General features: G+C 40.3%; 336 protein-coding genes, 3 tRNA genes, 1 other RNA gene and 1 other annotated feature (1 of these 341 running past the window's edge). Of the genes, 203 read left to right on the top strand and 137 right to left on the bottom strand.

Features of this window, described 5'->3' with window-relative positions:
* Window positions 1-92: 92 nt before the first annotated feature.
* Together Q0E03_RS01975 and Q0E03_RS01970 are read left to right on the top strand one after the other, a co-directional pair.
* Entirely contained in the window at window positions 93-1,049 is a 957-nt protein-coding gene (locus Q0E03_RS01975; protein ID WP_297128854.1) for a DUF2806 domain-containing protein, read from the top strand.
* A gap of 379 nt (window positions 1,050-1,428) precedes the next feature.
* Window positions 1,429-2,817, top strand: a complete 1,389-nt coding sequence (locus tag Q0E03_RS01970; RefSeq protein WP_297128851.1) for an ATP-binding protein — start codon at window positions 1,429-1,431, stop codon at window positions 2,815-2,817.
* A gap of 32 nt (window positions 2,818-2,849) precedes the next feature.
* Here Q0E03_RS01970 and mobP3 read toward each other — a convergent pair whose 3' ends face one another.
* The 15 genes from mobP3 to Q0E03_RS01895 form a co-directional block, all read right to left on the bottom strand.
* Complete coding sequence (gene mobP3 / locus Q0E03_RS01965) at window positions 2,850-4,967, bottom strand: MobP3 family relaxase (protein ID WP_297128847.1); 2,118 nt, start codon at window positions 4,965-4,967, stop codon at window positions 2,850-2,852.
* A 2-nt stretch (window positions 4,968-4,969) separates the two neighbouring features.
* Window positions 4,970-5,398, bottom strand: a complete 429-nt coding sequence (locus Q0E03_RS01960; RefSeq protein WP_297128844.1) for a hypothetical protein — start codon at window positions 5,396-5,398, stop codon at window positions 4,970-4,972.
* 398 nt (window positions 5,399-5,796) lie between these two features.
* The gene (locus tag Q0E03_RS01955) at window positions 5,797-6,075 is read right to left on the bottom strand and encodes a hypothetical protein (RefSeq protein ID WP_297128840.1); all 279 of its coding nucleotides are present in this window, start codon (window positions 6,073-6,075) and stop codon (window positions 5,797-5,799) included.
* A complete protein-coding gene (locus Q0E03_RS01950) occupies window positions 6,068-6,310 on the bottom strand; it encodes a DUF6103 family protein (RefSeq protein ID WP_297128836.1) in 243 nt (80 codons plus the stop codon). Before Q0E03_RS01950 ends, Q0E03_RS01955 begins: the two co-directional genes overlap by 8 nt.
* Before the next feature lie 12 nt (window positions 6,311-6,322).
* Entirely contained in the window at window positions 6,323-7,396 is a 1,074-nt protein-coding gene (locus Q0E03_RS01945) for a pentapeptide repeat-containing protein (RefSeq protein WP_297128833.1), read from the bottom strand.
* Between the two features lie 72 nt (window positions 7,397-7,468).
* A complete protein-coding gene (locus tag Q0E03_RS01940; protein ID WP_297128830.1) occupies window positions 7,469-8,500 on the bottom strand; it encodes a hypothetical protein in 1,032 nt (343 codons plus the stop codon).
* Between the two features lie 93 nt (window positions 8,501-8,593).
* Window positions 8,594-10,249 (bottom strand): HD domain-containing protein, encoded by a 1,656-nt coding sequence (locus tag Q0E03_RS01935; RefSeq protein ID WP_297128827.1) that lies wholly within the window; start codon window positions 10,247-10,249, stop codon window positions 8,594-8,596.
* The gene (locus Q0E03_RS01930) at window positions 10,242-10,613 is read right to left on the bottom strand and encodes a hypothetical protein (RefSeq protein WP_178062648.1); all 372 of its coding nucleotides are present in this window, start codon (window positions 10,611-10,613) and stop codon (window positions 10,242-10,244) included. The genes Q0E03_RS01935 and Q0E03_RS01930 overlap by 8 nt, the downstream gene beginning before the upstream one ends.
* Before the next feature lie 182 nt (window positions 10,614-10,795).
* Window positions 10,796-12,643, bottom strand: coding sequence for a VirB4 family type IV secretion system protein (locus Q0E03_RS01925; protein WP_297128817.1), 1,848 nt, complete (start codon window positions 12,641-12,643; stop codon window positions 10,796-10,798).
* A 113-nt stretch (window positions 12,644-12,756) separates the two neighbouring features.
* Entirely contained in the window at window positions 12,757-13,995 is a 1,239-nt protein-coding gene (locus Q0E03_RS01920) for a HipA domain-containing protein (RefSeq protein WP_297128814.1), read from the bottom strand.
* A gap of 66 nt (window positions 13,996-14,061) precedes the next feature.
* Window positions 14,062-14,793, bottom strand: coding sequence for a class B sortase (gene srtB, locus Q0E03_RS01915; protein WP_297128812.1), 732 nt, complete (start codon window positions 14,791-14,793; stop codon window positions 14,062-14,064).
* A complete protein-coding gene (locus tag Q0E03_RS01910; protein WP_297128809.1) occupies window positions 14,762-15,361 on the bottom strand; it encodes a hypothetical protein in 600 nt (199 codons plus the stop codon). The genes srtB and Q0E03_RS01910 overlap by 32 nt, the downstream gene beginning before the upstream one ends.
* A complete protein-coding gene (locus tag Q0E03_RS01905; RefSeq protein ID WP_297128806.1) occupies window positions 15,354-15,638 on the bottom strand; it encodes a hypothetical protein in 285 nt (94 codons plus the stop codon). The genes Q0E03_RS01910 and Q0E03_RS01905 overlap by 8 nt, the downstream gene beginning before the upstream one ends.
* Window positions 15,639-16,065: 427 nt before the next feature.
* The gene (locus Q0E03_RS01900; RefSeq protein ID WP_297128803.1) at window positions 16,066-16,434 is read right to left on the bottom strand and encodes a hypothetical protein; all 369 of its coding nucleotides are present in this window, start codon (window positions 16,432-16,434) and stop codon (window positions 16,066-16,068) included.
* Window positions 16,435-16,442: 8 nt separating this feature from the next.
* Complete coding sequence (locus tag Q0E03_RS01895; RefSeq protein WP_297128800.1) at window positions 16,443-17,384, bottom strand: conjugal transfer protein TrbL family protein; 942 nt, start codon at window positions 17,382-17,384, stop codon at window positions 16,443-16,445.
* Between the two features lie 53 nt (window positions 17,385-17,437).
* Here Q0E03_RS01895 and Q0E03_RS01890 point away from each other — a divergent pair, with 53 nt between their 5' ends.
* Window positions 17,438-18,076, top strand: a complete 639-nt coding sequence (locus Q0E03_RS01890) for a hypothetical protein (protein WP_297128797.1) — start codon at window positions 17,438-17,440, stop codon at window positions 18,074-18,076.
* A gap of 45 nt (window positions 18,077-18,121) precedes the next feature.
* Here the strand turns inward: Q0E03_RS01890 and Q0E03_RS01885 are convergent, their stop codons facing one another.
* The 19 genes from Q0E03_RS01885 to Q0E03_RS01795 all read right to left on the bottom strand — a co-directional run bounded on the left by Q0E03_RS01885 (window position 18,122) and on the right by Q0E03_RS01795 (window position 33,932).
* Window positions 18,122-18,433, bottom strand: coding sequence for a DUF3852 domain-containing protein (locus Q0E03_RS01885; protein WP_297128895.1), 312 nt, complete (start codon window positions 18,431-18,433; stop codon window positions 18,122-18,124).
* Between the two features lie 22 nt (window positions 18,434-18,455).
* On the bottom strand, window positions 18,456-18,821 hold the full coding sequence (locus Q0E03_RS01880) for a hypothetical protein (RefSeq protein ID WP_297128794.1): 366 nt from the start codon (window positions 18,819-18,821) through the stop codon (window positions 18,456-18,458).
* A complete protein-coding gene (locus Q0E03_RS01875) occupies window positions 18,821-22,411 on the bottom strand; it encodes a SpaA isopeptide-forming pilin-related protein (protein WP_297128791.1) in 3,591 nt (1,196 codons plus the stop codon). Before Q0E03_RS01875 ends, Q0E03_RS01880 begins: the two co-directional genes overlap by 1 nt.
* A 123-nt stretch (window positions 22,412-22,534) precedes the next feature.
* Window positions 22,535-23,083 (bottom strand): hypothetical protein, encoded by a 549-nt coding sequence (locus Q0E03_RS01870; RefSeq protein ID WP_297128788.1) that lies wholly within the window; start codon window positions 23,081-23,083, stop codon window positions 22,535-22,537.
* A 59-nt stretch (window positions 23,084-23,142) separates the two neighbouring features.
* Window positions 23,143-23,526 carry a SpoVG family protein gene (locus Q0E03_RS01865; RefSeq protein ID WP_297128785.1) on the bottom strand — a complete coding sequence of 128 codons (384 nt, stop codon included), beginning with the start codon at window positions 23,524-23,526 and terminating at the stop codon, window positions 23,143-23,145.
* Between the two features lie 18 nt (window positions 23,527-23,544).
* Window positions 23,545-23,901, bottom strand: a complete 357-nt coding sequence (locus Q0E03_RS01860; RefSeq protein ID WP_297128783.1) for a DUF3846 domain-containing protein — start codon at window positions 23,899-23,901, stop codon at window positions 23,545-23,547.
* Between the two features lie 12 nt (window positions 23,902-23,913).
* Window positions 23,914-24,651 (bottom strand): DUF3849 domain-containing protein, encoded by a 738-nt coding sequence (locus Q0E03_RS01855; protein ID WP_297128780.1) that lies wholly within the window; start codon window positions 24,649-24,651, stop codon window positions 23,914-23,916.
* Entirely contained in the window at window positions 24,629-24,937 is a 309-nt protein-coding gene (locus Q0E03_RS01850; RefSeq protein WP_297128778.1) for an AbrB/MazE/SpoVT family DNA-binding domain-containing protein, read from the bottom strand. Before Q0E03_RS01850 ends, Q0E03_RS01855 begins: the two co-directional genes overlap by 23 nt.
* A 13-nt stretch (window positions 24,938-24,950) precedes the next feature.
* Window positions 24,951-25,151: a hypothetical protein gene (locus Q0E03_RS01845; RefSeq protein WP_297128775.1), complete on the bottom strand. Its 201-nt coding sequence runs from the start codon at window positions 25,149-25,151 to the stop codon at window positions 24,951-24,953.
* Window positions 25,152-25,193: 42 nt separating this feature from the next.
* On the bottom strand, window positions 25,194-26,120 hold the full coding sequence (locus Q0E03_RS01840; RefSeq protein ID WP_297128772.1) for a DNA adenine methylase: 927 nt from the start codon (window positions 26,118-26,120) through the stop codon (window positions 25,194-25,196).
* Between the two features lie 124 nt (window positions 26,121-26,244).
* Window positions 26,245-26,811, bottom strand: a complete 567-nt coding sequence (locus tag Q0E03_RS01835) for a hypothetical protein (protein ID WP_297128769.1) — start codon at window positions 26,809-26,811, stop codon at window positions 26,245-26,247.
* A complete protein-coding gene (locus Q0E03_RS01830; RefSeq protein ID WP_297128766.1) occupies window positions 26,802-27,875 on the bottom strand; it encodes an LPD28 domain-containing protein in 1,074 nt (357 codons plus the stop codon). The genes Q0E03_RS01835 and Q0E03_RS01830 overlap by 10 nt, the downstream gene beginning before the upstream one ends.
* A complete protein-coding gene (dcm, locus tag Q0E03_RS01825; protein WP_367270211.1) occupies window positions 27,875-29,137 on the bottom strand; it encodes a DNA (cytosine-5-)-methyltransferase in 1,263 nt (420 codons plus the stop codon). The genes Q0E03_RS01830 and dcm overlap by 1 nt, the downstream gene beginning before the upstream one ends.
* Window positions 29,138-29,181: 44 nt before the next feature.
* A complete protein-coding gene (locus Q0E03_RS01820; RefSeq protein WP_297128761.1) occupies window positions 29,182-29,502 on the bottom strand; it encodes a DUF4314 domain-containing protein in 321 nt (106 codons plus the stop codon).
* Between the two features lie 71 nt (window positions 29,503-29,573).
* Window positions 29,574-29,948 carry a hypothetical protein gene (locus Q0E03_RS01815; RefSeq protein ID WP_297128758.1) on the bottom strand — a complete coding sequence of 125 codons (375 nt, stop codon included), beginning with the start codon at window positions 29,946-29,948 and terminating at the stop codon, window positions 29,574-29,576.
* Between the two features lie 437 nt (window positions 29,949-30,385).
* The gene (locus Q0E03_RS01810; protein ID WP_297128756.1) at window positions 30,386-31,087 is read right to left on the bottom strand and encodes a hypothetical protein; all 702 of its coding nucleotides are present in this window, start codon (window positions 31,085-31,087) and stop codon (window positions 30,386-30,388) included.
* Window positions 31,088-31,184: 97 nt separating this feature from the next.
* Window positions 31,185-32,057, bottom strand: coding sequence for an S-4TM family putative pore-forming effector (locus Q0E03_RS01805; protein ID WP_297128753.1), 873 nt, complete (start codon window positions 32,055-32,057; stop codon window positions 31,185-31,187).
* A complete protein-coding gene (locus tag Q0E03_RS01800; protein WP_297128750.1) occupies window positions 32,032-32,712 on the bottom strand; it encodes a hypothetical protein in 681 nt (226 codons plus the stop codon). The genes Q0E03_RS01805 and Q0E03_RS01800 overlap by 26 nt, the downstream gene beginning before the upstream one ends.
* The gene (locus Q0E03_RS01795; RefSeq protein ID WP_297128747.1) at window positions 32,709-33,932 is read right to left on the bottom strand and encodes a nucleotidyltransferase; all 1,224 of its coding nucleotides are present in this window, start codon (window positions 33,930-33,932) and stop codon (window positions 32,709-32,711) included. Before Q0E03_RS01795 ends, Q0E03_RS01800 begins: the two co-directional genes overlap by 4 nt.
* A 266-nt stretch (window positions 33,933-34,198) precedes the next feature.
* Here Q0E03_RS01795 and Q0E03_RS01790 point away from each other — a divergent pair, with 266 nt between their 5' ends.
* The 5 genes from Q0E03_RS01790 to Q0E03_RS01770 all read left to right on the top strand — a co-directional run bounded on the left by Q0E03_RS01790 (window position 34,199) and on the right by Q0E03_RS01770 (window position 40,381).
* Window positions 34,199-35,557, top strand: coding sequence for an ATP/GTP-binding protein (locus Q0E03_RS01790; protein ID WP_297128744.1), 1,359 nt, complete (start codon window positions 34,199-34,201; stop codon window positions 35,555-35,557).
* A 760-nt stretch (window positions 35,558-36,317) separates the two neighbouring features.
* On the top strand, window positions 36,318-36,677 hold the full coding sequence (locus Q0E03_RS01785) for a BlaI/MecI/CopY family transcriptional regulator (RefSeq protein ID WP_297128741.1): 360 nt from the start codon (window positions 36,318-36,320) through the stop codon (window positions 36,675-36,677).
* A 2-nt stretch (window positions 36,678-36,679) separates the two neighbouring features.
* Window positions 36,680-38,479, top strand: coding sequence for a M56 family metallopeptidase (locus Q0E03_RS01780; RefSeq protein WP_297128738.1), 1,800 nt, complete (start codon window positions 36,680-36,682; stop codon window positions 38,477-38,479).
* A gap of 138 nt (window positions 38,480-38,617) precedes the next feature.
* Window positions 38,618-39,976 carry a M20 family metallopeptidase gene (locus Q0E03_RS01775; protein ID WP_297128735.1) on the top strand — a complete coding sequence of 453 codons (1,359 nt, stop codon included), beginning with the start codon at window positions 38,618-38,620 and terminating at the stop codon, window positions 39,974-39,976.
* A 36-nt stretch (window positions 39,977-40,012) separates the two neighbouring features.
* A complete protein-coding gene (locus Q0E03_RS01770; RefSeq protein ID WP_297128732.1) occupies window positions 40,013-40,381 on the top strand; it encodes an SdpI family protein in 369 nt (122 codons plus the stop codon).
* 62 nt (window positions 40,382-40,443) lie between these two features.
* Here the strand turns inward: Q0E03_RS01770 and Q0E03_RS01765 are convergent, their stop codons facing one another.
* On the bottom strand, window positions 40,444-41,124 hold the full coding sequence (locus tag Q0E03_RS01765) for a hypothetical protein (RefSeq protein ID WP_297128729.1): 681 nt from the start codon (window positions 41,122-41,124) through the stop codon (window positions 40,444-40,446).
* Between the two features lie 44 nt (window positions 41,125-41,168).
* Window positions 41,169-41,597 carry a MarR family winged helix-turn-helix transcriptional regulator gene (locus Q0E03_RS01760; protein WP_297128726.1) on the bottom strand — a complete coding sequence of 143 codons (429 nt, stop codon included), beginning with the start codon at window positions 41,595-41,597 and terminating at the stop codon, window positions 41,169-41,171.
* A gap of 233 nt (window positions 41,598-41,830) precedes the next feature.
* Between Q0E03_RS01760 and Q0E03_RS01755 the strand changes: the two genes are divergently transcribed.
* The 12 genes from Q0E03_RS01755 (at window position 41,831) to Q0E03_RS01700 (ending at window position 56,488) form a co-directional block, all read left to right on the top strand.
* Entirely contained in the window at window positions 41,831-42,385 is a 555-nt protein-coding gene (locus Q0E03_RS01755) for a TetR/AcrR family transcriptional regulator (RefSeq protein ID WP_294835093.1), read from the top strand.
* Window positions 42,386-42,565: 180 nt separating this feature from the next.
* On the top strand, window positions 42,566-43,540 hold the full coding sequence (locus Q0E03_RS01750) for an alpha/beta fold hydrolase (RefSeq protein WP_297128722.1): 975 nt from the start codon (window positions 42,566-42,568) through the stop codon (window positions 43,538-43,540).
* A gap of 129 nt (window positions 43,541-43,669) precedes the next feature.
* Window positions 43,670-45,253, top strand: a complete 1,584-nt coding sequence (locus Q0E03_RS01745; protein ID WP_297128719.1) for a response regulator — start codon at window positions 43,670-43,672, stop codon at window positions 45,251-45,253.
* Window positions 45,246-46,973 carry a sensor histidine kinase gene (locus Q0E03_RS01740; RefSeq protein WP_297128716.1) on the top strand — a complete coding sequence of 576 codons (1,728 nt, stop codon included), beginning with the start codon at window positions 45,246-45,248 and terminating at the stop codon, window positions 46,971-46,973. Before Q0E03_RS01745 ends, Q0E03_RS01740 begins: the two co-directional genes overlap by 8 nt.
* Window positions 46,963-47,934: a substrate-binding domain-containing protein gene (locus tag Q0E03_RS01735; RefSeq protein WP_297128713.1), complete on the top strand. Its 972-nt coding sequence runs from the start codon at window positions 46,963-46,965 to the stop codon at window positions 47,932-47,934. The genes Q0E03_RS01740 and Q0E03_RS01735 overlap by 11 nt, the downstream gene beginning before the upstream one ends.
* Before the next feature lie 215 nt (window positions 47,935-48,149).
* Window positions 48,150-49,256: a galactose ABC transporter substrate-binding protein gene (locus Q0E03_RS01730; protein WP_297128710.1), complete on the top strand. Its 1,107-nt coding sequence runs from the start codon at window positions 48,150-48,152 to the stop codon at window positions 49,254-49,256.
* Window positions 49,257-49,340: 84 nt separating this feature from the next.
* A complete protein-coding gene (locus Q0E03_RS01725; RefSeq protein WP_297128707.1) occupies window positions 49,341-50,873 on the top strand; it encodes a sugar ABC transporter ATP-binding protein in 1,533 nt (510 codons plus the stop codon).
* Window positions 50,874-50,886: 13 nt separating this feature from the next.
* Entirely contained in the window at window positions 50,887-51,981 is a 1,095-nt protein-coding gene (locus Q0E03_RS01720) for a galactose/methyl galactoside ABC transporter permease MglC (protein ID WP_367269867.1), read from the top strand.
* A gap of 49 nt (window positions 51,982-52,030) precedes the next feature.
* A complete protein-coding gene (locus Q0E03_RS01715) occupies window positions 52,031-52,399 on the top strand; it encodes an InlB B-repeat-containing protein (RefSeq protein ID WP_297128704.1) in 369 nt (122 codons plus the stop codon).
* Between the two features lie 178 nt (window positions 52,400-52,577).
* On the top strand, window positions 52,578-54,125 hold the full coding sequence (locus Q0E03_RS01710) for a leucine-rich repeat protein (RefSeq protein WP_297128701.1): 1,548 nt from the start codon (window positions 52,578-52,580) through the stop codon (window positions 54,123-54,125).
* Between the two features lie 36 nt (window positions 54,126-54,161).
* Complete coding sequence (locus Q0E03_RS01705) at window positions 54,162-55,082, top strand: zinc dependent phospholipase C family protein (RefSeq protein ID WP_297128698.1); 921 nt, start codon at window positions 54,162-54,164, stop codon at window positions 55,080-55,082.
* Entirely contained in the window at window positions 55,082-56,488 is a 1,407-nt protein-coding gene (locus tag Q0E03_RS01700; protein ID WP_297128695.1) for a cellulase family glycosylhydrolase, read from the top strand. Before Q0E03_RS01705 ends, Q0E03_RS01700 begins: the two co-directional genes overlap by 1 nt.
* A gap of 43 nt (window positions 56,489-56,531) precedes the next feature.
* Here the strand turns inward: Q0E03_RS01700 and Q0E03_RS01695 are convergent, their stop codons facing one another.
* The 8 genes from Q0E03_RS01695 to Q0E03_RS01660 all read right to left on the bottom strand — a co-directional run bounded on the left by Q0E03_RS01695 (window position 56,532) and on the right by Q0E03_RS01660 (window position 63,652).
* On the bottom strand, window positions 56,532-57,083 hold the full coding sequence (locus Q0E03_RS01695; protein WP_297128692.1) for a hypothetical protein: 552 nt from the start codon (window positions 57,081-57,083) through the stop codon (window positions 56,532-56,534).
* 1 nt (window position 57,084) lies between these two features.
* Entirely contained in the window at window positions 57,085-57,285 is a 201-nt protein-coding gene (locus tag Q0E03_RS01690) for a DUF1858 domain-containing protein (RefSeq protein ID WP_297128687.1), read from the bottom strand.
* Window positions 57,286-57,368: 83 nt separating this feature from the next.
* A complete protein-coding gene (locus Q0E03_RS01685; RefSeq protein WP_297128684.1) occupies window positions 57,369-57,857 on the bottom strand; it encodes an S-ribosylhomocysteine lyase in 489 nt (162 codons plus the stop codon).
* 75 nt (window positions 57,858-57,932) lie between these two features.
* Window positions 57,933-58,778, bottom strand: coding sequence for an RluA family pseudouridine synthase (locus tag Q0E03_RS01680; protein WP_297128681.1), 846 nt, complete (start codon window positions 58,776-58,778; stop codon window positions 57,933-57,935).
* Window positions 58,779-58,828: 50 nt separating this feature from the next.
* Window positions 58,829-59,680 carry a DegV family protein gene (locus Q0E03_RS01675; RefSeq protein ID WP_297128677.1) on the bottom strand — a complete coding sequence of 284 codons (852 nt, stop codon included), beginning with the start codon at window positions 59,678-59,680 and terminating at the stop codon, window positions 58,829-58,831.
* Window positions 59,681-59,752: 72 nt separating this feature from the next.
* Window positions 59,753-62,176: a hypothetical protein gene (locus Q0E03_RS01670; protein ID WP_297128675.1), complete on the bottom strand. Its 2,424-nt coding sequence runs from the start codon at window positions 62,174-62,176 to the stop codon at window positions 59,753-59,755.
* An 8-nt stretch (window positions 62,177-62,184) separates the two neighbouring features.
* A complete protein-coding gene (gene rlmB, locus Q0E03_RS01665; protein ID WP_297128672.1) occupies window positions 62,185-62,964 on the bottom strand; it encodes a 23S rRNA (guanosine(2251)-2'-O)-methyltransferase RlmB in 780 nt (259 codons plus the stop codon).
* 112 nt (window positions 62,965-63,076) lie between these two features.
* Window positions 63,077-63,652, bottom strand: coding sequence for an ECF transporter S component (locus tag Q0E03_RS01660; RefSeq protein ID WP_297128669.1), 576 nt, complete (start codon window positions 63,650-63,652; stop codon window positions 63,077-63,079).
* Between the two features lie 254 nt (window positions 63,653-63,906).
* Here Q0E03_RS01660 and Q0E03_RS01655 point away from each other — a divergent pair, with 254 nt between their 5' ends.
* From Q0E03_RS01655 to Q0E03_RS01595, 13 genes are all read left to right on the top strand, one after another.
* Complete coding sequence (locus Q0E03_RS01655; RefSeq protein ID WP_297128666.1) at window positions 63,907-65,262, top strand: CHAP domain-containing protein; 1,356 nt, start codon at window positions 63,907-63,909, stop codon at window positions 65,260-65,262.
* Between the two features lie 41 nt (window positions 65,263-65,303).
* On the top strand, window positions 65,304-67,187 hold the full coding sequence (locus Q0E03_RS01650) for a nucleoside-diphosphate sugar epimerase/dehydratase (RefSeq protein ID WP_297128664.1): 1,884 nt from the start codon (window positions 65,304-65,306) through the stop codon (window positions 67,185-67,187).
* A 152-nt stretch (window positions 67,188-67,339) separates the two neighbouring features.
* Window positions 67,340-67,585: a hypothetical protein gene (locus Q0E03_RS01645; RefSeq protein WP_297128660.1), complete on the top strand. Its 246-nt coding sequence runs from the start codon at window positions 67,340-67,342 to the stop codon at window positions 67,583-67,585.
* 125 nt (window positions 67,586-67,710) lie between these two features.
* Window positions 67,711-68,994, top strand: a complete 1,284-nt coding sequence (locus Q0E03_RS01640) for a fibronectin type III domain-containing protein (RefSeq protein WP_297128656.1) — start codon at window positions 67,711-67,713, stop codon at window positions 68,992-68,994.
* A 150-nt stretch (window positions 68,995-69,144) separates the two neighbouring features.
* Window positions 69,145-69,321, top strand: a complete 177-nt coding sequence (gene rpsU / locus Q0E03_RS01635; RefSeq protein WP_022258953.1) for a 30S ribosomal protein S21 — start codon at window positions 69,145-69,147, stop codon at window positions 69,319-69,321.
* A gap of 343 nt (window positions 69,322-69,664) precedes the next feature.
* On the top strand, window positions 69,665-70,099 hold the full coding sequence (gene aroQ, locus Q0E03_RS01630) for a type II 3-dehydroquinate dehydratase (protein WP_078767724.1): 435 nt from the start codon (window positions 69,665-69,667) through the stop codon (window positions 70,097-70,099).
* A gap of 37 nt (window positions 70,100-70,136) precedes the next feature.
* Window positions 70,137-70,694, top strand: a complete 558-nt coding sequence (gene efp, locus Q0E03_RS01625; RefSeq protein WP_294835026.1) for an elongation factor P — start codon at window positions 70,137-70,139, stop codon at window positions 70,692-70,694.
* Window positions 70,695-70,764: 70 nt separating this feature from the next.
* A complete protein-coding gene (locus Q0E03_RS01620; RefSeq protein WP_297128651.1) occupies window positions 70,765-71,196 on the top strand; it encodes a CD1247 N-terminal domain-containing protein in 432 nt (143 codons plus the stop codon).
* 154 nt (window positions 71,197-71,350) lie between these two features.
* On the top strand, window positions 71,351-72,427 hold the full coding sequence (locus Q0E03_RS01615; protein ID WP_297128647.1) for a calcium/sodium antiporter: 1,077 nt from the start codon (window positions 71,351-71,353) through the stop codon (window positions 72,425-72,427).
* An 18-nt stretch (window positions 72,428-72,445) separates the two neighbouring features.
* Window positions 72,446-73,654 carry a CapA family protein gene (locus Q0E03_RS01610; protein ID WP_297128643.1) on the top strand — a complete coding sequence of 403 codons (1,209 nt, stop codon included), beginning with the start codon at window positions 72,446-72,448 and terminating at the stop codon, window positions 73,652-73,654.
* 190 nt (window positions 73,655-73,844) lie between these two features.
* A complete protein-coding gene (gene glnA, locus Q0E03_RS01605; protein WP_297128890.1) occupies window positions 73,845-75,188 on the top strand; it encodes a type I glutamate--ammonia ligase in 1,344 nt (447 codons plus the stop codon).
* A gap of 488 nt (window positions 75,189-75,676) precedes the next feature.
* On the top strand, window positions 75,677-78,673 hold the full coding sequence (locus tag Q0E03_RS01600; protein ID WP_297128639.1) for a hypothetical protein: 2,997 nt from the start codon (window positions 75,677-75,679) through the stop codon (window positions 78,671-78,673).
* Between the two features lie 12 nt (window positions 78,674-78,685).
* Complete coding sequence (locus Q0E03_RS01595) at window positions 78,686-78,811, top strand: hypothetical protein (protein WP_297128636.1); 126 nt, start codon at window positions 78,686-78,688, stop codon at window positions 78,809-78,811.
* Between the two features lie 302 nt (window positions 78,812-79,113).
* Here the strand turns inward: Q0E03_RS01595 and Q0E03_RS01590 are convergent, their stop codons facing one another.
* Both Q0E03_RS01590 and Q0E03_RS01585 read right to left on the bottom strand, forming a co-directional pair.
* Window positions 79,114-79,443 (bottom strand): branched-chain amino acid transporter permease, encoded by a 330-nt coding sequence (locus Q0E03_RS01590; RefSeq protein ID WP_297128634.1) that lies wholly within the window; start codon window positions 79,441-79,443, stop codon window positions 79,114-79,116.
* Entirely contained in the window at window positions 79,443-80,147 is a 705-nt protein-coding gene (locus tag Q0E03_RS01585) for an AzlC family ABC transporter permease (protein ID WP_297128632.1), read from the bottom strand. The genes Q0E03_RS01590 and Q0E03_RS01585 overlap by 1 nt, the downstream gene beginning before the upstream one ends.
* Window positions 80,148-80,339: 192 nt before the next feature.
* Here Q0E03_RS01585 and Q0E03_RS01580 point away from each other — a divergent pair, with 192 nt between their 5' ends.
* Both Q0E03_RS01580 and ybaK read left to right on the top strand, forming a co-directional pair.
* A complete protein-coding gene (locus tag Q0E03_RS01580) occupies window positions 80,340-81,734 on the top strand; it encodes a sodium-dependent transporter (RefSeq protein WP_297128628.1) in 1,395 nt (464 codons plus the stop codon).
* 207 nt (window positions 81,735-81,941) lie between these two features.
* Complete coding sequence (gene ybaK / locus Q0E03_RS01575) at window positions 81,942-82,421, top strand: Cys-tRNA(Pro) deacylase (protein WP_297128625.1); 480 nt, start codon at window positions 81,942-81,944, stop codon at window positions 82,419-82,421.
* An 18-nt stretch (window positions 82,422-82,439) separates the two neighbouring features.
* Here ybaK and Q0E03_RS01570 read toward each other — a convergent pair whose 3' ends face one another.
* From Q0E03_RS01570 to Q0E03_RS01555, 4 genes are read right to left on the bottom strand one after another with little or no spacing between them, the layout of a single operon-like run.
* Window positions 82,440-83,843, bottom strand: a complete 1,404-nt coding sequence (locus Q0E03_RS01570; RefSeq protein ID WP_297128621.1) for a radical SAM protein — start codon at window positions 83,841-83,843, stop codon at window positions 82,440-82,442.
* 30 nt (window positions 83,844-83,873) lie between these two features.
* Window positions 83,874-85,562: an arginine--tRNA ligase gene (gene argS / locus Q0E03_RS01565; protein WP_297128618.1), complete on the bottom strand. Its 1,689-nt coding sequence runs from the start codon at window positions 85,560-85,562 to the stop codon at window positions 83,874-83,876.
* Between the two features lie 14 nt (window positions 85,563-85,576).
* Window positions 85,577-86,002 (bottom strand): DUF1934 domain-containing protein, encoded by a 426-nt coding sequence (locus Q0E03_RS01560; protein ID WP_288313312.1) that lies wholly within the window; start codon window positions 86,000-86,002, stop codon window positions 85,577-85,579.
* Between the two features lie 3 nt (window positions 86,003-86,005).
* A complete protein-coding gene (locus Q0E03_RS01555; RefSeq protein WP_297128614.1) occupies window positions 86,006-87,073 on the bottom strand; it encodes a D-alanine--D-alanine ligase family protein in 1,068 nt (355 codons plus the stop codon).
* A gap of 190 nt (window positions 87,074-87,263) precedes the next feature.
* Here Q0E03_RS01555 and Q0E03_RS01550 point away from each other — a divergent pair, with 190 nt between their 5' ends.
* Genes Q0E03_RS01550 through Q0E03_RS01530 form a run of 5 tightly spaced genes read left to right on the top strand, consistent with a single transcriptional unit; the run spans window position 87,264 to window position 90,695 of the window.
* A complete protein-coding gene (locus Q0E03_RS01550) occupies window positions 87,264-87,515 on the top strand; it encodes a hypothetical protein (RefSeq protein WP_297128612.1) in 252 nt (83 codons plus the stop codon).
* Entirely contained in the window at window positions 87,487-88,440 is a 954-nt protein-coding gene (locus tag Q0E03_RS01545; protein ID WP_297128609.1) for a hypothetical protein, read from the top strand. Before Q0E03_RS01550 ends, Q0E03_RS01545 begins: the two co-directional genes overlap by 29 nt.
* 1 nt (window position 88,441) lies before the next feature.
* Window positions 88,442-89,281, top strand: coding sequence for a hypothetical protein (locus Q0E03_RS01540; protein ID WP_297128607.1), 840 nt, complete (start codon window positions 88,442-88,444; stop codon window positions 89,279-89,281).
* Entirely contained in the window at window positions 89,281-89,832 is a 552-nt protein-coding gene (locus Q0E03_RS01535) for a hypothetical protein (protein WP_297128605.1), read from the top strand. The genes Q0E03_RS01540 and Q0E03_RS01535 overlap by 1 nt, the downstream gene beginning before the upstream one ends.
* On the top strand, window positions 89,832-90,695 hold the full coding sequence (locus Q0E03_RS01530; protein ID WP_297128602.1) for a hypothetical protein: 864 nt from the start codon (window positions 89,832-89,834) through the stop codon (window positions 90,693-90,695). Before Q0E03_RS01535 ends, Q0E03_RS01530 begins: the two co-directional genes overlap by 1 nt.
* 85 nt (window positions 90,696-90,780) lie before the next feature.
* On the opposite strand, the gene argH is transcribed toward Q0E03_RS01530, so the two are convergent.
* Window positions 90,781-92,154 carry an argininosuccinate lyase gene (argH, locus tag Q0E03_RS01525; protein ID WP_297128599.1) on the bottom strand — a complete coding sequence of 458 codons (1,374 nt, stop codon included), beginning with the start codon at window positions 92,152-92,154 and terminating at the stop codon, window positions 90,781-90,783.
* Between the two features lie 12 nt (window positions 92,155-92,166).
* Window positions 92,167-93,399: an argininosuccinate synthase gene (locus Q0E03_RS01520; RefSeq protein WP_297128596.1), complete on the bottom strand. Its 1,233-nt coding sequence runs from the start codon at window positions 93,397-93,399 to the stop codon at window positions 92,167-92,169.
* Window positions 93,400-93,915: 516 nt separating this feature from the next.
* Here Q0E03_RS01520 and Q0E03_RS01515 point away from each other — a divergent pair.
* From Q0E03_RS01515 to Q0E03_RS01470, 10 genes are all read left to right on the top strand, one after another.
* The gene (locus Q0E03_RS01515; RefSeq protein ID WP_297128594.1) at window positions 93,916-100,041 is read left to right on the top strand and encodes a hypothetical protein; all 6,126 of its coding nucleotides are present in this window, start codon (window positions 93,916-93,918) and stop codon (window positions 100,039-100,041) included.
* A gap of 24 nt (window positions 100,042-100,065) precedes the next feature.
* Window positions 100,066-100,236 (top strand): hypothetical protein, encoded by a 171-nt coding sequence (locus Q0E03_RS01510; RefSeq protein ID WP_297128592.1) that lies wholly within the window; start codon window positions 100,066-100,068, stop codon window positions 100,234-100,236.
* A gap of 398 nt (window positions 100,237-100,634) precedes the next feature.
* Window positions 100,635-101,462, top strand: coding sequence for a prephenate dehydrogenase (locus Q0E03_RS01505; RefSeq protein WP_297128589.1), 828 nt, complete (start codon window positions 100,635-100,637; stop codon window positions 101,460-101,462).
* The gene (gene aroB, locus Q0E03_RS01500; RefSeq protein ID WP_297128887.1) at window positions 101,462-102,517 is read left to right on the top strand and encodes a 3-dehydroquinate synthase; all 1,056 of its coding nucleotides are present in this window, start codon (window positions 101,462-101,464) and stop codon (window positions 102,515-102,517) included. The genes Q0E03_RS01505 and aroB overlap by 1 nt, the downstream gene beginning before the upstream one ends.
* Entirely contained in the window at window positions 102,514-103,722 is a 1,209-nt protein-coding gene (gene aroA / locus Q0E03_RS01495) for a 3-phosphoshikimate 1-carboxyvinyltransferase (RefSeq protein WP_297128586.1), read from the top strand. The genes aroB and aroA overlap by 4 nt, the downstream gene beginning before the upstream one ends.
* Window positions 103,703-104,776: a chorismate synthase gene (gene aroC / locus Q0E03_RS01490; protein WP_297128583.1), complete on the top strand. Its 1,074-nt coding sequence runs from the start codon at window positions 103,703-103,705 to the stop codon at window positions 104,774-104,776. Before aroA ends, aroC begins: the two co-directional genes overlap by 20 nt.
* 16 nt (window positions 104,777-104,792) lie before the next feature.
* Window positions 104,793-105,926 carry a bifunctional chorismate mutase/prephenate dehydratase gene (locus Q0E03_RS01485; RefSeq protein WP_297128580.1) on the top strand — a complete coding sequence of 378 codons (1,134 nt, stop codon included), beginning with the start codon at window positions 104,793-104,795 and terminating at the stop codon, window positions 105,924-105,926.
* Window positions 105,927-105,946: 20 nt separating this feature from the next.
* Complete coding sequence (locus tag Q0E03_RS01480; RefSeq protein ID WP_297128577.1) at window positions 105,947-106,717, top strand: hypothetical protein; 771 nt, start codon at window positions 105,947-105,949, stop codon at window positions 106,715-106,717.
* A 23-nt stretch (window positions 106,718-106,740) separates the two neighbouring features.
* The gene (locus tag Q0E03_RS01475) at window positions 106,741-108,021 is read left to right on the top strand and encodes a galactokinase family protein (RefSeq protein ID WP_297128575.1); all 1,281 of its coding nucleotides are present in this window, start codon (window positions 106,741-106,743) and stop codon (window positions 108,019-108,021) included.
* A 32-nt stretch (window positions 108,022-108,053) separates the two neighbouring features.
* Window positions 108,054-109,013, top strand: coding sequence for a diacylglycerol kinase family protein (locus tag Q0E03_RS01470; RefSeq protein WP_297128573.1), 960 nt, complete (start codon window positions 108,054-108,056; stop codon window positions 109,011-109,013).
* 85 nt (window positions 109,014-109,098) lie between these two features.
* On the opposite strand, the gene malQ is transcribed toward Q0E03_RS01470, so the two are convergent.
* A complete protein-coding gene (gene malQ, locus Q0E03_RS01465) occupies window positions 109,099-110,682 on the bottom strand; it encodes a 4-alpha-glucanotransferase (RefSeq protein WP_297128571.1) in 1,584 nt (527 codons plus the stop codon).
* A 177-nt stretch (window positions 110,683-110,859) separates the two neighbouring features.
* Here malQ and miaB point away from each other — a divergent pair, with 177 nt between their 5' ends.
* From miaB to Q0E03_RS01405, 12 genes are all read left to right on the top strand, one after another.
* Entirely contained in the window at window positions 110,860-112,284 is a 1,425-nt protein-coding gene (miaB, locus tag Q0E03_RS01460) for a tRNA (N6-isopentenyl adenosine(37)-C2)-methylthiotransferase MiaB (protein WP_297128568.1), read from the top strand.
* Between the two features lie 2 nt (window positions 112,285-112,286).
* A complete protein-coding gene (locus tag Q0E03_RS01455; protein WP_297128565.1) occupies window positions 112,287-112,697 on the top strand; it encodes a YlbF family regulator in 411 nt (136 codons plus the stop codon).
* 54 nt (window positions 112,698-112,751) lie between these two features.
* Entirely contained in the window at window positions 112,752-115,388 is a 2,637-nt protein-coding gene (mutS, locus tag Q0E03_RS01450; RefSeq protein WP_297128562.1) for a DNA mismatch repair protein MutS, read from the top strand.
* Window positions 115,389-115,415: 27 nt separating this feature from the next.
* Entirely contained in the window at window positions 115,416-117,323 is a 1,908-nt protein-coding gene (gene mutL, locus Q0E03_RS01445; RefSeq protein ID WP_297128559.1) for a DNA mismatch repair endonuclease MutL, read from the top strand.
* Window positions 117,323-118,240: a tRNA (adenosine(37)-N6)-dimethylallyltransferase MiaA gene (miaA, locus tag Q0E03_RS01440; protein ID WP_297128558.1), complete on the top strand. Its 918-nt coding sequence runs from the start codon at window positions 117,323-117,325 to the stop codon at window positions 118,238-118,240. The genes mutL and miaA overlap by 1 nt, the downstream gene beginning before the upstream one ends.
* 16 nt (window positions 118,241-118,256) lie before the next feature.
* Complete coding sequence (locus tag Q0E03_RS01435) at window positions 118,257-119,486, top strand: HlyD family efflux transporter periplasmic adaptor subunit (protein WP_297128555.1); 1,230 nt, start codon at window positions 118,257-118,259, stop codon at window positions 119,484-119,486.
* Window positions 119,467-120,192, top strand: a complete 726-nt coding sequence (locus tag Q0E03_RS01430) for a YggS family pyridoxal phosphate-dependent enzyme (protein ID WP_297128552.1) — start codon at window positions 119,467-119,469, stop codon at window positions 120,190-120,192. Before Q0E03_RS01435 ends, Q0E03_RS01430 begins: the two co-directional genes overlap by 20 nt.
* Window positions 120,193-120,210: 18 nt before the next feature.
* Entirely contained in the window at window positions 120,211-120,693 is a 483-nt protein-coding gene (locus Q0E03_RS01425) for a cell division protein SepF (RefSeq protein ID WP_297128549.1), read from the top strand.
* Between the two features lie 14 nt (window positions 120,694-120,707).
* Complete coding sequence (locus Q0E03_RS01420; protein ID WP_297128547.1) at window positions 120,708-121,967, top strand: DivIVA domain-containing protein; 1,260 nt, start codon at window positions 120,708-120,710, stop codon at window positions 121,965-121,967.
* 31 nt (window positions 121,968-121,998) lie between these two features.
* Window positions 121,999-124,788 (top strand): isoleucine--tRNA ligase, encoded by a 2,790-nt coding sequence (ileS, locus tag Q0E03_RS01415; RefSeq protein ID WP_297128544.1) that lies wholly within the window; start codon window positions 121,999-122,001, stop codon window positions 124,786-124,788.
* 86 nt (window positions 124,789-124,874) lie between these two features.
* Window positions 124,875-125,372: a signal peptidase II gene (gene lspA, locus Q0E03_RS01410; RefSeq protein ID WP_297128541.1), complete on the top strand. Its 498-nt coding sequence runs from the start codon at window positions 124,875-124,877 to the stop codon at window positions 125,370-125,372.
* A complete protein-coding gene (locus Q0E03_RS01405; RefSeq protein WP_297128538.1) occupies window positions 125,365-126,279 on the top strand; it encodes an RluA family pseudouridine synthase in 915 nt (304 codons plus the stop codon). Before lspA ends, Q0E03_RS01405 begins: the two co-directional genes overlap by 8 nt.
* Window positions 126,280-126,320: 41 nt before the next feature.
* Here Q0E03_RS01405 and purB read toward each other — a convergent pair whose 3' ends face one another.
* Genes purB through Q0E03_RS01380 form a run of 5 tightly spaced genes read right to left on the bottom strand, consistent with a single transcriptional unit; the run spans window position 126,321 to window position 131,119 of the window.
* Window positions 126,321-127,754: an adenylosuccinate lyase gene (gene purB / locus Q0E03_RS01400; protein WP_297128535.1), complete on the bottom strand. Its 1,434-nt coding sequence runs from the start codon at window positions 127,752-127,754 to the stop codon at window positions 126,321-126,323.
* Window positions 127,754-128,464: a phosphoribosylaminoimidazolesuccinocarboxamide synthase gene (gene purC / locus Q0E03_RS01395; protein ID WP_297128532.1), complete on the bottom strand. Its 711-nt coding sequence runs from the start codon at window positions 128,462-128,464 to the stop codon at window positions 127,754-127,756. The genes purB and purC overlap by 1 nt, the downstream gene beginning before the upstream one ends.
* Before the next feature lie 37 nt (window positions 128,465-128,501).
* Window positions 128,502-129,719 carry an LL-diaminopimelate aminotransferase gene (locus tag Q0E03_RS01390; protein ID WP_297128530.1) on the bottom strand — a complete coding sequence of 406 codons (1,218 nt, stop codon included), beginning with the start codon at window positions 129,717-129,719 and terminating at the stop codon, window positions 128,502-128,504.
* A 24-nt stretch (window positions 129,720-129,743) separates the two neighbouring features.
* Window positions 129,744-130,595, bottom strand: coding sequence for a diaminopimelate epimerase (gene dapF / locus Q0E03_RS01385; RefSeq protein WP_297128527.1), 852 nt, complete (start codon window positions 130,593-130,595; stop codon window positions 129,744-129,746).
* A gap of 8 nt (window positions 130,596-130,603) precedes the next feature.
* A complete protein-coding gene (locus Q0E03_RS01380; RefSeq protein WP_297128524.1) occupies window positions 130,604-131,119 on the bottom strand; it encodes an ANTAR domain-containing response regulator in 516 nt (171 codons plus the stop codon).
* A 333-nt stretch (window positions 131,120-131,452) separates the two neighbouring features.
* Between Q0E03_RS01380 and glgB the strand changes: the two genes are divergently transcribed.
* Genes glgB through glgA form a run of 4 tightly spaced genes read left to right on the top strand, consistent with a single transcriptional unit; the run spans window position 131,453 to window position 137,294 of the window.
* Window positions 131,453-133,504 carry a 1,4-alpha-glucan branching protein GlgB gene (gene glgB / locus Q0E03_RS01375; protein ID WP_297128521.1) on the top strand — a complete coding sequence of 684 codons (2,052 nt, stop codon included), beginning with the start codon at window positions 131,453-131,455 and terminating at the stop codon, window positions 133,502-133,504.
* A gap of 18 nt (window positions 133,505-133,522) precedes the next feature.
* The gene (locus Q0E03_RS01370) at window positions 133,523-134,728 is read left to right on the top strand and encodes a glucose-1-phosphate adenylyltransferase (RefSeq protein WP_294834938.1); all 1,206 of its coding nucleotides are present in this window, start codon (window positions 133,523-133,525) and stop codon (window positions 134,726-134,728) included.
* A gap of 2 nt (window positions 134,729-134,730) precedes the next feature.
* Window positions 134,731-135,852 (top strand): glucose-1-phosphate adenylyltransferase subunit GlgD, encoded by a 1,122-nt coding sequence (glgD, locus tag Q0E03_RS01365; RefSeq protein ID WP_297128518.1) that lies wholly within the window; start codon window positions 134,731-134,733, stop codon window positions 135,850-135,852.
* Between the two features lie 14 nt (window positions 135,853-135,866).
* The gene (gene glgA / locus Q0E03_RS01360; RefSeq protein ID WP_297128515.1) at window positions 135,867-137,294 is read left to right on the top strand and encodes a glycogen synthase GlgA; all 1,428 of its coding nucleotides are present in this window, start codon (window positions 135,867-135,869) and stop codon (window positions 137,292-137,294) included.
* Between the two features lie 312 nt (window positions 137,295-137,606).
* On the opposite strand, the gene Q0E03_RS01355 is transcribed toward glgA, so the two are convergent.
* The 3 genes from Q0E03_RS01355 to Q0E03_RS01345 all read right to left on the bottom strand — a co-directional run bounded on the left by Q0E03_RS01355 (window position 137,607) and on the right by Q0E03_RS01345 (window position 139,886).
* Entirely contained in the window at window positions 137,607-137,828 is a 222-nt protein-coding gene (locus Q0E03_RS01355; RefSeq protein ID WP_297128513.1) for a hypothetical protein, read from the bottom strand.
* Between the two features lie 91 nt (window positions 137,829-137,919).
* Window positions 137,920-138,513: an AAA family ATPase gene (locus Q0E03_RS01350; RefSeq protein ID WP_297128511.1), complete on the bottom strand. Its 594-nt coding sequence runs from the start codon at window positions 138,511-138,513 to the stop codon at window positions 137,920-137,922.
* Window positions 138,514-138,527: 14 nt separating this feature from the next.
* Window positions 138,528-139,886 carry an SLC13 family permease gene (locus Q0E03_RS01345; protein WP_297128508.1) on the bottom strand — a complete coding sequence of 453 codons (1,359 nt, stop codon included), beginning with the start codon at window positions 139,884-139,886 and terminating at the stop codon, window positions 138,528-138,530.
* 188 nt (window positions 139,887-140,074) lie between these two features.
* On the opposite strand from Q0E03_RS01345, the gene prfB reads away from it, so the two are divergent.
* The 12 genes from prfB (at window position 140,075) to Q0E03_RS01285 (ending at window position 154,131) form a co-directional block, all read left to right on the top strand.
* Complete coding sequence (prfB, locus tag Q0E03_RS01340) at window positions 140,075-141,193, top strand: peptide chain release factor 2 (RefSeq protein ID WP_297128505.1); 1,119 nt, start codon at window positions 140,075-140,077, stop codon at window positions 141,191-141,193.
* Between the two features lie 63 nt (window positions 141,194-141,256).
* Window positions 141,257-142,111, top strand: coding sequence for a polysaccharide deacetylase family protein (locus Q0E03_RS01335; RefSeq protein WP_297128502.1), 855 nt, complete (start codon window positions 141,257-141,259; stop codon window positions 142,109-142,111).
* A 97-nt stretch (window positions 142,112-142,208) separates the two neighbouring features.
* On the top strand, window positions 142,209-144,170 hold the full coding sequence (locus tag Q0E03_RS01330) for an MFS transporter (RefSeq protein WP_297128499.1): 1,962 nt from the start codon (window positions 142,209-142,211) through the stop codon (window positions 144,168-144,170).
* A 167-nt stretch (window positions 144,171-144,337) separates the two neighbouring features.
* Entirely contained in the window at window positions 144,338-145,318 is a 981-nt protein-coding gene (locus tag Q0E03_RS01325; RefSeq protein ID WP_297128496.1) for a rod shape-determining protein, read from the top strand.
* Window positions 145,319-145,336: 18 nt separating this feature from the next.
* A complete protein-coding gene (gene mreC, locus Q0E03_RS01320; protein ID WP_297128493.1) occupies window positions 145,337-146,170 on the top strand; it encodes a rod shape-determining protein MreC in 834 nt (277 codons plus the stop codon).
* Window positions 146,171-146,180: 10 nt separating this feature from the next.
* The gene (locus Q0E03_RS01315) at window positions 146,181-146,696 is read left to right on the top strand and encodes a hypothetical protein (protein ID WP_297128490.1); all 516 of its coding nucleotides are present in this window, start codon (window positions 146,181-146,183) and stop codon (window positions 146,694-146,696) included.
* Window positions 146,697-146,729: 33 nt separating this feature from the next.
* A complete protein-coding gene (locus Q0E03_RS01310) occupies window positions 146,730-148,757 on the top strand; it encodes a penicillin-binding transpeptidase domain-containing protein (RefSeq protein WP_297128487.1) in 2,028 nt (675 codons plus the stop codon).
* Between the two features lie 103 nt (window positions 148,758-148,860).
* Window positions 148,861-149,277 carry a methylglyoxal synthase gene (locus Q0E03_RS01305; protein ID WP_177665652.1) on the top strand — a complete coding sequence of 139 codons (417 nt, stop codon included), beginning with the start codon at window positions 148,861-148,863 and terminating at the stop codon, window positions 149,275-149,277.
* A 69-nt stretch (window positions 149,278-149,346) separates the two neighbouring features.
* Window positions 149,347-150,696 carry a histidine--tRNA ligase gene (gene hisS, locus Q0E03_RS01300; RefSeq protein WP_297128483.1) on the top strand — a complete coding sequence of 450 codons (1,350 nt, stop codon included), beginning with the start codon at window positions 149,347-149,349 and terminating at the stop codon, window positions 150,694-150,696.
* Entirely contained in the window at window positions 150,689-152,479 is a 1,791-nt protein-coding gene (aspS, locus tag Q0E03_RS01295) for an aspartate--tRNA ligase (protein ID WP_297128480.1), read from the top strand. Before hisS ends, aspS begins: the two co-directional genes overlap by 8 nt.
* Window positions 152,472-153,062: a 5'-deoxynucleotidase gene (gene yfbR, locus Q0E03_RS01290; RefSeq protein ID WP_297128477.1), complete on the top strand. Its 591-nt coding sequence runs from the start codon at window positions 152,472-152,474 to the stop codon at window positions 153,060-153,062. Before aspS ends, yfbR begins: the two co-directional genes overlap by 8 nt.
* Before the next feature lie 298 nt (window positions 153,063-153,360).
* Complete coding sequence (locus tag Q0E03_RS01285) at window positions 153,361-154,131, top strand: DUF2089 family protein (RefSeq protein ID WP_297128474.1); 771 nt, start codon at window positions 153,361-153,363, stop codon at window positions 154,129-154,131.
* A 94-nt stretch (window positions 154,132-154,225) separates the two neighbouring features.
* Here Q0E03_RS01285 and Q0E03_RS09075 read toward each other — a convergent pair whose 3' ends face one another.
* Genes Q0E03_RS09075 through Q0E03_RS01260 form a run of 4 tightly spaced genes read right to left on the bottom strand, consistent with a single transcriptional unit; the run spans window position 154,226 to window position 157,315 of the window.
* Window positions 154,226-154,621: a FeoB-associated Cys-rich membrane protein gene (locus Q0E03_RS09075; RefSeq protein WP_367270208.1), complete on the bottom strand. Its 396-nt coding sequence runs from the start codon at window positions 154,619-154,621 to the stop codon at window positions 154,226-154,228.
* A gap of 30 nt (window positions 154,622-154,651) precedes the next feature.
* Window positions 154,652-156,811, bottom strand: a complete 2,160-nt coding sequence (feoB, locus tag Q0E03_RS01270) for a ferrous iron transport protein B (RefSeq protein ID WP_297128471.1) — start codon at window positions 156,809-156,811, stop codon at window positions 154,652-154,654.
* Window positions 156,812-156,860: 49 nt separating this feature from the next.
* Window positions 156,861-157,082, bottom strand: a complete 222-nt coding sequence (locus Q0E03_RS01265; protein WP_273337975.1) for a ferrous iron transport protein A — start codon at window positions 157,080-157,082, stop codon at window positions 156,861-156,863.
* Window positions 157,083-157,102: 20 nt separating this feature from the next.
* Window positions 157,103-157,315 carry a FeoA family protein gene (locus Q0E03_RS01260; protein WP_276973428.1) on the bottom strand — a complete coding sequence of 71 codons (213 nt, stop codon included), beginning with the start codon at window positions 157,313-157,315 and terminating at the stop codon, window positions 157,103-157,105.
* 226 nt (window positions 157,316-157,541) lie between these two features.
* On the opposite strand from Q0E03_RS01260, the gene Q0E03_RS01255 reads away from it, so the two are divergent.
* The gene (locus Q0E03_RS01255) at window positions 157,542-158,582 is read left to right on the top strand and encodes a zinc ribbon domain-containing protein (RefSeq protein WP_297128464.1); all 1,041 of its coding nucleotides are present in this window, start codon (window positions 157,542-157,544) and stop codon (window positions 158,580-158,582) included.
* Between the two features lie 96 nt (window positions 158,583-158,678).
* Here Q0E03_RS01255 and Q0E03_RS01250 read toward each other — a convergent pair whose 3' ends face one another.
* From Q0E03_RS01250 to rny, 13 genes are all read right to left on the bottom strand, one after another.
* Window positions 158,679-159,998 (bottom strand): hypothetical protein, encoded by a 1,320-nt coding sequence (locus Q0E03_RS01250; RefSeq protein WP_297128461.1) that lies wholly within the window; start codon window positions 159,996-159,998, stop codon window positions 158,679-158,681.
* 28 nt (window positions 159,999-160,026) lie between these two features.
* Entirely contained in the window at window positions 160,027-161,061 is a 1,035-nt protein-coding gene (locus Q0E03_RS01245; protein ID WP_297128459.1) for a glycosyltransferase family 2 protein, read from the bottom strand.
* A gap of 45 nt (window positions 161,062-161,106) precedes the next feature.
* Window positions 161,107-162,267: a glycosyltransferase family 4 protein gene (locus Q0E03_RS01240; RefSeq protein WP_297128456.1), complete on the bottom strand. Its 1,161-nt coding sequence runs from the start codon at window positions 162,265-162,267 to the stop codon at window positions 161,107-161,109.
* A 33-nt stretch (window positions 162,268-162,300) separates the two neighbouring features.
* Complete coding sequence (locus Q0E03_RS01235) at window positions 162,301-163,407, bottom strand: radical SAM protein (protein WP_297128454.1); 1,107 nt, start codon at window positions 163,405-163,407, stop codon at window positions 162,301-162,303.
* Window positions 163,408-163,412: 5 nt separating this feature from the next.
* Window positions 163,413-164,621, bottom strand: coding sequence for a glycosyltransferase (locus tag Q0E03_RS01230; RefSeq protein WP_297128452.1), 1,209 nt, complete (start codon window positions 164,619-164,621; stop codon window positions 163,413-163,415).
* Entirely contained in the window at window positions 164,621-165,748 is a 1,128-nt protein-coding gene (locus tag Q0E03_RS01225; RefSeq protein WP_297128450.1) for a glycosyltransferase family 4 protein, read from the bottom strand. The genes Q0E03_RS01230 and Q0E03_RS01225 overlap by 1 nt, the downstream gene beginning before the upstream one ends.
* Complete coding sequence (locus tag Q0E03_RS01220) at window positions 165,748-167,271, bottom strand: sugar transferase (RefSeq protein ID WP_297128448.1); 1,524 nt, start codon at window positions 167,269-167,271, stop codon at window positions 165,748-165,750. The genes Q0E03_RS01225 and Q0E03_RS01220 overlap by 1 nt, the downstream gene beginning before the upstream one ends.
* A 27-nt stretch (window positions 167,272-167,298) precedes the next feature.
* Window positions 167,299-168,057: a CpsD/CapB family tyrosine-protein kinase gene (locus Q0E03_RS01215; protein ID WP_297128445.1), complete on the bottom strand. Its 759-nt coding sequence runs from the start codon at window positions 168,055-168,057 to the stop codon at window positions 167,299-167,301.
* Window positions 168,057-168,905 carry a YveK family protein gene (locus Q0E03_RS01210; protein ID WP_297128442.1) on the bottom strand — a complete coding sequence of 283 codons (849 nt, stop codon included), beginning with the start codon at window positions 168,903-168,905 and terminating at the stop codon, window positions 168,057-168,059. The genes Q0E03_RS01215 and Q0E03_RS01210 overlap by 1 nt, the downstream gene beginning before the upstream one ends.
* Before the next feature lie 172 nt (window positions 168,906-169,077).
* The gene (locus Q0E03_RS01205) at window positions 169,078-170,178 is read right to left on the bottom strand and encodes a cell wall metabolism sensor histidine kinase WalK (protein ID WP_297128439.1); all 1,101 of its coding nucleotides are present in this window, start codon (window positions 170,176-170,178) and stop codon (window positions 169,078-169,080) included.
* On the bottom strand, window positions 170,162-170,845 hold the full coding sequence (locus tag Q0E03_RS01200) for a response regulator transcription factor (RefSeq protein ID WP_297128436.1): 684 nt from the start codon (window positions 170,843-170,845) through the stop codon (window positions 170,162-170,164). The genes Q0E03_RS01205 and Q0E03_RS01200 overlap by 17 nt, the downstream gene beginning before the upstream one ends.
* Before the next feature lie 53 nt (window positions 170,846-170,898).
* Window positions 170,899-171,189 carry a Dabb family protein gene (locus Q0E03_RS01195; protein WP_297128433.1) on the bottom strand — a complete coding sequence of 97 codons (291 nt, stop codon included), beginning with the start codon at window positions 171,187-171,189 and terminating at the stop codon, window positions 170,899-170,901.
* Window positions 171,190-171,265: 76 nt separating this feature from the next.
* The gene (rny, locus tag Q0E03_RS01190; protein ID WP_294834882.1) at window positions 171,266-172,825 is read right to left on the bottom strand and encodes a ribonuclease Y; all 1,560 of its coding nucleotides are present in this window, start codon (window positions 172,823-172,825) and stop codon (window positions 171,266-171,268) included.
* 262 nt (window positions 172,826-173,087) lie between these two features.
* Window positions 173,088-173,284, top strand: a binding site (T-box leader).
* Window positions 173,285-173,319: 35 nt separating this feature from the next.
* Between rny and thrS the strand changes: the two genes are divergently transcribed.
* A complete protein-coding gene (thrS, locus tag Q0E03_RS01185; protein WP_297128882.1) occupies window positions 173,320-175,260 on the top strand; it encodes a threonine--tRNA ligase in 1,941 nt (646 codons plus the stop codon).
* Window positions 175,261-175,316: 56 nt separating this feature from the next.
* Here the strand turns inward: thrS and larC are convergent, their stop codons facing one another.
* Together larC and larB are read right to left on the bottom strand one after the other, a co-directional pair.
* Window positions 175,317-176,441, bottom strand: coding sequence for a nickel pincer cofactor biosynthesis protein LarC (larC, locus tag Q0E03_RS01180; protein ID WP_297128430.1), 1,125 nt, complete (start codon window positions 176,439-176,441; stop codon window positions 175,317-175,319).
* 3 nt (window positions 176,442-176,444) lie between these two features.
* Window positions 176,445-177,197, bottom strand: coding sequence for a nickel pincer cofactor biosynthesis protein LarB (gene larB / locus Q0E03_RS01175; RefSeq protein WP_367270207.1), 753 nt, complete (start codon window positions 177,195-177,197; stop codon window positions 176,445-176,447).
* Between the two features lie 269 nt (window positions 177,198-177,466).
* On the opposite strand from larB, the gene Q0E03_RS01170 reads away from it, so the two are divergent.
* Window positions 177,467-178,747: an O-acetylhomoserine aminocarboxypropyltransferase/cysteine synthase family protein gene (locus tag Q0E03_RS01170; RefSeq protein ID WP_297128427.1), complete on the top strand. Its 1,281-nt coding sequence runs from the start codon at window positions 177,467-177,469 to the stop codon at window positions 178,745-178,747.
* A 78-nt stretch (window positions 178,748-178,825) separates the two neighbouring features.
* On the opposite strand, the gene hypE is transcribed toward Q0E03_RS01170, so the two are convergent.
* The 11 genes from hypE to Q0E03_RS01115 all read right to left on the bottom strand — a co-directional run bounded on the left by hypE (window position 178,826) and on the right by Q0E03_RS01115 (window position 188,559).
* Window positions 178,826-179,803 carry a hydrogenase expression/formation protein HypE gene (gene hypE / locus Q0E03_RS01165; protein ID WP_297128424.1) on the bottom strand — a complete coding sequence of 326 codons (978 nt, stop codon included), beginning with the start codon at window positions 179,801-179,803 and terminating at the stop codon, window positions 178,826-178,828.
* A gap of 4 nt (window positions 179,804-179,807) precedes the next feature.
* Entirely contained in the window at window positions 179,808-180,845 is a 1,038-nt protein-coding gene (gene hypD, locus Q0E03_RS01160; protein WP_297128420.1) for a hydrogenase formation protein HypD, read from the bottom strand.
* Entirely contained in the window at window positions 180,842-181,060 is a 219-nt protein-coding gene (locus tag Q0E03_RS01155) for a HypC/HybG/HupF family hydrogenase formation chaperone (RefSeq protein ID WP_297128417.1), read from the bottom strand. The genes hypD and Q0E03_RS01155 overlap by 4 nt, the downstream gene beginning before the upstream one ends.
* Before the next feature lie 3 nt (window positions 181,061-181,063).
* Complete coding sequence (gene hypF / locus Q0E03_RS01150) at window positions 181,064-183,130, bottom strand: carbamoyltransferase HypF (protein ID WP_297128874.1); 2,067 nt, start codon at window positions 183,128-183,130, stop codon at window positions 181,064-181,066.
* Window positions 183,131-183,133: 3 nt separating this feature from the next.
* The gene (locus Q0E03_RS01145) at window positions 183,134-183,757 is read right to left on the bottom strand and encodes a 4Fe-4S dicluster domain-containing protein (protein ID WP_297128413.1); all 624 of its coding nucleotides are present in this window, start codon (window positions 183,755-183,757) and stop codon (window positions 183,134-183,136) included.
* 13 nt (window positions 183,758-183,770) lie between these two features.
* Window positions 183,771-184,850, bottom strand: coding sequence for a nickel-dependent hydrogenase large subunit (locus tag Q0E03_RS01140; protein WP_297128410.1), 1,080 nt, complete (start codon window positions 184,848-184,850; stop codon window positions 183,771-183,773).
* Window positions 184,843-185,229: an NADH-quinone oxidoreductase subunit C gene (locus Q0E03_RS01135; RefSeq protein ID WP_297128408.1), complete on the bottom strand. Its 387-nt coding sequence runs from the start codon at window positions 185,227-185,229 to the stop codon at window positions 184,843-184,845. Before Q0E03_RS01135 ends, Q0E03_RS01140 begins: the two co-directional genes overlap by 8 nt.
* A complete protein-coding gene (locus Q0E03_RS01130) occupies window positions 185,222-185,686 on the bottom strand; it encodes an NADH-quinone oxidoreductase subunit B family protein (protein ID WP_297128405.1) in 465 nt (154 codons plus the stop codon). Before Q0E03_RS01130 ends, Q0E03_RS01135 begins: the two co-directional genes overlap by 8 nt.
* Window positions 185,687-186,580: a respiratory chain complex I subunit 1 family protein gene (locus tag Q0E03_RS01125; protein ID WP_297128403.1), complete on the bottom strand. Its 894-nt coding sequence runs from the start codon at window positions 186,578-186,580 to the stop codon at window positions 185,687-185,689.
* The gene (locus Q0E03_RS01120) at window positions 186,580-188,181 is read right to left on the bottom strand and encodes an NADH-quinone oxidoreductase subunit L (protein ID WP_297128872.1); all 1,602 of its coding nucleotides are present in this window, start codon (window positions 188,179-188,181) and stop codon (window positions 186,580-186,582) included. The genes Q0E03_RS01125 and Q0E03_RS01120 overlap by 1 nt, the downstream gene beginning before the upstream one ends.
* 159 nt (window positions 188,182-188,340) lie before the next feature.
* Window positions 188,341-188,559 (bottom strand): hypothetical protein, encoded by a 219-nt coding sequence (locus tag Q0E03_RS01115; protein ID WP_297128400.1) that lies wholly within the window; start codon window positions 188,557-188,559, stop codon window positions 188,341-188,343.
* A 271-nt stretch (window positions 188,560-188,830) separates the two neighbouring features.
* Between Q0E03_RS01115 and Q0E03_RS01110 the strand changes: the two genes are divergently transcribed.
* The 3 genes from Q0E03_RS01110 (at window position 188,831) to Q0E03_RS01100 (ending at window position 191,920) form a co-directional block, all read left to right on the top strand.
* Window positions 188,831-190,144: a polysaccharide deacetylase family protein gene (locus Q0E03_RS01110; protein ID WP_297128397.1), complete on the top strand. Its 1,314-nt coding sequence runs from the start codon at window positions 188,831-188,833 to the stop codon at window positions 190,142-190,144.
* 299 nt (window positions 190,145-190,443) lie between these two features.
* Window positions 190,444-190,923 (top strand): RNA polymerase sigma factor, encoded by a 480-nt coding sequence (locus Q0E03_RS01105; protein WP_297128394.1) that lies wholly within the window; start codon window positions 190,444-190,446, stop codon window positions 190,921-190,923.
* Window positions 190,913-191,920 carry a hypothetical protein gene (locus Q0E03_RS01100; RefSeq protein ID WP_297128391.1) on the top strand — a complete coding sequence of 336 codons (1,008 nt, stop codon included), beginning with the start codon at window positions 190,913-190,915 and terminating at the stop codon, window positions 191,918-191,920. Before Q0E03_RS01105 ends, Q0E03_RS01100 begins: the two co-directional genes overlap by 11 nt.
* 291 nt (window positions 191,921-192,211) lie before the next feature.
* On the opposite strand, the gene Q0E03_RS01095 is transcribed toward Q0E03_RS01100, so the two are convergent.
* Together Q0E03_RS01095 and Q0E03_RS01090 are read right to left on the bottom strand one after the other, a co-directional pair.
* Window positions 192,212-193,231, bottom strand: coding sequence for an ABC transporter substrate-binding protein (locus tag Q0E03_RS01095; RefSeq protein WP_297128388.1), 1,020 nt, complete (start codon window positions 193,229-193,231; stop codon window positions 192,212-192,214).
* A gap of 172 nt (window positions 193,232-193,403) precedes the next feature.
* Window positions 193,404-194,285 (bottom strand): LysR family transcriptional regulator, encoded by an 882-nt coding sequence (locus Q0E03_RS01090; RefSeq protein ID WP_276973540.1) that lies wholly within the window; start codon window positions 194,283-194,285, stop codon window positions 193,404-193,406.
* A gap of 199 nt (window positions 194,286-194,484) precedes the next feature.
* On the opposite strand from Q0E03_RS01090, the gene Q0E03_RS01085 reads away from it, so the two are divergent.
* From Q0E03_RS01085 to Q0E03_RS01065, 5 genes are read left to right on the top strand one after another with little or no spacing between them, the layout of a single operon-like run.
* Entirely contained in the window at window positions 194,485-195,810 is a 1,326-nt protein-coding gene (locus Q0E03_RS01085; RefSeq protein ID WP_297128383.1) for an L-aspartate oxidase, read from the top strand.
* Window positions 195,782-196,639, top strand: a complete 858-nt coding sequence (gene nadC / locus Q0E03_RS01080; RefSeq protein WP_297128380.1) for a carboxylating nicotinate-nucleotide diphosphorylase — start codon at window positions 195,782-195,784, stop codon at window positions 196,637-196,639. The genes Q0E03_RS01085 and nadC overlap by 29 nt, the downstream gene beginning before the upstream one ends.
* A 38-nt stretch (window positions 196,640-196,677) precedes the next feature.
* Window positions 196,678-197,451 carry a 5-deoxy-glucuronate isomerase gene (locus tag Q0E03_RS01075; protein ID WP_297128377.1) on the top strand — a complete coding sequence of 258 codons (774 nt, stop codon included), beginning with the start codon at window positions 196,678-196,680 and terminating at the stop codon, window positions 197,449-197,451.
* Window positions 197,441-198,523 carry a phosphonoacetaldehyde reductase gene (locus Q0E03_RS01070; protein WP_297128373.1) on the top strand — a complete coding sequence of 361 codons (1,083 nt, stop codon included), beginning with the start codon at window positions 197,441-197,443 and terminating at the stop codon, window positions 198,521-198,523. The genes Q0E03_RS01075 and Q0E03_RS01070 overlap by 11 nt, the downstream gene beginning before the upstream one ends.
* Complete coding sequence (locus tag Q0E03_RS01065; RefSeq protein ID WP_297128370.1) at window positions 198,520-198,954, top strand: hypothetical protein; 435 nt, start codon at window positions 198,520-198,522, stop codon at window positions 198,952-198,954. The genes Q0E03_RS01070 and Q0E03_RS01065 overlap by 4 nt, the downstream gene beginning before the upstream one ends.
* Window positions 198,955-198,989: 35 nt before the next feature.
* On the opposite strand, the gene Q0E03_RS01060 is transcribed toward Q0E03_RS01065, so the two are convergent.
* Window positions 198,990-199,586: a DUF5067 domain-containing protein gene (locus tag Q0E03_RS01060; RefSeq protein WP_297128367.1), complete on the bottom strand. Its 597-nt coding sequence runs from the start codon at window positions 199,584-199,586 to the stop codon at window positions 198,990-198,992.
* A 117-nt stretch (window positions 199,587-199,703) separates the two neighbouring features.
* Between Q0E03_RS01060 and Q0E03_RS01055 the strand changes: the two genes are divergently transcribed.
* Window positions 199,704-199,940: a helix-turn-helix domain-containing protein gene (locus tag Q0E03_RS01055; RefSeq protein WP_297128365.1), complete on the top strand. Its 237-nt coding sequence runs from the start codon at window positions 199,704-199,706 to the stop codon at window positions 199,938-199,940.
* A 72-nt stretch (window positions 199,941-200,012) separates the two neighbouring features.
* Here Q0E03_RS01055 and Q0E03_RS01050 read toward each other — a convergent pair whose 3' ends face one another.
* On the bottom strand, window positions 200,013-200,384 hold the full coding sequence (locus Q0E03_RS01050) for a RidA family protein (RefSeq protein WP_297128362.1): 372 nt from the start codon (window positions 200,382-200,384) through the stop codon (window positions 200,013-200,015).
* 21 nt (window positions 200,385-200,405) lie between these two features.
* The gene (gene ilvA, locus Q0E03_RS01045; protein ID WP_297128359.1) at window positions 200,406-201,605 is read right to left on the bottom strand and encodes a threonine ammonia-lyase; all 1,200 of its coding nucleotides are present in this window, start codon (window positions 201,603-201,605) and stop codon (window positions 200,406-200,408) included.
* A gap of 202 nt (window positions 201,606-201,807) precedes the next feature.
* Between ilvA and Q0E03_RS01040 the strand changes: the two genes are divergently transcribed.
* Window positions 201,808-202,716 (top strand): PHP domain-containing protein, encoded by a 909-nt coding sequence (locus Q0E03_RS01040; protein WP_297128356.1) that lies wholly within the window; start codon window positions 201,808-201,810, stop codon window positions 202,714-202,716.
* 20 nt (window positions 202,717-202,736) lie between these two features.
* On the opposite strand, the gene Q0E03_RS01035 is transcribed toward Q0E03_RS01040, so the two are convergent.
* Together Q0E03_RS01035 and Q0E03_RS01030 are read right to left on the bottom strand one after the other, a co-directional pair.
* Window positions 202,737-204,263, bottom strand: a complete 1,527-nt coding sequence (locus Q0E03_RS01035) for a YifB family Mg chelatase-like AAA ATPase (protein ID WP_297128353.1) — start codon at window positions 204,261-204,263, stop codon at window positions 202,737-202,739.
* 3 nt (window positions 204,264-204,266) lie between these two features.
* Window positions 204,267-205,271, bottom strand: coding sequence for an acyltransferase family protein (locus Q0E03_RS01030; protein ID WP_297128350.1), 1,005 nt, complete (start codon window positions 205,269-205,271; stop codon window positions 204,267-204,269).
* A gap of 127 nt (window positions 205,272-205,398) precedes the next feature.
* Here Q0E03_RS01030 and Q0E03_RS01025 point away from each other — a divergent pair, with 127 nt between their 5' ends.
* From Q0E03_RS01025 to Q0E03_RS00995, 7 genes are all read left to right on the top strand, one after another.
* Window positions 205,399-207,114: a phospho-sugar mutase gene (locus Q0E03_RS01025; RefSeq protein WP_297128346.1), complete on the top strand. Its 1,716-nt coding sequence runs from the start codon at window positions 205,399-205,401 to the stop codon at window positions 207,112-207,114.
* Between the two features lie 378 nt (window positions 207,115-207,492).
* Window positions 207,493-208,257 (top strand): hypothetical protein, encoded by a 765-nt coding sequence (locus tag Q0E03_RS01020; protein ID WP_078768547.1) that lies wholly within the window; start codon window positions 207,493-207,495, stop codon window positions 208,255-208,257.
* 15 nt (window positions 208,258-208,272) lie between these two features.
* Complete coding sequence (locus Q0E03_RS01015) at window positions 208,273-209,544, top strand: aminotransferase class III-fold pyridoxal phosphate-dependent enzyme (protein ID WP_297128343.1); 1,272 nt, start codon at window positions 208,273-208,275, stop codon at window positions 209,542-209,544.
* Window positions 209,545-209,600: 56 nt separating this feature from the next.
* Complete coding sequence (locus tag Q0E03_RS01010; RefSeq protein ID WP_297128340.1) at window positions 209,601-210,494, top strand: transketolase; 894 nt, start codon at window positions 209,601-209,603, stop codon at window positions 210,492-210,494.
* Window positions 210,495-210,497: 3 nt separating this feature from the next.
* Window positions 210,498-211,508 carry a transketolase family protein gene (locus Q0E03_RS01005; protein ID WP_288527188.1) on the top strand — a complete coding sequence of 337 codons (1,011 nt, stop codon included), beginning with the start codon at window positions 210,498-210,500 and terminating at the stop codon, window positions 211,506-211,508.
* A 50-nt stretch (window positions 211,509-211,558) separates the two neighbouring features.
* The gene (locus Q0E03_RS01000) at window positions 211,559-212,359 is read left to right on the top strand and encodes a hypothetical protein (protein WP_297128335.1); all 801 of its coding nucleotides are present in this window, start codon (window positions 211,559-211,561) and stop codon (window positions 212,357-212,359) included.
* Between the two features lie 148 nt (window positions 212,360-212,507).
* Window positions 212,508-212,984, top strand: a complete 477-nt coding sequence (locus Q0E03_RS00995) for a helix-turn-helix domain-containing protein (RefSeq protein ID WP_297128332.1) — start codon at window positions 212,508-212,510, stop codon at window positions 212,982-212,984.
* A gap of 735 nt (window positions 212,985-213,719) precedes the next feature.
* Here Q0E03_RS00995 and Q0E03_RS00990 read toward each other — a convergent pair.
* Window positions 213,720-214,052 (bottom strand): SCP2 sterol-binding domain-containing protein, encoded by a 333-nt coding sequence (locus Q0E03_RS00990; RefSeq protein WP_297128329.1) that lies wholly within the window; start codon window positions 214,050-214,052, stop codon window positions 213,720-213,722.
* Between the two features lie 191 nt (window positions 214,053-214,243).
* Between Q0E03_RS00990 and Q0E03_RS00985 the strand changes: the two genes are divergently transcribed.
* The 4 genes from Q0E03_RS00985 to nrdR all read left to right on the top strand — a co-directional run bounded on the left by Q0E03_RS00985 (window position 214,244) and on the right by nrdR (window position 217,721).
* A complete protein-coding gene (locus Q0E03_RS00985) occupies window positions 214,244-215,497 on the top strand; it encodes an aminotransferase class I/II-fold pyridoxal phosphate-dependent enzyme (protein ID WP_297128326.1) in 1,254 nt (417 codons plus the stop codon).
* The gene (locus Q0E03_RS00980) at window positions 215,497-216,282 is read left to right on the top strand and encodes a sugar phosphate isomerase/epimerase (protein WP_297128324.1); all 786 of its coding nucleotides are present in this window, start codon (window positions 215,497-215,499) and stop codon (window positions 216,280-216,282) included. The genes Q0E03_RS00985 and Q0E03_RS00980 overlap by 1 nt, the downstream gene beginning before the upstream one ends.
* Window positions 216,279-217,166, top strand: coding sequence for a DMT family transporter (locus tag Q0E03_RS00975; RefSeq protein WP_297128321.1), 888 nt, complete (start codon window positions 216,279-216,281; stop codon window positions 217,164-217,166). Before Q0E03_RS00980 ends, Q0E03_RS00975 begins: the two co-directional genes overlap by 4 nt.
* Before the next feature lie 105 nt (window positions 217,167-217,271).
* Window positions 217,272-217,721 (top strand): transcriptional regulator NrdR, encoded by a 450-nt coding sequence (gene nrdR / locus Q0E03_RS00970; RefSeq protein WP_078768555.1) that lies wholly within the window; start codon window positions 217,272-217,274, stop codon window positions 217,719-217,721.
* A gap of 88 nt (window positions 217,722-217,809) precedes the next feature.
* On the opposite strand, the gene Q0E03_RS00965 is transcribed toward nrdR, so the two are convergent.
* Window positions 217,810-218,589: a YoaK family protein gene (locus Q0E03_RS00965; RefSeq protein ID WP_297128319.1), complete on the bottom strand. Its 780-nt coding sequence runs from the start codon at window positions 218,587-218,589 to the stop codon at window positions 217,810-217,812.
* 185 nt (window positions 218,590-218,774) lie between these two features.
* Here Q0E03_RS00965 and Q0E03_RS00960 point away from each other — a divergent pair, with 185 nt between their 5' ends.
* The 3 genes from Q0E03_RS00960 (at window position 218,775) to Q0E03_RS00950 (ending at window position 221,795) form a co-directional block, all read left to right on the top strand.
* Complete coding sequence (locus Q0E03_RS00960; RefSeq protein ID WP_297128316.1) at window positions 218,775-219,869, top strand: metallophosphoesterase family protein; 1,095 nt, start codon at window positions 218,775-218,777, stop codon at window positions 219,867-219,869.
* 527 nt (window positions 219,870-220,396) lie between these two features.
* Window positions 220,397-220,882: an RNA polymerase sigma factor gene (locus Q0E03_RS00955; RefSeq protein WP_273471683.1), complete on the top strand. Its 486-nt coding sequence runs from the start codon at window positions 220,397-220,399 to the stop codon at window positions 220,880-220,882.
* Window positions 220,872-221,795, top strand: a complete 924-nt coding sequence (locus Q0E03_RS00950) for a hypothetical protein (protein WP_297128312.1) — start codon at window positions 220,872-220,874, stop codon at window positions 221,793-221,795. Before Q0E03_RS00955 ends, Q0E03_RS00950 begins: the two co-directional genes overlap by 11 nt.
* Before the next feature lie 42 nt (window positions 221,796-221,837).
* Here the strand turns inward: Q0E03_RS00950 and hisC are convergent, their stop codons facing one another.
* Window positions 221,838-222,899, bottom strand: coding sequence for a histidinol-phosphate transaminase (hisC, locus tag Q0E03_RS00945; RefSeq protein ID WP_297128309.1), 1,062 nt, complete (start codon window positions 222,897-222,899; stop codon window positions 221,838-221,840).
* 157 nt (window positions 222,900-223,056) lie between these two features.
* Here hisC and ylxM point away from each other — a divergent pair, with 157 nt between their 5' ends.
* From ylxM to Q0E03_RS00910, 7 genes are all read left to right on the top strand, one after another.
* The gene (gene ylxM, locus Q0E03_RS00940; protein ID WP_078768558.1) at window positions 223,057-223,422 is read left to right on the top strand and encodes a YlxM family DNA-binding protein; all 366 of its coding nucleotides are present in this window, start codon (window positions 223,057-223,059) and stop codon (window positions 223,420-223,422) included.
* Between the two features lie 4 nt (window positions 223,423-223,426).
* A complete protein-coding gene (gene ffh / locus Q0E03_RS00935) occupies window positions 223,427-224,824 on the top strand; it encodes a signal recognition particle protein (RefSeq protein ID WP_078768559.1) in 1,398 nt (465 codons plus the stop codon).
* A 75-nt stretch (window positions 224,825-224,899) separates the two neighbouring features.
* Window positions 224,900-225,142, top strand: a complete 243-nt coding sequence (rpsP, locus tag Q0E03_RS00930) for a 30S ribosomal protein S16 (protein ID WP_078768560.1) — start codon at window positions 224,900-224,902, stop codon at window positions 225,140-225,142.
* A 39-nt stretch (window positions 225,143-225,181) separates the two neighbouring features.
* Window positions 225,182-225,415: a KH domain-containing protein gene (locus tag Q0E03_RS00925; protein ID WP_078768561.1), complete on the top strand. Its 234-nt coding sequence runs from the start codon at window positions 225,182-225,184 to the stop codon at window positions 225,413-225,415.
* 110 nt (window positions 225,416-225,525) lie between these two features.
* Window positions 225,526-226,035: a ribosome maturation factor RimM gene (gene rimM, locus Q0E03_RS00920; RefSeq protein WP_297128305.1), complete on the top strand. Its 510-nt coding sequence runs from the start codon at window positions 225,526-225,528 to the stop codon at window positions 226,033-226,035.
* Window positions 226,025-226,768: a tRNA (guanosine(37)-N1)-methyltransferase TrmD gene (gene trmD, locus Q0E03_RS00915; RefSeq protein ID WP_297128302.1), complete on the top strand. Its 744-nt coding sequence runs from the start codon at window positions 226,025-226,027 to the stop codon at window positions 226,766-226,768. Before rimM ends, trmD begins: the two co-directional genes overlap by 11 nt.
* Window positions 226,769-226,946: 178 nt before the next feature.
* Window positions 226,947-227,210, top strand: a complete 264-nt coding sequence (locus tag Q0E03_RS00910) for an HPr family phosphocarrier protein (protein WP_078768564.1) — start codon at window positions 226,947-226,949, stop codon at window positions 227,208-227,210.
* A gap of 113 nt (window positions 227,211-227,323) precedes the next feature.
* Here Q0E03_RS00910 and Q0E03_RS00905 read toward each other — a convergent pair whose 3' ends face one another.
* The 5 genes from Q0E03_RS00905 to Q0E03_RS00885 form a co-directional block, all read right to left on the bottom strand.
* On the bottom strand, window positions 227,324-227,884 hold the full coding sequence (locus Q0E03_RS00905) for a hypothetical protein (protein ID WP_078768565.1): 561 nt from the start codon (window positions 227,882-227,884) through the stop codon (window positions 227,324-227,326).
* Window positions 227,877-228,371 carry a pantetheine-phosphate adenylyltransferase gene (gene coaD / locus Q0E03_RS00900; protein WP_297128299.1) on the bottom strand — a complete coding sequence of 165 codons (495 nt, stop codon included), beginning with the start codon at window positions 228,369-228,371 and terminating at the stop codon, window positions 227,877-227,879. The genes Q0E03_RS00905 and coaD overlap by 8 nt, the downstream gene beginning before the upstream one ends.
* A 5-nt stretch (window positions 228,372-228,376) precedes the next feature.
* Window positions 228,377-228,913, bottom strand: a complete 537-nt coding sequence (gene rsmD, locus Q0E03_RS00895) for a 16S rRNA (guanine(966)-N(2))-methyltransferase RsmD (protein WP_297128296.1) — start codon at window positions 228,911-228,913, stop codon at window positions 228,377-228,379.
* 74 nt (window positions 228,914-228,987) lie between these two features.
* Window positions 228,988-230,808: an excinuclease ABC subunit UvrC gene (uvrC, locus tag Q0E03_RS00890; protein ID WP_297128293.1), complete on the bottom strand. Its 1,821-nt coding sequence runs from the start codon at window positions 230,806-230,808 to the stop codon at window positions 228,988-228,990.
* 33 nt (window positions 230,809-230,841) lie between these two features.
* Window positions 230,842-232,503: a hypothetical protein gene (locus Q0E03_RS00885; protein WP_297128290.1), complete on the bottom strand. Its 1,662-nt coding sequence runs from the start codon at window positions 232,501-232,503 to the stop codon at window positions 230,842-230,844.
* Between the two features lie 176 nt (window positions 232,504-232,679).
* Between Q0E03_RS00885 and Q0E03_RS00880 the strand changes: the two genes are divergently transcribed.
* The gene (locus Q0E03_RS00880; RefSeq protein ID WP_297128287.1) at window positions 232,680-234,095 is read left to right on the top strand and encodes an acetyl-CoA hydrolase/transferase family protein; all 1,416 of its coding nucleotides are present in this window, start codon (window positions 232,680-232,682) and stop codon (window positions 234,093-234,095) included.
* Between the two features lie 379 nt (window positions 234,096-234,474).
* The gene (locus Q0E03_RS00875) at window positions 234,475-235,380 is read left to right on the top strand and encodes a 2-oxo acid dehydrogenase subunit E2 (RefSeq protein ID WP_297128283.1); all 906 of its coding nucleotides are present in this window, start codon (window positions 234,475-234,477) and stop codon (window positions 235,378-235,380) included.
* 366 nt (window positions 235,381-235,746) lie between these two features.
* Here Q0E03_RS00875 and Q0E03_RS00870 read toward each other — a convergent pair whose 3' ends face one another.
* Both Q0E03_RS00870 and Q0E03_RS00865 read right to left on the bottom strand, forming a co-directional pair.
* Entirely contained in the window at window positions 235,747-236,073 is a 327-nt protein-coding gene (locus Q0E03_RS00870) for a DUF4363 family protein (protein WP_078768571.1), read from the bottom strand.
* The gene (locus Q0E03_RS00865; protein WP_297128278.1) at window positions 236,070-236,744 is read right to left on the bottom strand and encodes a DUF421 domain-containing protein; all 675 of its coding nucleotides are present in this window, start codon (window positions 236,742-236,744) and stop codon (window positions 236,070-236,072) included. The genes Q0E03_RS00870 and Q0E03_RS00865 overlap by 4 nt, the downstream gene beginning before the upstream one ends.
* A gap of 76 nt (window positions 236,745-236,820) precedes the next feature.
* On the opposite strand from Q0E03_RS00865, the gene Q0E03_RS00860 reads away from it, so the two are divergent.
* The 10 genes from Q0E03_RS00860 (at window position 236,821) to Q0E03_RS00815 (ending at window position 245,940) form a co-directional block, all read left to right on the top strand.
* Window positions 236,821-238,272, top strand: a complete 1,452-nt coding sequence (locus Q0E03_RS00860; protein WP_297128275.1) for a spore germination protein — start codon at window positions 236,821-236,823, stop codon at window positions 238,270-238,272.
* On the top strand, window positions 238,265-239,308 hold the full coding sequence (locus Q0E03_RS00855) for a GerAB/ArcD/ProY family transporter (RefSeq protein ID WP_297128272.1): 1,044 nt from the start codon (window positions 238,265-238,267) through the stop codon (window positions 239,306-239,308). Before Q0E03_RS00860 ends, Q0E03_RS00855 begins: the two co-directional genes overlap by 8 nt.
* Window positions 239,289-240,407, top strand: coding sequence for a Ger(x)C family spore germination protein (locus tag Q0E03_RS00850; RefSeq protein WP_297128270.1), 1,119 nt, complete (start codon window positions 239,289-239,291; stop codon window positions 240,405-240,407). The genes Q0E03_RS00855 and Q0E03_RS00850 overlap by 20 nt, the downstream gene beginning before the upstream one ends.
* Window positions 240,407-240,544: a hypothetical protein gene (locus Q0E03_RS00845; RefSeq protein ID WP_297128267.1), complete on the top strand. Its 138-nt coding sequence runs from the start codon at window positions 240,407-240,409 to the stop codon at window positions 240,542-240,544. Before Q0E03_RS00850 ends, Q0E03_RS00845 begins: the two co-directional genes overlap by 1 nt.
* A gap of 94 nt (window positions 240,545-240,638) precedes the next feature.
* Window positions 240,639-242,006, top strand: coding sequence for a citrate synthase (locus tag Q0E03_RS00840; protein ID WP_297128264.1), 1,368 nt, complete (start codon window positions 240,639-240,641; stop codon window positions 242,004-242,006).
* 25 nt (window positions 242,007-242,031) lie between these two features.
* Window positions 242,032-242,820, top strand: a complete 789-nt coding sequence (locus Q0E03_RS00835) for a hypothetical protein (RefSeq protein ID WP_297128261.1) — start codon at window positions 242,032-242,034, stop codon at window positions 242,818-242,820.
* An 11-nt stretch (window positions 242,821-242,831) separates the two neighbouring features.
* A complete protein-coding gene (locus Q0E03_RS00830) occupies window positions 242,832-243,767 on the top strand; it encodes an AEC family transporter (protein ID WP_297128259.1) in 936 nt (311 codons plus the stop codon).
* Between the two features lie 18 nt (window positions 243,768-243,785).
* A complete protein-coding gene (locus Q0E03_RS00825) occupies window positions 243,786-244,769 on the top strand; it encodes an ATP-binding protein (protein ID WP_297128255.1) in 984 nt (327 codons plus the stop codon).
* Window positions 244,770-244,794: 25 nt separating this feature from the next.
* Window positions 244,795-245,616 (top strand): stage 0 sporulation family protein, encoded by an 822-nt coding sequence (locus tag Q0E03_RS00820; RefSeq protein WP_297128252.1) that lies wholly within the window; start codon window positions 244,795-244,797, stop codon window positions 245,614-245,616.
* 153 nt (window positions 245,617-245,769) lie between these two features.
* On the top strand, window positions 245,770-245,940 hold the full coding sequence (locus tag Q0E03_RS00815) for a DUF362 domain-containing protein (protein WP_294834799.1): 171 nt from the start codon (window positions 245,770-245,772) through the stop codon (window positions 245,938-245,940).
* Between the two features lie 78 nt (window positions 245,941-246,018).
* Here the strand turns inward: Q0E03_RS00815 and Q0E03_RS00810 are convergent, their stop codons facing one another.
* Window positions 246,019-247,377: an O-antigen ligase gene (locus tag Q0E03_RS00810; protein ID WP_297128249.1), complete on the bottom strand. Its 1,359-nt coding sequence runs from the start codon at window positions 247,375-247,377 to the stop codon at window positions 246,019-246,021.
* Window positions 247,378-247,581: 204 nt separating this feature from the next.
* Between Q0E03_RS00810 and Q0E03_RS00805 the strand changes: the two genes are divergently transcribed.
* The 3 genes from Q0E03_RS00805 (at window position 247,582) to Q0E03_RS00795 (ending at window position 251,570) form a co-directional block, all read left to right on the top strand.
* Window positions 247,582-249,423 (top strand): peptidylprolyl isomerase, encoded by a 1,842-nt coding sequence (locus Q0E03_RS00805; RefSeq protein WP_297128246.1) that lies wholly within the window; start codon window positions 247,582-247,584, stop codon window positions 249,421-249,423.
* A 73-nt stretch (window positions 249,424-249,496) separates the two neighbouring features.
* Entirely contained in the window at window positions 249,497-251,272 is a 1,776-nt protein-coding gene (locus Q0E03_RS00800) for a peptidylprolyl isomerase (RefSeq protein ID WP_297128243.1), read from the top strand.
* A gap of 61 nt (window positions 251,273-251,333) precedes the next feature.
* The gene (locus tag Q0E03_RS00795) at window positions 251,334-251,570 is read left to right on the top strand and encodes a hypothetical protein (RefSeq protein ID WP_297128240.1); all 237 of its coding nucleotides are present in this window, start codon (window positions 251,334-251,336) and stop codon (window positions 251,568-251,570) included.
* Between the two features lie 41 nt (window positions 251,571-251,611).
* On the opposite strand, the gene Q0E03_RS00790 is transcribed toward Q0E03_RS00795, so the two are convergent.
* The 3 genes from Q0E03_RS00790 to Q0E03_RS00780 form a co-directional block, all read right to left on the bottom strand.
* Entirely contained in the window at window positions 251,612-252,859 is a 1,248-nt protein-coding gene (locus Q0E03_RS00790; protein WP_297128237.1) for a 6-phosphofructokinase, read from the bottom strand.
* A gap of 162 nt (window positions 252,860-253,021) precedes the next feature.
* Entirely contained in the window at window positions 253,022-253,483 is a 462-nt protein-coding gene (locus Q0E03_RS00785; RefSeq protein ID WP_297128232.1) for a threonine/serine exporter family protein, read from the bottom strand.
* Window positions 253,480-254,244, bottom strand: a complete 765-nt coding sequence (locus Q0E03_RS00780; protein ID WP_297128229.1) for a threonine/serine exporter family protein — start codon at window positions 254,242-254,244, stop codon at window positions 253,480-253,482. Before Q0E03_RS00780 ends, Q0E03_RS00785 begins: the two co-directional genes overlap by 4 nt.
* A gap of 128 nt (window positions 254,245-254,372) precedes the next feature.
* Between Q0E03_RS00780 and Q0E03_RS00775 the strand changes: the two genes are divergently transcribed.
* A complete protein-coding gene (locus Q0E03_RS00775; protein WP_297128227.1) occupies window positions 254,373-256,898 on the top strand; it encodes a glycosyl hydrolase 2 galactose-binding domain-containing protein in 2,526 nt (841 codons plus the stop codon).
* A gap of 40 nt (window positions 256,899-256,938) precedes the next feature.
* Here the strand turns inward: Q0E03_RS00775 and Q0E03_RS00770 are convergent, their stop codons facing one another.
* From Q0E03_RS00770 to Q0E03_RS00760, 3 genes are all read right to left on the bottom strand, one after another.
* Window positions 256,939-257,766 carry a pyridoxamine kinase gene (locus tag Q0E03_RS00770; protein ID WP_297128224.1) on the bottom strand — a complete coding sequence of 276 codons (828 nt, stop codon included), beginning with the start codon at window positions 257,764-257,766 and terminating at the stop codon, window positions 256,939-256,941.
* 591 nt (window positions 257,767-258,357) lie between these two features.
* Window positions 258,358-258,450: transfer RNA gene (locus tag Q0E03_RS00765), tRNA-Ser, on the bottom strand.
* 36 nt (window positions 258,451-258,486) lie between these two features.
* A complete protein-coding gene (locus Q0E03_RS00760) occupies window positions 258,487-259,020 on the bottom strand; it encodes an inorganic diphosphatase (protein ID WP_294834781.1) in 534 nt (177 codons plus the stop codon).
* A gap of 123 nt (window positions 259,021-259,143) precedes the next feature.
* Here Q0E03_RS00760 and hisH point away from each other — a divergent pair, with 123 nt between their 5' ends.
* From hisH to Q0E03_RS00735, 5 genes are all read left to right on the top strand, one after another.
* Complete coding sequence (gene hisH / locus Q0E03_RS00755) at window positions 259,144-259,755, top strand: imidazole glycerol phosphate synthase subunit HisH (RefSeq protein ID WP_297128220.1); 612 nt, start codon at window positions 259,144-259,146, stop codon at window positions 259,753-259,755.
* Window positions 259,756-259,757: 2 nt separating this feature from the next.
* A complete protein-coding gene (hisF, locus tag Q0E03_RS00750) occupies window positions 259,758-260,516 on the top strand; it encodes an imidazole glycerol phosphate synthase subunit HisF (RefSeq protein WP_297128217.1) in 759 nt (252 codons plus the stop codon).
* 4 nt (window positions 260,517-260,520) lie between these two features.
* A complete protein-coding gene (locus Q0E03_RS00745) occupies window positions 260,521-261,879 on the top strand; it encodes an MATE family efflux transporter (RefSeq protein ID WP_297128212.1) in 1,359 nt (452 codons plus the stop codon).
* A 230-nt stretch (window positions 261,880-262,109) separates the two neighbouring features.
* Window positions 262,110-264,800 carry a cation-translocating P-type ATPase gene (locus Q0E03_RS00740; protein WP_297128208.1) on the top strand — a complete coding sequence of 897 codons (2,691 nt, stop codon included), beginning with the start codon at window positions 262,110-262,112 and terminating at the stop codon, window positions 264,798-264,800.
* A gap of 87 nt (window positions 264,801-264,887) precedes the next feature.
* The gene (locus Q0E03_RS00735) at window positions 264,888-265,301 is read left to right on the top strand and encodes an EamA family transporter (protein ID WP_297128205.1); all 414 of its coding nucleotides are present in this window, start codon (window positions 264,888-264,890) and stop codon (window positions 265,299-265,301) included.
* Between the two features lie 330 nt (window positions 265,302-265,631).
* Here Q0E03_RS00735 and iolC read toward each other — a convergent pair whose 3' ends face one another.
* Together iolC and rnpB are read right to left on the bottom strand one after the other, a co-directional pair.
* Entirely contained in the window at window positions 265,632-266,651 is a 1,020-nt protein-coding gene (iolC, locus tag Q0E03_RS00730) for a 5-dehydro-2-deoxygluconokinase (protein ID WP_297128202.1), read from the bottom strand.
* A 77-nt stretch (window positions 266,652-266,728) separates the two neighbouring features.
* Window positions 266,729-267,058, bottom strand: an RNA gene (gene rnpB, locus Q0E03_RS00725) — RNase P RNA component class A.
* A 123-nt stretch (window positions 267,059-267,181) separates the two neighbouring features.
* On the opposite strand from rnpB, the gene Q0E03_RS00720 reads away from it, so the two are divergent.
* The 8 genes from Q0E03_RS00720 (at window position 267,182) to trpS (ending at window position 277,420) form a co-directional block, all read left to right on the top strand.
* Window positions 267,182-268,468, top strand: a complete 1,287-nt coding sequence (locus Q0E03_RS00720; RefSeq protein ID WP_297128198.1) for an LCP family protein — start codon at window positions 267,182-267,184, stop codon at window positions 268,466-268,468.
* Between the two features lie 145 nt (window positions 268,469-268,613).
* Window positions 268,614-270,212, top strand: coding sequence for a beta-N-acetylhexosaminidase (locus Q0E03_RS00715; RefSeq protein WP_297128195.1), 1,599 nt, complete (start codon window positions 268,614-268,616; stop codon window positions 270,210-270,212).
* A 1-nt stretch (window position 270,213) separates the two neighbouring features.
* Window positions 270,214-271,509 (top strand): M28 family metallopeptidase, encoded by a 1,296-nt coding sequence (locus Q0E03_RS00710; RefSeq protein WP_297128192.1) that lies wholly within the window; start codon window positions 270,214-270,216, stop codon window positions 271,507-271,509.
* 124 nt (window positions 271,510-271,633) lie between these two features.
* Window positions 271,634-272,887, top strand: a complete 1,254-nt coding sequence (gene glyA, locus Q0E03_RS00705; RefSeq protein WP_294834770.1) for a serine hydroxymethyltransferase — start codon at window positions 271,634-271,636, stop codon at window positions 272,885-272,887.
* Between the two features lie 13 nt (window positions 272,888-272,900).
* A complete protein-coding gene (locus Q0E03_RS00700) occupies window positions 272,901-274,088 on the top strand; it encodes a CDP-glycerol glycerophosphotransferase family protein (RefSeq protein WP_297128188.1) in 1,188 nt (395 codons plus the stop codon).
* 1 nt (window position 274,089) lies between these two features.
* Window positions 274,090-275,208 carry a CDP-glycerol glycerophosphotransferase family protein gene (locus Q0E03_RS00695; protein ID WP_297128186.1) on the top strand — a complete coding sequence of 373 codons (1,119 nt, stop codon included), beginning with the start codon at window positions 274,090-274,092 and terminating at the stop codon, window positions 275,206-275,208.
* 1 nt (window position 275,209) lies between these two features.
* Complete coding sequence (locus Q0E03_RS00690; RefSeq protein ID WP_297128184.1) at window positions 275,210-276,388, top strand: PLP-dependent aminotransferase family protein; 1,179 nt, start codon at window positions 275,210-275,212, stop codon at window positions 276,386-276,388.
* An 18-nt stretch (window positions 276,389-276,406) separates the two neighbouring features.
* Window positions 276,407-277,420: a tryptophan--tRNA ligase gene (gene trpS, locus Q0E03_RS00685; protein WP_296968247.1), complete on the top strand. Its 1,014-nt coding sequence runs from the start codon at window positions 276,407-276,409 to the stop codon at window positions 277,418-277,420.
* 54 nt (window positions 277,421-277,474) lie between these two features.
* Here trpS and alr read toward each other — a convergent pair whose 3' ends face one another.
* The 3 genes from alr to feoB (Q0E03_RS00670) form a co-directional block, all read right to left on the bottom strand.
* Window positions 277,475-278,548 carry an alanine racemase gene (gene alr, locus Q0E03_RS00680; RefSeq protein WP_297128181.1) on the bottom strand — a complete coding sequence of 358 codons (1,074 nt, stop codon included), beginning with the start codon at window positions 278,546-278,548 and terminating at the stop codon, window positions 277,475-277,477.
* Entirely contained in the window at window positions 278,545-279,585 is a 1,041-nt protein-coding gene (locus tag Q0E03_RS00675; RefSeq protein ID WP_297128178.1) for a peptidoglycan bridge formation glycyltransferase FemA/FemB family protein, read from the bottom strand. The genes alr and Q0E03_RS00675 overlap by 4 nt, the downstream gene beginning before the upstream one ends.
* A gap of 172 nt (window positions 279,586-279,757) precedes the next feature.
* Window positions 279,758-282,103 carry a ferrous iron transport protein B gene (gene feoB / locus Q0E03_RS00670; RefSeq protein ID WP_297128868.1) on the bottom strand — a complete coding sequence of 782 codons (2,346 nt, stop codon included), beginning with the start codon at window positions 282,101-282,103 and terminating at the stop codon, window positions 279,758-279,760.
* 251 nt (window positions 282,104-282,354) lie between these two features.
* Between feoB (Q0E03_RS00670) and Q0E03_RS00665 the strand changes: the two genes are divergently transcribed.
* The 4 genes from Q0E03_RS00665 to Q0E03_RS00650 all read left to right on the top strand — a co-directional run bounded on the left by Q0E03_RS00665 (window position 282,355) and on the right by Q0E03_RS00650 (window position 286,936).
* Window positions 282,355-284,292 (top strand): aconitate hydratase, encoded by a 1,938-nt coding sequence (locus Q0E03_RS00665; RefSeq protein ID WP_297128175.1) that lies wholly within the window; start codon window positions 282,355-282,357, stop codon window positions 284,290-284,292.
* Between the two features lie 76 nt (window positions 284,293-284,368).
* Entirely contained in the window at window positions 284,369-285,547 is a 1,179-nt protein-coding gene (locus Q0E03_RS00660) for an isocitrate/isopropylmalate family dehydrogenase (RefSeq protein WP_297128172.1), read from the top strand.
* A 27-nt stretch (window positions 285,548-285,574) separates the two neighbouring features.
* Window positions 285,575-286,234 (top strand): redox-sensing transcriptional repressor Rex, encoded by a 660-nt coding sequence (locus tag Q0E03_RS00655; protein ID WP_297128170.1) that lies wholly within the window; start codon window positions 285,575-285,577, stop codon window positions 286,232-286,234.
* A gap of 21 nt (window positions 286,235-286,255) precedes the next feature.
* Window positions 286,256-286,936 carry a hypothetical protein gene (locus Q0E03_RS00650; protein ID WP_297128167.1) on the top strand — a complete coding sequence of 227 codons (681 nt, stop codon included), beginning with the start codon at window positions 286,256-286,258 and terminating at the stop codon, window positions 286,934-286,936.
* Between the two features lie 52 nt (window positions 286,937-286,988).
* Here Q0E03_RS00650 and Q0E03_RS00645 read toward each other — a convergent pair whose 3' ends face one another.
* The 5 genes from Q0E03_RS00645 to Q0E03_RS00625 all read right to left on the bottom strand — a co-directional run bounded on the left by Q0E03_RS00645 (window position 286,989) and on the right by Q0E03_RS00625 (window position 294,534).
* Window positions 286,989-288,323, bottom strand: coding sequence for an MATE family efflux transporter (locus Q0E03_RS00645; RefSeq protein ID WP_297128164.1), 1,335 nt, complete (start codon window positions 288,321-288,323; stop codon window positions 286,989-286,991).
* A gap of 124 nt (window positions 288,324-288,447) precedes the next feature.
* Entirely contained in the window at window positions 288,448-289,623 is a 1,176-nt protein-coding gene (locus Q0E03_RS00640; protein ID WP_297128162.1) for a glycosyltransferase 87 family protein, read from the bottom strand.
* Window positions 289,624-289,672: 49 nt separating this feature from the next.
* Entirely contained in the window at window positions 289,673-291,004 is a 1,332-nt protein-coding gene (locus Q0E03_RS00635; RefSeq protein WP_297128865.1) for an MATE family efflux transporter, read from the bottom strand.
* A gap of 150 nt (window positions 291,005-291,154) precedes the next feature.
* Window positions 291,155-293,089, bottom strand: a complete 1,935-nt coding sequence (locus Q0E03_RS00630) for a DUF5054 domain-containing protein (RefSeq protein WP_297128159.1) — start codon at window positions 293,087-293,089, stop codon at window positions 291,155-291,157.
* Between the two features lie 131 nt (window positions 293,090-293,220).
* Entirely contained in the window at window positions 293,221-294,534 is a 1,314-nt protein-coding gene (locus Q0E03_RS00625; protein WP_297128156.1) for a metallophosphoesterase, read from the bottom strand.
* 131 nt (window positions 294,535-294,665) lie between these two features.
* Here Q0E03_RS00625 and Q0E03_RS00620 point away from each other — a divergent pair, with 131 nt between their 5' ends.
* Complete coding sequence (locus Q0E03_RS00620; protein WP_297128153.1) at window positions 294,666-294,791, top strand: hypothetical protein; 126 nt, start codon at window positions 294,666-294,668, stop codon at window positions 294,789-294,791.
* 152 nt (window positions 294,792-294,943) lie between these two features.
* Here the strand turns inward: Q0E03_RS00620 and Q0E03_RS00615 are convergent.
* The 3 genes from Q0E03_RS00615 to Q0E03_RS00605 form a co-directional block, all read right to left on the bottom strand.
* Window positions 294,944-295,029 (bottom strand) — tRNA-Leu (locus Q0E03_RS00615).
* Window positions 295,030-295,055: 26 nt separating this feature from the next.
* Entirely contained in the window at window positions 295,056-295,322 is a 267-nt protein-coding gene (locus Q0E03_RS00610; protein WP_297128151.1) for a PqqD family protein, read from the bottom strand.
* A gap of 9 nt (window positions 295,323-295,331) precedes the next feature.
* Window positions 295,332-296,642 carry a Gfo/Idh/MocA family protein gene (locus tag Q0E03_RS00605; RefSeq protein WP_294834749.1) on the bottom strand — a complete coding sequence of 437 codons (1,311 nt, stop codon included), beginning with the start codon at window positions 296,640-296,642 and terminating at the stop codon, window positions 295,332-295,334.
* 158 nt (window positions 296,643-296,800) lie between these two features.
* Here Q0E03_RS00605 and Q0E03_RS00600 point away from each other — a divergent pair, with 158 nt between their 5' ends.
* The 5 genes from Q0E03_RS00600 to Q0E03_RS00580 all read left to right on the top strand — a co-directional run bounded on the left by Q0E03_RS00600 (window position 296,801) and on the right by Q0E03_RS00580 (window position 305,023).
* A complete protein-coding gene (locus Q0E03_RS00600) occupies window positions 296,801-298,528 on the top strand; it encodes an ABC transporter ATP-binding protein (RefSeq protein ID WP_297128148.1) in 1,728 nt (575 codons plus the stop codon).
* Window positions 298,529-298,577: 49 nt separating this feature from the next.
* Window positions 298,578-300,272, top strand: a complete 1,695-nt coding sequence (locus tag Q0E03_RS00595; protein ID WP_297128863.1) for an ABC transporter ATP-binding protein — start codon at window positions 298,578-298,580, stop codon at window positions 300,270-300,272.
* Between the two features lie 18 nt (window positions 300,273-300,290).
* Complete coding sequence (locus Q0E03_RS00590; protein ID WP_297128144.1) at window positions 300,291-301,724, top strand: glycoside hydrolase family 18 protein; 1,434 nt, start codon at window positions 300,291-300,293, stop codon at window positions 301,722-301,724.
* 241 nt (window positions 301,725-301,965) lie between these two features.
* Window positions 301,966-304,611 carry a S8 family serine peptidase gene (locus Q0E03_RS00585; RefSeq protein WP_297128142.1) on the top strand — a complete coding sequence of 882 codons (2,646 nt, stop codon included), beginning with the start codon at window positions 301,966-301,968 and terminating at the stop codon, window positions 304,609-304,611.
* A 1-nt stretch (window position 304,612) separates the two neighbouring features.
* The gene (locus Q0E03_RS00580) at window positions 304,613-305,023 is read left to right on the top strand and encodes a hypothetical protein (RefSeq protein ID WP_297128139.1); all 411 of its coding nucleotides are present in this window, start codon (window positions 304,613-304,615) and stop codon (window positions 305,021-305,023) included.
* A gap of 60 nt (window positions 305,024-305,083) precedes the next feature.
* Here the strand turns inward: Q0E03_RS00580 and Q0E03_RS00575 are convergent, their stop codons facing one another.
* Together Q0E03_RS00575 and Q0E03_RS00570 are read right to left on the bottom strand one after the other, a co-directional pair.
* A complete protein-coding gene (locus Q0E03_RS00575) occupies window positions 305,084-307,036 on the bottom strand; it encodes an NAD(+) synthase (protein WP_297128137.1) in 1,953 nt (650 codons plus the stop codon).
* Window positions 307,037-307,049: 13 nt separating this feature from the next.
* Window positions 307,050-307,925: an aldose 1-epimerase family protein gene (locus Q0E03_RS00570; protein ID WP_297128134.1), complete on the bottom strand. Its 876-nt coding sequence runs from the start codon at window positions 307,923-307,925 to the stop codon at window positions 307,050-307,052.
* 132 nt (window positions 307,926-308,057) lie between these two features.
* Between Q0E03_RS00570 and Q0E03_RS00565 the strand changes: the two genes are divergently transcribed.
* The 5 genes from Q0E03_RS00565 to Q0E03_RS00545 all read left to right on the top strand — a co-directional run bounded on the left by Q0E03_RS00565 (window position 308,058) and on the right by Q0E03_RS00545 (window position 312,391).
* The gene (locus Q0E03_RS00565) at window positions 308,058-308,633 is read left to right on the top strand and encodes a hypothetical protein (protein WP_297128131.1); all 576 of its coding nucleotides are present in this window, start codon (window positions 308,058-308,060) and stop codon (window positions 308,631-308,633) included.
* A gap of 124 nt (window positions 308,634-308,757) precedes the next feature.
* A complete protein-coding gene (locus tag Q0E03_RS00560; RefSeq protein ID WP_297128128.1) occupies window positions 308,758-308,976 on the top strand; it encodes a putative Se/S carrier-like protein in 219 nt (72 codons plus the stop codon).
* Complete coding sequence (locus Q0E03_RS00555) at window positions 308,973-310,103, top strand: aminotransferase class V-fold PLP-dependent enzyme (RefSeq protein WP_297128125.1); 1,131 nt, start codon at window positions 308,973-308,975, stop codon at window positions 310,101-310,103. Before Q0E03_RS00560 ends, Q0E03_RS00555 begins: the two co-directional genes overlap by 4 nt.
* 69 nt (window positions 310,104-310,172) lie before the next feature.
* On the top strand, window positions 310,173-311,102 hold the full coding sequence (cdaA, locus tag Q0E03_RS00550; RefSeq protein WP_297128122.1) for a diadenylate cyclase CdaA: 930 nt from the start codon (window positions 310,173-310,175) through the stop codon (window positions 311,100-311,102).
* A complete protein-coding gene (locus Q0E03_RS00545; protein WP_297128119.1) occupies window positions 311,102-312,391 on the top strand; it encodes a YbbR-like domain-containing protein in 1,290 nt (429 codons plus the stop codon). The genes cdaA and Q0E03_RS00545 overlap by 1 nt, the downstream gene beginning before the upstream one ends.
* Window positions 312,392-312,448: 57 nt before the next feature.
* Here Q0E03_RS00545 and Q0E03_RS00540 read toward each other — a convergent pair whose 3' ends face one another.
* Window positions 312,449-312,790 carry a type II toxin-antitoxin system PemK/MazF family toxin gene (locus Q0E03_RS00540; protein WP_297128116.1) on the bottom strand — a complete coding sequence of 114 codons (342 nt, stop codon included), beginning with the start codon at window positions 312,788-312,790 and terminating at the stop codon, window positions 312,449-312,451.
* A 122-nt stretch (window positions 312,791-312,912) separates the two neighbouring features.
* Between Q0E03_RS00540 and Q0E03_RS00535 the strand changes: the two genes are divergently transcribed.
* Window positions 312,913-314,124, top strand: coding sequence for a hypothetical protein (locus Q0E03_RS00535; RefSeq protein ID WP_297128112.1), 1,212 nt, complete (start codon window positions 312,913-312,915; stop codon window positions 314,122-314,124).
* Window positions 314,125-314,168: 44 nt separating this feature from the next.
* Here the strand turns inward: Q0E03_RS00535 and Q0E03_RS00530 are convergent, their stop codons facing one another.
* Entirely contained in the window at window positions 314,169-314,597 is a 429-nt protein-coding gene (locus Q0E03_RS00530) for a GNAT family N-acetyltransferase (protein WP_297128109.1), read from the bottom strand.
* Window positions 314,590-315,984 (bottom strand): UDP-N-acetylmuramate--L-alanine ligase, encoded by a 1,395-nt coding sequence (murC, locus tag Q0E03_RS00525; RefSeq protein ID WP_367270200.1) that lies wholly within the window; start codon window positions 315,982-315,984, stop codon window positions 314,590-314,592. Before murC ends, Q0E03_RS00530 begins: the two co-directional genes overlap by 8 nt.
* A gap of 109 nt (window positions 315,985-316,093) precedes the next feature.
* On the opposite strand from murC, the gene Q0E03_RS00520 reads away from it, so the two are divergent.
* From Q0E03_RS00520 to Q0E03_RS00355, 34 genes are all read left to right on the top strand, one after another.
* Entirely contained in the window at window positions 316,094-316,807 is a 714-nt protein-coding gene (locus Q0E03_RS00520; protein WP_297128106.1) for an NAD(P)-dependent oxidoreductase, read from the top strand.
* Window positions 316,804-317,364: a dipicolinate synthase subunit B gene (locus tag Q0E03_RS00515; RefSeq protein WP_297128103.1), complete on the top strand. Its 561-nt coding sequence runs from the start codon at window positions 316,804-316,806 to the stop codon at window positions 317,362-317,364. Before Q0E03_RS00520 ends, Q0E03_RS00515 begins: the two co-directional genes overlap by 4 nt.
* A gap of 200 nt (window positions 317,365-317,564) precedes the next feature.
* Window positions 317,565-318,704 (top strand): ABC transporter ATP-binding protein, encoded by a 1,140-nt coding sequence (locus Q0E03_RS00510; protein WP_297128100.1) that lies wholly within the window; start codon window positions 317,565-317,567, stop codon window positions 318,702-318,704.
* Window positions 318,691-319,518: an ABC transporter permease gene (locus Q0E03_RS00505; RefSeq protein WP_297128097.1), complete on the top strand. Its 828-nt coding sequence runs from the start codon at window positions 318,691-318,693 to the stop codon at window positions 319,516-319,518. The genes Q0E03_RS00510 and Q0E03_RS00505 overlap by 14 nt, the downstream gene beginning before the upstream one ends.
* Window positions 319,515-320,330, top strand: coding sequence for an ABC transporter permease (locus tag Q0E03_RS00500; RefSeq protein ID WP_297128094.1), 816 nt, complete (start codon window positions 319,515-319,517; stop codon window positions 320,328-320,330). The genes Q0E03_RS00505 and Q0E03_RS00500 overlap by 4 nt, the downstream gene beginning before the upstream one ends.
* A complete protein-coding gene (locus Q0E03_RS00495) occupies window positions 320,327-321,598 on the top strand; it encodes a PotD/PotF family extracellular solute-binding protein (RefSeq protein WP_297128090.1) in 1,272 nt (423 codons plus the stop codon). The genes Q0E03_RS00500 and Q0E03_RS00495 overlap by 4 nt, the downstream gene beginning before the upstream one ends.
* On the top strand, window positions 321,585-322,238 hold the full coding sequence (locus tag Q0E03_RS00490; protein WP_297128087.1) for an HAD family hydrolase: 654 nt from the start codon (window positions 321,585-321,587) through the stop codon (window positions 322,236-322,238). Before Q0E03_RS00495 ends, Q0E03_RS00490 begins: the two co-directional genes overlap by 14 nt.
* 79 nt (window positions 322,239-322,317) lie before the next feature.
* Window positions 322,318-322,402 (top strand) — tRNA-Leu (locus tag Q0E03_RS00485).
* Window positions 322,403-322,787: 385 nt separating this feature from the next.
* Complete coding sequence (locus Q0E03_RS00480; RefSeq protein WP_297128083.1) at window positions 322,788-324,281, top strand: DNA methylase; 1,494 nt, start codon at window positions 322,788-322,790, stop codon at window positions 324,279-324,281.
* Window positions 324,278-324,670 (top strand): hypothetical protein, encoded by a 393-nt coding sequence (locus tag Q0E03_RS00475; RefSeq protein ID WP_297128080.1) that lies wholly within the window; start codon window positions 324,278-324,280, stop codon window positions 324,668-324,670. Before Q0E03_RS00480 ends, Q0E03_RS00475 begins: the two co-directional genes overlap by 4 nt.
* Before the next feature lie 60 nt (window positions 324,671-324,730).
* Window positions 324,731-327,307, top strand: coding sequence for a translation factor GTPase family protein (locus Q0E03_RS00470; protein WP_297128077.1), 2,577 nt, complete (start codon window positions 324,731-324,733; stop codon window positions 327,305-327,307).
* A gap of 113 nt (window positions 327,308-327,420) precedes the next feature.
* On the top strand, window positions 327,421-328,764 hold the full coding sequence (gene rsxC, locus Q0E03_RS00465; RefSeq protein ID WP_297128074.1) for an electron transport complex subunit RsxC: 1,344 nt from the start codon (window positions 327,421-327,423) through the stop codon (window positions 328,762-328,764).
* Window positions 328,765-328,767: 3 nt separating this feature from the next.
* The gene (locus Q0E03_RS00460) at window positions 328,768-329,805 is read left to right on the top strand and encodes an RnfABCDGE type electron transport complex subunit D (protein ID WP_297128072.1); all 1,038 of its coding nucleotides are present in this window, start codon (window positions 328,768-328,770) and stop codon (window positions 329,803-329,805) included.
* Window positions 329,805-330,443, top strand: a complete 639-nt coding sequence (locus Q0E03_RS00455) for an RnfABCDGE type electron transport complex subunit G (protein ID WP_297128070.1) — start codon at window positions 329,805-329,807, stop codon at window positions 330,441-330,443. The genes Q0E03_RS00460 and Q0E03_RS00455 overlap by 1 nt, the downstream gene beginning before the upstream one ends.
* Before the next feature lie 17 nt (window positions 330,444-330,460).
* A complete protein-coding gene (gene rsxE, locus Q0E03_RS00450) occupies window positions 330,461-331,123 on the top strand; it encodes an electron transport complex subunit RsxE (protein WP_297128066.1) in 663 nt (220 codons plus the stop codon).
* Entirely contained in the window at window positions 331,124-331,702 is a 579-nt protein-coding gene (locus tag Q0E03_RS00445) for an electron transport complex protein RnfA (RefSeq protein ID WP_297128063.1), read from the top strand.
* 15 nt (window positions 331,703-331,717) lie between these two features.
* Window positions 331,718-332,515, top strand: a complete 798-nt coding sequence (locus Q0E03_RS00440) for an RnfABCDGE type electron transport complex subunit B (protein WP_288527054.1) — start codon at window positions 331,718-331,720, stop codon at window positions 332,513-332,515.
* Window positions 332,516-332,625: 110 nt separating this feature from the next.
* The gene (locus tag Q0E03_RS00435) at window positions 332,626-333,624 is read left to right on the top strand and encodes a hypothetical protein (protein ID WP_297128058.1); all 999 of its coding nucleotides are present in this window, start codon (window positions 332,626-332,628) and stop codon (window positions 333,622-333,624) included.
* 176 nt (window positions 333,625-333,800) lie between these two features.
* Window positions 333,801-334,859 (top strand): FAD:protein FMN transferase, encoded by a 1,059-nt coding sequence (locus Q0E03_RS00430; RefSeq protein ID WP_297128055.1) that lies wholly within the window; start codon window positions 333,801-333,803, stop codon window positions 334,857-334,859.
* A 3-nt stretch (window positions 334,860-334,862) separates the two neighbouring features.
* The gene (locus Q0E03_RS00425) at window positions 334,863-335,429 is read left to right on the top strand and encodes an FMN-binding protein (protein WP_297128053.1); all 567 of its coding nucleotides are present in this window, start codon (window positions 334,863-334,865) and stop codon (window positions 335,427-335,429) included.
* Window positions 335,429-335,797 (top strand): NusG domain II-containing protein, encoded by a 369-nt coding sequence (locus Q0E03_RS00420; protein WP_297128050.1) that lies wholly within the window; start codon window positions 335,429-335,431, stop codon window positions 335,795-335,797. The genes Q0E03_RS00425 and Q0E03_RS00420 overlap by 1 nt, the downstream gene beginning before the upstream one ends.
* A 12-nt stretch (window positions 335,798-335,809) precedes the next feature.
* Window positions 335,810-336,322 carry a Gx transporter family protein gene (locus Q0E03_RS00415; protein ID WP_297128047.1) on the top strand — a complete coding sequence of 171 codons (513 nt, stop codon included), beginning with the start codon at window positions 335,810-335,812 and terminating at the stop codon, window positions 336,320-336,322.
* A 51-nt stretch (window positions 336,323-336,373) separates the two neighbouring features.
* Window positions 336,374-336,646, top strand: a complete 273-nt coding sequence (locus Q0E03_RS00410) for a YabP/YqfC family sporulation protein (protein ID WP_297128044.1) — start codon at window positions 336,374-336,376, stop codon at window positions 336,644-336,646.
* A complete protein-coding gene (locus Q0E03_RS00405; RefSeq protein ID WP_297128041.1) occupies window positions 336,646-336,972 on the top strand; it encodes a spore cortex biosynthesis protein YabQ in 327 nt (108 codons plus the stop codon). Before Q0E03_RS00410 ends, Q0E03_RS00405 begins: the two co-directional genes overlap by 1 nt.
* A gap of 67 nt (window positions 336,973-337,039) precedes the next feature.
* Window positions 337,040-337,348 (top strand): septum formation initiator family protein, encoded by a 309-nt coding sequence (locus Q0E03_RS00400; protein WP_297128038.1) that lies wholly within the window; start codon window positions 337,040-337,042, stop codon window positions 337,346-337,348.
* 50 nt (window positions 337,349-337,398) lie between these two features.
* Entirely contained in the window at window positions 337,399-338,514 is a 1,116-nt protein-coding gene (locus Q0E03_RS00395; protein WP_297128035.1) for a class I SAM-dependent RNA methyltransferase, read from the top strand.
* 232 nt (window positions 338,515-338,746) lie between these two features.
* Window positions 338,747-339,019 carry a co-chaperone GroES gene (gene groES, locus Q0E03_RS00390; RefSeq protein WP_297128032.1) on the top strand — a complete coding sequence of 91 codons (273 nt, stop codon included), beginning with the start codon at window positions 338,747-338,749 and terminating at the stop codon, window positions 339,017-339,019.
* A gap of 22 nt (window positions 339,020-339,041) precedes the next feature.
* Window positions 339,042-340,679: a chaperonin GroEL gene (groL, locus tag Q0E03_RS00385; RefSeq protein WP_177665321.1), complete on the top strand. Its 1,638-nt coding sequence runs from the start codon at window positions 339,042-339,044 to the stop codon at window positions 340,677-340,679.
* A gap of 134 nt (window positions 340,680-340,813) precedes the next feature.
* Entirely contained in the window at window positions 340,814-342,193 is a 1,380-nt protein-coding gene (locus Q0E03_RS00380; protein WP_297128030.1) for an alpha-L-fucosidase, read from the top strand.
* Window positions 342,194-342,441: 248 nt separating this feature from the next.
* A complete protein-coding gene (locus Q0E03_RS00375) occupies window positions 342,442-345,000 on the top strand; it encodes an MFS transporter (protein WP_297128027.1) in 2,559 nt (852 codons plus the stop codon).
* Between the two features lie 130 nt (window positions 345,001-345,130).
* Window positions 345,131-346,777, top strand: coding sequence for a phospho-sugar mutase (locus Q0E03_RS00370; RefSeq protein WP_297128024.1), 1,647 nt, complete (start codon window positions 345,131-345,133; stop codon window positions 346,775-346,777).
* A gap of 7 nt (window positions 346,778-346,784) precedes the next feature.
* Window positions 346,785-347,027, top strand: a complete 243-nt coding sequence (locus tag Q0E03_RS00365; protein ID WP_297128021.1) for a NifU family protein — start codon at window positions 346,785-346,787, stop codon at window positions 347,025-347,027.
* A 12-nt stretch (window positions 347,028-347,039) separates the two neighbouring features.
* Window positions 347,040-349,964, top strand: a complete 2,925-nt coding sequence (locus Q0E03_RS00360; protein ID WP_297128018.1) for a glycoside hydrolase family 38 C-terminal domain-containing protein — start codon at window positions 347,040-347,042, stop codon at window positions 349,962-349,964.
* 15 nt (window positions 349,965-349,979) lie between these two features.
* Entirely contained in the window at window positions 349,980-351,320 is a 1,341-nt protein-coding gene (locus Q0E03_RS00355; RefSeq protein ID WP_297128015.1) for a CCA tRNA nucleotidyltransferase, read from the top strand.
* 111 nt (window positions 351,321-351,431) lie between these two features.
* On the opposite strand, the gene Q0E03_RS00350 is transcribed toward Q0E03_RS00355, so the two are convergent.
* Entirely contained in the window at window positions 351,432-351,647 is a 216-nt protein-coding gene (locus Q0E03_RS00350; protein WP_294834666.1) for a helix-turn-helix domain-containing protein, read from the bottom strand.
* Between the two features lie 93 nt (window positions 351,648-351,740).
* On the opposite strand from Q0E03_RS00350, the gene Q0E03_RS00345 reads away from it, so the two are divergent.
* Entirely contained in the window at window positions 351,741-352,406 is a 666-nt protein-coding gene (locus Q0E03_RS00345) for a hypothetical protein (protein WP_297128011.1), read from the top strand.
* A gap of 325 nt (window positions 352,407-352,731) precedes the next feature.
* Here the strand turns inward: Q0E03_RS00345 and Q0E03_RS00340 are convergent, their stop codons facing one another.
* Window positions 352,732-353,913 (bottom strand): FtsW/RodA/SpoVE family cell cycle protein, encoded by a 1,182-nt coding sequence (locus Q0E03_RS00340; RefSeq protein ID WP_297128008.1) that lies wholly within the window; start codon window positions 353,911-353,913, stop codon window positions 352,732-352,734.
* A gap of 140 nt (window positions 353,914-354,053) precedes the next feature.
* Between Q0E03_RS00340 and Q0E03_RS00335 the strand changes: the two genes are divergently transcribed.
* The 4 genes from Q0E03_RS00335 to rpiB are packed head-to-tail and all read left to right on the top strand — an operon-like array spanning window position 354,054 to window position 357,295.
* Window positions 354,054-355,721 carry a formate--tetrahydrofolate ligase gene (locus Q0E03_RS00335; RefSeq protein WP_297128005.1) on the top strand — a complete coding sequence of 556 codons (1,668 nt, stop codon included), beginning with the start codon at window positions 354,054-354,056 and terminating at the stop codon, window positions 355,719-355,721.
* A complete protein-coding gene (tsaE, locus tag Q0E03_RS00330; protein WP_294834662.1) occupies window positions 355,721-356,158 on the top strand; it encodes a tRNA (adenosine(37)-N6)-threonylcarbamoyltransferase complex ATPase subunit type 1 TsaE in 438 nt (145 codons plus the stop codon). Before Q0E03_RS00335 ends, tsaE begins: the two co-directional genes overlap by 1 nt.
* A 1-nt stretch (window position 356,159) precedes the next feature.
* Entirely contained in the window at window positions 356,160-356,831 is a 672-nt protein-coding gene (tsaB, locus tag Q0E03_RS00325) for a tRNA (adenosine(37)-N6)-threonylcarbamoyltransferase complex dimerization subunit type 1 TsaB (protein WP_297128001.1), read from the top strand.
* A gap of 11 nt (window positions 356,832-356,842) precedes the next feature.
* Complete coding sequence (rpiB, locus tag Q0E03_RS00320; protein ID WP_297127998.1) at window positions 356,843-357,295, top strand: ribose 5-phosphate isomerase B; 453 nt, start codon at window positions 356,843-356,845, stop codon at window positions 357,293-357,295.
* A gap of 107 nt (window positions 357,296-357,402) precedes the next feature.
* Here rpiB and Q0E03_RS00315 read toward each other — a convergent pair whose 3' ends face one another.
* Window positions 357,403-358,332, bottom strand: a complete 930-nt coding sequence (locus Q0E03_RS00315; RefSeq protein WP_297127995.1) for a hypothetical protein — start codon at window positions 358,330-358,332, stop codon at window positions 357,403-357,405.
* Between the two features lie 178 nt (window positions 358,333-358,510).
* Between Q0E03_RS00315 and Q0E03_RS00310 the strand changes: the two genes are divergently transcribed.
* From Q0E03_RS00310 to Q0E03_RS00280, 7 genes are all read left to right on the top strand, one after another.
* Entirely contained in the window at window positions 358,511-359,038 is a 528-nt protein-coding gene (locus Q0E03_RS00310) for a hypothetical protein (protein WP_297127990.1), read from the top strand.
* Window positions 359,039-359,110: 72 nt separating this feature from the next.
* Complete coding sequence (locus Q0E03_RS00305; protein WP_297128856.1) at window positions 359,111-360,682, top strand: xylulokinase; 1,572 nt, start codon at window positions 359,111-359,113, stop codon at window positions 360,680-360,682.
* Window positions 360,683-360,693: 11 nt separating this feature from the next.
* The gene (gene araA / locus Q0E03_RS00300) at window positions 360,694-362,166 is read left to right on the top strand and encodes an L-arabinose isomerase (protein WP_297127987.1); all 1,473 of its coding nucleotides are present in this window, start codon (window positions 360,694-360,696) and stop codon (window positions 362,164-362,166) included.
* Window positions 362,167-362,175: 9 nt separating this feature from the next.
* A complete protein-coding gene (locus Q0E03_RS00295) occupies window positions 362,176-362,886 on the top strand; it encodes an L-ribulose-5-phosphate 4-epimerase (protein WP_294834652.1) in 711 nt (236 codons plus the stop codon).
* 13 nt (window positions 362,887-362,899) lie between these two features.
* Window positions 362,900-364,117 carry a VanW family protein gene (locus Q0E03_RS00290; protein WP_297127984.1) on the top strand — a complete coding sequence of 406 codons (1,218 nt, stop codon included), beginning with the start codon at window positions 362,900-362,902 and terminating at the stop codon, window positions 364,115-364,117.
* 74 nt (window positions 364,118-364,191) lie between these two features.
* Window positions 364,192-365,379 carry a DNA recombination protein RmuC gene (locus tag Q0E03_RS00285; RefSeq protein WP_297127981.1) on the top strand — a complete coding sequence of 396 codons (1,188 nt, stop codon included), beginning with the start codon at window positions 364,192-364,194 and terminating at the stop codon, window positions 365,377-365,379.
* Window positions 365,380-365,733: 354 nt separating this feature from the next.
* Window positions 365,734-366,330 carry an HdeD family acid-resistance protein gene (locus tag Q0E03_RS00280; protein ID WP_297127977.1) on the top strand — a complete coding sequence of 199 codons (597 nt, stop codon included), beginning with the start codon at window positions 365,734-365,736 and terminating at the stop codon, window positions 366,328-366,330.
* A gap of 53 nt (window positions 366,331-366,383) precedes the next feature.
* On the opposite strand, the gene Q0E03_RS00275 is transcribed toward Q0E03_RS00280, so the two are convergent.
* On the bottom strand, window positions 366,384-367,210 hold the 3' portion of the coding sequence (locus Q0E03_RS00275; RefSeq protein ID WP_294834643.1) for an NAD(P)-dependent oxidoreductase. It continues 736 nt past the right edge of the window; 827 of the gene's 1,563 nt are visible here — the last part of the coding sequence; its start codon lies beyond the right edge, outside the window — the gene reads right to left on this strand; it ends in the stop codon at window positions 366,384-366,386.

The raw sequence follows: 367,210 nt of genomic DNA, 5'->3' as shown, positions 1-367,210 counted from the left end.
TATTTGATAATTGAATATTATCCTTTGTTGAGTCTTTAATATATCAGTGGTATAATCATAACGATTATTAAATTAAATAATAAGGAGACAATATGGATCAAAATCAAATTATTGAATTAATTAACACAAATTTACCTATAATTGCTGCATCACCGGTAGTAGTTAAACTTATTGAATCTGTCGGTAATGTTGTTAAAGCGTTATATCTTCCTACCTTAACATTTAAAAAGGGTAAGGCAGAAGTGGATGTTGAAATGTATAGAAAACAGCAAGAACAAGGCTTTTTAGAAAATCAAACATTTACTTTGTATGAAATAACTAAATTAAAAAATTTCATTAATGCTGCCAACTTTGCTGCTGAAGATATGGATGGCGATGACGTTTTTTGCGAAGAGCCCATTGATTTTGACTGGCTCATGAGATTTTTTGATGCAGTTGGAAATATAAGCAATGAAGAATTACAAAAGCTTTGGGGTAAAGTTTTAGCTGGAGAGGTTAAAAATCCGGGTAACTTCTCTCTTAGAACATTAGATATTGTCAGAAATATGACTCAAAAAGAGGCAAAATTATTTAATGATTTTTGCAGATACATATTAATAAGCGGAGATTGCTATTTCATATACTCTAACGGTTTTAGTGAACTTGATAATACAAATAAGTTAAGCAAAGAAATAATAACAAAAAGAGGATATAAATATTCAACTCATATTATTCCTTTAATTGAATGTGGTTTATTATCTATTGATAATTCTTTAGCAACAGGCTTTCAATCAGAAAGAGTTTTATCAGTATATAATCAAAATATAGTTTCATTTATTATGGCTAATCCTGATGACGATGTGACAATGTCTATTGATGCTTATTTTCTTACAACATGTGGAATAGAATTATTCAATATTGTCCGTCAGAGTAATGATTTTTCAAGTGACAATGAATATGCAATTTCCTGTTTCAAAGAACTAAAAAAGCAGTATCCAAAGCTAACAATTACGGCTCATTACTTAACTGGTGATGATGAAGAGCCATATTCTGATGATTTGTTAGTTTAATAAAAACAAAATAACATAGTCCTTAATCAGTGTAATTGGAATAATTATGGGCTTCTCTATAACTATCTCAAAAAAATTCAAAAATGGATTCGAATTCGGCATCAGTTTTACTGGAGGGGATATAATGAGATTGATTATTGCGATGATTTGTTTGGTGAGTTCTACGGGCGTATGTGAGAGTTGTAGCAGACATAATGAACATAATTAACTATTACACGATAAAATAAGGTAACAGCGCTTAGAGGTTCAATCCCTCTGACTCTCACCACTAAAAAAGCAGGCTTAATTGCCTGCTTTCATTTTTCATGGGTGATATTAAGTTGAAATATTGCATATCAAATGATATAATACAGATAATATGAATTAAGGATGTGAAATTGTGCTTTTTAAGTTAATTGCAGAGGCAACTGAATGTGACTTTAAAGAAAATCTTGAAATAAAAAAGCCTAAGAGCTGGCTAAAAAGTGTAAGTGCTTTTGCTAATGGAATTGGGGGCACTTTGTTTTTTGGTGTAGCTGATGAAACAACTATCGTAGGACTTGATGATATTCAATTTTGTGCAGAAAAAATCAGTGAGCTCATTAAAAGCAAAATTTCACCTATGCCAAATATAATTTTGACTCCATATGAAGAAAATGGCAAAGGATATCTTACACTTGTAATTAAACCGGGGCGTTCTACACCATATTACTATTCAGCAGATGGACAAAAGCAAGCATTTATAAGGCTTGGTAATGAAAGTGTTCCTGCCCCTGAACATATCCTTAACGAGTTGATTTTGCGTGGAACAAATCAGACCTATGATGCAATCCCAACACAATTTGCAAAAAATGATTATAGCTTCACTTTACTCGAAGCAACATATCTGCAAAAAACTAAACTGCATTTTGAGTCAAAGGATTATGAATCTTTTGGTCTTGTAACCGATGATAATTTCTTAACTCGTGCAGGCTCACTGCTTACAGATCAGCATATTGTATATAATTCAAGAGTATTTTGCACAAGATGGAATGGCTTAGAAAAAGGATCAGTATTTGATGATGCCCTTGATGATAAAGAATTTGAAGGCAACCTGATTTACTTATTGCAAAATACAAATGATTTTATAAAGAATAATTCAAAGGTTCGTTTTGTAAAAGAAGCTACTGAAAGAATTGATAAACCTGATTATGCTGAACGGGCAATTACTGAGGCATTGGTAAATGCTTTAATTCACAGAGATTACTTGGCTATGGGCAGTGAAGTCCACATTGATATGTTTGATGACAGATTGGAGATTACCTCGCCTGGTGGAATGTTTGGCGGAGTTAATATTCAGGATCAAGATATATCTCATATCAAATCAGATAGAAGAAATCCTATTATTGCTGATTTGTTCCATCGCATGAAGTATATGGAACGCAGAGGCAGTGGCTTGATGAAAATAATAAACGAAACATCAAAGTTACCAGGATATAATGATAGTTTAAAACCTGAATTTTATTCTACACCGACATCATTTACTGTTATAATTAAAAATGTGAATTACCTTAGTGACCAAGATAGTGACCAAGATAGTGACCAAGATAGTGATCAAGATGTAGCGTATAAAATTCTCCAATTTTGTTCTTCTGAAAGAACGAAAAAAGAAATATGTGAACATTTAGGTTATAACAACCTGACATATTTTACACGCAAATATCTTAAGCCACTTGTTGAAACTGGTAAACTCAAATTAACAATTCCTGATAAACCTACAAGCAAAAATCAAAAATATATCAAAGCATAAATTAAGCCTACAGATTGATTTCTGTAGGCTTTTTACATACTCGGTTTCAAGCCGTGAGCTTGTTTTTTCTCATTAATCTTCTGTTGCATTTTATGGTCAACCTGACCAATTTTTCTTTTATTCTGTTCCTGATTCTTTCTGCGAATCAAATTAGAAATGTGTTGAAGCAATCTCAGCGAACTCATTGCAGCCATAATGTTCTTTTGCTTTTGAATACTGTATAATAACTGTTCGGCATATTGATTGCCGTGTTTTGCAGATAAATGGAGATAGTGCATTGCAATATCATAGTCCTTTTCAACACCATTGCCATAAAGATATATCTTGCTGAGCTGATATTCAGCAAAAGCGTTATTATCATTTGCTGCAGTTCTGAAATAATAAATTGCTTTGTTCATATCAATATACTCATCCTCACTTGAGTAAATCTTGCCTAAGCTATACGCAGCATAGGTGTTGTTCACTTTAACTGATTTTTCAAAATAATAAATGGCTGTATCAATATCTTTGATAACACCGATTCCTTTGTAAAACATCTTGCCGAGATAATACCATGCAGGAACGCAATTTTTTTCTGATGCTTTCAATAACAATTCAAATCCTGCACTGATATCCTGTGGCAATAAATCACCCTCTACGAATGCCTTACCTAATGTATAGGAGGCAAGCTCATTTCCTTGATCTGATGATTTCAAAAGCAGTTCTACTGCGCTGTCAATATCAAGAGGTAAATTATTATCCATAGGTAAATATTCACCTTTGAGTATTGCTTTTCCTAACAGATATTGTGCGTAATTGTTATTCTGCTTTATTGCTCTGAACAGCCATCTCACACCATATTCTCCATCTTGCTTTACACCATCGCCCTTAAGATACTTCTTTCCAAGCATATATTGCACATACGAATTATTATTTTTAGCTTGCTCATATAAATCCTCAATAGAATTATTTGTAAACTCGAATTGTTCATTATCAGATTCTTCCGACTGTTCAAATTCTTTTTCAATATTTCCATCATTATCATCGAATGCATCTTTTTCTGCAAAAATATTCATTGCCTGAGTAATCACCATATTTTTAATGGATTTAAATTCCTTGTTCTGTGATAAAGGAATTTTATCAGGCATTTCATCTGTATAGGTTCGAATGATATTGAGCTTATTCTCGTACCATAAATCATAAAGTTTGGATACTCTTTCATCATCTGCAATTAAATCCACTATTGAATCAATCAAAGATTTGACATCTGACTTGAGATAACCGTACACCTTTTTGCCTGATGTTCTTGATAATCTTTTTGAAAGCTGTAACAGTTTTTCTTCAAGCAGGGGATTGTCATATACTCCTGAATTGATTTCAGAAATAATTTTATCCATAATGTCCTTACTGCTCTCTTTGATTTCTCTGCGATGCTCTGTCTGTTTTTCATAAACTGAAATTAAATCCTGCTGAAAAATATCGGAGGCAAGGGAAGACCTCATTCGTTCAATCCCTTGCTTTGTCAGGTAACCTTCGTTTTCTACAACAGAATAAGCAATCAGGTGTATGTGTGGATGATGTGATTCATTGTGAAAGGCAGCGTACCAACGAAGATTTTTCATCGGTATCTTTAGATTAGTTGAGAGCTGTTCCACTTGTGTTCGCAGCATATCTCTCCATCTTTCACCTCTGTTGAATCCGAGTCGTTCTGCATCTTCACGATGAAGGGAAACAATCATTGTCCATACATTTCCGTTATGATTATTCAGTTCTTCAGAAACCTTTGACAGATTAATTGCAACACCATCGTCAGTAAATAGTCCGTGTGAGCCGAATTTCTGTGTACGAGGTCGTGTAGCAATATAGTCTGCATAAGTTTTAGAGTCTGATATGACATCAATGTTGTTTTCAATAGTACGAGAAATGAGTTCCGATGCATTGATTCGGTTAGGCTTTGCAATGTAATCTGCATACTCTAATGACTCAGTTGCATCGGGAAAGTCAAGCAGCATTTTTTCAATAAATTGTTTTTGTTTCACTGTTGCAGGAGCATATTTTTTAGAATTATCAATCATTTCTACTCCTTCACGGGTAGCAATATATTTCAAATATTTTCCTGCGGAGTTACTTCCGGGCTTAAGATATTTGAACTTTGTGACGAGCTTTGCCATTCTTATTCATTGCCTTTTTGCCAATAGTATGCATCATCAAATGAAAAAGTACCGTTGAGTCTTTTGACTTCTTTGATACATTCTCCACGCAGTCTGTCAAGAGTAATCTTGTCCACATCCTGAGAGGAGGCGATAAGATTCATTGTGATTGCAAGTTCAACTGCGATTTTGAATATTGCACGGCTCATACGATTATCACTTTCTTTCACAATACTTTTCAAGGATGATGTGATTATATTCGGAAGATATTCATCATTTTTATTTGATGATAGGTATCCGGCATAGAAAATAATTGCTTTTTCAATAAATTCACTTCGGCTTTCACAGTTATCCATTTTATAGAACTGCTGTGCTAAGTCTAATACTGAAGGTCGTATCCACAATTGGAAACGCCTTTTTAATTCTTTTTTGTTTTCTTCTGTTTCTGCCATATTTACCTCCATTTTTCTTTAAGCGCCTATCACCATCACCTTTCAAAAGTGTGGTAACAAGTGGTTTTTCTTTGCTTTCGGCACACGCCATAGGAACCTATGCCTTAAATTAAGCACCTGTCATCAAAATTCCAAAGACTGCCTAACGCTCGGCGTTGCCGTGCGAAGTGAAGCGACTCGGAGCCTTCATAGGCACCGAGTCTTTCTCCTGCTTAAAAATCGACCTTGATATTTGATACACTATGCCCTTATCAACAATCCCTCACAAGGTCGATTTTAACTGTTTGGGATTACTTTCCCAGTATTGATATAAAAATGCGACACAGGGGCGAACAGCGGTGCGATGTCGGCTTACATTTGCATTTCCTGACCTTTGCTTTCTCCTTGCTCCATACAGATTAAATCATAAACATTGTAAACTTCAGATGAAACATCATTCCCCCCCAATCAAGTTCCATTTCAACCTTGAATTTTTCATATGGAGTATGATCGGGGTATTCAATCATAAACTGCCACTTATCATTTAAGTCCTTGTATTCTCCTGTCTGCAAATCAAAACCGAAATAGGATTTACCGTCAGCATTTTCAAGATGGCCTGAACCGTCAGCATACATTTTCCACTGCCACCCGTCTGCAAGCAGTTTTGCTTTTGAAAAATCTACACCATCATTACTCATTTTTATCAACCGCCTTCTGATTTGTTTTTCTTGGAACAGATAATGCCGGGGACTTATAATCCTCGGCACACATTTCAAAATATTCACGAACCTGAGCAGGAACATATTTGTTGTAGTATGAATCAAGAATTTTTACAAGTTCATCTTCAAGTGATAAACCTTTCTTGTTCATATATTTCCGAATAGGCTCAGCCTTGCTTTCGTCATACTGAATAGTAATATTTACTTTTTTCATTAGCATTCTCCTTTACATAGAAATTGCGTGTCCTTCGCTTTCATCAATCCATTCCAATTCATCATACATTACACCTTGAGTATTTGCCTGAGAAAGATTTGTACTTTTGGTTTGAATAGCCTGCATACAGCAATGTCCGAAGTCAGCATTCATAACCGACACAGAATTCAACTGTGCATTGGTAAAATTTGAAGCACCGAAGTAAGCACCGTTGCAGTTGCAGTTTTCAAAAACTGCACATTTGAAATCAGCATTTTCAGCTGTATGATGTTTGAAACTGCAATTACTGATTTTTGCATTCTTGAAATCTGCATCGCACATTGACGCGTCATCAAGATTACAGTTAATCAATGTTGCTCCGCTGAAATCAGCAGCACATAAATTGCAGTTTGATAAATCAACATTTTCAAGCAGGCAATTTGAAAAGTCGGCACGCTCTCCGCCTCTTTCATCGTAAATCCATAATGCTTGTTTTGCACAAATGATTTCTATTTCAGTAGAATCATTTGCGTTATAGCACTTTCGGTATGAAGTATCGGGTATCTGCCGATTGAGTTTTAATTCAATACAGCCTTCGTGTAATATTGAGTCCTCAACCATTCCGCTTTCCATAAGCATATCGTCAAGCAAGGCTGCGTTTATAACAGGCTCACCCGGTTTATTGTATCTTTCAACATCAACCTCGTACTCGTCATTATCTTCACTCAGTTCGGCAGTTGCTTTTGCAAGTATATCATCAGCAACATCTGACATTCGTTCAATAAAGTTATTCAGCACGGGATATTTATTAAGAATAACAATCTGCCGAGCATTCGGGATATACGAATGATACCTTGCATATTCACTACCTTCGCTGTTGATAAGAAGTCCGTTACCTGTGGTATCATTTATTAACAGCAAACAATGCAGTTTGTTTCCGTCATAGTACATTGCATCAAGATTATCTGCAATATAACTATTGTCCTCAAGCAAGTGTTTGCATATATAATCAAATTCGGCAGGACTGATTGTTACTGCTCTTTCAACAATGCATTCTTCATCACAAGTATATTCATCCTTAAAATGCATATTTGCTCGTATTTTCATTTTCACACCTCCGCAAATAAAATTTGGCAGCCACTCGATTTCTTGTGGCTGCCGTTATCGGTTTGTTTGATTTTATTCATCTGTTTCTTCAATATAGTTGATATACGGAACTTTGAGCCAGTGAGTCCAGCCGCTTGAGGTTATCGGTGTTTTGATAACTCCGTCATAGGTGTTGGCCGCATGGATTACATATCCATTTCCTATATACACACCGATGTGTCCCTGATGCCATACGGCAAGACCGGGAATATCGGGCATTGTGTTGATTGGTCCTTTTTCTGTTGCTGCCGAAAACATTCCGTCTGCAGTAACATCTGCCATTCCGTTCGTTCCGTATTTAATAGTTCCTGATTCTTCATTATACCAGCCGTAGCCTTTAATTAAGCCAACACAATCCGATGTTCTTCTGCCGAGCCAATGTGACTTTATATAATCCTCTTTATCTGTAACATTAGCACCGAAAACCTTTTTAAGTCGTTTAAACTCACTTGAAGTTAAAACATTTCCGTGTGAACCCCAAACATAACCCCATTTATTGTCATAAGCCATTTGTGCCCATTTAACTAAATCAAGATTATTCTTATCTGTGTTACTCAAATCAATATCGATAACGGTATTTGAAATTACAGACATTAAGTAACTGAAATCCTCGGCTGATATATTCGTACCGAAAGTGGAATTCAACATATTAAGTAGTTCGTCATCGTCCTTTGCCTGTTCAAAGCAATCAACAAGTTTTGAAATGAAATCATTATCAGTCTTCTCGACATCATAAAAGGCACAAGCGTAAACCGCCTGTGCCGTTTTACCTACAATGCTTTTTAGTTTTCGCTTTGTGCATTCTTTTGATATACCGGTCATTACATTCTCAATGTGCTGTAACTTTGCTTTTTCTTCTGCTGACATATTCTGCACAATCATCTGCTGAGCCTGTACATTGTCAATCTTAACTTCTTCAAGACTGCTCATAACACCCATATACACAATCAAAGGCAGAAAAAACAGCATAATTATTGAACAAAGAATTGTTGCGATTACAGCTCTGCCACGCTTATCCGATGCGACAACAACAACTGCTTTTGCAGCAGCAACTTCTGCGCTCATAAATATCACCTTCTTTACAAAAAAATGCATAACAGGTTGTTGAAATCTGTTATGCATAATAAACTTTATTTTAATTTATATTGGATTAAAGTATCAACTCAAAAAACTTGTATATAGTGCTTTGCACAAATCAATTCTATTTATCGAACCTCCACTTTTTTCTCTATAGTACATATAAAAAAATTTATCATTGTCTTTTTCGCTACCGAGTGTTGTCACAACATCGCCAAAATTGTATAAATCATTTGATTCTGGAAACAAAATTTTGATTTTTTCAAAATCCATTTTATTAAATCCACTATAAAATTGGTTTGCTCTTAAGAGAATAAAATCAAATTCCGAGTTGTTTTCATCTGCAAATTTTTTCAAACAATTTAACACTTTTAATATTGATTTTTTAACCTTTATTTGTTGGCTTTTAGAAGCTTGATTTTTAATTGTATTATCAGTTTCAATATTATTTAATTCTTCGTTAATTTGTTGTATTAAATTTTCATTAATGACTCCAGACACGAAATTTTTCTCAATATATGTAGCAGTATTGTCTAATGCTTCTAACAATTGATCATATGTGCTACCTTTTCCAAATCTAACGCATATATATGCTTTAAATTCAGCCTCGGACTTCCACAAAGTATGAGGTCTATCACTTCTAAAAAAATACTCTTTACAAAACCGATTATCATTCATATTTTTCAAAAAATACATAATGTCGTCATCTGATAATAATGAAACATGTGTATTTTTAGCAAGTTCAACACCTTCAACGGATAACGACTCATAAGAAAACAGCTGATAATCTTCTTTTGAATATTCTTTATTTATATCTCCAATAATATGTTGCAATAGATACATATCATACAATACTATAGGGTGTGTTTGTATCCATTTTCTTTCAGAATCGTGAGCATAAACTACATTCTCGATAATACTTATTGCATTTTTCAAATAACATAATTTATAACCATATTCATTATCATCGTACTTTACTATCAAAGAACTTAACAAGCGAATATAATCTATATTTATTGTTTCAAATCCAGAAAAATAAGCATCTCTAATTAAATAGTCTAATCTATCAACATCTATAACCTTTGAGTTAAGACAAGAAATTATACAATTAAAAAAACTTTTTTTGTCACTGTCAGGATCTATTATACTATTTTCAACATCCGTTTTAATTTTATATTTATATCCTGTTATACAACGGGCAAAAAGTTCTTTTTTTAACTCGCTATCAAAATATTGTCCGAATTTGTTAAGTGCAACTATTGCGCTCATTATTTCGTGTGGCGCTGCTGCTTTACTATCCTCAGGAATATCTTCTTCAATCGCATTATCGCCAATACTATCTACCAATTTACTGTGTAAATCAGTATATTTTTCATCTTTAGTTAAATAAAATTTTTCTCCCGTATGTGAAAATGGAGCATGTCCAACATCGTGCAATAAACACGCCAACAAAAAGACTTCTTTCAAATCATTTGCAGATATACCGATTAATGTTTCGATATTATTATTCAAATTATTGATAATATTGTTAATTGCCATTTCGCCTAAATGGTATACACCTAGAGAATGGATAAATCTATTGTGAACAGAAGACGAATATAAAGGCGAGTAACTAGTTTGAACAACTCTTCTAAGTCTTTGAAACTCTGGACTGTCAATAATATGTTCTACATAAGCGGTTTTTATTTCAATATATCCATAAATTGGATCTTTAAATTTTTTTGTTTCTTTAGGCATCAGCACAATCCAATTTAGCTACGGTTTGTTCATTTACAAAGGCCAACAAAACATCCCATGCTAAATATCCCCGAAACTTTTCTATAAGGTCATTGCAACTTTTTCCTTCTTTAAGTTTTATTCCTAATCCTTTTTCTGTGCTTTCTTCTTCAAAAAAATCAGAATAATTTCTGAACATGTCATTGGTACGTTCCCTTGAAAGAATAAGAATTGCGTTTTCTCCCTTGTTGTTTAAAAAGCGAATAACTTCTGAACCGTATTCCTCTAATTGCTTGTATGTTACAAATCTAGCATTTTCAGTTTTTAAAAGGCACTCAATTAAAGCATTTGCAGCTAAATCTTCTATACCAATATAAAACCCCATTTTTTCACCTCTTTAATATATTATATGAATTATAACACAATTTAATAATTGTTTCTACATCATTTTTTAAAATTTTATTTATATTTTAAAATATTTTTTATAAAATGTACAATATTTTAATTTATAACTATCTCAGCAATTGTTTTTATTTTATATATAGAGTATGGCATATTTTTATTGCTTTATCTTCCGCCGGCTTTACCAAACATCTTCTGCTTAAATTCGGGAGCAATAACCTGGAGCAGATAGCGTTCGTTACCGCAACGATACAGGCAAGTACCTCTTTCGGGATACTTGATGAGTTCAAATTCTGATGGCTCAAGCTGCATGGTGTCAATATACACCTTTGGTTCAATGTTGCCTGCATTGAATAAAAACTGATGTGTCGGGATTGAGAATAACGGCTTTGTGTACTCTCTGATTCCGTCAAGCATAAAGTCCTCAATATTCTGACTTGCAAGGATAACCGAACTGTCCTTTTTACGAACACGCTTGGATGCGTTTCGGATATATTCAATCGCAGTCATATTAGTTAAGAACAAATATAATTCATCAATGGCTGCAACAGTGTCACCCTTACCGAGCAGTTCATTTGTCATATATGAGAGTACATTGAAAAGCATTGCATCCTTGAGTCTGCGGTTGGTATCCATAAGTCCTTTAACACCAAAGCAAAGGAATTTGTCATCAACGATATTCGTGTGTCCGTTGAAATATTTTGACTCAGTTCCGATACACATTGAATGCAAACCAAGGCATAATTCCTGCAAGGTTTTTTCTCTGTAAATATTCTTCTGATTATGTTGATAGTCCTTGTATTCTTTTTCAAGCAATTCATAAAGGTCTGACATAATCGGATAGTCTGTTTTGCTCAGTTTGTCATAATCTGTATAGTCGGTTATGCCGAAGTTCTTGTATAACTTGGTGAGAATGATTTCAAGGGTATCAAGCTGTTCATCATTGAATTCCTTGTATGCTCTGAAAAAGTCTTTAAGATATGCAATATGCTGACTTAATCTTGTTACTCTGCGGAATGCTAACGGTACAGATTCATCATTGCTTGAACTATCTTTATCATTGTCACCAAAGGACTTAGGCTCTAAAGGATTGATGATATATTCACCTGACATAAAGTCAATATAGCATCCACCGAGAGCCTTTGTTAATGGCTCATATTCGGCTTCAGGATCCAAACTGATTATTCTCTTGCCTGATTCACGCAGATTTGTAAGGATCAACTTCATAAGAAATGACTTGCCCTGTCCTGAATTGCCGAGTATTAAACAGTTTGCATTTGTCTTATCATCTGCTCGTCTGTCAAAGTCAACAAGAATGTTCGTGCCGTATTTATCTCTACCGATAAAAAAGCCTTTCGGATCGGTTTTGCCTGAATAGTTGAAAGGATATAAATTTGCAACAGAGCTTGCAGGTAGCACACGCTCAAACTGTTCCTTAAATATATTCGCTCCGCACGGCAGAACAGATAAAAAGCCTTCCTTTTGCCTGAGCGTTAATCTGTCAACCGACATCTTTGAACGAGTTAGTTCCATAATAATATCGGATTGCAGTTCACGGAGTTTCGGCATAGATTCTGCTTTCAGTTCAAGATATACAGCACAATGGAGCAGAGGTTCTTTGTTTTTTCTCAGTTCTGCAATGAGAGTGACTACATCCTGAAGGTTGCCTTCGGCAGTAATGTTTTCTATTGCATCGTTACTGCCTGTGCTGAGTTTGTTTTTTCTCGTTGCATTCTGTATGATTTTTCTCTGTTCAAGCGCATCAACAAGCCTTGAATAAAGACGCACAGTTACATTGTTTCTGTCTGCAAGCTGTGAAAACAATGCGAGTTCTTCGGTTGTAGGCGGATATTCCTTAATTGCCCATACATAGCGATAAGAATCACCGACAATATAATGGTCGGTTAAAAACTTTATTGTTGACGGCAGAATACGGTCAAAGAAATCTTTGATTCTGATTTCTTCTTTTTGTTCTTCTGTCAGTTCAATCTGCTTTTTCTTTTTAAATTTCATGTTACCTCCTGTCTTTGCGACAGAAGGCAATAATCCCATATTGTAATTGTTTTGCCTTCTGCCGCAAAACAACTATTTAATAGGATAAAAATTAAGGACTGTTAAAACAGTCCTTAACACATATTTATTGAGTTTGTATAATCTTCCGCAATATCTTCCTCGACATCTGCACCCAAATCGTCAATAATATTATTCTGAGAATGATTGATGGCTAAAGCCTGCAAATATTCAAGCCTTTTTTCAAAAGTTTTGACAATAGCATTTGTACGGTTTTTATCAGCATAATCACCTGAATTTGAAAGAATTTCTCCGATTTCTTCTGAAAAGCCATTAAGGTTGTCAAAAGAAATCCAGTCAAATGATTTAACTAATTTCAGCTGTTCTTTGTGTGATTTCTTAAATGGTTTGCAGGATAAGAGTTTCTCGTTACTTATCTGTGCAGCAAGTTTATCATAACCAAAAGATGATCCGCTATCAAATATCGGTGCAGTACCTATCCATTCCAATGTTTCGGCATTGCGAATTAAACCGAAATTGTTTTGGTGTCTGTCCTCATTTGCAATCAAAAAATCAACAACTATCATTTTGTCAATATCATCGGTGATATTTTTTATTCCGAGACTTTCACAGCAGTTAATATAATGCTGATAGACGGATATGTTATTGTCTTTTTTTAAAGACTGCATTACGCGCCACGCGCTGACAAGCTCGGTATCTCTATCAATAAAATCTTCACATACACTGTATGGAAGATTATCATCCCATATCAATGAATATTCAATATGCGGTATATTTAATCTGTTCATTAATTTTGAGGCAATAACCTCATTAAAAGGCTGCTGCATAAAAGGATTGCTTCCGCCCTTAACAAGACATCTTTTGGAATTTATAATTTTCCATCTTTTTTTTAGACAACCATCAGAAGTATTATCAGGCGAATTAAAATCAAACACACCGCTGTGCTTTACCTTACCGATCAATACATCACCTATATCTTCGGAAAAAGGATTATCAAAAAAGTTTATATTTTCCCACGATATATCACCGCCCTTAGGTTTTAGCCAATACTGATCTGAAAGGCTCAAACCATAGCACTTTGTTAAAAGCGCCTGTGTTGAGGGAAGTTCAAGAATATCAAGTGCTTTATTTATACCTGAACGGCTTGCAGGAATTGAACGGTCGCGCCACCACTCATTAAGTGCCGCCCTGTCAACAGTATTTTTTGTAAATCCAATACCCATAGGAAGATGTTTTGGATTTTCGGTATTATTTACTTTAAGAATATATCCCGTAATCGAATCTATTTCAAGCTCGGTAACAGGAATATTTTTATGCATCAAAACATATTCCATGGTGTTTTTCTCCTGTATATACTCTTTCATTTATTATACACACTCTTTCTGATAAAATCAACATAATTAAATCCTTACAGCTATAACAATCAGCCTTCCGTCTTTCTGTGAATATTCGCAAGTGGAAAGGGTTAAAAAATCATCCCCATACTCAATTGATTCATCAATTTTGTATAAGGATTTTTCTTTGATATGGGATATTAAATTGTTGAATGAGTCTTTATTTTTCTGACAAGTGTAACTGTACCATTCGTCATCGGGCTTAACATTGCAGATTGCAATAACTTTGTATTCCTGAATTCCGCTTGAGGTGATAAAGTTAATTATTCTATGCTCATTGCAGTATTCCTTATTTCCGTATTCCAAAAGATCGGCAAACATCTTGCCGTCTTTCATATTGTGTCCGTAAACGATAAGATTGTTATCATAGTTTATATCACATCTTGAATCCATAAAGGGTGTACCCATATATGAATACTGCTTGTTAAAATCACGGCGCAGATAATACTGTGGATTATCCTTTGTCTGCATTACAGGGTAATCAATATTTGTTCCGCTGATTCTTAACCAGCCGAGACAGTCATAGTTTTCTGCAATGAGAGATTCAATGCCATTATCGTTGTTATCTGTTTCATTATCCTTATCAACAGTAATTGTCTGTGCCATATCATCAAACTGTTTTTGATCCTGTGTATCAACATTAAAATTATAAATGAGATAGCAGAGTACAATGGCAAAAATTATAAAGCAAATTGTAATCATAAAGTTAAGCCACCGTTTTTTTGATATCTTCTTCAATGCAGTCACCTCCGTCTATGTCGGGTATCAGCTCACCCTGCATTGATGCATCGAAATATATAGCGAGAAATCGTTTAATATCTTCCTTTTTCATTCGCTTAACCTCAAATCCCTGTTCTGCAATAGCCTTTTCAACCTTGTTGATCTGACTGAATATCTGCTCATCTTTTTCCTTTTTAAAGCGAACAGAAAACATAAACTGTCTTGCTGTTGACATTTCAATCTGAATATTATCAAGATAATCAATATCTTTTGATAAGCAATCCTTAACACTTAGGTTGCATTCTTTATTTTTTCTATCAACCATAAAGGTTTTGTTATCGTCAAACCGTTCGCACGAGTCAAGGCAGGTTATTTCAATATCGGGATATGCAGATATCACTTGCATTAAATGCCATATCTTAGTTTGGATATTTTCATTCGATAAAACGGATATGTTTGTGGGACTTATCTGAAAAAATACAAGTTCGCCGTATTTGGTTTTAAGACCTCGCTTGGTAAATGTTTCAATACCGATAAATTCCTGAACACTGTTTTTGTCCTTTTTTCGCTTAAATAAGTTAATCAAATTTATCACCTCTTAATTTCCAATAATATACTTGCTGAGTTGATATGAAATACCTGACTGCATATTTAATGAAATCAAGTATTGTTGTTTCATCACTGCGGATGCTTAAAAATGCAAAGGCAGCAGTAAGCACCGCAGGAATTAATATTCTTGTGGTGGCAAGCACCATTGCAGAAAAAAGAGCACCGACTACAATTACGGCAAAGTCTTTAAGACTCCAGAGCCATAGAGTAGCAGATGCTCTCATATTCTGCGGATAAATATATTGTTTGTTCATTGATTCTCCTTAATTTTAGGCATTAAAAAAGCCCATCTGATGATGAGCTTAAAGTTAAAATATTTGTTGAAATATGGTTGTATATAGAGTATAATGTTGGCAGGAATTGTGCATAGCACTCTAATCCGGCATGGAGCTATCATAGACATATAGGCGGTTAGTCCCTCTTTTTTCCAAGAGGGTAGATTCTTTTAACCCTCTTGAGATTTATCTGAGGAGGGCGATATTATGGAATACGCAACAATAATTACTCTCGTACTTATTTTAGCAATTGTTCTTATAATAAAGAAATAACCGCCCGGTCTCCAAACTAAGCGGTTAATTTCTTTATTAACTAATTTCATTTGGGGCTAACCGTCTATCGGATAGCTCCTTGTTCATTTATATTATACTTTAATCATATTGTTTTGTCAACGTCTTTTGTAACTTACATAGACATTTCCATAGATTCGCATTTCTGCATACTCTGAATAAATTCATTGATACTCATATTTTCTTCCTTTTGGCAGTATTCTTCCATTAGAGAAATTATGAGTGTTTTTTCATTTTCAGTGGGAATATATGAATAGCATTTACAGTCATACGGAGTATCAACGAAATATTCACATTTGAGTTCATCACTTTCAGGAAAGTATTCTGCATAGAAATTTACCCACGAATCACAGTCATCATTTATATTCGTTCCGAATTTCTTGCCTACATCAAAATATGTTTCAATGTATGATGATACTCCTGTGCAATCATCATTGATTTCCATATCACCGATTACAATTTCATCTTTAGTAAAATCACTCATATCTCCACCTACTTTGCAACACTCTTAACAAGATTAACAGCAGTTGAAGTCATATGGACTGCACTCATCATATTAAACTTGACACTTGTATCAAGACCGAAGCGTTCTGCTATTCTCGGCACTTCAGATGCTGCCATCATAATACCAATTGCAAGGAGCATATTGTCTGTCCATGTTAATAAGCCTAAAAATAACAGCGTTGTCTGTAAAAATGCAGTCAGACAAAGTGCAATGATCTGTTTCATCCACTGTGTGAATCCGTCACCGTAACCTCTCGGAATTGAGAACATATACAAGCTTCCGACTGCAATCTGAATAAGCAGTATTCCGCCTCGTTTTATATTATCGAAAAAGATTTTTACTACACAATATCCAAGTGCAATAATTGCAGCAAGTTCAAACAGCCCTGCCTTAACAATTACACCATCTTTGAAAAATGCAAACTCCAATGTTTTGAGTGCAACCTCACCAAGCGTTGTTCCTTGCTGCGATGCAAATATTCTTGTTAAATCACCTGACAGAGTATTCTGCAACGAAACGCAGAATTTATATAGTTCTATAGGTGTTACAGTAAACAGCGATACAGCCATAAATCCTTTAATCCAGTTTATTGCAGTTCCGTGAATACTTGCCCTGCCGTTCTGATATTCAATAGCAAGGTCAAATGCAGATACCACGAGACCTACAACGAATAAAGTCCAGCCGAACAGAGAAAATAATTTTACTACTGCATTTACCCAATCAAGAGTAAATATTTCAACACCGAGTCCGCTGATCATAGTAAAGAATTCTGCAATACCATCATAAATAACTGTAAATATCCATTGAATAATTCTGTTGAGTATTCCGTCAATCAATTTGTCCGAAATACTTCCAAAGGCGTTCCCTATTGCATCACCGAACCCTGATACAATATCACCGAGCCAATCAAAAATGTAAATCACCTCCATTGAATTTAAATATAAATTGGTTTATAATTATCAAAAAAGAGAGGAATTGAATTATGACAGAAACTACCTTTGAATTATTAAAAGCTATTATTCCCAGTGTAATCACTGCAAGTGTTGCAATTATTGCATTAGTCACATCTGCATATTCATCTAAAAAAGCAACTCAAATTTCATATAACAACAACATAGACAATATGAGGTTTACACAAAAAGAAAAATTATCAGATCAGATTATTGAAAAAACATCATTGCTATTAACTATAACCGATCCAAATTATTTAAATACAATAATTAATAAAATCACACCTAAAGAAATAACTGATTCTGAATTCACAGAGATTCAGACCAAACTGCTTTCTGTTCCTGATAATATTCAAACTCTATCAACAAATATTAAACTACTTTCATATTCTATCAGAGAGCCTCAAACACAAGAAATAATTTTCAAAATATTTAATGAAATGGACTACCTACATAAACAAGTAGAAGATATGATTATGAAACTTATTAAAATTTATTGTGCATTAACTCCAAATGGTAATATCGAAAATATTACTGTAATGGCTGAAAAATACAAATTAGAAACGAGCTTTTCTAAAACATATCCAAAATACTATGAGGATTTTTCAGTTGATATGGTTTTATTAGTCGAAACACTTAAAAAGAATTCAATTCCTCAAAACAAAATATAGATTATCAATCAAGAATCATCGATGTTTTTTGATGACTCTTTTGTCTTACATTCCTACAATACCCCAGATATACAACGGTGCCGTAAGGGTGAAAATAAGACACGCAAAAAGAATTGCCGGAGCTGTAAACTCAAATTGTCCGTGCTTCTTATAGTCGAAATATGCTGTACCGACTTTGACAAAGAAAAGGACAGCAAGCACCATATCAACAACAGGGAATACAACATTATTCACAACAGTTTTAATCTGCGACTTTGCTGTGTTCCATGTGCCTTCAATAGCACTTGCCACATCTCCGGCAGCATAAACTGTTGTTGCAGAAAATGCAATAATTAAAACAAGAGCAGTGGCGAATATAAGCCACTGCTTTTTGCTGAATTTAGTTAATTTTTTCGTCAATTACTTTACCTCCATATACCTTTAATATTTCTTTGCACTGATAATCATCAATGTAGTGAATGGTCCTTTTCAGAGCCATTGCCTTTCGGATTTCTTCTCCCATTTCTTCAGTAATGGTATTTCCGAATACCCAGACATGCTCGGAATCAAGTATCTGTCCGAGTCCGATTGATATGCCGATTTCTCTTTCAACTTTATCTGCATCATCAAAAATCAAAGCATAAAAATGTGATACAATCGGTATCATTTCACATCTGTGATAAACAAATTTTGCATAGGCAATGGCATTATTGATATTTTTCTTTTCGTTCCCGGAGAGAGGGCTGCAGATATATGCTTTTTCCATTATTCTTCATCCTCGTCTTTCTTTGACTTAATCTTGAGAATAACACCGGCAACAATACCGCCTACAGCAATACATCCAAGACCAATCCAAAAGCCGTAGTTTCTCTCGTCCCCGGTCTTAGGAGTAGACGGCTTTTTAGGTGCAGGAACATTTATTGTAACGGTCTGACCTTCATCTTCAATATCTGCGTGAATAGCAAGCTCATTGCCGTCTTTATATAATGATTCAAAGACTACAATATCAGTATCGGACTTGATATACTTGGAATCAAAGGTAAATAATACAGTTACCTTGCCGTTGCTTTTTTCGGGTGTGAATGTTACTTCGCTTGTAACGTCTTTTCCGTCAATTTCAAATGGCTTGCCTGTGGATTTATCCATAAGCGTGCCGACAATCTTGTATTCCTTGCCGGGTACAAGATGCTTGTATTCAACCACATCATCAATCGTAATTTCTCCCTTTGCCGTAACTTCCTTTTTACCGTTAATCGTTGCAGTAGTTTTCAGTTCAGGTATTTTGTCATTTACTGCTGTGATTTCAATAATCTGTTCATTGTCAGTTACAGTAATGTGGTGAATATCATCACTCGGCAGATAGTTTTCGGCTGGCTGTAGTTCCTTTACAATCCAATCACCGAATGGAATATTATCAAAAACAAAAATGCCGTTCTCATCTGATTTAGCAGTAAGAATGGCATTTGTTTCTGTGTATTCAGTTGTGTCAGATTTGAACAGTCCGAATAAAGCCCCTTTGATTGCTTTTTCTGTTTCTCGGTCAATTTTTAAGCCTTTGACTGTGCCGTAAATTAAATCATTTACAATAGGTTCGCCGTTGTTCAAATCAATATTAATTGTTTCAATATCCTGTCCCTGATATTCAGTATTAAATTCATACTTTGTATCAGATAAAATATAATGCTTATCCGTTGCAATTTCCTTTGCATACCACTTAAAGCCGATAGGGAGATCGCAGTTAAATGTTAGTTTTCCGTTTTCATCACAGTTACCATAAGTGATTAAAGAATCTTTCGGAATAACAGAGCCGTCTGCTGCCTTAATATCTTCATCAGCATAAATACCAAACTGTACGGAAAGAATTTCATCATTCATACCGAGTTTGAAGCGTTCATCTTTAGATAATTCTTTTAACAGTGAAACGGACACCTTTTGCCTGTCATTGTAAACAGAAAGTGCAGTTGATGTTACGGATACATTCTGTCCTGCATAAGTTAATTCTACATCGTACTGCTCATTTGCATTCACAAAGCCACTTGGTGCTGTTTTTTCAACTACAGTGTATTTGCCGAGATAGAGCTGCTTGGATTTAGCAATACCGTCTTTTCCTGTTGTGATTTCATCAACAAGTTCACCCTGATAATATCTTGTTGTACCGTCAAGAGTAGTTATATCCTCAGCAGCATAGATTTCAAATACTGCATTTGCAAGGTTTCCAATTTCATAAACAGGAGTATAAATACCCTCATTTTCATTTACCGACTTGAATATTTCGCCTGTTTTGGTAATTTCAATAACACCTTTCTGTGCCATATCTCTTGCCTTGACCTTTACAACAGTTACGCCCGTATCAGTAGACGAATTCTCCTGTGTTATTGTAAACGGAATAGGTGTGCTGTCAAGCACATATCCGTATGGTGCTTGTACCTCTTTAAGTGTGTAATCACCATAAGGTAGCTTTTCAGGCGTAATTAAATATCCTTCTGAATTTGTATAGAAAGTATGAATTTCTGTTACTTCGGGATAGGTGAACTGCATTGTAATTCTGTGTCCGTCTGTATCGTAAACCTCAAAGGCTGCGCCTGCATAAGCAATAGGCTTTTCGGTTTCTTTATCCAGCTTTACCACTTTGAGATACGAACAGAAGTTAGAATTGTTTATCAAGAACTTATATGTCTTACCATCTTGATTGATAAACACATCAAAGTCCTTGATTTTCTCTCTGCCATCCCAACCCTTTGTTTGATGAACGGTATAAACACCATAAGGCATTAACTTTGTACTTGCAAAACCATCCTCGTCACACACAATGGTATCTCTCTCATCGTTATCTGCCTTTGCATATGAGCCTGCCGATTTCAAATACACCTGAAATTCTGCACCCTTTTCAGGTGTTTCAATCTGTGTTGAGCCATCATCAGTATGCTTAATAATTGCAATTTTACCCTTGATTACCTGTTCGGTTACAGCGTTTTTACATTCGTTATACTCAACTGTATACAATTTCGGATCAGCACCGACCTTGTAAATTTCATCATTAATGAGATAACCCTCACTTGATTCAAGTTCACGAATTGTCCAGTCTGTATCACAAGCATAATACTTTGTTGTGAATGATGCGTTTTCGTCTGTTGTATATGTGTCGATTAACTGATTGCCTTTATAGATACCATACTTAGCACCGCCGAGCTTTGCATCACCCTGTGCGTGACCCTTTTCAATATCCGATTTAACTACTTTAATTCTGAATTTTTTGAGTTTGTTATTAAAGGATGCCATAGCAGTATTTCCGTTAGTTACTGTTACAGTTTGTGTTGTCCGTTTTACATAGCGGAGAATATCACCCTCATACACCTGATAAGTGCCGACAGGAATATTCTTCAATTCCGCAATGCCGTTTGCATCTGTTGTGAGGTTATATGTCTTGCCGTTGCCCTTAACCGTAAAGGGAATATTCTTAATGATTTCATCTTCGGATGTTTTGCTGATTTTAAGATTACCGAACTCAACATTAACATCAAGTTTAAAGGTCTGTGGGTCGGCTTTCTTTGAAAACATTAAATTCTGAATATCACCCTTAAATTCAAAATAAACATAATTTGTAGTATCTTCATCATAACTACTGCCATTCGGTAAATTCTTATATATTTTCTGTGATGCCGAATTGAACGATACTGAATGTGTAGTACAATCACTTGCAACTGAAATGTTCAGTTTGTTTTCGCCTTTAGTATGAGAAAATGTGACCTTGTTAATGGTCTTAGAAAAAGTGGGGTAATATTTCAATACACCGTTTGAATCAGTGAGGGTAACAGAGCCACCGAGATTGATTTTTGTTGTATCTCCGTTAAATGAAATCTGCTTGTTATAGTACAAGTCGATTAATTCTTCGGTATCAGCTTTCCATTGCTTGTATAGAGAATCACTCATATATGTGCTGTTCCAAGAGGAACGGGATGGATTTACTCCTAAGGTTTCCCAAACGAATTGTTGAGTACAGCAAGCTGCTTTCCATTCAGCCGTTGTACTTGGTAATCCATCGCCATACTGCAAGGTATATCCGAATGCGATATAGTCTGCTATTCTTTCATATAAGTCACTTGATCTATTAAGATATTTCTTAAATTCCTTGCCATATTCGTAGGTGCTACCATTAGGAGATGTTTTTCCGTATTGAACACAAAATACGATATATGTTTTGCCGTCATAGGTAGAATAATGCATCTCGTGTCCATAGTCATCAAGACTGCCCTCAATAACTCCAAACTTAGCATTGCTGTTCATATCTGTAATATATGTTGCTGCGAATACCGTTGAAGGAAATGCTGACAGAACAATCAGTAAAGATAAGAGCATTGACATTACTCTTTTTGAATATTTTTTTATTTTGTTTTTCAAAACAATCTTCCTTTCTTTTATATTTGGGTACAAAAAAAGAGCCGAATTTTAATTCGACTCTTTGATGTACCATATTGATATTTAATCCAATGTGATTTTTGCAGTATATTTACCACACCAATAGCATTCTCTAATTCTGAAATTACCTGAAGCATCGTGGCTTGCTATATATTCAAGTGCTTTATCTGTAGCCTCAGCCTCACTGTTTACCCAACCGATCGGACCAACCTCACAGGAGTGACCGTCTACATTACAATCCCAATCATCTTCAGTTGTTGTAACCTTTTTGGTGGTAGCAGGTTTCTGCGTTGTGGTAACTTTCTTTGTTGTAGTCTGCCTTTTGGTAGTGGTCTGTTTCTGCGTTGCAGTTGATTTTTTGGTTGTGGTCCGACCTGTTGATTTTTGTTCAGCAGGTCTTGCTTTGTTTGCAACAGTTGTTTCTGAATTATCGCTTTTCTGCGTGGTAGTTTCAGATTCTGATGTTTCTTGCTCTGCTGTGATTTCATTTGTTATTGCATTAATTGTGTTTGCCTGCACTTCTGACTTTGAATTGGTTTCTTGTGTACTGCATCCTGAAAAGATTGCAATCAGAATTACAAGACATAAAATAATTGATTTAGTTTTAGTCATATAATCGACTCCTTTCAAACACACAGTATATACAAACGAATTCAAATGTCCAGACATTTTTACATAGAGGGCGAAAGCCCTTCATCTTCATCAGCAATCTCTTCAAAATCTTCGCCATCATCCTGTGCCTGTGAAATTTCATTTTCGTAGGCATTGACAACTGCTTTATTAAGATTTTCACGAGCCTGGGCAGTTATCGGATAAAAGGTTTCGGGATACTGCACCTTGCCGTTCTTATCAGTATAAGAACGAGTAGGCATCTGTGCAAATAAACCGTTTTTACCATTGCACACTTTGATTCCTGTAATTACAAATGAACTGCCGATTGTTGCAGAAGCATATGCCTTGAGACTTGTATTTCCGTCTGTAAGTCTGTCAATTGATGCTTTGATATACGGTGTTTTCACCTTATTCGTTTTTGCTTTGTTATTGGTTGCTGCCATAATTACTACCCTCCATTTTTACATAAAATACATTGCACAACCCATATCAGATTCAACTTCTTCATCTGATATTTCTTCGGGCTGAGCATACTTGTGTAAATACTTTTCTGTTTCTTCATCCGTTAATGATCTGAAATCTTCTCCGCCGTCACCAACAATAAAGAATGTTCCTGCTATAATAGAAGTACCGTTGTCAAGATGACGATTTCCTTTTAAGCCTTGCAGTTTGCCTTCTTCATTACAAATGATGATTGTATCATCGTCATTATATACGACTTCAATATATCCACCGACAATTTCTTGTTCTGCATTAAGTGAATTTTCGATTTCACTTTCATAAGCAGCCTTACCGGGTTCAACAACTACGATTCTCATATTTCACACTCCTTATGACATAGAAATACCGCTGTCCTCTACAGACTCGGCAGTATCATCTGAGATATTCAGTTTTTCTTTTGCCCAATCAGGCAAGAATTCATCTTTCAGAATACCGATAAAATCATTTCTGTCCCAACGGCATTCCTCATTATCTTTAAGAAAATATCCATATACCGCTCTGCCGCTTGCAGAAGGGGAACAGCCAAAACCTCCTGTTGCAACAAAAAGCTGATCTTCAGGTGTTTTATACTTATCATTCAACCTTGTCGGATTGAGAACAAGTATTTTTTCTTCCAATTCAACACCTGTCTTATCATCACAATGTGAACTGTCATAAAGATTGAGTTTGCCCCACTCGTTTCTTGTTCTGTCGATAAAAGCATTTATTAACACCGGATGCTCATTTATAAGATAATCTGTTCGCATATTGCTGTCTGGAGCACATAAACCTTTGCCCCATTCTCTGTTTTCTTTTGAATATCTTTCATCGTGCTGTGCTTTCTTCAAATTGTATCGCAGAATGAAGTTTACACGGTCAAATCCGAATTTCTTAATAATTGCATTTACACAATCGGAATTGAAATGATTATCCTTGAAGTTATCACCGATAGCCTTTTTGATAGCGACCGCACAATCCATGTTTGCTTTATGGCTTGCACGCCACCTATCAACCTCATTACAATGTCTTGCACTGCTGAGTGAATGCCTGTAAAACGGCACATAATCAAGCATTAACAACACCGCCATTCTTAGCTGCCCATTTCAATGATAAATGGACAAGTACTTCTCTCTGCTTGGATGAAGGCAGTCTGTCAATAAAGTCCCTTAACAGTTCATCATCCCTCATATCAGCAGGGGACAGATTATATTTTGGGCAGTTATTGTCACAGATTCTTTCCTTTTTGATTGTCACGGTGTTTTCATCATCAACCGTAAATGACAGCACATCGTTGTAACTGAAGCCGACTATTTCTCTGATTTCAAAAGGAATTGTAACTCTGCCTCGCTTTCCGAGAATTCTTAAAATTTTCATTTTACACCTCCGACTAATCATCAAGTATGCAGTTCTGACAATGAGGACAGAACATTTCGCAGCTTTCACAATCTGTGCAGTCATCATACTCATGAGCCAATTCGTCAAGTTCATCATCGTCTACCTTGCAGATATAGATATACCCATCTTCATAGTAGGATTCAAGTACGGAATCTTCATCAATTCCAAGAGTATTTGCCACTTCATCTGGCATGGCAATTTTGATTTTTACTTCAATTTCCATCTGTTTTCTCCTTTAATAATCATATTTTAAATCAAACAAGGATATCTGCCTTGTTTCATCCATCAATGTTTTTTTGTTTTCCTTTGCCTGTGCTTCTAAATCATAGTTTGCTATGAGCAGTTCTTCGTACATTTCACCGGGATTAATACCTTGCCTCATGTTGTGAAGCCTTTTCTGCACATAGGTATAAAATCCGTATTTTTCAGCAAGGCCAACAATAAACGGGTTATTGTTATAGGTGATTATAAATTTGCATTTACCGTCATATTTCAGATGAATGTCATTCATAAATTCAAATAATACCTCATGCTGACTAACATCAAAATTAGACTTTTGATAATACTTTTCCGTGTCCTTATACGGAGGATCAAGCAGTATAAAGGTATTCGGACCCGCAGCATAAAGAATTGCGTCTTTATAATCCCTATGCAGAATAATTGCATCACGCAAGCGTGTGCAAGCTGCCACTAATCTGCCGAATTTCCTTGTCATATCCCGTTTATCAATGGCAAAGGTTTTTCCTGTTGAACTGAAACTGAATGTCTGATTTTCAAAAAATGCGACTGCGAGCTTTATATCTTCCCATGAAGCGTTTTCTATTTTTAAGGCTGTATCAGTTACATCATCAAGAATATTCGGCACACCTTTTAACAGCATTTTATTTTCTTTGAATATCTGCTCGGAATTATATGAAAAATACAAGCGACCAAGTAAAAAGGCAAGTTTCTGTGAGCTTTGCAAAACTCTGAAAAACTTAACCAAATCGCCGTTATAATCATTGAGTATTTCTTTTTCTGACGGTTTCTTTCTCAGGAATACTTCAGCACTGCCCATACAAGGTTCAATATAAATTTTATGCGGTGGCATAAATGCATCAATAGTGGTGTAAATACACCCTTTGTTGCCTGTCCACTGAAGCGGACTGGCATTATCTGACATATCATCATCTCCGATCCGTGCTAAGATGATTTGTGCATAAAACAAAAAAGCGTGGCCGCTTTGTGTTAAATACACAAAACAACCACGCACTGTTTTCAAATTAATATATTATTTTAATTTTATTTCACATTGATTGTGTAAAATCATTGCTTTCACACATATCTTCATTCGGTCCTGTGATATTAACATATTCACCGATAATACAAAGAGCCGAATTATAACTCTCCGATGCTCTTATACGAGTACACATTTCAGATGCCTGTTCAGCCATACCATTATTGCGAAGTGTTCTTGATGCAATTCCCATAAGATTGAATATATTGCCGTCTTGTCCGATTAATTCGCAATCGGGCTTTTGTTTTGCAACAATAAATCCACCAAGATAATTAGGCACATAATCAGATAACCAAGTACCATAAAACTGTGTATGCGTTGCTATTCTCCACATAGCGAGCTTACCTATACTGAGTTCTACATCTTCAAATGGATAGAGCAGATTTGTAAGATTATCATTCTGAAATGCATACACCTTTTCAAATTTAGTACCGTTCAGGAGGATTCCACTCTCTGTCAGCATTTCATTGACACCGTCAATCCATTCTTGCAAATCACCACCGCAGCCTTGCAGGATAAGTCCTTCCTTATCACTCATCTTTCGCAATTCATCTGTGGTTATATTTTCTATTGGCATAAGCCCATACCTCCTGACTGCTGACCTGAAATATCCATAGTGAAATTTTCGGTTACATAATCGTCAATAGACAGATTATCTCCTCCGATAAAATTGATACTGTTTTCTGCATTGAATTCAATATATCCTTTATCTCCGAAATCAATAGCTTCATTAGTAATGATAGTACCGCCGTGATTCACTCTGACATTAGGTTCAAGCGTCGACAGAATTTCATCATCGTTATCTGATCTTCTTATGTGATAAAGGTTAAAACCCAAAGGTATATCATTAAGCGTTAAACGTTCATTTGTAAAAAGAGCAGGCTTGCCGAATAACTCAATCAACTCATAGTCCGACTCGCCTGTATAGATATAATCCGTTCCCGTTGCATTAAGATGCAGCTGAAAATCCGAAAGGTCGTATTCCCATACTCTTGCGGCAAATTCCAATGCTTCCTTGTTTGTTTCTTCATCTGCCGGATTCCATTCTGATATGATTTCACCGCCTTTAAAGGTGTACATGCCGCAGTTTTGTCCGATATCCTCATCTGCAAATTCTGTTCGTATTTCAATATTAGGAAACAATCCCGACAATCGTTTCATAACAGGAAACGGTGTACTCCATGCAGTCTGAAAACTGATTGATTTTGCATTTTCATCAACCTCTGTACATTCGCAGGCATTCCATTTTGTACCCCAGTTTTTACAGTGCCATTCGTACCATGTCGGTGCTTCGTATTGATACAAATTACTTACTGCCGTAACACCGATATCCCAGATTTTCTTTTCTTTCTCATCTGAAATATCTGTGCTATGGTTTCTTAAATCAGCAATAAATTCTTCGTATGTTCCTTCCTTGCCTTTCAGTTCTTCAGGCATACTTTCAAGATAATTCTTAACCATCTCAATACCCTTGTTTGTTATTGAGCCACACTCAATATTAAGTGATTCCGGCATAGGAATAATTTTGTTGAAATCAATAGAACCGAAGCTGATTTCATCATTCTTGATTGCTTCAAGCATTTTCTTTATTTCAGCAGTATCACCACTGAATTTAATATTGTTCTGTACCCAATTTGGCATTATTTATCACCACCATAAAATATTCTTTTTAATTGTTCTCCAATAGCAGTAATGACTGGTACGCTAACTGCGTTTCCAGCCATTTTGTAGAGTCTTGCATCGGACATTCCGAGTGCTTTAACCTTATCAAATTGTTCGTCTGTAAAGCCTTGCAGTCTGAAGCATTCCCTCGGTGTCAATCGTCTGATATATCCGACAAAGAAGTTTCTGTTTTCATCAACAATAATCATTGCTGTTACAGTTTCTTTGTTTGGATTTTCAAAAGTCCAATAATTATGGAATGTATCACCGATAGAAACCAGTTCATCTGCTGTCAACTCCTTGAGTATAACCATAACTCCCGAATGTTCTCCGTGTCGATGACTGATTCCAGAATCCTGTCTTGCAGTAATACATCTTGCAAGCTGCGTTAGTTTAGCATTCGGATTCATATCTATAAAGTAAAAAGCCTGTGTACTGTTTGTTGTCAGAGTGTGAGCAATTTCTGATCCTACTCTGCCACGCCTTGAATTCATAGTTAAATATGAAACATCAATACTGTCATTCGGGAATGCAAACTGATAACCGCTTTTTGTTTTGGATTTAACAGGAATAGGAATCAGATAGAGTCCTGTTTTTCCTCCGCCTCCACCGCCGCCTGCTGTAAGGGTAATTGAGAGTCCATCAGCTGAGTAAACTCGATTACCTTCACTTCCCGGCACTCGTCTGACAATAGTCTTTGGATTTGTTTCGCTGAAAGCGAATACTTCGCCCCTGCATTTTTCTCTAAGAAATCCGGTAATGAACACTCTATTGCGGGATTGGGGAACACCAAAGTTTGCGCTGTTAAGCTGAGTCCATGAGACATCATACCCAATTTCATCCAATGCATTAAGGATGGCAGCAAATGTCCTGCCTTCGTCATGCGAAAGCAAGCCGGGAACGTTTTCAAGGAACAAAAGAGCGGGCCTTTTAACGGCAGCAATTCGAGCAATCTCGAAGAAGAGCGTTCCTCTTGTATCATTAAATCCGTTTCTTCGCCCTGCGATTGAAAATGATTGACAGGGAAAACCTCCTGTAATAAGGTCGATATCGGGTAAGTCATCGGGATTGATTTTTGTTGCATCTTCAAAATACATTTCTCCTTTTGTGTTATACATTGCTTCATACGCTCTGCGGGCATATTCATCGATTTCGCAGTAACCGACACATTCAAAGCTACCGACCTTTTCAAGTCCTGACCTAAAACCACCGATTCCTGAAAACATATCTAAATATTTAATTGACATAGGGCATTACTGCTCATCATCGTTTTTTCTGATTCACCTCACATTGACTGTGTCATTCCTGATTCTTCGACCAGGTCATCTGTCGTTTCTTCAACACAGATAGCATTGTTTTCTTCTTCAATTTCCTGTTCAGTCAGTTTTCTGAAGCTATCTGCGTGAGGACAAATTGCAAGCGTTCTTCCGTTATCCCAGTTCATATGGATTGTGCCAAGATCATCAACATGATTTACTGTACCTCTTGTGTTTGGCTCAACAGGATTCCGATCGTCGTCCATTTGGATGAGCAAAACTCTTGTTCCTTCGGGATATAGCTGTTTGTATCTTTCAGCTTGTTGCTGAAGTCTTTCCCATTCGTTCATTTAACTAATTTCCTTTCGCAATTATTTATCGTTATCATTGTGATTTGAACCTAATACAATCATATATAAAATCACTCCTTTCTATTTTTTTCGCATTCAATGGCTAACAATCCAAATCTTCGTATAGCCATTGAATTGCAGATAATTCTAAATATCATTAGTGGTATCACATCTTTATCTGTCATATCAGATACGCTTAAATACTTTGTGCCAAGATACATATCCCTTGCAGCACAAAACAGGCAATAACCATATTTACCTGTTTTTTTCAATGTGATTTTGTCAAATGATATTGAATTCACATTTACTTGGGAACAAACTTGTTTCCACACAATTGTATCTACAGTCAGCAAATATATTGCCGACATAAGAGCGTCGTTATTTTGGTTTTTACCTTCTATGGCTTTATAAAATCGTTGCAAATGTTTTTGCTTTGTATATTTCATACAGTTACCTCCATAATCACATATATTTTTTAGGCGACGATTGAATATTTTGTTATTAGAAAAAGCTGTACCCAATCGACTCGTTCCTGCAGGAACGGACAAACCGATTGGGTACAGTCCACTTTCTTTTTTATTTATACTGTTAATTCATTTGCTATCTTCTTTTGTGTGTTTGTATAAACTTTGATACTGTTTTCACTCTTATTTATTAGGTGTCAGGGTGCATTAATTAAGCACTTAAATAAATTAAACTCGGAGAATTGAGTAAATTTCATTTTTCTTATCCTTTCTTTTAAATTTTAAAAGAAAAAAGCGTGTAATCTCTATTGAAATCACACGCTTAAATTTAATAATATTTAATTTTAATACATCACTAAACACTTGCGTTTTGCCAAAAATACAATAATCATATATATCCGAGATACTGTTTTTATGTTTTAATTGTCTTTACTTTTAGATTTATCATTTCTACCTGAATAATATTCCATTTCATTAAGGGCATCTAATAATTTTTGATCTTGCTTGCACCCATCGGTATAATATGTAATAAATTTTGCAAATTTAATAATAACATAAATTATTACACAGGCAATAACGACTGCAATGATTTGTTCAACAGAGACCACACTATCACCATTAACAAGCAAAGATATTACAGCACCAATAGGAATGCCTATCAATATTTCAAACGCTTTGTTGCTCAAAGACGAATACTTAGAATCTCTTCTTTCAAAAACAGAACAGCACTCTTTTTTTAAGCAATTGCGTTTTTCTGCAGTGTCTATTCCGTTATCTACTAGTATTCTATTAATATTACTCAAATATTCATCATATGCGTTATCTAATCCTTTTATCTCTTTTTCGTGCATTTTGACATCATATAATTCTTCTGCTTTTGCATCCCATATTTTTACACATATAATTATTAATAACGCAGGTATTATGCACCACAATTTATTTATTGAAACAACCAGCAATATTACTAAAGCCACTATAGATATTATTGTCAAAATAAATATCGTCCAATGAAATGGCTTAAATAATTGTTTTATTTCCGAAAATGTTCTAAATCGCTTCAATTCTTTTTCAGAATAATCATTGCCAATTTCCTTTCTTACATTGAAATATTTGTATGTCATCGTTTCACCTCATATTCACAATATTTTCATTCAATTAACATATCAACTCAACTTTTATGATATTTTATTTGCAATTTCGATTTCATCATATAACTATTTAATTATTTGTTATTTCCAAATTTAGATTAGAAAAAGCATTGGCCACACATCTATGAACTGAATTATTTTCAAGAACAGGAAGAGTTCTGCGTTTATTAATTAATTCTTGTAAAGAGTTGATAGCCTCTATTGTTTTGCTTCTTTCAACAATTTTCATTCCGCCACTAATTTGAACAGATAATTTTAAGTAGTGTATGTTTTGAACGATTCGTTCAACAATCCTTAATATTATAGGAGATGAACTAAGCAGAATACGAGTTATGCTTAAACTAGCAAAAAATTTTATCTTAAAAAGGCCACAAATAAATAACATAATAAACAAAAAAACTGATGTCAGTACTATTCTAATTTTAGTTAATTTATTATTCCACCAACAATTTTGTCGCATACATTCATATATTGCATTTTCACCTTCTAAAGGACTAGAAAATTCATACCAATCTAATACTCCTGGTGGATTATCATGCCCTGTACGTTGAATTTGTTGAATATACTTTTTGGGTGCCTTATGTTCTTCTCTTACTGCATACTCTTTCAGTTTTATTTTATCATTATTGGAAAATAAATCTTTATTTGTTCCTAAAACATATGAATCAAAATAATTACGCATACTCGATGCTTTTTTTATATTCTCATTAAATCTCCACGATAAAAACAGAGCCAGAAAATCAATGGCAGACGTAACACATATCGTAATTGTATCATATGGCTCTGAGCTAGGCAAAAAGAATGTCGCCCAACTCAACAAGCAGAATATCCAACTGCTTCTATTATATCTCTCGGCTCTATTGTAACATTGACGTGAAGCAAATTGATATCGGAGCATATTTTCTTCGTTTTGCCTTTTAAATATTTCTTCGCTTTTTGTCATTTTTTAACTCCTCAACAATATTGTCAAAATCTTGTAATAAAATTGCTCTTAATTTTTCATTTTTATAAAATTCTAGTAATACTTCTCCATGGCATTTTCGCAGACGTTTGTCACTTCCACAAGGACAAATGTGATGACCTCTATATGAATTGTGCACAATATATTTCATAAGATTAAATGTTGCAACAAGATCTTTTGCGAAGAAAAGATCTTGATATGTTTCTAAAATTCCAATACATCCATGTTGTCTTTCTCCAAACGGAAATTCTCCAAAACGTTGAAAATATTCATATGATAAGAAATATATTTCTACATATTCTTTCATCCATTGTACTAAATCAAACCCATTTAAAAAACGAATCCTAATTTGTGTATCAGTTGCCAAACATAATTCACCATTTGAATAATAATGATGATAATTTCTACTGATATATTTGTCGCTGTCAACAACATACGGCAACTTATAAGATTCTATTGGTATAAATACATCAATGTTATAGTTCTTACATAAAATGAATTTATTGAAATGCCTATTTACTAAAATACTTCCTTTCAAGTGTACAAGTTTTGAATTTGAATCAACTAATTTCAAATTAGGATATTCACATAACAAGCTATTGATTTGACAATTCGCACTTTTTTCGGTAAAAATCATATTTTCTTCCATGGCTTTGCAACATTGGTTGATGAAACAGATGTAGATGGGATTGGACAATACTTTTTTCCCCATACTGACGAAATTAAATTAGAACCGAATGCTGTTTCCATTGTCGCCCTAAACTCACTTTCATTTAAATTCACCGAACTAATTAGATCATTCTGTGCTGCTTTAATCCATAGAAAAAATCTTTTTGGAACATTCGGGTTTTCATTCCATTGATCTGTTAAATTATCTTCTGGATTAGCTGGATTTTCCATAAACCACTTGTTACCTTTTCTTGAAATCAACCTATTATCTGGATATCGTTCCAAAAATACTTTTTCTGTTACAAATTGATAATTACTATATGTAGTAATTTCATCAAGTACACAGTTAAGCAGTTCAAACACTGATAATGTAGGCAATTGTGTTTGTGCAACTTTTGCTACAATTGTGCCAATGATTGCAGAAATCGGTTTCGTATCTTCCCCATCAACAAATGAGCTATAATATACATCCCTGTGATACTTTAGTATTTGTATCACACGTTGCACTGAAGACCTAAGCAGGTCATTGGGTATTTCTTCTATAGTTGAAAACATATTACTATTAGCTTCAATTATCATTTGACGTTGACGCTTTTCGCAAGCTATCAAAAAAGGTTGATTAATTTCTTCAAACCACTCTCTATAGCCTCTTGGATTGTTAGTAATCCAATTATAATTCACATTACAATGTTTTGGGATTGCAATAGCTGTCTTTATTAAGTTAGGTTTAAAACATTTTTGTGATAAGCGTTTTTTGTTTTCTTCAGTTTCATCTGCTGCTGGTACAATATCGATTGAAAAACTAACGCCATCAATGTCTGCATATCTTACAGTAATACACTTGTCACTAATCTCCAATTTACCTTCATACAAGTCGCTTTTTGTAAGAATTTCTTCAACCTCTTTTCTTAATTCTGCAGCGGATTGTTGATCACGTGTTTTTCTTAACTGACAAACAAAATCCAAATCATAAGAAGCATCTGTGCTTTTGCTAACAGGTCGAATTACTGTACCAAGTGAAAATGAACCTTGTGGATATATTTCAGCTTCTATGCCATTACTCTCAAGATACTTCGCTATTCTTTGATATTTTGATACTGCATTTTGATACTGCGTTGGTGATAAATCCAATTTTCTAATTAGTTTAATAATATCGTTTTGACGTTCAGAAGGTTCGTAAATATTCATATTTTATATCTCCTTATTTTTAGTTTGGCAATTTTATTGCATTTATTATGAATATATTTGAATGCACTTCTTAGCACTCTTAACTTTTGAGTGCTAACCCTAATTGATATTATAGCATAAGCTATCAATTTGTCAATAGCATTTTCAAAGATTTTGTGATTTTTTCTCATTTACGCAAAAAGTCAATGTAAAAATCACAAAATAATTTATTGACAACAGCGTTTTTTTCGTTTATATTAATATAAACAGTAAAGGTGGAACAAATTATGTTATCAGAATTTAGAATTAGCAATTTTTTATCTTTTGACGAAGAACAAGTTTTTTCAATGGAAGCTGGAAAAGTGCGCAGCAACATCAAACGAGTATATACAAAAGACGGCTTTAAACTTCTAAAATTTATGGCAGTGTATGGAGCAAATGCTTCTGGAAAATCGAATTTAGTTGCCGCATTTGATTTTGCACAGTCTGTAATCGTTGGAGAAGTTCCTAGCTCATATGCTAATTGTTATTGCAGAGTTAATAACAAAAACATAGATAAGCCATCTCATTTTGAGTTTACTATTAAAATCGGAGATAAAAAGTACATTTATGGATTTCATCTACTAATAAATTCAGGTATTTTCACAGATGAATATTTAAAACAGTATAAATACGGAACAACATACAAAACAATATTCTTCCGCGACATAAAAAACAGCCAATATGAAGTCGATACATTTTTTAAAGATGATACCATTAATGAACGTTTAAAAATATATGCAGAAGATGTAGTATCTGATGGCTCAATACTCTTTTTGCGATTAATGAACCAAAACAAAGATTCTTTGTATACACATGAATCACCGTTATCAATTTACAAAAAGGTATACAATTGGTTTAAATACAAATTAAGTGTAAATCAACCTGATCGACCTGTTACAGGTTACTCTTACTTAATTAATAGCGACAGTGTAGAACAAATTAGTAAGCTACTTTCTATGTTTGGAACAGGCGTTTCTAAATTTGCTATAGCTGATGTTTCTTTAGAGAAAGTTTCTTCTAGCATTCCTAAAGGTTTAATGCAAGAAATAATCGATAATCTAAATAAACAAAAGCAACGTTTTGATAAAAAAGGCTTATCTGAAATCCCATCTGTAATTTTACGTTCAAGTGACGACAATACGATGTTTATCATCCAGCTTGAACACGAGAAAATAAAATGCAAAACATTAGAATTCAAGCATGAGAAAACCGATGCTATTTTTTCATTGAATGAAGAGTCAGATGGAACAATACGTTTACTTGATTTAATAGAAGTACTATTATGTAAAGATACTGAACGAGTATATATAATAGACGAAATCAATAGAAGATTTCATCCGTTATTAACTTATAAATTTGTAGAAGAATATCTCAAACTTGCTATTTCTAGAAATATCCAATTAATAGTTACAACACACGAATCAAAACTAATGGATTTTAATCTTTTGAGAAAAGATGAAATAAACTTTATTGACAAAAGTGAAGATGGAAAATCCACAATATTTTCATTGAATACATTTAACGAACGATTTGATAAAAAAATATGTAAATCCTATCTTGATGGAGAATATAATGCTATACCACGATTCAAAACACCACAATAAATACTTCTTTTGTGAATCATAGTAATTAATGGCATTTCTTTAAAGCATAAAAATATTTTGTGTTGAACTGACCACTTATTGACCACATATTTTCAGTAAAGCATGGAAATAATGGGAATAATAGTGTTAAATATGGCTTAAAACGGTGTAAAAGAGATTTGTCGGTACGGCTACGAACCAGTAGGTCGGGGGTTCGAGTCCCTTCCAGCGTACCAAAATAGCGAAGTAGATATTTATCTGCTTCGCTATTTTATTTTTGGTTGTAGGGACTCGAACCCTATAATACAAAAACCGACGCACCGCTGTACGACGGTTTTTGAGAGGAGAAGCATATGAAGTGATTGTTAATGATTGCTTTAGCAATTATTTTAATCACGGAATATGCTTGGACGAAGCGTACCAAAAAGCCCAAGGTGGATTTTTCCACTTTGGGCTTTTTAATATGTTGTAATGGTGTGCGCAGCACACCTTAACAAAATCTGACGCACTACTGTACGGCAGATTTTGAGAGGAAAAACATACGCAGTGATTGTTTGCAAATGCTTGCATTTTGCTTTAATCACGAAGTGTGTTTTGACGAAGTCCCTTCCAGCGTACCAAAAACGAGGAATGTTCTTTAGGATGTTCCTCGTTTTTATTATTTTGGGTTGTAGGGGCTCGAACACTGAGAGGGTTTTTGTTAAATTTGCTTGACAAATTTGGTTTATTGTTATAGACTACAAGTGAGGTCGATAGTTATAAACCGAAATGAGGTGATGTTATGGATTTGAAATTGTGCGAAAGCGATTATAAGTTTATGAATGTGATTTGGGAAAACGAGCCATTGACCTCGCACGAATTGGTCGAGAAATGCGAAAAAGCACTCGGATGGAAAAAATCCACCACTTATACCGTGCTCAGAAAAATGTGCGAAAAGGGCTTTGCGCAAAATGAAAATTCGCATATAAAATCGCTTGTTGAAAAAAGAAATGTTCAGGAATATGCAAGTGCAAGATTTGTTGAAAATTCCTTTGGCGGGTCGTTGCCGAGTTTTTTGGCAGCATTTTTGAACGGACGAAAAATCAGCAACGGAGAAGCAGAGGAATTGAAAAACCTTATTGATTCATACAAGGAGGACTGATTATGACCGATTTGTTTATAAGCGTTCTGAATATGAGCATAACCGCAAGTTATGTCATATTGGCGGTGCTGGTTGTTCGCTTTTTTCTGAAAGATATGCCTAAAAAATATTCCTATCTGATTTGGAGTGTTGTGGGATTTAGGCTTGTTTGCCCTGTCAGTTTTAAGTCGATTGTCAGTCTGTTTAGCTTGAAGCCGTTTGATATGACAATGGTGCAGTCGGGCGATACATCATCTATGGATTATATCAAATCCGCTCCGAATCAAACAGCAAATAATGTGAGCGTAGGTTTGCCGAATACAGATTCTGTCATTGGGGATATTACTTCAAGCTATTTGTATTGGGCAAATATTGATTGGGTGTTGTTGGTCTTGTCTTCTGTATGGGCAATCGGTATATTTTCGCTAGTCATTTATTCTGCGGTAAAATATATGCGCCTCAGAAAAAGCCTCGATACAGCTGTTTTATTTAACGATAATGTATATCAGGCAGAGGGAATATCGTCACCGTTCATAATAGGAGTTTTTAAGCCGAAAATTTATATTCCGTACAATGTAAGTGATGATTTTTTGCAATATGTGTTGCAACACGAAAAATATCACATCAAGCGTTGCGATAATGTGATAAAAATAACAGCGTATCTTCTTTTGATATTGCATTGGTTTAATCCGCTGTGCTATTTGGCATTTTATCTTATGTCCAAAGATATGGAAATGAGCTGTGACGAGTGGGTTTTGTCACAGAATCCAAGCATAAAAAAGAAATATTCCTATGCCCTGTTGTCGTTTGCTTCGGCAAATCGTATGCCGTTGGCAAATCCGTTGTCGTTCAGCGAGAATGATGTTAAAAGCAGAATAAAAAATGCGCTCAGATATAAAAAGCCAAAAAGATTTATGTCGCTTTGTGCAGTCGTTTTGAGTTTGGCTGTCCTTGTGTTGTGCAGTGCCAATCCAAAGCAGACGGTTAATAAGCAGGATTTTAGAGAACTATCAAAAAACACATTATTAAGCGGTGTGATAAGTGCTTCGTTGACCGAGCAAATTATGAGTTCAAAGTCGGAAGAAGAACTGAAACCTGTTGAAAGCCATATAGTTCTCGGTAAACAAAAGGGAGATATAAACAAAAATAATTCGGAAAATTTAACAACATATTTTATTTATGCTTTCATCGCTTCTTATCAGGAACAAGGCAATAATTTCGTTAATTCGTGCGGGAGTTTGAATGTATATGGAATTACGGTAAAAAAAGACGGCGACAAGTATATTTGCGTTGATTCTTGGATACCGAGAGACGGCGACTATTATCCGAAAGACATTAAGAAATATTTACCGCAAGAGGCATATTTAAAATATCAAAATATTTCTTATAATGATAATTATAGGCTTCGAAACGAGGCGGTAAAAATCGCAGTCGAAAGCAATAACATTGATATAAACAAATATATTTCAAATGAATTTGACGGTTTGGTAAATATTGCAAAGGCAAACGGTGATTATTCACTTTGCGAAGAAAATATAAATCTTAATTCTTATTGCGACTACACATTGAAATATATTTATTCAAAGTTTTTGCAGGGTAATCAAAAAGGTTTGTATGCAGATATGTATCTTTCTGTTTTGATTGAAATGCTTGGCGATGAGGCAATAAAAGCAAATCCGAATAATCCGCAAGAATACTTTGATGATTTTTACAGTCATATAAAAACTGTTTTTGAGAAAAACGATGAGGGTTTTGTCAAAGCAAATTATCCAAAATCCTATGTTTTGCTGAAAATGACTGTGTTGAATGAATCCAAAGAATAAATTTGCAATATTTGTTTTAAGTGCAGAGGTGAGGCAGAGGCGAAACTGCTTCACCTTTTATTTATCCCTTTGATTTTCGTGATGAATGTGGTATGATTATTACATAATAATTATTTACACTAACATTGAGGAATGAATATGAATACAAGAGAACAAATCCACGCTTTGTCCGATGAAATGCTTGAAAATCTCGGCAAGTTGGTAGAAATTGATTCACAGCTTGGCACTCCGTCAGAGGGTAAGCCTTTTGGTGACGGTCCGGCAAAGGCGCTTGAAGTCGGACTGAAAATTGCCGAGGAGCTTGGCTTCAAAACCGTAAATCTTGATAATTACTGTGGTTATGCAGAAATTGGCGAGGGCAAAGAAATTGTCGGCATTGCAGGGCATTTGGATATTGTGCCTGTCGGCGGTGATTGGAGCTATGATCCGTTCAAACTCACTCGTGAGGGCGACTTCGTTTACGGTCGTGGCACAACTGACGATAAAGGCCCTGTAATCGAGGCTTTGTATGCTATGAAATTGCTTCGTGAATCGGGCGTTGAGTTGAACAAACGAGTTCGTTTGATTATGGGTTGCAACGAGGAAACAGGCTCAAAATGTATGGAGCACTACAATCAGGTTGAGGAGGAACTGTCTTGCGGTTTCACTCCCGATGCAAATTTTCCGTGTATTCACGGCGAAAAAGGTCATCTCACAATGATGGCTTATTCGAAAAATACAAAGATAATTTCTATGAACGGTGGCTTTGTTTCAAACGCAGTTTGCGACACTTGCACCACTGTCGTTCCGTCAGAAATCGGACTTAAAGAGAAGTTGGAACAGGCACTTTCCGAATCGAAGTTGCAGGAATACAAGATTGATGAGAAAAATGGGCAAATCACGATTTACGCCAAGGGTGTGCCGGCTCACGCAAGCACTCCGAACTTCGGTGTCAATGCAGCAGGCGTGACTATGGAATGTCTTGCAAAGGCAGGTTTTGAGGACGACTTCGTGAAGTTCTACAATCAGCATATCGGCACGGCTTGTGACGGCGAGGGAGTCGGTCTCAAAATTTCCGATGAATTCGGCGAGTTGACATTCTGCAACGGAATTGTAAAAACCGCTGACGGCGTGATTTCTTGCTCGATTGATATTCGTGTGCCTGTGACATTCAAAAAAGACGATATTTTGAAATTGGTAGACGGCAATTTGGAGGACGAAAACGGTCGAATTGAGATCACCGAAATAGGTGAGCCGTTGTTTTATCCGAGAGAATCTCCGCTTGTAAACGCTTTGTACAAGGCTTATGTGGATGTAACGGGCGACACAGAAAACGAACCGATGGTAATCGGTGGCGGAACTTACGCAAAGTCGCTGAAAAATATCATTGCATTTGGTCCCGAAAAGTTGGGAGTGGATTATCGTATCCACGGTGCAGATGAATACATCCTTGTTTCCGAAATGGAGGAAGCAGTGGAAATCTATATGGAAGCAATCAAAAACTTGCTTGCCATTTGAATTAAAAAATTTTGATTAAGTTATGAAGGTGTTAATATGTGGTTGTGGCTGATTTTTGTTTTTGTAACTCCTGCGATTATGATTTTTGCCGGTTGGATGATGTGGAAACATTGTCCGAAAGACATCAATGGTCTTGTTGGATATAGAACAACCCGTTCAATGAAAAATATGGACACTTGGCAGTTTGCACACGATTTTTGCGGGCGACTTTGGTGGAAAATCGGCTTTGTTATGCTTGCCGGATCTGCATTGGTTTTCGCTTTTGTTTGCCGTTCTGACGAAAAAACTATTGGTATTGCAGTATCTGTTCTTCTTTTGGTTCAGTGTGCGGTGCTGATTGCTTCAATTGTTCCTACCGAAAAGGCATTGAAAACTACATTCAATGATGATGGCACTCGTAAATGAAAAATAAGACTCAAGGACAAAATTCTTGAGTCTTTTGCTGTCTATATATTGTTTTAAATTATTTAAAATAAGAGCTGAAGTCCCATTGCGATGATCCACATATATGCACAGGTTTTCGGAATCATAAGCAAGCCAACCTTTGGTTTTGTTTTGCTGAACAATGTTACAGGGAGGTAGCAACCGAATGAAATGATGATTGCGGCAACCATTCTTGTCATATGAAGGTTGTTAGTATTGCCTGAAATTGCGTAAAGGATGATTACGCCGATGCCTGTTACTGCAAAAACTGCGTTTCTGATAACGGAAAGCTTCATATTGCCTTCGTCTGAACACCAGTTGTTTTGCGGAAAAACGCAGATTACTATTCTGATGATTGCAGAAATCCAAATCATTGCTTCAACTGCAACAGGTGCTGTCAATTCGGGGAATGTAAGCTTCCAGATATACAGCAAAACAATGTAGAACGCTGTCATTGTGATTGATGAAACCTGCAAGCCGAGTCCGAGTTGTCTTTTGATTTTGTCGTTGCTACCGTGAACTGCTCTGATAATTCTCGGAACAAGGTGGAATGCGTCACCGCCGCAAAGCGTCAATGTCAACACTCCGTACAAGATGAACAAAGGATTGCCATTTGAAAATGCGAAGAATAAAATACCTGCGATTAAGTCGAAAATCAAGTATCCTGCGTCAAAAATTGCTTCCATAATATCGGGAATTTGCGGTTTGTATTTTTCGTTTGCCATAATTAAAACTCCTTTTTACTCTAAATATATTAACATTTCGGATTTTATTTATTCTTTAAACAATCTTCTGCATTATTGCAGATTTTTTCAAAAATATTTTTGAATGTTGCGATTTCCTCATCCGAAAATCCTTTGAGCACATCGTGGGCAAAACGCTTTTGCGTGTCGATACCCTCGTAAATTATGCTTTTTGCACTTTCGGTAACAAAAATCTCTATGTGTTTTTTGTTGTTTTCGCTTTGCTTTTTTTCAATCAAGCCTTTGTTTTCAAGCGATTTGAGCGAGGTTGAAACATGAGATTTTGTTGATTTGCGAATTCTGACAATGTCTGCCGCCGTGTTGAATTCGGGGTTGCCGTGCAAAAACATCAGTATATCATATTCCATTTGGGTCAAATCGTACTTGTCGCAAATCGAACTTGTGAGCGATTCATAATAGCCGGTAATTGTTTTGTGCCTGTCCCAAAAATGCATATTGGCACTCCTTGTTAATCGTTCTATTTAGAACTATTATAGCGTGCGATATGTGGTTTGTCAATACAAAAGTTTTGCCGATTTGTAAATTCTGCTTTTGGTGATTATTGTCACTTGATAAAAAACGGATAGTCAAAAGTGCTTGATTTATGAACATTATTAATGTTATAATTAATAGATAAAGGATTTATCAATGTGACTGTAATTGTATTGTTTTTGAGGAATTTGGTCTTATGCAACAGTTTACAAAAAAGGAAATAAAATTGTCTATGCTTAGGCTTCTTCAATCAAAGCCGCTGGACAGCATAAAGGTAAAAAATATCATAGATGATTGCTCCATCAGCAGAAACACATTCTATTATCACTATGATGATATTTTTGATGTGCTCAAAGAGATTTTTAACGAAGCGCTCGAAAAGGTGATTGAAACTGATGCAAGCGAATTCACTTGGGAGGACGCTTTCAAAAAAATGGCAGGAAGCGTTTTGATTAACAAAAATATTATTTACAATATTTTCTCGTCAAAATATTTTGCAGAAATAGAGGCATATATCGTCAATGCAATGGGTATACTCATTGCAAGCAAAATCCGAGAGCAGTGCGTTGCGGAAAATCGTATTATCAGTGATGAGAACATAACTATTATTTCAATATTCTATAAGCACGCCGTTACGGGCACATTTATAGAGTGGATACAAAAGGGAATGAAAACCGACCCTGAGGAATTTATCAAAAAAATCGGCAAGATATTCCCGCAGAATATACTCAATTCAATAGATTTGTTGTAGTACAAAATCGAGAAAGTGTGCGAAAATTGCATACTTTCTTTTTTTTGACCCTTTCTTGTTTGTTCATTATTTGGTTATAATGAACTTATACTGAAATAATTATTTACTGAAAACCCTCCGACAAGAAAGATTAAAAAAGGCGTAAGCACAAATTTGAACAAAACTAATTGAGGTGAATATATGAAAAAATACAATGTAACCGTTCCGTCAAGCGACTCAAAAAATTTGCTCAACACAGTTGTTTGGGAACCTGATGAGGGGGCAAAAGCTGTTTTGCAGCTTGTTCACGGTATGGCGGAGCATATAGAAAGATACAGCGATTTTGCGGAGTATCTCACAAATTACGGTTATATAGTTATCGGTCACGACCATTTGGGGCACGGCAAAACCGCCAAGTCTGAAAATGATTTGGGTTATTTTGCAGATGCAAACGGTGACGAAATCGTTATTGACGATGTCTACAGAGTGACTCAATATGTCCGTGAAAAATGGACGGAACTTCCAAACTATATTCTCGGTCACAGTATGGGTTCGTTCTTTGTTCGTCAGTATTTGACACAGTACAGTTCCGATGTTCACGGCGCAATCATTGTCGGCACAGGTTGGTTTCCTAAAATTTTGGCAGATATGGGTGTGCTTTTGGCAAAGAGAGAAATAAAAAAACACTCTCCGCATTATGTCAGTAAAATGCTTGTTAATATGTCAATCGGTCAGTACAACAAGGCGTTTGAGCCTGCAAGAACACCTTGCGATTGGCTTTCAAGAGATATGGACAATGTTGATGCGTATATGGATGACCCACTTTGCGGATTTGATTTCACAGCAGGCGCATACAAGGATTTGTTCACCGTTATTCAAAAAATTGCCTCAAACAGTAACCTTGACGGTATAAGAAAGCGTTTGCCGATTTTGATTACTTCAGGTGAGGAAGACCCTGTCGGCGGAACAAAGGCTTGCAATAAGTTGATAAATCAGTATTATATGGCAGGCTTGCAGAATTCAAATTTGAAGTTGTTTGCCTATGACCGCCATGAAATTTTGAACGAAATCGACAAGAGCATGGTTTATCTTTACATAAAGAATTGGCTTGATAATCGTGTGGGCGAAGCAGAGGTTTATAAGAATTTAAGCAAAATTTCCGAATACGGAGAATAATTTTAAAGGGCATAGTTTGACTATGCCTTTTTTATTTGTAAATATTTCTTGATAAATTCCTGAGTGTTTTATATAATATAAATTAGGTTAATAGGCGAAAAATAACTGATTTTGATGAGAGGGTAAATTATGTACAGTGTTCTTGTTGTTGATGATGAAGCTCGCCAGAGAGAGGCGGTTATAAAAAGTGTTGATTGGCAGGGTGCAGGTTTTAACGTTGTAGGCGATGCCGAAAACGGAATCGAAGCTCTCGAACAGCTCGAAAAACTTGAGCCTGATTTGATTTTGACGGATATAAAAATGCCGCTTATGACAGGACTTGAGCTTGCACGCAAGGCTCGAGAAGTTCGTCCTGCCACAAAACTTGTTATTTTGAGTGGCTATGATGATTTTGAATACGCACAGGAAGCGTTTAAATATAATGTTATCCGCTATCTTTTAAAGCCTATTTCTGCACAAGAACTTAGTGATGAACTTGTAAAAATCAGAGAAGAAATGGATTTTGAATTTGAACAACTCAAAAGTGGAACTTCTGATGAAAACACTTCAATCAGGCTTGAAAAGGCAGAATATTTACTTCCGCTTCTTCTCGGAACGGGTGATGATAATTATCCCGATGAGGTACTTGTGCAAACTGCAAAGAGGCTTGGAATTGTCAAAAGCGACGGCGATTGCTTCAGTGTTGTTGTGTCAAAATTCAAAAATGTTCAAGGCAAAAATGTAACAGAAAATCACCATATAGATTTTGTAAACACTATTGTCGGCAAGTATGCGGATTGCGAAAGTTTCCTTGTTAACGGCAGAATTGTAACTCTTGTTACAAGCACTCCCGAAGATATGTCAACAAAACTCCGTATCCCTGTTATTGAAATGGTGCAAAGTGCAAAGAAACTTCTCTCTCAAAAATGCACAATCGGTATCAGTCAAACCGTTGACCGTCCGTCGTTGCTTGCGTTTGCTTGCACACAGGCGATTACCGCAAGAAGATACACTTCCGACGGCACAGGCGATATTCGATATATCAACGACCAAGAGCCGAAAAGTTCTTTTGAATACGAGGCTGTGGACAAATCGGTTGACAGGCTTGAACAACTGCTTAAAGTCGGCACAAAGCAGGAAATCAACGATTATCTTGAAGAAATGCTTGCAGGCAAAAGCAGAGGCGGTATTGATTATCTCATCATTCAAATCCTTGCAACCGCCCACAGATGCGTCAGCGTTTTGTCAGATGCAAATGCTTTGTCGGAACTTTTTTCTTCAAATAATTTCATCACTTCCCGTCTTTCGTTTGATTATAATGAGAGATACAAAAAGGAACTTATTTCGCTGTGTCTTAATGCAAGAGATATGATTTCTCGCTCACAAAGACACGAGAGCGAGTCCATTTGTGATAAGGCTCTCCAAATCATCAATGATGAATATATGAATGAGGACTTGTCTTTGACCGACGCAAGCGAAAAACTCGGAGTAAGTCCAAACTATTTGAGTGCACTCATCAAAAAAACAAAATCGCAAAACTTCGTTTCTCTTGTTACGGAACGCAGGATGAAGGCGGCAAGCGACCTGCTTTTGTGCACTTCTATGAAGATTTTTGAAATATCGCAAAAATGCGGATACAGCGACCAGCACTATTTTAGCTACTGCTTCAAGCGATATTACGGTATGTCGCCTAATAAGTACAGAGAGGAACACTTGGGTTCAGGCAATGTTTAAGTTGAAAAAAACAAGACTGTCGGGTCTTATTATTGCAGTTGTTGTTTGCGGAATTCTGTTTTCTGTTTTTGCTTCAACTGTATTCTTTGGTATGTTCCACCAAAGGTTGATGATTAATTCGGCTGCCGTTTCGTCAAAACAGACCGTGTCGCAAGCTGATGTCGCGGTGTCGGGTTATATGTCGTCCATAAAGAAAAAACTCAACAATCTTTGTGAGGAAACAAACAGCTGTAAAAGTGAAAAAGAACTTCAAAGCGTTTTATCAACTTCGGCAAGACTTGAGGATGATATTTACAGTGTTATGATTTATGACGATGACGGTCGACTCCTTTTGTACGGCAACGAAAACAACGACAAGGCAAAGGACAGCGCAACCGATATGCTTCTTGACAAGGCGGATTTCTTTGCGGCGTCAAGCGGTTTTGCGGTCACCGACCCACATGTCAATGCGATGTATAAGGACAAGTATCCGTGGGTGGTCACTATTGCAAGGCAGGAGTATTCAAGTCTTTACAAACAGCAGGTTTATGTTGCTGTTGACTATAAGTTTTCGCAGATTGCAACTTATGTTGACAATATCAGTATCGGTCAGCGAGGCTATTGCTACATCATCAATTCAAAGGGCGATGTGGTGTATCATCCTCAACAGCAGATGTTGTTTTCGGGTATAAAAACCGAGAGTACGGACAAAATTTCAAAAATGACGGACGGCACTCATATTGAAAAGGATAATATTTATTGCCTTATGTCGATGAGCGGTTGCAATTGGCGAATTGTCGGAGTCAGCTATAATGATGAGGTTACAAAATCGGTGAGAGAACAGTTGCTTCTCGGATTTTTGTTTGCGCTTCTTTTCAGTTTGCTTATTTCTCTTGTGATTTATTTGATTTTGTCACGAACTGTTACCCGACCTGTAAGACGGCTTGTTTCATCTATGCAGGAATTTGAAAAGCAGGCGGAAACTTTCAAGTACAATGCCGATATGAGTAATGTTGTTGAATTCCAAACGCTTTCAACGTCGTTTGAGCATATGGTTGGTATGATTCAGTCGCTTATGGAAAAGGTGCACAATGAGGAAATCATCTTGCGCAAGACGGAACTTAAAGCCTTGCAGGCGCAGATTAATCCTCACTTTTTGTACAACACTCTTGATTCTATCCAGTGGATGTGCGAGCAGGACAACAGCAAGGATGCTGTCAAGATGGTTGGCGCACTTGCAAAACTTTTTAGGATCAGTATCAGCCACGGAAATGAATTTATCACCATCGGTGATGAACTCAAGCACGCAGAAAGTTATTTGATTATTCAAAGCTACAGATATAAAAATCAGTTTACTTATTCGTTTGATGTCGACGAGGATTTGCTCAACTGTATGTGCAACAAAATCACCGTTCAGCCGTTTATTGAAAATGCAATTTATCACGGACTTGACCGAATGGTTGATGAGGGTGAAATCAAAATCACCGTTAAGCGTGACGGCGAGGATATTTTGATTATTATTGCCGACAACGGACTCGGTATGACCGAGGAGCAATGCAGAAAAATTCTTGAAAAGGGCAGAAGTGATTCGAGAGGTATCGGTGTAAAGAATGTTGACGACCGCTTGAAAATCTATTTTGGCGAACATTACGGTATTAATATTGAAAGCGAACTTGATGTCGGAACAACCGTTACTGTCAGAATCCCTACGATAGAGAAAGGACACGAAAATGAATATTAAAAAAATATTGGCTTCGCTTTTGGTGTCGGTTCTCGCTATCGTATGCTTGATTGGGTGCACAAGCACCGCAAAACCAACTGTTCACGGCAAGGTCGCCGTCATCACCAAGGGCAGCGATTCATATTTTTGGAACGATTTGAAAAACGGTGCCGTATCTGCCGGAACGGAATATAACATCGATGTTACGGTTGAAGGTCCTGACAACGAATCTGATTGCAAGGCTCAAAACAAATTGATAAAAAATGCTGTTGCACGCAATGTCGATGTCATTGTTTTGTCTGCGATAGATTACGAAAAAACCGCACCTGCCGTGCAAGATGCCGTTGACAGCGGAATAAAGGTTATTATGATAGACAGCGATGTTGATGTGAAAAACACACAGGCGTTTATCGGAACTAATAATATTCAGGCAGGCAAAAAAGCAGGCGAGGCAGTTGAAAATTTGTGCAAGGATGAGAGTAATATATATATAGGTATATTAAGTTCGGGTGAAAACACCGAGAATAATACCGAGCGTCAGCAGGGTTTTGCCGAATATATTGAAACTCTCGGCAATGCAAAAATTGTTGATACCGTTTATATTTCATCCGATGCGGACAATGCAACGGCTCAAACAAAAAAGCTTTTGAAAAAACATCCCGAAATCAATGCCGTTATCGGCTTCAACGAATGGGCGACACTCGGTGCAGGTACGGCTATATCGGAACTTGACCTTGCAGACAGAGTTTGCGTTGTCGGTTTTGACAATAATGTAAAGTGTGTCGGTATGCTTGAAACGGGCGAGATTGACACTCTTATTGTGCAAAATCCTTTTGCAATCGGCTACATTGCGGTTTCAAATGCCGCACAGCTTATGGCAGGAAAGAGTATAGATCCTTTGACCGAAACTTCGGTTTATGTTGTTAATCGCACAAATATGTTCAACAAGGATGTTCAAAAAGTTCTGTTCAGTTTTGAATAAGGTTGGATATAATATCCTGTTTTGTTAATATTGCATAAATAAAACCCCGATTTATTGGTAATAATATATCGGGGGTTAACTTTTTACACATAATTATTTTGCAAAATAATAAAATTTTATACAATTTGAATAAGATTTTACATTCTTTTTTCAATTGACCAACGATATAATGAAGATGCTAAATGACTTAACAATAATTTAAGGAGGTAATCTTTATGAAAAAGATGAAAAAGTTATTTGCACTGCTTTTGGCAGTAGTAATGGTTGTCGGCTTTGCTGCATGCTCATCCAACAAGGGTGACGACTCAAAGACCGAAGCACCGAAGAACAAGGGTGAAATATCTGTATTCTACTACACATTCAGCGATGCTTATATTTCTACCGTTCGTTCTTCAATGGACAAAATCTTAAAGGATTCAGGCTACACCTTCAACGATTATGATGCTAACGGCAATCAGACAACACAGACCGAGCAGGTTCAGACAGCTCTTGCTAAAGGCTCATCAATGCTTATTGTAAATGTTGTTGACACAGGCTCAAACGACGCTGCACAGAACATCATCAATCTTGCAAAGGCAAAGAATGTTCCTGTTGTATTCTTCAACCGTTCGGTTGATCAGTCAGTTATCGAAAGCTATGAAAAGTGCGTATTCGTAGGTACAGATTACGAGCAGGCAGGTCATATGCAGGGTAAGATGATTGGTGAATACCTTGTTGAAAATTATGACAAGTACGACCTTAACGGCGACGGCAAGATCAGCTATGTAATGTTCAAGGGTCAAGAGGGCAACATGGAAGCTATTGCTCGTACACAGTACGGTGTTGAGGACGCAAACACAGTTCTCAAAGAAGCAGGCAAGCCTGAACTTGAATTCTACGACAAGGCAAACAAGAACAAGTATCTTGTTGACCAGGACGGTCTTTGGTCATCAGCTGCTGCAACAAACTATATGAGCACAGCTCTTGCACAGTATACAGAAGCTAACAAGAATATGATTGAACTTGTTATCGCAAACAACGACGAAATGGCTCTTGGTGCAGTTTCTGCTCTTCAGACAGCAGGCTACAACAAAGAGGGCGGCACATACATTCCTGTATTTGGTGTTGACGCAACAGACGCTGCAAAGTCAGCAATTAAGGCAGGCACAATGGTTGGTACAATCAAGCAGGACGCTCAAGGTATGGCAACCGCAATCACAACAATTATGAAGAACTACCTCGACGGAGCAAACGCTCTTGACGGTATCGATACCGAAAATGTAGTAGGCACATGGAGAGTTAACATCCCTTACTCTGCATACACAGCAGATAGCGCCGAATAATTAAATTCTACGGTGTCAATTAAAATTTCTACGGTTGGGGCTTTATGCCTCAACCGTAAATAAATGCAGATAGGAGAGATAGCTATGCAAAAAAATGTAAACATATCCGATGCTGCTGACAAAGATGTATTGTTAAAAATGGTTGATATAGAAAAGTCATTCCCGGGTGTTAAGGCTCTTGACCACGCTCAGCTTACGGTAAAGCGAGGCACGGTTCATGCTCTTATGGGCGAAAACGGAGCCGGCAAATCAACACTTATGAAGTGCCTTTTCGGTGTTTACAGCAAGGACAGCGGTCAAATCTATGTTGACGGCAAGGAGGTTAACTACAAGAACTCCAAGGAAGCCCTTGAAAACGGTGTTGCTATGGTGCATCAGGAACTTAACCAAGCACTCAAGCGCAATGTTATGGATAATATGTGGCTCGGAAGATTTCCGCAGGTGTCAAAATTTGTTCCGTTTACAAGCGAAAAGAAAATGTATGACGAAACAATGAAGGTTTTTAAAGACCTTGATATAAATGTTGACCCAAAAACTGTTATGAGCACAATGTCCGTATCTCAAAGACAGATGGTTGAAATCGCAAAGGCGGTTTCGTACAATTCAAAAATTATTGTTTTTGACGAGCCGACCTCATCACTCACAGAAGAAGAGGTTGAGCACTTGTTCCGCATCATCAATATGCTTCGTGACAGAGGCTGCGGAATTATCTATATTTCTCACAAAATGGAGGAAATCCTCCGTATTTCCGACGAAGTCACCATTATGCGTGACGGTAAGTGGATTGCCACAAGACCTGCAAGTGAGCTTACAATGAACGAAATTATCAAGCTTATGGTAGGTCGTGAGCTTACAAACCGCTATCCTGAAAAGGATAACGAAATCGGCGACGTTCTTTTGAAGGTTGAAAATCTCAGCGCAGAATACACAAATCTCACTGATGTATCCTTTGAAGCAAACAGGGGAGAAATTCTCGGTGTCGCAGGACTTGACGGCTCAGGCAGAACCGAGCTTTTGGAACAAATATTCGGTATCACAACAAGACGCTCGGGCAAGATTTTCCTTGACGGTAAAGAGGTTAAAAACAAGCACCCTAAGGATGCAATCAAAAACGGCTTTGCTCTTTTGACAGAGGAGAGGCGTGCAAACGGTATTTTCGGAATACTTAACATCAGGGAAAACACCACTATTTCAAGCTTGAAAAAATATCAGACAGGTCCGTTCCTCAACAAGAAAAAGATGAAGGACGCTACTGAAGAATATATCAAGTCATTAAGGGTTAAGACCCCTAATCAGGAAACAAAAATCAGTTCTTTGTCGGGTGGTAATCAGCAAAAGGTTATCCTTGCAAGATGGTTGCTTACCGACCCTACCGTGCTTCTTTTGGACGAACCTACAAGAGGTATCGATGTAGGTGCAAAGTATGAGATTTATCAGCTTATTCTCGATCTTGCCAAAAAGGGCAAAACCATAATTATGGTATCTTCCGAAATGCCTGAGCTTCTCGGCGTGTGCGACAAAATTCTTGTTATGTCGGGCGGCAGACTTTCGGGCGAAGTGGATGCAAAGACAACCACTCAGGAAGAAATTATGACCCTTGCGGCAAAATATGTATAAGGAGGATTTCACTATGGCTGAGCAAAATGTTAAAAAAATGAAAAAGCCGTCAAGAGTTTCCCTTTGGATTCAGAATTTCAAAGAGGCAAGCCCTGACGATAAAAAAAGACTTATCACCGATTTGTTGTTCAACAACGCAATGTACATCATTATCGCAATTGCAGTTATATTTATTGCGGTTAAAGTTCCGGCGTTCTTGAGCGTATCATCAATCGTAAATATTATTTCGCTTACAGCGGCTAAGTTGCCAATTGCACTTGGTATCGCAGGATGTATCGTACTTACAGGTACAGATATTTCTGCCGGTCGATGCGTTGGTCTTACTGCCTGCGTTGCGGCATCTCTTTTGCAGATGACGGATTATGCAAACAAAATGTTCCCTAACCTCAAGACAATGCCTCTCATCGTTGTGTTCCTTGCAGTAATTGCAATCGGTGCAGTTGTCGGTGTTGTAAACGGTTTCTTTGTTGCAAAGTTCAAGCTTCATCCGTTCATCGTAACTCTTTCTACCCAGCTTATCGTATTCGGTACAGTTCTTATGTATCTTATGATTGGCGGCAACAACGGTCAAACTCTTTCAGGTCTTGATCCATCATACACAAATTTCATCACAGGCACATTGTTCACAATCGGCGGTGTTGCCATTCCAAAATATGTTCTTTATTCCATCATCCTCACAGCAATTATGTGGGTTATCTGGAACAAGACAAAGTTCGGTAAGAATATGTTTGCAGTCGGCTCAAACGAAGAGGCTGCAAGAGTTTCGGGTGTAAATGTGTTTATGACAATACTTATGGTATTTGTTCTTGCAGGTGTTATGTACGGTATCACAGGTTTCATCGAGGGTGCTCGTATTGCTTCTTGCTCTGCAAATACAGGTCTTAACTACGAATGTGACGCTATCGCAGCTTGCGTAATCGGCGGTGTATCTTTCGTAGGCGGTACAGGTAAAATCAGCGGTATTGTAATCGGCGTTCTTCTTTTGCAGATTATTTTCGCAGGTCTTAACTTCCTTTCTGTATCGGCAAATATGCTTTACATCATCAAGGGTGTAATCATCCTTGTTGCGTGTGCAATCGATATGCGTAAGTATCTTGCACGCAGATAATAACTATTCATTTCATCCCCCATTATCTCTTTGAAAGGCAGTGAAAACAATGGAAGATAATAACACAATGAGTCTAAATACTGAAAGAAAACCTGGCGGACTTTACAGAAATGTGAAGATGTCGGTTAAAACGGCGGACAGGTTGATTTTGATTGGTATTATCGTTCTGATTGCCTGTATGATTTTTGCGGTAAGTCACGCAGGCTTCACTGTCACTTTCAACACCGACGGCGGTTCGCAGATAGAAAACCAAAAGGTTATGTATGGTCAGCTCGTTGAGGTTGAAGAAAACCCGGTTAAAGAGGGGTACACATTCACCGGCTGGTATACAGACAAAGATTGCAAAAATCAGTTTGATGTTGAAAAAGACACTGTCAGCGACAGTATGACCCTGTATTCCGGTTGGGAAAAGAAATAGCTTTAAAAAAATGATTTATATTAACGAAAAGCAACTTGGACTTTAAGTTCAGGTTGCTTTTTGTATGTGTACGTTGTACAAATTGTTTTATGCTTTTCGGAATTGTGTTGTTTATTTTGCTGTAAAATGTTATAATCAAAATATAATTGATTTAATTTTGGCTTTAGGAGGCAGCATAATGAAAAGATTAGTTGCTTTGTTATTATCACTTTTGATGATTTTTGGCACTTTTTTTGTAAGCTCGGTAGTGTTTGCTTATCCTCAACAACCTGATACAGATATTTCATGGGATCTTGTCAGCGGTAAATGCGGAAATAATGTGGAGTATGAGCTTAACAAGGAAACGGGAGAGTTGACAATTACCGGAACTGGCGATATGTATAATGACTATAATCTTGATACAAAAAAATCGCCGTTTTTCAAAAGTGAATATGTAAAAAGTATTGTTGTTTCCGACGGCATAACTTCTGTTGCTCCGTTTTTATTTTATTCTTGCAATAATATTTATGATATTTCAATACCAAACAGCGTAACATCTGTTGGCGACAATGCGTTTTACGCTTGCAATTCGTTGGTGTCTATTTATTATTATTCAACACAGGAAAATTGGGATAAAATGGAAATAGGCATAGGCAACGAATGTCTTGACGAAGCAAATCTCTTTTTTGGCCCTGATACAGAAGTCTTAGATTATTTGATTTCAATTATAGATGAATATTTGCCTGAGGATTTTTCAGAAAGCACTTATAACGAGCTTATGGATAGGATTAATTCTGTTCCGGATGATTTGTCAAATCTGTCGCAAAAGCAGGTCGACGCTTTAGTGGAAAAAATATTGGACGGAATGAACGGTCTTGACCCTTATCTTGATTTTGCGGTTACTGCACCAAACGGAAGTTATGACATTCGGTATGATGACGATGCAAATGTCAAGGGTGAAAACGCTGTGTTGTACGGAACTTCAGTAACTTTGACAGCCACCCCGAATGACGGTTACAAATTTGTCGGTTGGTACGACACGGTGAATAACCTCTATTTCAGCAAAAAAGCGGAATACACATTTGTGATAATTGCCAATACAAGTTTGAAGGCTGTGTTTGTTAAGAATAATTCCGCAACGCTGACATTCAACACCTATACAAATTGGGTGAAATCAACTGTAACAAAAACTATTGATGAGTGGCAGAACGTGACTTCCATTGCCGAATTTGTACCTGAAGTTCCATATAGATATGGCTACACCAACGGAAGATGGGTATATAGCGAGGCTGATGTTCTTGCAAAATTGCAGGCAGGCGAGGATTTTTCCGTTGTTGCTGAATATGATAAAAAGAATATAGAACTTCCTGTTCCTCCGACTTCTGAAAATGATAAACCTGCCGTTGAATTGCATTACGATTTTGACGAAGAAACAAGCACGGGTTCTTTCTTGATGGCAGTCGGTTTGCCTGAAGATTGCAGAGTTGAATCGATGGGAATATTGTTTTATTACAAAGAAGCAAAAACTTTTGACCCAACTAATTTTACTTTGTTTTTAACAAACAAATTGATGGCTTCAAGATTTAATGTTGACGGATTGAGCGGTATTTGCATTTCAAACATTCGCAATATGTCGTCGGATTATAATTGGGTTGCAAGGGGATATATTTCTTATTACGAGGATGCTGGCAGTCTTGTGACGCTGTATTCAAACCAAATTGAAGTTGTTGACAGGCATCAGATTTAACTTAAAAACATAGATTATTAAACAAAGGGTGATATTATGCCGGCATATTCAACGCATTATTTGTTTGCTTATGAGTTGATGGACGAGGTCAGGAAAAATGTTGATTTTTCTGTTGATGAGCAGGCTGTTTATATCGGCACGCAAGGTCCTGATGTGTTTTATGACCACAGAATTTTGCCGTGGATGAGTGGCAAAAGTATGCGCAAGGTCGGCTCGATTTTGCACCGTGCAAAGCCGAGTTCTATCCTTGGTGCAATGCGTAGTTATATAACTCAAAATCCAAATGATGATGTTGCAAAATCCTATGCGGTCGGCTTTGTTTTGCACTATGCACTTGACAGGGTGTGCCATCCGTACATCTATTTTATGCAGTACCGTTTTGAGGAACTGTACAAGGGCATGCATCATTTCACAGCACATAATATGGCAGAATTCGGACTTGATTCTTATTTGTTGTATAAACGCTTGGGTGTGCAAAATCCTGCTTCGTTTGACACCGAAAAAACGCTTAATTATACCGATTTAACTCGCACACATTGTGCAAAAATCATAAGCAGTTTTGTTTCAAACGCTACTGAAAAATTTGTCGGCACGGCAGATGCGGAACAGGCGATTGATGATTTGCGATACATTCAGGCGGTGACCTTTGACCCGAAGAATAAACTTCGCAGAGTGATGAAACCTCTTGAAACTGTGATTTCTCCGCTTGCAAAAGGTTTCAAGCCGTCATCAATGTTCAGGGTTGATAATATGCAGTATGCCGTGAAATTTGCAAATGTCAATCACGGGGCGTGGTCGTCACCGTTTAATAAGGTGAAAAGAAACGACAGCTTCGAGGATTTGTTTGAGCAGTCAAAGGCAGATGCAATCAGGCTCATTAAAGGCTTTTTTGATAATACCGATTTGGCCGAGTTGACAGATAATTTGTCATTCTTGACAGGCGAAAGGGTGGAGTAATGTTCTGTAAAGACGGTCTTGCAATTCGTGATGAACACGGCAGACAGCGTATATTTAAGGGTGTAAATATTTGTATAAAAAAAGATAAATTTAATTTTTTTGTTTATGAACGTGAAAAGCGGTTTGATAAAACCTTTGCCGAGTATGTCGAAAACGGAATAAACATCATTCGCCTTGGTTTCAATTGGTCGGCGCTTGAACCTGAAAAGAATTGCTTTGACGAGCGTGCTTTCAGATTTTTGAAAAAGTTTGTCAGCACCGCACAGGAAAACAATATTTATGTTCTTTTGGATGTGCATCAGGATTTGTATTGCAGAAAGTTCCGTTTTGGCGACGGTGCTCCGAGTTGGGTGACAAAGGATTATCCACGCAAAAGACCTGTCGCAATTTGGGCAGAGGGATATTTTTATTTCAAGGATGTTCAAAGAGCGTTCAACGATTTTTGGCGTAACAAAAACAATGTTCAAACGGATTTTTCGGAGTTTTGGGATAAGCTTGTGCTTGAATTCAAAGACTATGATAATGTTATCGGCTACGACTTCCTCAATGAGCCGATGATTACCGATTATTCCAACAAAATCTTTTGCCGACTTGTCGGTAACGGACTTAAAGAGGGCACAAATGAGGAATTTTGTGCCGATGATTATTTCAAGAACGGCAGAGAAAGACGAGGATTTATCCGTATGTTTTTTGCCTTTATGCACAGGGTGAACAAGCACGGCGGACTAAAGAAATTCTTGAACAAACTTGACAGCTTCGAGGCTTTCGGAAATGCGGTCAAAGGGCTTGAAAAATACACCGAGGGCTTCAACAGTGAATACTATCAGCCGTTCGTTGATTCTATGGCAGACAAAATCGATGACGACAAGCTTGCGTTTTTTGAACATAATTATTATTCAAACCTGGGCATTCCGTTTGAAATTCAAACAAAGGATAACTATATATATTCGCCCCACGCATACGATTTGTTCATTGATTCACCGCTGTACAACAATTATTCAAGCGACGCAAGAATAAAGTACATCATTGATTCAATCCGCAAAAATCAGCTGAAAATGAATGTTCCCGTTGTTATGGGCGAATGGGGCGGAAGTGCCAAAAACGGTCATAAATGGGTTGAGCATATTGATTACATTTATTCGCAGTTCGAAAAATATCAGTGGTCGAGTATTTATTGGAATTATCGAATTAAAGATAAAAAGTTTACTTCGGTTATAAATCGACCGTATCCATGTGCTGTGTGCGGAGATATTGTTGAATATTCAACCGACAGCAACAGCAGAAGTTTCAGACTTGAGTATGATTGCAAGGAAAACACGGCACCGACGGTTATATTTGTTCCAAACAGAGGCTATGTTGAATTTGAAAATAAAGTCGGAAATAATGTTATAAAACTAAATTATTAAAAGAAAAACGGTAGGGATTGATTTCCTTACCGTTTTGTTGGTTTTATTCAAAATGAGTCAGCGCATTGTCAAGGCTCAAATCTTTCATTGCTTCAAGTTCAGCCTTGCCATAGACAACTTTGCCCTTTTTTACCTTAAAATCGAATGATGAATCAGGAAATTGGTCGGGCATATCTTTGATTGAAATTTTGCCGTCAGAATACGAATATACGCAGTATCCCTTTGTGTATTCGGCATCAAGACCGCCGATTGTTTCTTCGCCAAAATATGCAAGATTGACCTGATTGGTTTTTTCAAATTGAAAAACATACGCTGTTTTCTTTTCGTCGTCAAAAAGATACCAATACTTGCCTTGCACAGACTTTGGAACTTCTGTTGATTGCGCCTGTATTTTGTCCTCGTTGGCAGTAACAACGCTTTCGATTTTTTCGGTTGGTGCAGTTGCCGGAACAGTTGTGCTTTTTGTTACGGATTGTGATGCTTCAATTTCCGGATTTTCATCGGTTTTTGATGATTGGGTTGAATATATCACAATGCCGATAGCAACTGCAAAAATTACAGCAAATATAATTGCAAAAACTTTTTTGTTTTTCATTTTATTTATTTGTCAAATATTCCTGAATGTTTTTTAATACCTCGTCAGAATCAAGGCCGTGCACTTGGCAAGCCTCCTCAAGTGATTCGCCGATTGATGCCGGGCAACCTACACAGTGCATACCTGCCTCCATAAGAACAACAGCAATGCCTCTGTCGTATTCAATCATATCGCCCATTGTTGTTTGCTTTGTGATTTCCATATTCAAAACTTCCTTTCATTTATATATTATTTGTCCTTAGACATCTTGTATACTATCATAACTTTTATAGTTAGTCAACAGGATTATTCTTCTGTTTCCTCATCATCTGATGAGGAAACAGGGTAGGAAAGGTCATCTTTTGTCCAATCCTTAATAACGCTCAAAAAATGCTTTGCTTCTTCTTTTGCCTGTGGAAGATTGTGCTCAAGACAGTTGCCACATTCGTTTGGTGATGCGTTTGGAATTCTGCCCCAAAATTCAGCAACGTAGTCAAATGCGCTCTTGATGAGTTCAATCGAATATCTGTCGCTCAAATTTTTTGTGAGAAGATAAAATCCGGTTCTGCTTCCCATTGGTCCAAAGTAAATTATATTGTCTGCAAATTCAACAGTTTCAAGATAAGTGTTGATGATGTGTTCAATGGTGTGGATTGCAGAATTAGTGAGCACCTGTTCTTTGTTTGGAGCTTTCATTCTGATGTCGTATGTTGTGATTTCGTCATTTATTTTGTAAAGGTAAATGCCTTCCTCTAAGATGTTATAGTCAATATCTGCACTTGGGTTAAGTTTCATAATTATCCCTCCGTATGTATTTGATTAATGATATTTTACCACATTTAGTATGCTTTTTCCACAATGAATTTAAAATTATACAAGGTTTTTTATATCGCTCGGAAAATCGCAGGTGATGTGCATTTGCTTTTCTGTAATTGGATGTGTAAAGTAAATATCTTTACAGTGCAAAGCCTGTCTGTTTATCGTTGAACAGTCGCCGCCGTAGATATTATCTCCAAGCAAACTGTGCCCGATGTGTTCCATATGCACTCTGATTTGGTGCGTTCGCCCTGTTTTCAGGTTGAATTTTACAAGCGTAGCGTTGCCGTTTGATTTGACAGGATAGTATTCTGTGATTGCGGTTTCTCCGTTTTCATCAACCTTTCGTTTTATGATGCTGTCACCGCATCTTGCAATCGGAGCGTCAATTACACCATCATTTTCTATTGTTCCGTCAACGACAGCATAGTAGTCTTTTTTGATTTTGCCCGCAAGTTTGGCGGCGGCAAGTTCGTTTTTGGCAACAAGCACAAGTCCGCTTGTGTCACGGTCAAGTCTGTACACCGCCCTGAATGCCATATCCTCTCCGCAGTGATATGCCACAAAATTTGAAAGCGTGTCGCCGATGTGGTTTCTGCTTTCGTGCACAGGCAAAAGCGGAGGCTTGTTGAGCACTATTATGTCCTCATCTTCGTACGGAATTTCTATGTCGATGCACATTGGTCGTGCGATAGAACCCGAATTTTCGATTTTTATTGTAAGTGTGTCACCGACGGAAAGTTCTTCTATTGTCTTTGCAAACACGCCGTTTTTGGTGATTCCGTTTTCGGTGCGCTTCAATTTTGTGAGCAATGAAGCAGACACGCCGAATTCTCGCAAAAAAGTCCGTATTTGCTTCTTGTCGTCTTTTTCGGTGATTTCAAAATTGATTATTCTCATAGTTAAAATAGTTAAAAATATCCCTGCCGTATAAACGACAGGGTGTTTTGTTATTTTGTAAATGAAACGATAAGACCGCCGTTTGCGGCATAAACAGAGTTGAGTCCGCTTGCCTTTACGATTTCGATTGAACCGAAACCGGCACTTTCGAGTTTTTCCGCAACAAGCTTTGCCTTGTCCTCACAGCATACATGAGAAAGAATAATTCTTTGCTCGCTCGGATTGCTGTCTTTAACTTCGTTTGCTATGATGTTTGCCATTTTAATCAACGCTCTGTTTGCGCTGAATTCCTGACCTGCAAGCTTTACAGAACCCTCTTGTGTCCTTTCGCAGATTAGTTTTAGCTTAATCTTTTTGAGGATTGTTGCAGCCATAGCGTAAAGTCTGCCGTTTTGGTTGAGAACATCAAGCGACTCAAGGCAAAAATAAAGTGCCGTGTGGTTAACGATAAAGTCCTCAACGGTAGAAACTATTGTTTCAAAATTCGCACCGCTGTCGCCAAGCTCCTTGATTTTTTCTGCAATGAGGCTTTCAAGTCCTGACGTTGCAAGGGAGTTGAACACATGAACATTTTTGCCCGCGTGCTCTTCCTCAAAAAGCATTTTGCCCTGAAGAGCACTGTTGTATGTGCCCGAAAGCTTGTCTGTGATTGTCAAAACATAGATGTCATCTTCGTCACAGTCCATTGCACTTGCAAATGCTTCGGGTGACGGACAAGCTGTTTTTGGAACATTTTTTGATTCAAGCGTTCTTCTGATGAAATCGTCTTGGTCAAAGTTCTCGTCATCTTGAATGGTGTAGTCGTCAATGCTGAGTGTCAACGGAACAAATGTGATGTTGTCCCAATCTTTCATTCTTTCTGTTCTGTCGCAGCAGCTGTCTGCAATTATTCTAAAACTCATAAGGTAATCTGCCTTTATTTTATAATTTTGTGTTTTTATTATATTCGTTATTGCCTGCGTTGTCAATAATAACTAAAAGCCTATTCGTCTTAATTTTGATACGGCAAGCACAAAAGCACCCCAAACAATTTGGCTGACGACAATTGCCGTGTCGGTGATTTGGCTGTACCATCCGACAATTCCGAGAATCGCAACAGTTGCGAAACCAAGCGTGCTGCCAAATGTTGTCAAAAATGCAATTATTCTTTTTGTGCCGTTTACGGTCAACGCACCTCGCATTGAGGATATCAATCCCTTTGCCGTGCCGTTGTGCACAACATAAGCCGGTGATTTTTCAACCTGCATATCGGAATATTTTTCAAACACCCTTGCAGCCTGCCTGTTCATCACCTTAATGTAGCCTTTTGGCAAGTCAAAAAGATTTGTAAGACTTTCTTCGTTTATGTATGGGTCGCTGCTTTTTACAATCAGCGTAATTCCTGTTTTTTCAAGCTTGATGAGTTCTCGCTTGAGGTCAGGGTCGGCGCTGTACGACACAACAAACATTGCCATAATTTTGCCGTCAACAGCAAGATATAAAGCTTTTCTGTTGCGCCTTGTGTATTTTTGTTCAAAACTGATTTTTGGCACATTTACGCCGTGATTGATGAGCAAATTTCTGTTGCCCACAAGAACTTTTTTGTGATAAACCCAAGCAGAAGTCCCCATCTGTTCTTCATATTGAACGCTGTCAACTTTTGGCAAGATGGATTGTTTGCCGATAATGACATTGTCAAAAACGTGAGCAAGAGGACTCTTTGTTTTTATGATAACAGCCGCCGCATAGATGATTGCGTCATCAATTTTTGTGTTGTTGAAAACCTTTATGCCGTGCAAATCACAACCGTGAGTTCCGAAAAGATTTGCCGCTTCAAGCACAACCGCATCTGTTGATGCTGCCATTTGAGCACCCTCAAAGCCACACACCCTTGCGCCGTATTTGTCAAGTTCTGCCGAAATGTCTGTGAGCACGTTGTTCATAATAAACAACAGCGACACCGGAGTTGAAATTGTCAGAGCACAAACCGCCGTGTTTATCCCTGTGCCCCAATTATCTTTTAATCCGATTATAATAAACAACAGTCCGCTGAGAAAAACCATAAGCGGCGTGAGCACACGGGTGGTTTTGTCGGACGGTTCTGTTTTGCAACTGATTTCCATAAAGTTAGTTGGCAAATCGGTTTTGACGCTGGTTTTGATGATTGCGTCCTCCTCGTCAACATTGCCTCTGCATAGCACTTTGACGTCAAGTACATTTGCAATGTTTTCAAGACAGTAGGTTTCACCGCTGTTGATTATGAAATCAAAGTTGTCAATGATTCTGACAAGTATTTGTTGCTTGCCGAGAAGTGCCAAAATATATGCAAATGCAAGCGCCGAGCCAAGAAATACGCCGTTGTTAAGCCATAGATCTTCATGAACGGCAAATGCAAGCGTTTGAGCTGACACAATAAGGCTTAATACAGAAAGCGAAAAGTCGCTGTTTATGCCTTTTTTGAAATTGAAACCGTGCAGAAAAATATTGAAATTTACTGCGACGGTAAGCAATGACAAAACGGATGCTGTAATGAAAAATTTGTCATTTTCCGCTATTGCCTGCGGCAGATATTCGGTATCTTTAAGTACGGTCATCAATAATAGAATTCCGAACAAAACACAAGAAATGATTGCTTGAATATTCACTCTTGATTTTTTCTTGAGCAGGGAAGTGAGTATGGTCTGCCTGTCGTCCTTTGTTTTGTAATCTTTTTCCTCGTAGTCCGTGTCGCCGAGCTCTGTGTCGGTTTCCTCAGGTCCGAATAAGCGGAATTTGTTGACCTTTTCTTTTCGCTGTTCGTTAAGTAGCTTTTCGGCTTCCTCTTCGTCAATGGTAGGAACTTCCTCCGTCATATCATCAAAGCCTTCAAAGCACATCTGTATGCCCGTTTCTTCTTTAATATCATCGTTGCCGTCAAGGTATTTGCTCAGGTTTTCTCTTGCAACGATGGTAGGAACTTCCTGCAATCTGTCAGGACTTTTGCTTTCGCTTTTTGGCGTGAGAATAACAGGCCGTGTTTTTTCGGCAGGGATAATCGGCTTTTCAAAAATATCTTCTTCCTCTGAATCAATCACCATTGTTTTTTCAACGGCTTTTGGGATTTTTTGAGTATGCTGTTTAACATCGGAGTCGTCGTTGGCTTCAATGTGCTTTTTCTTGTTGAATTTTGGAAATGCAATGGTTTTTTCCGAGGCCTTTTTTGATTTAGACGGCACAAATTCTTTTATATCGTCTTCCTCGTCGCTGAGTTCCTCAACTCGTTTCATAACCGCTTCGCTGTCGACGGTAACCTCATCAATAGCCGATCGTGCCATTTCGTCCAAATTTTTTTGGGCATCCTTTAGCTGTTGCTCAGCTTGAGCTTTGATTATTTCTGCCTTTTTAATGATTTCGTCAATAGAAAGATTATTGTCGCTCATTATTTCTCCTATTTGTCAAGTCGTTGTCTTGCAATTTCGTACATCAATATTCCTGCCGCAACGGAAGCATTCAGGCTGTTCACCTTGCCGAGCATAGGCAGACTGACGGTGACATCGCATTTTTCCTTGATGAGTCTGCCGACTCCTTCGCCCTCGTTGCCCACAACAAGGCACGCACCGCCCGAAAAGTCGGTCTTGTCCCAACGCTGACCGTCCATATCTGCGGCATAAACCCAAATGTTTTTCTTTTTTAATTCGTCAATGGTTGATGCAAGGTTTGTCACTCTTGCAACTTTCATATATTCAAGTGCTCCGCAGCTTGTTTTTGCAACAATGAAATTAAGACCTACATTTCGTCTTTTTGGAATGATTATTCCGTGTGCACCGCAAGCCTCGGCTGTTCTGATGATTGCACCGAGATTGTGACTGTCCTCAATCTCATCACACATAATGATGAATGGGGCTTCACCTTTTTTTTCTGCGTATGCAAGGATTTCGTCAACAGTCGAATATTCGTGAGCAGGAACATTTGCCACAACGCCCTGGTGATTACCGCCCGGAGCCAAAAAGTCCAGCTTCTTTCTGTCAACATTCTTTATTACAATTTTCTTTTCCTTGCAAAGACCGATAATTCTGTTGATTGAACCCTCTCGCTCACCCTTTGCAATAAGCACATTTTCAACCTCTCTGTCGCTTTTGAGAAGTTCGGTTACGGCGTTTCTGCCGATGACGAGGTTGTCGTTTGTTCTGTAATCTCTGTCTTTTTCTTTTTCGTTTTCGTATTTCATATTTTCCACCGATTTTTATTTTATTGTAGATATTATAACATTATTTGACTTTTTATACAATAAAAAAATACCGACCTGCTTGAAGTCGGTATTTGTTAGTCATATTTGTGTTTTATGAATTCTTTTTCAATTGCTTTTTGCCGATGTCGATAATTCTCACGATAACCGAAGCCAAAACCATATTGATGCCAAGTTCAACGGCGAAGTTAACAGATACAAGACCGGTTACAACGGTTGCAAAGCCTGTTGTGCCGAATACAGAAACCAACCATTCTTGGAAGAAAAGATAGCAGCCAATGAGGAACACGCCCGTGTTAACTATCGGACAGGCAATACCTGCCAAAACAACCGCAACGGTTTTGTTCTTGCTTTCAAGTGCTTTGTAAATCAAACCTGCAACAAGACCTGCAAGCATACCCTTGAGCAATACCGTAGCCACTGTTCCTGCCGGGTTGATGGTCATAAATGCTGCCGCATCACCGCTGATAAGAACGCTGACTCCAAATGCAAGACCGAGCCATGCTCCTGCGCCGATGCCGTAAAGAGCAGCGCCGATAACGATAGGTGCAAGCACCAATGTGATTGAAAACGGTCCGAATTTGATAGATGCCGCAAGAAGCTGGAGGGCAACTATGATAGCGGTGAAAAGACCGATACCCACTATCTTTTGTGTTTTTGTGTTTTTCATATTCAATTTTCCTTTCTGCTACTGTTCCAAAGCCGTGCGAATAACACATAAAATCGCACAAGCCGAGAAAGATATTTTCCTCTGTGGATACAATGCGAGGTTATTATATTCCATCAAATTCCAAAAATCAACAGTTAAATTATAAAATGTGAATTTTTTATAAAATAATAGTTGATTTTTGCAATATACACAGTTATAATATCTAATTGTAAAAATAGGATTTTTGTCTTATTATAATATTTATGGTGGATTTTATGAAAAAAATATACAAAGCAATAGCTGTTTTGCTCGTTGTGGTGATGATGTGCACGGTGTTGCCTATGAACGCATATGCCGCATCGGTCGGCGAAATGCAAAACGAAGTGCTTGATGTGGCAAATGATGAAGTCGGCTACAAGGGCACAAGTTCGTATTGCAAATACGGCGAATGGTACGGCTATCAGGGTGGCTGGTGCACAACTTTTGTGCTGTGGTGCTTCAACAAGGCAGGCGAAAACCTTGGGGTTGCAATGTACAAAAAAATTGTTCCGAGCGGCGGCAACTGCAATTCGATGATTAGTTGGTACAAAAATCGTGACAGATATTACACAACTTCTTCGGGCTACACTCCAAAGAGGGGCGATTTGATTTTCTTCGACTGGTCGGGCAACGGCTCAAGTCAGCATGTCGGTTTGGTCGATTATATTGACGGCTCAACGGTGTACACGGTTGAGGGCAACTGTTCGGGCAAAGTCAAGGCTCGAAAATACACAACAACAGGCTCAAAGCCTTACAACAATGTTTCGGCGATTATGGGCTACGGTGTTCCCGATTATTCGTCTGTCGCAAAGGGTGGTCCTTCCAAACCGGCCACAACAAAAAAGGCGACGACAATCAAGAAACATACAACTACCAAAAAGGTTACAACAACCAAAAAAGTCACTGCAACAAAGAAAGTGACAACAACTAAAAAGGTTACCGCAGGAAAAACTACCACGGCAAAGGTGACAACCGCAAAGCCGTCAACTCAAAAGGTAACGACAACTGAGGCAACAACCGCTTCTGCCACAACCAAGAAGCAGGAAACCTCAACTAAGAAAAAGAAAGAAAAAACAAAAAATGTTCCTGCTCAAGATATGGAACTGTACGCTTCAACCACAGAACTTGAGGTTGGCGACAGCGTTGAGCTTGGATATACATTGGAACCGCTGAATGCAACTGCCGTTGTTGGATATTTCTGTGATGAGGAGGGAATTATCCAAATCGAAAAGGGCGGCGAAATCAAGGCGATTGGCGAGGGCACGGCAACTGTTGTCGTTTGTGCAAATGATGAAATATACAGGCAGTGTGATTTCACCGTTACTTCAACAACCGCAGATGTCACAAGGCAAAAAACGGTCAACGATTATGTTGAGGAACTTACAACATCAACTCAAAACGTTGATAAGACAAAGGAACAAAAACTCAACGAAATCGGAATCAATCTTCAAAGATTGAAAAATAATGATGAGTATTATTACATTCCGTTTGTAATTGGAGGTTCAACGGTTGTGATAGGGCTCATTGCCTTTGCAATAAGAAAGGCACTCAATAAAAAGAAAGAGAAAAAAGATAAAAAAGAGAAACAGTAAAGGATTTTTGCGGTGCAAGAATTCGGAGAAGGAGAAACATTATGTCTGAAAAGAGTTACAAAATGCAGAGAATGAAAGCATTTTCAAGAAAAGCCGTTATTGCAATATTAGACGCAGTGCTTTTGATATTGTCAAACGGATTGACTTGCTATGTTACAATGAACGGAAGAATTGTTGATACAGGATATTCGGATATTGTATTTTCGGCTTGGCACATCGGAATTATCGCAGTGCTCGGCGTTTCAATCAATTTTATTTTTGGCTTGTACAACAGCGTTTGGAGCTTTGCAGGATCTGACGAAATTATCCGTAGTGTGGTTTCTGCAACTGTCATTGATGCCGTGCTTCTGTTCGTTGACAGGGTTTTATTTGTTAAGGCTTTTGGTGTTCAGGGCAGATTGCGTTTGTATTCTTATGTGATTATGTGGCTGTTTTTTGTGTGCTGCATTGCGGGTATAAGAATTGCTTACAGAATTATAAGGTCGTTACTTTCTCGAATGTCGGCAAGAAGTTCGAAGAATGAAAGAGTTTTGATTGTCGGCGCAGGATTTATGGGCGATTTTGTTATTGAAATGCTCAGACACGATGATTACAAAAACGGCAGACCTATTGTTGCTGTTGACGATAATCCTGTAAAACTCCACAAAAAAATTGAAGGAATAAAAATTGTCGGCAATTGTGATGATATTCCCAAAGTTGCCGAAAAATATAGAATTGATACAATTATTCTTTGCTTGCCGTCTGCATCAAAGAAAAGACAAAAGGAAATTCTTTCTATTGCAATGCAGACAAAGTGTACTGTCAAAACAAGTCCGTCACAGGAGGAAATGTTTGACGCAGGCAATCCAAAGAGAATTCGTAATGTCGATATTACCGACCTCCTTTCCCGTCCGGAAATAACACTTGATAAAAAGGCTTGCAGTTATCTTGTTGACGCTACTGTTTTGGTGACGGGAGGCGGCGGCTCAATCGGCTCTGAAATCTGCAATCAAGTTGCAAGATACAATCCAAAGAAAATTATCATTTTTGATATTTACGAAAACTGCGCTTTTGAACTTGCAAATCATCTTATCGAAAAGTACGGTGATACCATTGACATCTATGTTCGCATCGGTTCTGTCAGAGATATTGACAGACTTCGCGAAGTTATGGATGAATTTCATCCCGATGTTGTATTCCACGCAGCGGCTCACAAGCATGTTCCGCTTATGGAGGACAGTCCGTGCGAAGCTGTAAAGAATAATGTTTTCGGTACATACAATGTTGCCGTTGCTGCCGATGAATACAAGGTTAACAAGATGGTTATCCTTTCAACAGACAAGGCAGTTAACCCGACAAATGTTATGGGTTGCACAAAGAGAATTACCGAAATCATAGTTCAGTATATGAACAAGAAGAGTCAAAACACAAAATATGCCGCAGTTCGCTTTGGCAATGTTCTTGGCTCTCACGGTTCTGTTGTTCCGATTTTCAAGGAGCAGATTGCAAACGGCGGACCTGTAAGGGTTACTCATCCCGATATCACAAGATATTTTATGACTATTCCGGAGGCGGCTCAGCTTGTTTGTCAGGCGGGTGGTCTTGCCGAGGGCGGCGAAGTGTTTGTGCTTGATATGGGCGAACCTGTAAAAATTATGGACCTTGCAAAAAATCTCATTCGTCTTTCTGGATTTGACGAAAACGAAATTCCGATTGAGATTACAGGGCTTCGTCCGGGCGAAAAGCTTTATGAGGAACTTTCTATGAGCGAGGAGTTGGAAACAAGAAGCCGTACTGCGAACGAAAAGATTTTTGTTAACCAACCTATGAAGTTTGAGCAAGAGGAATTTGTTGCTTGGCTTGAATCTCTCAAGGATATTGACGAAAACAATGTTCGTGAAAAATTGATGGCTATTGTACCGAATTATCACCCGGCAAACAACTGATTTTGTCTGATTTTTCGTTTATTTTGAAAATATAAAATTCTTTCTTTACATCCCTCTTTTGATGTGATAGGATAAAGTTTGCGAGGACTAACTTCGCAATAATCAAGGGGAAAGCGAAGACGGCTTCGCAGAATTAAAAGATGTATGTAAATTTGGGAAAAGTGTCTACCAATGACGAAGTTATTGTAAACACCGAAAACATCAGCAGAATTTATAAAAAAGGCGTTAATCTTAACAATATGGTTTCGCATCCGTTCAAGTATTCAATTTATATGAATGACGGTAAAAATCTTGAAATCAGCCTTACACCGAGTGACAACAGAGTTTTTCTTCAGTTGCTTGAGGATATTGATTACAAGGAAATTGATTTGACCAATGCACAAATCAAATTGTTTTAAATTAGTAATAAATAATACAAATTTTTGGGGTACACGATGAGTGTGCCCCCTTTGTTTTTGATGTTGATTTGACCTTTTCGACTTTTTATGCTATAATATTTTGGATTTTTCAATAGGAGGGCTATATGAAAAAAAAGGTTATTTCACTTTTTTTATCAGTGATAATTTTAGTTTCATCGGTTTTCGCATCAGCCAATGTTTATGCAAACGGCACGGCAACCGACAAGCTTGAAGATATACAAACAATTTCCGGCTTCGTTCCGGGTGAAAATTCAATAGTTCAGCGTAACTGCTACGGTTTTGCGTCCGAAGTTTGCAAAAGACTTTATGGCGTTGCGTATGCCGAGGGTTTGTATAACAATTATCAGGTGAAGCATAATAGCGGCAACTTCACCACTTCTGGCACTTTTACATCAACAAAAACAGTTCCCGATGCGGATTTTGTTGAGGATGTAATCAACTTTTTTGTCACAAATGCGGTTGCAGGCGATGTTGTGCATTACGGTGCACTTAACAGCGGCTCAAGAAAAACGCATACCGTTATTGTTCAATATATTGATTCAACAATGATGAAAATATATCACTCGAATTATTCAACATCCGAGTATAATTCAAAGATGTGCCATATTGATACAATTTATTGGCAGAGTATGAGAGAGTATCCTACTCGCTCGATTTATAATGATGACGACACGCTTTATTCGCTCAATGCTATTTTTTACAGCACTATGAAGGTGTCAAATTCGGGCGGTATCGGCATCAGCATCAGCCACTTCAAAAATTATGACAAATTTTATACGGCAATCATTCCCGATGATGATATGCCGGGCGAAGAACCCGATGTTTCGGCAGACGAACTTGAGGTTACGGGATTGACCGTTACGGGTCAGGCGTGCAACAAGATTGATTTTGAATGGGACGAGGTTGACGAAGCAACAAAGTATTTTGTTGCGGTTGACAATCAAACAAAAGGCACAAGTTTTAGCAAAACCGTCACCGAGTCGGAAACCAATATCGCAGGTCTTGACCCCGGAAATGTGTATGAAATCAAGGTTTGCGCATATGCAGGCAATTCAAAGGGTGATTATTCAACCCCTGTTGTGACTGCTTCAAAGCCTAAAAAAGAGGCTGTCAAGTCGGCTTATTCTTCAGGTTCGAAGAAAATTGTGACAAAGTGGAAAAAACTTTCAGGTTCTTGCACGGGTTATCAGCTTCAACTTTCAACAAGCAAGGATTTTAAGACAGGCACAATTACAAAGAATATAAATAATAAAAATAAACTTTCGTATACAAGAAAAAATCTTAAAAAAGGCGGACTATATTATATCAGAGTGAGAGGCTTCACATCGTATGACGGTCAAAAGATTTATGGAACTTGGAGTTCTGTTAAGTCCGTTAAATGCCGATAAAATGCTATATTTTTAGTATTTTGTGACAAAAAACGATTTTTTCAAATTTAATTTTACAAAATGCTTGACATTGCAGCATTAATTTATTATAATCTTTGCGATATATGAAATTTATCAAATAACCCCCGATGGTCGGAGGGAGGGAATACAGTGAGTCAGGTAAAAGTTAAGGAAAATGAATCTCTTGACAGCGCACTTCGCAGATTTAAGCGCCAGACTTCTCGTGATGGCATCATCCAAGAGGTTAGAAAAAGAGAACATTACGAAAAGCCTTCAGTAGCTCGTAAAAAGAAGAGCGAAGCTGCTCGTAAGAGAAAGTACAAATAAGAGTACATAAAAGAGTGACAGTTGGGGCACACTGCTTAAGGAAGTAATTGGTTTAAGCTTTCTGAATTTTGCCCATTGCACTATTAAAAAATCCCGCTAATACGCAAGTATTAGCGGAATTTTATTAATGCACACTGAACAAAATCAGTTAGTTTAAACTGCTTTGCACTCAAAAATCAAAGAAACAGATGAAAGACAAGGCATAATTTACAGGGCAGGCTTACTGCCTTCACTGTAAATTTAACGCAGTATTTCGATGTTCATTTGATTTTTGAGCATTTATTCCTTACGCAGTGTGCCCCTTGTCACTCTTTTTTTAACATTTTGCAGGGAGAACTGTTGTATGAAAATTTTGGTTTTGAACGGTCCTAATCTCAATATGACCGGCATAAGAAAAACAAATGTTTACGGTGCACAAACGCTTGATGATATAAATAACGAACTCAAAGCCTATGGCGAAAGCAAGGGTTGTGAGATGTATTTTTATCAGTCAAATCACGAGGGTGCACTCATTGATGTTATCCACGAAAGCAAGGATAAGTACGACGGAGTGGTTCTCAATGCAGGTGCTTACACGCATTATTCATACGCCATTCGAGATGCTATCGAGGCTGTTGCGGATTTCACTCCGTTTGTGGAGGTTCATATGAGCGATATCCACAAAAGAGAGGATTTTCGCAAAATTTCTGTTATAACCGATGTTTGTGTAAAGCAAATTTCGGGTTTTGGCAAAGATAGTTACAAAATGGGTATTGATTTATTGTGCGAAATATTATAAAATATAAAAGTAAAATTATATACGGAGGTATAAATTAATGATTAGTGCAGGCGATTTCCGAAACGGAGTTACCTTTGAAGAGGACGGCAATGTATTGCAGGTTGTTGAATTTCAGCATGTAAAGCCGGGTAAGGGTGCCGCTTTCGTAAGAACAAAGACAAAGAATGTTATTACAGGCTCTGTAGTTGAAAAGTCATATAACCCAACTGCAAAGTTCCCAACTGCTTATATTGAAAGAAAAGATATGGCATATTCATACAACGATGACGGATTGTATTATTTTATGGACAACGAAACATTTGATATGGTTCCTGTTGCAGAGGCAGATTTGCCGGATTCATTCCGTTATGTAAAAGAAAATGACGTATGCAAGATTTTGTCATACAAGGGCAAGGTTTTCGGCGTTGAACCACCAACATTTGTAACACTTGAGGTTACTGCAACTGAGCCCGGTATTAAGGGCAATACTGCAACAAACACTCTCAAGCCGGCTACTGTTGAAACAGGCGCTGAAATCAGAGTTCCTCTTTTCATCAACGAGGGCGATATGATCAGAATCGACACAAGAACTTGTGAATATATGGAAAGAGCATAAGTTTTGCGGTAACTTTCTTATAATAATATTTGCATAAATAAACCATTCAACCAAACGAAAGGAATTAATTATGGAAACATCAGAAAGCTTGGGCTATCTCAAGGGTCTTATTGACGGACTTGATTTGGACCCTAACAAAAAAGAAACAAAGGTATTCAAAGCAATCATCGACGTTCTTGAAAATCTTACAGAAGATATGGAAGATATGACAGAAGGTCTTGAGCTTGTCGGCGATCAGATTGACGCTGTTGACGAAGATTTGGCTGACCTTGAAGAATTCGTTTATGATGATGACGACTGCGATTGCGATTGTTGTGATGATGACGATGAAGAATACGAGGTTGAGTGCCCTACTTGCGGCGAAAAAATCATCGTTGATATGGACACAATCGAAGAAGGCAAGTTTGAATGCCCTAACTGCGGCGAAGTTTTGGAATTCGATGTTGAATTCGATGACGATGACGAATGTGGCTGCGATTGCTGTGACCACGATCACGAATAATAAATAATTAAAAGACGCGCGGATTGGGCTTCCGTCCGGCGTCTTTTTTTATCAGTGGGATATAGAATTGTATAGATTATGTATTATATCTTGTTTTGAGTAATAATATATAACACAATAACACACGTATATTTGGATTGGGGATAAACTAAATATGGAATTTTTGTCAAATTTTTTTGAAACGGCAAATATGGGCATAGTTGTTGCTCTTTTTGTTGTTGGTTTGATTTTTATCATTAAGGGTGGCGACTGGTTTGTTGACAGCGCAAGCTGGATTGCGGAAGTTCTCGGCGTGCCGAAGTTCATCATCGGTGCAACCATCGTTTCTATTGCAACAACATTGCCTGAAATGATTGTTTCAATTGTTGCAACCGCAGACGGCAAGGTCGATATGGCTTCGGGCAATGCGGTCGGCTCGGTAACCGCCAATACGGCTATGATTATGGGTATATTCATTGTTTGTATGCCTTTTGCCGTAAAAAGAAAAGAGTTCGCACCAAAGGGTCTTATGATGCTCGGTGCTGCCGTTGCTCTCACACTCGGCTCTGCTCTCACAGGTCTTATCAAAGTACCGGGTCTTGAGGGTGATTATCACACACTTTCAACTGTCGGAATGATTGCTCTTTTTGCTATTTTTATTGCTTTCTTTATCGAAAACTTTGTTTCAATGAAGAACAGCGCTGTTCAAATTGAGCCTGACCCTCACAGTATCGGCTTGCAGGAAGAAGATGATGTTGTTCCGTCAAAGGAAACTGCAACAGGCAAGGACTGGGGCAAGAATATTGTGCTGTTTGTTGTTGGCGCAATCTGCATCGTTGTCGGTGCACAGCTCCTCATCAACGGCGGTACAAGAATAGCAAAAGAAATGCACATCAGCGAAAGAGTAATCGGTGTAATCGCTGTTGCAATCGGCACTTCTCTCCCTGAACTTGTTACAACAATTACTGCGCTTCGCAAGAAAGAGGGCGCACTTTCTGTCGGTAACATTCTCGGTGCAAACATCATTGACCTTGCACTCATTCTTCCTATTTGTTCATTCGTTTCTATGGGCAAGGGACAGGGCGCTTTGGTTGTTTCAACCGGCTCTGTGTTTGATATGATTATCTGCGTTGTTGCAGTTTCAATCGCAGTTATTCCAACATTGTTTACTAAAAAGCTTCAGCGTTGGCAGGGTATTGTATCTCTCACAGGATACCTTGCATATGTAATTTACACTTTCGTTGCGGCATAATGATTTTTGGTGATTTTTATGGCTAAAGATAAAAAACAATCAAACAGCAATCTTTTGGGGATTATTATTCCCGTATGCATTGCAATTGCAGTTGTTATCGGTCTTGCAATCAGCGGCAAGGTCACTTCAAACAGAGATAAGGTTAACCCTACCGTAACTGCCACAAAACCGGCTGTGTCTGAATCTGTTACAGAACCGCAGGACGCAAAGGTGACTATCGTTGCCGTGGGTGATAATCTCATTCACAACACCCTCATTGATGCAGGCAAGCAGGATGACGGAAGCCTTGATTATTCCTCTTTTTATGAGAATATTTCAAACTATGTCAAGTCTGCCGATATTGCGTGCATTAATCAGGAAACTATGCTTGGCGGCAAGGATTTTGAATATCAGGGCTACCCTATGTTCAACACCCCTTGGGAGGTTGGCACGGCGGCTATCGATGCAGGCTTTGATATCTTCACTTGCGCAACAAATCATTCGCTCGATGTGCAGAAATTTGCGGGAATCGAAAAAGAATGTGAGTTCTTCAAAAAGCACCCTGAGGTTGTTCATATCGGCACAAACAGTACCGAGGAAGAATACAACACCATTGCATATTATGAAAAGAACGGCATTAAGTTTGCACTTCTTAACTACACCTACGGCACAAACGGAATTTCTGTTCCGGAGGATAAGCCGTGGTGCGTGAATATGCTTGACGAAGATAAGGTTAAGTCCGACCTCAAAAAGGCTCGTGCAAATGCCGATTGCGTGATTGTGTTTCCTCATTGGGGCACGGAAAACAGCCACGAAATCAACGACCTTCAAAAGAAATATGTCAAGATTTTTTCAGACGGCGGTGCGGATATTGTCATCGGCACTCACCCTCACGTGCTTCAACCCGTTGAGTGGGTAACAAATGAAGCTACCGGCAAAAAAATGATTGTTTATTATTCTATCGGCAACTTTATTTCTCACCAAACAAATCTCAACCAAATGTGTGGCGGAATGGCAGAACTTACAGTTGAACGAGTTGACGGCAAAATTCAGGTCACATCGGCTAAACTTGCTCCTGTCGTTGATTATTATCACAACACGGGCAACGGCTACAAATTCTCTGTTTATAGGCTGTCTGATTATACTGACGACATCGCCTCCGAACAGGCAAAAGACGGCGCAACCGTAAAATATTTCACCGACCTTTCCAAGAAAATTGTCGGCGAGGAGTTTTTGGACTTGAATTGATTGTTGTATAAATTTGACAAACGGCTTGTTTTAAGTTTCGGTTTTAGCCGTTGATTTTTACAAAGATGAATAATTCCTTCAAAAATTGTTGACTTTAACATTTTGTGGGGATATAATGGCATTGGTTGAACAAAGGCGTTCCGATTTTTCGGGATGCCTTTTTTTATGAAATGTGAAAGGAGTATTTATGATGAGTAAATACACAAAAGAGCAAATCCTCAAGGAAGCAAGAGAAAACGGCGTGCAGTTCATCAGACTTCAGTTTACCGACCTTTTCGGTATTATGAAGAATGTCGCAATCACATTGTCACAGCTTGAAAAAGCACTTGACAACGGCTGTATGTTTGACGGTTCGTCGATTGACGGCTTTGTCAGAATTGACGAGTCGGATATGTACTTGCATCCTGATTATGATACATGGGCTATTTTCCCTTGGAGAAAGCACCTCAACGCACAAACAGCAAGACTTATCTGCTCTGTTTATAAGGCAGACAATGTAACTCCGTTTGAGGGTGACCCGAGAAATGTGCTTCAAAAAGTTATTGACGAAGCGGCAAAAATGGGCTACGGCTTCAATGTAGGCCCTGAATGTGAGTTCTTCCTCTTTAAGCTTGACGAAAACGGCGCACCAACTCTTGAAACAGGCGATGAGGCAGGCTATTTTGACCTTAACCCTATCGACCATGGCGAAAACTGTCGCCGTGATATTTGCCTTGCTCTTGAAGAAATGGGCTACACAATCGAGGCTTCTCACCACGAAGTTGCAAAAGGTCAGCACGAAATCGACTTCCAGTTTGGCGATGTTATGACCTCTGCCGACAGAGTTATGACCTTTAAGCATGTTGTAAAAACTTATGCAACAAAGCACGGACTTCACGCAACATTTATGCCAAAACCTGTTGAGGGTATCAACGGTTCGGGTATGCACACAAATATGTCGCTCTATGATTTGAAAACAGGCAAAAATGTTTTTGACGATCCAAACGGCGAACTCGGACTCAGCGAAACCGCCTATGCGTTCATCGCAGGCATTATGGCTCATGTAAAGGCTATTGCCGCTGTTTCAAACCCAACCGTAAATTCATACAAACGACTTGTGCCGGGTTATGAAGCTCCGTCATATCTCGTGTGGTCAACTTCAAACCGTTCCGTTCTCGTTCGTATTCCTGCTTCTCGTGGCAAGGGTACAAGAGTTGAACTTCGTTGCCCTGACCCTGCGTGCAATCCTTATCTCGAAATGGCACTTTGCCTTGCAGCAGGCCTTGACGGAATCAAAAAGGGTATGAAACCTGCCCCTGCTTTTGACGAAAATGTTTTTGACCTTTCCGATACAGAAAGATGCAAACTCGGCATCGATTGTCTTCCGGGTTCTCTTGAAGAAGCTATCAATGCGGCAGAGGCTGACCCGTTCATCAGAGAAACCCTCGGCGACCATGTTTTCAATAACTATATCGAGGGCAAAAAGGAAGAATGGAATTCCTACAAAACTTCCGTTTCTCAGTGGGAAATCAATAGATATATGATTAACTACTAATAACCAACCTACAGAGCCTCCTCTTATTTATAAGGGGAGGTGTCTGCATTTCATATGCAGACGGAGGGGTTCAATATAATGCACGACTGAGGGGTTAAACAAACTGATGGGTTAATTTGGTAAAACCCTACCGTCTTTTGCTTTGCAAAATCCACCTCCCCTTGCTTCAAGGGGAGGCAATTAACCTACAGAGCCTCCTCTTATTTATAAGGGGAGGTGTCTGCATTTTATATGCAGACGGAGGGGTTCAATATAATGTGCGACTGAGGGGTTAAACAACAACCGTACTTTTGGTATATTTAACAATAATTTTATCTGATTGTGTACATAATTTGCTGATTTTTTGTTAAAAAATGGTTGATTAAATTGTTCCTTTATGGTAAAATATCGTACGAGAAATAATGTGTGTTGGTGTATTTTGCACTTTTTGTGTAAACTGAGTGCAATTTATTTGGAGAAACAACACAAGAAGAAACGGAGGAAACTTTATGAAAAAAACTTTCAAAAGAACCATTGCTTGCCTTTTAGCAGTGCTTATGGTAATTTCTTCATTGCCGTTCACGGTGTTTGCTGAGGACAACTCGGTTCAGCCTGTCGTAGATGACGGGGTCGGCGTCACCTGTGATGTTAAAAACTATGGTGTTTTTACTGATTTGAATGGTGGCTCTGACAGATTTAAGGCTGACAATTGGATTGATATCGCAAATGACGGAACAAGTGATACTTTTACCATTGGCTATATCAACTTTGATATCAGTGGTATAAAAGCATCTGAATTTGATGAGATTCACGGCGATTTCACTTTGAGACATCGAAAGTATCAGTATGAATATACCTCTTTGCAAGTTATGTATCCGACACAAAATCAGGGCTTGTTTGATAATCAAACATCTGTTCCCGAAGGTGATAAATTAAATGCAACTGCGTTCAACTCTATCTGGAAAGACGGAGTCTATGCTCAAAATGCCAAGGAATATTTCGGATTGGAAAAAATCGGCACATTTACATACGATGCTTATATGTCGAGTTCTAAGGATGACACAATAGATGTCGGTCCTGCTATTCAACAAGCTTTAAAGGCAGGTCTTGACTATGCGACCGTTGTTTTCTTGCTTGCTAATGAGGACTCAAACGGCAAATTTGTTGACGGAGAATCCGGTTCATATTGGACAGATACATATATTTACTTTAATAACTTAACTGTTAAGCGTGTGTTCAATTTTAAAGCAACAGAATCAACAACAGTTCAAAAGCCTGCAAGTTTGAATGAAAATACAGCAAATACTGCACCTAAAACCGGCACAAGCAATTACTCTATAGGCGGAGTTACAATGCCTGCCGAATATAGCAACAATGTTTTGTATTGCAGTAGTACTACAGAAGCCAATAAGACATATAAATCAGGTCACTATGTTCGTAGAATTTCTGTTACACCACTCAATTCTGTTTTAATGTATGATGGTAGTGGAATTAACCCTGCAATGCCAATTATGTTTGGCTTCCAACCATCATATGATTGCAAAAGTAATCTTTTTCTATGTAATGCGTATCTTGATTGGGAAAGTGCTAATTTTAAATCAGGTCAATTCACAGGATGTAAACCGTTAAAAGCTACTGTAATTGATAAAGATAGAAATACTCCTTATACTTCTAACTTTATTTTTGATGATAAGGATACGATAGATTTTACTAAAATTGAAGATAAAGACCGTGTAGAATTATCAACTGACAGTAATACATATGAGACTAGATATTCATTTACCATAAATGAATATCCAGTTGCTAATGGCGCATGTTATTTTTGGAACAAAATGGAATTCTATGGCGGTTTTAATGAAAACGGAGGCTTCAAAAAATTCCAAAATCCAAATGTTAGTATAGGTATTAGAAATAAAGCAGGAGGAGTTTTTGGATCTTCTTGGCAAAATGTATCGGAGAAAACTTACCCTCAAAATGCCAATATCTATGTATTGAACTACAAGCCTATTTATGATGTGCTCAGCAATAACGAAGCGGGGAAAGTATCAACTTTAGGCGGCAACTACACATTCAAAGATTTGTACAATAAAGTTTGGGCAAATGAAAAGGAATTTTCTCCTGCCGCTGTAAACAGATATTATTCAGCAGTTGAAAAACTTGTTTCTATCGACCCACAGGCAGAACTTGCCAACTGTGCAGACGACCAAGTTGAAAGCAAGGTTAAGGAATTAGGCGTAAAAATCAAGACTGCATACAGCAGATATGTTTCTGCAGCCAAAGACCTTGAATATAAAGTTGATTGGAATGCATATAACGATGCTGATACGCTTGCAGCAACTGCTTTAAATCAAGATAGAGCACAGTATACAGAAGCTTCAATTACTGAATTTGAAAAAATTGTAAATAAGGTTAGACCTTTAGCCGATGCTGCTCGTAATCAAGCATCTACAAAGCAAGCTGATATTGACAACTTTACTTCACAGCTTCTTTCTGCATTGTCAATGCTTCGCAAAAAGAGTGTTACAATCACATATCGTGTTTTCAAGAATAAAGAAGGAGCTGAAAGCGAAGAATCAAAAACCTATTCTTACGGTGAGTCTGTCGATTACAGTTACACTTGCGCCCCTGGCGAAAGCATCACGGCGTGGACTGTAAGAGATGAGATAAATCATGCATATACAAGAGTCGGTACAAGTGAAGCTAATTTCTCTCTTGTTGCAACAAGAGATTTGAGTGTTGAAGTTTATGTAACAACCAAACAAGTTTCGACAGCCGAATTTTCAAAGGTTACATTTATCGGTCCGGGCGGAAATATAATTGATATCAAGTATGTTGAAAAGGACAAACCACTCGATAAATCCGAATTTCCTAAAGCACCTAAGATTCCATTCTATACATTTAATAATTCTTGGTCAACAGAAGATGTAACAGGCACAGGTAAAGACATTAAAGTTTATGCAAGCTATTCAGTAGACTCACAAAAATGCCGTGTTCATTTTAATAATAATGAATTTTCATATAATTACGACAAACTTGTAGAGCTTGACGGATATGATTTAACCAAGAAATATGCTCTTGCAAAAGATGCTGAAGGCAAGAATATTATCACTTATCTTGACCGTGACAGTTTCCATGCTCCAAGAACCGATAATATTTACGTTGTAGAAGTTGAAAACACCAAAGCAAAAATCGGCATTACAGGTAACTTTGGAGATACAGATACAGACAGTGAAAGAAGAAAATTAGCAACATACAACTGCAAGTTCTATCTTCCGGCGGGTTGCACTGCTGTTGAGTGGGGACTCGAAATTAACAATGGCAAAACCATAAAGCAAGCACAAAGCAATGTGCAGAATGATTATAACGAATATTCTGTTACCGTTAGATATAAGAGTACCTCAACAGTTAAAAAAATAACTTGTCGTGCTTATTTGACATATAAAACATCGGATCAATATGTAACAATTTATTCGGATCCTGTTGAGCAAGCAATTAGTACTTTATAAGGAGGGGTAATTATGAAAAAATTTGAAGAACCTAAGATTGAAATCGTAAAGTTTTTGAATTCAGATGTAATTACAACTTCGGGTTATACAAACGGTACGATTGTAGATGGCGACGAGGACGAAAACTCAATCTATTGATTAAACAAAAACAGCTCCCAATGGGAGCTGTTTTTTTATGATAATCCTCTTGTTGCAAATGAGGGAGAATATCAGGCTCACCTTGTTACAAGGTGATTCCCCCGTTAATCGGGGGAAATGTCTGCAACGCAGACAAAAGGGGGCGTCTACGCAGTAAAGCTGTCGTGCTAAAGCACGACTGAGGGGTTAAAACATACCGAGGGGCAAGAAGTAAAACCCCACCGTCTTTTGCTTTGCAAAATCCACCTCCCCTTGCTTCAAGGGGAGGCTATATATTTGCATCAAGGAGAGCCTTAGATAATTCACACAAAAACATAATGAATAAGCAGCATATACGAGATTGTGCCGACCGAAATGCTGATTAAAATATTGCGTTTCCACAGGTGCACAATCACGGTCAAGGCAATTGCAATAAGCTGTGGCGCAAGGATATTCATATCAAATGTATATCCGTTTTTTATGCAATAAATTATAAGCACGCCAATGATTGCGGGTGGCATAATGTTGCCGAGATATTTCACGATTTTCGGCACTTCACGCTTGCCGAACACAGCGAACGGAATGAGTCGGGTTGAAAAAGTGACCACACTTGCAACAAGGACGGTGATTATTAGTTTAGAGGTAGAAAGCATCAAATTACCTCCTTTTTGCCATCAAGCAGAGGTTTCATACCGAGCAAAAGCGCCACGGTGATAATGAGGCTTGGAAGCAAGAATTTGTCCGGTCCGAAAATAAAAAGACAAATAAGTGCGCAGATAATTCCCAAAAATCCCGGTAACTTTGATTTTGACGCAAGAATTTGGTCGAGGAAGATAACCACAAAAAGCGCCGTCATAGAAAAGTCAATCCCCGTGAAGTCGATTTTTATCAGCTGACCCGCAAGGTTGCCGATTATTGAACCGACAATCCAATACATATGGTCAAATATGCCAATCAAAAAGCGTGCGTCACCTTCGTCAACATCCTTTGGAGTTGTGTCGAAAGAAGTGTTGACCCCGTAGGTTTCGTCTGTGAGCGAAAAGATGAGCGACGGGTATCTCCAGCCGTAGCTTCTGAATTTTTCTATAAAACTCAAGCCGTAGAATATGTGTCGTGAATTTACAAAAAATGTCATAACCGCAATGCTTGCCAAAGAAGCTTGCGAGGCAATCATTGACACGAGCAACAGTTGACCGGAGCCGGCATATACCAAAAGGGAAATGACTATTGCCCAAATCCAATTATAGCTGATTTCGTACAGCGAAATGCCGAATGCCGAGCCTAAAAACAAATAGCCGAACAGCACGGGCAACGACATTTTGAACGCAAATTTTATTGTTTTTGCTTTGTTTTTCATTAATTTATTTTTATCCTTAACTGATTATTACATATAATATATTTAAAAGCAAACTGATTTTACATCAACGAGCTGATGTTGTCAACATAATTTGAACGAATTTTGAACAAAATAAAAATAATTTTGTTGTATTTTATATCTTTTTGTGGTATAATGAAAACTCACATTAATATATTAGAGAGGTTTACAAAAATGGAAAAGAAAAGAAGCAGCTTTAAAGGCTCAATCGGCTTCGTTCTTGCGGCAGCAGGCAGTGCCGTAGGTCTTGGAAACATTTGGCGTTTCCCTTATTTGGCAGCCAAAGATAACGGAGGATTTTTCATCTTTTGCTATATCATTTTGGCGCTCACATTCGGCTTTACTCTTCTTGTTACCGAGATTGCAATCGGCAGAAAGACAAAGCAGTCACCGCTTACCGCTTATGCACAAATCAACAAAAAATTCAGACCGCTCGGTACAATTGCTACTCTTGTGCCAATCATTATTTTGCCATATTATTGTGCAATCGGCGGATGGGTACTCAAGTATTTTATCAGCTTTGCAACAGGCGAGGGCGTAGCAGCCGCAGCGGATAACTACTTTACAGACCACATCACGAGTCTGTGGCTTCCGATTATTTTGATGGCTGTATATGTTATTGCGACCGCAGCAATCGTTTTTGGCGGCGTAAACAAGGGTATTGAAAAGACAAGCAGAATTCTTATGCCGATACTTTTCATCCTCATTTGTTGCATCGGCGTTTTCGCCCTTACACTTAAGTACACAGATGCAGACGGCGTAACCCGTACAGGTTTGCAGGGTCTCAAGATTTATCTTGTTCCTGATTTCAAGGCGCTCACTTTGAAGTCAACATTTACAACTATTTTTGACGCCCTCGGTCAGCTTTTCTACTCAATCAGCGTAGCTATGGGTATTATGATTGCTTACGGTTCTTATGTTGATGACGACACAAACCTTATGAAGTCTGTTAACCAAATCGAAATTTTCGACACAATCGTTGCACTTCTCGCAGGTCTTATGATTGTTCCGTCAGTATTCGTATTTATGGGCAAGGACGGTATGACAGCAGGTCCGGGTTTGATGTTTATCTCACTTCCGAAGGTATTTGCCGCAATGGGCAAAATCGGTATTGTTGTCGGCGTTGTGTTCTTCGTTATGGTTCTCTTTGCCGCTATCACATCATCTGTTTCGATTATGGAGGCTATCGTTGCTTCTCTTATGGACAGATTCCATTGGAAGCGTAACACAGCAGGCGCTGTTGTTTTGGTTTATTCATTGATTGCAGGTACAATCGTTTGCCTCGGTTACAACAAGCTCTACTTTGAACTCACACTTCCAAACGGCACGGTTGGTCAAATTCTTGATGTTATGGACTATGTCAGCAACAACATCTTTATGCCTATTGTTGCATTCTTCACATGCATTCTTATCGGTTGGGTTGCAAAGCCAAAGACTGTTATTGATGAAGTTACAAAGAACGGCGAAAAGTTCAACCGTAAGTTCATCTACAATGCAACAATCAAGTTTGTTGCTCCGGCACTTTTGCTTGTTCTCTTTGCACAGGCAATCGGCTTGTTCAGCTTCTAAATTTAATAATGATAAAAATGCTGTAAGTTCGATACTTACAGCATTTTTAAAACCCCACCGTCAACACTTCGTGTTGCCACCTCCCCTTGCCTCAAGTGGAGGCAGATGTAGTTATCTTTTGGCGTGTTTCAGGAGCTTTATCGACAGCCTGCATTTTTTTGTTGATGTTGAGGATGGTTTGTGCTATTATTTTTTAGAGGTGATATTATGCAAAAGGACAAAACAAATGTTATGCGTGTGCTTGACCAAAAGAAACTTGAATACACGCACTACGCATATGACAATATGACCACAAATGCGGTTGAAGTGGCAAATAAACTCGGCACCGACCCGCAGTTTTTATACAAAACCTTGGTGACGGTCGGCAAGTCAAAGGAACATTATGTTTTTATGGTGCCTGCCGAACACGAACTTGATTTGAAAAAAGCTGCAAAGGCAGTCGGCGAAAAAAGCATCGAGATGCTTCCGCAAAAGGAATTGCTCCCACTCACAGGTTATATCCACGGCGGATGCTCGCCTATCGGGATGAAAAAGCAGTTTAAGACAACTATCCACATAAACGCTCAAGAAGCAGAAAAAATCTTTTTCTCGGGCGGCAGAGTGGGCTGTCAGGTCTGCACTTCACCAAAGAATTTGGAAAAGGTCATCCGACTTCAGTATAAAGATATAATTAAAGACGCTGATTGATTCAGCGTCTTATTTGTTTTATTGCTCGTTTTTGGCTTCGTCGGTGTCACGGTAGTATTGAGTGAACGGATGGAAGCGTTCTTGTTCTTCCCAAATCTGCTTTGCCATCGGTGCCCATTCTTTTGCGTAAAGGTCACACTTTGAGCAAAGTTCATCTGCCGATTCAGGGCAGGTGAGGTTTGTTGATTTTGCGCCCGTTACATCAATAATATGTCTTAACGCCTGCGGATTTTCAAGCATCGGGCAAGGGCGGAGCATATTGTCGTTGAACGGCTGTCCCTTGTAATACTGCTTGAAAAGAGGAGAACGCAAACATTCGAGAATACTTTTTTCCCTTATGTTGCTGTCGCTGTAATGGATGAATACGCAAGGCTCTGCGTCACCCTCGCTGTTGATGTGGAAGTAGTTTCTGCCACCTGCGATGCAACCGCCGACGAACTCGCCGTCGTTTTGGAAGTCCATAACAAATATCGGCTTGCCGTTTCTTGTTCTTCTCTTTTTGCGGATTGTTCTGTACACATGCTCTCTCTGTTCAGGTGTGAGAAGCAATGATGTGTCGGCATCCGAGCCGATTGGCATATAGTGGAAGTAGAGCGCAAATTTTGCACCTGCTTCAATTTCCATATCATAGAACTTGTCGGATGTTACGGCTTGGTAGTTTTTGCTTGTGTAGCAAATCGATGTGCCGAAAATACACTTGTGCTTTTTGAGGAGCGCCATTGCGTCAACAACTTTTTTGTAAACGCCCTCGCCTCGTCTGAAATCGGTCGTTTCTTCCGTGCCCTCGATAGAAAGCGCAAGCGCAAAGTTGCCCGATTTCTTCAATTCTTCGCAGAATTCATCATCAACCAATGTGCCGTTTGTGAATGCAAGGAAGATGCAATCCGGATTTTCCTTTGTGACGGTGAGAATATCTTTTTTGCGAACAAGCGGTTCACCGCCCGTAAACATAAAGAAGTGTGTGCCGAGCGCCTTTGCTTCGGTAACAATTCTTCTCATTTCGTCAAGTGTAAGGTTTGAGTGATGACCGTATTCAGCCGCCCAACAGCCCTTGCATTTAAGGTTGCAGGCAGAGGTCGGGTCCATAAGAATAATCCAAGGAATGTTGCATTTGAGTTTATCTCTGTTTTCACGCAGGGTTGAAGTTCCAATATATCCTGCATCAATCGCAAAGGTAAGGAGCACATTTGTGAGAAGCTCCTTGTCGGTTTCTTCAATAATGCGATAAACATAATCGTTCCACGTGTTTTGCGGATTGGTGATAACATCAAGCGGAGCAGTCCATGTAGCTTCAGGGAACAGGTTGCCCGTTACTGCCTTGCCGATTTTAAGCACCTTTGGAATATTCTTTTTTGGGTTTTTGTAAACATAATTCACAAGCGGTCTGCCGATTTTGTGTAATGTGCTTGCTTTGAACTTCATAAAAATCTCTTTTCTGTATTGATTACGTTATTACATTGATTCAGGAACATCAACCTTTAGCATAACGAGGATGTTCTTGATTGTGTTTTTAACTGCTGTGCAGAGGAAAAGTCTTGCCTCTGTAAGTTCTTTGTCATCGCTGACAACTCTGTGAGCATTGTAGAACTTGTGGAAAAGTGTTGCAAGTTCAATCACATAGTGAGTGATTCTTGCAGGGTCGTAGCTCTTTGCCGCACCGATGATTTCGTCTGTGAGTGAAGCAAGGTGAGAAATAAGGTCACGCTCTTCGCTTGAATTGAGTCTGTTGAGAGCTTCTTCTGACGGTGTGGTAACCTCGATTCCCTCGTCTGCGGCTTTTTTGATGATTGAACAAATTCTTGCGTGAGCATACTGAACATAATAAACAGGATTTTCGCTGCTTTGTTTTGCTGCCAATTCAAGGTCAAAGTCAAAGTGAGAGTTTGGCTCACGAAGATTGAAGAAAAATCTTGCTGCGTCAATAGGTACTTCTTCAAGAAGTGTGTTGAGTGTGATTGCCTTGCCCGAACGCTTTGAAAGTTTGATTGTTTCGCCGTTTCTGACAAGTCTGACCATCTGCATAATAACAATGTCGAGTCTGTCTGCATCAAGACCGAGAGCGGTGAGCGCCGCTTTCATTCTTGGAATATAACCGTGGTGGTCTGCACCAAGAACATCAATAGCCTTGTCGTAGCCTCTTGTTACGAGCTTATTGTAGTGGTAAGCAATGTCCGGCACAATGTAGGTAGGAATACCGTTTGCACGAATGAGCACGATGTCTTTGTCGTTGCCGAATTCGCTTGCCTTGAACCAAAGTGCGCCGTCTTGTTCGTAGGTAACACCTTTTTCCTTGAGTGCTTCAATGATTTTTTGAACCGAACCGTCATTGTGGAGAGTTGATTCTCTGAACCACTTGTCATATTTAATTCTGTATTTGCCGAGGTCTGCTTCAAGACCTGCAATGTTCTTTGGAAGTGCATATGCAACAAGTGCATCTCTGCGTTCCTGTGAGTCACATTCTGCGTATTTGTCGCCGACTTCGCTATAGAAGTTTTTTGCGTGAACGGTGATGTCCTCGCCGTGGTATGCGTCCTCAGGAAGTTCAACATCCTTGCCGCATTCCTGCAAATATCTGACTTCAAGTGAAGTTGCAAATTTTTCAATTTGATTGCCTGCATCGTTGATGTAGAATTCTCTTTGAACATCATATCCGGCAGCGTCAAGCACGCTTGCAAGACAGTCGCCGATTGCACCGCCGCGAGCGTTGCCGATGTGCATAGGTCCTGTCGGGTTTGCCGAAACAAATTCAACAAGCATTTTTTTGCCCTCGCCATAGTCTGAACGACCGTAGTTGTCGCCGCTGGAAACTATGTCCTTGAGCACATCGCTGTAATACTTGTCCGAAAGATAAAAATTGATGAAGCCCGGACCTGCGATTTCGCATCTGTCGATATATCCGCCGTCAAGGCTGAAATTTTTTACTATTGCTTCCGCAATCATACGAGGTGCTTGGTGATATGCTCTTGCACCCGCCATTGCAATGTTTGATGAAAAGTCGCCGTTTTTCTTGTCGGCAGGCTTTTCAATGATGAATTTTGGCATTTCTGCCTCAGGCAAATCACTGTTTTGAGTTGCTTTTTCAACTGCAAGGGCTATTGCCTCATTGAGTTTGTTTTCTACTTCTTTTACCATTTTTGACATATCTGTTCTCCCGATTATTCACATAGTCTGAATTTTATTATTACATCATTTTGCGAGGATATTGCACCGTTTATGTCAATATCGTAGCTGAATTTGAAAGTTCCCTCGGTTTCGTTAAATTCTGTTTCAATCTCTCTGCCGAAAATACCCATCAGCATATCACCGTATTCTGTGCCGTAATTGCATAGGTGACGCTTTGATTTTTCTATGATAAGGCAGGAAGAATATGCGCCTGATTTTATCATTTCAACCTTGCTTTCGTCCTTTGCAATGTTGAGTTTTGCACGAAGCGGAGCGGTGCTGTTTTCAAGCTCCTCGTTGTATCTGATTATGTAGTTGTCATCGTCGTGCTCAAAAGTGCCGACTGTTTTCATTTCCACCTGATCCTTGTCATCGTCAAATTTTTGATGACCGATGATGGTAATCAATGCTTTAGCCATATTTTAAATAATGCCTCCACGCTTAATTGCAAGGTCAATGAGTTTGTCGATAAGCTCTGTATATCCCACTCCGACAGCCTCAAAAAGTTTTGGATACATACTGATTGAGGTTTGACCCGGAATAGTGTTGATTTCGTTCAAAAGCACTCTTTGGTCATCTTTTGTAACAAAGAAATCGCATCTGCTCATACCCTCACAACTGAGAGCCTTGTATGCTCGGAGTGCTTCCTGTCTGACTTCGTTTCTTTTTTCTTCACTCAAAAGTGCAGGAATATGAAGCTCGGACGCAGGATTGTTGTATTTTGCGTCAAAATCATAGAATTCCGCAGCTGCAACAATTTGTCCGACCTCGGCGGCAACAGGCTCTTCGTTACCGAGAACGGCAACTTCAACCTCTTGTCCCTCTATGAATTCTTCAAGAACAACTTTTTTGTCCTCTTTGAATGCCTTTTCAATGCCGACAATGAGTTCTTCATCGTTGTGAGCCTTTGTTATGCCGACCGATGAACCTGCGTTTGCAGGCTTAACAAAAATAGGGAAGCCCAATTTGTTGATTGCAAGGTCAAGGCATTTTCTGCTGTCCTTGCCGTATTCGTATTCGGTGAAGGCGCACCATTTTGCCTGCTCAATGCCGAATGCATCCGCAACGGCGTTTGTAACCGCCTTGTCCATACAACTGCCCGAAGAAGTTGCATCACAACCTACAAAAGGAATTTGTGCAAGTTGCAAAAGACCTTGAACCGTGCCGTCCTCGCCGTTTTTGCCGTGAAGAACAGGGAACACCACATCAAGTCTGATTTGCTTTGCGTCTTCCGTCACAATGCCGTGAATTTTGCTGTCGGGAGTGATGTATGCTTTTTTGAGCGACTTTGACTTCAGCCATTCGTCGTTCGGGAGCATAGCCACATCGTCATCAAACAAAAACCACTCGCCCTGCTTTGTGATTCCGAGCATAACAATGTTGTATTTTTCTTTGTCTATATTTTCAAGTATGCTTTTGGCGCTGATGCAGCTGATGTCGTGCTCCGACGACGCTCCGCCAAAAAGTACACCGAGAGTCAATTTGTTCATTTATTTTCACCTGATTCTTTATCTGTAAACAATATTCTATATAGTTTAGCATATTTTTGTTTAGATTTCAATATTACTTTAAAATTACTTTTAAAATTTAAATTTTATAGTGACAAATTATAATATATGTGCTATAATGCATTAATTAGTGGGAATGTGTCCTGCAACAAGCTGTTTTTAAGGAGTGATTGTGCTGAAAAACGAGAATAAAAACGATATTGTTAATGATGCAGAAAAATCGTTAAAGCGTAATTTGAAAACCAAAGGTATACTCATTCCGATTATATTTGCAATAATAGTGGTTGCGGTTTGTGCTGTTCTTGCAAGTCCTAATGTGGAATTTTTCCCAAGCGGAAATCATCACGACAGTTTGACAACAACCGCACCTACACAAACAACGGAGTTTGATGAAAATGAATATGCACACATTGTACAAGATTAAAACTACATTTTTTGATGTACTGCTTGCATTGTTTTTGTTTTTATTCTTTGTCCTTGCAGTTGCTTCGCCGACAATAGGCAATTCCGATTTTTACGGAAAATTTCTCGGAGGAGATGACATAACACAGGCTATTCAAACCTCGCTTTATGAGAAAACCGATGAAATAGCCGAAAAAACAGGGATTGAGCCAAAAGCGTTTGAATATGCAGTCGGTAAAAATAAAATAAAGGCTTTGCAAAAGGAAATAGTCAAGTCTGCGTTCAGTGGCGGAAATTACGATTATTCAGAAAGCTCCAACATCGCCGTTTGCTATCGTGACGGCATAAAGGAGTTCTATCGCTTCAATGGATTTGAACTTGACGAAAAGGCTCTTGAGGAGGCTGTTCCGCTTGCCTCAAAGGCGTTTAACGAAGCAATGGGAATTGACAACAACGTAGAGTTTTCAACATTTGTCGGCAGACTCGGCAGAGTTGCGGTTATGATTGTTGTTGCGATTTTTGCGCTTATTGCGGCGTGTGCGGTCAAGGTGTTTATGCTCAACGACGGCAGAACAAAGATGTTTAGCCATTATGCTTCATCTATGATTAGTGCAGGGCTGTCGCTTGTCTTGGTTTGTATTTTGAATTTTGCGCTTCAATTTGCACCTAATATGTATTTGACCGAAAACGTTGGGTTGAATATAGCCTTGGGGCAAGCGTTTAATGTATACTTTATAATATTGGCGTGCTTTGGTGCGGTGCTTCTTATCGGCGGATACAGTATGATGATTTTTGTTTATCATTATTATGTTCGCAAGGCACATCGTCAAAAGCAGGAAATTGAAATAAACAAAACCCTTTATGTCGGAAGTGAGGACGGCGATAAAACTATCGGCGAACTTGCCAAAGAGCACGAGGAAATGTATAACAAACAGGAGAAAAAATAATATGGAATTAATAGAAGCATATAAGGATATAGAAAAAAATCTTACCCTCACCAATGAGGAACTTGGTTTCAAGAAAAAAAGCGAGGACGAAACATCGATTTTGTTTGAGGGCAAAAAAGGTGTTTACCGCCTTGTTCACGACAATGACACCAACATTCTTGAACTCGAATGTGCGTATAATGTTGACGGTCAGCAAAGCGAATTCAACACAGTTTCACGCAATTTGTTCGAACTTGATGTTGTTGACGACAGAGATATAAAATCAACTTCAAACGAAATTATTGACGAGATTGAAAAACTTTTCAAGGTGAATAAGCCTGTTAATCTTGATAAGGTTAAAATGCCGAAGTCCGTTTCAAGAACCAAGGCCAAGAACGGTCTTGTAAGCTACGATGTCGACAGCCTTGCAAATCGTTTCGGCACACTTTATCCTGAATTCAAGGACGAAATCAAAAAGAATGTCGTTGCTTACGGCGAGTTCTTGCCTGAGGACTTTTTTATCAATTACGGCACTCCAAAAGTGTTGGAGATTATCAAAAACGGCAACGATGCAGAACGTAAAAAGCTCTTCAAGATGCTCAATGAAGTTTATGAGGACGGAATCAACGACGTTCAGGATATTATCGCCGTTACAATCCTTGGCGAAATGAAAAATGACAAGGATATGATGGCTGTTGCCGATAAATATATGAGCGAATATATGTCGGGTGCGGTTCATGAGGTAAATAAACTTACAGGAAAGAAAAACAGCTACACCAAAAAGCTCAAAAACCCACCTGCATATAAACCAAAGAAGAACAAGAGCTTTAGTATGGCTAATCAGCTCGGAAATATGCAGTAATGGTTAACAGAGAATATAAATCAACGCCGAAAAGTGCAAAAAATATTGTTTTGAAGGCAGTGGTGTTTCCGCTTGTTGCGGGAATTGCCATTGCTTTGTTGACAGTGTTCGTCGGTTTCGGCGGTTCTTTTTTTGATATGCCAAAAAGCTTGGAAGTTTCGTATTTTGACGGAGAAAACGATGCTTCGGTATTTGCTAAAATTGATTGTGCAGACAATGAAATTCCTGTTCTGTCCGGAGATGAATATTCGTTTTTGGATGACGGAGTTTGCTACAAAAAAGGTTCGCTTTTCGGTGATGTCGGGGTTGGATATTATCTTGCTCTTGATAACAAAATCAAACCGTTTGTCGGGCAAAATGTCGATGTTTCGATAGCCGGTGAAACCTATTCTTATAAGTATGCGGGCAAGTTTTCGGCAAAAAACGAAAACGATGTGCTCACTCATATCTGTAATGTTGGTAAAGGCTTTGTGCTTTACGGTCAAAATGCAGATGAATACGGTTTTTCAAAAGGCTACACCGCCTATGTTTATGAGGAGGTGACTGAATAATGCTTGCAAAATATCGCAAAATTTTGTCATATTTTTTGGCTGTTATAATTGCTGTTTCGGTCACTGTTGCGGTTGTGTCGGGCATTGATTGTCTAACCGTCGGTCGCAAAGAATTCTATGTCAAATCATTTTCAACACAAAAGTTGGCGGACGAATGTGACCGTCAACTAACCGAAAAATATAAGGCACTATCCGCAAAAAGTAATATTCCGTTTGATGTTTTTGACAGCGTAAAGCGTAAGTTTGACACTCGTGAAAGTCTTGTTCAGGCAGGTGGCTATGTGTTTGATGAAAACGATGAGGCACTCAAAAACGGCAGCAGATATGCGTATTTTGAAAAAACGATTAATGAATATATCGCCGCAAATAACATAAAGATGTCCAAGCAAAGTATTGCTCTTGTTGCTGATGAAGCACAACAGATTTATTCCGATACGGTTGGTATTCATAATCTCAAATTCCTGAAAAAGTCTGTTGTTGAACGTAACATAAGTGCGGTTCGTCGGCTTTCGGTTTGCCTGATTATCATTGCTTTGTCGGCATTTTTGCTCATCTGCATATATGAAAAAAATATCAAAAGTGCGTTGTATTTTGCAAGCGGAATTATGGCAGGAAGCGTGGGAGCTGTTATGTCATCGCTGATTATGTGGATTGCAAAAATCAAAACCGAGATTGTTGCAACACCTGATATTTGGGCGACTGTCCTTTCAAATATTGCGGTGAAAGTTCTTGTGTTTAGGCTTGTCGGCGGAGTTGTGGTTCTTGCATTGGGAATTGCCCTTTTCATTTTTGCACAAAAGAGGGTGAACCGTGAGCAAATGCGAAAAGACACTCGATATTCCAAAATTTTCTTAAAACTATAATAAAAGCACGGAGCGTAAATTTGATATGCATCCCAAAAGTCAGATACCTTTGGAGTTGAATATCATTTTGCTTCGTGCTTTTTGTTTATTTGATTTTTTCACGTGCTGATTTCACTTGAGCGATTACATTTTCGGGACAAGGCGAGCCGACAACTTTTCTGTCGTTTACACATTTTTCAAGATTAATCGCCGTGTAAACTTCGCTGTCAAAGAGGTTGCATACCTTTTGATATTCCTCAAGCGGGAGAGTTTCAAGTGTAAGCCCTTTGTCAATGCAAAGTGCAACAAGTTCACCGGTGCATTTGTAAGCATCTCTGAACGGTAAACCTTTGCCGACAAGATAATCCGCACAGTCTGTGGCATTTATAAACCCTTTTGCTGCGGCGTTTCGCATATTTTCTTTGAAAACGGTCATAGTGTCAATCATAGGCGTAAAGGCGTTTAGGCACATTTTTACGGTGTCAACCGCATCAAAAATTGCCTCTTTGTCCTCTTGCATATCTTTGTTGTAGGCAAGGGCAATGCCTTTCATCATAGTAAGCAGTGTTGTGAGGTCACCGAACACACGCCCGCTTTTTCCCCTGACAAGTTCTGCGATGTCGGGGTTTTTCTTTTGTGGCATAATAGATGAACCGGTTGAAAATGCGTCGTCAAGCTCAACAAATTTGAATTCCCAGCTGCACCACATAATGATTTCTTCGCTGAATCGCGAAAGGTGAACCATAATGATTGATAATGCGCTTGCAAGTTCAATGCAAAAATCTCTGTCGGATACCCCATCAAGAGAGTTGTGGGTGATGCCATCAAAACCGAGCAAGTCGGCAACCATATTCCTGTCGAGCGGGTAGGTTGTTCCCGCCAAAGCCCCTGAGCCGAGCGGACAAACATTCATTCTCTTTTTCACATCTTTGAGCCTGTCAATGTCGCGCAATATCATTGCACAGTAAGCCATCAGATGATGTCCAAATGTAATCGGCTGTGCTCTTTGCAGATGCGTGTATCCGGGCATAATCGTGTCTTTGTGTTCTTCTGCTTTGTTGCAAAGAATAGCCACAAGAGCTTTTAATTTTGCAATAATATCGTCAATTTCGTCGCGGAGCGTCAATCGGATGTCGAGAGCCACTTGGTCGTTTCTTGAACGAGCCGTGTGGAGTCGCTTGCCCGTCTGTCCGAGTCTTGCGGTCAACTCACCCTCAACAAAAGTGTGGATGTCCTCGGCTTGCATGTCAATTTCAAGTTTTCCGCTTTTAATGTCGGTCAAAATGTCATTCAGCCCGCCAATGATTTTCTCGCTTTCGCCTTTGTCAATTATACCCGTTGCACCAAGCATTGTTGCATGTGCAATCGAACCTTTAATGTCTTGTTCAAACATTCGGCAGTCAAATTTGATTGATGAGTTGAAATCGTTGGTTTCTTTTGCAAGCTCTTTTTTGAACCTGCCTTTCCATAATTGCGCCATAGATTTTGCCCCTTAATCGTTGTTTCGTTTTTGGTCTAGCAAAGCCTTGACTTTGATTGAAAGACCAAACAAATTGATGAATCCTGCCGCGTCTGCTTGGTTGTATGCGCCGCCGTCATCACCGAAAGAAGCAACGTTTTCGTCGTAAAGTGTGTATGGTGATGTTATGCCTGCGTTGATGACGTTGCCTTTGTAAAGCTTAACTTTTACGTCGCCGCATACGGTTTTTTGTGTTTCGTCAACGAAAGCCGAAAGTGCTTCGCGTAGCGGAGTGAACCATTGTCCGTTGTACACAAGTTCACCGAATTTTTGAGCAATCAGCTTTTTGTAGTGCTGTGTTTCTTTGTCGAGAGTGATTGTTTCAAGCATTTCGTGTGCCTTGTAGAGAATTTCGCCGCCCGGAGTTTCGTACACACCGCGAGATTTCATTCCGACAAGACGGTTTTCAACAATGTCAAGCAGTCCGATTCCGTTTTTTCCGCCAATGTCGTTGAGATGTTCAACGATTTCAAGCGCACTCATATCTTTGCCGTCAATGGCTGTCGGCACGCCTTTTTCAAAATGAATGGTTGTGTATGTCGGCTCGTCAGGAGCTTTTTCCGGCGATACACCAAGCTCAAGAAATCCGTCTTCGTTGTATTTCGGTTCGTTTGCCGGATTTTCAAGGTCGAGTCCCTCATGGCTGAGATGCCAAACGTTTTTGTCCTTTGAATAGTTGGTTTCACGGTTGATTTTGAGAGGAATGTTGTGGGCCTCGGCATATTCTATCTCTTGCTCACGCGAAACAATGTCCCATTCACGCCACGGCGCAATGATTTCCATTTCGGGTGCAAATGCTTTTAGCGTAAGTTCAAAACGAACTTGGTCGTTGCCTTTGCCTGTGCAACCGTGGCATATTGCGTCTGCGCCCTCTTTTTTTGCAACTTCTGCAAGTGCTTTTGCAATGCAAGGACGTGCGTGCGATGTTCCAAGCAGATAGTTTTCGTATTCCGCACCTGCTTTCAAGCAAGGGAAGATGTAGTTTTCAACATATTCTTGCTTTAAATCAAGGATGTATAGCTTTGAAGCACCTGTTGCAATAGCCTTTTCTTCAAGTCCGTCAAGTTCGGTGCCCTGTCCGACGTCACCGCTCACCGCAATAACTTCACAGTTGTTGTAGTTCTCCTTGAGCCACGGAATGATGATTGATGTGTCGAGTCCTCCGCTGTATGCAAGAACTACTTTTTTGATGTCTTTTTTGTTCATAATAATAAACTCCTTTAGCCGCATAATTGAAGCTTTATTTTTCTTGTTGTCATTATTATATCACCGTGATTTTCAAATTCAACCCTTTTGAACAAATTTTGCATAAAAATACAAATTTAGCCCTCGTTTTAGTGCGTTATATGTATAATATTACAATAAAATACGTATTAATATACATTTGCCCGAGCATTTGCCGGCATATGGCTTTAATGGTAAATTTTTATGAAAATTCTTGAAATCACTAATATAAATGTATATAATATATATAAATTGATAACATTATGTAAACATCCGATTTGTATATTTTTTTAAAATTACAAACCTAAACTCCGTCAAAACAAGCCAAAAACCGCTAAAACAGGGCATTTGTGAAAAAGTTTACAAATTGTTAAAAAAATTGATTTTTCTCTTGATTATTCATTTTATATATGATATTATTAAATAGAATTAAAATGATATTATGTGTATTACTGTACCTGTATGCGTAGTATCGTGAAATCTTAGGGAGGTTTTTTTATGGTTAAAAGACTATTCAAAAGGTCACTCGCAATCTTTTTGACAGTGCTGATGATTGCCACATCACTGCCACTTAGTGCGATGGCTGCAGAACTTACTGCGTTCACTGTTGATAGAACTATCAGATCTGACGCTCAGGCTATAGGTTTGATTGTTAACAGTGAAGAAAATGCCGCTGAACGTATTACCGGCAACGAGTACAACATTGTAAACGATAATGGTGAAGACAATAAGTTCACCGCACTTTATTGGAGCTACGATATAAGTGAATTCGTTGATCTTGTTAAAGCAGGGCACCCAATTAACACCGGTGCTAACTTTAAGTTCAAAATTCAAAAGAAAGCTGGAGATAACTGTCAAGGTCTTTCGCTGTATTGGGCAAAAAATGATGAGGCAACCACAAAACTTGCTGAATATAACGGTTCTCACATTGGTACAGATGCAAACAGCCCTGTTAATGGACTTTATACAAACAAAAGCGGTCATAGAGAAAGACTTGCTGCTTCTCTTGGCATTGATTTAGCTGCTGAGCCTATCGGCAAAATTTCTGCTGATGAACTCAAAAAGATTACAAAAGAAACTGTTTATACTTATGATGTATCAAATATCATCAACCAGGCTGCTAATGAAGGCAGAAAACAAATCACTTTTGTTCTTATGCAAACAAATGCAGCAACTAAAAGTGGCAGTGGTATTGGTAAAAGAGGCTGGTCTGATACTCATGTTGTAACAAAAGTACCAAACACTATTGTGTGCAAGTATTCAGAAACTATTGATGTTCAAACCGGCATCGAGGGTCTTAATGAGCAAATTGACCTTTACGAGAAAAAGATGTCAAAGGCAAGTTCATCAAATATCTATGTAAATATGCTTGACGCATACAAAGCATACCAAAAGGCAATCAAGTATCGTGATGCATATTATTACGGTTCTACTCGTCCAACAGATGAAGACATTTGTCAAGTTTCTGAGCAACTTGCAGATAAAACTGCTCATATGATTCCTTGGGAAGATGAGATTACCGGCAGATATGAAGGTCAAACTCCAAAATTTGTCACTAATGATGGCGAACTTGACGTTAATGAAAATCCGTTTTCTGATGGCTCAAGTTCATACAGCAACATTATTTACACAGAGAAATGTGTTGGTACAATCTACAATCAAGATAAAGATGCTAAAAAGGACAGAAGCGGTGTCGCAGTTCATTTCCCTGCAGCAGGTGAAGGAAATGTGGAACTTGATGTTTATTATCCAAACACAATCCTTCTTTACGATGGTGTTACACCTGCAAGAATGCCTGTAATGTTTGCTACAAAAAACTATACCACAAAATCAAGATATATTTATCAGGTGTATCCTGCACAGGGTACCGCACCTGCAGAAGGCAAGAGAGCAGGTAATTCACCAACATTCTTGTGCGTATCAACCTTTACAGGTCAAACAGAAGATAACTGGAAAGGATCTAATCAAACAACCAATCTTGATTATAATAAGAATCGCAGCATGTCTGCCAGTGAAGCATTCTATCCAAGTGGTAGCATTGCGCTTACAAAAGAGACAAATCCAAATGACCCAACCGTTCATAAAAGCATCTCTGAATATATTTGGTATACTATATTTAATCAGAATGCTTGGATCACATATGCAACATCATTCCAGGTTTCGGGAAAAACACTTAAGGCTGCTCAGAATGGCTATTTTGATGTAGGTCAACAATGGGCATGGTACGGCGGCAGTACTGATACTGTTACCGAAACCGTTGATGCAAGCTTGTTCGGCTATAAAGCAACAAAGGCACTCGAAAAGGCTACTGACGGAATTGATGCTCCAAAAAAGAGAATCATTGTAATCAACTATAAGTCTCTTGTTGATGCAATTCAAGGCATTGACTTTTCAGAACTTGCAAACGTCAAGAACCATAAGCAAAATGGTTTGGCAAGTATGATGGAAACTATTGACAAGGCAACTAAATATGCCAGCGCTGACTACATCAACGGTATTAGCAAATTAGATCCAACTAAATCTGCAATGGAAAACGCCGTAACTGTAGGTAAAGAGTTTAAGACTGTAATTACAGCTCTTGGAAAACTCAGCTCAACAGCCGATACAAATACAAGCTCTTATGATGACTTGGGTTCTGCTGTAACAACAGCTTTGAGATATCATGTCGGCGGAAACGATAATAATTATTATCAACAACAAGCTTGGGAAGATTTTGAGACTGCATTCACCAATGCTACAAAGTACTTCCAAGATAATTATGAAAATGCAAAGGCAGGAAACGATACTCCTATCGATGCTTCAAACACACAGGCACTTGCTGACGCTCTTAGAGAAGCAATGGCAAACCTTAAAAAGAATCTTATTAACTCTGTAGTTGATACAGACCTCCTCGAGCACGCTATCGATAATGCCGAGGCACTTATCAAGTATCAAAATTATTTCATTACAGGTACAATCAAAATTGACGAAATTCAAACTCTTCTTGATACAATCAAGAACGAAATTTGGCAGTCTGTAACAGACTATAAATTTGACGCTAAGAAGATTTCTGCCGGTGAAGCTAACCAGGCAAAGGTCGATGCTTATGTACAGCAACTTAGCAACATAATTTTACAGGCAAAAATCAATTATGACGGTAAGACAGGTTCAGGTTATTCATTAAATGATGCATATGCATTATATGAAGCGAAACAAAATGATAACCCTGAACAGTGGGGTAACTTTGCTTCTGTTACTTCTGCAATTCAAAATGCAGAGATTTATAAGAACAGTCAGAGTTCTTTAATTGCTACAAACGAAAATATGGTTTTGAATGTAGTAAATGGTTACGACAAGATTGTTGGCGCAATCATTGATGCACTCAATAACTTGCAAAAAGCTTTCACCACAATTAAAAACGGTGATATTGCAGTTAAGGGTACAACTTATAAATCTTCATTTGCAAGTTCAACAAGACCGGGCAGATATAAGTTCTATTGGAATTATACAACTGATCAAATCGTTTTCAGAACAAATTTCGATCAGTATACTTATACGCTTCCTGAATCAAATTGGGGTTCATACACAAATGAAAATCATGACGACTTTGAAACAATGATTGACTCAATCATACTTAATCCGGCCGCTGATCTTGAAACAGGTGAAATCTCCGTTTCAGGTCGTAAGCAGGGCTATGGCTGGCCAAATCCTAATAATTATGGATTGGATAAAGACGGCGGTCAAAAACTTCAAAAGTATGCCGGTAAGTTGACTTTCAGAAATGATAATGCAGATGTCTTAATTGATTCAATTAAATGTACAGAGAAAAATGTAAAGTGTAAGGCATATGGCGTTGAGACAGATGCGGACAGTCAAGGCAAAGAAGTTTTGGTTAATGATATAAATCATGACTTCGTTAAAGAACTTGGAACAACCGAAGGTATTCCTGGTCCGACTCGTGGCGGTATTTATGCTAAGGATGGCTGGACAAAATTTAACACCAGAACAAAGGTTAAATTAGATGCTCAAACCTGTACTAAATTAACTGAAAAAACAACACCATCAGCTTATTCATATGTAATAGATAATTCTAACAAACAATTTGGTATTGTTTACTTCTGGAGATATAGCTATGCGAGTGCTAACTGGTCAGGTTACAGCTATGAAAGTATGCCTTTTAATCAAAAGACTTCATTCATCAACCTTGCACCATTGTTTGAACTTGTTAAAGAATGTGGAAGCGATGAATTCTTAAGCACTCAACAGCAATACACAACAGCTTCTTGGACTGCACTTCAAAATGCTTTTGCAAATGCAACTACAAGTAATATTGACAGTAATTCAGATACTTTGTTTAAGTATTGGGATATGAGCTATGAAGCAATCCTCAAAGAGTGCGATAAGAGATATAACGCTCTTTACAATGCAAGAAATAGTCTTAAGAAATGCGCAAGCAACAAGGAATTAATTGCTAAAGTTGCTGATGCTAAAAAGATTTATGACGAAGAACGCAATATAATTGAGCCTACTTCATGGGCAAAATTTGAAGAAGCATATAATACAGCTTCTGCGGCAGTTACAAGCGGTGGTATCTATTCAGCAGAAAAAATCACCGATGTAGATACTGATGACCAGTATAAGGTTGACGCTCTTACAAAAGCACTTGATGACGCTATTAAGTCACTTGTTCGCAGATTGTCATTTGCTGATGTAGACCAGGCTGTTACAGACCTTATTGCTAAAATTTATGCTCAAGGTCAAAACAAGTACACAATGCAATCAGTAGTTGATGTTCAGAATGCTATTAATGCTCTTGTTTATTACAATAAGACTGAAGAAGAAAGAAATAGCACCTATGACAATGACGCAACAGCTAAGCAAGGTTTGGCAGATGAAGCAAAACAAATTACTGCTTTGTTTGAAAAACTTAGCACAGGTACACAGTCTATCGACGAAGAGGCTCTTAACGCTGCAAAGTCAAAATTAAAAGCTGATCTTTCTGACCCTGATGCTTATGATCAGACTAAAGTTCAAGATGCACTTAATAAACTTAATGCATATTCAAATGTAACATTGAAGGATAGAAATGATAATCAGACTATAATTCAATGTAAGACATATGCTACTCAGGCTGATTGTGATGCTGCTATTTCTGCTTCACTTTCCGGTGTAGATTTGAAGGAATATGCTGTAGAGTGTTATGAAGGTGGCGAACAAAGATATGGATACAATAAATTCTATGGTGATGTTGTTAAATTTACATCATCGACCGGTGAACCTGTTGACTGGTATTATGAGATGAATTCACCATCAACAACTGTTAAAAAGAAGTTCCTTCAGACTTCTTCTGAAATTGAATTTGTTGTTAAAGGTAACACAACCCTCACAGCTGAGAAACCATCAAAAACAGGAACTAATTTCAGAGTTGCTTACGTAAACGGTGTCAACTCAGTTACAATCGACACAGACTATGTAGCAGAAAACAAGGAAATTAAGCTTACAGCAGATATGGCTCCTGTTCTTCCTTACTACACATTCAAAAACTTTGTTGTAAACGGTGTTCCTTATAACGCAGGCGATACCGTTACTGTAACTAAGAACACAACAATTACAGTTAATTATGACTTCTCAAACGAAGCTTCATATACTGTTGATGTGATTTATCTCCAAGGTATGAGTACAGATAATCGTATCGAGTTGAATATGCAATACAATGATGAGGTTTCATTTATTGAAGGTAGCAAGGATGCAGTAAATCCAGATGACCCTAGTGCATATTTTGATGACGGATATGGTGGAAATATTATTAAATATAGCACCAAAACGTTTGATAAAACAAAGAATAAATATGTAAAGAACGATATCGTTACAGAGCAACCTGGTAGACAAACCTATTTTTATGATGGAAATGAAACCGATCCTGTATACTATCCATATGCTCATGTTTATGCTTGGCTTGAAATTGCACAGGACAATAAGGCTGAATGGATTGATAAGGTTAACGATTTATATGCTGAAGATGGACTTGTTAAATCAAACGATGATTCTACTAACTATCTATTTACAGAATATGCAAAGACTAATTTGAAGGGTAAAGCCAAAGTTGTAATGTATGGCACAGACTACACATTCCGTGTTCATGAAGACACAATTCTTCTCCCTGTAACAAAGGATTTGTATGATCAAGCTGTTGAGTTTGGTTTGATTGACAATGCATCTCAAAACAAGGACGGTGTTTCTGTTAAGACTCAGTCACAACTTGTTATTTCTTCAGGTCAAAAGATTTCTATCATTTCAACATTTGCAGTTCCAAATGAAAATAATTACAAATTAGTTGAAAGAGGTATTCTTGTTAAAACTAAGGATACAGCCTTTACTGATGAGGAAAATAGGGGATTGGCTAAGCTCTTGAGACTTGAGAATTCAGGTGCAGATGCAGGCAAGGGTGTTATGAGAACAAAGTCAACAGTTGCAACAGCCGGTAATCAGTATGTTATTTCATTTGATACTACAGCTCTCAAGGGTAAGGACATTGATAAATATGGTCTTGCATGGGTTGCTTATGTAACATACAGAAATGCTGATGGCAAACTTGTTACAATGTACACCGAACCTACAATTCCAACAAACCAAGGCGCATTTTAATGAATTTCTAAGGAGGTAATAGTTATGAGAAAATTTTATACTGAACCTGAATTAGAAATCAGGAAGTATGCTTTGTCAGGCAACAAAATTATGACTCTTTCACCACCTGATCCGGACCTTAACACCGGTGATAACGGCGGATCACTTGGTCATAACGGTGCTGCAACTCCGGGACTTTTTGGAGATGCTGAATAAATTATTAAAAACAAAAGACCGTGGATTTTCCACGGTCTTTTTGTTTGTTAAGATGTATAACCTCACCGCCTCGTTGCACTCGGCACAGACCGTGCTTCAAGGAGAGGAATATAAGTCAGGCTCCCATAATGGTTAGGGGAACGGTTGTATTTTATGTGCGACTGAGGGGATTAACGATTTTAGTGGTTAAAAGGACAAAATCTATGAAATCTGCGACTGCAGTATTTGACTTTACGATTTTTGTCAACAAGCGGTGAAAAAATGTCACCATTTGAAAACAATCACAAACAGATTGTGCTTTTGTTAACAATTTATTACATTCTATGTATATAATTTGACATTGAGTGATATATAAGTTAAAATTAATATGTATATTTATGTATCGGTAGGAAAACAGAATGAATATTTTAATTTGCGGTTTAGGTCTTATCGGTGCCAGTTTGGCAAAGACCTTAAAAAAGAATACCGATCACACAGTCCTTGGATGGAACAGAACATCATCCGTTACCGAAAAGGCGTTGCGTGACGGCGTTATTGACAGAACGGGCGATATTGACTCTCTCATGGCAGAAGCCGACATCACCTTTGTTAATTTTTATCCCGAAGCTATTGTGCCGTTTATTTTGGAACACAAAAACAGCTTCAAAAAAGACAGCATTGTATCCGATTCTTGCGGTATCAAATCAAAAATATGCCGTGCTTTAGAACAGGAAAAACTCGATTTTTATTTTATCGGTGCACATCCGATGGCAGGCAGAGAGGTTGGCGGCTACGACAACAGCCTTGACACTTTGTACGACAAGGCAAGTTTCATTGTTACGCCTGTTGACGGCACACCTCGCAACAAGATTGACGCACTCGTCGGTCTTGCTCAGGGTATGGGCTTTGCAAGAACGGTTGTTACAACACCCGAGCATCACGACGAAATGATTGCGTTTACATCGCAGATTGCTCACGTGCTTGCGTGCTCCTATGTTCTTTCTCCGCTTGCACCGTCACATGCCGGATATTCCGCCGGCTCATACCGTGATGTTTCCCGCGTTGCTCGAATTAATGCGGATATGTGGGCAGACCTTTTCATTGACAACAAGGAAGCGCTTGTCAGGGAAATTGACGACCTTGTGTCGAACCTTATGCAGTTTAAGTACAACATTGTCAACGAAGATTCACCTGCGCTTAAAGATTTGATGAACAGGGCAAACAAGATTAAGGAAGAAATCGGATGATGAGAGAACTTAGCGTTAAGGTTGGCAAAGGGTATAATATATTTATTGAAAAAGGCATTATCTCCTCTTGCGGAAAATTTATCAAAGAGGTGTCAAAAGCTTCCAAGGTCTGTTTGGTAAGCGACACCAATGTATACAAGATTTACGGCAACACTGTTGAGGAACAACTCAAGGCGGTTGGATATGAGGTTTTCACCTATGTTTATGAAGCGGGTGAGGAATCAAAAACAACTGCAACGGTTATCTCGATGGTTGAATATATGGCACAAAACGGCTTGACCAGAAGCGACCTTGTTGTTGCTCTCGGTGGCGGTGTGTGCGGAGATATGGCAGGCTTTGCGGCTTCGATTTATCTCAGAGGAATTGATTTTGTTCAAATTCCGACATCGCTTCTTGCACAGGTTGACTCTTCGGTGGGCGGTAAAACTGCGGTTGATTTGCCACAGGGCAAGAATTTGTGCGGAGCGTTTCATCAGCCGATTTTGGTGCTGATTGACCCTAACACGCTTGACACACTCACTCCGCACTTCTTTTCAGACGGTATGGCGGAAGTTATCAAGACAGGGTGCATAAAATCAGCATCTTTGTTTGAAAAGACCGAAAAGCAAAATGCAAGAGAGATAATCGACGATATTATTTTTGAATGTGTTGGCATAAAAGCTGGCGTGGTTGAGCGTGACGAAAAGGAACACGGCGAACGTGCACTCCTCAACTTCGGTCACACCGCAGGTCACGCTATTGAAAAACTCCACGGATTTACAACGATTTCTCACGGCGAGGCGGTGGGAATCGGTATGGTGATGATTACCAAAGCCGGCGAGGAAAACGGAATTACAGAAAAGGGCACATCGATAAGAATTGCAAATGTGCTCAAAAAATACAGCTTGATGACAGAAGACAGCCACACGTTGCAGGACATTATATCCTGTATGAATGCGGACAAAAAACGCACGGCAGACTCTATCAATTTTGTTCTCTTGAGCAAAATAGGCGAATCATTTACACAAAAAATCAAGAACGACGATATACCAAAGTTTTTTGGAGTAAAGCAATGAGATTAGCAAAGATACAAAAATCGAATATCAGCGGAACCGTCCAGGTTCCTCCGTCAAAATCCGCCGCTCACAGAGCCCTTATTTGCGCTTTTTTGGCAGGGGGAGGAACTGTGTCGCCGCTTATAGATTCTAACGATATGAAGGCGACCTTGGGCGTTATATCGGCACTTAACAAAGGCAAGCCGATTGCAGATTGCATTGAATCAGGTTCGACACTTCGCTTTATGATTCCTGTTGCTGCCGCACTTGGTAAAAAGGTCACTTTTGTAGGCAGAGGCAAGCTTCCCGAGCGCCCGATCGGAGAATATCTTCAGTTGCTCCCCGAACACGGTGTGAAGTGTGATTGCACAGGTACTTTGCCGCTTACAATCAGCGGTCAACTCACTCCCGGTAGGTTTGAAATTGCGGGAGATGTCAGCTCGCAGTATATTACGGGGCTTCTTCTTGCGTTGCCTATTCTTGACGGGGACAGCGAAATTGTCCTCACAACCGAGCTTCAATCAAAACCTTATGTTGATATGACCGTCAAGGTTATGTCTGATTTTGGCATTAAGGTTGAGGAACGAGGAAATTCATATTTTATTTCGGGCAATCAAGTCTATCAAAAACGAGATTACAAGGTTGAAGCGGATTGGTCGCAGGCGGCTTTCTTTATGGTTGCAGGTGCACTTTTCGGAGATGTTACGCTGACAGAACTTGATGACAAAAGTGTGCAGGGCGACAAGGGTATTCTTGATATTTTAAAGCGATTCGGTGCAGATATAAGCGCTTGTGATGACGGCATTGTTGTCAGAAAATCACAGCTTCAAGGCATTGAAATTGACGCAACCAATATTCCCGATATGGTTCCGTCACTTGCGGTTGCAGGTGCTTATGCAGACGGTAAAACCGTAATCAAAGGTGCTCAAAGGCTTAGATATAAGGAGTCTGACAGAATAAAAAGTATTTTGTATAATCTAAAGAAAATGGGTGCGGATATCACAGAAACCGATGACGGAATGGAAATTGTCGGCGGACACCTTCATTCTGCAAATATGAAAGGCTTTAACGACCACAGAATTGTTATGGCAATGACAGTTGCCGCAACAGGCGTTGACGGGCTTTCCACCATTGATGATGCACAGAGCATAAACAAGTCTTATCCTGACTTTTTCAATGATTTCAACAGCATTGGAGGTAATGTAAATGTCTTCATCGATAGGTGATAACATCAAAATATCCGTGTTTGGAGAAAGTCACGGTGAGGCGATAGGTTGCGTTATTGACGGACTTCCGTCAGGCGTAAAGCTTGATACGGAGGCTATATACAGGGATATGTCACGCCGTGCTCCGGGTAAGGACAAAACCGCAACTCCGAGGCTTGAAAAGGATATTCCGCATATTTTGTCGGGCGTTCTTGACGGCAAAACGACAGGCGCTCCGCTTGCTATGATAATTGAAAACACAAACACAAAGAGCGGTGATTATTCAAATTTAATGACCGTTCCTCGTCCGAGCCACAGCGATTATCCTGCTTTTGTAAAATACAACGGCTTCAATGATGTTCGTGGTGGAGGGCATTTTAGCGGCAGACTTACCGCACCGATTGTTTTTGCGGGTGCTGTTGCAAAACAAATTCTTGCACAAAAGGGAATTACCGTCGGTGCTCATATCAGGCAAATCGGTTCGGTTTGCGACTCTGCGGTTGATTATAACGATATAAGTGTTGATATGCTCAACAAACTTTCGTCAATGACGTTTTCGGTTGTTGATGAGAGCGTTGAAGAAAAAATGCGTGCGGAGGTCGAAAAGGCAAGACTTAACCTTGACAGCGTCGGCGGTGTTGTCGAGTGTTTCGCTGTCGGACTTCCTGTCGGTGTCGGCGGAAATATTTTTGACACGGTTGAAAGCAAACTTGCGTCAATTCTGTTTGGAATTCCTGCGGTCAAGGGCGTTCAGTTTGGCTTGGGATTTGATTTTGCCGATAAAAACGCATCACAGGTTAATGATGAATACGAGATGAAAGACGGCAAGGTTGCCACTCTTTCAAATAATAACGGCGGTGTTTTGGGCGGAATGACCGACGGCGCACCCATTGTGGTGTCGGTTGCAATCAAGCCGACTCCGTCAATAGCTTCAAAGCAAAGAAGCGTAAATCTTCAAACTATGGAAAATGTCGAGTTGGAGATTAAGGGCAGACACGACCCTTGCATTGTGCCTCGCGCAGTACCTGTTGTTGAGGCTGCGGTTGCAATCGGTCTGCTTGATTTAATGATGTAACGAGGAAAAAGTTTTAATGGATTTGTTGGAACTACGAAACGAAATTGATAAATTGGATGATGAATTGATTCCTCTTTTGCTAAAAAGAATGGATATTTCACGTCAGGTTGCCGAATATAAGGTGCAAAACGGAATTCCTGTGCTTAATGAACAAAGGGAACTTGAAATTCTTGATGATGTTGCATCAAAGTGCGGTGAACAAGGCGAAGTTATAAAGACGGTTTTTTCGGCTATTATGGACGCTTCAAGAGCACTTCAGCACAAAATTATCGGCGGTGGTGAGGAACTTCGCAATTTGATTGGCAATGCCGAATGCGGAAAAAATCTCACCGCAAACGGCGAACCGATTGCGTGTCAGGGCGTTCAAGGTGCATACAGCGGAGAGGCTGCAAAGGCGCTCTTTCCCGATTCTCCGATTGATTTCCACAAGCAATTTGAGGATGTTTTTGAGGCTGTTAACCAAAACAAAGCACGCTTCGGAATCATTCCTGTTGAAAACTCAACTGCCGGTTCTGTGCACGAATCGTATGATTTGATTATGAAGTACAAGTTTTTCATTGTTGGTGCATATGATTTAAGGGTTGACCATTGCCTTTGTGCAAAGCCGGGAGTAAAATTTGAAGATATCGAGAATGTTTATTCTCACACTCAGGCACTCAGTCAGTGCAATATTTTCCTGAAAAATTTTGATTTTACGGGGATTACTTTCAGCAATACAGCTGCTGCGGCAAAATTTGTGTCTGAAAGCGAAAAGAATAATATCGCCGCAATTTGCAGCGAATCTGCCGCAAAAAAATACGGCTTGAAGATTATCCGCAAGGGTATTCAAAATGTAACTAACAACACCACTCGCTTTATTGTGATTTCAAAGGAACTTGTTATAGATGAGGATGCAGAAAAGATTTCGCTTATTTTCTCCGCTCCGCACCGCACAGGTTCGCTTTACAGAGTGCTTGGCAGATTTTCTATGACAGGTCTTAACCTTACAAAACTTGAATCACGACCTGTTGCAAACGGAAAATTTGACTATTATTTTTATGTTGACATATTGGGCTCGGTTCGTGATGCACAAACTCTTGATTTGCTTTGTGCTCTGTCCGATGAATTGCCCGAGTTTTCATTCCTTGGTAATTATTACGAGGGAAAATAACAAAGTATTGGTATGATTTGATGAAACAAACAAAGCGTCACCGCACGGGTTTCACATCGTTTTTGATACTTGCCGTGACTCTTACCGCTCTTGTTCTTTTGGGCGTTGCTCTTTATGAGCACGAAAGTCTTGAACAGAGGTTTGAGGTGATTATCAATATTCTTAAACGAATAGACGATGCCATTGCAAGGCTTGAAACTCCCGGGGAGATTATATTGTGCATTTTTGCTTTGTATATTGCAAAATGTCAGCTGGCTATTCCGCTGTCGGCATTGTGCGTCATATCGGGTATGGTTTTTCCGCTCGGTCCCGCACTTGCGCTCAACGCCGTGTTCATCTTCTTTTTCTTCACGGTAAAGTACGTTGAGGGCACTTTCCTCGGCGGCGGATGGACAGGTATGATTTTGAATATTGACAATCTGCGATTTGTCAGGGATTGGATTCATTTTAAAGGCAATGGTAATCCGTATGTGCTTGCCGTAACCCGACTTGTGCCGATTATCCCTGTTGGTATGGTGTCAAAATATTATGGCTCAATGCGATATGATTTTGTTTATTATTCGCTTTTGAGTATGCTTGGATTTGCTCCGAGATTGTTTATTTACACAAAGCTCGGAACATCCTATACAAATCCGTTCTCCGTAACTTTCATAACAACACTTATGATTATTGTTGCATTCAGCGGATTTTCAACATTGATATTTAATATCTTTTATGGCGTAAGATCACGACAGATGACCCAAACTCTGCTGATTTACAGCGAAAAGGATAAATATAAAATAGTATTATAAAATTTAAAAGAGGAATTTTAATTATGAACGTTAACGAACTCATTGCCGCTATTAATGACGGTACTTATGATGAAAATTTAAAGGCGGTTTATGTTACCGACAAGGCTGTTGAGGAACAAAAACCCCGTTATGTTGAAACACTCAACGATTTTGGCGAGCTTTTTGGATATGACAGAGAAGTAAACATTATGTCCGCTCCGGGCAGAACCGAAGTTTGCGGTAACCATACCGACCACAACAACGGCAAAGTCCTTGCCGCTTCAATCAATTTGGATGCTATCGCAGTTGTTTCTAAAAACGATGATAACATCATCAGAGTAAAATCAAAGGGTCACAAGATGAATGTTGTTGACCTCAATGACCTTGTGCCTAACGAGGCTAATTTCGGTTCATCAACAACTCTTGTACAGGGTGTTGCTGCAACAATCAAGAACCTTGGCTACACAGTTGCCGGCTTTGACGCTTGCACAACAAGTGATGTTATGGGCGGTTCGGGTCTTTCATCATCAGCAGCGTTTGAGGTGCTTTTGGGCTCTGTTTTGTCATTTATGTTCAACGATGGAAAAATCAGCCCTGTTGAGATTGCAAAGGTTGCACAGTACAGCGAAAATGTATTCTTTGGCAAGCCTTGCGGACTTCTTGATCAGATGGCGTCATCAGTCGGAACATTTGTTACAATCGACTTTAAATCAACAAAAGACCCTGTTATTAAGAAAATTGATTTTGATTTCTCAAAATCGGGACATTCGCTTTGCATAGTTGACACTCACGGCAACCATTCTGATTTGACAGATGATTATGCCGCAGTAAGAGCAGAGATGGAATCTGTTGCACAGGCACTCGGCAAGAATGTTCTGCGTGAGGTTTCTTATGAGGAATTCTTTGCCGCACTTCCTGAACTTACAGGCAGAGTAAACGACCGTGCAATTCTCCGTGCAATCCACTTTTTCAACGAAAACAAGAGAGTCGAAAAAGCTGTTGGATGTCTTGAAAACAACGATTTTGAGGGCTTTAAGCAGGTTATTATTGATTCGGGTCGTTCATCATTTATGCTCAATCAAAATGTTTACACACCAAAAAATCCAACTGAGCAAAAACTTTCTTTGGCTCTTGCAATCAGCAAGGAACTCCTTGACGGAAAAGGCGCTTGGAGAGTTCACGGCGGTGGATTTGCAGGCACAATTCAGGCTTTTGTTCCAAACGATATGCTTGATGTATACAAGAAAACAATCGAGGGCGTATTCGGAGAGGGCAGTTGCCATGTTCTCATTATTCGTCCTGTTGGCGGTACACAGGTAATATAACACTTCGGTGCTGATGAAAGGGGCAATGTCAGATGAAGTATGTTTTTGTAGTTAATCCTATTGCAGGAAATGATAACAAGAAAAAGTTGTTTTACAGAATCAAGTCCGCATTCCGTCAAATTGATGACGATATAATTATTGAGGAAACTCACAAGCGTGGTGACGCTAAAATTATCAGCGCCGAATATGCAAAACAATACGGTGCGGACTGTGTCATTGTGACCTGTGGCGGTGACGGCACCGTGCACGAGGTTGTCAACGGTCTTGCCGGGACAGACACCCCTATGATGGTCTTGCCTCTTGGTATGGGCAATGACTTTGCAAAGAAAATTTATGATACCAAAAACATCAATGTGGAAAATGTTATTAAGTCGTTCGGTCTTTACAACGGCAAGATTAAATATGACATAAAACCTATTGATATTATTGATTATAACGGCGAAAAAGGCGTGAATGTTTTGTCATTTGGTCTTGACACTCTTGTTGAAACTATGGGCAGAAAAATTGCCGCAAAAGCACCGTTTTTGGGACATCATGCTTACAAAGTCGCTGTTGCGCCAATTATCGCAAAGCCTATTCATTACACAATTTCGTATAAACTCAATTGCATTGACAAGGCTACAGGCAGTGAATTTACCGTTGAGCAAAGCAACAAGGACTATGCTCTTATGGCTATTTGCAACGCAAGCTGGTACGGAGGAAGCTTTTGTCCTGCGCCGAATTCGGTGCTTGATGACGGACTTCTTGATGTGTGCCTTGTCAACGGTGTTTCGCTTGCAAAGGCTCTTAAGTTGATACCTAAGTATTCAAGCGGTACTCTCAATGAAAATACCGACAGCGTTTGCACAAATTACTACATAAAATCAGGCAAGGTTTATATGGAGGACGGTTCTCCGCTTATAGGCAACTGTGACGGCGAAAACTTTAATTATTCCGAGCTTGAATTTAAGGTTGAACCAAAGGCAGTTAAACTTTGTGTAATCAAGGATTAAGCCTTGATTATTTGCTAAATCAAATAAAAAACAAAACCGTTTTGAATTGGTGCTCCAATCCAAGACGGTTTTTGATTTTGTGTGATTATTGTTTTTTGTCAAACACAGGATACATTCTGCGGTAAAGGGAATTGATGTGCTTGAAGTAGTCGGTGTCAATGCTGTCGATTGTTTCCCTTGTTGTGCGGAATCTCCAGTTTTTTTCGGGCACGCCGGGAATGTTCATTCTTGCGTCCGAACCGAAACCGCACATATCCTGAAGTGCAATGATTGCAACATTTGACGCACTCTGCCATACTGCCTCAATAATTGCACGGCAAGAGGCACTTTGGTATCCGCCCTCGCCCCAATTATCACCCTTGAAATGGCAGTAATCAAGTGCAAATCGGCGTTCTTCCTCGCTTGCTTCCCACAGCCAACCGAGAATTGTGTTATTGTCGTGAGTACCTACATAATTTATGCTGTTTTGACCTGCGTTATGCGGCATGTGTGACGAATCGGAATTTGGGTCAAAGCCGAATTGAACCACTTTCATACCCGGAAAATCCGTGTCTTTCAGGAGATCCACAACATCTTCGCCGAACACGCCTAAGTCCTCTGCAATGATAGGTGCGTCTTTGCCGAATCGTTCAAACACCTTGTCAAAGAAGTCCATTTTTGGACCGTCTGTCCATTCGCCGACCTTTGCGGTTTCGCTGTCGGCAGGTATCTCCCAATATGACGCAAATGCTCTGAAATGGTCAATTCTCACGGTGTCGTAAATTTTTAGATTGTGCTCAAGTCGTGACAGCCACCAGCAGTAGCCGTCCTTTTTCATAGCCTCCCAATCGTATATCGGGTTGCCCCAAAGTTGACCGTCCTCGCTGAAATAATCAGGCGGAACTCCCGCAACTTTTTCAGCTTTCAAAGTTTTTTCGTCAATCAAAAACATCGGCAGATTTGACCAAACATCAACGCTGTCCATAGCAACATATATTGGCATATCACCGATAACCGCAATGCCTTTTTTGTTGGCATATTTTTTGATTTCCGCCCACTGCTTGTAGAAAATATACTGCACAAATTTCCAAAATGCGGCACTTTCTTCGTAGTCGTAAATCTTTTTGATGCATTCAAAATAATGTGCGTGTTCGCTTGACCATTCCCACCACGGCTTGAAGTTTTCCTGCTCCTTAACCGCCATAAACACAGCGTAATCGGTGAGCCACGGATTGTCAATTTCAAACTGCTTGATGTCCGATGCAAGTTCTTCGCCGACATTCAAAAATGCTTTTTTGAGCGTTGCAAGTCGCTTTTCGAGGGCAAATTCATAGGCGGCGGTGTACGGAGTGCCGTCATAGATGTTTTCGCTTATGTCCTCGTCGGAAATAAGCCCCATATCTTTCAGCCCCTGTGGGTTTATGTATATGTAATTTCCTGCAAATGCCGACGGAGAACAGTACGGAGAATTTGCATTGTCGGTCGGATTGAACGGCAAAACCTGCCAATATGTGAATCCCATATCAGCTATTCTGTCAACAAAATGTTTTGCGTTTTCGTCCAAAACCCCGACTCCGTATTGTGACGGCATTGAACTTAAATGGAGCAGTACTCCCGCTCCTCGTTTTTTTAGCATAATTTTCACCTTTTGTCTTGTTTTCAGTCCTGTTAATTTTACCATTGACGGCATTAAAAATCAATGTGCAAGTTATATAAAATATCTCTTATTTCTTTATATATAATTTTTATATTATTTTATAAATTTATTATTGAATAATAGCCTGCCTTTTGTTATAATAACAAATAGTATGGATTAATATGCAAAAGTGCATTTTCATACTTCCTATTATCGCAAGGAGGTGCAACTATGCCTGCAAATATCAAAAAAGTATCGGACGAAGAATTAGAGGTGCAAAAGCAGTTTGCCCACAAGGTGAATGAACTTACCTCAAAAAGATATTCGTCAAAGCCTCTTGCATGCGTAGTCACCTACGGTTGTCAGCAAAATGTTGCGGACAGCGAGCATATCAAGGGTATGCTTGAAGCTATGGGCTATGGCTTTACGGAAGAACGCACACAGGCAAAGTTGATTATTTTCAACACCTGCGCTGTCAGAGAACACGCAGAGGACAGAGTGTTTGGCAATGTCGGAGCTTTGAAAAAGTATAAGCTTGCCAATCCCGATGTTGTAATCGCACTTTGCGGTTGTATGATGCAACAGCAACACATTGCAGAAAAAATCAAAAAATCATTTCCGTTTGTTGATTTGGTTTTCGGAACACACGTTGTTTATAAAGTGCCCGAACTCATTTATTCTGCACTTACAAAAAACAGGAGAGTGTTTGAACTTCCCAATGTTGACGGTGTTATAGCCGAGGGAATTCCCGTAAAGCGTGACAATGACAAAAAGGCATGGATTCCGATTATGTACGGATGCAACAATTTTTGTTCGTACTGCATCGTGCCTTATGTTCGAGGCAGAGAGCGCAGCCGAGAGGTCAAGGATGTTGTTGCCGAGTTCAAGAGTCTTGTTGACGAGGGGTATAAGGAAATTACTCTCCTCGGTCAAAATGTAAATTCTTACGGCAAGGATTTAGAACCAAAGGTTTCTTTTTCGGAACTTTTGCGTATGCTCAATGAACTTGACGGCGATTTCAGAATTCGATTTATGACTTCTCACCCAAAGGACTGCACAAAAGAACTTATCGAAACTATGGCAGAGTGCGACAAGGTTGCAACTCATTTGCATTTGCCGTTCCAAAGCGGAAATGACAGAGTGCTCAAGGCTATGAACAGGTCGTATACAAGAGAGAAGTATTTGTCGCTTATCAACTATGCCAAGGAACTTATGGGTGACGAACTGTCAATCACAAGCGATATTATCGTAGGCTTCCCGGGTGAAACCTATGAAGAATTTTGCGACACAAAGTCGCTCGTTGAAGAGATAAAGGCAACAAGCCTTTTCACCTTTATCTATTCGCCGCGTAAAGGCACACCTGCCGCAGAAATGGAAGACCCTGTCCCTTATGAGGAAAAGTCAAAGTGGATGCGTGAACTTCTTGCTTTGCAGGAGAGAATATCGGGCGAGCAAATGGCACTTCACAAAGGCAAGGTTTTTAAATGCTTTGTGTACGGAAAAGGCAAGCAAGGTGATAATTATCTTGCCGCAAGAACAGACGGCAATTTGATTATAGAATTTGTTGGTGACGAGGGGCTCATCGGAACCTTCCAAAAAATAAAAGTAACAGAGCCGCTCACCTATGTTATGTTGGGTGAATTAGAAAGGAATTAAATATGAGTTTAGAATCAGCACTTAGAGAACTTGGCAAGGAAATTCAGGCTGACCCAAGATTTGAGGCACTTCAAGTTGCAGCAAAGGCAAACGATGCAGACGAGGCACTTCAGCAGCAAATGCAGGAGATGCAACTCATCACTCTCAAGTATCAGCAAGAGGCTGAAAAGGGTGAAGAAGCTTCTCAGGACAGAATCGCAGAACTCCAAAAGGAATATCAGGACCTTTACACAAAAGTTATGGACGGCGAGAATATGAAGAAGTATTCAGAAGCTGCTGCAAAGATGGAAGAAATGGCACAGTACATCAGCCAGATGATCGGTTTGTTCTTTGACGGACAAGACCCTGCAACATGCGAAATCCCTGCAAGCGATTGCACACACGACTGCTGCACATGCGGCGGTTGCCACTAATTAGTTTATTCTAAAAACTACTGATTCAAAAATTGCGTAAGGACGGTGAACAAAATGGCAAAGGAACAAAAGCTATCCCCGATGATGGCACAGTATTTTGAAATAAAAAAGAATTATCCGGGCGTTATTTTGTTTTTCCGTCTGGGTGATTTTTACGAGATGTTTTTTGACGATGCAAAGATTGCGTCAAAGGTTCTTGACCTTGTTCTCACAGGCAAGGATTGCGGTCAGGGCGAGCGTGCACCGATGTGCGGTGTGCCGTTCCATTCGTCCGACAGCTACATTGCAAAGCTTGTTTCTTACGGCTACAAGGTTGCAATTTGCGAGCAGACCGAGGACCCTGCAAAGGCAAAGGGACTTGTCAAAAGAGATGTCGTAAGAGTCATCACTCCCGGCACGGTTATTGAAAACAATATTCTTGATGACGGGGTGAACAATTATCTTTGTGCTCTGTGCAAGGGCGACAACGAAACGGGCGTTTGCTTTGTTGATGTGTCAACGGGCGAATTCCACATCACTTCAATCGGCAGAACCGATGAACAGGAAAAAATCAACAATCAGCTTTCTACCTATGCACCAAAGGAAATTTTGGTGAATTCACTTGCAAATGAATTTGATGAGGTTGCAAAGTTTGTTAAGTCAAGGCTTGATATAGAACTTGAAGTTCTTGATGACAGTTGCTTTGATTTTGATAACGCAACAAATCTCATTTTGCAAACAATGAACAAGGAAAAAATTGATTCGCTCGGACTCGGCAAAAGCAAGCCTGCGGTTTCTGCACTCGGTGCGGTAATCGCCTATCTTCGTGAAAACAGAAAGACCGATGAGCTTGAAGCACCGTCAGAGATTGAGTTTTACGAAGAAACCGAGTTTATGAACCTTGACATTAGTGCAAGACGAAATCTTGAACTCACCCGTTCAATGATGACAGGGGACAAGCGCCACTCACTTTTGTGGGTTATTGACAACACAAAAACCGCAATGGGCAAAAGAATGCTTCGCTCTTGGATTGAAAGACCGCTCATCAGCGTGTCGCAAATCAGCAAACGACAGAATGCTGTCGGCGAACTTGTTGACGAGCCGATGCTTCGTGATGAGGTCAAGGAACTTCTCACAGGAGTTAATGATATTGAAAGACTTATGAGCCGTATCGCATATGGCACGGCGAATGCAAAGGAACTCCGTTCTCTTTGTGCAACGGTTGAAAAATTGCCGGCACTCAAGGAACTTTTGCAAAATGCAAATTCGGCGTTGCTCAAGTCGATTTATAATAATATCGACACTTTGCAGGACGTCTACGAACTTATCAATTCATCAATCGTTGATGAGCCTCCGTTTTCTATGCGAGAGGGCGGAATGATTAGGGACGGATATAATGCCGAAATTGACGAACTTCACACAATTATGCAGGGCGGTGCTTCCGTTCTTGCAGAAATTGAAAACAGGGAAAAGGAAGCAACGGGAATTCCAAAACTCAAGGTTTCCTACAACAAGGTTTTCGGCTACTTCATTGAAGTTACAAATTCGTACAAGCACCTTGTTCCCGAAACCTACATAAGAAAACAAACTCTAACAAACTGTGAAAGATATATCACTCAGGAACTTAAAGACCTTGAGGGCAAAGTTCTCGGAGCAAAGGACAGATGCGTTGCCCTTGAATACGAAACTTTCTGTGCCGTCAGAACAACGGTTGCAGGCGAGGTTGAGAGAATTCAACGAACCGCAAAGGCTCTTGCAACTCTTGACACGGTCGCTTCTCTTGCCGAGATAGCTACCAAAAACAATTACTGCTGTCCGCAGATTACAACGGATGGCACGCTCGAAATCAAGGACGGCAGACATCCTGTTGTTGAGGCTTTGCTCACCGATTCGCCGTTTGTTCCGAACGACACACTCCTTGATTGCAAAACTAACAAATGCTCAATAATTACCGGTCCTAATATGGCAGGTAAATCAACATATATGCGTCAAACCGCTCTTATTGTCCTTTTGGCACAGATTGGCTCTTTTGTTCCGGCAAGGAGCGCAAAAGTTTCTGTCTGCGACGCAATATTCACAAGAGTCGGTGCTTCGGACGACTTGGCAACCGGTCAGTCAACCTTTATGGTGGAAATGAACGAGGTGTCAACAATCCTGAAGAACGCTACCGATAAATCACTCATCATCCTTGACGAAATCGGCAGAGGCACATCAACCTTTGACGGTATGAGCATAGCGAGAGCCGTGCTTGAATATGTGGTGAAAAAAATCGGAGCAAAAACACTTTTTGCAACCCACTATCACGAACTTACCGCTATGGAGGGTATGCTAAAGGGCGTAAACAACTATTCAATCGCCGTCAAGAAGCGTGGAGATGACATCACTTTTCTTCGCAGAATTGTTCACGGCGGTGCAGACCAAAGCTTCGGTATCGAGGTTGCAAAGCTTGCAGGTGTTCCGTCGGCGGTCACAAAGCGAGCAAAGGCAATCCTCAAAGAGCTTGAAGCGAACAAAATTGAAATTGATTTTAAGGCGGAGGAGGCTGTCGAGGAAGAACCGACTGATGATGAAATTCAGTTCAACTTCAAGGCAAAATCCACCGATGAAATACTTGAACTTCTCAAGGCGACAGATGTCAACACTCTGACACCGATTGAAGCAATGCAAACCCTCTACGACCTCAAGAAAAAAGCAGAGGAAATTATGGGCTAAAATATTGTACCGAAAGGATGTGACGAAATGCCTCAAATTAATATATTGCCAAAGGAAGTATATCAGCTTATTGCAGCAGGCGAGGTTGTTGAGCGTCCGTCCTCAGTCGTTAAGGAAATGATTGAAAATTCCGTTGACGCAGGTGCAAAAAATATTACTGTCGAAATCAAAAACGGCGGTTCAACTTATATCCGTATAACCGATGACGGCTGTGGTATTGCACGAAGCGAGGTAAAAAAAGTTTTTATCTCTCACGCAACCTCCAAGATTAAGGTCAGCGACGATTTGGACAAAATCGGAACACTTGGTTTCAGAGGGGAAGCAATGGCTTCGATTTCTGCCGTTGCCAAGGTTCAACTCCTCACCAGAACACCTGATGAGGAAATCGGCACAAGGTATGAAATTGCAGGCGGTCAGGAACTTGATTTTTCGGATGCCGGCTGTCCTGTGGGCACAACGATTGTTGTTGCGGATATTTTTTTCAACACTCCGGCGAGAATGAAGTTCTTAAAAAAGGATGTCACCGAGGCTAATGCGGTTGCAGGCGTGGTTGAGCGAATTGCCGTCAGCCATCCCGAAATTTCGTTTAGGTTTATTCGTGACGGCAAGCAAACACTTGTCACTTCGGGCAACGGAGATTTAAAAAGCACAATTTATTCCGTGTTCGGCAGAGAATTTGCAAATTCGCTCATTCCTGTTGATTACGAGATTAACAATATGCGTGTGAGCGGTTTTGTCACAAAGCCGTCAATGTCACGCAAAAGTCGTGGAATGCAGTTTTTCTTCATCAATTCCCGACTTGTAAAATCGCAAACCGCTATGGCGGCACTCGAACAGGCTTATCGCAATTCTATTATGGTTGGCAGATTTCCCGGCTGTGTGCTCAACATTGAATGCAATTCGTCATTCGTTGATGTTAATGTTCACCCGGCAAAAATCGAGGTTAGATTTGCCAACGAAAAGCCGGTGTTTGAACTTGTGTATTACGGAGTGAAAAACGCTATTGAAATGCTCGACACTCCAAAGGAAGCACATTTTTCAGCACCTCGACCTACACAAACAACTGTCAATGGCAAAATTGATTTCTTTAAGCCAAAGGAAGAAACGCCGACGCAAATGCAGTTTAAGCAGGAGAGTAATCCTGATGATTTTTGGAGGGTTGCAGCTCCCGATATCGTTCGTGACAAATCGCCGAAAAGCGAGGAAGCACAGAATTATGTTGAGGAATCAACCACAACTTCAAAACTCGATTTGAGCAAATTCACTCAGCCTGCCAAAACAGAAGTGCAGCAGGCAAACAACGAGCCTGAAACACAGGAACAGCCGAAGCCTTTGCCAAAGCAGGAAAAAGCTGAAAGCGCAGAAGTGCCTGACTTCAGACTTGTCGGCGAGATTTTTAAAACATATATCATCATCGAAATGGACGGCGATTGCTATATGATAGACAAGCACGCCGCACATGAACGAATGAATTTTGAAGCGCTCAAGGCTTCAACCGAAATTGTATCGCAGGTTTTGTTGTCACCCGTTGCGGTAAGACTTTCAAGAGAGGAATACAACGCTGTTCTTTCAAATCTTGATTTGTATTCAAAATGCGGATTTGCAATTGAGGATTTTGGCAATTCAACAGTTTTGGTTCGTGAATGTCCGTCAATTTTGGACGGCGAGGATGTCAGCGGATTGGTTGAGGAAACTGCGGCAAAACTCCTTGACGGCAAAACAGATATAACACCCGAACAGATGGATTGGATATTCCATTCGACATCGTGCAGGGCGGCTGTCAAAGCAGGGGACAGGACTTCACCGTATGAGATGGAACTGTTTGTCAAGAAATTGCTTGCAAATCCAAACATCAGATATTGTCCTCACGGCAGACCCGTTATGATTAAGCTGTCAAAATACGACATAGAAAAACAGTTCGGCAGGATACAGTAATGGAAAAAACAAAGATAATTTGTGTTGTCGGTGCAACCGCTTCGGGCAAAACCGATTTGGCGGTGAAGCTTGCAAAGGCGGTTGACGGCGAAATCATTTCTGCCGATTCAATGCAGGTGTACAAGAATATGCCTATTGCAACCGCAGTTGCCACCAAAGAGGAGCAGGACGGTGTGACGCATCATCTTGTCGAATTTCTCGACACAGACCAAACCTTTTCGGTTGCGGATTTTGTTGAGCGTGCAAAGGTGCTGATTGACGAAATCACTGCAAGGGGCAGAGTCCCGATTGTTGCGGGAGGTACAGGACTTTTTGTTGACAGCCTTGTGAAAAACATCAGCTTTTCCGAGGTCGGCTCAAATTACGAAATAAGAAATGAACTTGCTGAAAAAAGCAATGATGAACTTTTTGAAAAACTTTTGGAACTTGACCCAAAATCGGCACAGGGCATTCATCCGAACAATCGCAAGCGTGTGATCAGAGCACTGGAACTTTGTATGTCGGGAACGTCGAAAACCGAGCAAAACGAAAATTCAATGCTTATCGACAGTCCGTATGATGCTTTGTATATCGGCATCGGTTATCGGGACAGACAAAAACTTTACGACAGAATAAACAAGCGTGTTGATTTGATGCTTGATGCGGGACTTGAAAATGAGGCTAGGCAAATGCTTGGCAAACAGGGATTAACCGCACGTCAGGCAATCGGTCATAAGGAACTTCAGCCGTATATTGACGGCAACATAGATCTTGCCGAGGCAGTCGAGAGATTAAAAAGAGAAACCCGTCGCTATGCCAAAAGACAGTTGACGTGGTTTAGACGAAATGAAAATATAAATTGGCTATATGCCGATGAGATGAGCAGGGATGAGCTTGTGGAAAAAGCTGTTGACCTTGCCAAGAATCATTTGAAATAAAGGAAAGGAGTTCGGTATGAAAAAGCAATTCTATAATATAAACAAAAGCAATGCCTTGATTATTTCTGTTATTGTTTTGATAGTTTTGTTTGTTGCAATTCAGTGTTACAGCGTTACTCATATCGAACTTAAAACGCAAACCGCGACCGTAAGCACAGTGTATGACAAGGTGAGCAGCGAGGCACTTTTCGTCCGTGATGAAAGCGTTGTTGAAAAATCACCGTCAGGCGTTACCGTTGCTTGTTTTCAGGATGGCGACAAAATCAATGTAAAGGGCAATGTTGCTATGCAGTTTTCGTCATCAAAGGCAGCTGCCAATTATTCCAAATATGCCGAGCTTTCAAAGCAGATTGAATATTATCAAACTCTTGAAGCGCAAACGGTCGGTCAGTCTGCCGATCTTGAAACCATCAATGCAGACATTGAGCAAAAGGTAATCAATTATGCAGACGGTTTGGCAAAAAATCGAATAGGCGACACCGCAGAGAATTTGGATTCTGTTCTTGTTCGACGCCAGCTTATCATCGGCGAGGATGTTGATTTGTTGTCAATTATCGAAAACTTGCGAGACCAAAGAAATAACTATCAGTCATATTCAAAACCGGACGGATATATCAAAACCGATAAGTCGGGCGTATTCAGCAGTTATACGGATGGATATGAAAATTTGATTGATTACAGCAAGGTTGAGGAAACTTCTGTTGATGAGTTTAAATCCGCATTGAAAGCGGTTGATAAGTCTCAAAATGTAAGCAGTAATATCGGAAAACTTGTCACAAGCTACACTTGGTATATTCAAACTGTTGTCAGCGCCGATACGGTTAAAAATCTTGAAAACGGCGATTATGTAAATATAGTTTTAAAGGACGACACAAGCAAGGCATTTAAGGCTGAAATAGTTAACGGTGCAGAAATTGCACTTGGTCAAAAAGAAACGTTGCTTGTTCTTAAACTAAATGAAATGGATGCCGACATTGCAAAGCTTCGCAAGGCTGAAATTGAGATTAGACGAAACACATATGAGGGAATTAAAGTTCCAAGTGAGGCACTTCACGTTGTTGACGGCAAAAAAGGTGTTTATGTTCTCATTGCAAGTCAGGTTAAGTTCAGAGAAGTGAATGTCATTTACAGCGACGACGATTATGTTCTTGCAGAGTATGATGAATCAAATGAAAAGTCGATTCATCTTTACGATAAAATTATTACTCAAGGAAAGGACTTAAAAGATGGAAAAGTTTATACTTGATGAAGAACGCGTAAAATCGTGCATAGATAATTATAAGCGAATAAAAAATGATGTTATGGAAACTGCCGTTAAAGCAGGCAGAAATGAAAATGATGTCAGACTTATGTGCGTTACAAAAACAGTTGAGCCTGAATACATCAATCCTGTGCTTGATTTGGGTGCAGATTTGATTGGCGAAAATCGTGTTCAGGAATACTGCTCAAAGCTTGAAACACTTCACCTTGACGGTGTGGAAAAACACATTATAGGTCATTTGCAAACTAATAAGGTAAAGTATATTGCAGGCAGAGTCGATATGATTGAATCGGTTGATTCAATTAAACTTGCAAAGGAAATCAGCAAGGAGTTTAAAAAAGCAAATTCTGTTGCAAATGTTCTTGTTGAAGTTAACATTGGCAAGGAGGAGTCAAAGAGCGGTTGCGATATTGAGAAACTTGAGGAACTTCTTTGTCAGATAACCGAACTTGACAATATTAAAATTAAAGGTCTTATGACCATACCGCCTATTTGTGACGAAACTGAAGCAAGAAAGTATTTTGCAAAAATGCACGACAAGTTTGTTGAACTTCAGGAAAAGAACATAAGCGGCGTTGAAATGCAAATTCTCTCTATGGGTATGAGCGCCGATTACGAGGCGGCTATACTTGAGGGTTCAAATATAGTAAGAGTTGGCTCTGCTATTTTCGGAGCGAGAAAATATTTTTAAAATCAAGGGGATGAAAAGATGGGATTGTTTGATAAAATAAAGGATATTATGACTGACGAAGAGGACGATTTTGACGAATACGCAGAAGAAAGTGCAGAATTCGTAAAGCCTCCGCGCAGACGTGAAAGAGATATTGAACCGCCTGCATATGAGCGAGAGGAAAAGCCGGAGCGTTCGTCAAGACACTCAAAGAGCGACAAGGTGGTTAATATTCACACCACCGCACAGCTTCAGGTTGTACTTGTAAAACCTGAGGGATTTGAAGAGGCTGCATCTATTGCAGACAACCTTAATGCAAGAAGAACAGTTGTGCTCAATCTTGAAAGTGCAAACCGCGAGGTTGCAAGACGACTTTTGGATTTCTTATCCGGCGTTGCTTATGCAAACAACGGTCAGATAAAAAGAGTTGCAAATTCAACCTACATCATCACACCTTATAATGTAGACGTTATGGGCGATCTGATTGATGAGCTTGAAAATAACGGAATGTTTACAATGTAAAGGAGTACAATGTGATGATTAGTGCAAAGGATTTGAAAAATGTCGATTTGGCTGTTGCCGCTTCGGGATATGTTACAAAGGATGTTGACAAACTTCTCAACGAGGCTGCAAACACCATTGAGGCATATCAGCGCGAAAACAAGGAACTTTATCACAAACTTGAAGTTTTGGCAAGCAAAATCGAGGAATATCGTTCTGAGGAGGACGCTATCAAAACTGCTCTTGTGACTGCTCAAAAAATGGCAGACAAGATAAAAAAAGATTCAAAGGATGCTGCGGCACTTCTTATTGAAAACAGCGAGGCAGAGGCTAAGCAGAAAATGGATACTGCAAGCACGGAGGCTGAGGCTATCGTAAGAAAGGCGAGAGATTATTCGGCAAACCTTATTAATAACAAGACAAATGAAGCAAACGAGATTATCACAACTGCTCAAACAAAGGCAAATGAGGCAATCAATTCTTCAAAGGTTGTTGCTCAGGATATTCTTGAACAGGCAAAGGCGATTTCAACCGACCTTATCAGCAAGTCAAAGGCTGAAAAGGAAGCGTACGAAATCTTGATTTCTACAATTAAAAATGATGCAAAATCATTTGTTGAAAATCTCAAAAAACTTTATTCGGATCAACTTGATGTTCTCAATTCATCAAAACTTGATACAGGCTCAGCCGATACCGATTCAGCCGAGAGAAAGGTTGAGGATGTTCACGGTGACGTTTCAAGCCTTGTTGACGAGGTGAAGGAATTTTCAAGCGCAATTCCGGAGAAAATTAATATTCCTGAAATTCCACACAAGGAATTTGATGATTCCGACGTAAAAGTTGAAAAACCGGATTTTAGCACTCCTGCTTCTGTTGAAAAAGAAGAAGTTAAACCGGAGCAGGAAGAATTGGAAAACAACATTGATGAAGTTGTAAACAGTATTATTGAAAATGAGTCGAGTGAACCGCCTGTTATCACAACTGATGATGAGGATTTTGAAGAGGATGAAGAAGAAACGCTTGACCCAATGGAAGCTGTTGAGGCTTTTTCTCAAAATGAGATAACACCGATTGATAAGTCTTCCGTTCCTGAAATCAGCGAGGATGCTGATATGGAAAATGACGATTCTCTTTTTGACGAGGGTGACCAACTTCCTTTTGAAAATTATTTCAATGTAAATCGTGAGGATGTACATAACGACAAATCACAAACAATATCTTTGATTCCGCCTGAGGACGATGAGGACGAGGACGACGAACCAAAGTTTAAGGGCTTTTTCAAAAAGAAGAAGTAATACTATAACAAACTGTAAGGAGTAAAAACCAATGGACTATAACAAAACACTTAATTTGCCAAAAACCGAATTCCCTATGAGAGCTTCTCTCCCTCAGAGAGAGCCTGAGTTTCTCAAGGATTGGTATGAAAACGACCAGTACGGAAGATTGATGAAGCACAACGACGGCAAGCCTCTCTTTGTTCTTCACGACGGACCTCCATATGCAAACGGCGATATTCATATCGGTCACGCACTCAACAAGACACTCAAGGATTTCATTGTTAGATATAAGAATATGACCGGCTTTAAGTCACCATATGTTCCGGGTTGGGACACTCACGGTCTTCCGACAGAACTTGCTGCCCGCAAAAAGGCAGGCATCACAGCCGAGTCAAATATTACAGACCTTGAGCTTCGCAAAATCTGCCGTGAAACAGCACTTAGCTATGTTGATTTGCAGAGAGAAAGCTTTAAGCGTATGGGTGTTATCGGCGAATGGGATAACCCATATATCACACTTCAAAAGGAATTTGAGCAGGAGCAAATTAAGGTGTTTGCTTCTATGGCATCAAAGGGCTACATCTACAAGGGATTGAAGCCTGTATATTGGTGTGCGGATTGTAACACAGCTCTTGCAGAAGCAGAAATCGAATACGCAGAAGATCCATGTCATTCAATTTATGTAAAGTTCAAAGTTACAGACGATATGGGCAAACTCACCGCTCTTGGTGCAGAACTTGACAAAACATATTTTGTAATTTGGACAACAACAACTTGGACTCTCCCTGCAAACGTTGCTATCTGTGTTGGCCCTAACTATGAATACAGCCTCCTCAAGGCAAACGGCGAATACTATGTTATGGCAACAGACCTTGCACCTGCCGCAATGGCTGACGCAGGAATTACAGATTATGAAACAGTTGGCATTATCCGTGGTGACGAGCTTGAATATATGAAAACCGCTCATCCGTTCATCGACAGAACTTCTCTTGTTATTGTCGGCGATCATGTCACTCTTGAAAGCGGTACAGGTTGCGTACACACAGCTCCGGGTCACGGTGTTGATGACTTTATCGTTTGCCAAAAGTATAAGGAAATCCCTATCGTTGTTCCTGTAAACGACAAGGGCGTTCTTACAGAAGAAGCAGGTCAGTTTGCAGGTCTTACAACAGACGAGGCAAACAAGCCTATCGCAGAGCATCTTGAAAAAATCGGTGCACTTTTCGCACTCAAAAAGATTAAGCACCAATATCCACACTGCTGGAGATGTCACAAGCCTGTTATCTTCCGTGCAACATCACAATGGTTCTGCTCGGTTGACGACTTCAAGGATGCAGCAGTAAAGGCAGCAGAGGATGTAAAATGGTATCCTGAATGGGGTAAGGACAGACTTCAGTCTATGATTGTTGAGCGTGCCGATTGGTGTATTTCCCGTCAGAGAAAATGGGGCGTTCCTATCCCTGTTATGTACTGTAAAGACTGTGGCAAGGAAATCATCGATGAGGGTATTATGAACAAGGTATCCGACATTTTCGGTGAAGAAGGTTCAGACGCTTGGTTTGCTCACGATGCAGAATACTTCCTCCCTGAAGGCTTCAAGTGCCCTCACTGCGGCAAGGCTAACGGCTTTGAAAAAGAAAAGGACATCATGGATGTTTGGTTCGATTCGGGTTCATCACACGCAGCAGTTTGCAAGAACAGAAGCTATCTCAAGTGGCCTGCTGATGTTTATCTTGAGGGCGCAGACCAATATCGTGGTTGGTTCCAATCATCGCTTCTTACATCTGTTGCAGGCGGCAACGGTGCTCCTTACAAGCAGATTATTACTCACGGCTGGACAGTAGACGGTGAGGGCAGAAAGATGTCTAAGTCACTCGGCAATGGTATTGCTCCGCAAGAGGTTATCGATAAGTACGGTGCAGACATTCTCCGTTTGTGGGTTGCTTCTGCCGATTATCACGCAGATATCCGTATCAGCCCTGAAATCTTGAAGCAGATTTCCGATAACTATCGTAAGATTAGAAACACCGCAAGATATTGCCTTGGTAACCTTTACGACTTCAATCCTGACACCGATATGGTTGCAAATGAGGATTTGGAAGAACTTGACAAGTACGCATTGATGAAACTTGACGAAGTTCTCAACACAGCTCATCAGGGCTATAATGAATATGAATATCACACAACAGCACACGCACTTCACAACTTCTGTGTTGTTGATATGTCAAACTTCTACTTTGATGTTCTTAAGGACAGACTTTACACTTCTGCTCCTCAGTCAAAGTCAAGAAGAGCTGCTCAAACAGTTCTCTACAAGGTTCTTGACGCTCTTTGCCTTGTTCTCACTCCTATTCTTGCATTTACTTGTGATGAAATTTGGAAGGCTATGCCTCACGATTCTTCAAGAAATGTTGAGTCACCGCTCTTCAATGACATTCCACAGGGCAACTATATTGACGCTGATGAGAATTTCATCGCAAAGTGGGATAAGATTCACGAAATCAGAACCGATGTTCAAAAGGCTCTTGAACTTGCCCGTAACGAAAAAGTAATCGGTAAGCCGCTTGAGGCAAAGGTTATTCTTCACGCTGACGGCGACCTTGCAGACTTCCTCAAGGCAGAGATCAAGGCGTTGCCTGAAATCTTCATCACTTCCGCTGTTGAACTTGCAGATGGCGAAGGCGCTGTAAAGGGCGAGGTTGCAGGTCTTTCCGTAACAATCGCAAAGGCAGACGGTGAAAAGTGCGAGCGTTGCTGGAAGTTCTCCGACACGGTCGGTCAGGACGCAGAACATCCGACTCTTTGTGCACACTGTGCTCAAACAATGAAAGAATTATAATTTATCAATCAGTTGTTCCTCCCTTGCAAAAGGGAGGTCAACGCTTTGTTTTGACGAAAGACAGAAAATATGGAGATTTGCTCATAATGAAGCATATTAAAAAACATATTTCTTGCACGATTATGATTGTTCTTATCGTTGCATTTGACCAGATAACTAAATATTTTGCTTCATTAAAGCTTGCTGACGGAAGCGTTGCAAAGTTCATTCCCGGTGTTGTGCAGTTCAGATATGCCGAAAACACGGGTATGGCTTTTTCAATGCTCAGCGGTGCAAGGTGGATTTTTGTTGCCTTGACTTTTGCCGTGTGCGTCGGTGCTTTTTATTATTTGTTTTCAAACAAATGCAAAAGCCTGTGGTTGTATTGGAGCATTGGTGTTGTCGTTTCGGGCGGTATAGGAAATCTCATTGACCGAGCAAGATTTGGCTATGTTGTTGATTTTATCGAGCCGACCTTTGTGGATTTTGCTGTTTTCAACATTGCCGATTGTGCAGTTACCTGCGGTGCGGTTGTGCTTATTGGCTACTTGCTTTTTGATGCTTTCAGCGATATAAAAAAGCCAAAGGAGAAGTCCAATGGCTGAAAATTATAGCTTTGTGTGCGAGTCAAACGGCATACGAATAGACAAGTTTTTAACTGAAAATATCGAGGATATTACTCGCTCTGCCGTGCAAAAAATCATTGATGAAGATAATGTATCCGTAAACGGCAAAACGGTTTCCAAGAACTACAAGTGCAAGGCAGGGGATAGCATTGAAGTTGTTGTTCCCGATGCAAAACCGCTTGAAGCCGTTGCGCAGAATATTCCGATTGATATAGTTTTCGAGGACGAATATCTGCTCGTAGTCAACAAACCAAAGGGGATGGTTGTTCACCCTGCAAACGGCAATCCGGACGGCACTCTTGTCAATGCTTTGCTGTATCATTGCGGTGACAGCCTTTCGGGTATAAACGGCGTTATCCGACCGGGCATTGTGCATAGAATAGACAAGGACACTTCCGGACTTTTGATTGTTGCCAAAACCGACAAGGCTCACATCGGTCTTGCCGAGCAAATCAAGGAGCACAGCTTTTCTCGTGCTTATGAGGCAGTTGTTTACGGCAATATCAAAGATGACAGCGGAACAGTCTGCCAGCCTATCGGCAGGGACAGCAAGGACAGAAAGAAAATGGCTGTCACTATGAAGAATTCAAGGCCTGCCACAACTCATTATGAGGTCATCAAGAGATACGGCGATTTCACTCATGTAAGGTGTATTCTCGAAACGGGGCGCACTCATCAAATCAGAGTGCATATGTCATATATCGGGCATCCTGTTGCAGGCGACCCCGTGTACGGTCCAAAAAAGGTTATAACCCGATTGAACGGTCAGTGCCTCCATGCAAAGCATATCGGATTCGTTCATCCGATAACCAATGAATATTTGGAGTTTGAAAGCGAATTGCCCGAATATTTCACATCATTTCTAAATTATCTTGAAAATAAATAACCGACAGATAGACAAATCTACCTGTCGGCTATTTTTGTTATCTATACATTGATTTCGACATCGACACCAAGCAAATCCTTGTTTTCTTCAAGAATAGGATTGATGACTTCGTTCAAGAAATCGGCTGTTTGCTCAGGCGCTCTGCCGACAAAGTTAGTAGGCTTGAGAATAGCAAGGATTTCTTCCTTTGTAGTCATAAATGCAGGGTCAGCCGCAATTCTGTCCACAAGGTCGTTCTTGCCGCCTTCAACCTTAACAACAGCACCGGCTGCCATTGAGTGTTGACGGATTTTCTCGTGGAGTTCTTGTCTGTCGCCACCCTTTTTAACAGCGTCCATCATAATGTTTTCTGTTGCCATAAACGGAAGCTCACTCATAAGTCTTGCTTCAATAACCTTTGGATAAACTACAAGACCGCTTGTAACATTGATGTAAAGGTCGAGTATGCCGTCAATAGCAAGGAATGCTTCGGCAACACTTACACGCTTGTTTGCGCTGTCGTCAAGAGTTCTTTCAAACCATTGCGCAGACGCTGTCCAAGCAGGGTTGAGAGCGTCAATCATAACATATCTTGAAAGAGATGCAATTCTTTCGCTTCTCATTGGGTTTCTCTTGTAAGCCATAGCGGATGAACCGATTTGATTCTTTTCAAACGGTTCTTCAATTTCCTTAAGATTTTGAAGAAGTCTTAAATCGTTTGAGAATTTGCAACAACTCTGAGCAATGAGTGCAAGGCAGTTGCAAACGATGGTGTCGAGCTTTCTTGCATATGTTTGACCGCTTACAGGGAAGCAAGCCTTGAATCCCATTTTTTCAGCAATCTTTCTGTCAAGTTCTTTGCACTTTTCATGGTCGCCGTCAAAGAGTTCAAGGAAACTTGCCTGTGTGCCTGTTGTACCTTTTGAGCCAAGAAGCATAAGAGTGTCGAGCACGTGGTCAACTTCGTTGAGGTCCATAACCAAGTCCATAAGCCAAAGAGTTGCTCTCTTACCTACTGTTGTTGGCTGTGCAGGCTGGAAGTGTGTAAAGCCAAGGCATGGCATATCCTTGTATTCGTCTGCAAATTTTGCAACTGATGAAATAGCGTTTACAAGCTTTTTCTTAACAAGGTTGAGTGCCTCACGCATTGTGATAACATCTGTGTTGTCGCCAACATAGCAGGAAGTTGCGCCGAGGTGAATGATGCCCTTTGCTTTTGGACATTGCTCACCGTATGCATGAACATGGCTCATAACATCGTGACGGAATTTCTTTTCGTATTCCTCTGCAACTGCATAGTTGATGTCGTTTGCGTGAGCCTTTAATTCGTCGATCTGCTCTTGTGTTACATTGAGTCCGAGTTCGTGCTCTGCCTCTGCAAGTGCAATCCAAAGTTTTCTCCATGTTCTGAACTTGAAGTCCGGAGAATAGATGTATTGCATTTCCTTGCTTGCGTAACGAGCGTTAAAAGGGGAATTGTATGTATTGTATTCCATTAGTTAAGTCCTACTCTTTTCATCATTTCTTCGTATGCTTCTTCAACACCGCCAAGGTCACGACGGAATCTGTCCTTGTCGAGCTTTTCGTGAGTCTTGATGTCCCAGAAACGGCAGGTGTCAGGGCTGATTTCGTCAGCAAGAACGATTGTGCCGTCGGCTGTCTTGCCGAATTCAAGCTTGAAGTCAATAAGTTCAACGCCGATTGAAGCAAAGTACTCTTTGAGAACTTCGTTTACTTTGAATGCCATTTCCTTGATTGTTTCAACTTCTTCCTTGGTTGCAAAGCCACAAGAAACTGCGTGATAGCCGTTGATGAGCGGATCGCCAAGTTCGTCATCCTTGTATGAAAATTCGATTGATGGGCAAACAAAGTCCATACCCTCTTCAAGACCGAGTCTCTTGCAAATTGAACCTGCTGCTCTGTTGCGGATGATAACCTCAAGAGGAACAATCTTTACCTTTTTAACTGCTGTTTCTCTGTCTGATAATTCCTCAACAAAGTGGGTTGGAATGCCGTGCTTTTCAAGGATTTGCATAAGGTAGTTGCTCATTTTGTTGTTTACAACACCCTTGCCGACGATTGTGCCCTTTTTGATACCGTTGAAAGCAGTTGCATCGTCCTTGTAGTCAACGATAACGATGTTCTCGTCGTCAGTTGCCCAAACTTTCTTTGCCTTGCCCTCATAGAGTTGTTCTGTCTTTGTCATAATGTTAGCCTCCTGCATTTTAATCCTTATATGTTAATTATTTTTTGTATACTGCTTTGATTCTTTCGATTGCTTCGATTGTCTTTTCTGTTGAGCCGAATGCTGTCAGTCTGAAGTAGCCCTCGCCGGCAGGACCGAATCCTGAACCCGGAGTACCTACAACCTGACACTTTTCAAGGAGTTCATCAAAGAATTCCCAGCTTGTGTATCCCTGTGGAACTCTGAGCCAAATGTATGGTGAGTTTACACCGCCGTAGCATTCAAAGCCTGCGTCCTTGAGACCCTCAAAGATAATCTTTGCGTTGTTTTGATAGTAAGCAAGAGTTTCCTGAATTTGCTTCTTGCCTTCTTCCGAATAGATAGCTTCTGCGGCTCTTTGGGTGATGTATGAAACACCGTTGAACTTTGTTGCCTGGCGTCTTGCCCAAAGAGGATTGAGTGATGTGCCCTCAAATTCAAGTTCTTTCGGAACTACTGTGTAGCCACATCTCATACCTGTAAAGCCTGCTGTCTTTGAGAATGAACGAAGCTCGATAGCGCACTTCTTTGCACCCTCGATTTCGTAAATTGACTTTGGAATACCCTCCTCAACAACAAAGCTTTCATAAGCTGAGTCAAAGAGAATGAGTGACTTGTGTTCAAGTGCATAATCAACCCACTTCTTGAGTTGCTCTTTTGTTGCAACCATACCTGTTGGGTTGTTAGGAAAGCAGAGATAAATTACATCAGGAACTTCTGACGGAAGATCAGGTGTAAAGTTGTTCTCTGCTGTGCATGGCATGTAGATGATGTTGCTCCAAAGACCGTTCTCGTCCTTGTCACCGCTTCTGCCTGCCATAACGTTTGTGTCGATGTAAACAGGGTAAACAGGGTCGCAGATTGCAACCTTGTTGTCTACTGAAAAGATGTCGCCGATGTTGCCGCAGTCGCTCTTTGCACCGTCAGACAAAAAGATTTCGTCTTTTGCGATGTCAATGCCTCTGTCGGTGTAGTCGTTCTTTTGGATTGCTTCAAGGATGAAGTCGTATCCGTACTCAGGCGGATAGCCTTTGAATGTAGCCTCGCAAGCCATTTCGTCAACAGCCTTGTGCATTGCATCAATTACAGCCGGTGCAAGCGGTCTTGTAACATCACCGATTGAAAGGCGAATTACATCAGCCTCAGGATGAGCGGCTTGATATGCTCTCTGCTTCTTTGCAACTGTAGAGAACAAATAGCTTGACTCGATTTTTAAAAAGTTGTCATTGATTTTCATATCTTTAAACCTCCGTTAAATTACTTATATTTCAACCTCTCCGGTGAACGCATATTCAGCCGGACCGGTCATAATAACACTGTCGTTTTCGTTTCCGCTCCACTCGATGAGCAAATCTCCGCCGAGGAGGTGAACGGTAACCTTGTTGTCGCAGTAGCCGTTGAGAATTGCAGAAACAGCGGTTGCACAAGCACCTGTGCCGCATGCAAGAGTTTCTCCCGCACCACGCTCGTAAACACGCATTTCAACATTGCTTCTGTCAATAATCTTTGCAAATTCGGCATTCACTCTGTCGGGAAACAGGCTCGTGTCTTGCTCTGCGATACTGCCGTATTTGTTCAAATCAAATTCGCTTGGGTGTTCGTCAATAATCATTACTGCGTGCGGATTACCCATTGAAACGCAGGTCATATTGAATTCTCTGTCGCCAAAGGTGACTTTTTGATTTATACATTTTTCGCTGTCGAACATAACGGGAATGTCGCTTGATTTGAGTATCGGTTTGCCCATATCAACTCTTGCAGTCACTGCTTTGCCGTCAACATCATTCACTTTGATGTGCTTGATTGCCCCCATAGATTCAATTGTGAATTCCTTTTCTCTGTTTGTATAGCCTTCGTCAAAAAGGTATTTTGCAACACAGCGTATGCCGTTGCCACACATAGCACCTCTTGAACCGTCAGCGTTGTACATCACCATTTCGTAATCGGCAACCTTGCCTTTTTTGATGACAATCAAACCGTCACCGCCAACACTGAAGTGCCTGTCTGAAAGCTTTTTTGCGGTTTCGCTTTCGTTCGGTATTGTTTGCTTCATACCGTCAACGTAGATGTAGTCGTTGCCGGCACCGTGCATTTTAACAAATTGTAATTTCATAGCATCACCTATTCAAATTTTGCAATTATGTCTTTTGCGACATCAACCATTTTTTTGCCACACCGCATACTTTCGCTTTGCAAAAACTTGTGCGCTTGCATTTCGCTCATATCATTGGTGTTCATCAAAATGGCTTTTGCGTTTGATATGTATTCGCTGTCGCTGAGATTTCTGGATGTAAACGAGCTTTCGGTTGTAACAAGAATTTCAACCGTTCTTAAAAATTCGTCTTTGTCAAGAGGCAGGGGCAGACAAATGAGATTGCCCATATAATCTTCCTTTCCGCTTTTTGACAGAGCGATTACATCAAAGCCCGACGGCAGTCGTTCAGCCACAACGCCTGCACCCATATCACGCAGAATGGATGCACAAATGATGACTCCGCTTCGCATATCAGCCGCAATGCCAAGGGCACTTGCACCCGTGGCGCAGATGTGCGATACATACAGACCGTCTTCTTCAAGGAAGCTTTTCAGCTGCAAAGCAGTGCTTCTGCTTGGGTATGCAACAATGATGTTTTTCATAAACTATACTCCGCCTTGATTTATTCGTCCATAATATATATGCGTCATATTATAAAAATATAAAATATTATAACATATTATAGTGAAATGTGGCAATAGAAAAAACAGGATAATTTGATTAAAAATTTGTTACTTTTACCGATTTGTACATATTTTGTGCTATTTTGACAAAGTGCACAGATTTTATAATTATTTTACATTTTCTTGTAACAAAATAACCAAATAACACTTGAAAAACGTTTGTAATAGTGTTATTATTATTTTATAGAATATTCAAAGTAGGGAAAGTGTACCCTTTTTGTTGTTTAGTGTTTGTTAACGAAAGGAATTTCTATGAAAAAATTGAAAGAAGAATATCAGCTTCCTGTATATCTTTTTCATGACGGAACTAACTACAAAGCCTATGAATTTTTCGGCAATCACAGAATTGACGAAAGCAAGGTGGCTTTTAGAGTTTGGGCACCTAATGCACAGGGTGTGTCTGTTGTGGGCGATTTCAATTCTTGGAATGAAAATGCAAGCAAATGTGTTGCCGTTTCTCCGGGGATTTGGGAAGCGATTGTGGATAATGTTAAAGTATACGACTGCTACAAATATGCAATAAAAACCGGCACAGGAACAACCTTGTTAAAGGCTGACCCTTATGCTGTGCATCAGGAAACCCGTCCGGGTACAGGCTCAAAGGTTTACGAGCTTGCTGATTACAAGTGGAAAGATTCCAAATGGCAACTTGACAAAAGCCGACAGAATATTTTGGAAAAGCCTGTTAATATCTACGAGGTTCATATGGGTTCGTGGAAAATGCACGATGACGGAAACTTCCTGACTTATCGTGAACTTGCCGAGCAGCTTGTTCCGTATGTAAAGAATATGGGCTACACTCACATTGAGATGCTTCCGATTATGGAGTATCCGTTTGACGGTTCGTGGGGATATCAGGTTACAGGCTATTTTGCCGCAACTTCACGCTATGGACTTCCTGAGGATTTGAAGTATTTTGTAGACACTTGCCACAAGGAGGGAATAGGCGTTATTCTCGACTGGGTGCCTGCTCACTTTCCAAAGGATGCCTTTGGACTGTACGAATTTGACGGCACTTGCTGTTATGAATACAGCGATATGAAAAAAGGTGAGCATAAGGAATGGGGCACAAGAGTGTTCGACTATGCCAAGAAAGAGGTTAAGTCCTTCCTTATTTCATCTGCTAATTATTGGATTGAGGAATTTCATTTTGACGGAATTCGTGTTGATGCCGTTGCGTCTATGCTTTATCTTGATTATTGCAGAAAAGACGGCGAGTGGACACCGAACAAGAACGGCGGAAGAGAAAATCTCGAAGCTGTCGATTTCTTCCGTCAACTCAATTCAACTATTCTTTCGAATCATCCGGGTTCGATGATGATTGCCGAAGAAAGCACCGCTTGGCCGATGATTACTATGCCTCCGTCAGAGGGCGGACTCGGTTTCAATTTCAAATGGAATATGGGTTGGATGAACGATATGCTTCGCTACACATCGCTTGACCCGTTGTTCAGAAAAGGCAATCACAACTGCATTACATTCAGCTTTTTCTATGCGTTCAGCGAAAACTTTGTTTTGCCTGTATCTCACGATGAGGTTGTTCACGGCAAGGCAAGTCTTTTGAACAAAATGCCGGGCGACTATGATATGAAGTTTGACGGTTTGAGGCTGTTCCTTGCATATATGATGGCTCATCCGGGCAAAAAGCTCTTGTTTATGGGCAGCGAGTTCGGTCAGTTTATCGAATGGAACTACAAGCAGGGACTTGATTGGCTTCTTCTTGATTATGACAAGCACAGACAAACCTTGGAATTTTCAAAAGAACTTAACAAGTTCTATAAGGAACACAGCGAACTTTGGGAAATTGATTATAGCTGGGACGGATTTCAATGGATTTCTTCCGAGGATAATTGCAACAGCGTAATTGCTTTTAGAAGAATGAACAAAAAAGGCGAGGAACTTATCTCCGTGTTCAATTGGACGCCAAACAGTTTTGATTCGTACCGTATCGGAGTTCCGAAGAACGGAACATATAAGGTTGTGTTTGACACTTCGCTTGAAAAATTCGGCGGTGACAAGCACAGAATGTCAGGCTCGTATAAGTCTAAAAAGGGCAGTATCCATGGCTACGAGCAGTATATTGATTTGAAACTTCACGGCTTGTCGGCAATATTTCTAAAGAAAACCGCAGACAAACAGCCTGCAAAAAAAGATAAGCCGTCAAAGGCTGAAAAGGAAGTTGCAAAGCCTGTAAAACAGCAGGCAGTTAAAACAGAAGTGAAAGAGGAGAAACCTGTGCAGGAAAAGTCAAAGCAGACACCTGCAAAAGCTTCCAAACCAAACAGTAAAAAATCAAAGAGATAATATAGGAGGATTTACAGTATGTCAAAAACAGAAGTTGTTGCTATGCTTCTTGCCGGCGGTCAGGGCAGTCGTTTAGGCGTTCTTACCAAAAGCGTGGCAAAGCCTGCTGTTCCGTACGGCGGAAATTATCGAATTATTGATTTCCCGCTTTCAAACTGCGTAAACAGCGGTATTTATACGGTTGGTGTTCTCACACAGTATCAACCGCTTGTGCTCAATGATTATTTGGGCAACGGTCATCCGTGGGATTTGGACAGACTCAACGGCGGTGTGCACATTTTGTCACCGTATGAGGCTATAGGCGGTGCTTCATGGTACAAGGGCACAGCAAATGCCATTTATCAAAACATCAACTTTATTGAAAAATATGACCCAAAATATGTAGTTATCCTTTCGGGTGACCATATTTATAAGATGGATTACTCAAAGATGATTGAGTTCCACAAAAAGAACGATGCCGATTGCACAATCGCAGTTCTTGAAGTTCCGTGGGAAGAAGCTTCACGCTTCGGTATTCTTGCAACAGACGAAAACGACAAGATTTATGAATTTGCAGAGAAACCTGCCGAGCCGAAGTCGAACAAAGCATCTATGGGTGTTTATGTGTTCTCGTGGGATAAACTCAGAAAATATCTTTGCGAGGACGAGGCAGACGAAAATTCTGCAAATGATTTCGGTAAAAACATTATTCCGAATATGCTTGCAGACGGTCAGCGTATGTTTGCTTATCCGTTCAAGGGATATTGGAAAGATGTCGGCACAATCGATTCTCTTTGGGAGGCAAATCTCGACATCATCAACCCTAATGTTGACCTTGACCTTTCCGACACTTCTTGGAGAATTTACAGCAGAACTCCTGACGCACCGCCTCATTACATAGGCAAAAATGCAACTATCGAAAACTCATCGATTTCCGAGGGTTGCGATATTGACGGCACGGTTGAATATTCTGTTGTTTCTTCAAAGGTAACTGTTGAAGAAGATGCAGAAGTCAGATTTTCTGTTATTATGCCGGGCGCAACAATCAAAAAAGGCGCAAAGGTATATTATTCAATTGTAGCCGAAGATGCAGTTATTGAGGAAGATGCACAGGTCGGTGCAATTCCCGAAAATTTGAAAGACCCGTCCACTTGGGGCGTTGCAGTTGTCGGTTCAAATGCAAAAATCACCAAGGGAAAAAAGGTTGAACCAAAAGATATGATTCCGTCAGGGGAGGAGGTATAAGTATGAACGGAAAAAATGTACTCGGTATGATTTTTGCCAATATTCACGAGGAAACTCTTGAATCGCTTACAGAGTTGAGAACAATGGGCTCTGTTCCGTTTTGTGCAAGATACCGCCTTATCGACTTTCCGCTTTCAAATATGGTTGAAAGCTCAATAACAAATGTCGGCGTTGTTACAAACGCAAACTTCAATTCGCTTATGGACCATGTCGGTACAGGCAAGCCGTGGGATTTGTCACGCAAGACAAACGGTTTGCACATTCTTCCGCCGTATTCAAGCAATTCCGTAACTATGTGGGGCAACAGAATTGATGCTATTTATGGGAATATGGGCTTCCTTGACCATTCAACACAGGAATATGTGTTGATGTCGGATTGCTATAATCTTATGAATATCGACTTGTCAAAGGTGTTTGATGCACACGAAAAGTCCGAAGCAGATATCACAATCGTTGGTGTCAAGGCTAAAAAGCCTGTTTCATTCAGCAATGTTCTTGTTTTTGACAAGGTTGCGGATGACGGCAGAATTTTGGAGGCTTCTATCGACCCCGATGTTGAAACTGCTTTCTATTCAACAAATGTTGTGCTCATCAAAAAGTATTTGCTTGAGGAATTGGTAACAAACGCTCATTCAAAGAACAAGATTTCGTTCCAACGCAATATTCTTCTTGAAAGCATAAAGAACAAAAAGGTTTATTCTTATGACGCAACAGATTGCTTTGTCGGCACCATCGACAGCGTTCAAAGCTATTATGATGTGTCAATGAGCATACTTGAAAGAGAAAACAAAAAGGTTCTCTTTGCTCCGGAACGCCCTATTTATACTAAAGAGCGTGACGATATGCCGACTCTTTACGGTATGGAGGCAGATGTCAAAAATTCTCTTGTTGCCGACGGTTGCGTTGTTAAGGGCACAGTTGAAAATTGTATTCTTTTCAAGGGTGTAAAGATTAAAGAGGGTGCTGTGGTTAAGAATTCTATTCTTATGCAGGACACCGTTATTGGTGAAAATGTAAAAATCAATTATGTAATCGCAGATAAGGATTGTAATATCAAGTCCGATGTTGAGCTTTCCGGTGCAGCAAATTATCCGGTTTGCATTTCAAAGGGCACAAAGATTTAGGGGGGAATATACAAATGAAGGTTTTATATGTTGCTTCTGAAGCGTTGCCTTTTATGGCTTCCGGAGGATTGGGAGATGTTGCGGGCTCGTTGCCTGTTGCACTTCGCAAGCGACTTATCGGTTGCCGTGTTGTAATGCCTCTTTATGATTCAATCAAGCAGGAATATAAGGATAAGATGAAGTTTATTGCTTCAATTTCCGTTCCTGTTTCGTGGCGCAGACAGTATTGCGGTATTTTTGAGGCAAAGCATAACGGAGTAATTTATTACTTCCTTGACAATCAATATTATTTCAAGCGTGACGGAATTTACGGTCATTATGACGATGCGGAAAGATTTGCTTTCTTCTCAAGAGCCGTTCTTGAGATTATTCCTCACATTGACTGGAAGCCGGACATCATTCATTGCAACGATTGGCAGTCGGCTCTCACACCGCTTTATTATTCTTGCTACTATGCAAACCAAATGGGATATGAGAACATCAAAACTGTTTTCACAATTCATAACATTCAGTATCAGGGCAAGTACGGTGATGAACTTCTCAACGATGTTTTGGGCATTGCACCTGAATACAACAATCTCATTTTGTACGATGGACTTGTTAACTTTATGAAAGCAGGCATCGAGTGTGCAAATAAAGTGACAACCGTTTCTCCGACCTATGCAAAGGAAATTCTTGACCCGTGGTATTCCTACGGTCTTGACCCGATTCTTAATCAGCGTAGCTGGAAACTCTGCGGTATTCTCAACGGTATTGATACCGAAAATTATAACCCTGAGACCGACCCTGACATTGTTGCAAACTACAATGCCGAAAATTGGAAAAAGGGCAAGGCAGAGTGCAAAAAGGCTCTCCAAGAGCAGATGGGTCTTGCTGTCAGAGATGATGTGCCGATTATCGGTATTGTATCTCGTCTTGTCGGTCACAAGGGACTTGACCTCATCCGTGAGGTTATGGAAAAGAGCCTTTGGGAGCGTGATATTCAGTATGTTGTTCTCGGTTCGGGCGAATGGCAGTACGAGAGCTTCTTCAGAGAACTCCACGACAAGTATCCTGACAAAGTCGGCGTAACAATCGGATTTATTCCTGACCTTGCACGCAAGATTTATGCAGGTGCAGACTTGTTCCTTATGCCGAGCAAGAGCGAACCTTGCGGTCTTTCACAGATGGTTGCACTTCGCTATGGCACAGTACCTATCGTTCGTGAAACAGGCGGTCTTAAGGACTCAATCACCGATTCGGGTGACGGCGAGGGCAACGGATTTACTTTCCAAACATATGATGCATACGATATGCTCGGTGCAATCTACCGTGGCGTAGAGGCTTATAATAATAAGGATTATTGGCCGACTCTTGTTGAGCGTGCACTCAACTGTGATATGTCTTGGGGCAAATCCGCAAACGAGTACATCAAGATGTACAAATCACTTCTTAAAGATTAAGACAAACAAAATAAAAGTGCATTGGTATTTCACAATACCAATGCACTTTTCAGACTGTCGATAAAGCTCCTGAAACACGCCAAAATATAAATTACCACATTAGCCTCCTCTTAAATGTAAGGGGAGGTGGCAACACGAAGTGTTGACGGAGGGGTTTTAAAAATGCTGTAGGTATTGAACCTACGGCATTTTTGGCGTTTTTCGTTTTTTGCTCGGGGGCGGTACCTATGTACAGCTCCCACTCGCAAGAAAACGAAATTCAGAACCTTTCTCAACAGCCTTGGGCGTGTCAAAAATAATTTTTATATAATTTTACTTACGCTTATCTGTGACCTTTTTTATAATTTTATTTATCAACAAAACTATTGCATTAAAAACTAACCAAACAAAAACTATGATTTCAATATGCATTCTCAGCGGTACAGCTGTCAGCATATCATTGTAGGTCAGGCAAATATAAACTATGTACCCAACAGCGATAATACTGCTTATTATGATTAAAGCATATTTGACGGCTTTGATGATTTTTTGCATTGTATTACCTCCCCGGTTTCAGCATATTGCCTTTGAATAGATTGTCAAAGTGTTTTATGATTTGTTTGCAACGAGGTTGTATGATAAGCGTTTATTCGATTATGTTTTTGATGTACGCATCAATTACATCGGTGGCGTTGTCGATTCCGACTTTGCTTGTGTTGATGAGCAAGTCGTAGTAGCGAGAGTCGCCCCATTTGTATTTTGAATAGCGGTTGTGATAACTGCGTCTGATCTTGTTGCGCTTTTCAACAAGCTCTTTTGCGTCGTCATAGCGGAGCTTTTCAATTGATGCAATTCTCTTAATTTTTGTGTCTGTTTCGCCTGTAACAAAGATTTTAATGAGCCCCTCATATTCACGCAAAACATAGTCGGCGCATCTGCCGAGCACGATGAATGATTCGCCGGATTCCGCACGCTCCTTGAGGTAGTCAAATTGCATTTGAGCAACATTGTCCTCGTGAGAGTTTGAGTAGCCGTCAACCGAGCGTGAAAGCCAAATGTTTCTTGCTCTTTCATCGTATTTTTTCAGCTCGTCAAGGTTTAGGTTCTTTTCTTGTGCGACTAAATCCAAAAGATTTTTACCGTAAAGGCTTACATTGTATCTTTTTGCCAATTCCTCGGCGATCACACGACCGCCCGAGCCGTATTCACGACCGATTGAAATTATAAATTGTTTAGCCATAAATTAACCCTCCTTTAGAAGTATCTTAATTTGATTACTATCATTGCAATGATGAGAACAATTGCCGTTGCCGGTATTGCCGATTTGCAATATTTGCCCCAGCCGACAGGGTGACCTGCTTTTGAAATAACCGAAGTTCCGACAACATTTGCCGAAGCACCGATAGGTGTTGCGCTTCCGCCGATGTCTGTGCCGACAGAAAGTGAATATGCAAGAGTTGCAAGTTCAGCACCCGGAGTTGTTGCTGCAAGACTCTTGATAACAGGAACCATTGTTGCCGCAAACGGAATGTTGTCAACAAATGCGCTTGCAAGAGCAGAAATCCACATAATGATGAGCACCATAGCAAAGATGTTGCCGCCGCAGATTTTTTCAATAAAGTTTGCAATAAGCTTCAAAACGCCTGTTTGCTCAAGTCCGCCGACAACAATAAACAAGCCGATGAAGAACAAAAGCGTTTTGTAGTCGATTTTCTTCAAAATAAACTTGATGTGCTTAAACGAAGTGATGAGTGTAATTGCCGCAATAAGCACACCGATAAATGCAACGGTAAGTCCTGTTTGTGCGTGAGTTACAAGGAGGACAACAGCAATAAGGAAAATGATTGTGCTGATGATGAAGTCCTTTTTGTTCTCAATCGCATCGGACGGATTTGGGAATGTTGCAGGGTCAACAGGTTCGTTGCTTGATGCCGAAAGCTCCTTTTTGAATGAAAAGAAGAAGAACAAAATAATGAAAACAAGCGAGATACCTGCAATAAGACCTGTATTTGTGAGGAAGTCGGCAAAACTGTAGCCGAGTGCTGTGCCAATGATGATGTTTGGCGGGTCACCGCACATTGTTGCGGAACCGCCGAGGTTTGCACAGAAGATTTCCGCAAGCACCATCGGAACGGGTGTAAATTTGAGAAGTTGAGAAAGTTCAACTGTAACTGCTGCCAAGAACAAAATTACGGTGATGCTGTCAATGAACATTGAAAGCACGGCACTCATAATCATAAATGTTACGAGAATCGGCATAACTTTGTACTTAACTGCTTTTGCGATTGTGAGGCAGAGCCAGCGGAAAAATCCTGCTTTTGCCATACCCTCAACCATAACCATCATACCTGCTATGAATATGATTGTCGACCAGTTGATACCGCTTGAGCTTTCGCCGCCCTGTGATGAAACGTGCCAAAACTCAGTTGTGAATATGCTTTTGATGTTGAGTGTTTCCATTATTGCACTCGGACTTCTCATACAAATTCCAAATACAATAACGATAGTTGCAAGACCACAACCCAATGTTACCCACTGGCGTGGGATTTTGTCCATAATAATAAGTGCGAACATAACGACAAAAATTATTACGGCACAGATTTGTGCTGCCATATTTTATTAGCCTTCTTTCTTTTATGTTTTTCGCCTTTATTATATGCCTATTGTTTTTGTTTTTCAAGATAAAATGTAATTATTATATTCTATTTATTTTTTTCCTTGAAAATTATATACTTATACTATATAATATTATAGCATAAAATAATCAATTAACATATTTAATACTTTTTCGGAGAAGAATAATGATAGAATTTGAAGAATTGAATCAAAGACTTATGCAGTCTGAAGAACCAATAAACAATTTAAAAGAAGCACTTGATATAGACAATGTTAAGCTTCAAATTGAAGAACTCGAAAAGCAGAGCGCCGCTCCTGATTTTTGGGATGATATGGAAAACAGCCAAAAGGTTATGCAAAAAATCGGCTCACTCAAAGCAAAGGTTGCATCATACGAAAATCTCAAAAATGATTTTGATGACGCGCAGGTTATGATTGAACTTGCAAACGAGGAAGAGGACGCTTCTTTGGTTGAGGATTGCACAAAATCTGTTGATGATATTGAAAGCAGAATTGAAAAGCTCACTCTCTCAACCCTCCTTTCGGGCGAGTTTGACGACAACAACGCTATTCTCACTTTCCACGCAGGTGCAGGCGGAACAGAGGCTCAGGACTGGGCAGAGATGCTTTTCCGTATGTACAATCGTTGGGGCGAAAGAAACGGCTACAAGGTGTCAACTCTCGACTATCTTGAGGGTGATGTTGCAGGTATCAAGAGTGCAACAATCCGTGTAGAGGGTGAAAATGCTTATGGCTATCTCCACGGCGAAATGGGTATTCACCGTCTTGTTCGTGTGTCACCTTTCGATTCATCGGGTCGCCGTCACACTTCGTTTGCTTCTCTTGAAGTTATGCCGGAGATTGACAATGATGTCAATGTAGAAATCCGTGAAGAGGACATCAAGATGGATGTTTATCGTGCATCGGGCGCAGGCGGACAAAAGGTAAACAAGACTTCTTCCGCCGTTCGTCTTACTCATATTCCGACAGGCATCGTTGTGTCATGTCAGGTTGAGCGTTCACAGCATCAAAACCGTGAAATGGCAATGCTTATGCTCAAGTCAAAACTTGTTGAAATCAAGGAAAGAGAAAATCTTGAAAAGATTGACGACATCAAGGGTGACCAAAAGGAAATCGCTTGGGGCAGTCAGATTCGTTCCTATGTGTTTATGCCGTACACAATGGTAAAGGACCACAGAACAGGCTTTGAAATGGGCAACATCAATGCTGTTATGGACGGTGACCTTGACGGCTTCATCAACGCTTATCTCAAAATGAAAAGCCTTGAAAAATCCGACAAGTAATTCAAAATTTTACAATGGTATTTTAACCTCCTGCGTCAACAATAGATGTAGGAGGTTTTTATTATGAAATTTCAAAGGATATTGTTGCCCGTTTTGTGCGTTTGTATGCTGTTTGGATGTGCAAAGGGGAATACAAACAGTAACGAAAATATTACTGCAAGTAAAAAAGCAGAAACCACAACCAAAGCTGTCGAAACAACTGCACCAACCGCAAAGGCTGTTGCGGGACTTGATTCCCTGAGCACCGAAAAAATTGTTTGGGGTCCGGGAAATATTGTTGAACATAAGCAACCAAATGACCCGCTTTTGCTTCAAAAACGCTTTTCAAATATGGATGCAAGGTGGCTGTTGAACGATGAAAAAAAGATATGTCTAACCTTTGATGAGGGCTACGAAAACGGCTATACTCCACAGATTTTGGACACTTTAAAGGAAAAGGGAGTTAAGGCGATTTTCTTTGTGACATATGATTTTGCATCTCAAAACCCCGACCTTGTCAAACGAATGATAGACGAGGGGCATATTGTCGGCAACCATTCCTACCGTCATTATACTATGGACGAGGTGAGCGACGATGTTGCCAAAGAGGAAGTAAGCTATCTTCACAAGTATGTCAAAGATAAGTTTGGCTATACAATGAGTTATTTCAGGTTTCCAAAGGGCGAGTTTTCGGAGCGCTCATTACAAATTGTAAAAGATTTGGGGTATAAATCTGTTTTTTGGAGCTTTGCCTATGCCGACTGGGACCCTGATAATCAAACGGAGGAAAATCAGGCTTTCACCCATATTTGTGAAAGTACCCATCCCGGTGCAATTTTTCTTCTTCACGCTGTCAGCAAAACCAATGCTAATATTCTCGGCAAAGTTATTGATGATGTGAAAAAACAAGGCTATACTTTTTCCACAGATATTTGTTAATATTATGTTGATATTGTTGTTCTCCTATGTTATAATTTAACAGAAACTTGTGCCGTATGCGGTAAAAATGTATGAAAGTTTCACAAAAGGGGTAACAATGAAAATATCAGGAGAAAAGATTAAACAGACCGTGTTGTCTGTAAAAGATCATTGGAGCAAGCCGCCTGAGGGGCGATATATTCCGTATAAGGAAATACTTGCGTACAGCATTGGCGGTATCGGTGTAAAATTCGTAATTTATACGATTTGGTATATCTCGCTGTCTGCCACGAGCTTGCTTGCAGGTTCGGCACTCGGACTTAAAAACGGCGACCTTGTAAAGCTCAATCTTGCAGCTACGATTATCGGCTTGTTTTTAGGCCCTATCAGAGGATTGATTATTGACAACACTCGGAGCAGTAAGGGAAAATTTCGACCGTATCTGCTTTATACGGGCATACCGTCAGGCTTGATGCTGACTGTTTTTGCCTTTCTTCCGTTTGAAACAATGTCGTACAACCAAAAACTGTGGGCATTGTTCATATCGTATATGCTTCTTCAACTGTGCTATCCGTTCTATGACCAAGCGTATACAACCCTTGTTCAGGTAATGAGTCCAAACTCGACCGAGCGTGCGGATGTAATCACAATTTCAACCTTTATCTATTCGCTCGCACCGTCAATTATGAACTTCTTTGTTCCGTTCATTGCAGGCTACACGGGCGGTCTTGAACACATCGGTGCATACCGTGTTATTATGCCTGCTCTCGGTATCGGCGGTGCTCTCATCGGTCTGTTCAGCTATTTTGGTACAAAGGAACGAATTATCGTTTCTAAGGACTATACACCGAAAGTGCCGTTCTTTAAGGGCATCGGTGCAGGTATTGCAAATAAGTATCAGTGGGCACGCTCACTTACTTCTTGGTGTATTCTTTTGCAGGCGGGTGTCGGCAATATCACCACTTGGTATTTCTACTACGGCATCAAAGATGTGCTTAATCTCACGACCGAAAAGCAAGGACTTTTGAATGGTACTCTTGTAACGATTTTGGGTGCTGCCGCAACTCCGGCAATGCTTATTTCACCGTTCTTGATTCGCAAAATCGGCAAGCGAAATATGTTCATTTTGTACATCGTTACAAATATTTTTACCCTTGTCGGTATGTACTTGTTCATCGAACAAATCTGGGTGCTCTTTGTGTTTGTGTGGCTCAGAAATTTCTTCTGCACATTTACTCTCATCACAGACGGCGCAATGAGCGCCGATGTGCTCGATTATCAGCAATATAAGACAGGCGACAGACTTGAGGGTCTTATGGGTCAGTTCGTCGGCACAATCGGTGTTTTTGTAAGTATGGGCATTACATATTTCACTCAAACAATCGTTATGCAAAACCATTTTGGACTTGTTGACAACTATGACGATTTGTATAAGGCTTCGTTCAGAGAACCGATTTCAAAGGGTATGATTTTGATTGCTATTGTCGGCTTTGTGCTTGCTCTTATTCCGTTTGTCACAATGTATACTTTGACCGAAGAAGAACACGAATCTCACATCAAGGTACTCAAAATCCGTGCGGCTCTTGAGGACTATGCAACCGATTCGCTTTCTGACGGTCAGCTTGACGAGGCAAAGCAGATTTATTCCGATTCCGTAAAGGAATATGATGAATGTATCAAGGCTCTTGAAACCGCAACGAAGAAAAAAGAACGCAAAAAGCTTCAAACTAAAATCAAGGCTCTTGAAATTGTTGTGAACGAAAAAGAACGCTTCACAACAGAAAGAATGATTAAAAAGACCGCAAAGGCAACCGAACTCTTATCACATACTGTTGAGGAACTTTACGGCATCAGCGAGCCGACTCTTGATAAATATAACGAAGCAAATGCTATGAGCGAAAACACCAAGGAGGAGGCAACCCTCAAGGCAACAAAGCTCAAGGAGGCTTCAAAAGAACTTGACACCTTCCACAAAAAGGCATATGACTATATTCAAGCTCGCAAACTTATCAAGCAAAAGGAATACTATGCAAATTGGGACAAAATCTTTGTGTCTGAACCTGAATTGCAGACCGCTTGATTTTGGCTGACATAGAAATATTTTGACACAAAAACCTTCTGTTCACGCAGGAGGTTTTTTGTATAATTTGACATTTTTATTAAATTTTCAAATAACTGTTGAGATTATCTATTCTATATTATATAATAATAAATTGATATGAAATAATTATGAAAGCGGGTTTTAAAATGCTTTTTTCAAGAGATATTGGAATTGATCTCGGCACATCCAACACAAGAGTTGCCGACAAAAAAGGTCATATTATAATTAATGAGCCGTCTGTTGTGGCAGTTGATGTAAAATCAAAGAGAGTGCTTGCAACGGGAAACGAAGCAAAAAATATGATTGGCAGAACACCGGGTTCAATCGTTGCTGTCAGACCTATGAGGGCAGGCGTTATTGCTGACTTTGATATGACTGCGGATATGCTTCACGATTTTATGGACCGTTCAACATCACGCAATGTTTTTACAAAAACAAGGGTTGTTGTCAGCGTTCCGTCTGATGTAACAGAGGTTGAACGCAGAGCCGTTGAGGATGCTGTTCGTTCGGCAGGTGCTCAGGAAGTAGAACTTGTTGAGCAATCGATGGCAGCGGCTCTCGGCGCAGGACTTCCTGTTTATGAGGCAACAGGTTCAATGATTATCGACATTGGCGGCGGTACAACCGATATTGCCGTGCTCTCTCTCGGCGGAATTGCGTGCTGCAACAGCATCAAGGTCGGCGGTGAGGCTATGGACGATGTAATCGTAACTTATATGCGCAAGACTCACAATCTTCTTATCGGCGAGCGTACGGCAGAGGATATCAAGCTTAAAATCGGCTCTGCATTGGAATATGACGGCGAAGCCGCTATGGAGGTAAGAGGCAGAAATCTTACTGACGGACTTCCGGGAAGTGTGGAGATTACATCATCCGACATTCGTGAAGTTCTCCAAGAACCTGTCGGTCAAATATTGACCGCTGTCAAGGAAACTCTTGAGGTTACTCTCCCTGAACTTTCGGCTGATATTATCGACCGTGGAATTTATCTCACAGGCGGTGCAAGCCGACTTCGTGGGCTTCGTGATTTGATTGAAAACGAAATTAAAATTCCGATTATCGTGCCTGAAAATTCAACCGATTGTGTTGCACTCGGCACATCAATCAAGCTCCGCAGAGCAAAATAATACAGAAGTGAATCGAATATGAAAAATTTATTTAACACAAAACCGTTCAAAATGGTTGTGAGCATTATTGCCGTGTTCTTGATTGGTGCACTTATTGCCGCCGCAAACGGTCATGGCGAAACTGCACAGTCAACCGTTGTGGGCACGCTGTTTTCTCCCGCTCATTATGTTGCACAGAAAATTTCAAACGGTCTTGATAATGTTTCGGGCAATGTAAGCGGAAACGCTCAGTATGAAAAAGAGATAAGAAAACTCCAGTCACAAATCGGTGATTTGCAGTCACAGCTTGTTGATTACGAAAATTTAAAAAGACAAAATGAGCTTTACAAGGAATTCCTCGGAGTCAAGGAAGAACACAAGGATTTCCGATTTGTTGAGGCTTCCGTAACGGGCAGAGACAGTGCGGATATATACAAGTCGTTCACTGTTTCAAAGGGTACTGTAAACGGCGTTGCTGTCGGCGATGCGGTTATGTACGGCAAGTATCTTGTCGGCGTTGTTGACAAGGCTTATCCTACTTATAGCGTGGTCAAGACTATACTTGACCCTGATTTCAGCGTGTCGGCATACGAACTTATTTCAAACGAGATTTCTTATGTAACGGGCACGGCGAGTCTTGCCAAGGAAAACAAGTGTAAGATGGCAAACCTTGATGCCACAACAAAGATTACAAACGAGGCTATTATTTGCACGGCAGGCGTCGGCGGAACTGTGCCAAAGGGATTGATTATCGGCACGGTTGATGAAATTGCAGACGAATCAACCGATATTTCGTCTTATGCAATCATCACGCCGGGAACTGCTATTGAAAGCATAAACACTTGCTTTATACTCACAGATTACAAGAATTAAGGATTGTTTAATGGAACTTACAAAAAAGGAACGCACAATTAAATATGTCGTTTATGCCGTGATTTTGTGCCTGCTGTCATTGCTCCAAAATGTAGGCGGACTGTGGTTTGAAATCGGCGGTGCAAGGTGCTTTTTCCTCATTCCTGCGGCTGTTTTGCTGTCGCTTGACGAGGATGAAAAAGCGTCGGCACTTATCGGCTTGTTTGCAGGTTTGTTGTGGGATATAACGGCGGCACACCATATGGTATTTAATTGCCTGTTCCTTATGGTTGCGTGCTATATTATGAGCGTTTTGCTCACGCATATTTTCCGTCCGACTTTCTGGGTCGGCACGGTCGGTGCGATTGTTTTCACTTTTTTGTATGTTTTGATTTATTGGCTTGTTTTCGTTGTCATCAAGGGTGGTGACGGCTCAACAGCAGCCTTTTTCACGTTTTATTTGCCGTCATTTTTCTACACGGCGGTTGTGACATTCTTTATGAACCTTGCTTTTGTGCCGCTTAAAAACAAACTCAATAAGGCTTAACTATTTTAGGATTTTAAGAAAGGAGAGTGCGTTGTGGGCAACAGATATAAAAGTTCAAGAACAGCTATTGTGATTATTTTAGTTATTGCAACATTGTTCGGCTTTGGCTATGACCTTTATGATATACAAATCAAAAATAACGAATACTATGTTGCTCAGAGCAGCGCTGTCCAAACCTATACCGTATCAATCGAGGCGGCAAGGGGAGAGATTGTTGACCGCAACGGCAATATCCTTGTTACAAACCGAAAGGGCAACAGCATTATTCTTGATGCGGCATATTTTCCGAGTGCAAAAAATAACGAAGCAAGAAATGCGATTGTTATCAATTTGATAAAGCTTTTCAACAAAAACAAGGAGGAGTATGTTCACAATCTTCCTCTGAAAGTTGGCAAAAACGGCAAGATAAAGTTTTTTACCGAAAAGGATGACGAGAACTTTGAGTCTGCCATCAAAACAATGAAAAGCAAGGATATGTTCAATCTTCAGTCCTATGCAACCGCTCAAAACTGTTTTGACGCAATGGTGGAAAAGTACGGGCTTGAAAGATACGACACAAAGACCGCACTTGAAATCGGCAATATCAGATACGAGCTTACAAGATGTCTGTTTTCTGTTTCAAATCCTGTTACAATCGCAGATGATGTCAGCGACAAAACCGTTGCTCAAATCAAGGAAAACAAAACGGGTTATCGTGGTGCTGATGTGCAGGTTGTGGCATATCGTTCATATACCGACCCGTCACTTGCCGCTCACATTATCGGCACTGTAAGAAAAATCAATGCCGAGGAATATGCCGAACTCAAAGACAGCGGCTACGGCATTAGCGATGAAATCGGTGAGTCGGGCATTGAAAAGGCTTGCGAGGCTGATTTGCGTGGCACTCCTGGTGAAAAAACCGTCACTATTGACGCAGAGGGCAATGTCACCGAAACTGTCACAAAAGAGCCTGTGCAGGGCGACACAATAGTTTTGACTATCGACAAGGATATGCAAAAAATCGCCGAGAAAAAGCTCCGCAAAATTTGTTTAAAGACTTCGGGAGTCGCAACAGGTGCGGTTGTTGTTGAGAATGTACACAGCGGTGAAATTCTTTCTGCCGCAAACTATCCTACTTTCAATTTGGATGAATATTACAGCGATTATCAAAAACTTGCTTCCAACAGCAAAAAGCCTTTGTTCAACCGCTTTGCGATGAGCGCCTTTGCTCCGGGTTCGACTTTCAAGCCGCTTATGGCTGTTGCAGGACTTGAGGAGGGCAAAATCACAAAAGACACCTATATTTACTGTAATCACACCTTTAAAATTTCGGATATGACCTTTAAGTGCACGGGCACTCACGGCGGACTTAATGTTGAGGGCGCACTTGAACATTCCTGCAATATTTTCTTCTATAACACTTCTCAACGACTCGGTATTGACCTTATGAACAAGTACGGCAAGATGTTTGGATTGGGTCAAAAAACAGGTGTTGAAATTCCTGAATCAAAGGGTATTATGGCAGGTCCCGAATATCGAAAGAAGTTTGATATGGTATGGCGACCGGGTGACACCGTTCAATGTGCCATCGGTCAGTCCGACAACCTTTTGACTCCGCTTCAGCTTGCCAATTATTGTGCAACTGTTGCAAACGGAGGCACAAGATATAAAACACATTTTGTCAAATCAAAGATTTCTTCGTCAACAGGCGTTGTCAACGAAACAGGCGTAACCGTTGAGGAGGAAACAGGAGTAAGCAAAAAGACCTTTGATATTGTAAAATCGGGTATGCGCAGAGTTTCACTTTACGGCGGACCGAACAGAGTGTTCAATAAATTAAAGGTTAAGACCGCTTGTAAAACGGGTACTTCACAGGTAGTTGTAAACGGCGTTAAGCACAACAACGGTTTCCTTATCACCTTTGCACCGTATGACAATCCTGAAATCAGCGTTGCTTCGGCTATCGAAACAGCAGGTTCGGGTTCATCAACTGCCGAGATAACCGCCGCAATTATCGATTATTATTACAGCAATAACGACAGCGAAGAAAAGGCTCAGACAGATTCTTCACTTTTACCGTAAAATTTTTAAAAAAATCTTGAAAATTCGCTGTAATATGGTATTATATATAATATAAAGAATTTAAAATGAGATATTATGATAAATTTTATTTAGGAGAGGTACTATGAACATCGCACTTATTGCACACGATGCTAAAAAAGAACTTTTGGTTCAGTTTTGTATTGCGTATTGCGGAATCATCAGCAGACATGATGTTTGCGCAACGGGTACAACAGGCAAGCTTGTAAAAGAAGCAACAGGCTTGGAAATTAATTGCTTTTTGAGTGGTGCGCAGGGAGGCGGACAGCAGATTGCAAGCCGTATTGCGTGCAATGAAATTGACCTCTTGATTTTCTTCAGAGATCCGCTTAATCCAAAACCGCACGAGCCAAACGACAATGATTTGCTCCGCTTGTGTGATGTGCACAACATTCCGTTTGCAACCAACATTGCAACTGCCGAGGCACTTATCAGAGGTGTTGAAAGAGGCGACTTTGAATGGAGAGAAATCGTTAACCCAAGATATAATCAAAAAAAGTAATTTCATAAATTATAATAACGAGGTGCAAGAAAAACTTGCACCTCAAATGTTGTATATAGGAGAACAGCTATGGCACTTATAACAAAAGCTATCAAGGGCACAAAGGATGTTTTGCCGTCCGAAGTGTACAAAAATCAATATATCGAGGCTACTTGCCTCACAGTTGCCGAAAATTTTGGCTACAAAGAAATGAGAACTCCTGTGTTTGAACACACCGAGCTTTTCCAAAGAGGTGTGGGCGATACAACGGATGTCGTACAAAAAGAGATGTACACATTTGACGACAAGGGCGGTCGTTCAATCACGCTTCGTCCGGAGGGCACAGCAGGTGCGGCAAGAGCATTTTTGGAAAACGGTCTTTCAAACGAGGCGCTTCCTCAAAAGATTTGTTATCTCACTTCTTGCTATCGCTACGAAAAACCACAGGCAGGCAGACTTCGTGAATTTCACCAATTCGGCATTGAGTGTTTCGGCGCAACTTCACCTCTTGCAGACGCAGAGATGATTGCACTTGCAAAGCAGATTTTTGATGAACTCGGCGTAAAGGATTTGCACCTTGAACTTAATTCAATCGGTTGTCCAACCTGCCGTGCGGAATATCACAAGGCACTCAAGGAATATTTTGCTTCAAGAGTTGACGAACTTTGCGACACTTGCCGTGACAGACTTGACCGCAACCCAATGCGTATTCTTGATTGCAAAAGCCCTGTCTGCAGCGAAATCGCAAAGGACGCTCCGGTTGTTCTTGATTATCTTTGCGATGAGTGCAAGGAGCATTTTGAAAAAACAAAGAGCTACCTTGACGCTATGAATATCGAATATATCGTAAATCCTCAAATTGTAAGAGGACTTGATTACTATACAAAAACCGTATTTGAATTTGTTGCCGATTCAATCGGTGCACAGGGCACTGTTTGCGGTGGCGGCAGATATGACGGACTTATCGAGGAACTCGGCGGTCAGCACACACCGTCACTCGGCTTCGCTATGGGACTTGAACGACTTCAGCTTGTTATGGAAGCACAGGGTTGCGAATTCCCTGAACCGTCCCGTCCTGATTTGTTCATTGTTGCTATGGGCGACAAGGCAACTCTCAAGGCAGTGGAAATTGCAAAAGATATGCGTGATGAGGGATACAGCGTTGTTTATGATTTGAACGGCAGATCACTTCGTGCGCAAATGAAATATGCCGACAAGATTAATGCAAAATACAATGTTGTTATCGGCGACAATGAAGTGGATACAAAATCGGCAGTCCTCAAGGATATGGCAACAGGCGAGCAAAGCGATATCAGCCTTGAAACCTTTGTTTCGGGATTTTACAGCATAACACTCGACAGCCAGCTCAAGGATTTGGAAATCAACGGCGAGGCATTCGATTTTAATTCACTATTTCTCGGAGGACAAAATAATGACTAATTCAATTAAGGGTATGAAGCGCACAGATTATTGTGCAAAGTTTGACATCTCGAATGTCGGTCAAACAATCACTGTTTTCGGCTGGGTACAGCGTCAAAGAGATTTGGGCAACCTCATCTTTATTGACTTGCGTGACAGAACAGGTATCATTCAGCTTTCGTTCAACGACCAAACAGACAGGGCAATTTTTGCCGATGCACAGTCGGTAAGAAGTGAATATGTTGTTGCCGCAACAGGTGTTGTTGCAGAGAGAGAAAGCAAAAACAAGGACATTCCGACAGGCGAAATCGAAGTTATCGTAAACGATTTTCGTATTGTTTCAAAGGCAAAAACTCCTCCTTTCGAGATTGAAAAGAGCGAAAAAGTCGGTGACGAAACCACTCTTAAATACAGATACCTCAATCTTCGCAACGAAAAGCTTACAAAGAACATTCTTATGCGTCACGAAATCGCAAAGATTGCAAGAGAGTATTTCTATGCAAACGACTTTATCGAGATTGAAACTCCTATGATGATTAAGTCAACTCCGGAGGGTGCTCGTGACTATGTTGTTCCGTCAAGAATTCACAATGGCAAGTTCTACGCTTTGCCTCAGTCTCCGCAGATTTATAAGCAACTTACAATGATTGCAGGCTTTGACAGATACATTCAGCTTGCTCGTTGCTTCCGTGATGAGGACTTGCGTGCAGACCGTCAGCCTGAATTTACTCAAATCGACCTTGAAATGAGTTTCGTTGATTGTGACGATATTATGGATATGGCAGAGGGCTTTATTTCAAAACTTATGAAGCAGACTATTGATGTAAACATTGACGCCCCGCTTCCTCGTATGACTTTTGCCGACGCTATGAACAAATACGGCTCGGACAAGCCTGACACCCGTTTTGATATGCTTATTGAGGATATTTCCGATTGGGCAGACAAAACCGATTTTGTTGTGTTCAAGAGTGCAATTGCAGACGGCGGTGCTGTTAAGGCTATCGTTGCAAAGAACGCCGCTTCAACATACACAAGAAAGAAGATTGACAAACTCACAGAGTTTGCAAAGGGTATCGGTGCAAAGGGTCTTGCATATGTTCGTTGGGCAGATGAAGCGCCAAATTGCTCATTTGCAAAATTCCTCAAGGACGGCGAACTTGAAGAACTCCTTTCAACTCTCGGTGCAGAGCAGGGCGATGTTGTTCTTATCGTAAGCGACAAAACTCGCAAGGCTCTCACAATTATGGGCGCACTTCGTCTTGCAGTTGCCAAAGAACTTGACCTTATTCCGCAAGGTAAGTGGAATTTCCTTTGGATTACAGAAATGCCGTTCTTTGAGATGGATGAAGAAACAGGCGAGTGGGTTGCTGCTCACCATCCGTTCACAATGCCTATGGAGGAGAGTATTCAGTATCTTGATACCGACAAGTCAAAGGTTAAGGCTCAGGCATTCGACCTTGTACTCAACGGCACAGAACTTTCTTCGGGCTCAATGAGAATTACCGATTGCGAACTTCAAACCAAGATGTTTGAACTCCTCGGAATGGAACAGGAAGAAATCGATGCAAAGTTCGGCTTCCTTGTTGATGCTTATCACTATGCCGCTCCGCCTCACGGTGGTATGGGTATCGGTCTTGACCGTCTTGCAATGCTTATCTGCGGTGCTGATTCGCTCCGTGATGTCATCGCATTCCCTAAGGTACAAAATGCAAGTGAACTTATGAGCGGTGCTCCGTCATATATTGATGATGTTCAACTCGGCGAGCTTGGAATTGATATTAAGGCGAGTGAAGACGATGAGTGATAATTACAGCTTTTTCGCAATGGTCAACAGAATGAAGTATATTGACCGTTGGGCACTTATGCCGAACACTCAAAAGGAAAATATTGCCGAGCACAGCCACAGCGTTGCTGTTATTGCGCATGCGCTTGCACTTATCGGCAAAAAGGAATTTGGCAAGGATTATGACGAAAACCGAGTTGCCGTGCTTGCGTTGTATCACGACACAACCGAGGTTATCACAGGTGATATGCCAACTCCCGTTAAGTATTATAATGATGATATAAAAAGTGTTTATAAGGAAATAGAGGCTGTTGCCGGTCAACGACTTCTTGCAATGCTTCCTGATGATTACAGGGCAGAATATAACTCTTTGTTCGAGCCGAACGAGGACGAAAAAGAGTTGTGGAAACTTGTTAAGGCCGCCGACAAAATCTCGGCTCTCATCAAGTGCATTGAGGAAAACAGAATGGGCAATAGGGAATTTGACATTGCCCTCAAGGCGCAGGAACAAAAAATCGCCGATATCGATATGCCGGAGGTAAAATACTTCTCCGACCACTTCCTCAAAGCCTACTACCTCACCCTTGATGAACACACAAAATGATATGAAATGATATATCGTAGGGGCGACCTTTGGTCGCCTCTTTTGTTTTTTTGATTTGTTTGGAATATACTATCTTCCCGTAGGCGAACACAGTTCGCCCCTACGGTATAAAAAAGAAGTCAGACAAATCCTGACTTCTTTTCTTTTGCGCCTACTTGCAATTAATGCAAAATAAAAATTAAAACCTTTCTTTATAAAAAAATTAATATATAATCAATACTCGATATTAACTTTTTTAATATCGAGTATTGACATTCTGTAAATAATATGCTATATTGTAGACAAAGGAGATGATTTTATGAAGGAATTTAATTTTAAAAAGTGTCCGGTTTGCAATGGCGAACTTTCTGCTATTAGGTTAATATGTAATGATTGCAAGTCTGAGTATTCGGTAAGTAAGCCTTTCTCAAAATATGATTTTTTATCAGATGAACAAAAAGAGTTCTTGGAATGCTTTTTGAAGAATAAGGGAAACATTAAAACTGTTGGTGAAGAACTAAATATTTCATATCCAACAGTAAAAAGAAGGCTTAATAATCTGCTTGATGCGTTAGATTTAAATACTTCTAAGGAGGATGAACCAATGAAGTTTGATAAAAATAAATTTGGTAATATAAATTATAAAAGCAATGTACCGTCAGAAATCATCAGAAGAAAGCTATATGAGAACAATGGTGTAGTTACTATCAGTTTGCTTGACGGAAAGCCGTGTACAATTTTCGCATCATCTGACGGCAAAACATTTGTTAGTGATAAACTTACTCAAAAAACGTTCCCGTTCAGTTATTCTGTTTTTGATGTTATTGTTGATTTGCTTTTGAAGTCTAATAATTATTCAGCACCAAAGGGAAACGGTCACGGTAAAGAGGACAAGGTTGGTTATGGTAAGTGTACCGATGATACTGTTATGGGTGCTATTGCTATTAATTATTTTAAAAAATCTTATGGCGAGTCAACTTACGATCCTGTTTTTGTGTTAGCTGCAATGCTCGATTGGGCAGGCATAGCAAGCAATAATCGTGGCTACATCTCGTTAACAGCCGATTACTTGTCAAAGTGTTACTTATAAATTCTTATATAAATTTAGCCCGTGCAGGTGGGATATCTGCACGGGCTTTGGTATTGTAAAAGAGAAATAGACTCGGAGTATTTGGAAGGGATTACTACATTGCTAATTCGAATTGTATATTTTGTAATGTATAGCCTGTCTCTCTAATTACATTCTTCAGTTTTTCTTCATCGAGGCGGTGTTTGCTTATGATTATTATTGTGCCTTTTTGGTGGCTTGCTTTCACTTTTTTCACATCAAAGTTCGCCCTGATTGTGTCTTGCAAATGGCTTTCGCACATCGAGCACATCATTCCGTCAACCGCAAGTGTTGTTTTCACCATATATTTTGAACCGCCTGCCGATGAACAGCTTCCGCCGCAGGAGGAACAATCTCCCGTACAGCCTCCGCCTTTTTTATTTACAAGACTTCTTATGATGAGAGCAACTATAACTATAAGTACGGCAAGCACAATGATTGTGTACATATTTTGTTTTAGAAATTCAATCACAAGAATCACCTCGTTTTGTTATGTAATAAATTACTTTGCTTTAACTGTCAATCTGTTGTCGTCATACTTATTCTTTCTGAAGAGTAAGTAGAGGATACCTACGGTAAGAACAATAGCGGCAATCAAACCGATAACATTCGGTGCACCTGCAAATGCGATGCCGAACTGATATACGATAAGTGCGATGACATAAGCAAATCCGCATTGGTAGCCAATAGCAAACCAAGTCCACTTTGCGTTGTTCATTTCTCTCTTGATAGCGCCTATTGCTGCGAAGCAAGGAGCACACAAAAGGTTGAAGATGAGGAAGCTGTAAGCTGCGAGGCTTGCATGATTTCCGCTGAGTTCGTTGAGGTTCTTTGCAAAGTTGCTCCAAATCTCGTCACCGTTTTCTGCAAGTTCGCCTGCAAAGTGATAGAGAATACCGAATGTGCCGACAACATTTTCTTTTGCGATAAGACCTGTAACGCTTGCAACGGCAGGTTTCCAACCGCCCCAACCGAGTGGAACGAACAACCAGCAGAATGCTTTGCCGATGTATGCAAGAATTGAAATGTCCATATCGTCTGTCATTTGGAATCCGCCCTTAAAGGTGAATGCCTGCAAGAACCAAATGAGGATTGTTGCAAGTGTGATTACAGTACCTGCTTTTTTGATGAATGACCAAGCACGCTCCCAAGTTGAACGGAGCACGCTGCCGACTGTCGGCAGGTGGTATGCCGGAAGTTCCATAACAAACGGTGCAGGGTCGCCCGAAAACGCTTTTGTCTTTTTGAGCATAATGCCCGAAACAATGATTGACGCAACGCCGATGAAGTAAGCCGAAGTTGCAACCCAACCGCTTCCGCCGAAGCACGCACCTGCGATAAGTCCGATAATAGGGAGTTTTGCGGAGCAAGGAATAAATGTTGTTGTCATAATTGTCATACGGCGGTCACGCTCGTTTTCGATTGTACGAGAAGCCATAACGGCAGGAACGCCGCAGCCTGTGCCGATAAGCATAGGGATGAACGATTTACCGGAAAGACCGAAGTTGCGGAAAATTCTGTCCATAACAAATGCAACACGGCTCATATATCCGCATCCCTCAAGGAATGCAAGGCAGAGGAACAATACAATCATCTGCGGAACGAATCCAAGAACCGCACCTACACCGGCAACGATACCATCTTGAATAAGACCGTAGAGCCAATCTGCAATTCTGCCCTCAAGTGCTTTTTGAATGAGATTTGGCACCCATTCGGCAAAGAGAACTTCGTTTACCCAATCAGTACCGATTGCACCGATCCATTTCATAGAGATGAAGTAAACAAGTGCCATAACACCGGCAAAAATCGGCAAACCTAAAATTCTGTTTGTAACGATTTTATCAATCTTGTCAGAGGCAGAAAGTTTGCCTTTGCTCTTTTTAGTATAAACGCTTTTGATGATTGATGCAATATAAATGTATCTTTCGTTGGTGATGATTGATTCCGCATCGTCATCAAGTTCTTTTTCAGCGTCTGCAATGTCATTTTTGATGTGCTCCAAGGTTGCAGGGTCAATTTTGATTTGTTCAAGCACCTTGTCGTCGCCCTCAAAAATCTTGATTGCGTACCAACGCTGTTGATTTTTTGGCATTGTATGTAGGGTTGCTTCTTCAATGTGCGCCAATGCGTGCTCAACAACTCCGCTGAACTTGTGTTGTGGCTCGCTTGGTTCTCTGCTTGCTGCTTCAACAGCAGCGTTTGCAACTTCTTTTATGCCTGTGCCCTTTAAAGCGGAAATCTCAAAAACAGGGCAGGCGAGCTGTCGTGAAAGCTCCTGAATGTTGATTTTGTCGCCGTTCTTTTTTACGACATCCATCATATTTACGGCAACTACAACAGGAATACCGAGTTCAAGAACCTGCGTTGTGAGATAAAGGTTTCTCTCAAGGTTTGTGCCGTCAATGATGTTGAGAACGGCATCAGGCTTTTCGTTGATGAGGTAATCTCTCGCAACGATTTCTTCAATTGTGTAAGGGGAGAGGGAATAGATACCCGGAAGGTCGGTGATTGTTACATCACTGTGCTTTTTGAGCTTGCCCTCCTTTTTTTCTACTGTTACGCCCGGCCAGTTACCAACATATTGGTTTGAACCTGTAAGTGCGTTGAACAGTGTTGTTTTACCGCAGTTTGGGTTGCCTGCAAGGGCAATCTTAATACTCATTTGTGTTCATCCTTTCATAGTTAGTCATAGCTAACTTTAGTGTAAAAATTTATTCAACTTCGATTAGTTTTGCGTCTGCTTTTCTTAATGAAAGCTCGTAATCTCTGACGGTTATCTCAATCGGGTCACCGAGAGGAGCAACCTTTCTCACATAGATTTCAACGCCTCTTGTGATGCCCATATCCATAATTCTGCGCTTCAAAGCACCTTCACCGTGAATACGAACAACTCGAGTTGTTTCACCGATTTTTACATCTTTAAGTGTTTTCATATTATCCTCCTAAAACTTTGTTATACAAATATTTTCATTGCCATATCTTCGCCGAGCGCAATTCTGCTTCCTTTGACATTGACAATTATATTTCCGTCAATGCCTGAAACAATTGTTACATTTGCACCCACAACAAAACCGAGGTCGGCAAGGTGAGCCTTGACAGCAGGCAATCCCGCAATTCTTTGTATTGTCAATTCCTCACCGACATTTGCAAGCTTTAACGGCATCATATATACATCTCCTTCGGTTAGTTTGTGCTAACCTATATAGCTAAATTATAGTTAGTCAGGACTAACTATAAAGGCTAAAGTAAAGGTTAGTCCTCGCTAACCGTGTATATAATACATCAACCATCTGTGTTTGTCAACATTTTTTTGATAATTTTTCAAGATTTGTTGACAATTTGGGTTAAAACCGATATAGTTAATCTATACTAATTAATAGTAGGTGAAAAATATGAAGTGTAAAAATTGCGGAGCAAGGGTAGAAAAAGAATCAAGCATTTGCCCAAATTGCGGTGCAACAGTCAATAAGAATTCGGATTATGTTCTGCTCTCAAATCAGGATATGGTATATGAGGATGTTTATTCCTCAAAGAAAAAGAATAAACAACCGATTACAAGAGCGGTATTTATTATACTTTCTGCTGTAATTATTGTTGCAGCGGGGGTTATATCTTACTTTTATTTTTATGGCGTTAACAGTGGCAAGGATCAGCCAAAGCTGTCATTTACAAGCGGCTACGGTGTTATAAACGATGATGAAAAGGTTGTTTATGTAAGAATAAATGATTCTTCGTCAATTCAGTATATTCACGGAGTTAATGTGTATGACGGTACTGTTGATGAAAAAACACCTAAGAAACCGGAGGTTGTATCGTCGGAATATAATTATACGGAAAATTTGGACAAGTCGTTTAGATGTATTTTCTTTGATATGGATGATATGAAATTGACCGGAAGCGGAAATCAAACATACACTTTTGAAATGACTTTTTCAAATTATAATGATGACAACAGATATACATATTATAAGACTGTAAATTTCACATCCGACACAAAAGCAGATGTAAGCGACACGGTATTTGACCATTCTCTCAGCGAAACAGTCACAGAGGAGTCAACTGTAGCCGAGCAGGGAACAACAAGCACAACTGTCAAAAAGGACGAGCCTGTTGATTATATCTACAACGGCTATTGGTACACAACACCGTACAATGAGTCTGACAGCTACAGCATTTCGGCATTTAAGTTCAACAGCGACGGAACATTTGTTTCGACAGATTATTCAAAAACAGGCAACGAAAATTGGGTTGTGTCAACTAATAAGGGCAAATATGTTATAAAGGGAAGTACCCTTACAATCAGCACCGCCGATGGCGAATCAGACGAACTCACGCTCGATAAAAAGAAGAAAACAATCACTCAAGGCAACAAATCATTGACCGCCCGCAAATACAACAGCATCAAAAACGCCGAAGATTTCTTCGGACTGTAAAATGTTAAAATAATAAATACCTATTGTATTGAAATTTGCAATAGGTCGACTGTAGAAAAAACCCTGCTTCGGCTTTCGCTGAAACAGGGTTTTAGTTTATTGAACTTTGACTTTGCTATTAGTAACATTATTTTGAATGTTTGTTGTTTTATTATCTGTAGTGTTAAAAACCAAGAAAATAAATATTGCCCAAACAATTCCGTGTGTTGCAGTAAAGAACATTGTATAGCATGATAAAAAGATAACCATTCCAAAGGTAATAAAGAAAGAAAGTTTAGTTTTGTTTGATGATAATCGTGACAAGAAGAATGAATAAAACAAAACCATTAACGAATAACCCCAGATGCCTGTTAAATAAACAAATGAACCTACAGAACTTAAACCAAAATGTCTGAAGCCTGCATATCGGGATCTTGTAAGAGGCCATGCACTTAATCCTTTTCCTAATTTCCATCCGAATCCTAAGTCTAAAGCTTCTTGTGCAATAGCTAAACGTTCAACACTTCCCTTTCCATTTGTTTCTTCAAAGTGAATAACACCATCAAATCTTTCGGTTACTGTTTCAGAAATGAATTGAGAAACACCGGGAATAAATTGTATTGCAATAAGAATAACAATCGCTAATAGTATATAATTTAGAACTGATGAAACTTTTTTATATATAGTTGTATTTGAATTTTTTACTGTGTGAAAATAATACCAAACAAGAAACAATGGAGTAAAAATGAAAATTGCAATATTGTCATTGAGCGTTGAATAGAAAAGCATTATTAACAATGTCAAATAAGTGTAGATTAAAACAGCTCTTTTTTTCCATTTCTCATTGAATTTATTAGTTCCGATTTTGAGATTGTAAATGGTTATAAAAATTGTAAATAACATTACAACGTGTGTTGAACTGAAACCAAAAAGACCGGTACAATTATCTTGGTAGTAACTGTTTTGTTCCATCCAGCTGTCTTTAATCATAAAACCTGTACCTGCAACTTGAAAGCCTATGATTATTAGGTTAACAATCCACATAAGATTAAGTAATATAAAATTATCATTTAAAAAATCATTTATTATATTGTTGTTTTCCAAACTAATATAATAAAAGCCTAAAAGTATAATAATCGGACGAATTATTTGAATTATATTATACGAAAGGTGTTCACCTGTTCCCATACAAAAAACGTTTAATGCAAAAAATCCAATTAATATAAACAGTAGAATTATGGGAGTAGCTTTGCTGAATAATTTATTTTGTATTCTTTTAGAGGCAAAAATCAACCAAGCTGTCAGTAAAATAATTCCTGCATTCCAAAAGGTTGTGACTTCAAAATAGCCAAAAAACAGTCCTAGCAAAAGCATAAATTCAAGAAATATTTGTTCAGGCAAAGGATTTTTCTTTATTTTAATGTGTAAAACAGCCAAAATATCTCCTCCTTATGAAAACAATGTTTTATTTGCTTCTGTAGGTTTGTATATAAATAAAAATCCAAGCAAGCAAATAATTCTTTGTCAATATAGTTAAATACAGAATTCGTCTAAAGAAAGTTTCGTTGCTTAAATTACGTTCTTTTATCAGTTTGTGTAACAATTCATCTTTAAGTATCGCATTTATTTGTTTGCGTTTTTCGCAAAAAGTTATTTGTTCACGAATTTTAGCCTTTAAGCAGCAAATTGTAAATGATAGGTATGGTTCGCTGATATTCTTTAGCACCTTGTTGTTATAATTGAATTTTTTACAAAGGTCAACACACTGTTCATAATATTTACGTATCATAGTATAATCTGTTAATCTTGATGAAGCTGAAAGTGATTCGTGACCGTGTCTGTAATAATAAAACGATTCGCTTATTATTGCGAATTTAGTTATATATGGAATTAGATTTAAATATGAATACAAATCTTCTGACAAATATTCTTTTTCAGATTTAAATTTCCAATTTGTTTTTTTTATGATGCTGAGAGAATAAAAATGTGCCATACAAACAATAAGCTGTACATTTCTAACTTTTTTATTTTCAGAAAAAAGTAATTCAGGTAGTAATTCTTCCTGAACTTCAGCGTTTTCAAAAACATTCTTATCAGAATGGGGTATTATATTGTTGATTGTTTCTCCCGTTTCAGTTACATTTGTTGTACCGAACATTACAATAGCAGAATCACTGTCAGATATGGCATTTAAGCATTTTTCCACAAGTGTCGGAGCAATATAATCATCACTATCAACAAAAAATATATAATCTCCTGTTGCGGCGTTAATTCCTCGATTTCTACTTGCGCCTGCACCTTCGTTGGATTTGTGAATAACTGTTATTCTGTTGTCTTTTCTTGCCCATTTATCACATATTTGAGGACTTTTATCCTTTGAACCGTCATTAACAAGAATGATTTCAAGATTTTTATATGTTTGATTGACAATGCTTTCAATGCATTCGTCAAGATATTTCTCTGCATTGTATATAGGCACAACAGCCGTTACTTTTTTCATATTTGTGCTCCGATTACGTTATGTAGGTTATAATGAAAGTTTATTTTATGAATGATTTTTTGATAATTTATCATTATAGGCTTTGATAAATTTATCACAGAGGGTATCCCAAGTAAAATAATCAATAATTTTTTTATGAGAATTCTCGGATATAAATTTATAATTGCTTTTTAATTTGACAATACCATCACACCATTTTGAAGCATCGAAATCATCAATTATTTGCCCATCAATACCATCTTCAATAAGCATTTGACTTCCACCGTTTGTTGTAGTTATTGTTGGTGTGCCAAAATACATTGCCTCTAATAAAACCATACCGAATATTTCATACTTTGTTGGTAGTAAAAAAATGTCTGTGTGTTTGTATATATATTGTAAATAGCGTTGCTGTGCTTTTTTTATATAGACAACGTTGTTTTCAACTTCAATATTTTTGGCATATTCAAAACACTGTGAACAGTAGTCTTTTTTGCCGTCTCCAATAATAACAAGTTTAGTAGATATACCTCGATTGTTCATTTCTTTGAGTATGTCAAATAGAAAAGGAATGTTCCGCCTTGGCTCAATTCTGCCTATATACAAAAGTTTAATTTCTGCATTAATATGTGAAATATCCTTTATTTCTTCGGGAATTAAATTTTCGTTTAAAGCAGGAAAAGCATCAAGATCAACTCCGACTCCTACGGTTGTAATGTTTTGAGGACTTATACCTTTTGAGGTTAAAAAATCGTTGGCCAAATCACTTTTAGTCAGGAAGGTTGTATTGTTTTTTTTATACGCAGGAAGAACAACCTTGTCAAAAATCTTGCACATTGTATTGTATCGTGTGTTGAAGTCACAGTAATAAGGTCCGTGATATATAACAGTTTTATCAGGATATTTTTTGGATAACGACCATGTTGCAATTTGATTGTACTCGGATGGTTGTATTATATCGTATTGCTGAATTAAATCGTCAATGTGAAAAAAAGCGTTTTTTAAAAATACTTTTGCATTTCTGTAGAATATGGTTATTTGATTTTGATTTCCTACATCAATGTTAACTTGTTTTTCTTCTTTGTCTGTCCAAAAAACAATGTCGCATTGATGACCTTTTTTTGTAAGTGCTCTTGCAAGTCCGATTTCCTGAATGTTATATGTTGCATTTTTGACTTCCATGTAGTTTGGAAAACAACGGATTATAAGTATTTTAATACTATTCACCTGATTTCTTCATTAAACAGAATTTTGAAATGTTTATTTATGCGGTTTGTTATTAATCCCGTCTTTTATTTCTGCATTCATATCGCAGGTTGAGAGTTTGTCAAGGTCTTCTTTTGTAACTTTGCCGTCACGGTAGTCACAAACAACCTGATTTTCATACATTGAATATTTTTCTTTTGTCCAAAATTTGAGCTTGTGTTTTACAACCCACAACGCAGGTACCAAAATATATTTGTGCATAGCAGGGGACACAGAGCCAATCATCCAACAGTTTCTGTCGCAATGTCTTACGATATTTCTTACACGCTCTGCCTGTTCGCTGTTCCACAGTTCATCCCAGCTTTGTTCGTTCAGGTTACCCATAACTTCTTTGTCTTTTGTGCCGTTGCAAGGCATAACATCACCGTACGGGTCAATAAAGAATGTGTCAAAGCTCATATCACAAGGCAAAAGTCTTTTTTGACCGTAAATATAATTAATTAAACCGTGATTGAAATAGGCTCTGAACCACTTTTTAGGGCTGTTTGAAGCCAATAATTCGTTGATAAGCTTTTCAAAATTCTCGGCAACCATCGGACGGTCGTTGATTTTGTTTTTTGCTTCAACAAAGTAAAAGCTGTTGTGAAGTGAAGCTGTGGCAAATTCCATTCCCATTTTGTTGGAAAGTTCATAAAGCGGAACGAGGTCGGGAGCGTTTTTGTCCTGTACAGTCATACCAAAGCCGACATCTTTCATTCCCATATCAACAAGTTTTTTTAGGGTGCTGTAACCTTTATTAAATCCGTCGTCAAGTCCACGAATTTCGTTGTTTGTTTGTTCAAGACCTTCGATAGAAATTCTAATGCCGATTTGAGGGAATTCTTTGCATAAATCAACAATTCTGTCTGTGAAAAAGCCGTTTGTTGATATAACGATTCTGTCGCTTTTTTTGTAAAGTTCTCTGACAATATCCTTTAAATCTTCTCTGATAAAAGGTTCGCCACCCGTAATGTTAGTAAAATACATAGGCGGAAGTTTTTTTATTGTTTCGATCGAAATTTCTTCTTCTTTTTTTGATGGAGCTTTGTATCTGTTGCACATTGTACATCTTGCGTTGCAACGATATGTAACGATTACTGTTCCATTAAGTTTCTTTGCCATTTTAATCACTCGTGTTGTAAGTATTTGTTATATATTTTCATCAGTTCTTTATAGTAAATTTCCGGTGAATATTTTTGTTTGTAAAGAACTTTTGATTTTGCAGAAAATTTGTCAACTGTTTCGTCTTGTGAGAACAGAATTTCAAGTTTTTTCTTTAGTTCGTTGACATTATCGAATTTATAAAGAAAACCGTTTTCGCCGTCAACAATAAGTTCAGGAATACCGCCGAGTCGGCTTCCGATAATAGGCTTTCCTATTTCTAAAGTTTCAAGCACAGAGTATGGACAATTCTCATAACATACTGATGGTACTACAACAAATCTTGAATTTCGGATATATTCTCTGATGTTGTCTTGATTTTGATAGCCCAAAAACGTGATTCTGTCGCCCAAATTATGCTTTTCAATATAGGCTTCGATATTCTCTTTTTCGGGTCCGTCACCGGCAATCAAAAGTTTTGAATTGGGAATGTCCTTTATAGCTTCAATTAAATTTAAAATTCCTTTTTCTTTTGAAAGTCTGCCGAAGTAAAAGGCATAATCACCAAGCACATAGTCCTTGTGCTCACTCTTGTTTACAAAATTGTGAAGAACTTTAATATCGTTGCAATTTAGTTTGCCCTTGACGAGCTGATTTTTGTTGAATTCACTTGGAGAAATAATGCAGTCAACTTTTTTGAAAACTTTGTGACAGTCGTAATACTTCTTTTCTGCGTATCCAATGATACTTTTGAGAGCTGAACCCTTGTTGCATTTTTTTTTGATGCACTGCGTGTAGCCTTTAGTCAGGCAATCCTCACACGGTTTGCCGTCATAAAGCATAATACTTGCAGGGCAGATAGGATTCAAATCGTGAGCCGTCATGACAATGGGAATATTTTTTTCTTTGATTGCGTCTATAATAGATGCAGAAAGTTGACGCTGAAAATTATTGATGTGAACTATATCGGGCTTGAAGTCTTCCAAAGCCTTTGTCATAAGTTCTTTGTTTGTTTTGGAATAGATAACATCAAAGGCTTTAAATTTTGAACCTGTATTCAAATCAATTTCGTCAACAAAATATTCTTTGTCGCCGGTGGTGATGTTTTCTTTGTGCTTCATTGAAAAAAAGGCAACAGTATGGCCTTTACTTTTCAACAAATTTGCAAGCTCAAAATAGTATTTTTCACTTCCGCCACGCAGATAGTGAAATTTGTTTACCAATAAAATTTTCATTAAATCTCACTTTTAGAATATAAATCCAGAGTTTGTTTTGTGACTTTGTCCCAGTTATATTTGTTCAAAATATAGTCGGCGGCTTTGCTTTTGTAGTTTTCAACAATATTATTATTGTCTAAAAGATACTGCAATTTGCTTTTGAGACTTTCTATATTGTTTTTTTCAAAATATTCGGCATTGTTTTCACAAACTTCCGTACATTCGCTTATATTCGATGTAAGACAACAGTTGCCGTAGCTCATAGCCTCAAGTAAGCTTATAGGCATACCCTCCAAATCACTCGGCAAGCAGTAGATATATGCGTTTGAATATAACTCTGCCAATTCCTTGCCTTCAACAAAGCCTGTGAAAATTATCTTAGGATTTGATTTTGCCATTTCTTTCAGTTGAGCTTCATAGTCGCTTGTGTGACTTGAACCGCCTGCAATGACAAGGAATTTGTCCGTGATGATTTTACTGTATGCCTCTATCAAATAATGTACACCCTTTTCAGGAACGAGTCGTCCTAAAAAGAGTATATATTCATTTTTATTTAAATTGTATTTTTCGTTTATTATCTCAGCAGGTATAATTTCAGAAGGGGATATACCGTTTGGTATAAAAACGGTTTCTCTATCGTATGTTGTCAAAAAATAATCTTTTACATTTTGAGACAGCACGATTATTTCGTCTGCGTGTTTTGCGGCGGTCTTTTCGCCGAATTTGAGAAACTTTGTTGCAAAACCGCCCCACTTACTTCTTTGCCAATCTAACCCGTGTATGGTTACTATGCTTCGCTTTTTAAAAAGCTTTGCAAGCAATACCATCGAAGCAGGTCCTTCGGCGTGAAAATGTATCACATCAAATTTATGAAATACTGCATTTAATGTTGAAAGAAAGCTATATACAATAGCATTTAGTTTTGATGAATTCGGCGTAGGAACCCATTTTAAACTAACACCCTCCCAGGTATTAAGTCCTATGGCTGTTTCGTGTTCCTTGCCGGCTATGTGCTCACTTTTTCTGTTATAAGCTACAACATCGTTGCCAAGGTTGACCATACGTTTTGATAGCTCAGACACAACTATTTCTATTCCGCCTTCTCTTGAGGGAATACGTTTATGTCCTATCATTGCAATTTTCATTATTCTGCTCCTTCGTGAGTAAGCACAACCTTAACGGTTTTAAATAATATTTTTAAATCAAGAAGCAGACACCAATTATCAATATATTCACAGTCGAGTTTGACTACATCTTCAAAATCGTTGATGTTTGATCTGCCGCTGACTTGCCACATTCCTGTTATGCCCGGACGCATAGAAAGACGTCGCTTGTGGCGATTTTCGTACTGTTCAAATTCTCTGACTGTCGGCGGACGTGTGCCAACAAGGCTCATATCGCCTTTGAGAACATTAAAGAACTGCGGAAGCTCGTCAATGCTGAGTTTTCTTATAACTCTGCCGACTTTTGTAATTCTCGGGTCGTTGTCCATCTTGAACATAAGACCGTCCATCTTGTTTTGAGCCATAAGTTCTTTTTTACGTTCCTCTGCATCTTTGTACATTGAACGCAGCTTGTAAATGTTGAATAATCTGCCGTTTTGTCCCACACGTTCTTGTTTGAAAAATAGAGGGCCCGGAGATTCAATTAACAACGGAATTGCTGTAATGGCAATTATAGGTGCGGAAATAATCAATCCGACTATCGCGCCTATCACGTCAACAAATCTTTTTACAGCAAGTTTTGCGCTGTTGTGAACTGTTGGTGCAAATGTTGCCAATGGATAACCTGAATAGATTTTGCAGTTGATGTTGTCAAATTTGCTTTCATCAAGCAAGTTGTCAAGGGTAGGAACATTAAGGTGCACCGTAACGCCCATATCTTCAAGCTCCTCAACAATCTCAAATACATCACTGCTTGTGTAGTACGGCAAATTGATGAAAACCTCATCGAGAGGCGTTTTTCTAATCCAATCGATAAATCTGATGTCTGTTGCAATGACAGGAATATCATCTGCAACTATATGCGGAAATCTGATTTTCTTTTTTGTTCGTATTTTTTCGCTTGTATATTCCGAACCGAATTCAAAATCTTTATCATATGTAAATCTGCCGTTATCAACAAAATTGTCAAGCAGGGCAACACCTGTAATTTTAATTGACCAGTCCTCTTTGAGTCCCGATATAAATTCTTCTGCTCTGTCTGTGGTTGTTAAAACGCCTACATATGATGTGATTCTTGCTTTTGCGGGGGTGTACCCGCCTGTGAGCCATCTCTTAAGATAGTATCTGCTGATTGTCGTTAAAATCAAATATATGACAACTGCCGTGCCAATAAAAAATCTACGGTTGATTACCGGATTCTTGGTTAATGTAAGCAGTGCAATGAACATAAAAAACACAAGCATATCGTTTTTGATAGTATTAACCAGTTCGTATATTTTGCTTCTGCGTTTTATATCCACACCTTTGTGGAATAAAAAATAACTGATAAAAAATGCAACAAGCAGACACAGAACGCAAACTGCCCATTGAAGCGTGGTTTCCGTATCATCTAATTTATGCAGTGCAAATTTTGTAAATAAAAATGAAACAACAAATGATATTAAAAGAGAAGTAATATCTGTTGCGAATTCAAGCCAAAATTGCGTTTTTGCCTTCTTGTCCATTTTTTGTAACACCTTGATTGCCTTTGATTATTTTTTATCGCTGCCGTAAGAATACTTGTAATTGTATGAGTAATTTCGGCTGTACTTTCTGTAATAAGAATAGTATTTTTTCTTTTCGCTGTTTACATCGTTCAAAATAAAGCCGAGAATGTTGGCATCAATGCTTTGAAGGATAGAAACGGTGGTTTTAAGTTCAGGAACATTTGTAGTGTCTGTTTTTACGATTAGAATATATCCTGTTGCTTTTTGTGAAAAAACAGTTGCGTCTGTTACGATGTTTACAGGAGGTGTATCAATAAATACACAATCGTAATGTTCTTTAACGAAGTCGAGCAATTTGTCCATTCTCGGTGAAGAAAGAAGTTCTGCAGGGTTTGGAGGAATTTTGCCCGATGTTAAAACCGAAAGATTTTCGATATCTGTTTTAGTAACAGTGATGTTGTCCGTAAGACCTGCAAGAATTTCAGACAAACCGTTTCTTGAACTCAATGAGAAAAGCTTGTGAAGTGAAGGGTTTCTCATATCGGCGTCAATAACGAGTGTCCTTTTGCCCATTTGAGCAAAGTTGATTGCAAGGTTTGCCGAGTTGATTGTTTTACCATTATTAGCGGTAGGGCTGGTTACGACAAATATTGGACACTTTTCACCTTGCTGAGTGAAAAGAAGATTAGTTCTGATTGAGTTGTATGCTTCCTTGACTGCAAATGTTGAGGAAGCGTCAAGAAGCTTTTTGCTGTTTGTGGAAGTGATTGAACCGGTGCCACTTTTTTTATTGAATTTAAGCATTATTTGTCATCTCCCTTCGCATTTTGAATGTTTTCAAGTATTTCGTTGCTTGGCTTTAAAACAAAATCGCTTTCGGTTTTTTTATTAACTGTTTTTGTTCCGGCGATTTTAGGGTCTTTTGTAGGATAGTTTGAAGGTCGTTCGTCAGCCTCTTCAAGACTCGGAACAGTTCCGAGAATAGGAATGTCAAATTCGCCGAGAATATCTCTTTCGCTTGTGATTGTTGTGTCAAAGAACTCATAAAGGAAGATTGCAATAAACGAGCAGAAGAAGCCTATAAATGCTGCAATAAAAACATTTTTTACAAGGTTAGGCGATGACGGAGCAGTCGGTACTTTTGCATAGTCAATAATTTCAACGCCGCCTGCCTTAACTACTCTTACAATTTCTTTAGGAGCAATCTTTGCAATGGAATTTGCAATTTGTGCCGCTAATTTTGGCGAAGCTGCGGTAACGGTTACTTCAAACGCTACTGTCTTTTCTGCTTGTTGGGCGGTTATCATTCTTCGCAGTGCGGTAGGGGAAAAATTAAGATCCAAATCTTTAATAACAGCTTCAAGTACGGTATCACTGGTCAAAATGTAAATATATGTATTTACCAAATCCTGTGATGCGGTAAGTTCGCTTGATGTGATTGTAGAATCGGTTGAAATTCTGTCTGTGTTTGAGTAAACGTACATTTTTGTTGTTGTGGAATATTTCGGCGTGATTGCAAAATGTGTAAACAATCCCGATACAATAGCTACTGCAATCGTAACGATGAAAATATATATGAATTTGTCACGCATTTTGTAAAAAATTTTGCCAAGATCCACTTCAATATCTTTGTTTTCTGTTGTTTGATCCATTAAGAGTAACCTCCAAAATTTTTGTTAAAGTGTCAGTATTTATAATATCACTATTCACATATATTGTCAATTAGTTATTATATATAAATATTTATATATAATATATATAGAACATACAAATGCCAAACGGCAGACTGACTTTTTTCGTCAATCTGCCGTTGTTTTGGGTTGTTTAGTTGTATAGCGTTATTGTAAAGGTTGTTCCCTTGCCAAGCTCACTTTCGACACTGATTTCGCTTCCTGTTAAATCAATAATTCGTTTGACTAAAGAAAGTCCCAAACCGTTGCCTTTTTCAGAATGGGATGTATCTCCCTGATAGAATTTTTCAAAAATATGCGATATGGTTTCTTCACTCATACCACATCCGGTATCGTTGATAGAAATCATAATTCTGTCTGTGTGTTTTTGGAGTTTTACACCAATATTTCCGCCTTTAGGAGTGAATTTTATTGCGTTGGAAAAAAGATTCGTCCACACGATTTGCAATAACTCTTTGTCAGAATCAATATAAACATCATCCTCAACGTCAAAATCAATGTTGATGCCCTTTTCTTCCCAAAGACTTTCCATATCAAGCAGACTTTGGGAAAGTTGACAAGAAAGATTGTAGCGCTCTTTTTTCGTGCATAATTCGTTGTTTTCAACTTTGTTTAGCTTTAAGATATTGGAAACAAGTACCGATAATTGTTGAGTCGAAATAAGAATTTTATCTGTATATTCCTTTCTCTCGTCTTCGCTTAAATCGGGATTTTGCAAAATTGTGGCATATGATTGAATTACCGCAAGCGGCGTTTTCAGCTCGTGCGACACATTAGAAATAAAGTCGTTGCTTAGGCTGTCAACCCTTCCGAGTTGTTCAACCATAATGTTAAAATTTTGTGCGATATTGATGAATTCAAGACTTCCCAAACGGAGGTTTTCCGTGTCTATTCTTACCGAATAATCGCCTTGTACAACTTTTTCGCTTGCTTTTGCAAATTCTTTGGTCGGTCTTTCGATAATAAGTCGTGTAAATACAAGTTGCCAAACCGTATAAAAAATCACAAGAATAATCGAAAAATATAAGAGTTCGCTAAAACTTTCGGATGAACTGAAATATGGGATTTTTTCGTTTGTTGCCTTTAAAAGACTGACTGTTCCGAGTGTTGAAAAACAAACAAGAAGTGCCATAAACAAAAAGGAGTTTATGACATTTCTTACATGATATTTGTAATTTAATCTTCCACGCTTTAAGTCGTGTGTGGTGTGATGCGAATTACTCGAATTCTTCATTGATAATCACCTTGTATCCCAAGCCGTGGACGGTAACGATTTCAAATTCTTTGCATTTTGAAAACTTGTCACGAAGCTTTGTCATATAAACGTCAACTGTTCTTGTGCCTGAGGTGGTGTCTGCACCCCAGAATTCATCCATAAGCTGTGTGCGAGAAAATGTTTTTTTAGGGAAGGAGAGCATTTTGTATATAATATTAAATTCTCTTGACGTGAGATTGATTTCTTCTCCGTCATAGGTTGCGGTTCTTTCATCTGCATTGATACTTAATTTGCCGATATTGATTTTTTTGCTTTCGGCAATTTTTGCACGACGAAGAAGAGCATTGATTCTCATAACAAGCTCATCCAAATTAACGGGTTTAACCATATAATCATCAATTCCGAGACTGAAACCTAATTGCTTTGACGCAATGTCATCTCTTGCGGTCATAAATAGGATAGGAATATTTGTCGACAGCTTTCGTATGTTTTTTGCAAAGTCAAACCCATCTTCACCGGGCATCATAATGTCCGATATGATGATGTCGTGAACATTGTCATACATTGCACTGTATGCCTGCGTTGTGTTGTAGCAACCCTCTGCGTCAAATCCGTTTTTTCTCAAAAATGTGCAGACGGCATTGTTGAGGTCTACATCGTCTTCTACTACTAAAATTCTGAACATGGCATTATTCCTCTCCTTTTTTCATAATCGCTTGCCGGGATAAGTTCTTGAAATTAAATGCTGTAGTCTATTGCAACTGATGCTGCTCTGACTGTATGCATATGCTTTTTAACAACGTTGCAGTGGTATTCATCATTTTGATATTTTTCAAGAGCTTCCGCATCGTCCAAAACCACCTGAAGAATAATATCGTATGAGCGCTCCGAGTGTAAAAAGTCAACACCTACTTCAATATCTCTGATGAGGTCAACATTGCCCTCCATAGAACGCAAAATCTCCGCAGCCTTGTTACATTCTTCAGGGCTGTTATCTTTTAGCTTAAAGCATACAATGTGCTTAATCATAATATTTTCCTTTCAAATCAAAATACAAAATAGGGCTACCGCACGGCAACCCTATAATTGTAATAGTTATTTTTTACTATTTTGCAACATCTGAGTGTCGGCTTTCACGGATGATATTAACCTTAATTTGACCCGGATATTCCATTTCCTCTTCAATTTTCTTTGCAATTTCGTGTGCAATATATGGCATCTTTTGGTCAGAAATTACATCCGGCTTAACCATAACTCTTACTTCACGGCCTGCCTGAATAGCATATGCCTTTTCAACGCCGTTAAAGCTTGTTGATATTTCTTCAAGCTGTTGCAAGCGCTTGATGTAGTGCTCGATATTTTCTCGTCTTGCGCCCGGTCTTGAAGCGGAAACGGCATCTGCTGCCTGAACAAGACAAGCAACGATTGTTTTGCATTCAACATCACCGTGGTGAGCCTGAATTGCGTGAACAACAGCTTCGCTTTCTTTGTACTTTCTTGCGTATTCAACGCCGAGAGCAACGTGGCTTCCTTCCATTTCGTGGTCAAGAGCCTTGCCTATATCGTGGAGAAGACCTGCTCGTCTTGCAAGCTTTTCGTCTGCTCCGAGTTCTGCTGCCATAAGGCCTGCAATGTATGATACCTCAAGCGAGTGCTTGAGAACGCTTTGTCCGTATGATGTACGGTATTTGAGTTTACCTAAAAGTTTTACAAGTTCAGGGTGAACAGAACCGCAGTTTGCACTGATAACGGCTTTTTCGCCCTCTGCTTTGATTGTTTGGTTGATTTCTTTCTTGGACTTTTCGTACATTTCCTCAATTCTTGTAGGATGAATACGACCGTCTTGAATTAATCTTTCAAGTGTCAAACGGGCAATTTCTCGTCTTACAGGGTCAAATGAGCTGACTGTGATAGCCTCAGGGGTATCATCAATGATAAGCTCAACGCCTGTGATTTTTTCGATAGAGCGGATGTTACGACCCTCTCTGCCGATGATGCGTCCTTTGATTTCGTCTGACGGAAGCGAAACAACCGAAACGGTGGTTTCTGCTGTGTGGTCAGCCGCACAACGCTGAATTGCCGTGCCGATGATTTCTCTTGCGATTACATCGCTTTGATCCTTAATCATTTGCTCGTGTTCAAGAATTCTTTTGCTTTTTTCAATATCAAGTTCGGATTCAAGGGAACTCATAAGCTGAGCCTTTGCATCCTCTTGTGATAAGCCCGAAATTCTTTCAAGCATATCAAACTGACTTTTCTTGATGCCATCGATTTCAAGTAATTTGTCGTCTGCCGATTTAAGCTTTTCGCTTAATGATTCGTTTTTCTTTTCCAGCGTATCTGCTCTTTTGTCAAGATATTCTTCACGCTGGTTAAGTCTTTTTTCTTGTTTTTGAACTTCGTTTCTTCTTTCACGGATTTCTTTGTCTGCGTCTGAACGAAGCTTGTGGATTTCGTCCTTAGCCTCCATAAGCTGAGTTTTCTTTGTGCTTTCAGCCTCGGAAAGCGCATTATTCAAAATCTTTGTTGCCTGCTCGGTTGCATCACCGATTTTTGCGGTATCGGTCTTTCCTCTCTTGGTGTAGCCAAGCATAAATCCCAAAACACCAAAAAGAGCAATGCACACAAGGGCAATTACTATAGTAACAATAATACTTACTTTCATATCAATAGCACCTCCTTCTGTTTTTAATTTTTACATAATTGTTAATTTCAATTCATCAGAAAAGGTACAGTTTTATGCAATTTTGACATTTGATAACCAAATATTCAATAGGTTATTATACAGAATGTCACAAATATAATACTTCAATATGTAGTATTTGTCAAGAAATTATTTTACAATGTATAGTATAATTTGTGTCGAAAAAATTGTGGCTTGACAAATAAAAACAACAGTGCTATTATACTTTCGAAAGAAAAATAAACAAAAATCTTTGATGAGGATATGACGGCTTTTGGGCGACTTCAGAGAGCATTCGGTTGGTGAAAGAATGTGTCAAGCAGAGTTTGTTACCGCCTCTGAGCACCTTTAATACAGGTCGGGAGCTCCCGTTACAGAGCATTGAGAGGCGATTGTTCAATCGCAATTCAGGTGGAACCGTGGATTTTATTCACCCTGTTTTTCAGGGTGATTTTTTTATTTTTAAGGAGGATTAGATTATGAAAATCACATTAAAAGACGGCTCAGTTTTGGAATATAACGAAGCAAAGACAGCCGGCGACATTACAAAAGACATTTCTATGGGACTTTTCAGAAACGCAACCTGCTGCAAGATTAACGGCGAGGTTAAGGATTTGAGAACAGTTATAGATGCCGATGCCACACTTGAAATCCTCACCTTTGATGACGAGGACGGCAAAAAGGCATTCAATCACACCGCATCACACATTATGGCACAGGCAGTTAAGCGCCTTTATCCTGAAGCAAAGCTTACTATCGGCCCTGCTATTGATAACGGCTTCTATTATGACTTTGATGTTGAAAAGTCATTCTCACCTGAGGATTTGACAAAGATCGAAGCTGAAATGAAGAAGATTGTTAAGGAAAACCCTGAAATCAAGAAGTTTGAACTTCCTGCCGATGAGGCAATTGCTCTTATGGAAAGTAAGAACGAGCCTTATAAGGTTGAACTTATTAAGGAGCACGCAGAAAAGGGCGAGCCAATCAGCTTTTATGAGCAAGGCGAATTCACAGAGCTTTGCGCAGGTCCTCACCTTATGGATATGAAGGTTGTAAAGGCATTTAAGCTGACCCAGTGCACAGGTGCTTACTGGAGAGGCGATGAGAAAAACAAGATGCTTTGCCGTGTTTACGGTACTGCTTTTCCAAAGGCTTCAATGCTTGAGGAACATCTTGCCGCTCTTGAAGAAGCTAAAAAGCGTGACCACAACAAGCTTGGCAGAGAACTTGAGCTTTTCACAACAGTTGATTACATCGGTCAGGGCTTGCCTATTCTTCTTCCAAAGGGAACAAAGATTATTCAAACTCTCCAGCGTTGGGTAGAGGATGAGGAAGAAAAGAGAGGCTGGTTGCTTACAAAAACTCCTCTTATGGCAAAATCAGACCTTTATAAGATTTCAGGTCACTGGGATCACTATAAAGAGGGTATGTTCGTTCTCGGCGATGAAGAAAAGGATAAGGAAGTATTCGCACTCCGTCCTATGACTTGCCCGTTCCAGTATCAGGCATATCTCAACAGAGCAAGATCATACCGTGACCTTCCGCTCAGATATGACGAAACATCAACTCTTTTCCGTAACGAAGCATCGGGCGAAATGCACGGTCTTATCCGTGTTCGTCAGTTCACAATTTCAGAGGGTCACTTGATGTGCCGTCCCGATCAGCTTGAGGACGAATTCAAGGCTTGCCTTGAACTCACAAACTATATGATGGATGTTTTGGGACTCAAAGAGGATTTGACCTATCGTTTCTCACAGTGGGACCCTGAAGATTCAGAAAAGTATATCGGCACAAAAGAGCAGTGGGATGAGGCACAAGGCGTTATGAAAACTATCCTCGATGACCTCGGCATCGACTACAAGGTTGGTGTTGGCGAAGCTGCTTTTTACGGTCCGAAACTTGATATTCAAATCAAGAATGTATTTGGCAAGGAAGACACTCTTGTTACAATCCAAATCGACCAAATGCTTGCAGAAAAGTTCGGTATGGAATATGTAGACAAGGACGGTCAAAAGAAGAACCCTTATATCATCCACAGAACTTCAATCGGTTGCTACGAGAGAACTCTTGCTCTCCTTATCGAGAAGTATGCAGGTGCATTCCCGACTTGGCTTTCTCCTGTTCAGGTTAAGTTCCTTCCTGTTGCAGACAGACATCAGGATTATTGCCGTGAGGTTATGTCAAAGCTTCAGGCAGCAGGCGTTCGTTGCGAACTTGATGACAGAAGCGAAAAGACAGGCTTCAAGATTCGTTCCGCACAAATGGAAAAAGTTCCTTATATGATTATCGTTGGCGATAAGGATATTGAGGCAAACACAATTTCTGTTCGTTCAAGAAAGAACGGCGACGAGGGTGCAACCTCTGTTGACGAATTCCTTTCAAGAATTGTAACCGAAATTGCAACAAAGGCAAGATAAAATAGCACAAAAACAGTACAAACCCCTGTAAAGAGAAAAACTTTACAGGGGCGTTTTTATTTTTCAATCATTTTTCTTGCTTCAAAAACCGAGATGTCGTTTTCTTCCGCAATTTTTACAATATCGTCAAATTCGATTTTTTCGGTTTCTGTGCCGTAGCCTTGCGAACGCTTTATGCGAACACCGTTTTTTTCACATATTTCTCTGTCGAGGATTGCCCGTGCACATTCGATTTGTCGAATTCCGAGAGTGGTTGTGTGTTTGAACATCTGCCGTGTGAGTTCGTCTTTGTCGGCTGGGGAGCAGATAACCGTAAATTCAAATGCAGGTCTGCTCTTTTTCATAACAATCGGCTTGAAGTATGCGTCTTTTGCTCCGAGAGTGAGCATTTTGTTCAGCGCATATCCAAGTTCCTCGCCCGTCATATCGTCAATTTGACAGCGTAGTTCAAACACGGTGTCGGTGTCGCTTTCTTTGATAAAAGCCCTTATGATGTTCGGCTTTTCAAAATCTTTTGTGCCGGCACCGTAGCCGACTTTTTCGTATTCGCTGTTTGAAGCGGAAAACTCGTTTGCAAAAAATTTGACAAGCGCCACTCCTGTCGGAGTTGTCAGCTCATTTTTTATGTCGCCCGTAAAGCACGGTATCGAACTTAACAGTTCCGCAGTTGCAGGAGCAGGAACAGGCATAATTCCGTGCGCTGTTTTGACCTCGCCAAAGCCTGTTGCAATCGGTGAGCACACGATTTTGTAAATCTGCAAATAATCAATCAGCAAACAGCAGGCGGTGATGTCAATTATGGCATCCTTTACTCCGACCTCGTGCAGGTGAACATCGGCAACCGTTGTGCCGTGCACCTTGCTTTCCGCTTCGGCAATCAGTTTGTACACAGCCTTTGCATTTTCCTTGACTTTTTGCGGAATGTCAAAACCGTCAATGATATTGTATATCTCGGATATGCTCGTGTGAGTGTGTCCGTTTTCTTTTATTGTCACATCAAATTTTGATGCTCTGATACCGCTTTTTGTTGTTGTATTTAGGCTGACGGTTACATCACATAGTAATGTATTTAATTTATTTATTATATGTTCTTTATCTTTTTCATTGAGCGTGTCAAGCAGAGAAGCACACAGCATATCTCCTGCAACACCCATATTACATTCTAAATATAAACTTTTCATATGTTATTCCTGATGATTTATCATACTTGCAATGTACGCTGCACCGAAACCGTTGTCGATATTAACCACGCTGACATTGCTTGCACAGCTGTTGAGCATTGCCAAAAGAGCCGAAACTCCGCCAAAACTTGCGCCGTAGCCAACACTTGTAGGAACGGCAATAACCGGGCAGGAGGCAAGACCTCCGATGACGCTTGCAAGTGCGCCCTCCATTCCGGCAATTGCAATGACCGCCTTGGCGTTTAACAAAAGTTCCGCCTTGTCAAGCAGTCTGTGAATTCCCGCAACGCCGACATCATACATTTCAACAACTTCGTTGCCAAAAGCCTTTGCCGTAATCACAGCCTCTTTTGCACAGTATAAATCCGATGTTCCTGCACAGCAAACAACGATTTTGCCCTTGCCGTTCGGTTCGGGGATTTTGCCTGCAACGGCAGTTCTCGATTCCTTGTCGTATTCAAGGGTGATTGTGCGGTTTATATATTCAGCCTTGCTCTCGTCAATTCTCGTGATGAGCACGTTTTTTTCTCCGCTGTCAAGCAACTTTTGTGCAATCGCTCTGATTTGCTCGGAACTTTTGCCCTCACCGTATATGACTTCCGCAACACCGTGACGAAGCGAACGGGAGGTGTCAACATTGGCAAATCCGATGTCCTCATATGGCGCGAGTTTGATTTTTTCAAGTGCGTTATTGGGGGAAATATTGCCGTTTTGCACGCCTTGTAATATGTCTAATAATTGTTCTTTGTTCATCATATCACCTAATGTTTATTATCCATATAAATGATGTGTTGTCAAGTTTTTTGAAAAAAATATATAAAACCTATTGACATAGTAGGTATTGTGAGTTATAATGCAAACATAACAACAAAGCCTACCAATGCGGTAGGCAATAGGAGAACGATTATGAAGAATTTGTTTGAAAGGCTATTACGTCAGAATTTTCGATTTGGGCGAATGTGATTTTGTGAGCGTTTTATCATTTAGTTTTACAAAATCACTTTAACTTGAAAGGAATAAACATTATGGCTAACTTTAAATTTGAAACTTTACAACTTCATGTAGGACAGGAATCACCTGACCCGGCAACAGATGCAAGAGCGGTGCCGATTTATCAAACAACATCATATGTATTTCGCAACAGCGACCACGCACAGGCAAGGTTCGGTCTTGCAGATGCAGGCAACATTTACGGCAGACTAACAAACAGCACTCAGGATGTCTTTGAACAAAGACTTGCGGCTCTTGAGGGCGGTGTGGCAGGTTTGGCAACAGCTTCGGGTGCGGCAGCAATTGCGTACACATTTCAGGCTTTGGCTCAGGCAGGCGACCACATCGTTTCTGCAAAAACCATTTATGGCGGAACATATAATTATCTTGCACACACATTTCCTCGTCACGGAGTAACAACAACTTTTGTTGACCCGGATGATGTTCAAAATTTTGAAAATGCAATTCAGGACAACACAAAGGCAATTTTCATCGAAACCTTGGGCAATCCAAATTCAAATATTATCGACATCAAGGCAGTTGCCGAAATTGCACACAAGCATAATATTCCACTTGTGATTGACGACACATTTACAACCCCTTACTTGCTTCGTCCAATCGAGCTCGGTGCAGACATCGTTGTTGCTTCTGCAACAAAGTTTATCGGCGGTCACGGCACAAGCCTCGGCGGTATAATCGTTGACAGCGGTAATTTTGATTGGAAAGCTTCGGGCAAATTCCCGCAAATCGCAGACCCGAACCCAAGCTATCACGGAATCAGCTTTGTTGACGCAGTTGGTCGTGCGGCGTTTGTAACCTATATTCGTGCAATCATTCTTCGTGACACAGGTGCAACAATTTCACCGTTCAACGCATTTTTGCTTCTTCAGGGAACAGAAACCCTCTCGCTTCGTGTTGAGCGTCATGTTGAAAATGCAAAAAAGGTTATTGAGTATCTTAATGCACATCCTCTTGTTGAAAAGGTGAACCATCCGTCACTCGACCCGAAGTATCAGGCACTTTATAACGAATACTTCCCGAACGGCGCAGGTTCAATCTTTACATTCGAAATCAAGGGTGGAGAAGCAGAAGCAAAGAAGTTTATCGACTCGCTTCAAATCTTTTCAATCCTTGCAAATGTGGCAGATGTTAAGTCACTTGTTATTCACCCTGCAACCACAACTCACTCACAGCTCAGCCCTGAGGAACTTGCAGAACAGAACATCAAGCCGAACACTATTCGTCTTTCAATCGGCACAGAGCATATTGATGATATTCTTGCCGACATCGCTCAGGCTTTTGAGCAAATTAAATAACCCTCTCTGCATATTTTATGCTAAAATGAAAAAGATGAATCGTATCCATATGGTGCGGTTCATCTTTTTGTCGTCTTATCAGCAAATTCTCGGAAGCCCCTCGCCGATAAGGACATTTATTTTTCTTTGTCCGCCAAGTCGTGTGTTTAGCATAACGCCCTCGCCGTTCGTGACTTTGCCGATTATCGTGGCATTTTCACCGTATTTGCTGTTTTTCATAATCTCCACAGCCTTGTTTGCTTGCTCACTCGGAACAATTGCAACCAGCTTGCCCTCGTTGCCCATATGCATAATGTTCAAGCCGAGAATTTTTGAAAATGCTCTTACTTCATCTGTGATTGGAATTGCGGTTTCCTCAATCTCAATTTGTTTTTGAGATGCGTTTGCAAGTTCGTTGAGCACGGTTCCGAGTCCGCCTCTTGTGACATCTCGCATACAATGTATGTCAATTCCGCCGTCAATGAGATTTTTCACTATGTCGGTCAGCGGAGCGTTGTCGGATTGAATGTCGTTTTCAATCTCCATTCTTGCAGAGAGAATTGTTGCGTGGTGGTCGCCCATAGTTCCGCTGACAATCACGCAATCGCCGTCTTGCAGATTGGTTGAAACAATGTTTTCGCTGTCCGCAAAGCCTATTCCCGTGGTGTTGATGTACACTCCGCCGTTGCCCTCGATAACCTTTGTGTCGCCTGCAACAATACATACTCCCGCTTCGCTTGCCGTTTTTGCCATTGATGATGCAATAGCTTCAAGCGTGTCGGTGTCCGCACCCTCCTCGATGATGAATGCGGAGGTTATGTATTTTGGCACAGCACCTCTCATGAGCAGGTCGTTCACCGTTCCGCAAACTGCAAGTCTGCCGATGTCACCGCCCTTGAAAAATAGGGGAGTCACAACAAAGCTGTCGGTCGTTATCGCAATTTTGCCGTGTCCGTCAACAACTGCGCTGTCCTCCATCATATTTAGTATTGGGTTGGAAAAGCGGCGTGCAAAGATTCGGTCAATCAGCTCGCTTGTCGCTTTTCCTCCGCTTCCGTGTGATAATGTGATTTTCATATTTTTACTTCCTGTTGTTGGTTATATAGTTGTAGCAAGTGCCCTCGATGCTCACCATACAAGCACCTTTTGGATTTTCGGGTATGCAGATTTTATTGTATAAAGGGCAGTCGGTCGGCTTCTTGTTTCCCGATATTATCTCACCGCACAAGCAACCTTTTTGGTGTGAATAATCGTTGGTGAGTTCTTGTGAACCTGCGTCATATTCTGCAAATTCCTGTTTCAGAGCCATTCCCGAGCCTTTGATGATTCCTAGTCCTCGCCACGGTGCATCGTATTCTTCAAAATATTTGTGCACGATTTCGTATGCCTTTTCGTTGCGTTCGCTCGGTACAGCGTTTTTGTATAGGTTGATAACCTTGCCTTGCCCACGCAGTTTTACCAAAGCGTAGATTGATGATAAGATTTCTTCCGCCTCAAATCCGCTGACTGCAAACGGAAGATTGTATTTTTCGGCAAGCGGAACAAAAGCGTTGCTTCCTGTAATTACGGCAACGTGACATGGTGCAATGAAACCGTCAATCTTGTTGTCGGCTTCGCAAAGCGTGGCAATAACATTCGGCATAGTTTTCAGCGCAGTCAAAAGTTGCACATTTTCAATTTTTTGTTTTATGATTTCGTCAAGCAGAAGTGCGTATATCGGCGTTGTGGTTTCAAATCCGACAGCCGCAAACACAAAATTTTTGTTCGGTTCTGCTTTTGCAAGTTCAATCGTTTCCATCGGGGAATACACCATTCTGATGTCCGCACCGTCAGCCTTGATGTCTTTCAGCGCACTTTCTTTGCCGGGAACTCTAATCATATCGCCGAATGTGACGATTACATTTCCGCCGAGTGCAAGCTCAATCAGCTTGTCAACATAGTCCGAAACCGTAACGCATACAGGGCAACCCGGACCGCTGATGAGATGAATTTTGTCGCTGATTATTGACGGAATTGCATTTTCGCTGATTGAAGCCGTGTGAGTTCCGCAAACTTCCATAAGAGTGATTTCTTCGCCGTCATATTCTTTCAGAGCCTTAATTACATCGTTTATGTTCATTGCCCAAGTTCCTCAAGTTCGTTGAAAAGTTCAACCATATATTCAGCTTCGCTTTCGGGTAAAACCTGAATTATCAGCCCTGCGTGAACCAAAACCCAGTCGCCTACCTTGCAGTCAACTATGCCTTTGTTGACCGTTGTGATGTTTGATGAGTAGTCGATTTTTGCCGAGTTTCCGTCAATTTCAATTATTTTTCCCGGTGCCGCAACACACATAGCTTACACCTCTTTCTGTTCGTCAAGTGCTGTCAAATATGCTTGACCGAGGCAAAGCCCTTGGTCGCCTGACGGCACTTTGTTGTTTATGTATACTTTTATGTCGTTTTGATTTAGCAGTTCAAATGCTTTTTTAGTTAAAATTCTGTTGTTGAAACAGCCTCCGCTGAGCGTGACTTGATTTGCGTTGTACTTCTTCGCAATGTTCACTATCAACCTTGCAAGCATGTGATGAAATCCGAGTGCAATTTCTTCCTTTGGTGCGTTTGCGTTTTTGATTTCTTCAATTATGGCTTTCGGTGACAGGGTAGGGGTCAGCTCAAAAGCCTTGCTTGCCTTTCGTGCCGTGTGTTCAAGCGCTATTGCACATTCGCCCTCATAGGTGTTGTAGTGGCAAATGTCAAGTGCCGATGCAACAGCATCAAACAGTCTGCCCATACTTGATGAATTGACGGTGTTTATGTTGTGTTCAATCGCACTTTTGACAAGCGGATTGCTTCCGTCATAGCAGGCAAGGCAGATGTCTGCGTTTTTTGAAACCTCGTCACTTGCAAGCATTTTTGTGTATTCAAGGTGCTCAATTCTTTTTCTGTTGAAAAACACCTCACCGCCCCAAATAGCACCGTCTGTGCCGTAGCCTGTGCCGTCAAAAACAAAGCTCAACACATCGCCTTTTAGTCGGTGCTCTGCAATAACGCTGTATGCGTGTGCCAAATGGTGCTGATATTCGTCGTTTGATTGCATTGCCGTTGATGAATAATATAAAGGGTGCATATCGCAAACGGTTTTTTCGGGTGTAAAGCTGTGGAGTTTGCAAAAACGGTCAATGTTGCTTTTGTATGCTTCAAAACATTTTGCATCTTCCAAATCGCCGAAGTATTGCGACGGATAAACATAGTTACCGTGCATAATTGCAAAACTGCTTTTTAGGTCACCGCCAAGGGCAAGAATGTTGCTTTTTGCCTTTATTCCAACATCAATTGCAAGCGGAACATATCCTCTTGCACGGCGGATGAACTGCACCTCTCCTGCGTTGATTTGCACCACGCTGTCGTCAAGAGGCGTGAGTATTTCTCGGTTGTGAGATAGAATTTTCACACCGAATTTTTTTATTTCCTCATCGTCAATTATTATCGGCTCGCTCGATAGGTTTGCACTCGTCATTATGAGAGGCGAAACTTTGTCGAGTATGAGGATTTGTATCGGATTGCACGGCAAAAATGCACCTATGCAGTCCGAACCGTCACACACTCCGATAGGGAATTCTTTTTTCGCTTTTAGCAAAACTATCGGTCGTGCAGGGGAGAGCAGTAACTCTTGCTCCTTGTCGGAGATTTCGCAGTGTTTTGCAATTTCGTCAATGTTCTTGAACATAATTGCAAACGGTTTTGTTTCTCTGCCTTTGATTTCACGGAGGTTTGTTGCACATTCTGTTTCGCATAAGCACGATAGGTGATAGCCTCCGATGTCTTTTATTGCAAGGATTTCGCCGTTTTTCAGCGTTTGCACAGCTTTGTCGATTGTGATGTTTGTTGTAGGACCGCAGTTGTTGCACGCAATGGTTTGTGCGTGACACCTGATATTCTGCGGTGTCGTGTATTCCTTTTGACATTCGTCACAAAGGGGGAACACGCTCATTGTGATGTTTTCTCTGTCATACGGCAGAGTGTTGATTATTGTATATCTTGCTCCGCAGTTGATACAGCTGATGAACGGATGGTTGTATCTGCGGTTGTTTTCGTCTTTTAGTTCTCGCTCGCAATTCGGGCAGGTTGCCAAATCGGGAGTGATGAACGGAATGTCGTTGTCGTTGGTGGAATGAATGATTTTGAATTGAGTGTAGTCTTTGTTTTCCGAAATTTCTTGATTGAATGATTTTATGCTGAACAAGCCGATAAGGCGTCGGATAAATTCCTCCAACGCCTCATTTTCTGCCTGTGCGATAATTTCAACATTACCGCCTGTGTTTTTTACTTCGCCTTTTATGTCAAGCTCTTGTGCGAGCCTCAGGGCTGTGGGGCGAAATCCGATACCCTGAACAATACCTGAAAAGGTGTATTTTTTAGTAATGCTTTACGCTTCCTTTTTGTAGGTTACTTGTCCGCTTTCGCCGTCATCTTTTGTGTAGCTCAAGCTGTGGAATTTCAAGCAGGCGTCAATGCATGCACCGCATTGCACACATTCGTCACGGTTGATGCTCCAAGTTTTTTCGTTTCTGTCAACTGTAATGGCGTTTGACGGGCACTTCCTTGCACAAAGTCCGCAAAGAATACATTTGCTCATATCGTTTTCAATCTTGCCCGATGTCAAAGCAGGTGAGTCATTTGCTTCGGCTTTTTCTGCCTTTGGCGGTTCCGGGATTGGCTGAGAATATGAGTCAACCGTCTTAGTTCTGCTTGGCTCTGTGTAGCCGGGTTTGATGTGCAGGCACTTTTTCGGACAGCCCGAAACACAGTTTTCGCATTGCACACAACCCATTCTTTCAATCGACCAGGTTCTTGTTGCACGGTCAACCTTGATTGCGCCCGACGGGCACTTTCTTTGGCACATTCCGCACATAATACAGTTGTCTATATCAATTTCAATGTGACCCCTTGAACGCTCCGGATAAACCGCAGGTTCGGCAGGATAATTCTTTGTTGCCGGCTTGGAAAAAAGGTTTTTCAGAGCAAAGCCGGTAAAATCCATAAGCTTCATTTCTTACTCCTCCTTATCTTTCCGTACAGCTTATGCACGGGTCGATTGTGAGCACTTGAATTGGCACATCGGCAAACTCGCTGCCCGGCAAAATATGAATGAGTGATTGAATGTTTGTAAAGGTAGGAGTACGGATTCTGAATCTTTCAAGGAATTTCGTTCCGTTTGCCTTTGCGTAGTAAATTGCTTCGCCACGAGGCTGTTCAATTCTTACAAATGCTTCGCCGTTTGGGTTGCCCTTTTGTGGATTACATATAGCGCCCTGTGGCATCTTTTGTGCACATTGGCGGATGATTTCGATTGATTGGAAGATTTCACCGATTCTTACAGCGCATCTTGCATAGCCGTCACAGTCGTTTGATGTGATGATGTCAAAATCAATTTTGTCGTATGCTTCGTAGCCTGTCTTTCTCATATCAATTTCAATTCCGCTGGCTCTTGCCATAGCGCCTGCGGCACTCAGTCTGTGTGCGTCCTCTTTTGTGAGAATGCCGACACCCTTGAGCCTTTTTTGAACAGAATAGTCGTTGAGAAAAACATTTGTCATTTTTCTGATGTCTTTTTCCATTCCGTTCAATATGTCAACAAAGCCGTTAATCATACTGCTGTCCATATCTTTGAGTACACCGCCGATTTTGTTGACCGAAAATATAACACGACCGCCTGTCGATTCTTCAAACATATCAAGCACTTTTTCTCTCATTCTCCACGCTTGCATAAACAATGCGTCAAATCCGAATGCGTCGGCAAGAAGTCCGAGCCACAAAAGGTGAGAATGAATACGGCTCATTTCAAACCAAAATGTACGGAGAAATTTTGCTCTTTCAGGCACTTCGGCGTTGAATATTGCTTCGAGTGCTTCGCAGTAGCCGAGTCCGTGACCGAACGAACAAATGCCGCAGGTTCTTTCAACAACATATTGATAGTCGTTGAAATCTCGCTTTTCCGCAAGCTGTTCAAGCCCTCTGTGAACAAAGCCGATTGACGGTATTGCTTCGATAACTTTTTCGTCCTCCAACACAAGGTCAATGTGTATAGGTTCGGGCAAAACAGGGTGTTGAGGGCCGAAAGGAACAATTGATTGCTTACTCATCCTTTTTGTCCTCCTTTTTTATAACCGTGATTTGCTTTTTGAACGGTGTTTCTTCTTTTATTCTGTAAAACTTGTTGTGGTAGTCGATGTTCATACCGACAACCTTGACACCCCAAAGCTCTTTGATTTCGTTTTCATAGAGGGTTGCGGCAGGGAAGATGTCCGAAAAACTTTTGATTTCCTCGTCTATCGGCAAGTCAATCTTGTAGTTTTCCATAAGATAGTCCTTGTTGACGGAGTAGATAACTTCGTTGTAGCCCTCAAAGGCTGTTGAACAAATCTGTGAAAGACGGTAGCCGTCCTCATATTTCTTTTGCATAATGTCGTAAAGTTCATCTTTGGTGACCTTTGTGATTGCAAAATTATTGTAGTTATTCACCTTTGAGTGCCTCCTTTGCTTGTTTTCTTTTTTCGCTGAGCTTTTCACTCTTTTCTTTGAGCAAGTCAAGTGATTTCACAACGCCGTCAATGATGGATTGCGGTCTTGCCGCACAGCCGGGAACATAAATGTCAACAGGAATAGCCTTGTCAACACCGCCCAAAACATTGTAGCAGTCCTTGAAAACTCCGCCGTTGCAGGCACAAATTCCGATTGCGCACACAACCTTTGGTTCTGTCATTTGTTCGTATATCTGCTTAACAACGCTTTCGTTTTGTGAGTTGATTGAGCCTGTGATAAGCAAAATATCTGCATGCTTCGGATTTCCTGTGTTGATAATACCAAAGCGTTCTATGTCATATAATGGAGTTAGGCACGCAAGAACCTCGATGTCACATCCGTTGCACGAGCTTCCGTCATAGTGCATAATCCACGGTGATTTTGTTATATCTGCCATTTATATTACCCCCTTGCCCTTGAGAACTTCAATTACAATGAGATTGAGAGCGCCCAAAACTGCGGTGACAACCCATGTGTTGTCAAGCATTTGTTTCCACTTGAATCTTGCGTTTGTGTTGTCAACAAGGATTTCAAACAAATAGCAAACAGAAATGCAAACTATTGCAAGCAAAACGCTCCACCAATTTGAATTGAGGAAGAACAATGATAAAAGTCCCAAAAGAAAGATGTTTTCATACCAGTGCGAAATTTCAACAATCGCAAACATCTGACCGTTGAATTCGGTTGTGATACCTTTTACCATTTCCTGATGTGCGTGGTGAGAGGTTGAAATGTCGAACGGGTGCTTTCTCAATTTGATTGTGAGAATGAATACAAATCCAAGGAAGATTCCCGGCAAAAGCACTATTGCAGGCAGACTGTCGTGGGTTGCAATTGCAGAAACTCTGAAACTGCCCGAAACAATATAAAATCCGATTGCCGCAATAAGCACCATAGGCTCATATGCAAGCATCTGCACAAGTTCTCTGCTTGCACCCATAAACGCATACGGCGAGTGACCGCTTGATGCAGCGATTACAAGGAAAATGTTTGCGGTTGTGAGTGTAAAGAGAACAAGCATAATGTCGTAGCCTGCGAAGAAAAACAAGCCTGTTATGATGATGAAAAACAGGAATGTAAGCAAGTACAACATTTGAACTCGGTTGATGATCTTTGTTTGCTTTTTCAAAAGCTTTGCCACATCGTAAAGCGGCTGAAGAATGGGCGGACCTTGTCTGCCTTGCATTCTTGCGGTGATTTTTCTGTCAACGCCGGCAAGCAACGCACCCAAAAACGGAGCGAGCACAAAATACAGCACGGCGCTGATTATTGATAAAATGAGGTCTTTCATCAGTAAGCACCTCCCGAAACTATTGCGGCAACGGTAAATGCCACAATTAAGAAAATTGATGTATAAACGCTTGGCTTGTACATATGGCTTTCACCAAAGATGTCCTCCATATACCAGTTGGTCAAGAATTCCTTTTTTTCCTCGCCGAAGGAGTCAACAAAGCCGACTTGGTCAGGAGTGCCCACACCGTTGAAATATCTTTCTGCCTTAGGGAACGGTCTGTTCTTTGCAATAAGGAAGTAGTTTGCAATCGGAATTACAAAGATAAATATAACCATAAGGATTGTGAGCACGATATTTTCATATGAAATAACTGCGTAATCGTTGTGGAATACTTTTGCGGTGTATGGTTTAACAACATATTTTGAGATAAGAGGGAATACAAATACAATGAGAATCATAAGTCCGCCGTGGGTGAAAAGAGATGCCCATTGATTGATGGAAATTGTGTTTTTGCGCCTTTTGTCTGATGGATTTGACGAAAGAACGGTTGCAAGCCATTTTGACCAATAAAACAGTGTTGTTGCCGAGCCGAAGCAAATGCAGAGCACAAGAATGGTGGAAACAATGATTTCAAGAGTGTTGCCGCTTGCAAGACCTGTGTCAACAAATGCCTTGAGTGCTGCCCATTTTGAAACAAGCATTCCAAACGGAGCAAGGAACATACCTGCAATTCCCACAACAAGTGTCCAAGTGAGGTATGGGTATCTTCTTACCAAGCCGTGCATGGTTTCTATATCTCTTGAACCTGTTTGGTGTTCGATTGAACCGACTGTTTGGAACAAGAGTGATTTTGAAACGGCGTGGAAAATTACAAGGAAGATTGCCGCCCAAACGGTTTCCTCTGTTCCGATACCTGCACAAGCTGTGATGAGTCCGAGGTTGGAAAGCGTTGAATATGCCAAAACCTTTTTGCCGTCATATGCCGTGATTGCGAGCATAGACATAGCAAGGAAAGTAAGACCTCCGACAAGACCGACCATATATCCGCTGAATTCTCCGCTCATTGCCGGAGCCATTCTGATTAAAAGATAAACGCCTGCCTTGACCATTGTTGCACTGTGCAAAAGTGCCGATGACGGTGTAGGTGCAACCATAGCGCCAAGCAACCATTTTGAAAACGGAAGCTGTGCACTCTTTGTAAGAGCGCCGAATGAAAGGCAAATTATAGGCAATACTATTAGTGATTTGTTTTGCTCAAGTATACCTTGCAAACTTGTAACGGAATGATTAACACCGAGCATAACGATGCCAACCGCCATTCCGAGACCGCCAAGGAGATTCATCCACAAAGCTTTGAAACAATTTGTGATTGCCTCCGCACTTCTTGTGTAGCCGATGAGGAGGAATGAGCAAACACTTGTAACTTCCCAGAAGAAATAGAGCCAAATGAGGTTGTTAGAGAGCACAAGACCAAACATTGCACCGATGAACACATACATAATTGCAAAGAAAAAGCCTCGTCTGTCTTTAACTTCGTTGCCATGGTGGTGATGATAGTCATCCATATATCCGCAGGCATAAATTGTGATAAATGTGCCGACAACAGCAATTATCAAAATCATAATTATTGTGAGCTGGTCGCAATAAAAATTAGAAATTTGGTTTTTTTGTTTTACGCCCGAAAATTCATATCAAAATTCAAGCGCTGTTTGTGCTATTGACAAAACTGCCGCATAGTATTTTTTGTACTTAATTGACAGCACGGTGATTAACACAACCAAGAATACTTCACCTGCAACCATCAGATAATCGATAATCTAAACAAACGGTAGTTTGCCTATGAGAATATCCTCGTTGAATGTAATATATCCGCCGCCATTTGTGTAATATATTACTGTAAACATGAGAGCAGTAAATATAATCAGACCTGCCGATGTGTAGGTTATGATTTTTCTTGTCTTGTTGTCTTTCACAATTCCGTGCAACAATGCACTGATGAACGGAAAGCCGACAAGGAATGCAATCATAATTTCCATTTAGTAGCCCCTTTTTCTTATGAGAGTTTATCAAAATTCTCGTTTGTTTAATTTAATTAATTTAATAGGTATAAATATATATCGCATAATCGCATAAATAATAGCACAGCTTTTGTACAAAATTAATGATAAATCTTTAACAATGTTTATAAATTTTAACTATATTTACCATACCAAAATTTACTGATAGATAATTGGTGTTTTCTATTGAATAAAAAAATTGTTTGTTGTATAATAATTTCAAATACAAACAAAGAATTCGGAGGAAATTATGTCAAGAAAAATCAGATTGACAGGATTGTTTATTATGGCAGTTATTTTGCTTGCCGGATTGATTGCAATTTGCGGTGTTTCATCGCAAAATATCGGACCTGTCAAATCGCCCGTTGTTGTCGGCACATCGGATAATTCGATAAAGCTTTCGTGGAAAAGAGTCGGCTCGTCTGACGGATATTTTGTTTATCTGAAAGACGGCGAAAAGTTCAAAAAAGTAAAGACTGTAAAAGACCCGCAAAAGCTTGATTGCACAGTCAAAAATCTTGGCGATTCCACTGCATATACTTTTGTTGTAAAAGCCTATAAGCAGAATAACAAAAAGCTTGTTGAAAGCGAAAAATTCACGGAAATTTCTGCTTGTACAAATCCAAAACAGCAGGTTGCAGAGGTTGAGGCTGTTCAGGCAAATGCTCTCAAAATCAGCTGGCAGGCAAATCCAAAATGCGGCGGATACGAAATTCAATATGCAAAGTCAAAAGATTTCAGCGACAAGCAAAGCATCAATGTCAAGGATGTTAATTCCGACTCAACTGATGTTATGGAACTTGCAGTCGGTGATGAATACAATGTCAGAGTTCGCTCTTATGTTTATTTCAACGAGCAAAAAATCAACGGCAAGTGGAGCGAAATCAAAAATGCCAAGGTGCTTGATGCAGCAGGAATTGCCGCTGTTGATGCCACAAAGCCTATGATCGCCGTAACCTTTGATGACGGACCGGGCTATAATGGAGCTTCGGACAAAATCCTTGATGTCATCGAAAAATATCACATCAAGGCAACATTCTTTATGCTCGGCTCAAATGCTTCAAATCTTACAAAGAATGTAAAGCGCAAGGTGGCTCTCGGTTGTCAAATCGCCAACCACACCTACAATCACGAGCATTACGGCAAAAATGTCACTCCAAATGATATTATCAAGGCGTCCGATGCTATCGAAAAGGCTTGCGGAGTTCGTCCTACTGCGTTCCGTTCTCCGGGCGGAATAACAACGGAGCTTATTCGCAACACCTGTAAGCAGGAAAAAATGCCGCTTTATTATTGGTCGCTCGACACTCAGGATTGGAAGAGCAGAAATGCCGATAAGGTTTACAATGCGGTAATCAAGAATGTATCGGACGGTGATATAATTCTCATGCACGAAATCTACGGCTCAACCGCAGATGCGTTTGAACGAATGGTTCCTGTTCTTCTCAAAAAGGGTTATCAGTTTGTAACCTGTGATGAACTTGTTGCCGCCAAATCGGGCAAAAAGCCTGAACCGGGCACACAGTATGTAGACGGCAAAACAATAAATAATAAAACATCGTAAATTTGATAAAGCTTCCGAAACACGCCAAGATATAATCAACCGAATTATGCCTCTCTTGTAAAGAGAGGTGGCAACACGAAGTGTTGACGGAGAGATTGTAAAAGCACCGTAAGTATTGAACTTGCGGTGCTTTTGGCGTTTTTCGTTTTTTGCTCAGTCGAGGTATCTATATACATCTTCCTTCGTAAGAAAACGAAATTCAAAAGTTTTCTCAATATTTACCTAATTTACAGAAATATTTTTATGTGACCGTTTTGTCCTCGCAATCGTTTTGATAGTAGAGAAAGGAGATGATGACAGTGATAAATTTTGATGAACTGTATCAAAAATACGGGGAAATGCTTTATAAAATAGCCTTTTTGTATTTTGGCAATTCGCACGATGCCGAAGATGCCTTGCAGGAGGTTTTTGTCAAAGCGTTGCAAAAACTCCCCAACGGTACAGATGAGCATCAAAAAGCGTGGCTCATTCGTGTAACGCAAAATCAGTGCAAGGATATGCTTAAAAGAAGCGAAAACAAAAATTGTTGCATTGATGATGTTGTGCTTGCAGGTGAGTGCGAAAACATCAATAACGAAAGCAGAATTGATATTTTGCAAAAGATAGTCAAACTTTCGCCAAAATATAAAACTGCTGTCATCCTTTATTATTATTACGATTATTCCGTGTCGCAAATTGCCGATACATTAAAAGTTTCACAGTCGAGTGTAAAAATGCGATTGAAGCGTGGACGGGATATTCTAAAATTAGAATTGGAGGGTTACGAAAATGAAATATGATGAATTTAAAAGTTCGATAGATTTTGTAAAACCCGATGCCCATTTGCAAACAAGGCTAAAAGCAAAGGTTGAGGGTGCTCAAAACAAAACAAAAAAGTCAAAAAAGCCTGTGATTTTGGGCTTGGTATCGGTTATGGCATTGGCAGTCGTTGTGACAGGTTTGGGAGCAAATGACCTAATCGGTACAGACAAGGTGCTCACATCTGAACATTCGGTTTCTGCACCAACACAATCAGATTCAGCAACATGCAAGGTCGCACCGGGTTTTGTCAATATCGTGTATGCTAATGATGAAAAAACTAATGCAATGGATGTCGGTGATATAAGCGTGGATTCACCGCCGTATTGTCAAATCGGCGCATGGAGCATTAAAAACAAATCCGAGGCTGAAATAAATGATATGAGAGAGCAAATTTATGAGGATTTCAGGCTTGTTAAAGGCTTTGTTGGTGAAAACGAAGTTTATTTTAGTACGCTTTGCACTATTGAAAGAATGGATAACGCTCTTGTTTATTCTGCCTATTGTGGTGCGTTTGATTTTGATTTGAGCGAGGACGATTACGCCAATGTAAAAGAAATTCGTGTTACAAATTCAAATCAAAAATACGGTGAAATGGAAATTGTTGCCGAAGATTCATTGTTTGATGAAAATTTGAAGCGAAAATGCGGTAATGTTCAAGCCGATGAAGCGGAAAATACCTATATTAAAAATCGCAACACGAAGTACGCATTTCTGTCGGGTGACAGGTTTCGCAGATGTATGAAACTTGAAAAGAACAATGATGCAAGATTCAGAATTAATTGGAAAATGAGTGATGCATTTTACGAACTTTTCGATGAAAATCCCGATGTTGACCTTACAAAAATAAAAGACACCCTCACGTTCGAAGTTGTCTTTAATGATGATTCGGTGTCAAAAAGCGTTATTGATATTTCGTTTGATAAAAACGGAAATATGAAAACAAAACCCGCTTCGTTCCAATATATTCATAACTAAAAGATGACACCACTTCGCTGTGAAGTGGTGTCAGACTGTCGATAAAGCTCCTGAAACACGCCAAAACATAATCAACCGAATTATGCCTCCCCTAATTGTTAGGGGAGGTGGCAACACGAAGTGTTGACGGTGGGGTTTAAAAAATGCTGTAAGTATTGAACTTACAGCATTTTTGGCGTTTTTCGTTTTTTGCTCAGTCGAGGTATTTATATACATCTTCCTTCGCAAGAAAACGAAATTCAGAACCTTTCTCGACAGTCTACAGCATATCAAAATACATTTTCGCAGTGCTTATTCTTCTTCTGCTGCTTCCAAAATTTGGTATGTGCCGTCCTTTTCAATTTTGTCAAGAACGCCGTATTTCTTTGCCATTTCAGGAATATACATTGATGTGAGTTTTTGCGGTGACTGAATATTCATTGTTGCAGGGTCTTTGCCGTTTTCGAGAATATCGTATGCCATCAAGCCTGCTTGGTAGCCGATTTCGTAATAGTCGATTGAATATGTAGCCACAGCGTTGTACTTGAGGCAAGCCAATGCTTCGGCACCGATAATCGGTGTGTTTGCAGTTTGGCAAACTTCGTCAACAATTGCACCGTTTGATGCAACAATATTGTCGGTTGGAATGTAAAGAACATCCGATGATGCTGCAGCCTTTTGTGCAACTGATTGAATATCGTTTGAGTCGGTGAATGTGTATGATGTAACATCAAGACCCATTTTGCTCATAATGCTTGTCATTTCGTCTGCTTGAAGTTTTGAATTAGCCTCTGCCGAGCAGTAGAGAATACCAACCTTTTTAGCCTCCGGGAACAATGTTGCAAGCTGTTCTGCTTGTTTGTCAAGTGGTGCAAGGTCCGTAGTTCCTGTTACATTGATGCCTGTTGCTCCGTCAGCCGGCATATCAATGTCAAGTGCTGTGCCAAAGTGTGTAACAGCGGTTGCAACAATCGGTGTTTGTGATGCTGCGGTTGCTGTTGTGCAAGCCTGAAGTGCTGGTGTTGCAACAGCCATAATGAGGTCGTAGTTTGATGAAACAAACTTGTTTGCGATTGTTGTGCAGTTTGCTGTGTCGCCTGATGCGTTTTGAACATCAACTTCAACTTTGTCGCCTAACTTTTCCTTGAGTGCAGCTTGGAAGCCCTCTGTTGCTTTGTTGAGTGCTTCGTGCTGAACAAGCTGACAAACGCCAACTTTGTACATTTTGTTGCCGTCATTGTTGTCGCCCTGTGTACTGCATCCCGCAAACGCTCCACCTATCATAAGCACAGAGAGTGCCACGCAGGCTGCTCTTTTGATTATCTTTTTCATTTTAATACCCCTTTAAAATTTTTTATTACAACAACAGTGTATCACCAAAATAATTTATGTTCAAGTGTTTGAACATAAAAGATTTTTATCGTATGTAGAAATTAAATTCAACTATAATAATAAAAAGCGTAAGATAGCAGGAGTTGTCTTACGCTTTTAATGGTTTTGATAGTTATAATATTGAACAGATGTAGTCCATAACAGTTTGCATTGCCGGGGTAATCCACTTGCTTTTGTGATAGAGCATCTGAATCCAAATTTCATCGCTGATGGTGTCAACTTCAAACTGCTTAATCTTGCCTTTGGCAACATATTCGTCAGTAATGAAGTCGGGGAGATACGAGATTCCCATATTTTTTTCAACCAAATGGCAAATAAGTTCGGTATCGCCGATTTCCAAAAACGGATTGATTTCCATAGATTCTTTTGCAAGATAATCGTCGAGCCTTTGGCGATAACTCATACCTTTTTCGGTGAGTATGAACGGCTGTTCAAGCACATCTTCGATGGTGATTTTGTCCTTTTTAAACAGCGGATTTTCATTGCCCATAATGAAGTGAGTTTTCACCTTGTGCTCTTTTACAATCGTGTAGTTGCTGTCGTAAATATGCTTGTCGAGCGTGAAAATAAGGTCAACATCATTTTGGTTCGCAAGGCGGAACATTTCCTCCGTGCTTGCAGGAAAAATCTTGAGCGAAATGTTTGGATATGTATTGTGAAAATGGTCAAAATTATCCCAAAACAGCCAGTGACAAAGCGAGTCGCACATCGCAATTCTAACCTTGCCGTTGATGTCTTTTTTGCTGCTTGCCGTGTTTTCAATATCCTCAACGGTTGCAAGCAATTTTTGTGCAAGCTGAAGTATCTGCTCACCCTTTGGCGTAAGCTTTACCGTGTGGTTTACACGCTCAAAAAGGAGCACTCCGTATGCGTGTTCAAGCTGCTTGATTTGTGCCGAAACCGCCGACTGCGTGTAGCCGAGCTTCTTCGCCGCTTTTGTAAAACTGTTTTGGTCCGCAACCTGTATAAAGGTTTCAAAATTTTTAATGTCCATAGTAAAAATATGTTCCTCTCAAATAACACAATTACTTTCTTCATTATAAATGATTTTTATTAAATTTTCAAGTTTTATTATTTTTCTTTATATTGTAACAATTTCTGACGCTGTTCTATTGACATTTTACTAATAACGATATATATTAAAATAAGTATAGTTAAAAATACAAAAAATTTTATTATAGGATTTTAAGAGTATGAAAAAGGATAATTTTATTAAAACCGATACAGTAATTGTCGGTTCCGGCGTTGCCGGACTTTTTGCCGCACTTTGCCTGCCGAAAGAACAGGATGTTTTGGTAATCACCAAGGAAAATCTTGACGACTGCGATTCGTTTTTGGCACAAGGCGGAGTGTGCGTTCTTAAAGACATAAACGACTTTGATTGCTATTTTGAGGACACAATGAAAGCCGGACATTATGAGAATAATCCGGAGTCCGTTCGTGTTATGATTGAATCGTCACAGGATGTCATCGGCACACTCATTGATTTGGGCGTAAAGTTTGACACAGATGGTGACGGTGAATACGACTATACCCGTGAGGGTGCACACCGTCGCAACCGTATTCTTCACCATAAGGACGAAACAGGCAAGGAGATTACTGCAACACTTCTCGATATTGCCAAGACAAAGCCGAACATCACCTTTGTCACCCGCACAACGATGATTGACCTTATCGAAAAGGACAATGTGTGCTATGGCATCGTTTGCTATGATGAATACGGCGAAAAGGGTGCAATCCTTGCAGACAATGTTATTCTTGCAACAGGCGGTATTGGCGGTCTTTTCAAGAATTCAACAAATTATCCGCATATTACAGGCGACTCTTTTGCTCTTGCTCTCAAGCACGGCATTGAACTTCAAAATATGAACTACATTCAAATTCACCCAACCACTCTTTACAGCAAAAAAAAGGGCAGACGCTTCCTTATCAGTGAGAGTGTAAGAGGTGAGGGCGCTGTGTTGCTCAATGAAAACGGCGAGCGTTTTACAGATGAACTTCAACCGAGAGATGTTGTTACAAACGCTATTGTTGAGGAAATGAAAAAGTTTGGCACAGACCATGTGTATCTCAATCTTCCTACTATGACAAGCGAAGAAGCAAAGAAAAGATTTCCGAACATTTTTGAGGCTTGTATGGAAGAGGGCTACGATATGACAAAGGACAATGTTCCCGTAACCCCTGCACAGCACTATATGATGGGCGGTGTCAAGACCGACACAAATGGCGTAACTTCTATGAAAAACCTTTATGCCGTAGGCGAAACCGCTTGCAACGGCGTTCACGGCAAAAACCGTCTTGCATCAAATTCACTTCTTGAAAGCCTTGTTTTTGCAAAGCGTGCAGCCGATACAATCGCAAACGACACTTCGGTTAAACCGAGTGATGTTCCTGAGGTTGACCTTGAAAAGTACACCTCAAAGGAAGAAATACAAAAAGAATTCAAGCATATTATTATGGACGATATAAAAAGAAAGGACCCGGATTTCTATGCTAAATGGTGTAACGATGAGGATTAATGTTGATGATTATATTATCAACACATTAAAGGAGGACATCACCTCCGAGGATGTAAGCACAAATGCTGTTATGCCTGAGGACAAGCAGGGCAGAGCAGACCTTATTTGCAAGCAGGACGGCATAGTTTGCGGTCTTGATGTTTTTGAACGCACATTCAAAATTCTTGATGACACAAGCCGTTTTGAGGCTAATTTTAAGGATGGCGATTTTGTTAAAAAAGGCGATTTAATCGGTGTGATTTACGGCGATGTAAAGGCTATTTTGTCGGGTGAAAGAACTGCGCTTAACTATCTTCAGCGTATGAGCGGTATCGCAACTATGACAAGAGAATATGTAAACGAGCTTGACGGCTACAAGACTGTTTTGCTTGATACAAGAAAAACCACACCTAATATGCGTCCTTTCGAGAAACACGCTGTTAAGGTAGGCGGTGCAACAAATCACAGATATAATCTTTCTGACGGTGTTCTTCTCAAGGATAACCACATCGGCGCAGCAGGTTCTGTTACAAAAGCTATCGAAATGGCAAAGGCTTATGCTCCGTTTGTAAGAAAAATCGAGATAGAAACCGAAACTCTTGAGCAGGTCAAAGAAGCTCTTGATGCAGGTGCGGACATCATTATGCTTGATAATATGGACAATGACACTATGCGCAAGGCAGTTGAGATGATTGACGGCAAGGCTCAAACAGAGTGCAGCGGAAATGTAACAAAGGAGCGACTTAAAGAAATTGCGGAAATCGGCATTGATTTTGTTTCTTGCGGTGCGCTTACTCACTCTGCAATGATTATGGATGTCAGCCTTAAAAACTTGAAAACTATTGATTAATCTATAAATATTCAAACATAACTAAAAGGGGTGTTGTTATGCTTTACAAACCACAGTTTGACGAATCGGGAAGAAAATATCTTTGCCGAATGAACGGCGAAAACAGCGATATGCTGATGGATATTTATGTAAAGAAATTAGCCGAGGGCGAAGTTTTGACCATTGAGGAGGAAAGCAACGAGTGTGCAATTCTTCTTCTCAAAGGTGCTGTCAATTTTGCTGTCGGTGATAGTATAAATGAGGATTGCGAACGCTTAAATCCGTTCCAAAGAACACCGTATGCCGTTCACTTTTCACACGGCACAAAGGCTGTTGTAACAGCTCAAAAAGAGAGCGAAGTTATTGTTCAGATGACCGATAACGACAGAACTTGGGCACCTGTTTTTTACAATCCCGACAATTGCCTGTATCAGGAATTCGGCAAGGGACAGTGGGGCGGCACAGGTCACAGAATCGTGTCCACAATGTTCGACCTCGACAATGCACCGTATTCAAATATGGTTATGGGCGAAGTGTTCAATCAGCCGGGAAAGTGGTCGTCATATCCGCCTCATCATCACCCACAACCTGAGGTTTATTATTATCAATTCGACCACGAAGAGGGGTTTGGTGCAGGCTTTGAGGGCGACACTCCGTATAAAACAGAAAACGGCTCTTGCCTTTGCATCCGTGGAGGCAATGTTCATCAGCAGGTGACAGCGCCGGGCTTTGAGATGTACTATGTTTGGATGATTCGTCACCTTGACGGTGACCCGTGGGATAAAACAAGGATTTATGTTCCGGAATATGAGTGGTTAGCAAATGCAGAATAAAGGTATCATTCTTGAAAACTATCGGCAGATTAAGGAAATTTTTGAGCAAAACAATGTCAAAAAGCCTTTTGTTTGCTGTGGAAAGAGTTTTCAGCAAACAGAAATTTTTGAATATTTAAAGCAGTTTGATATTGTTGTTTTTGACAATATCAGACCGAATCCGAGATTTGAGGATATGGTTGACGCTGCCGAGGTTTTCAATGCCGAGGGTTGCGATTTCATCATCGGCGCAGGCGGTGGTTCACCGATTGACAGTGCCAAAATGATTAGACTTATGACAACAAACGATGTGTCAAAGTGCTTGAGCGAACCTATGGAAAACAACGATATAAAGTCGCTGTATATTCCGACAACTGCAGGCACGGGTGCAGAGGCAACAAAGTCGTCTGTGTTCTACATCAATGAGGTTGATAAGATAAGCGTTGCAAATCTTGATTTTTTACCTGATTATGTAATTCTTGATTCAAGCCTTTTGTCAACGCTTCCGCTTTATCAACGCAAGTGCACAAGCCTTGACGCCCTTTGTCATTCTATCGAGAGTTATTGGTCTGTAAAGGCGAATGATGAAAGCCGTGAATATGCCAAAAAGGGAATACTTGGCTTTGTGGCGAATAAGGACGGCTATATCAATAATACGCCTGACGGCAACGAGGGTATGCTTTGGGCTTCTTATTATGCAGGCAAGGCTATCAACATCACGGGCACAACTTCGGCTCACGCAATGTGCTACTGCATAACAATGAACTGTGGCACTTCTCACGGTCATTCCGTGGCTTCGGGCTTGTCGGTTATTTGGGAATATATGCTCAATAACAGAGGCAAGGAAGCATACGCAGGTGCGTATGACAGATTTGACGAAATCGGCGTTCTTTTAGGCGGTAAAGATGCAAGAGAGGGACTCGAAATTTTCAACGGAATTCTAAAGGATTTTGAACTTCCTTATCCAAAAACGGATGAAAAGAATATCCCGATTTTCACATCAAAAGTTGATGTAACCCGTCTTGGCAACAATCCTGTCAAATTCACATCCGAAGATGTTTCGAATATTTACAAAGAGGTATTTTCAAGATGATGAAAAAATCTTTGTGTATATTGCTTGCGGTTCTTGCATTGGCGTCTGTTTTTTCTGCGTGCTCAAAGACGGAGCAACCGCAAAAAGAGCAACCGTCAACAACCGAGACTCAGGAACAGTTTTATGATGCAAAGGGAAATGCCTATTCATCAAAGTTTGATGTTCTGTTTTATGATGAGCAGGGCACGGCGTATAAGCTTGAAATGACCGAAGATTATCTGCCTGATTATGTCAACCAAACAACAGGTGAAAAACTGAACGGCTTTCAATGCTATGTGACCGAACAGGGCAATTTCTATTTTGACAAGGATAATAAGCTGTCGCTGAAAAAGGACAGTATGTCAATATATTACGACAGCAGTAAAAATGTTTACTACGACATTTCAACCGTTTCTTGGGAAAAAGATGGCACAATGAAACATAATAATTAAGACCTGTGAAGCTTTTGCTTCATAGGTCTTAGATTTTATAATTTAATTACGGTTTTAATCATATCATCGCTGAATGAGAATATCTCTTGGATTTCCACTTCGATTTCGGAATCTTTGTTGCGTAGCAAATATGCTTTCTTTACTTCTTTTGTAATTCCGGGTTTTAAATCAACTGTGTCAAGAAGTTTTGATTCTTCATCGTCACTTAGAATTGCACTTTCAAGCTCAATTCCGTCTTGATAAAGTTTGTCATTAAGTGCACCGTCAAAGCTCATTGGACTATCTGAATTGTTTGTGAATTCATATGTGATGAGTACGGCATCTTTGCCTTCCCAATCTTTTGTAACTTTTGCACCTTTAACAACGCATTTGAAATCTCCCAATGTATTGTCATCGCTTTTTTCTTTTTCGGCGTTTACAGATGATGCTGTTGTGTTTTCACTTGATGTTTTGTTTGAACTGTCATCTGAGCCTGAACCTGAAGCAGCGATAGCAATTACGACAATAATTGCAAATATTACACCAAAAATGATTAGTTTTTTCTTCTTCTTTTTCTTTTTTTCCTCATTCAGTGCAGAGTTTACTGCCTGTTGTACCTCAGGATTGTTTTGTTGAAAATCGTTGTTTGCCATTAGCAAATCCCCTCCTTTTATTTTATAAGCATATATTAACACATAAGTGCACATAATGTCAACATATGTATTCATAAATAATTAAATATTATCATAAAATCATTATGAGGTGATTTTATGTTTGTACCTACACTTGATGCCGAAATTGTTGGTAAGGTTATACAAGAATTTAGAAAAAAGAAAGGGATTTCACAAGAGGTTTTAAGCGGTCTTGCCGATATAGGAAGAACACATTTGTCTGCGATTGAACGAGGCGAAAGAAAACCTACTCTTGAAACTCTTTACAGAATTGCAACTGCACTTGATATTAATATGAGTGATATTGTAATAGAAATTGAGAAAAGAATAAACTAAATACAATATAAATAGAAAACCGTCCTAAGCATTTAAACTTAGGACGGCTATTTAGGTTAATAACATTTCATATTATAATTCAGCAATAAGCTCAACTTCGCAAAGAACGCCCTTTGGCAAATCCTTTACTGCCACACAGCTTCTTGCCGGCTTTGAGGTGAAATAATTGCCGTAAATCTCGTTGAAAGCACCGAAGTCGTTGATGTCTGCAAGGAAGCAAACAGTCTTTACAACTTTGCTCATATCTGTGCCTGCCGCTTCAACAACAGCTTTGAGATTTTCGCAAACCTGAGTTGTCTGCTCCTCAATTGTCTTTGCCTCAACTGTGTTGGTTGCAGGGTTGATTGCGATTTGACCCGAAGTGAAAAGCAAGCCATTTGCCTTTACTGCCTGTGAATAAGGTCCGATTGCGTTTGGTGCATTGTTTGTTGCAACATATTCCATAATTTTTATCTCCTTTGTTTGTTATTCCAATACTTTAAATCCTGCGTCTGTAAGTGCCTTTTTAACAGAAACAATGTGCTCAAAGTTCCTTGTTTCAACGCCGATTTTAAGATAGCAGTCCGTAATGTTCATATCAAGGTCGGTTGAGTCGTAGTTAACGGAAACAACATTTGCACCTTGCTCGGCTACAATCTGGCTTACACCTGAAAGCTGACCCGGTTTGTCAGACAAAGCAATAACAATGTCTGCGGTTCTTCCGCCCATTTTCAGACCACGCTCAATAACTCTTGAAAGGATTGTAACGTCAATGTTGCCGCCCGATACAACGCAAACAACATTTTTGCCGTCCACATCAGGAATTTTGCCGTTCATAACAGCGGCAACAGGCACAGCGCCCGCACCCTCTGCAATAAGCTTTTGTTGCTCCAAAAGTGTGAGGATTGCAAGTGCGATTTCGTCATCTGTCACAGTAACAATTCCGTCAACGTATTGGTTGCAAATGTCATATGTCAAAGAACCCGGAGTTTTAACCGCAATACCGTCCGCAATGGTGTTTACGTAATCAAGGGTTTCAATTTCGCCGTCGGCAATAGAATGTTCCATAGACGGAGCACCGGCAGCCTGAACACCGTATACCTTGCAGTTAGGCTTCAACTGCTTGATTGTGTAGGCAATACCGCTGATAAGTCCGCCACCGCCGATTGGCACAACAACCACATCCGCACTTGGAAGCTGATTGAGAATTTCAAGTCCGATTGTGCCTTGACCTGCGATTACATCAGGGTCGTTGAACGGATGAATAAAGGTGAGTCCTTTCTCGTCTTTGAGTTCAATAGCCTTGTTGTATGCATCATCATAAACACCTTTTACAAGGCAAACTTCTGCGCCGTATCTTTTGGTTGCTTCCACCTTGCTGATAGGAGCGCCGTCAGGCAAGCAGATGATTGACTTTATGCCGTTCTTTGTGGCAGCAAGTGCAACGCCCTGTGCGTGGTTACCCGCAGAGCAAGCGATAACGCCCTTTTGCTTTTCTTCTTCTGTTAATTGACTGATTTTGAAGTATGAGCCTCTGATTTTGAACGAACCTGTTACTTGTAGGTTTTCTGTTTTGAGATAAACATTGCAACCTTGTTTTAGATTCGGTGCCGCAATTAAATCTGTTTCTCTGATGATTTCTTTGAGAATTGTTGAGGCTTTGTACACTCTGTCTAATGATAACATATGATTTTCCTCTTATTCGTGGTTATAGTAATAGTTATATTATAAACCTTTTATTCTCCTTGTCAAGAAAGTTGAGTGCAAAACATAGCCAAAATATGGCATAATTTCTTGACTTTGTTTTGTGGATAATATAAAATCGTTTTGTGTAAAGTTTGTTTTTTCTGTAAAACTACTAAGGAATTTTATTATTTGCGGTGATATTTTGAAGATTGATTTGCATATGCATTCAACTTTTTCCGACGGCACATTTACCGTGCCTCAAATTGTTGATTTTGCAAAGAAAAATGATTTTGAGTATATAGCTGTAACCGACCACAACAATTTTCAAAGTGTCGGTGTTTTAAAAGAAATGGCTGATGAATTGCCACGCAAAATTGCAGGCATTGAACTGTCAACAAAGCATAACGGCAAAAAGCTCCATTTGCTCGGATATTTCAATGTGAACAGCGATTTCAACAGCGAAAAATTTGCTCCGTTGAGGGCACTTCTTGACAGGGAAGCGGAGTCAAAGGCTGTTCAGGTTAGGCAGATGATTGATAATCTTTCTGTTGATTATGATGTGAATTATGATGAGTTTTTGTCAATGCTCAACGGTGACGGCTTTATCAACCGTGTTCATATTGCAAGGTATCTGACGGATAAAGGCATCACAGAGTCCGTGAGCAATGCGTTCAAAACCATAATCAACACCAAGTCAAAGTATTTTGTCAAGCGTAGGGAAATGACTTTTGAGGAGGGTTTGTATGCTGTTGTGGGGTGTGGCGGATTGCCGAGTATTGCCCATTTTGTTGAATATGGATTTACTGATGAAGAAATAGATGAGATTGCAACAATCACGGCAAAAGCAACCGATACGGTGGGTGTTGAATTGTGGCATTACAAGCAAAATGCCGACTTCCGCCGGCAGATAATTGACAGATGCAAAAAATATGACAATCTTAATATTATCTTCACGGCAGGCTCCGATTTTCACGGCGCAAACAAGGTGCAGAATATCGGTGAAATTTCACCCGATGAATTGACCGCCGTGGAACAACGATTTTTCGATGACCAAATCAAACGCACACTTGAAGTGTTTAAAAACAGAAATATAATAAAGGACAGAGATTGATTTCTCCGTCCTTTTGTTGTTTATAATCCCCAATATTTTCTGTCGAGTGCTCTGTATTGCAATGCCTCGGCGATATGCTGAACTTCAATGTTTTCGCTGTCGTCAAGGTCGGCTATCGTTCTTGCCACTCTCAAAATTTTGTCGTATGCTCTGCCCGACATTCCGAGTTTTTCAAAACTGTTTTTCATCATTGCATTTGCCTGCGGTGACATGGTGCAATATTTTTGAGTTGCAGACGGCGTCATCTTTGCGTTGCAACTGATTTCCGTGCCCTCAAATCTCTTTTGCTGAATGGCTCTTGCCTTGTCAACACGCTTTTTGATTTCTGCCGAACTTTCGGCTTTTTCCTTGCTTGAAATGGTTTCGTATTCAACGTTTTGCACTTCAATGTGGATATCCATTCTGTCAAGGAGCGGCCCTGAAATCTTGTTTTGATATTTTCTCTTTGCTCCGTCTGTGCATTTGCACGGCGTTGTCGGATGACCGAGATAACCGCAAGGGCAAGGGTTCATAGCGGCAACAACCATCAGGTTTGCGGGATAACTTACAGAACCTCCTGCACGGCTGATTGTAACCCTTGAATCTTCAAGCGGTTGCCTGAGCGATTCCTTTGTTCGTCTGTCGAATTCGGGAAACTCGTCCATAAACAGTACGCCGTTGTGTGCAAGCGACAATTCGCCCGGTCTGAGGTTTGTTCCGCCGCCCGTCAAGCCTTGTGCAGAGATTGTGTGGTGAGGACTCCTGAATGGTCGCTTTGATATTAATTTTACATCTTCGGGCAACAATCCCGCAACGGAATAAATTGCCGTTGTTTCGATTTTTTCGTCAAATGTCATATCGGGCAAAATCGAGCCGATTCTCTTTGCAAGCATTGATTTTCCCGTGCCCGGAGGACCAATCATAATCAAGTTGTGTGAGCCTGCCGCAGCAATTTCGATAGCTCTTTTTGCGGCTTCCTGACCTCTGACATCGGCAAAATCAAGTTGTTCCGTGAGCGTGTCCTCCTCGCTTATATCGTGCGAAACAGGTTCAATCAGCTTGCCGAAATCAAGGTGAGAAACAATTTCTTTTATGCTCCTTGCGGGAAAAATGTCAATGCCGTTTACAACACTTGCCTCAAACGAGTTTTGGTATGGCACAAATATTCCGCTCAGCCCTTTTTCTTTTGCACGCAAAACCATTGGCAAAACGCCGTTCGCCTTGCGAATTTCACCGTCAAGCGACAACTCACCGATAAATGCAAAATCATCTAAGTTTGCCTTGATTTGACCGCTTGCCTTTGATATTGAAACGAGTATCGGCAGGTCGTATACGGCACCCGCTTTTTTGATGTCGGCAGGGGCAATGTTAACCGTTATTCTTGAAACAGGGAAGTCAAAACCGCAGTTTTTGATTGACGCTCTCACACGCTCACGGCTTTCTTTAACCGCCGTGTCGGGCAAGCCGACAAGGTCAAATCTAGGCATGCCCGAACTGAGGTCAGCTTCAACCTCAACATCGTAGCTTTCTATTCCCAAAAGTCCTTCACTTTTTACTTTAGCAAACATAGCTTATCCTTTCAGTTTTCCTTTGCGTGAAAACAGCTTTTGCGATACTTGATTGAACAGCGGATTGCCACAGAAATACGCTGTCAGTATTGCAACAGGGATGATTAGATATGCCCAGCTGTTTGGAAAAACGGATTTGAATATATCTTGGATATTGAGTACATATAATAATATATATATAATGACATAATGGAACATATATATTCCGAGTGTTCGTCCTCCATATTTTGTGAAAGCCGAAATATTTTTTCTCGGAAGCAGGCTTATCAGCAGGAATATCGCCGCAAATCCTATTGCGTAGCACATAATTCTGTACAGCCATCCGAGAGGTTCAAATCGTCCCAATTCCGAATAAAAATGCCTTGCCGTGTTGAGCTGGCTGAGCGTTCTTGCCTCTTTCGGATATGAAAAAATGAGTATGTACATCGTCACAAAAAACACGACGGCGATGATTTTCAAATAGATTTTGTTTGTTGCTTTTTCGATTTTTTCGCTGTCAAGGCAATAGCCGAGGTAGAAAAACGGATAGAATATGAGGGTTCGCATCCAAGTGAAGAAGTCGGGATCTTCTGCTTGTACAAATCCGCACATAACGCCTATAAACAATGACAATATAAATATGTGTTGCGGTTTATAATCTTTCAACAGCATTGTAATCATGAACATAATGAACATCGACATCAAGTACCACGGCAATCCGCCAGGATTGAACAGTTCGAATTTTGATTCCCAGCCAAGTGCCGAGGTCGTCAAAAAGAGTGTAACCGCTGTTGCAAAAAAGCAAGTTAAGTACGGCAATATTTTTTTGATGTCTTTTTCATTCACGGCTCTTTTTGAAAACAATCCTGTCACAAAAATAAAAGCCGGCATATGGAAAGAGTATATCAGCACATATATTCTCTGCAAAATCTCGTTGTTATCTCTCAGCTGTTGTGCAAAATGCCCTATTACAACCAATATGATAAGTAGGAATTTCAGGTTGTCCCACAATGCAATTCTCTTTTTCATTTCATCACCTGCAAATAAATTGTTAATAAATATTATACATTATATTTGAAATATTGACAATACAAAATAATAAGTTTAAAATAAACTTGAATTTTCAAATAAACATTAATTGATTAAGGAGTTTCTTATGGACATTAACGCTTTATATAACGAGTGGTTGCAAAAGGCAACAGGCGACCCTGACCTTACGGCAGAACTTGAAAGCATAAAGGGCAATGACGATGAGATTTTGGATAGATTCTATCGTTCACTCGAATTTGGTACTGCCGGACTTCGTGGTGTAATCGGAGCAGGCACAAACAGAATGAATATTTACACAGTCGGCAGAGCAACACAGGGACTTGCGGATTTTCTCAACGCACACTACGAGTCACCGTCCGTTGCAATCGGCTACGACAGCAGAATTAAATCAGAATATTTCAGCAAAGAGGCTGCAAGCATTTTGGCTGCAAACGGCATCAAGGTTTATATTTATGACGAGCTTGAGCCGACTCCTTGCCTTTCGTTCGCAATCCGCCACTTCCACACATCAAGCGGTATCATTCTCACCGCTTCGCACAACCCTGCAAAGTATAACGGCTATAAGTGCTATAATCCAAAGGGCTATCAAATGACCGATGAAGAAGCGTCGGAAACATACGAGTTCATTCAAAAGGTGGATTACTTTACAGGCATCAAAAAGGTTGATTTTGATAAGGCTGTTGCCGATGGCACAATCGAGTTTATCGGCAAGGATGTAATCGAATTGTTCCTTGACGAGGTTCAAAAGCAATGCATCAATCCCGATATTGTAAAGAACGCCGATTTAAAGGTTATTTACACTCCGCTTAACGGCACGGGCAACAAGCCGGTTCGTGAAATTCTCGACAGAATCGGTGTTAAGAATGTTTATGTTGTTCCCGAGCAGGAAAATCCTGACGGCAACTTCCCGACTTGTCCGTTCCCAAATCCGGAAATCAAGCAGGTGTTTGAACTTGGACTTGAAATGAACAAGACTATCAAGGCAGATTTGCTTCTTGCAACCGACCCTGACTGCGACAGAGTGGGCATTGCCGTTCCCGATGATAAGGGCGAGCCTGTTCTTTTGAGCGGTAACGAAGTTGGCGCAATGCTCCTCAATTACATTCTTTCGGAGCGTAAGGCAAAGGGCACGTTGCCTGATTCTGCGATTGCCGTAAAATCTTTTGTTTCAACCGACCTTGCAGAGGTTATTGCTAAGAAGTATAATTGCACATTTAAGAATCTTCTAACAGGATTTAAGTATATAGGCGAGCTTATCACAAATCTTGAGGCAGAGGGCAGAGCAAGCGACTTCGTTATGGGCTTTGAAGAAAGCTACGGCTACCTTGCAGGCACTCATGCAAGAGATAAGGACGCAGTTGTTGCTTCAATGCTTATTTGCGAAATGGCAGCTTATTACAAAACAAAGAATATGAACCTTGTTGATGTTATGAATTCTCTTTATGACGAGTTCGGCTACTATGCAAATGTTGTTGAGTCATACACCTTTGAGGGTGCGGCAGGTATGGACAAAATGGCGTCTATTATGAACACTCTCCGCATAAATTCACCAAAGGAAATTGCAGGTATGGCAGTTACAGCCGTATCTGATTACGAAAGTTCAACCGTCACTTATGCAGACGGTTCTCCGTCAAAGACTATTGATTTGCCAAAATCAAATGTTATTGCGTTTGACCTTACCGATGGCAATAAGGTTATTGTCAGACCGTCAGGCACAGAACCGAAAATCAAGGCATACATCACTGCAATCGGCACAGATAAAAACAGTGCTCACACTCTTGCAGACGCTTTGGTTGAGGCAGCCGGCAAATTTATGGAATAAGAGGAAAAACTATGAACAGAGCTTGGGTAAAAATAACAGCCATTGTATTGGCAGTACTTATGGGACTTAGCGGTCTTACTGCCGGTGTGTTTGCGTTTATAAATTAGTGAAGTTTAATCGGATAATCTTGTTGTTATCCGATTATTTTTTGTCGATATTGAGTTTGATATTTATTTGTCAAGTTATAATTTCAAAGTATAATATTAGAACGGCACAAAAAGTTGTGCCATATTTTGTGATAAATGTATAAATTTGATTTAGTTTACATTTATTTAATATATTTTGTTGCTAAAAATTGTGACTTATGCTATAATTTCAATGTATATTAGGCATTCGTATGTTAATTTTTAACAACGACGGAATTAAGGAGGAATTGTTTTGAAAGAAGCAAAATCAATGGCATTTGTCAACGCGTACGGTGTTCTCGCAACATTAGAGAATCTTTGCGATATGGTTGATGAAGCAAAAGCAGTTTGCCGAGGACTCAAAAAGCCTGTTTCATTATGCTTTGATGTTACGGACGGTCCTTGTGTAACTTATCATTTTACACAAGATGGATGCAAAATGACAGAGGGTGACTATGGTTGCACTTGCAAGATGAAATTTGCATCTCCTGAAAAGTTTAATGCTCTTATTGATGACAGCAAGCCGGGTATTCCTGCAAAGAATATTGCACAGGTTTTGTCATTTCTTATGGGTCCTTTCACAAAGCTTACAAATATTTTGACAAAGTATCTTATGCCAAGTGAAGAAGATTTGAAGGATAAGGATTTCTTCAGAAAGTCAACTATCCTCACAATGTACACAATCGGCGGCGCTATTTGTGCATTGGGCAACACAGATTCAATCAGCAAGCTTTCTGCTTCATACATTCCTGACGGCGACATTCAGATGGGCATCACAGACGCTTGCTATGTAACAATCAGAGCAAGAGATCATCATCTTGAACTCATTAAGGAAAAGCCTGACACTCCGAGAGCGGTAATGGAGTTTAAGACTGTAGAACTTGCAAATGCACTCTTCAACGGCACTGCATCAACAATGGCAGAGCTTTGTGCAGGCAATATCTATATGTGCGGTATGATTAATATGATTGACAATATCAACAGAATTCTTGACAGAGTTGCTGTATATTTGGGCTAAGGAGGACACGGTATAATGAGCAAATTCCCTGAATATAAACACGAAAAATCACAAGAGTGGTTCAACAGAGCCCTCAACGCAATTCCTTCAGGTGTTTACGGTCACCTCGGTCCGTCTGAAGGCTTGTTCCTCCCAATCACAAAATGGCCTTTGATGTCAGATCATGCAAAGGGTACATATTTTTGGGATGTTGACGGCAATAAGTATCTTGACTTTATGTGCGCATACGGTCCGAATGTTCTCGGCTATTGCGATGATGATGTAGACGCTGCCGCTATGGAACAGCTCAAGCAGGGCAACTGCACAACTTCACCTTCATACAAGATGGTTGAGTGTGCCGAGCTCCTCAAGGACACTGTTGCAACAGCAGATTGGGCTTTCTTTATGAAGAACGGCTCTGACGCAACAACTTTCTCTGTAATGTGTGCAAGAGCACATACAGGCAAAAAGAAGATGATGTTCTTCAAGGGTTACTATCATGGTGACTTCCAGTGGGCTCAAAAGGCTGACTATCCCGGTATCCTCCCTGAAGAAGTAGAAAACAATGTTGTTGTTCCTTGGTTTGATATGGACGCTATGCAAAAGGCATATGATGAGGCAAACGGCGATTTCGCAGGTCTTATCGCACAGCCATACGACCACGGTAACTTCTTTGATAACACAACTGCAACCAAAGAGCAGTGGGCAAAGGTTCGTAAGTTCTGCGACGATCACGGTATGGTTCTTATCATTGATGATGTTCGTACAGGCTTCCGTCTTGACCTTGCAGGTTCCGACCATTACTATGGCTTTAAGGCAGACCTTATTTGCTTCTGTAAAGCACTTGCAAACGGCTACAATATGTCTGCCGTATGCGGTCAGGAACATATGAAAAATACAGCTTCTTCTGTTGTATATACAGGCTCTTATTGGATGAGCGCTGAGCCATTTGCCGCTTGTCTTGCTTGTATTCCAAAGATGAAGAGACTTGACACACCTAAGATGTTCAGAGAAAAGGGTACTCTCCTTTGTGACGGCCTTGTTGCCGCAGGTAAGGAACACGGCTTCAACCTTAAAGTTTCGGGTGAGCCTGCACTCTTCTATCTCCGTATTGCAAATGATGACAGCCTTATGCTTCATCAGGAGTGGATTGCCGAATGTGTAAGCAGAGGCTTGTTCCTCGCTTCTCACCACAACCACTTTATGAACGCTGCCGTAACAGACGAGGACATCAAGCTTGCAGTTGATATTGCGGAAGATGCTTTCGGCGTTGTTGCCGCAAGACACCCGGAGTTAGGTCTTAAATAATTTGAATTAAATAATTTTTGGAGTAAATTATTTTAATAAAAGAAAGGGGTATTTTTATGCCAGCAAATTATGTGCCATTCGATAAAGAAGAATGGCTCCGCCTTGAAAAAAAGGCTGACTTTTTAAGACGCTACTGTTTGCAGACCGCTGTATGGGGCGGTTCGGGACACGTAGGCGGTTCACTGTCTGCGATGGATTGTATGACAATTCTTTACCATCGCTTTATGAAGTTCGATGTTAACAATCCGGATATGCCTGACAGAGACAGATTTGTCCTTTCAAAGGGTCACTGTGCTGTAGGCTATGGTCCTGTTCTTGTTGACCTCGGCTTTATGCCTGAAGAAGAGCTTAAAATCTTTAACCTCACCGGTGCAAAAATCGGTATGCATATGGACTGCAACAAGGTTAGAGGTGTAGACTGTTCAACAGGTTCTCTCGGTCACGGTCTTTCACTTGCAGTAGGTTTTGCACTTGCAGGCAGAGTAAACGGCATTGACTATATGAACTATGTTCTTACCGGTGACGGCGAGCTCAACGAAGGTTCAAACTGGGAAGCTGCTATGAGTGCCGCACAGTTCAAACTTTCAAATGTTGTTGTTTTTGTCGATAACAACAAGTGTATGATTGACGGTCGTGTTGATGATGAAATGAAGGTTGAACCTCTTGATAAGAAGTTCGAGGCTTTCGGATTCAATGTTTTCCGTGTTGACGGTCACAATATGAAGGAACTCAACGACGCTATCGAAGCTGCTATCAAGAATCATCAGGATGGCGGTGACAAGCCGACAGCTATTATTATGGACACATTTAAGGGTGCCGGCGTTGACTTTATGCAGGATGACTACAAGTGGCACTACGGTTCACTTGATGACGAAAAACTTGCAAAAGCATATGCATCACTTGATAAATATTTGGCAGAGCGTTGTGCTCGTGCAGAAAAGGAGGCGTAAGATATGGGTGGTATGTCTTATACAATGACAGATACAACAAAGCTGTCAACAGCAGAATGCTACGGTATCGCTCTTTGTGAGCTCGGTGAAGAACATAAGGATGTTGTCGCTCTTACAGCCGACCTTGCAAAATCAACAAAAATCGGAATGTTCGGTGAAAAGTTCCCGGACAGATTCTTCAATGTAGGTATCGCAGAGCAAAATATGTTCGGTGTAGCAGCAGGTATGGCTAAAAACGGATTGATTCCTTTTGCTTCAACATTTGCTATTTTCACCGCAGCAAGATCTCTTGACCAAATCCATACAGACATTTGCTATCAAAATGTTCCTGTAAAGATGATTGCAACTCACGCAGGTACATCATTCGGTCAGGCAGGCTCAACTCACCATGCTCTTATTGATATGGCTTGTATGAGAACTTTGCCTCATATGACTGTTATTTGCCCTTGTGACGGTGCAGAAACTTACAATGCAGTTAAGGCTGCATACGATATTGAAGGCCCTGTTTATATTCGTATCAACAGAGGTTTCGACCAGGTTATTTATAAGAGCCCTGAAGACTGCGACTTCGTTTGGGATAAAGCTACTGTAATGAACGAAGGTACAGACATCACTGTTATCGCATGCGGTTCTTGCGTATTTGAGGCTATGCAGGCTGCTCGTATCGCTGCATCAGACGGCGGTCTTTCAGTTCGTGTTCTTAATATGCACACAATCAAGCCTATTGACAAAGAAGCTGTTCTTTCAGCAATTTCGGATACTCGCCGTATCATCACTGTTGAGGACCACGAAGTTATGGGTGGTTTGGGCTCAGCTGTTGCAGAGGTTGTTGCTTCTTCAGGTAAGGCTTGTGCATTCAAGATGCTCGGTCACCAGGACGCATTCTCAACAATCGGCTTGCAGGAAGACCTTCTTGCTATGGCAAAGATTGATGCAAACGGTATCGCAGAAACAATTCAGGAAATGATGCACGCTGACTTTGAGGCAGACGATGCTTGGGATGATGAGTTCTAAGGAATTTTTACCAATCTCAATTGTTATCTAACCGAAAGGAGTGTATTATTATGCCAAGCGATGAGGTTCGCTATACAAATAAAGTCTTTATGGCGGGCGCAATGCCACTCTTAAAGACTATTGCTACCGATGTTCCCGAACTCAAAAAGAAGTTTGAGGGCGTGGATGCAATTTATCAAGTTTCCGCAAGGGTAAATGCGGAAGATGTTGAGGCTGTTCACTTTATTATCGAAAACGGTGAATGGACTGTTAAGCTCGGTGAATATCTCGGACAGAAGAAGATTGATGCAGAGCTTGCTTTTCCGTCAATGGAAAAGATGAATGAATTTATGAAGGGCAAGGTTGCAAACCTTCTCCCTGCTTTGAGAATTAAGAATTTCGGCAAGTTCTTGAAGTTTATGCAGGTTCTCCTCAAGATGTCATCACTTTTGGGCATCAAGGACCCTGACAGCGTTGATGAACCAACCGCAGTTCTTCTTTGCAAGCTCTATTTCTACTTGCTTTCATCGGGTATCTCACAGCTTAATAAGCTCGGACATCCTGACATTCACGAATGGGCACTTAAATCACCTGACCGTTGCTATCAATGGGAGGTTATCGGCCATCCTGAATGTACAGCGTATATTCGTATCAAGGCAGGCAAGTCAAGAGCCGGCAGAGGCGAGTACAAGAGAGCAAAGCCGTTCTTCAATATGAAGTTCGACTGCCCAAAATCTGCTCTTATGATTCTTCTCGGCACAGGCGATATGTTCAAAATGACTGCTGAAAAGCAACTCATTATGGACGGCGGCCCTGAGTTCGGCGTTCAAATCGGCGACTATATGATGCTTGTCGGAGCACTTGCTTCATAAACAAACTTATTCAATAAAACACCTTGGATTTTAATTCAAGGTGTTTTTTATATAGAAAAATCGTTTGTGCAACCTAAAGTTGACAAATAATTGCTGGAAATCCATACAGATTGTTGATATAATTATTGTATGAAACGGAGGGCATTATATGGATTTGGGTCAGCGTTTAAAACAGCTTCGTACAGAAAAACATTTGTCACAGGAAACCGTGGCGTTTGAACTCAATGTGTCACGACAAGCGGTTGCAAAGTGGGAAAATAATGCTTCAAAACCGAGTACAGCAAATCTTATGGCAATTTGTGATTTGTACGGAATATCATTAGATGAATTGATTTCAAATAAATCGGATGAACTTTCGGCAGAACAAACAGAACCGAATAAGTCAAAAGAAAAAACGGCAATCGTAATTCTTTCCGTTGTCGGCGGAATGTTGCTGATATTATCTGTGATTTTGACTGTGTTGACAAAAAGAATGTCCGTTCCCGATAATATAATCGGTTATGCAGACGCACCAACAGCTATTTTTGCCACTTCATCACCGTGGTTTTTGTATGTGCTCTATATGCTCGTCGGAATAATTATGTTAACTATAATTACCTTGTTGTTAAAACTAAAGAAAAAATAAAATCGAGGCTACGGATTTCCGTAGCCTCTTTGTGTACTCAGCAGTTAGTTACAACCGCAACCGCAGTCGTTGTTGTTGAAACCGCCACATAAAAGAAGGATGATGATAAGGATAATTACCCAAGAAGAATTACCGCATCCGCAATTATTGCAACAACCCATTGTGCGACCTCCTTTCGTGTTTTCTAACTCATACTATGAAAATCGCACGGAAGTGTTACAACCGAAAAAACCACACCGATTTTTCGATGTGGTTTGCGGAATGTATTGTCTTATTGTTGTTCAAAATATCGTAGGGGCGAACTGTGTTCGCCTCAGACTGTCGATAAAGCCCCTGAACCACGCCAAAAGATAACTAAATTTGCCTCCACTTGAAGCAAGGTGATTCCCCCGTTAATCGGGGGAAATGTCTGCAATGCAGACAAAAGGGGGCGTCTACGCAGTAAAGGTGGCAACACAAAGTGTTGACGGTGGGGTTTAAAAATGCTGAAGTAATGAACTTACAGCATTTTTGGCGTTTTTCATTTTTTGCTCGGGGGCGGTACCTATGTACAGCTCCCACTCGCAAGAAAATGAAATTCAGAACCTTTCTCAACAGCCTCCAGCGTGTCGAAAACACTTTTTCGACACGCTGGGGCGAACTGTGTTCGCCTAATTCCTTTTAACCCCTCAGTCGCACATAAAGTGCGACAGCTCCCCTTACAAGTAAGAGGAGCCTTAGTAGGTTTGTATTTTTTTAGCCCAAGAACTTTGTCATCTCAAGTGCTGCATTTACGTCGCCGTCAACAGTAATCTTGCCGGTTGTGAATGCAACAACAGGGTTGAGCTTGCCGTTGATGAGTTTAATCCAGTTTGTGCCGTTGATGTGAATAATAGCGTTTCTGTCATAATATTCATACGGCTCAACATGCACCTGTCCATCTTTTATTTCTATGTAAAAAATGCCGTTAACTGCTTTGCCTTCAATGTTAATCTGAAAAGCCATTGTACCTTGTACGTTTGAAACATCTGCGTTGTAGAATTTTGTTCTGGTAGCTGCTACGATTGATTCATAAGTCATACCTGCCATGATAATTCCTCCTTAAATTTTATTATATTTATATTTTATCATACAATATTCATAAATGCAATAGCACTTTTATGGGTACATTTACCAAAAAACAAGGCATTTTGGGTGCTCTTTTATATTTATGGTATATTGAATGTTGTCTGATTTTGTGATAAAATATTTCAGTAATTTAATGATAGCGAGGAATTTTTATGTCTGAATACAGAAATATGACAAAAGAGGAGCTTCTTGCAGAAAAAGAAACTCTCCTTAAAAAGTTTGATGAATTTAAGGCAATGGGTCTTAATCTTGATATGTCAAGAGGTAAGCCTTCAAAGGAACAACTTGACCTTTCAATGGATATGCTCAAGCCTATTGATTATACAGAAGACGGTTTTGATGTTCGTAACTACGGACTTCTTGACGGTATCAAGAGCTGTAAGCAACTTTTTGCTGATTTGCTCGGAGTTGAAGCAAAGAATATCATCATCGGTCCGTCAGCTTCTTTGAACCTTATGTATGATTATATCTGCCAGTGCTACTGCGAGGGTGTTCTCGGTTCAACTCCTTGGTGCAAACTTGACGAGGTCAAATTCCTTTGTCCTGTTCCGGGTTATGACAGACACTTCACAATTTTGGAGCACTTCGGCATCAAAATGATTAATGTTCCTATGACAAGCGAAGGTCCTGATATGGATGTTATCGAAGAACTTGTAAAGGACGAAGCAGTAAAGGGTATGTTCTGCGTGCCAAAGTATTCAAACCCACAGGGCATCACTTTCTCTGATGACACAGTTCGCCGTATTGCTTCTCTCAAGCCGGCTGCAAAGGACTTTAGAATTGTTTGGGATAACGCATATTGCGTTCACGATATTAAGGACGAGGGCGATACACTTCTCAACATCTTTGATGTTTTGGGCGATAACGAGGATATGGTAATTGAGGTTTGCTCAACTTCAAAGATGACTTTCCCTGGCGCAGGTGTTTCTGCACTTGCCGCAAGTGACGCAAATATTGCACAAATCAAGAAAAGACTTAACTGCGAAACAATCAGCTATGACAAGATGAATCAGCTTCGCCATGTAAAGTTCTTTGGCAATGTTGACGGACTTCTTGCTCATATGAAGAAGCATGCAGCTATTTTGAAGCCAAAGTTTGATATGGTTATCGAGCATCTTGAAAACGAACTCGGCGGTTTGGGTATCGCTGAATGGCTCGACCCTAAGGGCGGCTATTTCATCAGCCTTGATGTTATGAACGGCACCGCAAAGAGAGTCGGCGAGCTTTGCAAGGAAGCAGGCGTAACTCTTACAACAGTTGGCGCAACTTATCCGTATGGTGACGACCCTAACAACAGCAACATACGTATTGCTCCGTCACTTCCGCCTGTTGCAGAACTTGACCTTGCAACACAAATCCTTTGCACAAGCGTAAAACTTGCGGCAATAGAAAAGTTGGTGGGCTAATGCAAGTAGGTGCTTCATCATCCTGCTTCTTTCCGTTGGTAACGGAGAAGTCGCTTGATAATGTTTTATCTCTCGGCTTCAAGCAAACAGAGGTGTTTTTCAACACTTCTTCAGAGCTTGAGGAGCCGTTTGTAAAGCAACTTCGCAAAAATGCGGACGACCACGGAGCAAAGGTTTTGTCGGTTCATCCGTTTTCATCAGCACTTGAAAGTAACTGCATTTTTGCCGAATATGAGCGTAGATATGACGATTTTATCGGTCTGTATCAAAAGCATTTTCACGCTGCCGCTCTCCTCGGTGCAAAGAATGTTGTTATTCACGGGTCGGTTGCCGTCCAAAAGAGAAATATGAGCGAGGAGTTCTATTTCGACCGCTTCGCTTCTCTTGTTGAACTCGGCAAAAAAGAGGGCGTCAATGTTTGTCAGGAAAATGTTGTTCGCTTCAGAAGTCAAAGTGTTGATTTCCTTAAAAGAATGAGAGATTATCTCGGCGATGATTTTCATATGGTGTTTGATGTAAAACAGGCTATTCGTTGCGGCTACGACCCGTTTTATGTTGCCGATGAATTTAAAAATGAAATCACACATATTCACTTGAGCGACAACACCCCGGAGGTCGATTGTATGCCTCCGGGCAGAGGAACTTTCGATTTCAAGCGTTTGTTCCAAATGATGAACAATGCCGATTATAAAGGTGGATATGTGATAGAGATTTATTCAAAAGGCTATGATGTTATGAATGAATTAGCCTTTAGCAAACAGTATTTGGACAGTATTAAATTATGAATAAGTTAAGCAACAAGACAAAGGGAATTTTATGTATACTCTTTTCCGCATTATGTTTCAGCGGAATGAGCTCATTTATCAATCTTTCGGGGGATGTTCCTGTCCCTCAAAAGGTGTTTTTCCGCAATCTTGTTGCTCTTTTTTTCGCTTCGGCGGTTTTGCTGAAAAATCACGAACCGTTTAAACCGACCAAAGGATGCCTAAAATATCATTTTTTGCGTTCGGGAGTCGGTCTTTTGGGAGTGTTCGGCAATTTTTATGCCACAACCCATATGGCACACACGGCAGATGCGGCAATGCTCAACAAACTTTCGCCGTTTGCCACATTGCTGTTCTCCGCAATTTTTCTTAAAGAAAAGGTTAAGCCAAAACAGGCAGTTGCGATTATTGTAGCCTTTGTCGGTGCAATGTTCGTTATCAAGCCTACAATGTCAAATATTGAGATTGTGCCGTCAATTGCCGGTTTTGTGGGCGGACTCAGTGCAGGTGCGGCATATACTTGCGTTCGCCATATGGCAAATAAGGGCGAAAACGGCAGATTTACGGTATTCTTCTTCTCACTGTTTTCGGTTGCTGTCACAGCGCCTTATCTGATTTTTAATTATTCTCCAATGACGGGTAAACAGTTCTTGTATCTTATGCTTGTCGGTCTTTGTGCCGCAGGCGGTCAGTTCGGAATTACCGCCGCATACGGCTTTGCTCCGAGCAGCGAAATCTCAATTTTCGATTATTCAAATATCATCTTTACTGCTATTGAAGGCTACTTTTTCCTCGGTCATCAAGTGCCTGACACCCTATCTATAGTGGGCTATACAATCATCATTGCCATGGCAGTTTGGATGTTTATATACAATAACAAGGATAACTCTCTCAAAAAAGCATAGTACAAACTATATATAGATTTGTTGTTTTTCTTGCATTTTTCTATATGTTGTGGTATAATAGCAATTGTTCAATAAGAAACAACTGTTGCATTGGAGGAAAATGCTATGAAATGTCCGTTTTGCGGTTATACCGAAAGCAAGGTTATCGATTCTCGACCGACCGACGAAAATGAGCGTATTCGCCGCCGCAGAGAGTGTATTCAGTGTTCAAAAAGGTTCACCACCTATGAAACCATAGAGGATGTTCCTGTTATTGTAATCAAAAAAGATAGGTCAAGAGAAGTCTTTGACAGAAATAAAATTCTCAAGGGTATGCTTCGTGCTTGCGAAAAGCGTAAGGTTACCGTTGCGGAACTTGATGAAAAGATTGATGAAATCGAGGCACAGCTTCAGTCATCGGTTGACCGTGAGGTTTCTTCATCTCGTATCGGTGAACTTATTATGGAAAAGCTCAAAGAAATTGACGAAGTTGCCTATGTTCGTTTTGCGTCGGTTTACAAGGAATTTGATTCTGCCGAATCATTTCGTGACGAACTTGCAAAACTCGGTGAATAAGCATAAAATTAATTGCTTCCTCTGTTTAGAGGAAGCATTGTTGTTTTGTATAACAAAAACGAGGCTCTTTTGAACCTCGTTTTTATATTTAATCCATATGTGTGTTTGTCTTTTTCGGGTTGGTGTTCGGTTCTTTTTGCTTGATTTCCTCTTTGCTTTTTCTGCCGTTCTTGCTGTTTCGTTTTTCGTTGAGTTCCAAATCAATGAACATCATAAAGAAACTGATTGTCAGCAATGCACAGCATACCCAAATTGCCTTTACACCGAGTTGCTTTGTTATAATACTGCCAAGACCTGCACCGATTGCAAACACGCCGATAACGCTGAAATATACGATTGCCTTTTCTCTGATTTTTTTATCCTTGTACTGAAAATATGCAAACAGCGAAACAATTGCACTCCTCATATTTCCTATGCACATTGTGGATGCGTAAACCTGACCGCGAACCTTGTGGAATGTTTGCACCTGCATTGCACATACAAATGAAACAAGGGCATTTGCAAGTGCGTTGTGTTTTTGTGAAATGAATCCGACAGAAAACAAAAGCACAATTTCGCAAAGAATGATGATTTGTCGCCAATGTATTTTTTCAAGATATTTAAAATGGTAATGCACATGCTCCGCAACATATGTACCTATCATAAATGATATCAACGGTATTAAATATTTAACGCAACTTTTGAATTCGCCCTGAAAGAGGTGTGAACTCATCAAAACAATGTTTCCCGTTTGAGCGTTTGCAAAAACCTCATCTCTGCACATATATGTGTAGGCATCCTGAAATCCGCCAGAGAGCACAACAAATATTGCTGTTATGAACGAATCGGACATCTGTGATATTTTCACTTTTTCAAAAAACGATTTCATTTTGTATCCCTTCGTTTATTTTTTGTCAAAATGATTATATCACAGGTAATTTTTGTGTTCAATAAATTGTTGCCTTTTTTGTTAAGTTTAACAAATTTTCCAAAAAAACCGACATATTAGCATAATTTTTGACTATATAATTGCACTTTAATTTTATTTATGTTATTATTATTTTTGGTGATTATATGATATTAAAGTTTAATAACGGAAAATTCAGAATCCTTATGATAGCCGACACTCAAGAGGGCGCAAAGGTTAATTCAGATACAATCAAACTTATTGAAGCCTCTCTCGACAGAAGTCAGCCTGATTTGGTTATTTACAGCGGTGACCAAATTTGGGGCAAGCATAGCTTCAAGGGCGATGCCGATAAGGTAAAAGAAGTGCTCTCAATCCTTGTTGAGCCTGTTGTAAAACGCAAAATTCCTTTTGCAATCTGCTTTGGCAATCACGACAGACAGGTAGGACTTACTAACGAGGAGCAGTTCGAGATTTACAAAACCTTTGAGGGCTTTGTCGGTGAAAGTGATGACGGTGTTGACGGAGTCGGCAACCATTGCTTCGAGATTAAGGACGGCGATGAAGTTAAGTTCTTGCTTTATACAATCGACAGCCACAGCAATCTCAAGGTTGGATATGACTGTGTGCACGAAAATCAGATTGATTGGTATCGAGCAATCCGTGACAGCTATGAGCAAAAACTCGGCAAAGTCGTTCCGAGCGTTGTTATTCAGCATATTCCTGTGTGCGAGGTCTTTGACCTGCTCAAAAAGGTTAATTTCACAAAGCGTGGCTCTGTAAGAGGATTCAGAACTCACGAGGGCGAATATTTTGTGCTCAAAAAGGATAGGGTAAACAAGGAAGCGTTTATGAAAGAATCTCCTGCCGACCCACAGGTTAACAGCGGAGAATTTGACGCAATGTGTGAAAAAGGCGATGTAAAGGGTATTTACTTCGGTCACGACCACAACAATTCCTTTAACGGTAAAATCAACGGCGTTGATGTTGGCTACACTCAAGGCGCAGGTTTCAATGTTTACGGTCCGGGTATGGACAGAGGCACAAGAGTTATCGACCTTTTCACTGACGGTCATATTGAAACCTATGATATGCGTTATAAGGATATTGTCGGCAGAAAGGTGGACAATCCGCTTAAGTATATCATTATGCAACTTTGCCCAACGAATACTTTTGACGCCGTAACAAGAATTGTCAAGGCTCTTGTTTCGATTGCGGTTATCCTTGTTGTCATTCTCTTGTTCACAACTTTTCTAAAATAAAATATTTTTAACCGACTAAGGCTCCCCTTTTAATGTTATAAAGGGGAGCTGTCGCATTTTATGTGCGACTGAGGGGTTAAAAGAAATTAGGCGACCGCAGGTCGCCCCAGACTGTTGATAAAGCCCCTGAACCACACCAAAATATATTTAACCGAATTATGCCTCCACTTTTTTAAAAGGGGAGGTGGCAACACGAAGTGTTGACGGTGGGGTTTAAAAATGCTGTAAGTATCGAACTTACAGCATTTTTGGTGTTTTTCGTTTTTTGCTCAGTCGAGGTACCATCGTACATCTTCCTTCGCAAGAAAACGAAATTCAGAACCTTTCTCAACAGCCTACAGCGTGTTGAAAGTACTTTTTCGACACGCTGAGGCGACCGCAGGTCGCCCCTACGATATTCCCAAACATTCTTTTTGGCGTTTCTAAATTTTGCTGTGCCGATTACGGCAAAAAATAATAATTGTCTGCAACTTTTTGGCGCTCTGAACTGTTATAACAGTGAAAGGGCCTTTCAGAGAGGAGGCGAAATGATGACAGAAGAAAAGTTTATACATGCTGTCAAAAGAAACAGTCAAAGGTTGTTTGTCATAGCGTTTTCGTATTTAAAGAATAAACACGATGCCGAGGATGCTTTGCAAAACACATTTTTAAAGCTGTGGAAAAGTAAAATTGAATTTAATGATGATTTGGGAATTGATAAATGGCTTACAAAGGTGCTTGTCAATGATTGTAAAAACTTTTTCAATCTGTCATTCAGGCAAAATAAATCTATTGAAGAAGTTTACGATGTTTCAACATTTGATAAATATTTTAATGTGGATTTATACAATGCTGTTATGTCGCTCAATAAAAAAGAGCGTTTGTGCGTGATTTTGTTTTATTATGATGATTTGACAATAAGCGATATTTCAAAGGTAACGGGTATTAAAGAATCAACGGTAAAATCATTGCTTAAACGCTCAAGAAACAAATTGAAACTTAAGTTGGGAGATGAATGGATATATGAACAATAAGGAAAAATTTAAGGGCACATTCTCAAATCTTTCTCCGTCTGATGAGTGTATGGAAAAGATTTTTGATATGACAAGCAGTAATAAATATTCAAAAAATCAAATTTTCAGACGCATTGTTTCTGCCACATTGGCACTTGCGGTTTTAGTTGGCGGAGGCTATGGTGCAACACAATTTTTTAATGATAACGATAAACAAACAAAAATCGTTTCAAATGTTTCTCAAAACAGTAATCCTCTTTCTATAATGGTTGCATATGCCGGAGAAGAATATAAATCTTTAAGTGAGCTTAAGGCAGGTAATATGAATGAGCAAGGCTTGTTTTGTTCAATTCATTTTGCCGATATAAATGATACAAAAGCACTTGAAAATGCAGAAAAACTTTACAGTTCCGATAAAGCAAAGCTTGAAAAAGAATTGGATGCGTTGTCAGAACAAGGGTATAGTGGAGTTATACAAGCCGGGCGAAGCGTTATTAATTCTGTAAAAGGGGAAGCCACGGTAAGAGTGAATATATTGCAAGGAGGCGCAATTGCATTAAATATTGATGATTATTCCGTCGTAAAAAAAATGACAATAAAAAATGAAAGCGACTACGGAGAACTGTATTTTAATTATGTAACAAAGTCACAGAAATACGGAAAACAAATAATTGGCAACAATATTTCGGTTTCAGGCAAGGAATTGGAAATAAGTCAAGCAATCAAGGCTTTTGAATACCCGATAAACAAAGGGTATAAACTGTTTTGGGGAGTTACAGACAATTTGTATAAATCAATTGGTAATGATTTAAACTTTGATTTAACACAAATTAAAGATACCATCACTTTTACAGTTGAGTTTAATGATGGAGAAATTCAAACGGCAAGACTTAATTTGTATTTTGACAGCGACGGATATATGCACATTGAATAAATAAAAGTCTCACGGATACGCTTTTGTATCCGTGAGGCTTTTTTATTGCTCGATATAATCTTTAACTCCTTGCAGGAATTTGTCCATTTCTTCGTCTGTGCCAATGGTTATACGCACATATTTGTTTATTCTCGGCTGGTTGAAGTATCTGATAAATATCTTCTTCGTCTTTAGATATTCAAACATATCTTTGATGTCGAGCTTGTCATTCGTTGCCATAATAAAGTTTGTTTGAGACTCCAGCACCTCAAAGCCGAGCGACCTTAATTCATCGGTAACTCTCTGCCTTGTCGTTTTAATCATTGCAACCGTTTTGTTGAAGTATTCAACATCGTTCATTGCTTCAACACCCATTGCGATTGAAAGTGCGTCAACCGTGTATGAATTGTAGCTGTTTTTCACCGCTTCAAGGGTGTTTATCAGCGTTTCACTGCCGATTGCAAAACCGATTCTTATTCCCGCAAGACTTCTTGATTTTGAAAATGTGCCCGTAACAAGCAGGTTTTCGTATTTCTTTGTGAGCGGTACGCTTGTTTCACCGCCAAAATCACAATACGCCTCGTCAATGATAACAACGCAGTCTTGGTTGAAGTTGAGGATTTTCTCAACAAATTCCGTGCTCTCGCCGAGCGAAGTCGGAGCGTTTGGGTTCGGAATAACTACTCCGCCGTTTTCTGCCTTGTAGTCATCGGCGTTGATTCTGAAATTCCCGTCAAGTTTCGGGTTTGTGTATTCAATGTTGAAAAGACTGCACCAAACAGGATAAAAACTGTATGTGATGTCGGGGAAAGCAATAGGCTTGTCGCTGTTGAAAAACGACTGAAACGCAAGTGCCAAAACATCGTCCGAGCCGTTGCCGACAAAAACATTTTTTGCTTCAACACCGTAGAAATTTGCAATAGCCTGCTTCAACGGCATACTGTCAGCTTGAGGATAAAATCGCAGTTTGTCCGTGTCAAAATTTTTCATAGCCTCAACAGCTTTGGGTGATGGGGGATAAGGATTTTCGTTTGCGTTAATCTTCACAATGTCCTTGTCCTTGCTTTGCTCACCCGGTGTGTACGGTTCAATATTTCTCAAATTGTTTTTCCATAAATCATTCATTATTATCACCTTTTAACATATTAGCACATTAAAGCGTTAAATGCAATATAAAAAACAAAAATTTTCTCTTGACATTGTGGCGTGCTTTATGTATAATATCATTGCTGTAAAGAACAAATACTTTACAAAGGCAAAATACTTTACAGGGAGGGTTCGTATGGCTAAGAATCTTGAGATTTCGTATCTTTTGGATTTTTACGGTGAATGCTTAACAGAAAAGCAGAGAAGTTTTATTGACTTCTATTATAACGACGATCTCTCTTTGTCAGAAATCGCAGAGAACGAAAATATCACCCGTCAAGGTGTGCGTGACGCTATCAAAAGGGCAGAAAATACTCTTATTGATTTGGAAAACAAGCTTGGCTTTGCAAAGAAAAGTTCGGAGCTTACCAAATGCCTGAATGACATCAGCGAGTGTGCGGATCAAATTTATGATTTCAACCTCACCACAAATGTGTCAAAGGATATAAACGATAATGTCGCAAAGATTAAGGCTCTGTGTGAATATCTAAATAGGATGTGATTACTTGGCATTTGAAGGACTAAGCGAACGCCTTGAAAATTCATTTAAAAAACTTCGTGCCAAGGGTAAACTTACCGAGGCAGATGTTAAAGAAGCTATGCGTGAGGTGCGACTTGCACTTCTCGAAGCCGATGTAAACTACAAGGTAGCAAAAGAATTCACCAACAAAGTTACCGAGCGTGCTATCGGTGATGATGTTATGGAAAATCTGACCCCGGGTCAGATGGTTATCAAGATAGTTAATGAGGAACTTACCGAACTTATGGGCGGTACAGAATCTCGTCTTTCTATCGCAAAGCACCCGCCAACCGTTCTTATGATGTGCGGTTTGCAAGGTTCGGGTAAAACAACTCATTCGGGCAAACTTGCATTGAAACTTAAAAAAGACGGTCACAGACCGCTTCTCGTAGCGTGTGACGTTTATCGTCCGGCTGCTATCAAACAGCTTCAGGTTGTCGGCTCACAGATTGATGTTCCCGTGTTTGAAATGGGCACAATCAATCCTGTTAACATTGCCGAGGAGGCTGTCAAGCATGCTAAAGACCACGGCTATGACTATGTTATCATAGATACCGCAGGTCGTTTGCATATTGATGAGGCTCTTATGGAGGAGCTTCAAAATATTCGCTCAACGGTTCACCCAAATGAGATTTTGCTCGTTATTGACGCAATGACAGGTCAGGACGCAGTAAATGTTGCAAAAAGCTTTAATGAGTCGCTCGGTATTGACGGCGTTATTCTCACAAAGCTTGACGGTGACACCCGAGGCGGTGCGGCGCTTTCTGTTCGTGCCGTAACAGGCAAGCCAATCAAATTTGTCGGCACAGGCGAAAAACTCGAAAATCTTGAGGTTTTCCATCCGGCAAGAATGGCATCTCGTATTCTCGGAATGGGCGATGTGCTTTCATTTATCGAAAAAGCCGAAATGGCTCTTGACGAAAAGAAAGCAGCCGAGCTTGAAAAGAAGCTTGCAAAAAATAAATTCGACTTTAATGACTTGCTTGATCAGTTTGAGCAAATCGAGCGTATGGGTTCGCTCAAGGACACAATCAAGATGATTCCGGGTATCGGCAAGCAAATTAAAGATGAAGATATAGACGAAAGGGCATTTGACCGTTTGAGATGTATCATTTACTCAATGACAAAGCAAGAACGAGCAAACCCTGAAATCATTAACCCATCACGCAAACGCCGTATTGCGGCAGGTTCGGGCACAAGCATTGAAGACGTCAACAAACTTATGACACAGTTCAAGCAAATGCAAAAGATGGTTAAGCAGGTCGGCGGTCGCAAAGGACCTAAGGTCAGCAAAAAGATGCGTCGCTTGATGCAGCAAAATCCTGAAATGGCTCAAAAAATGATGGGTCAAACAGGTGGCAACAACAATCCTTTCGGATTTTAACAAATCGTATTAACCCAATTAAGTTTTTTATAAATTTGGTTGATAATTATAACTATATATTTGGAGGTAAGAAAAATGGCAGTAAAAATCAGACTTCGCAGAATGGGTGCAAAGAAAGCTCCTTTCTATCGTGTAGTAGTTGCAGATTCAAGATATCCTCGTGACGGTCGTTTCATCGAAGAAATCGGAACATACAACACAATGGTTGACCCGGCTGAAATTAAGATTGACGCTGATAAGGCTAAGAAGTGGATTGCAAACGGTGCTCAGCCAACTGACACAGTTAAGTCAATTCTCAAAAAAGAAGGCATTCTTTAATCTTGCATCAAAACAAGATTATAGTAGGAGGTGTTTTCTTTGGAGGAATTGTTGATATCCATTACAAAGGGTCTTGTTGATGATCCAACCAAAGTTTCCGTTGATATTGACGAGCCTAACGAAGAAGGCGTAACAGTTTATCATCTTCATGTTGCAGAGGGTGATATGGGCAGAGTTATTGGCAAGCAGGGCAGAATAGCAAAGGCTATCCGTGTTGTAATGCGTGCCGCAGCTACCCGCAATGATGCAAAAATATCAATCGAAATTGATTAATCCTAAAATCCCGTTTTTTGACGGGATTTTTTTCTTGCACAGCAAACTTTCAAAAATTATATTTTGTTGCATAACCGCTAAAGGTATGTTATATTTATATCGGTGATAAAATGAAACAGTATTTGGAAATAGGAAAAATAAATAACACCCACGGCTTGCGTGGCGAAGTAAAAATGCTTATGTGGTGCGATGATATTGACTACATCAAGCAGTTAAAGACGGTGTATTTTGATGATGAGGGCAAAAAGTCTTTAACTCTCTTGTCGGCTCGTCAGCAAAAGAATGTCGCTATTCTTAAATTTGCCGAAATCACAACTATTGACTCCGCTGAGGAATTGAAAAACAAGGTGTTGTACTGCAACAGGGATGATGCTGTCATCGACGATGATGCTCATTATTTGGCAGATATTATCGGCTGTGCCGTTGTTGATGTCGACACAAACGAGGAATACGGCAAAATTACGGATGTCCTCAATTACGGCGCAAGTGACATTTATGATGTTGAACAGAACGGCAAGCACACTTTGATTCCTGCCATTGATGATGTTGTTGTCGAGATTGATACAGAAAATCAGACTGTTCGCATAAAACCGATGAAAGGACTTTTTGATGAGAATTGATATAATGACGCTTTTCACCGATATGTGCGACAGCGTGCTCGGTGAAAGTATTATTGGCAGAGCAAGAAGTGCGGGCAAGGTGGAGATTAACACCGTTGACATCCGTGATTATACCAAGGACAAGCACCGCAGGGTTGACGACAAGCCTTACGGCGGAGGAATGGGTATGATTATGGCGCCTCAGCCTATATATGATTGTTTTAATGCTATTTGCGATGAAATCGGGGCAAAACCGCACCTTTTGTATATGACTCCGCAAGGCAAAACTCTCACACAGGACAGAGTCAAGGAACTTGCACAGATGGATAATATCGCCATTTTGTGCGGTCATTATGAGGGCATTGATGAGCGCGTTATAGAGGAACTTCAACCTGAGGAAATCTCAATAGGCGACTATGTTCTCACCGGAGGCGAATTGCCTGCTCTCATCGTTGCAGACAGCATTTCTCGTATGCTTCCGGGCGTTCTTTCGGATGATGAGTGCTTTGAAGATGAAAGCCATTTTAATTCGCTTTTGGAATATCCACAGTATACTCATCCGGCAGAGTGGAACGGCAGGAAAGTGCCGGAAGTTTTGCTCTCCGGACATCATCAAAATGTTGACGCTTGGCGCAGACAACAGTCTATCAAAAGGACTTTGGAGCGCAGACCCGATATGCTCGAAAATGCAGAGCTTTCAAAGAAAGATAAACTGTATCTTTCCGAACTTAAAGCGAACGAAAAACATAGCTAAAGTTTTTGTTAAATCTGCACAAATAAAGCGATTTTTTGTTGGCTATAATTAAGTAGATAAACGAAGTTTGTTTTTTTAAGTTGACGATTGCAAAAATAGTGATATAATACCATTGTAAAGGTTAATAATTAAGTAGTGAAAGACTGCTATGTTTTAAGATTAGTTGAGAGGTATTATTATGTTCGTAAAAGATGTAACTGTTGAAAATCAGGTTGGCTTGCACGCTCGTCCTGCAACCTTCTTTATCCAAAAGGCTAACGAATTTAAGTCATCTATTTGGGTAGAAAAGGAAGAGAGAAGAGTAAACGCTAAGTCACTTTTGGGTGTTCTTTCACTCGGCATTATGGGTGGCACAGACATTAGAATTATTGCTGACGGCTCTGATGAGGAAGAAGCTGTAGAAGGTCTTGTAGCACTTGTAAAGAGCGGTTTTAACGACTAATTTTACAATAACAAAACGGTACGATTTGATTGTCGCACCGTTTTTTATTTTGCATGAAATATAATAAATAAGCGGTAAAGATTTTTATCTTTACCGCTTTGTTTCGTTTTGGATTAGCCCTCTTTGTGCTGAGCGTTTGAGATACCCTGACGGATTCTGCGAACGTCTGTAAGTGCCTTATAGAGTGCGTCGTCGATAGAAAGGAGAGTGTCATCTGCATAGTTGTTAACTGCTGTGAGCATCTCTCTTGACTTATTCTGAGCTGATGTAACCATCTCGTTTGCCTGAGTGGTTGCGTTGCTCAAAATCTCGCTTGCTTGATTTTGAGATTCTGTAACCATCTGCTTGCCTTGCTCATTTGCTTTTGCAATGATGTCGGCAGCTTCAGCCTGTGCAGTCTTTGTGATTTCGTCTTTGGCAACAAGCTCTCTTGCTTCTTCCTGTGCCTTTTTGATGATCTCTGCAGCTTCTTTCTTTGCTTCCTCAAGGATTGTGTTTCTTGAGTCAACAATAGCCTTTGCCTGCTTTGTTTCCTGTGGAGTGTTGAGTCTGATGTCCTCAATAATAGTTTTTATTTTATCAACATCAACAGCACACTTTTTAGAAAGCGGAATGGATGTAGCGTCGTCAAGCACATCCTCAAGATCTTCAAGTAAAATATCAGTATTAGTCATTTTGTTGATCTCCTTTGCATCTTTTATAAATATCGTTTATTATTTCTTTCGGAACGAATGAAGAAATATCCCCTCCGAGCGAGCAAACCTCTTTTACCATGCTTGATGACAAAAACATATTTTTGCCCTCAGAGGTTAAAAATATGGTTTCAACCTTTGGGTAAAGTGATTTGTTTGTAAGTGCCTGCTGAAATTCGTATTCAAAATCCGACATAGCACGCAAGCCCTTAACTATTGCGACTGCGCCTTTTTGCTCTGCATAGTTGACCAAAAGGCCGTCATATGTATCAATTTTTACATTTTCGGAGTGTACTGTCCTTTTTAGCAGGTCAATGCGTTCCTCAATAGTAAACAGTGATGTCTTTTTTGACTTGTTGCTCATTACCAAAACGATAACCTCGTCAAACAATTCGGCTGCTCGTTCGATAATGTCAAGGTGTCCGAGGGTTACGGGATCAAAACTTCCCGGACAAATTGCAATTTTCATTTTCGCTAACCCTTTCTGTAATAGGTGAGCAATGTCTTGCCGTATTTTTTTTGCTTTGAGATTTGCCAAGAGTCAACCTCTTGCGGAAGTTCCTCGTCTTTGGCAGTTTCGCAAATAATCACGCCGTCCTCGCTCATAAGCTTTGTGAGGCTCGGCAAGCAATCCACAACAAGGTTTTGGTGATACGGCGGGTCTAAAAATGCAATGTCATAGTTGTCTTTTTTCATCAAAAAACTCTTTGCATCCGAAAGAACCAAATTGGCTTTGTCGGCAATTCTGCATCTTTCAAGGTTGCCCTCAATGATTTTGTATGCGCTTCTGTTGTTTTCAACAAAGGTGCACGCCCTTGCTCCTCGTGAGAGTGCCTCAATTCCAAGCTGACCCGAGCCTGCAAAAAGGTCAAGCACTTTTCTGTCCTCTATTTCAAATTGAATAGAGCTGAACAGCGCCTCTTTTGTGGCTTGTGTTGTCGGTCTTGTGACATCGTCACCGCCCAAAGTTTCAAGATTTCGTCCTCTTAAAGAGCCTGTAATTACTTTCATAAAAACATTTCCTTAATTTTTTACTATTATATTATACAGATACAACTGCTTTTCGTCAAGTTTTCTTTTGTATTTTAATCATTTCTGTAATATTGGTAGACACTTTCAGCATTTGTTTTCGATATTCCGCCGACCGCCGAAAGTTCATCAACGCTTGCTTGCTTGATTGCGGAAATCGTTTTAAACTGCTTCATAAGTGCTTTTGCCTTTTTTTCTCCTATGCCGTCTATTTTGAGCAGGGAAGAACTAAAAGATGATTTTTGGTGCTTTTTGTGGTGATAGGTGATTGCAAATCTGTGCACCTCCTCTTGTATGCGAGACACAAGAGTGAACGCACTTCTGTGCGAATTAATTTCTATTTCGCCACCGTCATATGCTATTGCTCTTGTTCGGTGCTTGTTGTCTTTTACCATACCAAAGACAGGCACATCAATGTTCATTTTTGCGATAACAGGGAGCACGGCGTTGACCTGTGGTTGACCGCCGTCAAGCAAAATCAAATCAGGCAAAATCTTAAATGTGCTTTCCTCGTCGTCCTCGTAGTAATGCTTAAATCTGCGTTCCAAAACTTCGTTCATTGAGCCGACATCGTTTTGTCCGTCAAATCCTTTTATAGCAAAACGCTTGTACGCTTTTTTCATCGGTCTGCCGTTGTGGAACACAACCATTCCCGCAACATTGTCTGCACCGAATGTGTGCGAAATATCGTAGGATTCAATATATTCCGGAGGTTTCGGCAAACCTAAAAGTTCCGCAAGTTCCTCAAGTGCAGCGAATTCTTTTCCGAGTCTGCCTTGATTTTGTGCAAGATGTTCGTTTGCGTTTTTTATACAAAGATTAACAATCGACAAATGCTCGCCCTTTTGCGGATGGATAAATTCAAGCTTTTTGCCACGCTGACTTTCAAGGTATTCGTGCAAAAGTTCTTCTTCGGATATTTCACCGTCAACGGCTATTCTGCCCGGAATGTCGGGACGCATAGAATAATACCTCTCAATCAGGTCAAACCGTGCTTCCGCAAGGTCGTCAACGCTGTCAATTATCCAATGCTCGCTGTCAACAAGTTTGCCGAATTTGAAACGAATAACCTCAAAACAAGCCTTTTTGTTAGAGTTGACAAGTGCAAAAACATCTTCTTCCGGAACATTGATTGACACTACCTTTTGCTTTTCCTCAAGGTTGCGGATTGCCTTTATTCTGTCACGGAGTTTTGCCGCCTTTTCAAATTCCATTGCTTCGGAATACTCGTACATTCGCTTTTCCATATCCTCAACGGATTTGACTGCTCCGCCTTTCAAAAATGCTATTGCATCGTTGATTGAGGCTTGATATTCCTCCTTTGATATTCTGCCGTTGCACGGTGCGGAGCAAATGCCCATAAATCCGTTTAGGCACGGACGGGATTTGTTGTAGTCCTTTGGGAATTTCTTGTTGCATTGCGGAAGTTTGAATATTCTCAAAGTTTCTTCAACCGCATTTTTAACCGAGAAGTTGGAAACAAACGGACCAATATAGGTTGCTCCGTCATCAAGCACTTGCTTTGCTTCGCTGATTTTTGGAAATTCCTCTTTTGTGATTTTGATATAGTTGTAGCCCTTGTCGTCTTTCAAAAGAATGTTGTATTTTGGTGTGTGCTGTTTGATGAGCGAACATTCAAGCACAAGAGCTTCAAATTCGGTGTCGCACAAAATGTAGTCGAAATCGTCCACATTTTCAACCATCCTGATAACTTTCAGCGAGTGGTTGCTGTGTGAGCCGAAATAAGAGGATACACGGTTTTTCAGCGCCTTTGCCTTGCCGATGTATATTATTTTTTTGTCCTTGTTTTTCATAATATACACGCCGGGATTGAGCGGTAATGCCATTGCTTTTTTTCGCAATTCTTTTTCTGTCAAGGTGTATCCTCCTTTCGATTTTATTTTGTCATTTTATTTGCTTTTCTTGCAACAAGAGGTCACAATTCTTGATGAACCGTTGAAAGTGTTGCTGTAAATGTCGAGGTTTGTAACGCCCTTTGCTCTGATTGGCACATCTCTGCCGACAAGGAAGTAGTTGCTGCGGATTGTGATATTTTCGTGCACCTTGCTGTTCATTTTGCCAAATGTAATAGGCTTGATGAGAATAGCAGGGCATTTTGAATAAACAGACGGCGAAAGCAAGAACTTGTTTTCGTAAATCTCAACATCTCTTACAGGACCGCTTTCGTACCAAAACATTGAGTCGTCACTGATGAAAATATGAGCCATTTGGCTGTGCTTGAAAATGTTGTGATGAATTCTGACCTTGCCCGATGTTGTGCAGAGAATATCTCTTGTCGGAATAGCGGTGAATACGCAGTTGTTGATTTCAACATTCGGACAGTAGGTCTTGTTTTCAATGATAATATTTGATTGGCGAAGATGCTTTTCGCCGATGTTTTGCGGAAGTGTTTCGTTGAATGTCACCTTGCAGGTCTTTCCCTCAAGGTCGTCAACAACGGATTTTACGGTGAAGTCACCCGGAAGTTCGTTAAGGTTTGTACGGCGGTAGAATTTTGCCTTGTCGCCGGGGAAGAAGTTTTTGTGACCGCCTTGCTGATTGTGTACAAATTCAAAAACCGCTGTGTGGTCGTCAACTTTTTCCTTAAATCTCATGAATGAGCCGTGAACATTAATGCAGTCATCGTGTGCGTGCGAAAAATAGCTGTTTGTGATTGTGACATCACCCTTGCATCCGCAAATATGGATGAGGTCGGCAAATGATGATACAACATGTTCCTTGTCGCCCTTAAATGTGATGTGGTCAAAGCTCATATTTTCGCACATTTGAGAGAGCCAGCCGAATCCTGCCATATAGTTTACGGTGATGTTTGTGCTTTTAACATTTGCACATTCGCCAAAAAATATACCGCAGGTGTTTCTGTTCTTGTTTGTTTGGTTTGTGAGAATGTCGCCAACCTTGAAGAACTTGTTTGTTCTGTACTTGATTTCAAGTTCTGTTTGGCTCAAACGCTTCATTGATTTGACGCCTGAGAAAACGCCTTTTGGGTTTGGAATACGATATACTGTGTTGCCATCAGCACCGTGGTATACACCGTTATATGAGTTTTCGTCATTTCTGAATTCCCAATAATTCTTCTTTGTGTATGGACTTTGTTCAAAGAAAACAACCGTGTTCTTCTTTGTGTCATCTATGTACCAAAGTTGTGAACTCGGAATTGAGAATTTGTATGTCTTGCCTTTCTTCTCGATTACTTTAAGTTCCGAACAGTTTGGACTGGCGTAACGTATTGTCAAATTGTTGATGTTTACATTTTGGCAGTTAATCATACCGAATGAGCAGATGTCACCGTGGATAACAAGTGTTGCACCGTTGCCCTCAATGTTAAAATTCTTTTTATCCTCAATCAACATTCCAAAGTATTTTTTTGGATTTTTGAAACTGTCTGTGTTTGTAAAATGAATGTGACGCTCTTGGCTGAAATCCTTAAAAAGGTGATATTCCTTGTTTTCAAAAACGAGAGTGTCGCCGTCATTCAAATCTTTTATCGCTTCTGTAAGAGGCACGGAAAAGCAGTTTGCGCTGCCGTATTTGTCTACCTTGATTTCCATATTTTTTCCTTTCAAAATAGGAAACTATACAAAATAGTGAATTTGCACAGTTTTCATATATCTATATATACAATAATAACAAATATGTGCTGTTCGTTCAACTATTTATTGACGAATTTTTTTAAATATTGTATCATCTATTAGAACAAACTATAGAAAAGGGAGCTGATTGTGATATGACTTGGCAGGAGATATATCAATCAAAGCTTACCACCGCAGAGGAGGCTATCAAGCTTATTCATGACGGTGACAAGGTTGTAACAGGTTTTGCTTGCGGCGAACCAATACATATTGAGCGTGCGTTGGCGGCTCATTACCAAGACTACAAAGATGTTGAAATTATAACAATGCTTACTCTTATTGAAAGCCCGTGGTCTATGCGAGAATTCAAGGGGCATATAAAGCTCAACACTCTTTTTGCATCAAAGTCCACAAGAGCGGGAATTAACAGCGGTGACAGCGAATTCACCACCTCTCATTTTTATGAAATTCCTGATATTATCCAAAATTATATTTGTCCGAGAGTGTCGATAGTTATGGTTTCGCCTCCGGATGAACACGGCTATGTTTCGTTTGGTACAACTGTTGATTATACAAAGGGCACAACCGATTATTGCGAGGTCGTTATTGCTCAGGTCAACAAGTGTATGCCTCGAACCTTTGGCAACAGCATAAAGCATGTTCGTGATTTCACTTGCTTTGTTGAGTTCGATGAGGAACTTCCTGAGGTTGTTAGCGGTGAACCGAGTGCGATCGATATGGAAATCGGCAAAAACTGTGCTTCGCTTATCAATGACGGCGATTGTCTCCAGCTCGGTATCGGTGGAATTCCAAATGCCGTATGCCTCCAACTTACAGATAAAAAAGACCTCGGACTTCACAGCGAGCTTGTCGGTGACGGCGTTGTTCCGCTCCTTGAAAGCGGTGTAATCAATAATAAGAAAAAGCAAACAAATGTCGGCAGAACGGTGCTCGGTGCGGCGTTCGGTTCAAAAATTTTGTGCGATTATATCAATGATAATCCGTCGGTTGAGCTTCATCCGATTGACTATGTAAACAACCCTCTTGAAATTGCAAAAAATGACAATATGGTGTCAATCAATTCTTGCTTGCAGATTGACCTTTTGGGACAAGTTGTGTCCGACACAATCGGTCTTTCGCAGTTTTCTGCGGTAGGCGGTCAGGTTGACTTTGTAAGAGGTGCAACAATGTCAAAGGGCGGTCGCTCAATCATTGCTATGCCGGCAACTGCAAAGCACGGCACGGTTTCTCGCATTGTTCCGCTCATCACGGAGGGCAGTGCTGTCACAACTCCGAGAAATGATGTCAATTATGTTGTAACGGAATACGGCATTGCACAGCTTAAAGGCAAAACTCTCAAGGAGCGTGCAAAGGCGCTTATCCGCATTGCACACCCGTCTTTCAGACCGTATCTTATGGAGGAATATCAAAAGCGCTTTTCCGAAACTCCGTTCACAGAGGAAGAAATGAAGAACTTTAAGGATGTCATCGCGGAGATGATTCAAACAAAGAGAGAAGAATTCCATTCCACTATTGAACAGAAGATAGACAAGTTAATTTCAAAAAAATAATTTTAGACTGTCGATAAAGTTCCTGAAACACGCCAAAATATAATCAACCGAATTATGCCTCCTATTTTACTAAAAGGGGAGGAGGCAACACGAAGTGTTGACGGTGGGGTTTAAAAATGCTGTAAGTATTGAACTTACAGCATTTTTGGCGTTTTCGTTTTTTGCTCAGTCGAGGTATTTATATACATTTTCCTTCGCAAGAAAACGAAATTCAGAAATTTTCTCAACAGTCTTTTCAATATTTTATAGCACAGATTAGTTTAAAGTTTTTGTAAAATTTATCTGGGCTATATTGTTTTTTGTATAGCTTTGTGATAAAATATACGCAGTTTTGTAAACAAACTAAAAGGACTTATAAAGGACTTATAAGGAGGATAAAATGGCAATTTCCAAATCTACTCATTTCGGCATTGCGAGAAAAATCGTGTCGAATATGACTGCTGAAAGCTGGGAAGAAATCCCACATGCCGGATTGATTTATGAGCCGGAAGTTACTGCTTTTCTTGCGGAGTGTAAAAAGCTTAACGAAGGCTGTACCGACAAATCAAAAAAAATCACCATCAACACTGTTATGATAAAGGTTATTTGTGAGGGACTTAAGGTTGCTCCGAAGATGAATGCTCATCTCGAATTCAACCGCAAACTTGTTCGTGGTTGCCTCCACGAATTCGACCATGTCGATGTTTCTATGCCGGCACTTTTGCCAAACGGCGAAATGATGACGCTTAATATGCACGATATGGGCGATAAGACTCTCACAGAAATGACAGAGGCTATTCACGACAGCTTGCGCAGAGCGAGCAACACTAACTTAAATGAAGTTATGTTTGAGGTGTCGCTTGATAACACAATTCAAGGCTTGAAGCAGGGCAAGCTTCTTCAGGCTATTCGCCGTCTTTACGGTTCAAAAACAGGCAAGCATAAAGTAAAAACTCTTTCGGGTCAGGCAAAGAAAGATTATTATTCTATCCCAACAACCGAAAGACTCACAAAGCACGATATTGAACAGGGCACAATCACAATTTCAAACCTCGGCTCAATCAAGCGTGATTTCAGAGGCTCGTGCACATTGCTTGAGATTATTCCGCCACAGGTTATTGCCATTGCAATCAATTCCACACAGCAAAAGCCTATTGTTGTTGACGGTGAAATAAAGGTTGGCACGGTTATGCCTCTTTCAATTTGTATGGACCACAGAGCGCTTGATTACGGCGATATTGTTCCGTTCTTCAATAAGCTTGATGAGATTTTTGCTCATCCTGAAATTATCCAAACTTGGAAATAAAAATAATCTGAATTTACTAAAACCGCAAACGATTGTCTGCGGTTTTAGACTGTTGATAAAACTCCTGAAACACGCCGAAATATAACCAACCGATTTGCCTCCACTTAAATGTAAGGTGATTCCCCCGTTAATCGGGGGAAATGTCTGCAACGCAGACAAAAGGGGGCGTCTACGCAGTAAAGGTGGCAACACGAAGTGTTGACGGTGGGGTTTTAAAAATGCTGTAAGTATCGAACTTACAGCATTTTTGGCGTTTTTCGTTTTTTGCTCAGTCGAGGTACCATCGTACATCTTCCTTCGCAAGAAAACGAAATTCAGAACCTTTCTCAACAGTCTCCAATGTGTCGAAAATACTTTTTCGACACGCTAAAAAATATTTGAAAGTGTAATTCTTTGGTTCTCGTGGTATGCGTAGGTCAGTGCTCGTATTTCTGCGAGGGCTTCTTTTTGTTTTTCACCGCTTTTGCTGTCCAATTGCTCAATGCTCACCGCCAGATCGTCCACCATATCGTGCTCCGAAAAAATATAGATAACATCATTTTTCTTTTTCCATAACTCTTTTATTCCGTCGGCGTCCTCGTGTTCGGTCATATACACCACTTTGTCGCAAAAATCCTCAATATATATCTGCTCATATGTGCACAGCCCTGCTGAGATTATCAACAAGGCAACCGCAATCCAAATCCTTTTCATTGTTCCTCCTTTGCAACGATGTATGCCGTGCCGTCATTTTTGATTGTCATAACAAGAATGTTTTGAGGCTGTTCGCCGTTAGATATTGCAATCAGCTTCGCTTCATTCTCGTCAATGTTCACATTGCCAAAGCAGTCGGCAACCGCCTTTCCGTCAACAATTGCAGTAATCGGCACTTCTGCATCTTCTGTTTTTATCCCCACATTTTTTGGCGTCAGCGGTGAACATTCTGCCTTTTTTTGCACCGATACCGTGCCGTTCGTTTCAACAATCGCATTTGCAACTTCGGATATGTCAAAAACACCTGCCTGTCGAATTGCGTCCGTCAAATCATCAATGGTGAACCGCAGTTTTGTCAATTCGTTTTGCTGAATTTCTCCGTCTTTGATGATGAATCTTGGCTTGCCCTTTATCAGTGCCCTGAATTTGATTGATTTCATCGAAAGTGTGGAATTGATGATTTCAAAGCTGATGAATATCGCAATCGGTATCAGCGAATTTGCAAGCGGCATACCGTTGTTTTCAAGCGGAACGGTTGCAACTGCGCTGATAAGTATGGTTATAACAAGCTCTTGCGGATTCAGTTCTCCGATTTGTCGCTTGCCCATAACTCGCATTGCCACGGTTATAAAAATGTAAATGATTATTGCTCTCAATAATGTTATAGACATATACTCACCAAAATTAAGTTATCCTCATTTTTGCATAATATACATAAATCATTTCATAATAAAAACGGTGATTATTATGAAGCTGTTTGATGATTACGAGCTTAATTTGTTGACTTTTAAGGATGATTTCAAAGATTCGTCGGATTTTTTATTGAAAGAACTGAAAACAAAAAATTCAAAGATGTTTCTTGCCTGTATGGACGGACTTGTCAATTCGTTGCTTCTCAGTCAAATGATAGTTGAACCGATTTGTGATTTTGATAAAGAATGTGAAAGTCCGAGAGAATATCTTGAACTTCTGCAAACTCAGATTGTCCATTGTCCGGAGCAAAATGAGGTCGTAACTTTTGATGACGCTTATTATTTTTTGATGTCGGGCTTTGCCGTTGTTGTGGTTGAGGGATGCTCAACCGCACTTGCATTCGGCGTGCAGGGGTGGAGCAGACGAGATACCTCCGAGCCGTCAACCGAGGCAAATGTAAAAGGTGCAAAGGAGTGTTTTGTCGAAACATTGAATGACAATAAGGCATTGCTTCGCAAAAGATTAAAGACATATCATCTGAAACAAAAACAGTTGAGTCTCGGCAACAGTGCACGCACCCCTGTTGCAATTTGCTATATTGACGATAGGGCGGATAAGACTATCGTTGACGAGGTTGAAAAACGATTAAAAGAGGCTGATTTCAACACCGTTCTTGATTACGGCGAACTGTTGCCGTTCATCGATTCGGACGTAAAAAGCTTTTTTTCCTGTGTCGGCACAACTGAACGCCCGGATGTTTTGGCATCCAAATTGCTTGAGGGCAGAGTGGCTGTTATGGTTGAGGGCACACCGTTTGTGATGTACACTCCGTATCTGTTTTCGGACAACTTTTCATCACTTGACGATTATGACAATCCGCCGTTTTATTCAAGCTTTATAAGGCTCATCAAGTACGGAGCGTTTATTGTTTCGGTATTTCTTCCGGGATTGTTTGTTGCGGTCGGCACTTTTCATCAGGAACTCATCCCGTCAAATCTGCTGTTTTTGATTGCAACAAACGAGGCTACAACACCGTACACCTTAACCGTGGAAGCTGTTTTTGTGCACCTGTTGTATGAGATAATGCGTGAAGCGGGGTTGAGATTGCCCGATAGTATCGGTCACGCAATTTCAATTATCGGTGCAATAGTCATCGGTGATGCGGCGGTGTCGGCAGGTATAATCGGTGCTCCTATGCTGATTGTCGTTGCAGGAACGGCAATATCGTCATATGTGATTTATCCGCTGTACGAAAGCCTTGCCGTCATCAGAATTATTTTTATTATTGTTGGCGGAACTTTTGGAATTTACGGTCTTATGCTTGGTGCGGCAATGTTGTTTTGCAATATTTGCTCGCTTAATCCGTTTGGTGTTCCGTATTCGTCACCGTTGTCACCGCTAACAAAAACGGCACTTGTTGATGTACTGTTCAGAGGCGGTTGGCGCAAACTTGTAAAGCGCCGTGTCCGTGTCACGAATTTGGAAGGGGTGTCTGTTGATGATTGATGCAAAAAGGGGCAAAATCTCACCACGACAACTTTTTTGCATATTTTTTGTGTCAAGGCTTGTCGTGTCGCTGACCTATGTTCAGTCGGTGTCTGTCGGCAAGTTTGACACCGATGTTCCAATCAGTTTTGCACTTTCGATGCCGCTCACATTTTTGATGTCAATTCCTGCCGTTCTGTGCGTAAAAAAGAAAAAATCACCGCATTTATATTCTGTCCTCGGTGTTGCGTATTTGCTGTATTTTCTGTTTTTTTCGTCACTCACGGTGGAACGGTTTGCATATTTTGCAACAACAAAAATGAATCCCGAAAGTCCAACGATTATGTTCATAATTTTGGCTTTTGTTGCGGTGTGCTACGGCGCATATTTGGGTATTGAACCGCTCGGCAGATTTGCTTCTCTGTGCGGAACTTTGCTTGCCGTTGTTATTGCGGTGGTGCTTATTTTCAACATCAAAAATTTTGATTTTGTCAATTTCTTCCCCATAATGCGTAATGACACAAGGCATTTTTTGATGAATTGCATATTGTTTACCTGTAATTGCATTGAGCCTGTTTTGTTGCTGAACTTGGCGGACAAAACCAACGGCGACAGCATAAAACCATATTTTTCGGGGCTTGGCTGTGCATATGCAGGAGTGTTTATGCTGTTGCTGTTTTGCTCCGGAGTTCTCGGCAACAGCGCCGATTTGCAGTCATTTCCGATATACACCTTGTTCCAAATGGCTTCGGTCAACGATATGTCAAGGCTCGATATTCTTCACACTTCATTTTGGATTTTTGCCGTGTTCCTCAAAACCGCCGTTATGCTGTTTTGTGCAAGCACGCTGATAAAAAAATACAGTCACAAGACGAAGGTGCTTGTGCTTTCCGGAGTTTCGTTGTTGGGTTCGGTATTTTTGGATAAAGTGCTCGGTATGCGGATTGCCGAAGTGTCCAAGTATCTCACAGTCGGTATGTTTCTTGCTTTTGCGGTCGTTGCTCCGCTTTGTATTTTAATTTTTGACAGGAGAAAAAATGTTGAGAAAAATATCTAAAATATTGTTGTTGCTGTTGTCGGTTGCACTTCTTTTTTCGGGTTGCAGCGACAGCTTGTCCGAAATGTCGGTGGCACAGGGAGTCGGCGTTGACAAAACGAAAAAAGGTGTCAAGGTTTCTGTTCAGTATCTCGATTTGACAAAGGGGAGCGGAACAAGCGACAATTTGGGCGTAAACATCACATCCGTTGCTTTCGGCACGGCAGGGAACATCAGCAAGGCGGTGTCAAAAACCTCCGCAAATATTTCAAGTTCCGTGTTTTTTGGGCAAAACAAGGTGATTGTGTTTGGCAATGATTATGCAAAAAACGGACTCGAAAATGTTGTTGATTACACTTTGCGTGCCGTTGACAGTCGCCCCGATGTGCTTGTTGCGTTGAGCAAAACCACCGCCGAGGATGTGATGAAATCCTCCGAACACCGTGCAAAAGTGCCTGTTCAGGATATTTACACAATGCTCAAAACAGGCGAAGAAACGGGGCTTTCCTGTGCCGTAACGGTCAAGGATTTGCAAAATCACTTTTTGTCGGAAACTTCGGATGTGTATTTGCCCGTGCTGTTAACGCACAACAACAAAACAAGACTTGACGGAATAGGAGTTTTCAGCAACGGCAAATATGTCGAAACTCTTGATGAGTCCGACACTCTCGGATTTTTGCTTGTCAATGACAAGGTCAAAACCGCAACGGTAGTCCTCAAGGATAAAAAGTTCGGCAAGGTGGGCATTGAAGTTACAAATATCAAGGTCAAAAACACCGCTTATTATGATGACGGAGTAAAATTCAATTCTCGGATAAAGTTTGATATAAACTTGAACGACCTTGAACGAGGCGTTGCTTCAAAGGTGAACGATGACGATATAAAACGGATTGAAAAACTTGCAAAGAAGAAAGTTCAAAAAATCGCTTTGAGCGCAATTCAATCCTGTTTTGATAAAAAATCCGACCCGTTTTTTGCGGGCAAACTTTTGTCACGGTACAGCTTTGATTATTACAAAAAGCATAGCAAAACTTGGAGAGATGAACTTCCCGATGTTGACGTGTCCGTCACCGCTTATCCAAAGTTTAGCCTCATCAACGGCAACTACACAAGAAAGTGATGTATGAATTAAACAGGGTTACAAGCTCGCTTCCGTTCGAGGCGGGCTTTATCAGTGTCAGCATAGGCAACAGCAAGGTTGCAAAGAAGATTATTGCAAACAAAATCACGGCTCTTTTCAATTTACACGCTCCTTGACATTAATTTTGTTATTTAGTATAATATATTTTAAATTTAGTTTTTTATGACTGTTAGGCAGACAAACTACAAAATTATCGAAAGGACAGGTAGTATGGGAACAGAATATATTTCATCCATTTCTCAGGATTTCATTTCAAACTTGTGCGGCGAGCTTGAAAAGAACAATCAAATCAAACCGGGCGATTACCAAAAATACCGTGTAAAGCGTGGACTTCGTAACCCTGACGGCACAGGTGTTATGGCAGGTCTTTCGCATGTTTCTTCGGTTGAAGGTTACTATATTCTTGATAACGAGCGTATTCCAAAGGACGGTAAACTTTCTTATCGCGGCTACGACCTCAAGGATATTATTGCCGATTGCGTAAAAGATGACAGATTCGGATTTGAGGAGGTAGTGTGGCTTCTTATATTCGGCACATTGCCGACAAAAGACCAAATTGCCGAAATCAGAAATGTCCTTGGTGAAGGCCGGTCTTTGCCTGATGAATTCATTGAGGATATGATTATGAAGCATCCGTCAAAGGATATTATGAACAAGATGGCTCGTTGTGTTATGAGCCTTTATTCCTACGATGAAAATCCCGACGATATTTCAACTCCGAATGTTCTTCGTCAGTCGCTTCAACTCATTGCTCAGTTTCCGACAATGATGAACTCTGCTTATCAAATCAAGCGCAGAGCGTTCTATAACAAGTCGATGTACTTGCATCCTATCGACCCAAAGCTTTCAACGGCAGAGTCTATTTTGCGACTTCTCCGTTCAGACAAGAAGTATACCGATGAGGAAGCAAAACTTCTCGACATATGCCTTATGATTCACGCAGACCACGGCGGCGGTAACAACTCAACATTCTCAACCCGTGTGCTCACATCAAGCGGAACAGATACATATTCTGCAATTACAGCAGGTTTGGGCTCACTCAAAGGACCTCGCCACGGCGGTGCAAACATCAAGGTTGCACACCAAATGGAATATATTATGGAAAATCTTGACGATTCAACCAATGACGAACAGGTCAAGGATATGATTGCAAGAATAATCAAAAAAGAGGCGGGAGACGGATCGGGACTTATTTATGGTATGGGTCACGCCGTTTACACCTTGTCCGACCCAAGAGCGGTAATCCTTAAGAGAAGTGCCAAAAAACTTGCTTTTGACCACGGCTTTGAAAAAGAGTTTATGACCCTTGATGCAATCGAGCGTCTTACTCCGCAGGTTTTCACGGAAATTAAAGGAATCGAAAAGCCGATGTGTGCCAATGTCGATTTGTACAGCGGTCTTGTTTATCGTGTTCTTGGTATTCCGGAGGATTTGTACACTCCGCTTTTTGCTTCTGCAAGAGTTGCCGGCTGGTGCGCTCACCGTCTTGAAGAACTAACAACTTCGTCAAAGATTATGCGTCCTGCTTATAAGAGCGTAATAAAGTGCAGAGAGTACACACCGCTTGAGCAACGCTGATTTGAATTTGAAATGGGGGAGAACGGTGAAAATCGGATATTCTCAAATATCGTTGCTTCCGTTTTTGGTTGCAATAGTTCTAAAAGCAGTATCCGTTTTTGCTGTTGATTGCACGGCTGTGTCGGTCGGCTTTTTCGTTGCCGTGCTTTTGGGGCTTGTCCTTATGGGCGTTGATGCTTTTCGTCAAAAAAACTTTGCCCCTGCGTTCAATTTTGAAAACAAATTTCATTTGTCCTTTTGGGCAGTTCTCGGCTGTGTCGGCTTCTTTGCCGATTTCGTTTCCGATTCGCTTCGGCTTTATGATATTGTCAAAGACGGGGGCTACAATTTTGTAGCCGGTGCCGTAACAATCGGTTTTGAAAGCGTGTTTGCCATCATCAGTTCGATTTGTATGGTTATGGTGGCATTGTCGTTTTCCAAAAATGCACGGTATGATTTTAGGGAACTGAAATTGCTCAATGTTTTTCCGCTTTTGTGGGCGGTGCTGAAGGGTGTTGCCCTTTTGTCACAAATCGAGCATAATTTTTCGTTGACCGAAACCTCAATGTATCTGGCGGTGACTTCGGCTATCGGTGCGTTTTACTTTTTTGCCAAAGAGGTGGATAACAAAAAGGGTGCGTTTGCATCCTCTGTTTTCTCGTTTAAGGCTTACGGCTGTTCGGCAATGCTCTATTTCGCTTGCCAAGTTATTGATACCGTTTCCGATGTGTCGTCAATCGATGAGGGTTTTGTCCTGTCGTGCACGGCTTTTTTGACGGGTGCGTTTTTGTATTTCCTTGAAAAGAGCATCCGACATTATAAATTAATAGATTAGAGGTATTTTTATTGGCTGGATTTTTGGGCAATTTACAAACAGTTGCCGTTCAGGTTGTCATTTTATATTTGATTGCAGGCGTCGGCTTTGTTGCGGATAAAACAAAAATATTTGTTCAAGCAGACGCAACCAAGCTTGTTGATTTGCTTTTCAATATGATTTTGCCGGTTGCAATCATCAATTCGTTCCTCTCTATGGAGCGAACAAAAGAGCATATTGTCGGACTTGCATTGTCCTTTTTGCTCGCATTTTTAACTCATTTTCTCGGTATGGGAATTGCCGAGCTTTGTTTCAAAAAACGCAGTGTGCTTGAGCGAGGCGTATATAGCTATGCTATGGTGTTTTCAAATGCCGCATTTTTGGCGTTGCCGCTTGCTCAAAGCGTTGCAGGTGAGGAGGGCATTTTCTATTCTTCTTGCTATGTTGCGGTTTTCAATATTCTTGCGTTTACTTACGGTATCAGAGAAATATCGGGCAGAAAGGCAAAAATAAGCATAAAGCATATTTTTCTCAATCCCGGTTCAATCAGCGTGTTGATTGCCATTCCGCTGTTTTTGTTGCAGGTTAGGTTGCCTGAATTTTTGATGGATACCGTTGCAAGGGTCGGTGCTTGCAATTCACCTATGGCAATGATTGTTTTCGGAACATTCTTTGCAAATTGCAATTTCAAAAATATTTTTGCAAAAAAAGAAGTTTATTTGGTTTCGCTTATCAGACTTATTGTCATTCCGATTACTATGCTGTTTGTGTTCAAACTTATCGGAATAAAAGGCAATATGCTCACGGCGCTTACAATTTCGGCTTCTGCACCGGTTGCCACAAACACGGCAATGTATGCCGCCAAGTACGACAATGACACCGCACTTTCGTCAGAACTTGTGGGGCAGACAAGCATTTTGTCGGTCATCACAATGCCGGTTATTGTTGCGTTGGCACAAATTATTTGATTTTAAGGAGGGCTTATCTTGAATTTTGAAGATTTTGTCGGCAATGAAAAGGTCAAGGAACAGCTCTCTTTTCTTCAAGCGTCGGGCAGATTGCCTCACGCAATAGTTATCGAGGGTGATGAGGGACTCGGCAAACGAACTTTCGCTCGAGAGATTGCACTTAACTTGCTTTGCAAGGGCGAAAATAAGCCTTGCAGAAACTGTCCTCAGTGTTCAAAGGTACTCAAAGGTGTTCACCCCGATATATACGAATACAGTGCAACGGGCGGCGCAAGGTCGTTCCATGTTGATGTTGTTCGTGACGTAAAAGAAAATGTTTATATGCAACCTAATGAGGCTGATTATAAAATATATATTTTGGGTAACTGTCAGTGTATGAACGAGAGTGCACAAAATGCGTTGCTCAAGGTTCTTGAAGAACCGCCGAAATATGCAATGTTTCTTTTGACTGTTACCAACAAATCCGCTTTGCTCGAAACCGTGCTTTCCCGAAGCGTAGTTCTCACTCTTGAGGGTGTCAATGAGGTGCAGGGTGCAAAGTATATTTGCTCAAAGGACGAAACAGCGGATTATGACGAAGCACTCAAGGCGTGCACCGTTTGGGGCGGAAATATCGGCAAGGCTATCGAAAGCCTTGGTGACAGCAAACTCTCAAAAATCAGCGGTATTGCCGTTGATGTTTGCGATGCTCTCACAAGCAATGATGAGTATTCGTTGCTTAAAGTTTGCTCGGTATTTGACAGAGATAGGGAAACTCTTGTGTCAACCTTGACTTTGCTTAAAACCGTATTTAGAGATGCAATGGTTTATTCAAACGGTTCCGATATATTATCGGGGCAGAGAGAAACCGTTGCAAAACTCGCAACAAGCTTTAGCAGAAAAAAATTAATGAACTTGATTTCGGCTTGTGAAAATCTGCTTGATTTAACGCTTAAAAACGGAAACAACGCAATTCTTATCACAAAGACTTGCTATGATTTTCGCCGTGCAATAGGAAGATAATAATCTTGAATGGAGATATACATATATGATTAAAGTTGTTGGTGTTCGCTTTAAGGACACGGGTAAGACATATTATTTTGACCCGCAGGGTTTTGATGTAAAATCAGGAGATGTGGTTATCGTTGAAACCGCTCGAGGTATCGAAAACGGTGTGGCGGCATCAGGCATAAAGGAAGTTCCGGATGACGAAATAGTGCCTCCACTAAAGCCTGTAAAAAGAATTGCCACAAAAAAAGACCTTGCTCAAATCGAAAAAAATAAAGCCGCCGAAAAGGAAGCTTATATTGTTTGCTTGAAGAAAATCGAGGAACATAAACTCGAAATGAATCTCACCGAGGTTGAGTACACCTTTGACAATTCAAAGATTGTATTTTACTTCACCTCAGATGGCAGAGTAGACTTCAGAGAACTTGTTAAAGACCTTTCTTCAACCTTCCACACTCGCATTGAACTTCGCCAAATCGGTGTTCGTGATGAGGCAAAAATGGTTGGCGGTCTCGGAGTTTGCGGCAGACCTTTCTGCTGTTCAACGTTTCTCAATGATTTTCATTCTGTTTCAATCAAGATGGTTAAGGACCAAGGGCTTTCACTTTCTCCGACCAAAATCAGCGGTTGCTGCGGCAGACTTATGTGCTGTTTGAAGTATGAGCAGAATTCATATGAATATTTGAACAAAATCACTCCTCGTGTCGGCTCAACGGTCGAGTGGGGACGCAACAATAGAGGCAGAGTTGTTGACGCTGCCGTTCTCACAGGCAAACTCAAGGTTATGCCTGACGATGCACCCGACGGTTCTGCACCTGTCTCTCTCACCCGTGATGAGGTGAAACTTGTCAAAAACAAGTAAATATGTAAAAATTTAACAGATTGTCCGATATATATTTTTAAACATTTGATTAATTTTCGCTAAAAAAGTATTGCTTTTTTCATTCTGTAATGATATATTAAAGTCAATAGAATTTGGAAAATTACTATTAATTTAATTAGGAGGTATTGTATAATGGCTTACGCAATTTCAGACGAATGCATCTCATGCGGCGCTTGTGCAGCTGAGTGTCCTGTTTCTGCTATTTCAGAGGGTGACAGCAAGTATGTTATCGACGCTGATGCTTGCATCGAATGTGGTGCATGCGCAGGTGTTTGCCCTGTAGGCGCTCCTGAACAAGCATAATTTAGGATTGATATTTTAAATACTAAATGTAAAACGCAGAACCTTTTGTAGGCTCTGCGTTTTTTATGTTTGCTTATTTTATTTTGTGATTAACTCTTTTTCTTCTTCGTCTGTGATGTAGTCCTGCTCCGAGAAATCCTCAAACATATTCACTTCATCGGATGATAGCTGAATTGTGCCCTCTGCCATTCGCAAAGTTGCTTCTGCAAATCCTAAAAGCAGGAAGAATACCATCATTTCTTTTGGCGACTGCAATGTGTGCTCATAAAGCGACATTGTGATAAAACCAATGATTGATGATGTATAAAGCACGGCATACGGTCTGTATGCGTTGTTTTTGAGATGGAAAAGCTTGAAAAGATTTTTTGCAAACACAACGATGATTGCTATTACAAAAATAATTCCGATTATTCCACCCTCGGTTGCGATTTCAAGGAAAAGGTTGTGAGCGTGAGAACGGTTGATGTCGATTCTTTGAATAATTTCCTGATGGATGTTTTCTGTTCCTGCCCCCATTCCGAATATAGGGTGTTCGGTGAACAGGTCTGCACACACTCTCCAAATCGCAAGTCTGTTGCTGTTTGATGCCAAAAATTCGTTGCCCGATGAATTGTTCTTGTATCGCAATGCGATGGTGAGCGGTATGCCTATTGCAAGAACAAACATAAACGGCAATAGCTTTTTGAATATCTTTTTGCTGCTGATGAGCAAGGTTACGATTGAAAGTGCTATTGCTATGTATGCACCTCTGGATTCCGTGCACAAAATTCCTAAAAGCGAAAATGCAAAGCAAATTCGGCTAAGTTTTCGATGCTTTGATTGCTTGAAATACACTGATGAAAATGCACAAAACGGAGTTGTGATAATCAAAAATGTTGCCAAAATCAGCGGATTGTCAAATGTTGCGGCTGCTCTTGACGGATATGGGCTGTTGATGATTTCAAATGGAAAAAGGCTGAATATCCAATCGTTTAGTTCGTAATATAACGGATTTGAAATAGTAAAATCGAAACCGTCAACGTATTTTGTCAGATTGTAGGTTGCAAATTCAAGTGTTGCGATAAAACCGATAATCCCTGATGAAATGTTGAGCGCTGTAATTGCGTTTTTCAATTTGTCTTTCGTGTTGACAATGTTTGCGGTTTCTATGTAAAACAAAAAGCAGCCCATCCACAAAAGCCCGATAAGCGAGGAAAGAACGTGAGTACCGCTCCATATTCCCGATACTATCATATAGCACATATATGCCATAAAGGCTTTGCCCAAATCGCCGATTTTTGCATTTCTGCCGGTTTTTTTAAAATGTTTTAAAAATGGAATGTAGAAGAAGAACACAAACAGCGGAGCTATGTACTCCGGCAAAATAAATGACATTCCAATGATTACGAGCAACCATAAGAATATCTTTCTGTCCTCCTTCATAACTTTAACAGTCATATTGTCACCTTAAAAATTTGTCTGAATATGTAGATTTTTTATTACTGCAATGATAATAACATATTGTATATATTAATGCAAGATTTATTTATTCATATTCATTTTACATTATATTTATAATTAATAAATAATATAACTATTGCAAAAGTACTCAAAGTGGTGTATAATTTATGCGTATTTATTATATTAATTAGGAGTGATTTTGTGGACGAAAAGGATTTTGACAAGCAAAATGAAAATCTCAATTCATCCGAAGAACAGGATGAAAAGATTGTAGCTCCTGCCGAAGAAATACAAGAGGCAAACAATGCCGAGGCAGATGCTACATTGGAAGAAAATGATAATTGGAAGTTTGATGGCGAGGCTCACACCCTCAACAGCAATGTGATTGAAAACGATGTGTTTGAAATTCATATTCCTGAGTCATCAAAGTACGAAACTGCCGAAAGACCAAAAAAGGTTGCAGAAACTCAGCCTCAGGAAGTACCTGCAAAGGCTAAGGGAATCAAGGGCGACAAACTTCAATTTGCTCTCATTTCTGTGGTTTTGGCTATTGTGATTGCCGTGCTTGCAGTTCTCGGCACTTTCTATTATTCAAAGCCGAACACCAATGAAAAAATGAATCCGGGTAACGTTGCTCTCAAAGTCAGCGATACACCTGTTTCAATCGGTATGTATAATTATTATTACAGCTGTATTTCACAGAATTATATCAGTTATGCAAATTATGGCTATTATGATCTTGACCCTACAAAGTCGTTTGATGTTCAAAAAACAACCGACAGCAACGGCAAGGAAGTTTCGTGGTCGCAGCTTTTCAAGGATGAAACAATAAAGCAGATTCAGTACATCACAACTTATTATGAAAAGGCTGTTGAAGATGGCGTAACTCTTACTAAGGCACAGAAAGAGTCAATCAAATCTACACTTGATTCAATCAAGGATTCCGCTACAAAAGACGGCGTTTCGGTGGACAAATATATTTCTGCAACCTATGGCGATTATTGCGGATATGCAACTATTGAAAAAATGCTTACGCAATGCTATATTGCAGAGAATTATTATCAAAGACTTTCGGTAAGCCAAAAGTTTACAGATAAAGAAATCAATAAGTATTTCAAGGATAATAAGAGCGATTACGAAAATGTAACTTTTGCATATCTTCAAGTTCCTTACGAAAATGATGACGCAAACGCTACAATGGAAAAATGCAAAAAATATGCCGCAAAAATCAAGTCTGAGGATGATATGAAAAAACTCATTCCAACCGCTTGCAAGACTTTGATTGATTCTTATGTAGAAAAGGGCTACGCTCAAGATGCAGAATCTTGTGCAGAACTTTTGAGTGCCAATATCGAAGTTTCAATTACTGCAAAGGAAACCGGACTTATTGACGAGGCTGTTGATTGGTTGTTTAACTCCGATACAAAGATCGGCGACGTTCAAGTGTTTGACGATTCAACAAACAAGGTTGTTTATATTTTTTATAAAGTCACCGATCCGGAACCTAACAAGGAAGAAGTTTATTCGGTTCGTCATATTCTCATTATGCCTGACGGTGTGGACACATCCTCAGCAAATATCAATCTTACGGATGAGCAACTTGCACAGGCAAGAAAAAAAGCTCAAAAAATCCTTGATAAATACAACAAGGGCAATAAGACCGAAATTGAATTTGCAAAGCTTGCCGAGAAGTATTCAAAAGATACTCAGTCAACATCAAGCGGCACATCAGGTATCTACGGCGGACTTTGCGGCGGTGTTCAGCAGGGAACAATGGTTCAAAGCTTCAACGATTGGTCTATGGACGATTCAAGAAAATACGGCGACACAGCAATAGTTGATTCAAAGTACGGTTGCCATATTATGTTCTTTGTCAGCAAGCAACCTAAGTATCTTTATGATTGCGAAACTGACCTCAAACAAAAGACAGAAAAAGAATTCACCTATGCTTCCAAGGTTAAGGAATACAAAGGCGGAATGAGCAAGGTCAAGGTTGCAAAGCCTGATATTACATCGGGTGGCAACAGTTCTTCGGCTCAATAAAAAATAGTACTTGTAAAAAGTTCAACAATAGTGTAGAATACTATTGATAAAAAATCATAAAGGATGAAAACAGATGGCAGAAAATAAAGATAAGCTTGCTAAGCTTGAAGCAAAGTATGATAAGGCTTACGAAAGAAAGGATGCACTTGCTGAGCAGATTGAAACTCTCAGAAAAGATATCCTTAACGAGCCTGATCAAAAGAAGAAAAACAAATTGCGTGCGCAGAGAGATGAACTCATCAAAGAGCGTGACAGCATCATCATCACAGAAGATACTGTAAAAATTCCTATGCCTCCAAAGACAAAGAAAATTGTAACAGCTGTTGTTGCAATCATCGTTGTTATTGCTCTTCTTTTTACTTATGTTGCAACAGGTTTTGTTCGCAAGGGCGTGGCAGCAACTCTCGGTTGGCCTCAAAAGACCTTTACCGCATACACACTCACTGACGCAGACGGCGAAAAGCACAACATCAAGGTTAATACATATAACTACTATTTTGCTATGTGCTACAACAACCTTCAGTCTACTGTTAGTGCATATAAGCAGTATGGTATCGACCTTGAAGAAGCAAATATGAATGTTGATTTTGATAAGAAACTCTCTGAGCAAACAAGAACAGAGGACGGCGAAACTGAAACTTGGCTTGAGTATCTTCAAGAGCAGGTTGAGGACAAAATCAAAGATACATATATGAACTACTATAAGGCTGTAAAGGAAAACAAGGGCAAAGACCCTGAAATTACAGACGACCAAAAGAAAGAACTCAAGGAAGCTCTTAAAAACTACAAGACTTCTGCTCATAAGTACGGCTTCACCGTTTCAGGTTATATTGAGGCTGCTATGGGTCACGGCGTAACAAAGGATATTTTCGTTCGTGAAGCAACTATTGCTTATATCGCAGAAAATTATGAATCAGGCCATAAGGAAGATTCAACCACAAAGACATATACAGACAAGGAACTCAACGCTTATAAGAAAAAGAACGAAGCAAAACTTCAGTCTGTAGACATCAAGATGTTTGAGTGTGACAGCGAGGATGACGCAAAGGCATTCAAGAAAGCACTTAAGGCTGACGGTTCAAACTTTGCCGATCTTGCATCAAAGTACTCATCGGATAAGTTTGACAAAAAGGCAAATAAGGACCCTGTTGAAACAACATATAACGATATTAATCGTTTGACAATGGAAGGACTTTCACTTGCCATTTCAACAGCTGACAAGGATAATAAGGATAAGTATCCGGGTCTTGATTGGCTCTTTTCGGCAGACCGCAAGGCAGGCGATGTAAGACAGGATTCAACTACTGTTGTATATGTTGTAAAGCCTACATATATGTCTAAGACAAAGACTGTTAACGTTCGTCACATTCTCATTGCTCCTGAATCATCAAAGTCAAGCAATGACAGCTCATCTTCAAAATCTGCAAAAGAATGCACAGATAAGGAATGGGCAGCAGCAAAGAAAAAGGCTGAAAGCGTACTTGCAAAGTATAACAAGGGCGACAAGACTTCAGAGTCATTCGCAACTCTTGCAAAGTCTAATTCATCAGACGGCAATGCAAGCGAGGGCGGACTTTATGAAAATGTTGTTCCAAACCAAATGGTTCCTACATTCAACGCTTGGTGCTTTGATTCATCACGCAAAGCAGGTGATGTAGCAATCGTTAAGACAGAGTACGGCTATCATATTATGTACTTCGAGGGCAAGAATGACCAGGCTGTATGGCAGTATATTGCACAGCAAAAACTTGCTGCTCAAGAAAGTGAAGACGAAAAGGATTCTGTTACACTTAAAAAGAATTGGTTCGGTTCACGCTACTTTGAAATCGATACAGATATTGATGCTTAATTGACAATTATTTAATGGCGGGAATTTTCTCGCCATTAGTTGTTTAGATAAGGAATTTGTTATGCCGTTGATACCAAATAAGGAAGTTGAACAATTAAAAAAGGAAAACGCTCGATTAAAGGCGGCACTCAGTGAGGCTGAATATGAATGTCAGCGACTCACTATTATTAATTCTAATCTTGAGGTTCAACTCAAGGAGTCAAATCGAGAACTTGAAAAGAACATTGATGTTCTTCAGTCACTAAAGGGCGAAATTGAAGCTCTTGTTGACAATTTAAAATCTAACGACAACAAATAAACAAAGCCATTGCAGATTTGATTTTCTGCAATGGCTTTTTGTTATTCTGTGTATCTTTGTTCCTTTGTGTTTAGGTGACGAACGTCAATGTAGTCAGGCAAACCGTTTCTGTATGGAACTTGCGGAATTCCAACAACAAGAGGTCTGACATAGTTCAAGAATTCTTCTGTAACATAGTTGCCCTCGGCATTTATCCATTCTCTCGGAACAGTCTTAACCGCGTTTGCAACAACCCTTACATCTTCTGTGCCGTATTCAACGCAGTATGGCGAATCGGCTGTTCTCTTAATGGTTGAGAACACACCTGTTTGACCGTCAACAGCTGCTTTAACCGCAACCTCACCAAGGCTGAACGCTTCGTTCATATCAGTGTGTGAAGCGATGTGAGCCGCACTTCTTTGCAAAACTCCCGGTTCAAGTGCCCTTACCTTACAGCCGATTTCGCTTTCAATAACGCTCTTTAGGTATGCGCCGACACCGCTGAGCATAATGTGACCGAACTTGTCTGTGTTTGAAGCTTCAGCACTGATGTAGTTGCCGTCCTTGTCACGGATGCCCTCGCTTACAACGATGATGACGGAATTGTATTTTTCAAGCATTTTGTTTACATCTTTGAGGAATTGTTCGGTTGAAAATGCAACCTCAGGCAAATAAATAAGGTGCGGAGCAAGTGATGTGCCCTCTTTTGCAAGAGCCGCAGAACCTGCAATCCAGCCTGCATCTCTGCCCATTGTTTCGATGATGTGAATACTTTTGATGTTGTAAATTGTTGTGTCGTATGCAACTTCTCTTACGCAAGACGCAATGTATTTTGCGGCACTGCCAAATCCCGGTGAATGGTCAATTCCGACAAGGTCGTTGTCAATTGTTTTTGGTATGCCGACAAATCTGACATCGCTGTTGATTTTCTTGGCGTATTCGCTCATTTGCTTAACGGTGTCCATAGAATCGTTGCCGCCGATGTAGAAAAAGTAGCCGATGTTGTACTTTTCAAGCAGTTCAAATGCTTTTTCAAATTCTTCCTGCGAACCGCTCAACTTGTATCTGCAAGAACCGAGATACATAGCAGGGGAGTGTTTGAGGCTGTTCATCATATACGGTTTGTTTTCAAAAACGGAGCTGAGGTCGATGAGGTGCTCGTTGAAAAATCCCTCAATGCCGTTAATCATTCCATATACTGTTCCGATTTTTTCCTGCTTAAAGGCACAACTTATAGCACCTGCAAGCGAGGAATTAATTACAGCAGTCGGTCCGCCCGATTGCCCGATTATCATATTTTTTTTGTTCATTTAGATTACTCCTGTCTTTTCAATCAACTACCTATTATATATTCTTGCCTCCGCTTTTGCAATAATTATTTATTTAATATTGTATAATTTAGTAAATTTAAAGACACATTGTATTTATCCACAATGTGTCTTCGATTTATATATTGGCGTGTTTCAGGAGCTTTATCGACTGCCTGATAGTTTTTCTTTTTTTATGATTATGCTTTTTATATAGGTTATCAGCACAGTGCCTACAATAATGCCCGTGGCAAGACCGAAAGTGACTATTACCGTCGATTTGAGATTGCTCCAAAATACAACCTTGTCACTATCCAAAAGTCCTTTCATCGTGTAGTACAGCGCACCTCCCGGGATAAGCGGAATTGTGCCCGGCACAAGATAAACATTTGACGGAGCTTTAAGCATTGCGCCCATAGCTTGGCTGTAAAGATAAACAAACAGAGCCGCCGCAAAGTTCGATATAAGCATATTGTCGGTTAAGTGGAAAATCAGCAAATAGAGTGCCCAGCCAAGACCTCCGCCGATTGTAGATGCAATTACATTTTTTTCGCTTACTCTGAAAAAAATTGAAAATCCCAGAGCACCTGTTGTGGCTGTGATAATTTGGAGTATAGTTCTGCTCATTTTAACCCTCCTATCATTATCATAGAAAGTGCATATCCTGCCGCAATTGCAGCAGCGGTCAGCAATGCTTCAATAAATTTGTAAAGACCCGCAACAATGTCCTTGTTGAACATTTCTTGTATGGAGTTTACAAGCAAAAGTCCCGGGATGAACAGCATAATGTCGCCAATCATCACCTTGTCAAGATTGTGTCCCAATCCGATTTTTGTGCATAGGATTGCAAGCAAACCTGCCAAAAAACTCGCCGTAAAGGTGTAAACAATGTTGTTGATGTTTCGCAGTTTGAAATGATTGTCCATAAAGTAGATGAACAAACCGATAACCGCCGCAGCAAGTCCGTCATATATTTCACCGCCGAAAAACACAGCAAAACTGCCTGCCGCAACCGCATATCCGATGCATTTGATAAACGGCTTGTGCTTTGCCTTTTTTGGGCGTTTAATCAAATCGCTGAGTTCTTCAACGCTCGGCTTCTTCTCGCAAATGAATTTGAAAAGATTGTTCAATTCTTCGCTTCTGCCGAGGTCTGTTCCGCTTTTTGTAACACGCACACTTTGTGTAAAATGCTTGCCGTCATCGTTTTTTATTGTTGCAACAATCAGGCTTGTAACAGCATAAATTTCTGTATGCTCAAAGCCGTAAACCTTGCATATTTTTATCAATGAATCCTCAACTCGTTTTACCTGCGTTCCGGTAGAAACATATTGACTGCCAAAGTCAAGCAAACATTCAAGGAACAAATCACATTGTCTATCCGTCATATTTTTACCTCTCTTATTTTTATTATAAGTTTACCCACGATTTTGTCAATACATATTGCGTATATTTAATTGACAAAATAAAATGCGTAATATATAATTTATTTGATACTTTTTAGAGGGAGTTTATTATGAAAAAAATGCTCAACGGTGCTTGGCTTTTTAAGCAAAGCACGGAAAATCACTGGTCAAAAGCAACCGTTCCGGGTTGTAATTTTCTTGATTTGATGGCAAACGGCGTGATTGACGACCCGTTTTTAAAACTTAACGAAAAAGATGTCGAATGGGTCGGCAAAGCTGACTTTGAATATAAACGCACATTTGATGTTTCAAGCGGAGAATTTTCTGCAAACAGAGTTTTGCTGTGTGCTAATATGCTTGACACTATTTGCGATATTTTCGTCAATGGCAAATTTGTTGCTTCGTCTGATAATTGCTTTGTCAAATTTGAATTTGATGTAAAAGAATTTCTTGTTGACGGCGAAAATGAACTTTTGATTTATTTCCATTCTCCCGTCAATTGGGTCAAGGATAAATACAAGGCTTGCATGACTCCTATGAATTCAAACGGTCAAAACGGCATTGTTCATATCCGCAAGCCTCAATGTCACTTTGGTTGGGACTGGGGTCCTGTGCTTCCGTGCAGCGGTATTTCGGATGATATTTATCTTGAATTTGTCAACGAGGGCAGAATAGACGATTTTTCCGTTTCTCAAGTTTGCAATATAACCGATGCAACCGTTGATGCAAAAATCGATTACACCTCATATAAAGATTGCGAATGTAGAATTATTCTCACTTCACCGAGCGGGGAAGTTCTCATTTCAGATGGCAACTCTGCTCATTTTGAAATTGAAAATCCCGAACTTTGGTGGACTTATGATTTGTCCGAAAAATCGGAACAACCACTCTATACCGTAACTGCCGAATTGCTTTGCGACGGATGCGTGGTTGACGAATGTTCAAAGAAAATCGGTATTCGCAAAATAGAACTTAACAGGGAACTTGACGGCTATGGCAAAAACTTTCAGTTCAAGATTAATGATGTGCCTATCTTTGCCAAAGGTGCAAACTATATTCCGCCGGACAGTTTCATAACCCGTTTTGGCAAAAAGGAACTTAATTATCTGCTTGATGCTTTTCAGTTTTCAAATATGAATGTGCTCCGTATTTGGGGCGGCGGATATTACGGCAGCGACGCTCTTTATGATGAGTGCGACAGGCGAGGAATTCTTGTTTGGCAGGACTTTATGTTTGCTTGTCAGGCTTATCCTTTCTTCAATGATGACTTCCTCCAAAATGTAAAAAAAGAGATTGAATATAATGTAAAACGTATTTCCTCTCATCCGTCGCTTGCACTTTGGTGCGGAAACAACGAAATTGAGGATATGCATATGGCTTGGGTCAATATGCCAAAATATATTCTTTGGACAGAAAAGTTCTTTTGGCAAATCCTTGAACCTGAAATCAGAAAATACGACACCCAAACACCGTACACACAAGGCTCTCCAATCGGCAAAGCACACAACGAGGGCGTGTATGCCGACAATATCGGCGACACTCATTTGTGGGGCGTTTGGCACGGCTTGAAGCCTATGAAGTATTACAGAAAGCGAATGACCCGCTTTTGCAGTGAATTCGGCTTTGAATCTCTGCCTGATATGAACAGTATTCGCATTTTCGCCGATAAAACCGACTATGACCTTAACAGCCCTGTTTTTCTCTCTCACCAAAAGTGTATGAACGGCAACGACAAAATGGTGTATTATATCGCAGGTCGCTTTGATTTGCCTGTTCATTTCAGAGATTATGTTTATCTTTCGCAGGTCACACAGCTTGAATGTATCAGGGACGCAACCGAACATTGGCGTAGAAATAAAGGCAGATGCAACGGCTCAATGTATTGGCAGTTCAATGATTGTTGGGGCGTTTGCTCGTGGTCGAGTATAGATTATTACGGCAATTATAAGGCACTTCAATATGGTGCAAAGCATTTTAATGCACCTCTCACCGTGTCGTTTGAAGATACCAAAGAATACATCAAAGTGTTTGTCCTCAATGACAAGCTGACTCCGCAAGAGGTTGAACTTGAATATTCGCTTTTTGATTTTGAAAAGGGTATAATCGAAACAAAGTCGTACGATGTAACCGTTGAAACAAGAGCGTCATTTGATATTCCTGTTTCGTGGCTCAACGATTATGACAAAAAGACAACCGGCATAGTTGCAAGCATAAAACAAAACGGAAAAATCATTGCAAAGAAAACGTGTTTGTTTGATAATGAAAAACATCTCAATTTGCCAAAAGCAAAGCTTAACACAAAGATCTATGTCAAAAATGACAGCGTTGAACTTCATATCAAGACAGATAAGTTTGCCCGTCTTGTAAAGGCAGAATGTTCGGCAACTCACCTGCCGTTTTCCGATAATTTCTTTGATTTGTTGCCAAACGAAGAAAAAGTTATCACTATGAAACTTGACGACAGCGTTACCGCCAAAGAAGTTGCGGAAAACATAGTTGTTTACAGCTTGACGGATATTGAGTTTAATCGCAGCAAGATTAATTCTTTTGTCAAGCGTGCCAAGTTGTATTTTTCACCGGTTAACATCGGCAATGCAATTCATCACGGCAAAGTTCCAAAAGACGAAAAGTTATAATAAAAAGCAGTAGTTACAATCGTTGTAGCTACTGCTTATCTTATTTATTGTATTTAGCCAATAAAGGGAGTGCCTGCTCAAAGTTTACCCCGTACAGTCTTGCGTCTTTATCTTCTATTGTGGCTCTGATACTTTCAAAAACAAATTCACCCGCGATTTCAACTGCTTCGGCAAGAGAATAACCTTGTGTTAATGCACCCACGCAAGCAGAGGAGAACACATCGCCTGTGCCGTAAAAAATATGGTCTATCTTTTGGTGAGCATAAAAACTGTATTTGTTATTTTCGCTGTCGTAGCTCATGATTCCGTATTTGCCGTCATAGTGAGCACCTGTGATGACTGCTTTTGATGCACCGAGGTCGGTGAGCTTTTTGAGCAAATCTGCAATGTATTTGTCATCGTATTCGCTTTTGTATTCGGTGTCGGTCAACAAGCATGCTTCGGTTATATTAGGAACTATGATGTCAGCTTTTGCACATAAGTCACGCATCTTGTTTGCAAAACTTTTGTCAAAATTTCTGTACATTTCACCGTTGTCAGCCATTGCAGGGTCAACAAAAATAAAGTTGTTTTCGGTTTTAAATTCGTCAAAAAGTTTGCACACAACATCAATTTGTTTACTTGATGCAAGATAACCCGTGTAAATTGCGTCAAAATCAAAACGCTCTTTTTTCCAATGCTCGGCAACAAGCGGAATGTTATCTGTCAAATCATCACAAACATAGTGCTCCCAAAGTGTGTGTGTTGACAAAACGGCAGTTGGTATAATGCTCGTTTCAATTCCCATAGCGGAAATAATCGGCAAGGCGACAGTAATAGAACATTTGCCAAGACACGATATGTCTTGTACAGTTACGATTCTTTTCATACAGTCACCTCCGAATTTAAAATATCATATCATATTTTTATGCTTTCAAAAAGTATCAAATTTCAACATAAAACAATATACAGATTTTGTTTCTTATATTTTATAAATAAAGTGTGAACATTTTTTTACCAAATAAAAAACTTTTTTGGATAATCCTACAAAATGATAGAATTATTTTGTTAAATGTGTATATTGTACTTTTATTGAAGTTTTAGTATAATGTGATTATAGATCTGCAATTATATGCTCTATATTAAACTAAATTAATTTGCAATCAAGTGCTCCCAAATCAGAATCGCACTTATAAAAAACAGACAACGCATCCCAAACCGTTGTCTGTTTTTTGTTTTATGTATTTGTTGCAAAAGCTGATTTAATTAACGGCAGCCAAAATTGACTGCCGTTTTGTGGCGGAGAGTGAGGGATTTTGCCGAGGCTGCCGCCTCTATCGCCTCGCTTCACTCGTTGGCACGTTGGCGAAAACAGTCCACCGGACTGTTTTCTTCTGCTTCGCTCCCTCCTTGTTCGAATCCCTCTTTATTCTAACTAAAAAAACAAAAGTGACACCTTACGGTATCACTTCTGTTTTTGTGGCGGAGAGTGAGGGATTCGAACCCTCGGTACGGTATGAGCCGCACAACTGATTTCGAGTCAGCCCCGTTATGACCACTTCGATAACTCTCCGTATATAAAGGCAAAGATTGCTTTGCCTTATTTTTATTATAATTGGAAGTTCCTTATGTAACTGTCGATACAATCCTGAATAATCTTGACTGCTTCTTCCTTTGGCTTAACTTCTGTTACAGATGTGCTCTTGTCGTGTTCAAGAGTCTTGTACACTTCAAAGAAGTGCTTGATTTCGTCAAATCTGTGGCTTGGAAGCTGGTCGATGTTTGTGTATGAATTGTAGTTAGGGTCGTTGACAGGAACTGCAATGATTTTTTCATCTTTTGCTCCGCTGTCTTCCATAACCAAAACGCCGATTGGCTTACATTCAACGATTGTCATCGGTCTGATTTGCTCACTACAAAGCACCAAAACATCAAGAGGGTCGTTGTCGCTGGCATATGTTCTCGGAATAAAGCCGTAGTTTGCAGGGTAGTGAGTTGATGTAAACAAAACTCTGTCAAGTTTGAGCATACCTGTTTCCTTATCAAGCTCGTACTTGTTCTTTCCGCCTTTTGAAATCTCGATTACAGCGTAGAATTGGTCTTTCTTAATACGCTTTGGAGATATGTCGTGCCAAATGTTCATAAACGCTCCTCCTTAAATAGTATGACAGTATAATAACATTATAGAAATGATTTGTCAATTTTAAATTTGCATTTTTTCTTTTTGAGTGATATTATTAATATATCAAAATTATAGGAGAATATTATGGTTGCAATCATTGATTACGGTGCAGGCAATTTGCAAAGCGTGAAAAAGGCTTTGGATTTTATCGGTGCAGAAAGTAAGATTACGGATAATAAAGACGAGATAAATGCGGCATCTCACATTATCCTACCGGGTGTCGGCTCTTTTGCAGATGCAATGAACTGTATCAGAGAACGCGGACTTGAAGAAACAATCAAAGAATCGGCTGACGGCTCAAAGCATTTTTTTGGTATCTGCCTTGGACTTCAGCTTCTTTTTGAAACAAGCGAAGAATCACCGGGTGTAAAAGGTCTTGGAATTTTCAAGGGCGATATTGTCACTATTCCGAAAAATAACGGACTAAAAGTTCCGCACATCGGCTGGAATAGTGTAAAACTTAATCAAACAAACGGCATATTTGAGGGAATAAAGGACGAAAGCTATTTTTATTTTGTACATTCTTATTATCTCAAAAACGCCGATAAAGATATTGTTGCGGGCACAACACAATACGGTGTGCCTATTCAATGCGCTGTGCAAAAGGGCAGAGTTTGTGCCACACAGTTCCATCCCGAAAAAAGCAGCGAAGTAGGACTTGCGCTTCTTAAAAATTTTGTGAATAGGGAGGACTGAATATGTACGCAAAAAGAATAATTCCGTGCTTGGATGTTAAAAATGGTAGAGTAGTAAAAGGCGTTTCGTTTGTTGATTTGCGTGATGCAGGCGACCCTGTTGAATGTGCGGCGGCTTATGACAAGCAGGGCGCAGACGAACTTGTGCTCCTTGACATAACCGCAACTCACGAGGGCAGAAGTACCATGATTGATATTGTTTCGAGGGTTGCCGACACCGTATTTATTCCGTTTACCGTCGGCGGCGGAATAAAAACCGTTGATGATTTCAAGGAACTTTTGCGTGCGGGTGCCGACAAAATTTCTGTCAATTCCGCCGCTGTTCGCAATCCCGATTTAATCAATGAAGCTGCATACAAATTCGGCTCTCAGTGTGTAGTTGTTGCCATTGATGCAAAACGCAAGACGGACGGCGGTTGGGAAGTTTATCTCAACGGCGGCAGAATTCCGACAGGTATCGACGCTGTTGAATGGGCTGCTGAAGCAGAAAAAAGAGGCGCAGGCGAAATTCTTTTGACCTCTATGGATTGTGACGGTCAAAAAACAGGATATGATATTGAACTCACCCGTGCCGTGTCCGAAAAAGTCGGTATTCCTGTCATAGCTTCGGGCGGCGCAGGCAAGGCAGAACATTTTTTGGACGCTTTTGTTGACGGCAAGGCAGATGCGGTTCTTGCGGCAAGCTTGTTTCATTTTAACGAACTTCCTATCCCTGTGCTCAAGGATTATCTTGCAAAAAATAATGTTAGCGTAAGAAGATGATAATTTGACAAACAGTGAAAATTCGGCAGCTGATAAACAGTATAAAAAAATGACAAGGACCCCGGTTAATAAACTTATATTTATCTTGTCTGTTCCTACTGTTATCAGTATGCTCATAACAACAATATATAATATGGCGGACACCTATTTTGTGTCTAAAATCAGCGTTTCCGCTTCGGGTGCAACGGGCGTTGTGTTCAGCCTTATGGCTGTTTTTCAGGCATTTGGTTTTATGTTCGGTCAGGGCGCAGGCTCGATTGTTTCAAGACGGCTCGGTGCAAAAGATGTTGAAACGGCAAGAAAATTTTGTTCAACCGCATTCTTTTTGTCGCTTGGCATAAGCACCGTTATTGCGGTTGTCGGTTTGTTCTTTTTGGATGAATTGATGTCGTTTCTCGGCAGTACCGAAACGATTTTGCCTTACGCAAAACAGTACGGACTTTATATTCTCATTTCGGGTCCGGCTATGTGCACAAGCTGTGTAATGAATAATATTTTGCGATACGAGGGACTTGCCCGACTTGCTATGATCGGACTTACTTCGGGTGGTATCCTCAATATTGCTCTTGACCCTTTGTTTATTTTTACATTTAATATGGGTATTTCGGGTGCAGGTCTTGCAACTGCAATCAGTCAGTATTTGAGTATGGCGATTTTGCTGTCTGCTTTTATTATGAAAAAGTGCCAATGCAGAATTAATTTAAAATATGTTCGACTTAACGGCAGGGATATTTGGGAAATTGTTGCAACGGGATTTCCGAGCTTTATGCGTAACGGACTCGGCAGTTTGTCAACAATGATTCTCAATGTTATGGCTTCGCCTTACGGCGACACCTGTATTGCCGCTATGAGCGTTTCAAATAGGTGCTCAATGCTGATTTGCAGCGTGTGCGTCGGTATCGGTCAGGGGTTTCAGCCTGTCAGTGCGTTCAATTACGGCAGTAAGGACTTTGATCGTGTTCGCAAGGCAATTGATTTTTTGTGGGTGTACGGAACGATTGCCGTAACCGTTCTTTCGGGCATTATGTTTATCTTTGCTCCGTGGGTTATCGGTCGGTTCAGAAGTGAAGCAGAGGTTGTTGAAGTCGGTGCAACCGCACTCCGTTATCTCTGCGTTTCGCTTGTATTTTTTCCTACCGCACTCACCGCAAATATGACATTTCAGAGTATCGGCAAAAAGGGCAGGGCGCTGTTCCTTGCCTGCTGTCAAAACGGACTTTTCTTTGTTCCGCTTGCTCTTGTTTTGCCGAGATTTTTCGGCATTGTCGGCTTGGAACTTTCACAACCTATAGCCTATGTTTTGGCGGCTGTTGTGTCTGCTCCGTTTCTTGTTGCTTTCAAAAAACAATTAAGAAAATGTTAACATTTGCGCTGTTGACTTTTATACACCTGTATGTTATATTCTAATTAAAGACAGGGGAGTAATTCCACGGTTATCGTGTGTTAAGTCAACATCATGCCGACATAGGCTGGCTTAATTGTAGAGAATGAGACTTGTGCATAGTGCAGATACTATGTATGAGTCTATTTTTATATAAAAATGCAAGGCACAAAAGCCTGCGTTGTAGTATATTCTAACGGAAGGTGTACTGTATGAAAGAGTATTTGAAAACGAAAGAAGAAGTGCTTGCCGGTGTAAAGTCGGAGCAAAGCGGTATTTCGTCTGCCGAGGCTTCGTCACGACTTGAAAAAAACGGCAAAAACAAACTTGCAGAGGGCAAAAAAGATAGTCTTATCAAACGCTTTTTGTCTCAGCTTGCAGACCCGATGATTATCATTTTGATTGTTGCGGCAGTAATCAGCGCTGTCACAGCCACAGTTGGCGGTGAGGGCGAGGGCTATGCCGATGTTATCATCATTATGGTGGTTGTAATCATCAATGCGGTTTTGGGCGTTTATCAGGAAAGCAAGGCAGAAAAAGCGATTGAAGCCTTGCAAGAAATAGCCGCCGCCACATCAAAGGTTATTCGTGACGGCAAGGTTGTCACAGTAAAGAGCGAGGACATCGTTGTTGGTGATGTTGTTGTTCTTGAAGCGGGCGACAGCGTTCCTGCCGATTGTCGAATTATCGAATGTGCCTCTATGAAAATTGAGGAATCTGCACTTACGGGTGAATCCGTGCCTGTAACCAAAACAGCAGAACCTATTGACCCGCTCGGCTCTGACGATGTTCCACTCGGCGACAGAAAAAATATGTGCTATATGGGTTCATCGGTTGCATACGGCAGAGGCAAGGCGGTTGTTGTTGCCACGGGTATGGATACCGAAATGGGCAAGATTGCCGACGCACTCACACAGGCAAAGGATGAGGAAACCCCTCTCCAAATCAAACTTAATCAGCTTTCAAAAATATTGTCGTTCATAGTTTTGGGCATTTGCGTATTCATCTTTGCATTTGATATTGTTCGTGCACTTGTTGTCGGCGATGCAATCACTTTGTCCTCAACATTGTCGTTCTTTATGGTTGCGGTTTCTCTTGCCGTTGCGGCTATTCCTGAGGGACTTGCTGCCGTTGTAACTATCGTTCTTTCAATCGGTGTAACAAAGATGTCAAAGCGTAATGCGGTTATCCGTAAACTCACAGCGGTTGAAACTCTCGGTTGTACACAGATTATTTGTTCGGACAAAACAGGCACGCTCACTCAAAACAAGATGACCGTTGTTGATTATAAGGGTACAGATGAAAGACTTCTTGCAACAGCGATGGCTCTTTGCTGTGATGCGGAGCTTCAGGATGACGGAACGGTTAAGGGTGAACCTACCGAAGCCGCACTTGTTGCGTATGCAGACAAACTCGGCTTGAAGAAAAATGAACTTGAAGATTCTTTCCCAAGAGTCGGCGAAGCACCGTTTGACTCAGGCCGAAAGATGATGTCAACAATCCACAAAACTCCAAACGGTTTTGTTCAGTACACAAAGGGTGCTCCCGATATTGTTCTTTCACTTTGCACAACTGCATTTGTTGAGGGCAGAAAAGTGCCTATGACAGACGAAATCCGTCAGGCTATTTCCGATTCAAACAAGGAAATGGCAGACCAGGCTCTCCGTGTTCTTTGTGCGGCTATGAGAACTTACAGCGAACAGCCGTCAAACGAACCCGACGAACTTGAACAGGACCTTTGCTATATCGGTTTGACAGGTATGATTGACCCTGTTCGTCCTGAGGTTGTTGATGCAATCAAGGAATGTAAGAGTGCCGGTATTCGCCCTATTATGATTACAGGCGACCACAAGGACACAGCCGTTGCTATTGCAAAACAGCTTGGTATCATCGGCGAAAATCAAAAGGCTGTCACAGGTATGGAACTCAATTCTATGTCTGATGAAGAACTTGACGAGCATATCGAGGAATATTCGGTTTATGCTCGTGTTCAGCCGGAACATAAGGTTCGTATTGTTCAAGCGTGGAAAAAGCGTGGAAAGATTACCGCTATGACGGGTGACGGCGTAAATGACGCTCCGTCAATCAAGAATGCCGATATAGGTGTCGGTATGGGTATCACAGGCACCGATGTAACAAAGAATGTTGCCGATATGGTGCTTGCGGATGATAACTTTGCAACAATCGTTTCTGCGGTTGAAGAGGGCAGACGAATTTACGATAATATTCGTAACTCAATTCAGTTCTTACTTTCGTCAAATCTTTCCGAGGTTCTTTCGATTTTCTTTGCAACCCTTTGCGGTTTCACATTGTTTGAGCCTGTTCATCTCTTGTGGATAAATCTTATCACCGACTGCTTCCCGGCACTTGCTCTCGGTCTTGAAAAAGGTGACCCTGACATTATGAGCCGTAAGCCTCGTAACAGCAGAGACGGCATTTTTGCAGGCGGTATGGGTTTTGACTGTGCTTATCAGGGTGTTATGGTAACTGTGCTTACTCTCGTTGCTTATATTCTCGGTATTGTTATGGCAAGCCCTGAGCATATGACCTTGTCACAAATCCTTGCAGTTAATGATGCAAACGAAGCGACTCATTTGCTTCACCAAAACGGTATGACAATGGCATTCCTGACACTTTCTATGGCAGAGATTTTCCATTCGTTCAATATGCGCTCTCGCCGTCAGTCAATTGCCAAGATGGGCAGTATGAACTGGTATCTTGTCGGTGCAATGGTTCTTTCGCTCGTGCTTTCAACTGCGGTTATCTACATTCCGTTCCTTAGCAATGCGTTCAACTTCGCTCCTATTGATGCAAGAGAATATTTCACAGCACTTCTCCTTGCATTTATGGTTGTTCCGATTGTAGAAATCGTAAAGCTTATCCAGCGCAAAGCGAATAAATAACGAACAAATCCCGAAGCCAAACGGTTTCGGGATTTTACTTTACTTTGTATGTGAAAGGGTGTAATATGTGGTAAAGAGGTGATATGTATGTGGTGGTTGTTTGCATTGCTTTCTGCGGTCTTTGCCGCATTGACTTCAATTCTTGCCAAGGTGGGAATAGAGGGCGTTGATTCAAATTTGGCAACGGCAATCCGCACAATGGTTGTTGTCGGTATGTCGTGGCTTATGGTGTTTGTTACAAATGCACAGTCGGGCATAACAAATATCGGCAAAAAGAGTTGGATATTCCTTGTGCTTTCGGGTCTTGCAACGGGTGCTTCGTGGCTCTGCTACTACAAGGCAATCCAAATCGGCGATGTTTCAAAAGTTGTGCCTATTGACAAATTGAGCGTTGTGTTCACTCTCGTGCTTGCATTTATTTTCTTGCACGAAGAATTTAACGCAAAGTCGCTTGTCGGCTGTATTCTTATCGCAGCAGGCACATTGTTTATGGTATTATAAGAATAAAAGAGGACTGATGTTTCAGTCCTCTCAGACTGTCGATAAAGCTCCTGAAACACGCCAAAATATAATCAACCGAATAATGCCTCCTCTTTTAGCAAAAGGGGAGGTGGCAACACGAAGTGTTGACGGTGGGGTTTAAAAATGCTGTAAGTAGTGAACTTACAGCATTTTTGGCGTTTTTCGTTTTTTGCTCGGGGGCGGTACCTATGTACAGCTCCCACTCGCAAGAAAACGAAATTCAGAAACTTTCTCAACAGCCTACAGCGTGTCGAAAACACTTTTTCGACACGCTGAGAGGGCTGATGTTTCAGTCCTCTTTGTTTGTTATTATGCACGGGCTACCATTTCGCCGTACTGTTCTTTTGATTTTTTAATGAATTCTTCAACCTGAAGTGCAGACGGCATAGCGTCCGAACAACTGTGTGATGAAATCAATATGCTTGCCGAAGCAGAGCCGAATTCAAGGCAGTCAATAATGTCTTTGCCTTGAAGCAAGCTGTAAAGGAACGATGAGCCGTAGCCGTCGCCACCGCCAAAGCCTTTGAGCATAACAGCAGGGAACGGCTTGATGTTGTAGAACTTGCCGTCATTTGTGTATGCTGTTGAACCGTCTTTGCCGTGCTTGATTACACAGATTGACGCACCGAAACTCTGCCAATATTTTGCGGATTCAGGGTCACTGCCTTTAACACCGATAATGCCTTCTGTTAGGTCAAATTCCTCACGGCTGCCCATAATGATGTCGGCATTCTGTGCAACGATGCTGTAATATACGGCGATTTCGTCCTTGCTTTTCCAGGTGTATTCTCTGTAATCTATGTCAAAAACAATTCTTGTGTTGTTTTTCTTTGCAAGCATCATAGCTTTGAGGCAAGCCTCTCTTGACGGACTTTTTGCAAGTGCCGTACCGCTGATAACTATTGCTTTTGCCGATGCAATGTAATCCTCGTCAATGTCCGCAGGTTCAAGGCAAAAATCCGCAACATTGTCCCTGTACATAAGAATTGATGAAGCTTCTTTTGAAAGAATTTCGGTAAATGTAAGACCGATTTTTTCGCCGTTCTTTGCTCTTGTGATTTTGGAAGTGTCAATGCCTTCTTTTTCAAAATAATCAACCACAAAGTCGCCGAATTGGTCGTTGCTTACGCAACCGAAGAATCCAACCTTGCAGCCGAGCCTTGCCAAACCAACAGCAATGTTTGCAGGTGAACCGCCGACATATTTGTTGAAGTTTGCCGATTCCGACAACGGTCTGTACATGTCCGTTGGATTAAAGTCAATTGCAATTCTGCCGATTGGTATAAAATCAAGCGGCTTTGACATATCAAATGTTACATAATTTTGCATAATATTTACCCCTTTATATGCTAAAATGTTTTGTCCTTGTTTGTCTTGCTTGCGCCAAATATTTAGATTTTATAAAAAAGCAGAGTTGTCCGTAAGCCGAGTTCTGTCGTGGACGATTATCTATCTCGACAAGATGTTGCCACCTTGCTCAAGCCACCCGTCGGAGTTATGTGGCGAGCAACCAACTCTCCGGTCGGTGTTGCAGCGGATAGGGTTTACATGGCAGAGAATGTCTCCACTCTCTCGGTGAGCTCTTACCTCGCCTTTCCACCCTTACCGTAAAACGGCGGTTTATTTCTGTTGCACTTTCCCTAAGGTCACCCTCGGCGGCCGTTAGCCGTTATCCTGCTCTGTGCTGCTCGGACTTTCCTCATAGTCAAAGACTACGCAATCGTCTGGACAACTCTATCTTATATAATAAATTATTCCGACTCAAAATGCAATATTAAATAAAAAAAGTTGAAAATATAATTAATATGGTGTACACTTAATTTAAAATAAGAATTCTAAAATAAAGGAAGGGTGTTCGTATGCCTCGCTTTGATAAAGAGGGCTTTAACCCTAAAAAAAGAATAGATAATGACCAAAGAGACAGAAGCGTTCCCGTTGATGAGGATTATTTCAGCGTCTCCGATTTTGACGATGAAATTATCGATAATCAAAACACGGCGGATTACGATTTGGATGCTTTTATGCAGGAACTTGATGAGCCGAAACGCTCAAACCGCCAAAGTGCAGACGGCTTTGTGCCACAGGTTTATCTTGATGAAGATGCCAAAAGACGCAAAGAAAATGAGGAAAGAGCACGCCAAAGACGGGAAACAACCCGACCTCCTCGCCGTAAAAGACGAAACGGCTCAAGACCGAATAAAGCAAAAAATATTTTTAGAGCCATTTTAGCTGTTATTCTTGCGTTGATTATCGGTGCAGGCTGTTTTGTCGGCAACGTTATGGGCAAAGTCACCTATGATGACACTCGCAAAAATCAGTATGTCAGCAAATCGGATTTAGCTCGTTCGTCAAGCGTAACAAATATTCTTTTGCTCGGTGTTGACGCTCGCAATCCAAAGGACGACACCGCTTCCCGTTCCGATTCAATGATGCTTATTTCTATTGATAAGGCACATAACTGCATAAAAATGATTTCGTTTTTGCGTGACACTTGGTTGTACATTCCGTGCGTTGACAAAAAGCAACGTCTCAATGCCTCCTGTCAGTATGACGGCTACAACGGTGTTGTTGATACTATCGAGTATAATTTCGGAATAGATATTGACGGATATGTCGTTGCAGATTTTGAAATGTTCAAGGTACTTGTTGACAGCATTGGCGGTGTAGAGGTTGAAGTAACCGAGAAAGAAGCCAAAGAAGTAACCTCTCACAAGGGCAGATACGGCAATGTCAAGCTTGACGCAGGCAAGTACAAATTAACGGGCGAACAGGCTCTTGCTTATTGCAGAATAAGAAAGATTGACACCGACTTTATGCGTGCTTACCGTCAAAGAACTGTTATGCAGGCAATTCTCAAGAACGTAAAATCCGCAAATCCTGTCAAGCTTGCTATGATGGCATCAAAAGCGGCACCGTATATTCAGACCAATCTTTCAAAGGCAAAAATTATTTCTGCAGGCATAAAGGCACTTCCGTGCCTCAGTGATATGGCAGAGGTTCGTGTTCCGTTTGACGGCACTTGGAATTATGCAAATATCGGCGGTGCAAGTGTTATTACTATTGATGTTGATAAAAATAAAGAACAGTTGCAGGATTTGATTTATAACAAATCCGCTGCGGAAATCAGAGCAGAACAAAGCAAATAAATAGACTGTTGTAGCTTGTTTTGAACTGTTTTGACAATATTATTGGTGTATTTGTTTACACTTTGTAAATTGACTTTGATATTCCGGTTTGATATAATATTAAAAGCTTGTTTTTAGGCTATATATGATAAATTGGAGAAAAATTATGCTATCAGTTATTCCTGCCCCTAAAAAGGCGAAAGAACTTGGCGGAGTGTTCGTTTTGCCGGCTCGCTTAAAAGTGATGTCGGATTTTGACCTTCCTCTCTTGGAGGGCAGAGTTGATTTTTGCGAAAACGAATCTGATGCAACCGTTGTTATCATTAAGGACGAAAGTGTTGCAAAAGAGGGCTACACTCTGGGAGTTACAAGAGAGCGTATCGTTATTTTGGCAAGCCAAAAAATCGGTGTTTATTATGCGCTTCAAACTGTAAGAAAAATTGCTCATGTTGATACAGGAGGCAGGGAAGTACCTTGCTGTGATATTGAGGATGAGCCTCGTTTCTCATTCAGAGGCATTTCGCTTGATGTGTCACGCCATTTTTATGATGTTGATTATATCAAACAGTACATAAATTGGATATTTATGGAAAAACTCAATGTCTTTCATTGGCATTTGACCGATGATGTGGGATGGCGAGTTGAAATCAAAAAGTATCCGCTTTTGACTGAAATCGGCTCAAAGCGTGCTTATACACAGCTTGACGGCTGGCAGTCAACAAAGATGGAAAAAAAGCCGTATTCCGGCTATTATACACAGGAGCAGATTAAAGAAATCGTTGCTTATGCAAAGGAACGAGGAATCACCGTTATTCCCGAAATTGATTTCCCTGCTCACTGTGCGGCTGTTTTTTCTGCTTACAGCAACCTTGCGTGCAGAGATTTGAAACGAGATGTTCCGGGTTATTTTGGTGCAAAAATTCCGACAAAGCTTTACGGGCAAAAGGATTGGAACAGAACTCTTTGCATGGGTAAGGAAGAAAGTTTGCAGTTCGTTTATGATGTTCTTGACGAAATCTGCGAGATGTTCGATTCACCGTATATTCACCTTGGCGGTGACGAAGCTCCGATGGATGAATGGAAAAAATGTCCTAATTGCCAAAGGGTAATGAAAGAGAACAATCTCAAAAATGAAGAAGAACTTCAAGGCTGGTTTGAGAATAAAGTGTCGCAGTTCCTTAAAACAAAGGACAGACAGATGATTGGTTGGAACGAAATTCTTGCAGCCGACAATCTAAATAAGAACGACAAGAATATTGTTGCGCAGTATTGGACACCGATTCGTGACAGAAAAGCAGAGGCATATGTCAACAACGGCGGAAAAATGATTATGAGTAATCATCAATCCTTCTATTTTGATATGCCTTATGCCAAGTATCCACTTAAAAAAACATATGAGTATAAGCCTGAAAACTTTGGTGTAACCAAGGATAATGTAAAAAATGTTCTTGGTGTTGAGGGCGAAGTTTGGACAGAATGGATTAGAGACAGAGAAAGACTCGAAATGCTTGTTTTCCCAAGAATGCAGGCACTATCGGAAGTTGCATGGTCACCTGAAGAAAAGCGTGATTTTGCAGACTTCAAAGCAAGACTTGATGATTTCAAACCGACTTTTGACGCTTTGGGAATCAATTATGCGGTTGATAAGATTTCTTTGCCAAAGAATCCTTTTAAGCGTTCAAAGATTTTAAAACTGTTTTCAAAGGGCAATACCGACCTTGAAAATCAATTAAATGCTCAATATAAATCTAAAGGAGAACGATAAAATGAAATTTAAAGATTTTCCGCAGGCAGTCATTGATGAAAATGTTGATTATACCGTAAAGGAAATCACCAATGTCATCAAGAGATACGGTCCTCGTGAGTCCGGTAATAAAAACTGCCTTGCAACCCAAAAACACATTGACAAAGAAATGAAGCCGTTTTGTGATGAAACAGGCTTTGAAGAATATAAAATGGCTCCAAAGGCATTTTTGCACTTCACCAAAACCGTTTCCGTAACAATCATTTTGGCAGTTGTTGTTTGCCTTGCATTGGTGTACACAGGCGTTTTCAGCGGTGTAGGCGGTTCGGATTTCTTCGTTCCGCAGTGTATCGTTGGCGGTGTTGTTGCAATCGGTCTTTTCATCACAGCAATGGAGTTCTTGTTCTACAAAGAGTTCTGTGATGTTTTCTACAAGAAGATTGACGGACACAACTATTATGCCGTTCGCAAGCCACAGGGCGAAGTTAAGAGAAGAATCATCATCTCGGGTCACTGCGACTCTGCTTATCAATGGCGTCACATTTATTATGCAAAGGGCAAAATTCCGCTTATGGGCATTTGTATGGGCGGAACAATCGGCGGTGCAATTATTTCTGTAATCGTTGCAATCATCGCTATTATTGCTAATTTTGTTGATATGGGCGCTTTCGGCGACTTTATGTTGAATTACAGCTTCTATTTCCATGTAATCACCGCACTCTTTATGGTAACTCTTTATCTTTTCGTTGATTTCAAAACTATTTCACCGGGTGCAAATGATAACCTTACAGGTACTTATTCTGCCGTATGTGCACTTCGTATGCTTGATATGGCAGGCGTTGAGTTTGAAAACACAGAAGTTGTTGCTATGATTACCGACGGTGAGGAAGCAGGACTTCGCGGTTGCAAGAACTGGGCAAAGAATCATAAAGATGAATATGTAAATTCAGGTGTAGAAACTGCTGTTCTTTGCGTTGATACTCTCACAGACCTTGAATATCTCAATGTTTATTCCCGTGATATGACAGGCATGGTTAAACACTCACAGCCTTTCAGCCAACTTGTTATGGATTCTGCAAAGGAAGCCGGTCACGATGATTTGAAGTTTGCAAATGTATTCTTCGGTTCATCAGACGCTGCTGCATTCACACAAGAGGGAATCACAGCAACTTGTCTTGCCGCTATGGACCCTACTCCTGCCGATTACTATCACAATGTTCGTGATAATTACGACAGACTTGTTCCTGAAGCAATCAAAACAGGCTATGAGGTTATCCTTTCAACCATTTTCAATTTTGACGAAAAAGGACTTAACTAACATATAATTAAAGAAATCCTGCTTTTTGGTAGGGTTTCTTTTAATTTATCTTTTATTTTATATTGTATCTTATTGTATTTTATGGTAGAATGAATACATATATTAAATCATCGGAGGAATAAATATGTACAACGATTATTACGATTCAATCGCCAAGGTTGCCGAAACCGACAGCGAGGTAGCAGACGCAATGGCGCTTGAACTTAAGCGTCAGAGAGAAAATATTGAGCTTATCGCTTCAGAGAACCTTGTATCTCCTCAGGTCATGGCGGCTATGGGTTCTGTTCTCACAAATAAGTATGCAGAGGGCTTGCCTGCAAAGAGATATTACGGCGGATGCCAGTATGTTGATATTGTTGAGGAAATCGCTATCAAGCGTGCTTGTGAACTCTTTGGTTGCAAGTTTGCAAATGTTCAGCCTCATTCGGGTGCACAGGCAAACACAGCAGTTTATCTTGCACTCCTCAAGCCGGGCGACACCGTTATGGGTATGAGCCTTGACAACGGCGGACACCTCACTCACGGTTCACCTGCAAACATTTCGGGCAAGTATTTCAATTTTATTCCTTACGGTGTAAACGAGGAAGGATATATTGACCTTGCCGCTTTTGCAAAGCAGGTAAATAAGGTTAAGCCAAAACTTGTTGTAGCAGGTGCTTCGGCTTATCCAAGAGAAATTGACTTTGCAACAATGGCAGATATTGCTCACGCAAACGGCGCAATGTTTATGGTTGATATGGCTCACATTGCAGGTCTTGTTGCAGCAGGACTTCATCAGTCACCGATCCCGTATGCAGATGTTGTTACAACAACTACACACAAAACACTTCGTGGCCCTCGTGGCGGTCTTATCCTTTGCAACAACCCTTATCTTGCAAAGAAACTTAATTCTGCTGTATTCCCTGGCACACAGGGCGGTCCTTTGATGCATGTTATCGCAGGCAAGGCAGTTTGCTTCGGCGAAGCTCTCAAACCTGAATTTAAGGAATATCAACAGCGTGTAATCGACAATGCACAGGCTCTTGCAAAGGGTCTTATTTCAAGAGGTCAAAACCTTGTTTCAGGCGGTACCGATAACCACCTTTGCCTCCTTGATTTGAGAGGTACAGGCGTAACAGGTAAGGAACTCGAAGCAAGACTTGATGAGGTACATATCACTCTCAACAAGAATACCGTTCCAAACGAGCCTTTGTCACCGTTCGTTACTTCAGGTGTTCGTATCGGCACTCCTGCCGCTACAACAAGAGGTCTTAATGAAGAAGATTTTGACAAGATTGCAGAGTTCATCTCTCTCGCAGTTACAGATTATGACGCAAAGAAGCAGTACATTCTTGACGGCGTTGCCCAAATCTGTGCAAAGTACCCACTTTATGAGTGATTGATGTTGCATTATGATTAACTTGCTTGGCAGAATATTCGGGGTTTTTATGAACCTCGTTTATTCGTTCTTTAAGCTGAATAAAACCAAAAATCAGGTTGCGTTTATCTCTCGTCAGAGCGAAACTCCGTCACTTGATTTTCAGTATCTTATTGATGAAATTCAAACAAATTATCCGCAGTATGAGGTAGTTGTCCTTTGCAAAATGATACCTGCCTCTTTTGGCGGAAAAATCAAATATGTCGGCGAAATGTTCAGGCAAATGAAGGCGCTTTCGCAATCAAAGGTAGTTGTGCTTGACGGCTATTGCATTTTGGCTTCTGTTCTTAATCATAAAAAGGACTTGAAAATTATCCAAATTTGGCACGCACTCGGAGCGTTCAAACGCTTTGGCAAATCTGTTCTTGATATGCCGGGCGGCAAATCTTCCGCAACTGCCAATGCTTTCAAAATGCACAGGAACTATGATTTGATTGCCGCATCGGGCGACAAATGCGTTCCGTTCTTTGCCGAGGCTTTCGGTCAACCCGAGGAAAAGTTTATTCCAATCGGTATTCCGAGAATGGACTATCTCACCGACAGCGAAAAAAATGCAAAGGTTGCGCAGAATATTTATTCTGTCTATCCCGAGCTTTCTAACGACAAAAAAACTATCCTCTATGTTCCGACCTTTAGGGACAAGCCGGAGGATATTGAAGCACTCCACAAAATGACGGATGACTTCGTTTCAAAGGTTGATTATTCAAAATATAACCTTATTGTGAAGCACCATGTGGTCGATACCAATTTAGAAGAGGTTTATATTGATTCAAGTCAAAATGTTCTCCACGGCGAGCATTTTTCGGGTATGGATTTTATGTGCGTTTCCGATTTTGTTGTGACGGATTACAGCTCCGTTATTTATGAAGCTGTGCTCAAGAATTTGCCGATATATATCTTCTGCTTTGACGGCGAAAGGTATCTTGACGAGCGTGGATTTTACATTGATTTTTGGCATGATATTCCTGCCGTATATGGCAAAACAAGCGAGAAAATCCTGTCGCTGATTGACAACAACACAACCGTTGAAGATGAAAAAATCGCACAGTTCAAAACTGATTATGTGAACAAAAAGTTTGACAGTATCACGCATATTTACGGCGAAATTATTGATTCGCTTATGCGTGGCGAATATGACAATAAATATAATTACAAGGCATAGTATGGGAAAAATCAAGTCTGCGCTTTATCCTCATTTGCAAAGAATGAGATATAAAAACTTAATATCCGCCTTTGAAAAAGGGAAGAAGTGCAAAATGCTTGAAAATCAAATTCTTATGCTGTGCACATCAAAGGGCAAACTTGGCGGCAATCTTGCGGCTGTTAAAAACTATATTGAGCAAAAAGAACTTGATTATAACATCATTACCGTTACTTCAAAAGAGCAGATGACGCCCGATGAACTCGGCAAAACAATGGCTCAAAGTAAGTATATTATGGTTGATGATTATGAGCCGATGGTGTATGTCCTCACTCTTCGTGACGGTCAGCATCTTGTTCAGCTTTGGCACGCAATGGGAGCGTTCAAACGCTTTGGCTATTGTCGAGGCACTGCGGAATCGGGTTCACTCACCCATAAGAATTACACCGAGGCTATTGTTTCGTCACCCGAACTTTGCCAAATTTATGCCGAGTCGTTCGGTATATCGGTTGACAAAATTAAGCCTGTCGGCACTCCGAGAACGGATTTGTTCTTTGATGAAGAATATGTCGCTTCGGCAAAAAAACGGCTTTATGACCGTGCGCCGAGCCTCGTCGGCAAAAAGATTTGCCTTTTTGCTCCGACCTTTAGGGGTCAAAATGTAAACGATGCTTATTATCCCGAAGATTTCATCGACCTTCAGGGTCTGTCAAATTCACTCGGTGATGATTGGGCAATTATCGTCAAACTTCACCCGTTCATTAAGGGTAAGTTCAATATCCCCGATTGCGAAAGAATTTTTGATTTCAGCGATGAAAGGGAAATTAACGACATTCTTTTTATCACGGATGTCCTTGTCACGGATTATTCCTCCGTGATTTTTGAAAATGCAATTATCGGCAATTCGGCTGTTCTGTATGCTCCCGATTATGAGGAGTACAACAGCAACCGTGGCTTCTATTTTGATTATAAGGATTATTCTTGCGGTAGTATTGTATCCAATCAAAATGAACTTGCCGATGCCATAAAATCTATAACAAACAATAATGATGATTACATTGCGTTTAAAAAACGATTTGTGTCCCTTTGTGACGGTCATTCTTGCGAACGCTTTGTCAAAGAAGTATTAGAGGAAGGTTAATATGCTTCAGCTTTCAGATAAATATAAAAATATGAAGCCTTCGGCAACAAGAGAAATATTGAAAGCAACTTCCGACCCGTCTGTGATTGCTTTTGCAGGCGGTTCTCCGGCAGTTGAGGCTTTCCCTTGCGATGAGGTGAAAAAAATCAGCGCAGAGATTTTGGAAGAAAATCCTGTTTCTGCTCTTGTTTACGGTGTTTCGGAGGGTTATGAGCCACTTCGCAAAACCGTTAAGAATTGGTTGAAAAAAAGGAATAATATCGGCACGGATAACGATTCTGTTATCATCACGGCAGGCGGAACGCAGGTTATGGATATTGCAACGAGGGTTCTCACCTCCGAGGGCGACACGATAATTTGCGAAGAACCGTCTTTCATAGGTTCGCTCAATGCTTTTCGTTCTCACGGTTGCAAACTTGTCGGTGTGCCTGTTGAAAGTGACGGAATGAATATTGAAGCACTTGAAAATGCAGTAAAAGCCAATCCGAATGCTAAATTTATCTACACTATTCCGAATTTTCAAAATCCGAGCGGCACAACTCTTTCTTGGGAAAAAAGAAAGTCTGTTTATGCCATTGCAAAAAAATACGGCATTGCTGTTTTGGAGGATGACCCATACGGCAATCTTCGCACAGAGGGCGAGGATGTTCCTGCAATCAAAACTCTTGATGAGGACGGTCTTGTGATTTATGCAGGCTCTTTTTCAAAGATTTTAGCACCCGGTATTCGTGTTGCTTATGCCGTTGTGCCAAATTCAATCGCGGGAGCGTTCACCATCGGCAAGCAAGTGTCCGATGTGCATACAGGAGTGCTCAATCAAATGATTGTTTATCGTTGGTTTAAGGAGTACGATGTTGACGCTCATATCGAGGAAATCAGAGAAATCTATCGCAAAAAGATTAATCTTATGTGCGAAAAACTCGATGAATTTTGCCATCAAATCAAATATGTAAGACCTCAAGGTGGCTTGTTCCTTTGGGCAAAACTCCCGAACAATGTTGATATGACCGACTATTGCAAACGACTTGTAGAACGCAAAGTCGCCGTTGTTCCGGGCAATGCTTTCATTGTTGACGAGTCAAAACCTTGTAACTATATTCGCCTTAATTTCTCCACTCCGAGTGACGAAAATATCATCAACGGCGTGCGAATTATGGGCGAAGTCCTAAAAGAATATTAACAGAAAAGAGATAATATTATGTCAGAAGAAGTAAAAGTTGAAAGAAAGAAAAGATCATTGTCACTCATTCAGCCGACCTCAATTCCAACCCTCGGCAACTACCTTGGCGCAATGAAAGGCTGGGCGTCATTCCAGGATGATTTCGACACAATTTTCGGTATTGCGGATTTACATTCAATCACCGTTCGTCAAGACCCTGCAAAGCTCCGTGCACAAACAACACAGCTTTATGCAATGCTTATGGCTGTCGGACTTGACCCTCAAAAGAGCATTCTTTTTGTTCAGTCGCATGTACCTCAGCACAGCCAGCTCGGTTGGATTTTGAATTGTTACACACAGTTCGGCGAACTTAACAGAATGACTCAGTTTAAGGATAAATCCGCACAGCACGCAGACAATGTCAACGCAGGTCTTTTCACATATCCTTGCCTTATGGCTGCCGATATTCTCTTGTATCAGGCGGATGTTGTTCCTGTCGGTGCGGACCAAAAGCAACACCTCGAAATTACTCGTGACATTGCAGAGCGCTTCAACGGTGTTTACGGCAATGTGTTCACAGTTCCGGAGCCTTACATTCCAAAGGCAGGTGCAAGGGTTATGTCGCTTCAAAACCCAACTTCAAAGATGTCAAAGTCCGACCCTAATCCAAAGGGCACCGTTCATCTTACTGATGAACCGAATGTGATTATGAAGAAGTTTAAATCTGCAATCACAGACAGCGAAATGTCGGTTCATTATGCAGAAGGTAAGGACGGAATAAACAATCTTATGACTATTTATTCCGCAGTTACGGGCGATAGTTTCGAAACTATCGAGCACGACTTTTCCGGTAAGGGCTACGGCGACTTCAAAAAGGCAGTCGGCGAAGCTGTTGTTGCAGAACTTGAACCTGTTCAAAAGAGATATAACGAACTCTTGCAGGATAAAAAGTATCTCCAGGAGTGCTGGACACAGGGTGCAGACACCGCTTCTCGCCTTGCAAACAGAACCCTCACCAAGGTCATGAAAAAAGTCGGCTTCCTTGCAAAATAAAATATTGTAAACAAAAAAGACGCAAATCAATGCGTCTTTTTTATGTTTGTATTCTTATTTATATACTCTTTCAATCCTTGGATTTACCATAAGCGGTGAGATGTCAACGCTTGCCAAATCGCCGGGTTTGACATCACTGCCTGTTATGTCAACTGCTGTGTGGCTAAGCCCGATTCCGCCGATTACATGGTACATTCTGCCGTTGATTTTGACATACATTTGCTTCTTTTTGAGAAAGCTCTTGAATACGGAAAGAACATATCTGAAAGTGATAATTTCCTTTTCCTTTGTCAGTCCAAAGCCGTCATAGTGACCGATTGGAACAATGGCAATCGTTGTTTCACGCTTCGTTTGGTATGTTGCGTTGTAGCCGACAAAATATCCTTTTGGTACGGTTTTAACATCAACAACTTCGGCTTCTAACGAACCGAGCCTGTGCAAACCGCTTTTGTTCTTTGTGATAACTCTGCCTGTGAATGCCGAGCCGATTCGCACGGTGTCAAGGCAAACATCCTCAACATTGAGCAGAGCAGGGGAATTGCTTGCGTGCAAAATTCCGACATTTCCCACTTTTTCCTTGATTTTTGCCATAGTGTCCTTGAACATTTCAAGCTGTGCTTTGGTCAAATCGTGGTTTCTGAATGCAGAAGAAAAGTGTGTATATGCTCCTGTAAATTCAAGGTTAGGCAGTGCGTAGCATTTGATTGCGTCCTCAATTTCGCTCGGCATAAAACCGTATCTGCCCATTCCCGTGTCGATTTTGAGGTGGCATTTGACGGTGACTCCCATTTCTGTTGCAACATCGCTCATTGCTTGTCCTGCTTGCAAAGAACCGATTGTCGCCGTTGCGCCGTATTTGGCAATTTCTCTGCATTCGTCTTTTATGCAGGTTGAACGCATAACGAGTATGTCCTCCTCAGTCAAAACCTCACGCAGTATCGGTAGGTCGGTAACTTCCGTAACTGCAAAAGTTTTGATGCCGTGTTCAACTAAAATTTTTGTTATTTCTTTTATTCCAAAGCCGTAGCCGTTGCCCTTAACAACTCCGATAAGCGGCACGCCTGCTTTTTGCTTGACAATCTCGATGTTTTCGTCAAGCAGGCTTTTGTCTATCACATATCTGCTCATTTTCTGATTTTCTTCAATACCTTTGTTCCGATGTTGTAAAGATTGTATACAGGCTTGTTGATTACATAGTCAAATTCGCCCACAAATTCTTTCATATATCCGCCGAATCCGTGCTTAAATCTCCAAAGTCCATAGTGTGGATTGTCCGGATTTTGGCAGTCACCGCTGATTCCGCCAAAGTCGTAAACCTTGCAGTTGCACTCCATACCCCACTTAATCATTGCCCATTGAAGCGCATAGTTAGGGTAAACATTTCTGTGAGCGTTTGATGAAGCTCCGTATTGGTATTTCATAACATTTTCGCCCCACTTGATTGCAAGAGTTCCCGCAATCGGCTTGCCCTCGTAGTACGCCATATAAAGTCTTGCGTCATCTGTCATACAATCAAGAATTTTCTCAAAATACCATTTCGGTCTTGTAGAAAATCCGTCACGCTCGCCTGTTTCTGCCATAATTGCAACAAAGTCGTCAAGTGCTTCCTTGCCGCAAATCTTAACTTCAACGCCCTTTTTAGGTGCTTTTCTGATACGGTTGCGGTAGTCCGATTTAAAGGTGAGCATAAGCTCGTCCTCGCTCAAACCGTTGTAGTCAAAGCAGTAAACAAATCTCGGCTGTACATTCTCAAAATCCATACATCCCGGATTAAGTTCAACAAATCCTTTTTTGATGAGGTGCTCTTTGTATGCCTTGTTATCAATAACGATTTCAGGGTCGATTTTTAGGCAATATGCCTTGTATTCCTTGCCGACTTCAAGAATTGCGTCAAATAATTTGTCAAATGTGTCAAAATCATCTTCGTCACACACAAAGCCTCTGCATGCGTACATAAGCGAATTTTTTATAACGGGAATACTTCTGATAAGAACATCGGCAGAACCGATAATTTCGCCGTTGTCATCCTTGAGCATAACAGCTTCCCATTTCCAAGCAGACTTGACTTTTGCCCATTTTGATGAGTGCTGAAAAAGTCCCTTTGGATGTTTTTTTATAAATGCCTCATATTCGGCTAAATTGTCTTTGTTAACTCTTTCTATCATATCTGTCACCTTGTTTATTTTGTTTAATAATTATATCATAATACATTTTTAATGTAAATATAAAAATACTTCTTACCGTAAATGTAAATCCTTTTATGCCTCCCTTGTGTAAAGGGAGGTGTCGCACTTTATGTGCGACGGAGGGATTGTAATAAACAGTAAGAAGTGCTTATTATTTAACAATCATTGACCCAATTACATACACAATGCCCGAGCAAAGCCAAGCAACCGAGCATTGAAGCAAAATTGTAATTCCTGCCCATTTTCTGCCGAGTTCTCTCTTGATTGAAGCAACTGCCGCAACGCAAGGGGTATAAAGCAAGCAGAATGTGAGAAAACTTGCCGCACTTACGGGAGTCAGTATGCTTGTAACTCCTGACGAGCCTGTCAACACACTCAATGTAGAAACAACGCTTTCTTTTGCGATAAAGCCTGTTATCAACGATGTTGACATTCTCCAGTCGCCAAAACCGAGAGGTGCAAATATCGGTGCAATAACATCTGCGATTCCTGCAAGGATGCTGTCTTTTGAATTCTCAACAACTCCGAGATGGAAGTTGAATGTCTTTAAGAACCAAATGACGATTGTTGCAATAAAAATAACTGTAAACGCTCTTGTCAAGAAGTCCTTTGCTTTTTCCCATAAGAGATGTAAAGTCGTTTTTGCACTCGGAAGTCGGTAGTTAGGCAGTTCCATAACAAAAGGCACAGCTTCGCCTTTGAACACAGTTCCTTTTGAGATAAACGCTGTGAGTATGCCTACTGCAATTCCTCCAAAGTACAGCAAAATCATCACAAGCGGTGCTTTGTCAGGGAAAAATGCCGCAGTAAAGAATGAGTATATCGGAAGCTTTGCCGTACAGCTCATAAACGGAATAAGCGTGATTGTCATCTTTCTGTCACGCTCTGACGGCAGAGTTCTGCTTGCCATAACCGCAGGTACGGAACAGCCAAAACCAATCAGCATCGGCACAATGCTTCGTCCCGAAAGTCCGATTTTACGCAACAATTTGTCCATTACAAATGCAACTCTTGCCATATATCCCGTGTCTTCAAGCAACGACAGGAAGAAGAACAGCGTAACGATTATCGGCAAGAAACTTAAAACACTTCCAACGCCCTTAAATATTCCGTCAATTATCAGCGAATGTAACACCTTGTCTACATTCCAATTTGTAAGTCCTGTATCAACAAGGGTGGTCAACTGACCGATTAAATATTCCAAAAGTTGCTGAAGTCGCAGACCGATTACATTGAATGTCAGCCAAAAAATCACTGCCATTATAACAACAAAACTCGGAATAGCTGTGTACTTTCCTGTTAAAATTTTGTCTATCTTTCGGCTTCTTATACTCTCCTTGCTCTCCTTTGGCTTAACAACGCATTTGTCAACAAGCTTTGTGATGAACGAAAAACGCATATCGGCAATTGCCGCCGCTCTGTCCATTCCTCGCTCTTCCTCCATCTGCTTGATGATAGCTTCCACAAACTCTTTTTCGTTGCTGTCAAGGTTAAGCGCTTTTTCTATTCTTTCGTCACCCTCAACAAGTTTTGTTGCCGCAAATCTGATAGGTATTCCTGCCGATTCGGCGTGGTCTTCGATGAGGTGCATTATTCCGTGGAGTGCTCTGTGCACCGCTCCCGAATGTTCGCTTTCGTCACAAAAGTCGGTTCTGCCCGGCTTTTCCTGATATTTTGCAATGTGCACGGCATGTTGAATAAGCTCGTCTATGCCCTCGTTTTTTGCCGCAGAAATCGGCACAACGGGAATTCCGAGCATATCCTCGGTTTCGTTGATGAGCACACATCCGCCGTTGCCCTTGACCTCGTCCATCATATTTAGCGCAAGCACAATCGGAATTTCAAGCTCCATAAGTTGCATTGTGAGATATAGATTTCTCTCGATGTTTGTTGCGTCAACAATGTTGATGATGCCTGTCGGCTTTTCGTCAAGTATGTACTGCCTTGAAACAATCTCCTCGCTTGTGTACGGCGAAAGGGAATATATGCCCGGCAGGTCAACAACCTCTGTGTTCGGGTAGCCTTTGATGACACCCGTTTTTCGGTCAACGGTAACGCCCGGGAAGTTGCCGACATGCTGATTTGAGCCTGTCAATTGGTTGAAAAGAGTTGTCTTTCCGCAGTTTTGGTTGCCTGCAAGAGCAAAAGACAAAACAGTTCCCGACGGCAAAGGATTTTCACTTGATTTCACATGATATTTGCCGTTTTCACCGAGTCCCGGATGCTCGATTCTGTCCGTGCATCTCTTTTTCTGTTCGGTTTGAGCCGTCTTTTTTATCGGTTTTATTTCAATTTTTTTTGCGTCATTCACACGCAAGGTCAATTCGTAGCCGTGAATTCTGAATTCAATCGGGTCGCCCATCGGTGCAAATTTTACAAGAGTAATTTCAGCACCCGGAATCAGCCCCATATCAAGAAAATGTTGGCGTAAAGCACCGTCACCGCCGACCGTTTGCACAATGGCGGATTGACCTTGTTTAAGTTTGTCTAATTCCATAGTAATCGTAATCTTCCAAATCACATTTTTTTCTATTGTATCATTTTTTGATGTTGTATACAATCATATTATTATACAAAATTGAAGTTTATTTTATTACTTAAATGTGTATTTTTTATTACAATTATGTAATTACTTATATTTATTATACTTATTATATTGACAATTTTCTGTCGATGTTTTATTATAAGATTGTTAAATTGTTTAATAACTTTGTTAATGAATATATAAAAGTTTAGGAGGACTCGCTAATGGGACTTACTTTAGCACAAAAACTTATTAAATCTCATCTTGTAGAGGGCGAAATGAAAGTCGGCACAGAAATCGGACTTCGTATCGACCAAACTCTCACACAGGATGCAACGGGTACTATGGCTTATCTTGAATTCGAAGCTATGGGTGTTGACAGAGTAAAGACAGAGCGTTCTGTTGCTTATATCGACCATAACACACTTCAAACAGGATTTGAAAATGCCGATGACCACAGATTTATCCAAACTGTAACAAAAAAGCACGGCATTTATTTTTCAAGACCGGGTAATGGAATTTGTCACCAAGTACACCTTGAACGCTTTGGTATTCCGGGCAAGACCCTCATCGGTTCGGACAGCCACACTCCGACAGGCGGCGGTATCGGTATGCTTGCAATGGGTGCGGGCGGACTTGATGTTGCCGTAGCCATGGGCGGCGGTACATACTATATTCCGATGCCAAAGATGACAAGAATTAATCTTACGGGATATCTCAAGCCTTGGGTTTCCGCAAAAGATGTTATCCTTGAAGTTCTCCGAATTATGAGCGTTAAGGGCGGCGTCGGCAAGATTATCGAATACGGCGGAGATGGTGTAAAGACTCTTTCTGTTCCTGAGCGTGCAACCATCACAAATATGGGTGCAGAGCTTGGTGCAACAACATCAATTTTCCCATCAGACGAAATCACTCTTGCTTTCCTCAAGGCACAGGGCAGAGAAAGTGACTGGGTAGAGCTTCTTCCTGATGAAGACGCTGTTTATGATGAGGTTATCGATATTGACCTTTGTTCACTCACACCAATGGCGGCTTGTCCTCATATGCCTGACAATGTAAAAACAACCGACGAAATCGGCAGAATCAAGGTTGACCAGGTTGCTATCGGTTCTTGCACAAATTCATCGTATGTTGATATGATGAAGGTTGCTTCAATCCTTAAGGGCAAGACAATCGACCCGTCTGTTTCTCTTTGTATTGCTCCGGGTTCAAAGCAGGTTCTCAATATGCTTGCTCTCAACGGTGCATTGTCCGATATGATTAGCGCAGGTGCACGAATTCTTGAAAGTGCTTGCGGACCTTGTATCGGTATGGGTCAAAGCCCTAACAGCGGCGGTGTTTCACTCCGTACTTTCAACCGTAACTTTGAGGGTCGTTCAGGCACAAAGGACGGCAAGATTTATCTTGTATCTCCTGAAGTTGCCGCTGCTTCCGCTCTTACAGGCTATCTTACCGACCCGAGAGAACTCGGCGACGCTCCGCAGATTACAATGCCTGAGCACTTTATCGTAAATGATAATATGATTGTTCCTCCTGCTTCACCTGAGGAGGCAAAGAATGTTGAGGTTCTTCGTGGACCAAACATCAAGCCGTTCCCAAAGACAGAGCCGCTTCCTGCGGACATCACCGCAAAGGCTGTTCTTAAGGTTGGCGATAATATTACAACAGACCACATTATGCCGGCAGGCGCAAAGATTTTGCCTTACCGCTCAAACATTCCTCACCTTTCACAGTATTGTTTTGCCGTATGTGACGAAACTTTCCCTGAGAGAATTAAGGCAGAGGGTAAGGGCTTCATCATCGGCGGTGCAAACTACGGTCAAGGTTCATCTCGTGAGCACGCTGCTCTTGTTCCGCTTTACCTCGGTGTAAAGGCTGTTATCACAAAGAGCTTTGCCCGTATCCATGTTGCAAACCTTGTAAATGCAGGTATTTTGCCGTTTACATTCAGCGATGAGGCTGACTACGACAGAATAGACCAAATGGACGAACTTGAACTTGTAGGTATTCGTGATTGTATCGAAAATAACAAGCCTGTTGCACTCAAGAATATCACAAAGGGCGAAGAATATAATCTTGATTCTTCCCACCTTTCAGAAAGACAAAGAGCAATGCTTCTTTGCGGAGGACTTCTTGATTACACCCGTGAAATGAACAAATAATTTTGATAATCCTTTGACACAATACGTTTGCTGAGGGATAAAAAAATAGAATTATCGTTAAAGGAGCTACATAAAAATGCAAGCAGAAGAAAAGAAAGCGCTTGATTTGGCTTGTGACCAATTCAGAGCACTTATGGAAAAACAGCTTGAAAGAGCAAAAAAGATAAAAGAAGATAAGGACTTTACCGATTATCAGTCGCTTGACAAAATCGTTATTGGTATTTGTGGCGGCGACGGTATCGGCCCTATTATCACAAAAGAATCTCAAAGAGTTATTGAATTCTTGCTCAAGGACGAAGTTGAGCAGGGCAAAATCGAATTCAAGGTTATTGACGGCTTGACTATCGAAAATCGTGCTGCTCACAATCAAGCAATTCCAGATGATGTTTTGGCAGAACTCAAGCAATGCCACGTTATCCTAAAAGGCCCGACAACAACACCTCGTCAAGGCGATCCATGGCCAAATGTTGAGAGCGCCAATGTTGCTATGCGTAAGGAACTCGACCTCTTTGCAAATATGCGTCCCGTAAAAGTTCCTGAGGAGGGAATTGACTGGACATTCTTCAGAGAAAATACCGAGGGCGGCTATGCGGTCGGCTCATACGGTGTAAATATCACAGACGATTTGGCAGTTGACTTCACTGTTGCAACTCAAGAAGGTTGCGACAGAATTGCAAAACTTGCTTATGATTATGCCGAGCGTAACCACAAGGGTAAGGTTTCAATTATTACCAAGGCTAATATCATCAAAACTACCGATGGCAAGTTCCTCAATACTGCTAAGAAAATTGGCGAGCAATATCCTGACATCGTAACCGATGACTGGTATGTTGACATCACCACCGCTAAACTTATTGACCCACAGAGAAGAAAAGACTTTAAGGTATTTGTTCTTCCAAACCTTTATGGCGACATCATCACAGATGAAGCCGCTGAATTCCAGGGCGGTGTAGGCACGGCAGGTTCTGCAAATATCGGCAAGAAGTATGCTATGTTCGAGGCTATTCACGGTTCTGCACCTCGTATGATTACAGAGGGCAGAGGACAGTATGCAGACCCTTGCTCAATGCTTCGTGCAACTGTTATGCTTCTTTCTCATATCGGCTATCAAAAGCAGGCAGACGCTCTCGAAGCAGCACTTGATAAGTGTATGTTTGAGGAGAAAAAACTTGTAATCACAGGCAGAGATACAGGCTGCACTTGCGATGAGTTCGGCGATTATGTAATGGAAACCATTACAGATATGACAAAATAATTCAGATATTTAAGAGGGGTATATATTATGGCACAGGAAATTTCAATTTCTGTTATAAAGCGATTGCCTCGCTATTATAGATTTTTGGAAACATTAAAGGACAACGGCATCGTACGTATCAGTTCAAAGGAACTTGCCGAGCGTATGGGACTTACCGCATCACAAATCCGTCACGATTTCAACTGTTTTGGCGGTTTCGGTCAGCAGGGTTATGGCTATAATGTTCCTGAACTTTATACAAAAATCGGCAAAATCCTTTGTGTGGATGCAGGCGTAAAAACCATTTTGATTGGTGCCGGTAACCTTGGAAAAGCAGTTGCTTCAAAGATTTTTACCAGACAGTCAGGATTCAAACTTGTTGGTATTTTTGACAAAAACGAAGCTATTTCGGGCAAGATTATTCAGGGTATTCCGGTTCGTCACACCAATTATTTGGAGAATTTCTGCATAGATAATCATCCTGTTTGTGCGGTTGTTTGTATTCCGTCAAATGATATGAAGGAACTTACGGATATGCTTTGCAGACTTGGTATCAAGAGCTTTTGGAATTTCTCAAACTTTGATATTGCTATGGCACATCCTGAGGTGCTTGTTGAGAATGTTCACCTTACCGACAGCCTTATGACCTTGAGCTTCCTCACTAGCTCAAGCAAGGAGGAACTCGAAAAGATTTCTTCTGCCGAATAATAAAGATGGGATTGACTGATTTTGATTAAAATAAGCAACAGAGAAATTATTGATGTTCTTAAATTTTCTGAGGATAAGGTGATTTTGGTAGAAAAAAAGCCAAACCTAAATTCGGTTGGCTATGGAGTAAATTATTTTATTCTCAACTTTTCCACAGGCGAAAAGGAGATAATCACAAAGGATGCTTATCTTCTCAAAAAATACGGCACAAACAGAAAACAGATTGCTGACAAATTAGGCAATTTTGTAACACCGAGTGCCGTTGTTATGCCTGACAGGTCGGTGCTTGTTATTTATCCAACCGGCGAAACAGGACTTTTCGATTCAGAGGGTGAACTTGTCAAGGACGGAGTTCTTGATTACAACGGCTCTCCTGTTTCGGGCATTGCAGTTGACGGCGAATGTTTTTGGTCGGTTTGCCAAAAGGAAAATTGCGTTATTCGTTATTTCACCGACGGCGTTAAGGTTGATATCAGAGTTGGTACGGCAGAACAAAATACATTTCCAAATCCGCATTTTGTTTCGTCGGATGATGAATATATTTATGTTTGTTGTGACCATCGCAGAGTCAGAAAAATTGACAAAACCGATTTTACTGTTTCGGATGTACGCAAGACTTATACGGATCTTATGGGATATTACCGCTTCGGAAAATATGCAATTGTCATAAAACCCGATGGTGCATATTGCGACAAGGACTAAAATAAAAGATAAAACAAAACCTTTCGGATTTCGCAACCCGAAAGGTTTTTTGTTATTTCAGTTTTACAGATTTTTTGTATACGATTATGGAAATTATTGCGGTCAGCGCTTCTGTTATCCAAAAAGCGTTCCACACTCCGACTGCACCGACAGCTTTGCTTAATATAAATGCACACGGCACAATGATAATGAGGTATCTGCAAAGAGAGATTATAAGCGATTGCACACCTTTGTTTAATGCTTCAAGTGCACCACAACAGGTAACAGATACAGCCGATACAACAAAGCCACCGCTAATGATTCGCAACGCAGTTGCACCGACTTTGACGGTTTCTGAATTGCTTGTGAACAAAGAAATTATGTTGCCCGGAATTGTTAGGCAAAGCACTGTTCCCACCGCCATAATAACAGCAATCATAATGAGAACATAGTTGAAAATCTTGCGAACTCTCTTGTATTCCTTTGCACCGTAGTTGTATGCAAGAATCGGTCGCATACCCTGAACAATGCCGTTTGCGGTCAAATAAAGAAATGTTTGCAGTTTGTAATACACACCGAGAACAAGCACATAAACCTGTGAAAATACCGCAAGAATTGCGTTGAGTGACGAAATCAAAAGTGACGGCAACGCAAGGTTGAGAATTGCGGGAATACCGATTGAATAAAGTGCCTTGATTGTTTTTGCCGTGAGTTTGAGATATGATTTGTCAATTTTAACGCTTGTCGGCTTCTTTAAATAATAAATTAAGTAGATTAAAAAGGTGACGAACTGACCTATTCCCGTTGCAATTGCAGCACCTTTAATACCGAATTTCGGCACAAAACCAAATCCGAAAATAAAAACAGGGTCAAGCAAAATGTTTGTGACGCAACCGACTCCGAGTCCAATCATCGTTATTTTCATATTTCCGAATGATTGAAAAAGCTTTTCAAAGTACAGATTCAGGCTGTTTATTATTGTAAACAAAAATACGATTTGACAGTATTCAATGCCTAATTTTATGATGCTTTCACTTGATGTAAACGCTTTCAAAAACGGTTGGATAATTGCAATTCCGCCGATTGTCAGCACAACACCGTGGATGAGCGAAAGTATAAATCCTTGGTTTGCTATATCGTTTGCATTCTTTATGTCCTTTGCACCGAGGTAAAAGGCAATTAGTGCGTTTATTCCGACTCCAAAACCGATAACAACCGCATTGATGAAGTTCTGAACAGGGAAGATGAGCGATAGCGCTGTCATTGCGTCTTCACTGATTTTTGCAACAAAGTAGCTGTCAACAATGTTGTAAAGCGAGTTCACACACATTGAAATTACCATCGGCAACGACATTGATATTATCAGCGGAAAAACCGCTTTTTCTTTCATAAAAGTTTCGCTTTTCATATATTCTCCTTTCGTTTGGGCATAAAATAAGCCACACGACATCTCAGTCGTGTGGCGAAAAGGTGATATAAATCATCAGGAAAAATCCACTACATAGTTTTCGTGAAGATATTATATCATAAATTTATTGATTGTCAATTACTTTTTTTGCTTTGTTGTTTTTAAGAGAGAAAACTTCGTCAACAATAACAATCGCAAAAATAAGCATTGCAATTACAAATATTTTTTGTGACGAAAATTCAAATGTAAAACAAGAACTTGTAAATAACAATGAGAAAAGCAGAATATAAGTTAAATCGACTTTGCTTTGAATATATTCTTTTTCACTTATTAAATATAAAAAAGGAATAACGAAAAATGCGGGAGTATATGCACCGCTCCACATTGGGCACATAACCATAATGAAATTAAGCATAAAAAGTTTTTTCCAATTATCCTTGCATATAAAGACAAAAATGATTGCCGCTGTGCCAAAGACAACTATCATTGCTTTAGACAAAATTTCGCTAAATCCAAGCGAAACAAGGTTTGTATATATTCCGTTTGGACTTAATTCACCCCAAGTGGCCTGAACTTCAAGTTGATTGCTTAAAAACAAATTAAAGCCTTCAATTCCGCCTGTAAAAGCAAACGGAACCGCAAAAAATAAAATTCCGTATATAATTAATCTCCCGGCTTCCTTGTATTTTCTTTCCGCTAAATACAGCAAACCGAAAACAGCGGGGTAAATCTTTATTGCTGCGGCAATTGCAATTAATATCATTGCAAGTTCTTGCTTAAATTTACTGTCCGACTCTCTTAAATCAACGGCAAGCAGTAATAGCATAACAACTAAAAATGCTATGTTTGCACATTGAATTATTCCAAATGTAAAGCAGCTTGAAAGGGTTAGTAAAATTACCGTGAGAAGCACTTTTTTGTCGTTTTGCTTTTTTAAAAACCGTTTTATAATAAAAGCAAAAATTAAAAATCCTATAATTAAATATATAACGCACAAATTGTACATTGCGTTGTAATTGATGTCTGTTTTTGCATGCGGAGGCATCATAAGATTGAGTGCATGATAAAAAAGATATATAAGCGGCGGAAAGCATATGTGTATTGATTTTGTGTACACGGTGCTTAAATCATCCGAAAGATACAAATGAAATATAAAATCATTAAACAGCTTATGAAATCCGCCTGTGGCATTTACTGCCGAAAATGTATCGTTCCCGAATACAAATGTAAAAAATGAAATTATGACAGATATTGCCGAAATGAATATAAATATATTTATCGGATTGATTTTCTTTTTCATATTTCTCCACTCCTAAATATATTTATATTACAGTATTATCAAAATTTTGTCAATTTTGCTTATTTATGTTTTTTGGCAACCACTTGCCGAACTTGGTGTAGATAATCATCAATACCATGCCTACAAACCACGAAATAGGGTAAAGTATGAACACTCCGTCAATTGTTGAATAGAACGGCAGAGCAATTTTTATCCACAAAATCCTGAATATACACATTGAGAAAAGCAGAATAAGCATTGGCGGAATCCCTTTTCCCGCACCTCTGACTGTGCCTGCGAGTATGTTGAGAATGCCGAGCAAAAAGTAAAACGGACAAAAATATTTCATTGCAAGCTGACCGTATGTTATTACCTCATTGTCCTTTGTGAATAAGCCAAGTACGGTATGGGAGGTAAGCAAAAGCACAACGCCGATAATTACTGTGTAAATAACACCCATTATCAAAGCGTTCCACATACCTTTTTTTATTCTGTCGGGCTTCTTTGCTCCTACATTTTGACCTGTAAATGTTGTAACCGCCATGCTGATGCTGAGCACAGGCAAAATGTTGAAGCCATCAATTTTGAGATATGCCGCATATCCTGCCATAGCCGTTGCACCGTAAGAGTTGACGCTCGACTGAACCAATACATTTGAAAATGAAATAACCATATTCTGTATTGCCGTAGGCAGTCCGACTCTTATGATTTGCTTTGCCGTGTTGCCGTGGATTTTCAGTTCCTTTATGATTAATTTGTAATCGGAATTGACACGCAATAAATATCCGACTGCAAGAACGCACGATAATGCCTGACTGATGTCGGTTGCTATTGCCGCACCTTTTACACCCCACTTGAGTTCTTTTATGAACACAAGGTCAAGTATGATGTTTGTAACCGATGCAATTGCAAGATAAATAAGCGGTCGCTTTGAGTTGCCGGCGGCATTGAGTACGCCCGTAGCCATATTGTATATTATATTAAATATCAGTCCGCCGCAGTAGATTTGAAGATAAAGCACAGAATCGTCAAGAACTTCTGACGGCGTTTTCATCCAAACGAGCAAATCACGGCTGAATATAACCCCGATTACCGACATAATCATACCGAGAATAATCGCAATGCACATTGCTGTATGTACGGCAAGCTTTGTCTTTTGTTTATCTCTTGCACCGAGGCTTTGTGAAACTATAACACCGGCACCGACAGCCGCACCTTGGCTGAACGCAATAATAAGGTTGATGAGTGCCGTGTCCGAGCCTACTGCCGCAAGTCCGTTGCTTCCCACAAAGTTGCCGACGATAATTGAGTCTGCCGTGTTGTACATCTGTTGGAGCAGATTGCCGAGTATCAACGGAATGGAAAATACTATCAGCAATTTCCAAATGTTTCCCTCAGTCATCAAGAGAGTGTTTGATGAATGAATTTTGTTTTCTTTCTTTGCTTCCTGCAAAAAATCGCTTTCTTTCGTTACTTATTATTTCAACTGTATTATAGTAACCTTGTGCTTTAGTGTCAATAAGAATAATGTAATTTTAACAAAGAAGTTTGCCTAACATATCGTAAATTCAAAATATGCGTTGTCGCTGTACCAAAGAGGGAAGTTTGTCCCCCAAATATTGTCATAAAGAACATATGTCAAGCCGTCTGAAAGTTTGCCGTATTTGTTGTCAAAATGCAAAATTTTTCCTTTTCCCACAGCAACAAGAGGGGAGTGGTAATTGACAAATTTTGTACCGTCAATTTCAACATTTTCAACTGCCGATAAATTACGGTTTCCGTTTTCGACAATGTCAAACGGATTAATCCGCTCACCGATTTTTGTGTATGTGATGTTTTCTCCTTTAGGATAAAAGTGCAGCATAATGCTCTCCGGCAGACGATTTGCACTTTTGCCCTGCCAAATAACCTCAATGTCGATTTTGCTTTCGGTAAGCGTGTATTTTATTCTAAAGGTTTCGGGTGCACCTAAATCGGTGCAAAGGTACTCGTCAATTTTTAAATCCGATATTAAGATGATTGCATTTTCGGATTTGTTGACGGACAGCCTGTTAAGTGTGTAATCAAATCTGCCTTGTCTGTATTTGTTCTTGATTTTTTCAATGTTCGGTTTGCCGAAATCGGGAATTGCCCAATCAGCAACCTTTTTTAGGTTTCTGCTGTAATGCTCAAACCAATAATCATAATCTTCGCTGCCGTATGAATCATATGTAACGCAAAGCTCGTGATTGTCACGGATTATCTCTTTTCCGTTAATGGTCAAATGCTTTATTCCGCCAAAGGAATTGATCGCAACCGAGCTGTTTTTCAGCTTGTATTCTTCGTCTGCATTGCCCGGTTCGTTAAACATCGCAAACAATTCGTCACCGTGTAATTTTTTCAGCAAGTATTCCGCTTCGTTTTTGTGAGCGTTCGATAAGAGCGAAACTGCTTTTGCTATGTATTCACGCTGTTCTGCCCAGCTTTTTTCGATTTTTTTGTAATTTTCGCCGTGCCTTGCGTTTTCAAAATCGGATTTCAGGTAATTACTGTATTCGCCGAGTGCAATTTTTACATCCATGCCGCAGGTGTGCTCTGCAAGACATAAGATGTTTTCGGCAAGATTTTTGTATTCCACATCGTTACGGTTGAGGCTTCCGTCAGTCAGCCATTTGTTCTTTAGTCCGATAAGCGTGCGGAGTGCACCCGATTTGTACGGGTCTGCCGAGCTGCCGTGAATCCAAGTGTCGCCGATTTCCGATGTTATAACAGGCAGTTTGTCACGCACTTTCCATATTTTTTCTGCATAGTCATCAAGTGAGCCTGCAATAACTTCGTATTCCGGGTATTTCATCTGTATTTTTTTGATGTTTGCAAGTACTGCATCCTTCCCACCGGAACCGTGATTGTCAAGTGTGTGGTCAAAATATAAGATGTCGTCAACATATTCGCTTTTGTATGCTCCGCCGTATTCACCCGAATAAATAACAACGATTTCGCTTTTACCCTGCTTCCACAAAAAACATTCGGGTACTTTCGGCATTGCCGACGCACCGTTAACGCCGATGTGGAGCAGTTTTATTCCTTTTTCTGCAAGAAGCGGAATGAGTGCTTTTGTGTGACCCGGTACATCCGTCATTTTTGCCGATATTGTTTTCTTGCCTCGTATTTTGTCTATTGTATCAATCAGTGACAGTCCGTATTCAAGACTGTCTTTGTCGAGCAGTTCGGTATGCAAGGTAAAAGGGAGGGCGTGTGCAACAATGTCACCGCTTTTTAGTGCCTTTGTAAGTGCCGCCGCATTTTCTCTTGTGCCGTTTTTCAGTTCTTCACAAAGCAACCACGAGCCTGTTGTCCACACAAATTTTTTGTCTTTTGTATTTACACTTTCGGCTGTTTTTACGGCGTTCGGTATAAATTCGTCAAGATATTTTTTGCGTATGTTTTCCGCAAAGTCGGTAAATCCCAAATCAAGATGTGTTTTTGAAACTACAATAACCTTTTTCATATTTTCTCCCATACGGCAATCAAATACCATATAAATTCCAATGCTTTTACATTTTTTTGTCGGTACTGTAATTTATCGTACCGATTTGTGCTTCAGACATAATTATTTATCCCTTTTATAATATTATATCGTTAATAATTATTTTTGTTTATTTTCAGCACGGCGTTGTTGTCTCTTTGGTTTTCGTCACCTATCATAGAAAGAATAAATGTGTCGAGGTCAGCTAAAATCGGATTTTTATTTTTCACTTTTTTCTCTATGATGTGTGTTATCGGATGAAGTCGCTTCAGCATTTTGCTCATCGTTTCATACATCGGCGAGCCTTTTGTATACGGCTCGTCACCCATAAATATGTTGCGTACCAATTCAATGCCCACATTTTTTGCAAGCCTGTTTTCAACGCTTTTGTCAGGCTTGAAGCACAGTAATCTGCCGATTTTTTTAACCGTTAATTTGTCAACCGCTTTCATTGCCGGCTTTGGCAAAATTTCGTGCATTTTTACTTCAATCATTCTGTCAAATCGCCATTTAAAGTATTCCTGTGCGGTTCTGCCGCCTTTGTCATAGTCAAAATCGTTTATGGTGTACGATTTGATGTTAACGGTGTTTCTATCTTTAAATGTAATTTTTCTGTATGCACACGGACAACCCACAAAACACCCCGTTTGCACATCTGTTATTGTGTTGCCGTTTTCGGTTTTATATTCCGTAACGGATTGAGCGTGCATATGCCCCGTAAAAATCAGGTCAACTCCTGCGTCGGCAAGTGCCGTTGCGATTTTTTCCCAATCTGTCAAATGGGCGTCACCGACTAAATTCATAATCGGCGAAAACGGCAAAAGAGGGAAGTGCGTCATTGCAAATATGTAGTTGCCGCTGTCGTGGGCATTTTTAACTTCATTCAGTGCCCATTCAAGCTGGTTGTCAAATATTCCTTTAAAGTCTTTTAAATCTCCGTCACAGTTCAGTGCAAGCAATCTTATTCCGTGGGTAAGCTGAATAACATACGACATGGTTTCTTTGTGCTCGGATATTGCTTCGTCAAAACCGAAATCTTTGTAGAATTCTCTCAGTTCTTCTCTCGGCATACCTTTAACAGGTATCATTTTGTCGCCCTCAAATTCAAAGGAATCACCGCTGTCATAGTCGTGCCTTGCAGTGATTAAATATATTCGCTTTCCTTGTTCTTTCAGCTTGTAAAGTCGTTCTCTGAATCCCACATGGCTTTGGTATTCTCCTCTGTATATGAGGTCACCCGGTATCAAAATAACATCGGTTCCCTTGTCCTTTGCAAGTTGTGCAAACCCTGCGTCAATAATTGCCGGAGTTTCGGCAACGCATTTTTGGTCTGTTCTGCTCCGTCTTTCGTATGCCTCACCGCTTCGTTTGTACGAGCTGTCAAAGTAGTGAGTATCGGTTACAAGGTAAAAACTGAATTTATCCATTCTTTCATTCCTTTTGTTACTAATATAAAATATCATATTTTCAACTGATTTTTATTGGTATATATCATTGTATATTTACAAATGTGTGATAAATTTAAAATATCATATTTTTAATATAATTTCAATGCTTAATGGCTTTTGCAAAGAACAATCAAAATTTCAGGTTCAAGTTCGATAATAAAAGAGAGCAACAGCCTAAAGGCCATTACTCTCTTTTGGTGCAGGAGATGGGACTTTCGTCAGAGCATACTGCGTGATTAAATATCATTGCAAGCAATGATTTAACAATCACTTCGTATGTTCTTCCTCTTAGCAAAATTACATCAGCGTAATTTTGCTATAAATTGTTCATGTGGGTTCAAGTCCGACAATAAAAGAGAGCAACAGCCTATAGGCCATTACTCTCTTTTGGTGCAGGAGATGGGACTTGAACCCACATGAATTTGCATTCACCAGAACCTGAATCTGGCGCGTCTGCCATTCCGCCACTCCTGCGTATATAACCCTGCTGAGCAGGGCTTTTATTTTTCTAAAATATCATTTTTTTCAAGCTCGGCAATGAACTTGTCAATTTCAGCCATTGCATCAGCCGTGCTTATATCATACTCTTTTATAACTTCATTTGCAATACTTTCTTTGTCGGTATCTTTTTCAAGGCATTTCCAAATAAAATGACCCGTGTCATTCAATGTAATCATTCCGTTGAAATCTTTTGTGTGTTCACCGACTGTGATAGCAACAATTTTGTCGCCGATTTTTCTTGTTATAAATCCGTCTTTGATTTTCATATTTTCACCTTAAAGCTTAACTTCTTGCGGCATACCACCGTTTTCTCTGCTCTCGTCTGCAAGATAAACGCTGAGGTGACCTGCAACGCTGTCAAAAATCGATGTGCAGGCAAGGCTTGGCTTTTCGCCTCTGATGAATTTTACAAAATCTGCGGCAAGTCGTTCGTCACCGCCACCGTGACCGCCGTATGCACCGACCATATCACCGCTTACCTTAAGGTCAACTTCCTCAACATCACATTCTTCGTTGTGTGCGTCAGGTGATGGATTAATCTTTAATACTGTGAACTTGCTGTCCTCAAAGTTGCCGAAAATTTCACCCTTTGTGCCGATGATGTGAATATTTCTTCTCGGCTCGGCAGAACCGCCTACCATATTGTGCGTGCCAGTTGCACCGCTTGCAAAGTTCACAAGCACGGATTGATGGTCAACAACATTGTTGTCGCATTTGTATATACATCTTGCATACGGATTGTCCGATTTCATCAAAGCAATCTTATCCTCGATAGTAGGATTTTCCTTGCCCTCAAGAGCATCCCAAACATAAAACGCCCATCTGTCAGGGTGGTCGATGTACAAACGTTTTGTTGAATAAACGCAAGTGTCAACCAAAGGGCAGTCTTTCATACAGATTGTGCCTGCGCCTTTCGGAGCGTTTTCAGGCTTGAACTGAAACTTTCCGCCGAACGAACAAATCTGAGTCGGTTTTGTGTCTGCCATCATCCACATCATAATGTCGAGGTCGTGGCAACATTTTGCAAGGAGCATTGTTGTGTGGCACTTGTCCTTGTTTGCCCATTTGCCTCTAACATATGAGGTTGAAAGATGATGATACGAAACGTGTTCCGTTGTTTGAATATTAATAATATCGCCGATTTCGCCGTTGACTATTCTCTCCTTAATTCCGTAATAGAACGGGGTGTAGCGCAGAACGTGGCAAATCATAACTTTGGAATTGTTCTTTTTTGCGCAGTCAACAATTTGACGCATTTCGTCCTCGTTTGGCGCAAACGGCTTTTCAAGGAGCATATCATATCCTGCATTGAGAAGCGGAACAGCGGTTTCGAGGTGCTGTTCGTCCATTGTGCCGTTGATGACCGTGTCTGCGAGTTTGCCGTGCTTTGCGAGTTCTTCGGCATTTTCAAAGCACATATCCTCTGAAAATCCAAACTCATCCATAGCCTTTTTTCGCCTTATCGGGTTAGGGTCTGCAACGCCCACGATTTTGAGCAGTTCCGGGTTGGTTTTTGCAAGTTTGCTGTAAACAAACGCTCTGTGTCCTGCGCCTACGATAATTGCTGTAACAGGTTTCTGTTCCATATTAACACCTTCTCCGATAAATTTCGATTTTGATTATACCACTATTTATATACTCATTTCAATAATTTTTTTGTCTTTTTATTATATTTTTTCAATTGACATAAATAACTTTCGTTTATATAATATGTATATATTTATACGAACTTTTTGGAGGGAAAATGAAACAACTGCTGCCATTTTTGAAAAATTATAAAATACAGTCGTTTTTAGCACCGCTTTTTAAAATGCTTGAAGCGATATTTGAACTCATTGTGCCTCTTGTTGTTGCATCAATCATCAACGACGGTATCCGTGAGGGCAATTTGAAATTGGTTGTGTCCAAGGCACTTTTGCTTGTGGTTCTTGCTGTTGTGGGTATGGTTGCGGCTATTACCGCACAGTTCTTTGCGGCAAAGGCGGCTACGGGTTTTGCAACGGAGGTCAGACATTCTCTGTTTAAAAAAATACAGTCGTTCTCGTTCAATGAGATAGACAGTATCGGCACATCAACTCTCATCACTCGAATGACAAATGATGTCAATCAAGCACAAAGCACTGTTAATATGGTGCTTCGCTTGTTTTTGCGTTCACCGTTCATCGTTGTGGGTGCGTTCGTTATGGCTATGACGATTGATGCAAAAATCAGCCTTATTTTCTTGCTTGTTATTGCACTTCTCAGCATTGTGGTTGCGGTTATTATGAAATGTACCGTGCCTATGTACAAAAATGTGCAAAACACTCTTGATTCCGTAACTCTTATGACAAGGGAAAATCTCACGGGTGCAAGAGTTATCCGTGCATTCACAGAGGAAGATGACGAGTATGATAAGTTTAAGGAAAGAAACAATCTTCTTGCTCATTTTCAAAGGAGCGTTGGCAGGATTTCTGCTTTGATGAATCCGATTACCTATATAATTATCAATCTTGGTATTGTGCTTCTCATTTACAGCGGTGCATTAAAGGTTGAATCGGGAACTCTCAATCAAGGTCAGGTCGTTGCTCTTTATAATTATATGAGCCAAATTCTTGTTGAACTTGTCAAGTTTGCTTCGCTTATAGTTACCATAACAAAGGGCTTTGCTTCGGGTGGCAGAATTGCAAGCGTTCTAAATGTTGAAAACACTCTTGAACACACTGACGACATTAAATGCTATGACAACCACGCTGTTTGTTTTGATGATGTATCACTCACATATAACGGTGCAGGTGAGGAAAGCCTTACAGATATCAGCTTCTTTGCAGATAAGGGTCAAACGGTCGGAATTATCGGCTCAACAGGTAGCGGAAAATCAAGCCTTGTGCACCTTATTCCGCATTATTATGATGCCACAAAGGGCAGAGTGACCGTCAACGGCAGAGATGTCAAATCGGTTGATAAGGACGAACTTCGTTCAAATATCGGCTTTGTTATGCAAAAGGCTGTGCTGTTTGCAGGCACTGTTCGTGACAATATCAAATGGGGCAAAAAAGATGCCACGGATGAGGAAATCAACGAGGCACTCCGCATTGCTCAAGTTTATGATAATGTATACGAAAAAGACGGACTTGATACGGTTATCGAACAGAACGGTGCAAACCTTTCGGGCGGTCAAAAGCAAAGACTGTCTATTGCAAGAGCTATTGTGTCAAAACCTGAAATCATAGTGCTTGATGACAGCGCATCGGCTCTCGACTTCGCAACCGAAAAAGCACTTCGGGAAGCTATATTGTCACTTGATTACAAACCGACTTTGTTCATAGTTTCAGAACGAACCTCCTCAATTTTGTCTGCGGATAAAATTATCGTTCTTGAGGACGGACAGATTGTTGATGTCGGCACAAATGAACAACTCCTTAAATCCTGCGAGGTTTACAGAGAAATCTATTTCTCGCAGTTTAGCGAAGAGGAGGTGGCTGTCGGTGACTAATAAACAGATATTAAAGCGTGTCTTTGCTTATGTCAGTAGATACAAGGCAATGCTTGTTGCGTCAATGCTTCTTGCACTTGTCAGCGTTGCCGGCTCACTTTACATTCCGGTTCGTATCGGTAATGTAATTGACTTCATAATTGATAAGGGTCTTGTTCGGTTCGACAAGATTGTTCCTGTTCTTATTGAAATTTGTGTTGTAATCGGTGTTGTTGCACTCTCTCAATGGGTTATGAATGTGCTCAACAACAAGATAACCTTTGGCGTTGTTCGTGATATGAGGGACAAGGCTTTTGCAAAAATTGAAAAACTTCCTGTTTCTTATCTTGATTCTCATCCGAGCGGCGAAATTGTGTCGAGGGTAATTGCAGATGTTGACCAGTTTGCAGACGGTCTTTTGATGGGCTTCACTCAGTTTTTTACAGGTGTTGTCACCATTCTTGCAACGCTTGTGTTTATGCTAAAAATCAATTGGTGGATTACAATCGTTGTGGTTGTTGTCACTCCGCTTTCGTTCGTAATTGCTTCGTTCATTGCAAAGAACACTCACAAGATGTTTAAACTCCAGTCCGAAACAAGAGGCGAACAAACTTCGTTTATTGACGAAATGATTGGCAATGCAAAAACGGTTGACGCATATTCTCACGCAGAGGAAAATATGCAAAAGTTTGACGAAATCAACGACAGACTTCAGGGTTATTCTCTTAAAGCTGTGTTCTTCTCGTCAATCACCAATCCTGCAACAAGATTTGTCAATTCAATAGTGTATGCCGCCGTTGCAATGTTCGGTGCAATCCTTGCAGTCAAGACAAATCAAGAGGCAATCACGGTCGGTGTCTTGACTTGTTTCTTGTCTTATGCAAATCAGTACACAAAGCCGTTTAACGAAATCAGCGGTGTTGTCACAGAACTTCAAAACGCTTTTGCCTGCGCAGGCAGACTTTTCGAGCTTCTTGCCGAGGAGGAAGTTCCTGCCGACAGCGAAAATGCGGTTGAACTCAAATCAGTTGACGGCAAAATGCAACTCACAAATGTTAATTTCTCATATACGGAAAATAAAAAGTTGATTGAAAACTTTAATTTGTCTGTTCAGCCGGGACAGAGGGTTGCAATCGTCGGACCTACGGGTTGCGGTAAAACTACTCTCATAAATCTTTTGATGAGGTTCTATGATGTCAACAGCGGAACAATCTCCGTTGATGATACCGAATACAGCGATATAACTCGCAAATCAGTCAGACAAAACTTTGGTATGGTGCTTCAAGATACTTGGCTCAAATCAGGCACAATCAAGGATAATATCAAACTCGGTGCTCCGAATGCAACCGATGAAGAAGTTATTGAAGCTGCCAAAAAAGCACATTCTCATTCGTTTATCAAGCGACTTCCGAACGGATACGATACTGTTATCGGCGAATCGGGAGGTTCTCTCTCTCAAGGACAAAGACAGCTTTTGTGCATAACCCGTTTGATGCTTTGCAAACCGCCAATGCTTATTCTTGATGAAGCAACTTCGTCAATCGATACAAGAACGGAAATCAGAATTCAAAAGGCGTTTTCACGATTAATGCAGGGCAGAACAACCTTTATCGTTGCTCACCGCCTTGCCACAATCAGGGAAGCCGATATAATTCTTGTTATGCGTGACGGTAATATTGTTGAGCAGGGCAAACACAAAGATTTGCTTACTAAAAAAGGATTTTATTATGAACTGTATAATTCGCAGTTCCCATCGGTTAAGTGATAACCAAAAGGAGAAATTATGAAAAAATTACAAAAAACACTATCAATCTTACTTGTTGCAGTTCTTGTCTGCCTTACATTTTGCTCGTGCTCAAATACGGGCAAAAGTATAATGACGAATACCTATACAAAGTCCGCAACGAAAAGTGACGGCTTGAATCTTGCCTCATCCGCAACATATACCACGCAGGACGGTAAAACCAAAAAGAGCTTTTCTCTCAAAGGTAAGCACGAGGAAGTCATGTATATGACCGTTGATTTTGGAGATAGTGTCGATTTCAACACCGTTATCCTCGGCGAGTCGGGTAAAAAAGTTACTTTGTTTGAAATTTACGGCTCAAACGAACAGGATGCAAATTATCAGTTCCTTTATCAGAGCGATTGTATCGAGGGCGGTCACACCTGCTTTTTGGGTGATGTAAAATACAGATACCTTCGTGTTTTCGTAAATGAGTCATCGGGCAATTATAATGTAAATAATTTTGAGGCGTATTATCTTAAAAATGAAAAGGCAAAAGACCTCCGTGTAAATGCGTATTTTCTTGCCGAGGACATCAAGGAAGAGGCTGATTTTTCAAATCTTGACGCACTCACCGATGTCATCGTTTTCGGCACGGCAAAATTTGACGGACAGGGTAATATCAAATTTTATGACGGGAATTCAAACGAGGTTGACGAGCAGTATTATGCAGATAAAGTTAATCTTTTAAAATCAAAAATCGGCGACAGAAAAATCAATATTATAACTGATATAGCGATGCCTTATGGCGAGGATAATCTCGACATCAAGTCTATGATGAGTGATCAGAATGTTGACAATCTTGTTGCAAGCATTGTTGACTTTGTCAATAAATATGGCTTTGACGGCTATGATATGGATTATGAATTTCCGTATGATAAGGCGGATTGGAAGCGCTTTAACAATTTCTTGCGTAAGCTTGACAAGGCAATGCCCGACAAGATTATTTCCCTTGCAATCGCACCGTGGGATTTGAGGTTTGACGATGATGTAATCAAGGCAGTTGACAGGGTAGAGGTTATGCTCTATGATATGTTCACCGCTCACGGCTATCATTCGATTTTCTCAACAACCGTCAACGGTATTGACAAGGCAATCAAAGGCGGTTTTTCTCCCGAACAAATCGACCTTGGTTTGCCGTTCTATTCTCGACCGACCAACCGTCTTGGCTATTGGGGAAATTATAATCAGTACAGCAATAAGATTGATAAATTTACCAATCTCATTTATTTCAATGATTTTGACCACGATGGCAATCCAATGACCGCTCCGCAATATATCAATTCGGTTCAGATGATTGCCGACAAAACCGCTTTTGCCATTGATGCGGGTCTCGGCGGAGTGATGATTTGGCATTATAGCTGCGATTTGCCTTATGATAACGAACTTTCGCTTTTCAAAGCGATTACAGACACCAAGTCTGCAAAACAATAATCAATTACAAATAACAAAAAAACTGCAAGCTTCGGCTTGCAGTTTTTTATATCTTTGTATAAAGAATAACATAATATGAACATTGTGACAAATTATTATAGATAAATTTTGTGCAACTCGCCTATAAAAAAATGTTGAAATAGTCGCAACATTATGATATATTAATAGTATAATAATGTTAAAGTAATGTTAAAACATTCGATTTGCATTGATTGAAAGTTTAGATCGGAGGTGCGATTGTATGAAAAAAATAATGTCATTGTTTTTGGCTTTGCTTCTTTTTGCCGGTACATTTGCACCTATGAACTGTGTTGTTGTTTCTGCCGCATCCGATAAAGAAGCTAATCGTGCAGCCGAGGATTTGGCAGGATTGCTTACAACCGACGATGACTTTGTTGATGAGTTTTTATCCGAAAAAGTTGACAGAGTGGTGGTTAAAAACAGAATTATAATAAAAGCCAATGACAAAAATGTCGACACTTATAACAGTGTTGCCACAGCAAATTTGTATGGCTATACGGTTGTTCAGTATGATGACGTAAAATCTGCATCATCAGCCTTTTCAAAATTCGAGGCTCTCGGTTATGAACCGTCATACGATTCTGTTTTTTCTCTTGATGAGGCTTATGAGCAGGAAACAGAGGTTTCTTATAATCTCAACAGCAGCCTTCTTTCAACTTTAAAAGACAGAAGCGATGCTTTTGAATGGGCATATAAATTGTGTGATATTGATGAAGCTGTTTCATTTTATAAATATAGAGTGAACAGGGAAGTTGTTGTCGGAGTGCTTGACAGCGGTATACAATATGATATTGATTTGTTCAAAAACAGAGTTATCCGCACGCATACAGATTTTTCTTTTATGGCATCAGGCGACGAAATGGATGATAACGGACATGGCACAAAGGTTGCAAGTACAGTTGTCCTTTGCACACCCGAAAATGTTAAGGTTCAGGCTTTCAAGGTGGCATATGGTATGTCTGTAACTGATTCAAGCTTGCTTCTTGCACTTAATCACATCAAGAATATGACTAAACGTCCCGATATAATCAATATGTCGTTCAGCGGAGATAAAATGGACAGTCATATTGAAAATGAAATCAATGAACTCACCGATATGGGGGTTCTCTTTGTCAGCTCGGCAGGCAATAGCGGAGATGAGTCTTTGAGTTTTCCTTCTCAGTATGATAATGTGATTTCCGTTGCGGGAGTTGAAAAAAACAGCGTTCCGAGTGAATATTCAAATTATGGTAATTATGTTGATATTTCGGCTCCGTTTGCATTTGCTTCCTACAAGGCAACAAGAAAAGATCCAAGCCCAAAATATATTTATTCAAAAGGAACGTCGTTTTCCGCTCCGATTGTTTCTGCTGCCGCAGCCATTGTTCGCACAGAACATTCAAACTATTCTCCGTATGAAGTAAAAAAGAAATTGCTTGATTGCTGCGTTCCTTTTATGGAAAAAAATCAATGCAAAAAATACGGCAAGGGAATAGTGAATTTTTCAAATTTGATTGATTCCACAAGAAGTAAAAATATCAAACCTAATTATCAAAGCGGCGTTTATACTGACGAAATCAGTCTAAAACTTGATTGTTCAAGCACTTTGATTGATATTGTTTATACAACTGACGGAACATTGCCTACTCTAAAAAACGGTACGATTTATTCAGAGCCTATAAAAATTAATGAAAGCACTCGAATTATTGCCGCCGCTTATGAAAAAACAGGTTCTGTGTTCCACGGCAGATTTTTCTGTGGCGATTATTATATTAACGAGTCGGAATTCATTATTGACGAAAATGGTTCGCTTCTTGCGTATTTGGGCGGCAAAAAGGATGTTGTCGTTCCTGATTCAATCGATGGTACAGTTCCTGTTTCGGTTAGCGAAAATTGTTTTAGATATTGCGATATTAACAATGTGTCGTTGCCTAAAACAGTAAAGAATATCGGCGATTATGCTTTCGCCGATTGTACTGCATTTGCAAGCGGATTTTCTTCTCCGAGCATAAGAACAGTTGGCAAATATGCCTTTAAAAATTCGGGATTTAGCTATATTATACTTGAAAAATGTTTTAAAGCTGATGAAAATGCTTTTGAAAATTCGTTGGTTCAAATCGTTAAACTCGGTAAACTTGCAGAAATCAATAACGGTTTATTCAAAAACTGCACCAAACTTCAAATTGCGTATTTGCCTCGACTTGTTGATTGTGACGCAAATGTAACAAGCACTTTTGAAAATTGCAAATCACTCGAAACTTTGTTTGTCCCAAAGGCGTCTTCGCTCTATCTTGATATTCCGAGTGATGTCGATATTTATGTAAACAACAACCTTTCTCCTGAATTGGAGGCAGATGGTGAGTATAAATATAACTTTATCGCTCAGCTTCAAAGCGGATTCAGCAAACTAAGAGCGTTTTTGGAAAAATATTCTTACCGTTTCTGTTCATATAAGGATTCGGGCAATTATGCAGAAGCAAGAGGTGCTCAAATCCGAGCGACGGATTCAGGAATGAGATTTGGATTCACGTGGACAAAAATTGACGAGTTGGAAACTCTTGCAACTAATGTTGAATATGGATTTGTTCTTAATTATGGCGACACCGACACACTTTATGTTGACAATGCGCAACGCAAGGTAAAGGCGGGAAAAACTGTTTCCGATGGCAATAAAACAGCGTTTAACCTTGTTATAAATGAAGTTCCGCCAAATCAACGAGATACTGTTGTTTCGGTCAGAGCGTATGTAAATATTGACGGTTGGTATTTCTATTCGCCGATTGTAAAGCGCTCTTTCAATCAAGTGGCAACAGCCGTTCTCGGTGATGAGGAAGTTGACGATACGGTTAAACTTTCGGTCAGCGAAGTTATGGCAGAGGAGGAATAGCGTGAAAAAATTATTTTTACCGCTTGCTGTATTTCTGCTTTGTGCTTTGATGTTTGCCGCTTGCTCACACGGTGCTTCCGACATAGAAAATGATTCTCTTAACAAAAACGAAGTTGATGTTTCTGTTACGGAGCAAACTTCAAATTTTGCTTCGGACGGTGAAGTTTCAACCGCTTCGATTGAGCAAAACGGTATAACAGAAAAAAACGATTTAAATAAAACCGATGCCGATAATGATATTAACTTCTCAAATGACAGCACAACGGTTGTTCCTGATAAAAAAACAGAAGTGACGTCATCGACGGTTGAATCGTCAACGGATTTGAGCGAAACAACAGCCGACAATGGCACGAAAACAGAAAAAAATAAAGTCAACACCGATAAAGACGGCTGGGTTGACAAATGGTATTGAATATAATAATTTTCTCCTATATAAAAGGCATTGCGAGTCATTTGACCGCAATGCCTTTTTTTACATAAAATCGTCAAAACTTGCGTCACTCGGCATTCTCCAATCACCACGAGGGGAGAGCGAAACCGAGCCGACCTTTGGTCCGTCGGGAATACAATTTCTCTTGAATTGGCTGATGAAAAATCTTCTCATAAACACATCAAGCCACTTTCTGATTGTCTTTCTGTCATAAACTCCGTCAAATGCTTTTTCGGCAAGTTTTTGGAGTTTTTCTTTTGTAAATCCGAATCTCACGAAGTTGTAAAGGAAGAAGTCGTGCAATTCGTACGGACCGATGTTGTCCTCCGTCTTTTGAGCAATTTTTCCGTTTTCGTCAGGCGGCAGAAGTTCAGGCGAAACAGGTGTGTCGAGTACATCAAGCAAGATATTTTTTGTCTTTTCGTCACTTTGGCTTGCAACATATTCAACAAGGTATCTCACAAGTGTTTTTGGCACAGAAGCATTCACTCCGTACATGCTCATATGGTCGCCGTTGTATGTGCACCAACCCATTGCAAGTTCAGACAAATCACCCGTGCCCACAAGCAAGCAACCCATCTTGTTTGCCATATCAAAAAGAATTTGCGTTCTTTCTCTTGCCTGTGTGTTTTCGTATGTAATGTCGTGCACATCCTCGCTGTGCTCAATATCCTTTAAGTGCTGAATACAAGCATCTTTTATGCTGATTTCCTTGATAGTCACGCCGAGTGACTTCATCAATTCAATGGCGTTGTTGTAGGTTCTGTCGGTTGTGCCGAAGCCAGGCATTGTGATGCCGATGATGTCTGTCATAGGCTTACCGAGCATTTTCATACTCTCAACCGCAACAAGAAGTGCAAGTGTGCTGTCAAGTCCACCGCTTATTCCGATTACACAGCCTTTTGAGTTGATGTGTTCAAGCCTTCTTGCAAGTCCGCTTGCCTGAATAGCAAAGATTTCTTCGCATCTTTCACGCACTTCATCTTTGTTGCTCGGAACAAATGGGTGAGGGTCAATATATCTGAACTTCATATCGTTGTCCGGATTTAATTTGATTTCAGGCTCGTCATCTTCGTCATCATCATTGTCAAAGCAAAAATCACAAGTCATATCCATACATTCAAATTCGTTAATTGATTTGTTGCCAAAACTTGTGTCCTTAAGTCGAAGATTGTTGAGCTTTTCGCAGTCGATGTCTGCAATGGTGATTACATTTTCACGGCTGAAACGCTTGCCCTCGGCAAGAATTGCTCCGTTTTCCGCAATGATTGTTGCTCCGCCAAAAACAAGGTCTGCCGTGCTTTCGTATATGCTTGCACCGGCATAAATATATCCGCAGATACATTTTGCAGACTGCGTTTCAATCAATTTCTTTCTGTATTGTGCCTTTGAAACATATTCGTCACTTGCAGAAAGATTAACTATGATGTTTGCACCCGCAACAGCAAGTTCGTTTGACGGCGGATTTGTAACCCACAAATCTTCGCACAATTCAACTCCGATAGTAACTCCGTCATCAAGTTGTATGAGCTTGGATGTGGAAATATCAAAGCCGAGTTCTTCTCCGTTAACCCATTCGCTGAAGCCCTCTTCCATAGGCTCTGCAAACCATCTTTTTTCGTAGAATTCGTTGTAGTTTGGCAGATGTTTTTTTGGCACAGCCATCAAGATTTCACCTTTATAAATTACAAATGCGCAGTTGTAAAGTGAGTTCTTTATAGCCCACGGAGCACCCACAACCACAACAATGTTTCTGTCCTTTGTGTATTCAACAATGTCGTAAAGTGCTTCGTTTGATGCTTTGAGGAGTGATTTTGTAAAGAACAAATCTCCGCAGGAATATCCTGTTATTGAAAGTTCGGGAGTTACAAGAAGTCGCACACCTTGTTTCTCTGCATCGTAAATTGCTTTTTTGATTTCAACTTTGTTGTAGCTTGGGTTTGCCACTTTCAATTTGAGGCTTGCCGAAGCTACTCTAAACATTCCGTAATTCATTTTTTACCCTCGGTTATATCATTGTAATTTTATACTTGAATCCTGCCTGTTCGTTCGGTTCAAGTATTGTCATTCCACGCTTTTTTTCAATCTCGTTTGTTTCGTCGGAGCAGTTGGAAATTCCTGTCCACGGCTCAAGCGCAACAAAGTCGGCATTGCCGCATGCAGACCAAATAAGCAGGTTTGCCATATCCTGATATTCGATTTTTATACCTTTGCCATTTGGTCCGATAAGCGTTGCAGATTTCGGCGCAATGCCGTCAAATATCATAGCGTCTTTTTCTTCAAACAAGTCGTGGCGCATCGCAATTTCAGACTTGCCGTTAAAATCATCAAATCGGTTTTCAATGTTTATCAGTCCGCTGTGATGGTCGGGACGGAGATAACCGCCCTTGAGTGCTTTGTCAAATTTAACCTTATAATCTTCAAATTTTTCGTTTTTGTCAAGCGGACAGTTGAATGCAGGGTGACCGCCGATAACAAACGGCATCTTTTTCTTGCCTGTGTTTTTAACAAGATATTCAACGCTTACGGTTGAGCCTACAAGTGTGTACTTTACTTCAAGTTCGTAGTCAAACGGAAAAGCCGCCTTGGTTGTATCATTTGATTTTTGAATGAATGTAATTGAATTTTTGATTTGCTCTTTGAGTTCAAACGGATTTATTCTTGCAATGCCGTGGCGCTTCATTACGCACTTTTCTTCAAATGCCGTGCCCTCGTTGTTAGGTAACATTCCGACAATAGGAAAGCAGATTGGTGCCTGACCGCTCCAATGCTCTTCGTCGCCCTGCCAAAGATATTCCGTGTCGTTTTTGAGCAGAGAAGTAAGCATTGCCCCGTCTTGCAAAACGCAAACCTCGGCTTCGTTGCTTGTGATTTTGTATTTCATAATTTCACCTTAATTTAAGTAATATATACATATTTTAATTATAACTTAAAATAATCTATAATGCAATATTGAAAATGCACGCAATATGATATACAATACAGTTAAAGATTTATGTGATGTTAGGAGTTAACTATGGATTTATATTCATTTATTCATGAGGCGATATTTGAGGAAAAAGACAAGTACACTCGTCTTTATGAACTTATATGGTCGGAATTTGAACAAGACGGCTTTGTAATTACCGATGAGCCGGGGCACGAGATTGACGATATTTTCAAGGCAACGGCTATTCAAAATCTTATCGGCGAGTTTGAATACCGTCTTTATGATGAAGTCAACGAAACAGGTTTTGAGGATGTTGTTGATTATCTTGCACAAATCGGCATTTCCAAGGAAGATATTGTTGCTTATTGCGAAGAAGATGAAAATATCGATACCTTTGATGATGACGAGGATTTGAAAATCAAAAACGGTCTTGACTATGTCACCGAGATTGTTGCGGATAAATTGCTTCAATGTTTTTCAGCCGATGATTTGTTCGATTATTTCTTCACCGCAACTTATGATTTTGTTCAGGACTTTACCTTTGATTTTGATGATGTGGACGAATTTATGGCTTTTGTTGATTCCAATAGTGAACGATTGGATGACTACAAAGAGGAGTATCCGTCCGTTATGGCTTGGATGGAATCAGGTATGATAGTATAAAATAAAGTGTTTTTATAGAGGCGAGTGTTCGCCTCTTTTTTATGCCAAAAATTAATATGATGCAAAAACCTTGTTTTGTGCATACTATGTAATATATGTATACACTTGTAAACGAGGTGATTTCGTGAAATGTGAAATTAAGGTGGGCTCTGTAACCAACGCACAGCGAGGCTCAAAATTGCTTCGGCGTTATGGCATCAAGCCTACTGTGTCAAGAATAGAAAATCCTGCTGTCGGTGACGGTTGCGGTTTTGTTATCGGCGTTGAGTATGCGGATTGCGACACGGCAAAGAGATTGCTTGCTCAAAACGGAATAAGAATACTTGGGGTGAGGGAACTGTGATTTATTTTGACAATGCCGCCACAACTTATCCAAAACCCGCTTCGGTTCTTGCGTCAGCCGTTTTGGCGTTAAAAAAGTATTCGTTCAACAGCGGCAGAGGCGGATATAAGGAGAGTATTCGTGCAGGCGAGATGATTTATTCCGTTCGTGAAAAGGTCGCCGATATGTTCGGCTTCGAGGCGCAAAATGTGGCTTTTACAAAAAACTGCACCGAGGCTCTCAATATGGCAATTAAGGGGAGCGTCAAGCAGGGTGACCACATCATTATTTCTTCCCTTGAGCATAATTCCGTTAGCCGTGTTGCCGAAAAATTGTTTGATGACGGTATGATTGAATATGATATTGCACGCTATTCGTTTGATGATGACGAAACGGTCAAAAATTTTGAAAATCTCATAAAACCTAATACAACCGTTGTTGTTTGTATGCACTCAAGCAACGCTTTCGGCGTGACATTTCCTGTTGCAAAAATCGGCAATATGTGCAAAACTCACGGCGTAAGATTTATTGTTGACGGGGCACAGGGTGCCGGGGTTGCGGATATAAATGCAAAAAGAGATAATATCGACATTCTTTGTGCTCCGGGGCATAAGTGCCTGTTCGGTGCAATGGGCACGGGCTTCATTGCCGTAAAAGACGGTGTTCAACTTTCAACTGTCGAGGAGGGTGGCACGGGCAGTAACTCTATGTCGCTCAAGCAACCTGAATTTTTGCCCGACAGACTTGAATCGGGAACGCTTAACAATTCGGGTATAATTTCCCTTGGCAAGGGCATAGATTATATTAATACCTACGGCACGGATGCGATTTATTCTCACGAGTTGTCGCTTGCTCGCCACACTTATACCGTACTCGACGGCATTGATGGAGTAAAACTTTACACTCCGTTTCCCGAAAAGAACAAAACTATGCCGATTATATCTTTCAATTTTGCGGATTATTCAAGCGAAAAAACCGCTTCAATCCTTGCAAAAAACAATATTTGCACAAGGGCGGGCTTTCATTGCACACCGCTTGCACACAAGCATTTCGGAACTGCCGACCGTGGCACGGTTCGTGTGAGCTTTGGTGCATTCAACACGTTTTATGATTGTGACGCACTTGTTAATGTTGTAAAAAAGTTGTGAATTTAGACTTAAATCTACTTTATTTATCGTGTGATGTGTGGTATTATATATGTAACTTAATTTATAGGAATGAAAAAAATGCCACTGTTTGATTTAACTATTCAATTTAGATTTAGATATTTTAAAAACCTCGGCAATTCAATTATAGATTTCTTTTCTCAAATCAAGGGGCTTTTCCGCACCTTTGGTATAATTGATGTTGTCGATATACTTTTTGTTGCCATTGTCATTTACCTTGTTGTCAGAGTTCTGCGAGAAACAAGGGCAATGCAACTCATCAAGGGCTTTTTGCTTTTGACTATTGTTTATCTTGTTGTAACTTTCCTCGGAATGGGTGCTTCAAGTTATATTATGAGGATGATTTTCAATAACATTCTCATTATTCTTGTTATACTGTTCGGACCCGAAATTCGCAAGATTTTGGAGCAAGTCGGCAAGGGCAAGGCAACCAATTTTATCAAAGGGCTGTTCAATTCGGGCGTTGCCATTGATGTTGCCGAAATGAAGCAAACCATTGACGCAACCTGCAAATCCTGTGCAGAAATGGCTGATGCAAAAATCGGCGCACTCATCGTGTTCGAAAACGAAACGCTGTTGGGCGACATTATCGCTTCGGGCACGGTTGTTGACGCCACTCCGTCAAAGGAAATCATCGGCAATATCTTTTATCCGAAGTCACCGCTTCACGACGGAGCAATGGTTATCAGAGGCAATAGGATTTATGCGGCAGGCTGTATTTTGCCGCTTACAAAGAATAATAATCTTTCCTCTCAACTCGGAACCCGTCACAGAGCCGCACTCGGTTTGAGCGAGCAGAGTGATGCCATCGTTTTTGTTGTGAGCGAGGAAAGAGGCGAAATCAGTTGTGCTATCAACGGTACACTTCGCCGTGATATTTCAACAGGCGATATGCGTGATATTTTGACTCAGCAGTACATCCCTGACAGTTTCTCCTCGGATGACAAGATTATTTCTAAGCTGAAAAGGAGGTTTAAGTAATGAGCAAAAATAACACTTCCGATACAGTAAAAAAAGAAAAATCAAAGTTTTCCTTTTCAGATCTTGTATATAATGATAAGTATCTTATTGTTTTGTCAATATTCTTGGCTGTTATCGTGTGGATAGGCTCGTCGCTCAGCGTCGGTGCGGATGACACAAAAACAATCAAAGTGACTGCTCCTATCGAACTCAGCGGTAAGCTTTCGGGTATCGGTATGCAGTATTATGCACTTCAAAATTCTGTTGATTTGAGCATCACTTTGTCGGGTCAAAAATACGTTATCGGTCAGGTTACTGCTGATGATTTGAACATCACTTTTGACACTTCGGCGGTTAACAGAACCGGCAATCAGTCAATTCCTATCCGCGTAACCAATAAATCAAAGCGACTTGATTATACTGTTGAATCGGTTTATCCAAGCTCGATTGAGGGCTATTTTGATGTCAACAAAACCAAGACCTTTGATGTTGATGTCAAGTTCGACAGGGACAAGGTGGCAGACGGCTATGTTTTCGGCACTCCTGTTCTCAGCGAGGATAAGATTGTTGTTTCAGGTCCAAAAACATATGTTGATAAGATTGACAACGCTTATTGTGAGGTCGATTTTGGCGACAGAATAAATCTCACCGAGCCGTTCACCCAGGATTGCGACCTCAAACTTGACGGCAACGGTGTTGAAACAAGTTATATCACAATAACAAACAGAACAGACCCGAACACACCGATTAATTCGCTTTCGGTTACCGTACCTGTGCTTCAAACTTGCACTTTGCCGGTCACAACAACATTTGAGGACAAACCAACAGGTCTTGCAAGAGATGTTGTCAGCGTTTCTTATTCAAAAAATCAGCTTTATGCAGGTGCTCTTTCAACGGCTGATATTTCAACCGCAAATGTCGGCACAATCTATTTTGGCGATTTAACAGTCGGCAGTCACGATTTTGAATTTGATGTAACCAATTTGAACGGTATTTCTGTTCTTGACGGAACAAAGAAGATAACCGCAAAAGTTACTGTCAGCAGTTCTTATTCCGAGCATAAGGTCAGAATAAATAAGGACGATATAATTATTGAAGGTGCACAGCAGGGTAACAAACTTGCGGTCAAATCTATTGACAGTGCAACCGTAACCGTCCTTGCCCCTAAGAAGGCAAATATCAATTCTTCAAACCTCACCTTGAAATGTGATGTTTCAAAGAAAAATGATAAAAATCAATATCCGATAGAAATTGTTGTTTCAAACTCAAAGTCTTGGGTATATGGAAAATACTACGCTACTATCGAATAAAAACACAGGTAAATAAAATACAGGTATTCGCAAAACGATGCGAATACCTGCTTTTTGTTATAATCCCATTGATATTGTTATTGCATTGTTGATTTTGTTCATATCACTTGTCGGCAATGTGCCCATCTTTTCTTTAAGTCGCCTCTTGTCAATGGTTCGCACCTGCTCAAGCAACACAACGCTGTCTTTTGCAAGTCCGCAGTCATGAGCGTTCACCTCAATATGAGTCGGCAAATTTGTTTTGCCTTGCTGGCTTGTGATGGCAGACACTATCACAGTCGGCGAAAATTTGTTGCCCACATCGTTTTGAACTATTAACACAGGTCTTACTCCTCCTTGCTCACTTCCTACAACGGGACTTAAATCGGCATAGTAGATGTCGCCTCGTTTAATGTTCATTTTGTTCACCCTTTAAAATTTTCTTTATATCATTATGATTAACACAAATTCTTTCTTTTAAACATCTATTACATAATATTCATAATGCGTATAAAGGTTTTTTTATTGGGTATATTCTTAATATGAATATTTTTACATCTAAAGATAGGCTGATTACCTGCCTAAAATATCCCATCGCCGTAACGGCGCTGTATGTCCTCGTCGTTCATATAATTTCACTTGTGTTGCCAAAATTTAATGTTGATATCGAGGTGGTTACATCTTTGTTGTTGTCTGCCTGTGTCGGTATGTTTTTGGGGTTTTATGAATTTAAGGAGTCAAGCAAAAGCTTCGTTGTCGCTTTGTCGCTTCTCTGTGCAAATGCCGTTTTCTTCCTGCTGACCTCTCACACATTGGGACTAACGGTGATTGTTGCTCTGGCAGTCGGAGTTGTTTTGCTCGGTAATAATCTTGATTTTGAATATCTGCTCATAACTACATCGCTTTTGGGTGTTGCATTCGGTGTGGCTTTTGGTATTTGTGATGAACTTTTGCAAATGTATGTTAAAGAATTTGCTTTGTTGATTAAGGGTAGGGCGGTTCTTTTTGGGGTGTTAAATGAGATTTATTCTGTGTTTTTCGGAAACTTTTTTTCCAATTTGATTTATACCACCGATTGTAGTGTCGCAACTTTAGTGAATGGCAAAATCATCGCAGGTGTGCAAAATGTATTTTTGTCATCGCCAAAAGCACCGCAATCGTCCGTTGCCGATTATCTGACAGGCAAGTATTTTTTCAATGTTTTTATGACCTTTGGCACATTTGTTGCACTTTTCAAGAAAACAAGCAAGCGTTATTTGTTTTCGTTTTTACTTCCTTGCCTGTTGTCGGTCGTTTTTGGAGATAACACGCTGTTGCTTCTGTTTTTGCTGTTCTATAATCCGCTGATTTTTGTCGGTTGCGTCTTTGTCGGAGGTGTCGGTTATTTTGTTTCTGCCCTCGTCGATATTCGTATCGGGTTTGAAAAATATGCTTCGCTGTTCAGCCTTTTCAAGTATGGCAGAAACGTCGGATATTTTCTGCTTGTCGGATTTGTCCTTGCCGTGCTGATGTATTTCATTGTTGAAATTGTGCTTTCAAAATTTGATATGGACAATCAAAAATACTATCCAAAGGATGTGCGTGCACTTGTCAGGGCACTTGGCGGAGAACGAAATATCGAAACGCTGGAAAACGGAGTGCTGACAGTTCGTAATCCGAATTTGATTGATATATTAAAGGTCGATTGCGAAATTCATCAAAACACCGTACAACTCATTGATAATGATTATAATTTATTAAAAGAATATTTTTGATATGCAAAAAACCGCCAAAAATGTAAATTTTGACGGTTTTGTTTTTATAATACTTTTTTCATTGCAATGTGCGGGATGTCCTCTTCGGGATAAACATCGCCGTATGCCTTGTAGCCGAGTGCCTCATAAAAGCCCTGTGCCTGTGTTTGTGCAGAAATAAAACTCTCTTTTGCACCGAGCTTTTTCATTTCTTCCTCGGCTTTTTCAAGCACCTTTCTGCCACATCCTGTGCCGCGATATTCTTTTAGCACCGCTATTCTGCCTGCGTGCCAAGTGTCACCGTGCTCTTTGTAAAATCTTGATGTTGCAATCGGCTTACCGTTGTCGTACATAACAATGTGTTTGGCTTCCTTGTTGTCGTCAAGTTCGTCTATCTCGTGGTTTTTTTGCACGCCCTGTTCATCACAAAACACAGTGAATCTGATGAATTTTGAATCGTCTGTCGCTGTGTCCGTTATCTTAAATTCAAGCATTTTGTTCTTCTCTTTCTTTTAGCTTTTTGCACATCATTCGTGCCACCTTGTATACATCTCCGCAACCAAGAGTGATTACCAAATCGCCGTCTTCTGCATTGTCGCATACATAATCGCAAATTTCTTCAAAAGTGTCAAGCTGAACGGCACCCGGAATTTTGCTTGAAAGGTCGGTTGCCTTGATTCCGATTGTGTTCACTTCACGACTTCCCATAATTGCACTTACAACGCACTTGTCTGCAATTTTAAGCACCTCGGCAAAATCGTCAAGAAGCAGAGATGTTCTTGAAAATGTAAACGGTTGATGCACCGCCCAAACACGCTTGTATCCCATCTTTTTTGCCGCCTCAAGAGTAACCTTAATTTCGGCAGGATGGTGTGCATAGTCGTCTGCAAATGTAACTCCGCAGTATGTGCCGAGCTTTTCAAATCGTCTTGCCGCACCGCCAAAATGCTTCAATCCCTCAAGGATTTTTTCAACTTCCGCACCGCTTTCATATGCTGCCGCAAATGCACAAAGCGAGTTCAAAATATTATGCTCACCCGGAACGGAAAGCACAACTCTTGCAACAAATTCGTTGTTGTGGTATGCGTCGTATTCGCTGTGAAAACCGCCCGGAACATCAATGTTCTTTGCTACCCATTCGTTGCCGTCATTTCTGCCGACAGAGATGAGTTTTTTGCCCTCAATGCCCTTGATTGTGTCAACCGTGTTGGCATCGTCACCGTTGTAAATAATTGTCTTTGTGGTGAGGTCTGCAAATTTTCTGAACGACTTTTTGATGTTGTCAAGATTGCCGAAGAAATCAAGGTGATCCTCGTCAATGTTGAGTATTACCGCCATATCGGGATTCATATGCAAAAATGTGTTGTTGAATTCACAGCTTTCGCACACGAAGTTTTGGCTGTGTCCGTATCTGCCGTATGCGTTTATCAATGGCAATTTTCCGCCGATAACAGCAGACGGGTCAAGCCCTGCTTCCATAAGGATTTGAGTTATCATTGACGAAGTTGTGGTCTTGCCGTGAGTTCCGCAAACACCTATGCAGTTTGAAAAAATACGGCTGAGTGCACCGAGTGCTTCCGCTCTTTCAAAACAAGGAAAGTTTGCTTTTGCATATTCAAGTTCCGCATTGCCTGCAAGAATTGCGTTTGTATATATAATAAGTTCCGTGCCGTCGGCAATGTTTTCGGGCTTCTGACCCAAAAATACCTTTGCACCCTCTTTTTCAACTCGTCTGAAAGTTTCGGTGTCGTTGTTGTCCGAGCCTGTCAATTCGTATCCGAGGGATAACAAAATCTCTGCAATAGGGCACATTCCTGCACCGCCAATGCCGATAAAATGTATCTTTTTGCTCTCTTTGAGTAATTCGTCTATATTTTTCAAGGAAATTCCTCCGATTAATCATATTATCTTTTTTATTATACTACCTATTTTGAAAAAAATAAACACCCTTTTTATATTATTTCATAAAATATAAAAGGTGGTAGTAAATATGACAAATTTTTATGTTGCGTCTTTTGACGATAAAAGGGTAGCTTATGCAAGCGACTATCTCCAAAATTTTGGTTACAAAGCTGTTGATAATCTTTCAAAGGCGGATTTTGTTCTTACGGGTGTCAATCCGCCCAGCCTTGATGCTTACAGAGATTTTCACATATGTGCGGGAAATGTGTCGGGCGACAATGTTTTTGATTATACAAAAAATGAACGCTTCGCAGCCGAAAATGCTTATTATACAGCCGAATCAGCCGTGTGTATTGCCTGCCAAAACAGCGATTTGAGCCTTGTCAATTCAAATGTGCTAATTTTGGGATATGGCAGAATTGCAAAAGCTCTCCATAGATTTTTAATTCCGTACACATCGCACATAACCGTGTGTGCACGAAACGGTGTTCAGCGAACAACGGCTGAAATGAACGGTGCTTCGGCAATTACTCTTGATGAACTTACGGAACAAAACGATTTTGATTTTGTGTTTAATACGATACCTCATCCGATAATTAATGAAAGAGAACTTCGATTGTTCAAAAAAGATACATTGCTTGTTGATTTAGCATCGTTTCCGGGCGGAATTGATGTGCATTTTGCCGAATCTCTCGGGCTAAATTTGATTGTGGCAAGAGGACTTCCTGCCAAATATTCGCCAAAATCGGCAGGGAAAACAGTTGCAAAAGCTGTGATTGAACATATGGGGGTGAGGTTGTGAAAATAGGATATTGCCTTACAGGCTCGTTTTGTACATTCAAAAAAAGCATCGAGGCTATGCAATCACTTGTAGACAACGGTCACATTGTCACTCCGATTATGTCGTTTAATGCTTATAATATTGACACAAGATTCGGAAATGCTAAAGATGTGAGGGAACAGGTCGTTTCAATCTGTGGCAGAGATATAATTTCAACCATTGATTCTGCCGAGCCGATTGGACCTAAGCATATGTTTGATGTGCTGTGTGTTGTTCCGTGTACTTCCAACACACTCGCCAAACTTGCAAACGGTATAAACGACACTCCCGTCACAATGGCGGTGAAATCGCATCTTCGCAACGACAAGCCTGTTGTTGTCGGCGTGTCAACAAATGATGCACTCGGCGCTTCGGCAAAAAATATCGGTGCTCTTATGAACAACCGTAACTTCTATTTTGTTCCTATGGCACTCGATAATCCTTGCGAAAAGCCTCGTTCTTTGGTCTGTGATTTTTCAAAAGTAGAGGGTACAATCAAGTGCGCTGTTGACGGTGTGCAGTTTAATCCTATAATTTAAAACTTAAAAGGCTCTCTTTGTATTTTTCTCAAGGAGAGCCGACTATACTTTTTGCGACAATTTTTTTGCTGAAAATCATAAAAAAATATTGACATTATAATATAAAAAATATATATTTGACTTAATGCAATTTTTTAATTGTAAATCGTGAGGGGGTTGGTGAGTCTTTCCAACGCCTGCAATAAAGAGGAAGTGCATAATTGAAAAAGATTATTGACTTGAAGAATATCACCGTCAGCTATGGTGATAATACAGTTTTGGAAAATCTCAATTTATACATTAACGAAAAAGAGTTTATAACCCTGTTAGGACCATCAGGATGCGGTAAAACCACAACTCTTCGTGCCATTGCCGGCTTTGTCAAGCCCGATAGCGGAGATATAATATTTGAGGGTAAACGCATCAACGACCTACCTGCACATAAGCGTAGAGTCAATACCATCTTTCAGCGTTATGCTCTTTTTTCTCATTTAAATGTATATGAAAATATAGCATTCGGACCTCAGCTTCAAAAAAAGCCGAAAGAGGAGGTTCGTCAAATCGTTGCCGATATGCTCAAACTCGTCAACCTTAAAGGCTTTGAAAAGCGTCCCATCAACTCGCTTTCAGGCGGTCAGCAACAGCGTGTTGCCATCGCAAGAGCGCTTGCAAACAAACCGCATATTCTTCTTTTGGACGAGCCTCTCGGTGCGCTTGATCTCAAACTTCGCAAAGATATGCAGCGAGAACTCAAAAATATTCAGCAGGAACTCGGCATAACCTTTATTTATGTTACCCACGACCAAGAGGAAGCACTCTCTATGAGCGATACCGTGGTTGTTATGGATAAGGGCAAAATCCAGCAAATCGGCACTCCCGAAGATATTTATAACGAGCCTGTCAACGCTTTTGTAGCCGACTTCATCGGCGAAAGTAATATTGTTGATGCGATTATGATTGACGATTATCTTGTAACCTTTGGCGGCGTCAAGTTTAAGTGCCTTGATAAAGGCTTTGACAAAAACGAATTTGTAGAGGCTGTTGTTCGCCCTGAGGATATTTTAATTCGAGAGCCGGGCACACAGGCTTCTCTCACAGGCAAGGTAACATCCGTAACATTCAAGGGTGTTCATTTTGAAATCCTTGTTGATGTAAACGGTTTTATTTGGATGATTCAAACCACAAGGGACGACATCCATGTTGATGACACTATCGGTATGCATATCGAACCCGACGCTATTCATATTATGAAGCGTAGCGAATATTCGGGTGAGTTCGGTGACTATTCGTCATTCTCCGACGAGATGGATCATATTTCCGATGCATCATATAATTGGGAGGACGAAAATGAAGAAGAGTAGTCTTTCTCAAAAAATGCTTGATAAGCCATATTTGCTTTGGTCTGTGCTTTTCATCATTGTTCCGCTTGTTATGGTTGTGTTCTATGCTTTCACCGACAAAACAGGTGCGTTCACTTTTTCAAATATGACACAGATAAAAAATTATTTTCCAACAATTTTGTTGTCCGTTCTTTATGGCTTGGCAGCAACGGTTATTTGCGTGCTTATCGGCTATCCGTTTGCCTACGCTCTTTCAAAGCACAGTGTCAACACTCAAAGAACCATGGTGCTCCTTGTTATGCTCCCGATGTGGATGAATTTCCTCATCCGCACATATAGCCTTATGACCATTTTGGGCGACAGCGGAGTAGTGAACAGCTTGCTCAATGCAATCGGATTAAAGGGTGTTCATATGATTAATACGGGCGGTGCGGTAATTTTCGGTATGGTTTATAATTTCCTGCCGTATATGATTTTGCCGATTTATACCGTTCTTTCAAAGCTTGACAATTCGCTTGTCGAGGCGGCTCACGACTTGGGTTCGGGTAAAATAACAACCTTTAGGAGAGTGATTTTGCCTTTGTCATTGCCGGGTCTTTTGTCCGGTATCACAATGGTTTTTGTGCCTTGCGTTTCAACTTTCTACATCACGCAGAAACTCGGCGGAGGTCAGATTGTTCTTATCGGCGATGTTATCGAAAGTCAGTTCCAGTCGGCAAATAACTATCATCTCGGTGCGGCACTCAGTTTTGTGCTTATGCTTTTGATTTTCGTATGCCTCGGAGTAATGAATTACTTTGATGACGGCACACAGGACGGAGGTGTCGTTATATGAAAACTAAGGTTTCGCTTGCATCAAGGCTTTATATGGTGCTCATTTTCGTTTTTCTGTACGCACCTATTGCCGTTATGACCGTGTTTTCGTTCAATTCAGGTTCTTCAACCTATATTATGGACGGCTTTTCAACTTCTTGGTGGGTTGAGATGTTCCACGACACAGCCGCTATGAACGCACTCAAAAACACTGTTTTGCTTGCTCTTGCAACAATGGCTGTTTCCACCGTGCTTGGTGTTATGGCTTCGGTCGGTCTGTTTATGCAGAAAAACAGATTGTACAAAAAAACTATGATGAATGTCACAAACATTCCTATGATGAATCCTGAAATTGTAACAGGTATCTCAATGATGCTTTTGTTTGTATTTGTCGGTGCACTTGTCAATGTAAAAGAAGTGCTCGGCTTCACAACACTTCTCATTGCTCATGTCACTTTCTGCTTGCCGTATGTTATTTTGAATGTTATGCCAAAACTTCGTCAGTTTGATATGAATGTCTACGAAGCGGCGGTTGACCTCGGTTGCAAACCGTTCAAGGCGTTTGTTAAGGTTGTTATGCCCGAAATTATGAACGGCATCATCACAGGCTGTATTATGTCTTTCACATTGTCGCTTGATGATTTCATCATATCGTATTTCACCAACGGACCGTCATTCCAGACCTTACCGATTTACATTTTCTCTCTCACCAAAAAGAGAGTAAAACCTGATATGTTCGCATTGTCAACCCTTATGTTTCTTGTCATTCTTGTGCTTTTGATTTTTATGAATATCGCACAAACAAGGGCGGAAAAAAAGGAGGCACGAGGATGAAAAAATTGAGAAGAATTGTTGCTTTTCTTATGTGCCTTGTGTGTGCTTTGCCGTTGATGAATGTCACAGCTTATGCAGATGAGGACTATTTTTCCGATGAGCAAAAGGCTTATTATAAGTCGCTTGGACTTCAGGGAACAACTGTCAATGTGTACAACTGGGGTGAGTATATTTCCGATGGCGGAGAAGGCTCAATGGATGTTGTCCGTGAGTTTGAAAAACTTACGGGTGCAAAAGTCAATTATACCAATTTTGAATCAAACGAGAATATGTATTCCAAGCTTTCGGGCGGCGGCGTTTCTTATGATGTAATCACTCCGTCCGACTATATGGTTGAGCGTCTTATTGACGAAGATATGCTTCTTCCGCTTGATTATTCAAATATTCCGAATATGAAGTATATGCGTGAGGATTGCCTGAATCTTCCGTTTGACCCCGAACAGAAGTATTCTGTTTGCTTCAATACAGGCTATACCGTTCTTATATATAATAAGAAGTTGGTTAAAGAAAAACCCGACTCTTGGAAAGTCTTGTGGGACGAGCAGTACAAGGGTAAGGTGCTGATGTTCAACAACAGCCGTGATGCGTTTGCTATTGCTCAAAAATTGTTGGGTCAAAGCCTGAACACTCAAAATGAGCAGGATTGGGTGGATGCCGCAAAACTGCTTGCCGAGCAAAAAGACAAGGTTAATCCCGTTTATGTTATGGACGAGGTGTTCAATCTTATGGAATCGGGCGAGTACGCATTTGCAACTTATTATGTCGGCGATTATGTTCTTATGAACGAGAACAATCCCGATTTAGGCTATGCTTATCCAAAAGAGGGCGTAAATGCTTTTTATGACGCTTTTTGTATTCCAAAATGCACACAGAACAAAAAAGGCGCAGAAGCGTTCATAAACTTTATGCAAGAGCCGGAAGTTGCACTTGCAAACGAGGAGTATATTTTCTATGCTTCCGCAAACAAGGCTGTGCAGGAAAATGATGAATGTTCGCTTTACGGCAACGATGCGGTTTATCCCGACCCTGCGCCTGTGAGCGAGGTTTTTGCAAATCTTCCGCAGAATATTCTTGAACTTGAAAACAATCTTTGGTCAAGCGTAAAAAGCGGAAATCTCTCTGTAAACAGCAAAAAAACGGAACGCAAGATTTATATTGAATCGGGCGTAGTGGCAGGTGTTGTTGTTATAGCGGTTGCCACCTATTTTGTCAGAAAACGAAAAAAGGATAAAGAACAGGATTTGGGTGATTTGTATGAGCAAAATTAAATGTGCAATATTTGATTTGGACGGCACACTTGTCAACACTATTGATGATTTGGCAGGTGCAACCGAAATCTTGCTTAAAAAGCATAACTTTGAAGCTAATTGGTCTTTGGATGATTACAAAAAGTTTGTTGGCAACGGTGCAAAAAAACTTGTTGAGCGGGCTTTCAATCATACTTTGGACGAGCAAACACTTAATGAAAGATACGAAGAATTTAAGATTATATATGACGAAATCAAGCTTGACCATGCTCACGCTTATGACGGCATAAAGGAGCAACTCCAAATTCTCAAGGATATGGGAGTGAAACTTTGCGTTGTTTCAAACAAACCCGACATTGCTGCTCATGGTATGGTTGAGCATATTTTCGGCAAAGGATTTTTTGATTTCATCACAGGTTGCATAGACGGACTTCCGACCAAGCCCGACCCGACAACCACTTTGAGAGCACTTTCGGCAGTTGATTGCAAGCCGACAGAGGCAATTTTCTTCGGCGACAGCGAGGTTGATATGCGAACAGCCAAAAATGCCAATATAGAAGCAGTAGGTTGCTCTTGGGGCTTCAGGTCTTTCGAAACTCTTTTTGCCGAGCATCCGTCCGTGATAATAGACGAAACGAGCTACATATCAAGCTTATTTTAAGCGGTCAAAAAAACTTTAAAAAAATTTAAAAAAAGTGTTGACATTTGTAGCCGGTTCTGTTATACTTCTAACTGTTGACGCGAGAGTGGCGGAATCGGCAGACGCGCACGTTTGAGGGGCGTGTGGGGCGACTCGTACGGGTTCAAGTCCCGTCTCTCGCACCAAAAAAAGTAGACACCATTTGGTGTCTACTTTTTTTTGCTATGAGATGTATGATTTGAATTGTCTTGTATGGGGTCTCCGCAAAGTCCGTTAGACTTTGTGGGGAGAGGAAAGATATATGTAGTGTTTGTTGTTCTTTTGCTCGCAAAAGAATTTGAACACGGAATGTATCTTGACGAAAGTCCCGTCTACGCACAAAAAAACAGCAATCACCATTTGGTGGTTGCTGTTTTACTTTTTGCACATCTTTTGATGTGCTTTTGTTTTATTGCTTAATTGTACCAAAATTTTCTCTTTTAAACAAAAATCGAACATTTGTATTGATTTTTGCTTTTTGTGTGATATAATGTTTTCAGTAACTAATAATATCTATATGGAGGCATTTTTATGGCAAAGCAAAAAACATATATTGCAATAGATTTAAAGTCGTTCTATGCCTCTGTTGAGTGCGTTGAACGTGGGCTTGACCCGCTGAAAAACAATCTTGTTGTCGCTGATGACAGCAGAACGGAAAAGACCATTTGCCTTGCCGTTTCTCCGTCGCTTAAAGCGTACGGTATTCCGGGCAGAGCAAGACTTTTTGAAGTTGTTGAGCGTGTCCGTCAGGTCAATAATAATCGCAAATTGAAAAATAATTATGCCGAATTTAAGGGCGAATCTTACAACGCAGATGAGTTGACGGATAACGAACTGAAACTGTCGTATATCGTTGCTCCGCCTCGGATGAATCTCTACAAAAAATACAGCAACAGGATTTTTGCCATATATTCAAGCTTTGTGTCGCCCGAAGATATTTTGGTTTATTCGATTGACGAGGTGTTTATTGATGCAACGAGGTATCTCCGCACTTCGGGAATCACCGCTCATCAAATGGCAATGAATATGATAAAAGCCGTTCTTGACGAAACGGGTATAACCGCCACTGCGGGAATAGGCACAAATATGTATCTTTGCAAGGTCGCTATGGATATTGTTGCCAAGCATATTGATGCCGATGAAAACGGTGTCAGAATTGCTGAACTTGACGAAATGTCTTATCGTCAAAAGTTGTGGAATTATCGTCCGATTACTGATTTTTGGCGTGTCGGCAAGGGAATTGCAAAACGGCTTGAAAGCGTTGGAATTTACACGATGGGCGACATTGCAAAATGTTCCGTCGGTTCGTCAAATGAATTTTACAACGAGGATTTGCTGTATCGACTTTTCGGCATTAACGCCGAACTTATCATAGACCATGCTTGGGGTTGGGAACCTTGCACAATTGAGGATGTTAAGTCGTATAAGCCCGACACCAAAAGCATCAGCTCCGGTCAGGTGCTAACCCGACCGTACAGCTTTGACGAAACAACCGTTATCGTGCGTGAAATGGCAGAACTTCTTGCACTTGATTTAGTGGACAAAGGGGTTACAACCGACCAAATTGTGCTCACGCTTAACTATGATATAGAAAATGTAAAAAACGGATATAAGGGCGAAATCACGATTGACGGCTACGGCAGAAAAGTTCCGAAGCACGCACACGGAACAGGGAATATAAACCGCTTGACTTCATCGTCAAAACTAATTGTTGAAACTGCATTGGCTGTGCTTTTCAGGATTGCCGACAGGAATTTGTCTGTTCGCAAGGTCAATATTTCCGCAAATCACATAACCGATGAAAATAAGGTTGAACCGCAGATTTGTCAGCTTGATTTCTTCACCGATTATTCAAAAATAAAGGCACAAGAAGATTGCTTGAAAAAAGAGCGAAGCCTGCAAAACGCTATGCTTCGTATTCAAAAACGATACGGCAAAAACGCAATTCTCAAAGGTACAAATTTGCAGGAATGTGCCACAACGATAGAACGCAACAATCAGGTGGGAGGTCACAAGGCGGAATGAAATATGACGATATTATATCTTTGCCACATCACACCTCAACCAAGAGGGCGCATCTTTCTGTGGCTCAACGCTCGGCACAGTTCGCTTCGTTTGCCGCATTGAAAGGCTTTGAGGACGAAATTGCCGAAACTGCCCGTGTGACGGACGAAAGGGTAATTCTTGACGAAAACGAAATTGAGGCGCTCAATGACGCTTTGCAGTATATTTCATATAATTTGGGCGAAATTGCCGAGGTGTCAGTCACTTATTTTGTGCCCGATAAACTCAAATCGGGCGGTGCTTATGTAACCAAAGTCGGCGGTGTAAAAAAGATAGATTCTTTTGCACGCAGGATTTTGATTGACGGCACGGAAATTCCGATTGACGATATTGTTAAAATAGAAATATAATTTTACATTCGGCTCGTGATATGATATTATATTTAATATAAAATATCGTGAGGTGAGAAAATGAAAAAGATTGTTGTCGGCATACTTGCGCATGTTGATTCGGGCAAAACCACATTATCTGAGGCTATGCTGTATCATTCGGGCACTATTTCAAAGCTCGGCAGGGTAGACAGCAAAAATTCTTTTTTGGACACATTTTCTCTTGAACGCTCACGAGGAATAACGATTTTTTCAAAGCAGGCACTGCTTAAATACAAGGACACGGATATAACGCTTATTGACACGCCGGGGCATGTTGATTTTTCTGCTGAAACCGAGCGAACACTTCAAGTGCTCGATTACGCAATTTTGGTCATCAGCGCAACCGACGGTGTTCAAAGCCACACTCAAACTCTGTGGAAACTCCTTGCAAAGTATAAAGTGCCCTGCTTTATTTTTGTTAATAAGACCGATTTGGACGGCGCAGACAAGGATATTGTTCTCTATCAGCTGAAAACCAAATTGAGCGACAGTTGCGTTGACTTCACTTTGCCCGATGATGAGTTGAACGAAAATATTGCCTTGTGCGATGATGTTCTTCTTGAAAAATACGAGGAGGACAGCCTCGGCAAACAGGATGTCGCTTCTGCAATTAAAAACAGAAAAGTTTTTCCTTGTATGTTCGGCTCTGCGCTCAAACTTGACGGTGTTGACGCCTTTATGGATTTAATCAATGATTACACTGAGCAACCGCAGTACGGCTCCGATTTTGGCGCAAAGGTGTACAAAATCTCCGAGGATAAAGGTCAGCGACTCACTATGATGAAAATCACGGGCGGCACGCTGAAAGTGAAAGAAATCTTGAAAAGTGAGAAAAACATAAACGGCGAAAAGGTCAATCAAATTCGTCTTTATTCGGGCGAAAAATTCACCGCTGTCGATGAGGCAACGGTAGGCACAGTTTGTGCCGTAACGGGCATAACATTTACAAATTCGGGTGACGGCTTGGGCGTTGAGGATAATTCGTCAATGCCTGTTCTTACCCCTGTTTTGACATATACCGTCAATGTTCCCGACGGAACAGACGCTCACACCGTGTTGTCGGATATGCGTATTTTGGAGGCAGAAGACCCGCAGTTAAAAGTCGAGTGGAACGAGCGTTATTCCGAAATTCACATCAAACTTATGGGTGATATTCAGCTTGAAGTTTTGCAAACGCTCTTTGCCGACAGATTTGGTATTGAAATATCCTTTGGCAAGGGCAGTATAATTTATAAAGAAACTATTGAAGAAGCGGTCGAGGGGGTCGGTCACTTTGAACCGCTCCGCCATTATGCCGAGGTGCATTTGCTGTTGAAACCCGGCAAACGAGGCAGCGGACTTGTGTTCAAAACCGATTGCAAAGAGGATGTTCTCGATAAAAACTGGCAGAGACTCATCCTCACTCATTTGTATGAAAAAACTCATATCGGTGTGTTGACAGGTTCGCCGATAACCGATATGGAAATTATCTTGAAATCGGGTAAGGCACACCCAAAACACACCGAGGGCGGTGACTTCAGGCAGGCAACCTATCGTGCCGTTCGCCAAGGACTCCGCAGTGCAAAAAGTGTTTTGCTTGAGCCGTATTATGATTTTGTTCTTGAAGTTCCAAACGAAAATGTCGGTAGGGCAATGTCCGATATTCAGCTTATGCACGGCACTTTTAACTCTCCCGAATCGGACGGGGAAATGTCTGTTTTGACAGGTTCTGCTCCCGTTTCGGCAATGTGCGATTATGCAGGCACAGTGCGTCAGTATACCCGTGGAGTGGGCAAACTTTCGTGCACTCTCAAAGGCTATGAGCCGTGCCATAATGCCGATGAAGTGATTGCAGAATTTGATTATAATCCCGACAGCGACACCGACAACACTTGTGATTCCGTGTTCTGTTCAAAGGGCGCAGGCTATAATGTAAAGTGGGACGAGGTCAAAAGTCATATGCACTTGCCGAGCATACTGTCAACACCGAAAAGCGAGTACGCCCCAAGTCAATCGGTCGGCAGGATGTCAAGCTATGCAGACAAAAACGATTTGTTTGCACTTGATAAAGAACTTATGGAGATTTTTGAGCAAACCTACGGAAAAATTAAGCACAAAAATCCAAATAACAGCCACTTCACCTTTACTGAAAAAACTGAGAAACCAAACCCTAAAAAGATGCCAAAAGCTCCAAAATATGAGGGCCCCGAATATCTTTTGGTTGACGGCTACAATGTCATCTTTTCGTGGGATAATTTGAAAAATCTTGCCGACAGCAGTATTGACGGGGCAAGAAATGCACTCATCAATATTCTCTGTAATTATCAGGGGTATAAGAGATGCGAGGTTATTGTTGTTTTTGATGCCTACAAGGTCAAAGGCAATCACCGTGAAATCGAAAAGGTGAACAACATCACCGTTGTTTACACCAAAGAGGCAGAAACCGCAGATATGTACATCGAAAAGGCCTCGCTTGATTTGGCAAAAAAGCACAAGGTCAGAGTTGTCACCTCCGATGCTCTTGAGCAGGTTATTATTCTCGGCAACGGTGCGCTTCGTGTTTCCTCCCGTGAATTTCAGGGCGAGGTGAAATCGGCAGAGGAGAACATTCGCAGTATAATTGAAAATAATCATTAGTTGGGTATAGTTTTACTGTTGAAATTTCTATAATAATATGCTATATTATAATAAACATAAAATTTAGTTGGATTAAAAATTTATGTCTAAAAGAGTAGAGAGGATGTTTTTTAATGAAGAAAAGAAAAGCATTAAAAAAGGGACTTCGTCTTTATGAGGGCAAGGAGCTTTCAAAAGATTTTCCTATCACCGCAATTAATGCTTCTTCTGTAACCGTTTATCCTTTGAGCCAGCATATCGGCGCACCTGCCGAGCCACTCGTAAATCCGGGTGACAGAGTGCTAAAAGGTCAGATGATTGCGAAGGCAGGCGGATTTATTTCCGCACCCGTGCACAGCTCGGTTTCAGGCACGGTAAAATCTATCGAAAACCGCAGAGTAATCAACGGCAGTCTTGTAAAATCCATTGTTGTTGAAAATGACGGACTTGATGAAGAAGTCGAGGGAATGGGTGTTAAGTCAAATCCCGATGATTTGACCGTTGAGGAAGTTCTCCAAAAAATCAAGGACTTCGGTATTATCGGTTTGGGTGGTGCAGGCTTCCCGACAGGTGTAAAATTGTCACCTAAAAATGCCGATGAAATCGACACCATCATCATCAACGGCTGTGAGTGCGAGCCTTATCTCACCGTTGACTATCGCATTATGCTTGAAAAGGGCGAGCAGATTGTCAAGGCAGTTCGCCAAATTCAAAGACTTTTGCCAAATGCAAAGGCTGTTTTCGGCATTGAGGACAACAAGAACGATTCAATCAAGGTTATCAAGGGCTTTATTCAACCTGATGATAATATGGACATCTGCGAACTTAAAACAAAGTATCCGCAGGGTGGTGAGCGTTCACTTATCTATGCCGTAACAGGCAGAAAGATTAATTCAAAAATGCTTCCTGCCGATGCAAAATGCGTTGTTGTAAACTCATCAACATGTTTTGCGATTTACAATGCACTTTATGAGAATATTCCTCTTATTTACAGGTATATGACCATAACAGGTGACGGCGTTAATCAATGCAACAACTTCAAAGTGCCAATCGGTTGTAGCCATCAGTATGTAATTGAAAAGTGCGGCGGCTTGAAGGAAGATGCAGTCAAGATTATCTCAGGCGGTCCGATGACAGGCTTTGCTATGAGCACACTCGATGTGCCTGTTCAAAAGACTTCTGCGTCTATTCTTGCTTTCACAGAGGATGATGTTGCTTCTGTTGAGGCTACAAATTGTATTCACTGTGGCAGATGCGTAAGTGTTTGCCCGTCAAATCTTGTTCCGCAAATGCTTGCAAAGGCTGTTAAGCAGAGCAAATTCACTGCTTTTGCGGATTTGGGCGGTATGGAATGTGTACAGTGTGGCTGTTGCTCATACACTTGCCCGGCAAGAATTCCTCTTACCCACCTTTTCAATGTCGGCAAGGCAGAGGTAAGAAAAGAACTTAACAGACAAAAAGCAAAGGGGGTAAAGTAAATTATGTATAATGTTTCGGTATCTCCGCATTTAAGAACACAGGACAGCACCAAAACAATTATGGGCGATGTTGCTTTGGCACTTTTGCCGATTCTTGCATTCGGTATTTACCATTTCGGCCTTCCGGCATTGTTCGTAACCGTTCTTTGCGTTGTATCAAGTGTTCTTTTTGAGCTTCTTTTTGAAGTTATCACAAAGCGACCGATTACAATTTTTGACAACAGTGCGTTGGTAACAGGTCTTATTTTGGCTGTTAACCTTCCTGCAAGTGTGCCTTGGTACATACCTGTTCTCGGTAGCGGCTTTGCAATCATTATTGTAAAAATGCTTTTCGGTGGCTTGGGTCAGAACTTTATGAACCCTGCACTCGCTGCAAGATGCTTCCTTCTCATTTCGTTCGCAGCAAAAATGAGCGACTTTGCAATGTATAAGGTATACAGCGCATCATTTGCCGAACTTTTCAAGGACGGCAAAATCAAAGATTGTCTTTATCTCCTTGCAGGCAAGACAGACACCGCACTTGACGCTGTGGCAGGTGCAACTCCTCTTGCACAGCTCGGTGACGGCAAAGAACTTGATTTGACATCACTTTTCCTCGGTATGCACGGCGGTTGCATCGGTGAGGTTTCGGCTTTGGCTATCTTGATCGGTGCCGCATATCTCCTTATCAAAAAGGTTATTTCAATCCGTATTCCGGGTACATATATTCTTTCAACTGTTGCGTTCATCGCAATTATCAGACTTGTTCAGGGTGACACAGTAACTGTAAATTACCTTTTGAGCGAGGCTTTGTCAGGCGGACTTCTTGTTGGTGCATTCTTTATGGCAACCGACTATGTAACAAGCCCGATTTCTCCAAAGGGACAACTCCTTTACGGTGTGCTTCTCGGCTTCGTAACAGCAATGTTCAGAGTTGTAGGCTCATCGGCAGAGGGCGTTTCATATGCAATCATCATTTGCAACCTTCTTGTTCCGTTGATTGAAAAAATAACTGTTCCAAAGCCTTTCGGCTCAGTTAAAGCGAAAGGAGATGCACAGTAATGGAAAAGAAAAAATCAGGCTTGTTCAAAAACACATTGGTTTTGGTTATTATCACCTTGGTTGCCGTTGCGGCTTTGGCTGTTGTAAACCAAATTACCAAAGGTCCTATCGAACAGGCGGAAATTAATCAAAAGGCAGCGGCTTATAAAGTTGTTTATGCCGATGCCACAGAGTTCGGCGAGGTTGACGGACTCGACAAAATGATTGAAAAATCAACAAAACTTTTTGACAAAAACGGCCTTGCAGGCTGTGCTGTAACAGACGCTCTTGAAGTTAAGTCATCAAACGGCGACACAGAGGGCTATATCATTGCTTCAACTTCACCAAACGGCTACGGCGGTGAAATTCAGGTTGCAATCGGTATCAAGGACGACAAGCTTACAGGCTTTACTGTAATCAGCAACAGCGAAACAGCAGGTCTCGGCTCAAAATGTGCAGATCCTGATTTCCAAAATCAGTTCAAGGGCAAGCCGGCACAAACTTTGAGCTATACAAAGTCAGGTGCTACGGCTGATACGGAGATTGATGCAATTTCAGGTGCAACAATCACAACAAATGCCGTAACAGAGGCGGTCAATGCCGGTATTGCTTTCTATCAAGCAAACTTCGGCGGTGCGGATTCCGCACAGGCACAGTAAGAGAGGGGGAGATTTTTTTGAAGGGTATTTTAGAAAGACTTTATAACGGTATCATCAAGGAAAATCCTACCTTTGTGCTTATGCTTGGTATGTGTCCGACCTTGGCGGTAACAACAAGCGCACTCAACGGTCTTGGTATGGGTGTTGCCACAATGGCAGTTCTCATTATGTCAAATATGATTATTTCTCTTTTGCGTAAGGTTATTCCAAACGGCGTAAGAGTGCCTGTTTATATCATTATTATTGCTTCATTTGTAACTATTGTAGAAATGCTTATGCATGCATTTCTCACTCCGCTTTACAGCAGTTTGGGTATTTTCATCCCTCTCATCGTTGTAAACTGCATCATCTTCGGCAGAGCGGAATCTTATGCTTCGAAGAATAGCGTTGTGCTTTCGATTTTTGACGGTATCGGTATCGGTATCGGTTTCACAATCGGTCTTACCACTATCGGTATCATCAGAGAAATCCTCGGCAACGGCACAGTTTTCGGACTTCGTGTATTGACTGAAAGCTATGAGCCTATTTCACTCTTCATTCTTGCTCCGGGTGCATTCTTGGTGCTTTCACTTCTCTGCGCTTTGATGAACAAACTCGGCGTAAGCAAGAAAGAAAAGAAAAAGACAGGTTGTACAGGCAACTGTGCACAATGTCCGTCGGCAGAAAAGGAGGGCAAGTAAATGGCAGGAAAGTTGTTTTTGGTTCTGATTACAACAGCACTCATCAACAATGTTGTTCTCAGTCAGTTCTTGGGTATTTGTCCGTTCCTCGGTGTTTCAAAATCCACCAAAACTGCCGCAGGTATGGGCGGAGCGGTAATTTTCGTTATCACTCTTTCGTCACTTGTTTCAAGTGCACTCTATAAATATGTTATTGTAAAGCTTCATTTAGAGTATTTAAAAACTATTATATTCATCGTTGTAATCGCATTCTTGGTTCAGCTTGTTGAGACTTTCCTCAAAAAGGTTGTTCCGTCACTTTATAAGAGCCTTGGTGTATACCTTCCTCTTATCACAACAAACTGTGCGGTTTTGGGTACTGCTCTCACAAATGTTCAGCAGTCAAACGATGTAATTACAAGCGTTGTTACAGGCTTCGGCACTGCATTAGGCTTTACTGTTGCCATCGTTATTATGGCAAGTGTTCGTGAAAAAACAGAAAACAATGATTTCTTGGGATGCTTCAAGGGCACACCTGCGGTTCTTATGACTGCTTGCCTTATGTCTATTGCATTCTACGGCTTCAATGCTTTTGCTTAAGCAGAAAGGAGCTTTATGGATATTAAAGAGATTTTAATTGCCGTTGGTATTGTTTGCCTCATCAGTTTGATTGTCGGCGTTGCCCTCGGCATTGCAGAAAAAGTTTTTCATGTAGAAGTAGATGAAAAAGAAGAAAAGGTCAGAGAGGTTCTTCCGGGCAGTAACTGCGGTGGTTGCGGTTATGCAGGATGCGATGCTCTTGCTCACGCTATCGCTTCAGGCGAAGCTCCGGTTTCGGGTTGTCCTGTCGGCGGCAAGCCTGTTGCGGAACAAGTTGCAAAAATTATGGGTGCGGAACTTGGCGAAATGACTCGCAAGGTTGCATATGTAAAGTGTGACGGTAACAGCGACAAGAGAACTCTTGATTATAACTATATCGGCATTGACAGCTGTACGGCAGCTTCAATTATGCCGGGTTCAAGCCCGTATGCTTGTAAATACGGATGCCTCGGCTTTGGCTCTTGCGCAAGAGTTTGCCCTGAAGGTGCAATTCGTATTATCGACAAGAAAGCCGTTGTTGACGAAAGCCTTTGCATTGCTTGTGGCAAGTGCGTAAAGATTTGTCCTCATCAGCTTATCGAGCTTGTTCCTGCCGAATCACATTATCGTGTTCAGTGCTTCTCACATGTAAAGGGCAAGGATGTAAGAGATGCCTGCACAGCAGGTTGTATCGCTTGCGGTATTTGCCAAAAGGTTTGTGAGGCAGGAGCTATCACAGTGGTTGATAACATCGCAAAGATTGATTACGAAAAATGTACTTCTTGCGGTAAATGTGCCGAAAAGTGTCCAAGAAAGATAATTAAGAAATATTAATGTCAAAATATTGTGATAAATTTTTCACAAAGATATTGACAATCTCTTATCAATGATTTAAAATGATGTTAACATTTTGGTAAACAATAATATTAAAGGAGAGGATTATTATGACTAAAATGAAAAAATTTCTTGCAGTCGGACTTGCAGGCTTGATGGCAGTCGGCTTTGCAGCTTGCTCCGGTTCAAAGGATTCAGCAACACCAGACGACACAAAAACTGATGCAGCAGCAACTGCAAAGACAGGCTATGCTATTTCAAGCGAAATTAAGGATGACGAATACAATAAGTCAGACACAAACCTTGAAATTGACTCTGTATGTGCAGCAGTTCTTGTTGATGCAGACGGTAAAATTATTGATGTAAAAATTGACGAAGCTCAGACAAAGCCTGACCTCAAAAAGGATAACGGCGATGTAGCAGACCTCAGAACAAAGCGTGATAAGAAGGAAGACTACGGTATGAAGGGTGCTTCCGGAATCGGCAAAGAATGGTATGAGCAAATTGCTGCATTTGAAGAATGGGCAAAGGGCAAGACAGCTGAAGAAGTTAAGGCAGGTATCGGCGAAGACGGTTATCCATCAGATGCAGACCTCAAGGCCGGTTGCACAATGTATGCAAACGGTTTTGCACAGGTAACAGCACAGGCTATGGAAAATGCAAAAGACCTCGGTGCAAGCGCTACTGATTCACTCAAGCTTTCTATGACAACAGAAAAGTATTATGAGTCAAACGAAACAAATCTTCAGTACGACACAAACTATGCAATTGTAACTGTTGATGCAAACGGCAAGGTAACATCTTGCGTTATCGATGCTTCACAGGCTAAGTGCTCAATCGCTGACGGCAAGTTCACTGTCGCAAAAGGAGCTTACAAGTCAAAGAAAGAACTTGGCGATGATTACAATATGAGAGGCGCATCACCAATCGGTAAAGAGTGGTATGAGCAGGCTGAAGCATTTGAGAAGTGGTGTGTTGGCAAGACAGCTGACGAAGTTAAGGCTTCTTATGGCGACGATATGACAGCAACTGACGCAGACCTCAAGGCCGGTTGCACAATGACAATCAACGGCATTGCAGAAAATGTTGCAAAGGCAATCAATTCATAATTGCTTTTAATTGCTAATTTAAAGTTCCCCTTTTGGGGAACTTTTTTTATAAAGTTTTTCGTTTGCTTTTGGAAACCTTTTTTTGAATATATTTGTGAACATATTTATTTGTTTTATATATAATAAATATATTATAGTGGTTGAATTGTTGCCGAATTTCTGTTATAATATTATTTATGAAAAAAATAATGTCGCTGTTTTTGGCTTTTGCGGTTGCTGTTGCTTTCGCTTCTTGCTCCAATTCTGTCAAAGCAAAGGAAAAATATAAAGCGTCGTTCCTTGACCTTTTCGATACCGCTTCAACTGTTATCGCTTATGACAACAGTCAGGAAGTGTTCGACCGCAATTATCAGCGGTTTTATGATGAACTTAAAACCTATGATGAACTGTTCGATATTTATAAGGAATACGAGGGTGTAACAAATCTTTATAATGTCAACAAACTTGCAGGCAAAGCTCCTGTAAAGGTTGATGCGAAAATAATTGATATGCTCAATTACGGCAAAGAAATTTATAACACCACTCAGGGTAAAGTGAATATTTGTATGGGCACGGTTCTTGAATTGTGGCATAACGAGAGGGATTACGGCATTGCAAATCCCGAGGAAGCGAAGCTTCCCGATATGTCGAAACTTAAAGAAGCAAGCAAGCATACCGATATTAACAATCTTGTTATAGACAAGAATAATAATACCGTTTATTTTAAAGACCCTGAGATGAAACTCGATGTCGGTGCTATCGCCAAAGGCTATGCCGTTCAACAGATTTCAGACTGGGCAAAGAGCAATTTGTGGACAAGCGCCGCTATTTCAATCGGCGGAAATGTCTCGACTTTCGGCTATAAAAACGATGACGGCAAAACAAAATGGACTATCGGCATAGAAAATCCCGATACTACTTCGGATGATTTCTTGCTAAAACTCAATATCACGGACGAGTGCATTGTAACAAGCGGTGATTATCAACGCTACTACACCGTTGACGGCAAAAAATATTGCCATATAATCAACCCCGAAACACTTATGCCGAGCGAATATATGGCGAGCGTGTCGGTGATTTGCAAGGATTCGTCATTCGGCGATACAATGTCAACTGCGTTGTTTAATATGACTATTGAGGACGGCAAAAATCTTGTTGACAGCCTTGACGGAATAGAAGCCGTGTGGGTTGATAAGGAATATAACAAAACATTTTCAAAAGGATTTAATCAATTTTTAGATAATTCGGAGGAATAAATTATGAAATCAAAAGCGCATTACAATCCAAAATCAAAAAAACAGCTTGTGTATTTCGTCATTATGCTTGTACTCAGCGTTGCTGTTGTATTTGGCTCAATCGCAATCAAAAATGCTGTTGATGAGAAAAATAACGGCACCGTTGATGTGAACTTCACAATTTCAAAGTCTGTGCCTGTTGATGTTAAAGATAACAAACTCGGCGTAACAGGCGTTGAAGAAGTGTATAACGATAAAAACGAAGTTGTGGCTTATGTAATCAACGGCACAACAGTCGGTTACAACGCTGAATCTCCTATCGAAATGGCAACAACAATCACCGCTGACGGCAAAGTTGTTTGCGGGGTTGACATCATCAAACAGGAAGAAACCGAATACCTCGGTGTTCGTATTGCTACCGATGATTTCAAAAATCAGTTTGAGGGCAAAAAGATACCTGTTGTTTCATCAAACGGCATTGAAAAAGGCTCAAAGGTTGATGTAATCGCAAAGAGTACAATTTCATCAGAGGCTGTAATCAACGGTGTTGATAACGCAGCAGAATATGTAACCGAATTTTTGGCTAAATAATGAAAAAGGCTGACTTGATTATAGTTGCTGTTGTGCTTGCAGTTGCAGGTGTGCTTTGCTTTTATCTTTATTTTGTCAATGGCGACAGCGGCAAATTCGTTCAGGTTGAGGTTGACGGAAAAGTCGTTGACACCTTAAAACTTGATGAAGATTTTGAAAAGCAGTATGATTTTGACGGCGATACAAACACTCTTGTCATTAAAGACGGCAAAGCAAAGGTGACTCAGGCAAATTGTCCCGACGGTGTTTGCGTCAATCACAAATCTGTCAATCGGTCGGGTGAGTCGATTATTTGCCTGCCTCATAAATTTGTTGTCACCGTGACTGATGAAAAATCGGCGGATGATGAGATTGATGCCGTGGCATAGTTGGTATTTTGTATGAAAAAATCTAAATTAAAAAATATTGCGTTCTACGGTATGATGATAGCGCTTGCACTTGTGTTCAGCTATCTTGAATCGTTTATTCCGATTAATTTGCTCATCCCGATTCCGGGTGTAAAACTCGGCTTTGCAAATATCGTTGTTGTGTTTGCACTCTATATGATGAAGCCTGTTGATGCAATTATTATAGGCGTGCTTCGTGTGCTTTTGTCGGGTCTGCTGTTTGGCAATCCGATGACTATTGCATATAGCCTTGTCGGTTGCTTTTTGAGTTGGCTCATTATGACTTTGCTCAAAAACACCAAGCTTTCTATTGTCGGTGTGAGTATGCTCGGCGGTATAATGCACAATATCGGACAGTTGATTGTAGCGGTTGTTCTTACAAGTACGGTCAGAATTGCTTATTATTTGCCGGTTCTCCTTGTTTCGGGTATGGTGACCGGTCTTGTTATGGGCTACGCTTCAAAATTGGTTGTTGACCGAATTTCAAAAATTAAAAAGAATGTTTAATGCTCTGAATATTTCAGGGCATTTTTTCATATATTCCTTTGAGGGATTAGTATGAATGAATTTGAAAATAAAAAAGAACATTCTTTTACTGTGAAAAATCGAGAATTTGCCACTCTTGACGGCGTGACGGATGTTGATGCGTTCAATGAAGAAGAAATACACGCAAAAACCGATTACGGTGCTTTAACTATCAAAGGCGAGGGCTTGCACATTGAAGAACTCGATTTAACAAGCGGTTGCTTAAAGGTAAACGGCAAAATAACCGCCCTTGTTTATGTTAATGACGGAGTCAAAAAAAGCACGTTCAGGCGGCTTTTTTCGTGATGATGTTGTTTTCGTTTGTCGCTCTCGGTTCGGTTTTTGCATTTGTTTATTCGTTTGTTACTTTGATTGAAGATGTATTGTTGCCTAAGGTAATTGCCTTTTTTGTTGATGTTGTTATGCTTTTGTCATTCGGCGTGGCGTTCTTTTGTTTTGTTGTAGGATTTGGAACGGACGGCTTTAGATATTACCATTTGTTGTTCACTTTAACCGGCTTTGTTTTGTATCGTCAAACTATACACAGAATTTTTTCAAAAATAAATCAAAAGCTTGTAAACAAACTTTCTGTAAAACGCAGAAGATTTACAAAAAGGTTAAAAAAGTTTTAAAAAACTATTGCAATTACTTGTGCGGTTATAATATAATATAAGGGTAAATAAACGAGGGGAGTCCGCTATGAAAACTAAAAGCAATAAGGTTAAAAACAAGAAAAATGTAATTATCGGTTTTGTTATCGCGGTTATTGTGGCGTTGGTCGGATACTGCTCGTTTTGCTTAATTTCAAATGCTGCCGATATCAGCAGACTTAAAATTGAATCGCAGGAACTTAATGCTAAGTATGAACAACAGCTTGACGAAAACAAAAAGGTTAAGTCAATCCTCAATTCAGACAATAAGGATGAATATATCGAACAAAAAGCTCGTGAAAAAGGCTATGTGAAAGACGGAGAAGTTGTTTATTACGACATCTCTTCAAGCAAATAAAACTATTTGGGTGGCACAACAACCACCCAATTTTTATGTAGGTGTAAAATATGATGATGAAAATGGTTGCTACCTGCCTCTTGGGTATAGAGGGCATCGTAGCGGATGATTTAAAAGCTATGGATGCGCAGAATGTCTGTGCAGAAAACGGCAGAGTGTTTTTTGACGGCGACGAAACAATACTTGCGCGTGCAAATATTTGGTCAAGGTATGCCGAACGTATTCTTATTGTGTTGGATAGATTCAACGCTGTGACATTTGAGGAACTTTTCCAAGCGGTAAAAGCTTTGCCGTGGAGTGAATTTATCGGTTCAGCCGATGAATTTCCTGTAAAGGGTTTTTCAATAAATTCCGCGCTTCATTCTGTTCCTGATTGCCAAAAGATAATTAAAAAAGCAATTGTAGAATCGCTTAAGGAAGATTATCACATTAATTGGTTTGAGGAAAGCGGTCCTGTCCATCAGGTGCAGTTCTCAATTATGAAGGATGAAGTTACAATTATGCTTGATACTTCAGGCAGAGGACTTCACAAAAGAGGCTACCGTCCTGTAGGCAATGATGCTCCTATCAGAGAAACTCTTGCCGCTGCTATGTGCCGACTTTCTCAACTTCGTCACTATCACACAATGTACGACCCTTGTTGCGGAAGTGGAACTATTCTTATAGAGGGCGCAATGCTTGCAAACAATATTGCACCGGGCATCAATCGCAATTTTGATGTTGACCGTTGGGGTTTTGTTCCCGAATCTGTTTGGATGAGCGAGCGTGAACGTTGTCACGATTTAATCAAGACCGACACCGATTTTGTTGCTTTTGGTTCGGATATCGACCCTCACGCAATCGAATTGACTGAAAAAAATGCAAGAAATATTAAGGTTGACAAGTTTATTCGCACTTCTGTTTGCGATGTTGCAAAGTTCAATCCGACAACCGAAAAGGGTACTCTCATCACAAATCCGCCTTATGGCGAAAGAATGCTTGATATTCGCACTGCCGAAAAACTATATCGTGTTATGGGTGACAAATTTGTTCGCAGACACGGTTGGAGTTATGGCATCATTTCTCCTGATGAAGAGTTTGAAAAGTGTTTCGGCAGAAAAGCCGATAAACGTCGTAAACTTTATAACGGTATGATTAAGTGCCAATATTATATGTATTTTAAATAATATTTATTCCGACTTCTCTTGTTATCAAGGGAAGTCATTTTGTTTGGGCGTGACGATTTTCGCCTGTTTTTTATTTCTGTTTGAAGTATAATATTCACTAAACATCATATATTTTTTAAATAATTTATGAACCCTATTGACATTTTTGAAAAAGTTGCTAAAATATATATTAGCACTCAGGGATAAAGAGTGCTAACACATAAATGGTAAATTTTTAATGAGGTGATATATTATGACTATTAAGCCACTTGCAGACAGAGTTCTGCTCAAACAAGTAAAGGCTGAGGAAACAACTGCATCAGGTCTTATTCTTGCCGCTTCCGCACAGGAAAAGCCGGAGGTTAGCGAGGTTGTTGCAGTAGGTCCGGGCACAGAAAAATACCCTATGACCGTTAAGGTTGGCGATAAGGTTATTATCAGCAAGTATTCAGGCACTCAGGTTAAGGTTGACGGTGAGGAATACACCATCACTGAGGTCAAAGAAGTTCTTGCAGTAGTTGAGTAATAATATAAGGAGGAATTTAGCTATGGCAAAAGATATAATTTATGGCGAAGAAGCCCGCAAGGCTCTTCAAGCAGGTATTGATAAGCTTGCAAACACAGTAAAGATTACACTTGGTCCAAAGGGCAGAAATGTAGTTCTTGATAAAAAATACGGTTCACCGCTCATTACAAACGACGGTGTAACAATCGCAAAGGAAATCGAGCTTGAAAATCCTTTTGAAAATATGGGTGCACAGCTCGTAAAGGAAGTTTCATCAAAGACAAATGATGATGCAGGTGACGGCACAACAACAGCAACACTTCTTGCTCAGGCTCTTGTCAGAGAGGGTATGAAGAATGTTGCCGCAGGTGCAAACCCAATGACTGTTAAAAACGGTATCAAAGGTGCTGTTGATGCAGTTGTAGATTCTGTAAAGGCTCAAAGTCGTGCAGTAAAGGATAATGCCGACATCGCAAGAGTCGCAACTGTTTCGGCTGCCGACGAATATGTAGGCTCTCTTATCGCAGAGGCTATGGAAAAGGTAACAGCCGACGGCGTTATTACTATTGAAGAATCAAAAACAGCAGAAACAACTTGTGAAGTTGTAGACGGTATGCAGTTTGACCGTGGTTACATCTCACCTTATATGGTAACAGATACCGATAAGATGGAAGCTGTAATCGATGATGCAATGCTCCTCATCACAGACAAGAAGATTTCAACTGTTCAGGATATTCTTCCTCTCCTTGAGAGTGTTCTCAAGGCAGGCAAGAAGCTTGTTATCATTGCAGAAGATGTTGAGGGCGAGGCTCTTCAAACAATTCTTCTCAACAAGCTCCGTGGTACATTCACTTGTGTATGCGTAAAGGCTCCGGGCTTTGGCGACAGAAGAAAGGATATGCTTCAGGATATCGCAATTCTTACAGGCGGTCAGGTAATCACTTCCGACCTCGGTCTTGAACTCAAGGATACAACAATGGCTATGCTCGGTCAGGCTCGTCAGGTTAAGGTTACAAAGGAAAATACAATTATCGTTGACGGCGCAGGCAACAGCGACGACATTAAGGCAAGAACTTCTCAAATCAAAACAGCTATTGAAAATTCAACTTCTGATTTTGACAGAGAAAAACTCCAGGAAAGACTTGCAAAGATGGCAGGTGGCGTAGCAGTTATCAAGGTTGGTGCAGCTACCGAAACAGAAATGAAAGAAAAGAAGCTCCGTATTGAAGATGCTCTTGCAGCTACAAAGGCAGCTGTTGAAGAGGGCATCGTACCGGGCGGCGGTGTTGCTCTCATCAATGCAATTCCTGCGGCTCAGGCACTTCTTGATACAGATGACGCAGATTACAAGACAGGTGTAAATATCGTTCTCAAGGCACTTGAAGAGCCGGTTCGTCAAATCGCCGCAAATGCAGGCGAGGAAGGCTCTGTAATCGTTGATAAGATTAAGAACAGCCCTGCCGGCACAGGTTGCAACTTTGCAACAGGCGAATATGTTGATATGATTGAAAACGGTATCGTTGACCCTGCAAAGGTAACTCGTTCTGCACTTCAAAATGCCGCTTCTGTTGCAGCAATGGTTCTCACAACAGAATCACTTGTAACAGACATCAAAGACCCACAGGCAGATGCAGCACAGGCAGCAGCTATGGCAGCAGCATCACAGGGCGGTATGTATTAATCGGTGTGTTCCGATAATCTCCAAATGTATTTCAAAGACTCTCTTGGGTTCGCCCAAGGGAGTTTTTTATTGACGGAATGTTAAAATAATGGTATAGTAAAAGAGTATAAATTCAATTATGGTGGTACATTGCTATGAATATGAAACTTGACAGAAACTGGACAACCGACAATAACGGTGCGCCTCTCAATGATGCAGAGGTGCAGAGATATATTTCAGTTGTTCCTACTCCGAGCCAACAAAGACTTCAGGACAAGCCGTTTTATGCGTTCTTCCACTTTGGTATGAACACCGCAAACGACAGAGAATGGGGTTGCGGAAGCGAGGTTGCTTCTGATTTTGATATTACAAAAATCAAGCCTGAACAGTGGGTAAAGACCGTTAAAGCCGCCGGTATGACGGGCGTTATCCTCACTTGTAAGCACCACGACGGTTTCTGCCTTTGGAACACAGGCACAACAGATTTCAATGTTATGAACAGCCCTATGGGCAAGGATATTGTAAAGGCTGTGTCGGATGAATGTCACAATCAGGGCATTGAATTCGGCGTTTATCTCTCTCCGTGGGATATGCACGAGCCGACCTATGGAACAGAGCAGTATAATGATTATTTCATTCGTCAGCTTACAGAACTTTGCGGTAACTACGGTGAACTTTTTGAGGTTTGGTTTGACGGTGCAAAGGGTGCGAATGCAAAGGCGTTTACATATGATTGGCAGAGATATTACAAACTTATCCGTACAATGCAACCAAATGCAAATATTGCTATCTGCGGTGAGGATATCCGTTGGGTAGGCAATGAGGCAGGCAAGGCAAGAAAGAATGAATATTCTGTTGTTCCTGCTTCTCTCAAACAGTGCGAAGCTATCGAAAAGAACAGCCAAAATGCAGAGGGTGACGCCGCAAGACTTCAAAAGGTAGACACTATGGATGAGGACTTGGGTTCAAGAAACATCCTCAAGAAAAATGCAAATCTCTCTTGGTATCCTGCCGAGGTTGATGTTTCAATCCGTAAGGGTTGGTTCTATCACAAAAAAGATGACAGAACCGTAAAGAGTGCAAGACGACTTTTCAAGATTTATCTCACATCTGTCGGCAACAACTGCACACTTCTCCTTAATATTCCGCCAACCGATAAGGGTGTAATTTGTGCAAAGGATGTTCATAGCCTCAAAGCCCTTGGCGAAAAAATCAAGGACATCACGGCTTATCCTGTTTTGGAGCAGAATATCGGTGAGCTCAAAGAAAATCAAGGTTATTTCGAATTCGACTTTGACTCTGCGAAGAAACTCAGATATTTTGTTATCAGCGAAGATTTGACTTATTCACAGAGAATTGAAAAGTTTGACCTTTATATCAAAAAGCCGAACGGAAGCTACAAGCGTGCTTATCAGGGCACAATCGTTGGCGCAAAGAAAATTGTTAAGCTTAACAAAAAAGCAACAGGCGCAGTTCTTGTTATCCGTCAAAGCCGTTCAACTCCTCACATCAAATCAGTTGGTTTTTACGAATAAAATTCAATATGTTTCATGTTGCTCCTCTTGTCGTTTTGGTAAGGGGAGCTTGTTTATTTTTTTAACAATTAAAATATACTTTAAAAGCACATTTTGTCGTTGAATTTTACAATTTTTTAACAATATTGCACTAAATTTAGAGATAAAATATTCAAATTGTATAAATTTTTGTCTTTTCAATTAATTTTCTTGTATTTAATTACAAGATGTGTTATCATATTGGAAGTATTTGTAAAGGAGTAATTTTTATGGCTGAAAAAACACAGCAGTCCGGTAAAGTAAAGACCTTGATTGATCAAGTGAAGTACTACTGGAAAAAGCCTGCAAAGGGCAGATATATGTCCTTTAAGGAAATCGCCTCATACGCTTTCGGCGGTATAGGTGCTTACTTAATCGTTTGTATGAGCTACCCTTGTATTTTGGGTGCAACAAACGTATTCTTGTCCGGTACAATCGGTATCGGTCTTACAGATATGTACATTATGTACGTTATCGCAATTTTGTCAGGTATCCCGCTTACAGGTGTTCGTGCTAATATAGTAGACAACACCCGAAACAAAGCAGGTAAATATCGACCGTATCTTTTGAGAATGGGTATCCCTTGTGCAATCATTTTTGTTGCAATGGTTTGGTTCCCGTACGATAAACTTCACCTCATCGTCGGTGACGGTCAAGCTTTTGGCAAGAGCAGCGAATATATCGCAAAGTGTGCGGTTATTCTTGCGTTCAACATTGCTCTTCAATTCTTCTACAACTTCTTCTATGATGCATACGAAAACCTTATTCACGTACTTTCTCCAAACTCACAAGAGCGTGCCGATGTTGCATCAATCAAGAGCGTTGTATATTCTTTCGGTCCAACCGTATATAACCTTATCATTCCTCTTATTGCAGCAATGCTTAAGACAAATCAGACTGATATTAAGGTTTACAGAATTGCTTTCCCTGTTGTCGGCGTTATCGGTATTCTTCTTGTATTTATTGTTTATGCAAACACACAGGAAAAGATTATTCAGGCTAAAACTCACGTTATTCAGATTAAGTTTACAGACGCACTTCGTGAAGTTGCAAAGAATAAGTATTTCTGGATTATCTCTCTTGCTACATGGATTGGTTTCCTCGAAACAGCTTATTCAAACATCCTTTATTGGCTCTGTAACTATGGCGGTGCCTGCTCACAAGGTACATACGCAATCATAACTACCGTTTACGGCAACGCCTCCCTTTGGGGTATGCTTCTTGCTCCGCTTTGTATCAGAAAATGGGGTAAGAAAAAGGTTCAGATTGTTACAAACCTTTTCAACATTTTGTTCATTCTTTGTATGTATCCGTTCTTCCACAGCTCTGCTGCTCCGGACGGTAACATTCAAAACTATGTAATTTGGGCAGTTCTTGCTTGTCTTTACCTCAACGGTATTGTCGGTGCGTTTGCTCATATTCTTAACCCGTCAATCCAAGCTGACATCCGTGACTATCAGCAGTACAGAACAGGTGAGCGTATCGATGGTATGTTTGCCGCAGTTGCTGCTATCGGCAGTGTAATCACACTCCTTACAGCCGGCATTCTTCCTGCACTTCAGGAAAAATACGGTATGACTGCCGCTATGGCTCAAAAGGTAACAAGTGATGCATCTCTTATGTCAAGAGTTCTTCCGGGTACTGAACAGCCAATCAGCCAAATGCTTTCAGATCAGCTTGCAAACGGTCAAAACAACTTTATCAACCCATCATCGGCACTTTATAATGTAGACGGTATCTTGTTGCCACTTCTTCGTATTTTGGTTCTTATCGCTGCTCTCGGTGCTACACTCAATGTTATTCCGTTCTTCTTCTATGACTTGACAGAGAAGAAGCAAAAGTCATATGTTCGTGTTCTTAAGGTTCGTGCCGTATTCGAGGACTATGGCAACAACGCTATGAAGGATAAAGACATTGTTGAAATGATTGACCTTGTCAACAATGCCAAGGAAATGGCAGTTGCCACTCCAAAGGTTGTTGATAAGTCATCATATAAAGGCATATCCGACAAGGCAGAGCGTAAAGCAGCTAAAAAAGCATACAGAGAAGCTCTTGAATATAACGAAGAAATCGAAGTTTCACAGTTTGTTATGGATGAGCTTAACAAGTTCGATTCAGAACTCGGTAAGCATAAGCTTGAAGCATACAACAAGATTTTCGAAGCAGGTCTTGACGGTATCAAGAACACTTCACTTGACGGTGCAAAGGCTCAGCTTCAAAAGGCAAAGACTATGCCTGCAAACACAGAAGAAGAAAAGGAAATCAGAAAGTTCTATATTGAACTTGCAAAGAGCCAGATTTCTGCTGTTAAGGCATACAATAAGTTCTTCGGCACTGTAAACGAGTTCAAGGAACTCAGCTTCGACACAATCGAGCAGTACTTCAATCAGGAAGATGGACTCGACGAAAAGATTGCAGAGCTTGCAAAGCTTAGCCATATCGCAAAGAAAGATAAGGACTTCTCAGAAGTTAAGAGACTTAAGGCTGAAATTAAGAAGCTTTCAGAGGAACGCAAGGAAGTTCGCAAGCTTTCAAAGGCAGAAATGGATAAGCATGCACAGTTCAACCGTGCCGCAAAGCCATATGTTGACGCTAAGAAGCTCTTGGCTCAACAAGAAAACTTCTCACACTTCGATGAAATTGCCGCTCAGTATGAAACTGCAAAGGCAAATGTAGCACTTGCCGAAAAGCAAGAGGCTGAAGAAGAAGCAAAGCGTCTCGCTGAGGAGAAGGAAGAGCTTGAACGCCGCAAGGCTGAAAAGGCTGCTAAAAAGGCTTCTAAGAAATAATAAAAATTTCATTAATTGCTAAAAAGAGGTAGACCTGTCTACCTCTTTTGTTGTATAATAAACCCGATAAAATCTCATTTTTGTTGGGCAAATCGCTTTAAGCAAATTTATTTGCATCAGGAGGACAATTATGGACATCAATCAAAAATATAATTTGTGGCTGACATTTGATGATGAAACAAAAAAAGAACTTGAATCTGTCACCGATAAAAAAGAAATTGAGGATAGATTTTATAAGGATTTGGCGTTCGGCACGGGCGGACTTCGTGGCATTATGGGCGCAGGAACAAACCGTATGAATTCGTACACCGTGGGCAAGGCTTCTCTCGGCTTTGCAAAGTATCTCAAAGATAAGTACGACGGCGAAATCAGCGTTGCCATTGCTTGCGACTCTCGCCTTAATTCCCGTGCGTTTGAGTGGGACAGTGCAAGAGTTTTTGCGTCGCAGGGCATAAAGGTTTATGCTTATACTCAAATTGTGCCTGTTCCTATGCTTTCTTTTGCAACACGGTATTTGCATTGCAACGCAGGTGTTATGATTACCGCTTCGCATAACCCAAAGGAATATAACGGCTACAAGGCTTATGACAATACAGGTTGCCAGCTTTGCACCGATGATGCAAAAGAAGTGCTCTCTTATATCAATGCTATTGACGATTATTCATCCGTGTATAAAGATGTAAAAAGCGTTGACGAATATATTTCCGACGGTATGATTGTCGGCGTTTATGACGAACTTTTTGACGAATTCATCAAGGCTGTTAAAACACAGTCGCTTTATAACGAACACAGCGAGTTGAAGATTGTGTACACTCCGCTTCACGGCACAGGCAATGTTCCTGTTCGCAAGGTGCTTGAGGGCAAGACAGTTTATATTGTTTCCGAACAGGAAAATCCCGATGGTAATTTCCCAACGGTTGTTTCTCCAAATCCGGAGGACAGAAAGGCTCTTACTTTGGGCATTGAACTTGCCAAAGAAAAGGATGCCGACATCGTTCTCGGCACCGACCCCGATTGCGACAGAGTCGGTGTTGCCGTAAAACACAACGGTGAGTATGTTCTTTTGACAGGCAACCAAACAGGCGCTTTGCTTGTTAACTTTGTGTTGACTATGAAAAAAGACAGCCTCAATTCAAAATCAACTCTTGTAAAAACTATTGTAACTTCCGAACTTGGTGCAAATATTGGCAGAAGCTTCGGCTTGCAGGTTGAGGAAACTCTCACAGGATTTAAGTATATCGGTGATAAAATCAATAAATATGAGGCATCGGGTGAGCAGGAATTTGTTATCGGCTATGAGGAGTCGTACGGCTATTTGGTCGGCACTCACGCAAGAGATAAGGACGGCGTTGTGTCCTCGATGCTTGTTTGCGAAATGGCTGCTTGGTACAAAAATCAAGGCAAAACCCTTGTTGACGGTCTTAACGAAATTTACGATAAATACGGCTATTATCTCGATTTTCTCGACAGTTTTGTCTTAAAGGGCAAAGACGGTGCAGAGAAAATCCAAAATCTTATGGTTGAATTCAGAAATAAAGGCACGGCACTTTTACCCAATATTAAGGAAATCGTTGATTTCAAGGACGGAATTCGTGATTTGCCAAAGGAAAATGTGCTCAAGTATATTTTTAATGATGGTTCTTGGATGGCTGTTCGCCCAAGTGGAACAGAGCCGAAAATCAAGGTTTATTATTCAATTGTAGACCCTGATAAGAGCAACGCAAAGGCTCGACTTGAAACTATCAGACAAACAATTTCTTCAATTATTAATGTGTGAGGCGACTATGGATAAGATTCAAAAATATATAGAAACCGTCCTTCAACCGAAAATTCAGGGCGACGGCGGTTGGATAGAATTCGATTCGCTCAGCGGTGATGAATTGACCGTCATTTTTCGTGGCGAATGTTCAAAGTGCCTCATCCTCGACAGATGCGTTGCTTGGATAAAAGACGAAATAAAAAGAGATTGCAAGAAGAATGTGAATATCACGGCAATAAGAAAAAAGCCGTATTTTCAGGATGTTTAAGGAGGGTGAACTATGGCACATATAAAAGTTGTCAGACGCTCTATGCGTCCTGAAGAATGGACGGATTTACGCTTTGGCTGGCTCAAAAGACACATTTATTCCTCAAAGTGGGAAATAACAAATTTGATGATCAGAGATGCCCGTCAGGTGTCCGAAATGGAGTTTGAATATTATTCCGATGATTACAGACCGCTCCAAAAAGGTGATATGTATTTTACTCCCGACGGCACGGCATTTATCAAGGCTGATGTTGACATTCCAAAAGAACTTCAAGGCAAAGAATTGTGGTTCTCGCTCAAAACCGCAGCCGAAATTTGCGTTAAGGTCAACGGCAAATATGTTGGCGGTGTTGACCCAAACAGAGAGAGAATGCTCCTTTCTCCTTATGTTGACGACACAAAGACTCTTCATTTTGATATGATGGGATATAACCGTTCAAAGCCTGATGATGAGCGAAATCCCGAAAGCCTTTCTGTTCGTGGTTGCCGTCAAATCTTTGAGGGCGCATATATCTGTACAGTCAATCACGAAGTGCAGGATTTGGTATGGGATTTTGAACTTTTGCTTGATATTGCAAAATCGGATTTGTTCAACGAGGACTATCGTGATTTCCTCAACCGAGAACTCAATAACGCTATGAACTTCATTGATTTTGACGGCGATGAGCTTGTCGGCGTATGCGAAGCGAAAAAATATGTTGATGATGTGATTTATGCAAATGATACATATAAGGGGGCAGGTGATGTTGCACTTATCGCACACTCTCACCTTGACATTGCGTATTATTGGCGCAGAATTCACGCTGTTCAAAAGAATTTGCGTACTGTGCTTATCCAACTTCGTTTGATGGATAAGTATCCCGATTTCAAGTACACTCACACTCAACCGTATGTGTACGAAACCTTGGAAAAGCACTATCCTGAAGTGTTCAAGGAACTTCAACAAAAGGTGAAAAACGGTCAGTTCGAGCCTGTCGGCGCAATGTATGTTGAACCTGATTGTAATATTCCGTGTGCCGAAAGTCTTATTCGTCAATGCCTTTACGGTCAAAAAACATATAAGCGAATGTTCGGTAAATATGTCAATAATGCTTGGCTGCCCGATGTGTTTGGCAACAGCTGGATTATGCCTCAAATCCTCAAAAAGAGCGGTGTTGATTATTTTGTTTCAAACAAAATGTCAACTTGGAATGATACAAACCGTTTTCCACACAATAATTTCATTTGGAAAGGAATTGACGGCAGCAGCGTTTATGCCTGCGTTCCGCCTACCCACTTTATAACTTGGAACGCTCCGTCTCAAATTCAGGAGAATTGGGAAGCATATATAGACAAAGACCAAGGCGGTCAAACTATGAATATGTTTGGCTACGGTGACGGCGGTTCGGGTTGCACAGAGGAAATGATTGAACTTATGCACCGCTTTGATAAATTGTCTGTTATGCCAAAATGTGAGCATATGGGCGGTGCGGAATTCCTCGAAAAGAATCTTAAAGATAACAAAAATCTTGAGGTTTGGGACGGCGAATTGTACCTTGAAATGCACCGTGGAACATTCACCACAAAAAGTAATTTGAAGCAGAAAAACAGACAGCTTGAATTCAAATTCAGAACTGCTGAAATGCTTTCTGTTTTGCGTGGGGATGACAATCGTGAAATCCTCACCTCACTATATAAAAAATTCCTTGTAAATCAGTTTCACGATATTCTTCCGGGTTCTCATATTCACCCTGTTTATGAGGACGCGATGGCTGATTACAACGAAATTGAAACTGCACTTGATGAAATTATCGGCACAGGCTCAAAGTATTTCAACACCCTCAATTTTGAAAGAAATGCGCTTACCTTTGTGCCAAATAAAAACGGCTCTGCAACCCGTCACGGAGTAAAGGGAAATTGGCTCATTCCGTCAATTCCCGCACTTTCGTCAAAGACCTTGCGTGCCACAAAACACACCGATGATTGGTTTACATTTGAAAACGGCACAGTTACCACACCGTTTTATACCGCAAGTCTCAATTCCGACGGCTCGTTCTCCTCACTTTATGACAACGAACTTTGCAGAGAATGGACAGACGGCGACTTCAATAAATTGAAGATTTATACCGACAATCCCGGTAACTATGACGCTTGGGATATTCTTCCGAATTATAAGGATAAACAGATTGAAATTGAGGTCACAGAGCCTCTTGCAATAATTGAGCAGGACGGCGAAAGCGTAACTTTCAAAACCGTTTTGTCAACAGAAAAATCTTCGTGGACAATGCTTGTTCGCTTCTTCCGTCAAAGCAGGGGAATAGAAGTTGAAAATCAAGTTTCGTGGAACGAAAAGCACAGACTTGCAAAGGTTGAATTTGCTTCAAATATCCTCACCCGAAAAGTCCTTTGCGACACTTCGGCAGGATTTATAGAACGAGAAACAAACAAAAACACCACCTGGCAGCAGGCAAGATTTGAAGTCTGCCACCACAAGTGGTGCGATATGTCGGAAACAGGCGGAGGTATTTCTCTCATTAATGAGGGCAAGTACGGTGTCGGATTTGACGAAAACAAGATGAGCCTTTCGCTTCTTCGTGCAACAATCCGCCCTGATGTCACTTCCGATATGGGCAGTCATGATTTTTGCTATATGATTATGCCACATAGCGGTGATGCTGTTTCTGCCGATATAAACAAGATTGCACTTCAATACAATGCACCGCTTGTCAAGGCTGATGTTGAGTGTACACTTCCGACTTTTGAACCGCTTTATCTTCAGGCGGTAAAGAAAGCGGAGGACAGCGAAATGACTGTTGTCAGATTGTCTGAACAAAATGGTGCAAGAGGCGAAATCAAACTCGACAGAACCGTTAAACTTCTCAATATGCTTGAAGAAGAAATCGGCGAAACCGATACAATCAAGTATTCACCGTTTGAAATTATCACAATCGGTATTTGATAAAAGGAACATAATATGAATTTGCCGAATGATGCAAAAATGTTAATATCTCTGTTTGAGCAAAACGGTCACACTGCCTACGCTGTGGGCGGTTGTGTCCGTGATGCTCTTATGGGCGTTGCCGAAAAAGATATTGACATAACTACATCTGCCACTCCTGAGCAGACGGAGCAGATTTTGGCAAATAACGGCATAAAGTTTATAGAAACGGGCATCAAGCACGGCACGGTTACGGCACTTGTCAATCATATTCCGTATGAGATAACCACATTTCGTACCGAAGGGGGTTATGCCGATAACCGCCACCCCGACAGCGTTGATTTCGTAACGGATGTAAGGCTCGACCTTGCCCGCCGTGATTTCACTATGAATTCGATTGCGTATAACGACACGGTCGGTTTTGTTGATTGCTTCGGCGGAGTCGATGATATAAAAAACAAGGCTATTCGTGCAGTCGGCAACCCAAACAAAAGGTTTGAGGAGGATGCACTCCGCATTATGCGTTGTATTCGCTTTGCTTCTGTTCTCGGTTTTGATGTTGAACAACATACTTCAAAAGCCGTGCACGATAATAAAGAACTCCTGAAAAACATTGCAGTTGAACGAATTTATGTTGAACTTGTCAAGCTCCTTTTGGGCAAAAATTGTGAGCGTGTTTTGTTGGAATACAGGGATGTAATCGGCGTGATTATTCCCGAACTTGTGCCGACTTTTGATTTTCGACAGGTCAGCAAATGGCACATTTATGATGTTTATACCCATATTGTAAAATCAGTTGCTGTTGCACCGAACAAGGACTATATCCGCCTTGCACTTCTTTTTCACGATATAGCAAAGCCGCAAACCAAAACAACGGACGAAAACGGCAATGACCATTTCAAATTCCACGGCTTTGAGGGCGAAAAAATAACCGCAACGGTTCTCAAAAGACTAAAGGTCAGCAATGATGTTTTCAACAAGGTCACAATGCTTGTAAAATATCACGACGACCACATCACAATCAAGCGTAAGAATATAAAAAAATGGCTTCGTGTTTTCGGCGAGGAGATGATTTTTGATTATATAGATTTGAAGATTGCCGACCTTTCAACGCATAATCTCACATATGCACAGGAAGAAATTGACACTCTTTATAAAATCAGAGAGATTACCTTACAGGTCATCGCATCGGGCGAGCCTTATAGGGTGAGCGATCTTGCAATCACGGGCAAAGATTTGATTGCACTCGGTTATCGGGGTCACGAAATTGCAGAGGAACTTGACGCTCTTGTGAAAATCGTTTCGGGCAACCCTAATTGTAATACAAAAGAAAAACTAATTCGTCAAGCTGATATTGATAAATCATTAACCGATTAAGGCTTCTCTTGTATGCAGACTGAGGGTGAAAAGCTATTCTTAATACTGTAGGCGAACACAGTTTGCCCCTACGCACAAACAAAAACTCTACGATACCGAAATATCGTAGAGTCATTTTCTTTTATACGGCTTTGGATCGTCGGTTAATCCTGCAAGGTAATCCATGCTTGTGTTTAGTGCAATGGCAATCTTTCTGCATTGCTCAAAGGTATAATATCTTTTTTCGTTTTCTATTTTAGAATAATCGCTTTGATCAATTCCTGTAAGCATTTGCATTTTTACTTGTGTAAATCCTTTTGATTTCCTTAAATCCTTAAGTCTTGACATATAATCACCTCATAATTATTATGTCATATTGACCTATTGACAATATGGTGAAATTGACCTATAATATAAGAAAAAACATAAAGGAGAATTTTTATGAAAAAAACAAAAAATTTATTAAGCGTAATTATGGCAACAATAATGTGCATATCATCATTTTCAGTTTGCAATTTATCTGCATATGCCGCCGGTTGGATAGATATGGCACAAACTGTTGAGCTGGATACTGTGTTCTCGGAAAGTTATAGTAAAGCTTCAGATGCATATAAGAATAATGGGTATGCGGATGCTTTTAAATTTAATGTTTCGGAAAATGGAAATGTGACAATTCATATTGAAACTGATGATGACGATTATTTTTATTGGCCAACAATATATTTATATAATGAAAATGATACTTCTTCGTATATAGCAGATTATTATAAACCTTCATATAAATTTGATTCTGGCAGAGGTATATATTTTAGTAATAATACAATTTCGCTAAAAAAGGGAAATTATTTTCTTGTATATAATTATGGTGACGGTTATAGTGCTAGTTATTTAACCGGAACTTATGATATTGAATTAAAGTATAATCCGGTTTTCCCTAATGCAAATATTTCTAAAACAAAACCCGGAAAAAAGTTATTAAAAATATATTATTCAAAGTGTTCTGATGTATCAGGCTATCAACTTCAATACAGTACAAATAAAAATATGAAATCTGCAAAAACAATTAATCTTTCAAGCAGTTCTTCGTCAAAAAAATCAAAAGTTTAAAATCAAAAAAGAATTATTATGTTCGTATTCGTACATATAAAACAGTCAACATTAATGGTTCAAATAAAACTTATTATGGTAAATGGTCACCCAAAAAAGCTGTAAAAACAAAATAAATAGTTTTGTTAAGGCTTCACTTATTGTAAGGAATACTGTCTGTACTTTGTGTATAGATTGCGTAGAAAAAGTAGGGTACTACGATGAAGTTGCACACTACTTTGCATATTAAAAGCAAAGCTTAATAACTGTAGGGGAGGATATTATCCTCCCGCAGGCAAATACAAACAAAAAAACTCTACGATACCGAAATATCGTAGAGTCATTTTTATTTTGTATAGAACAATGTTTCTCTCGGCGTCCGTGAAAATCTGTACACTGAATATTCAATTCCGAGCGCCAAATAAATACACAATGAACTTGAACCGCCTGCCGAGAACAACGGAAGCGTGATACCGATACAAGGCAAAAGCGACAACTCCATGCCGACATTAACGAGTATCTGTGCAAACAGCATAACAGCAATGCCTCCGCACATCAAATATCCAACATTATCTCTTGCGTTCATTGCGATTTTGATAACTCTCAAAACAAGGAAGAACAAAATCAGCAGAGCTGCCATTGTGCCGACAAATCCAAATTCTTCACCTGCAACGGTAAGCACCATATCACTTTCGTTAACGGGAACCGCACCGCTCTGCGTCATATTTCCGTGCAAAAAGCCTTGTCCGAAAAGTCCGCCCGAGCCCATTGCGATTTTGCCGTTTGTTTGCTGATACATAGCGTCTGCGTATTGTTCGGGGTAGAACAAAGCAACGATTCTCTGCCTTTGAATACCGTCAATTATGCCCGTTTTCCAAGCAACCGCAAAACCAACGAATATCGCACAAAAGCCTGCAATGAAGTAGCCGATATTAACCCTTGACAGGAACAGCATACCGATGAACATAACGAGGAAGATAAGTGCCGAGCCTGCGTCACCCGTAAGGAGAACAAGACCGACAGGGATTGCACCGTGGATAACAAGCGGAATAATCGTTTTCAGCTTGTTTATTTTATCTCTGACCAAATCAAGATGGTAGGAAAACGAAATGATGAATCCTACTTTTAATAGCTCCGACGGTTGGAAATAAAAAACTTTGAGGTCAATCCAACATTTTGAATCGGGTCGTGCTTCGGGTGCAACGCCAAAGAAGAATGTAAAAATCATCAGTCCGACACAGCCTGCGGCGATAATCGGCCATAGCTTTGAAATAACATCATAGTCGATGTTTGAAACTGCAATAGAAATAACAAAGCCGATTATAATCGAAACAAGCATTGACCTGACATCGCTTGATATAACTCGTCCGCCTGAAAGCGAAGAATACGATGCGCTGTACACAAGCATAAGTCCGTAGATTGATGCCGAAAGTGCCGTGAGCATTGTAACAAAGTCCGTACCTTTAATCAGCGTCCATATTGAGTTTTTTTGTTTTAGTCTGTTTGAATCAACTGCCGTGGTTGCCATCGCAATCCTCCTTTCGCAGTAATATATTTATTATATTATGTATTCTCCTATTTTTCAATATAAATAATAAATTTTTATGTTGGAATGTTTTGCAATATGTGTTATAATATATTGCACTAATAAATATGGAGAGATAACCTATGCTCACAGATATTGAAATTGCTCAAAACGCAAAAATGAAGGACATTAACGAAATTGCCGCTTCTCTCGGCATTTCGTCTGATGAAATAGACCCTTACGGTCACTATAAAGCAAAAATATCCGATTCTGTTATGGAACGATTAAAAGATAAAAAGGACGGCAAACTCATTCTTGTAACCGCAGTTAATCCGACACCGGCAGGTGAGGGCAAAACAACGGTTTCTATCGGTCTCGGCGAAGCTATGAGTCAAATCGGCAAAAAAGCGATTATCGCACTTCGTGAGCCGTCACTCGGTCCTGTTTTCGGTATTAAAGGCGGTGCAGCAGGCGGCGGATATTCGCAGGTTGTGCCTATGGAGGATATCAATCTTCATTTCACAGGCGATATGCACGCAATCACATCGGCAAACAACTTGATGTGTGCAATGCTTGACAATTCTATTCAGCAGGGTAATGAACTCAATATTGACCCAAGAAGAATTCAGGTTAAGCGTTGCCTTGATATGAACGACCGTGCACTTCGTAATATTATCAATTCGCTCGGCGGAAAACTTAACGGTATTCCTCGTGAGGACCATTTTTGTATTACCGTTGCAAGCGAGGTTATGGCAATCCTTTGCCTTGCCTCCGATTTGTTTGATTTAAGGGAAAGGCTCGGCAATATTCTTGTCGCTTACACATTTGACGGTCAGCCTGTTTATTGCAAGGACATCAAGGCAAACGGTGCTATGACCGTTCTCCTCAAGGAAGCCATCAAGCCAAACCTTGTGCAAACTCTTGAGAATACTCCTGCAATTATGCACGGCGGTCCGTTTGCAAATATTGCACACGGCTGTAACTCTGTTCGTGCAACAAAGACTGCACTCAAACTTGCGGATTATACAATTACCGAAGCGGGCTTCGGTTCAGACCTCGGTGCTGAAAAGTTTATGGATATTAAGTGCCGTTTCGCCGGCTTAGCTCCGTCTTGTATCGTCTTGGTTTCAACAGTTCGTTCAATGAAGTATAACGGCGGAGTTGCAAAGGACGACCTCAAGGAAGAAAATCTTGAAGCACTCAAAAAGGGCAGCGTAAACCTTGGTGCTCATATTGATAACCTCAAAAAATTCGGTGTTCCCGTTGTTGTTGCAATCAATCATTTTTATGCCGATACCCAGGCAGAAATTGATTATATCGAACAGTATTGCAAGGAAAAGGGCGCTGATTTTGCAGTAACCAAATGCTTTGCCGAGGGTGGCAAAGGCGGAACCCAACTTGCTCAAAAGGTTGTTGAGGCTTGCGAAAAGGAAAATAACTTCCACTGCCTTTATGACCTTGATATGCCTGTTTATGAAAAGATTGAAACAATAGCAAAAGAAATATATGGTGCAGACGGCGTTGATTTTACAAAAGAAGCAAGAAATGCGATTGACGGCTTTGTAAAATTGGGCGCAGACAAAATGCCTGTGTGTATGGCAAAAACACAGTATAGCCTTTCCGATAATCCAAAACTTCTCGGCAAGCCTGAAAACTTCAGAATTACTGTTTCAAGTGCAACACTTTCAAACGGTGCAGGCTTCATTGTTTGCCAAACAGGCTCAATTATGACTATGCCGGGACTTTCAAAATCTCCTGCCGCTTATAGAATTGATATTGACGAAAACGGCGATACGGTAGGTCTTTTCTGATGAAAGAAGTTATTACTCACAGCTATGAAGAAACGCTTGCTATGGCGAGCGATTATGCCAAAACTTTGCCAAAGGGCAGTGTGATTGGCTTTGTCGGCGGACTCGGCATGGGCAAAACTGCCTTTACAACAGGCTTTGTAAAAGGACTTGGCATCAATGCCGATGTGTCATCACCGACTTTTGCAATTTGCAACGATTATATCGGCGAAAACGCAAGAGCCTATCATTTTGATATGTATAGGGTTGAAAGTTGGGATGACCTATATTCCACAGGCTTTTTCGATTATCTCGAAACAGATGCTTACATTCTTGCCGAGTGGAGCGAAAATATTTTCGGTGCTCTGCCCGACGATGCCATTATTATTGAAATAGAAAAAATTGATGAAAATACTCGCAAGTTTATTTTCAAATCAAAATCAGATTATATCGAGGATTGATATGCTTTTATCAATGGATTCAAGTGCCGTCACAGCTTCCGTTGCTTTGACTGACGGCGATGAAATTATAAAAAGTGAATTTGTAAATTCGGGACTCACTCATAGCGAAACATTGCTTCCTATGATTACAAGAGTTATGGACGGTCACAAGTACGGTGAACTTGACGGAATTGCAATCACAGCAGGTCCGGGTTCGTTCACAGGCGTTCGTATCGGCGTTGCAACGGTCAAAGGTCTTGCGTTTAATGACAACATTCCTTGCTTCTCCGTTTCAACATTGGAGGCTATAGCGTACAATTTTGTTGACGAAAACGCTGTTGTTTGCGCTGTTATGGATGCAAGACGAATGCAGTTTTATAATGCTGTGTTTAAGGTCGAGAATGGCTCTGTGGAGCGTCTTTGTGACGATAGAGCAATTTCTATTGAGGACTTGCGAAATGACCTTAAACAGTACGACAAGGTGATTATCGCAGGTGACGGTGCAAAACTTTGCTTCCAAAATATCGAACTTGAAAATTGCATTCTTGCCGATGATGACCGAATTTATCAAAATGCCGTTGGCGTTGCCAAAGCGGCGAAAAATAAAAAACCGATTTCTCCAAAGGTGCTTATGCCTGTTTATTTAAGACAGAGCCAAGCCGAAAGAGAATTGAAACTTAAATTAAATAAATAAGGAGAATAATTATGACAGTAGTTTTAGGTTCAGACCACGCAGGATTTCCGCTCAAAGAGGCTATTCGTGCTCATTTTGAAGAAAAGGGGATTGACTATATCGATGTAGGTTGTTATTCTCCTGAAAGATTTGATTATGCCGTTTCGGCTCAAATCGCTTGTGATAAAGTGTCTGCGGGTGAAGCCGATATGGCAATTCTTTGTTGTGGCACAGGTGTTGGCATTTCTATGGCTGCCAATAAGGTAAAGGGTATCAGAGCTTGCTGTTGCAGCGATTATTTCAGTGCAAAGTATACCCGACTTCACAACGATGCAAACTGCCTTTGCATGGGTGCTCGTGTAATCGGTGAGGGTACAGCACTTGAACTTGTTGATGTATTTATCAACACAAAATTTGAGGGTGGCAGACATCAAACAAGGATTGACCAAATTATGGCTATCGAAAACGGCGAAAAATTATATTAATTAGCAAAACCTCTCGTGTCACTTCGGCATGAGAGGCTTTTTGCAGTATGTTGATTGAGTATAAAAACAACCCCGCAGATTTCTCTACGGGGTTATGTTTGTTTAGTTTATGACCATCTCATAGCTTTGATGCTGAAGCCTAATGAATTGTCAAGTTTGTTTTTTTGAACAACTGCAACTACTTTCTTTTTGCTGCAACCTGAAACACTACCTGTAATTTTGTAGTAGTTATTGTTGTTCTTTTGGGCATATTCCTCAACTTTTTCAATAGTAACTGTTTGCACTTCATTTTCAGCCTTTTTAATTGTGAAGGTATCTTCTTTTGAGTTATATGTAATTTCAGGAGTGCTTCCGCAGTTGTTTTTAAAGTTAACTACGGTTTGACCGTAAAACTTGAAAAGTCCAAGAACAATAGTGCCCGATGCATAAGTGCTTGTGTTGAGTTTTTCTCTTTGAGCCATCCAAACAGCGGCGTGTCTTGCTGCTTCAATCGGTACGCCATCTTTGTTTTCGTAGTTTGATTTGAAGAGATTTGGAACTTCAAGCATTGATTTTACAATTTGCTTTTCAGAGTCGTTAAATTCTGCCGGTTTGGTTTTGTCATTGATTTTTGGAACGTTGTCATCCTCCAAAGGGACTGTTGTTACTTCGCTTGTCGGCTCTGTTGATTGAGGCGCCTTTGTTGTTGTAGTTGTGGTTGTTGGCTTTGGTTTTGACGTAACAGGCTTGTGGTTTTTGTCTGTCACAACTTCACCGTCGTCGTCAATCTTAACATTGACTTTGTTGCCTTTTTTGTCGGTTGTTTCTTTGTACATAACCTGAGTGGTTACGGCGTTTCCGTTTTTGTCTGTAACAGCTTCGCCTTTTTCGTTTGTAACTTTCTCTTCAACGATTTCGTATGTGTCCTCGTTGCCTATGAGTCCGTCAACCGTTGTTGATGTAGTATCTTCTTCTTTTTTTTGTCCCTTGGAGCAACCTATCATTGCCACCGAAACAGCTATTGTGGTTGCAAGAACCACGGCTATTGCTTTTTTCATTTAAACACCTCTTGTTTTTCATTAACTAAATTATAATGATTTTTGCCCTCTTTGTAAATACCTCTCATATAATTAAAAGCAAATATTTAAAATTTAGTAATAATGTTTACGATTAATTCACAACTTGTCGGTTTTATTTGATATAATATTTATCATACTGCATTTATGGGGTGATAATTTGAAAAACTCAAGGTTGATTGCCTATTCGGGTGTAGCCACCGCTTTGTCGGTCGTTATGTTGTTTTTAGGTTCGCTGATATGGGTGCTCGGATATACAATGCCTTTAATTGCGAGTCTTATTATGATTATACTTTTAGACTCAATTTCGCAAAAATGTGCATTGCTGACTTATGTTGCAACATCCGCTGTTTCGTTCATATTGTTGAGCGATAAGGAATGTTTGCTTTTGTATGTGCTGTTTTTTGGTTATTATCCACTAATTAGAGATAAAATCAACGATATAAAGCCAAAATTTTTGTCAATACTTCTAAAATATTTCACCTTTAATGCTTCAATGATTCTCACTCAGGTTTTGTGCGTTTATGTGTTTGGGATTCCGTTTGACGATATGCTCGGAAAGTGGGGAATAGTCCTCTTTATTGTTTGCCTAAACCTCGTGTTTACCGTGTTTGACAAGCTTTACGGTCTGCTGTTGAAACTTTACAGAATAAAATTAAAGAAAAAAGTCGAAAAATATCTAAAATAATTAAATATTATATTGAATTATAATTTGCGTTTTTGTATAATAATTATATCTTAATTTAGGAGATAACTTTTGATGAATTATACGCTTGACGGTACTGAATCTTTGGGTATAGAATTTGGCTCAACCCGAATTAAAGCGGTGCTTATTGATAAAAATTTTAACCCGATTGCCTCAGGTTCTCATACTTGGGAAAACAAACTTGTAAACGGCGTTTGGACTTACAGCCTTGATGATGTTTGGTCAGGGCTTCAAGATGCTTATAAAGACCTTAATGATGATTGTGAAAGTAAGTTCGGAGCAAAAATTACAAAGCTTGCTTCTCTCGGCTTTTCCGCAATGATGCACGGGTATCTTCCGTTTGATAAAGACGGCAATCAACTTTGCGAATTCAGGACTTGGCGCAATACGATTACGGGCGAATCGGCAAAGGAACTTACCGAACTTTTCGGTTTCAACATTCCGCAAAGATGGAGTGTTGCCCATCTGTATCAAGCTATACTCAATGGAGAAAAGCACACAAAGAATATCGATTTTCTCACAACTCTTGCAGGATATGTTCACTACAAACTGTCGGGGCAAAAAGTTGTCGGTGTCGGCGAAGCATCGGGTATGTTCCCTATAGACAGCACCGTTAATGATTATAATTCTCAAATGACAGAAAAATTCAATGCTCTTCCAAAAGTCAAGGAGCTTGGTATTGATATTGTTCAGATTTTGCCAAAGGTTCTTGTGGCAGGTGAAAATGCCGGTGTTCTTACCCAAGAGGGTGCAAGGATCATTGACCCGTCGGGCAATCTTGAACACGGTGTTCCGATGGCACCTCCCGAGGGCGATGCGGGAACGGGTATGACCGCCACCAATGCAATTGCCGTCAAAACAGGTAATGTCAGTGCAGGCACATCAATTTTTTCAATGGTTGTTCTTGAAAATCAGCTTTCAAAGGTGTATGAAGAAATTGATATGGTAACAACTCCGGTCGGAAAGCCTGTTGCAATGGTACATTGCAATAACTGCTGTACAGACCTTGATTATTGGGTAAATGTTTTCGGTCAGTTTGCTTCAGCAATCGGAGCACAAATGCAAAAATCGGAACTTTACGACGCTTTGTATGAAGCTGCACTTTACGCTAAGCCTGACGCAGGCGGTCTTGTTAATGTGAATTATTTTTCGGGCGAACCTGTTTCTCATACAGATGACGGACGACCGCTTTTTGTAAGAACACAGAACGCCGATTTTAATCTTGCAAACTTTATGCGCTCGCAAATTTATTCAACAATGGCAACCCTCAAAATCGGTATGGAAATCCTTGAAAAAGAAAATGTCACTATCGATTGCCTTATGGGACACGGCGGACTTTTTAAAACTCCGCTTGTCGGTCAAAAACTCTTGGCAGGTGCGATGAATTGCCCTGTTGCAGTTATGAAAACAGCGGGTGAGGGCGGAGCCTGGGGTATGGCTGTCCTTGCAAAATATGTTGTTGACGGTGATGAGCCGCTCGACGAATATCTCAATAATAAAGTGTTCATAAACAGCGAATGTAAAACCGTTGCACCCGATGAAAATGATGTAAACGGATTTAATGAATATATGAAATTGTACAAGTCGGCACTCAAAGCAGAGGTTGCCGCTTATGAAAATATTTAAGGAGAATTACAATGGCATTTAAAGATTATGAATTTTGGTTTGTAGTAGGCACACAGTTCCTTTACGGCGAAGATATTTTTGAAACTATCAATTCTCACGCAACAGAAATGGCAGACGAATGGAGCAAAAAACTCCCTTGTAAGGTTGTCGCAAAGCCTTGCGTAAAAACTTCAAAAGAGATTTTGGACATTATGCAAGAGGCTAACAATGATGAGCATTGCGCAGGTGTTATCACTTGGATGCACACTTTTTCACCGTCTAAAATGTGGATTGCGGGATTTAACGCTTTAAAAAAGCCGTTTCTTCATGTAAACACTCAATATAACCGTGACATTCCGTGGCAGGATATTGATATGGACTTTATGAATCTCAATCAGTCTGCACACGGCGACAGAGAGCACGGCTACATCGCTGCTCGTATGAGATTGAAGCAAAAAGCTGTTGCAGGCTATTGGAAAGATGATGCCGTTCAGGAAAAAATCGGAACTTGGATGAGAGCCGCAGTCGGCGCTATGGAAAGCCGAAAACTTCGTGTTCTTCGTATTTCCGACAATATGCGTAATGTAGCAGTAACCGACGGCGACAAGATTGAAGCACAGATTAAACTCGGTTGGCAGGTTGACCATTACGGCGTAGGCGATATTATTAAACTTGTCAATGCTGTTACCGACGATGAAATCGATGCTCAAATGGCTGAATATGAAAAGAATTATATTATGGACACCGATAATCTCGATGCCGTAAGGTATCAGGCAAGGGAAGAAGTCGCAATCAAAAAGTTCCTCGAAAAAGAGGGCTTCGGTGCATTCCACACTAATTTTGAAGATTTGCAGGAACTTCGTCAACTTCCGGGTCTTGCCGCACAGGATTTGATGCGTCAGGGCTACGGCTTCGGTGCCGAGGGCGACTGGAAAGTTGCCGCTATGACCCGTATTATGAAGCTTATGGCAGAGGGTATGCAGGGCGGTACAGCCTTTATGGAAGATTATACATATCATTTTGAGCCGGGCAACGAAATGCTCCTCGGTTCTCATATGCTTGAAGTTTGCCCGACTATTGCGGCAGAAAAAGCAAAAATCCAGGTTCACCCTCTTGGAATAGGCGATAGGGAAGATCCTGCCCGCTTGGTATTTAAGGCTCAAACAGGCAATGCGATTGTTGTCACTCTTGTTGATATGGGCGACAGACTTCGTATGATTGTCAATGATGTTGAATGTAAGGAACAGCTAAACGATATGCCAAAGCTTCCTGTTGCAGGAGTTTTGTGGAAACCGCTTCCTTGCCTTCAAACTTCGGCAGAAGCATGGATGTATGCAGGCGGTGCTCATCACAGCGTTCTCTCTTATTCTCTCAATGCCGAGCATATGCGTGATTTTGCCGAAATTATGGGTATTGAGTTTATTCATATCAATAAGGACACGGAGATTAACGAATTCAGAAAAGAATTGTTTTACAACGATGTTGCATACAAACTCGGTATGTAAGGAGCAAAAATGTTAGAAGCGTTAAAAAAAGAAGTATTTGAACAAAATTTAAAACTTGTTGAGTACGGTTTGGTTGTGCTTACTTGGGGCAATGTTTCGGCTATTGACCGAGAAAGCGGACTTTTTGTAATAAAACCGTCAGGTGTGCCATATAGTGAAATGACTGCCGAAGATATGGTGGTTATGGATTTGGAGGGCAACAAGGTTGAGGGCAAACTAAATCCGTCATCCGACACACCAACCCATATGGAATTGTACAGAAATTTCAAGGATATAGGCGGTGTTGTTCACACTCATTCTTCTTGGGGTTGTTCTTGGGCGCAGACAGGGAGAGATGTTCCGGCTTACGGCACTACTCATGCTGATTTTGCAAACGGTGCCGTCCCTTGCACAAGAGGACTAACCAAAGAAGAAGTTGAGTCGGCATATGAGCTTAACACCGGCAAGGTTATCGTTGAAGAATTTGCCAAAAGAAACATTTTGCCTGAGGAATGTCCTGCGGTTCTTGTTCACCGTCACGGACCTTTTACTTGGGGCAAAAATGCACAGAAGGCTGTTGAAAATGCTCTGATTTTGGAAGAAGTATGCAAAATGGCGTATAGAACGGAATCAATTGCGGCATTGAATACCGATTCCAATATCGGAATAGAGGACTATCTTCTTAAAAAGCATTATGAGCGCAAACACGGCAAAGATGCATATTATGGTCAAAAACAATAGGAGGAACATATTAATGAAAAAAACAAGCGGATTTCTTGCAATCATTCTGTCTTTGGTTTTGCTTATCGGCACTACAATGCCCGTATATGCAAGTGATGACAAGACTGATTTGCAAAATGCGGTGATTTCTTTTGAAAACGGAATCACGGAATACGAGGCTACCGGCGAGGCGATTACACCAAGCTACACCGTAACCGTCAACGACATTTTGCTCACAAAAGATGTTGACTATACCGAAGAATTCAAGAATAATATCAAACCCGGTACGGCTTCGCTTACTGTCACCGCAACAGAATCTTCACCGTATTACACAGGCTCAAAAACCGTTGAGTTTGTTATTTTGGAAAATGACGACGATGACGACGAGCCAAAACCTGTCACTCCGCCAAAAGCAGTCAAGCTTGTTGCAACATATGGCACAAAGAATAAAAAGCAACTTGTTGTTGAGTGGAATACCGTTGTTTGCGATGCATACCAAATTATGTATTCCAAGGACAGCGCTTTCAGGTCAGGCGTTAAATATGTAACGGTTAAGGGCAAAAATTCTTCATCAAAAATTGTTAAGGTTAAGAATAATAACAACAAATATTTTGTAAGAGTCAGAGCAATCAACTATGACGAAAAAGGCAAGGCTCTTTACGGCGTATGGTCAAACAAACTCAACAGTTCGTTTACAAAGGTCTATGCAAAGTATTCATCAAATTATGTAAATAATAAGGACAGAACAACGAATTTGCGAATTGCGTCAAAAGCGATTGACGGAACTGTTCTTGCACCCGGCGAAACATTTTCGTTTAACAAGATTGTAGGAAAAAGAACAGCTAAAAAAGGATATAAAAAGGCACATGTGTTCAATGGACCGAACGCTTCGTCCATGGGACTCGGAGGCGGTGTTTGTCAAGTTGCTTCAACTATCTTTAACACAGTTTTGTTTTCAAACCTCAAAATAGTTGAAAGACATCAACATTCACAAAGAGTGTCTTATGTACCTCTCGGCAGAGATGCGGCAATCTATTGGCCGAGTCAGGATTTGCAGTTCAAAAACAACACAGATTTTCCTATAAAAATAAAAATGGTTGTCAAGGATGGAGTTATTTCTTGCACCTTCCTCACAAGCCAAAATGTAAAACCTAAAAAGGTAAAAGTTAAAGTTAGCAGAAAAGGCAAAAACTTCACTATGAAGCGCTATGCAGGCGGTAAATGTAACTACACAACAAAGTCTTATTATTAATAATGTCCAAAAAACAACACCCATCATTGCGTTTTGCTGGGTGTTGTGTTATTCTATATTTAAGGAGTGATAAGATGATTACATATATTTTACTTGGAGTTTGTATTGCCCTTTTGATTGCGGTAATTGCTATTCTTTTAATGCAAGGCAAAAAGGATGATTCCGCAAAAATCGAGGAGCTTCAGCGTCAGCTTTTGGACGCAGTAAATAAGAATAACAATTCCGCACGAATTGAGGAACTTTCCCGTCAAATGAACGACCTTGTAAATAAGAATTACGAACAGCAGGTCAAGGTTATTGAGGCTCTTAATAATAACTATAACAATCAAACAAAACTTATTCAGAGTTCAATTGCTTCAATGCAGGAGAGTAACGAAAAGAAGCTTGAACAAATGCGTGCTACCGTTGATGAAAAACTTACTTCAACCCTCAACAAGCGTATTGATTCTTCATTTGAGCAGGTTTCAAAGCAACTTACTTCTGTTTATAGGTCGCTCGGCGAAATGAAAGATTTGTCTGTCGGCGTAAGCGGACTTAACCGTATTCTCACCAATGTCAAAACTCGTGGCACTTGGGCAGAACTTCAACTTGGCAATATTCTTGAACAGATTATTCCTAATATGTATGAGACTAATGTCAGGACAAACCCAAAATATAACGGTCAGGTAGAATTTGCAGTTAAGATTCCTAATGCCGAAAATGATGAGGTTTGTTGGCTTCCTATTGACTCTAAGTTTCCGATGGAAGATTACATCCGATTGAATGAAGCGGGTGAGCAGGGAGATATTGAGGCTGTCGAACGTGCTCAAAAGGCTCTTGAAGCAAGGGTAAGAGATGAGGCAAAAGCTATTAAGAATTATATAAGCGAGCCTCACACAACTCCTTTTGCGATTATGTACCTTGCAACCGAAGGACTTTATGCCGAAATAATGAATAGCAAAACAGGACTTCCTGAAAAACTTCAAAATATGGGTATTTTGGTCGCAGGGCCAAGCACAATTACCGCACTTCTTAATTCGCTTTCGCTTGGCTTCAGTTCCATTGCAATCAACAAGCGTGCAAATGAAGTTTGGAAAGTTCTCGGCAATGCCAAAAAGCAGTACGATATGTTTGGCACACTTCTTGAAAAAGCCAAGAAAAAGATTGATGAGGCAGGCAAAACAATCGATGATGCAAATCATAGAAATGACATTATTCAAAAGAATTTGAAGTCCGTCAATTCTCTTGACACCGATCCTACCGATATCGAATTTCTTGATTAACGGAGGGTGAGTTATGCAACAGTTCACAAAAAATAAAACTGTCAACGCTTCGGTTGAAGCAAGATTTAGTTAAAATTAAAAAATCAGTATTACAAAAGTAGGAAAGTGCACAAATATTGTGTACTTTTCTTTTTTTGACAGTTTTATTTTTTGCCGAAAGGTGTTTTAATATAGTCAATGAGTTAAGCCTAACGTTCGGTCAGTTCTTAAAAGTTAGGATTCAAGCATCTTATAAGTTCTCTTTTCATGTTTCTCCAAAAGTTTGTTTTTCTCAAATTTGAATTGACCGTTATCCGGCACGGACTGTTGCTATGGCTCTCCGTGCCGGAATATATTTTTTATGAGGGTGATTTTATGAAGTATTTACAGAATATTAAAATTGCATATATGACAGCTTGTGTTGTGTTTATGCTTATCGGCATTATGTTTATGGGCTTTCCTGAGTTTTCTATGGTTGCCGTTTGCTATTTGATTGGAATTATGTTTATCGTCCTCGGAATTATAAAAATTATGGCTTATTTTTCGCAGGATAAATATAATATAGCTTTTCAGTTTGACCTTGCGCTTGGCATATTGTCCGTAATAGTAGGAGTTTGTACGGTTATTCATCATAATTGGATTATCAGTATTTTGCCGATTATTATAGGCATAATGATTATTGCCGATAGTTTATTTACACTTCAAGCTTCAATAGACGCAAAACGCTTCGGACTTCCTCGTTGGTATTTTCTTCTTTTGTTCTCTGCTGTGTCCGTCGTTCTCGGTCTTGTCTTGGTGTTCAAGTCATTTAAGAGTGCGGTTGTGATTACTATTCTTTATGGTTTGGGTTGTTTCTTTATCGGGTTTGAAAAGCTTGTTTCGATTATTTATACAACCCAAAGAATAAAAAAGAATTCACAGCAAAATAATACAATAGAAGTTGACTATACAATTCACGATAAAAACGAATAAAAGTAAAAGGAGCGTTCTTTTGAACGCTCCTTAATTTGTTCGTGTTTGTGTAATTAGTGCTTAATGTCGTCCCACTTAACACCATCAATCTGGAACAAATCGTCAAACTTGTAAACGTTTGTTTCTTCCTTAGTGTGGTTAGGATACCAAACTTGTGCGAAGAATGGGTTTGTTCTTGCAATGTTGTCGTAATCCCACTGCTTCTGAGGGATGTAGCACTCAGGACACCAGTGACCGCCGAGGAGAATAAGAGCAGGTGATGCTTCAAATTCTGCACCGCAGTAACCGCATTTCCACTTGAGTTTTGTAGCCATATCGCCCTTTGTCATTGTTTCGCTGAGGCACTCACCGCCACGGAATTTAGCAGCTTGCTTCATATCTTCAATGTCAAGTTCTGATTCAGGCTTTGTTTCATCATAACCGTGGTCAAGCTTGAACTCATCTGCGTCAGATGTCTTCTTAGCAAACTTTGTAATTTCAAAATCTTCCCACTTTGATGGAATCTTTGCCCAATCTTCATATGTGCCGTAGTATGCAGAAAGTCTTTCAGGATTTCTTGTAGCAACCCAGTCAAGAGTACCGAAGTCTTTTGTAGAAGCAATCTTCTTCATGAATGGCTTTGCACAAGCTGCAACGAGATTCTTTGGAAGATATCTTGGTATTTTGAAGTAGAATTCAACCTGATCGGCGAGTCTGTTGAAGTAATCCTTAACAGGAAGGTTCTCTCTGAAGTGGAGGAATTCCTCAAGCTTGTCGCCGTCTGCATAGAATTGACCGTGGAAGTTCTTTGTGATGAACCAGTTAGGGTCAAAGAGCTTTTCAGGGCCTGCAAGACCAAGTGTGCCGAGGAGAAGGCACTCAAATTCATAGTTAGAAATTC

This window comes from uncultured Eubacterium sp., assembly GCF_934525195.1.
Lineage (GTDB): Bacteria > Bacillota > Clostridia > Oscillospirales > Acutalibacteraceae > Eubacterium_R.
This window is presented reverse-complemented; position numbering and strand designations above follow the sequence as displayed.

Bases quoted from the DNA above. Each gene is read 5' to 3' on its own strand.
- Q0E03_RS00875 (WP_297128283.1), top strand. From the start codon at position 234,475: ATGGCAATTTCCAAATCTACTCATTTCGGCATTGCGAGAAAAATCGTG.
- Q0E03_RS00305 (WP_297128856.1), top strand. From the start codon at position 359,111: ATGAATTATACGCTTGACGGTACTGAATCTTTGGGTATAGAATTTGGC.
- Q0E03_RS01085 (WP_297128383.1), top strand. From the start codon at position 194,485: ATGAAAAAGGATAATTTTATTAAAACCGATACAGTAATTGTCGGTTCC.
- Q0E03_RS00815 (WP_294834799.1), top strand. From the start codon at position 245,770: ATGGCTTACGCAATTTCAGACGAATGCATCTCATGCGGCGCTTGTGCA.
- Q0E03_RS00655 (WP_297128170.1), top strand. From the start codon at position 285,575: ATGGCACAGGAAATTTCAATTTCTGTTATAAAGCGATTGCCTCGCTAT.
- Q0E03_RS00985 (WP_297128326.1), top strand. From the start codon at position 214,244: ATGTCTGAATACAGAAATATGACAAAAGAGGAGCTTCTTGCAGAAAAA.
- nrdR (WP_078768555.1), top strand. From the start codon at position 217,272: ATGAAATGTCCGTTTTGCGGTTATACCGAAAGCAAGGTTATCGATTCT.
- Q0E03_RS01770 (WP_297128732.1), top strand. From the start codon at position 40,013: ATGTGGTTGTGGCTGATTTTTGTTTTTGTAACTCCTGCGATTATGATT.
- aroA (WP_297128586.1), top strand. From the start codon at position 102,514: ATGAGATTAGCAAAGATACAAAAATCGAATATCAGCGGAACCGTCCAG.
- Q0E03_RS01545 (WP_297128609.1), top strand. From the start codon at position 87,487: ATGAATATGCACACATTGTACAAGATTAAAACTACATTTTTTGATGTA.
- Q0E03_RS00845 (WP_297128267.1), top strand. From the start codon at position 240,407: ATGTATGAATTAAACAGGGTTACAAGCTCGCTTCCGTTCGAGGCGGGC.
- Q0E03_RS01115 (WP_297128400.1), bottom strand. From the start codon at position 188,559: ATGGAAATTATGATTGCATTCCTTGTCGGCTTTCCGTTCATCAGTGCA.
- mobP3 (WP_297128847.1), bottom strand. From the start codon at position 4,967: ATGGCAAAGCTCGTCACAAAGTTCAAATATCTTAAGCCCGGAAGTAAC.
- Q0E03_RS01090 (WP_276973540.1), bottom strand. From the start codon at position 194,285: ATGGACATTAAAAATTTTGAAACCTTTATACAGGTTGCGGACCAAAAC.
- Q0E03_RS00415 (WP_297128047.1), top strand. From the start codon at position 335,810: ATGAAAAAATCTAAATTAAAAAATATTGCGTTCTACGGTATGATGATA.
- ileS (WP_297128544.1), top strand. From the start codon at position 121,999: ATGGACTATAACAAAACACTTAATTTGCCAAAAACCGAATTCCCTATG.
- Q0E03_RS00530 (WP_297128109.1), bottom strand. From the start codon at position 314,597: ATGCTTGAATTTAAGATAACGGACACAGCGACAGACGATTCAAAATTC.
- Q0E03_RS01780 (WP_297128738.1), top strand. From the start codon at position 36,680: ATGACCGATTTGTTTATAAGCGTTCTGAATATGAGCATAACCGCAAGT.
- Q0E03_RS00675 (WP_297128178.1), bottom strand. From the start codon at position 279,585: ATGATAGAAAGAGTTAACAAAGACAATTTAGCCGAATATGAGGCATTT.
- groES (WP_297128032.1), top strand. From the start codon at position 338,747: ATGACTATTAAGCCACTTGCAGACAGAGTTCTGCTCAAACAAGTAAAG.
- alr (WP_297128181.1), bottom strand. From the start codon at position 278,548: ATGAGCAGATATGTGATAGACAAAAGCCTGCTTGACGAAAACATCGAG.
- rny (WP_294834882.1), bottom strand. From the start codon at position 172,825: ATGAAAGTAAGTATTATTGTTACTATAGTAATTGCCCTTGTGTGCATT.
- Q0E03_RS01650 (WP_297128664.1), top strand. From the start codon at position 65,304: ATGTCTGAAAAGAGTTACAAAATGCAGAGAATGAAAGCATTTTCAAGA.
- Q0E03_RS01555 (WP_297128614.1), bottom strand. From the start codon at position 87,073: ATGAACAAATTGACTCTCGGTGTACTTTTTGGCGGAGCGTCGTCGGAG.
- Q0E03_RS01955 (WP_297128840.1), bottom strand. From the start codon at position 6,075: ATGAGTAATGATGGTGTAGATTTTTCAAAAGCAAAACTGCTTGCAGAC.
- Q0E03_RS00880 (WP_297128287.1), top strand. From the start codon at position 232,680: ATGACTTGGCAGGAGATATATCAATCAAAGCTTACCACCGCAGAGGAG.
- Q0E03_RS00545 (WP_297128119.1), top strand. From the start codon at position 311,102: ATGAGCAAAAATAACACTTCCGATACAGTAAAAAAAGAAAAATCAAAG.
- mutL (WP_297128559.1), top strand. From the start codon at position 115,416: ATGCCTCAAATTAATATATTGCCAAAGGAAGTATATCAGCTTATTGCA.
- Q0E03_RS01610 (WP_297128643.1), top strand. From the start codon at position 72,446: ATGGCTAAAGATAAAAAACAATCAAACAGCAATCTTTTGGGGATTATT.
- Q0E03_RS00775 (WP_297128227.1), top strand. From the start codon at position 254,373: ATGAAAAAAATGCTCAACGGTGCTTGGCTTTTTAAGCAAAGCACGGAA.
- Q0E03_RS00340 (WP_297128008.1), bottom strand. From the start codon at position 353,913: ATGGCAACCACGGCAGTTGATTCAAACAGACTAAAACAAAAAAACTCA.
- Q0E03_RS00295 (WP_294834652.1), top strand. From the start codon at position 362,176: ATGTTAGAAGCGTTAAAAAAAGAAGTATTTGAACAAAATTTAAAACTT.
- Q0E03_RS01535 (WP_297128605.1), top strand. From the start codon at position 89,281: ATGGTTAACAGAGAATATAAATCAACGCCGAAAAGTGCAAAAAATATT.
- Q0E03_RS01055 (WP_297128365.1), top strand. From the start codon at position 199,704: ATGTTTGTACCTACACTTGATGCCGAAATTGTTGGTAAGGTTATACAA.
- Q0E03_RS01815 (WP_297128758.1), bottom strand. From the start codon at position 29,948: ATGAAATATACAAAGCAAAAACATTTGCAACGATTTTATAAAGCCATA.
- Q0E03_RS01505 (WP_297128589.1), top strand. From the start codon at position 100,635: ATGAATATTTTAATTTGCGGTTTAGGTCTTATCGGTGCCAGTTTGGCA.
- Q0E03_RS00365 (WP_297128021.1), top strand. From the start codon at position 346,785: ATGGATAAGATTCAAAAATATATAGAAACCGTCCTTCAACCGAAAATT.
- nadC (WP_297128380.1), top strand. From the start codon at position 195,782: ATGCTAAATGGTGTAACGATGAGGATTAATGTTGATGATTATATTATC.
- Q0E03_RS01695 (WP_297128692.1), bottom strand. From the start codon at position 57,083: ATGAAAAACAAAAAAGTTTTTGCAATTATATTTGCTGTAATTTTTGCA.
- Q0E03_RS01195 (WP_297128433.1), bottom strand. From the start codon at position 171,189: ATGATTAAGCACATTGTATGCTTTAAGCTAAAAGATAACAGCCCTGAA.
- Q0E03_RS01715 (WP_297128704.1), top strand. From the start codon at position 52,031: ATGGAAGATAATAACACAATGAGTCTAAATACTGAAAGAAAACCTGGC.
- Q0E03_RS00395 (WP_297128035.1), top strand. From the start codon at position 337,399: ATGATGATGAAAATGGTTGCTACCTGCCTCTTGGGTATAGAGGGCATC.
- Q0E03_RS00425 (WP_297128053.1), top strand. From the start codon at position 334,863: ATGAAATCAAAAGCGCATTACAATCCAAAATCAAAAAAACAGCTTGTG.
- Q0E03_RS01155 (WP_297128417.1), bottom strand. From the start codon at position 181,060: ATGTGTGTTGCGGCACCGGGAAAAATAATTGAAATTGACGGAAACTCG.
- hisF (WP_297128217.1), top strand. From the start codon at position 259,758: ATGTACGCAAAAAGAATAATTCCGTGCTTGGATGTTAAAAATGGTAGA.
- Q0E03_RS00785 (WP_297128232.1), bottom strand. From the start codon at position 253,483: ATGAGCAGAACTATACTCCAAATTATCACAGCCACAACAGGTGCTCTG.
- Q0E03_RS01600 (WP_297128639.1), top strand. From the start codon at position 75,677: ATGAAAAAAACTTTCAAAAGAACCATTGCTTGCCTTTTAGCAGTGCTT.
- Q0E03_RS01430 (WP_297128552.1), top strand. From the start codon at position 119,467: ATGGAAAAGTTTATACTTGATGAAGAACGCGTAAAATCGTGCATAGAT.
- Q0E03_RS00905 (WP_078768565.1), bottom strand. From the start codon at position 227,884: ATGACTAATACTGATATTTTACTTGAAGATCTTGAGGATGTGCTTGAC.
- Q0E03_RS01510 (WP_297128592.1), top strand. From the start codon at position 100,066: ATGAGAAAATTTTATACTGAACCTGAATTAGAAATCAGGAAGTATGCT.
- groL (WP_177665321.1), top strand. From the start codon at position 339,042: ATGGCAAAAGATATAATTTATGGCGAAGAAGCCCGCAAGGCTCTTCAA.
- Q0E03_RS01735 (WP_297128713.1), top strand. From the start codon at position 46,963: ATGAATATTAAAAAAATATTGGCTTCGCTTTTGGTGTCGGTTCTCGCT.
- Q0E03_RS01110 (WP_297128397.1), top strand. From the start codon at position 188,831: ATGTCAAGAAAAATCAGATTGACAGGATTGTTTATTATGGCAGTTATT.
- Q0E03_RS01100 (WP_297128391.1), top strand. From the start codon at position 190,913: ATGAAATATGATGAATTTAAAAGTTCGATAGATTTTGTAAAACCCGAT.
- Q0E03_RS00370 (WP_297128024.1), top strand. From the start codon at position 345,131: ATGGACATCAATCAAAAATATAATTTGTGGCTGACATTTGATGATGAA.
- Q0E03_RS00910 (WP_078768564.1), top strand. From the start codon at position 226,947: ATGTTCGTAAAAGATGTAACTGTTGAAAATCAGGTTGGCTTGCACGCT.
- Q0E03_RS01755 (WP_294835093.1), top strand. From the start codon at position 41,831: ATGCAACAGTTTACAAAAAAGGAAATAAAATTGTCTATGCTTAGGCTT.
- trpS (WP_296968247.1), top strand. From the start codon at position 276,407: ATGTCAGAAGAAGTAAAAGTTGAAAGAAAGAAAAGATCATTGTCACTC.
- rpsP (WP_078768560.1), top strand. From the start codon at position 224,900: ATGGCAGTAAAAATCAGACTTCGCAGAATGGGTGCAAAGAAAGCTCCT.
- Q0E03_RS00640 (WP_297128162.1), bottom strand. From the start codon at position 289,623: ATGAAAAAGAAAATCAATCCGATAAATATATTTATATTCATTTCGGCA.
- Q0E03_RS01940 (WP_297128830.1), bottom strand. From the start codon at position 8,500: ATGAGCGCAGAAGTTGCTGCTGCAAAAGCAGTTGTTGTTGTCGCATCG.
- Q0E03_RS01640 (WP_297128656.1), top strand. From the start codon at position 67,711: ATGAAAAAAAAGGTTATTTCACTTTTTTTATCAGTGATAATTTTAGTT.
- rlmB (WP_297128672.1), bottom strand. From the start codon at position 62,964: ATGAAATACGAAAACGAAAAAGAAAAAGACAGAGATTACAGAACAAAC.
- hisC (WP_297128309.1), bottom strand. From the start codon at position 222,899: ATGAATGATTTATGGAAAAACAATTTGAGAAATATTGAACCGTACACA.
- miaB (WP_297128568.1), top strand. From the start codon at position 110,860: ATGCCTGCAAATATCAAAAAAGTATCGGACGAAGAATTAGAGGTGCAA.
- Q0E03_RS01335 (WP_297128502.1), top strand. From the start codon at position 141,257: ATGAAATTTCAAAGGATATTGTTGCCCGTTTTGTGCGTTTGTATGCTG.
- Q0E03_RS00440 (WP_288527054.1), top strand. From the start codon at position 331,718: ATGGATATTAAAGAGATTTTAATTGCCGTTGGTATTGTTTGCCTCATC.
- Q0E03_RS01480 (WP_297128577.1), top strand. From the start codon at position 105,947: ATGAAACAAACAAAGCGTCACCGCACGGGTTTCACATCGTTTTTGATA.
- Q0E03_RS01030 (WP_297128350.1), bottom strand. From the start codon at position 205,271: ATGAAAAAGAGAATTGCATTGTGGGACAACCTGAAATTCCTACTTATC.
- Q0E03_RS00740 (WP_297128208.1), top strand. From the start codon at position 262,110: ATGAAAGAGTATTTGAAAACGAAAGAAGAAGTGCTTGCCGGTGTAAAG.
- Q0E03_RS00860 (WP_297128275.1), top strand. From the start codon at position 236,821: ATGAAGCTGTTTGATGATTACGAGCTTAATTTGTTGACTTTTAAGGAT.
- Q0E03_RS01945 (WP_297128833.1), bottom strand. From the start codon at position 7,396: ATGAAAATACGAGCAAATATGCATTTTAAGGATGAATATACTTGTGAT.
- Q0E03_RS00850 (WP_297128270.1), top strand. From the start codon at position 239,289: ATGTTGAGAAAAATATCTAAAATATTGTTGTTGCTGTTGTCGGTTGCA.
- argS (WP_297128618.1), bottom strand. From the start codon at position 85,562: ATGTCAAAAATGGTAAAAGAAGTAGAAAACAAACTCAATGAGGCAATA.
- Q0E03_RS00475 (WP_297128080.1), top strand. From the start codon at position 324,278: ATGAAATATGACGATATTATATCTTTGCCACATCACACCTCAACCAAG.
- Q0E03_RS00505 (WP_297128097.1), top strand. From the start codon at position 318,691: ATGAAGAAGAGTAGTCTTTCTCAAAAAATGCTTGATAAGCCATATTTG.
- Q0E03_RS01245 (WP_297128459.1), bottom strand. From the start codon at position 161,061: ATGAAAAAAGTAACGGCTGTTGTGCCTATATACAATGCAGAGAAATAT.
- Q0E03_RS00665 (WP_297128175.1), top strand. From the start codon at position 282,355: ATGGGACTTACTTTAGCACAAAAACTTATTAAATCTCATCTTGTAGAG.
- Q0E03_RS01830 (WP_297128766.1), bottom strand. From the start codon at position 27,875: ATGCCAAATTGGGTACAGAACAATATTAAATTCAGTGGTGATACTGCT.
- Q0E03_RS00350 (WP_294834666.1), bottom strand. From the start codon at position 351,647: ATGTCAAGACTTAAGGATTTAAGGAAATCAAAAGGATTTACACAAGTA.
- Q0E03_RS00480 (WP_297128083.1), top strand. From the start codon at position 322,788: ATGGCAAAGCAAAAAACATATATTGCAATAGATTTAAAGTCGTTCTAT.
- Q0E03_RS00625 (WP_297128156.1), bottom strand. From the start codon at position 294,534: ATGGATAAATTCAGTTTTTACCTTGTAACCGATACTCACTACTTTGAC.
- Q0E03_RS00700 (WP_297128188.1), top strand. From the start codon at position 272,901: ATGATTAACTTGCTTGGCAGAATATTCGGGGTTTTTATGAACCTCGTT.
- Q0E03_RS01145 (WP_297128413.1), bottom strand. From the start codon at position 183,757: ATGAAGCTTATGGATTTTACCGGCTTTGCTCTGAAAAACCTTTTTTCC.
- Q0E03_RS01220 (WP_297128448.1), bottom strand. From the start codon at position 167,271: ATGGACAAGAAGGCAAAAACGCAATTTTGGCTTGAATTCGCAACAGAT.
- Q0E03_RS01095 (WP_297128388.1), bottom strand. From the start codon at position 193,231: ATGAAAAAGATAATCAAAAGAGCAGCCTGCGTGGCACTCTCTGTGCTT.
- rimM (WP_297128305.1), top strand. From the start codon at position 225,526: ATGAAACAGTATTTGGAAATAGGAAAAATAAATAACACCCACGGCTTG.
- Q0E03_RS00405 (WP_297128041.1), top strand. From the start codon at position 336,646: ATGATGTTGTTTTCGTTTGTCGCTCTCGGTTCGGTTTTTGCATTTGTT.
- larB (WP_367270207.1), bottom strand. From the start codon at position 177,197: ATGATGAACAAAGAACAATTATTAGACATATTACAAGGCGTGCAAAAC.
- Q0E03_RS00660 (WP_297128172.1), top strand. From the start codon at position 284,369: ATGCAAGCAGAAGAAAAGAAAGCGCTTGATTTGGCTTGTGACCAATTC.
- Q0E03_RS01140 (WP_297128410.1), bottom strand. From the start codon at position 184,850: ATGAGTAAGCAATCAATTGTTCCTTTCGGCCCTCAACACCCTGTTTTG.
- Q0E03_RS00820 (WP_297128252.1), top strand. From the start codon at position 244,795: ATGATTAAAGTTGTTGGTGTTCGCTTTAAGGACACGGGTAAGACATAT.
- Q0E03_RS01930 (WP_178062648.1), bottom strand. From the start codon at position 10,613: ATGGGGTTTTATATTGGTATAGAAGATTTAGCTGCAAATGCTTTAATT.
- Q0E03_RS00445 (WP_297128063.1), top strand. From the start codon at position 331,124: ATGGCAGGAAAGTTGTTTTTGGTTCTGATTACAACAGCACTCATCAAC.
- Q0E03_RS01875 (WP_297128791.1), bottom strand. From the start codon at position 22,411: ATGCTCTTATCTTTACTGATTGTTCTGTCAGCATTTCCTTCAACGGTA.
- tsaB (WP_297128001.1), top strand. From the start codon at position 356,160: ATGCTTTTATCAATGGATTCAAGTGCCGTCACAGCTTCCGTTGCTTTG.
- Q0E03_RS01025 (WP_297128346.1), top strand. From the start codon at position 205,399: ATGGACATTAACGCTTTATATAACGAGTGGTTGCAAAAGGCAACAGGC.
- Q0E03_RS00710 (WP_297128192.1), top strand. From the start codon at position 270,214: ATGAAATTTAAAGATTTTCCGCAGGCAGTCATTGATGAAAATGTTGAT.
- Q0E03_RS01670 (WP_297128675.1), bottom strand. From the start codon at position 62,176: ATGAGCGACAATAATCTTTCTATTGACGAAATCATTAAAAAGGCAGAA.
- Q0E03_RS00585 (WP_297128142.1), top strand. From the start codon at position 301,966: ATGAAAAAAATAATGTCATTGTTTTTGGCTTTGCTTCTTTTTGCCGGT.
- Q0E03_RS01230 (WP_297128452.1), bottom strand. From the start codon at position 164,621: ATGAAAATTTTATTGGTAAACAAATTTCACTATCTGCGTGGCGGAAGT.
- dapF (WP_297128527.1), bottom strand. From the start codon at position 130,595: ATGAAATTACAATTTGTTAAAATGCACGGTGCCGGCAACGACTACATC.
- Q0E03_RS01785 (WP_297128741.1), top strand. From the start codon at position 36,318: ATGGATTTGAAATTGTGCGAAAGCGATTATAAGTTTATGAATGTGATT.
- Q0E03_RS01580 (WP_297128628.1), top strand. From the start codon at position 80,340: ATGGAAAAGAAAAGAAGCAGCTTTAAAGGCTCAATCGGCTTCGTTCTT.
- Q0E03_RS00565 (WP_297128131.1), top strand. From the start codon at position 308,058: ATGGATTTATATTCATTTATTCATGAGGCGATATTTGAGGAAAAAGAC.
- Q0E03_RS00980 (WP_297128324.1), top strand. From the start codon at position 215,497: ATGCAAGTAGGTGCTTCATCATCCTGCTTCTTTCCGTTGGTAACGGAG.
- Q0E03_RS01820 (WP_297128761.1), bottom strand. From the start codon at position 29,502: ATGAACGAATGGGAAAGACTTCAGCAACAAGCTGAAAGATACAAACAG.
- Q0E03_RS01840 (WP_297128772.1), bottom strand. From the start codon at position 26,120: ATGTCAGATAATGCCAGTCCGCTTCAGTGGACAGGCAACAAAGGGTGT.
- Q0E03_RS01585 (WP_297128632.1), bottom strand. From the start codon at position 80,147: ATGAAAAACAAAGCAAAAACAATAAAATTTGCGTTCAAAATGTCGTTG.
- Q0E03_RS00375 (WP_297128027.1), top strand. From the start codon at position 342,442: ATGGCTGAAAAAACACAGCAGTCCGGTAAAGTAAAGACCTTGATTGAT.
- Q0E03_RS01900 (WP_297128803.1), bottom strand. From the start codon at position 16,434: ATGAGTGATTTTACTAAAGATGAAATTGTAATCGGTGATATGGAAATC.
- Q0E03_RS01455 (WP_297128565.1), top strand. From the start codon at position 112,287: ATGAGTTTAGAATCAGCACTTAGAGAACTTGGCAAGGAAATTCAGGCT.
- Q0E03_RS01170 (WP_297128427.1), top strand. From the start codon at position 177,467: ATGGCTAACTTTAAATTTGAAACTTTACAACTTCATGTAGGACAGGAA.
- Q0E03_RS00380 (WP_297128030.1), top strand. From the start codon at position 340,814: ATGAATATGAAACTTGACAGAAACTGGACAACCGACAATAACGGTGCG.
- lspA (WP_297128541.1), top strand. From the start codon at position 124,875: ATGAAGCATATTAAAAAACATATTTCTTGCACGATTATGATTGTTCTT.
- Q0E03_RS01370 (WP_294834938.1), top strand. From the start codon at position 133,523: ATGTCAAAAACAGAAGTTGTTGCTATGCTTCTTGCCGGCGGTCAGGGC.
- Q0E03_RS00810 (WP_297128249.1), bottom strand. From the start codon at position 247,377: ATGACTGTTAAAGTTATGAAGGAGGACAGAAAGATATTCTTATGGTTG.
- Q0E03_RS01685 (WP_297128684.1), bottom strand. From the start codon at position 57,857: ATGAAACTTAACCCAAGTGCAGATATTGACTATAACATCTTAGAGGAA.
- Q0E03_RS01305 (WP_177665652.1), top strand. From the start codon at position 148,861: ATGAACATCGCACTTATTGCACACGATGCTAAAAAAGAACTTTTGGTT.
- Q0E03_RS01005 (WP_288527188.1), top strand. From the start codon at position 210,498: ATGGGTGGTATGTCTTATACAATGACAGATACAACAAAGCTGTCAACA.
- Q0E03_RS01890 (WP_297128797.1), top strand. From the start codon at position 17,438: ATGACAGAAACTACCTTTGAATTATTAAAAGCTATTATTCCCAGTGTA.
- Q0E03_RS01925 (WP_297128817.1), bottom strand. From the start codon at position 12,643: ATGAAATTTAAAAAGAAAAAGCAGATTGAACTGACAGAAGAACAAAAA.
- rpiB (WP_297127998.1), top strand. From the start codon at position 356,843: ATGACAGTAGTTTTAGGTTCAGACCACGCAGGATTTCCGCTCAAAGAG.
- Q0E03_RS01390 (WP_297128530.1), bottom strand. From the start codon at position 129,719: ATGAAAATCAATGACAACTTTTTAAAAATCGAGTCAAGCTATTTGTTC.
- Q0E03_RS01760 (WP_297128726.1), bottom strand. From the start codon at position 41,597: ATGCATTTTTGGGACAGGCACAAAACAATTACCGGCTATTATGAATCG.
- Q0E03_RS01905 (WP_297128806.1), bottom strand. From the start codon at position 15,638: ATGAACAAACAATATATTTATCCGCAGAATATGAGAGCATCTGCTACT.
- Q0E03_RS01070 (WP_297128373.1), top strand. From the start codon at position 197,441: ATGCAGAATAAAGGTATCATTCTTGAAAACTATCGGCAGATTAAGGAA.
- Q0E03_RS00800 (WP_297128243.1), top strand. From the start codon at position 249,497: ATGGCAGAAAATAAAGATAAGCTTGCTAAGCTTGAAGCAAAGTATGAT.
- Q0E03_RS01765 (WP_297128729.1), bottom strand. From the start codon at position 41,124: ATGGCAAACGAAAAATACAAACCGCAAATTCCCGATATTATGGAAGCA.
- Q0E03_RS01225 (WP_297128450.1), bottom strand. From the start codon at position 165,748: ATGAAAATTGCAATGATAGGACATAAACGTATTCCCTCAAGAGAAGGC.
- Q0E03_RS01590 (WP_297128634.1), bottom strand. From the start codon at position 79,443: ATGCTTTCTACCTCTAAACTAATAATCACCGTCCTTGTTGCAAGTGTG.
- Q0E03_RS01000 (WP_297128335.1), top strand. From the start codon at position 211,559: ATGCCAAGCGATGAGGTTCGCTATACAAATAAAGTCTTTATGGCGGGC.
- yfbR (WP_297128477.1), top strand. From the start codon at position 152,472: ATGAGTGATAATTACAGCTTTTTCGCAATGGTCAACAGAATGAAGTAT.
- Q0E03_RS00975 (WP_297128321.1), top strand. From the start codon at position 216,279: ATGAATAAGTTAAGCAACAAGACAAAGGGAATTTTATGTATACTCTTT.
- Q0E03_RS01475 (WP_297128575.1), top strand. From the start codon at position 106,741: ATGAACGTTAACGAACTCATTGCCGCTATTAATGACGGTACTTATGAT.
- Q0E03_RS01750 (WP_297128722.1), top strand. From the start codon at position 42,566: ATGAAAAAATACAATGTAACCGTTCCGTCAAGCGACTCAAAAAATTTG.
- Q0E03_RS00590 (WP_297128144.1), top strand. From the start codon at position 300,291: ATGAAAAAATTACAAAAAACACTATCAATCTTACTTGTTGCAGTTCTT.
- Q0E03_RS01870 (WP_297128788.1), bottom strand. From the start codon at position 23,083: ATGACTAAAACTAAATCAATTATTTTATGTCTTGTAATTCTGATTGCA.
- Q0E03_RS00865 (WP_297128278.1), bottom strand. From the start codon at position 236,744: ATGTCTATAACATTATTGAGAGCAATAATCATTTACATTTTTATAACC.
- Q0E03_RS00285 (WP_297127981.1), top strand. From the start codon at position 364,192: ATGATTACATATATTTTACTTGGAGTTTGTATTGCCCTTTTGATTGCG.
- Q0E03_RS00630 (WP_297128159.1), bottom strand. From the start codon at position 293,089: ATGAAAAAGGTTATTGTAGTTTCAAAAACACATCTTGATTTGGGATTT.
- Q0E03_RS00635 (WP_297128865.1), bottom strand. From the start codon at position 291,004: ATGACTGAGGGAAACATTTGGAAATTGCTGATAGTATTTTCCATTCCG.
- Q0E03_RS00490 (WP_297128087.1), top strand. From the start codon at position 321,585: ATGAGCAAAATTAAATGTGCAATATTTGATTTGGACGGCACACTTGTC.
- Q0E03_RS01035 (WP_297128353.1), bottom strand. From the start codon at position 204,263: ATGTTTGCTAAAGTAAAAAGTGAAGGACTTTTGGGAATAGAAAGCTAC.
- Q0E03_RS00950 (WP_297128312.1), top strand. From the start codon at position 220,872: ATGAACAATAAGGAAAAATTTAAGGGCACATTCTCAAATCTTTCTCCG.
- Q0E03_RS00960 (WP_297128316.1), top strand. From the start codon at position 218,775: ATGATATTAAAGTTTAATAACGGAAAATTCAGAATCCTTATGATAGCC.
- Q0E03_RS00335 (WP_297128005.1), top strand. From the start codon at position 354,054: ATGCTCACAGATATTGAAATTGCTCAAAACGCAAAAATGAAGGACATT.
- Q0E03_RS01805 (WP_297128753.1), bottom strand. From the start codon at position 32,057: ATGACAAAAAGCGAAGAAATATTTAAAAGGCAAAACGAAGAAAATATG.
- Q0E03_RS00955 (WP_273471683.1), top strand. From the start codon at position 220,397: ATGATGACAGAAGAAAAGTTTATACATGCTGTCAAAAGAAACAGTCAA.
- ylxM (WP_078768558.1), top strand. From the start codon at position 223,057: ATGGCTAAGAATCTTGAGATTTCGTATCTTTTGGATTTTTACGGTGAA.
- Q0E03_RS01050 (WP_297128362.1), bottom strand. From the start codon at position 200,384: ATGGAATATGTTGCAACAAACAATGCACCAAACGCAATCGGACCTTAT.
- Q0E03_RS01540 (WP_297128607.1), top strand. From the start codon at position 88,442: ATGGAATTAATAGAAGCATATAAGGATATAGAAAAAAATCTTACCCTC.
- Q0E03_RS00290 (WP_297127984.1), top strand. From the start codon at position 362,900: ATGAAAAAAACAAGCGGATTTCTTGCAATCATTCTGTCTTTGGTTTTG.
- mutS (WP_297128562.1), top strand. From the start codon at position 112,752: ATGGCAAAGGAACAAAAGCTATCCCCGATGATGGCACAGTATTTTGAA.
- Q0E03_RS01740 (WP_297128716.1), top strand. From the start codon at position 45,246: ATGTTTAAGTTGAAAAAAACAAGACTGTCGGGTCTTATTATTGCAGTT.
- Q0E03_RS01690 (WP_297128687.1), bottom strand. From the start codon at position 57,285: ATGGAAATCACAAAGCAAACAACAATGGGCGATATGATTGAATACGAC.
- Q0E03_RS01850 (WP_297128778.1), bottom strand. From the start codon at position 24,937: ATGAAAATTTTAAGAATTCTCGGAAAGCGAGGCAGAGTTACAATTCCT.
- Q0E03_RS01860 (WP_297128783.1), bottom strand. From the start codon at position 23,901: ATGAGAATCGTAGTTGTTGAACCCGGTAAGGCTGCTTATGAAAGTGAA.
- ybaK (WP_297128625.1), top strand. From the start codon at position 81,942: ATGCAAAAGGACAAAACAAATGTTATGCGTGTGCTTGACCAAAAGAAA.
- glgA (WP_297128515.1), top strand. From the start codon at position 135,867: ATGAAGGTTTTATATGTTGCTTCTGAAGCGTTGCCTTTTATGGCTTCC.
- Q0E03_RS00995 (WP_297128332.1), top strand. From the start codon at position 212,508: ATGGATTTGGGTCAGCGTTTAAAACAGCTTCGTACAGAAAAACATTTG.
- Q0E03_RS01015 (WP_297128343.1), top strand. From the start codon at position 208,273: ATGAGCAAATTCCCTGAATATAAACACGAAAAATCACAAGAGTGGTTC.
- Q0E03_RS01880 (WP_297128794.1), bottom strand. From the start codon at position 18,821: ATGGAAAAAGCATATATCTGCAGCCCTCTCTCCGGGAACGAAAAGAAA.
- hypE (WP_297128424.1), bottom strand. From the start codon at position 179,803: ATGAAAATCACATTATCACACGGAAGCGGAGGAAAAGCGACAAGCGAG.
- Q0E03_RS01705 (WP_297128698.1), top strand. From the start codon at position 54,162: ATGCCGGCATATTCAACGCATTATTTGTTTGCTTATGAGTTGATGGAC.
- Q0E03_RS00600 (WP_297128148.1), top strand. From the start codon at position 296,801: ATGAAACAACTGCTGCCATTTTTGAAAAATTATAAAATACAGTCGTTT.
- Q0E03_RS01660 (WP_297128669.1), bottom strand. From the start codon at position 63,652: ATGAAAAACACAAAAACACAAAAGATAGTGGGTATCGGTCTTTTCACC.
- Q0E03_RS01520 (WP_297128596.1), bottom strand. From the start codon at position 93,399: ATGAACAAAAAAGACATCAAAAAAGTAGTTCTTGCATACAGCGGAGGA.
- Q0E03_RS01205 (WP_297128439.1), bottom strand. From the start codon at position 170,178: ATGAAGAATTCGAGTAATTCGCATCACACCACACACGACTTAAAGCGT.
- Q0E03_RS00420 (WP_297128050.1), top strand. From the start codon at position 335,429: ATGAAAAAGGCTGACTTGATTATAGTTGCTGTTGTGCTTGCAGTTGCA.
- ilvA (WP_297128359.1), bottom strand. From the start codon at position 201,605: ATGTTATCATTAGACAGAGTGTACAAAGCCTCAACAATTCTCAAAGAA.
- Q0E03_RS01125 (WP_297128403.1), bottom strand. From the start codon at position 186,580: ATGAAAGACCTCATTTTATCAATAATCAGCGCCGTGCTGTATTTTGTG.
- argH (WP_297128599.1), bottom strand. From the start codon at position 92,154: ATGGCGCAATTATGGAAAGGCAGGTTCAAAAAAGAGCTTGCAAAAGAA.
- Q0E03_RS00610 (WP_297128151.1), bottom strand. From the start codon at position 295,322: ATGAAAATCAAAGACGGATTTATAACAAGAAAAATCGGCGACAAAATT.
- Q0E03_RS01485 (WP_297128580.1), top strand. From the start codon at position 104,793: ATGGATTTGTTGGAACTACGAAACGAAATTGATAAATTGGATGATGAA.
- Q0E03_RS01530 (WP_297128602.1), top strand. From the start codon at position 89,832: ATGCTTGCAAAATATCGCAAAATTTTGTCATATTTTTTGGCTGTTATA.
- Q0E03_RS00460 (WP_297128072.1), top strand. From the start codon at position 328,768: ATGTATAATGTTTCGGTATCTCCGCATTTAAGAACACAGGACAGCACC.
- Q0E03_RS01425 (WP_297128549.1), top strand. From the start codon at position 120,211: ATGGGATTGTTTGATAAAATAAAGGATATTATGACTGACGAAGAGGAC.
- purC (WP_297128532.1), bottom strand. From the start codon at position 128,464: ATGACAAAGACAGAACAACTCTATGAGGGCAAGGCAAAGAAAGTTTGG.
- Q0E03_RS01570 (WP_297128621.1), bottom strand. From the start codon at position 83,843: ATGAAGTTCAAAGCAAGCACATTACACAAAATCGGCAGACCGCTTGTG.
- Q0E03_RS01790 (WP_297128744.1), top strand. From the start codon at position 34,199: ATGTTATCAGAATTTAGAATTAGCAATTTTTTATCTTTTGACGAAGAA.
- Q0E03_RS01855 (WP_297128780.1), bottom strand. From the start codon at position 24,651: ATGGCGGTGTTGTTAATGCTTGATTATGTGCCGTTTTACAGGCATTCA.
- Q0E03_RS01595 (WP_297128636.1), top strand. From the start codon at position 78,686: ATGAAAAAATTTGAAGAACCTAAGATTGAAATCGTAAAGTTTTTGAAT.
- Q0E03_RS01560 (WP_288313312.1), bottom strand. From the start codon at position 86,002: ATGGCTAAAGCATTGATTACCATCATCGGTCATCAAAAATTTGACGAT.
- Q0E03_RS00315 (WP_297127995.1), bottom strand. From the start codon at position 358,332: ATGAAAAAAGCAATAGCCGTGGTTCTTGCAACCACAATAGCTGTTTCG.
- Q0E03_RS01235 (WP_297128454.1), bottom strand. From the start codon at position 163,407: ATGGCAAAGAAACTTAATGGAACAGTAATCGTTACATATCGTTGCAAC.
- Q0E03_RS01380 (WP_297128524.1), bottom strand. From the start codon at position 131,119: ATGAAAAACATCATTGTTGCATACCCAAGCAGAAGCACTGCTTTGCAG.
- Q0E03_RS00720 (WP_297128198.1), top strand. From the start codon at position 267,182: ATGCCTCGCTTTGATAAAGAGGGCTTTAACCCTAAAAAAAGAATAGAT.
- Q0E03_RS00770 (WP_297128224.1), bottom strand. From the start codon at position 257,766: ATGAAAAGAATCGTAACTGTACAAGACATATCGTGTCTTGGCAAATGT.
- Q0E03_RS00540 (WP_297128116.1), bottom strand. From the start codon at position 312,790: ATGAACATTAAACGAGGCGACATCTACTATGCCGATTTAAGTCCCGTT.
- Q0E03_RS01060 (WP_297128367.1), bottom strand. From the start codon at position 199,586: ATGGCAAACAACGATTTTCAACAAAACAATCCTGAGGTACAACAGGCA.
- Q0E03_RS01265 (WP_273337975.1), bottom strand. From the start codon at position 157,082: ATGAAAACACTTAAAGATGTAAAAATCGGTGAAACAACTCGAGTTGTT.
- Q0E03_RS00535 (WP_297128112.1), top strand. From the start codon at position 312,913: ATGAATATTTTTACATCTAAAGATAGGCTGATTACCTGCCTAAAATAT.
- Q0E03_RS01775 (WP_297128735.1), top strand. From the start codon at position 38,618: ATGAATACAAGAGAACAAATCCACGCTTTGTCCGATGAAATGCTTGAA.
- Q0E03_RS01975 (WP_297128854.1), top strand. From the start codon at position 93: ATGGATCAAAATCAAATTATTGAATTAATTAACACAAATTTACCTATA.
- Q0E03_RS01345 (WP_297128508.1), bottom strand. From the start codon at position 139,886: ATGGCAGCACAAATCTGTGCCGTAATAATTTTTGTCGTTATGTTCGCA.
- Q0E03_RS01260 (WP_276973428.1), bottom strand. From the start codon at position 157,315: ATGATGCCGTTAAAGCTTGCAAATGTCGGTGAGGAATTGACAATACAA.
- feoB (WP_297128471.1), bottom strand. From the start codon at position 156,811: ATGAGTATTAAGATTGCCCTTGCAGGCAACCCAAACTGCGGTAAAACA.
- Q0E03_RS01895 (WP_297128800.1), bottom strand. From the start codon at position 17,384: ATGGAGGTGATTTACATTTTTGATTGGCTCGGTGATATTGTATCAGGG.
- prfB (WP_297128505.1), top strand. From the start codon at position 140,075: ATGATAGAATTTGAAGAATTGAATCAAAGACTTATGCAGTCTGAAGAA.
- Q0E03_RS01330 (WP_297128499.1), top strand. From the start codon at position 142,209: ATGAAAATATCAGGAGAAAAGATTAAACAGACCGTGTTGTCTGTAAAA.
- Q0E03_RS00345 (WP_297128011.1), top strand. From the start codon at position 351,741: ATGAAAAAAACAAAAAATTTATTAAGCGTAATTATGGCAACAATAATG.
- Q0E03_RS01405 (WP_297128538.1), top strand. From the start codon at position 125,365: ATGGCTGAAAATTATAGCTTTGTGTGCGAGTCAAACGGCATACGAATA.
- Q0E03_RS01960 (WP_297128844.1), bottom strand. From the start codon at position 5,398: ATGGCAGAAACAGAAGAAAACAAAAAAGAATTAAAAAGGCGTTTCCAA.
- Q0E03_RS00430 (WP_297128055.1), top strand. From the start codon at position 333,801: ATGAAAAAAATAATGTCGCTGTTTTTGGCTTTTGCGGTTGCTGTTGCT.
- Q0E03_RS01075 (WP_297128377.1), top strand. From the start codon at position 196,678: ATGCTTTACAAACCACAGTTTGACGAATCGGGAAGAAAATATCTTTGC.
- Q0E03_RS01620 (WP_297128651.1), top strand. From the start codon at position 70,765: ATGGAAACATCAGAAAGCTTGGGCTATCTCAAGGGTCTTATTGACGGA.
- Q0E03_RS01920 (WP_297128814.1), bottom strand. From the start codon at position 13,995: ATGGAATATGTTTTGATGCATAAAAATATTCCTGTTACCGAGCTTGAA.
- Q0E03_RS00280 (WP_297127977.1), top strand. From the start codon at position 365,734: ATGAAGTATTTACAGAATATTAAAATTGCATATATGACAGCTTGTGTT.
- Q0E03_RS00605 (WP_294834749.1), bottom strand. From the start codon at position 296,642: ATGGAACAGAAACCTGTTACAGCAATTATCGTAGGCGCAGGACACAGA.
- Q0E03_RS01845 (WP_297128775.1), bottom strand. From the start codon at position 25,151: ATGCCAGATGAAGTGGCAAATACTCTTGGAATTGATGAAGATTCCGTA.
- Q0E03_RS01355 (WP_297128513.1), bottom strand. From the start codon at position 137,828: ATGCAAAAAATCATCAAAGCCGTCAAATATGCTTTAATCATAATAAGC.
- tsaE (WP_294834662.1), top strand. From the start codon at position 355,721: ATGAAAGAAGTTATTACTCACAGCTATGAAGAAACGCTTGCTATGGCG.
- Q0E03_RS01710 (WP_297128701.1), top strand. From the start codon at position 52,578: ATGAAAAGATTAGTTGCTTTGTTATTATCACTTTTGATGATTTTTGGC.
- mreC (WP_297128493.1), top strand. From the start codon at position 145,337: ATGAAAAATTTATTTAACACAAAACCGTTCAAAATGGTTGTGAGCATT.
- hypD (WP_297128420.1), bottom strand. From the start codon at position 180,845: ATGAACATAAACGATGTAATTAAGGCTCTGAAAGAATATGACGGCGAA.
- Q0E03_RS01255 (WP_297128464.1), top strand. From the start codon at position 157,542: ATGAAGTGTAAAAATTGCGGAGCAAGGGTAGAAAAAGAATCAAGCATT.
- glgD (WP_297128518.1), top strand. From the start codon at position 134,731: ATGAACGGAAAAAATGTACTCGGTATGATTTTTGCCAATATTCACGAG.
- Q0E03_RS01700 (WP_297128695.1), top strand. From the start codon at position 55,082: ATGTTCTGTAAAGACGGTCTTGCAATTCGTGATGAACACGGCAGACAG.
- Q0E03_RS01865 (WP_297128785.1), bottom strand. From the start codon at position 23,526: ATGGCAGCAACCAATAACAAAGCAAAAACGAATAAGGTGAAAACACCG.
- Q0E03_RS01935 (WP_297128827.1), bottom strand. From the start codon at position 10,249: ATGCCTAAAGAAACAAAAAAATTTAAAGATCCAATTTATGGATATATT.
- efp (WP_294835026.1), top strand. From the start codon at position 70,137: ATGATTAGTGCAGGCGATTTCCGAAACGGAGTTACCTTTGAAGAGGAC.
- Q0E03_RS00360 (WP_297128018.1), top strand. From the start codon at position 347,040: ATGGCACATATAAAAGTTGTCAGACGCTCTATGCGTCCTGAAGAATGG.
- Q0E03_RS01725 (WP_297128707.1), top strand. From the start codon at position 49,341: ATGCAAAAAAATGTAAACATATCCGATGCTGCTGACAAAGATGTATTG.
- Q0E03_RS00500 (WP_297128094.1), top strand. From the start codon at position 319,515: ATGAAAACTAAGGTTTCGCTTGCATCAAGGCTTTATATGGTGCTCATT.
- Q0E03_RS01285 (WP_297128474.1), top strand. From the start codon at position 153,361: ATGAAGGAATTTAATTTTAAAAAGTGTCCGGTTTGCAATGGCGAACTT.
- Q0E03_RS01010 (WP_297128340.1), top strand. From the start codon at position 209,601: ATGCCAGCAAATTATGTGCCATTCGATAAAGAAGAATGGCTCCGCCTT.
- Q0E03_RS00965 (WP_297128319.1), bottom strand. From the start codon at position 218,589: ATGAAATCGTTTTTTGAAAAAGTGAAAATATCACAGATGTCCGATTCG.
- Q0E03_RS00470 (WP_297128077.1), top strand. From the start codon at position 324,731: ATGAAAAAGATTGTTGTCGGCATACTTGCGCATGTTGATTCGGGCAAA.
- Q0E03_RS00780 (WP_297128229.1), bottom strand. From the start codon at position 254,244: ATGACGGATAGACAATGTGATTTGTTCCTTGAATGTTTGCTTGACTTT.
- hisS (WP_297128483.1), top strand. From the start codon at position 149,347: ATGGCACTTATAACAAAAGCTATCAAGGGCACAAAGGATGTTTTGCCG.
- hisH (WP_297128220.1), top strand. From the start codon at position 259,144: ATGGTTGCAATCATTGATTACGGTGCAGGCAATTTGCAAAGCGTGAAA.
- Q0E03_RS01655 (WP_297128666.1), top strand. From the start codon at position 63,907: ATGAAAAAAATATACAAAGCAATAGCTGTTTTGCTCGTTGTGGTGATG.
- aroQ (WP_078767724.1), top strand. From the start codon at position 69,665: ATGAAAATTTTGGTTTTGAACGGTCCTAATCTCAATATGACCGGCATA.
- Q0E03_RS00400 (WP_297128038.1), top strand. From the start codon at position 337,040: ATGAAAACTAAAAGCAATAAGGTTAAAAACAAGAAAAATGTAATTATC.
- Q0E03_RS00435 (WP_297128058.1), top strand. From the start codon at position 332,626: ATGACTAAAATGAAAAAATTTCTTGCAGTCGGACTTGCAGGCTTGATG.
- Q0E03_RS00760 (WP_294834781.1), bottom strand. From the start codon at position 259,020: ATGAACATTTGGCACGACATATCTCCAAAGCGTATTAAGAAAGACCAA.
- Q0E03_RS01130 (WP_297128405.1), bottom strand. From the start codon at position 185,686: ATGGCAGATATAACAAAATCACCGTGGATTATGCACTATGACGGAAGC.
- Q0E03_RS01210 (WP_297128442.1), bottom strand. From the start codon at position 168,905: ATGGATCAAACAACAGAAAACAAAGATATTGAAGTGGATCTTGGCAAA.
- Q0E03_RS01795 (WP_297128747.1), bottom strand. From the start codon at position 33,932: ATGAATATTTACGAACCTTCTGAACGTCAAAACGATATTATTAAACTA.
- Q0E03_RS01420 (WP_297128547.1), top strand. From the start codon at position 120,708: ATGATTAGTGCAAAGGATTTGAAAAATGTCGATTTGGCTGTTGCCGCT.
- trmD (WP_297128302.1), top strand. From the start codon at position 226,025: ATGAGAATTGATATAATGACGCTTTTCACCGATATGTGCGACAGCGTG.
- Q0E03_RS00645 (WP_297128164.1), bottom strand. From the start codon at position 288,323: ATGAAAAGCGAAACTTTTATGAAAGAAAAAGCGGTTTTTCCGCTGATA.
- Q0E03_RS01200 (WP_297128436.1), bottom strand. From the start codon at position 170,845: ATGTTCAGAATTTTAGTAGTAGAAGACGATGTAGACCTCAACAATGCC.
- Q0E03_RS00715 (WP_297128195.1), top strand. From the start codon at position 268,614: ATGCTATCAGTTATTCCTGCCCCTAAAAAGGCGAAAGAACTTGGCGGA.
- Q0E03_RS01515 (WP_297128594.1), top strand. From the start codon at position 93,916: ATGGTTAAAAGACTATTCAAAAGGTCACTCGCAATCTTTTTGACAGTG.
- Q0E03_RS01810 (WP_297128756.1), bottom strand. From the start codon at position 31,087: ATGACATACAAATATTTCAATGTAAGAAAGGAAATTGGCAATGATTAT.
- aspS (WP_297128480.1), top strand. From the start codon at position 150,689: ATGACTAATTCAATTAAGGGTATGAAGCGCACAGATTATTGTGCAAAG.
- Q0E03_RS00840 (WP_297128264.1), top strand. From the start codon at position 240,639: ATGGGAACAGAATATATTTCATCCATTTCTCAGGATTTCATTTCAAAC.
- Q0E03_RS00735 (WP_297128205.1), top strand. From the start codon at position 264,888: ATGTGGTGGTTGTTTGCATTGCTTTCTGCGGTCTTTGCCGCATTGACT.
- Q0E03_RS01065 (WP_297128370.1), top strand. From the start codon at position 198,520: ATGATGAAAAAATCTTTGTGTATATTGCTTGCGGTTCTTGCATTGGCG.
- glgB (WP_297128521.1), top strand. From the start codon at position 131,453: ATGAAAAAATTGAAAGAAGAATATCAGCTTCCTGTATATCTTTTTCAT.
- purB (WP_297128535.1), bottom strand. From the start codon at position 127,754: ATGGAATACAATACATACAATTCCCCTTTTAACGCTCGTTACGCAAGC.
- Q0E03_RS00355 (WP_297128015.1), top strand. From the start codon at position 349,980: ATGAATTTGCCGAATGATGCAAAAATGTTAATATCTCTGTTTGAGCAA.
- coaD (WP_297128299.1), bottom strand. From the start codon at position 228,371: ATGAAAATTGCAATTTGTCCGGGAAGTTTTGATCCCGTAACCCTCGGA.
- Q0E03_RS00855 (WP_297128272.1), top strand. From the start codon at position 238,265: ATGATTGATGCAAAAAGGGGCAAAATCTCACCACGACAACTTTTTTGC.
- Q0E03_RS00520 (WP_297128106.1), top strand. From the start codon at position 316,094: ATGACAAATTTTTATGTTGCGTCTTTTGACGATAAAAGGGTAGCTTAT.
- Q0E03_RS01215 (WP_297128445.1), bottom strand. From the start codon at position 168,057: ATGCTTAAATTCAATAAAAAAAGTGGCACCGGTTCAATCACTTCCACA.
- Q0E03_RS00690 (WP_297128184.1), top strand. From the start codon at position 275,210: ATGCTTCAGCTTTCAGATAAATATAAAAATATGAAGCCTTCGGCAACA.
- Q0E03_RS00790 (WP_297128237.1), bottom strand. From the start codon at position 252,859: ATGAACAAAAAAAATATGATAATCGGGCAATCGGGCGGACCGACTGCT.
- Q0E03_RS00990 (WP_297128329.1), bottom strand. From the start codon at position 214,052: ATGGCAGGTATGACTTATGAATCAATCGTAGCAGCTACCAGAACAAAA.
- feoB (WP_297128868.1), bottom strand. From the start codon at position 282,103: ATGGAATTAGACAAACTTAAACAAGGTCAATCCGCCATTGTGCAAACG.
- araA (WP_297127987.1), top strand. From the start codon at position 360,694: ATGGCATTTAAAGATTATGAATTTTGGTTTGTAGTAGGCACACAGTTC.
- iolC (WP_297128202.1), bottom strand. From the start codon at position 266,651: ATGCAAAATTATGTAACATTTGATATGTCAAAGCCGCTTGATTTTATA.
- Q0E03_RS01800 (WP_297128750.1), bottom strand. From the start codon at position 32,712: ATGATTTTTACCGAAAAAAGTGCGAATTGTCAAATCAATAGCTTGTTA.
- malQ (WP_297128571.1), bottom strand. From the start codon at position 110,682: ATGCCGTCAATGGTAAAATTAACAGGACTGAAAACAAGACAAAAGGTG.
- cdaA (WP_297128122.1), top strand. From the start codon at position 310,173: ATGAAAAAAATGCCACTGTTTGATTTAACTATTCAATTTAGATTTAGA.
- Q0E03_RS01950 (WP_297128836.1), bottom strand. From the start codon at position 6,310: ATGAAAAAAGTAAATATTACTATTCAGTATGACGAAAGCAAGGCTGAG.
- glyA (WP_294834770.1), top strand. From the start codon at position 271,634: ATGTACAACGATTATTACGATTCAATCGCCAAGGTTGCCGAAACCGAC.
- Q0E03_RS01615 (WP_297128647.1), top strand. From the start codon at position 71,351: ATGGAATTTTTGTCAAATTTTTTTGAAACGGCAAATATGGGCATAGTT.
- Q0E03_RS01470 (WP_297128573.1), top strand. From the start codon at position 108,054: ATGAAGTATGTTTTTGTAGTTAATCCTATTGCAGGAAATGATAACAAG.
- Q0E03_RS01350 (WP_297128511.1), bottom strand. From the start codon at position 138,513: ATGGCTAAACAATTTATAATTTCAATCGGTCGTGAATACGGCTCGGGC.
- Q0E03_RS00410 (WP_297128044.1), top strand. From the start codon at position 336,374: ATGAATGAATTTGAAAATAAAAAAGAACATTCTTTTACTGTGAAAAAT.
- Q0E03_RS00575 (WP_297128137.1), bottom strand. From the start codon at position 307,036: ATGAATTACGGAATGTTTAGAGTAGCTTCGGCAAGCCTCAAATTGAAA.
- Q0E03_RS00885 (WP_297128290.1), bottom strand. From the start codon at position 232,503: ATGGAAATCAAGGTAGACAAATACGGCAGCGCAAACTGCTTTTCCGTG.
- Q0E03_RS00495 (WP_297128090.1), top strand. From the start codon at position 320,327: ATGAAAAAATTGAGAAGAATTGTTGCTTTTCTTATGTGCCTTGTGTGT.
- miaA (WP_297128558.1), top strand. From the start codon at position 117,323: ATGGAAAAAACAAAGATAATTTGTGTTGTCGGTGCAACCGCTTCGGGC.
- aroC (WP_297128583.1), top strand. From the start codon at position 103,703: ATGTCTTCATCGATAGGTGATAACATCAAAATATCCGTGTTTGGAGAA.
- Q0E03_RS00795 (WP_297128240.1), top strand. From the start codon at position 251,334: ATGCCGTTGATACCAAATAAGGAAGTTGAACAATTAAAAAAGGAAAAC.
- Q0E03_RS01720 (WP_367269867.1), top strand. From the start codon at position 50,887: ATGGCTGAGCAAAATGTTAAAAAAATGAAAAAGCCGTCAAGAGTTTCC.
- Q0E03_RS01745 (WP_297128719.1), top strand. From the start codon at position 43,670: ATGTACAGTGTTCTTGTTGTTGATGATGAAGCTCGCCAGAGAGAGGCG.
- Q0E03_RS01680 (WP_297128681.1), bottom strand. From the start codon at position 58,778: ATGAGAATAATCAATTTTGAAATCACCGAAAAAGACGACAAGAAGCAA.
- Q0E03_RS00620 (WP_297128153.1), top strand. From the start codon at position 294,666: ATGGCTTTTGCAAAGAACAATCAAAATTTCAGGTTCAAGTTCGATAAT.
- Q0E03_RS01315 (WP_297128490.1), top strand. From the start codon at position 146,181: ATGGAACTTACAAAAAAGGAACGCACAATTAAATATGTCGTTTATGCC.
- rsxC (WP_297128074.1), top strand. From the start codon at position 327,421: ATGAAGAAAAGAAAAGCATTAAAAAAGGGACTTCGTCTTTATGAGGGC.
- rsmD (WP_297128296.1), bottom strand. From the start codon at position 228,913: ATGAAAGTAATTACAGGCTCTTTAAGAGGACGAAATCTTGAAACTTTG.
- Q0E03_RS00870 (WP_078768571.1), bottom strand. From the start codon at position 236,073: ATGAAAAGGATTTGGATTGCGGTTGCCTTGTTGATAATCTCAGCAGGG.
- Q0E03_RS01325 (WP_297128496.1), top strand. From the start codon at position 144,338: ATGCTTTTTTCAAGAGATATTGGAATTGATCTCGGCACATCCAACACA.
- glnA (WP_297128890.1), top strand. From the start codon at position 73,845: ATGAGTAAATACACAAAAGAGCAAATCCTCAAGGAAGCAAGAGAAAAC.
- larC (WP_297128430.1), bottom strand. From the start codon at position 176,441: ATGAAAAGTTTATATTTAGAATGTAATATGGGTGTTGCAGGAGATATG.
- Q0E03_RS00570 (WP_297128134.1), bottom strand. From the start codon at position 307,925: ATGAAATACAAAATCACAAGCAACGAAGCCGAGGTTTGCGTTTTGCAA.
- Q0E03_RS00695 (WP_297128186.1), top strand. From the start codon at position 274,090: ATGGGAAAAATCAAGTCTGCGCTTTATCCTCATTTGCAAAGAATGAGA.
- Q0E03_RS01435 (WP_297128555.1), top strand. From the start codon at position 118,257: ATGAAAAAGCAATTCTATAATATAAACAAAAGCAATGCCTTGATTATT.
- Q0E03_RS01730 (WP_297128710.1), top strand. From the start codon at position 48,150: ATGAAAAAGATGAAAAAGTTATTTGCACTGCTTTTGGCAGTAGTAATG.
- aroB (WP_297128887.1), top strand. From the start codon at position 101,462: ATGAGAGAACTTAGCGTTAAGGTTGGCAAAGGGTATAATATATTTATT.
- Q0E03_RS00455 (WP_297128070.1), top strand. From the start codon at position 329,805: ATGGAAAAGAAAAAATCAGGCTTGTTCAAAAACACATTGGTTTTGGTT.
- Q0E03_RS00595 (WP_297128863.1), top strand. From the start codon at position 298,578: ATGCTTGTTGCGTCAATGCTTCTTGCACTTGTCAGCGTTGCCGGCTCA.
- Q0E03_RS01675 (WP_297128677.1), bottom strand. From the start codon at position 59,680: ATGAGTTTTAGAATAATTGCAGACAGCTGCTGCGACAGAACAGAAAGA.
- Q0E03_RS01835 (WP_297128769.1), bottom strand. From the start codon at position 26,811: ATGCCAATAGAAAATATAACCACAGATGAATTGCGAAAGATGAGTGAT.